The organism is Achromobacter sp. SX5 (genome assembly GCF_056711425.1).
This window is the reverse complement of record NZ_CM160041.1, coordinates 1,296,539-1,742,609: the sequence shown is the minus strand read 5'-3', so window position 1 is coordinate 1,742,609 and position 446,071 is coordinate 1,296,539. Positions and strand designations below refer to the sequence as shown.

Sequence of the window (446,071 nt, the reverse complement as noted above, 5' to 3'; positions counted from 1 at the left end):
ATTTCCTTCAGGTTGAACTGCATGGCGTCGTTGCCTTCGATGGTGGCTTCGCATTGCGCGGCCAGCGCGGGCAGGCTGGCGGCGGACAGGACGATGGCGAGGGTGGCTTTTGCCAGCATGGGAATTCTCCGTAGACAGGGGCGGCGTTTGGATTCTCCGCAAGCCACATGCCTGCGTCGCTGCCGCTAGGCACAAGTCTAGGACACCGAAAAAAACACGCTATTGACGGACATCAAGTCCGTCCGGATCGCATGCCGCAAAACCGGGAAACCCCCAGGTTTTGTAGGGGTATTGAGGTTCCGGCGAGAAGGAAACGGAGGCCGTTGATAAACCGCAATACCACCCGTCCTGGATCTTCTTAGGATGCGTCAAACCTTTGCAAATAGAACCAGAAGAGTACAGGCATGCAGGGCAGCACAGCGGGGCGGGAGTTCATGCGGATCGTCGGATTCATGCGGGCAGCGTTCATTGCGCTGCTGCTCTATATATTGGGCGCCGGCCTGGCGCAGGCGCAGCGGCTGCCCGACTTCCTGGCCACTACCCCGATCGGCGAGATCTTCCCCGGCGCGGACCGCGTCGACGCCCCCGCCGGCAAGCCGCTGGCCGCCAAGGCCTATGCCGGCTCGCGCCCGCTCGGCGTCGTGTACCTGACTTCCGACGTGGTCAACACGCGCGGCTATTCCAGCAAGCCCATCGATGTGCTGGTCGGGCTGGCCAACGACGGCCGCATCGTCGGGGCCAAGCTGGTCGAGCACCACGAACCCATCGTCCTCATCGGCATCCCCCAGGCCAAGGTGGACCATTTCATCAGCGGCTACGTCGGCCTCAATTTCGTCGACTCCCCTCCCCGCCACGGCGCGCCGCCGCCGGTGGACATCATCAGCGGCGCGACCGTCACGCTGATGGTGATCGGCGACAGCATCACGCGCTCGGCCATCGCCGTGGCGCGCGCCCACGGCATCGACAAGACCGCCGCGCCCGCCCAGCAGGCCGCGCCGGCCGCCGCGCGCGCCGTCGACGAATCGCGCGACACGCCGCAGAGCTGGCAGGCCCTGCTCGACGCCGGCGCGGTGCGCAACCTGAGGCTCACGCCCGAGGACGTCAACCAGGCCTTCCGCGCATCCGGGCGCGACGACGCCGCCGCGGTCGCCGACGGCAGCGGCAATGCCGACACCTTCATCGACCTGTACGCCGCGCTGGTGAGCGTGCCGGCCATCGGCCGCAGCCTGCTGGGCGACACCGAATGGCAGCGCCTGAAGGAAAGACTCAAGCCCGGCCAGCAGGCCATGCTGGTGGCGGGCAACGGCGCGTATTCGTTCAAGGGCTCGGGCTACGTGCGCGGCGGCATCTTCGACCGCATCGAGGTGATCCAGGACGAAAGCAGCTTCCGCTTTCGCGACCGCAACCACCAGCGGCTGGCCGACGTGGCCGCCGAAGGCGCGCCGGCGTTTCGCGAAGTGGCGCTGTTCATCGTGCCCGACGACGCCGCGCTCGACCCGGTCGCGCCCTGGCGCCTGCAGCTCATGGTGCAGCGCGTGCTCAGCGTGAAGGACAAGGCGTTCGTCACCTTCGACCTGCCCTACGAACTGCCGCAGGCCTACACCAGGCCCGTCGCCGGCGCGCAAGCCGCGGCGGCGGCGCCGGCCGCTCCCGTCCCGGCCGCGCAGGCCGCCGAAGAAGAACCCGCGCCCGCGCTGTGGAAGCAGATCTGGCGCGGCAAGTCCGGCCAGGTGGCCGTGCTGACGGTGGCGCTGGTGGTGCTGGTGGGCATCTTCTTCTTCCAGGACCAGCTCACCAGCCGGCCGCTGCTGCACGACCGCCTGCGGCTGGCGTTCCTGGCGTTCGCGCTGTTCTGGATCGGCTGGTACGGCCAGGCCCAGCTGTCCATCGTGAACGTGCTGACCTTTTTCTCGGCGCTGCGCACCGACTTCCGCTGGGAGTACTTCCTGATGGACCCGCTGGTGTTCATCCTGTGGTGCGCCACCGCGATCTCGATGGTGTTCTGGAACCGCGGCGCGTTCTGCGGCTGGCTGTGCCCGTTCGGCGCGCTGCAGGAGCTGGCCAACCGCGCGGCCAAGCGCCTGGGCGTGCGCCAGCTGAAGATCAGCCACGGCGTCAACCAGCGCCTGTCGACGCTGAAGTACGTGATCTTCCTGCTGCTGTTCGGCTTCTCGCTGTACGACCTGGCGCTGGCCGAGCAGCTCTCCGAGATCGAGCCCTTCAAGACCGCCATCATCCTGCGCTTCGTGCGCTACTGGCCCTTCGTGCTCTTCGCCGTGGCGGTGCTGGCGGCCGGCCTCTTCGTGGAACGCTTCTTCTGCCGCTACCTCTGTCCGCTGGGCGCGGCGCTGGCGATTCCCGCCCGCCTGCGCATCTTCAACTGGCTGCGCCGTTACCGCGACTGCGGCAACCCCTGTCAGCGCTGCAATCTCGAATGCCCGGTACAGGCCATCGACCCCACCGGCGAGATCAACCCGAACGAGTGCATCCAGTGCCTGCACTGCCAGATGCTCTACCACCATGACCAGAAGTGTCCGCACCTGATCCAGAAAAAGGCCAAGCGCGAGCGCCGCCGGCCCCAGGCCGAGCCCGCCGAGCAGCCCATCGTGATCCACCGCCTGCCGAGCCAGAAACCCGAAGCCGAAGCCTGAATCCAGTTCTTGCCGTTGCGCCATCCCGGGGCGGAAACGCCGCCCCGGACGGCGGGCAGCGGATGGAACTTTCTTACCCCACGGCGCGAGCCGCCGTTCCTACCAAGGAGTTATCCATGTCCGACAAGAATCCCGAAAAGGGCGGCCTTTCTCGCCGCAGCTTCCTCGGCACCGCAGCCATCACCGGCGCCGCCGGCCTGGTGGCGGGCGCGCAGATCCCCACCGCGCATGGCAAGGACGCCAAGGGCGCCAACGGCGTGCTGGGCCACGTCGCGCCGGGCGATCTGGACGAATACTATGCGTTCAACTCCAGCGGCCAGTCGGGCGAAGTGCGGGTGCTGGGCCTGCCGTCCATGCGCGAGCTGGTGCGCATCCCCGTCTTCAACCACTGCAGCGCGACCGGCTGGGGCCGCACCAACGAAAGCCGCAAGATCCTCACCGAAGGCCTGACGCCCGAGACCCGCGCCTACCTCAAGGACAAGGGCGGCGTGTTCGCCAACGGCGACGCCCACCACCCTCACCTGTCGTTCACCGACCGCACCTACGACGGCCGCTACCTGTTCATCAACGACAAGGCCAACAACCGCGTCGCGCGCATCCGCCTGGACGTGATGAAGACCGACAAGATCACCGAGCTGCCCAACGTATCGGGCGTGCACGGCCTGCGGCCGCAGCGCTATCCGCGCACCGGCTATGTGTTCGCCAACGGCGAGCACATCGTGCCGCTGCCCAACGACGGCAAGGTGATCGACGATCCCAAGAAGAACTTCTTCGCCATCTACACCGCGATCGACGGCGACACCATGAAGGTCGCCTGGCAGGTGCTGGTCGACGGCAACCTGGACAACGGCGACGCCGACTACCAGGGCAAGTACTCCTTCTCCACCTGCTACAACTCGGAGAAGGGCGTGACGGTGGAAGAGATGTCGGCCAACGAGCAGGACTGGGTCGTGGTGTTCAACATCAAGCGCATCGAGGAAGCCGTCAAGAAGGGCGACTACAAGATGATGGGCGGGGTGCCGGTGATCGACGGGCGCCACGGTTCCAAGTACACGCGCTACATCCCGGTGCCGAACTCGCCGCACGGCTGCAACGCCGCGCCCGACGGCATCCACATCGTGCTCAACGGCAAGCTCTCGCCCACCGTCACGGTGCTGGACGTGCGCACGCTGGACGACCTGTTCGACGACAAAATCAAGCCGCGCGACTGCGTGGTGGCCGAACCGCAGCTGGGCCTGGGCCCGCTGCACACGGCCTTCGACGGCCGCGGCAACGCCTACACCACGCTGTTCATCGACAGCCAGATGGTCAAGTGGAACCTCGACCTGGCCAAGCGCGCCTTCAAGGGCGAGAAGGTCGACCCCATCATCCAGAAGCTGGACGTGCACTACCAGCCCGGCCATAACCACACCACCATGGGCGAGACCCGCGAGGCCGACGGCAAGTGGCTGGTGTCGCTGAACAAGTTCTCGAAGGACCGCTTCCTCAACGTGGGTCCGCTCAAGCCCGAGAACGACCAGCTCATCGACATCTCCGGCGACGAGATGAAGCTGGTGCACGACGGCCCCAGCTTCGCCGAGCCGCACGACATGTGCCTGGTGCACCGCTCCAAGGTCCACCCGCTCAGCGTCTGGAAACGCGACGACCCCATGTGGGAGGACGCCCGCCAGATGGCCAAGAAGGACGGCGTCACGCTGGAGGACGCCGCCAAGGTGGTGCGCGACGGCAACAAGGTGCGCGTGTACATGATGGCGGTCGCGCCCATGTTCAGCATCAAGAAGTTCGAGGTCAACCAGGGCGACGAAGTCACCGTGGTGGTGACCAACATGGAGGTGATCGAGGACCTGACGCACGGCTTCACGCTGGAAGGCCACGGCATCGCCATGGAGATCGGACCGCAGGCCACTTCGTCGGTCACGTTCACCGCCGACCGCCCGGGCGTGTACTGGTACTACTGCCAGTGGTTCTGCCACGCGCTGCACATGGAGATGTCCGGCCAGATGATCGTCCATCCCAAGAAGACCGCGTAGCGTCCATGACAGTCATCGCAATGCCGAAGGGCGGCAGGAGGACCGCCCGCGCCGCGCTGGCGGCCTTCGCCCTGGCGCTGTCCGGCGCCGCGGCGGCGGCCGTGCACACGCTCGCCCCCGGCGCCGACCTGGCGCAGGCCGTCGCCGCGGCGCAGGACGGCGACGTGCTGCGCCTGGCCCCCGGCACCTATTCCGGCGGCATCGTCATCGACAAGCCGCTGACGCTGGAAGGGCCGGCCGACCGCTCGGCGGTCATCGCCGGCACGCGCCAGGGCCGCACGCTGTGGATCAAGGCCGCCGACGTGTCGCTGCGCAGCCTGACCGTGACCCGCTCCGGGTTGAGCCTGTCGGACATGGACGCCGGCGTCTTCCTCGACCGCACGGCGCACCGCGCCCGGGTGGAAGGCAACGACATCCTCGACAATCTCGTGGGCGTGCACGTCTGGGGGCCGCGCGACGCCCTGGTGCGCGGCAACCGCATCGTCGGCAACCGGGAACTGCGCGTGGCCGAACGGGGCAACGGCGTCACGCTCTGGAACACGCCCGGCACCCGCGTGCTGGACAACGACATCTCGGCCGGGCGCGACGGCATCTTCGTCAACACCAGCCGGCTGAACACCTTCAGCGGCAACCGTTTCCACGACCTGCGCTACGCGGTGCACTACATGTACACCAACGAAAGCGAAATCAGCGGCAACGTCGCCACCGGCACCGACGTGGCCTACGCCATCATGTTCTCGCACCAGCTGATCGTGCGCGACAACGTCGCCGTCGACAGCCGCGAGCAAGGGCTGATGCTGAACTACGCCAACCAGTCCCGCATCACCGGCAACTCGGTGGACCGCGCGGGCAAGTGCGTGTTCATCTACAACGCCAACTACAACGAATTCCAGGACAACCGCTTCGCCAACTGCGACATCGGCGTGCACTTCACCGCCGGCTCCGAAGGCAACCAGGTATCCGGCAACGCCTTCATCAACAACCGCAACCAGGTCAAGTACGTCAGCACCCGGACGCTGGACTGGTCGGTCGCGGGCCGCGGCAATTACTGGAGCGACAACACCGCCTTCGACCTGGACGGCGACGGCATCGCCGATACCGCCTACCGGCCCAACGACGTGGTCGACCAGCTGCTGTGGCGCGCGCCGGCCGCGCGCATCCTGCTCAACAGCCCGTCGATCGCCATCGTGCGCTGGGCGCAATCGCAGTTCCCCGCCATCCTGCCCGGCGGCGTGATCGACAGCGCGCCGCTGATGCAGCCGCCGCCGCTGCCGGCCCGGCTGCCCAAGGAGTCTCCATGAATACCGACCTCGTGACGCTGTCCGGCGTCAGCAAGCACTACGGCGCGCAGCGGGCCATCGACGGCCTGGACCTGCAGCTGCGCGAGGGCGAATGCGTCGCGCTGGCCGGCCACAACGGCGCCGGCAAGAGCACGCTCATCAAGCTCATCCTGGGCCTGATCCGCCCCACCCAGGGCCGCGTCGCGCTGTTCGGGCACGACGCCCACAGCCCGGCCGCGGCGCGGCTGCGCAACCGTATCGGCTACCTGCCCGAAACCGTGGCGCTGCATCCGTCCATGACCGGCGAGGAAACGCTGGCGTTCTACGCCCGGCTCAAGCGCCAGCCGCTGTCGGGCAACGCCGCGCTGCTGGAGAGGGTCGGCATCTCGGGCGCGGCGCGCCGGCGCGTGGGCGGCTATTCCAAGGGCATGCGCCAGCGCCTGGCGCTGGCCCAGGCCCTGCTGGGCCAGCCGCGCGTGCTGCTGTTCGACGAGCCCACCACCGGCCTGGACCCGGCCTCGCGCCTGATGTTCTACGACATCGTGCACGAGCTGCGCGCCGCCGGCGCCACCATCCTGCTCAGCACGCACGCGCTGTCCGAACTGGCCGGCCACGCCGATCGCATCGTGGTGATGAAGGCCGGCAGGAAGATCGCCGACGGCGCCATGTCGGCGCTGCGGCGCTCCACCGGCCTGCCCATCCGCATCCGCCTGACCCTGGCGCACGCCGACGCGCCGCCGGCCGGCGCCTGGCGCCGCATCGAGGCGGGCCGCTACGAGCTGGCCTGCCTGGAACACGACAAGATCGCGGCGATCCGCAGCATCGGCGCGCTGTCGTCCGACATCCACGACCTGGACATCCAGGTGCCGAGCCTGGACGACATCTATGCACATCTGCTTGAACGGGAAGACGTATGAACGCGGTAGGCACCATCATCGGCAAGGAAATCCGCGACGGGCTGCGCAACCGCTGGGTGCTGGCCACCGCCCTGCTGCTGGCCGCGCTGGCGCTGGCCCTGGGCCTGCTGGGCAGCTCGCCCAGCGGCACGGTCAAGGCCGAGCCGCTGACCGTCACCGTGGTCAGCCTGTCCAGCCTGTCCATCTTCCTGGTCCCGCTGATCGCCATGCTGCTGGCCTATGACGCCGTGGTCGGCGAAGTCGACCGCGGCACCATGGCGCTGCTGCTCAGCTATCCGGTCTCGCGCTGGCAGGTGCTGGTGGGCAAGTTCATCGGCCACCTCGCCATCCTGGCGCTGGCCACGGGCGCGGGCTACGGCTCGGCCGGGCTGGCGCTGCAATGGGCCTACGGCGGCCTGGACATCGGCGCCTGGCAGCCGTTCGCGCTGCTGATCGGCGCCAGCGTGCTGCTGGGCGCCAGCTTTCTCGCAATGGGCTATCTGATCAGCACGCTGGTGCGCGAGCGCGCCACGGCCGCCGGCATCGCCCTGGGCGTCTGGCTGTTCTTCGTCGTCATCTACGACATGGCGCTCCTGGGCGTGCTGGCCGCCGACCAGGGCCGCCACGTCAGTCCCGGCCTGCTCAACGCGCTGCTGCTGCTCAACCCCTCGGACGTGTACCGGCTGCTGAACCTGACCGGCTTCGAGAACATTTCGCTGTACGCCGGCATGGCGGGCGTGAGCGACCAGGCCAGCCTGCCGACGTCGGCGCTGATCGCCGCGCTGCTGCTGTGGGTCGCCGTGCCGTTCCTGCTGGCGGCGGCGGCATTCAGGAGGAAACAACTATGAGACGCCTGCGGCTCGCCCTGGCCCTCGCGGCCCTGCTGAGCGCCGCCGCCTGCGGCAGCGGCGCCGATTCCGAGGCCCCGCCCCCGCCGCCCCAGGCCGTGACGCTGGAATCGGTCGGCCACTACTGCGGCATGGCCTTGAACGAACATGGCGGCCCCAAGGGCCAGATCTTCATCAAGGGGCGCGCGGCGCCGGTGTGGTTCTCGTCGATCAAGCAGGTCTTCGCCTATACCCTGCTGCCGGAAGAACCCAAGGCCATCAGCGCCATCTACGTCAACGACATGGGCACGGCCGGCCCGGACGGCGCGCCCGATCCGTCGGTGTGGATCGACGCGCGCCAGGCCTACTACGTCATCGAAGGCCGTTTCATCGGCGGCATGGGCGTCGAAGACGCGATGCCGTTCTCGCAGCGCGAACGCGCCGAAGCCTTCGCCCGCGCCCACGGCGGCCGCGTCGCCGCCTTCGCCGACGTGCCGGAAGCCTATGTCTTCGCCCAATAGTCCCGCCCCACTCCGCAGGCCTGTCGCCATGAATCCTACCCGCCGCCGTTTCATCGGCATCGCCGCCGCCGCATCCGCGCTGGCGCTCGCCCCCCTGCCCGCGCGCCGCGCCGCGGCTTCCATCGCGCCCACCGTGTGGCGCGGCGTCGCCCTGGGCGCCGACGCCGAACTGCGCCTGTACCATCCCGAACCGCAGGCGGCGCAGCGCCTGATCGCGCAGGCGCTGCAGGAATTGCGTCGGCTCGAAGGCATCTTCAGCCTGTACCGCGAAGACAGCGCCCTGTCGCGCCTAAACCGCCAGGGTTATCTGGACGATCCGCCCGCCGACCTGCTGCAGCTGCTCAGCGTGAGCCTGCGCTACGGCAGGCTCACCGGCGGCGCCTTCGACCCCACGGTGCAGCCGCTGTGGCAGCTGTACGCCGGGCACTTCTCGCAGCCGGGCGCCGATCCCGCCGGGCCGTCCGCGCAGGCGGTGGCGCGGGCGCTGGCTCGCGTGTCGCGTGAAGACGTGGCGCTGGACAGCGGCCGCATCGCGCTGGGCCGCCCGGGGATGGGGATCACGCTCAACGGGATCGCCCAGGGCTACATCACCGACCGCGTCACCGAGCTGCTGAAACTGGGCGGGCTGGAGCGGGCGCTGGTGGACATGGGCGAAATCCAGGGCATGGACAGCCGCGCCGCGGCCGCCGACTGGCAGGTCGGCCTGGCCGACCCGCAGGACCCCGCGCGCCTGCTGGCCACCGCCAGCCTGCGCAACCAGGCCCTGGCCACCTCCGGCGGCTACGGCACCGCGCTGGACGCCGAGGGCCGCTACACCCATCTCTTCGACCCGCGCACCGGCCGCGCGCGTCCGCTATACCGCAGCGTGTCCGTCATGGCGCCCAACGCCACCCTGGCCGACGCCCTGTCCACGGCGTTCTCGCACATGCCGCTGGACGCCGCGCGGCCCATCGTGCGCGAACACGGGCTGCGGGCATGGTTCGCGTTGCCGGATGGGGGGCTGAAGGTGTTGGAAGCGGGGGGCTGAAAGGGGTTGTTGATGGCGGCTGGCGCCGCCCGATGGGTTTCGCGCGTTTGGCGGTGCGTTGCTTGTGTCGGATGGGGCGCGTTGCACCCATCCTACGTTCGAGGCACCCATCGCAGGATGGGTGCAGCGCGAGATTCATTGGGCGGCGCCAGCCGCCCGGCCATCACGCCGCCGAAGGCGGGTTCAGCGAAGACAGCATCTGCGTGAAGATCTTGGGGCTGGCGGCCAGCACGTTGCCGCTGTCCATCCAGCCCTGCTCGCCGTCGAAGTCGGCGACCAGGCCGCCGGCTTCCAGCACCATCAGGCTGCCCGCGGCCAAATCCCAGGGCTTGAGGCCCACGCCGCAGAAGCCGTCCAGGCGGCCGCAGGCCACGTAGGCCAGGTCCAGCACGGTCGAGCCCAGGCGGCGCACGCCCGTGCTGCCTTCGGCCATCTGGCGGAAACGCGCCGAGCCCTGTTCCGGGTCGCCCGAGTTGGGCCAGTGCGCGCCCAGCAGCGCGTCGTGGTAGCGGGTGCGGCCCGAGACGCGCACGCGGCGGTCGTTCAGGAACGTGCCGCTGCCGCGGCTGGCGGTGAACAGTTCATTGCGCGACGGATCGTAGATCACCGCCTGGGTGACCTGGCCGCGCTGCGTCAGCGCGATGGAGACCGCGTAGTTGGGCAGGCCGTGGATGAAGTTCGTGGTGCCGTCCAGGGGATCGATGATCCACTGGAATTCGGCCTGGTCCGGACCTTGCAGGCCGAATTCCTCGCCCAGGACGGCATGCTCCGGATAGGCCGCGCGCAGCGTCTCGACGATGGACTCCTCGGCGGCGCGATCGACTTCCGTGACATAATCCCGCGGCCCCTTGCGAGCCACGCTGAGTCGTTCCAAATCCATGCTGGCACGGTTGATAATGGTGCCGGCACGCCGGGCCGCCTTGATGGCGATGTTGAGCATCGGGTGCATAAAATTCCGTACGAATGCGATGAGTTGGCTTGATGATAGGCCGCTTGCCGCCCCCTGCGGCCGGGGGAAATCGACCCAGAAAACCAGGAAGGCACTAAGCCAAACGTGCCATTTTAAATGACTCAAGCATTTTCACGCGTTCGCTTCATCATGGTGAACCCCAGCCACCCCGGAAACGTCGGTTCGGCGGCCCGCGCCATCAAGACGATGGGCTTTTCCGAACTGGTGCTGGTGGCCCCCAAGTTTCCGGATGTAACCAGTCAGCCCGAGGCCGTGGCGCTGGCCAGCGGCGCACTGGACGTGCTGGAAGGCGCCCAGGTCTACGGTTCGCTCGAAGCGGCGCTGGCGCCGGTGACGCTGGCCTTCGCGCTGACCGCCCGGGTGCGCGACCTCGGCCCCCCGCCCTGCGACATCCGGCAGGCCGCCGAACTGGCGCGCGGCCACCTGGCGGACACGGCCGAGGGCGTGGCTGCGGTGGTGCTGGGCACCGAGCGCGCGGGCCTGACCAACGCCCAGATCGCGCTGTGCCATCGCATCTGCCACATCCCCGCCAACCCCGAATACAGCTCGCTGAACGTGGCCCAGGCCTTGCAGCTGGCCGCCTGGGAACTGCGCTACGCGCTGCTGGCGGCCGCCGGCGCCCCGCTGCTGCCGGCCTCGACCGCGCAAGAACCCGCGCGCGGCGCCGCGCCGGCCTCCGGCGAGGCGGTGCAGGCTTTCCTGACGCACTGGGAAGAAGCGCTCGTGGGCGTCGGCTTCCTGGCCCCCGCCCATCCCAAGAAGCTGATGCCGCGCATGCGCCATCTTTTCACCCGCCTGGAGTTGAGCCGCGACGAGGTGGACATGATGCGCGGCGTCTGCACGGCCATGCTGAAGAAAAGCCGGAGCGGGCAGTAGGCCGCGCAAAAAAATAGGGATGGGCCATGGCCCATCCCCACGCATCGGTCGCCGGGCGGCGCGCCGCCCGCGACACGAAGATCAATCCACTTTGGCGCCCGAGGCCTTGACCACCGGGGCCCAGCCTTCCACTTCGGACTTGATGAACTGGCCGAATTCGGCCGGCGTGGTCTTCACGCCCACCGCGCCCAGGCTCTCGAAGCTCTTCTGCACTTCCGGCTTGTCCAGCGCCTTGACCATGGCGGCGTTCAGCGTGTTGACGACTTCCGGCGGCGTGCCGGCCGGGGCGATCAGGCCGAACCACGACGACACGTCGAAATCCTTGTAGCCCGATTCCTGCATCGTCGGCAGGTCCGGCGCGCTCTTGGAGCGTTCCTTGGTCGTCACGGCCAGGGCGCGCAGCTTGCCCGACTGCACGTGCGGCCACGACGAGGGCATGTTGTCGAACATGAACTGCACCTGGCCGCCGACCAGGTCGGTCACGGCCGGGGCGCTGCCCTTGTACGGCACGTGCAGCACGTCGATGCCGGTCTTCATCTTGAACAGCTCGCCCGCCATGTGGATGGAGGTGCCGCTGCCCGAGGACGCGAACGCCAGCTTGCCCGGGTTCTTCTTGGCGTAGTCGACCAGTTCCTGCACCGACTTCACCGGCACCTGGGGATTGACCACCAGGATGTTCGGCACCTTGGCGCCCAGCGCCACCGGCGTGAAGTCCTTGGTCAGGTCGAAATTGACGTTCTTGTACAGGGTCTGGTTGATGGCGCTGGTCACGGCCACGAACAGCAGCGTGTAGCCGTCGGGCGTGGCGCGCTTGACCTGGTCGGTGGCGATGTTGCTGCCGGCGCCCGGCTTGTTCTCGACCACGAACGACTGGCCGAGGCTTTCGGTCAGTTCCTTGGCCATGATGCGGGCGATCACGTCGGTGGTGCCGCCGGCGGAAAAGCCCACCACGATGCGTACGGGCTTGTCGGGATAGGCGGCGTGGGCGGACCCCATGGCGAATGCGCTCGCGGCGGTGGCCAGAACGGTGGCGGCAAGACGCCGCAGGGCAGGCTTTTGACCCTTAGTCATAGTGTCTCCGTGCAGGTACTGTCCATAAAATGGACGATTTGAATTGTTGGATGAGGCATTCTCAGCTATACACGGCCGCTGCATCAAGGTAGAGTCCACGGTACGGACAATGGTTTTCCCTTGACCGTTCCGGAATAACCCTTAGTTTTCAGAGAATTCCATGCAAGACAGCGACGCCGCGGCCGCAGGCCCGCGCACTTTGCGGCGCGGGCTGGCCGTACTGGCCGCCCTGCGAGATCAAGGCCCGGACGGCCTGAGCGTGACCGACATCGCGCGCCTGACCGGCATCCAGCGCCCCACTATTTATCGCCTGCTGGCCGCCCTGCTCGACGCCGGGCTGGTGCTGCCCGTGGCCGGCACCAAGAAATACCGCGCCCAGCTGGCGGTGGACCCGGACACGCGCTCGCGCGATCCGCGGGTGCGCCAGCTGCTGCCCGTGCTGCGCCGGCTGGCCGACCGCACCGGCGACGCGGTGTTCCTGGTGGTGCGTGACGAGGACGATTCCATCAGCCTGCACCGTGAGATCGGCAGCTATCCGGTGCAGATCCTGGCCACCTACGCCGGCAAGCGCCAGCCGCTGGGCGTGGGCTCGGGCGGCATGGCCCTGCTGGCCGCGCTGCCCGACGATACGGCGCGCGGCATCGTCGAGCGCAATTCCGGGCGCCTGGACGAATACGGCGGCATGACGCCGCAGGAAATGTTCCGCCTGATCGAAAACACCCGCGCCCGCGGCTATTCCGTGGTCGGCAACCACGCGGTGCGCGGCGCGCTGGGCGTGGGCTGCGCCCTGCTCGACGCCCAGGGCGCGCCGCTGCTGGCGGTCAGCGTCACGGCCATCATCGACCGCATGCCCGCCCAGCGCCAGCGCGAAATCGCCGGCTGGATCAAGGCGGAACTGGCGCGGCTCGCCGTGCAGGCCTGAACGGCCGAAAAAAAACGGGCGCCGGGCGCCCGTTCGTACTGCCGCGTCGCGTCCGCGTTCAGGCGGGCGCGCCGGTCTTGGGGTTCTGGATCTCGCGCAGCGGGATCGGCGGCTGGAAGCCGGCCCGCTCCAGTTCGGTGCGGATCTGCTGGTAAAGGCCCCAGCGCAGGTCCCAGTACTTGGCGGCATCGGCCCACACGCGCACGTTGACGATGACGCCGTTCTCCTTGTAGTCGAACACCTTGACCTGCGGTTCCGGGTCTTTCAGCGCATCTTCGCGCGCGTCGACCAGCGCCTGCAGCTTGGACAGCACCTGCTCCAGGTCGTCGCCGTAGCGCACCGGCACCGGGATATCCAGGCGGCGCGTCTTGTTGCGGCTGTAGTTGGTGATGGTCGCGTTCCAGACGGTGCTGTTGGGCAGGGTCAGGTGGATGCCGTCGACCTGGACCAGCCGCGTCAGGAACAGGCCCACCTCTTCGACCGTGCCGTCGGCGCCCGAGCTCAGCGCCACGTATTCGCCGGCGCGGATGGGACGCAGGATGAGCAGCATGATGCCGGCCGCGATGTTCTGCAGCGTGCCCTGCAAGGCCAGGCCCACGGCCAGGCCGGCGGCGCCCAGCACCGCGATCAGGCTGGCCGTCTGCACGCCGAAGCGCGCCAGCACCGCGATCACGGTGAAGATGCGCACCGTCCAGACCACCGTGCTGTAGAACATCGGCACGATCGTGGGATCGATCTTGCTGGAGCGGGCCGCGGCCCTGCGCACCCAGCCGCCCAGCAGCGACGACACCCACCAGCCGATGACGAGGATCAGCAGCGCCACGAGCAGATTGCCGCCCAGCTCCATGAGCTTGGGAGCCCAGGCATTAAATTCTTTCAAGGCTTCTTCCATGGAATCTCCTGTAATTGCCGGTTGCCGGAAAAAACGACCAGGGACTTTATCAGATGCGGCTTGCGCCTGGCGCCGCGGCGCGGTCCCGTCGTGTCAAGGTTTGTAAGGATACGGCCGATACGGCTCAGGCGCCGGCCGCGACCTTGCGGAAATGATTGTCCCAGGCGAGTTCGCGCGCAGGCGGCAGGACGCGGTCCTGTTCCTGGCCGGCGGCGTCGACGCGCAGCATCGCGCCCGTGCCGCTGCTGACCAGAAAGCCCCCGGGCGCGGCGGGCGCCACGCCGCAGCCGTCGGCCAGCGCGGTCGTGCCCAGGCAGCGGCCGCTGGCCGCCTCCCAGTAGATCACCTGCCCGCCCACAGGGCTGGACGTGGCGACGACGGCGCCGACCGCGTCGACCGAGACCGAGCCGACGTAGTTGCGCATCTGGCGCAGCACCGGTTCGGGGCCTGCGAACAATTCCAGCCGGCCGCCGCGCCGGTGGCGGCCCACCAGCGGCGGCCGGTCGGCCGCCGGCCCCATGTACTGGCAGCCGAACCAGACGCTGCCGTCGGCGGCCAGCGCAAGATGGCGGATCGACAGGCGATGCAGTTCGGGCGCGAGCTCGTGGCGCTCCAGCAGCTCGCCGCTGGCCGCGTCGATATAGGCCAGCGACGGCCGCATCGTGTCCAGGTTGAGTTCCAGCTTGCCGTAGTCGGGATGCGTCAGGATGCCGCCGTTGGCCACGCACAGCGTCTTGCCGTCGGGCATCAGCACCACTTCGTGCGGGCCGATGCCGCCGGTGTCGAACTCGCCGACGCGGCGGTACGCGCCGCCGGCGCTGGCGTCGTACAGACCGAGCACGCCGCGCCCGGCCTCGAAATCGTTTTCGGTGGCGGCCAGCAGCCGGCCGCCGTCCAGGTAGGCCCCGTGGCCGAAGAAATGCCGCTCGTCGTGCATGGGCAGCGCCTGCGGGCCGCCCTCGCCGCGCAGCGAGAACGCCAGCGCGAAAAAGCCGGGCTGGCGCCCGAACACGACCGCGCGCCCGCCGGCCGGATCGATGGCGAAGCTGTGCCCGCGCGCCGGCATCGGCACCACCAGCCGGTCGCGTCCGGTCTCATCCAGCAGCACCGCTTCGTCGCGGCCCCCGCGCTTGCGCGCGCTGAGATACAGGACCGCGCCGTCCGCGGGCGCGGCGGCCAGCGCCGCGCCGGGCGCCAGGCCCAGCGCGGCCGCCAGCGAGAGGAAGCGGCGCCGGTCAATCGCCATCGAGCGCATTGAATCCGATCATGACGCCCAGGGCGGGCGCCAGGTCCTGGTCGACGATGGCCTTGGCGTTCTGCAGCGTCAGCGACGCCAGCGTCAGCAGCCGTCGCCCTTCTTCGCCGGCCAGCGCCTGCTCCAGCGGGACCGGCACGGCGCGCAGGGTGCGCGCGGCGCTGGCCAGCTCGCCGGTCACCGACGCGGCCATCCACTCCTCGCCCGCCGGCAGCGGATAGGCGCCGGCCCGGTAGAACGCATCGAGCGCCTCGGCGTTGGCGGCCACCAGTTTCATCGACAGCTTGCTGCGCCAGAACGCCGCGCGCTTGGGACGCGCCTGGCCGGCGTTCTCGCCCAGCACGGGCACGATCTTCACGTCGCGCGCGAACTGCAGGCCGGTCGACAAGGCCTTCATGGCCTCGGCCGCCACTTCCTGCGAATCGCGGTAGAGGTCGTTGCCGGGCTGCGGACGCGCGAACTGGCGTCCGAAGCCGCCGTCGGCGCTCCAGGCCTGGGCCACGTCGCGCGAGATCGTGGCGACGTTGGCGGCCACGGCCCGCGCATAGCCGCAGGCGTAGGCAAAGCCCGGCGTGCCGTGCTTGTCCAACAGGGCCGGCTCGCCGTAGAGCACGTATTCCAGCGCCGGCAGGCCCTGCACCGCCACGCTGCGCCCGGCCAGCGCGCCGGGCGCAAGCAGCGCCTGGTCTTCGGCCGCGAGCAGCGCCTGCACCTGCCTGGGCATCACGCCGCGGGTGTCGGGCCAGAACGCCAGGCGCTCATAGCGGTTGGCCTGCACCAGCGGCCCGAAGCGCAGGATCTCCACGCCGGACCAGGCCAGCGCCAGCCGCTCGAAGCTCTCTTCGATCCGGGCCGCGCCGGCCGCGCCGGGCTGGGCGCACCACTTGCCCAGTTCGCCCTCCAGGGCCGAGGCGGCGTCCGCCATCGTGGCCACGGCCGGACGGGCGTAGTCGCGCGCCAGCCGTTCGCCCAGGTCGGCCGGCAGCCCGGCGGCCGCGGCCCACGGCGCGGCCGCCGCCAAGGCCGCCGCGGCGGCCAGTTTCAGTACGTGCTTGGCGTATCCCGCCATTACAGAGACTCCAGGAAACGGATCAGATCGGCGCGTTCTTCGGGCGTCATCGCGACCACCCGATCGCGCGCCGGCTTGGCCTCGCCGCCATGCCACAGCACCGCCTCCAGCAGGCTGCGCGCGCGCCCGTCGTGCAGCCAGGTGGCGTTGGGATTGACGGTCTTGGTCAGGCCGATGCCCCACAGCGGCGGCGTGCGCCATTCGCGGCCGGTGGCCTCGCCGTCGGACACGCCGTCGGCCAGCTCGTCGCCCATGTCGTGCACCAGCATGTCGGTGTAAGGCCAGATCAGCTGAAAGCGGTGCTCGGGCTGCCTGGCGTTGCGGCTGGTCACGTACTTGGGCACGTGGCACGCGATGCAATTGGATTCGTAGAACAGCTTCTTGCCGGCCAGCACGCGCGCGTCGTCGGCCTCGCGGCGCTGCGGCACCGCCAGGTTGGTGGAATAGATGGTGACGAAATCCATCAGCTTGCCCGGCACTTCCTCGTCGCCGAAGCGCGGCTGCGCGCCGTGCGGCATGTCCAGGCACTGCGACTGCGCGGCGGTGCAGTCGCCGGAATGCCTGGGGAACAGCGGCGTGGACAGGCCCATGTCGTTGGAGAACGCGGCCGCGCTCTGCTGCTCCACCGTGGGTTGGCCGGCCTTCAGGTTGAAGCGTCCCAGCACGCGCGCGCCGGTGCGGGCGTCGATCACCCAGTTGGCCTTGCCGACGATGCCGTCGCGCCGGTCCGAACCCACGTTGGCCAGGATATCGGCCTCGTGGATGGCTTCGAGCAGGCCCAGCCCGATCATGGGCGGGGCCAGGCGCGGCGAGATCTGCGTATCGGCGCGCAGCGGACCGTAGCCGGGGTTCTCGATGCGGTAGGTCGGCTTCATCAGCGTGGCGGTCTCGCCGCCGTTGAGCGCCACCGTGACCGGCTCGTACTCGATCTCCATGCGGCCTTCGGCCGGCAACCCCGCCACCGCGAAGTTCTGCAGCTGCACGCCGTAGACCGGCTCGGGCAGCGAGGCGATCTCGTCGGCGGCCAGCCTGGGATGGCCGCGGTCGGGACCTTGCGGCACCGCCAGGCGCAGCAGCAGCGCCACGGCGTCGGTGCGTTCAAGCGGATCGAAGCCCGGCACGGTGCCGCGTCCGTCCTTGGTATGGCAGGCCTGGCAGGAACGCGCGTTGAACAGCGGTCCCAATCCGTCGGAGGCCTGCGTCGAGGCCGGCGCCGACACCCAGTCCTTGCGGAACAGCCCGTTGCCGACCAGGAACTGCTGGCGCCCTTCGAAGCTCATGTTGGCCGACGGGTGCGAAAAAATGTCGGCGTTGATCAGCTTGTTGATGGTGGCGGCCCCGGCCTGCATGGTCTCGAAGCTCTCGACCTTGGAGAAGTCGCGCGTGGGCGCGGTGATGGCCGTGACGCGCTTGCGGTCCTCGGCGCTCAGGTCGTCGCGCCCGGCGGGCAGGTCGGGCGCGGCGGCGGCGACGGCGTGCGCCGACGCCGCCAATACGGCGGCTAATGCGAATTTCACTGGAATACGGCGTCGGGTTTGTCCAGGCTGTCGGAACCTTCGATGGAGACCTTGCCCAGCTCCAGCAGCGCGATCACGCGCTCCAGGCTGCGCGTCTGGTCGACCAGGCGGTCGATGGCGGCCTGCACCACGGCGTTGCCTTCCTTGTTGCCGTCGGCAATCATCTGGTCGTAGGTTTCCACCATTTCGGCGCGGGTCTTCATGGCCTGCATGGCGGCGACCGTGGCGTCCAGCTTGGCACGCACTTCGGCGTCGAGCTTGGGGTCCTTGGCGCGGACCAGGTCGGACAGGCTGGCGCCCGAGACCGTCTTGCCGTCGATGCGGGTGTACGCGCCGAGGTAGACGTTGCGGATGCCGATCTGGTCGTAATAGTGGGAGTTGTGCGTGTTGTCCGAGAAGCAGTCGTGCTCTTCCTCGGGATCGTGCAGCATCAGGCCCAGCTTCATGCGCTCGCCGGCCAGTTCGCCGTAGGACAGGCTGCCCAGGCCCGTCAGCATGGCGATCAGGCCCGCCTTGGGGTCTTCCTCGACGGCCTTGCGCGCGGCGCCGTCCTTCTTCCAGTTGCCGACCATCTCTTCCAGGTCGGACACCAGCAGGTCGGTCACGGCCTTCAGGAATTCGACCCGGCGCTCGCAATGGCCGCCGGTGCATTGCCTGGGATCGAAATCCGTATGCGGGCGGTTCCCCGAATGGCGCTCCTGCGGCGTGCCCTTGCGGTCGGCCGGCGCCGGGCCGGTGCCATTCAGATCCTGGCCCCACAGCAGGAATTCGATGGCGTGATAGCCCGTGGCCACGTTGGCCTCGTTGCCATCGGCCTCGTGCAGCACTTCGGACAGCAGCTCGGGCGTGATCTTGCTGACGTCCACCGTCTTACCGCCGACCGAGATCTTCGAATTGGCGATGACGTTGACCGCGTAGTAGGCGTTCTCGTCGTTCTCGGTGCCGTACGAGGCGTCGACGTAGTCGATCAGGCCTTCGTCCAGCGGCCAGGCGTTCACGCGGCCTTCCCAGTCGTCGACGATGGGGTTGCCGAAGCGGTAGGCCTCGGTCTGCTGGTACGGCACGCGGGCCGCCAGCCAGGCCGCGCGCGCGGCCGCGAGCGTCTCTGCGCTGGGCTTGGCGATCAAGGCGTCGACGGCCTTGCGCAGCGTCCGGGCGGAAGCCAGCGAATCTTCGTAGCCGGCCAGCGCCAGGTCCGAATACGTGGCGACCACGGCCTTGGGTTCGACGGCCGCCTGGGCCACGCCTCCGAATACCGTGGCGGCCAACACCGCTCCCAACAACAACTTGCGCATCGACGTTCTCCCGTATCTGGACAGGGCCCCGCCCCCGCGGCGGTTCCCTGGTCTTTGGATTTTGAGGATGCGAGTGTAAACAATTTTCGTTTGTTGTTCAGAATACCGTCAGATACCGGGCTTTTTGTTAGCCCCTGCGGTGGTGCGCCATGCACCAACACGGCCCATGCGGCGCACCAGCCGAACGCCGCCTCTGCCTTGCGCCGCCGTTGCGGCAGGCCGGATGCGGCCTGGCATGGCTCTTGCTTGATGTCCTCCATATGCACGCGTGTTCACAAGCGCCATATCCATTGCCGACCAGGAGAGCCTCGCATGATCGACCGAAACAAGCCCTTTGCCTTCAACGCCAGCCGCCGCCGGCTGATCCGGGGCGCCGCGCTGGGCGCCGCGGCAATGGCGGCGCCCGCGCTCGTGCGGGCGCAATCGGGCCCGGTCATCCGCATCGGCTTCTGGCCCGTCGCGGCCGGCCTGCCCTTCTACGCGGCCCTGGAAAAGGGCTACTTCAAGGAGGCTGGCCTCAACGTCGAGGCGCTGAAGTTCGCCGGCCCGCAGCAAGTCATGGAAGCCATGCTGGCCGGCCGCGCGGACGGCAGCGCCAACGGCACCGGATCGGCCAACCTGGCCATCGGCGAGATAGCCTCGCCCGGCCTGTTCAAGATTTTCGCGTCCAATCCCAGCAACGCGCGCAACGTGCTGGATGAATTCATCGTCGCGAAAGACAGCCCCATCCAATCCATGGCGGACCTCAAGGGGAAAAGGGTGGGAACCGGGCCCGGCATCCAGAATTCCACGCTGGCCAAGGCGGTGCTGGAGCGCGCCGGCGTGACCGGGGCGACCGTGGTCGAACTGGCGATCAGCCAGCACGTCGCCGCGGTCGCCGCCGGCCAGCTCGATGCCTGCTACACGCTCGAGCCCACCGGCACCGTGGGCCGGCTCAACGGCACCACCCGCGTGCTGGAGGCGGGCGTCATCGCCAAGTATGTGCTGGGCGATCCGATGGCTCCGTGGTTCGGCGGATCGGCCTCGCTGACCACCGCCTTCCTCGAAAAGCATCCCGAGGAAAGCCGGAAATTCATCGCCGCGTATGCCCGCGGCATCGAGCTGATCCGCGGCAAGCCCGACGAGGCGCGCCCCTACATGAAGGGCTACACCGCGATCGACGGCCCGATGACGCAGGCCGTGCCGCTCGCGGCCTACACGCTCTACGACGAATTCACGCCAAGCGACATCCAGTACTTCCAGAAGTACTTCGACCTCTTCGCCGAAAAAGGCGTCTTCGCGCAGAAGGTCGACGTCTCCACGATGCTTTACAAGGGCTGAGCCATGACCGCGACCGCATTGACCGCCGCCACGCCCGAGGCGAAACGGCCCCCGCGCAGGTTCCGCGCCGCCCGCCTGCTGCCGCTGATCGGGCCGCTGGCATTGTTCATCGTGTGGGATCTGGTGCTGCGGCTGCAGCTGGTCAGCCCCGTCCTGCTCCCCACCCCGGGCGCCGCCCTCGCGGCGCTGGCCAGGGGCATGGCGGGAGGACCGCTGCTGGGCGACTTCCTGTCGTCGCTGAACCGGACCCTGCAGGCCTTCCTGATCGCCGGCGTGATCGGCGTGCCCCTGGGCGTGCTGCTGGGCAGCAGCGAAAAGGCCTACCGCAGCGTCGAGTTCCTGGTCGACTTCTTCCGCTCCACGCCGTCCTCGGCGCTGATCCCGCTGTTTCTGATGATCTTCGGCGTCACCGACATGAACAAGATCGCCATCGCCGCCTTCGCGGCGGTGCTGGTGATCCTGTTCAACAGCGCCTATGGCGTGATCAATGCGCGCAAACAGCGCGTCATGGCGGCGCGCGTGATGGGCGCGTCGCGCTGGCGCATCTTCAAGGACGTGCTGATTTGGGAAAGCCTGCAGCCCACGTTCGTGGGGCTGCGCAGCGGCGTATCGATGGCGCTGGTCATCGTCATCGTGGCGGAGATGTTCATCGGTTCCGACAGCGGGCTGGGCAATCGCATCATCAACTCGCAGCAGGTGCTGAACGTGCGCGAAATGTACGCCTCGATCCTGGCGGCCGGCGCGCTCGGCTATGCGCTGAACATTCTTTTTCTCGTGCTTGAAAAGCGCGTCGTCCATTGGAGCGGCCGGTAAATGTCCACCGTCATCAATCCCGTCATCGCCCCGGCCCCCGCGGCCGCCCCCTTCACCCCGGGCCCGCTGGGCACGCACATCACGATACGCGGGCTGACCAAATACTTCGCCGGCTGGCCGTTGTACGAGAACTTCGACCTCGACATCCCCAAAGGCAAGATCGTGTCCGTCTTCGGCCCCAACGGCTGCGGCAAATCCACCCTGATCAACATGATCGCCGGCCTGATCCCGGTCGATTCGGGCGAGATCCTGTTCGACGGGAAGTCGCTCGCGCAGACCAAGATCGGCTATGTCTTCCAGAACTACCGCGAAGCCTTGTTCCCCTGGCTGCGCACCATCGACAACATCGCCTATCCCCTGCTCCTCGAAGGCCGCAGCAAGGCCCAGGTCGATGCGCGCGTGGAAGAGCTGGTGGCGTCGTTCGACGTCAAGTTCGACCTGAAGCGCTATCCGTACGAGCTGTCCGGCGGGCAGCAACAGACCGCATCCATCATGCGCGCGCTGGCTCCGGGGCCCGAGGTGCTGTTCCTGGACGAGCCCTTTTCCGCCCTGGACTTCGAGATGACCCTGTTCATCCGCGAGAAGCTGCAAGAGGTTTTCATGCAGACCGGCACCACCATGCTGCTGGTGTCGCACGATCTGGAAGAAGCCGTGTACCTGGCCGACCAGGTCCTGCTGCTGACCAGGCGCCCGACCCGGGTCGCCGAGATCCTGGAGTATCGCGACGCCCGCCCCCGCACCGTGGAAACGCTGTCCGAACCCAGCTTCATCCGGACGAAGAAACTCAGCCTGGAGATTTTCCAGCGCGAAGTGCGCAGACCGTCCGCAGGCTCTCTTTCCGAATAAGAAAATGCGTAATCCGCATTGAGCCGGCTCCAGGACAGGTCTACACTGACCGTTCCTCTACCGCCTGGAGCATGCGCCTCATGAGCACCTACAAGATCGCCGTATTCGTCGGTAGCCTGCGCGCCGCGTCGTTCAATCTGCGGCTGGCGCGCGCACTCGAGAAGCTGATGCCCGCGGACTTCAAGTTCGACTACGTCAGCCTGGGAGACGTGCCGCTCTACAACCAGGACAACGAAAACAACATGCCCGCGCCCGCCGCCAAGCTCAAGCAGCAGGTCGCCGACGCCCAGGGCGTCCTGTTCGTGTCCCCCGAGCACAACCGCTCGCTGCCGGCCGCCCTCAAGAACGCCATCGACTGGGGCACGCGCCCCTACGGCACGAATTGTTGGGCGGGCAAGGCCGCCGGCATCGTCGGCACCTCGCCCAGCGCCGCCGGCACCGCGCTGATGCAGCAGCACCTGCGCAACATCCTGGCCGCCGAAGGGGCCAACGTCCTGACCACGCCCGAGGTGTTCCTGCAGTTCCACGAAGACCTCATCGACGACCAGTACAACATCACCAACGAAGGCACGCGCAAGTTCCTGCAAGGCTGGATCGACCGCTACGTGGACTGGATCAAGAAGTTCAACGCCTGATCGCCGCCGTTGCCGGCCGCGAGCCACGCTCCAGCCGGCAGAGATCGCCTGCCCTACCTCCAGGCGATCGAGCCCTCCGATGCGTCGGAGGGCTTTTTTTTCGCCGGGGCGGATACCCCCTTGCCGGTTATCCCCGCCGACTGTGGAGAAACTTGAGGAAAGCCTTGGGGTAGAACCGAAATCCCCTGTCGCGCCAAGCACTTGCAAGCGGCGATCAAAAACTGCGCAATCCGTCTTTTGGATGATTTCGGGCGGGTTTATCCACCGGAAAGCGCCCGGCGCGCGCTCGCCGGACCGCCGGTGTGGATTTGTCCCCGCATTCTGTGGAAAAGCATGAGGACAGCATGAGGGCAGCTTGGGATTCCCCTTGCACATCAATGACCTGCAGACGGTGGTCAAGAATGGCCCAGCCACCTCGCCGCGGCCCGCCGGTTGTCCCCGGGAAATGTGGATAAGCCTGAGGACAGTCTCTGCGCAGCTGCAAAATTCCCTTGCCCGACAAAGACTTGGGGGAGCCGGGCAAGAAACGCGCAGCGCCCCGCACCGGTCCGCGCATCGGCGGCGCGGCCTCGCGCACGCCATCGGCGTCCCGAGCTTGTCCCCACCGGATGTGGACAAACCTCTGAACAGTCGCATGACAAGCTGAAAAAACGCTTATCCGACAGTCACTTGGAAGCCGTGCTCAAGAAAGAAGCAGCCCGCGGGCTCAGTTGTCCCCTTCCAGGCGCATGCCGATCTTCAAGCCGACCTGCCAGTACGCCACCTTGCCGTCCTTGATGTGGCCGCGCACTTCGGTGACCTCGAACCAATCCAGATTGCGCAGGGTTTCGGATGCGCGCGCGATGGCCTGGGTGATGGCGTCGTCGGTGGACTTGGTGGAGGAACCCACCAGTTCGATTTGCTTGTAGACATGATTCGACATAGCTCGTCTCCGCGTAGGGGTGTGAGTCGTGAATCGCAGGTCCGGCGGCGATGTTCCGGCGCTTACGACCGGCAATCCATTCGAACACACAGCATACGCCCACGGCGCTAGAGTGGTGTTACGAGTTCCGTCGCGCCGGACTCGGCGCACGCGGACCCGCATCCGCAACGCAAGCAAGGAGGTATCGTCATGCCTGAACGAAAAACCCTGGAACGAGCGGCGCGCGACAAACGTCAAGGCAAATCCGCATCCACGCAGGCCGGAGAATTCGTGCGCGAGGAAATCGAGCACGTGCGCGAAGGCAAGCACGGGGTGCGCTCCACCAAGCAGGCGATCGCCATCGGGCTGTCCAAGGCCCGCCGCGCCGGCATCAAGCTGCCGGCGCCCAAGAAGGCCAGCACGGCCACCAAGCGCAAGGCCGAGCAGGACAGCCACGCGGGCGCCGACGGCCATGCCAAGTCCGCCACGCGCGCCCGCGCCACCACCAAGGCCCTGAAGCGCGAGAGCGCCAAGCCGGCGTCGCGCTCCGCGCTGTCGCGCCATGCCAGCGCGTCGGCCTCCAAGCGCAGCGCAGCCGCGCGTTCGGCCGCCGCCAAAAAGGCCGCCGCCACCAAGGGCGCCGCGGGACGCTCGGCCGCCGCCAAGAAAGCCGCCCGCACGCGCGCGGCCAACCGGGCCAGCCACGCGCACCATTGAGCGCGCGGCGTGTCAGCTAGCCTGCCTCGAATTGCCGGAAGCGTTCCTGGAGGAATTCGCGCAGGCGCCGCACGGCCGGCGACAGCAGCATGCGGTGCACGCAAAGCAGATACAGCGGCGAGGATTCGCCGGTGTAATCGGGCAAGGCTTCGACGAGCCGGCCGGCGCGCAGGTCCGACAGCACGTCGTAGCGCGACTTGTAGGCCACGCCGTGGCCCGCAAGCGCCCACCGGCGCACGAGCTCGCCGTCGTCGCCCACGCGGTCGCCCTTGACCGGCACCGTCAGGGCGGAGCCGTCGGCGCGCAGAAACGTCCAGCGGTCGTGCAGCGTTTCGCCCAGCACGAACGACAGGCAGTTGTGGCGGCGCAGGTCCGCCGGCGCCTGGGGCATGCCGTGGCGCGCGAAATAGGCCGGCGATGCGCAGACCGTGCGGCGGTTGTGCTCTGACAGCGGCAAGGCCACCAGCCCCGAATCGGCGGGTTGGCCGTAGCGCACCGCGAGGTCGACCGGCTGGCGGTAAAGATCGGCGAGGCGGTCGCTGATCCGCACCTGGAAACTGACGCGCGGGTGCTGCTGCTGGAACTCGTCGAGCCAGGGCAGCAGCACGTGCCGGCCCAGGTCCGACGGGATCGACACCGACAAGGCGCCCGAGATCTCCGTCTTGCTGCGCGCGACCGCGTTCTTGCCCGCCTCCAGCGTGGAAATGGCGGAACGGGCGTACTCCAGGTAGCGCTCGCCGTCGCCGGTCAGCCGCAGGCTGCGGGTGGAGCGCACGAACAGGCGCGCGTCCAGCGCCTGCTCCAGGCGCTTGAGCGCGGCGCTGGCCGCCGCCGGCGTCAGGTCCAGCTCGCGCGCGGCGGCCGAGAAACTGCCCTGGTCGGCCGCGGCCAGAAAGATCCTGAGGTCCTCGAAGCGCACCATGTCCGCTCTCATTTTCAACGGATGTTTGAAACTGACTGCGATGCTAGCCCGTTTTTCATTGTTGCGGGCTGGGTAATCATGCTTGTGTTCCTAACCAGCGTCGTCCGCGCCACCCTCTGACCCGAAGCGAGCCCCATCCATGAAAGCCATCGCCTACTTCAAGAACCTGCCCGCCGACCACCCCGAGTCCCTGCAGGACATCACCGCCGCCGATCCCGTGCCCGGCGACCGCGACCTGCTGGTCGAAGTCCGCGCCATTTCCGTCAATCCGGTGGACGTGAAAATCCGCGCCAACCGCAAGCCCAAGGACGGCCAGCCCGAGATCATCGGCTGGGACGCCGCCGGCGTCGTGCGGGCCGTCGGCCCCAAGACCAGCCTGTTCAAGCCCGGCGACCGGGTCTGGTACGCGGGCGCGCTGACCCGCCCCGGCGCCAACAGCGAACTGCATGCCGTCGACGAACGCATCGTCGGCGCGATGCCGGCCAGCCTGGACTACGCCCAGGCCGCCGCCTTGCCGCTGACCACCATCACCGCGTGGGAATTGCTGTTCGACAGGCTGCGCGTGCTGGACAACCGCGCGCCCAGCCAGCGCAGCCTGCTCGTCATCGGCGCGGCCGGCGGCGTGGGCTCGATACTCGTGCAGCTGGCCCGCCAGCTCACGGGCCTGACCGTGATCGGCACCGCGTCCCGTCCGGAAACCCAGGCCTGGGTGCGCGAGCTGGGCGCGCATCACGTCATCGACCACACCCGGCCCCTGACCGGGGAACTCAAGCGCATCGGCTTCGAGCACGTCAGCGACATTGCCGCGCTGACCCACACCGACCAGCACTTCCCGCAGATCGCCGAGGCCATCGCGCCGCAAGGCAGGGTCGCCCTGATCGACGATCCCGCCGCCATCGACGTGCGGCTGCTGAAAGCCAAGTCCGCCTCGCTGCACTGGGAATTCATGTTCGCCCGGCCCCTGCACGGCACGCCCGACCTGATCGCCCAGCACGAATTGCTGAACCAGGCGGCCCGGCTGATCGACGACGGCACCCTGCGCACCACGCTGGGCGAACACTACGGCAGGATCAACGCCGAAAACCTGCGCCGCGCCCACGCTTTCATCGAAAGCGGCAAGGCGCGCGGCAAGGTCGTGCTGGAGGGGTTCTAGCCCTACCCCTGCGCCTGGCGCCTGGCGCGGGCGTGGGGGTCCTTGATCTCGGCCTCCAGTTCGGCGATCAGCCATTCGAACCAGCCGTTCTCGGTGCGCGCGTAGACCGCGGCGGCCGGAATCTTGCCTTCGCGCCAGCCCGGCTGGTGCGCGTCCATCCAGGCCGACAGGCTCTTGTGCGGCGCCAGCAGGCCGGACATCCATGCCCACAGATAGTCCGGCATGCTGCGCCGAAAGCCCTTGGCACAGGCGTAGAGCGTGGGCTCCAGCGGCAGGTTGCCGCTGCGGGCCAGCCTGGCCTGAACCCTGCGCAGGATCTCGGCTGCGGCCTGCAATTGTTCGGTGCTGAGCTTTTTCACGACGCGACTCCCTGGACTTGGTTTGCCCGGATTATCGCCGCAGCCGGGGGCGCTTTCAAAACGCCGGTTCCAGGCCCAGCAAGGCGGTCGCGCTGAAACGCGCGCCCGGCTCCAGCACCCGCATGCCGGTGCGCGCATCGCCGCCGGCCGCCAGGTTGAAAGCGTCCGCCACGTTGGTCACCGGTTCCACGCAAAGAAAGTCCGACCCCGGCGCCGAGTACACCACCAGGTGCGCGAAAGCCGGATCGGCGTGCATGGACAACCGGTGGCCCTGCGGCCAGTGCAGCGTGGCGCGCCCCTCCCATTGCGACAGATAGGTATCGCAGCCCTCGGCCGAAAGCCGCAGCTCGCGCACATGCCCCACCCGGCTGCCCGTCGGCAGCCCCTCGGCGTCCGCCGGCCAAAGGCGCCGGGCATGCAGCGTCACCCGCTGCGCCGTGAAATAAGGATGCAGCCCCAACCCGAACGGCATCGGCGTCTCGCCCTGGTTGACGACGGACAGCGCCACGCTCAGCCCGCGCGCATCCAGCCGGTAGCGCTGCACGCACTCGAAGGCCCAGGGCCAGCCCAGCACGCCGGCCGGCTGCTCCAGCACCAGATCGACGCTGTCCGCGGCATGGTTGCGCACGCGCCAGGGCAGGTACAGCCCGGCGCCGTGGATCGCGTGCGGCCGCCCCGGCAGCGATTGCAGCGCGTGGCGCGCGCCGTCGAACACGAACACCCCGTCACGGATGCGGTTGGCGTAAGGCGCCAGCGGATAACTGCCCGCGCGCGGCCAACGCGCCGCCGGCCAGGCGGTATCGGTCAGCGGCACGATCCAGTCGTGCCCGCCCGTGGCCAGCCGCGTCAGCCGCCCGCCGCCGTCGGGCGCGAACTCGGCCATATGCGCTCCGCCGGCGATGGTGATGCGGGCGCTGGCGTCCAGCGTTTCGGCAATGGTGAGGGTCTGCATAAGTGAGTACGGTCTATCGAGGCTTGCAGCCTAGCGTACTTGAGGCGTCATGGCTGCCACAACGGATGCTTGCGCCAGTCGGACGGAAATCCCATGTCTGCAAGCGACAGGCGCGAGCCCGCCGGAAAACTCTCCAGATGCTGCCGCAGACGGACCGGCCAGCTCGAATTCGGGCTTGCCATCCGGACGAAATGCAGCAGGATGCAAAGCACGATGAACAAGCGCGAACCCACGGCCGGCCGCCCCAGCAGAACATCGAAAGCACGAACCTGTCTCGGCGCGGGCAACTTGGGCTGATCGATCAGATTCTTGTTCCAGAGCCGGCTATGGTGAGCCGCCACATTCCGAACGAAATTCACCGACCGCAGCCAGCTTTGCATCAACTGCCATCCGGGCAGCCCGTACTTCGCCGCGATTGCGCTTGCATCGTCCACCTTCATGCCCTGATAAAAGGTCGACAGCATTCCGAACTCCCACAGCTCGACGGCCACCCAGATCGGCAACGGCTCGCCGTACTTCTGCTGGTAGTGCCTGACAAAGTCCTCTTTCGAACGCGACACCACGTTCCGGTACCGCTCCAGCCAGACCTGGTGACGGGTGCGCCCGCTGGCGGGAATGACCTTCCTGGCGAAGTTGCCATGCAGCAGCGCGGGATTCGAGTGCGCAAACGGGTCCCTGGCCCCCAGCAGGTAGGACACATCCACCCGCAAGGCAACTTCGATACGTTCGACGGCATCGAGCACCAGCAGGCGCAGCCGTTTGTCGAAAACGTACAGCGACAAGACCTGCTCGAAGCTGCTGTCCGGTTGAAACTCATCGAGCCGCCGTAACGGCCGTCCGCCGGTGCCGGCGGACTTCCCGATCCGGCGCAGCGGATACCAGTAGGCGCTCAAGCGGTAATACCCTATCCGCTGCAGGCAGGACGGCGCCGCGGCGTCATCGGTGACGATCAAGCCCCGCGTTTTCAGCAAGGCCAGCTGCTGTTCGAAGCTCAGATAGGGCTTGTCATAGGCGTACATTGCTGGCCCCAAAACGAGACTGGCCCAAAAACGAGAAAACCCGCCCGTACATCTTTCGACGCAGAGGGGCGGGCCGTGTTGCCGTCGATTGTAGCCGGCCCCGAATGGCGGGTTCAATCCTGCTTGCGGCAAGTCCGTATACGCTTGGCCGGCCGTGGGATGGGCATCGTGCGCCGCCCCCATCCCACGCGCCGCCCGATACAATCACGGGCATGAATTCTGCAACGCCCCACTCCGCCGCCGACGCCCTCGCGGGCCACACTCCCATGATGCAGCAATACCTCCGCCTGAAGGCGGAGGCCGGTCCTTTGCTGCTGTTCTACCGCATGGGCGATTTCTATGAAATGTTCTACGAAGATGCGGAGCGCGGCGCGCGGCTGCTCAATCTGACGCTGACCAAGCGCGGCTCTTCCAACGGCACGCCGATCCCGATGGCGGGCCTGCCGGTGCACGCCATGGAGCAGTACCTGGCCCGCCTGGTCGCGATGGGCGAGTCGGTCGCCATCTGCGAGCAGATCGGCGATCCGGCCGCTTCCAAGGGGCCGGTCGAGCGCCGCATCGTGCGCATCGTGACGCCCGGCACGCTGACCGATGACGCGCTGCTGCCGGCCAAGGCCGACCGCGCGCTGGCCGCCGCCTTCGTCACCGGCCCGGCGCGCGCGCCGCGCGCCGGCCTGGCCTGGCTGAACCTGGCCAGCGGCGAGTTCCGCGTGACCGAATGCGCGCCGGCCCAGCTGGAATCGGAACTGCACCGGGTGGCGCCGGCCGAGGTGATCTGCGCGGACAGCGCGGAGTTCGATTTCCCGTTCGAATGCGCGCGCACGCGCGTGCCGGACTGGCACTTCGAGGCCGACAGCGCGCGCGCGCACCTGCTGTCGCATTTCAAGACCGACACGCTGGCCGGTTTCGACGTCGAGGACATGCCGGCCGGCGTCTGCGCCGCCGGCGCCCTGCTGCGCTACGCGGCCCGCACGCAGTCGCAGGCCCTGGCCCACGTGCAAAGCCTGTCGGCCGAACGCGCCGGGCAGTACGTGCTGCTGGACCCGGTCACGCGGCGCAACCTGGAGCTGACGCAGACCTTGTCCGGCGAAGATTCGCCCACGCTGTTCTCGCTGCTGGACGGCTGCCGCACGCCGATGGGCAGCCGCCTGCTGCGCCGCTGGCTGCATCACCCCTTGCGCGAGAACCAGCAGGCGCAGGCGCGCCAGCAGGCGATTTCCGCGCTGCTGGCCGGCCGCATGGACGTGGAGCAGACCTTCGGTGCGGCCGGCTTTGGCTCGGCCGGGCTGCTGGAATCGCTGCGCGGCGCGCTCAACGCCTTTCCGGACATCGAGCGCATCGCCACGCGCCTGGCGCTGCGTTCGGTGCGCCCGCGCGAGCTGGCCAGCCTGCGCGACGCGCTGCAGGCCCTGCCGGCGCTGCGCGACCTGGTCGAACCCATGGCCGACTCGCCGCGGCTGGGCGAATTGATCTCGCACCTGTCGGTCGACCCGGCGCTGGCCGCGCTGCTGGCGCGCGCCATTGCGGCCGAGCCCGCCGTCGCCATCCGCGACGGCGGCGTGCTGGCCGCGGGCTTCGACGCCGAGCTGGACGAATTGCGCGCGCTGGCGGCCGACGGCGGCGACTTCCTGGTCCAGCTCGAAGCGCGCGAGCGCGAGCGCACCGGCATCGGCAACCTGCGCGTGGAGTTCAACCGCGTGCACGGCTTCTATATCGAAGTCACCAAGGGCCAGACCGCCAAGGTGCCCGAGGACTACCGCCGCCGCCAGACGCTGAAGAACGCCGAGCGCTACATCACGCCCGAACTCAAGACCTGGGAAGACAAGGTGCTGTCGGCCCAGGACCGTTCGCTGGCGCGCGAGAAATGGCTGTTCGAGCAGTTGCTGGACGTGCTCGCCGAACACGTGCGCCCGCTGTCGGACTGCGCCGCCGCGCTGGCCGAGCTGGACACGCTGGCGGCGCTGGCCGAGCATGCGCGCCGCCACGACTGGGTCGCGCCCGAGCTGTCCGAGCAGGCCGACATCGACATCGAGGCCGGCCGCCATCCGGTGGTCGAGCACGCCATCGAACGCTTCACGCCCAACGGCTGCCGGCTGGAGCCGGCGCGCCGCATGCTGCTGATCACCGGCCCGAACATGGGCGGTAAATCGACCTATATGCGGCAGGTGGCGCTGATCGTGCTGCTGGCGCGCATCGGCAGCTTCGTGCCGGCGGCGCGCGCGCGCATCGGCCGGATCGACCGCATCTTCACCCGCATCGGCGCGGCCGACGACCTGGCCGGCGGGCGCTCGACCTTCATGATGGAGATGACCGAGGCCGCCGCCATCCTCTCGGCCAGCACACCCAACAGCCTGGTGCTGATGGACGAGATCGGCCGCGGCACCTCGACCTACGACGGCCTGGCGCTGGCCTGGGCCATCGCCTGCCGGCTGCTGGCGCACAACCGCGCGCTGACGCTGTTCGCCACCCACTACTTCGAACTGACCCGCCTGCCGGCCGAACAGCCGGCCTCGGCCAACGTGCACCTGGCCGCGGCCGAATCCGCCGGCGGCATCGTGTTCCTGCACGAAGTGCGCGAAGGCCCCGCCAGCCGCAGCTACGGTATCCAGGTGGCCCAGCGCGCCGGCGTGCCGCCGGCGGTGATCCGCCAGGCCACGCGCGAACTGGAACGCCTGGAAGCCCAGGGCGCGCCCACGCCGCAGCTCGGCCTGTTCGCGGCCGCCGCCGAGGCCGACGCCCAGGCCGACGCCGCGGCCGAGCGCTCCGATGCCTTCGAGGTCCTGGACGCCCTGCGCGAGGAGCTCGCCGCCATCGACCCCGACAGCCTCACCCCGCGCGAAGCGCTGGACGCCCTTTACCGCTTGAAGAAGCACCTCCAATGAACCTCGACCGACCCTTGACGCTGCTGGGCGACCAGAGCCCCAACGACTTCATGCGCCGCTACTGGCAGCGCAAGCCGCTCCTGATCCGCCAGGCCATCCCGGGCTTCAAGCCGCCGGTCACCATCGCCGCCATCAAGAAGCTGGCGCGCCGCGACGACGTGGAGTCGCGCCTGATCTGGCGCGAGAACGGCGAATGGCAGATGGAGAACGGCCCCTTCGCACGCCTGCCCAAAGACAACGAAGGCGACTGGACGCTGCTGGTGCAAAGCGTGGACCTGCACAGCGACGCCGCGTCGGAACTGATGCAGCTGTTCCGCTTCATACCCGACGCCCGCCTTGACGACGTGATGATCAGCATCGCCAGCCACGGCGGCGGCGTGGGCCCGCATTTCGACAGCTACGACGTGTTCCTGCTGCAGGCCGCCGGCGAGCGCGAATGGCGCTACGGACGCCAGAAGGACCTGTCGCTCACGCCCGCCCTGCCGCTGAAGATACTGAGCCGCTTCGAGCCCGAGGAAAAGGCGGTGCTCGCCCCCGGCGACATGCTGTACCTGCCGCCGCAGGCCGCGCACGACGGCGTCGCGGTGGGCGACGGCTGCATGACCATCTCCATCGGCTTTCGCGCGCCCACGCAGGCCACGCTGGCGCGCGGCCTGCTGGAGGCGGCCGCCGACCAGGTCATGGCGCGCGTCGGCCTCCTGGGCGGCCCTTACGGCGAACCCGCCCTGCCCGGCCCGAAGCTGTCCGCAGTCTACCGCGACCCCGGCCAGCCGGCCGTGGACACGCCGGCCGCGCTGCCCGACGCGCTGGTCGCCGCGACGCTGCAAACCGTCGAGAAGCTGCGTTTCGACGACGCCCTGGCCTCGCGCTTTCTGGGCTGCTGGCTGACCGAGCCGAACAACCTCAGCGTGTTCGACGCCCCGGAAGGCATGGACGTGGATCTGGAAGAGGACTGGCCCGCCGGCGGCCGCCTGGTGCTGGACCGCCGCAGCCGCATGCTGTATCGCGGCAAGCAGCTTTTCATCAACGGCGAGACGGCCATGGCGCCGGCCGAAACCGCGCTGCGCGCGCTGGCCGATGCGCGCAGCCTGGACTGCGCCGATCCGTCCTGCGCGCGGCTGTCCGACGAGGCGCGGTCGTGCCTGGCGGACTGGCTGGATTCGGGCTGGATCCACTACCTGGCGGCGTAGCATCTGGAAACGGGTACGTATCCGTCCTGCACAGAACGAAATCAGGTCTGTGCGCGGCGTCACATCAAGAAAGACATAACACGAAGCTGAAAGGTTTGTTGCCGTTGGGAAGCCACCTTTTTAACTTTCACACGTGATCGGCCTGCGTGTTCCTGTAGCCTGAATACTGGTTTCCCCTAACGGGGTTTCAAGAGTCGTCATCTACAGGAGTCTAAAAATGATGAGCAAAACCTTGATTATTGCGTCGGTGCTGGCTGTTGCGCTCAGCGCCTGCAACAAGAAGGAAGATGCTTCGGCGCCCGCGACCAACCCCGCTCCGGGCGCCAGCACGCCTGCCCCCACCACGCCGGCTCCGGCCCCCACCCCGGGCACCACGCCGGGCGGCGGCACGACCACGCCGGGCGGATCCACCACGCCCGCTTCCTGATTCCACTCAGCGACGAACCCCCGCTCGGAGAGGAAGCAGGCAGGCCCCGACAGTGCGAACTGTCGGGGCCTGCTTGCGTCGGCGTCCACGCGCAGGCAGGACGCAAAAAAAAGAGGCCCCGTCATGACGACGGGGCCTCTTTGCTCGATCCGGGCGGCGCGCGAGCGCCGCGCCGTACCGATTACATCTTGTCCTTCAGCACGCTCAGCAGGCGCTGGGCGGTGGCGCTGTTGTCGCGCGCGCCGTTGGCGTCGAGCACCGTCACCAGGGTCTGGTCGCCGGAGCCGGCCAGGTGGATGCGGTATTGCGGCGCCTCGGCCTTCTTGTCGCCGGAGAACATGCGGCTGAAGAAGCCGGGCTGCTCGATCTTCTCGCCGGTGTCGGTGTCGACGTAGCGGACGAAGTAGTCGCCGGCCGAACGGTCGCGATCGTCCACGGCGAAGCCGCCGCCGTCCAGCGCGACGCCGACGCGGCGCCAGGCGCGGTCGAACGATTCGCTGACGACGAGCGAGGTGCCCTGCGCGCGCACGTCCTGCTGCACGGCCGGCTTCTGCGGCGAGGCCTCGGCCTGCTGCACCAGCTTGCGGGCGTTGTCGACGTCGGAGCCCAGGTACACCATCATGCGCGCCAGCATGGCGGCGTTCAGGCCCGGATCTTCCTTGCCGTTCTGCCATTGCACCTGGCCGCCGTCGACGCCGACGCGCTTTTCCAGCATCTGGCGATGGCTGACGTAGACTTCGGTGTGGCCGTTGACGCGTTCGACGCGCGTGCGGAATTTCTCGCGCTCGCCGCTATCCCAGGCCGATTCCAGGATCATGCCCAGGGCCTGGCGCAGCCAGCTTTCGGGGATCTTGGCGCGGTTTTCCGCCCAGTCGGTTTCGATCAGGCCGGCGCTCGGGTTGTTGCTGGCGACGGTGAAGCCGTTTTCGGTCCAGAAGTCCACCAGGCGCGGGAACACGTCCTCGGGCGGACGGTCCACGACCAGCCAGCGCAGGTCGCCGTCGCGCTCGACGCGCATGTCGTTGCGCGCGGGCAGCACGTTGCTGGTCTTGGGCGCGCTGGCCTGGGCCTGGCCCTGCTGCTGGAATTGCGAATAGGTGGTCGAGCCCGAGGCGGGCGCGCGGTAGCGCGGATCGCTGTTGGCCTGGGTCAGATCGGGCGGAATGCTGAGGGGCTCTCCGCGCTGCGTGACTGCGCTCTTGTAATTGACGGACTCTTCATTGCCCAGGAGCTGGTTGACCTCGCTGCAGCCGGCCAACAACACCAGAGACATCAATGCCGACAAACCGGCATGACGTTTGTTCATACGTATCCTCACGATATTTAGAGCAGGCCCGCATCCTGAAGCGCTGCGCGCACCGTCGCGTGGTGCTGCGCCCCCAGTTCCACCAGCGGCAGCCGGTAGCCCAGTGCGGTGCGGCCCAGTTCGGACAGCGCCCACTTGACGGGGATGGGATTGGCTTCAACGAACAAAGCCTTGTTCAGACGCGCCAGGCGTGCATTAAGTTCACGCACCTTGGGCACATCGCCGGCCAGGGCGGCGGCACAGAGCTCGCGCATGAGCCTGGGCGCCACGTTGGCCGTGACGGAGATGTTGCCGCGCGCGCCCAGCAGGATCAGGGCGGCCGCGGTGGGGTCATCGCCGCTGAAGACCTGGAAGCCGGCCGGGGCCTCGCGCAGCAGCAGGCCGCCGCGCGCGATGTCGCCGGTGGCGTCCTTAATGCCGATGATGCCCGGCACCTCGGCCAGGCGCAGGATCGTGTCGTTGCTCATGTCGGCAACGGTACGGCCCGGCACGTTGTACAGGATGGTGGGCAGGTCCACCGCTTCCGAAACGGCGCGGAAGTGGCGGTACAGGCCTTCCTGCGAAGGCTTGTTGTAGTACGGAACCACCGACAGGCCGGCCTGCGCGCCCACGGCCTTGGCGTGGCGGCTCAGGTGGATGGCTTCGTCGGTGGAGTTGGCGCCGACCCCGGCGATGACCGGGATGCGGCCCGCCGCGTGTTCGACGGCGACGCGGATCAGCTCCGCGTGTTCTTCCATGGAGACCGTGGGCGACTCCCCGGTGGTGCCCACCACCACCAGCGCGTCGGTTCCTTCCTGGACATGCCAGTCGATCAACGACCGGTAGGCAGCGTAGTCGAGGCTGCCGTCGGGCTGCATTGGGGTGACCAGGGCCACCATGCTGCCCTGGAAATTAACGCCTGCGGCGGTTGCAGGGGATGCCATAAATGTAGGGCTCCAAGGCCCCGCGGCAGGATGCCTCAAGGCCAGAATCAGTGAAACAGCTGAGTTTAACGGATATTGGCCAAAATCTTATAGAAACCACTGAACGATTGTCGTTCCCAACGCCAGCACCGGCCGCATGAAAAGCCAGAGCACATCCGTCACCAGCAGCACGATGACGATCACCAGCCCGTAGGGTTCGATTTTCGAGTACTGCCAGGCCATGCGGTTGGGCAGTAGGCTGAACAGAATGCGTCCCCCGTCCAGCGGCAGGATCGGCAGCAGGTTCAGCGCCATCAGCACCAGGTTGACATTGACGCCGGCCACGGCCATCTCGAACCAGAACGATTCCTGCAGGCCCGAATCCAGGAACAGGCGCAGCGAGAACGCCCACAGGATCGCCATCAGCAGGTTGGCGGCCGGCCCGGCCAGCGCCACCCACAGCATGTCCTGCTTGGGTCGGCGCAGCCGGCCGAAGTCCACCGGCACCGGCTTGGCCCAGCCGAACAGCAGGCCCGGGCTGCCCATCAGCTTGGACGCCAGCAGTATCGCCACCGGCACCAGCAGCGTGCCGACGGGGTCGATGTGGCGCGCGGGATTCAGGCTGATGCGGCCGGCCTCATGGGCGGTCGGGTCGCCGAACATGCGCGCCACGAAGCCGTGCGCGGCCTCGTGCAGCGTGATGGCGAAAATGACCGGAATCGCGTAGACCGCAATGGTTTGGATGATGTCGTTCATGGCGAACCGGATTGTAGATGAGCCGCGGGCCGGCGCGCGCCGGTCCGCAAGACGGCGTTGCCGCTGCGGTCAGGCAAGGCCCAGCGTCGCCGGATCGCCGCGCCCGACGCGCACCACCACCGGCTCGTCGCCGGTGAGGTCGATGACGGTGGTCGGCGATTGCGGGCAGGCGCCCGCGTCGATGATGGCCGCCAGGGAGTGTTCGTAGCGCTCGCGGATGACTTCCGCGTCGTTCAGCGCTTCGGTTTCGTCCTTGGGGATGAGGGTGGTGGAAAGCAGGGGCGCCCCGACCTGCTCCAAAAGGCCGAGCATGACGGGATGGTCCGGCACGCGGATGCCTATGGTCTTGCGCGAGGGATGCGACACGCGCCGCGGCACTTCCTTGGTGGCTTCAAGGATGAAGGTCCAGGGGCCGGGCGTGGCGGCCTTGAGCAGGCGGTACTGGCGGTTGTCCACGCGCGCGAAGTGGCCGATTTCGGCCAGGTCGCGGCACAGCAGCGTGAGGTGATGACGTTCGTCCAGGCCCCGCAGGCGGCGCAATCCGTCGGCGGCGTTCTTGTCGTCCAGGCGGGCGACGACCGCGTAGCTGGAGTCGGTGGGCACCGCCACCAGGCCGCCCTGGCTGAGCCATTGGGCCGCCTGCTTGAGCAGGCGCGGTTGGGGATTCGCAGGATGGATGGAGAAATACAGGGCCATGGGTTTATCCTAACACTCTTGAAGGTCGCCCAGTAAAGCCCAATAAAGCCCAAGGCTGAAGCGCGGCGATGCAAAACGCGGGAGCGCCGCCCCGCCCGGAGAATCAGAATGCGCCTAGACAACTCGCGCCAGAGCGACAACGTAGAAGACCGCCGCGCCAGCGGCCCGCGGATCGGAGGACGGGGCACCATCGGCATCGGCACGATCGTGCTGGCCCTGGTCGCCATGTATTTCGGCGTGGACCCCAGCGTGGTGCTGCAGATGGCCGAAGGCCCGCCCACGCAGCAGCAGGCGCCGGCCTCGGGGCCGCCGGCCAACGATCCCCAGGCGGTCTTCGTGTCCAAGGTGCTGGGCGAAACCGAAGACACCTGGGAAGCCATTTTCCAGAAGGACCTGAACCGCCAGTACGTGGCGCCCAAGCTGGTGCTGTTTCGCGGCGCCACGCCCACGGCCTGTGGCACGGGCCAGTCGGCGATGGGGCCGTTCTACTGTCCGGGCGACAGCAAGGTCTACATCGACCTGTCCTTCTTCGACGAGCTGCAGAACCGCTTCAAGGCGCCGGGCGACTTCGCCCAGGCCTACGTGATCGCGCACGAAGTCGGCCACCACGTGCAGCACCTGCTCGGCATTTCGGAACAGGTCGACAACCTGCGCCGGCGCAATCCCGCGCAGGCCAACGCGCTGTCGGTGCGCATGGAACTGCAGGCCGACTGCTTCGCGGGCCTGTGGGCCCAGCGCGCCGACGCGGCGCGCAACATTCTTGAAGGCGGCGACGTCGAAGAGGCGCTGGGCGCGGCCACCGCGATCGGCGACGACCGGCTGCAGAAGCAGAGCCAGGGCTATGTGGTGCCCGACGCATTCACGCACGGCTCGTCGGCCCAGCGGGTGCGCTGGTTCAAGCGCGGCCTGGAAAGCGGCAGCCTCAAGCAGTGCGACACCTTCTCCGCCAGTTCGCTGTAGCGCCGGCCGCGGCTGTATATCCATACAGCCCGCGCATGGTCGCTGTCGCGATCTTGTAAGATTACGCCCCCTCGCCGTGTCGCGCGCGCAGCTGCGCGCCGCACCCGGCTGGCGCGCGCATTTTCCAGACCCTAGATCCGTTCCATGGCCAAGAAGTTCGAACCGTTAATCACCGTCGATGAGGTGCAAGAGATCCTTGCCGAACCCAAGGAAACCGTAAAACCGATCGCCTGGATCGCCAAGCCCGCCGCCAACGAAATCCGCTGGATGGAATTCGCCAGCCCCTGCCGGATCAAGGGGGAAGTGCGCGAAGACGTGATTTTCCGCACGACCTACCGCGGCGCGCGCACCGCGGTGCACGGGCAGGCCACCATCTTCCTGCCCGAGGCCTTCTGCGCCAGCCTCTTCGTGGGCCCGCACCGCGTGTACGGCGTGGACACCGATGACTCCTTCCACACCAGCCTGGTGGGCGAAGGCCGGCCGCAGTTCCGCAAGCCGCTTGCCGAGCGCAGCCACGAACACATCTGGGTGGACGAGGGCGAAGGCTATGCCGAACCGGTCGTGCCCGCGCTGCACACCATCGCCGCGCTGATGCAGCACTTCCTGCCGCGGGCGAACCTGACGCTGACCGGCGGTTTCGCGCATCCCCTCAAAGGCCGCCAAATCGAACTGATTCTATGAGCAATTTTCTGGAAGCCTCCGGCTGGACAGTCCTGCCGGCCGGCGAGCACGCCATCCGCGCCGTATCGCCCATGACGCTGGGCCTGGACGGACAGCATGCGGCGTTCTTCATCGCGCATCCCGACGAGTCCTCGTTCTACCTGACCGATGCCTGTGAGACCGCGATGCACGCGTCCAGCTACGGCATCGAGCTGGCGGCCAAGCGCATCGACCTGCTGAACGAAACGCCCGGCGTCAGCCTGGCGCATTTCGACGACAGCGGCGCCATCGTCGCGTCCGGTCCCAACGAGCAGCTGCAGGAAGCCTTGTGGGACGCGGTGAAGCTGGCCATGGCGCTGTCGTTCCAGTGCGCCAAATGGATGCCCAAGTTCAGCCAGCTGCGCTTTCGCGCGCAGGTGGGCCGGACGCTGGCGCAGGCGCTGGGCGCGAACCGGCTGGTCAAGGGCGCGCGCGCCAAGGGCAGCAGCGGCCATCCCGCGGATTTCGCCTTCGGGGTGCGGGCCCCTGGCAGCACGGCGCTGACGTACATCGAGCCGATCGCGCTGAAGGCCGGCAAGAAAATGGATTGGACGCAGGTCTACCAGACCCACGGCAAGATGTCTGACGTGAAGATGGCCGACGCCCGCAACTCGCGCATGGTGATTCTGGAGGACGGCGCTTCGGCCGACGAGTTCAAGAAGGCGGTGACCATACTCGAACAATCGGCCACGGTGCACACCCTGGCCAAGACGCGCGACTGGCGCGAGGTCTTTTCCAGCTAGGACGGCGTGCCGGTCAGGCCGTCGACGATTTCGCGGCCATGCAGAATGGCCGCATGCACGGCTTCGCGCGGACTGAAGACGAAACCGCCGTCGGCGAAACACGGAACCGGATATTCGTCGCCGCCTTCGAGCACGGCGCCTGCCTGGACCACCGTCACCGACGCAATGAATACGGGGCTGTTGGGCGGCGCTTCGACCTCTGCGCCGGCGCCCCGGGACACTTTGGCCGTCAGCCGGTATCCCTTGTAGATCAAGTTGTTCTGATGCACTTCGGATCCCTCTATCTGCGATCCAGCATACTCCGGCTGTCCATGACAGTTCAGATATGTTTTGTAACTCCGGCAGAAAATTGAAACACTGTTGCGCCACGGAACCTGGCGCCCGGCCGTGAAAAGCCGGCTTGCATGAGCGCCGCGTCGGACCTAGGACCAGTCCTGACGCGGGCTGCGCGCCGATGCGCGGGCGCGCTGGCGCACGCCCGGAAGCCGCGGCACGGGGATTTCCCTAAACCTGTTGCATATCCACACCAATACACGAGGCCATGCCCGTCGCGCGCATGTAATCCGGCAGCGTCCAGCCCCTGCCCAGCAGCACCATGCGGGTATGCAGGTCCTGCAGCACGGCCTCGGGCACCTGCCTGCCCAGGTAGCTCAGGCGCTTGCGCCGCAGGTCCACGTAGCCCAGTTCGTAGTCGCGCGCCAGGCGCATCCACAGCCGGTGGGCGCCGGTGGACTGGCGCGCCCCGCTCATGATGCACAGGCCGGCGTCCAGCCCCCAGCGATAGACCGCCGTGGCCAGCCCCATGCCCTGGTAGGGCTCGGCGTACTTGGAGTGCGGCGCCCGCACGTAGGGGTCGGCGCGCCGGCCCACTTCGATCAGGCGGTTGAACACCGTGTAGCCGGCCACCCGGTCGCGCTGCAGGTCCACCACATACACGTAGTACTCGCCGTCGGCTTCGCGATAGCGAAGCACGATGCCAGGGATGTCGGTCTTGACCTCCGGCAAGGCATGCAGGCGATCCAAAGGACGATTCATCCGGTTGTGTATGGCATCGAGTTCGTTGTCCACCTCGCGGGGGGAATGGTTAACGTCGATGCGCAGCTCCGTCACGATGTTCATGGCATGACGAAGCGCGTGCAGCGCCAGCGTAGGCAAGGCCACCTCCTGTACAGATCAAAGTCGGGGTTGACGAAAAAAAAGCCGCATTCGCGGCTTGGAATGGTTGTGTTCAATGCGCCGCCTGAAACGGGCGGCGGAATGTGCGGCGGACCGGACGCGGCTACGCGGCGACATCGCGCGTTCCCTGCGTCCATGCGCCGCCATCGGCCTCGGGCTTGCCGAAGAAAGCGGGGAACTGGCGTTCGCCCTTTTTCGTGACGCCCAGTGCCCGGGAATCCAGGTCCTTGTCGATCCAGCCGCGCCGCAGCAGCGCGTCCAGCAGGGCCGCGCCCAGCGCGCCGCCCAGGTGCGAGCGGCGTTCGCTCCAGTCCAGGCAGGGGCAGGCGAAACGGCGGCGGCGCTGGCGCGCCTGCGCCACGTCCACGCCGATCTGCGCCAGCGCGGCCTCGCCCAGCGGCGTGAGCGCGTAGTCGCGGCCGTCGGCCTCCAGCCAGCGCCGCGCCAGCATCGCGTCGTGGATGCGCACGGCCAGCGTGCCGGCCATATGGTCATAGCAGGTGCGCGCCTCGCGCAGCGCCGAAGGCGTGTTGGGCTTGAACGGCGCGCGCTCCGCGCCGGCCACCACCAGCAGCGCTTCCAGCGCGTGGCCGACCTCGCCGCTTGCCAGGCGGAAATAGCGGTGCTTGCCCTGCACCGCCATTTCCACCAGCCCCTGCTCGCGCAGGCGCTGAAAATGGCTGCTGGCGGTGGACGCGCCGATGTCGGCCAGCGCCGCCAGCTCGGTCGCCGTGCGGGCGCGGCCGTCGAGCAGCGCGCACAGCATGCGCGCGCGCGCCGGGTCGGCGATGGCGCCGGCCACCGCGGAGAGATTGATGTCGGCGAACGTGGATTCCATGATTCGCTATAGGCCAAAGTATCGTGTGCAGGCTCAAGCATACTGCGAGTTCCTTCAACAAGACAGCCGGCCTCGCCGGATACCCATGAGCAAACCCAAGGCATTCTTCGGCTGGACCGTTCTTTGCGCCACGTTCGTGCTGGCGGTCTTCGGCTGGGGCGTCGGCTTCTACGGCCCGCCCGTGTTCCTGCATGCCGTGGCGCAGCGCACCGGATGGGGCGTCGCGCTCGTGTCCGGCGCGGTGACCCTGCACTTTCTTTGCGGCACGCTGGTGGTGGCCAACCTGCCGCGCCTGTACAAGCGCCATGGCGTGCCGGCGGTGACGCTGGGCGGCGCCGTGCTGCTGGCCCTGGGCGTGGCCGGCTGGGCGGTCGCGGCGCGGCCGTGGCAGCTGTATGCGTCGGCCTTGTTCAGCGGCATGGGCTGGGTGACGCTGGGCGCCGCCGCGGTCAATGCGCTGATCGCGCCCTGGTTCGTCCGGCGCCGGCCCGCGGCGCTGGGCATGGCCTACAACGGCGCCAGCGTCGGCGGCATCGTGTTCTCTCCCTTGTGGGTCTACCTGATCGCCCATGCCGGTTTCGCGCAGGCCGCCTTGTGGGTGGGCCTGGCGATGGTGGCCATCATCGCGGTGCTGTCGCGCAAAGTGTTCGCCGTCACGCCGCAGCAACTCGGCCAGCAGCCCGATGGCGCCGCATCGCAGGGCCAGGCGCAGGCCGCAGCCGCGCCGATCGCGCCGGTGCCCGACCTGTGGCGCGACCGCGCGTTCCTGACGCTGGCCGCGGGCATGGCGCTGGGCCTGTTCGCGCAGATCGGGCTGATCGCGCACCTGCTGTCGCTGCTGGCGCCCTTGCTGGGCGCGCAGACGGCCGGCGTGGCGATGGGCCTGGCCACGGCCGCCGCGATCGCGGGACGCACGCTGGTGGGATGGCTGATGCCCGCCGGCGCCGACCGCCGCAAGGTGGCCTGCCTGGCCTACGCCATCCAGATCTGCGGTTCGCTGATCCTGATGCTGGCCGGCCAGCACCTGTGGGCCGTGTGGCTGGGCGTGCTGCTGTTCGGCTCGGGCATCGGCAACGCCACGTCGCTGCCGCCCTTGATCGCCCAGGCCGAATTCTCGCGCGAGGACGCGCAGCGCGTGGTGCCGCTGATCGTGGCGATGGCGCAAGGCGCCTATGCATTCGCGCCTGCGCTGTTCGGCGTGCTGCGCGCGCTTTCGGCGCAGGCCGCCTATCCGCTGGTCTGGTTCCTGGCCGTGGCGGCCTGCCTGCAGGCCGCGGCCATCGCCTGCTTCGCGCTCGGGCGGCTCAGTCCGGCCGGCCGGCGCGCGCAACCAGTCCGGCCATGAGTTCCAGGCCGTCCTGCGCCAGGCCTTGCGCCACGCCCTGGCGGTCGGCCGGCGTGCGGTTCTGGCTGAGCTTCCACTTGCCTTCGGTGCGCGAAAGGCGGATCTCCACGCCGACGATGGCGCGCATCTGCGCGGCGATGAAATCCGCCGGCGCGTCGTCCACGCGCCAGGGCTGCGCGCGGCCCCGCTCCTGGCTGTCGGTGAGCGCGTCGAGCTGGGCCCGCAGCCAGGCCGGATCGTCCTGGATGACCGGCGTGCCCCAGGCATGCACGGCGACGAAATTCCAGGTCGGCACGACCTTGTGCGTCTCGGCCTTGCTGGGATACCAGGACGGCGAAACATAGGCCTGCGGGCCATGGAACACGACCATGCATTCGCGCGCCGCGGCCAGGTCGGACAGCTGCGGATTGGCGCGCGCCATATGCAGGCGCAACACGCCGCAAGGCCCTTCGGAATAGAGCAGACAGGGAATGTGGTTGGCCATCAAGCCGCCCTCGCCCGCCGTGGTCAGCACGCCCAGCGGATGGGCGCGGATGAAATCGTGCTGGACGTCGAGCGACGTTTCCTTGAAGGCGGACGGCAGGTACATGGTGCGCTCAGTAGGAGGAATGGGGGAAACGGCAACATAGCACCATCGTGGCCCCACATCTAACGCCACAAAAGTGTTTTGCAATGGAGCCACGCCTGTTTTTGCGCTAAGGCAAGTAATAATTGCCCGCCCACTACGCAATAAAGACGCAGCCAAGCGTCCCTTTGCGCACCAGGCATTTGTCTATTCTGGAAAAAAAGAAACATGAATATCCGCCTTACCATTGCCGCCTGTTGCACGGCCGTCGGGCTGGCCGGCTGCACCAACCTGCCTGACGCCCAGGACTATTCCACCTCGCTGGGCGCCAGCCAGCAGCAAATGCGCGAGGATCCCGAATGGAGCGCCGGCCGGGTCTGGGTGCGTCCGGGTCCGGCGCTGAGCAGCCAGTACGACAAGAAACTCATTCTTGAAAAAGTGGAATACATCCAGGGCGACCGGCCCGACGATCTGAAGCTGAGCAGCGACCCGGCCCTGCGCGAGCGCGCGCTGGCTTATGTGAACGAAGCGCTGCGGCGCGAATTCTCGCAGGCCGGCTATCGACTGCTGGATACGCCCGCGCCGCGCGCGATGCGCGTGCGCGCGGCCATTACCGGCACCTTCAGGAACGATCGCGATCCGCGCGCCATGGAGTACATCCCCATCGGCTTTCTGATCGGCCAGGGCGTCAAGGCGGCCGGATTCCGCGACCAATCGGTGCGCCTGCTGGTCGAGGCCACGGTACGCGACGCCGGCAGCAACGAACTGCTGATCGCTTCGGTGGGAACGGTGACCGGCGCCAATCTGCCGGCCGACCACGAGCCGACCGTGGACGACATGCGCAGCGCCGTCGATGAGTGGGCGCGCCGGGTGCGCGAACAGTTCGAACGCATCCGCCAGGAAGGACTGCCCGAGGACGCCGCGTAAGCCGGCAGGCGCCGGGAACAATCGCATGCGGGATAGGGTCGAATCGATCGTATTTTTTCCTTCCCGCATCGCGATGTAATGAATATTGACGTCAACCCTCAGTTACCCATGGCCGCGGCTAATGCTACTGTTCCGCCTGTGCAAGGAGTACATGCAATGGTTCAGAAAACCAAGCCCTGGGCTTTTCCCAAACCCCATCCCGAAAACACCCCGCGCGGCGAACGCAACAAACAGGAATTCGACGCCCCGGATCAACCCGCCAAAACCGCGTCCAAGCCGCGCGCCAAGAAAGAGGCCGCCGTCCGCCGGGCCCGTTCCTGACGCGCCGGCGCGCCCAGCCAAGGAGATGCCATGCGCCCCAGCATCAGCGTCATCACTCTCGGCGTCGACGATCTCGACGCCGCCCTGCGCTTCTACCGCGACGGGCTGGGCCTGCCCACGCCGGGCATCATCGGACAGGAGTTCGAGCACGGCGCGGTCGTGTTCATCGACATGCAGCCCGGCCTGCGGCTGGCGCTGTGGCCGCGCAGCAGCATCGCGCACGACACCGGCCTGCCTCGCAGCGCGGCGGCGCCGACCGATCTGACGCTGGGCCACAACGTAGGCTCGCGCGAGGAAGTCGATCGCGTCATGGCCCGGGCGCGGGCCGCCGGCGCCCATATCCTCAAAGCCGCCCAGGACACCTTCTGGGGCGGCTACGCCGGCTACTTCCAGGACCCCGACGGCCACGTCTGGGAAGTCGTCTGGAATCCGGCCTGGGAAGCGCAAGCGCCCGCATGAACCCTCGCCTGGACCTGTATTCCCTGCAGGTGTTCCTGGCCGTGCTGGAAGAAGGCAGCATCGCGGCCGCCGCGGCGCGCGAGCATATCGCGCCGTCTGCCCTGTCCAAGCGCCTTTCCGAACTCGAACGCACACTCGACGTGCCGCTGTTCCAGCGCCATGCGCGCGGCGTCGCGCCCACCAGCGCCGCGCATGCGCTGGCGCGGCGGGCGCGCATGCTGCTGCACCAGACACAGGACCTGGCCGACGAAATCCGCGATTACTCGGCCGGCCTGCGCGGCCGGGTGCGGGTGGCGGCCAACCTGTCTTCCATCGCCCAGTTCCTGCCCATGGAGCTGCGCCGCTTCATGCTGCGGCATCCCCAGGTGCAGATCGACCTGGAGGAATCCATCAGCGCCGGCGTGACGCGCGCCGTCGCCGAGAACGCCGCCGACATCGGCGTCTACACACAGTCCGACGACGAAAGCGGCCTGGACATCTACCCCTACCACCGCGACGTCATGGCGCTGGTGGCGCCCGCCGGGCACCCGCTGGCGCGGCACGAGCGGGTCGCGTTCGCCGACACGCTGGATTACGACCACGTCGGCATGCACCGCGGCAGCGCGGCCAACTACCTGTTCACGCGCGAGGCCGCCGCCATCAACCGCAGGCTGCGGCTGCGCTTCCAGGTCACGTCCTACGACGCGCTGGTGTCCATGGTGCGCGCCGAACTCGGCATCGGCATCGTGCCCGTCAAGGCGCTGTCCGCATACGCCTGCGACGAACTGCGCATGATTACGCTGACCGACGCCTGGGCGCGGCGCCAGCTGAAGCTGTGCGTGCGCAGCAATGAATCGCTGTCCGGCGCCGCCCGCCTGCTGCTCGACCACCTGATCGCCGAAGCCGCGGCGCGGCGGTAGCGCCCCGGCCCGAGCCATCGCGTTGCGCGATGGCCCGCTGAATATTCGCGAATTGTCCGGCGCCCGCCCATCCCTGAATATGGGCGGCAATCAATGGAACGGATACCAGGAGACAAACGCCGTGAGCCTTCCAGACCGGGTTGAAATCGTCGAAGTCGGCATGCGCGACGGGCTGCAGATCGAGCCCGAATTCGTGCCCACCGAAACCAAGGCGGAGATACTGAACGCGCTGATCGACGCGGGCGTCAGGCACTTCGAGGCGACCTCTTTCGTCTCGCCGCGCGCGGTCCCGCAACTGCGCGACGCCCGCGAACTGCTGGCGCAGGTCCGCAAGCGCCCGGGCGTGGTGCTGGGCGCGCTGGCGCCCAATCTCAAGGGCGTGCAGAACGCGCTGCAATCGCAGGCCGACGAGATCGTCGTGTTCGTGTCGGCCACCGAAAGCCACAACACCAAGAACCTGAACCGCCCCATCGCGCAGTCGCTGCGCGACATCGAGGAAATCGCCGAAGCCCTGCAGGACCGGCCGATCCGCCGCAAGGGCGCCATCGCCGTGGCCTTCGGCTGTCCGTTCGAAGGCGACGTGGACCTGGCGCGCGTCAAGAGCATCTTCGGCCACTTCGCCCGGCTGGGCTTCGATGCGGTCACCCTGGGCGACACCACCGGCATGGCCACGCCCCGGCTGGTGCGCCGCACGGTCGAGGCGTTGCGCGACGCGCATCCCGACGTGGCGATCTCGCTGCACTTCCACAACACGCGCGGCATCGGCCTGGTTAACGTGGCCGAAGGGCTGCGCGCGGGCGTGACGTCGTATGAGTCCTCGCTGGGCGGCCTGGGCGGCTGCCCGTTCGCGCCCGGCGCCACGGGCAACATCTGCACCGAAGACCTGGTCTACCTGCTCGACGAAATGGGCGTGGACAGCGGCATCGACCTGCGCGCGCTGATCGAGGTGGCGCGGCGGCTGGAACGGGTGGTCGGGCGGCAACTGCCCGGGCAGCTCATGAAGGCCGGTCCGCGGCTGCATCTGCACGACTACGGCGCCGCGGCCGGCGCCATCGGTTGAGGAGCCCGCATGCCGCTGACCGGAATCCGCGTCCTGGACCTGACGCGCATCATCTCGGGTCCCTACTGCACCTCCATCCTGGCCGACATGGGGGCCGAAGTCATCAAGATCGAATCGCCCGGCGGAGGCGATCCGGTGCGCGCCCAGGGCGTGATCCGCGACGGCCTGAGCTGGTACTTCGCCAACTACAACCGCAACAAGAAATCGGTCACCCTCAACCTGTACACCGAGGAAGGCAAGAGCATCCTGCGCCGGCTGATCCCGAGCTGCGACGTACTGGTCGAAAACTACCGCCCCGGCATCATGGAGAAAATGGGCTTCGGCGCCGCCGCCCTGCAGGCGCTGCGTCCCGACCTCATCCATTGCAGCATCAACGGCTTCGGCACGTCCGGCCCCTACCGCGACCGCCCCGCCTTCGACTTCATCGCCCAGGCGATGAGCGGCTTCATGAGCCTGAACGGCGGCGAAAACGATCCACCCATGCGCGCCGGCCCGCCGGTCAGCGACCTGGTCGCGGGCATGAACGGCGCGCTGGGCGTGCTGGCCGCGCTGCTGCGCCGCGAGCGCACCGGCCGCGGCGACGCCATCAGCGTCAGCCTGATGTCCAGCATGATCGGCCTGCTCAGCTTCCAGGCGGCCAACTACTTCGCCAGCGGCGAACTGCCGCCGCGCACCGGCAACGACCATGGCATCGTCGCGCCCTACGGCCTGTTCGAGACCGCCGATGGCCAGGTCGCGATCGCGCCGTCCAACGACGCCATGTACGAGAAGTTCCTGGACGCGCTGGAGCTGCAGTCGCTGCGCTCGCGCCCCGAGTTCCGGACCAACGCCGACCGCATGCGGAACCGCGCCTCCATCAAGGCCGCGATCGAGGCCCGCACCCGCCAGCAAAGCAGCCGCTACTGGATAGAACGCCTCAACCAGTACGGCGTGCCCTGCGGGCAGGTGCTGAACCTGCGCGAAGTCTTCGACGATCCGCAGGTCGCCGACCAGGAAATGGCCATCGACGTCCCGCACCCGGACGGCCAGCAGGTGCGCATGCTGGGCTTTCCGATCAAGTTCGCGCAGGCGCCGTGCCGGGCGCGCAGCCCCGCGCCGCCATTGGGCGCGGACACCGACGAGGTGCTGCGCGGGCTGGGCCTGCCCGAATCCCGGATTCAGGAGTTGCGCGCCGCCGGCGCCATCTAGCGACGTCCGGCGATCACGACCGGACGCGTCCCACCAAGAGGTAATGGAGACTAGAACCATGATGCTACGAGCCTTGATGTTCTCGGCCTGCACGCTCGCCGCCTGCGCCCCCGCCGCCGCGGCGGACCCGTATCCCAGCCAGCCCATACGGATCATCGTGCCGTTCACGCCCGGCGGAGGCACCGACTTCCTGTCGCGCACCGTGGCCGCCAAGCTGTCGGATTCGGTCAAATGGAACGTCGTCGCCGAGAACCGTCCGGGCGCAGGCGGCACCATCGGCATCGGCACCGCCGCCCGCGCCAAGCCCGACGGCTACGAGATCGTCATGGGCCAGGTCGACAACCTGGCGGTGGCGCCTTCGCTCTACAGCAAGCTGTCCTACGATCCGCTCAAGGATTTCGCGCCCATCGGCATCGTGGGCGAAGCGCCGCTGGTGGTGGTGGCGGCCAAAAACGGCCCCTACCAGTCCCTCAAGCAGCTCATCGAAGCCGCGCGGAAGGCGCCCAACACCATCAATTACGGATCGCCCGGCGCCGGCACCATCACCCACCTGGCCGCCGAACTGCTGCAACTGGACGCTGGCATCAAGCTGGTCCACGTGCCCTACAAAGGGTCCGGCCCGGCGATGGCCGACCTGCTGGGCGGCCAGGTGCCCGTGATCTTCACCTCCATTCCCTCGGCCGCGCCGCAGATCAAGGCCGGCTCGGCCGTGCCGCTGGCCGTGACTTCGCTCAAGCGCAGCGCCGCCATGCCCGACGTGCCCACCGTGGCCGAGCTCGGCTATCCCGACTTCGACGTGCGCGTCTGGTATGGCCTGCTCGCGCCGGCCAATACGCCCGCCCCCATCATCCAGACGCTGAACAAGGAGCTGAACAATATTCTTGCGCTGCAGGATGTGCAGAACGCCCTGGCGGCGCAGGGCGCCACCGCCATGCCGACCACGCCGGCGCAGTTCTCGCAGACCATCGCCGCCGACCACAAGAAATGGCGCGCGGTCGTCGAAGCCGCCAAAGTGAAACTGGAATAGGCCGCGCCGGTTTTCAAGCGCGAATCCGGGCTAGAAACGCCCTAGCCCAGATGCATGCCCCGGCTCGTGCGTATGCACGAAGCTCCCTGGGAAGGCCCGCCGCAAGCCCGTTGGAATGCGGGATTGCGGCATTGACAGCACCGGACCCTGTTGTGACGATGACTCCGGCGCCATCGGTTTCAAGATGGCGCGAGGGAGGGTCATCATGTCAATATCGTGCAGACGATTGGAGGATGTGATCGCGGTCTCCGCAGCGGGAGTCCAGTATCGGATCGAGAGGCATCTCGTTCAGCAGCCCACGACAGGTCCCGACGCCGATGCATCCACCGTCCTGGTCTGCCGCCTGTCCACCGGCGGCGCAGTGGCCATGGAAGGTGACGGCGTGTACCGGCTCGAATCAGGAGAAATACTCCGAGCCGCCAACCGACGCAGGAAGAAAAGCAGGCACGAAGGCTAGCAGCACCAGACCCGCTGAAACCCAGCGGGTTTTTGTTTCGCGCGCTAGTCGTCCTGCCCCTGCGCCGCGTCGATAAAGCTGTGCATGAAAGAGTGCGCGGTGGCGATGGCCTCGTCGCTGCTCGCGAAGCTGCCGCCCACGTCGGCCATGTCCTGGCGCGGATCGCCGGCAGGGTCGGCGATGCCCTCGATGTACACCGTCCACTCGGCCTGGGCGCCGGACCGCGTGGCGCAGATCACGTAGGACCAGCCCCGGTAATTGCCGTCCGCCAGCACGTCGTCCATGTCCGGCTCCTGTGGCGCGCTCAGCGGCCCATGCGCCGCAGCCGTTCGACTTCGGCCAGGTTCAGGCGCCTGGCTTCGTCTTCCGCATAATCGCGCTCGCCGGATTCGTAGGCGCCCTCGTACAGGCATTTTTTGCGGTTCGCCTTGCACTCGGCGGTGACCTTGGACGCGCTGGAGGTCTGCCGCTGCGACTGCGCCTGCGGCTTGTCCGAACCGAACATCGAACACCCGGAAACCAGCATGGCCAGGCACAGCGCGGCGCCGTAGCGGCCCATGGATTGAACTGACATTGGACTACCCCTGCAAAAATCCTGCAGCCGTCTTTATAGCAAGCCCGCCGAGGCAGCTCCAAATACCGGCCGGCCCGGGCGGCGAGCTGGCAGCTGGCTAGCCCTTGACCGCGCCCGCCGTCAGCCCGGTGATGATCTGGCGCGCGGCCACGAACGTGAAAATGAGCGGCGGGATGGCGATCAGCCCGCCCATGGCCATGACCCGTCCCCAGTCCACCCCGATGTCGGTAATGTAGAGCGAGGCGGCCACCGGCAGCGTGCGCGTCTGCCGGCCGCTGAGCACCAAAGCCAGGATGAACTCGTTCCAGGCGATCCGGAACGTGAAGATGGAGGCCGCGGCCAGCCCCGGCGCCATCAGCGGCAGGATCACCTTGACGAACACGCGGACCGGGCCGCAGCCGTCGATGGCGGCGGCCTCCTCCAGCTCCACCGGCACCTGCAGCACGAACCCGTACAGCAGCCAGATGGTGAAAGGCAGGTTGACCGCCACGTACAGCAGCACCAGTCCGGCCAGACTGTCCACCAGATGCCAGGCGTTCCAGATCATGAATACCGGAATCGCCAGCACCGCCAGCGGCACCGTGCGCAGCAGCAAGGTGACATAAGCCACCGTGGCGCGGCCGCGGAAGCGAAGACGCGCCAGCCCATAAGCCGCCATACAGCCCAGCAGCAGCGTGATGGAGGTCGACGCCAGGCCCACGATCAGGCTGTTGGCCAGGTAGCGGGAAAAGCGCTCTTCCTCCAGCACGGCGCGGTAGTTCTCCAGCGTGGGCGCGAAAATGAAGTTCAGCGGTTCGGCGAAGATGTCCACCTGCTGGCGCAGGCTGGTGGCGAAGATGATGGCGATCGGCGCCACGCACAGCGCCGCCAGCACGACGAGCGTCGCATAGTGCAGACAGCGCGGGAATACGGATCGGTTCATGGCGGGCGTCAGCGGTCCGCTTTCAAGGGATTGGACAGGCGCAGCGCGCACCAGGACAGCACGGCCACCACCACGAGCAGCAGCACGGAAATGGCCGCGGCCACGCCCAGCTGCTGCCCGACGAAGGCCGTCTTGTAGATGTGCAGCGCAAGAATCTCGGTGGAGTCCCCCGGGCCGCCGAAGGTCAGCACGTACACCACTTCCAGCACCCGGAAGGCGTCGATCAGCCGCATCATCAGGGTGATGGCGATCACGTGTGAAATCATGGGCAGCTTGACCCGGAAGGTCATCTGCCACCAGCGCGCCCCGTCCAGGCGCGCGGCCTCGATGACGGCGGCGTCCACGTTGGCCACCGCCGCGACCATCATGATGAAAACGAACGGCGTCCATTGCCAGATGTCGGCCACCACGATGGCGATGAAGGCCAGCGCCGGCTCGGCCAGCCACGCCACGGGCGCGATCCGCAGCAGCGCCAGCGCCGCGTTGACCGGGCCGAACTGCGCGTCGAAGATGTAGCGCCACACCAGCCCCACCGCCACCGGCGCGATCATCATGGGCAGGATGAAAAGCGTGCGGAACACGGCCGTGCCCCGCACCGGCCGCTCCAGCGCCAGGGCCAGCGCGATGCCCAGCGCCATTTCGGCGCTGACGCATACCGCCGCGAACAGCAGCGTGGTCCACAGCGAAGACCACACCCGGGCGTTGGAAAACGCCGAAACGAAATTGTCCAGGCCGGTCCAGCGCGCCTCGCTCCAGGGCGTGCCCATGCTCCAGTCGTGCAACCCCAGCTGAAACGCCGAGATCACCGGATACAGGCAGGCCGCCGCCATCACCGCGACCGCCGGCCCCAGGTACAGGACAGGCGCCCAGGAGGAAGTGCGCATGCGGGCCTCAGACCTTGTAGCCGGCTTCGCGCATGATCTGCGTGACCTGCGGCACCATGTCGTCCAGCGCGGCCTGCGCGGTCTTCTTGCCCGTCAGGGCCTCGGATATGCCCACGCCCAGCGCCTGCACGTTGATCTTGTCCCAGACCGCGATGATGGGCCGCCAGTCCGGGTTCGAGTACTTGAGCGCCTCCTTGAAGATGACGAACTCCGGATACTTGCGCATCAGTTCCGCGTCGCCCAGGGTCGAATTGCGGATGGGCACGCCGCCGGCGGCCGTGACCGCCTTGTCCTGTGCCTTGGAAGTCAGCCACTGCATGAGCAGGAAGGCGGCGTCGGCATTCCTGGCGTTTTTGGCCACGGCCAGGCCCAGGCCGCCGGACTGCGAGGCGCGGCGCGTGCCCATGGGATGCAGCGCCCAGCCCACCTTGCCGGCCACGCGGGACTTGGCCGGGTCGTTGACCAGGCCGGCCAGCAGCGTGGAATCCAGGTACATGGCCGCCTGGCCCTGCAGGAAGGCGGTGTTGCTTTCGCCCTGGCCATAGCCGGGAATGCCCGCCGGGCCGGTGGCCACGACTTCCTGCAGGAACTTCAGCGCTGCCAGGCCCGCTTCGTCGTTGAAGCGTGGATGCCATTCGTCGTCGAACACGCTGCCGCCCAGCGGGTTCAGGTGCAGCAGCCATGCGTGCACCGCCTGGTGGCCCGCCTGCCCGCGCGAGGCCAGCGCGCCGATGCCGGTCTTTTGCCTGACCAGCGGCAGCAAGGCGCGGAACTCGTCGTAATTGGCCGGCGGCTTGAGGTCATGCTTGGAGAAAAGATCGCGGCGGTAGGCCAGCACCGACGTCTCCGCGCCATAGGGCAGGCCATAGAGCTTGGCGCCCGGCCCGGCCAGATAGCCCTTGGGGCCGCCCACCAGGCCCAGGTTCTCCAGGTAGATCGGGACGATGTCATGAATGTCGTAGGCGGGATCGACCAGCGCCGCGTTCTGGAAGAACGGGTCCAGCGGATGGATCAGGTCCTTGGACACGTACTCGCCCTTCCACATCACCACATAGCAGCCCAGGTCGTAGTCGCCCTGGGCCTTGGCCATCTCCAGCAGCTGCTTTTCCTTCATGCGGCCCATGGCCAGCCGGTCGGTCTCGACCTTGATGCCCGTCTCCTTGGTGAACCGCGGCAGGATCTTGAGCATGGCGTCATAGTGCGGGTGCGCCGGAATGCTGAACACCACCGTCTGCCCCGCGTACTTGGCGTAACGGTTCTGCGCCATCGCGCCGCTCAACGGCAGGCTGGCGCCGAATACGGCAATGGCGCTGCTTTTCATGAAATCGCGTCGCTTCATGCTTGTCTCCTGATAGGTGGAAAGAAATGCAATGGGCCCTTTCTAGCCGCGCAGGCTGAGGCCGCTGTCGGTATCGAATACGTGCAGGTCTTCGTCGCTGAATTGCAGCGCCAGCGCCTGCTGCAACTGCGCTTTCGCGTTGCCGGGCAAGACTGCCGACACGCGCTGCCCGCCCGGGGTATTCATGTGCCCGGTCACCAGGCTCTCGGTGCCCAGGTACTCGACCACGTCGACCAGCACGTTCAGCGGCGCCGGTCCGCCGGCCGCGGCGCGCAGACTTTGCGGCCGCAGTCCCAGGGTCAGCGCCTGGTCCGGCCGCGGCGCGGCCGCCGCCAGCCATTGCGGCGCGGGCCAGGCGAAGCCTTCGCCGCGCAACAGCATCCGGCCGTCTTCGACACTGGCGCGCGCGTTGAAGAAATTCATGGTGGGCATGCCGATGAAACCCGCGACGAACAGATTCGCCGGCCGGGAAAACACCTCGGCCGGCGTATCCACCTGCCGTATCTGGCCGCGGTCGAATATCGCGATGCGCGTGGCCAGGGTCATGGCCTCGGTCTGGTCGTGGGTCACGTACACGGTGGTCTTGCCCAGTCGCCGGTGCAGGATGGCCAGTTCCGCCCGCATGTGCCCGCGCAGCTTGGCGTCCAGGTTGGACAGCGGTTCGTCGAACAGGAACACCTGCGGCTCGCGCACGATGGCCCGGCCGATGGCCACGCGCTGGCGCTGGCCGCCCGACAGCGCCTTGGGCTTGCGGTCGAGCAGATGCTCGATGTTCAGGATCCTGGCGGCCTCCTGCACCCGGACCTGGACCTCCGCCGCGGGCTGGCGGGCCAGGCGCAGCGAGAACGACATGTTCTCGCCCGCGCTCATGTGCGGATACAGCGCATAGTTCTGGAACACCATCGCGATGTCCCGGTCGCGGGGCGCCAGATGGGTCACCGCGCGCCCGCCTATGCGGATCTCGCCTTCGGAGACCTCCTCCAGGCCGGCGATCATCCTCAGCGTCGTGCTCTTGCCGCAGCCCGACTCGCCCAGCAGCACCATGAACTCGCCCTCATGGACCGACAGATTCATCTGCTGCACGACGGTCACGTCGCCATAACGCTTGACCACATTGTTCAGTTCGAGCCCAGGCATGCCGCCACCTCGCCGTCAGTGTTTCTTGCAGCGGCCCGGCCGCTCCAGCCAGGATTGCGCCGAGTAGCGCCGCACGCCCCAGCCCACGGGCGCGATCCGGTTGCCGGGATGGCGCTCGTCCGGCCCCCAGATGGCCTGGTAAGTGTCCATGCAGCGCCCCTGCCGCTGCATCCGGCAGAACCAGACGACCAGCGCGGCCCACCAGCACGCCAGCACCAGCGCCATCCAGCGCGGCGCGTCCGCCACCGCCAGCCCGATCGCGATGGTCGGCACCGCGACCACGATGGCCAGCCAGCCGCCCGCCTTGTGCAGGCGTTCGAAGCCAAGCCGCCAGCGGCTCATGTCGTAGTGGTCGCCGCGCATCCGGACGTCGGTAGGCCCGCCCTTGCTGCCGCGCAACAGGCCGGCCGCCACCTGCAGCCACCCCGCCGCGCACAGCAGCCAACCGAGCCAGCCGTGCACCGCCGCGGCCGCGCTCTCGCCCCGGCCCGAACCGGAGGCCAGGAGCAGACCCGCCGTCATGGTCGCCACGGCAAGGCTCTGGATCGCGCGATGCGCCAGCCACCAGGCTTTGTTGTCCAGCTGCCTGGGCCAGTCCTGATGCGCCGATACCTTGTAGAAGCGCGCCGCGAAAGCGCCCACCGGAAACAGGATGCCCCAGGCCAGCACCATCAGCCGCGCATGCCAGGCGGCCCAATCCGCGATGCTGTGCGTGGCCGACCCGGACAGCGGCATCATCAGCCAGGCCCAAATAGACTTGGTCATCGCGACACGCTCCTCCCGGGTCCCGCCGCCCCCTACAGGTACACGACCCTGGACACGTCGGGTTCGCGCTGCGTGGCGATATAGCTTTCGAACGCGCGGGTTTCCAGGTTGAAGAGCCCCACCCTGTCGTCGTCCAGCGAGACATAGGCCAGCGGCCTGGACGGATGAAAGGACAAGGCGATGGCGCGCGCTTCGGTCGGCACGTGCGCCAGTTCCTGCAAGGTGTCCGGATCGACGATGGACAGGCTGCGCTCGCCGTAGTTGGTGACGAGCATGCGGCCGTCGCGATAGCGGTACAGGCGTGTGGGATCGTTCCTGGACGGCGCCTCGCGCTTGACCGTCATCGAGGCGGTGTCGATCGCCGCCAGCGTATTGCTCCAGCGGTTCGTCACATAGAGCGTCTGCTCGTCCGCGCTGAGACAGCAGCCCTCGGGCTTTTCGCCGGGCTGGCACAGCACCGGCGCGGCCAGCGGGTCCCAGGGACGCACCTTGGCGACCGTATGCGACAGCAGGTTCATGCAATAGGCCGTCTGCCCGTCGCGGGACAGCGCCAGCAGATGGCTCTTGACCCCGCCGCTGCCCACCGCCCGCCTGGGCGCGGCGTCCGTCTGCGGCGTGTCCAGCACCAAGAGCGTGGAGCGTTCCTCGCTGAGCGCGTACAGGCGGTCCTGCGCGTCGATCTGCAGGCCGTGCAGCCGGTTGTAGGGAGATAGATCGATGGTGCGCACCAGTTCGGACGCGCGGATGTCGATCTGGAACACCGAATGCCCGCCAGGGCCGGCCACGCCGGAATGCTCCACCCCATAGTGGCCGACATAGGCGTAGCGGCAATGGCTGTCGATGACGAATTCGTGCGGATAGTCGGGCAGCGCGACGGAGGCGATGCGCTCGCCCGTGGCCAGGTCATAGGTGCTGAAGCAGTGGCTGCATTTCTCGACCAGCAGCAGGACCTCCCGCCCAACGGCCCGATGTTCCGCCCCGCCGTGTTTGCGCTTCGTCTTCATGGAATTCCCTTGGTGTTCAGGGTGATGCGATACAACGAAGTACTGGCGCAAATGAACAGCTGGTTCATCCCCGCCCCGCCAAACGCCACGTTGCCGACCTTCTCCGGCACCGGAATCTTTGCCAGCCGCCTTCCGTCGGCGCCGTAGACCTGGACGCTGTCGCCGCTGCTGGTGTAGACCCATCCCTGCATGTCGACCCGCAAACCATCGGGCACGCCCGGGTCGACCTGCGCGAACACCCTGGGGTTTTGCAGGCGGCGGCCACCGGCGACGTCGAAGGCCACGATGTGATGATTGCCGCCGCCATCGGTGCGCAGCGCAGCCGAGGTGTCGGACACATAGAGCACCGACTCGTCCGGCGAAAAAGCCAGGCCATTGGGTTCCTCGACGAAGTCGCTGACGACTTCCAGAATGGCGCTTGCCGGATCGAACCGGAACACGAAGTTGTCTCCCAACTCGGAATCTGCTTTGTATCCCTCATGGTTGGAGAGAATGCCGTAGGGGGGATCCGTGAACCAGATGGTTCCGTCCGATTTGACCACCACGTCGTTGGGCGAATTGAGCCGCTTTCCTTCGTAGCGGTCGACCACGATTTCATTACCCAGCGGCGCCAGGTCGGGCCCGAAGCGCGTACGCAGAACGGCGCGCCGGCCGTGCGAACAATGCAGCAGCGACCCGCCCGCCTCACGCGTATGGCCATTGACGAAATCCGCCGGCTGGCGCCACACGCGCCCGCCGCCGTCGGGATGCCAGCGCATCATGCGGTTCTTCGGAATATCGCTCCACAGCACGCTGCCATCCTCCTGCATCCAGACCGGCCCCTCGCTCCAGGTGCAGCCTGTGGCCAGGACTTCAAGCACGGCGTCGGGAGGCACCAGCGCCAGCGCGCGGTGGTCGTAGATTTCCAGTTTGGTCATGGCGATTCCCCGGTCCGTTTAGGTCGGGAATCACTCTAGAGCCCGCGGTGCGGCGTCCGGTCGGAAATCAGAAGTATTGAGGCGGGGATTTTGCGCAGCGCGCCGGAAATCAGATCAGATCGCCTACGTCGATAACGTCCGCGCTGCGAGGGGATGGCAGAGCCGCACGAGACCAGCGCCACAATCAATACAGGCCGCCCTAGGGCGGCCCGTTGCATTGGCGGACGTTGTGGGGGTTAGTGCGCATCAGTCACAGCGTCCAGCGCCGCTTGTACGCCGTGGATCGGTCGGCACTTGCTTCTCATCAATTCCACAGACTCAGCCATCCATGGATGAGCGTACGCCACGACATCAAAGCCTTGGGCATACGCTTCATCCGCCGCTTGCGCACATGCCGCCATGCATGCTGCTGTTTCGCCTTCTTGGTAGAGCGCCCAGGCGTTGGGTATCAAGCGAACAGTCACACTAGCGCCGGTGGCAGCCGCATGGAGCTCGAAGAGCGCTCGGTTCGGCGCAACGCTCGATTCGACCGCACAGAGCACGACGAGGTTTCTGCCGGCGCGCGACGCCGCTTTGGCCAGGGCCGCATCTGCCCGGATGATGGGAACGGAGGTTTCTCCCATCGTGTCGATTGCGGGGCCGAGCGTCGCGCACGTCACGATTACCGCGTCGGCCTCGGCCATCAAACTCCGCACCGCTTCGTGGACCCGGCCGTGCGCGCCACAGTTTGGCGCCGACTGTTGCGCCAATGCCTGCCGCAGATCCTCGCGAGTCGCATGACGAATTTGATCCGATGACCAACCGGCTTTCATCGCCGCGAGTCCGAAGACGGCTTCGCTAGTGTCGATGGTGTGCAAAAACGAGATTCTCATACGGCCTATCCATTCGAAGTAAAGTTCGAAGTGGATTGTTCTATTGGCTCCGTCCTATAACAAGGCCATAGGTAATACTGGTATCGGCAGTTCTCCCCCTCTATGGATCTCGTACAGGACGAAATAGCCCAAGGCGCCTTGCGGGACCGACTGGGCGCGATAAACCCCAATTATCAGCACCGCTACCGCCGCCTCCATAATTAGAAACGACCGCCCGAAGGCGGACATATATGTCGGAAAGAAGCGTTTGTGTTGGTGAGGATCAGCGAGCGACGATGCCGCCGACTCCAGAGCTACGCGCGCCTCTGCGCCGGCCCGGCGCAGTAACCTGCCCCTATTCATCCCGCCATCGAAGGAGTGACGAGCACATGAGTATTCCCGCCAAATGGGGCGAAAAGTTCCGGGGAGCGCCAATCGAACGCCAGTCGATTGGAGAGTCGGGCGCCGACGTGTTCCGAGTTCGCCTCGGCGGCGGACGGGATCTGTTCCTGAAGTCGGAGCCGGTCGGCGCGCTAAGCGAGCTTCCCGACGAGATCGCTCGCCTCCGCTGGCTGAACCAGCGTGGCCTGCCCGCCCCTCTGGTTCTGGACACGATGGAGGAGAACAATCGTCACTGGCTGCTCATGAGCGCGCTGCCCGGACTGGATCTGGCCAGCGCCGGCGAGCTTTCGCCGGCGCAAATCATAGGCATTGTCTCGATGGCATTGCGCGCTTTGCATCAGGAGCCCGTCGCAGAATGCCCCTTCGACCATCGTCTGGAGCGGCGCATGGCCGCCGCAAAGGATCGCATTAGCGCCGGCCTCGTCGACGAAACGGATTTCGATCAGAAACGGCTGGGGCGAACCGCCACGGATCTGTTTGAAGAGCTTTTGTCGTTGAAGCCCCGGGGCACGCCAGACTTGGTCGTGACCCACGGCGATGCCTGCCTGCCGAACTTCATGGCCGAAGCCGGCCGGTTCACAGGTTTTCTCGACTGCGGCCGCCTCGGGTTCAGCGACCGTTTTCAGGACCTGGCGCTTGCGGCACGCAGCATCGAGCGCAATCTGGGATCGGAATGGGTCAGCCCATTCTTTCAGCTGTACGGCGCCGAGCGCGACGAGCGGCGCCTCGAGTTTTACGCCTTGCTGGATGAATTCTTCTGACCGGTGTCCATCCGTGGGATCCTCTCGCCGCCTTTCCGGGCGCCGCCACGGAATGCACGTCTGTTTCGCGCCGACGCCACCGACATACCCGACAATTAATGTTACAAAATCGTTGTGCGAATATTGCACCGTGATGATGTAGTAACAAAATTCGCAGGGCTTGTGGTCCGCCGGCGGCAGCGGGCAAGCCGGCTTCCTTTCGGAGAACCCCGAGGCCATGTCGACCTTTATGGAAGCGTTCCTGAGCGGCATTGCCCTCCTGCTTTTCGCCGCCATACTGGTCTTGCTGCATTTCCTGCGGAAGATGCTGGCCGAAGCCCGGCGCCTGCGCCTCGACGCGCGGGAAGCCCGGGCGTCTCGCGAGATGCAGACCCGTCTGCTGGACGCCACCCCCACGCTCGTCGCAGCGCTCGACGGCATGAACCGATACCTGACCGTGAACCGGGCTTTCGAAAACATGGTGGGGCTGGACCGCAGCCGGCTGATTGGGGCGAAGGCCGGCTCGCTGCATGGCGCGGCCGGGTCGCTGGGGGCTCAGTTGGAAGCCTTCGCCGCCCAATGCGCCGTGGCGGACAGGGCGATCGCCGAAGTCATCGAAGTACACGCCGCCGACGGCCGGGCCATCGAAGGAATGTTGATCGTGCAGCCCTTTCGCGGCGATGACGACGCGCCTCGCGGCGCCCTGGTGGCGCTTGTCGATGCCAGCGCGCGCCTGTCGGCCGAACGCGAGGCCCGCGAAATCCGGGACACCGTAGAAGACCTGACGCGAACCCTGCCCATGGCATTTTTCCGGATCCGCGAGGAGCCCGGCGGCCATCGCTGGATCCCGTATTTGGTGGGCCAAACCGAGAGGTTCCTGCGTATGTCGTCGCGCGAGATCCGCCAGCAGTCCGGCAGGGGAAATCTGCCCAACATCCTGGAAGACTACTGGCCTGCCGCCGACGCGGCAGTGGACGCATCCCGTGACGGCGGCAAGCCGATACAGATCGACCTGGCAACGCACCGCGCGGGCGATGACGGATGGGTGAGAGTCGGCACTGCCCTGCCCCGGCGTCTCGCCGACGGCTCGGTCCTCTGGAACGGCTACCTGCTGGATGTCACGCAGGAGCACCGTGATGCAGAGGCGCTCAGCCGCGCCAAGGCTGAGGCCGACGCAAATGCCCAGGCGAAGTCCCGCTTTCTGGCTGCGATGAGTCACGAAATCCGCACGCCGCTGGCGACGACGCTGGGCGCGCTCGAGTTGTTGCGCGATACGCCCATGGACGACTATCAGCGCCAGCAGGTCGACCTGGCGGACAGCGCCTCCCGGCTTCTGATCGAAATCCTGGGCGATATCCTGGATTTCTCCCGCCTGGAGGACGGTCCGGTGCCGGTCGAATCGATACCGTACAGCCTGCGCGAGGTGCTGGACCAGGTGACGCATATCTTCTCGGCCAAGGCCCGGGAGAAGGGATTGACGCTGGACGCATGCGTCGCACCCGAGATCGCGGCGCAATATCGGGGCGACCCGGTGCGGGTGAAGCAGATTCTCCTGAACCTGATCGGCAACGCCATCAAGTTCACCGTGGCCGGCGGAATCAGCATCCTGGTCAGGACGGCGCCCGCCGGGTCCGCGGCAGCCGCATCCGTTCAGACGGTCCTGATCTCGGTTTCGGATACCGGCATCGGGATTTCGGCCGAAGCGCAGAGCCGGTTGTTCCGCCCTTTTTCGCAGGCCGATGCGTCGACCGTGCGCCAATACGGAGGCAGCGGCCTGGGGCTGGCGATCTGCATGCGCCTGAGCCGCCTGATGGGGGGAAGCATTCAAGTGCAGAGCACCGAAGGCGTCGGCAGCCGGTTCGACGTCACCTTGCCCCTGCACATCCTGCAGCTGGATCCGCCCGACTCCATACTGGCCGGCAAGCGTATCCGCATCGAGGTCCACCGCGCAGCGGACGACGCCGCCCTTCAGGCATATGCGCGCGCATTGGGCATGCGGCCGGTCGAGCCTCCCGGCGCCGCCGACCTGCATATCGTCGAATTGCCGCAACCGGGGCCCTCGCCGCTGCCAGCCACGCTTTACTTCGCGCCGGGCGGATATGCGCCGGAGACCTTGCCGCCAGGGACGTCCCCGGCGCAGATGCTGGCCGGCGGGCCGGTGTTGTTTGGCGAACTGGCGCGCGCCTGTCTCAGTGCGTTGCAGACGGAGCATCCTGTTACCAAATCCCCGGCGGCGCTACGGGAAAATGGCGCCGTTCTTGAAACGCGCCGAATACTGATCGTGGAAGACCATTTGCCTTATCAGATCGTGATTCGAAATATGGTGGACAAGCTGGGGTGGCAGGCGGATGTGGTCTCGGACGGCAGGCAGGCGTTGAACCAACTGGAACGGGCGCCATACGCGTTGATGCTAACGGATTGCCACATGCCCGACATGGACGGCTTCGAATTGACGCGTCGGGTTCGCGCGCACGACGATGCCCGCATACGGACCCTCCCCGTGGTGGGGCTGAGCGCCGACGTCCAGAGCGAATACGTTGAGCGCCTTCGGCAAGCCGGCCTCAATGACTTCCTGGTCAAACCCGTCAGCCTTTCCACGCTGCGCAAGTGCATAGGGAGATGGACCGATGAATCCCATTGACGCAAACCGGACGATCCGGCCTTCCCGCCCCGCGCCCGCCTTTCCGCCCCTTACAGAACGGAGTCGCACTTGACCACAGTACTCGTCGTAGACGACCACCCTTCGTTGCGCCTGGTCCTGAAGACGCACCTGAGTCAGGTGTTGGGCGTAACAGGCATACTGGAAGCCGACAACGGCCAGTCCACCATACAGACCGTCAAGGACAACCACCCTGGTTTGGTCATTCTGGATATCGACATTCCGAAGATCAACGGGTTGGACGTGATTCCGCGGATCAAGTCCATCCAACCGGACATCCGCATCCTGGTGGTATCAGGACAGGACCAGTCGGTTTTTGCGCCGCGCGTAAAACTCGCCGGGGCCAACGGCTACGTCAGCAAGTCGCAGGAAATATCCGAAATCCTTCGCTGCGTCGAAGCCGTCCTGGCCGGCTACACCGTCTTTCCCAACACCGAGGGCCCGCACTCCGCGCGGCAGGCCGGTACGGCCGACAACGTGGATCGGCTGAGCCGTCTCTCGGACAAGGAGATTGTCATCATGCAGATGCTGGCCCGCGGCATGTCAAACAAAGAAATCGGCGAAGCGCTTTTCATCAGCAACAAAACGGTCAGCACGCACAAGACGCGCATTATGGAAAAACTGAACGTACAGACGCTGCTTGAACTGATCGACTTTGCGCGCCAGTGCGGAATCGCCCGGTAGTCGTCATGCCCGCCTCTCGGAGAACCAGATGAATCTCGCGCTCGTCATCGGATCCGATCCTGGGCGGATGCGCGAATTGTGCGCCCGCCTGGAGAACCTCGGTCTCGTGGTGGAAAGCTGCCCGGATGTCGCCGCCATGTCGGGCTATTCGGCCACCCCCCGAGTTGTCGTGTGGGACGGAAAATCGCCGCAGGCTTCAGCGGCGTTGCCGCCCGCCGCGGTCGGGGAGGCGCCGATACGCCTGTGGATCGCGCCCTCGGGCAGCGCCATTGCTGACGATGAGGCGTATCGCGCCCGGCCCATCGCCGATTCGGAGCTGCTGCCAGCCCTATTGAGCGCCGGCTACTGTCTGCCGGACGACCGCGAATGCGCCGCCATCCCCGCGGTGCTCCACGGCCTGGTCGACGGGGACGCCGCCGTCGTGGCCGAACTCGTCGACAGCCTGGCCGACACCGGGCTCAATGACCTGGCGGGCTATCGGGCCTGCTGCGCAAGTCGGGACTGGCATGGGGCCGGCGCGCTGGCGCATCGCATCAAAGGCACGGCGCGGCTGGCCGGATGCGCATCGCTGACGCGGCTATGCGAACACATCGAGGCCGTCACCCGCAGCGGCGACGACGCCGAGGTCGAACGGCTGAACACCTTGTTCGTGCCTGCGCTGGAACGACTCTGCGCCGAGCTGCATCGCCTGCGGCAGGGGCGCTGACTTCTCGCCAGGGCCCGGGCGGGCGTCGCCAGCCCTGCGGATGGCAAGCCAGGTGCGGCATGGCTTCGCTCAGTCCCCTAACCCGGCGTTACTGCATACGCCGGCGCCAACGCCATCGGCCTGGCCCCGCGCGCTCCGATGCGCCACCTCATCGATGGCTCTTCCCAGCGAACTCAGGTTCACGGGCTTGATCAGAATCCGGTCCATGCCCGCTGCCCTGGCGCGCTCGACTTCCGCTTCGTGCGCGCCCGCGGTATAGCCCAGGATGGGCAAGGCGGCGCTCGCGTCGCCACGTTGCCGCAGGATGCGCGCGAAGGTGTAGCCGTCCATCACGGGCATCGCGCAGTCGCACACCACGACGTCGAACCGCTGTTCGCCCACCATCTCGAGCGCCTGCGCTCCGTTGCGGGCGCAGCAAACGCGATGGCCCAGCTTCTGCAACTGGCGCTGCAATAGCAGGACATTGGACGGCTGGTCGTCGACGACCAGCACATTCAGCGGCACGCACGCCGGCGCGACCGGCTCGAACGCTGCAATGCGCGCGGGCGAAGCAGGCTGCGCCGGCGCCTCACGCAGCGGCAGGCGGGCGGAGATGCTCGTGCCGACGCCCAGTTCGCTTTCTATCGCGATCGCGCCCCCCATCTTCCGCACCAGCCTGTCGCAAATGGATAGCCCGAGCCCGGTGCCCCGGTCCGATGCGGGCAGCGTTTCTGCAACCTGCACGAAGGGTTGCAGCAAGGATTCAATCGCCTGCGCGGGAATGCCCACGCCGGTGTCGACGACCTTCAATGAGATCCATTGAAGGTCTCCCTCCCGGACATCGGCGCCCACGAATACCCGCACCGTGCCGCGCCGCGTGAAGCGAATCGCATTGGACACGAAATTGTTCAAGACCTGTTTCAGCCGCAAGGGATCCACGTGGTAGGCGCCAGCGCCGCCCTCGGGCATATCGACCTCCAGGACCAGCTCCAAACCCTTGCCTTCGGCAATGGGACGGAACACGTTCACCACCTCCTCGACCAGCTCTACGAGCGCCGTAGGCCGAGGCGACAACTGGAATTTCCCGGCCTCCATCTTGGAAAGGTCGAGCAGATCGTCTATCAGCGACAACAGCGACTTGGACGCGTCGTATGCGGTGCTCAGCTGTCTCCGGTCCTGACTTGGCAAGCCCGGATGCGACAGCGTCAGTTCCAGCACGCCCATGATCGCGTTCATGGGCGTGCGAATTTCATGGCTCACAGACGCCAGAAAGGTGGTCTTGGCCCTGTCCGCGCCCTCCGCGCGGTCCTTGGCAACCGCCAGTTCCTTAAGAACGCGCTGGCGGTGCGTGATGTCCATCCAGCCACCGACCACGCCCGTCACCGCGCCGCGGGCATTGCGCAAGGGCTCCATCCAGTGCCGGACCGTCATCTCCCGGCCGTGCACGTGAAATTCGCGGTCTTTGCTCAGTGCGACGCCCGTCGCCATGACTTCGCGGTAATCCTTTTCTATCTGGGCCAGCTCCACGTCACAGACCAACATCTGCAAGGCCCGGTCGACCGACGTGTTTCTCAGCGCCCCCCGCGACCGCTGCAGCAGCTTCTCGTATGCGCTGTTGCACGCCAGCAGATTCAGGTCCTTGTCCCGCAGCACGATGGGATCCGGAATGGCGTCCAGAACCGCGGTCTGGAACGCCAGCAGATCCTTCAGGCGCGTTTCGGAGCGCAGATGCTGCCGGCTCTTGCGGACCAGCAGAATCAAGACCACCAGCGCGGCGACGAACCCTGTGACGCAGACCAGCGATGTCAGCTCCAGCCAGAGCGCGGTCATGGGTTCGGTGAAACCGGGAAACGCGGCGACCGCGCCGCCGAACGCCATGGCGGCGCGCGACGTCGTGGAACGGCTCAAGCGCGATCGTACGCAGGAAGGGGGATGACAGGGACGAAGAAGTGAGGCCGGATCCATGACAGGACACCAAAGAATGACTGTCGCACGGATGCAATCTACGTGTTCCTCAGTATCCCGGGCTGACGAAATTTCGGAACCTTCTGCGGAAATTTCCTACAGCAGCGGCTGGCTCCGAATGTGAAATTTCCTACCCCTGCCGCAAGGCGGAGTTGCTAGCCTTGTAGGCATGTTGTCTCGACCATAACCGGGAAGCACGCCATGTGGTGCCAGGAAAATTCGGCTCGACTCATTCAGTTCCATGAGCACGAAGTCATCGAAATGCTGCGGGATCCTTCGCAGCTCCAACTCGTGTTCCAGCCCCAGGTAAATCTGAAGACCGGACGCATCGAGTCCGCCGAAGCGCTCGCGCGCTGGAATCACCCCGTCTGGGGCGTGTTGCCCGCGGGCCGCTTCATCGGCGCGATTCAGGGCATGAATATGCAAGCCCCGCTATTCAGACGCGTGACAGAGCTTGCGCTGGCGGCCAGCGCCGCATTGAACCTCGCGTCCAGGCCATTGCCGCTGGCCGTCAATGCCTGCGCCGCCACCTTGTCTACGCACGACAATGTCGACTTTCTGAGGTCGACCGCATTGCGCAGACGCGTGGATCCCGCCCTTATCAGGGTGGAGCTGACCGAAGACACCCCCGCCGCCGACGCCAAGGCGCTTAAGGCTGCGCTGACCCGCCTGCGGCAATACGGGTTCCAAGTCAGCATTGACGACTTCGGCGTCGGTTATGCAAATCTGGACCGGCTTCTGGACCTGCCCATAGACGAACTCAAGCTCGATCGCGTGTTCGCCGCTCAGGTCGGCGACAGTCCGATTGCCCGGCAGTCGGTCAGATTCGCGCTGGGCCTCGCCAAGGAAATGGGTTGGCGGGTCGTCGCGGAGGGCATTTCGACGGTTGCGGAACTTCGGGCGCTCTACCAGCTCGGCTGTCGCCATGGGCAGGGCTACCTGCTCGGCCGCCCCATGGCCCTGGAGGCGCTGATGACCCTTCCGCGGGATCGACGCGGCCAACGATGCCCTCTTGCCGGCGAAGGATTGAACGCCGCGACGGGGTCAGTCTGAACCTTGGATGCGGTAGATGATGTTTCCCGCCATCATCGAATCTATCAGCATAGACATCGCGTGTCTGCTGTGATAGGTATAGCCGTCGATGATGCCATGGGCGCCCGCCTGCAGAATTAGCGGCAGGTACCGCTCCCATAGCGCGAGCGCCCTGACGGCGATCTTCGCCTTGGGGAACAAGGCTCGCACCCTGGCCGTCGCGGCCAGGCACTTGGTGGGACTGGCCAATACATCCAGAATGACCAACTCGGGCGTTTCCGCGTTGTCTTCCAGCTCGAAAAAACGCAGGTCCGATGCATCCAGCACCCATACCGAAAGCTCGGGATACTGGTTCAACGTCCGCCGAAAGTCCTCATAAGTGGACAGCCTGTCCGAGATTATCAATGCACGCGCCATCATCTGATCAGCTCCTCCCACCACCGCCTGCCTGGCTGCCACAGCGCAACCGGCCCCGCTAAAGTCTGCAACAGTTCCCGGCGTCCCCTGCTGTGGAAATTTCCTCATGTTTTGCGGAAAGTTCTTAGTCGCCGCCCCGTTGCCGGCGAGACGAGAACCATGTTCGGAAATTTCCCCGGCGGATTGCGGAATTTTCCCGGTCCGGAAGTGCTGCGACCCATGCATTCTTGCGCGGACATGAAGACACAACAGCCATGACCGGCGGCTCCCTCCGCCGGGCGTCTCTTGTGGCCGTGCCCGATGCCTCTTCCGAGACCATGAAGCAATTCACGCCAGTCCGGCCGATCCGACGCGCCCAGAGCACCTATGTCGCGCCGCAACCCACGCGTCAGCTCAACGTCCTGACATCCGAGACGCCCCACCCCTGGCCGCGACACCGAGAGGGCCTTCCAGGGCCGGTACAGGCGCTGATAGAAGCCCGAGGCTTCAGCGCAATGCGCGCCTGGCGTACCCATCGTGGTCTGTCCATGGCCTCGACTCAGGCGCGCACCAATCTGTGCCTTCCCACCTTGCTGGCATTGGACAGCGGCGACGTGGCCTTGTGCGAATGGACGGTCGATCTCCTGGCCAAGGCGCTGCGCGTGGATCCAGACCTGCTGCTGAAGGCGGAGATGCTTGCCGCCGCATATCGCTGTAAAGGCGAATAGGCGTTTCGCCGCAATAGCGGAATCGGGTACGTTCGGAATTTTCCGCAGCCCCATTCATCGGTTTCCCAACCTCAGAAATCCTGGACCGCTCCATCCTTGTATCAAGGCGCGAAAGGCCGTGCATTAGCGCCCCAAGCGAGACGAGAGCACGCATGTTTGTTTTGCTGGTTCACTGTACTGAGAGTTGATCATGAACAAGGTCTACAAGTGCATACTTAACGAGGCCACCGGAAAATGGGTCGTGGCGTCCGAATTGGCGAAGGGAAAAAAGAAACGCTCGTCGCGTGCCTTGATCGCCATCGCGGGCGCGCTGGTCGCCTCGGCGACGTCTGCCGAAACGCATTACTACAGCGTCAATGACGGCGGAACGCCGGCGGCCAACTATGCGAACGACGGCGCCACCGGCGCCGACGCGCTGGCCGCAGGCATCGGCGCGACCGCATCCGGCGAGGGCAGCACCGCCATCGGAACCGAGACGCGGGCTTCGGGTTACGGCAGCACGGCATTGGGATTCAAGAGCGTCGCCGAACTCGCCTATGACGTCGCCGTCGGGAATGGCGCACGCGCTGTCGGAGGCCAATCCTCCGCATTCGGCCCAAGCGCCTATGCTTCCGGTACGAGTTCGACCGCCATCGGCTCCGCGGCGCAGGCCACCAACGCGTCCTCCGTGGCGATAGGCGACAGTTCGCTCGGTTCTGGATTCTGGAGTACCGCCATCGGTTCCCATGCCACCGCCTCGGGCTACAGGTCCCTCGCGGCTGGGCCTGAAGCCAGCGCCACGGTGGCTGGCGGCGTCGCCCTGGGCAGCAACTCCGTATCGAGTACGGCGGCTGGAGTCGCGCCATTTATTCCGCCTCGCACGACCGCAGCTCAAGCCAGTGCCATCGCCGCGACGACGAGCACGAGCGGCGCCGTTTCGGTAGGCGATTCCACAAACGGCCTGTATCGCCAGATCACCGGCGTAGCCGGGGGCACGGCGGACAGCGACGCGGTGAACGTCGCCCAATTGAAAGGCGCTTTCGCCAGCTCGCAGACGCATTACTACAGTGTGAACGACGCGGGCGTGGCCGGCGGAAACTACAACAACGACGGCGCGACGGGCATCAACGCGCTGGCCGGCGGAGTCGGTGCGACCGCGGGCGGGCGAAGCGGGCTGGCGATGGGCGAGTCGTCGAAGGCTTCGAACAACGACACGGTGGCCATCGGTCATAACGCGACCGCTGCGAGCGCCAACGCCGCCCATACCGACATGATCGCCATTGGATTGAATGCCAACGCTTCCAACGATCATGCGCTGGCCATCGGATTTGCTTCCGTAGCGAAGAGCGCCAATTCCGCGGCGGTTGGCGCCAACGCCACGGCAAGCGGCGACGCCGCTTCGGCATTCGGCCACAATGCCACGGCTAGCGGCTCGTCGAGCACGGCTTTGGGTCTGGGCGCCAGCGCGTCAAAGGGCAGCGCGGTAGCGTTGGGCAACTCCGCCAACGCGGCCGCCGACAACTCCACGGCGATCGGCTACCAAGCGGCGACCTCGGCCGTCGGCACCATCGCGATGGGCCAGGGAGCGAAAGCGCAGACAGGGGCAGCGAACGCCATTGCCATCGGCAGCGGTGCGATCGCTTCCGCCTCCGCCGTCAATTCGCTTGCGCTAGGTAGCGCCGCCGTAGCCTCGGTCGGCGACGGCGTCGCATTGGGCTCAGGCTCGCTGGCGACCACGGGCGCTTCCGTCCAGGCCTACAATCCTCGCACCGGAATGGCCTCGACCGACGCGGGCGCCGCCTGGAAAAGCACGCTGGGCGCCGTGAGCGTCGGCAATGCCGCCACTGGCAAGACCCGCCAGATCAATGGCCTGGCCGGCGGCACGCAGGACACCGACGCCGTCAACGTCGCACAGTTGAAAGCGTCGACGGCCGACGCGGTAATGTACGACGGCAGCACGCACAACACCGTGACGCTGACCGGCGATGCCTACGACTCGAGCGCCAAGACTGGCGGCACCCGCATCCGCAACGTCGCGCGCGGCGTGGGCGACAGCGACGCCGTCAACATGTCGCAACTGAACGAGGCCAACACTCAGATCTCGAACGTGGACAACCGCGTCACCAACGTCGACAACCGCGTCATCGGGCTGGAGAATGACGCCCTGCTGTGGGACCCGGCGGTCAATGGCGGCGCGGGCGCCTATAGCGCCAACCACGGCGGCGTCGGCCCCAGCAAGATCACCAACGTCGCCGCCGCCGAGCTCACGGACGCCAGCACCGACGCCGTCAACGGTAGCCAGTTGAAGGCCACCAACGAGCAGGTGGCCTCTGTCGACAACCGCGTCACCACGGTGGAAGGCGACGTGACCACCATCGGCGACCGCATCGAGAACGTCTACAACACCGGCACCAAGTACTTCCACGCCAACTCCACCGGCATCGACTCCCAGGCCATCGGCCAGGATTCGGTCGCCATCGGCATGGGCGCGGTCGCCAGCCATGACGGCAGTGTCGCCCTGGGCGCGGGTTCCAATGCTTCCGGCGCCACCCTGGGCAACCAGGCCTATCTGGTGGGCGGCACCGCCAGCGGCGAGGTCAACGTGGGCAATCGCCGCATCACCGGCCTGTCGGCCGGCGCCGATGATTCCGACGCCGTCAACGTCGCGCAGTTGAAGCAGGCAGCCGCCGACTCCACGGCCGATGTCGTCAAGTACGACAACAGCGCGCATAACACCGTGACGCTGACCGGCGACGCCTACGACTCGGGCGCCAAGACCGGCGGCACCCGAATCACCAACGTCGCGCGCGGCGTGGGCGACAGCGACGCCGTCAACATGTCGCAACTGAACGAGACCAACACTCAGATCTCGAACGTGGACAACCGCGTCACCAACGTCGACAACCGCGTCATCGGGCTGGAGAATGACGCCCTGCTGTGGGACCCGGCGATCAATGGCGGCGCGGGCGCCTATAGTGCCAACCACGGCGGCGTCGGCCCCAGCAAGATCACCAACGTCGCCGCCGCCGAGCTCACGGACGCCAGCACCGACGCCGTCAACGGTAGCCAGTTGAAGGCCACCAACGAGCAGGTGGCCTCTATCGACAACCGCGTCACCACGGTGGAAGGCGACGTGACCACCATCGGCGACCGCATCGAGAACGTCTACAACACCGGCACCAAGTACTTCCACGCCAACTCCACCGGCATCGACTCCCAGGCCATCGGCCAGGATTCGGTCGCCATCGGCATGGGCGCGGTCGCCAGCCATGACGGCAGCGTCGCCCTGGGCGCGGGTTCCAATGCTTCCGGCGCCACCCTGGGCAACCAGGCCTATCTGGTGGGCGGCACCGCCAGCGGCGAGGTCAACGTGGGCAATCGCCGCATCACCGGCCTGTCGGCCGGCGCCGATGATTCCGACGCCGTCAACGTCGCGCAGTTGAAGCAGGCAGCCGCCGACTCCACGGCCGATGTCGTCAAGTACGACAACAGCACGCATAACACCGTGACGCTGACCGGCGACGCCTACGACTCGAGCGCCAAGACCGGCGGCACCCGCATCCGCAACGTCGCGCGCGGCGTGGGCGACAGTGACGCCGTCAACATGTCGCAACTGAACGAGACCAACACCCAGATCTCGAACGTGGACAATCGCGTCACCGCGGTGGAAGGCGATGTGACTACCATCGGCGACCGCATCGAGAACGTCTACAACACCGGCACCAAGTATTTCCACGCCAATTCCACCGGCGCCGACTCCCAGGCCATCGGCCAGGATTCGGTCGCCATCGGCATGGGCGCGGTCGCCAGCCATGACGGCAGTGTCGCCCTGGGCGCAGGTTCCAATGCTTCCGGCGCCACCCTGGGCAACCAGGCCTATCTGGTGGGCGGCACCGCCAGCGGCGAGGTCAACGTGGGCAATCGCCGCATCACCGGCCTGTCGGCCGGCGCCGATGATTCCGACGCCGTCAACGTCGCGCAGTTGAAGCAGGCAGCCGCCGACTCCACGGCCGATGTCGTCAAGTACGACAACAGCACGCATAGCACCATCACGCTGACCGGCAACACGTACAGTTCGGTCACCAAAACCGGCGGCACGCGGATCACCAACGTCGCAGCGGGCGTCGATGGCGGCGACGCCGTCAATCTCGACCAACTGGAGGCGGCGAAAACCCGCTACTACAGCGTCAATGACGGTGGCGTGATCGGCGCCAACTATGCAAACGATGGCGCCACCGGCGGCAACTCGCTGGCCGCCGGCGTCGCCGCGCAAAGCAGCGCCACGCAAAGCGTCGCTCTCGGCTACAACGCGAAGGCCTATTCTGCGCAAAGCGTGGCGCTGGGCGCCAACAGCATCGCGAACGCCAGCCTGACCGCGAGCGCCTACAACCCCACCGCGCTCTACACCCTGGCGGGCCTGACCCCGATCGGTGAGGTCTCAGTAGGCTCGGCCGGCAAGGAACGCCGCATCACCAATGTCGCGGCCGGCGCCGCCGACACCGACGCCGTGAACGTCAGCCAATTGAAGTCGGCGGTCAGCGCAATCTCCGCCAACCCGCCGGGCAACGACCGAGCGGTGACCTACGATGGCGCGGCCGGCGCCCCCAAGGACAAGGTGACCCTGCAAGGCACGCCATCGACCGACGGCGGCAAGACCGGCGGCACGATCATCACCAACGTCAAGCAGGGCGAGGTCTCCAAGACCAGCACGGACGCCGTCAATGGCAGCCAACTGTATGAGACCAACCAGCGCGTCGAGAATATCGATGCCCGCGTAAGCAACGTCGAGAACAAGTTCGTCGAAACGTTCAGCAGCCTGGATAACGGCTCACGCTACTTCAAGGCCGACGGCACGAACACGGACGCCGACAAGGCGACCGTGCAAACCGGCACCAGCGGTGTCGCATCCGGGTCCAATGCGGCCGTCTCCGGGAAGAACGGCGTGGCCATCGGGAGCAACGCGGTTTCTGCCGCGGAAGAGACCGTGGCAGTCGGCGCCGGCGCCACGGCATCGGCTTCCGGCGCGACCGCCACCGGCAGCGGCGCGCGAGCGTCCGGCAAGAGAAGCTCCGCGGTCGGCCAGAAGGCAAGCGCCAGCGGCAACAACTCCGTCGCGGTGGGCGCCGGCGCCAAGGCCTCGTATACCAATAGCGTGGCGCTGGGCGCGGATTCGGCGACCGACCGCGACAACTCGGTTTCGGTGGGCTATGCCGGTGGCGAGCGGCAAATCACGAACATGGCCGCGGGTACCGCTCCGACCGACGGCGTCAACGTGTCCCAGTTGAATGACACCAAGAACGACATCGTGAACTACACGAACGGGAAACTGCGCAACCTGCGCAACGATGCCAACGCCGGAACGGCGTCGGCCATGGCCATGGCTGCGCTGCCGCAGGCGACGCTTCCCGGCAAGGGTATGTTCGCGCTTGGCGGCGGCACTTACGGCGGCCAGAGCAGCCTGGCTGTCGGAATATCCAGCATGTCCGAAAGCGGCAAGTGGGTAGTCAAGGCAAACGCGACCACGAACACCCGGGGCAATGTCGGCGCCGCGGTGGGAGTCGGTTTTCACTGGTAAACCGCTGGTGACTCACGGGTCCCGCGGCCGCCACCGCCGCGGGACCTGAATGATTTCGTTTCAGAGCGGATTTCGCAGCTCCGTCCGACGACCCGCGGTTTCTCTCAGCCCGCGCCAATGAGGGAACGGCTTTCCTTTCCATCATCCGCCGCCGGTTCGTCAGATGGGAACGGATCGAGCGAGACCCGCTCCTGGGCATGAGTCGGAACAACGTATTCCTACCAGCCGGGCTATCGCGCCTCGAACCCAAAAGAAAACAGCCGCTGTAAGCGGCTGTTTTCTAAGGAAATTTTGGGGTGGCTGATGGGACTCGAACCCACGACAACCGGAATCACAATCCGGGACTCTACCAACTGAGCTACAGCCACCACTGGTACTGCTTGCTTCGCTGCGCGGCCTTGAAAAAAGGTGCTCATCAACGAAGAGGCCGAATTCTAGCACGTTTTTTTGAATGGTGTGCGAGGCCGTGGCGAAAATGGACTTGCCTGGGCGTGGGGCCTTGATATGCTTGCGCATTGACCGCCCCCGGAGACCGTGGTTTACCCCCTCGTCATGGACCGCATACACGCTATTTTGATCGATTACTGGCCTCATCTGGTATTTGCCATCAGCGTCGTGGCCGGGACGGGCGCGGCGGTGCATGCCGCGATGACGAAGCAGGACGTGCGGGCGGCCATCGGCTGGGTGGGGGTGGCGCTGTTTTCGCCGCTGTTCGGGGCGCTGTTCTATTTCGTGGCGGGGATCAACCGGATCCGCAAGACGCGGCTGTCGCAGCAGCGCGACGAGGCGATGGTGGTGGACGCCGAGCAGGTGGAGACGGCGCCGGTGGACGTGGTGCAGGTCTCGGGGCCGCAGTTCGCGTCGCTGAAGGTGCTGGGCGACCGCGTCAGCCGGTTCCGGCTGTTGGGCGGCAACGCGGTGCAGCCGCTGGCCGGCGGCGACGAGGCGTATCCGGCCATGCTGCAGGCGATCCGCGAAGCGCGCCATGCGGTGGCGATGCAGAGTTATATCTTCGACAACGATCCGATCGGGCGCGAGATGGCGCAGGCGCTGATCGAGGCGCGGGCGCGCGGGGTCGAGGTGCGGGTGCTGATCGACGCCATCGGGTCCAAGTATTCGCGTCCGCCCATCGTGCGCATGCTGGCGCGCGGCGGCGTGCCGGTGGCGCGCTTCATGACCAATCCGCTGGGGGTGCTGCGCATGCCCTACGCCAATCTGCGCAGCCACCGCAAGGTGCTGGTGATCGACGGGCGGGTGGGTTTCACCGGCGGGATGAACGTGCGCGCGGCCTTCGTCAGCGCGCTGGCCGGGCCGGCGACCAACCGCGACACGCATTTCCGGGTCGAGGGGCCGATCGTGACGCAGCTGATGTCGGTGTTCGCGCATGATTGGAATTTCACGACGCACGAGTCGCTGCCGGCCAGGCCGTGGTTCGATCCCAGCGCGCAGCCGCGCAGCGGCCGGGTGCCGATGCGCTGCGTGCCGTCCGGCCCGGACCGCGCGCTGGGCAGTTCGCACAATATGCTGCTGGGCGCGCTGGCGGTGGCGCAGCGCCACGTGCGCATCCAGTCGCCCTACTTCCTGCCCGACCAGACGCTGATCGGCGCGTTGGCCACGGCCGCGCGCCGCGGGGTGACGGTGGACATCGTGATTCCCGGCAAGAACAATCTGCGGCTGGTGGACTACGCGATGACTGCGCAGCTGGACCAGGTGGTGCGCACCGGCTGCCGGGTGTGGCGCTCGCGCGGGGCGTTCGACCATTCCAAGCTGATGACGGTGGACGACGCCTGGGCCTATGTGGGCTCGTCCAACCTGGACCCGCGCAGCCTGCGGCTGAATTTCGAGCTGGATACGGAGATCTACGATCCCGAGGTGGCGCGCTGGATCGCGGCCCGGGTCGATGCGCTGATCGGCCAGGCCAAGCGCGAGACGCTGGAGAGCCTGCACCAGGCGCCGTTCGCCAAGCGGCTGCGCAACAAGGTGATCTGGCTGGCGACGCCTTACCTGTGACGCCGCCGCGCGGGCTGGGGTAATCTTGCGCGATGCGCTATGAACTGACCGATCTCCGCCTGTTTCTTGCGATCGCCGAGGCCGGAAGCCTGTCCGGCGGCGCCAACGCGGTGCACCTGACCGCCTCTTCCGCCAGCTACCGCCTGAAGAACCTGGAGTTCGCGATGGGCGTGCCGCTATTCAAGCGCGAGGCGCGCGGCATGGAGCTGACCGTCGAGGGCGCGTTCGTGCTCAAGCACGTGCGCTTGCTGCTGGCCGGGGTCGAGCGCATGCACGGAGAGGTCAGCGGCTTCGCCAGCGGCTTGAAGGGCAGCGTCAAGCTGTTCGCCAACAGCAGCTCGCTCAACGGTTTCATCGTGCCCAGCCTGGGCCGCTTCCTGTCGGCCAATCCCAACGTCAATATCCTGCTCGAAGAGCGCTCCAGCACCACCATCGAGGCCGCGATCGCGGGCCAGGAGGCCGATATCGGCATCTTCGCCGGCCGCGCGCAGTCGGCCGGCGTCAATGCCACGCGCTATGCGGTCGACGAGCTGATCATCGCAGCGCCGCTGAACCATCCGGTGGTGGACAGTTCGCCGGTGCGTTTTCCGGCGGTGCTGGACCTGGATTTCGTGTGCATGAACCGCAGCACCAGCAATTTCATGTTCCTGCGCGACATGGCCAAGCTGGCCGGCAAGACGCCCAAGGTGCGCATCCACGTGCATACCTTCGACGCGGCGCTGTCCATGGTGGAGGCCGGCGTGGGGGTGTCGCTGGTGCCGCGCAGCGTCGCGGCCGGCGCGCTGCGCGAAGGCCGGATCGCGGCCGTGGGGCTGCGCGAACCCTGGGCGCGGCGCGAGCTGACGCTGGTCACTGCGGCCGGCTCGCCGCCCTCGCCTTTCGTCGAGCAGGTGGCCGGCTACCTGCTCGACGATCCCATCGTGGCGGCCACGCGCGAGCAGGACTGACGGCGCCCGGCGCGCGCCGGCTCAGGATTTCGCGCGGCGCTTGCTTTCCAGGAACTCGTTCATGAATTTCTGGGGCTCGCCGGTGTTGAAGGCGGCGCCGAATTCCGCGACGCTGTCCTCGATCGCTTCGTCCACCGACATCGTCTCCCAGCGGCGCAGCAGCTTTTTCTGCTGGCGCAGCGCGGCCGGCCCGAGCGCGGCGAAGCCTTCGGCCAGCTTGCGCACGGCGCCGTCCAGTTCGGCCTCGGGCACGGCGGCGTTGACCAGGCCCCAGTCGAGCGCGCGGCGGGCGTCGATCAGTTCGCCGGTCAGCAGCATCCAGGCGCTGTTGGCCGCGCCGATCAACGGCGGCATGAGCGCGGCGTGGATCACGGACGGGATGCCCACCTTGACTTCGGGCATGCCGAACTGCGCGTGGTCGGCGCAGATGCGCAGGTCGCAGGCCAGCGCGAATTCCAGGCCGCCGCCCAGGCACCAGCCCGGAATGCGGGCGATGACGGGAACCGGGAAATGGCGCACGGCGTTGCACAGGTCGCGCAGGTTCGAGATGAAGCGCCGCGCCTTCGCCTCGTCCAGCGCCGCCATTTCGGCGATGTCGGCGCCGGCCACGAAGGCGCGGTCGCTGGCGCCGCGCAGCACCAGCACGCGCACCGAGTCGTCTTCGCGCAGCCGCGCCAGCGCTTCGCGCAGGCCGTCGATGACCGGGGTGCTCAGGATGTTCAGGACGCCGGCGTCCTGCATGGTCAGGGTGGCGATGCCGCCGGCCTCGATCTCGGCGCGGGCATGGGCGACTTCAAAGGTTCTGGTGTTCATGGGATCTCCTCTTACTGCATTTTCTCGAATTTGATGTCGGCCACCACGCTTTGCCAATGCTGGTTGGACTTGGCGATCAGCGCGCCGAACTCCTCGCGCGACATGGGGCTGGGCACGGCGCCCTGGCGTTCGATGGCGGCGACCGTGTCGGGGTCGGCCAGCGCCGCGCGCACGGCCTGGTTCAGCTTGTCCAGCACGGGCTCGGGCACGCCCGCCGGCGCGGCCAGGCCGAACCAGGACGGGTTGTTCATGGCAGGCAAACCGGCCTCGGCGTAGGTCGGCACGTCCGGCAGCACCTTGAGCCGCTGCCTGGCGGCCACGGCCAGCGGGCGCAGGCGCTCGCCCTGGATCAGCGGGTAGGACGACGGAATATTGTCGAACACGACCTGCACTTGTCCAGCCACCAGGTCGTTGAGCGCCGGACCCAGGCCCTTGTAGGGCACGTGCAGCATGCGGGTGCCGGTGGTCTTGAGGAACAGTTCGCCGTTCATATGGCTCAGGCCGCCGTTGCCCGAGGAGCCGAAGGCGTACTTGTCCGGGTTGGCCTTGAGCAGCTGCAGGAAGGAAGCCAGGTCCCGGGCCGGCAGCGTCGGGTTCACGACCAGCACGTTGGGCACGTCGGCCAGGTTGCTGATCGGGGCGAAATCCTTGACGGGGTCGTAGGAACTCCTGGCGTAGACGTTGGGATTGACGGCGTGCGAGCTTTCCACCGCCATCACCAGGGTGTAGCCGTCGGCCGGCTGCTTGGCCGCGTAGGCCGAGCCGATGTTGCCGCCGGCGCCCGGACGGTTCTCGATGATGACGGATTGGCCGAGCCGCTCGCCCAGCTTGTTGCCGACCACCCGCGCGATGATGTCGGTGGTGCCGCCCACCGCGTAGGGCACGACCAGCCGGATCGGCCGGTCGGGGTATTCGGCGGCGGCCATTGCGGGCGCGGCCAGGCAGGCGCACAGCGCCGCCACGTGGAATTTTATGGATTTCATGGTTGTCTCCTCGGTTGAATCATCTGGTGGGGGAATCCGGCAGCACGCTTGCGGTGTGCTCGCCCAGCAGCGGCGGCGCCGCGCCCAGGGCCTCGGGCGGGGAGCCGGCAAGCAGCGGATTGCGCACCAGGCGCAGCTCGCCCAGCCTGGGATGCACGGCGGTCTGCACCAGGCCCCGGTGCTGCACCTGCGGATGCGCGAACACTTCGTCCAGCGTGTGGATCGGTCCCCAGGGCACGCCGGCCGCGTCGAAGGCGTCGGTCCAGCGCTTGCGCGGGGCGGCGGCCAGGGTCTGCGCGATCAGCGGGCGCAGGCCGTCCATGTGCGCCAGGCGCGCGCTGTTGGTGGCGTAGCGCGCATCGGCCGCCCATTCGGGATGGCCGGCCACGCCGCAAAAGCGCGCGAACTGGCCGTCGTTGCCGATGGCCAGGATGAGGTGGCCGTCGGCGCAGGCGAACACTTCGTACGGGGCGCAGTTGGGATGGGCGTTGCCGCTGCGCTGCGGGGCCACGCCGGACACCAGGTAGTTGGCGCCCTGGTTGGCGTTGAGCGCCACCGCCACGTCCAGCAGGCAGATGTCCAGCGGCATGCCGCGGCCGGTCCGGTCGCGCTGGCGCAGCGCCGCCAGCACGGCGGAGGTGGCGTACATGCCGGTCATCAGGTCCACCACCGCCACGCCGGTGCGCAACGGCCCGGCGCCCGGCGTTCCGTCGGGTTGTCCGGTGTAGCTCATGAGGCCGCCCATGCCCTGGAACACGTAGTCGTAGCCGGGCTTGCCGGCCAGCGGACCGGACTGGCCGTAGCCGGTGATGGACAGGTAGATGAGACGCGGATTGATGCGCGCCAGCGAGTCGTAGTCCAGGCCGTACTTGCGCAGCCCGCCCGCCTTGTAGTTCTCGACCAGCACGTCGGCGCCGGCGGCCAGTTCGCGCACGCGGGCCGCGCCCGCTTCGGTGGCGAAGTCGATGGCCACCGATTGCTTGCCGCGGTTGCAGGCCATGAAATAGGCCGACATCGACGCCTGGCCGTCGGCCGAGCGCAGGTCGGGCGGGCCCCAGCCGCGGGTATCGTCGCCGCGCTCCGGGTGTTCCACCTTGATGACCTCGGCGCCCATATCCGCCAGGTTCTGCGTGCACCAGGGGCCCGCGAGTATGCGGGAGAGGTCCACGACTTTCACGCCCCGCAAGGCCGTGTGCAGCATAGTGTCTCCGTGATTGAAACGATCCGGAAAATTATGCTGGCCCGCTCGCGCGGCGAGGAGTCGAATGTTTCGAACGCTGCGTTCGTCGGCGTTCAAACGGCGCGTCCGGCCCTATGGGACGGCGCGCCGCCTTGGTCCGGCGCGAACGCCGGCTTCGAATCTTTCGTATGGCGTCTCAGCCGTCCGAGGCCGGCGTCTTGGCGGCGCGCACCGCGAACACCGCGTTGGCCTTGAGCATGACGCGGCCTTCGACCTGCAGCCGGCAGGTGGCGTAGATCAGGCGCTTGCCCTGCTTGTCGATCTGCACGTGGGCCTCGAGCCAATCGCCGGGCCTGACCGGATTCAGGTACTCGACCGACATCTGCACCGTGACCACCGACACCTGCCCCTGCTGCGCGATGGTGTAGCCCAGCGCGCTGTCGGCCAGGGTGGCCAGCAGCCCGCCGTGGGCGATGCTGTGCATGTTGGTGTGCGCCTCGTCCAGCCGCAGGGCCAGCACGCAGTCGGCGTCGCGCTTGTACAGCGCGCCGAGCTCGGCCAGGTGGGTCATGAAGGGACTGCTCGGGCGCCAGGGCTCGAAACCGGAAGGAACTTGGGCTGTCATGTGAAGGCGGGGTCTGAGTGGGAGTCGGAGTAAGATTTACACGATAACCAACACCCTAACAAGGCAGGAGCAGTAAAGATGGCGAAAGTCGGCATGGTTGGAATCGGCCTCATGGGCCATGGCATCGCGAGCAATCTGGTCAAGCACGGTCATGCGCTGACGGTGCTGGAGCACCCGGGCAACCAGCCGCTGGACGCGCTCAAGGCCGCCGGCGCCGCCAGCGTCACCGACGGCGCCACGCTGGCGGCGCAGTCCGACGTGATCATCCTGTGCGTCACCGGCAGCCCGCAGGTCGAGGCCGTGCTGCTGTCGCCCGGCGGCGTGCTCGAAGGCCTGCGGCCCGGCACGGTGATCATCGACTGCTCCACCGCCATCCCCTCCTCCACCGAAAAAGTGGCGCAGGCCGTGGTCCAGGCCGGCGGCCGCTTCCTGGACGCGCCCATGACCCGCACCCCCAAGGAAGCCGCCGAAGGCCGGCTCAACCTGCTGGTGGGCGGCGACGCCGCGCTGTTCGAGGAGTGCAGGCCGCTGCTGGCCTGCTTCGCCGAGAACATCACGCACGCCGGCCCGGTCGGGGCCGGCCACCGCATGAAGCTGCTGCACAACTATGTGTCGCTGGGCGTGGTGGCGCTGCTGTCGGAAGCGGCCGCCTGCGCGCTGCGCGCCGACATCGATCCGGCCGTGTTCGCCGACGTGCTGGCCAAGGGCGGCGGCGGCGGCGTGGCGCTGGAGCGCATCAAGCCCTACCTGCTGGAGCAGGACCCGTCCTCGCTGCGCTTTTTCATGTCGAACGCGCAGAAAGACCTGTCCTACTACAACACCATGGCCGCCGAGACGGGCGCGGTGCGCGAGATCGGCGCGGCCGTGCAGCACACCTTCGACCAGGCCGTGACGCAGGGCGGCGGCGAGCGCTACGTGCCCGAACTGGTTTCGCTGCTGAAAGACCGCTAGCCGCGCTTCAGCGCCCGCCGGCCGCGGCAGCCTGCCCGGCCAGCAGGCCGCGGGCGGGCAGGCGCAGCGAGATCAGCGCCGCCGCCAGCAGCAGCGCGCCGGCCGAGCCGAAGGCCACCCAGTGCGTGCCGAAGGTTTCATAGGCCCAGCCGCCCAGCCATGAACTGATCATGCCGCCGACCTGGTGGCCCAGGTAGGTCAGCCCGTACAGCACGCCCACCAGGCGGATGCCGTAGACGTCGGCCAGGATGGCCGAGGACAGCGCGATGCTGCCGGCCCACGCGATGCCGCCGATGGTGGCCGCCCCGTACAGTTCCCAGTCCGCGCCCACCATGACCAGCGCGAAGAAGCCCAGCCCGCGCACCAGGTAGATGGTGGCCAGGATGTTGCGCCGTTCCACCTGGTCCGACAGCCGGCCCAGCACCAGCGTGCTGAAGATCGCCACCAGGCCGATCAGGCCGATGCCCAGGGAGCTGGTGGTGGCGTCGAAGCCGTGGTCCATCAGCATGGGCACGCCGTGCGTGCCCAGCAGGTTCATGCTGAAACCACAGGCGAACAGGCCCAGCGCCACCTGCCAGAAAGGCAGCGTGCGCAGCGCGCCGCGCACGTCGGGCGCGGCGCGTGCGGGCGCGGGCTTGGCGGCAGCCGCCTTGTCGACGATCTGGTGAGGCAGCAGGTCGGCGTGCTCGGGCGCCTCGTCGCGCATGATGAAAAGCGTCATCGGCACCGTCATCAGCGCGAACAGGACCGCGAAGCCCAGCATGGTTTCCTTCCAGCCCACGACGGAGATGGCGAAAGTCAGGGCCGGCGTCATCAGCGCGATGCCGGCCATCGAACCGGTGGACAGGAAGAACAGGGCCATGCCGCGCTGGCGCGTGAACCAGCGGCTGATCACCGGCGTCAGCGCCACCGGGCTGGTGAAGGCCAGGCCGATGGACAGGGCCACGCCGAAGGACAGCAGGAATTCGATGGGCCCGCCGGCGAACACCGTCCAGATGCACGAGGCCACCACGATCGCGGTTCCGGTCAGCAGCACGAAGCGCGTGCCGCGCGTGCTGACCAGGTAGCCGGCCAGCGGCATGCCCAGTCCATAACAGAGCATGCCGACGGCTACGATGCCGGACAGCATGCTGCGCGTGAATCCCAGGCTCTCGGCCATGGGCAGGAAGAACGGCCCGATCGCCATGCGCAGCCCGACGGTCAGCAGGGTGAGTACCGCAGCGGCGCCAACGATGTTCCAGCCGAAATACCAGCCGCGCGGCTGTTGCTTGTCCACGTGTGTCTCCTCGTCATCTTCTTATGGCCGCCCGCGCAAGGCGGCTTGGGCCGGCGGATGCCGGCCCGCGTCATATTACTCCCGGAGATATGCGCCGGCGGCGCGGGGGCTGGAAAAGCTGTCCGGTGACCGGCCGCGCCTATTCCCGGCGGGCCGCGTCCGCCAGTTCCAGCTCCTCGGCGTCGTTCCTGTGCGCCAGGCGGTACAGCGCCGGCAGCACCAGCAGCGTCAGGATGGTGGAGGAGATGATGCCGCCGATCACCACCGTGGCCAGCGGGCGCTGGACTTCGGCGCCGGTGCCGGTGGCGATGGCCATGGGCACGAAGCCCAGCGAGGCCACCAGCGCCGTCATCAGCACCGGGCGCAAACGCGTCAGGGCGCCGATGCGCACGGCCTGGCCGACGGATTTGCCTTCTTCGCGCAGGCCGCTGATGAACGACAGCATGACCAGGCCGTTGAGCACCGCCACGCCGCACAGCGCGATAAAGCCCACCGCCGCGGTGATGGACAGGGGGATGCCGCGCAGCCACAGCGCGATCACGCCGCCGGTCAGGGCGAACGGAATGCCGGTGAAGACCAGCAGGCCGTCCTTGACGTTGCCGAACATGGCGAACAGCAGCGCGAACACCAGCAGCAGCGCCGCCGGCACCACGATCTGCAGGCGCTCGGCCGCGGACTGCAGCTGCTCGAAGGTGCCGCCCCACGAGGTCCAGTAGCCGGCCGGGATCTTGACCCGCTCGCCGATGGCCGCAGTGGCCTCGGACACGAACGAGCCCAGATCGCGGCCACGCACGTTGGCGCTGACCACGATGCGGCGCTTGCCGTCCTCGCGCGAGATCTGGTTGGGTCCCGGCGCCAGGTCGAAGCTGGCCACCTCGCTCAACGGAATGTAGCTTGCCTGGGCCTGCCCTTCCTGCCTGGGCAGCGCCACCGGCAGCTTGCGCAGCGCCGCCAGGTTCTCGCGCACCGATTCGGGCAGGCGCACTACGATGTCGAAGCGCCGGTCGCCCTGGAAGTAGGTGCCCGCGTCGCGCCCGCCCACGGCGATGGCCAGGGTGTCCTGCACGTCCGCCAGGCTCAGCCCGTAGCGCGCCGCGCGGGCGCGGTCGATGTTGACCGTCAGCATGGGCAGGCCGGTGGTCTGCTCGACCTTGACCTCGGACGCGCCCGGAATGCCTTGCAGCACTTCCGCGATCTCGGCGGCGGTCGCGTTCAGCACCTCGTTGTCGTCGCCGAACACTTTGACCGCCACGTCGCTGCGCACGCCCGAGATCAGTTCGTTGAAGCGCAGCTGGATGGGCTGGGAGAATTCGTAGTTGTTGCCCGGCACCTGGGCCGCCGCCTCCTGGATGGCCGCCAGCAGCTCGGCCCGGGTCTTCTTGGGGCTGGGCCACTGGTCCATGGGCTTGAGCATGATGTAGCCGTCCGAGATGTTGGGCGGCATGGCGTCGGAGGCGATCTCGGCCGTGCCGGTGCGCGCGAACACGCGCTCGATCTCGGGGAACTGGTGCTTGAGCCGCTTTTCCAGCTGCTTTTGCATTTCGACCGACTGCGTCAGGCTGGTGCCCGGGATGCGCAGCGCCTGGATGGCCATGTCGCCCTCGTTCAGGCTGGGCACGAACTCGCTGCCCATGCGGGCCGCCAGCACGCCGCACAGCGCCACGAACACGGTCGCGCCGGCCAGCACGGCCGGGGTGCGGCGCAGCGCGGCTTCGAGCAGCGGCTCGTAGCGCCGCCTGGCCCAGGCCATCAGGCGGTTTTCCTTTTCCGCGACGTGCCTGCCCATGAACAGCGCCACCGCCGCCGGCACGAAGGTGACCGACAGGATCATCGCGCCCAGCAGCGCCAGCACCACGGTCAGCGCCATGGGATGGAACATGCGCCCTTCCACTCCGCTCAGGGCGAAGATCGGCAGGTACACGACCATGATGATCAGCTGGCCGAAAAGCAGCGGGCGGCGCGCCTCGCGCGCGGCGGCGAAGACCTCGTGGAAGCGTTCGCCGCGCGTCAGCGGCCTGCCGTGGTGCGCCTGCGCGTGGCTCAGGCGCCGCACGCAGTTCTCCACGATGACCACCGCGCCGTCGACGATGATGCCGAAGTCCAGCGCGCCCAGGCTCATCAGGTTGGCGCTGACCTTGTAGCTCACCATGCCGGTGAAGGTGAACAGCATGGACAGCGGGATGATCATGGCCGTGATCAGCGCCGCGCGGATGTTGCCCAGGAACAGGAACAGGATGACGATGACCAGCGCCGCGCCTTCCAGCAGGTTCTTCTTGACCGTGGCGATGGCCTTGTCGATCAGGTTGGTGCGGTCGTAGACCGTCACCGCCTGCACGCCGGCCGGCAGCGACTTGTTGATGGCTTCGAGCTTGGCGGCGACGGCCTGCGACACGGCGCGGCTGTTCTCCCCGATCAGCATGAAGACCGTGCCCAGCACCACTTCCTCGCCGTTGCTGGTGGCCGCCCCGGTGCGCAGTTCGCGCCCGATGGATACCTCGGCCACGTCGCGGATGCGGATGGCCTGGCCCTGCACGGTCGCGAGCACCACGTCTTCGATGTCCTGCATCGAGCGCACCTGGCCCGGCGCGCGGATCAGGTACTGCTCGCCCTTGCGTTCGATGTAGCCGGCCCCGATGTTGGCGTTGTTGCGGTCCAGCGCGGTCATGATGTCGGTCAGCGCCAGGCCGTAGGAGGCGAGCTTTTCGGTGCTGGGCGCGACCTGGTACTCCTTGGCGAAGCCGCCGATGGCGTTGATCTCGGTGACGCCGGCAATGTTGCGCAGCTGCGGCTTGATGACCCAATCCTGGATCTCGCGCAGGTCCATGGGGGTGTAGGGCGTGCCGTCGGGCTTGCGCGCGTCGTCGGCCGCCTCCACCGTCCACAGGTAGATCTCGCCCAGCCCGGAGGAGATCGGCCCCATGGTGGGCGTGATGCCTGCGGGCAGGTTTTCCCTGGCCTCCTGCAGACGCTGGTTGACCAGCTGGCGGGCGAAATAGATGTCGGTGCCGTCCTCGAAAATGACGGTCACCTGGGACAGCCCGTAGCGCGACAGCGAGCGCGTCTGCTGCAGGCCCGGCAGGCCCGCCATGACGGTCTCGATCGGATAGGTCACGCGCTGCTCGGTCTCCAGCGGCGAGTAGCCCGGCGCGCCGGCGTTGATCTGCACCTGCACGTTGGTGATGTCGGGCACGGCGTCGATGGCCAGCCGCGAGTAGTTGTACACCCCGATGGCGGCCATGCCCAGGGTGACGAAGAGCACCAGCCATCGCTGCTCGATGGCGAAGCGGATCAGGCGTTCGAACATGTTCCGCCCCCGCCTCAGTGCGCGTGCTCGGCGCTGGCCTTGCCCAGCTCCGACTTGAGGACGAAGGTGTTCCTGGCGGCGTAGCGCGCGCCCGGCGCAAGGCCCGACAGCACCTCGACGCGCTTGTCGGAAGCCTTGCCCAGCGCCACGGGCTGGACCAGGAAGCCGCCCGGCACTTCGACGAACACGACCGGCTCGTTGTCTACCGTCTGCACCGCGTCGGCGTCCACCGTGACGGCGGCGTCCGCGGTCCTGGTCACCACGTCGACGGACACGAACAGCCCCGGCCGCCAGGCCATGTCGGGGTTCTCCAGCGTGACCCGCGCCGTGGCGGTGCGGGTCTGCTGTCCCAGCAGCGAGCCGATGTACGACACCGTGCCGGCCGCCTTGCCGTCGAAGGCGGCCGACGACACCGTGGCCGCTTCTCCCACGCGCACGTCGTGCAGGTCCTTGGGCGCGATCACGAATTCGGCCCACACGGTGCGCAGGTCCGACAAGGTGAAGATATTGGCGTTCTCCGGCAGGGCCTCGCCCAGCGCGATGTGCTTTTCCACCACCACGCCGTCGAACGGCGCACGGATCTCCAGGCTGCCCAGGTCCTTCGAGCGCGTCGCCGCGCCCACCGTGCGCAGCTTCTGCTCGGCGTTCTGCACCGCGATCTCGGCCTCCTGCAGCGCGGTGCGCGCGGCCTGGTAGTCCTGCTCGGCGGACACCTTCTCCTGCCACAGGCGCTGCTCGCGCCTGTGGGTCTGCGCGGCCAGGTCGCGGCGCTTGACCGCCGCCAGCCATTCGCTGCGCAGCTCCGACAGGGCCGTGCTGGACAGCACCGCCAGCAGCTGGCCCTTGGCGACCTGCTCGCCCAGGTCGGCCGACACGCTTTGCACCACGCCGGCCATGCGCGGCACGACGTGGGCGGTGCGGTCCGCGTTGAACTTGATCTCGCCCGGGAACTGCACCGACGAGGCCAGGGCCGCCGGCTCGGCGACCGCCGTCCCGATGCCGGCGATCGCGATCTGCTCGGCCGACAGCGGGATTTTTCCTTCTTCCTTGTCGAGCACCGCGCGCACCGCGCCGCCGCCCGCCCAGGACACCGTGGCTTCGATTTCAAAGAAATGCGGCTCCCCGATAGGCTGCTCGCTCACCAGCGCGTCCGCCTCCCGGGTGAAGCTCAGCCGCTCGGGCGCGGCGTACGGACGGCGCAATTCCGCCGTGACGGCGAGGTCGGCCGCGGCAACCGGCTTGTCCTTCTGGTAGCCGCGCAGCTTCAGGCGCGCGCGCCCGCCCCGTTCCTCCAGCAGCAGCTCGACGCTGCGCTCGCCGTCGCGGGTCAGCTCGCCGCCCTGGGGCCCGGCTTCGGCCTTTGCGTGTCCGTGGCCGGCCTCGCCGTCTTCCGCCGCGGCCTGCGCCAGCGGGGCCAGCAGCAGGGCCGCATACAGGCTGGCCGCCGCCGCCGCGGCCCGCATCGGGAAGATTCGTTTGTTTTTCTGCTGTGCCATCTCTTTAGTACTCGTTTCAACGTCCCAGAATGCGGTCGATGTCCGCGGAGGCCTGATATACGGAGGCCAGCACCGTCAGGTAGGCGATGTTTCCGTCCGACAAGGTCCGCTGCGCGTCCAGCACCTCCAGAAAGCCGAACTTGCCCGCCTCGAATCCTTTGCGCGCGGCGTCATACGCCTGCGCCGCGCCCGGCAGCACCGCCGAGCGGTAATCGCGCGCGGCGCCGACCGCCAGGTCGAAGCGCGTCACGGCCTGCAGCAGTTCGGCGGTCAGCGAGGCCTGCAGCTCGCGGTACAGGTCCTGCGCCTTGTACGACTGCATGGTGGCGGCGTAGACGTTGCCCTGGTTGCGGTCGAACAGCGGCAGCGGAATGGAGACGCCCAGCTGGGCCTTGTTGCGGCCGGCCTCGTTGTCGCGCGCCACGCCCGCGCTCAGCGTGATGTCGGGATAGCGCTTGCTTTTTTCGACTTCGAGCTGGGCGCGGCCCAGGTCCACGGCCAGCTTGCCGCCGGCCAGCTTGGGCGAAGCCGCGAGCGCGGCGCGCAATTCGTCCAGCGACGCGCGCTCGGGCAGCGTGTCCAGGTTCCCGCCCACGCTGGTGAATGCCGGTTCGGCTTCGCCCCACAGCAGGGCCAGCTTGCGGCGCGCGCCCAGCAAGGCGGCCTGCGCCTCGCGCGCCTCGATCCGCGCGCTGGCCAGCGCCACCTGCGCCTTGGAGCCCTCCAGCGGCGGCGCCTTGCCCGCCGCCACGCGCCTTTCGGCCAGGCGCAGCGCGTCGCTGGCGATGTCCACGCTGCCGCGCGTGACGCGTACGGACTCCTGCGCCACCGCCACGTCGAAGAAGGCCGCGATCACCGCGGCCCGCAGGCTTGCGCGCGAGTCCGCCAGGTCCTGCTCCGCGATGTCCCGCGACAGGCCGGCCGCCTTGATCCGGGCGGCGCGCTTGCCGCCGGTCTCGACCGGCACGTTGAGCATGGCGGTGGTGGTGCGCGTGGCCTTTTGCGTGTCGTCCACGCTCACGTCGATGGACGGGTTGGGCAGCACGCCGGCCTGGGTCAGCAGGCCGCTGCTGGCGGCGGCCTCGTTGCGGGCCGCGGACAGGCCGGGATTGCGCTCCAGCGCATAGGCCAGGGCGCGCTCCAGCGTCAGCGCGGCGCCTTCGTCGGCCGCGGTTGCAGCAATGGGGTTTCGGGCGCCGCCCGTTTCCTGCCCCGACGCCGGGGCGGTGATCATCAGCGCCGCCAACGTCAGCGGCAATACGGATAAGCGCATGGATTCAAGGAAGAGAGCTTTCGGAACGAGGAAATTACGATCCGGCAATGTATCCAAGCGTCCTCGTCAATCGACCGACAGAAAAATGACATTTCTGTCAGCTTCGCGCGCCTTACGAAAACGTAATCAGGGCGTCTGCCAATTGACAGGCTGGACTCCGTAGAGTGTCACCGTCGATTAACAAATCGCGTGTATAGGCCGGCCGGGCAGAACCCGGGCAGGCCACCGCCTCAACCAAGGAGCTACTCATGAGAATCCACGCCCTGTCCGCCATCGCCGCCCTGGGTGCGGCGCTTGCCCTGCCGCTGGCCGCCAACGCGTCCGGCGTCTGGCATCAGACCGATACCGAAATCGGCTACGCCATCGCCCCCGAGCACGCCCCGGGCGACAAGACCCGCGCGCAGGTGCAGAGCGAACTGGCCGCGGCCAAGGCCGACAAGGCGCAGTGGTATCTTGCCAACCTGAACGCCGCCAAGCCGGGCTGGGCCAGGCAAGGCACCTCCCGCACCCGCGAGGACGCATTGGCCGAACTGCGCGCCGTCACGCCGGCCGAGCGCGCGCGCCTGGCCGAGATCTACACCCCCGGCTGATCCCCGGGGACGGGCGGCATGGCCGCCCGCCTTTTTTCCGGCCGCCGCGCCCGATGCGGGCGCGGCGCGCTTTTCAGTGTCGACAGGCCCTAGAATAAGGGCAGAGAATTCGGGGACTTCCACGCACCTTTTTTCCAGCCGATATGAAAGTACTCGTAATCGAAGACGAAAAAAAACTCGCCGAGTACCTGCGGCGCGCGCTGAGCGAACATAACTATGTGGTCGACGTGGCCCAGGACGGGGTCACCGGGCTGCACCTGGTCCGCGAAGGCCAATACGACCTGGTGTTGCTGGACGTGATGCTGCCGGCGATGGACGGCTTCACCGTGCTCGCCGAGATCCGCAAGACCAGCCGCGTGCCGGTCCTGATGCTGACCGCCCGCGACAAGCTCGAAGACCGCGTCAAGGGCCTGCGCGACGGCGCCGACGATTACCTGGCCAAGCCCTTCGCCCTGTCGGAACTGCTGGCGCGCGTGCTGGCCCTGGGCCGGCGCAGCGGCCACGCCCAGGCCGAGACCGTCGGCCAGAACGTGCTGCGCATCGAGGGCCTGGAGCTGGATCTGCTACGCCGGCGCGCCACGCGCGACGGCGTGCGGCTGGACCTGACCGCAAAAGAGTTCACGCTGCTGGCGCTGCTGATGCGCAAGCAGGGCGAAGTCCTGTCGCGCCTGGAACTGGCCGAGCAGGTGTGGGACATCAATTTCAACAGCAACACCAACGTGGTCGAAGTCGCGATCCGGCGGCTGCGCGGCAAGGTCGACGAACCCTTCGACAAGAAGCTGCTCCATACCGTGCGCGGCATGGGGTACGTGCTGGAACCGCGGAGCGATTGATGCCCGGGTGGCGTCCCAAGTCGCTGCGCCGCTGGCTGTCGCGCTGGCTGGCGGTCCAGACCTTCGTCGCGCTCGGGCTGGTATGCGCGGCGGTCTACTACGCGACCAACGTCAATCTGATCAACCGGCAGGACGCGCTGCTCGAGCAGAAGGTGGCGGTCGTGCGCCATCTGGTCGAGGAAAACGCCGCCAGCCAGGACACCACCCGTCTGCGGCACAAGCTGAGCGACTTCTTCTACGGCCGGCCGGACTTTTCCCTGGTGCTGGAGATCGAAGGCGAAAAGGTCTACTACGGCAGTCCGATAGCCGGCAACGGCGACGGCACGCACGAGCGCCGCATCGCGTTCTCGCTGCCCCACCCGGGCGCGCCCGGCGACGCCCTGAACGCGGAGCTGGTGCTGGACATCAGTTCCGACCTGCGCCTGCGCCACGCCCTGGCCTGGACGCTGTTCGCCTGCGCGCTGGCCGGCGCGATCGTGGTGGCGGCGGTGGGCACGCTGCTGGTGCGCAAGGGCCTGGCGCCGCTGGACGAACTGGCGCGGCAGGCCGCGCAGCTGTCGCCCGACCGCATCGGCGAGCGCCTGGACGAAAGCGGGCAGCCCCGCGAGATCCAGCCGCTGGTGCGCCAGTTCAACGCCGTGCTGCAGCGCCTGGAGCGCGCCTACGTGCAGATGGAAGGCTTCAACGCGGACGTCGCCCACGAGATGCGCACGCCGCTGGCGACGCTGATCGGCGAGACCGAGCTGGCGCTCAGCACCCGGCCTTCCGTGCAGGCCCTGCGCGAGACGCTGGGGTCCAACCTCGAAGAACTGCAGCGCATCGCCAGCATCGTCAACGACATGCTGTTCCTGTCGCAGGCCGACCGCGGCGCGCAGGCCCGGGGCGCGTGGCAGCGCAGCCTGGCCGAGATCGTGCGCGAAGTGACCCAGTACCACGAAGCCGAGGCGCTGGACGCCGGCGTCGAGCTGTCCGTCACGGGCGACGCCTCGGCCCTGGTCGACCGCAAGCTGTTCCAGCGGGCGGTGTCCAACCTGGTGTCCAACGCGGTGCGCTACGCCGACCGCGGCAGCGTCATCGAAGTCGAGATCTCGCGCGGCGCGCCCGCCGACGGCGCTCCCGGCGAAGTGCTGATCGCCGTGCGCAACACCGGCGAGCCCATCGCGCAGGAACATCTGCCGCGGCTGTTCTACCGCTTCTACCGCAGCGACTCGGCGCGCGAGTTCGACGCCAACCATCATGGCCTGGGCCTGGCCATCGTCGCGGCCATCGCCCGCATGCACGGCGGACGCAGCTACGCCAGCTCGTCGCAGCGGCTCACCACCATAGGCTTCAGCATCGTGATGGCGCCGCCCGCCGGCGCCGCGTAGCCGCCCATGGCAAGATCCGGAGTCCCAGGCGCGCGCGCCGGATCTACACTGGCCGCATGTATCCGACATCCCGCGACAGACCATGACCGGCAGCCTGGAAGCCCTCCACGGCGCGCTTGCGCAACAGGATTGGCAGGCCGCCACCTGCTCGCTCGACCGCCACGGCAACGCGGTGCTGCCGCGGCTGCTGGACCCGCAACAATGCCGGGCGCTGGCGGCGCTGTATCCGCGCGCCGACGGCTACCGCTCGCGCGTCGTCATGGCCCGCCACGGCTTCGGCCGCGGCGAATACAAATACTTTTCCTATCCGCTGCCGCCGCTGGTCGAGGCCTTGCGCCATGCGCTTTATGCGCGGCTGGCGCCCGTCGCCAACCGCTGGAACCGCGAGCTGGGCATCGGCGTGCAGTATCCGCCCACGCTCGATGAATTCCTGGCGCGCTGCCACGACGCCGGCCAGCGCCTGCCCACGCCGCTGATCCTGCAGTACCGCGCCGGCGACTACAACTGCCTGCACCAGGACCTGTATGGCGAACACGTGTTTCCGCTGCAGGCCGCCATCCTGCTGTCCGAGCCGGGCGCAGACTTCAACGGCGGCGAATTCGTGATGACGGAAACCTGCGCCGGCCGCCAGGTGGCGCAGGTGGTGCCGCTGCGCCAGGGCGACGCGCTGGTGTTCACGGTCAACCAGCGGCCCGTGCCCGGCCGGCGCGGCGGCGCCCGCCGCGCCGCCATGCGCCACGGCGTCAGCCAGCTGCTGGACGGACGCCGGCATACGCTGGGAGTGATCTTCCATGACGCGCGCTGACGCCGTGCAGGCCGAACTGCCGCTGCATGCGGCGGACGGCCCGGCCCCGCGGATCGAACTGGCCGGCGCAGCGCCGGCCATCGACGCGCTGGACTGGGACGCCATCGCCGCGCAGCTCGACGCGCAAGGCTATGCCCTGCTGCCGGGATGGCTGGCGCCGCCGCAGGCGCGCGCGCTGCGCGCGGCGACGGCCGGCCTGCGGCGCACGGACTTGGCCCGCGAGGACCTGGGCCTGGGCGAACGCTACGTATTCGCGGCGGAGCCGCCGGCGCCGCTGGCGGCGTGGCGCGAGGCGCTGTACCGCCACCTGGTCCCCATCGCCAACCGCTGGAACGCGCGCATGGATTGCGCGCAGCGCTACCCGAACGAGCTGGCGCAATTCCTGCATCGCGGGCGGCGGGCGGGGCAGAGCCGCGCGCTGTCCTGCCTGAACCTGCTGCGCACGGACGGCTACATGGCGCTGCAGCGGCACGACGCCGGCGCGCACGTGTTTCCGCTGCAATGCATCGCGCTGCTGTCCGAACCGGACGAGGAATTCACCGGCGGCGAGTTCGTCATGACGGAGCAGCGCCCACGCATGCAGACGCGGCCCATGGTGCTGCCGCTGCGCCTGGGCGACGCGGCGCTGATCGCCACGGCGCAGCGGCCGGTCAGCGGCGCGCGCGGCGACTACCGGGTCAGCCTCAAGCACGCCATCAGCCGCGTTCGCAGCGGCGAGCGCGCCGGGCTGGAACTGTTGTTCCACGACGCGCCCTGACCCGCCGCCGGCGCGTCAATCCTCTTCGACGAAGGCCTCTTGGCGCTTCTTGCGGATGTTGGGCAGCGCCACCAGCACCACCAGCACCACCGCCGCTCCCAGCAGCGACGCCGAAAGCGGCCGTTCCACGAAGGTCAGGAAATCCCCGCGCGACAGCAGCAGCGCGCGGCGGAAGTTCTCTTCCATCATGGGCCCCAGCACCAGGCCCAGCAGCAGCGGCGCGCCTTCGCACTTCAGCTTGCTCCAGACATAGCCCACCACGCCGAAGACCGCCGTCATGTAGAGATCGAAGGTGTTGTAGTTCAGCGAGTACACGCCGATGGTGCAGAACACCAGGATGGCCGGAAACAGAATGCGGTAAGGCACTTTCAGCAGCTTGACCCACAGCCCCACCAGCGGCAGGTTCAGCACCACCAGCATCAGGTTGCCGATCCACATCGAGGCGATCAGCCCCCAGAACAGGTCCGGATGGCTGGTCATGACCTGCGGACCGGGCTGGATGTTGTGGATGGTCATGGCCCCGACCATCAGCGCCATGACCGCATTGCCGGGAATGCCCAGCGTCAGCAGCGGAATGAAGGAGGTCTGGGCGCCCGCGTTATTGGCCGACTCCGGTCCCGCCAGGCCGGCCGGATGGCCCTTGCCGAAGCGCTCCGGCTCGCGCGAGAGCTTTTTCTCCAGCGTGTAGGACGCGAAGGCCGACAGCACCGAGCCGCCGCCCGGCAGGATGCCCAGCATCGAGCCGACCGCCGTGCCGCGCACGATGGCCGGCGCGGCTTCGCGCATTTCCTGCTTGTTCGGATACAGCGAGCCGACCTTGTCGGTGATCTCGACGCGCTTGTCCTTGAGCTCCAGGTTGTTCATGATTTCCGCGAAACCGAACACCCCCATGGCGACGATGGCGAAGTTGATGCCGTCCTGCAGTTCCGGGATGCCGAAATCGTAGCGGGCGACGCCGGAGTTCACATCCGTGCCCACCAGGCCCAGCAGCAGGCCCAGCAGGATCATGCAGATCGCCTTGATCAGCGCGCCGGAGGCCAGCACCACGGCGCCGACCAGGCCCAGGCACATCAGCGAGAAGTACTCGGCCGGGCCGAACTTGAACGCGACCTCGGCCAGCGGCGGCGCGAACGCCGCGATCAGCATGGTGGCCACGGTGCCGGCGAAGAAGGAGCCGACGGCGGCCAGCGACAGCGCCGCCCCGCCGCGCCCGTTGCGCGCCATCTGGTGGCCGTCCAGCACGGTGACCACCGCCGATGTCTCGCCTGGCAGGTTGACCAGGATGGCGGTGGTGGACCCGCCATACTGCGTGCCGTAGTAGATGCCGGCCAGCATGATCAGGCCGGCGACCGGCGGCAGCACGTAAGTGATCGGCAGCAGCATGGCGATCGTGGGCACCGGCCCCAGCCCGGGCAGCACGCCCACCAGCGTGCCCAGCACGCAGCCCAGCAGCGCATACAGCAGGTTCTCCGGCGTAAACGCCACGGAGAACCCCTGCATGAGGTGTTCTAGCAATTCCATCCCCGCTCCTTCATTCGCTTAAATCAAGCTGAAAAGATCGTAATACGATATAAAAACCAGAGGAATCCGGGTTTTTCCCAGGCGGCGCCAGGCCACGGGTATGCGAGTTGCTCGCCAGGCGGGCGACGGCAATACGGCCGTCCCTGCACTAAGGAGCGTCACTCATGGTCAGATCATCCCTACTCCAAGGCCTGGGCGCGGCAATGCTGGCCCTGGCGCTGGGCGGCTGCGCGGCCCAGGACGGGCAGCGCAGCACCGGCCAATACACCGACGACGTCGCCACCACCGCGCGCGTGCGCGAGGCGCTGGTGAAAACGCCCAACCTGAGGTCGAACACCATCCAGGTGGAGACCTACCGCGGCGTGGTCCAGCTCAGCGGCTTCGCCGACAACGAAGACAGCGCGGCCTCCGCCGTGGGCGCGGCGCGCGGCGTGGCGGGCGTGAAGGAGATCCGCAACAACATCCAGATACGCAATCCCCAATAGCGCGGCACGGCGCTTGCTGCTTGCGCGATGGACCCAGCCTATCCGGAGACCCGCCATGCCCCGAACGCCCGCCCCCTCCCTGCCAGACCCCGAGATCGAAGAATCCGGCCGGCCCGACCTGGGGCCCAGCGATTCGTCGGACTCGGCCAGCGACCTGCCGCGCGAGCTGGTCCATACCGACAGCGACGCGCAAGGCACGGGCGACCGCGAAAGCGCCAATCCGCGCGACCGCGGCCATGACGGCGCGGACATCGAGACCGACCACGTCACCGACGCGGAGCGCGCCGGCGTGTCGCGCCGCCCGCCCGATCCGGTGCGCAACGGCGGCTAGCGCGGCCGCCATGGATACGATCGAACGCGTCGCCGTCTTCATGCGCGAGCACGCGCTGACGCTGGTTACCGCCGAGTCGTGCACCGCCGGGCTGATCGCGGCCACGCTGGCCGACGTGCCCGGGGCCGGCTCGCTGCTCGATTGCGCGTTCGTGGTCTATACGCCCGAGGCCAAGATGCGCTGCCTGGGCGTATCGGCGCGCACGCTGGCGCGGCACAACCTGACCAGCGAGGCGGTGGCCAGGGAAATGGCGCTGGGCGCCGCGCAGCGCAGCCCGGCGCGGGTGGCCATCTCGAACACCGGCGTCACCGACGGCATAGATGGCGAGATCCCCGCCGGCACGCAGTGCTTCGCGTGGGTATTCAAGGCTGGCGGGGCCGACGCGGCGCCGGCCGTGCGCACCGAAACCCGGCGCTTCGACGGCGGCCGCAACGCCATCCGCGAGGCCAGCGCCCGCTACGCCCTGGTCCGGCTGGCCGAGCACTACGCCGAACTGGTTGGAGCCGCCCCGCCGCGCTGAAGCGCGGACGCCTCCAGGCACAGCGATTGCTGGCCTATCGGCGGCACTCCTGTTCCAACGGCGCACTGCGCCCTCATATGGAGGTTCACATGAAAACCCGCCACCTGACAGCCACTCTTCTCGCCTCGCTGACGCTGGCCGCGGCCCACGCGGCGCAGGCGCAGACCGCGCCCACGGCCCCGCCGACGGCGCCGGAAGCCAGGCTGGACAGCGCCGACCGCGATTTCCTGGAAAACGCGGCCCAGGCCGGCAACCTGGAAATCGCCGGCAGCAAGCTTGCCCTCGAAAAAGCCCGCGACCCGGACGTCAAGGCGTTCGCCCAGAAGATGATCGATGAGCATGGCAAGGCCGGCCAGGAACTGGCCACCCTGGCCAAGAGCAAGGGCTACGACGCCCCGACCGAACCGTCGCTGGTGCAGCAGGCCAAGCTGAAGGCGCTGGGCCTGCGCGACGACAGCTTCGACAAGGCTTACGTCGATGAAATCGGCGTCTCCGCGCACCAGGACGCGGTCAAGGAGTTCGAGGAGGCCTCCAACGAGGCGAAGGACCCGGACGTCAAGCAGTTCGCCACGCAGACCCTGCCGGTCCTCCAGCAGCACCTCGAAGCCGCGCAAGCCCTGCAGCAGCGCTTCAACGCCGCCAAGAAGTAAGCGCCGGTCCGGCCGGACCGCTTCCATGGGGAAGCGCCGGCGCGCGGACAGCGGGCGTGAATGACAACGGGCTAGCCGCGGGACACGTATATGGATCGTGAGGAACTACTGGCACAGATGATCGCCACCCCAGCGGCCGATCGGAGCTTTCATGAATGGCCCGAGGTGCTGGCCAATTACGCCCAGTGCCTGGCGCAGCTCGCCCCCAGGCTGCGGCCCGAGGAGCTGGACAGCCTGGTGCAGGCCGGCGCGGACTTCTATCGCACGCTGGCCCGCGCCGAACAATACCGGCGCACCTCCGTATGGGATGAACCGCCCGGCTGACCGCGGCCTAGAACCTGCGGCGGTAGGCCTGCTGCACATATTGCCTCAGCTCCGCCTCGGTCGAGGACGCTTCAGCCGCCTGCTCCTCCGGGACCAGCAGGCGGCGGGCGGCTTTGAGCGTGCGCTGCGCCCTGCGTTCGCCCTCGCTCAGGTCGACGGCGTCGGCGGCGGGCGGGGCCGTCGCATTGTGCTCGAGTGGGTTCATGGCCATGCTCCGAACGGCGGGAATGCCGCTTTCGTGCGCAACAGCAAGCCGCATGCCCGCCCGCGCCCCGCCCCGGCGGCACGGCGCTTGCTGCGCCGACGGGCATGTACGCAGACTGGCTTTCCGGCATCCCGGCATTTTCCGATCATCCCCTGTTGCGCTGGGCCTTCGCTCTCACGCTGGGCGCGGCGCTGTTCTTCGCGATCGGCGCGGCGCTGCGCCTGCTGCGCGCCCGCCTGCAGCGGCCCGCCGCCAGGCCGCTGATGCGCGCCGTGGCCCAGATTCTGCAGCGCACCAGCCATTTCGTGCTGCTGGTGATGGCGATACTGATCAGCGCCGAAATCGCCGCCGCGCCCATGCCCTGGAGCGGCCGCAACGCCCAGCACCTGTGGTTCGTGGTGCTGGCCCTGCAGCTCGCGCTGTGGCTGGACCGGGCGGTGGACGTGGGGCTGGAGCAGGCGCTGGCCTCGCGCGGACAGGTCAATACCGTCACGGCCACGCTGTTCCGCTTTCTGCTGCGCACGCTGGTGTGGATCGTCGCCCTGCTGGCCATGCTGGACAACCTCGGGGTCAACATCACGGCGCTGGTGGCCAGCCTGGGCATAGGCGGCGTGGCGGTCGCGCTGGCCGTGCAGACCATACTGAGCGACCTGTTCGCGTCGATTTCGATCGGGCTGGACAAGCCCTTCGAGGCGGGCGACTTCATCGTGTTCGGCCAGGTCGCCGGCAGCATCGAGCACGTCGGCCTGAAGACCACCCGCATCCGCAGCCTGGGCGGCGAGCAGATCGTCTGCTCCAACACCGAGCTGCTCAAGCAGACGATCCAGAATTACAAACGCATGCAGCAACGGCGCATCGTCTTTACCGTGCGCGTCACCTACCAGACGGACGTGGAGCGCGCGGCCGCGGTGCCCGGCCTGATACGCGCGCAGATCGAGCGCCAGCCGGACACCCGCTTCGACCGCGCGCACCTGGCGCGCTTCGGCGACAACGCGCTGGAGTACGAAGCCGTCTATTACGTGATGACGGCCGACTACAACCGCTACATGGATATCCAGCAGGAGATCAACCTGGGCATCATGCGCGAGCTGGAGGCCGCGGACATCGCACTGGCGCTGCCCGAGCGCCTGATACACATAACGAGGCGGGGCGGCCCCGCCGCCCCGCCGCAACCGCCTGCCTACCAATAGGGGTCCTGCTTGTAGTACTGGTGCAGGTCGCGCGCCCAGCTTTCGTCGGCCATCCTGGGCCAGTTGTCCTTGTCGAAACCCGGCGCGTTCTTCAGCACTTCCTTGTCGACATTGAGGATGAAGCACTTGCGGTCCGTATCCAGCGTCAAGGCGGACCATGGAATGGCGTACAGCTTGTCGCCCATGCCCAGCACCCCGCCGCGCGACAGCACCGCGTAGGCGACGCGGCCGCGCGGCACGTCGATCATGATGTCCTTGATCGAACCCAGCTCTTCGCCGGCGGCGTTGTACACGTCATTGCCTTCCAGCGTGTCGGCCGCCATGATTTCGGGGCCCGGACCGGTGGCCGATTGCTTGGGACCGCCGACGATATTGGTTTGTTGCTCCATTGCCTTTCTCCTATGCGGGGCCTATCCCCAGGTTGCACTACGCCATCTTTTCGCAAGCCTGCGCGCACTGGCGGCAGGCCTGCTCGCATTCGTCCATGCCGTCCAGGCCGGCGCAGCTCTCGGCGCAGGCCTTGCACAGCTGCGCGCAGGCCGCGCAGACGCGGCCGTGCTGCTCGACGCCGATCAGCATGGTGTGGGCGGCCGCGCGGCAGATTTCCGCGCAGGCCATCATCAGCCGGAAGTGATCCGGCTCGACATGGGCGCCGCCGGCCTCCAGGCAGTGCTGCGAGGCCGTCTGCAGACAACTTCGATAGCACTCCAGGCAGCGGCTGATGCACTGCTCCATGTCTACATCGGTACTGGTCATTACGTCCTCCTTGCGATGCGATCGGGTTGCGGACTGCCCCATCCAGCAAACCGCGTGCCCGCGTGCGCGACCGTCGTCGCGAGGTTGCGCAACGCCGCCTGGACGCTAGCCTCCCAGCCGGGGAAAGGCATGCACCAGCGCCAGGGCCAGCAAACCCTGGGCCACGGTGTACAGCCACATGATGGCCGTGTTGTCCAGGCAGGCGGGCCGTTCGGCGCTCAGCCGGCCGGCCCGCGCGCGCGCCAGCGTAAACGCGCCCATCGCCAGCGAAACGATCGCGAACGCCGCCTGCAGGCCGGCCACCGCGTAGACCGACGCGGCGTAGGCCGAGGCCTGCGGCCGCAGGCCGGCGCCCCAATGCGCGTACAGGTCCAGCCCGGCCGAGGCCGCCAGCAGGACGCCGGCAAGCGGCAGGCTCCAGCCCAGTTGCGCCAGCCTTCCCTTGCGCAGTCCGCGCCGGGCCAGCGCCACGAATGCGCCGGAGCCCGCCAGCAGCATGGCCGCCAGCCATGCCGAAGTGGCGTCGGGCGGCCTGCCTGCCGGCCCCCACGCTTCGCGGGCGGCCGCCCACAGGAACAGGTAGGCGAAGACCAGTGAAGCGAAGATGCTGGCGCTGACCATGACCAGCATGACCATGGCCCACCACGAATGCGAGGCGCTGCCGGGGCAGCCCAGCGGCAGCCGCAGGCCGGCGCCCACGTCCACCTCCAGCGGCGCGCCGGTGTCGGCATCCCACAGCCAGCGCCATAGCGCGGCCACGGCCAGCACGCCGAAGGCCGTGGCCAGCAGCGGCAGCTTGAATGTCAGCAACAGGAAGAAACCGGCCGTGCCCAGCGCGGCCAGCAGCGGCGACCAGGCCGGCCCGGGCAGCGCCAGCACATAGTCGGGCCGCGCGTCCAGCGCGGTGGTCACCAGGGTCGAGCGCAGGCCGGCCGGCGCGTTGGGCAGGAAGTGGTGGCCGGCTTCGACCTCGCGCGCCAGGCCGGGCTGGTCCCACAAGGGTTCGCGGCTGCTGACCAGCGGCACGCTGCGCATGCCGTAGGCCGCGCTGGGCAGCCATTCCAGCGTGCCCGCGCCCCATATGTTGCCGGCGGCCGCCCCCAGCGAGGGCCGGCAGTTGCGCGCCACGTCGACCAGGAACACCAGCACGCCGGCGGCAATCAGGTAGGCGCCCACGGTCGAGGCCAGGTTCAGCGACTCCCATCCCTGACTCTGGGCATAGGTGTAGACGCGCCGCGGCATGCCCGCCAGGCCGGTGAAGTGCATGGGGAAAAACGCCAGGTTGAAGCCGACGAACATGAGCCAGAAGGCCCAGCGCCCCAGGCGTTCCGACAGCGGCCGGACGCTGACGAAAGGCATCCAGTAATAGAACGCCGCGAACAGCGGGAACACCATGCCGCCGAACAGCACGTAGTGCAGATGGGCGACGACGAAATAGGTGTCGTGCACCTGCAGGTCGAACGGGATCACGGCCACCATCACTCCGGTCAGCCCGCCCAGCACGAAGGTGAAGAAAAAGCCCAGGATGAACAGCATGGGCGTCCTGAGCGGCCGCAGGCGCACCGCGGCGGCTATAGTGGCGATCCAGGCGAACACCTGTATGGCGGTCGGCACCGACACCGCCATGCTGGCCGCCGACGCGACGTCGAGCAGCAGCTCGGGAATGCCGGTGGCGTACATATGGTGCACCCACAGCCCGAAGCTGAGGAATCCCGTGCCCAGCACGGCCGCCACCACCAGCGGATAGCCCACCAGCCGCGCGCCGGTCATGGCGGGCACGATCATCGACACCATGCCGGAAGCCGGCAGGAAAATGATGTAGACCTCGGGATGGCCGAAGAACCAGAACAGGTGCTGCCACAGCAACGGCTCGCCGCCGCGCTGCGCGATGAAGAACGGCAGGTCGAACGCGCGCTCCAGCTCCAGCAGCGCGGTGGCCACGATCACCGCCGGGAACGCGACGATCACCATGCCGCAGAACACCAGCATCACCCAGGCGTACACCGGCATCTTGTCCAGCGTCATGCCGGGCGCGCGGGTGCGCAGAATGCCCACCGCCAGCTCGATGGCGCCGGCGATCGCCGAGATCTCGATGAAGCCTATGCCCAGCAGCCACAGGTCGGCGTTGAGCGCCGGCGAATACGCCGTGCTGGTCAAGGGCGGATACATGAACCAGCCGCCGTCCGGGGCCAGCCCCACGAATATGCTGCAAAAGAACACCAGGCCGCCAATGGCGTAAGCCCAGTACGCGTAGGCCGACAGGCGCGGAAACGGCAGGTCGCGCGCGCCCAGCATGTTGGGCAGCAGCAGCACCGCCACGGCCTCGACCGCCGGCACCGCGAACAGGAACATCATCACGGTGCCGTGCATGGTGAACAGCTGGTTGTAGAGCGCGTGTCCAATCAGCGCGTTGTCCGGCACGGCGAGCTGGGTGCGCATCAGCAGGGCCAGCACGCCGGCCAGCAGGAAGAACAGCAGGGCCGTGGCGATATACAGCAGGCCGATGGAAGTGTTGTTCACCACCGTCAGCGCGCGCCAGCCGGTCGGACGCCGCCAGGCGCGCTCCAGCCCCTGCAGTTCGCCGTCCGGGCGCGGCAGCGGATTGGGCGGCGGCCTCATTTCAGGCCGTCCAGGTAGCCGGCCACGGCGCGCAGTTCCGGCCCGCTCAAATGGTCGAAGGCCGGCATGCGGTTGCCGGGCTTGATGTGCTGGCCGCCGGCGATCCAGCCCGCCAGCGCGCCCACGTTATTGGACAGCGCGCCGGCCGCCAGCATGGGCCGGCTGCCCACGTGGGTCAGGTCCGGCCCCAGCGTCCCGGCCGCCGCCGTGCCGCGCACCGCGTGGCACTGGGCGCAATCGCGCTGGAACACGCGCTCGCCCAGGCGCAGCGCCGGCGCGGCCGCGGCCGCCGGGCGGCGCTGCGCCTGCATCCATTGCTCGAAACGCGCCGGCTCCAGCGCCTGCACCTCGAACCGCATATTGGCGTGCTGGGCGCCGCAGTACTCCGCGCAGAAACCGCGGAACACGCCGGGCTCGGGCGCCAGCACGCGCAGCCGGTTGACGCGCCCGGGCACCAGATCCAGCTTGCCGGCGAGGCTGGGCGCCCAGAAGCTGTGGATCACGTTGTCGGAACGCAGCAGGAACTCCACCGGCACGCCGGCCGGAATCCGGATCTCGTTGGCGGTTTCGAACAGCAGGCCGCCGCCCGCGTCCCGGTAGCGCACGCGCCACCACCACAGTTCGCCCGCCACTTCGATGCGCAGGGCCGGCTCGGGTCCGCGCGCCATGGCGGCGGCCGCCTGCAAGGCGTAGACCAGCAGGGCCGTCAGCGCCGCCGTCGGAAACGCGACGCCGGCGGCCACGATCAGCGCCGGGCGGCCCAACAGACGGCGCGCCCGCGCCGGACCGTACATCGCCAGCCCCAGCAGCAGCGCCGCCGCCACGAAGATCGCCGCGGCGCCCAGGTACAGCACCCAGCCGATTTCGGCGATGCGGGCCGCGTCCTCGCCCTGCGGCTGCAGCACGGAATGGGTCTGCGCCCGGGACGCGGCCGGCAGCGCGACGGCAAGCAGGAAGGCAATGATGGGCGCCATATGAGAAAGCGGAAGTCCGGCCAAGACGCGAGCAGCCGCAGGCGGACGCCGCGCCGGCCGTGCCCAGCACGCGGCGTGCCCGCCGCACGGGGCATAAGACTTGCTGGACGCGCCAGCCAGGAGGCCCGCCGTGCAAGCTCATGCCCGCCCCATCGCCGCGCTCTTGGGCGCCGCCGCCCTCGCGCTGCTGGCCGGGTGCGAGGACGGACGTCCGCCGCTGGCGCCGGCCGGCCCCGCCGCGGCGCAGGCCGACCCGGCGCGCGGCCGCGGCCTGGTGGCCGCGCGCGGCTGCGTCGCCTGCCACACGGTCCCTGGCGTGCGCGGGCCGCGCTCGAACGTCGGGCCGCCGCTGGAGGACCTGGCGCGGCGCGCCTATCTGGGCGGCGCGCTGCCCAACACGCCGGCCAATCTGGCGCGCTGGCTGCTGGACCCGCCCGCCTTCAACCCGGGCACCGCCATGCCCGACATGGATCTGACGCCGGCCGAGGCCGCGGACATCGCCGCGTTTCTGCTGGCCCCCGCCTCATCCGGGGGACGCGCGCCATGAAAAACTGGAAAGTCGCCGCCCTGACCGTGCTGGCCGGCGCCGCCGGCGGGGCCGGTCTGGGCGCGGCCGCCGTCTATTGGGGCTGGTACGACGTCAGCGCCACCGCCTCGCACACCATCGCCGTGCACCGCCTGCTCGACGTTGCCCAGGTACAGGCGGTGCGGCGGCGCGCGGCGGACATCGAAGTCCCCGATCTGGACGATCCGGTCCGCGCGCGCAACGGCCTGGCGCTTTACCAGGCCCATTGCGTGCAGTGCCACGGCGCGCCGGGCGTCGCGCCCGAGCCCTATGCGCTGGGACTGAACCCGGCTCCCGCCGCGCTGGTCGGCAGCGCGCGCGAGCGCCCGGCCGCCGACATTTACTGGATCGTGCGCGAAGGCATCCGGATGACCGGCATGCCGGCCTGGCGCTACCGCCTGACGGATGCCGAAATCTGGGACGTGGTGGCGTTCATGCGCGTGCTGCCGGCGCTGTCGCCGCGCGACTACCGGGCGCAGGCCGACGCCGCCGGTCCGACGGCGCGCCCGCAAGCGGTCGCGCCGCGCGTGGGCGACGCCGCGGCCGGGCGCGACGCATTGCAGCAATACCTATGCGCCACCTGCCACGCCATACCCGGCGTGGCGGGCGCCAACCATCACGTGGGACCGCCGCTGGCCGGCATCGCCGGCCGCCCCTACATCGCCGGGACCCTGCCCAACACGCAGGCCAATATGCAGCGCTGGCTGCTTGCGCCGGACAGCATCAAGCCCGGGTCGGCCATGCCGGACCTGGGCCTGAGCGAGCAGGACGCGCGCGATATCGCGGCGTTTCTCGATACGCTGCGCTAGCTTCTGCTGCGCGCGCCGCCGCCGCGGTTGCGCTGGCTCTGCTGGTCCTGGCCGGTGCCGACCTGGCTGACGTGACCTTCCTTCTTGGTCCGGTTCTGCACGTCGCGGTGGCTGGCCTGGGTTTCGCGCGCGGTGTCGTCGGCCGACGGATTGGGCTTGCTGTCTTTGGGTTTCATGGCGGACTTCCTCGGATATGCCGGATGGTGTCCAGGCAGCAAGCCCCATGCCCGCAAGCCCCGTCCGGCACGGCGCTTGCTTGGGCTGCGCCATGGACAAGTTCATCGAAATCTTCGCGCTGCAGGCCGGCTTCGCCGAAATGCTGATACGCGGCACCACGATGTACTGGGTGCTTTACGCCTTGTTGCGCATTTCCGGCAGGCGCGACCTGGGTTCTCTGGGCATGGCCGACATGCTGGTGCTGGTGCTGGTGGCCGACGCCGCCGGCAACGCCATGTCGGGAGATTCCTACTCCATGGGCGACGGCATCATCGTGGTCGCCACCATCGTGGGCTGGAGCTATCTGCTGGACCGTCTCAGCTATTACATCCCACCGTTGCGCCGCCTGCTCGAACCGCAGCGGGTCTGCCTGGTGAAATCCGGCCGCGTGCTGGCCAGCGGCCTGAAGCGCGAACACGTCACGCGCAGCGAACTGATGGAGCAATTGCGCCTCAAGGGCGTGGCCAGCCTGTCGGAGGTCCACCGGGCGTATCTGGAGACCACCGGCGAATTCAGCGTGATCCGCGCGTCCGACGCCAACAAGGGAGGCGCCTCCACGCTGGAGGAGGACGACTGAGCGGCGCAGATATTCCACCCTGTCGGTACTTTTTTCCGAATGCCGCGGATTTCCGCCGGACCGGACGCTAGCCGCCGGCCAGCTTCCTGGCGCGGACCAGCGCGTCCACGATGGTCCGGTACACGGCCTGGCGGCCCTGCTCGTCCGGATTGCGCAACGCGTACGAGGGATGGTAGGACGCCAGCACCGGTATGCCATCGCGCGCCAGCGTGCGGCCCAGCGCCGCCGCCAGGGTCTGGCCGCGGTCGCGCACCACGGCGCCCAGCGCGGTCGCCCCCAGGGCCACGATGACGCGCGGCCGGACGGTTTCGAGTTCCTTGTCCAGCCAGTAGGCGCAGGCCTGGATCTCGGCCTGCGCCGGCGTTTTGTGCATGCGGCGCTTGCCGCGCAGTTGCCATTTGAAATGCTTGACCGCGTTGGTCAGGTAGATCGCTTCGCGCGCCACGCCCGCCTGTTCCAGGGCCCGGTCCAGCAACGCGCCGGCCGGTCCGACAAACGGCAGGCCGGCCAGGTCTTCCTTGTCGCCCGGCTGTTCGCCCACCAGCATGATGGCGGCGCGGCGCGCGCCGGCCCCGGGCACGGGCTGGGTGGCGTTGCGCCACAGCCCGCAGCGCCGGCAGGCCTTCAGCGTTCTGGGGCGCTGCTGCGGGTCGACGTCGTCGGGCCCGGGTTCGGGCGGCGGTCTGGAAGCGGCCATGCGCCTGCCCCTAGCGGCGCGCCAGGGAACCAGGCGCGTACAGCTGCCGCCACGCCGCCGTGTCCGGCGGCCGGCGGCGCGCGCGCGCCGTCAGCTCCCGTTCCGCGCTGAAGTACGCCACCGTGCGCGCGATGCCCTCGGCCGGGTCGACGCGCGGCCACCAGCCCAGGCAGCGCCGCGCCAGCGAAATGTCCGGGCAGCGCTGGGTCGGATCGTCCACCGGCAGGTTGCGGTGCACCAGCGGCACCTGCGCGCCGGTCAGCACGCGCACCATGTCCGCCATCTGCAGCATGGTCAGTTCGGCCGGATTGCCCAGGTTGACCGGCCGCGCCATCTCGGCCGGACTTTCCATCAGCCGCACCAGGCCGTCGATCAGGTCGTCCACATAGCAGAAGGAGCGCGTCTGCGTGCCGTCGCCATAGATGGTCAGCGGCTGGCCGGCCAGCGCCTGCATGATGAAGTTGGACACCACGCGGCCGTCGTCGGGCGCCATGCGTGGACCGTAGGTGTTGAAGATGCGCGCGATCTTCACGACCACGCCTTCGTGGCGCGCGTACTCCATGAAAATGGTCTCGGCGCAGCGCTTGCCCTCGTCGTAGCAGGAACGCGGCCCGATCGGGTTGACGTGGCCCCAGTAGCCCTCGCGCTGCGGATGCTCCAGCGGGTCGCCATAGACCTCGCTGGTCGAGGCCTGCAGCACGCGGGCGCCGCAGCGCCGCGCCAGCTCCAGCAGCTGCATGGAGCCCAGCACGCAGGTACGCAGCGTTTTCAGCGGATCGGCCTGGTAGTGGACCGGCGAGGCCGGGCATGCGAGGTTGTAGATCCGGTCGACTTCGATGCCGGCCAGCGGTTCGACCACGTCATGCCGCAGGCACGAAAAGCGCGGCTGGTCGGCGAAGCCGGCCAGGTTGCGCGCCCGCCCCGTCTGGAAATTGTCCACGCACACCACTTCCCAGCCGTCGGCAAGCAGGCGGGCGCAAAGGTTCGAGCCCAGAAAGCCGGCTCCGCCGGCGACCAGCGCGCGGCCGGTCCGTACAGTATCGTCCATCATGCAGCCTCCAGGATCGTATCGAAGACGTTCACCCAGTCGGACACGAATCGTTCCATGCCGAATCGCGCCAGCGCGGTCTCGCGGCCCCGGGCGCCCCACTGCCGCGCCAGCTCGGGCTGCTCCAGCAGCGCGCGCGCCGCCTGCGCCAGCCGCTCGGGACGGGTGTCCACGTAGCCGTTCTCCCCGCTTCTGATGACGGTGGGCAGTTCCGTCGCGGCGAAGCCCACCACCGGCACGCCGCAAAGCATGGCTTCCACCAGCGACAGCCCCAGGCTGGCGTAGCGGATCGGGCTGAAGAAATACCGGTAGCGCGCCATGAAGGCGCCGACTTCCATATTCGGCACCTCGCCCAGGCCGCCCAGTTCCTCCGCCCCCATGCCGATCAGGTCCAGCGGCGTGCGCGCGCGCATGTCCTCGAACAGGTCCAGCCCGATGCGCCTGCCGCGCCGCGCCAGATGGTTGATGGCGACGACGCCGCGCGCCAGCGAACCGTCGTAGTGCGCCGCGGGCGGCGGCACGCCGTGCTCGACCACGCGCACCGGCATGTCGCCGCAGTCCCACATCGCCGCGTTGTACGGGGTGACGTGCACGGTCAGGCCGCGCGCATGGCGAAACGGATGCACGCTGTCGGTGGGATGCGGGGCCGGCGGATTGTGCTCCAGATACGCGCAGGGCAAGGCGCGCTGCTCGTCGTCCAGCAGCAGCCGGGCGTCGTCCAGGTTCTGGCGCGACTGGTACAGCACGCAGTCGAAGCGCAGCGAGCGCAGGTCCTGCGCGGGCACCTGGACCACGTTGCCGGTCCACGGGATGCGCCGGCCCAGTTCGCCATAGCCCGGCGGGCCGCCGGGTAGCCCCGGCACGATGAAATCGTGCGGCACGTGGCCCAGCGCATACAGGTAATTGCCATGCACGTGCCAGGTCAGGATGCGCAGGCGGCGCGCGGCGCGCGGCGTTGTTGTCGGCATCATGGTTCAACCCTCCCCAGTTGCGCCCGCGCGCAGGCCAGCACCTGCGGCACGCTCACGGCCAGGGCGCAGGGATGGCCGATCGGACAGGTTTCGTAGGCGCACGGCCGGCAAGGCGCGTCGGCCGCCAGCACCGCGTGGCGGCGCCGGTCCAGCGGCGCCCAGCGCGCCGCGTCGCTGCCGCAGGCGATCACCACGCTGCGCGCGCCGACCGCGGCGGCCACGTGCGAGATGCCGGTGTCGTTGCACACCAGCAGGCGGCAGCCGGCCACCAGCGCGGCCAGGCCGCCCAGCGCGGTCGCGCCGCAAAGATCGGCCAGCGGCACGCCCGCCCGCCGCCGCAGTTCGGCGGTCATGCCGCGTTCGGCCTCGGTTCCGGTCAGCGCGACCTGCCAGCCCTGCCCGGCCAGCGCCTGCGCGACCTGCGCATAGCGCTCCAGCGGCCAGCGCCGCGACGGCAGGCGCGCGCCCACGTGCATCAGCACCAGCCTGGCCGGGTCCAGCGCGTGCTCGCGCAGCAGGCGCCGCGCCTCGTTCCGGTCGGCTTCGCCGATGGGAAACTCCAGGCCGTCGTCCTCGGCCGGCAGGCCCAGATGGCGCAGCAGCGCCAGATAGCGCCGCGGCTCGGGCAGGCCGTCGGGCCAGGCCAGACGCTGGCCGGGGATCTCGGCGGCGGCCTCGGCCACGAAGCCGCCCCAGCGGCGCGCGCCCAGGCGTTCGACCAGCGGATTGGAGCGCGCGCCGCTGCCATGCATCTGCAGGGCCACGTCGTAGCCGCTGCGGCTCATGCGGCGAAAGAACGCCGGCAGCGCCTGCGGCCGCGCCGGCTGCTCGGGAAACGCCGGGATGCCGGGGAACTCGATCAGTTCGTCCACATAGGCGTGGAAGCGCGCGCAGAAGTCGCGCGCGCCGGGCAGCCCCACCAGCGCGACGTGCGCCTGCGGAAATGCGCGCCGCAGCGCGCGCAGGGCGGGCACCGCGCACAGCATGTCGCCCAGCTGCAGCGCGCGGAACACCGCGATGCTGGCCGGCGGAGAGGCGGGATCGAGCAGCGGCGTCATGCGCGCCTCCCGGCGCTGCGCACGCCCGCGTAGCGCACCCAGCCCACGCAGCGCCACCAGATCGACAAGAGCGGAATGCAGGCCGACGTCACGGCCAGGTCGATCACCTCGCGCACGCCGCGGCGCGTGCCGCGCAGGCGGCGGACAAAGAAATTCACGCTCAGCCCGGCCCACAGCACCGCCGCCGCCAGCGCGGCCTGCGCATGGCCCAGCGCGGCCAGCGCCACGGCCGAAACAAAGGCCGCCGCCACCACCAGGTAATAGCGCCAGGCCGTGGAACGGATGCGGCGCCGGTACAGCGACGGATACTTGCGGCGCAGCAGCATGTCGTACATGGCCTTCTTCTGCATGCCCAGCCCGGCCGCGAAACGCTGGCCGCGCAGCGGATGCAGCACCCGCGCGCGCGGCTCGCGCCGCACCTTCAGGCCGTGGTCCAGCAAGGCGAAATGCAGGTCGGAGTCTTCGCGCCAGGCCATGGCGTAGCGCGGATCGAAGCCGCCCACGGCCAGCAGCGCCGAACGCCGCACGAAGCAATTGGCGGTGATGAATTCGGAACGGGTCAGGCCGGCCGCGTCGCGTTCGTAGTCGCTGGGCGGGTCGGGGATGGGCATCTCGGTGGCGCCGGCCACGGCCGCCAGCTGCGGCGCCAGCGCGCGCACGCCGTTGCCCAGCCATTCCGGCTCGGGGATGGTGTCGTCGTCGGTGAACGCGATGATCTCCGCCTTGGCGCTGCGCCAGCCCAGGTTGCGCGCGCCGGCCGGGCCGCGCGTGCCGGTCACGGGCAGGTAGCGCAGCGCCGGCCGGTTGCCCCAGGCCTGGCGCAGTTCGCCGACCTGGCGCTCGGTGGCGCTGCTGGCCGCGTCGTCGCACACCAGCACTTCGTAGTCGTCGAGGGCGTAGCATTGGCGCGCCAGGGCCTCCAGGCAGCGCGCCAGCAGGTCCGGCCGCTTGTACGTGGGCACGACGACCGATACCTGGGGCTGGGCGGGGACGCGGCTCATCGGGGTTTCTCGATCAGGTAGGGGCCGATGACCAGCGCGTCCAGCGGCGAGGTCCAGAAGCATTCGACGGCGTCGCGCGGCGTGCAGACCACGGGCTCGCCGCGGGTGTTGAACGAGGTGTTGACCAGCACCGGCACGCCGGTCAGCCGCTCGAACGCGGCCAGCAGGTCGTAGTAGCGCGGGTTCTGGTCGCGCCGCACCGTCTGCACCCGCGCCGTGCCGTCTATGTGCCGCACCGCCGGAATCTGCTGCGCCCGGTGCGCCAGCACGTCATAGACGAACAGCATGAACGGCGCGCAGATCGAGCCGCCGCGGCCGTCGAACCACTCGGCCGCGCGCTCTTCCATCACCACCGGGGCGACCGGGCGGAAGTCCTCGCGGTCCTTCAGCCCGTTGAGCCGCGCCTGCATGGCGCCGTCCAGCGGCGAGGCCAGGATGGAGCGCGCGCCCAGCGCGCGCGGCCCGAATTCCATGCGCCCCTGGAACCACCCCAGGATCTTCTCCTGCGCGAGCAGGGCCGCGGCCTCGCCGGCCACGTCGTCCAGCCGCCGGAAATCCAGGCGCGACGCATACAGGAAGCGCTCGATCTCCTCGTCCGGATAGGACGGCCCCAGGTACGCGTGCTCCATCGTCCATTCACGCTTGCCGCCGCGCCGGTGGTAGTCCACGTACAGGGCCGCGCCCAGCGCGGTGCCGGCGTCTCCCGCGGCCGGCTGCACCCAGACGCTGTCGAACGGGCCGTCGCGCGCGATGCGCGCGTTCATGACGCAGTTCAGCGCCACCCCGCCCGCCATGCTCAGGTTGGCCGCGCCGGTCTTTTCGTGCAGCCACTGGACCATGTGCAGCGCGGTTTCCTCCAGCACGTACTGCAGCGAACTGGCGATGTTCTTGTGGCGCTCTTCGAAGGGCGCGCCGCGCCGCCGCGGCGGGCCGAAGCGCTCGGCCAGGCGCGCCGGATGCAGCGAGTAGCCGCCCTCTTCCTCCAGCTGCAGGATCTCGCGGAACTCCTTGCGCAGCGTCGGCTTGCCGAAAGAGGCCAGCGCCATCACCTTGTACTCGTCGCTGGAGTGCAGAAAGCCGAGATAGCTGGTGACCTCTTCGTACAGCAGGCCGAGCGAATGCGGCAGGTCGATCTGCTTGAGCCGCGCGTACTCGCCGTTGCTGAAATTGCCGTAGCTGGTGGTCGTGCGCTCGCCGCGGCCATCCATGGTCAGCACCGCGGACTCGGCGCAGGGCGCGGCCAGGAAGGCGCTGGCCTCATGCGACAGGTGATGGTCCAGATAGACCCAGCGGTCCATGATGTGCTGCAGCGTCAGGCCGTCGAAGCGAGGCGATTTCAGGTGATGGGGCGCGCCGTCGAGCAGCTGGCGCGGCGCGTTCACCAGGTACGACAGGAATAGCGGGTCCCAGGGCGATCTGCCTTCCTCGCCCGCGCCGGCGCGCGACGGCTCCAGCGGCAGGCTGATGTCCGCGCCGGGCGGCAGGCCTTCGGCCAGCAGCGCCGGATCGTAGGAATACACGATGTGATCCACGTCGCGCAGGTTGATGTGGGCCGCCGACAGGCAGTAGTCGATGGCGTAGTACGGCAGCTGCCAGGTGGTGAAGGGAACCGGGCGCTTGCCGTGCTTGACCCGGGTGAAGCGCTCTTCCTCGGCCGCCGCCAGCACGACGCCGTCGGCGACCAGCGCCGCGGCGCAATCGTGGTAGGCCGCGTTGATGCCTAAAGTGAACATGGGAATTCCTCCTGGGCGGCGCGCGCCCTGCCGGTTGCGGCCATCAGTTCGCGCGCCGCCTCGGCGACGCTGGACGGCTCGACGCCCGCCAGGCAGGCCTGGTGGCCTTCGGGGCAGACGCTGCGATAGCAGTACTTGCAAGGCACGTCACGGTTGAGCACCCGGGCGGGGGTCTGCCAGGGCGTGTGCTGCGGATTGGTCAGGGCGTACAGGTCCACCACCGGCACGCCCAGCGCGGCCGCGACGTGCGCCGGACCGCTGTTGTTGCAGATCAGCACGGCGGCCGCCTCCAGCGCCGCGCCCAGTTCGCCCAGCGTGAGGCGGCCGGACAGGTCGATCAGGCCGGGCAGCAGGCGGCGCGCGTGCGCCAGCGCATCCTCCAGCGCCGGGTCCTCGTGCCCGCCCAGCAGCAGCACGCGGCGGCCTTCGGCGCGCAGGCCGACCAGCGCCTGCATCATCAGCTGCGCGGGGTAGCGCCGCGATGCGGCGCTGGCCCCGGCATGCGCGCAGATCCAGCCGCCGGTCTCGGTCACGCCTTCGTGGTCGAGCTTGTGCCGCAGCGATTCGCGATCCTCGGCGCGGACCTGGAACGACATGCGCTGGTCCGCGCAGCGCGCGCCTATGCTGGCGACCAGGTCGAGCTGGCGCCGAACTTCGTGGCGGATGCCGGCCTGCGGCTCGGTCTCGCGCACCCATTCCGTGATCAGGCGGTAGGGATTCTCGCGGCTGTGGGCCAGCACGCGCGGCACGCCGGCCAGATGGCACAGCAGCGCGGCCGGCAGCGCGCTCTGGCTGTAGGCGGAGAAGATCACCGCCGCGTCCGGACGCAGCGCGCGCAGCCGCGCGATCATGCGCTCGTCCTGCTCGCGTCCCTGCGTGTCGTTCTTGATCCAGGCCGCGTCGTAGGCCAGCACGGTGTCCACGTCGGGCAGGTGCGGCTGCAGCCGCGCCCCCGCCGTGGAAGTCAGCAGCGACAGGCGGCGCGCGCCGCTTTGCTTGAGCGCGCGCAGCGCGGGGCTGCACATCAGCACGTCGCCCATATTGTCCAGCCGCACGCACAGCACGTGCGGACATTCGCGCCAGTCCCAGGCCATCTCAGGCCTCCCCGGCCGCGGCGGCCAGCACGATGCGGGCGGCGGCATCCAGGTCGGGCGCGCGGCCGAACGGCACACGCTGCGGGCCGGCGCGCCATTCGGTCTCGTGCCCCACGTCCAGCAGGATGCTGCGGCAGCCGGCCAGATTGCCGGCTTCGACGTCGTCGAGTATGTCGCCGATCAGCCAGGACGCCCGCAGGTCCAGGCCGAGTTCGCGCGCGGCGCGCAGCAGCAGCCCGGGCCGCGGCTTGCGGCAATCGCAGGCCCCGGCATAGCCCTCGACCACGCCGTCGGGATGGTGCGGACACCAATAGAACCCGTCCAGGTGCGCGCCGGCCGCGCGGAACATGGCGGCCAGCCGGGTGTGCACCGGCTCCAGCGCCGAGGCCGGAAACAGGCCCTTGGCCACGCCCGGCTGGTTGCTCACCACGACCAGCACGGCGCCGGCCGCGCCCAGGCGCGCCAGGCCCGCGAACGCCTGCGGCGCGTACGCCATGCGGCCGGGATCGACGTTGTAGGGCTCGTCGGCCAGCACCGTGCCGTCCTTGTCCAGGAATACGGCGGGCCTCAGGGCCATGACGTTTCCTTCATAGGCAGCACCATCACCTCCGGCACCACGGTCTCGCCCGGCTGCGTGAGCACGAAGCGCACGGCGCGCGCCACGTTGGCCGGGTCCTGCAAGGTGCCGGTGTCGATGTCCGGAAAGCGGTCTAGCAGGAACGGCGTGCGCATGCCGCCGGCGATCACCGCGCTGACCTTCAGCCCGGCGCCGCGCAATTCGGCGTGCAGCGCATGCGACAGGCCCATCAAGCCCCACTTGCTGGCGTGATAGGCGCTGGCGTTGGGCCAGGCGCGGCGCGCCGCCGTGGACGCGATATTCACGATATGGCCGCCCGGCGTCAGCCGGTCCTTGCCCAGCTTGGCCATCAGGAACGGGCCGGTCAGGTTGGTGCGCAGCACGCGCTCCCAGACGTCCGCGTCGAGCTGATCGATGGGCGCCGTCACGTCCACGCCGGCGCTGTTGACGATGGCGTCGAGCTTGCCGAACTGGCGCACCACGGCGTCCAGGCCGTCGCGCACGTCGGCCACCACGCCCACGTCCATGATGCAGGCCATCGCGTCGGCGCCGTCCTGCTTGAGCCGGGAAGCCAGCGCGTGCGCGCGCTGCTCGTCGATGTCGGCCACCGCCACGCGCGCGCCTTCGCGCGCCAGCATCTCGCACAGGGCCGCGCCCAGTCCGCTGCCGCCGCCGGTCACCAGCACCACGCGTCCGTCCAGGGTTTCGTATTCATGCATGTCGGCCTCCTTCAGGCGGCGATGCGCGCGGCGTGGCGCAGCGCCTGCGTCGCGCCCGGCTCCATCTGCCGGTAGATGGCGAGCAGATCCTCGCCCACGCGCTTCCAGGTATACAGACGGCGCGCGCGCAGCCTGCCGGCCTCGCCCATGCGCGCCCTCAGCGTCGAGTCCATGGCCAGCTCGGCCAGCCGGCGGGCCAGGCTGTCGGGGTCGCGCGGCGGCACCAGAAAGCCGGTCTTGCCATGCACCACCGTGCTGCGGATGCCGCCCGTGTCCGAGCCCACCACCGGACGGCCGCAGGCCATCGCCTCGACCGGCGTGATGCCGAAAGGCTCGTACCACGGCGTGGTCACGAACACGTCGCTGGCGCTGTAGTAAGTGGCCAGGTCTTCGCGATGGCGGCGGCCGGTGAATTCCACCCACGGCGCCACCTGTTCCTCTTCGGCGATGCGGCGCAGCCGGCCGATTTCCGGCGTCGCGGTTTCGTCGGCGTCGTCGGTATTGCCGCCCACCACGCACAGCCGCGCGTCCACGCCGTGGCGACGGCGCAGCCGGCCGAGCGCGCGGATTACGTTGTCCACGCCCTTGCGCGGCACCATGCGGCCCAGCTGCAGCAGCGTAAACGCGCCGTCGTCCCAGCCCAGCGCCGCGCGCGCGCTGGCGCGGGTCTGCGGCATCATCTCGGCGGCGTCGTAGCCGCAGGGCACGATGGCGATGCGGCGCGGGTCGGCGCCGTAGAGTTCCATCAGGTCGCGGCGGTCCTGCGGGCACTCCGCGATGATGCGGTCGGCGCGGCGGATGATCTCTTCCTCGATGTCGAAGCGGCTGTCGGGAAACAGGTCCGCCTCCTGCTGGTGCTGGCGGCGCACCTTGCCCAGCGCATGGAAGGTCACCGCCAGCGGGATGCCGTAGCGCTGCGAAACCGGCAGCGCGGCCATCGCCGACATGAAGAAATTGGCGTGGATGGCGTCGTAGCTGCGGGCCTGGGCGCCGAAGTAGTGCATCAGATAGTCGGAGAACGCGTCCATGTGCGGCAGCAGTTGCTCCTTGGGCAGATAGGTGTCGGGCCCGGCCGGCACATGGATCACGCGCACATTGCGCAGCCAGGCATGTTCGGGCTCCAGCGCCGGATTGTCCTTGCGGGTGAACACGTCGACCTGCACGCCGGCGCGCGCCAGTTCGCGGGCCACGTGCGCCACATAGACGTTCTGGCCGCCGCTGTCCACGCTGCCGGCGACCGCCAGCGGCGATGCGTGTTCGCTGATGAGGGCGATTTTCTTCATGATGCGGCTCCTGGGCTGGCGATCCGGATGCGGTTGTCGACGTCGCGCACGCCGGGGCAGGCGTCCACGCTGTCTTCGATGCGATGCTTGGTGCGGCGGTCGGGCGCGGTGCCTTCCAGCGTCACGCAGCCTTCGGACACGCTGACCGAAACGTCGCTGACGTCCAGGCCGCTGTGGGCCAGGTACTCGCACACGATTTCGCGCACGCGTTCGTCGGTGCGCACATAGCCCTTGGGGTCGATACGCCGCGAACCGCGGTCGCGCCAGGCCTGCAGGCCGCGGTCATAGCCGCCGCGCTCGGCGGTCTCGAACGACAGATCGGGCTCGTCTTCCCATACGGGACGGTCCCCGTAATAACCGCCTTCCTCGTCGCCGTAGGAAGTCGGCCCGCTATAGGACGGCTCGCGCGCACCGTAGACCTGCTGGCGCTGGAACGAGGGATCTTCGCGGCTGAAGCCGCCGTAGCTGCTCTGCCCCGGATCGGCGCTGCGGCTGCGCAGGCCGCCGCGGGTCATGCGGGCGCCGGGGCTGCGCGTGCCTTCGCCCTGGTAGCCGTAGGACGGTGCCGGATCGCGCCACGGCTCGCGGCGTCCGGCGGGACCGGACCGGTCGCGGTCGCGGTCAGGGTCCGGCTCGCTTGGCCGCCATCCGCGCTGCGAAGCCGGCCGATAGGGGCCGCCGCGGGACGCTTCCCGGCCGGGGTCCCTGTCGTAGTCGTCGGCGTCGTGCCACGGCGCTTGCCTTGGATCTTGCTTCATCGTCTTCTCCCTGTTGCGAAATCGCGAGCCGCCGGGCGGCTGGCAGGCTTACGCATCGGAGAGAAGCAAGTGATGTGCCGAAACGGTTCTGTGCGGGCGCGATGGACGGCCGCGCGATGTACCCGGCACTTCTTACCCGCGCGTGTAAGAAGTGCCCGACCGCCTCGCGGGCAGCAGCGATCCGACCGTGGCCAGCAATTCATTGGGGTCCACCGGCTTGGACAGATGCACCTGGAATCCCGCCAGCAGGCTGCGCAGCCGCGCTTCCTGGCTGACGTGGCCGGACAGCGCGATGGCCGGCAGCCGGTGGGCCAGCGCCGCGCCGCGTTCGGCCTCCATCGCGCGGATGCGGCCCACGACTTCGTAGCCGTCGATGTCGCCCAGCGTCAGGTCGCAGATCAGCACCTGCGGCCACTGCTCCACCGGCAAGGCCTCGAAGGCCGCCAGCGCCTGCTCGCCATCCTTGTGCTCGGCCACCCGCGCGCCGTTGTCGCGCAGTATTTCGGCCAGCATCTCGCGCGCTTCGGGCTGGTCGTCCACCACCATGACGTAGGCGTCCTGCAAGGTCGGCAGATGCATGTCGGGGCGGATCTCCGCGGGCTCCACGGCGCGCACCGGAAAGTCCACGGAATACGTCAACCCGCCGGTGGCGGCGGACACGCTATGGAAGACCCCGCCCTGGCGCTGCACGCGCGCGGCCAGCTGTGCGGGGTCCAGCGCGGCCGCGGCGCGGATGGAATCGGGAACGTTCAGCGCAACGTCAGTTTCGGCGGGCGGTTCTTCGTCCGCGCGCGCGGTGCGGCCGTCGGTCACGGCCAGCCGCGTCATCGGTCCTTCGCGGTGCAGGCGGATTTCTATCCGCCCGCCCGGCGGCGTGACCGCGATGGCGTGCAGGCACAGGTCCCACACCACTTGCTGCAAGGAGCTGGGATCGCCCGTGATGCGCGCGGCCTCGCTGCCGATCAGCGTGTACAGGTTGACGCCCTTCTGCTGCGCGGCGTCGCGCAGCGCGTCCAGCACCCCGGCCACCACGGCCATCAGGTTGACCGGCTGGCGCGTCTCGCGGTCGCGCGCTTCATCCAGCGCGGACTGCTGGCGCTGCAGCGCCCACATCTGCGCATACATGCCCTGCCGCGCCAGCAGATCGTCGTGGCGGCCCTGCTCGACGATGCGGCCGCGGTCCAGCACCACGATGTTGTGCGCATGCACGATGGTGGACAGACGGTGCGCGATGATGAGCGTGGTGCGCCCCCGCGACAGCCGTTCCAGTTCGGCCTGGATGGCGCGTTCGGTGCGCGTGTCCAGCGCCGACGTGGCCTCGTCGAACACCAGGATGGAAGGGTTCTTCAGGATCGCCCGCGCGATGGCGATGCGCTGGCGCTCGCCGCCCGACAGCTTCACGCCGCGCTCGCCCACCGGCGTCTCGTAGCCGTCGGGCAGGCTTTCGATGAAATCGTGCACCCGCGCCCCGCGCGCGGCCTGCACGATCTGGTCGCGCGTGGCCTCGGGCCGGCTGTAGGCGATGTTGTAGGCGATGGTCTCGTTGAACAGCAGCGTGTCCTGCGGCACGATGCCCAGCGCCCGCCGCAGGCTGCGCACGTTCACGGTGCGCAGGTCCTGGCCGTTGATCAGGATGCGGCCGCTGTCGGCGTCATAGAAGCGCAGCAGCAGGCGCGCCAGCGTCGACTTGCCCGAACCGCTGCCGCCCACCACCGCCAGCGTGGTGCCCGCCGGTACCGCCAGGTCGATGTCCCACAGGATCTGGCGTCCGGGCTGGTAGCCGAAGCCCACGTTCTCGAAGCGGATCTCGCCCGCGCCCGGCTCCAGCGCCGGCAGGCGCGCATCGTCGCCGGTCTCGGGCGGATAGCGCAGCAGGTCGCATACGCGCTCGGCGTTGACGAAGGCCTCCTTGGCCTGGCGGAAAATCAGCCCCAGCGTGTTCAGCGGCAGGCAGATCTGGATGATGTAGGCGTTCACCAGCACCAGGTCGCCCACGCTCATCTGCGTGCTGACGACCTGCTGGCCCGCCAGCAGCATCACCGCCGCCACGCCGCAGGCGATGATCCCGCTCTGGCCGACGTGCAGGCGCGACAGGGAACGCTGGTTGCGGATGCCGACGTCGGTCCATTCGCGCAGCACCTTCGACAGGCGCTCGGACTCCAGCGCTTCGTTGGCGTTGACCTTGACCGCCTCGTAATTGAGCAGGCTGTCCACCATCCTGCCGCTGGCGCGCGAGTCCAGCTCGTTGAGCCGCCGCTGGTAGACGACGCGCTTGCGCACCAGCACCGTGGTGTAGCTGAAATACGCCACGAACGTGACCGTGACGATGAGCGCGAACCAGACGCTGTATCCCATCACCAGGATCAGCACCACCGACACGATCTCGATCAGCGTGGGCAGCAGCGTGAACAGCCCCGTGCCCAGCAGGAAACCCACGCCCGCGGTGCCGCGCTCCACGTCGCGCGCCAGGCCGCCGGTCTGGCGCGCCCCGTGAAAGCGCGCCCCCAGCCGCTGCAGCTGCTCGAACACGCGCACGGTGAAATCGGCCACGGTGCGCTGCGCCACCCGCACGAAGACCACGTCGCGCAGCTCCGTGAACACGCTGCCGCCGAAGCGGATCAGCGCGTAGCCCAGCAGCAGGAACACGGGCAGCGTCAGCGCGCCGGGCGCGCCGAGCGTATCCACGATCAGCTTGAGCACCACTGGCACCAGCACCATCAGCAGCTTGGCCGCCACCAGCAGCCCCACCGCCGCGGCCGTGCGGCGGCGGTACTTCCACAGCGCGCGCGCAATACTGCGCGTGACCTCTTTGCGGGCGAAGTCTGGGTCGTTGTTCTCGGGTGGGTTCATGGCGCGGCCTCCAGGGCGATCCGCGCCGGGCCAGCAAACGCCATTCCGCGGGCAGGATCAGCCCTGCTCCTGGCGCCCCTGGACCACCGCCTTGAACAAGTGCGCGACCGCCGCCGCGAACGCCTCGTCGAACCACGGATTGGCGCCGCTGACCGCGACCACGATGCCGTCCATCGCCACGCTGCCCCAGACCCGCGTGTCCTTGGCGTGCAGCAGGTGCGGCCGCAGCGCCAGGACCTCATGGCTGGACAGGCCGGTGCGCCAGCTCAGGCGCGCCTTGCCGCGCGCATAGGCGCCGTAGTCGGCGTCCCATTGTTCAGGATCGCCGATGCTTTCCTGGTACAGGATGGCGTCGGCGAAATCGCAGGCGCCGGGGCGCGCCAGCGGATTCATGATCACCACATGGAAAAAACCGCTCTCGCCGACCCGCGGGTCGGCGCGCGCGGCCTCCAGCATGGGCAGCGCCAGGCGCACGGCCTGGGCGGCCGCGTCGCGCTCCCAGTAGGCGGCCAGGGGTATGGGGTTCATGGGCATCCTCCGTTTGGCAGGCGCTAGCGCCGCGTGGCGCGAGCCGCGCGCAAGTCGCGTTCCCGGGGAAACCGTCCCCGCCAGACCTGTTCGAGCCGCTCGCAGACGGCCGCGTCCAGCGGCCGGCGACGGGCGCGGATCAGCCGCCAGCCCGCCAGCGCGTCGCGGCAGGCCCGCGCCCTGGCGGCCCAGCCCGGCAGCGCGCGCAGGGCCGCCACGCTGCGCGCCAGCGCCAGCCTCGCGGGCAGGCGCAGCCATGCCGTCCACAGCGCGTTGCGCGCCAGCATCCGGCGGCGCAATGGCCGGTCCCGCGCCGCCGAAGGCCAATGATGCACGCGCAGCTGCGGCGCGTAGGCGATCCGACCGCCCCGCGCCATGATGTCCATGGCCAGCAGCTCTTCCTCGCCGCCGATGAACAGCGCCTCCCAATAGCCGCCCGCCTGCACAAAGGCGGCGGTCCGCATGACGCAGGCGCCCGCCATGAAGCCCGTCAGCTCCGGCCCGACCCCGGCGATGGCCGGCGGCGGGCTGTCGGCCATCGCCGCGCAGGCCGGGTCGGTTCTTTCTTCCGGCCCCACCGCGATGCCGGCATTGAGCACCGCCACCTCGGGATGCGCGTCCAGCAGGTCCGCGGCCAGTTCCAGCGCGCCGGCGGCCCACCAGGTATCGTCGTCGCAGAACGCCACATAAGGGGTCGCGACCCGCGCCACGCCCAGGTTGCGCCCGGCCGCGCCCAGATTGGCGCCGGCCTGGATCAGCACCGCATGGGGAAACGCCTGCGCCACGCGCGCCGCGGTCCCGTCGGTGCTGCCGTTGTCGACCACGAACAGCGGATGATGGCCGGGCAGCCGGCGCAGGCTGCGGCACAGCTCCTCGCAGCGGTTATGGGTCAGCACCACGACGGATACGCGGGGCGATACGGCCGGGTCGCTCACGCCCGCGGCTCCTCGCCGCCGGCTACCCGCCAGTAGCTCTCGGCCTGTGCGCCGGCGTCGGGCAGGCCGCCCAGGCCGCGCAGTTGCGACGCATAGGCCGACACCGCGTCGGCCTTGCCGGCCAGATCGGTCTTCAGCGGCGCGGGCGTCGCCACCACGCCGCGGGCGCGCAGCTGCGCCAGCCGCGCCTGCACCGCGCCCGGCCGCTTACGGTAAGGCACATCCTCGTAAAAAAAACAGGACAGGCCCGGACAGGCCCGCGAGGCGTCCAGCCCCGCGTCGCTGACCCGGACGTGATCGTCATGGAACAGGCCCAGCGGCAGCGCCACCCGATCCGCGCCCAGCCCCGCCAACACGCGCACCAGGCTGTCGGCCAACTGCGCCTGGCCGTCCGGCGGCTGCTCGCCATACTGGGAATCCACGAAACCCAGGCCCAACCCCATGCAGCCGACCTGCGCCAACGCCAAGCGGTCCTCGGCCAGGCGCGCCGCCATCGCATCGGCCGCGGTCGGGAATCCGCAACGGCGGTCCCAGTCGGTGGACATGTCCGCGGCTTGCGGCAAGCCTGTGTAAGCGGTGATCACGACGCTGCCCGGGTGCGCGCGCAGCAGGCCGGCGCAGCTGAAGACCGCATCGTCCAGGTGCGGCGAAACCACGACGAAGGCGCCGGGCAGGCAGCGCGGCTCGCCAACGGCGGGATGGACGGCAGGCGTTTCCATGGGATTGCGCGACGGATCGAAGATGGGCAGCGCACCAGCAACCGCCGTGCCGCGCATGGCGCGCATCAAAAAACGCTGCGCCGCTGGCGCGGCCAGGCATGGCGCTTGCGGAACTTCGCCGACCATTCCCACGCAAGGAGCGTACACATGAAGATCCGAGTTCTCACCCATGCACTGGCCCTGGCCGTCGGACTGGCCTCGAGCGTGGCCCTGGCCCAGTCCGCCACGCCCACCTCGCCGTCCAACACGCCGAACGACAGCACCGCCGTGCCGCCCAACCAGCCGGTGCCGCCGGGACAGAAGGCGCCCGCGCCCAACGCCGGCTCGACCACGCCGACCAACCCGCCCAACCTGGACAGGCATGACCAGATGAAGTCCGACAAGCACATGAAAAATGGCAAATCGGAGCGCCGCCGGGAGCCCAACGAGAACGTGCCCGCCACGCCGGGCAGCGGCGCCACGCCGCCTCCGGGCTACCCCAACACCGGCGGCTCGAAGTAAGCCGCGGCAGCGGCCCCGGGGCGGCTCCTACGTGCCGCCCCGCCCGCTTCAGCGCGCCGGCTGCGACGGCTGCGACACCTCGGCCAGCGTATTGCCCGCCGCCCCGGCCTTGGCCGCTATGTCCCCCAGCGAGACCACGCCGACCAGCTGCTTGTTGCGGTCGAGCACCAGCACGCGCCTGACCTGTTCGCTCTCCATCAGCCCCTTGGCCGTCTCGACGGTGTCGTCGTCATAGCACCATATCGGCCGTTCCGACATTGCGTCGTTCACACTGGCGGTATCCGGGGCGACCCCGCGCGCCGTGCAGCGCACGGTGATGTCCCGGTCGGTAATGACCCCGACCAGGCGCCGGCCGTCGCAGATGGGCAGCTCGCCCACGTCCAGGTCGGCCATGAGTTCGGCGGCGCGCCTCACGGTCTCTCCTTCGGTGAGATAGGCCGGTTCGGCGGTCATGATTTCTGAAAGGCGTGTCATGGCAATCTCCGGTAAGCCCGGCCGCCCGGAACGGCGGCCGGCGACATGAGATTGCCTGTCAGCAACCGCCGTACCGCCGGCGGCTTACTGCAGCCACTGCACCAGCACGCCGACGAAGAACAGCACCGCCACGGCGGCCAGCCAGAACGCCAGCATGGCCCAGGGGCCGCGCGCCTTGCGGGTCCGGGCGCGCTTGCGGGATTCGCTTGAAGGAACCTGCGGATCGGGGGTAGACATATCGGCCGCTCCTGAAAGGAGATATTGCAGTTTCAGCATGGCCTGTGCCCAAGGCCTAGGCGCCGAGCCAGCGCCACGCGGCCACCGCCAGCCCGATCCACAGCGCCACGACCAGCGCCGCACCGGCCTTGCTGGCCGGTTTGGCGCCGCGGGCCTGCATCCATTCCTCAGCCTGGCGCCGGCAGTCCGCCAGCACCGGCGGCGGCAGCAAGCGGATGGCCAGCCAGATCAGCGCCGGCAGCAGCAACACGTCGTCCAGATAGCCCAGCACCGGTATGAAATCCGGGATCAGGTCGATGGGGCTGAGCGCATAGGCCACCACGAAAATCCCCAGCGCCTTCGCATACCAGGGCGTATCCGGATGCCTGCCCGCGAACCACAGCGTCACGCCATCCCGCTTGATCCGCCTGGCCCAGGCCTTCAGGGTACTGTTGAAACTCATGATTCGGGCGCCGTTTTCCTTCTAGGACCGATAGGCCGCTGAGCCGCCCATTTCTTGATATCGGTCAACTGACAGGCGGCGGCAATGCAACTACGCTCGACTCTAACCGATACGCGAGTACGAAGGGAGCAACCCTGCCAAGGGTCTGAGGAAGCGCGAATCGGCCAGAAGCCCCGGTCTGTCCATCTCCGGATCCGGGGCTTCGCTCTGTCTGGAGGACGGAAAAAGGGAAAACCCGATCAGCCCGGCTTCCATCCTTCCGGAACGCGCGCCCGGTCGATATGGGCCAACTGGCACAGCGCATCGGCAATACACGAAAAATCCTGCCCGCCGAATTCCGCCGCCCGCGCCAGGCTGAACGACTCGTGCACCGCGGCCGCCACCGGCATGGGAACCCTGGACGCATGCGCGGCGGCCAGCACCAGGGACATATCCTTGTGGGCCAGGTCTATCGTAAAGCCCGGCTCGGTCCGCCCGATCAGCACCTTGTTGGGAAAGTTCATTCGGAGCTGGCCGTTGGTGGCCGACGTCCCGTACAGCACTTGCAGCGTCTTGGTGATGTCCAGCCCGAAACGCTGCGACAGGGCCAGCGCCTCGCCATTGATCTGGCACAGCGAAACGGCCACGAAATTATTGACCAGCTTGGTCCGCCCGCCCGAACCGACCGGGCCGCAGCGATAAATCGTGGTGCCCATCGCTTCCAGCAGCGGCTTGACGCGCTGAAACTGCGCATCGCCGGCCCCCACCATGAACAGGGACTCGCCGCGGTCGGCATGCTCGGCCAGCCGGCCGACCGGCGCATCGACCCAGTGCAGGTCCTGCGCCGTCGCCAGCGCATGCAGCCTGTCGGTCGCCAGCGGATCGATCGTGCTCATGTCCATGATCAGCGCGCCGGCCCTGGCGTGCGCCAGCACGCCGTCCTCGCCCAGCACCACGGCCTCCACTTCCTTGGACGAAGGCAGCATCGTGATGACGATGCCGCACGCACGCGCCAGCTCCGCCACGTCCCGGGCCTGGACGGCCCCGGCGGCGACCAGTTCCTGCGCGGCCTGGGGGTTGATATCCAGCACGAGCAGGTCGAACCCGGCCTTGCGCAGATTCAACGCCATCGACTTGCCCATGCGGCCAAGGCCGATAAAGCCTATCTTCTCCATTGCCTCTCTCCTCGTTGCGAAATCCGGACAGCGCGCTTTCAGCTCTTGTTCTTGAGGTAGGGACACTCGCTTTCCGAAATCGGCGCGAAGGCGTCCTTGCCCGATATCACCTTGATGACCTTGGCGATATCCCATTCGCTCTTCGACTCAGACGGCCGCTTGACCTGCGCCATGTACATGTCATGCACCAGCAGGCCGTCGTCTCGCAGGGTCGCGTTGCGCGCGAACATATCGTCGACCGGCGTCTCGCGCAGCTTCGCCATCACCTTGTCGCGATCGAAACCGCCCACCGCCTTGGCCGCCTTCAGATAATTCAAGGTCGCCGAATACGTGGCCGCCTGCACCATGCTGGCCTGCGCGTTGTGCTTGGCGAAGAAGCGCTTGGACCATTCACGCGTGCGGTCGTCGAAATCCCAGTAGAAGCCGGTGGTGTACTTCACGCCCTGCACGGCATCCAGCCCCAGGGCCTTGATGTCCGAGTCGAAAATCAGCAGGGGCACCACCTTCTGCCCGGCGTCGATGACGCCGAACTCCTTGGCCTGCCTGAGCGCGTTGGTGGCGTCCCCGCCCGTATTGGCCAGCACGATCACCTTGGCGCCCGAGGCCTGGGCCTGCAGGATGTAGGAAGAAAAATCGCCGCTGTTCAAAGGGTGCTTCACCGTGCCCACGACCTTGCCGCCGCCCTTGAGCAGCACCTTCGTGGAATCGGCCTGCAGCATGTGGCCGAACGCATAATCGGCCGTGATGAAATACCAGCTGTCGCCCTGCTCGGCCAGCGTCGCCGTGGCGCTGGACGCGGCGATCGCCTGCGTATCGTACGACCAGTGCGTGCTGTAGGGCGAACAGTTCTTGTTGGTAATGGCGGAGGTCGCCGTGCCCGTGTTCATGATGACGAAGTCCTTCTCCGCCAGCAGATTCTGGACCGCCAGCCCCGTCGCCGAGCCCAGCACATCCGTCATCATGACCACGCCGTCGCGGTCCACCCACTCCCGCGCCCGCGCCGCGGCCACATCGGGCTTGTTCAGGTGGTCCGCCGACAACACCTTGATGGGACGCCCGAATATCTCGCCGCCGAAGTCGTCCACCGCCATCTGCGCCGCCACCACCGACCCGCGCCCTCCGATCTGCGAGTACAGCCCGGACATGTCGGTCATCACGCCTATGTTCACCGGCTTGGGCGACTGCGCCTGCGATACCCCCGCCATCGACAAACCCGCGGCCAGCGCAATCACCTTCACTTTGTTGCTAAAGCCCATCTTCGTCTCCCCGCTTTGTTGGCAGTCATGAGTGCTTTGCTACATCGGCAATCTATTGCGGCCGCCTGACGCATCACTGCGCAATGGCGGCGAGGTAACTCAGCGCGCATTCTGCGAACAACGGGGAGCTTTGTCTAATACAGAAACAACGGGGTGGCGATAGCGGAACGGTATCGTGGGAAAGGGGTTTTCAGCTAACCGCGATACGGCCGCTCCCCGATCAAGGCGGAAAATCGCAGCAGATAACCGTCGGGATCCTGCACCAGGAACTCGCGCACACCCGATTCCGTGCCGCCGCTGCGATACCACCGTTCCGAAATTCCTTCGAACAGCGGCCAGCGCGCGGCCGCCAAGGCCTCGAGCACGGGCTCCACCGCAGGCACCTTGATTTCGAGATTCATGCCGCGCCCGCGCGGCGCCTCCAGCGGCGCGACCACCCAATAGCCGTCGCCGCGCACTTCGACCAGCATGACCTGGGCCCCGCCCAGATCCAGATAGACGAATCCTTCCGCGTCGCGGCTGTAGGCGACGGAAAATCCGCAGAGGTCGATCCAGAATTTCTTGCTTGCTTCCAGGTTGGAGACGAGCAACTCGGGCACGAGCTGCGCGCGGCGCAATTCCATGGTGCTTTCCTTTTTCAGGCTGGCGGCAGCCCTGCTGCCCCCCTGGCGTCCGCGCAGATGATAGCGGCATTTCCTGCCCGGATTCGAATAGAAACCGCAATCCTCCCCCGTCGTACGGTGTGGCGGAACGGCAACAAACCTGCGAATACCCGACTCTTTGCCGCCGCCCAATCGATGAGTCAGACCCTGCTGCGGTAAAAATTGAGATCTCCCATCAAGTGTGCAAGGCCCGTTCGACGAGGACAACTTGAAATCATCGCGTGTGACCTTGCTGGCGCTAATCCTGACCTTGGCGGCCTTGACCAGCGGCGCAACCTTCCTGAATGCGCTGATCGTCGGCCATATGGTGCAGAAAGAGCAATTGACGCACACCGAGTACGAGGCCAACCGTGCCTACGCCGTCAAGCTCGCCGCCTCGATCGATGAATACCTGCTGTCGATCCAGCGCCAGTTGCAGGTGAGCGCGAAGCTGGCGCCCGCGTTGCTCCATTCGCCTGCAGCGCTGGAGAACGAAGCGAAGCGTCTGGTCAGCCAATCGGATGGGATCACCGCCGCCTTGATCGTGGATGCGGATAACGGCTTGATGGCCTTTGCCTCGGCCGCGCCGGAACTCACCGATCGGTTGGACACGCTCAACCGCCTGGACGCCACGAGCACGCGGCAGTCGGGCAATGTACTTGCCTACCGTTTGGCCAACGGGCAGCTGGTGGTCGCGTTCTCGGAGCCGATCGCCCAGGCCGATGGAAAGTTTTCCGGCCTGGTCGGCGCGGTCATACTCCTGCAGCGCAAGAGCGCGTTCGACCGTCTTCTCAGCGACCACTTCCATTCCGACGGCTCTTCCATTTATGTCGTGGACGATACCGGCCTGGTGCTTGCTCATCAGGACACCAGCCGGATCGGCACCCGCAACCTCGCTGGCGAGGCCGTCCAGGCGCTGGCCCGCGGGGAGACCGGCGCCATGGACATCACCAACTATCGGGGCGAGCGCTTCTTCGCCGGCTATGCCCCCATGACCGTGGGGAAATGGGGAGTGGTCGTCCAGACGCCGATCGAAGTGCTGGAAGCGCCGCAGCGCCTGCTGCTCAAACGCACTTTGCTCTATTCGATTCCCACTGCCCTGCTCGGCCTGGCGTTGGTGGTGGCGTCGGCGATGTGGATTTCCAGGCCCCTGGCCCAATTGGCCGCCCGCATGCGGGGCAACACGACCGACGCCGGCGATCTGGATCGCATCGATTGCCGCTACGCGGAAGCCCAGCTGCTCAAGGAGGCCGTGAAGATTGCGCAGGCGCAGCACGAACAGAAAATCGAGGCACTCAGCGCCGAGACCATGACCGATGCGATGACGCAGCTGATGAACCGCCGCGGCCTGGCGCAGGAATTGCAGCGCCTGCCCAAAACGCGGCAGCCGTTCTCGGTGCTGGCCCTGGACCTGGATCATTTCAAGCGGGTCAATGACAAGTTCGGCCACGCCACCGGCGACAAAGTGCTCATCGCCCTGGCCTCGATCATCCGCCAGTCCATCCGGGGAGGAGATCTGCCGTTTCGTGCGGGCGGCGAGGAATTTCTGGTGCTGATGCCGGGCGCCGACCGGGCCATTGCCGCCGTCGTGGCCGAGCGGATACGCGCCACGGTCGAGAGCACCGAAATGCCGGACGGGGTGGGCCACATTACGCTTTCGATCGGCGTCGCCTTCTGGCCGGAGGATGCCGCGGAGGTGGATACAGTGCTGGATTGCGCCGATCAGGCGTTGTACGCGGCCAAGCGCAACGGGCGAAACCGGATCGAGGTGTATGCGGCGGCGGCCCGCCAGTAGGAGAGGTGCGCTGTTGCCCTAGCCAACTGAGCTACCGGAAGAAACCACCCTGATCGCGCTATAGGACTATTCTGGCGCGGCAGGAGGGGCTCGAACCCCCGACCTCAGGCTTAGAAGGCCCGTGCTCTATCCAGCTGAGCTACTGCCGCGCGACCCCGGAACCGGTCCGGGCGCCGCATTTTACCTTGTTGCGGACGGTTTGGGCGGCGGGCGGCCGGCGGCCGGGTTGGCGTCCACTTCTTCCCCTATGTCCGCGTGCGTGGAGACCCACAACACGACCGCATCTTTCTTGCTCAGGCTGATCACCCGGTGGCCCATGCGGCTGTCGATGTAGAAGCTCTCGCCGGCCTTCAGGCGGGCCGGCTCGTAGAACTCGGTGTAGAGCTCGACCTCGCCTTCCAGGACATAGACGAATTCCTCGCCCTGGTGGCGGCTCCAGTCGTGGAATTCCTCGAAGGCGCGGGCCTTGACGCGGGTGTGGAACGGCATCATGCGCTTGTGCGACAGCGCCGTGCAGAGCAGGCGATGGTCGTAGTACGGGGTTTCGTACTGGCGGCCCTCGCCCTGGCGGCTGAGGCTGCGCCGGCCGGTGCCCATGTGGGCGTCGGGCGCGGTGAACAGCTCGGCCACGTCCAGTTCCAGGCCGGCCGCGATCTTGATCAGGTTGTCATAGGTGGGCGACAGCAGGCCGTTCTCGATCTTGGACAGGGTGGAGGCGGACACGCCGGTGGCCGCGGCCGCCTGCTTGAGGGTCCACTCCCGCGCCTGGCGCAGGGCCCGCAGCCGTAGCGCCAACGCGCTTTGTTTGTTGCCTTCCATCTATGCACCCTGTCATGCCCGCGACCGCCGTTCCCGCCACCAGTCGCGCGCCTGGTAAGACCAATAAGTAAGTTGAACCGCCGCCGTGCCGAAGCCGCCGCCGTTCCAGGCCAGGCCGAAGGGTGCGAATAGCTTGTAGCGCTGGGTATCGCCCGCGATCGCCTCGGCCACGACGCGCCCGCCGATCGCGGTGGTGTTCATGCCGTGTCCGCCGAACGCCGTGCAATACCAGACGTCGGGGGCCAGCCGGCCGATCTGCGGCATCAGGTGGCGCGCGTAGGCCATGCGTCCGGACCACGCCGCTTCCACCTTTACCCCCTTCAACTGAGGATAGACGGAGAGCAGTTCGCGGCGCAGCGACTCGGCCAGGTCGGGCGGATCGTCGACACGGGTGGTGATTCTACTGCCCCAGCCGATACGCCCGCCGTCCAGCACGCGATAGTAGTTGCCCGCGCGGCGGTCGTCGCCGATGGCCGCGGTGCTGCGGATGGCCTCCCGGACCCGTTCTCCCAGCGGCTCGGTCAGCATGATGTAGGTGGCGATCGGCAGCATCGCCCGGCGCAGCGCCGGCACCACGCCATCGGTGTAGCCGCCGGTGGCCAGCACCACGCTGCGGGCGTCGACCTGCCCCTGGCCGGTGCGCAGGCGCTTGACCGCGCCGTCGAGCCGGGCCTCGACCACGGCGGAGTCTTCATGGATGCGCACGCCCAGCCGGACGCATTCTCGCGCCAGCGCGCGCGCGTAGTTCAGGGGATGGAAGTGAAACGAGGTGGCGTCCTCGATGCCCTGGAAGTAGACGTTCGACAGCAGCCGCTCGCGGACCTGGGCGCGGGTCAGGAAGCGCACGTCGCGGCCGAACTCGCGCTGCTGCTCGTCGCACCATTGCCGCAGCGCGTCGGTGGCTTCGTAGCGCACCACCCGCAGGCGCCCGTCGACCTTGCGGGCGTCTTCGATGCCCAGTTCGCGGATGTTGGCGCGGATGATCTCCACGCCCTCCATGGACAACCGGTAGAGCTGGCGGTAATGGTCTTCGTCGACGTGGCGGCGGATGGCGTCGGCGCCCGCCGAGAAAGCCGGCGACACCGAACCGCCGTTGCGGCCCGAGGCGCCCCAGGCGATGCGCCGCCCTTCCAGCAGGGTGACACCGCGCCCGCGCCGCGCCAGTTCCAGCGCCGTCGACAGGCCGGCCAGCCCGCCTCCCACCACGCACACGTCGGCGCTGTCCGCCCCCGTCAGCGGCGGATAGTAGGTGCCGGCGTCGGCCAGCGTGCGCCGATAGTAGGTGTCGATGTACTCGGATGCCATGATGCTCCGTGTCAGTGCAGGCCCGCGCCCTGCAGGCCGCCGGTCAGGCGTTTCTCCAGCCAGTTGGCCAGGCGCAGCAGCGGATAGCAGTAGATGAAATAGATCGCCGCGATCATGCCGTAGATGAAAAGCGACTTGGCCGGAAAGGTGATGATGAAGACCTCGCCCTGGCGCGTCAGTTCGGTGATGCCCACCACCGACAGGATGGCGGTGCTTTTGATCAGCATGACGTAGACGCCGCTCATGGGCTGCACGATCAGGCGCATGGCCTGCGGCAGCACCACCAATCTGAGGATCTGGAAGGGCTTGAGGCCCAGCGTCATCGCGCCTTCGGTCTGGCCGCGCGGCACGGCCTGGATCGCGCCCATGACGATTTCCGCGACGTAGCACGAGGTGTAGACCGACAGCGACACGAAGGCGGCGGTGGCCGAATCCCAGTGCAGCAGCGCGATGCCGGAACTGGGCAGCACGAAGTAGAAGATATAGAGCTGCACCAGGAACGGCGTGCCGCGCAGGATGTGGATGTACAGCCCCAGCAGCTGATGCACGCCGCGGATGCGGTAGCTGCGGATCACGCCGATGACGAAGCCCAGCAGCGAGCCGGCGATGATGGCCACGAAGGAGATCTTGAGCGTTTCCCAGAACCCCTTGAGCAGGAAGGGCAGCACGACGCCGGCGGTGGAAAGATAGGACTCCAGCATGCTTACCTCGTGTTCCAGGCGGGCCCCGCCAGCCACAGGCTCACGCCGCGCGACAAGAGCAGCATGCAGCCGTAGATCAGCAGGTAGCCGGCCGCGATGGTGAGGAAACTTTCGTTGGGCACGATGCGGTCGCTGTTCATCTGCACGCCGGCGGCGACCAGTTCGAACACCGTGATCAGGGACAGCAGCGAGGTGTCCTTGATCAGCACGGCGGTCTGGCCCAAGAGCGGCGGCAGCGTGTTGGCGAAGGCCTGCGGCAGCACCACGTAGCGCAGCCGCTGCTGGTAATTCATGCCGCAGGCCTTGGCGCCTTCGATCTGGCCGCGCGGCACAGATTCGATGCCGACGCGGATGATTTCGCTCATGTAGGCGGCGTGGTGCAGGGTCATGGCGATGATGCCCAGCGCCATCTCGCTCCACCCCTTGGCTCCCGGCACCAGCGCGGGCACGGCGTAATAGACCAGGTAGATCTGCACCAGCAGCGGGGTCGAGCGGATGAACTGCACATAGGCCGCCACGGGGCGCCAGACGGCGCCGCGCGGCGACATGTGGGCCAGCGCGATCGGAATGCCGGCCAGCACCGACAGCACCAGGCTGGCGCCCGCGGCGATGAGGGTGTTGGCCAGTCCGGTGGCGAACTGGCCCGCGTACTGGCTGACGATGCGCCAGTTGTAGAAGTCGATCAGCCAGTCCATGGGGCTAGTGGTCTTTCTTCCAGTCGGTGGAGTACCAGTACTTGACCTGTTCCGGCAAGGTGTTGTCGGCCGTCTTCAGGGTCTGCCAGTTATCCAGCCAGAACTTCAGGCGGAAGGCGTTGGGGCCGACGGCGAAGGCCAGCGGCTCGCGCACCATGATGCCGTCGAGCACCCGCAGGTTGCCGAAGTCCACCAGGAACTGGTTGGCGGTCGACATCGACATGATGCCGGCGTCCAGCCGTCCGCTGGACAGGGCCTGCCCCACCGGCGCGCTGCCGCCGGAGTATTCCTTCATGGTGGCCTTGGGCAGCATCTTCTTGCCCACTTCCGCATAGGTGCTGGCGCCCAGCACGCCCACGGTCACGCCTTCCTTGTCGAGTTCGGCGTACGACTTGTAGGGAGAATCCTTGGGCACCACGGCCACGGTCTCGGCGTAGAACATCGGGGCCGAGAACAGCACCTGGGCCGCGCGCTGCGGCGTGGGCGTCATGTCGGCGGCCACCATGTCGGCCTTGCCCGAGAGCAGCGCCGGAATCAGGCCCTTCCATTCGTAGTCCTGCAGCACCAGCTTTACGCCCAGGTCGTCGGCCATGCGCTTGGCCACTTCCACGGCCAGGCCGGTGCGCTTGCCGCTTTTGTCCATGAAGCTCATGAGCGGGCCCGAGGTCTGCACGGCGACGCGCAGCTCGCCGCGCTTGAGGATGTCGGCCAGCTCGTCGGCCTGCGCCGGCGCGGCGGCCGCGGCGGCGGCCAGGGCAAAGCCCGCCACGCCCAGCCATTGTTTGATTTTCAGCATGTCTAACCCCTTGTGGTGAATGGACCTGGTGAATCCGGGCGCGGCGCCCGGCCCTACAGAATCCGCTCCAGGAAGGCGCGGGTGCGCGCCTGCCTGGGACGGCAAAACACCTCTTCGGGCGTGCCCGCCTCGACGATGCGCCCGGCGTCCATGAACAGCGCACGGTCGGCCACGTCGCGGGCGAAGCCCATTTCGTGGGTCACCACGGCCATGGTCATGCCGTCGCGCGCCAGCGCACGCATCAGTTCCAGGATGCCGCCAACGGTTTCGGGATCGAGCGCGGACGTGGCTTCGTCGAACAACATCAGTTTGGGGTCCATGGCCAGCGCGCGGGCGATGGCCACGCGCTGCTGCTGGCCGCCGGACAGCTGGCTGGGATAGCGCTCGCCGTAGTCGGCCATGCCGACCCTGCCCAGCAGTTCGCGGGCATAGCTTTCGGCCTGCGCGCGGCCGCGGCCGCGCACCACGCGCTGAGGCAGCGCCACATTGTCCAGCGCCGTGCGGTGCTGGAACAGATTGAAGTGCTGGAACACCATGCCGACCTCGGTGCGCCAGCGGTTGAGGTCGGTGCCCGGGTCCGTGAGCGACACGCCGTCCACGCGGATGGCGCCGCTGTCTATGCTTTCCAGGCCGTTCAGGGTGCGCAGCAGCGTGCTCTTGCCGGAGCCGGAAGGCCCCACCACCACCATGACCTCGCCGCGCCCGAGCTGGCAATCGATGCCGTCGAGCGCGCGATGCGGGGCCTGCCCATCGCGCTGATAGGTCTTGGTGACTGCCTGGACAACCAGCAAGGGTTCTGCCACGGTTTCACCTATGCAAAGTGCGGCCGGCGAGCGCGGCCAAAAAGGTTTCGCATTTCAGGCTGGAGTTTCGTATAGTAAATTTTTTTCCAGCGTCGCCAGCTAGGCATAACCCTTAAGCGAAGGAACCAGCATGGACAATCCCCAAGACATCTTGCGCGCGCTCGGGCTGAAGCCGGAGGCGCTCGCAGGCGGCACGCTGAGCGCGCGCAGCCCGATAGACGGCGCCGAACTGGCGCAGGTCCACGAGCACACGGTGGCGCAGGCGCATTCGGCCATCACGCGCGCGCGCCAGGCCAGCCTGGCGTGGCGCGACGTGCCGGCGCCGCGTCGCGGCGAACTGGTGCGCCTGTTCGGCGACATCCTGCGCCAGCACAAGCGCGAACTGGGCCGCCTGGTCAGCCTGGAGGCCGGCAAGATCCTGGCCGAAGGCGAAGGCGAGGTGCAGGAAATGATCGATATCTGCGACTTCGCCGTCGGCCTGTCGCGCCAGCTCTACGGGCTGACCATCGCGTCCGAGCGCCCCGGCCACCGCATGATGGAGACCTGGCATCCGCTGGGCGTGGTGGGCGTGATCAGCGCGTTCAACTTCCCGGTCGCGGTGTGGTCCTGGAACGCCGCGCTGGCGCTGGTCTGCGGCAATGCCGTGGTCTGGAAGCCTTCGGAGAAAACGCCGCTGACCGCGCTGGCCTGCCAGGCGCTTTTCGCCCAGGCCGCGCAGCGCTTCGGCGACGCGCCGGCCGGCCTGTCCGAAGTGCTCATCGGCGGGCGCGACATCGGCGAGGCGCTGGTGGATTCGCACGCGGTGGCGCTGGTGTCGGCCACGGGCTCGACCCGCATGGGCCGCCAGGTCGGCCCGCGCGTGGCGCAGCGTTTCGGCCGCGTGCTGCTGGAGCTGGGCGGCAACAACGCCATCATCGTCGGCCCCACGGCCGACCTGGACATGGCCGCGCGCGGCATCGTGTTCGGCGCCATCGGCACGGCCGGCCAGCGCTGCACCACCACGCGCCGCCTGATCGTGCACGCCAGCGTGGCCGACGAGCTGCTGCGCCGCCTGAAAAAGGCCTACGCCAGCGCGACCATCGGCAGCCCGCTGGAGGCGTCCACGCTGGTGGGGCCGCTGATCGACCGCGCTTCGTTCGACGCCATGCAGGCCGCGCTCAAGGCGGCGCGCGAACAGGGCGGCCAGGTAACCGGCGGCGAACGCGTGCTGGCCGAGCAGTACCCCGACGCCTGGTACGTGCGCCCGGCCATCGCCGAAATGCCCGGCCAGACCGACGTGGTGTGCCACGAAACCTTCGCGCCCATTCTCTACGTCATGCGCTACACCGAGTTCAACGAGGCGCTGGCCCTGCACAACGGCGTGCCGCAGGGGCTGTCCTCGGCCATCTTCACCAACGACCTGCGCGAGGCCGAGACCTTTCTGTCGTCGGCCGGCTCGGACTGCGGCATCGCCAACGTGAACATCGGCACCTCGGGCGCGGAGATCGGCGGCGCGTTCGGCGGCGAGAAAGAAACCGGCGGCGGCCGCGAATCGGGCTCGGACGCGTGGCGCAACTACATGCGCCGGGCCACCAACACCATCAATTATTCGCGCCAGCTGCCGCTGGCCCAGGGCATCAAGTTCGGCGAATAAGCCGCGTTCGCGCCCTGCCCGCCCGCCCCCGCGCGTCGTCCCCGACGCGCGGGGGCTTACGCTTTCTACATACGCTTGGTCAGCCTTACAAACTGTTTCGGGGGTCGGTGCTACATTTCCTCGTCACAAAACCAAGTCATGTCCCTATGCATACAAGCCGTTCCGCACGCCCCGTCCCGTTCCTGCGCGCCCTGACCGCCGCCCTGGCCCTGGGCGTGGCCGGCAGCGCCGCCGCGGGCGTGTCATACCGGCTGGACCGCCCCTCGGCCGCCCCCGGCGAGACCGTCACCATCGAAGCGGTTTACTTCAACGAAGACACGGCCCGCGTCACCTGGGAAGCCCCGCCCGAGCTGGTGCTGCAATGGCGCGGCCAGGACGGCCAGATCGTGCGCAGCCTGGCCAGGCTGCGCGGCGGCCCGGCCAGTTTCAGCGTGCCGGTCAACAGTTTCGCGCGCATCGCCTGGACGGCCGAGGTGCCGTCCAGCGCGCACGGCCTGCAGGCCGTGTCCATCGAGGGCCAGCCCGCCATGATGGCGCTGGACGCCACCGGCCGCGACAGCGGCACGCTGGCCAGCACGCCCGCGCAAGGCCCGGTGGTGGACGCGCGCAGCGGCGAACCGGTGCCGCCGGCGGCGGTGGCCGCGGTCGGCGCGGCGCCCGAAGGCGGCCCCTCGCCCGACGCCAGCGCGGTGCCCACGGTGCAGCAGCAGACCGCGTTCGACCGTTTCCGCAGCTCGGTTTCCGAATACAAGCCGGTGTATTTCGACATCGGCACGCGCGGGCAGACCACCGCCCGCTTCCAGATCAGCGCCAAGTACCGCCTCTTCAGCCCCCAGGGCGGACGGCCGGCGACCTGGGACGAGAATTTCTACCTGGCCTATACCCAGACCTCGCTGTGGGACCTGGAGGGAGACTCCATGCCCTTCATCGACACCACCTTCAACCCCAGCGCGTTCTGGCTGTCCGACAACATCTGGTCCTCCGCCAGCCAGAACTGGCGCTTCGGCATGAACACCGGCGTCGAGCACAGCTCCAACGGCAAGGACGGCGAGGACTCCCGGTCGGTGAACGACGGCTACATCGAACCGCGCCTGCACTACCGCTTCGACGGCGGCAGCACGCTGACCTTCGCGCCGCGGGTCAAGGCCTACTTCGGCGTGGCCGAAGAAAACAGCGATTACTCCGACTACGCCGGCCACGTCGACTGGCAGTTGCGCTGGGCCCAGGACAACGGCGCCGTGGTCTCCGCCCTGTACCGCCAGGGCGACCAGAAGCGCCGCACCACGCAGCTGGATTTCGCCTGGCCGCTGCAGCGCACCTGGCTGAACATGAACGGCTACCTGCACCTGCAGTACTTCAACGGCTACGGCGAAACGCTGCTGGGCTACAACCAGCGCAACGAATCGCAGTTCCGGATCGGGTTGTCGCTGGTGCCGTAGGGGGATGGTGGGTTGAGGTGCCTGATGGGTGTAGCGCGAAAAATCCTTGGCAAGAACACGAATATCGAACGCGCGAAACCCATCAGACGCCGCAACCCACCATATCCCCCCAACAAACACCTACCCCTCCACCGCCAACTCCTCCCACCCCAGTTCACGCGTGCGCTGCAGCGCCGCGGTGACCTGCCCGGCCGCAAGGCGCACGGCCTGCACCAGCTCCGCGCCCTTCAGCAGCCCGGCCGTAACCGCAGCCATGAACACGTCGCCGGTGCCGTGCACCGACGGCGGGATGGCGATCTCCGGATGGGTCACGACGCTGACGGCGTCGCGCGTGACCACCGCCAACTGCAGCGTGCCGGGCTCGGCCGCCATCGGCGCGGCGCTGGTCACCACGATCCACTGCGGACCGAGCGCGATGAGTTCGCGCGCCGCGGCCACCACTTCGTCCATGGACGACAGCGTGCGGCCGGCCATCTGCTCCAGCTCGAAATGGTTCGGCGTCATGCCGTCAGCCAGCGGCACCAGCAGGTCGCGGTATTGCGCCACCAGCCCCGCGTCCACGTACAGGCCGTCGTTGCGGTCGCCCATGACCGGGTCGATGTACACGCGGACCCCGGGCCGCGCGGCGCGCAGCGCCGGCAGCCAGGCGGCCAGCAGACCGGCCTGCCCCGGCTGGCCCAGATAGCCGCAGACCACGGCGCGCGCCACCTTGGTCACGCCGCGCTCGTCCAGCCCCTGCAACAACCCCTGGAACCAGTCCAGCGGCGTGGCCCCGCCATGCAGCGTGGGGTAATGCGGCGTATTGCTGAGAATGACGGTAGGCAGCGCGATCGCGCGCAGGCCCGCCTTGCGGAACACCGGCATGGCGGCGTTGTTGCCGACATATCCGTAGACGACCTGGGACTGGATCGAAACAACGTCCACCTGCACGGTGACGGCGGGCAGCTCGGCCCCCGGTTGCGGGCCAGCGGCGATGGCGGTCATGGGGCTTGCTCTCCTGACAGGGCGTTACGCCATGCGGGTGACGAAATAGATCTTCTTGACGAACTGGTCCACTTCCCAGCGGCCGGTATAGCCTTCCGGCATCACGAAAGCCTCGCCCACGGTGAGTTCGTGCACCGTGCCGTCCGGATCGACCAGCCGGGCCGAGCCCTCGACGATGTAGCCGAACTCGATATAGCCGGTGGTGTTGGACTGGAACACGCCCGCCGTGCTTTCCCACACGCCGGCCTCGGCCTTGCCGGCGTTGCCTTCGAAGGCCGTCACGGTGCGGAAGGCGGCGTCGCCCGAGATCGGGCGACGCGGCTTGCCGGGCACCGGGTTTCTCATGGGGCCGGCATCGATGCGGACCAGCCGCGATTGATCGTTTTTCATGGCATTTCCTGTGTCTGCTGTATCTGTATCAGCATTATGCGGCAGACCGGAACGCTTCAGTGCGCCGCCACCACCAGCACCTCGGCCATTGCCCGGCTGACGGTGCGCATGCGGTGCGGCAATTCCGAGTCGAAATACACGGAATCGCCGGTTTCCAGGCGGAACTGGCGTTCGCCCACGCGCACTTCGACGGCGCCCTTGAGCACCAGCAGGAATTCCTCGCCGGGATGCGGAAACACCGCGGCGTCGTCCGGGAACTCGCGCGGCGGATGCACCACGAAAGGCTCCATCGCCTTGACCTTGCGGCGCCCGGCCAGCGATTCGTAGTGGTAGGCGCTGCCCAGGCCGCGGCGCTGCAGCGCCTCGCGGTCGGCCACCCGCACCACGCTGACCACCTCGTCCTGCGCGGCCTCCTCCGACCCCACCAGCTGGGACACGCCCACGCCATAGGCCTCGGCCAGCCTCAGCACGGTCGAAATGGACGGCTCGCTCAGGCCCCGCTCCAGCTTCGAGAGGTAGCTCTTGGTCAATCCGGTGCGCTGCGCCAGCTGTTCCAGGGACAGGGACTGCTGGCGCCGCAGGGCGCGCAGGCGATGCGGCAGGTCGATCATGGACAAAAGGGTTGGGAAAATCCAACCGCAAAGAATGCCCTAAACCGGCCCGCCCGTCGAGCCGCCGCGTCGCTTTCAGGCGAGCGCGTCGGGGTGCGCGCGCAGCGCGCGCCGCGCGAAATACGAAAACCCCACCTGCGAACGCTTGGGCGTCAGGATCCAGTCGTGGGCCTCGCGGCCCAGCGCCGGCGGAATCGGCTGGATCTTGCCGGCGGCCATGGCCAGCAGCTGCATGCGCGCCGCGCGCTCGAACTGCAGCGCCAGCACGCAGGCCTCTTCCACCGACCCGGCCGCCACCAGCATGCCGTGGTGCGACAGCAGAATGGCGCGCTTGGCGCCCAGCGCGGCCGAGATGATCTCGCCCTCTTCATTGCCCACCGGCACGCCCGGCCAGTCCTTCAGGAAGGCCACGTCGTCGTACAGCGGGCAATTGTCCATGTGCGAAATCTCCAGCGGCACCTCCAGCATCGACAGCGACGCGGCATGCAGCGGATGCGTATGGATGATGCAGTTCACGTCCGGACGGGCGCGGTAGATCCACGAGTGGAAGCGGTTGGCCGGATTCGGCATGCCCCCGCCCTCCTGGACGCGCAGGTCCTCATCGACCAGCAGCAGATTGCTGGCGGTGATCTCGTCGAACCCCAGGCCCAGCCGCTGCGTGAAATAGCGGTCCGGCTCCGGCGCACGCGCGGTGATCTGCCCGGCCAGGCCCGAGTCGTGGCCGCCGTCGAACAGAATGCGGCACGTCAGCGCCAGCTTCTCGCGCAGGCTCCAGTCGGGCGTCTCGAACTGGCGCTGCATCTCGGCTTGCGCGCGCGCGATCAGTTCATCTTTTCCCAAGTGCATCGTATCGGCCATCATTGCTCCATCGGATTGAGTCGTCATGCCGCTTCGATCAACGGCGTAAAGCCCGGCAAGGCGCGCATGCGCGCCAGCCAGGCGTCGATATGGGTGAAGGCGGACAGGTCGTAGCCGCCCTCCGCCGCCATGCTGGTATAGGGAAACAGCGCGATGTCGGCGATGGTGGGCGCGCTCCCGACCAGATAGTCCCGGCCCGCCAGGTGCGCGTCCATCCAGGCCGCCGCCTTCATGCCGATCTCGCGCCATGCCCGCATGGCGGGATCGTCCACCTGCGCCGTGCGGCGCAGATGGATCAGCAGCCGCGGCTGCGCGAAGGCATGCATGTGCTGGGTCTGCTCGAAACTCAGCCAGCTGCTGACCTGCGCCTGCGCCAGCCGCCCGGCCGGCAGCCAGGGCGTGCCCTGCCCCAGATACCAGAGTATGGCCTGCGACTCGGCCAGCCACTGGCCCTCCGGCGTAAGCAGCACCGGCACCTGGCGCCACGGATTGAGCCGCGCGAAGGCCTCGGTCTCCAGGTCTCCCTGCACGATGTCGAACGTGCGCCGCACGATGGGCAGCCCCATGTAGCCACAGGCCAGCCGTATCTTCCAGGCGTTGCCGGAACGCAATGTGTCGGCCAGCTCCAGCGGCTTGCCCGCCAGGGGATGAGGAGTCGGGTTCATCGGTCAGTCCATCCTGATGTCGGCGCGCTTGACGATCTCGGCCCACTTGGCCTTCTCCCCGGCGATGAAGCGCCGGTACTCGTCCGGCGTGCCGGTATACAGCTGCGTGCCCTGCGCAGCCAGCCGCTGCCGCAGCTCGGGCGAAGCCAGGGTCTTTTGCAATGCCGCGTTCAAGGTTTCCAGCACGGCGGGCGGCGTGCCCGCCGGCGCGAAAAACGCGTTCCACGAACTGATCTGCAGCCCCGGATCGCCCACCTCGGCCGCCGTCGGCACGTCGGGCGCGGACGGCAGGCGCTGGTCGGCGGCCACCGCCAGCGCGCGCAGCCTGCCCGAAGCCGCATGCGGCATGATCACCGGGCTGGCGTCCATCACCACGTCCACCTGCCCGCCGATCGCCGCGTTCACCGCCTCGCTGCCGCTCTTGAACGGCACGTGCATCACGTCCACGTTCGCCGTCAGCTTCAGCAGCTCCAGGCCCAGATGGGGCGAACTGGCGTTGCCCGCCGAGCCGAAATTCAGCTTGGCCGGATTGGCCCGCGCGTAGGCCACGAATTCGCCGAACGTCGCCGCCGGCAGCCCGGCCCGCATCGCCAGCAGGTACGGCGAGCCGGACACCATGCCCACGGGTACGAACTTGTCCGCATCGTAGCCGAGCTTGCGGTAGATCAGCGGATTCACCACCTGCGTGCCCACCGTGCCCATGAAGATCGTATAGCCGTCGGCCGGCGCCGTGGCCGCCAATTGCGCCGCGATCACCCCGCCCGCGCCCGGCCGGTTCTCGACCACCACGCCCTGCCCCAGCGCTTCGCCCATCCCCTGGCCGACCTGCCGCGCGACGATATCCGTGATCCCGCCCGCGCCGAACGGCACCACCAGCCGTATCGGCCGCTCCGGATACGCCGCCGCCTGCGCGCCGCTTCCGCCCGCCACTGCCGCCGCCAGCGCCAGCGCGCTGGCCATGCTCTTGAACCCCATGTCGACCCCCTTTATGCCGCAATCATGTTTGCGATGACACAAAGTGTCCTATAGAACATTGATTTTCCGCAAGGGAAACGATGCAGGGGAAATCCCTGAGGGGTGGGGATAGGGGTCGGTTATTCGTTGGAGTCCGTTTTTGGCTTTGGCGGGGAAGACGCGCCAATGGGGAGGACGACGATTTGTTCTGTTCTGCGCGGACGGACGAGCCGCAGGCTGAAGGAAGGCGACCTTCTTGGCGAGCGCGATGAACGGGCGTAACGGTCTTGGCCCGCGGAATTGGGGTACGTGGCACGGAGAAGCTTATGATCGGTAGCCGTTTCCGGCCCCGGGGCGGGGCCCCGCTCCCACATACGCCGATGAGTACCGCTAAAACTTGCCTATGCGACACCCACTACCGAAGCCTGAACTCCACGACAGCGCCCCCGCTCCCATATAGCGGCGCATATTCATGCACGACAGCCTGCCTGAAACCGCCGCCCATCGCGCCCAGCAGCCAGTGAAAGTGCTTCAGGCCCATGTCCGGGTGTGCCTGCTCGGCGTATTCGGGCAGGATGGCGCGTACCGCATCCACATCGCCGCCTTCGATCAGCGCGAGCAGCCGGCGATTCCACGCGTCGTCGTTTTCGGACACGTAGCGGTCTTTCCGGAGATCGATGTTTTCCCGGAACATGCTGTTGGACAAACCGCCGATACCCACGACAGCGACACGCTTGTCGTGCAAGGCGGCGGCGGCGATGGCGCCCAGTTGCTCGGTCTGCTCGCCACTGTGGTAAAGATTGTTCGCGGCGGCGACCATGGGAAGCGCAGATGTTCCGAAGCCCATCAGCGTGGCGGCGGTTATCGTGCCGGTATCGATCGGAAACTGGTCGTAGTCTACGCCGCGCGTCTTGATTCCCGCACCGTTGCAGGCATCGATACAGCGCTGCGCCAGTGCGGGCTCCGAATGGATGTCGAACGGTTGCTCGCCAAACTCGTGCCAGTTTTCATCGACGTGCAGGCCCGTGCTGCGCGGCCGGGTAATCCACAATTGGTCCAGCACCGCGAACCACTGAGTGGAGTAGACCAGCACGCAATCGGGTCTGGATGCGGCAAGCGATTCGCCGACTGTGGCCAAGGCGTCTCGAAGGCGTCCCCAAGGCGCGATGTCGGGCCGCAACTGCGGCAGCGGGCTGCCCGGAACCAGGAATGCCGATACGATGGACATGAGATCTCCCCTTTTCTTTGCGTGCCGTCAGGCGGCCTGCCCCGCGGGCTGCAGGCTTGAAAGACCCGCTGCCTGAAGATCCCACTCGATGACCGCATTGCCGGTGCCGATGACGGTTCCGTATCCGTGCAGCCTTCCGGCCAGCTCCGGATACCCCATCGCCGCGTGCATCCACGTGAAGGCGCCCGATTTCACCTCCGCGAAAGCTTCGTCGATGAACTGGGGCAGCAACTGGAAGGTTTCCTTCATGCGGCCCTGGCGCATGAGGTCGATCATGCGCACATCCCATTTGTAGCCGTCGTAGCGCTCCGGATGCTCCTTGGTCATGTCTTCGGGCAGTTCCGGCTCTTCATGAAAATGCCAGTGGGACAAGGTGTTGCTGGCCAGGAGGACGGCCCGGCGTCCCGTCTTGCGAATGGCCTCGCGCGTGGCGCGGCCAAGTACGTCCATCTCACCCAGGCCCTCCTTGGTGTTGAGGTAGTACGGCGTGTTATTGGCGGAGATTCCCACCACCGGGATGTCCCATTGCGGCCGGATCATGTGCAGCGTGGTGATGGTTCCGTAATCCGGCCGGAACTTCGGATTGCGCATCATCTTGCTGACCAGGCCGGCCTTGGCGGCCTCGTCGCAGCATGCTTCGGCCAACTCCACATCGACGTCCATGCCGAAGTCATAGCGGAAGATGTTGGGAAAGATGGGATCGACCGAGCGGCCGGCAAGCCGGGGAACCCCCAGGAAATGATGGCCAACCTGGGTGATCCAGTGCGGCGAATGGACCAGCAGCACATCCGGCTTCAGACGCTCGATACTCTCGCGTGCCTGCGCATAGGCCCATCGCAACGGTTCCCAGCCTCCCTGCGAACGCGGCTCGTTCTGCGGCGGGTTTTCGCCATACACCAAGTGGGGCGGATGCGGCGCCAGGAAGCCGGCGACAATCACTCCTTCGCTCATGGCGAATCTCCTTGAATTGATGGCTGGAACTCGATGGCTTCCTGACGCTACCGCCATTTAAGATGTGTACGTACTATCTTATCGAAAGAGAAATTTCCTCGGAACATGGTAGTTACCCTTTAGTCGATTGCGGCAACAATGCTGGGTCCCAGCGTAATATGGCTCACCACCCTGGAAACAAGCCCAGCACGATGCCTCCCAAACATCCAGTCCGTCCCGCTCGCGCGGGTTCTTCGCTTCCGATGATCACGCCGGAAGTGCAGGTCCTATTGCAGAACTTCCGGCTCGAAAATGTGCCGTCCCATCTGCTGCGGCGCGCGCATTTCAAGGCCGAAGAGATCTTCGCCAACACCTTTTCCCGCGAAAGCGTCACGCCAAGACAGAAAGCGGCCTTGATCCTGCTCCATCAAGATCCCGGACTCAGCCAGAACGCATTGGCCGAACGGCTCGCCATGGACCGCAACACCGTCGCCGAGATGATCAAGCGCATGCACCGCGGCGGGCTCATAGAGCGCAGGCCGTCGCCCACGGACGCGCGCGCCTATCAGCTTTACATTGCGCCGGCCGGCGTGGAGCTGCTGTGCCGAGTCATGCCGCGAGACGCCACGGTGGAAGACCAATTACTTGCCCGGCTGCCCGAGGAATACCGGAGTCTCTTCGTGAAATGCCTGCGCCTGATCGCGGACGACGAAGCCCCCGGCAAGAACGACGGCCGCTCGGCCGCCTAGCGCGGCTGGACGTTGCGCGTCGGCGTTATGCGCCAGAACGTGTTCGAGAGATCGTCGGCGACGATCAGCGCGCCTTTCGGATCGACCGTCACGCCTACCGGACGACCGCGGGCCGTCCGCCCTGGTATGGCCCGGCCGGTAGGCGAACCGCAGAACGGCGTCCTGGTTGGCGACATAGCGCCGTTTTTGGCAGGGCGGCCTTACGGCGCCGCGACGCGCTGACTGATCCTGCCCGAATCGATCAGCAGTTTCAGATAGGCCGTTCCCTCCTGGATGGCGCTAGCCGGCGTATCGCGGGGCGTAAGCGGGCACGGAATGCACCAATCCACGAGAACCAAGGTGGAGTGCGTGACCTGGACGAGCGGCAGAAAGCCCTCGGGAAGCGTGCCGCGCTGTTCCAGGCAGCGTAACGGCACGGCGCGCACGCCCAGGCGGAATCCTTTGTGTTCGGTAAGGACAAGGTCGTTCATGGAGCGGCTCCGGCGCGCCGCGGCGGTGCAGAGCCGCCGCGGCGCGCGCAATGCATCACGCCATCGTCACCGGAATCTGGCGCGGCTGCGCTTCGCGAATGCGCGGCACTCGCAGCGTCAGCACGCCTTGCCGCAGGCTGGCTTGGATCGCCTCCTTGTCAAACTCCGGCCCCAGCCTGAAGGAGCGGCGAAACAGCGGTTCGCGCAGTTCGCCATGGATCAGCCGGACACCGGCGGGAACCGGAACCGCGGCTTCGCCTTCGATGACCAGCACCTCCGATTCCACCTTGACGCTCAACCTGTCCTTCGTGACGCCAGGCAGGTCCGCCAGGACGGTGACGCCCGCAGCGTCTTCAAAGATGTCGACCGCGGGCAGATTGGCGGGACGTTGCTCATTGGAACGGCCGCCCTGTTCAACAAGTTCGTTACGCTCGTTCATGATCGTTCCTCCTGAGTAGGATGAAGGGAAGCTTGCATCACTGGATTGCAACAAGCCGCGGCTTCGACGACTCTTTCTTCTTGATGGATATCAGCAGGCAGCCGTCGATGTACCGCGCCTCGACCTTGTCCGGATCGACGTCGCCGGGCAACTCGATGACGCGCGTGAAACTCCCCTCGGCGCGTTCCCGAGCGTAGTAGCGGCCGTTATCCGGCAGGGGCGGCATGCTCCGCGTGCCGCTGATGGTGAGCAGCCCCTTCTCTATGGATACTTTCAAGGCGTCGGGTTCGATGCCGGGGACGAAGCCGACGACCACAGCGGCGTCATCCGAAACCCCGATGTTGACGGGCGGGAAGCGTCCGCGTGGCAACGACCGCAATGTGGCCGGCGAGCCCGCGCTGCGAAAGATCCGGTCCATCTGCTCCTGGACCGCGTCAAAGAGAGAATCGAAACCGCTGTCGCTAAAAGGGTAGTTGGCCATAATTACCTCCCAAGTTCGTCTGGAAGGATCGAGACCGCGCCACGTCGCCGCAAGAGCGACCGGCACTCGATCGCTTCAATGCGGATATAGGATTCAACCGCGCGGATTCAAGAGTCCGGGTCCTTTGATTTAAAAAATGGCGGTCCCGGGCGCTATAGATTTTTTCTGCGGCCCGTTGCAACGACAAAAAAGGGCATCGCGCCGCCGGCGCGATGCCCTCAGAGCAGACTGGATGGCTTGGCAGTTATTCCGCCGTCAGAAGTCCATCGCCTCGGCCGCGGCGGCCTGCGGCTTGGTTTCTTCCGGAACCTGCGCGATGGTGGCGGCGGTGGTCAGGATGAGCCCCGCGATCGAAGCCGCGTTCTGCAATGCGGTGCGCGTGACCTTCGTCGGATCGACGACGCCGATATCGACCAGGTCGCCATAGTCGCCGGTGGCGGCGTTATAGCCATAGTTTCCTTTGGCTTCCATCACCTTCGCCACGACCACCGAAGGCTCTTCGCCTGCGTTGGCGACGATGGCGCGCAGCGGAGCCTCGAGCGCCCGCAGGATGATGCGAATGCCCGCATCCTGATCGGCATTGGCGCCTTTCATATCCTGTATCGCCGCCCGGGCCCGCAGCAGCGCAACGCCGCCGCCGGGCACGATGCCTTCCTCGACCGCCGCGCGGGTCGCATGCAGCGCATCATCGACGCGATCCTTCTTCTCCTTCATTTCGACTTCGGTTGCGGCGCCCACCCGGATGACGGCAACGCCGCCCGCCAGCTTGGCGACACGCTCCTGCAGCTTTTCGCGGTCGTAGTCGCTGGTGGCGTCGTCGATCTGCTTGCGGATCGACTTGACGCGCGCATCGATGGCCTCCTGCTTGCCGCCGCCATCGATGATGATGGTCTCTTCCTTGCGAACTTCGATCCGCTTGGCGCTTCCGAGGTCTTGCAGCGTGGCCTTGTCCAACTGCTTGCCCGTTTCTTCCGAGATCACGGTGGCGCCGGTGAGGATCGCAATGTCCTCCAGCATGGCCTTGCGGCGATCGCCGAAGCCTGGCGCCTTCACCGCGGTGACCTTCAGCACCCCGCGCATGGAGTTGACCACCAGGGTCGCAAGCGCCTCGCCTTCCACGTCCTCGGCAACGATAAGCAGCGGCTTGCCCGCCTTGGCGGCGCTTTCCAGCACCGGCAGAAGCTCGCGAACGTTGGAGATCTTCTTGTCGTACAGCAGGATCAACGGATCATCGAGCTGAGCGATCTGCTTTTCCGGGTCCGTGATGAAGTATGGGCTCAGGTAGCCGCGATCGAACTGCATGCCTTCCACGATATCCAGTTCGTTGTCCAGCGACTTGCCATCTTCCACCGTGATCACGCCCTCGCGCCCGACCTTGTCCATCGCGTCGGCAATGATCTTGCCGATCGCCTCGTCGGCGTTGGCCGACAGCGCCGCGACTTGCGCCGTCTCTTTGCTGGTGGAGATGGGCTTGGACATCTTGCGCAGCGCCTCCACCACACCGGAGACGGCCTGGTCGATGCCCCGCTTCAGATCCATGGGGTTCATGCCGGAGGCCACGTACTTCATGCCTTCCTGGACGACCGCCTGCGCCAGCACCGTGGCGGTGGTCGTGCCATCGCCCGCGACGTCGGCCGTCTTCGATGCGACCTGCTTGACGATCTGTGCGCCCATGTTCTCGAACTTGTCCTTCAGTTCGATCTCCTTGGCCACCGAGACGCCGTCCTTGGTAATGACCGGCGCGCCGAAGCTGCGTTCGAGCAGCACATTCCGGCCCTTCGGGCCGAGCGTCACCTTTACGGCATCGGCCAGGATATTGACGCCCTTGACTACGCGGCTGCGGGCGCCGTCGTGGAACTTAACGTCCTTCGCACTCATTTCTAGCTCCTCAATCCATAGGCCGGCGGCGTCAGGCCGCCTTCTTCAGTTGAGCGTCTTGCGACGTGAGCACGGCGAAAACATCCTCTTCGCGCATGACCAGCAGTTCTTCGCCGTCGACCTTGACGGTCTGGCCGGCATACTTGCCAAAGAGAACGTGGTCGCCGACCTTGAGTTCGGGCGCCTGCAGCGAGCCATCTGCGTTGCGCTTGCCCTGGCCGACCGCGAGGACCTCTCCCTGTTCGGACTTTTCCGCCGCCGAGTCGGGGATGACGATGCCGGATGCTGTCTTGCGCTGCTGTTCGATTCGCTTGACGATAATCCGGTCGTAAAGGGGACGGATCTTCATGACTCTATCTCCTGAAGTCTTGATCATCAAAAAGTGAATGCCGGCGCACTGCAGCGACATGACGAGGCGGCGTGCGCCGTACAGCCCGGGATGGGTGCGGAAAAAAATTATGGGCGCCGCCAAGCCGCTTCAAGAGCGGAAAATGATTCAAAATGAAACTTAACGAATCAAAATGCCCTTTCCCCGTCCCAGGCGGTACACGACCTTTCGACGCAGCTCGCGTCCGTCCGGCAGCAGCGCAACGGGACAAGGCGCGGAACGTCCGCCATCGGCATCCAGCGTGCGGTCGTCGCCGTCCATTTGACTCCACAGGCCACCCTTGCGAGGCCGGAACAGCCAGCGGACGTAGCCGCGGCGAGCGGCAAGGTCGAGCAGGGCCTGCTGGTCCGGAGCCTCGACGACGACCGCCCCGTTCGCCTCGCGCGCGTCGGAATAATCCGCGAACGCCCTACGGCAGGCGAGCGCTTCGGACACCGGCGCATTGAGGCGCCACCATCCGGGACTCGCCACACGCTCCACATCCCAGGCGCCGAGTCTCCATGCCGCCTCCAGCATTGCGCGGTCGATGACGGCATAGTCGCGCCAGCGCAGGTTGATCTGCAGCGCAGAACCCGCGACGGAGTGCAAAGCGCCGGCCGCCCTTTCATCACGGTGGAATCCGTGCCAGTGCAGGACCAGGATGATCGGCGTGTCCGATTTCTGTGTAGCGGTCGCGCTGACGGCGTACAGCGGAAGCCTCAGCGCAGCTATGTGCGAAGTGATGGTCTCGAGGATATCCATTCGCTGACTCCAACGACTTGCAGCCCTTTCTCACAGGCCAAAGCGACAATATCGTTTCGCCGAATTTATCGCAGGTGCTTTGCCCGGGCAACGTCAGTTGGGGTACAAGTAGCGCCAACCCCGCGCTTTCGCCCGGGCCACAAGCCATGAAGAACCGCTTTATGACGCAGCCCCGCTCTCTTGCCGGCCAACCGCGGCGTTTCCAGACGCCCGACTTCGAGGCGCTGATCGAAGCCGCAGGCGATCTCATCTACACCCTGGACTTCGAAGGACGCTTCACCTACATGAACCGGGCGTTCGAACAGGTGCTGGGCTATGAGCCCTGCGCCCTGCTGGGCCGTCACTTTACGGAGATCCTGACCGAGGAGTCCGCAAAAGTGGCGACGCGCCATTACCAGCAAGGCCTGCTCGGCCAGGAACGGACGCCCTTCTTCGAAGTGGAGGCGCGCCGGCCCGACGGCGGCGTCGTGCACTTGGAAGTGCGCGCCGGCGCGCTGATCCGCGATGGCGAGATGGTGGGCAGGCAGGGCATCGCCCGGGACATCAATGCGATCAAGGCGCTGCAGACGCTGGTGACGGAGAAGTCGCAGCGCGTGACGCTGCTGGAAGAGCGCACGCGCATCGCGATGGCGATGTACGCGCGCATCGCCGAACTCGTCTACGCCGACCCCGGCGCTGGGTCGGCGGGCGGCGAGATGCTGCAGGAAGTGCAGCATGCGTTCGACCGGCTCGCCGCCCAGAAGCACGGCCTTTCCGTGGCCGACCTGCGCATCCTGGGACTGCTGGCGCAAGGGCATTCGAACGGCGAGATCGCGGACATCATCTGCCGCAGCCCGCATACGGTCAAGGACAGCGTCAAGAAGATCATGCAGCGGCTGAACGCAAGGCGGCGTGCCGAGGCGGTCGCCTGCGCCATCAAGCTCGGCCTGATCGCGCCGCCCTCCTGAACGGCGCGGAACTTGTGATTCCCGCTTTCGGGGGGGCAATACCCCTCCTTGGAGGTCTGCCCCCGACAGCCGGCGGCGGGAATAATCGGCTTGTGCGCCCTCGACGGCGCGCCAGCGAAAACAACACGAGACAACGGAGACACGCATGCTCTACGCACCAGGGCAGCCTTGGCGCCTGCGCCGCGCGGCGGGCGCGGCCTTGTTGATTGCCGGCCTGACGGCCTGCGCCGCACGTCAGGAATCCCGCGCGCCGGCGGGCGCGCTGCCGCCGCAAGCGGCGGTCGAGGTGGACCGGACGCAGTTTTATCCGGAAGCCCGTCTGCGCGCATGGCAGGAAGACCTGGACCGTCGCGGGCTGCGCGACACGGGCTCGCCCGCGCATGAGGCCTACGTCGACGCGCTGTACGAACGCCTGCGCGAGGCCGGCGTGGCGGATCTGTACTTCGAACCGGTGGCCATGACCCGGTGGGCGGCGCGGCGCTGGTCGCTGGAGCTGGCCGACGGCGCCGACCGGATTCCGACGGCTGGCTATATCCCCTACTCCGGCAGCACCGGCGCGCAGGGGCTGGTGGCGCCGATACGCTATCTGCCGGTCGGCCGGCGACCGGACCGCAGCGTGGCGGGCAGCATCGTGGTGGTGGAACTGCCCAGGCCGTCGCTGACCAGCGATTTCTTCCATGCCATGGCGCTGTACAAACACGATCCCGACAACACGCTGCCACCGGGCGCGCCCTATGCGCGTCCTTACCAGATAATCGACGCGCTGGTGCAGACACTGGAAGCGCTGCAGGCCGCGGGCGCCGCCGGCGTGGTCGCGGTCCTGGACGAACCCGCCGATATCGCCGCGGGCCTGTACGCCCCGTACGACCGCCAACTGCGCAAACTGCCAGGCGTTTACGTGGACCGGGCGGCCGGCGCCCGCCTGAAGGCGCTGGCGCGCGCCGGCGCCCGGCTGCGCCTGGTGCTGGATGCCGATACCGAGGCTGTCGTCACGCGCAACCTGATCGGCATCATTCCCGGCGCCAGCAGCGAGCTGACCGTCATCAACAGCCATACCGACGGCACCAACGGCATCGAGGACAACGGTCCCAACGCCATCGTCGACATCGCCCAGTACCTGGCGCGCCTGCCACGCGAGGCGCTGCCGCGCAGCATCATGATCATGCTCTCCAGCGGCCATTTCGCCGGCGGCGTGGGCATACAGGACTTTCTGGCGCGGCATCGCCAGGACGGCCTGCGCGGCCGCATCGCCAGCATCGTCACGATAGAACACCTGGGCGCCACGGAATGGCTGCCCGGACCCGACGGCCGCCTGGCGCCGACGGGCCGCGACGAGCCCGCCGCGATCTTCCTGCCGCGCGTCCCGGCATTGGTGCGCGCCGCGTCGGCCATGCTGCGCAATGCACAGGCTGCGCCCGCGTTCGTCATGCCTCCGCTCAATCCGGACGGCGACGGCGGCCCCAACACGGCCACGTGGCCGGGCGAGGGCCAGTATTTCTGGGGTGGCGCCCGCCTGCCCACGCTCAACTACATCACCGGGCCGGACTACCTGCTGAATTACGACGTCACCACTGCCGACAAGGTGGACTACGGCCGCATGCGACGGGAGACGGCCGCGATCACGCAAATGCTGCTGGACCTCTCGCGCGAGCCCTACGAGGCGCTGCGCGCCGAACAGCCGCCCCCTCCCTGAAAGCGCGGCCCCGCCGCGTCCGCCCTCCTTTGCCAAGCCGGCGCCGGCCCGGATGCCGCCGGCCCAGGCGCGCCTGCGCGCCGCCTCACGATATGGAGCTCTAGATGACCCGGAATCCCCCGCCCGCGCTCGCCGGCCTGATGATGCGCCAGCCTCTGCTCGTCTCCCAATTGCTACGCCACGCCGCCCGCCACTTCGGCACGGTCGAAATCGTGTCGCGCCGCGTCGAGGGAGACGTGCACCGCTACACCTACGCCGACTGCCATCGGCGCAGCCAGCGCCTGGCCCGCGCGCTCGCGGCGCTGGAGGTGCGCCCGGGCCAGCGTGTGGCCACCCTGGCCTGGAACGGCTACCGGCATCTGGAGCTCTATTACGCCGTGTCCGGCGCCGGTTCCGTGATCCATACCGTCAACCCCAGGCTGCACGCCGACCAGGTGGCCTACCTGCTCAACCACGCGGACGACCAGTACGTGTTCTTCGACGTGGGCTTTCTGCCGCTCCTAGAATCGGTGGCGGCGCGATGCCCCGGCGTGCGGGGCTATGTCGCCCTTTGCAGCCGGGAATACATGCCTTCGTCCGCCGCCCTGCCGGGGCTGCTGTGCTACGAGGACCTGCTGGCGGCCCAGCCCGAAAGCTACGACTGGCCCGAACTGAACGAGGAATCGGCCTGCGGACTGTGCTACACGTCCGGCACCACGGGCCAGCCCAAGGGCGTGCTGTACTCGCACCGGTCCACGGTACTGCACGCCTATGCGGTCGCGCTGCCCGACGCGCTCAACCTTTCTTCGCGCACGGCGGTGCTGCCTGCAGTGCCCATGTTTCACGTCAATGCCTGGGGCATTCCCTATGCCGCCCCGCTCGCCGGCTGCAAGCTGGTGCTGCCCGGTCCCGCGCTGGACGGCGCCTCGCTGCATGCGCTGATAAAGGACGAAGGCGTAACGTCGGCGGCCGGCGTGCCGACCGTGTGGCTGGGGCTGCTGGGCCATGCGGAACGCAACGGCCTGAGCCTGTCGGGCCTGCGCCACGCGGTCATCGGCGGCGCCGCCTGCCCGCCTGCGCTGTTGCGCAGCCTGCGCGACGGCTACGGCGTCGAAGTGCTGCACGCGTGGGGCATGACGGAACTGTCGCCGCTGGGCACGACCGCCGTGCTGCAGCGCCGGCACCTCGCGCTGTCGGAGGACGAACGGCTGGCCGTTCTGGGCAAGCAGGGGCACACCGTCTTCGGCGTGGACATGAAGATCGTGGACGGCGGCGGCGGCGAACTGCCCTGGGACGGCAAGAGCCGGGGCGAGCTGCTGGTGCGAGGTCCGTGGGTGATGGAGCGCTACTTCGGCGACGACGACAGCGCCGCCGCGACCGGGGCGGACTGGTTCGCCACCGGCGACGTAGCCACGATCGACGCCGACGGCTACATGCAGATCGTCGATCGCAGCAAGGACGTGATCAAGTCCGGAGGGGAGTGGATCAGCTCGGTCGAGATCGAGCACGCCGCCATGGAACACCCTGGCGTGCAGCAGGCCGCATGCATCGCCATCGCGCATCCCAAATGGGACGAACGTCCCCTGCTTCTGGTGGTGCCGCGCGAAGGCGCCGACGTCGGCAAGCAGGAACTGCTGCGCTTCATCGAAGGGCGCATCGCCCAGTGGTGGATGCCCGATGACGTGCTGTTCCTGCCCTCTCTGCCGCTGGGCGCGACAGGCAAGGTGCTCAAGAAGCAGTTGCGCGAACAGTACGGCGGCTACCGGCCCGCGGCGGCCTGATGCCGGCCGCCAGCAAAACGGGCGCCAGGCCATGAAACGGCGCGTCCTGAGAATCGCGGCGCTCGCCTTCGCAGCCGCCGGCGCGGCCAGCCATGCGGAACCCGGGCTGGCCTTGTACGGCGTCGTGGACGCGGGCCTGAACCTGATCGACAACGGATCGGCGAGGTCCGCCTCCATGAAGTCCGGCATCATCAGCGGATCGCAGTTCGGCCTGCGCGGCACGGAACATCTGGGCGGTTCGCTACGCGCGGTGTTCCAGCTCGAGGCCAGCTTCGAATCCAATTCCGGCGCCTACAAGCCCTACTTCGGCGATCCGTCGAGCGCCACTGCGCAAGCGCCCAATGGCGCACCCGGCAAGGGATTCAACCGCCGCGCGTTCGTCGGCCTGGAAGGCCGCTACGGCATGCTGCAACTGGGCCGCGACTACACGCCGCTGTACTGGGCGGTGCTGGATAGCGACCCGCTGAAGCTCGGGTCCTACGGCAACATGCAGCAGATCGTGCTTTTGTCCGGCACGGGCTCGGACCGGTTCGGGCGCGCCAGCAACGCCGTCTTCTACACCTCGCCCCGCGTCGCCGGACTGCGGGGCCGGCTGATGGCGAGCCTGGGCCCCGCTGCCGCGCGCAGCGCGTCGGACGGCCCGCCCCGCAGCGCGAGCCGCATGATCGGCGCATCCGTGGACTACACGCAGGATGGGCTGACGCTCAACGGCGCCTATCAGCTGCTGCGCCTGCCCGAGATCGCGGGCTCGCCGGCCGCCTACACCGGCGCCACGGGACTGCGCCGCGACATGCTGGTCGGGCTCAAGTACGCCAGCGGCGACTACACCGTGGCGGGTGGCTACTTCCGGGTGCGCCATCCGGGGCGCCGCGGCGACGGCAGCGACATCTGGGCAGGCGCGTCCTTGCGGTTGGGAGCGGGCGTGCTGGCGTTCAACGTCCAGCGCATGCGGCAGGACGTGCCAGGAAGAAGCCGGCCTGGCGAGGCCACGGTGTTGGGCCTGAGCTATATCCACGCGCTTTCGCGGCGCTTTTCCCTGTACGCGTCCTACGGCATGGTCAACAACGGCGCAAACGCCGCCTTCTCGCTGCTGTCGAGCGATACCGCGGTCGCGCCGGCGGCGCGCGGCGATGACATCCGGGCGCTCGGGGTTGGCATGCGCTACGTGTTCTGAGCCGGACCGCGGTCTTGCCCGCCATATGCTTCAAGCCTAAAATACCGTCACGTCATCGACGGCAAGGCGCCGCCCGGCAGTTCCACGGCGCGCCGCTCTCCTCCTGCCGCAAGACCGCCAGCCAGAGGGCCGTCCGCACAGGCCGGCCCCATCGTCCCGCCGCGTGGCCGCAAGGCCTGCGCGGGTTTCTGCACGTTCTTGACCACGAGGAAAACCATGGCCTTCGATTCTCGTCCGGCGCCTGCGCGCGCCAATTTTCCCGGCGGCGACGCCTACGCCGCGGAAGTATTCGAGCGCTCCCGCCGCGCCGCCGCGGACCGCGGTCTGCACTACCACCCCGACATCCCCTACGACGACGCCACAGGCTGCCGCCTGGATCTCTACGCGCCGGCGCGCGCGCCGGCAGACCTGCCCTGCCTGATCTTCGTGCACGGCGGCGCGTTTTCGCTGGGCTGCAAGGAATGGATGGGATTCATGGCGCCGGCCGTGACGGCGACGCCGGCCTTGTTCATCTCGGTGTCGTACCGGCTGGCGCCCGGCCATGTCTATCCTGCCGCGGTGCGCGATGTCGCCGCCGCCGTGGACTGGGCCTGGCGCAATGTCGGCGCATACGGCGGCGATCCCGCGCGCCTGTTCCTGGGCGGCCACTCGGCGGGCGGCCACCTGGCCAGCCTGGTGGCGCTGGACCGCCGCTGGCTGGATGAACGCGGCCTGCCCGCGCGCGTCATCAGGGGCGCGCTGCCGATCAGCGGCCTGTACGATCTGGACTACGACGGCGGCGACGCGGTGGGCGCCGCGGCGCTCGCCATACGCCGGCGCTTCATACCGGACGACTCCCACGTGCCGGCGGCCAGTCCGATGCATCATGTCGGACCGCAGGCGCCGCCGTTCTATCTCGGAGCGGGCGAACACGACCTGGGCAGGCTCGCGGCCGAGGCGCTGGCCATGCGGGACCTGCTGAGCCAGGCCGGCGTGCCGGCGGCGGCGGAGATCTACCCGGATCACGATCACTACGCCGCCAGCAGCCGCTGCGTGGACGACAGGCACCCGTGGATCACCCGGGCGCGCGCCTTCCTGCGCAGCGGCAGTCCGATATAACGGCGCGCCCGCTCAGGCCGGCGCCGCGCCCTCCTGGCGACCGATCATCTGCGCGGCCGCCGAACAGAGGACCTGTCGCACCAGGTCGGCCTGCCGACGCGCGCCGGCCTTGCCCAGCACCTGGTTCAACTGGTAGCGCGCGGTGCCCACCGTAATGCCGCGGCCGCGCGCGTATTCCTCGACCGTCCAGCCCGCCACCAACGCGCTCGCGAGCCTCGCCTCGGCCTCGGTGAGGCCGAACAGCGCGCGCAGGGCCGCCACGGGGAAGCGGGCACCAGCCTGCGACTCTTGCACCAGCGACACCAGCACCAGGGCGCCGCCGTCCGGCTGAGAGGCTTGCAGCCGCTGCAGCGCCAGCTGCGTGCGGCCCTGTCCGTTTTCCAGGGTCAGGAATACCGGCTCGGCCTCCAGCGACGCCTGCGCCAGCGCGTGCGCGAACCGGTACTGACCAGCGGCGTCGGCGCAGATCCGGCCGCTGCGCAATCGCAGGCCCGCGCGGCCGTCCAGCCCTTCCCGGGCGCGGCGGTTCGACCAGACGAGTCCGCCAGACTCGTCGCACAACGCCAGCGCGCAGGGCCAGGCTTCCAGGTAGCGGTCGACCAGCGCGGACACGCTGCGGTCGAGCCCCACGGATTGCGCCAGCGTAGCCGCCTGCAGCAGATGCGGCGTGAGCTTGCGCAGCCGCTCCAGGCGGCGCGGAGAAAAACCGCCGTCATCGCGCGGATCCTGGTGCACCGCGATGGCCACCCAGCGCGTGCCGCCCATGGGCGCCATGGCCCCCATGAAGCGCCCCAGGCCGGCGCGGCGCAACTGCAGATGGAGTCGGTCGCGTAACGGCGCCTCTTCCGGCAGAAAGAGTTCTCCGTCGGTGGCCATGCGGCCCGGCCGTCGCGCGACCCGCTGCAGGCGCCAGGCTTCCAGTCGGGGATTGCGGGCGTCGGACACCTCCGCCCGATAGGCCTCCATGTCAATGCGCGTGTCGTACGCCGCCCAATAGGGAACGGCGCGCGCGCCCTCCAGATCCAGGCACTGCAGCACGGCTGAATGCGCGCCGACATCGCTGCACAGCCGGTCCAGCACGCCGGCCCAGCGGCTCGGGTCCGTGCAACAGGCATACAGGTCCAGCAGGAAAGAATCAGATGCTGCGCCGAGAGCCATGAAGACACCCACACTATCTGAACGAAAAGCGCTCATCGTCCGGCAAGCCCGCCGGCGCGGCAACTGGGGTTTGCCATGAAACGGGTCCGGCATCTCCCATTTGAGAGATGACGGCCGCGCGGGGGAAATCCCATACTGCCTCGCGTGCTCATCCGGCGCACTGCTGCCGCGCCGGATTCCGCGCCGCTCGAGGAGGAGCGGGCGGCGCGGAAAGCACGCCCACTCACCGCCCTTCGCAGGCAGAACAGGAACCGCCATGAAAGACAACACGGACACGCCGATAGTCGCCGCATTCGCGATGACGCACACGCCGGGGCTGGGCAACCAGACCGGACTTGCGCAGCCGGAAACGCTGCGCCGCCTCCTGGACGGCTTCGACGTGGTGCGCCGCCAGATCGAAACCGCCCGGCCCGACGTAATCGTCGCCTTCGTCAACGACCATTTCGACATGTATACGCTGCATGCCATGCCGGGCATGGCCATCGCGCTCGGCGACACGCACTGGGGGCCGACCGAGGCGACGCAGGACTGGATCGGCATGCCGCGCGCGCCCCGCCCCGGCCACGCGGCGCTGGCCGGGGACATCTACCGCAGCGTCATGGAAGACGGCTTCGAGCTGTTCCGCAGCGAGTCGGCCGAACTCGTGCACAACGTGCTGATGCCGGCCAAGTACCTGTGGCCCAGCGCCAGCATTCCAGTCGTGCCGATCTTCCTCAACTGCTTCGCGCCGCCGCTGCCGACGTGGCGCCGCGCGTACGAACTGGGCGTCAGCGTGCGCAAAGTCCTGGACCGGCGGCCCGAGCGCATCGCGCTCATGGCCAGCGGCGGCCTGTCGCACTGGCCGCCCATCACCATCGACGAGGACGCGGCGGACGATCCGCTGATGCAGCGCGTGCAGCGCTGGCAGATCCTCGGCGCGGCCGCGCTGCGCGAGGACCCGGAGCTGCCACTGGCCATCCTGCGGCGCGAAGCCGAAATGGCCGCGTCCGGCCGCGACTTGGTCAATGCCGAATGGGACCACCGCATCCTGCAGAAACTGGCCGCCGGCGACCGCGAGTTCATGTTGTCGCTCACCCACGAGACGGTCAGGGCCCAGGCGGGTCCGGGCGGCGCGGAAATGCTGATGTGGACCGCGCTCATGGGCGCGATGCGCGACGCGCCGGCCGACATCGTCGCCTACGAAGCCGTGCCCGAGTGGATGGGCGGCGTCGGTGTGCTGAGCTACGCGCGCAGCCTGGGCCGCGCCTGAACGCGGCCGCGAGCCATGCGCAAAGAACCAGGGGAGTGGACACCATGAACATGCAAGCCATCATTAGCGGCGGCGGGATCGGCGGACTGGCCGCGGCGGCGGCGCTTGCCCGGCGCGGCTGGGACGTGACCGTCTATGAAAGCAGGCCCGAGCTGCGCGTCTCGGGCTCAGGCATCTATCTGTGGTCGAACGGGCTGGCGGTGCTATCGGAGATAGGCGCCTATGAACGCGCCATGCGCAATGCCTTCCTGCCCGAGGGCATCGAACAGCGCGACCATGCCGGGCAGGTACTGGTTCCCGCGCTGCTGCCCCCGGGATTGCGGGTGGTCGCGATCGCGCGCAGCGAGCTGCACGCAGGCCTGGAGGCGGCCGCGCGCGCCGCCGGCGCTCGCATCGTCACAGGCGCGGAGGTCGTCGACGCCGGCACCGACGGCACCCTGACATTCGCCAACGGCGATCGCGCAAAAGCCGATCTCGCCATCGGCTGCGACGGCGTCTGGTCGCCCGTGCGCCGCGCCCTGGGCCTTGAACAGGTGCACCAGCGGGCCGAGGAAGGCGCGCTGCGGACCATCGTGCAGGCGACCCAGGAGGAACTGCCCGCCGCCGCGCGCGGCAAGTGCATCGAAATCTGGAACGGTACGCGGCGCATGCTGATCACCCCCATCAACGCCCGCGAAATCTACCTGGCGCTGACCTGCCGCGAGGACGACGATTCGGCGCGAGATACGCGCGTGCTGCCATGCTGGCGGGAAGCCTTTCCTGAATGGGCGTTCCTGCTCGACCGGATCGCGCATGGCAGCGTGCTCTGGAACGTCTACACCGTGGTGCGCTGCAAGCGCTGGTCCGCAGGCCATGCCTGCGTGCTCGGCGACGCCGCCCATGCCCAGCCGCCCAACCTGGGCCAGGGCGGCGGCATGGCCATGCAGAACGGCCTGGCGCTGGCCGCCTACATGGAGCGGGTGAGGGACCGGCGGGACATACCCGAGGCGCTGGGCGCATGGGAAGCCGCGACACGTCCGCTGACCGAGGAATGCCAGCGCTGGTCCTGTCTCTGGGGCGAACTCGCCAACATACCCGACGAGGTGCGTCCGCGCATCGTGCGGGGCGTGTTCAGCGAGCCCTGGGTGTTGTCCAAAGTGACGGTCGCGTCCGCGTCCGCTCCCATCCGCGCCACGGACTGGCGACCGGCCGCCGCCCGCTGAAACCCGCTCCCGCGTCGGGCCCTGCCTATTCCAGCCCGGGCGGCGCCATGTACGCCGTCCGGGCACAAGGGGAATTCCATGAACATCCGCAATGCAATGCCGGCTGTCGCGGCGCCGCTGGTCCTGGCTGCCCTCGGTCTGGCCGGAAACGCGGCCGCCACCGAGAACGGCATACCCACCACGGTCAACGGCTTCTATGACTTCGGCGCCGGCATGTCGCCGCCGCCGACGCCGTTCGGGACGATCTCGCTGCGTTCCTCGTACAACCATGCCACCGTTCGGAAGAACCAGTATGGCGAGACGCTCGACGACGACTTTTCTCTCAGCGTCTTCACCGTGAGCGCGGCCTATCTGCGCATGACCCGCGCCACGCTGCTGGGGGCAAGCTACGGCTTCGGCATCGTGCAGCCGTTCTTCAGGATGGACGCGGCCTTCGACGTGCCGACGGCCGCTGGGCCGCTGCGGCTGCGCGGCGAAACGTTCCGGATCGCCGACACCCTGCTGCTGCCTCTGATCCTGCAATGGAACCCGTCGCCCAACCTGCATCTGAATGCGCAGTTCCAGGTGCTGGCTCCCACGGGGGACTATGACAAGCGGCGGCTCGTGAACCCGGGACTGAATCACTGGGCGTTCTCTCCCATCTTCAATTTCACCTACATCACCGACGGCGGCTTCGAGGTGTCCTCGAGCTTTGAGGTCGACATCAGCACGCGCAACCACGCCACCGGCTACCGCAATGGCATCGAATACCGCCACGAGTTCGCGCTGGGCCAGCACGTGGGACCGTGGACCCTGGGAGTGGGCGGCTACTACAGCCGCCAGTTCACCGACGACGACGCGCCCGGCCTGCAAGGCGGCAACCGTTCCCGGGTGATCGCCCTGGGGCCGGCCGTCCATTTCTACAAACCGGGCCTGCCGCCCGTCTGGCTGCACGTCTACAAGGAATTCGGCGCGCGCAACCGCGCCGAAGGCTACACGGCCGCGCTGCGCCTCGCGGCCAGCTTCTGACCAACCAGGCGGCGCGGCCAGAACAGTATTGTCGTCACATCACCCGCACGCCCAGCGATTCGATCAACTGTCCCGCCTGTTCGGCAGAAATCACCGCCCCCTTCAGCGAGCCGGTCAGGTCGTACACCGTGATGCCGCCGAGCTCGGCCGCCCGCAGATCCGCGCCCTGGAACCTCGCCCCTTTCAGGCTGGCGCCGCGCAGGCTGCCGCCGTTGAACACCGCGTCGCGGAAATCGCAGCCGCCCAGATCGGCGTCAGAGAAATCCAGCTGATCCAGCACCTGCTTCCTGAACGACATGCCGCGCAGTTGGGCGCCCACCAGGCGGCAGCTGCGCAGGCTCAGGCCCAGGGCGTGGACTTCGGAGAAACCGGCCCCGTTCAGTTTCGAATCGGAAATCGTCGCCGACGACAGCCGGGAACGCGCCCACTTGGTCATGTGGAGATCGCAGGCCGTGAAGCTGGCGTCCGTCAGGTCCGCCAGCTCGAAGTCGCCCAGGCCGATCCTGCACCGCTCCCATATCGTTTCGCTCAAGGTCGCGCGCGCCAGCCGGGCCTCGGCCAGCGAGCAGGCCGTAAAGCGGATGTTCCGGAGATCCAGCGAACCAAGGTCCTGCCCGTCGAAGGAGCAGCGATCGAACCCGGTGACGGGTTGGGGTTGCGCGAGAAGCCGGACCAGATCCGCACGCGTGAGGGTACTGTCGCTGACGATGTTCATTTATCGGTATCCATGCAAAAAACGGGCACGCCCGGATGATATGATAAATCCATACATATGGATTGTTTATGAACATACGACGAGCAAAGCAACCCGCCGCCGTGCGGGTCCAGATTCTCGAAGCCGCAAGACAGGTGCTGGCCGATGAGGGCGCGGGCGCGCTCACCTTCGACAGCGTGCTTGCCAGGACCGACCTGTCCAAAGGCGGCATCCAGTACCACTTCCGCACCAAGCAGGCCTTGATGGACGGCCTGTTCGATCACCTCATGCAGGAGTTTTCCGACAATTTGCATGAGGCGCTGGCGGCCGAGCCGGCCGGCGCGGATCAACGCATCCGCACCTACATCCGGGTCGTGAGCCTGGCCGCCGAATCGGCGCTGGCGGCGCGCGAAGCCATGGCCCTGTTGATGGCCGATCCGAAGTACCAGGCCATACACACCGCATTGGTGGACGACTTCTGCCGCCCCGACGAAGTCGCGGCCGACCTGTCATTGACCTGCCGGTTCGCGGTCGAGGGACTCTGGCAGGCGCAGGTGCTGTTGCGCGCGCCGCAGCCGGAAACGGTCGCCAGCGTGCGGGACTGCCTGCTGGGGCTGCTGGACCGGACCGCGAAGCCGGCCATCGTCCCGGGCGGCAAGCGCGCCCTGCCCCGTAGAAAGGAGAAGCCCGATGGCCATTGAACTGGAAAAGCAGGTTCGAGCCGCCGCGATCGCGTCGATACAGCGGTACTTCGATGAACACATGGAAGAGCCCATCGGTAATATCGCGGCGGCCGCGCTGCTGGGATTCTTCCTGGAGGAAATCGGGCCGGTCGTATACAACCAGGCCGTCGCCGACGCGCAGGAGCGGCTGCAGCTGCGCGTCTCCGAACTGGACCTGGAGGTCCACGAGGACGAGTTCGGCTATTGGCGCAAGCATGCGGCCGGGCAAAGAAACCGGCGCACGTGACGCGGCTCGGCCCCGGGCCGCCGGCAGGGATCCACGCGTCGGGCACGGCGCTTGCCGAACTGCTCCGGCACCAAGAACCGGGAGCCGTCCATGGACCCTGCCTCTATCCCTGACCCGTCCGGGCGCCGCATGCGCCGCGCCGGCGGCCTGCTGGGTTTTGCGATGGGCGGCTTTTTCGACGGCATCCTGTTGCACCAGATCCTGCAGTGGCACCACCTGCTGTCGGCCATCCAGACCGGCATTCTGGGAGATCTGCGCATGCAGGTGGCGGTGGACGGCCTGTTCCATGCGCTCATGTACATCCTGGCCGCGGCGGGCCTGTGGACGCTGTACCGGGCGCGCGCCGCCGCGCCGGCGGGCTCGACGCGGCCGTTGTGGCCGGCGTTCTGGATGGGGTTCGGCGCCTGGCATATCGTCGACGCGCTGTTCTCGCACTGGATCACCGGCATCCACCGCATCCGCATGGATACGGACGTGCCGTTGTTCTGGGACCTGGCATGGCTGGCGGTCTTCGGGCTGCTGCCGTTTTTCCTGGGCTGGCGCGGGCGCTCGGCTGGCGGCGGTCCGCCGATGCCGCGGCGCAATATCGCCGCCGGCCTGCTGGTCCTGGCGCTGGGCGGCGCGACGTTGGCCAACCTGTTTCCGCTGCGCGGCGATACCGGCACGACGGTGGTGGCGATGCGTCCCGACGCGCCCGCCGGGGAGCTGCTGCGCGCGCTGGACGGCACCGATGCCCGCATCATCTGGACCGATCGCGCCGGCGGCGTCTGGGTGGTGCAGAATCTGTCATGGCAGGACGGGCTTGCGCTCTACGGATCGGGCGCGCTCTATGTCAGCGGCACGACCTCGCCGGCGGGCTGCGCGGCCTGGATGCAATCGGGGCGATAACCGGGAGAACACGAATGACACCAGCCATGCAGGCGGAAATCGAAGCGCGCCGGGCCGCAATCGCCCGCAGCCTGGGGGTTCGCCCGGACTGCGATATCGACGAAGAGCTGGAACGCAGAATTGTTTTTCTCGCCGACTATCTGCTTGCCGCGCGCATGGACGCCTACGTGATCGGCATCAGCGGAGGCGTGGATTCCCTGGTCGCGGGGCGTATCGCGCAACTTGCGGTATCGCGGCTGCGCTCCTCGGGCCACGTCTGCGCGCTGGTGGCGGCGCGCCTGCCCTACGGGACGCAGAGCGACGAGCAGGACGCGCGGCGCGCGATGGATTTCGTGGCGCCGGACAAGCGCATGACGCTCAATATCCAGCCCGCCGTGGACGCGCAACGCGTTGCGCTGGAGGCGGCCGGCATCGACTATGCGGACGCGCATGCCGAGGACTTCATCGCCGGCAACATCAAGGCGCGCCAGCGCATGATCGCGCTCTACGCGATCGCCGGCGCCCATAAGGGCCTGGTGGTGGGCACCGATAACGCCGCGGAAGCGCTGACGGGCTTTTTCACCAAGCATGGCGACGGCGCGGCCGACGTCATGCCGCTCAGCGGACTGACCAAGCGTTGCGTTCGGGAAATCGGCGCGGCGCTGGGCGCGCCGCCGGACCTCGTCGCCAAGGTTCCGACCGCGGACCTGGAGACGCTGCGTCCGCAGCATCCTGATGAAGCGGCGCTGGGCTTTACTTATCGAGAGATCGACGATTTCCTCGAAGGCCGGCCCGTGCCCCCGGAAGTCGCACAGCGCCTGGTCTCCCGCTACGACGCCACGGAACACAAGCGCCGTCCGGCCGCGACGCCGCCGTACCTGCGCCATTAGGCCAGGGGGCCGCTTATTCCTGCGCCGGCGGGCGGCTTTCGTAGTAGCGGGACAACTGGCCGATTTCCTCGGGGGTCAGGCGCTGCGCGAAGGCGCGCATGGCGCCCACGTCGTCGTTCTGCCGCTGGCCGGAGCGAAACGCATTCATCTGGTCCACGAAGTACGGCGCGGGCTGCCCCGCCAGCCGGGGCAGCAGCGCGCCCTCGCCGCGGCCTTGCAGGCCATGGCAATTGGCGCAGGCCGGCAGCGCGCGCGGACCGTCGCCCACCGTGTCCAGGCGGATGGCGGCCTCGTGCCCGCCCGTGTCCTTGCCGGCCGCCGGGGCGCCTGGCGGCAGGCCGCCGTAATAGCGCGCCAGATGCGCGATTTCTTCATCCGACAGCCCCTTGGCGATCCCGCTCATGACCGGATGCTGGCGGCTGCCGTCGCGGAAGTCCCACAACTGCTTGGCGAGGTAGTCCTGGGTCAGTCCCGCCAGATTGGGAAAGGCCCCGCCCAGCGGCGTGACGCCCGCCTGCCCGTGGCAGGCCACGCAGGCCTGCACTCCCGCCTTGCCCGCCTGCGCCAGTTGCTTGCCGGCGTCGACGTCGGCGCGCTGCAATGCGGCTTCCCAGGCGGGACGATAGGCCGCGAAGTCCACCGCGCTGCGGCCCGGGACCGGCGCGGCCGGGCGGGGTTGCGCCACCTCGGGCAAAGCCGCGCCCGGCGCCGCCGCGGGAGCTGCGGCTGCGCGCGGCGCCGCAGCGGGCGCGGCGGGCTGCGCGACGATGGACGGCGCGATCAGGCCGTCGCCGCCCTTGCCATACATCTGATAGAAGGCCGCGGCCAGCGTGATCAGCGGCGCGGCCGCGATCAGGCCCAAGGCCACATAGCTGCGTAAAGGCATGCCCATGATGTCACCCCGGCTGCGTCGCTCACGTCACCAGGGGGCCTGGCGACTTCAGGTAATCGGACTTGATCTTTTCCACGATCCAATAGGCCGTGGCGCCGACCGTGCCCGTGGGGTTGTAGCCGGAGTTCTGCGGAAACAGCGCCGCGCCCGTCACGAACACGTTGGGCACGTCCCATACCTGGCCGTAACGGTTCACCACGCTGGTGCGGGGATCGGCGCCCATGGCCGCCCCGCCGGTGAGATGCGTGGACTGGTACGCCGCGGCCGTGAAGGGCCGCTTGCGCGGTCCCGGCTCGGTGCGCTGCACGCCTTTCATGGCGCGGCCGATTTCGTCGCCCCGTTCGGTCAGGAAGGCCGACATGCGGATATCGTTGTCGGGCAGGTCGTAGGTGATGCGCAGCAGCGGCAGGCCCCAGGCGTCCTTGTAGGTAGGGTCCAGGCTCAGGTAGCCGCCGCGCGTGGGTTGCGCCGCGCCGGTGATGGTGATCGAGGCCGAGTGGTTGTAGTAGCGCCGCAGCGCCTGTTTCCAGGCGCTGCCCCAGGCGGCCGTGCCCTTGGGCACCGGGTGATAGCCTATCGGCGCGCCGCTGACCACCTGGATCTGCAGATAGCCGCCGCCCACGAATCCCAGCGGCCCATGATCGAAATTGTCGGCGCTGAAGTCGTCCATGGTCACCGCCACCGCGCCCGCGCCCATGAAGGGATTGATATTGAAGGATTCGTCGAAGAAGAGATTGACGCCCGATGTGGTCTGGTGCGTGTAGTTGCGCCCCACCACGCCGGTGTTGCGTACCGGGTCGTAAGGCTCGCCGATGCCGGAAAGCAGCAGCAGGCGCACGTTGTTGATGCCGAACGCGCACAGCACCACCGCCTCGGCCGGCTGGAACACCTCGGCGCCCGCGCCGTCCACGTAGGTCACGCCGCGCGCCCGCTTGCGGTCCGCGGTCAGCTCCACCCGCAGCACGTGGGCGCCGGTGCGCAGCTCGAAGTTCTCCAGCTTCAGCGCCACCGGCAGCACGCAGACCTGCGGCGAGGCCTTGGCGTAGTGCTCGCAGCCGAAGTTGGAACAGAATCCGCAGTACACGCAGGCGCTCATCTGCAGCCCCTCGCTGTTCACGTAGGGCCGCGTACACAGCGCGGACGGCTGCACATAAGGGTGGTAGCCCAGGCCGCGCGCCGCCTCGCCGAACAGGGCCGGCGCGTACGGCACTTTCATGGGGGGATTGGGATAGGGACGCGAGCGCCACGGCTCGAAGGGATTGCCGCCCTCTTGCTTGCGGCCCTTGATGTTGCCCGCCTGGCCCGAGGCGCCTATCAGGTAGTCGAAGCGGTCGAAGTACGGTTCCAGCTCTTCGTAGCTCAGCGGCCAGTCCTGGCAGGTCAGGTCCTCGTCGAAGATGCCGGCGCCGTAGCGCTCGGTATAGTGGCTGCGCATATTGAAGTCGGTCGGATCGAAGCGGTAGTACGCCCCCGACCAATGATTGCCCGCGCCGCCCAGGTGCGTTCCGGGATAGGCAAACTGCCAGCGCCGCATGGGCAGGGCGATCTGCCCGCCGTGGTTGCGGAAGGTGAACGTTTCGCTGGCGGTGTTCTGGTGCAGCGCATGCCTGCGCGTGTACTTGAGCTCGTCGTGGACGTTGGGCCCCTGGAAATCCGGCGACGGCCAGCGCGGCTCGCCGCGCTCCAGCACCACCACCCGCTGGCCGGCCGCGGCCAGCTCCTTGCCGATGATGGAGCCAGTCCAGCCGGCCCCGATGATGGCCACGTCCACCGCCGGCATGGTCTTAGCCATGGCCGCCTCCCGGTTTGTGTGGGGTTTCGCCGGCCGGCGCGGCATGGTGCCCGCGGGCCTGCGCAATGGAAACCGGCGTGCCGCGCCAGGCCACGCCATGCCGCTCGATGTCGTTGGAGAAACTTGCGTACGCGCCCGGAAAACCCACCAGCTTCCAGCCGATCATGTTCCTGTTGCCGCCATAAAGCGGGTCGCTGAAGAAACCCTCCGTCGTGCCTTCCAGCAAAGCCTGGAAGAACACCTGCGCCGGCAGCGGATCGAAATCGAGTTCGCCTTTCTGCATGGCCGCGAGCCAGGCGTCCTGCCGCTCGGCGCCGAGCTCGTCGTAGCCCTTGCCCTCCTTTTTGCGCACCGCGGCGTCGAACGCGGCGAGGCCGCGGCGGTACATCTCGGCGGGCGTGAAGGAAAGCTGATAGCCCTGCTCCGGCGTGCCTTCCTGGAACGGCCCCTGCCGGTACAAATGATCGCCCGCGCCCCACGCGCCGGCCAATTGGCCGTCCAGGAATACGGTTACGCCCGCCTCCTTGGCGCCCGGGCCCAGGTCGTCGGCCGGAATCAGGCGGGCGGCGATGGCGTCCATGAGCGCTGCTTCCTGCGCGTTGAAAAACCGCAGGGGCGCCGGCTGCGCGGCATCGGCCGCCTGCTCGGGCTGTCCCGCCTGCGCGACGGTCTGCGCCCCCGACACGGCCAGCGCGCCGGGCACCCCCAGCGCAAGCGCCTTCAGGACGCTGCGGCGTCCCGGCGCGGCGGGATTGTCGTCGGCGGCTACGCCGGCGGAAGGAACGACAGGCTGATCACCGTTCATACCGTGCTCCTGCTTGGACTCGCGACGGCTACAGCAAGCGTCGGGCCCGGCACGGCATTTGCACTGGCAACACGCAATACCCGCGCAGGAGATCCCATGTCAGCCAGATCCGCCACTTTATTCGCGACAGCCATGCTCGTGCTGGGAGGATCGGCCGCGCTGGCCGCCCCCGCGGGCCCCCCGCCGAAGGAACGGCCGCCCTCCTTCGCCGACGGCGATACCGGCAAGCGCCAGCGCGGCGAAGGGAAAACCGAGCAGGAACGGAAAAAATTACCTCCCGCGCGATCCTCCGAGCAATCCACGCGCGGGCGCGACCGCGCCGAGCAAGGCGGCACGGACGCGCGCGGCAGCCAGGGTTCCTCCGGCGCGACCACGGGTTCGACCGGCCAGGGCGGCTCGCCCGGCTCCGGCGCATCCTCGGGCTCGGGCGGCACGGCGGACCAGCGTTGAGCGCCGCCAGCCGCCGGCCGGGTACGTCGATTGCTATCGGCGTGCGCGTCGCCCTCTCAGTCAGGGCAACCAACAAAAAAGGGGCATTGCATGCATCCGATCAGAAAAGCCGTATTCCCTGTTGCGGGGCTGGGCACCCGTTTTCTACCCGCCACCAAAGCCATGCCGAAAGAGATGCTGCCCATCGTGGACCGGCCTCTCATCCAGTACGCGGTCGAAGAAGCGATCGCGTCCGGCATCAATGAACTGATCTTCGTCACCGGCCGCAACAAGCGCGCCATCGAGGACCATTTCGACCGCGTGCCCGAACTGGAACGCGACCTGGAACTGAAAAACAAGAATGCCTTGCTCCAAAGCGTGCGCAACGTCGTCCCCGACAGCGTCAAATGCGTCTATACACGCCAGCCCGCCGCCCTGGGCCTGGGCCACGCCGTGCTCTGCGCGGCGTCGCTGGTGGGCGCGGAGCCGTTCGCGGTGCTCCTGGCCGACGACATGATCGACGCCGACGCCCCCGTCATCGGCGAAATGACGAAGGTGGCGCGGGAATACGGCGGCAGCGTCGTGGCGGTCCAGCAGATCCCCAAGGCCAATTCGGCCCAGTACGGAATCGTGTCCGGCAGCCCGAAAGCGCAGGGCGTGATGCGGCTGAGCGGCGTCGTCGAAAAACCCAGCCCCGAAGACGCCCCGACCGACCTGGCGGTGGTCGGGCGCTACATTCTCGAGCCCGAGATCTTCGGCATTCTCGAAGCCACGCAGGCCGGCGTCGGCGGCGAGATCCAGCTCACGGACGCCATCGCCGCGCTGCTGCGGTCGCGCAAGGTCTTCGGCTACGAATACGAGGGCACGCGCTACGACTGCGGCAGCAAGGAAGGCTTTTACCGGGCCACCATGGAGATCGGGCGCAAGTACCACGGGCTGGGCTGACGCCGCGGACGGCGGCCGGGTGGAAGAGCAGGCCCAAGCGAGGCTACGTCTTGAACATGTCCATCATCTGGCGCAACACGAGCCTGGCATCTCCCAGCGGGGCGAAGTCCAGCGGGTAGTCCTTGTTCAAGTCGAAGCGCGTTCCGCAAGATTTTGGGCGCATAGTCCAGTAGACTCTCTAGCAGACTCGGAAAATACACACTGGCTTGCCCGACAATGGCGGCGAATCCCGCACCACGCAAATCTCCCCGCAAAAAACCCTCCCCCGCACGCCAGCCTGGCGTTGCACGGGCAAACGCCCGGCGCGACGGCGATGAGACGCGCGAGCGCATGCTGGACGCAGCGGAAGCACTGTTTGCCGCCCATGGATTCCACGGGACGTCCATGCGCGATGTGGCCGTGGCCATGGGCTGCGGGATTGCGCTGGTGACCTACCACTTCGGCACCAAGGACGTGCTGTTCAGCACAGTCATCAAGCGGCGCGCGGCCTATATGGCGCAAGAACGCATCCAGGCCCTGGACGCGGCCCGGGCCCGAGCCGCGGCCCGGGGCAAGCCGGTGCCCGTGGAAGACATCGTCTCGGGCTATGTGTGGCCGTTCGTGGAGCGCAGCGCGGCGGGCGGCAAGGGCTGGAAGAACTATTCGCTGTTCATCGCACGGCACGCGAACTCGCCGGAGTTCGCCCAAGTCATCGACCAGCACTACGACCCGGTCGCGCGGCAGTACCTGGACGAGCTGGAGCGCACCTTCCCCACCATGCCGCAGAAGGACCTTTACTACGCGTTCAGCCTCATGGTGGGCGGCATGGTCTCCATCGTCGCGGAACCGGGCCGCGTGGAGAACCTGTCGGCCGGCCTGATCAAGGCCAGCGACGTAGAGGCCGCGTTCAAGAGAATGCTGCCTTTCTTCAGCGCGGGGTTCAAGGCGCTGGTTCCACCTTCGCCCTGACCGGCCTCGACGGTCGCTTGAGGCCGCGCTACGCCAGGCCGGCCGCCCGTTGCGCGCAACGGATGACGGCCGCGTAGTCCGCGTCCGCATCTCCGTGCGCCGCCGCCGACTGCAGGGACTGCAACGTCATCGCGGTCTGCGGCAGCGCCACCTGCAGGCGCTCGGCCTCGGCCAGGATCAGCTTTACGTCCTTGGCCATCTGGGACACGGTGAAGGTGGGGCTGTAGTCCCGCGTCACCAATTGGGCGGACTTCGCCTTGAGAATGGGAGACGCCACCGCGCTGTGGGTCAGCACTTCCCACATGTCTTCCCAGCGCAGGCCGCCCTTGGCGCCCAGGGCGAGCGACTCGGCCAGCATGGCGCTGGTCTGCGCGATCATCAGGTTGACCACCAGCTTCATGAGCCGCGCCTCTTCGGCCTCTCCCAGCCAGTATTGGCCTGGGCCGAACAGCTTGAAGAGCGGCAGCATGCGCTCGTAGGCGTCCCGCGGGCCCGACACCAGCAGCGTCAACTGCGCAGCCTCGGCCATGACGTTGTTGCCGGACACGGCGGCGCGCAAATAGACGATCTGGCTTTCGCGCAGCAGCCCGGCCACGCGGGCGGACATCTCGGGCGAGACCGTGCTGGTGTCGATGTATAGGGCTCCGGGCCGGGCAAGGCGCGCCACGTCCTGCGCCACCTGCCAAAAGGCGCCGTCATGCGGCAGCGATGACAGCAGCACCTCGGCCCCCGCCATCGCCGCCGCCCCCTGCGCCGCCGTCATGCCCAGCGCGACGGCCGCTTGCAGTCGGCTGGCGTCCAGGTCCTCGACGCTCAGGGCATGGCCCGCCGCCGCCAGATGTTTGCCCATCGGCAGGCCCATTTTTCCGGCCCCGATCAGATGAATCTTCATGGCGCGCGTCTCCCTCACTCGGCTTCGATGCCCAGCTCGGGCAGCACCTTGCGGAAGCGCGCGACGTCGGCTTCCAGGGCCTTGGCGAACTGCTCCGGCGTCATCAGCACCAGTTGGGCCTGGCTCAGCTTGAGGTAGTCCTGGAACACGGGTTGTCTGGCCGCTTCGGAAAATTGCTTGTACAGGGCCTGCGCCTGCTCGGGCGGCATGCCGCGCGGGGCCAGCACGCCGGACCATGCCGGCACGTCCACGTCCTCGTAGCCCAGTTCGCGAAAGGTGGGAACCCCGGGGAAGTTGGGGTCCGGCGCTTCCGACGAGATCGCCAGGGCGCGCACGCGCCCATCCTTGATCAGGGGCAGCGCCGTGGACGCGCCCATGAAGACCATGTTCACGTGACCGCCCAGGAAGTCGGATACGGGCGATTTGTACGGCACATGCAACAGCTTCAGATCGGCCGCGCGGGCGAACAGCGCGCCGATCACATGGGTGGTGTTGCCTATGCCGAACGAGCCGTAGCTGATCTGGTTGGGCCGCGCCTTGGCCGCGGCGATCAGGTCCTGGACGGTCTTGTAAGGCGAGTCCGCCTGAACCAGCAGGACGAAGCCGGACGACTTGCTCACGATGGTGATGGGCGTGAAGTCCTTGACCGGGTCGTACGGCAGGTTCTTGTACAGGCCCGCGTTGGTGGCATGGCCGGCCGTGGTGAACAGCAGGGTCGCGCCGTCCGGCGCGGCGCGGGCCACTTCGGTGGTGGCGATGCGTCCGCCGGCGCCGGCCTTGTTCTCGACGATCACGCTCTTGCCGCTGACCTTGGCCATGCCTTCGGCCAGCGCGCGGGCCGACGAATCGAATGGATTACCCGCGCCCACCGGCACGATGATCCGGGTGAGATTGGACTCGGCGTGCGCCGCTGCGGGCAGTATCGCTGCGGCCAGCGCCGCCAGCGCGAACATGCGGGAAATGATTTTCAACATGGTGGGTCTCCTCTCATCGATCACGGATTTATTTCAGGACGCGGGCAATCCAGTCGGCCATGGCGTTCGTCGCCAGGCTCATGTTGCCGATGCTGCAATGCTGTTCGCCGCCCTCTTCGGCCGAGAAAATGCGCAGTTCGCGCTCGGGCGCGTTCACGCACTCGTCGTAGGTCCGGATGGCGTCGGCCACGGGAATCTGGCGGTCGTCGGCGCCGTGGGTGATGTAGACGGGCACGCGGACCCGGTCCAGCACGCCTTCCAATGTGAAGCGGTCGGTGATCGCCAGGCAGTCCTCGATGCGCTGCTGTCCCAGCACCCACTTCACGTGTTCGAAGTAGTGCGGCACCGACTTCTGCGCCGAGTACGTGCCCTCGATACGGGCACGGAAGCGCTTGCCCCAGTCGTAATTCGCACCCCAGGCCACGCAGCATGCGAAGCGCGGCTCGAACGCGGCGGCACGCGGAGCATGGTAGCCGCCCAGGCTCAAGGCCATCATGCCGATGCGGCGCTTGTCCACGTCGGGCCGGGTTTCCAGAAAGTCGACGCAGGCGCCGGCGGGCAGCTCGGCCTCCGGCGCGTTGTAGAGCCTGTTCTTGCGCAGCGCCTCGCCCACCCCGGGGTTGTCGACCAGCAGGATGGACACGCCGCGCTGCGCCAGCATGGCGGGCAGGCCGCACAGATACAGGTACTCCTTTACGCCGTCCAGGCCGTTGAAATGCACGATGCACGGCGCCGGCGACCGGTCGCTTCCCACCGAGACCATCAGGGCGGGCAGGAACGAATCGCCGTAGGGCACCTTGACTTTCTCGCACGTGACGCCTGCGCACTCGATGTACTTGGCGAACGTGCGCAGCAGTTCGTCGTAGGCCGCCAGGCGCGGGGCGTAGTCATGGGCGGGGATGCGTTCGCCCGTGATGTACATGACGCAGGCGCGACGGTACTTTTCTCCCGCCGACAGCAGGTTGCCCGCCGCTTCGTCGGCGGCCGCCGCGCGCGCCAGCTTCGCGCCGCCATCGGCCCAGGCCTGGAAGAAGTCGTTGGCGTGCTGCTGATCGTCATCGACGTGCCGCAATGCGCGGCAGGCGCGATCGACCTCGTCCATGTTCGCGCCCGCATCGAGCGCCATGGAGAGCGCCAGATTCCACGAGTAAACCTTGAAGTATTCGAGCATTGGAAAGTCCTTATGAATGAATCGCGGACGGCGCATAGGCCGCCTCTTCCAGCCCGATGCGCTCGGCGGCCATTTCGGCCAGCATCAGCGTGGGCAGGTTGGTGTTGGCGCTGGGGATGCGGGGCATGACCGAGGCATCGGCGACGTAAAGATTGCCAATCCCGTGCACGCGGAAGTTCGGATCCACGACCGCCATCGGGTCCGTCTCCCTTCCCATGGCGCAAGTGCCGACGGGATGCCCCATCGGAGAGATGGACGACAGGATCTCGGCGTCCGCGATCTGGCGTCCGCCGCCGGCATAAGCCACCGGCGCGCCGCTGCCGAATGCCCTGCTGAAGATCATGCGCCGCAACGGCCCGGGCGCGCTGGCCGCCGCTTGCGCCGCCAGCGACAACGCGCGGCCGGCCAGGCCCGGACGGTTGAACTGCTTCACGGCCAGGGCCCCGGGCAGCAGGAATGCTTCGTGGTAGTGCGCGGCGACTTCGGGCGCGCGCAGCAAGCGTTCGGCCCGGCGCGCGGCCTGCACCAGGCGCGGAGGATCGGCCGGATCGGACAGAAAACGGAAGTTCACGTCGGGCTGCGCAAGCGGATCGGCGCTCTTGAGCCGGACGAATCCGCGCGACCGCGGCCCGTACAGTGCGCTGCCCACCAACGCGAAACCGGGCCCGAACGCCGCGCCGCTGACCCGCCCGATCACGAAGTTGAAAAGGTCGCCGCCGTCCACGCCCGGCATGCCGGACGACGCGCGCAGCCCGGCGACGGCGAAGCGCCTGACGTCCGCCGCCATGCGCTTGCCCCTGGGCAGGCTCAGCGCGAAGAACAAGTATGGGTGGTTCTGCAGATTGCGCCCGACGCCCGGACGATCCAGCGCCACCGGCACGCCCAGGCGCTCCAGCTCGACCGCCGGTCCAATCCCCGAGCGCAACAGGATCGCCGGCGCATGGATGCCCCCCGCAGCCACGATCACCTTGCGCGCCGTCAGTTCCAGCGGCTGGCCGCCATGCCGCGCATCCACGCCGGTCACCTGCCCCTGGCTCAGGCGCAACCTGGCCACCTGCGTGTCCGGCATGATCTTCAGGTTGGGCCGGGCGCGTACCGCCTCGGACAGATAGCAGCCGGCCACACCGACCCGCTCCTCCCGATCGATGGCGTTCGGCATGGCGAAGAAGCCGTCGCCCGGCTGCGCATTGATGTCGGAGACGAAGGGCAAGCCCTCGCCTTGTGCGGCCTGCGCCATGGCGCGGGCGAACGCCGGCCACTTCGTCATGGGAGTACGCTCGATGGCGTGCGGGCCGCATTGCGGGCCCGGACGGTCGCGGTCGTTTTCAATACGGCGGAAATAAGGCAGCACCGCGTCCCAGGAAAAATCACCCGCGCCGGCCCGCGCCCAGTGCGCGTAGTCCGAAGGCACGCCGCGCAGCGCGAACATGCCGTTGATGCTGGAGCCGCCGCCCAGCACGCGGGCCTGCGGGTAGGGCGCGGGGGGTCCGTCCTGCGTGTTCGCCGCGTTCAGGCCGGCCCAGAAGTAATCCGGATTGAGCGTGGCGGTCGGAAACGGGTCTCGAATATCGTCCGGAACCCGCCCCGGCGCGACATCGGGCCCGGCCTCGACCAGCAGCACTCGATGCCGGGGGTTTTCCGACAAGCGCGCGGCCAGGACCGCCCCCGCCGAACCGCCTCCGACGATCAGGAAGTCGTAGTCCATATCTGCGCTCGCCATGGTTTTCAGGCCGGGGGAAAGCCCGTCTTCTGCGGCCACAGGTTGACGAAGGGCAGCACCGACGCCGTCGCATACAGACCGGCCTTGGTGAACGGTTCTTCGGCCATCCAGCGCTCGGCCGCGGCCCGGTCCTCGAAGTCGATCACGAGCAGGCTGCCCAGCATGGTCTGGCCATCGTCTTTGGTCAGGGGGCCGGCAAACGCGATCCGGTCGGCCACCGCCGCCAGATAGGTCTTGTGTTCGGGACGCACGCGCTGGCGCAGTTCGGCGGAACCCGGGCGGTCGATCAAGTGGAATGCGAAGATCAAGAAGCTCTCCTGGTTTGGGTGGATGTCCGCGGCGGCGCGTTCACGCGGCCGGCGCCGGATTCAGCACAAAGCGGAAATCCAGCGTGTAGAACGGCACTTCGCTACGCGAACCGTCCGGGGCCGGGCCGGGCGGGTGTTCGATCCAGTCCGCGATGAGCGAGGACCGCACGCCGAAGACGGCATCCGAGTCCAGGTAACGGTCGCCATTGCGGAACACATGGGTGATCAGCCGTTCGTAGCCGGGCGCGGTGATCATGAAATGCAGGTGCGCCGGCCGCCACGGGTGGCGTCCCAGCGCCTCCAGCAACCTGCCCACCGGGCCGTCGTGCGGGATCGGATAGGCCTCGGCGCGGATGGTCTTGAAGTGAAATCCCCCCTGCTCGTCCGCCTGCAACGTGGCGCGGGCGCGCTGCGGCGCGCCGTCTCCGTATTGCACGTCGTAAAAGCCGGCCTCGTCGGCCTGCCAGACTTGCAACTCGGCGTTCGGCACCGGACGGCCATCCAGGCCCACGACCGTGCCGCGCACGTAACAGGGCTCGCCAGGCGCGCCATTGGCCACGTCGCCGCCAAGCTCGACGCGCGGGGAATCCTCGACATGGAAAGGACCGAACACGGTCGCCTCGGTGCAGCCCTTGGGCTTCTTGTTGTTCAGCGCGGTCACCAGCATGGACAGGCCCAGCGTGTCCGACAACAGGATGAACTCCTGACGCGTCCCGTTGGTGATATGGCCGACTTCGGTCAGAAAGCGGATACCCTCGAACCATTCGTCTTCGGTCAGCGCCACGTCGCGGGCGAAGGCATGCAGATGCTGCACGAGGCCGGTCATGATTTCGCGCAGCCGCGGGTTGGCCGCGTCGGCGTGCATGCCGATGACTGCCCGCGTGATGTTGTCTTCGTCGAGATTTCTCACTCTCGTCTCCGTTGAGTCCTGGCGTCAATTTTGTACACTTGACCAAATTAACGCAATCGAATTGCCGTAAATGCGTTTTCCGCTCACCGGAAAAATCAGGGTTTCCCCTAGGGCACGCATCAGCAACGCCGCCATACGAGCGGCGACTTGGAGACGCTAATGGATCGTTGGACTGAAATGGAACTGCTGGTGCAGGCCTCCGAACGTGGCAGCCTGTCGCGCGCCGCGGAATCGTTGAACATGTCGAACGCGGCGGCAAGCCGGCACCTGGCGTCGCTGGAGGCCAGAATCGGCGCCCGGCTGATGCGGCGCGGCACGCGCGGTCTCTGCCTGACGGAGGCCGGCGAACGCTTCTACCAAAGCTGCAAGAGCGTGCTGGCCGACATCAAGGACGCCGAGGCGGCGGCCAGCGCCACGGTGCTCAACCCCACGGGCACTTTGCGCGTCACGGCCTCGCTATCGTTTTCGGTGCAGCACATCGCGCCGCTGCTCAAGGAGTACACCGCCCGCTATCCGAACGTGCGGGTGGTCGTCGAAGTGTCCAACCGGTACCACGACCTGATCGACAACAACATCGACGTCGCGATCCGCACCCGCGAGTTCGAACGCGATTCCAGCGTCACCATCCGGCGTCTGGCGGCCACGCGCCGCATTCTTGCGGCGTCGCCCGGGTACCTCGACGCTTACGGCGCGCCCGGAGCTATCGAGGATCTGGCGAGCCGCCCGCTCCTGCTCTACACCTATGCCAACAGCCCTAACGAGCTCAACTTTCGCCGGGGCGAGGAAACGCGCAGCCTGCGCGTGCAAGGCCTGCTTGAATCGAACGACGGCCAGGTGCTGCGCGCCGCGGCGCTCAGCGGTATGGGCATCCTGGTGCAACCCAAGTACATCCTCTACGAGGACCTGGTGGCGGGGCGGCTTGTCTCGGTGCTGGACGATTGGGATCTGCCGCAGCTGGCCGTCAACATCGCGTTCCAGAGCCGGCGGCACATGTCAGCCAAGGTGCGGACCTTTATCGACTTCCTGGTCGCCCACTTCGAGCGCATGGACTACCAGCGCAAATGGACGGCGTTCGACCACGGCGCGGGGACCCGCCGACCGATCCTGCCCGAATCCATCTGCGCAAAGTCTCATACCTACGCCAAGGGCCCGCTCAATATACGCTCATAGTGACGCAGGTCTTCCTGCGAAAAGCAGCAGAACACGACCTCCTGTATGGACGAATCCCGCGCCAGGCTATCACGGACGCTCTGGACGGCGATCTCCGACGCCGGCTCGATGGGATAGCCGTATACGCCGGTGCTGATGCAGGGAAACGCGATCGAAGCGATGGCGCGTGCCTGCGCCAGTTCGATGCAGCGGCGATAGCAGCTGGCCAGCAATGCCGGTTCCCCGCCATCTCCGCCTCGCCATACCGGGCCGACCGTGTGAATGATGCATCGCGCGGGAAGGCGATAGGCTTGGGTGACCTTCGCATCGCCGGTCTTGCAACCGCCGAGCTTTCTACACTCCTCCAGCAAATCCGGCCCCGCGGCGCGATGTATCGCGCCATCGACCCCGCCGCCACCAAGCAATGAAGTGTTGGCGGCGTTGACGATGGCTTCCACGTGGAGCTTCGTGATATCCGCCAGGATGGCACGCAGGCTTGTGCTCATGTGCTTGCTCCTGATCCGATACGCGGGGCCTGGACCGCGGGGCCCTTCAGCTCGATTTGATTCCCGTCGGGATCGAGGCAATAGATCGAAAGCCCGTCTCCTTCCGCGCCGTATCGCATCACCGCCTTGTCCGCGGCGATTCCGAAAGCGTGCAGATGCGCCAGGATGGCGGTTTCGTCGAACGGATCGACCCGCAGGCAGAAGTGGTCGACATTGCGTCCTTCTTTCCCCGGGGCGGCGCCGCCGGCGGCCCCCAGGGGGCCTTGCGCGTCGACCAGATCGATCATGGACCCGCCGGCGCCCAGATGGATCATGGCGTATTTATCGTTCCTCTTCTTGATGGAACAGCCCAGCACCTTCGTATAGAAGTCCACGCTGCGCGCCAGGTCCCGAACCCTGAGGACGACGTGGTCCAGGCGCTTGATCTGAAATACCGGCATGATTGTTCTCCTGGGGCAACGCACCCCAGGAATGAAAATACCATCCCGGACAGACGACCGGCGCAAGCGATGCTACGGGGCTTCCTGCGACAAGGCCTTTTCCTCGGCCGTCATGATTTCCAGAACGGCCGGGCGTCCCGTGTCGGCCACTCTCGCGGCCTCCCTGAGCGTTTCGATCAGAGTGGCCGGGTCCTCGATGCGCGCCGTCCAGGCGCCCAGGCCCCGCGCGATCATTTCGTAGTCGCCTGACAGGTAGCGGGTGCGGTGCGTCTCGCTCGAAAGCGGCATGTGCTTGTCATAACCGCCCATGCAGCCGTTGTTCATGAGCAGCGTCACCGTGCCGATCCGGTTGCGCACGGCCGTTTCCAGGTCCATGGCGCATTCGCCGAAGGCGGCGTCGCCCAGCAGGTGCGCCACCAGCGCGTCGGGCCGCGCCATCTTGGCCCCGAGCGCAAGCGGCAGGCTGTAGCCCAGGTGGGTCGAGCGCCCCCAGCCCATGTATTCTCCCGGCCGGCGGCTGCGGTAGAACGGACTCAGCTGGTCGCGCGGGCTGCCCGCGTCGTGGGTGATGATGACGTCGCGCTCGGCCCACGCGATCTGAAGATCGTGCACCACGCGGTACGGATTGATCGGCGTCGAGTCCGAGGTCAGCTTGTCATGCCAGTTCCGCAGCCATGCCTGGCGGACGGCCTCGAGCTCGGCGCCTATCCTGGCCGTCCGGTCCGTGTCCGGCCGCACGCCGAACTTGGTCTTGAGCATGTCTATCATCTGGCGCAACACGAGCCTGGCATCTCCGAGCAGGGCGCAGTCCAGCGGATAGTCCTTGTTCAGGTCGGACTCGTCGATCGCCAGCTGGATGGCCCGCCTTCCCGCCGGCAGCGGCGCCGCGAAAACCGATTTGGTCAGGCTCGCGCCGATGCCAAAAAGCAGGTCCGCGTGGCACAGCGCATGCGTGACCGTCGCCGGCCAGGCCATGCCGCCGCTGCCCAGCGCCAGGGGATGGGTCTCCGGAAAGCCGCTTTTGCCGGACAGCGTCGTCATCGTGGGAATCGACAGCAGTTCGGCCAGTTCCACGAGTTCGGGCGTGGCCTGCGATTGCAGCACGCCGGCGCCCGCATGCAGTACCGGCCGTTCGGCGGCCAGCAGCTGGCGGCAGGCCTCGCGCACCAGGTCCGGGTCGCACAGCGTGCGTACGGCCCGGACCGGCGCATGCCGCGACGCCGACGCGCCGATGGGCTGTTCCATCACGTCCATGGGCAACTCCAGCGCCACCGGGCCGCGCCGGCCGTTGCGCAGGCCGGTATAGGCGCGCCGCAGCATTTCGCCCACGCGGTCCGGACGGTTGACGCGCGCCACCCACTTGGTGATGTTCTGGTAGTGCTTGACCGTTTCGAAATTGGGGCGCACGTCCGTGCGCGCCTCGTTCACCCCGCCCGGCAGCATCAGCACCGGCGATGAGTCGGAATAGGCCTGAGCCATCGCGCCGAAGGCGTTTTCGCATCCCGGCCCGTACTGCACCGCGCACACCCCCACCCGCTCGCCCAGGCTGGCCCGGGCGTATCCGTCGGCCATACCGACCACGGCGCGCTCGGTCCGCGCGACGACCGGGCGTATGCCCGCCGCGGCGGCGGCGTCGATGAGCGAATTGATCGGAAAGCAGAACAGCAGTTCGGTGTTTTCCGCCTTCAGTATGCGGGCCACCTCATCGACTGCCTTGCGGTCGGAAGGAGGACGGGTATCGGTCGTCTGGGATGCCGCTGCGGGCAGGGAAGCGTTCATGTTGTCTCTGTCTCTTGTTGAAATGCCCGGCAGTAGTCCAGGAATCGGGATGCCAGGATGGAAAGCGGCTGAGAGCTCGAATACAGCGCCCCAACCTCGACGATGACCTCCGGATGGAAAGGCCGGATAACGACGTTCGCGTCGCGCACCGCCCCCAGGGTGAAGGCATCGACTACGAAAGCCCCGGCGCCGGCCTCCACCAGCGCCATGGCGGCGAGCATGGTGCCCGCCTCCACGCGCACCCGCGGCCGCACCCCATGGGCGTCCAGAATGCGCGTGATCCGGTCATGCACCCGCGTGATGCGATCGTTGAAGCGCTTGCGCGGCACATTGATGAAATCGACCCCCTGCAAGTCGGCCGGCCCTATCGTGTCCAGCGCCGCCAGCGGATGGCCGGCCGGCAGCAGGCACACCGCCGGGGTGCGCGCGATCGGCAACGACTCGATGTCCGGATGGTCCACCGGCAGCGTCGCGAAACCGATTTCGGCGCTGCCGCGCGATACCGCATACACCACGTCGTAATGCCGCTGCACGTCGAACATCACCGTAATGTCCGGATACTCGCGCATGAACGCCGTGACCAGTTTGGGCAAGGCGCCCTGCTGCAGCGAGTTCATGACGCAGATCTTCAAGGTGCCGCTGCCGATCTGCGCGATGCGCTGCGCCGCGAGCTGGATGTCCTTCAATCCGATGAACGAACGCATGGCCTCGACGTGCAGCGCCCGGGCTTCGGCCGTCGGCACCATCACGCCCTGGCGCCGGTCGAACAACTGGAATCCCACCTCCCGCTCAAGGCGGGCGAGCAGCCGGCTCACGGCCGACTGCGTCACGTACATGGACTCGGCCGCGCGCGTGACCGTGCCCAGGTCGACTACCGCCAGAAACGCTTCGATCTGCCTGAGATTCATTTTGTCTTTCTCCTCCTGTAGGTAGAGAAAGCTCTATCAGAGGCTCAGGCCTTATACAAGTTGAAATGCACGGCGGGATGGTGCTGCACCGCATCAAGCAGGCCCACTTCCCACCCCAGGTAGGCGCGCATCGCAGCCTCGCGGTCCTTGGCCTCGAACGGCTTCACGAACGCGTCGTCGGGTTCATGCAAGGGACGGCCATCGCCCTCTTCCAGCGGCAGGCCCTCCATCCGCCAACGCGTCATGCCGCCCTGCAGCACATGGACGTCCCGGTCGGTCTGGCCGGCCACGTCGGCATAGCCGAGCTCCGCCAGCACCCCGTCCGGCGATACCAGCAGCAGCGGGCGGCCCGGCGGCAGCGGCCGCAGGGCATCGGCCAGCCTGGAGCGGGTCAGCCAGCGCGCGCCCGGCAGATGCCCGGCCCGGTAATCCCGGTAGCTGCCCAGGTCGATGATTTCGTATTCACCCAGGCCGCGCGCTGCCTCGGCGGGAGTCAGCCAGCGAGGCTGGACGCCGTCCAGCCCCACGACGATCTGCGCCTGCGGACCGCGGACCAGGCCTGCGGCGTCCACAGTGTCGGCGCGCAGGGTGAGCACATCGTCGTGCCCCATCTGGCGCAGCCAGGACGCCGTCATCACGTCGCGCACGCCGTGGGGGTCGTACAGCACGATGCGGGCGTTGCGCACCGCCACATAGGTGTCGGTTGCCTGCACCAGCTGGCCGCCGGGCGCATGGACCGCCTGCGGCAGATGCCCGGCCTCGAATTCTTCCTGCGACCGCACGTCGAACAGGTAGACGGACCGCTGGCCGCCGTCGCGCTGGCGCTGGTAGGCGGCCGCGTCGATCTCGCCGATGCGAAAGCGCTCGCGTATGGCCGCGGCCCGCCGGCGCGCCACGTCCAGCGTTCCGGCGCCCGGCTCCGGCGCGCGGCGCGACGATTGCGTCTCGACCTGATGGCCGGCCAGCGACCAGCCCATCGTGCCGTTGCGCAGGGCGTAAACCGGGTTGGGCACGCCCGCGTTGATCAGCGACTGCGCGCCGATGATGCTGCGCGTGCGGCCGGCGCAATTGACCACCAGCGTCGTCTCCGTGTCCTGCGCCAGTTCCGCGTAGCGCAGCACCAGCTCCGCGCCCGGCGTGCTCACCGAACCCGGTATGGTGGCGCGCCGGTGCTCGGCGGGCGTGCGGCTGTCCATGATCACCACCCGGCGCCCGGCCGCCAGCATGGCGCGCAGCTCGTCGGCCGAAATCGACGGCGTGCCGCAGCCATGCTCGACATACTCGCCGAACGCCTTGCTGGCCGTGTTGAAGCCGGTGAACAGCGGCAGCCCCAATTCGCCCCAGGCCGGCGAGCCGCCTTCGAGCAACACCGCCCCCGTATAGCCGAGCTCGCGCAGCCGTCGCTGCGCGCGCCGGTCCAGCTCGTCGCCGCCGCCGGCCACGACGATGGGCACGTCGCGGCGGGGGAACAACCTGGGCGCGCGCAGTTCCAGCTGCGACAGCGGAAGATTCACCGCGTGGAACAAATGCGGCGACACCGAATGCGCCCCCTCCTCTCTCGGATCGATCACGGCGCACTCCGCGCCGCTCTCCAGGCACTGCTTCAGCCACGCAGCGCTGACGGATTCCTCAACCATTCCATTCCCCTTGCCCACTTGTCTCGTTGACGGCCGGCGGTCAGTCGATCGACGCGCCGGCCCGCTTCACCAGATCCGCCCAGAACGCCACCTGCTCGCGCACGAAGGGATCGAACTTCCCCTCCGACTTCGGATCGGCCGGCTGGTATCCCGCCTGCTCCAGTTGCTCGCGAATGCGGGCGGAGGCCAGGGTGCGGACCGACGCCTGCTCCAGCACCTGCACCGCGTCCTTGGGCGTGCTGGACGGAACCACCAGCCCGAACCACACCTCGGTGCGTTCGAAGCCCGGCAGTCCCTGCTCGGCCAGCGGCTGCGCATCGGGCAGGCTGGAAGGCGCCTTGAGCGACGTGCAGCCCAGCACCCGCAGCCGTCCCGCCTTGATCTGGGCCAGGGCCGAAGGCAGCGACGCCATCGAAAAATCGACCTCGCCCGAGACCACCGCCATCACGGATTCCGCCGGGCCGCGGTAAGGGATGTGCTCCGTGGCGAGCTTGGCCTCGCTGCTGAACATCACGCCGGCCAGATGCTGGGTCGTGCCGTTGCCGGGCGAACTGAACATCAGCGATTTGCCGCCGCGCGGCTTCAGGTCCTTCACCGTCTTTACCGGGCTGGCGGCCGGAACCACCAGCACGTTCGGCGTGGAGGCGAACTTCACCACCGACTCGAAGTCGCGCAGCGGGTCATAGGGCAGATTCTTGTAGAGCGCGCGGTTGATCGCCATGGTGGCGGTCGATCCCAGTCCGAGCGTGTAGCCGTCGGGCCGGGCCTGGGCCACCGCCGCCATGCCTATGCTGCCCCCCGCGCCCGGCTTGTTGTCCACGATGATGCTCTGCCCGAGCTGCTGGCCGAGCTCCGGGGCCAGAATTCGCACCAGGATGTCGTTGGCCGAGCCCGGCGTGTACGCCACGATGTAGGTGAGCGCCTTCGCGGGGAAACGACGCTGGGCTAGCAAGATCCCCGGCAGGCCGGCGCAGCCTAATGCAATCGCGGATTTACCACAGAGACTCAAGAGTTCACGTCGTTTCATTTTTTGTCCCCTTCCAGCGGTTTTTATTGTCAGGTCGGCTTCACGTTCGGATTCGGCGGGAAGATCTGCCGTTTTCCGGTGCTGGGATCGAACTGCTCCCGGTCCACCTGGTCTTCCAGCGGGCGCTCGTAAAAGCGCAGTTGCCATACCGGCTCGTCGCCCACGCCCTGCACGTGGATGCTGTGAATGTCCTCGCCCATCAGGGCGACGCCCACGCCCGGCCCCACCATGATGGATTCCTTTTGCCGGAACCCGCCGGAACCGTCGACTTCATACAGCCGGTTTTCTTCGGCGCCCACCATGCCGGCCAGCACCGCCCAGTTCTTGTGGTTATGCGGAGGGCTGGATTTTCCGGGCAGCGCCAGCGACAGATATAAGGCGCGGCCGCTGCCGTTTTCCTCGTTCAGGCGGTAGGCGACAAAATCCTTGAACGTGCCGCGCTTGGCGGGCTTGAACTCCGTGGTCACGAAGACGTCGCTTTCCTTGGCCAGCGAAATCAATTCGTTCTTGATTGCCTCCAGCGCCTGGCGCGTCTGTCCATGTTCCTTTTCTATGGCGTTGACGCGGGCCATGGTTTCTGCGACCAGTTTGCGGCGGCGCGCCACCAATTCGGGCGTGGGTTCACGCATGGTTGTCTCCTTTGGGAGCAGTGAAAAATCAATGCATTACGAAAACTCCATGGATTGAAGATTGATATTGCACAGGTATTCTGTCAATTTCCGATTTGCTTAAGCACTATTCCGTCAAGTCATACTATTCAAAACAATTCAGACGGGTCATGCGCAATTGAAAGCGGGATTCGATGCGGCCTCGGGCACGGCGCTTGCCGGACTGATCCGGCCAAAAGAACCTGGAGCGATCCATGGACACTGCCCATACCCCGAACGCATCCGCGCGCCGCATGCGCCGCGCCGGCGGTCTGCTGGTGCTGGCGTTGGCGCTGGGCGGCGCGGCCCTGGCCAATCTGTTCACCCTGCGCGATGACGCCGGCGCGACGGCTGCGGCGATGCTGCCCGATGCGCCGGCCGGCGGCCCGCTGCGCGCGCTGGACGGCACCGACGCCCGCATCATCTGGACGGACCGCGCCGGCGGCGTCTGGGTCGTGCAGAATCTGTCGTGGCGAGAAGGTCCGGTCCTCAGCGGATCGGGCGCGTGGCAACGGCCTCGCCTGCGGACAGCGAGGCCTGAGCGCCAGCCCTGACTGTGTTCTCCGTCCACCCTCCCCCCAGCGCCTTGTACAGGTCGATGAGATTGGTCAGCCGCGTCAGGCGCGTACGCACCAGGACCTGCTGGGCGCCGTACAGGGTGCGGTGGATTTCGAGCAGGGCCAGATAGTCGTCCTGGCCCTCCCTGAAACGTTGCTCGGCCAGTGCGTAGGCGTCGCGGCTGGCGGCCACCGACAGCTGTTCGGAGCGGATCTGCTCGTCCAGCGTGCGCTTGCCCGCGAGCGCGTCGGCTACTTCCCGGAAGGCCGCCTGGATGGCTTTTTCGTAGTTGGCGATCTCGATGCGCTTCTGCACGTGCGCCACGTCGAGATTGGCCAGCAGCGCGCCGCCGCGGAAGATGGGCAGCGTGATGCGCGGCAGGAAGCTCCAGGCGCGCGTGCCCGAATCGAACAGGCCGTCCAGTGTGGCGCTGGCCGTGCCGGCCGAACCGGTCAGGCTGATGGCCGGCAGGAAAGCGGCGCGCGCCGCGCCGATATTGGCGTTGGCGCCGCGCAGCATCTGCTCGGCGGCGCGGATGTCGGGCCGGCGCGTCAGCAGCGCCGACGGCAGCCCTGCGGGCAGGTCGGTGGGCACGATGCCGTCGGGCAGCGCGGCGGCCTCGTCCAGCTGGCGCGACAGCTCGGGCGTCAGGGGCTGGCCCAGCAGCAGCACCAGGGCGTTGCGGTCGCGGGCGGCCTGGCGGGTATAGGCGGCGTGGTTGGCCTCGGCGTTGCGCAGGGCGATCTCGGCCATGCGCAGGTCGAGCCGGGTGGAGTTGCCGGCCTCCACCAATTGCGCGGTCAGATCGAAGGAGCGCTGCTGCGTGGCCAGGGTGTCGTTGGTCAGGCGCAGCAGTTCCTGGTCGGCGCGCAGCGTGAGGTAGGCGCTGGCGACTTCGGACACCAGGCTCATCTGGGTGGCGATGCGCGTTTCGTCCAGCGCCAGGTAGGTGGCCAGGGCCTGGTCGCTGAGGCTGCGGATACGGCCCCACAGGTCGATTTCCCAGGCGGCCGTGACGCCGGCCACGTCGTAGCGCCGGGACACGTAGGCGGAATCGGTGGAGCTGAGTCCGGCCGGCACGCGCTCCGAAGCGCCGCTGGCGGCGACGTCCAGGCCGGGCAGCATTTCGGCGCGCTGGATGCGGTAGAGCGCCTGCGCCGCCTCGACGTTGAGGGCCGCGCGCCGCAGGTCGCGGTTGTTGTCCAGCGAGATCTCGATCAGCCGGTGCAGCAGCGGGTCGCGGAAGAAATCGCGCCAGCCCATGTCGGCGACGGCCGCATCGAAGGGCTGTCCGGCCTCGGGCGCGGGATGCGCGGGGTCCGACGGATAGGCCGTGCCAATGGGCGCGGCCGGGCGTTCGTAGCGCGGCGCGAGGGTGCAGCCGGCCAGCGCCGCCGCCAGCGTCAGCGAGGCCAGCATGCGGGCCGGGCGCAAAGGGGCGAAAGTCGTGTTCATGGTTCGTATGTCCTGGTGACCGTTATGCATGCTGGCTTGCGGCGGCGGCGCGGCGCGCTTCGCGGCGCAGCGCCAGCTTGCGCACGACGACGTAGAACACCGGCGTGAGCAGCAGGCCGAACAGCGTCACGCCCAGCATGCCGGCGAATACCGCGATGCCCATGGCGTGGCGCATTTCGGCGCCGGCGCCGCTGGCCAGCACCAGCGGCACCACGCCGGCGATGAAGGCCAGCGAGGTCATCAGGATGGGACGCAGGCGCAGCCGCGCGGCTTCCAGCACCGCGGCCAGCGGGTCGGCGCCCGCTTCTTCCTGCGTGCGCGCGAACTCCACGATCAGGATGGCGTTCTTGGCGGCCAGGCCCACCAGCACCACGAAGCCGATCTGGGTGAAGATGTTGTTGTCTCCGCCCGAGATCCACACGCCGCCGATGGCCGACAGCAGCGCCATCGGCGCGATCAGCAGCACGGCGAAAGGCAGCGACCAGCTGTTGTACTGGGCCGCCAGGATCAGGAAGGCCAGCAGCACCGCCAGCGGGAAGATGTACAGCGCCGAATTGCCGGCCTGCTTCTCCTGGTAGACCAGGTCGGTCCACTCGTAGATCATCCCTTCGGGCAGGGTCTCGCGCACGATGCGTTCGATCGCGTCGGTGGCCTGGCCCGAGGAGTAGCCCGGCGCCGGCCCGCCGCTGATGTCGGCCGACGGAAAGCCGTTGTAGCGAATGACGCGGTCCGGCCCGGAGCCGCGCGTCAGCGTCACGAAGGCGCTGAGCGGGATCATGTCGCCGGCGGCGTTGCGCACCTTGAGCAGGCCGATGTCGTCGGCCTGCATCCGGAACGGCGCGTCGGCCTGCGCCATGACGCGGTAGGTCCGCCCGAAACGGTTGAAGTCGTTGACGTAGAGCGAACCCAGGTTGATCTGCAGGGTTTCGAACACGTCGGTCAGCGATACGCCCAGGGACTTGGCCTTGACCCGGTCGATGTCCACCTGCAGTTGCGGCGCGTTGGTCTGGAAGCTGGCCAGCATGTTGGCCAGCTCGGGCGTCTGCATGGCCTTGGCCATGATCTCTCCCTGCGCCTTCACCAGCGCCTCGAAGCCCAGGCCGGCGCGGTCCTCGATCTGCAGCTTGAAGCCGCCCATCGCGCCCAGTCCCGGCACCGGCGGCGGCGGGAAGATGCCGACGAAGCCGTCGGGGATCTGGCTGAACTTGCCCATCAGCTTGCCGGCGATGGCATTGGCCGACAGCGACGCGTCCGTGCGCTCGGCGAAGGGCTTGAGCATGGCGAACATCAGCGCCGAGTTGGGCACGTTGACCGGGCCGTTGACCGACAGGCCCGGGAACGCCACCACGCTTTCCACGCCGGGCTCGGCCAGCGCGATCTCCGACATCTGCCTGACCACGGCCTCGGTGCGGTCCAGCGAGGCGCCGCTGGGCAACTGGGCGATGCCGACCAGGAAGTACTTGTCCTGGGCCGGCACGAAGCCGTTGGGCACCTGGTGAAAGCCCAGCCAGGTCAGGCCGACGAAGCCGCCGTACAGCATCAGCACGATGGCGCTGCCGCGCACCGCCCGGCGCACGGCGCCGACGTAGCCGTTGGACGCGCGGTCGAAAAAGCGGTTGAAGCGCCGGAAAAAGCCGCCCAGCAGCCGGTCCATGACGCGCGTGAGCGCGTCGGACCGGGCCGCCTCGTGGTGCGGCTTGAGCAGGATGGCGGCCAGCGCCGGCGACAGCGTCAGCGAATTGATGGCCGACAGGATGGTGGAAATGGCGATGGTCAGCGCGAACTGGCGGTAGAACTCGCCTTGCAGCCCCGACAGGAAGGCCGAGGGAATGAACACCGCCGCCAGCACCGAGGTGATGGCGATGATGGGGCCGGTGACCTCGTCCATGGCCTTGATCGCGGCCTGCCTGGGCGGCTCGCCCAGGGCCATGTGACGCTCCACGTTCTCGACCACCACGATGGCGTCGTCCACCACGATGCCTATGGACAGCACCAGGCCGAACAGCGACAGCGTGTTCAGCGAGAAGCCAAAGAGGTGCATCAGCGCGAAGGTGCCCACCAGCGACACCGGCACCGCCACCAGCGGAATGATGGACGCGCGCCAGGTCTGCAGGAACAGCACCACCACCACCACGACCAGGACGATGGCTTCCAGCAGCGTGATGGCCACCGATTGCAGCGAGGCCCGCACGAACACCGTGGGGTCGTAGGCGATGCGGTATTCCACGTCCTGCGGAAAACCCTGCTGCAGCTCCTGCATCTTGGCGCGCACCGCGTTCGAGACGTCGATGGCGTTGGCGCCGGGACTCTGGATGATCTGCAGAGCCGGGGCCGATTCGCCGTTGAGCAGGCTGCGCAGCGTATAGGCGTCGGCGCCCAGCGATACGCGGGCCACGTCGCGCAGGCGGGTGACCTGGCCGTCGGCGCCGGTCTTGACCACGATGTCGCCGAACTGTTCGGCGCTGGCCAGCCGGCCCAGCGTGTTGACGGTGACCTGGAAGGCGGACGAGGTGTCGGGCTGCTGCCCCACCGAACCGGCCGCCACCTGCACGTTCTGTTCGCGCAGCGCCGCGACCACGTCGCTGGCGGTCAGCCCGCGCGTGGCGACGCGCGACGGGTCCAGCCAGACGCGCATGGAATATTCCCCGGCGCCCCAGACCAGCACGTCGTTCACGCCGGGCAGGCGCGCCAGTTCGTCGCGCACCTGGCGGATGGCGAAGTTCGACAGGTAGAGCGAGTCGTAGCGCTTTTCCGGCGAGACCAGGTGCACCACCATCAGCACGTCGGGCGAGGTCTTTTGCGTCACCACGCCGATGCGCTGCACTTCCTCCGGCAGGCGCGGCAAGGCGCGCGAGACCCGGTTCTGCACCTGGATCTGCGCCATGTCGGGGTCGGTGCCCTGCTTGAATGCGATGGTCAGCACCATCTGGCCGTCGGTCGCCATCTGCGAGTTCATGTACAGCATGCCCTCGACCCCGTTGATCACCTGCTCCAGCGGGGCGGCGACGGTGTCGGCGATCACCTGCGGATTTGCGCCGGGATAGCTGGCCGTGACCTGCACCGTGGGCGGCGTGACCGCCGGGTATTCGCTCAGCGGCAATTGCCAGAAGGCGATGGCGCCGGCCAGCAGCATGAGCAGCGACAGGACGATGGCGAAGATCGGCCTTGCGATGAAGAAGTGGGGAAACTTCATGGACGCGCCTCCGCGACGGCGACCGTCTGCATCGGCACCAGGCGCGGCGTGACGGTCATGCCGGGACGCACCAGCCCTTTGATGATGATTTTTTCGCCTGCCTGCAGGCCGGTCTCGATGACGCGCAGACCGTCCACCACGCGGCCCAGCTCGACCGCGCGGTACTGCGCCTGGTTGTTCTCGCCCACGACGAGCACGTAGTTCTTGCCCTGGTCGGTGCCCACGGCCAGATCGTCGACCAGGATGGCCGGCCGCTCCTCGCCGGTGGCCAGCCGCGCACGCGCGAACAGGCCCGGCGCCAGCTGGCCGTCCGGGTTCGGCACCACGGCGCGCGCGCGTATCGTGCCGGTGCCGCGGTCGACCTGGTTGCCCACGAAGTCCAGCATGCCCTGGTAGGGGAAGCCCTTGTCCGTGGTCAGGCCGACAGCGACGGGCAGCGTAGGCTTGCCGCCGGCGGCGTCGGGCCGGGCCTGCCTGACGGCGGTGAGATAGGTCGCCTCGTCGATGTCGAAATACACGTGCACCGGGTCGATCGACACGATGGTGGTCAACAGCGTGGCGCCGCCGGCCCCGCCGCCGCTGACCAGGTTGCCCGCGGTCACCAGCACCCGATCTATGCGCCCGGAAATCGGCGCGGTGATGTGCGCGTAGGACAGGTCGAGCCGCGCCGCGGCGACGGCGGCCTTGGCCACCTGCACCTGGGCCAGCCGGGCGCTGCGCGCCGAGACGGCGTCGTCATAGGTCTTGCGCGACACCGCGCCGGTGGACACCAGGCGCTGGGCGCGGTCCAGATCGGCCTTGGCCTGCGTGGCCAGCACCTCGGCCTGGCGCAATTGCGCGGTGGCGGTATCCAGCGCGACCTGGAACGGACGCGGGTCGATCTGGAACAGCATCTGGCCCTTGCGCACCATGCTGCCTTCGGGGACGCTCACCGCCTCCACCGTGCCGCCCACGCGCGAACGCAGTTCGACCGTCTCGGGCGCGGCCAGGAATCCGGTGAACTCGGTCGAGGGCGTAATGATGCGCTCGATGACCTCGGCCACCGGCACCTGCGGGCCCGCGGGCGCGGCGGCCGGCGGCGTTTCGCCGGAAACGTCGCGAGCCGCGAACGCGGCGGCCCCGGCCGCGGCGATCACGCCCGCCATCACAGCAATCTTGAATTTTCGACGCATGGAGTGCCCCTTCTATGCAGCAGGACTTCGGCCCTTCCGAAGCAGCTCTGCAAAAAATTTGAGGCAAGGCTAGGCATTACAACGACGGGAAGGTCAAGCCTGGCCCCTACGAACTGAAGGGGCTTGTTTGACCTTGCGATCGTTGGAAGGAATAGATTGGGCCGCACCATACGACACCAACCCGAAGCACAGGGAGCAGCCCGGGCATGAGCATCAAGACCATAGATATCCGGCAGGCGCGCATCCGCCTGCCGGCCCAGGAAGGACAGACCATACTCGAGGCCGCCTTGCAGCATGGCGTGTGCTATCCGCACGGCTGCCGCTCGGGCCGCTGCGGCAGCTGCAAGACCCGCCTGATCGAAGGCGAGGTCGACATGCTGCAGCACACGCGCTTTGCGCTGACCGACGAGGAACGGGCCGGCGGCTTCATCCTGGCGTGCCGGGCAGTGCCGAGGACCGACGTGGCCGTGGCCTGGCTCGGAGACGATGACGAGGCCGCGGCCGCGCCGGCGCAGGCGTTCGAGGCGACCATCGTCGCGCTCGACGACCTGACGCACGACATCAAGCGCCTGCGCGTGCGGCCCGATGGCGCCGCGCCCGATTTCGCCGCCGGGCAATATGCCGACATCCGGTTCGGGCAACTGCCCGCGCGCAGCTATTCGATGGCCAACCGGCCGGGCGAGCCGGAGCTGGAATTCCACATACGCCGGGTCCCCGGCGGCGTGGTATCGAGCCACCTGCATACCGCCGTCAGGGCCGGCGACCGCGTCGCGCTCCAGGCGCCGCGCGGCGCGTCGCATCTGCGCGCCTGCCATCGCGGCCCGATGCTGTGCATCGCCGGCGGTTCGGGGCTGGCGCCCATCAAGTCCATCGTCGAGACCGCGCTGGCGCACGGCATGCAGCAGGCCATCCACGTCTACTTCGGCGCGCGCGCGCAACAGGACCTGTACCTGCTGGACCACTTCGAGGCGCTGGTTCGCCGGCACCGCAACCTGGTCTTCATTCCCGTGCTGTCCGAGGCGCGCTCGGACACGCATCGCGTCGGTTTCGTGACGCGGGCCGCGGCCGACGACCTGCCGGACCTGCGCGGCTGGAAAGCCTATGTGGCCGGTCCGCCGACGATGGTGGAGGCGGCGATGCAGATGGCCTGCTCGCGCGGGCTGGGCGCGCAGGACATGCACGCCGACGTGTTCTACACGCCCGAAACCTCGGCGGCTTGACCTTCCCACAATGGCAAGCCTTAGGCTGGGTCCACCTTACACAGATCGAGGAAGACAGCCATGAATATCGGCGCAGCATCCAAGGCATCCAAGGTGTCGGCCAAGATGATCCGCTATTACGAGCAGATCGGCCTGATCCCCGCGGTGGGCCGGACCGACTCCGGCTACCGCGCCTATACCCCGGCCGACGTCGACCGGCTGCACTTCATCCGCCGCGCCCGCGACCTGGGCTTCTCGGTGGCGGAAACCAGCAACCTGCTGGACCTGTGGCACGACCAGTCGCGCCAGAGCGCCGATGTCAAGCGCCTGGCCCAGCAGCACCTGGCCGAACTGGACCGGCGCATCGAGAGCATGCGGCAGATCGCCGAAACGCTGAAGGCGCTGATCCGCTGCTGCGCCGGCGACGAGCGGCCCAACTGCCCCATCCTGCACACGCTCCAGCAACCCGACGACAAAGAGCGCGAGCCCGAGGCGCGCACCGGCGCCGTGCGGCGCCGCGTCGGCGGCAATGCGCCGGCCAGGCGCGCATCCTAGTACCGAGCTTCCCGGAACACGATATGCCCAAGATCACCGTTCTACCCCATGCCGACCTGGCGCCCGAGGGCGCCGTGCTGGAGGCGCCGGCCGGCACTTCGGTCTGCGAGGCCCTGCTGGCGAACGGCATAGAAATAGAACATGCCTGCGACATGAGCTGCGCCTGCACGACCTGCCACTGCATCGTGCGCAAAGGCTACGACACCCTCAACGAGGTCGAGGATTGCGAGGACGACCTGCTCGACCGCGCCTGGGGGCTGGAGGCGCACTCGCGCCTGAGCTGCCAGGCCATCCTGGCCCATGAGGACCTGACCGTGGAAATTCCCAAGTACACGATCAACCACGCCAAAGAGAACCACTGACGCACGGGCACGGCGCTTGCTGAGCGCGACGGATCGGCCCCGATCGCCGCCAGCCCCGAGGTGTCATCATGCCCAACGCCGCCCCCCGTCCCCTACCCCGCTTCGCGCGCGCCAGCGGCCGCGCCCAGGACCACGAGGTGCCGGACGAGGACATCGAACCCGCCGACGCCACCGACGAGGACACGGGCGCGGGGCGCGCATCGCCGCGCCTGCTGCGCCGCATCAAGGAGATCGACGACGCCCGTCCCGGCCTGCCCGGCGAGCACCTTGCCGTGCTGGCCCTGGGCGCATGGCTGATGCTGGCCGGCATGCGCGGGCGCACGCCGCTGCGCCGCGTGCTGTACACGCTGGCCGGCACCGCGCTGGTGGGCCGCGCGGCCAGCGGCACCGGCGGCATCGCGCGCGTGGCGCGCATCCTCAAGCGCCTGGGATAGCGCGGCGCGCCAGACCATGCCGTGCGCCGACCCCGGCAGCGACATACCCGCGCGGCTCGACCGCCTGCCGTGGTCGCGCTGGCACTGGCGCATGGTCGGCGCGCTCGGCGCGGCCTGGGTGTTCGACGGCCTGGAGGTCACGCTGGCCGGCTCGCTGGGGGCCGTGCTGACGCGGCCCGGCACGCTGGGCCTCACCGCCGCGCAGATCGGCGCGGCCGGTTCGCTCTACATCGCCGGCGCCGTGCTCGGCGCGCTGCTGTTCGGGCGCACGGCGGACCGCCTGGGACGCAAGCGCCTGTTCCTCGCGACGCTGGCCATCTACATGACGGCCACGCTGGCGACGGCCTTCTCGCCCAACTTCATTTACTTCGCGGCCTGCCGATGGGCCACCGGCCTGGGCATCGGCGGCGAGTACGCGGCCATCAATTCCGCCATCGATGAACTGGTGCCGGCGCGCGTGCGCGGCCGCGTCAATCTCGCGGTCAACGGCTGCTTCTGGCTGGGCGCCGCGCTGGGCGCGGGGCTGAGCCTGCCGTTACTGGACGAGCGGCTGCTGCCGCCCGACCTGGGCTGGCGGCTGGCGTTCGGGGCCGGCGCCATCCTGGCCCTGGTGATCCTGCGGGTGCGCCGCGACGTGCCGGAAAGCCCGCGCTGGCTGCTGGCGCGAGGCCGCGCGGCGCAGGCCGAGCGCATCGTGCAGGACATCGAGGCGCAGGTGCGGCGCGAACGCCGCAGCCTGCCGCCCGCCGCCGCCGGGCGCATCGCCTACCGCAGCGCGCGAACGCCGGGCTTGCGCGAGGTGGCCCACGTGCTGGTGCGTACCTACCCGGCGCGCAGCGGCGTCTGCCTGGCGCTGATGCTGTCGCAGGCGTTTTTCTACAACGCCATCTTCTTCACCTACGCCCTGGTGCTGACGCGCTTCTACGGCGTGCCGGACGCAGAAGCGGGCTGGTACATCCTGCCCTTCGCGCTCGGCAACGTGCTGGGGCCCTGGCTGCTGGGGCCGCTGTTCGACCTGGTGGGACGGCGCAAGATGATCTGCGCGACCTATCTGTCGGCCGGCATCGGGCTGGCGCTGACGGCCGCGGCGTTCCAGGCCGGCTGGCTGGACGCGCGCACGCAGACCCTGTGCTGGTCCGCCATATTCTTCGTGGCCTCGGCGGCCGCCAGCTCGGCCTATCTGACGGTCAGCGAAGTGTTTCCGATCGAGATGCGCGGGGTGGCCATCGCGCTGTTCTACGCGGCCGGCACCGGCATCGGCGGCTTCGCCGGCCCGGCGCTGTATGGCTGGCTGATAGACAGCGGCCAGCGCGACGGGCTGGCGCTGGGCTATGCGCTGGCCGCCGCGCTCATGGCCGGCGCGGGCCTGGTGGCGCTGCGCCTGCCGGTCAACGCCGAGCGGCGCGCCTTGGAAGCGGTGGCGCCGCCGCTCAACGCGGACGGACGGTAAGGCGCTGGCGGCCTTTCTCGCCATCTTCTGGCTTCTTATGGTGTTCAAGCCCGCCTGAGCGCCGTCCGCGCCTCAACGCCGGCCGCGCGCCAGCCACAGCGCCGCGCCGCCGGCCAGCGCCACCGTCGTCAGCAGCGTGGCGCGCTGGTGCATCGCCACATGGGTATAGACGCTATGCCTGCGCCCGGTCCGCTGCACCGCCGGATGCTCGCCGCCCGCCTCGTAAAGCGAGTCCGTGCCCTGTTGCGTGCGGGCCGGGCCGCGCTGGCGCCGGAACAGCCACCCGGCCATGCGGTCGGCCAGCCCCGGCATGTTCTGGCCCAGCGCCCCGATGGCGCGGGAAGCGCTGCCCACGTACAGGTCGCGCACCGGATGGCAGGCCGCGTGCAGGATGGCTTCGGCGACCATCTCCGGCGCGTATACGGGCGGCGGAAGGTCGGGCTGCGCGTCCATATAGTTGCGGGCATGGACGGTAAAACCGGTCGAGATCGAAGCCGGCTTGATCAGGGTGACCGAAATCGGCGCGCCCTGCTGCCTCAGTTCCATCCGCAGCGCGTCGGTATATCCCTTGACCGCGTGCTTGGCCGCCGAATAGGCGCCTTGCAGGGGCACGGCGCGATCGGACACTTCGCTGCCCACGTTGATGATCGCGCCGCCGGACGATTTCATGTGCCGCACCGCCGTCAAGGAGCCGTACACCACGCCCCAGTAGTCGGTCTCGAACAGCTTGCGCTGGTCCTCGATGGGCACTTCCTCCAGGGTTCCGTAGATCGACACCCCGGCATTGTTCACCCAGGTATCGACACGGCCGAAGCGTTCCACGGCCTGGGCCAGAATACGCTCGTGATCGTCCTGCACGCCCACGTCCGCGGCCACGCATATGGCGGTTCCGCCATCCTGCCCGATTTCTTGGGCCACCTGCTGCAGCGCCTCTTCCTGGCGTCCGGCCAGCACCACTTTGGCGCCCCGGCTCGCTGCCATGCGCGCGGTAGCGGCGCCGATGCCGCTGCCGGCGCCCGTGATGACGATGACCTGGTCGCGCAACGGTTTCAGATTCGGTTTCATTGAAGCCTCCTGGTTCCAACGCTCGATTGCGTAAGATCCGGAGGCCAGCAAGCCACATTCCCGCGCGGCTCAGGCCCGGTCGCGGCGGCCGATGCGCCGCGCCGCCGCGCCCAGCACCACGACCGCAAGCGCCAGCGGCGCGAACGACACCCACAGCACCGTGTCCCAGTCGTACGCGGCCAGCAGCCCGCCCGAGGCGAACGAGCCCAGCGCCATGGTGCCGAACACCACGAAATCGTTGAGCGACTGCACCCGCGTCTTTTCTTCCGGGCGATGGCATTCCAACACCAGCGCGGACGCGCCCACGAAGCCGAAGTTCCAGCCCACCCCCAGCAGGATCAGCGTGAGCCAGAAGTGGGCCACGTCGATGCCGTTCAGGCCGGCGGCCGCGGCCAGCCCGGTCAGCAGCAGGCCCGCCGCCACCACGCGCCCGGCGCCGAAGCGCACGATCAGCCGGCCGGTGAAGAAGCTGGGCGCGTACATCGCGATGACGTGCCATTGCAGGCCGAGGTTGGCGTTCTCCTGGCTGTGGCCGCACAGGTGCATGGCCAGCGGGGCAGCCGTCATGAGGAAGTTCATCAGCATGTAGGACACCGCGCCGCAGATCACGGCCGTGATGAAGAGCGGCTGGCGCGCGATGACCGACAGCGGCCGTCCCTGCGCCACTTCCGCCGCGCTCGGCGTCGGCAGCCGCACGCCCAGCAGCACCAGCGCCGACAGCGCCGCGACCGCGGCCTGCACCAGGAAGGTGGCGGCGAACATATGCGGCTGCCACAGGTACATGGTGTGGGTGACCAGCTGCGGCCCCACCACGCCCGCCACCACGCCGCCGCCCATCACGAAGGACAGCGCGCGCGGCCGCAGCGCGGGCGAGACGCCGTCGGCCGCCGCGAAGCGGAACGACAGCACCACGGCGGCGTACGCGCCGCCGAAGAAAGTCGCCAGGCAGAACAGCCAGAACGAACTCAGCACGATGGCCGCGGCCGCCAGCAGGCCCACCAGCATCCCGCAGCCGGTGCCGGCCAGGAACGCGGCCCGCCGGCCGTGACGCCGCGCGATGGCGCCGGCGGGCATGATGCAGGCCGCCATGCCCACCACGAAAACGGAAATCGGCAAGGTGGCCAGCGACTTGTCCGGCGCCAGCATGTCGCCGACGATGGCCCCGGTGGCGTAGACCACGACGGAGTTCGCGCCGGCCAGCGCCTGGGCGACGGTCAGTCTTGCGATGTTGCCGCGCTGCTCGCGCGGCGAGAGTTCATAGGAGGTGCTGCTGGGAGCGACGGCTGCGGCGGCGGACAAAATCTTCCTCGGTTATATGCAAATAATCGTACGTTATAACGCCATACGATAACCGCTGCCTCGCGCCCCTCAGTTTCCGGGGATGCCGAACGCCTCCAGTTCTTCGGCATCCAGCCAGTCCTTCAAGGCCGCCGGGTCCGGGGGCTGCGGCGCGGTGGGCCGGGCGCTGGGCGTCCTGCTGAAGCGCGGCGCCGGCGCCGGCTGCGTGATGCCGTCGATCTCCACCAGCGTGCCGCGCGCCCGCACCTGCGGGTGCTGCGCCGCGTCGCGCAGCGTCTGCACCGGCGCCACGCAGACATCCAGCAGCGCCAGCCGGGCGCACCAGTCGTCGCGGTCGCGTTGGGCGAACGCCTCGCGCAGCACCGCGCGCAGGCGCGGCCAGGTGTCCCGGTCCTGGTGGTCGCCAAGTTCGCGGGCCGCCTCGTCGTCCAGGCCCAGCTCGCGCAGCAGCAGTTCGTGAAAGCGCTTTTCTATCGGGCCGACCGACAGCCACAGGCCGTCGGCGCACTGGTAGACGTCGTAGAACGGCGCGCCGGAATCCAGGATGTTGGCGCCGCGCTCGGGCCGCCACGCGCCGGACGCGGCCAGGCCGAAGAACGCGGTGGCCATCGAGGCCGCGCCGTCCATCACGGCGGCGTCCACCACCTGCCCCTGCCCGGACTGGCGCGCCTCGATGATGGCGGCCAGGACGCCCAGCGCCAGGTACGGGCCGCCGCCGCCGAAATCGCCCACCAGCGCCAGCGGCGGCGTGGGCGGCTGGCCGGCGCGGCCGATGGCGTCGAGCACGCCGGTGACGGCGATGTAGTTGATGTCGTGCCCGGCCACCTGCGCCAGCGGCCCGTCCTGGCCCCAGCCGGTGATGCGGCCATAGACCAGCCGGGGATTCTCGGCCAGGCAGGCCTGCGGCCCCAGGCCCAGGCGTTCGGTCACGCCGGGCCGGAATCCCTCGATCAGCGCGTCGGCCTTGCGCAGCAGCCGCAGCACCAGCGCGACGGCGCGCGGGTCTTTCAGGTCCAGCGCGATGGCGCGCCGGTTGCGCAACAGCAGGTTGTACTTGAGCTCGCGCTTCACGCCCAGGTCGGCCGGCTCCTTGCGCTCGATCCGCAGCACGGTGGCGCCCATGTCGGCCAGCAGCATGGCCGCCATGGGCCCGGGGCCGATCCCGGCCAGTTCGATGATGCGGATTCCAGCCAGAGGTCCCATGTGTGCGTCTCCGTTGCGATGGCGGCGCGCCGCCGGATCAAAGCGTTTCGATGGCGATGGCCGTGGCCTCGCCGCCGCCCAGGCACAGGCAGGCCACGCCGCGGCGCAGTCCGCGCCGCTGCAGCGAATGCAGCAGCGTGACGATGATGCGCGCGCCGGTCGCGCCCACCGGATGGCCCAGCGCGCAGGCGCCGCCTTCGACGTTGACGCGTTCGGCCGCCAGGCCCAGTTCGCGCAGCGCGATCAGCGTGACCACGGCGAAGGCCTCGTTGATTTCGTACAGGTCGACCGAGTCGCGGCTCCAGCCGACGCGGTCGAGCAGACGCGAGATCGCGTGCACCGGCGCCGCCGGAAACTGCCCCGGCGGCAAGGCCGCCGCCGCATGGCCGACGATGCGCGCGCGCGGCGCGAGGCCCAGGGTCTGCGCGTGGCTCTGGCGGGTCAGCACCAGCGCGGCCGCGCCGTCCGATATGGACGAGGCGTTGCCGGCCGTGACCGTGCCGTCGGCGGTGAACACGGGCTTGAGGCTGGCCAGCCGCGACACGTCGCACTGGCCCGGGGTTTCGTCCTCGGCCACCGGTTCGCCCTGCGGCGCCCCGCGGCGCGGGCGCGCCGCCATCGGCGCGATCTCGGCGGCGAACGCGCCATGCGCGACGCTGTGCTGGGCGCGCAGCACGCTGCGCTCGGCATAGGCGTCCTGCTCGGCGCGGGTGAAGCCGTGCTCGCGCGCGGCCAGGTCGGCGTAATAGCCCATCAGGTGGCCTTCGTAGGCGTCTTGCAGGCCGTCGCGGTACATGTGGTCCAGCAGTTGCCCGTCGCCCAGGCGGTATCCCTGGCGCGCGCGCGGTATCAGGTGCGGCGCGTTGCTCATCGATTCCATGCCGCCGGCCAGCACCAGCTCGGCCGAACCGGCGCAAAGCATGTCATGGGCCAGCGTCACGGCCTTCATCCCCGAGCCGCACATCTTGCTGAGCGTGGTGGCCTGCACGGTGGTCGGCAGCCCCGCGCCCAGCACCGCCTGGCGCGCCGGCGCCTGGCCCAGGCCGGCGAACAGGCAGCAGCCCATCAGCGCCTCCTGGGCCGCATCCGCGGCCAGCCCGGCCTGGCGCATCGCGGCGGCCAGCGCATGGGCGCCGAGCTGGGGCGCGGTGTAGTGCGACAGCGCGCCCTGGAATGCGCCGATGGGAGTGCGCTGCGCGGCGACGATGACGACGGGATTGGGATGGGACATGGATGGGAACCTCGGTGTTGAAAGAATCAGGCGGCGATCGCGGCCATCATGCCGCGCACGAATTCCAGCAGGGTCCGGCTGTCGCTGGCCATCAGCCGGCGGCCGACCAGCTCGGCGCAATCGTCTTCGCTCATGCCGGCGGCGCGCCATTCGTGCAAGCGGGTGGTGTAGAGCCCCAGCGCGAGCTCTTCGGTGATGCCGATGGCGCCATGCACGGCGTGGGCGATGGCGCAGGCGACGGGAATCGCTTCGCATGCCCGCAGCCGGGCGCTGGCCGCGAGCGCGGCGTCAGGCAGCATGGCGCCGCTGGCGCAGGCCATGCGCGCCGCCATGGCGGCCGCGGCCGCCTGTTCGGCCAGCACGCTGATTTCCTGCTGGATGGCCTGGAAGCGTCCCAAAGGCCGGCCGAACTGCTGGCGCTCGCCCACGAAGGCGACGCAGCGGTCCAGCACCGCCCGCAGCGCGCCGGCGATGCCGGCCGCGTCGGCGGCGTTGCGCCAGGCCTGCACCGCCTCGTCCGGCAAGGCCACGCGGCCCAGGACGGCCGGCGACTCGCTCCAGGCGGGCGCGGCGCTGGCCCGCGGACGAAACAGTCCGGGCGCGGACACCGCCGGCGCGGCCACCAGCAGCAGTCCGCCGTCGCGCTGCACCAGCACGCTGCGCGCCAGCCCGGCGCCCGGCGTCTGGGCGCAGCGCAGGCCGCTGGGACCGGGCAGCGCCCGGGCCAGCGCGATCGGCCCTTCGGGCACGCGCTGGCCGGCGCTGCGCAACAGGGCGCGCGCCAGCATGGTGTCGGACAGCGGATACGGCAGCGCCGCCGCGCCCGCCGCCCGCCACAGGCCCTCGGCGTCGGCCAGCGACAGCCCCGCCCCGCCCAGGTCGGCCGGCGTCAGCGCGTCCACGTAGCCGAGCGCGTCGATCTCGCGCCAGGTGCGCGCGGCCACGCCTTGCGGGTCTGCCGCGTCGGCTGCGGCCTCGATCTCGCGCACGCGCTCCAGCGGGCACAGCCCGGCCAGTGCGCGCGAGAATTCGTCATACAGGTCTTGCTGGAGGGATTGCGGCATGCCATGTCCTCAGGGTCCGGGGCGGCGCGCTAGCGCAGGCCGAGTTCGCGCGCGATGATGCCGCGCAGGATGTGACGGGTGCCGCCGCGCAGCGAAAACGTCGGGTTGATGAGCGTCAGGTAGGCCAGCGTGCGCGCCAGCACCTCGTCCGGCGCCGGACCGGCGCGCAGGGCCTGCCCTATCCATTCGGGTACGGCCTGCTCGAAGCCGGTGCCCAGGTCCTTGACCAGCACCGCCGCCAGGCTGGCGTCGGCGCCTTCGTTCAGGCGCCGCGTCACGGCCAGCGACATGGCGCGCAGCACCGCCAGGTTGGCGGCCAGGCGGCCCGCCAGGCGCACCTGCGCGGGCTCGGGCGCGCCGTTCGCGCGCAGGTGGGCGAGCCAGCCGTCTATCAGCACCATGCTGGAGTAAATGCGTTCGGGGCCGCTGCGCTCCAGCGCCAGTTCCGCCGTGACCTGCGCCCAGCCGCTGCCTTCCTCGCCCACCAGCGCATCGGCCGGCAGGCGCACGTTGTCGAACAGGACTTCGCAGAAATGCGTGTCGCCGGTGATGTCGCGGATCGGGCGGATCTCGATGCCGGGCAGCGTCAGGTCGAAGATCATCTGCGACAGCCCGCGATGGCGGTCTTCGGGCGCGCCCGAGGTGCGCACCAGCGCGCACATGTAGTGCGAGCGATGGGCGTTGGTGGTCCAGATCTTGCGCCCGTTCAGCAGCCAGCCGCCGTCCTGCGGCGTGGCGCGGGTGCGCACGCTGGCCAGGTCCGAGCCGGTGTCGGGTTCGCTCATGCCGATGGCGAAAAAGGCTTCGCCCCGGATGATGCGCGGCAGATAGAAATCGCGCTGCGCCTGCGAGCCGTAGCGCAGGATCAGCGGCGCCGTCTGGCGGTCGGCGATCCAGTGCGCCGATACCGGCGCGCCGGCCGCCAGCAGTTCCTCGCTCAGCACGAAGCGCGCGTAGTTGCTGCGTTCGCCGCCGCCGTATGCGGCCGGCAGCGTCAGGCCCAGCCAGCCCTGGCGCGCCAGCGCGCGGCTGAACTCGGCGTCGTAGCCCATCCACGAGCGCGCGCGGCGGTCGGCCGGCATGTCGTGCAGCGCCTCGCGCAGGAAGGCGCGCACGCTGGCGCGCAGGGCCTCGTCCTGCGCGGGTATCGCGGCCAGTTGCAGTGCTTCGTCGATAGCGCCCAATGTGGTCCCCGCAGCGCGCGCCGCACGGCGCCGGCGCGCGCATTACCGTGATCGTAAAGTGCCGTGCAAGCCCGCTGCGCGCGGGCTTCATGGCAATCTACACGGGGCCTGCATCCCGGTCTAATATTAGATGTGGACCGGGCAATACATCATAAATATCGCGAGCCCGGCGCATCAGGAGACGCCCGTGGAGCTACGCCAGCTCAAGCAGTTGCTGGTCCTGTCCGAGACCCTCAATTTCCATCGCGCCGCCGAGCGCCTGCACATGGCGCAGCCGCCGCTGTCGACCGCCATCAAGAAGCTGGAGCAGGAACTCGGCGTGCAATTGTTCGAAAGGCTGCCGGCCGGCCTGCGGCCCACGCCGGCCGCCGAGGTCGTGCTGCGCTACGCGCGCACCACGCTCTACTACGCCGAGGAGATCCGGCGCGCGGCCAAGGAAGGCGCGAGCGGCGAACAGGGCGTGCTCAAGGTGGGCTTCGTCGGCTCGTCCACCTATTCGCTGATGCCGCAGCTGCTGTCGGCGTTCCGCAAGGAATTCCCGCGCGTGGACCTGATCATCGAGGAGTCCACCACCATCGATCTGCTGCGCCGGCTGGACGCGCACACGCTGGACGTGGCGCTGGTGCGCTTTCCGGTGCTCGAACCCACCGCGGCCCGCATCACGCTCTTGCAGCCGGACCATCTGATGCTGGCCGTGCCGGCCGACAGCCGCCATGCCGCCAGCGAGGACGTGGCGCTGCGCGACCTGGCCGACGAGCCCTTCATCGGCTATTCGCGCACGCACGTGCCCGGCATGCACGCGCTGGTCATGTATGCGTTCCAGCAGGCCGGCGTGGTGCCGCGCATCGCCCAGGAGGCGATCCAGGTGCAGACCATACTGAGCCTGGTGGAAAGCGGGCTGGGCGTGGCCATCGTGCCGGCGGTGGCCCGCCGCCAGGCCGGCAGCAAGGTGCGGCTGGTGCCGGTTTCGCAACTGGCCGACACCATCAAGGTGGGCATCGCGCTGGCCGTGCACCCGGACAACGCCACCGCGACCAGCGCCAATTTCGTGGACATGGCCTGCCGGCTGATGCGTGCCGGGCCGCCCGCCGCGGCGGCGGCCTGAGCCGGTCCGGCTATTCCTGCTGGATGTTGGCCAGCTTGGCGATGCGCCGCATGGATTCGAGTTCTTCCTTCTGGAAGCTCGCCAGCGTCTCGGGGCCGCCGACGAACGACTCGCCGCCCAGGCCGGCCATGAAGGCCCGGCCCGCGTCGCTGCGCACCAGCGCCTGGACCGCCTCGGACATGCGCGCCACGATGGCGGGATCGACCTTGGCGGGAAAGAACACGGCCGTCCAGGCGTAGGCTTCGTAGCCCTTGGTGCCGGCCTCCTGCATGGTGGGCACGTCGGGCAGGTCCTTGATGCGCTGCGCGCTGGTCACGGCCAGCGGCCTGAGCTTGCCGCCGCGGATCAGCGGCAGGGCCGCGCTGACGTCGGCAAGGCTGTACTGCACCACGCCGCCGGCCAGGTCGGCCAGCGCGGCGGAGGTGCCCTTGTACGGCACGTGCGTGGCCTTGATGCCGTTCTGCTCGTGGAAAAGTTCCAGCACCACCTGATAGGTGGCGGTGCCGCTGGCGAAGTTGAGCTGCCCCGGCGCCTTCCTGGCGGCGGCCACCAGTTCGGCCACGCTGCGGTACGGCGAATTGGCCGGCACCACCAGCACCATCGGAAAGCGCGCGATCGGCGCCACCGGCGAGAAGTCCTTGATCGCGTCGTACGGCAGGCTCTTGAATACGGCCGCGTTGGTGGTCATGGGCGAGTTGCTGGCCACGAACATGGTGTAGCCGTCGGGAGCCGCGCCCGCCACCGCCTGGGCGGCGATGAAACTGTTGGCGCCCGGCCGGTTCTCGACGATGAAGGGCTGGCCGAACTTGTCGGCCAGATGCTTGGACAGGAAGCGCGCGGTGGTGTCGGCGCCGCTGCCCGGCGGCAGCGAGACGACGATCTTCACCGGATGCGAGGGGTAATCGGCTGCGGCGCGGGCGTTGCCGCCCAGCGCCAGCGCGGCGCCGAGCAATCCCGAAATGGCCAGGGTCCTGATGTTCATGCTTGTCTCCGCAAGGCTGTTCTATTGGCGAACCCGGCGCGCGCCGGGCCGACATATTCATTCGGGCTGTATGCCCGCCATTCTGACCGCGTCGCCCCAGCGCCGCACCTCCTGCCCCAGATACGCCTGGAACTCGGCCGGCGAGGAACTGCGCAGGTCCACGCCCTGGGCCGTGAACGGGCCGGCGATGGCGGGGTCGCGCACGGCCTCGGCCAGCGCCTGGTTCAGGCGCAGGATCGCGGGCTGCGGCGTGGCGGCCGGCGCCAGCACGCCCTGCCAGGTGTTCATGGTCAGGTCCTTCAGGCCCGCTTCCCGCAGCGTCGGCACTTGCGGCAGCGCCGCCGAGCGCTGCGCGCCGGTCACGGCCAGCGCCTTGACGCGGCCGTCGCGGATATAGGGCAGCGCCGAGCTTATCGCGTCCACCATGAACTGCACCTGCCCGCCCAGCATCGCCACCATGGCCGGATTGGTACCCTTGAACGGAATCCCGACGGCGCGCGTGCCGGTGGCGTGCAGGAACAGCGCCACGCTCAGATGGGTGATGTTGCCGACCCCGCCCGTGCCATAGCTGAGTGCATCCGGCCTGGCCTTGAGGTAGGCGATGAACTCGGCCGTATTCGCCGCAGGCAGATCCCGCGTCGTCATCAGCACCAGGGGGATCGAGGCCGTCAGCCCTACGGGCGCGAAATCGCGCAGCGGATCGTAGGGCAGCTGGCGGTACAGCGCCGGGCTGATCGCCAGGCCGGACGAGTGGTACAGCAAGGTGTAGCCGTCGGGCCTGGCGCGCGCCACGCTTTCGCCGGCGATATTGCCGCTGGCCCCGGTCTTGTTCTCCACGATCACGGGCTGGCCGAGCTGGCGCGCCACATGCTGCGCGACCGCCCGGGCCAGCACGTCGGTCGGTCCGCCCGCGGCGTAAGGCAGGATCAGGCGCAGCGGCTGCGCCGGCCAGGACGAATCGGCGGCGCGGACGGCGCGCGCCAGCGGCAGGCCGGCCAGCGCGCCCATGGCCGCCAGCAGTCTTCTTCTCCTCGTGTGCATCGGTTTTCTCCTTGTCTCCTGGTTGTCGTCATCGGCTTCAGGCGCGCGCCTTGTCCAGGTATCCGTCCAACGCGCGCGCATGCTCCTGCGTATGGTGGGCCAGCGCCTGGAAGCCGGCCGACAATTCCAGCAACGTATCCAGCCGCGTGTGCTGCCCCTCGCGCAACAGGCGCTTGGTCAGCCGCAGCGCGTGGCCCGAGTGCTGCGCGATCTCCTGCGCCAGCGCCATCGCGGCCGGCAGCAGCGCTTCCCCGGCCAGCACTTGCGACACCAGCCCCATCTGCAAAGCCTGCGCGGCGTCGACGCTGCGGCCGGTGAAGGCCATTTCGCAGGCGCGCGACATGCCGACGGCGCGCGGCAGCAGCCACGCCCCGCCGTCGCCCGGCGTCAGGCCGAGCTTGACGAAGCTCTCGGCGAAGCGCGCCTGCTCCGCGGCCAGGCGGATATCGCACATGCAGGCCAGGTCGCAGCCGGCGCCGATGGCCGGCCCGTTGACCGCCGCGATGGTCGGCACTTCCAGGTTGCACAGCGCCAGCGGCACGCGCTGTATGCCGTCGCGGTAGGCCTGGCGGCTGCGCACCGGCTCGCCCAGGCCGGCGCCGACCGTGGCGTCCAGGGTCTTGAGATTGCCGCCCGAGGAAAACACGCCGTGCGATCCGGTAAGCACCACGGCGCGCACCGACATGTCGGCGTTGACCTCGGCGCACACGTCCACCAGCGCGTCCACCGCGTCGGCGTCGGACAGCGCGTTGCGCGTGGCCTGCCGGTCCATGGTCAGCAGCAGCACCGCGCCGTGCCGTTCGCGTTTCAGGAAATCACTCATGTTCCGCTCCCGCCTCCACGGTCACGCCGTCGCGCAGCAGCGCGTCTATGTCTTCGTCCCGGTAGCCCGCCTCCTTCAGCACTTCCACGCTGTGCTCGCCCAGCCGCGGCGCCGGCCGCGACGGATCGGGCGGCGTGCCGGACCAGCGCGAGGGCACCGCCATCATGCGCAGCTTGCCCTCGCTGGGATGGTCGACCGTGTTGAAGAAGCCGATCGCCTCCAGCTGCGGATCGCGCAGCAGCGACTCCACGCTGTGCATGGGCATGGCCGGAATGTCCGCGGCCTCGAACGCCGCCAGCCAGTCCGCGGTGCTGCGGGTGGCGATCGCGTCCGCCACCAGCCGGTAGAGTTCGTGGATGTGCTGGGTGCGAGCGCCGATGTCGCGCAGCCGCGGATCGGTCTCCATGCGGCCCGGCTGGCCGATCAGCTCGAAGAAGGCCGCCCACTGCTTGTCGGCGTACAGCAGCACGCAGATGTGGCCGTCCAGCGTGGCGTAGGGCCGGCGTTCGGCGTTCAGTATCCGCGGATAGCCTGGCGGCCCCAGCGGCGGCTCGAAGGAATGGCCCGCCATGTGGTCGCCCAGGATCAGCTGCGCCATGGTTTCGAACATGGGCACGTCGATGGCCTGGCCGCGCCCGGTGCGCGCGCGATGGTAGAGCCCGGCGCTTACCGCGTTGGCCGCGCTGATGCCGACGATGCGGTCGGCGATGGCGCTGGGCGCGTAGCGCGGCGTTTCGCTGCCGGCCTGCACCGACAGCGCGGGTATGCCCACCGCGCCCTGGATCAAATCGTCGTAGGCGCCGCGCGCCGCGTACGGGCCGCGCTGGTCGTAGCCGTAGACGCCCACGTACAGGATGGCGGGATTGGCGCGCGCCACCGCTTCGTACGACAGCCCGAGGCGCGCCATGGCCTGCGGCCGCACGTTGTAGATCAGCACGTCGCAGGTCGCCGCCAGCCTGAGCAGCGCCTCGCGGCCCGCCGGGCGCTTGAGGTCCAGCACGATGCTGCGCTTGCTGCGGTTGGCGTGCAGGAAAATCCCGCCCATGCCGCGGTGGCGCGCCGGGCCGATGCCGCGCACGCTGTCGCCGCCCGGCGCCTCGACCTTGATCACGTCCGCGCCCAGGTCCCCCAGTATCTGCGTGGCGTAAGGCCCCATCAGCACCGCGGTGACGTCGAGGATGCGGACTCCTTGCAGCGGCCCGTTCATACGCCGCTCCCGCGGCGCCCTGGCGCCCGGCCCATCCCTGCTACCCACATGGCCCCTCCCTTTTCAGAATGCCTTGCCGGACATCCTAGGGAAGAACCACACACGCCGGAAATACTATATTTGGGTCGGCCGATACATCGAAGATATTGGCTGCGCGCTCAGCGCGGCACGGCGCCGATCTGGCGCGCCAGATCGGCGTAGCGCACGCCCTCGGCGCGGATCAGTTCGGCGAAGGCCTTGCTGCCCGTGCCCACCACCTCGCCGCCGCTTTGCTGCGCCAGCTGCGCGCGCAGCGCCGGGTCGTCCATCACCCGCAGCATCATGTCCTCCAGCTTGCTCGCCACGGGCGCCGGCGTGCCGGCGCGGATCGCGAAACCGATGAACACATAGAGCGAATAGCCCGGATAGCCGGCTTCCTGCACGGTGGCCACGTCCGGCAGCAATGGATGGCGCCGATCGCCGGCCACCGCCAGCGCCCGTATCTTGCCCGAGGCCACCAGCGGCGCGGCCCCGGCGATGTCTATCAGCGCCAGGTCCACCGAACCGCCCACCACGTCGGCCACCGCCTGCGCCGCGCCCTTGTACGGCACCTGGTTGAAGTCCACCCCGGCCCGCCTGGCGAGGTCCAGCGCGCCCAGGCGATAGGTGTTGCCGTAGGTGCCCAGGCTGACACCGCCCTTGTCGCGTCTGGCCGCCTCGACCACGTCGCCCAGCGTCTTGTACGGCGAAGCCGCCGACGCCACCAGCACGGCGACGTGGCGGGTCACGTTGAGCACGGGATACAGGTCCTGCGGACGATACGGCAGGTCTTTCACGAACAGCGGATTGATCACCGTGGCGCTGGGGCTGATCAGCACCACGGTATAGCCGTCGGCGGGCTCGTTGAGCGCCACCTGGGTTCCCAGCGACAGTTCCGCGCCGGGCCGGTTCTCGACCAGGATGGCCTGGCCCGCGGTCTTGCGCAGGTATTCGGCGAAGGTGCGCGTCATGGTGTCGCCGCTGCTGCCGGGACCGATCGGCACGATGAAGCGGACCGGACGCGACGGATAGGCGTCCGCCTCGGCCGCGGCGGCGGGCGTCGAAGCAAACAGCGCGAGGCAGGCGAGCACGGCGGCGCGCCACGCGGTTCTGGCAACGGACATGGTTGGGTCTCCTCGGGTTCTTGGAGCCTGTCACGATAGCCACAAGCATCCCGCCGTGCCATGCCGGAACCGGGGATCAGCTATGCATGGTCTGAACAGCCGTCTGCCAGGCCGCGGCCCAGCGCGCCTCGCGCCGCTGCGCGGCCTGCTGCAGCCGCACGAAGTGTTCTTCCAGCACCGTCACCAGGCAGCGCTCGACCGCCAGGCTGGCGCGGTTGATGCGGTGCTTGGCGCCGGTGGCGCAGAAGGTGTGCAGCGTCAGCGCCGGCTCGACGATGCGCGAGATGGCGAGGTCGCCCTCGTCCAGATAGTCTTCGATGCGATGCACCTGCGTGATGGCGTAGCGGTGGCAGCGGCGCACCACCTCGCGGATCATGGCGCCCGAGTTGATCTCCAGTTCGGCGCTGAGATCCAGCTGCATGTCGCGGGTGCGTTCGCGCACCACCGCCTCGACGGGATTGGGCGAAGGCGGCATCACGATGGACAGCCCGTTCAGCGCGGCCAGCGGCACGGTGGGCGCGCGCAGCAGCGGAGAATCGCGCCGGCCCAGCAGCACAAGGTCGGACGAGAACAGGCGCCGCGCCTGTCCGGGCGGCTCGGCGTGGGCGCTGTTGAAGACGCCGATGTCCAGCTTGCCGGCGGCCAGCCGGTCCATCACGTCGCGGCTGTAGCTTTCGTGTATGACCAGATGGATGCGCGGGTACTGCGTGGATATCCGGTTGACCAGCATCGACACCGGGCCTTCGGCGGCCCAGCGCGGCAGCGCGATCTCGACGGTGCCGGAGGGCTGCTCGTTGGTGGAGGCCGCCAGTTCCAGGAAACCGGTGGCGCCGTCCAGCAGTTCCTGCGCCACCGGCAGCAGGGCCACGCCCAGTTCGGTCAGCAGCACGCCGCGGCCGGTGCGGTTGAACAGGCGCGCGCCCAGTTGCTCCTCCAGCTCCAGCACCCGGCGGCTGAGCATGGACTGCGAGCAGCCCCGCAACACCGCCGCCTGCGAAAAGCTGCCCGACTCCGCGGTGGCCACGAAAGCGGACACGTTCTCGATCTTCAGCTCATCGGCTGCACGGACTACCAGCTTCACTTTCTGTCTCCTGTACGGACGGAAAAGCCTGCGTCGTGTTTTTTTTCCGATCATATCAGGGCGTATCCGGCGCGCCGCGCCTGCTGCGTTGCGGCATGCGCGCGGCCATGGCGGCGCGCGGCTATGGCGGATCGGGGTCAACCCGCAGGGCTGCGCAATCCCCGCTTGCTGCCGCGCAGCACGGCCGCGCGGGCCGAGCATTGCCGATCCTGCATACCTGCCATCCGCTGCGCGTGGTTACCCGGCCGCCATGCCGTGCCTACAGTTCTCGCATCCCGTTTCTGCTTGAACGGTTCAACCTGCCGAGGAGACAAAATGGCTGGAGTACTTGAAGGAAAAGTCGTGCTGGTGACCGGCGCCGGTCGCGGCGTGGGCCGGGAGATCGCCTTGCTGGCGGCGCGCCAGGGCGCCGCGGTGGTGGTCAACGATCTGGGCGGCAGCCCCAATGGCGACGGCGAGGGCACGCTCGACCCGGCCGCCGAAGTGGTGGCGGCGATCCGCGAGCAGGGCGGACGCGCCGTGGCCAACGGCGAAAGCGTGTCCGATCCGGACGCCGCGCAGCGCATGGTGCAGGCGGCCATCGACAACTTCGGCAGGCTCGACGGCGTGGTCAACAACGCCGGCATCCTGCGCGACCGCATGTTCCACAAGATGAGCCACGTCGACTGGCAGCAGGTGCTGGACGTGCACCTGCAGGGCACCTACAACGTCAGCCGCGCGGCGGCCGCGATGTTCCGCGAACAGCAGTCCGGCGCCTATGTGCACATGACCTCGGCCGCCGGCCTGGTGGGCAATATCGGCCAGGCCAATTACTCGGCGGCCAAGCTGGGCATCGTCGGCATCTCGCGCTCGATCGCGCTGGAGATGGCGCGCTGCAACGTGCGCTCGAACTGCGTGTCGCCGTGGGCCTGGAGCCGGCTGATCGGCACCCTGCCCGACGAGACCGAAGAACAGAAGCGGCGGCTGGAGCGCTTCAAGCAGATGACCGCCGACAAGATCGCGCCCATGGTCGTCTACCTGCTGTCGGACCTTGCCAAGGACGTGAGCGGCCAGATCTTCGGCGTGCGCAAGAACGAAATCATGCTGTTCAGCCAGCCGCGTCCGCTGCGCAGCGTGCATCGCTCCGAAGGCTGGACGGTGGAGGCCATCGCCGAGCATGCGATTCCCGCCATGCAGACCAGCCTGGTGCCGCTGGAAAGCGCGCGCGAGGCGTTCGCCTGGACTCCGGTATGAGGCCCGCCATGACATTCGATCCCGACAAGCTGCTGCATCGCCATTTCGAACCGGTGCGGCAGACCTATACCTCCAAGGACTCGATCCTGTACGCGCTGGGCCTGGGCCTGGGGCGCGACCCGTTGGACGCGCGCGAACTGCCTTTCGTCTATGAAGAGCGGCAGCTCGCCGTGCCGACGCAGGCCGCGGTGCTGGGCTATCCCGGCTTCTGGATGAAGGAGCCCGACACCGGCATCGACTGGCGCAAGGTGCTGCACGCCAGCCAGTCGGTGCAGCTGCACCGCCCGCTGGCGCCGGCCGGCACCGTCATCGGCCGCACCCGGGTCCGGAACATTCTGGACAAGGGGCCGGACGTGGGCGCGCTGTTCTTCGTCGAGCGCACCCTGGAGACGCCGGACGGCGACCTGCTGGCCACCGTGGAACAGGCGGTGATGGCGCGCGGCAACGGCGGCTTCGGCGGCCAGAGCGGGCCCTCGCCGGCCGCGGTCCGGCTGCCCGACGGCGCGCCCGACCATGTCTGCGAGCTGCCCACGCTGGCCGGGCAGGCCTTGCTGTACCGCCTGTCGGGCGACCTGAATCCGCTGCATGCGGACCCCGAGGTGGCGCGCAGCGGCGGCTTCGACCGTCCCATCCTGCACGGCCTGTGCACCTACGGCATCGCCTGCCATGCGCTGTTGCGCATGCTGTGCGGCTACGACCCAGCGCGGCTCAAGCGCATCGACGTGCGCTTCAGCGCGCCGGTCTATCCCGGCGAGACCATCCGCGTCGAGGCCTGGGGAAGCAGCGGCGAGGTGCGCTTCCGGGCCATCGCGCTGGAGCGCGAAAAAGTGGTGCTCAACAACGGACTGGCCGTGATCGACGCGGCCGGGGGGGCCGGCGCATGAGAGGCATACTTTCCTTCGGCGCCTATGTCCCGCGGCTGCGCCTGCAGCGCGCGGCCATCGTGCGCAGCCACGCCTGGTACGACGCCTCGCTGGCGGCGCATCGCGACGGCGCCCGGGCCATGTGCAATTTCGACGAGGACGCCGTCACCATGGCGGTGGAAGCCGCGCGCGACTGCCTGGCGGGACTGGACGCGCGCTCGGTGGACGACCTGATGCTGGCCTCGACCTCGCTGCCCTACGCCAGCCGGCTGAACGCCAGCATCGTCGCGCAGGCCTTGAACCTGGACGAGGACATCGGCGCCGTCGACATCGCCGCTTCGCAGCGCGGCGCCACCTCGGCCCTGATGCAGGCGCTGCGCGGCGGCGCCGGACGGCGCACGCTGGTGACGGCGAGCGACCGCCGCAAGTCCAAGGCGGCCAGCGCGCAGGAGCTGCTGTACGGCGACGCCGCGGGCGCGGTGCTGGTGGGCGAAGGCGAGGTCGTCGCCGAACCGCTGGCGCTGGTGAGCCGCACCGTTGACATGGCCGACCACTACCGCGGCGCCGGCTCGGCCACCGACACCTATTGGGAAGAACGCTGGATACGCGAGCAGGGCCACGCCGCGCAGATTCCGCAGGCGATCTCCGCGGCGCTGCGCCAGGCCGGGCTCGAACCCGGCCAGGTCGACAAGCTGTGCGTGGCCCTGCCGCAGAAAGGCGCGGCCCAGCGCATCGCCAGGCAGGCGGGCATCGCCGCCGATCGCGTGCACGACACGCTGGGCGCGACCGTCGGCAACGCCGGCTGCGCCCACCCGCTGCTGATGCTGGCGCATGCGCTGGGCGCGGCCGCGCCCGGACAGGTGCTGGTGCTGGCGGCGTTCGGACAGGGGGTGGACGTGCTGGTGCTGCGCACCACCGCCGCGCTCGCGGCCCTGCCCCCGCGCCTGGGCGCGCAGGGCTGGCTGGCGCGCGGCAAGGCCGAGGACAACTACATGAAGTTCCTGGTCTTCAACGACCTGCTGACGCTGGAGCGCGGCATGCGCGCCGAGCAGGACAAGCTGACGCCGCTGTCCGTGGAATACCGCAACCGCAAGGCCGTGCACGGCTTTCTGGGCGGGCGCTGCGCAGCCTGCGGCACGGCGCAGTGGCCGCGTTCGGAGGTCTGCGTCAATCCGGCCTGCGGCGCGACCGGCGCACAGCAGGAACTGCCGTTCGCCGACACGCCGGCCCGCATCATGAGCTATACGGCGGACCGCCTGGCCTACACGCCCAATCCCCCGGCCTGCTACGGCATGGTGCAGTTCGAAGGCGGCGGCCGCCTGATGATGGACTTCACCGACGTGGACGAAGACGAACTGGCCGTCGGCCTGCCGATGCGCATGAGCTTTCGCATCAAGGCCTGCGACGCCGCGCGCGGCTACACCCGCTATTTCTGGAAGGCGACGCTCGCCGCTCCGATGGAGAACATGCATGGCAACGGGAATTCGTGACAAGGTGGTGATCCTGGGCATGGGCTGCTCGCGCTTCGGCGAGCGCTGGGACTGCGGCGCCGAGGACCTGGCGGTAGAGGCCTTCGGCGAATGCCTGCGGGACGCCGGCATCGACAAGTCGCAGATCCAGGCCGCATGGCTGGGAACCGGCATCGAGACCCAGCATCTGGGCAACGGCGGCGTGCCGCTGGGCGTGGCGCTGCGCCTGCCCAACATACCCGTGTCGCGGGTGGAGAATTTCTGCGCCTCGGGCTCGGAAGCGCTGCGCGGCGCCGCCTACGCGGTGGCCTCGGGCGCCTGCGATTTCGCTTTGGCCTTCGGCGTGGAGAAACTGAAGGACACCGGTTACGGCGGCCTGCCGCAGCGTCCACGCGGCCCGCTCAATGACATCGTCTGGCCCAACATCAGCGCGCCCGGTTCCTTCGCTCAACTGGCCAGCGCCTACCGCGCCAAGCACGGCATCGACGCGCGCGACCTCAAGCGCGCCATCGCCCACGTGTCGGTCAAGAGCCATGCCAACGCCGGCCGAAATCCCAAGGCGCACCTGCGCAATCCGATCAGCATGGACGACGTGATCAACGCGCCGATGATCGCCGAGCCGCTGGGCCTGTACGACTGCTGCGGCGTCTCCGACGGCGCCGCCTGCGCCATCCTGACCACGCCCGACATCGCGCGCGGCCTGGGCAAGCGCGACCTGGTCGCCATCAAGGCCCTGCAGCTGGCGGTGTCCAGCGGCAGCGAGGCCGGCCACGACAGCTGGGACGGCAGCTACTTCCAGACCACGCGGGTGGCCTCGGCGCGCGCCTATGAAGAGGCCGGCATCGCGCGGCCGCGCGAGCAGATCGACCTGCTGGAGGTGCACGACTGCTTTTCCATCACCGAGCTGGTGACGATGGAGGACATGCACATCTCGCCCGAGGGCCGCGGTCCGCACGACGTGCTCGACGGCTTCTACGACGCCGACGGCGTCATTCCCTGCCAGATAGACGGCGGCCTGAAGTGCTTCGGCCACCCCATCGGCGCGACCGGGCTGCGCATGGCCTACGAGATGTACCTGCAGATGCAGGGACGCGCCGGCGAGCGCCAGCGCGCCGACGACCCCGCCATCGGCGTGATCCACAACCTGGGCGGCTTTCCGTGGCAGAACGTGTGCAGCGTTTCCGTGCTGGGCAGGTACGGCGCCTGAAGCGCGCCCCCAAACGAGTCGGAGAGGAGAAAACAACGTGTTGATGGATGAATACCAATCGCCGTGGCGCACGCACGAGGTCGCGCAGTTCCAGGAGACCGCGCGCCGCTACTGGAACGCCGAACTGCTGCCGCGCGTGCCGGCCTGGGAAGCGCAGGGCCATATCGACCGCGAGGTCTGGAACCGCCTGGGAGAGATGGGCTTCCTGCTGGCCGACCTGCCGTCGGAATACGGCGGCGGCGACGGCGACTACGCGCACCTGGCGGCGCTGGTGGAGGTCAGCGCCGAATGCGGTTTCGGCCCCGGCTTCGGGCCGCACTACATCGTCGGCCACTATCTGCATCATTACGGCAGCGAAGAGCAGAAGCGCCGCTGGCTGCCGGGCATGGCCAGCGGCGAGATCGTCGCCTCCATCGGCATGACCGAACCCGGCGCCGGCTCCGACCTGCAGGGCATCAAGACGCGCGCGCGGCGCGACGGCGACAGCTACGTGGTCAATGGTTCCAAGACCTTCAACACCAACGGCCATCATGCCGACCTGGTGATGCTGGCGGCCAAGACCGACGCCAGCCTGGGCGCCAAGGGGGTGTCGCTGCTGATGGTGGAGACGCGCGGCCTGGCGGGCTTTCGCCGCGGCGAACCGCTGGACAAGGTCGGGCTCAAGGCGCAGGACACGGTGGAACTGTTCTTCGACGAGGTCCGGGTGCCCGCGGCCAACCTGCTGGGCGCCGGCGAGGGCCAGGGCTTCGCGCAGATGATGGCGCAGCTGCCTTACGAGCGCCTGCTCATCGGCATACGCGCGGTCGGCAGCATCGAACGCGCGCTGCGCCTGACGCTGGAGCACGTGCAGCAGCGCCAGGCCTTCGGCCAGCCGCTGTTCAAGCTGCAGAACACCCGCTTCGAGCTGGCGGAGATGAAGACCGAGGCGGCGCTGGCGCGCGTGTTCATCGACCAGTGCATCGCCTGGCAGCAGGAGGGACGGCTGGACGCCGCCACCGCCGCCATGGCGAAATGGTGGGGCACGCAGAAGGAATGCGAGACGGTCGACCGCTGCCTGCAGCTTTTCGGCGGCTACGGCTTCATGCGCGAATACCCGATCGCGCGCATGTACATGGATTCGCGCGGCCAGAAGATCTACGGCGGCGCCAACGAGGTGATGAAGGAAATCATCGCCCGCCAGCTGGCCCCGCGATGAGGGAGGACACCGCCATGACAGGTCCCCTGGCCGGGCTCAAGGTGCTGGACATCGCCACCGTCCTCGCCGGCCCTTTCGCCGCCACGCTGCTGGCCGACTACGGCGCCGACGTGCTCAAGCTGGAACTGCCGCGCAAGGGCGACGGCATGCGCGCGTTTCCGCCGTTCAAGGACGGCAGGAGCATCTGGTGGAAAACCGCCCAGCGCGGCAAGCGCTTCGGCACGCTGGACTTGCGCGTGCCCGACGGCGTGGCGCTGTTCAAGCAGCTGCTGCCGCAGTTCGACGTGCTGATCGAGAATTTCCGCCCCGGCACGCTGGACCGCTGGGGCCTGACCAAGGAAGTGCTGTGGTCGCTCAGGCCCAACCTGGTCATCCTGCGCGTGACCGGCTTCGGCCAGTCCGGCCCCTACTCGGAGCGCCCCGGCTTCGCCCGGATCTTCGAGGCCATGGGCGGCCTGACCACCGTGACCGGGCATCCCGAGGACGAGCCCATGCACGCGGGCGTGCCGCTGGGCGACTCCATCGGCGGGCTGTTCGGCGCCATCGGCATACTGACCGCCCTGTGGCCGCGCGCGCGCGATCCCGGCCGCCCGGGCGAGGAGATCGACCTCTCGCTCACCGAATGCATCACGCGGCTGCTGGACTTCATGCCCGGCGTGTACCAGCAGCTGGGCACGGTGCCGACCCGCAACGGCAACCGCAGCCCCTACTCCGCGCCCTCGGCCGTCTACCGCACGCGCGACGGCCACTGGGTGTCGATGGCGGGTTCCATCGACTCCATGTTCGCCAACAACTGCCGCGCCATCGGCCGTCCCGAACTGGCGCTGGACCCGCGCTTCGCCGACAACGCCAGCCGGGTGGTGCACGAACAGGAACTCAACCGCGTCTTCATCGAATGGTGCGCGGCCCACGACCTGCAGGACGTGCTGGCCGCCTTCGACCGGGCCAACGGCACGCTGGCGCCGATCTACACCATAGACCAGGTCGTCAAGGACCCCCACGTGGTGGCGCGCCGCTCCATCGTGGAGGTGCCGGACCGCGACTTCGGCATGCTGCAGATGCCCAGCGTGGTGCCGCGCTTCACACGCGATCCGACCGAGCCCACGCACGCCGGCGCGGGGCTGGGGCAGGACAACGACGCCATCTACGGCGAGCTGCTGGGCCTGGCGCCGGACCGCATCGCGCAGCTGCGCACCGACGGCGTGATCTGAACGCGCGCCGCGCACAAGGAGACATGACATGCATCATGCAATCCGCCACACCGCGTTGACGATGGCCGCCGCGGCGGCGCTGGGCCTTGCCGGCGCCGCCGCGGCCGGCGCCTATCCCGAACAGCCGGTGCGGCTGATCGTGGCCTACCCCGCGGGCGGCGCGGTGGACGGCGCCGCCCGCATCCTGGCCGAACGGCTGGGCGCCGTGTGGGACCAGCCCGTCATCGTGGAGAACCGGCCCGGCGCGTCCGGGCGCATCGGCGTGGCGCTGGCCGCCAAAAGCCCGCCCAGCTACACGCTGGTGGCCGTCACCAACTCCACCATCAACGAACAGCTGGGCCGCGAGACGGCCGGCGCGCCGTCGTCGGCGGCCGGCCTGCTGCCGGTCTCCACGCTATTCACCACGCCGGTGGCGCTGCTGGTCAACCGCCAGGCGGTTCCGGCCGACACGCTGGCGCAGTACGTCGCGATGGCGCGCGACAAGCCGGGCGCGATCAGCTTCGGCTCCAGCGGGGAAGGCACCACCACGCATTTCTTCGGCGAACTGCTCAAGCGCGACAAGCAGATCGACATCACCCACGTGCCCTTCGCCGGCGAAGGCCCGAACCTCACCGGGCTGCTGGGCGGCCACGTGGGCAGCGCCTTTCTCAGCGCCTCGGGCGCCACCAAGGCTGCCCAGACCGGCAAGACGCAGGTGCTGGCCGTGACCACGCCGGGCGGCTCGCCGCTGCTGCCCGGCGTGCCCAGCTTCGCGCAGCTGGGCGTCGCCGGGCTGGACCGCGACACCTGGGTCGGCCTGTATGCGCCCGCGGGCACGCCGCAGCCGGTGCTGGACCGCGTCGCCCAGGCGGTATCGGACGCGCTGTCCTCGCCGGCGGTGCGCGAGCGCTATGCGCAGCTGGGCCTGATCGCGGAAGGCGGCAGTCCGCAGGACCTCGCGCGGCGCATGGAAGACGACCGCCAGTACTGGACGCAGGCGGTGCAGCGCACGGGGATCACCTTGCGCTAGTCTCTGAATCGCGTAGTGGAAGTGGTACTCTGGACACAGCCGGCCGGGCGCCGCGCCGCCCGCCCCTCGGAGCAACCAGGAGGAATCCGCCATGGCCTCCCCGATCCAGAGCCTGATCTGCGCAACACGCAGGCTGTGCGGCCTCGCCGCGCTGCTGGCGGCGGCCGTGCTCGGCGCCACGGCCGCGATCGCCGCGCCCTCCACCGACTCGCGCAGCGCCGTGGTGCTGACCCTGGACGGCATCGTCGGCCCCGCCACGGCGGACTACCTGGTCCGCGGACTGGCCGCCGCGCGCGAACAGAACGCGGCCGCGGTAGTGCTGCGCATCGACACCCCCGGCGGGCTGGACGCCTCGATGCGCGACATCATCCGCGCGATCCTGGCCTCGCCGGTTCCCGTGATCGCCTACGTGGCGCCCAACGGCGCGCGCGCCGCCAGCGCCGGCACCTACATTCTTTACGCCAGCCATCTGGCGGCGATGGCGCCGGCCACCAACCTGGGCGCGGCCACGCCGATCTCGCTGGGCGGCAGCCCGCCGCGTCCGGCCGAGCCGCCCGCCGGCAAGCCTGAGGCGGGCGCCGACAAGGCCCCGCCCCAGCCCGCCCGTGACGCCAGCGAATCCAAGGCCATCAATGACGCCGTGGCCTACATACGCGCGCTGGCCGCGCTGCGAGGACGCAATGCCGACTGGGCCGAGCAGGCGGTGCGTTCGGCCGCCAGCCTGTCGGCCGGCGAGGCCCGCGCGCAGAACGTGGTGGACCTGATCGCCGACGACCTGCCCGACCTGCTGGACAAGGCCGACGGGCGCAGCGTGCGGGTCGGCAACAACGAAGTCACGCTGCACACCCGCGGGCTGGCGCTACAGGAGCGCGAACCCGACTGGCGCACCCGGATACTGAGCGCGATCACCAATCCCAACCTGGCGCTGATGCTGTTGATGGTGGGCGTCTACGGGCTGATCTTCGAATTCATGAGCCCAGGCGCGCTCTACCCCGGCGTGGTCGGCGCGATCTGCCTGCTGGTGGGCCTGTACGCGCTGTCGGCGCTGCCGCTGAGCTACGCCGGCGCGGCCCTGGCGCTGCTGGGCATCGTGCTGATGGTGGCCGAGATCTTCACGCCCTCGCTGGGCGCGCTCGGCATCGGCGGCGCGGTCTCGTTCGTGCTGGGCGCGCTGCTGCTGGTCGACACCGATACGCCGGCCTACGAGGTCTCGCTGCCGCTGGTGGCCGGCGTGGCCGTCGCCAGCCTGGGCATGACCTTTCTGATCGGCCGGCTGGCGCTGCGCTCGCGCCGCGCGCCGGTGGTCAGCGGCGTGGACGCGCTGATCGGCCGGCGCGTGCAGGTCCTGAGCTGGAACGGCGCGCAGGGCTATGTCATGGCCGAGGGCGAACGCTGGCGCGCGCAGGGACCCGCCGGCCTGGCCGCCGGCGATCCGGTGGTGATCGAATCCGCGCAGGGGCTGACCCTGCGCGTGCGGGCCGATGCCGGCGCGCCGCATTGACGACAGGAGTCTGCCATGTTGATGAACCTTGCTTTCTACGGTCCCATTCTGGTACTGGCGCTGGCGCTGTTCGCTGCGTCCGTGCGCATCCTGCGCGAGTACGAGCGCGGCGTGATCTTCACGCTGGGCCGCTTCACCGGCGTCAAAGGGCCCGGGCTGATCCTGATGATCCCCGTGGTCCAGCAGATGGTGCGGGTGGACCAGCGCGTGGCGGTGTTCGACGTGCCCACCCAGGACGTGATCTCGCGCGACAACGTCTCGGTCAAGGTCAACGCCGTCATCTACTTCCGCGTCATCGATCCGGAGCGCTCCGTGATCCAGGTGGAGAACTTCCGCCAGGCCACCAGCGAACTGGCGCAGACCACGCTGCGCTCGGTGCTGGGCAAGCATGACCTGGACGAAATGCTGTCCGAGCGCGACAAGCTCAACAACGACGTACAGGAAATCCTGGATTCGCAGACCGACGCCTGGGGCATCAAGGTGGCCAACGTGGAGATCAAGCACATCGACCTGAACGAAGGCATGGTGCGGGTCATCGCGCGCCAGGCCGAAGCCGAGCGCGAGCGGCGCGCCAAGGTCATCCACGCCGAGGGCGAAGAGCAGGCCGCGCAGATGCTGCTCAACGCCGCGCGCACGCTGGCGCAGCAGCCGGAGGCCATGCAGCTGCGCTACCTGAGCACGCTGGCCATGATAGGCGCGCAGAACAATTCGACCATCGTGTTTCCCTTCCCCACCGAGCTGGGGCAGGCGCTCAAGGGCCTGGTCCAACAGGCGCAGGATCGGCAGCCGCCCGCCTGAATCGGCTAGCATCGGGGCGGCCGGCCGCCCGCGCCGGCCAACTTCCACCCAACCAGGAGACCTTCGATGACACGCCGCGCATTTTCCAGTGACCGCACACCGCCGCCGGCCGGCACCTACAGCGTCGCCGTCCAGGCCCAGGGCCTGGTCTTTCTTTCGGGCCAGACCCCGCGCGACGTCCACAACGTGCGCCACGGCGACAAGCCCTTCGCCGAGCAGGCGCGCATGGCGCTGGATAATCTCCAGGCGGCGGCCGAGGCGGCCGGCCTGTCGCTGCACGACGCGGTCAAGGTCAACGTGTTCCTGAAGAACCCGGCCGACGCCAAGGAATTCGACGCGATCTACGCCGGCTACGTCGGCGATCCTGCGCCGGCCCGCACGCTGACCCAGTCCAACTTCGCCGGCTTCGACATCGAGGTCGACGCCATCCTGGCGGCCCGCCAGGGCTGACCCGCGCCCGCCGCCTCAGGCGGCGAGCGCCAGCATGCTGTCGCGCAGCCGCAGCACGGCGGCGCACGAGGTGTCTCGGTGCGTCACCAGCGACAGCGACAGCGCGCCGCGCGCATCGGCATCGGCCAGCGGCACGAAGGCCACGTGCGGCGTGGAATACGCCCGCGTCACCCCGGGCACCAGCGCCAGGCCCAGGCCGCTGGCCACCAGGCTGACCAGCGTCTGCACCTGGATCGCCACCTGGCTGACGCGCGGCGAAAAGCCGGCCTTGCGGCACAGCGCCAGCGCCACGCCGTGCAGGCCAGGCACCTTGAGCGGCGAATACAGCACGAAGTTTTCGGCGCGCGCCCGCTCCAGGCGCACCGGCCCGCCGGCGGCCAGCGGATGCCCGGCGGGCACCGCCAGGATCAGGTCGTCGCGCTCCACCACCCACGAGTCCAGCGACTCGTCCTCCTCCAGCGGCCCGCGCACCAGGCCGGCGTCGATGTCGTTGGCGCGCAGCATGCCCACCAGCCCGATGGTGCTGTCCTCGCGCAGGTCCAGCTGCAGGTCCGGATACTGGGCGCGGAACTGCGGCAGGCAGCGCGGCAGCAGCATGTAGGTGGCCGATCCCACGAAACCCAGCCGCAGCAGGCCCCATTCGCCCAGCGCCACGCGGCGCGCAGCCTGGCGCGCCTGTTCGGAGTGGAACAGCGCCCGGCGCGCGTCGGCCATCAGGGCCTGGCCGGCCGGCGTCGGGGTCACGCCCTTGGCGCCGCGCACCAGCAGCGGCACGCCCACCGCGTGTTCCAGCTTCTGGATCGAGACCGACAGCGCCGGCTGCGCGATGTGCAGCACGTCGGCGGCGCGCCGGTAGCTGCCCAGCTCCGCGATGGTCACGAACTGCCGCAGCTGGCGTAGATCGATAGCCATAACAAATTCCATATCACCCAATACCTAAGCCATATTAGACGCGTATGCGCGGGGCCGATAGCATTTCCCTCATGACTGCTACCCCCCTCTCCCAAACCCGCGCGCTGGGCGGCGTGCGCATCCTGGACCTCAGTTCCGTGGTGTTCGGCCCCTATGCCTCGCAGATACTGGCCGACTACGGCGCCGACGTGGTCAAGGTCGAGGCCCCGGCCGGCGACTCCACGCGCCGCACCGGCCCGGCGCAGGAGCCGGGACTGGCCGCCATTTTCCTGGGCCTGAACCGCAACAAGCGCAGCATCGTGCTGGACCTGAAGCAGCCGTCGGCGCGCGAGGCGCTGCTGGCGCTGGCGGACCAGGCCGACGTGCTGATGCACAGCATGCGTCCCGCCAAGATGGAGGCGCTGGGGCTGGGCCCCGAAACCTTGTGCGCGCGCAACCCGCGGCTGGTGTATGCGGGGCTGTACGGCTTCGGCGCAGGCGGCGCCTATGACGGGCGCCCGGCGTATGACGACATCATCCAGGGGCTGTCGGGCCTGGCCGACCTGGTCGACCGCCAGACCGGCACGCCGCGCTACCTGCCCACGGTGGCGGCCGACAAGACCTGCGGCCTGGTCGCCGCGCACGCCATCCTGGCCGCCCTTTTCCAACGCGAGCGCACCGGCCGGGGCCAGCAGCTGGAAGTGCCCATGTTCGAAAGCATGGCCTCGTTCGCGCTGGTCGAGCACTACTACGGCAGGCATCTGGGCGACGAGCCCGGCGAGGCCGGCTATCCGCGCGCGCTGACGCCCAACCGCCGGCCCTGCCGCACGGCCGACGGCCATATCTGCCTGATGCCCTACACCGACGCGCACTGGCGCGGCTTCCTCATCGCCGCCGGCCGCCCGGACCTGGCCGAAGACCCGCGCTTCGCCGACATCTCGGCCCGCACCCGGAACATCGAGGCGCTGTACGAACTGCAGGCCGGGATCGTGGCCGCGCACGACACGGCCTACTGGCTGGCGCTGTGCGAGCGCCTGGAGATCCCGGCCGCGCGCATCAACCGGCTGCAGGACCTGGAGCACGATCCGCACCTGCAAAGCGTGGATTTCTTCGTGCCGCTGGAAAGCGCCTGCGGCAGCCGCTACCGCTTTGTGCGCAATCCCGTGCGCATGCAGCGTTCCCAGGTGCCGCCGGCGATGCCGCCGCGCCTGGGCGAACACACGCGCGAGGTGCTGCGCCAGGCCGGCCTGGACGACGCCCGCATCGACGCGCTCCTGGAAACCGGCGCCGCCCGCGACGCGCTTTCCGCAACCCTCGACGACAGCAAGGAACCCGCATGACCGCTGACCAAAACCGCGCCGCCCCCGGGCAGCTCGGACTGGGCTATTACTGGCAGGACCTGGCCGTGGGCCAGCGCTTCCATACCTTCCGCCGCACGGTGACCGAAACCGACATCGTGAACTTCATCAGCGCGACCGGCATGCTGGAAACCATCTTCATCGACGCGACCTACGCGCAGGGCGCCATCCAGGGCCGCCCCGCCCCCGGCGCGCTGACCTACGCCCTGATCGAAGGGCTGATCCTGCAGGGCATGGTGCAGGGCACCGGGCTGGCGCTGCTGGAAGTGCACAAGAAAATGCTGGCCCCCGTGGTGGCGGGCGACACCATCTGGGCGGAGGTCGAAGTGACCGAGGTGCGGCCCACGTCCAAGCACAACCGCGCCATCGTCACGTCCGCCATCGAGGTCCGCAACCAGCACGGCAAGCCGGTCATGAGCTACACCGCCACCCGCATGCTGGCGGGCCGGCCCGCCGCCTGATCCCCCGTAATCCACAGCGCCCCGCAGAGGGCGCGGCCCGGCGCCATTCTCATAAGCACAAGGAGACAAGACATGAAAAAAGCATTGCTGGCGGGCGGCCTCGCCCTGTTGGCGCTGACCGGCGCGGGCAGCGCCCAGGCCGCCTGGCCCGAACGGCCCGTCACCATGGTGGTGCCCTTCCCGCCCGGCGGCCCCACCGACCTGGTCGCGCGCGTGCTGGCCAAGCAGCTCACCGACCAGCTGGGCCAGACCGTCGTGGTCGAGAACAAGGGCGGCGCCAACGGCAATATCGGCATGCAGTACGCGGCCGCCGCCAAGCCCGACGGCTATACGGTGCTGTACAACACCTCGTCCATCGCGCTCAGCCCCAACCTCTACCGCTCGCTGGCCTTCGACCCGGTCAAGGACTTCACGCCGGTCTCGTCCACCGCGGTCATCCCGCTGGTGCTGCTGGTGCATCCCTCGGTGCCGGTGAAGAACACGCAGGACTTCGTGCAATACGCGCGCCAGCATCCGGGCAAGCTGTCTTACGGCTCGGCGGGCGCGGGCAACGTGACCCACCTGGGCGCGCTGTTGCTGCTGCGTTCGCTGGACATCGACGCGGTGCACGTGCCCTACCGCGGCAGCGCGCCCGCCATGACCGACCTGGTCGGCGGGCAGGTGCAGTTGATGACGAATACGCTGAACGATTCGCTGGGCTTCGTCCGCGAGGGCAAGCTGCGCGCCCTGGCCGTGACCAGCAGCGCACGCAGCGACCAGCTGCCGGACGTGCCCACCGTGGCGGAGACGGTGGCGCCGGGATTCTCGATGGGCGCCTGGCAGGGCGTGGTGGTGCCGGCCGGCACGCCGGCGCCGGTGGTGGAAAAGCTGAACGCCGAAATCCGCCGCGCGCTGCAATCGCCCGAAATGCAGAAGCAGCTCAAGGCGCAGGGCGCGCAGACGCTGGGCTCCACGCCCGAGGAATATGCCGCTTACATCAAAAGCGAGATCGCGCGGTGGGGCGAGGTGGTCAAGGCGGCCAACGTGAAGCTGGATTGACGGGGATCAGAAAGTACGCCCCGCCGCCGGGCCGCCCCAAGGCGGGGCAGCCCCCCCTTACCGGCCTGCAGCTTTGGCGCTGATGCCGTTGGCGACGCCCATGTCGACCTTCGGCACATCGCGGATCACCACGCGCACCTCGTCGCCCGACATGTCCACGGTCGAGCAGACTGCCTGGTTCAGCGCGGCCATCAGAGCGGCCTTCTTGGCCTCGTCGCGGCCCTCGATCATGTCCACGTCCACGCGCGCCATGCGCTTGCCGATCTCGCCGGCCACGATCACGTGTTCCGCGGGCACTTCCTGCAGCACGATGCGCACGCTGGTCTCGGGCGCGGCCAGGCTTTCGGCGACGGCGCGCGACGCGGCCTTCAGCAGCGCGGTTTTCTGGGAGGCCGAATGGCCTTGCATGATCTGGACATTCAAAAAGGGCATGATGGTTTCCGAAGTTCCGAATGAGGACGGGCCGGAAAGTCCGGCCCGTCGCTCATGATATCCGGACTTTGCCCGCGTCGCGGCCGCGATCCGGATACGGGTCTACCCTGATTCAGGCGGCCTGGTCGCGGCGCTCCGGCTCGGGTTCGGCCTGCGGTGCGGCCTCGGCGTCGGCCGGCACCGGGGTATCGGCCAGGGCCGGCGTGACCAGCTCCACGACCTTCTTGCGCGACAGCATGCCGATGAACTCGTCGTCCTCGCCGGTCACGGCCACGGGCTGGTCGCTGTGGACCAGCTGGGCCAGCACTTCGCCCAGGCCCGCGGTGGCGGGCACGGAGGCCAGGTCCTCGACGTAGCGCGAGACGTCGCGCACGCCGTCGGCGATGGCGCGCTCGGCGGCCTCGGCCGTCAGCACGCCCGCCAGGCGCTTGCCGTCCAGCACCGGCGCGTACTCGTAGTCCAGCGCGCGCATGCGGTCCATGGCGTGCGCGGGGCGCGAACGCATGGTCAGGGTCAGGCGCGCCGGGTTCACGGCGTGCGTGGCGTTCAGCACCTTGGTGCGGTTCACGTCCTGCAGGAACGACTGCACGTAATCGTTGGCCGGGTTCAGCAGAATGTCCTCGGGCGTGCCTTCCTGCACCAACTCGCCGTCCTTGAGGATGGCGATGCGGTTGCCCAGGCGCAGGGCCTCGTCCAGGTCGTGCGTGATGAACACGATGGTCTTGTTGAGCTTTGCCTGCAACTGCAAGAGCTGGTCCTGCATTTCGCGGCGGATCAGCGGGTCCAGCGCCGAGAAGGCTTCGTCCATCAGCAGGATTTCGGCGTCGGTGGCCAGCGCCCGGGCCAGGCCCACGCGCTGCTGCATGCCGCCTGACAGCTGGTGCGGATACTGGTTCTCGAAGCCCGACAGGCCCACCTGGTCCAGCCATTCGCGGGCGCGCTGCTCGCGCTCGGCGCGGCCCACGCCCTGCACGGTCAGGCCGTAGGCGGCGTTGTCCAGCACGGTGCGGTGCGGGAACAGGCCGAAGCGCTGGAACACCATGCTCATCTTCTTCTGGCGGAAGACTTCAAGGTCGCGCTTGTTCAGGCTCACCACGTCCACGCCGTCGACCAGGATGTGGCCGGCGCTGGGCTCGATCAGGCGGTTGAAGTGGCGGATCAGCGTGGACTTGCCGGAACCCGACAGGCCCATGATGACGTAGATGCTGCCTTCTTCGATGGACAGGCTGATGTCGCGCAGGCCCAGCGTATGGCCGCTTTCGGCCAGCAGCTGTTCCTTGCTCATGCCGTTCTGGGCGGCCTGCAGCCATTTCTTCGGGTGCGGCCCGAAAATCTTGTAGATGTTCTTGACCTCGATCTTGCTCATCGCTGGCCTCCCTTGCGCATGCGCTGTCCATACGATTGCGTGATCCGGTCGAACAGCACGGCCAGCACCACGATGCCCAGGCCCGCGAGCAGGCCGCGGCCCACTTCCAGGCGGTTGATCCCGAGCAGCACTTCATAACCCAGGCCGCGCGCGCCGATCATCGAGGCGATCACCACCATGGACAGCGCCATCATCGTCGTCTGGTTGATGCCCGCCATGATGTTGGGCAGCGCCAGCGGCAATTGCACGCCGAACAGTTGCTGGCGCGGATTGGCGCCGAAGGCGCGCGAGGCCTCCAGCACTTCGCGGTCGACCAGGCGGATGCCCAGGTCGGTCAGGCGGATCAGCGGCGGCACGGCGTAGATGACGGTGGCGATGATGGCGGGGATCTTGCCCAGGCCGAACAGCATCACCACGGGAATAAGGTACACGAAGCTGGGCATGGTCTGCATCACGTCCAGCACCGGCAGCATGCCGGAACGCAGCCAGTTGACGCGCGCCATCAGCACGCCCAGCGGGATGCCGATAAGCACGGACAGGCCGGCGGCCATGATCATCAGCGCCAGCGTCTGCATGCCGGCGTCCCACAGGCCCAGCACGCCGATCACGCACAGCAGCAGGCCCATCGCCAGGCTCAGGCCGATGCGGCGGCTCACGCCCCAGGCGATGGCCACGGTGACCAAGACCACGGCCCACCACGGCGAGCTGCGCAGCAGCTGCTCCAGCCACACCAGCGCGTGCAGGACGGGCTGGGACATTTTTTCCAGCGTATCCGCGTAGTTGGTGACCAAATGATCGACGAAACCGTCGATCGCCCCCCGGACCTGCCGGGCGGGAATAATTTCAGGAAACATTCGTTCTACTCCATTCTGGCGCGCTCGCCGCCCGCATCGAAGCCGCGCATGGCGGCGGCAGACGGGGCGAAGACACCAAGAGGCCCGCGGGGCGGGAGCCGTCCGCCAGGCCGGCGGCACGGCAGACCGGCCCGGGAGCGGGCCGGTGCGCGCCTCGGCGGCGCGCAGCCAGGGTGTTTACAGCGCGCTTTGGACGCGCCCGGCAACGTCGGCAGGCACCCATTTGGTCCAGACGTCGGGCTTGTTCTTCAGGAACCACTTGGCCACGGCGCCGGACTCGTCGCCGGACTCTTCCATGTGGGCCAGGGTCTCGTTGATCACGGGCAGCGGCACCGACACCTTGGACAGGAATTCGGTGAGCTTGGGGGCCTCCTCCGAGAACTTGGTGTTTACGGCCGTGAAAACGGGATTGTCGGGATAGGCGCTGGGCTGGGGATTGGCGCACTTGGGCGCGGTCAGGCACTTGTGCTTTTCCGCGTCATAAGGCGGCAGCTCCAGTTTGACCAGGTCCATGGAGCCGACCAGCGGCGTGGGCGACCAGTAGTAGAAAACGACGTTCTGCTTGCGCTTGTAGGCCGACATCAGGGCCGCCTTCTGCGCCGCGCCCGTGCCGGGCGAATACAGGGTGTAGGTGTCGTCCAGCTTGAGCGCATGGAACAGGTTGGTGCTGGTCACTTCGCAGCCCCAGCCCGCCGGGCAGCCGTAGAAGCGACCCTTGCCGGGCTCTTCCGGGTCCTTGAACTCGTCCTTGAACTTCGGCAGGTCGGCCGCGGACTTCAGTTCCGGCAGGCGCTCGGCCGTGTAGCGCGGGATGTACCAGCCTTCGGCGCCCATGTAGAGCTCGCCGACGCGCTTGACCTTGCCGGTCTTCTCGGCGCGCTCCCAGGGAGCGGCCACGCTGTTCAGCCAGATTTCGGTGTTGATGTCCAGGTCGCCGCGCTCGAGCGCGGCCAGGGCGGGCAGGGTCTCGGTGGGCAGGGTTTCGGTCTTGCAACCGTAGCCCTTTTCCATGATGAATCGTTCGACGTCGACCAGGACCAGGTTGGATTCCCAGTTCATGGCGCCGAAGTTGACGGGGCGCTTGAGTTCGCACTGAGGCGCGTCGGCGGCCTGGGCCGAACCGGCGAATGCAAAGAACACGGCCGCGGCGACCAGAGTCTTGACAGGGGTGAAACGCATTGGCTTTTGCCTCCATAGGTTCAGGGACACACGCCGGGCCAGGCCCGTGGGTGCCATGGAGCTAAGGGGGTTGTGCGGAAGACGGGCAGAACCGCCAATACAAACCGACACTAGCAACAAGACCGTCCGCGAGGGTGCGGGATCTTGCAAGACAGGAGCTTCAAAAACGCGGTTTTTGAAAACCCACAGAAAGTGAACAAACTGAACGAAGAAGCGAGCATCTTAAACGAAATTGCCGCTCAACCCAAGCCCCGCCCCGAACAAAACAGATACATTTCAGGAAAAATGCCCCCGGGATAACCCGGAGTCCGCAGGGGTAAGCCGCCGGTTTTCCCTGGGAAATTCTGTCCGAAGTGTAAGGTTTCATTTAGTAATGAATATATTCCTATTAATACATTCAAGTCTTTTCCGGAGCGGCCAAAACGCCGTTTGCGCGCCGCTCAACGTTCCTGGTACATGTAATCGCGGCGCCACGGATAGGCCAGGTCGGCCGGATCGTCGAGTTCGTCGGCGCGTCCGCCGGCCGGCGGCTGGGCCAGCACCTGGTGCAGCGCGATCCAGCCGTGCTCGAAGCCCATGGCGCAGCCCGCCAGGTAGAGCCGGTAGGCCCGCAGCGAGCGTTCGCCCTGCGGCCCCGACAGTATCTGCGCGGCTTCGGGCAGGCGCGCCTCCAGTGCGTCGCTCCAGGCCCACAGGGTGCGCGCGTAGTGCGGGCGCAGGTTTTCGACGTCCACCTCTTCCAGCCCGCCGTTGGTCAGGGTTTCCAGCACCACGCTGATGTGGGTCAGCTCGCCGCCGGGGAAGATGTACTTCTCGATGAATTCGCCCATGCCGTTGCCGAGTTCGGCGTTGTAGACCCCGGCCGCGGTGATGCCGTGGTTCATGATCAGCCCGCCGGGCTTGAGCAGGCGGCGCAGCTTGGCGAAATAGGACTCCAGTTGCGCCCGGCCGACGTGCTCGAACATGCCGACCGACGCGATCTTGTCGTAGGGGACGGATTCGTCCAGCTTGCGGTAGTCGAGCAGTTCCATGCGCACCCGCCCGCCCAGGCCTTTTTCCTCGATCAGGCGGCTGACATGGGCGTGCTGGTTGCGCGACAGCGTGATGCCGGTGGCGTCCACGCCATAGTTTTCGGCGGCCCACAACAGCAGGCCGCCCCAGCCCGCGCCCACGTCCAGGAAACGCTCGCCCGGCCGCAGGCGCAGCTTGCGGCAGATATGGTCGAGCTTGGCTTCCTGGGCCTGGGCCAGCGTCATGTCGGGACGGCGGTAATAGGCGCAGGAATACACCCGGCGCGGGTCCAGCCACAGCGCGTAGAACTCGTCGGACAGGTCGTAGTGGAATTCGATCTGCTTGGCGTCGCGCTCCACCGAGTGGCGCCACACCGACATGACCTTGCGCACCAACTCGGTCAGCCAGCCGCCGCGGGCCGCGTCCACCGGCGACCCCGGCAGCAGCGCCGCGGCCGCGGCCATGACGTCGCGCATATTGCCTTCGATGTCGATGCGGCCTTCGACGTAGTCCTGTCCAAGAATGCCGACGGCGCCTTCGGCCAGGTGGGCCAGCGCCGCCTTGTCGTGGGCCACGAAACGGACCCGCGGCTCGGGGGCCCCCAGCACGGCGCCGTCGGGCAACACCAGCTGGACGGTCACGGGCAAGGCCTGCAGCTTGCGTTCCACTACAGACAACAAAGGATTCACGGCTACTCCCCTGGATGCGTACGGACCTCGACGACTTTATCGGAAAAAAGCTGACACTTGAGTGTAAGGTGGCCCGTGATACAGTCTGTGATTTGGTCCAAAACGCGCAACAAACCGCATCGGTGCCCTCTCCCGCGCGTAGAAGTGATCCCCCATGCCCCCATCTGACTCTTTCCGCAGCGGCCTGCCCGGCTGGCTAATCCTCATGGGCGCGCTGACGGCCATCGGCCCGTTCGCCATCGACATGTACCTGCCCGCGTTCCCCACGATCGCGGCCAACCTGGGCGTGCCCCGCGGCGACGTCGAGCGCACGCTGGCGGCCTACCTGATCGGACTGGCGATGGCCCAGGTCTTCTACGGCCCGATGGCCGACCGCTACGGCCGCAAGCCGCCGCTGCTGGTGGGCCTGGCGCTGTTCATGGTGGCCTCGCTGGGCTGCGCGCTGTCCGGGTCGGTCGAGGCGCTGACCGGCTGGCGCGTGGTGCAGGCCATGGGCGGCGCCGCCGGCATCGTGATCCCGCGCGCGGTCATCCGCGACCACTACGACACCCATGAGGCCGCCCGCGCGCTGTCGCTGCTGATGCTCATCATGGGCCTGGCCCCCATACTGGCGCCGCTGGTCGGCGGCCAGCTGCTGGCCATCGCCAGCTGGCGCAGCCTGTTCTGGGTGATGCTGGCCGGCGGGGCCATGCTGATGTTCGCGGTCCTCAAGATCATGAAGGAATCGCTGGCGCCCGAACGCGCCGTGCCGCTGCGCTGGAGCACCATCCTGCGCAATTACCGCGACCTGTTCGCGCATCGCGGCTTCATGGCCCACAGCCTGGCCGGCGGCTTCGGCCAGGCCGGCATGTTCGCCTACATCATCGGCTCGCCGCGCGTGTTCATCGAACTCTACGGCGTGCCGCCCCAGTACTACGGCCTGCTGTTCGGCACCAACGCGCTCTCGCTCATCGTCTGCTCGCAGATCAGCGCCCGCCTGCTGCGCAGCTACACGCCGCGGCAGCTGCAGCGCCGCGCCCTGACCTCGCTGGCCTGCGCCAGCCTGGCGGCGGTGGCGCTGACGCTGGCCGGCTGGATGACGCTGCCGCTGCTGATGCTGTGCCTGATCACCTATATGGGCAGCCAGGGCTTCGTCAATCCCAATTCGGCCGCGCTGGCGCTGGCCGACCAGGGCAAGCGCCTGGGCGCCGCCTCGGCGATGCTGGGCACGCTGCAATTGTCCTGCGGCGCGCTGGCCGGCTTCGCGGTCAGCGCCTGGCAGGCCGACAGCGCCCTGCCCCTGACCGCCACGCTGGCGGCCTGCGCCTGCCTGTCCTGGTTGTCCGGCCGCGTGGCGCAAATGCACACCCGCTAAGCTGGCTGCTTGATTTATTTGGGTTTTTCGTATTAGAATCTTTGTCTTCATACGAAGTTTCCCGTGCAGGACTACTATGCTTTGTAGTTCAGCACTCTGACCCCAACCGCGTAGCGCCAGACTGGAATTTGGAAAACCCCGAAAGCCAGTCCCCGCGGGTGGCAGGCAGCGGGTATAAGCACAGGGCCAGGCCGCAAGGCTGGTTCTCATCCACTAAGACTGGGTGGCCGGCAATTCAGCCCGGCGGCGAAACCCACGTCAGCCTCCCTCGAGCGATACGCGCCAAGAACGACACTAAGAGGTGCATCCATGGCACGCGTATGCCAAGTGACCGGCAAAGGCCCGATGGTGGGCAACAATGTTTCGCACGCGAACAACAAGACCAAGCGTCGCTTCCTGCCCAACCTGCAATCGCGCCGGTTCTGGGTTGAAAGCGAAAACCGCTGGGTCCGCCTGCGTGTTTCGGCCAAGGCCATCCGCACGATCGACAAGAACGGCATCGACGCCGTCCTGGCCGAAATGCGTGCCCGCGGCGAAATCGCCTAATCGGCCCTCCCGCCAATCTACATACTAGGAGCACGACATGGCCAAAGGTATCCGCGAAAAGATCAAGCTCGAGTCGACCGCCGGCACGGGTCATTTCTACACGACCACCAAGAACAAGCGCAACATGCCCGAGAAGATGCTGATCAAGAAGTTCGATCCCGTCGCTCGCAAGCACGTCGACTACAAGGAAACCAAGCTGAAGTAATTCAGCCGGTATCCCGGAAGACCCCGAAAGGCCCTGCAATGCAGGGCCTTTTTTTCCATCCGGCGACCGCGTTGTTGCGGCACGGCGAAAACACATGCTTCAATTGGGCCGCCGCCCCCGCCCGCGGGGCCCGATCCCTCGAACGCGATATCTGCCATGCTCCGTCCCTGCCTTACCCTGTTGCGCCGCGCGCTGGCGCCGGCCCTGCTGGCCCTGGCGCTGACCCCGATCGCCAGCGCCAAAGACAAGGAGCCCCCGATCCGCATCGGCGAGATCAACAGCTACAAGGCGATCCCGGCTTTCCTCGGCCCCTACAAGAAAGGCTGGCAGCTGGCGCTGGAGCAGGTCAATGCCGGCGGCGGCGTGCTGGGCCGCAAGCTGGAAGTCATCTCGCGCGACGACAACGGCAATCCCGGCGATTCGGTGCGCGCCGCGCAGGAACTGCTGGCGCGAGAGAAGGTGGAGCTGCTGTTCGGCGGCTTCCTGTCCAACACCGGCCTGGCGCTGACCGACTTCGCCAAGCAGCGCCAGGTGTTCTTCCTGGCGGCCGAGCCGCTCACCGACAAGATCACCTGGCAGGACGGCAACCGCTACACCTACCGGCTGCGCCCCTCCACGTGGATGCACGTGGCGGCGCTGGCCCCCAAGGCGCTGGCGCTGCGCAAGAAGCGCTGGGCCATCGTCTATCCCAACTATGAATACGGGCAGTCGGCCGTGGCCACGTTCAAGGCCATGATGAAGGCCTTCCAGTCCGACGTGGAATTCGTGGCCGAGCAGGCCGTGCCGCTGGGCAAGGTCGACGCCGGCGCCGTGGTGCAGGCGCTGGCCGACGCCAAGCCGGACGCGATCTTCAACGTGCTGTTCGCGGCCGACCTCACCCGCTTCGTGCGCGAAGGCAATACGCGCGGCCTGTTCGAGAACCGCGCCGTGGTGTCGGTGCTGTCGGGCGAGCCCGAGTACCTGGAGCCGCTGGGCGCCGACGCCCCGACCAGCTGGATCGTCACCGGCTATCCCTGGTATGCCATCGACACCCCGGCCAACACGGCCTTCGTCGAGGCCTACAAGAAGCGCTACAACGAAACGCCCAAGGTGGGCTCGGTCGTGGGCTACGCCTCGCTGATGTCCATCGCCGAAGGCCTGAAGGCCGCCGGCAGCGTGGACACCGAAAAGCTCGTGGACGCGTTCGCCGGCCTCAAGGTCGACACGCCCTACGGCCAGATCCACTACCGCAAGATCGACCATCAATCGACCATGGGCGTCTACGTGGGCACGACCGCGGTGGAGGACGGCAAGGGCGTCATGAAGGACTTCGCCTACATCGACGGCGCCCGCCTGCAGCCGCCCGACGAGCAGGTCCGCAAGATGCGCCCGGCGCCCTGATGAGCCTTTCCGGACTGCTGCTGCAGCTGCTCAACGGCCTGGCCGACGCCAGCGCGCTGTTCCTGGTGGCGGCCGGGCTGTCGCTGATCTTCGGCGTGACCCGGGTGGTGAATTTCGCGCACGGCTCGTTCTACATGCTGGGCATCTACCTGGCCTGGACCTTCACCGGCTATTTCGGCGACGGCGCCGGCTACTGGGCCGGCCTGCTGCTGGCCGCGCTGGCCACGGGCCTGATCGGCGCGGCCGCCGAATGGCTGGTGCTCAAGCGCCTGTACCAGGCCCCCGAACTGTTCCAGCTGCTGGCCACCTTCGCGCTGGTGCTCATCATCGGCGACGCCGCGCTGGCGATCTGGGGCCCGGAGGATCTGTTCTCGGCCCGCGCGCCGGGCCTGTCCGGCGCGGTGCAGATCCTGGGGCGCCGCTATCCCGAATACGACCTGCTGCTGATCGCCGCCGGCCCGGTGGTGCTGGGCCTGCTGTGGCTGCTGCTGATGCGCACGCGCTGGGGCCGGCTGCTGCGCGCGGCGGCGGAAAACCGCCGCATGCTGGCCGCGCTGGGGGTGAACCAGGCGTGGCTGTTCACCTCGGCCTTCACGCTGGGCGCCTTCCTGGCCGGCCTGGGCGGCGCGCTGGCCGCGCCGCGCGTGCCCGCCACGCTGGGGCTGGACCTGGAGATCATCGCCAGCGCCTTCGTGGTCGTGGTGGTGGGCGGCCTGGGTTCGATACCCGGCGCCTTCCTGGCGGCGCTGCTGATCTGTTCGGTCAAGGCCGTGTTCGTGTTCCTGGGCCAGGTGCAGATCGGCCCGTGGGTCTTCAACCTGTCCAAGCTCACGCTGCTGGCCGAGTTCGCCGTGATGGCGGTGGTGCTGGTGGCGCGGCCCTGGGGCCTGCTGGGCCAGCCGCCCGCGCCCTCGTCGCAGGCCGCCGCCCCCGAGCGCCCGATCGCGCCGGCCGGCCGCCGGCTGCGGCTGGCCTACGGCCTGCTGCTGGTCCTGCTGGCGCTGGCGCCGGTGGCCGCCCTGCAATGGCCGTACTTCGGCATTCTGCTGACCGAGATCCTGATCGCCGCGCTATTCGCCGCCAGCCTGCATTTCCTGACGGGGCTGGCCGGCATGACGTCCTTCGGCCACGCGGCCTGGTTCGGCCTGGGCGCCTACGGCGCGGCGCTGCTGCTGAAGCTGGCGGCCGTGCCGATGGAGGCGGCGCTGCTGCTCGGCCCCTTCGCCGCGGCCTTCGGCGCGCTGCTGTTCGGCTGGTTCTGCGTGCGCTTGTCGGGCGTGTACCTGGCGATGCTGACGCTGGCGGTGGCGCAGATCCTGTGGGCGCTGGCCTATCAATGGGACGACGTGACCGGCGGCAGCAACGGGCTGATCGGCCTGTGGCCGTCGGCCTGGCTGTCGCAGGGCCCGTGGTTCTATTACCTGACGCTGGCGCTGTGCGCCGGTGGCATCTGGTGGCTGCGCCGGCTGGCGTTCTCGCCGCTGGGCTATGCGCTGCGCGGCGTGCGTGATTCGTCGCTGCGCGCCGAGGCGCTCGGCATGGACGCGCGGCGCCTGCAATGGGCGGGCTTCGTGGCGGCCTCGCTCGCCGCCGGCATGGCCGGCTCGCTCTATGCGTTTTCCAAGGGCAGCATCGCCCCCGACGTGCTGGCCGTGAGCCGTTCGGTGGACGGCCTGGTGATGGTGTTGCTGGGCGGTCTGCACACGCTGGCCGGCCCGCTGGTGGGCGCGGCGTCCTACACCTGGCTGCAGGACGCCGCCGCGCGCAGCACCGAGTACTGGCACGCGGTGCTGGGCCTGGCCATCCTGGTGCTGGTGCTGGCCTTCCCCGAAGGCCTGGCGGGCGCGGCGACGCGCCTGCGCGGGAGGCGCGCATGAGTTCGGCTCCGCTGCTCCAGGTGCGCGGGCTGCGCAAATCGTTCGGCGGCATCGAGGCGCTGGCGGACGTGTCCTTCACGCTGGAAGCCGGCCGCATGCTGGCCCTGATCGGCCCCAACGGCGCCGGCAAGTCCACCTGCTTCAACGTGCTGGGCGGCCAGTTGCGGCCGGACGCCGGCTCGGTCCTGCTCGACGGCCGCGAGCTGGTGGGCCTGTCGGCCCGCCGGATCTGCCGGCTGGGCGTGGGCCGCAGCTTCCAGACGGCCGAGACCTTCCGCTCCATGACCGTGCTGGAAAACGTGCAGACGGCGCTGCTGTCGCGCGACCGGCTGCTCTTCAACCCCTGGCGCCGCGCCGGCCGCCACGCGGTCGACGAAGCCCTGACGCTGCTGTCGCAGGTGCAGATGGCCGACAAGGCGGCCGCGCCCTGCGGCACGCTGGCCTATGGCGAGGTCAAGCGGGTCGAGCTGGCGATGGCGCTGGCGCACCGGCCGCGCCTGCTGCTGATGGACGAGCCCACCGCCGGCATGGCCGCCAACGAGCGCCACGCGCTGATGCGCCTGACCCGCCAGCTGGCCGACACCCGGCGCATCGCGGTGCTGTTCACCGAGCACAGCCTGGACGTGGTGTTCAAGCATGCCGACCGCATCGCCGTGCTGGTGCGCGGCGGCCTGCTGGCCGAAGGCGCGCCGGCCGACATCGCGGCCGACGAACGGGTCAAGGCCGCGTATCTTGGGACGGAGGCGCCCCAGCCGGGCTAGCGTCGGGCTGCTGGCATTCCCAGAAGATCCGGGCCTTGCAGCCGGCGCAGACGGAACGGTCGAGCCTGGCGTAGATGCTGCTCAGCGCGGTGGCCTTGTCGGGAAACACGTGGTCCTCGCCCAGGCGCTCCAGAAAGCCGGTGCGCCGCCACATGGCCAGCACCTCGGGACGCGGCCGATGGAAATACAGGTCGCCCCCCATCGCCCGGCGCGCGGCCAGCTCGTCTTCCCAGACCTGGGCGCCGGCCATGTCGATGAAGTTCATGCTCTTGGCCATCACCAGCAGGTGGCGCGGCGCGTCGGGCGCGGCGCGCAGCTCGTGCAGGCGCTGCGCCACGTGCGTGGCCGCGCCGAAGTACACCGAGCCCTCCATGCGCAGCAGCTTGAGCTGCGGGCATTCGGGCAGCGCGTCCTCGGCATGTTCCAGCACCACGAAGCGGCGCTGCGGCCCGCGCGAGTCGAAGCCCATGGAACGCATCGCCGGGCGCGAGGTGCGGTGCAGGTAGACCATCAGCGACAGCACCGTGCCCAGCAGGATCGCCACTTCCATGCGGATGGTGATGGTGGCCGCCAGGGTCGCGGCGGCGATGATGCATTCATTGCGCTGCGTGCGGATCAGCAGGCGCCACCGCGGAATGTCCAGCAGGGTCCAGGCCACCAGCAGCAGCAGCCCCGAAATGGCCGCATGGGGGATGCGGGCCAGCAGCGGCGCCGACACGGCCACCAGTGCCATCAGCAGCAGCGCCGAGAACACCGAGGCCAGCGGCGTCTTGGCGCCGGCCTCGTAGTTGGGCACCGAACGGTTCAGGGAACCGCAGGACAGATAGCAGGAAAAGAATCCGCCCGCGATATTGGAAAGCCCCTGCCCCACGAATTCGCGGTTCGCGTCGATGCGCTGGCCCGAGCGCGTGGCCACGGCCTTGGCGATGGAGATCGATTGCGCCAGGGCCACGATGGTCAGCGCGAAGGCCAGGCTCAGCAGGTCGGGCAGCACGCGCCAGTCCACGCTGGGCACGTGAAACGGCGGCCAGGGCTGGGCGATGGCGCCCAGCACGGATACCGGCTGGCCTTCGGTCAGCGCATTGAACGCCGCGGCCGCCAGCGTGCCCGCCGCCAGGCCGGCCAGCATGAAGGGTTTGCGCTTATCCAGCTTGCGCACCAGCATGGCCACCGCCAGCGTCACCAGCGTCACCAGCACCGCGCCCACATGCGCCTGTCCGATATTGGCGCCCAGGCTGGCCAGCAGCGCGCCGGTGCCGTGCGAATCGGGCGCGGGCAGCCCCAGCGCGTCTTTCAGCGCGTGCACCGCGATCAGCAAGGCCGCGCCGCTGGTGAAGCCGAACAGCGCCGACGGCGAAATGAAGTGCGCCAGCGACCCCAGCCTTAGCGTGCCCACCAGCCACTGCATCACGCCGACCAGCACCGTCACGGCCAGCGCCAGCTCGATGTAGCCCGGACTGCCGGCCGCGGCCAGCGGCGTCAGCACCGCGAACAGCGCCAGCGAATTGGCGTTGGTGGGACCGGACATGACGTGGCGGCTGGAACCGAAGAGCGCGGCCACGATACAGGGCACGATGGCCGAATACAGGCCGTATTCGGGAGGCAGGCCGGCCAGCATGGCGAACGCCACGCCCTGCGGCAGCACCAGCAGCGCGCCCAGCAGGCCCGCCGCCGCATCCGCGCGCAAGGTTTGCGCGTCCACCTCATCCACCCACGAACCGAACAACCGGCGCGCGGCTTGCTTGCCCCCCTGCATCATTCTTTGTCTACCCTCGGACATCGTTTTTGCCGCGGGCGATCATCCGTCTCCCCCGAGGCAGCTAGCGTAAACCCTCGCGCCCGCTGGCGCAATGCAGCATCGGACACACGGCAACGATACTCCCATGCCAGAGTCCGGCGGGCCCGCGCAAGCAGGAGTTTCACACCGCGAAACACCGGCGTCGGCCGGTTGACCGGCGCATACGCGCGCCCGATCATGGCCGCTGGAACGCGGCTGCGGCCGCCTGCTCACCGCCGGGAAGCCCTCATGACCCTCCCTCTTCCGCCGCTATGCCGCCGCCTGGGCATGCGCTATCCCATCTTCGGTTTTTCCCATTCTCCCGCCGTGGTCGTGGCGCTTGCGCGCGCCGGCGGCTTCGGCGTGCTGGGCCTGGCCCGCGAAATGCCCGATGACGTGCCCGCGCTGCTCAGCCGCCTGGAAGACGAGCTGCAGGGCCTGCCCTACGGCGTCGACCTGATGCTGCCGCAGAACGTGCCGGCCGCCGGCGGCCTGGAAGCGCTGCGCGAGGCGGTGCCGCAGGGCCACAAGGATTTCGTGCGCGACCTGACCGGGCGCTATGCGCTGCCGCCGCCGCGGCAACCCAGTTTCTTCACCACCCAGGTGCGCAGCGAGGCCCTGTTCAACCGCCAGATCGAGCAGGTGCTGGCGTGCAAGGCCAGCGTGGTCGCCACCGCCATCGGCGTGCGCCCGGAACTGATTTCGCGCGCCCGCGCGGCCGGCAAGGTCACGCTGTCGCTGGTGGGATCGGTACGGCATGCGCGCAAAGCGCTGGACCTGGGCGTGGACGGCCTGGTGGCGCAGGGCTACGACGCCGGCGGCCACACCGGCCCGGTCGGCACGTTTTCGCTGCTGCCGCAGATCGTCGCGCTGGCGCCCGGCGTGCCGGTGCTGGCGGCCGGCGGCATCGCCACCGGCGGACAGGTGATGGCCTCGCTGGCGATGGGCGCGCAGGGCGCGTGGCTGGGCACCCTGTGGATGGCGGCGGCGGAAAACCATACGCCGCAGGCGCTGCTGCAAAAGCTGATCGACGGGCAGAGCGAAGACACCGTCATCACCCGCGCCCACAGCGGCAAGCCCTGCCGCGTGATCCGCAGCGAATGGATCGACGCCTGGAGCGCGCCGCAGGCCCCCGAGCCGCTGGGCATGCCGATGCAGCAGGCCCTGACGGGCGACGCCTTCACCGCCATGCACGAAAACGACGATCCCCGGCTGATCTACGAGGCGGCCGGGCAGAGCGTGTTCGGCATTACCGGCCCCACCACCGTGGCGCGCCAGATGGCGCAGCTGGTGGACGAGGCCGAACGTGCGCTGGCGGCGCTGCGCGGCTGAGCGGCCGCGCGCCTATTTCAGGTAGCGGCGTTCCAGCTCGCGCATGGCGGCGTCGCCCTGCAGGGCGATGATTTCCTTGACCGACGGCAGGCCGGCGTCGACCTCGTGGATGCCGCCGTCGCGCCGGATGCGGGCGAAAACCTCGCGCATCGCGCCCACCGCGGCGCGGATGGCATGGTTGCCGTAGATCACCAGCCCCACCTTGCCCAGCGCCTGGATGTCGGATTCGCGCAATTGCGGATAGGAGGTGGGCACCAGCACCAGCGGCGCGCGCCCCTGCCACGCGGCCACGAAAGACAGGATTTCGTCGGGCGCGCTTTGCTTGGAATGGATCAGGATGGCGTCGGCGCCGGCGGCCTCGTAGGCCGCGGCCCGGGCCAGCGCCTCGCGCTCGCCCGCCCCCGCGATCAGGGCCTCGGTGCGGGCGATCACGCAGAAATCCGCGTCGCGGCGCGCCGCGCAGGCGGCTTCGACCTTGCCCTGGAATTCCTCGATGCGCACCAGTTCCTGGCGGCCGCCGGCGCGCAGGCTGGTGTCCTTGGGAAAGGTCTTGTCTTCCATCACCACGGCCGAACAGCCGGCCGCCTCGTACTGCGGCACGATGTAGGACACGTTGATGGCGTTGCCGAAGCCGGTGTCGATGTCGGCGATGACCGGCACGTCCACCGCGGCGGCGATCGCGCGCATCATGTCCAGGTGCTGCGACGGCGAAAGAATGTTGGCGTCCGGCACCGCGTGGCTGGCCGAGAGCTCGAAGCCGCTGCCCCATATGGCGTCGAATCCGGCCTGCGCGGCGAGCCGGGCCGACAGCGGGTTGTGCGCCGACATGGCGTGCGCCAGGGCCGGGGCCTGCAGTTTCTGGCGGAAACGGGCGTTGCGCTTCATGGTTCAGCCCGCCTCGCCGCCGCGCCGCGATTTCATGGCCTGGCCGATCGCGGCCAGCGCGTCGTCGGCGATCAGCCGCGCGGCCATGGGCAGCAGTTCTTCTTCCTCACGGCGGATGTGCGTGGCGTAGGCCTCGGTGAACGCCTGGACCTCGCCGGCCGGGAGCTCGGCGCGCCGGCCCTGGGAAATGTCGGCCAGCGCCTGGCGCAGCGGCTCCCAGCGCCGGGCCAGCTGCCGGTGTTCGGCGACCAGGCCGTCGACCAGCTCATGCAGGCACACCGCGTCGGAGCCGGCCATGGAATCGATCAGGGCGGGGAACAGGTCTTCTTCCTCGTCCTCGTGGTGATGGACGGCCGCGGTCTCGAAGTAGCGCAGCACGCTGGCCGCGGCGGTCTGGGCCGCCGCGTCGCTGCCATGCGCCGGCAGGTGCGCGGCCAGCCGTCCCAGCGTGGCGCACTGGCGGGCGATGCGCCCGTGGCAGGCCGACAGCAGGGCCAGCGGATCGTCCGCCGTCGGCGCGGGCGCCGGACCTCCAGGAAAACTCACCGCCATTTCACACCTCCGTTTATCCCGCCTGGCCGCGCCACCACAAGCGGATGGAATCCCATGCCCTGCCCGCGAAACCCGCCTCGGCCACCGGCTCCAGCGCCACCACGGGGAACTGCAGGGCGGGCTTGCCGTCGACCAGCACGCGCATCTCGCCCACCGTGGCCTGCGACGCGATCGGCGCGATCAGCGGCTCCTGCGGCGTCCAGACCCGCTCCACCTTGGCGCCGGCCGGCACGGTGACGTAGGCGTCGCGCGCGAATCCAGCCTTCAGGCTGTCGCTCGCGCCCTTCCAGACCTCGGGCGTGGCCACCGACTCGCCGCGCGCGTAGAGCTTGATGGTATTGAACCCCCGAAAGCCCCACTCCAGCAACTCGCGGCTTTCCTGCGTGCGCAGCTTATCGGACGCGGTCCCCACGACCACCGTGATCAGCCGCCGCTCGTCGGCGCCGTTGGGCCGCTTGGCGCTGGCCACGATGCAGTAGCCGGCCGACTCCGTATGCCCGGTTTTCAGGCCATCGACGCTGGGGTCCAGCCACAGCAGCCGGTTGCGGTTGGGCTGCGTGATCTTGTTGTAGGTGAACTGCTTGGCCGAATCGTAGGTCCGGTAAAGCGCGGGATAGTCGCGGATGAAGCGCGTGGCCAGCACCGACAGGTCGCTCGCGGTCGAGTAGGTGCCCGGGTCCGGCAGGCCGTGCGGGCTGGCGAAATGCGTGGCGTGCAGGCCCATTTTCACGGCGGTGTCGTTCATCCGCGCGACGAAGGCCTCGACGCTGCCCGAGACCGCCTCGGCCAGCGCGATGGCCGCGTCGTTGCCGGACTGGATCATCAGGCCGCGCAGCAGGTCGTCCACCGAGACCTTGGAGCCCGGCTCCAGGAACATCTTGGAGCTGCCCGCCGGCACTTTCCACGCGCGCGTGGACACGGTGACCATCTGGCCGGCCGACAATTCCTTCTTGCTCAGGGCCTCGAACACGACATAGGCCGTCATGATCTTGGTCAGCGACGCGGGCTCGATCCGCTCGCTCGCGGCATGCGAGGCGATCACCTGGCCGCTGGTCTCATCCAGCAAAAGCCAGGCCTTGGCCGTCAGGGCCGGCGCGGCCATGGACTGCGCCGCTGCGCCCGAAACGCACGCGGCCGCGACGATCAGGCTCGCCGCCAACTTCTTCATCAACATATCGCTGCTTCACTTCCATGCATGGTTTTTCTTGCGCGGCGAAACCGCGCGCCCGCCATTGGAACATGCGCAGCGCCATTGGTTCATCGGCCGCGGCATCGCGCCGGAGCCCTTGTAGAAGGCACTTTCTGCGCCGAAAACAACAAACAGCGGCAGAAAACCCGCTGGAAAACCGCATCAACCGGCGCTCTTCCGCTATCATCGGGCGCGTGGCGTCTATTGCCGATACCCGGCACGCGCTGCTCCATGTCCTCAACAAACGGATTTTGACCATGGCCACGAAAGCAAAAGCTCCTGCCAAGAAAGTCACCAAACCCGCCGCCAAGGCGCCCGCCAAAAAGGCTACGGCCGCCAAGACCGCTGTGAAACCCGCAGCCAAGAAGGCCGCTCCCGCCAAGAAGGTCGTCGCCGCCAAGAAGGTCGCCGCCGCCCCCAAGGCCATCAAGGCTGCCCTGAACAAGACCCAGCTCATCGCCTACATCGTTGAGCAATCCGGCGTCGAAGCCAAGTCCGTCAAGGCCGTGCTGGCCAGCCTGGAAACCTCGGTGCTGGGCTCCGTGGACAAGAAGGGCGCCGGCGAATTCACGCTGCCGGGCCTGTTCAAGGTCTCCGTGCAGAAGGTTCCGGCCAAGGCCAAGCGCTTCGGCAAGGACCCGTTCACCGGCGAAGAGCGCTGGTTCCCCGCCAAGCCGGCTTCGGTCAAGGTGAAGGTTCGCCCGCTCAAGAAGCTGAAGGACGCCGCGCAGTAATTCCGCGCTAATCCGGTCAAGCCGGAAGGGCCCGCCTCGCAAGAGGCGGGCCCTTCTTTTTTGCCGCCGCGATTGCGCGCCGCGCGGCCGGCCTGCTAGAATTTATCTTCACGTAAAGATACTTTACTTCAAAACAAATGCAAGCCACGACCGATTTCGTCGACCGGATCATCGCGCAATGGAGCCGGGAATGCCCGGGCCAGGACTTCGCGCCCATGGCCGTGATCACCCGGCTGTTCCGCCTCAACGCGCTGGCCACGCGCAACGTCAACCACGGCTTTCGCCGCCATACCCTGCACCAGGGCGAGTTCGACGTGCTGGCCACGCTGTACCGCAGCGGCGCGCCCTACGCGCTCAATCCGCAGAAGCTGGTCGAGGCCCTGCTGCTGACCTCCGGCGCGATGACCAACCGCCTCGACCGCCTTGAAGAGGCCGGGCTGCTGGCGCGCAGCCCGAATCCCGAGGACCGCCGCGGCGTGATCGTCTCGCTCACTTCGGAAGGCCTGCGCCTGATCAAGACGGTGTTGAAGGACTACCTGAAAGACATGAACGAACTGCTGGAGCCGCTGTCGGCCGCGGAACGCAAGCAGCTGGCCGGCCTGCTCAGGAAAATGCTGATCCGGCTCGACCAGGAAACCCCCGGCGGCATAGACGCCTGAGCGCCAGACCCATGAATTCCGCATCACGCTCCCCCCAGACCCCGGCGCTGACCGCGCCCATCATCCTGCTGATGTCCGTGGCCACCGGCCTGGCGGTCGCCAGCAACTATTACGCGCAGCCGCTGCTGCACACCATCGGCGAGCAGTTCTCGCTGTCGACCGCCGCGGCCGGCGCCATCGTCACCACGGCGCAGCTGAGCTACGCGGTGGGCCTGATGCTGCTGGTGCCGCTGGGCGACATGTTCGAGCGCCGCAGCCTGATCGTGCTGATGAGCCTGCTGTCCTCGGCCACCCTGCTGATCTCGGCCTTCGCCCCCAGCATCACGGTGCTGATCGTCGGCACGGCGCTGACCGGCATGCTGTCGGTGGTGGCGCAGATCCTGGTGCCGTTCGCCGCCACGCTGGCCGCGCCCCATGAACGCGGCAAGGCCGTGGGCACGGTCATGAGCGGCCTGCTGCTGGGCATCCTGCTGGCCCGCACGGTCGCCGGCGCCCTGGCCGACCTGGGCAGCTGGCGCACGGTGTACTGGGTGGCCGCCATCCTGATGCTGGCCATGTCGGCCGCGCTGTGGCGCCTGCTGCCCCGCTACCAGAGCCCGGCCGGCCTGAGCTACCCGCGCCTGCTGGCCTCCATCCTGAAGATGTTCGCCGAAGAGCCGCTGTTTCGCGCCCGCTCGCTGCTGGGCGGGCTGCTGTTCGCCTCGTTCAGCATGCTCTGGACGCCCCTGACCTTTCTGCTGGCCAGCCCGCCCTATGAATACAACAACACCACGATCGGCCTGTTCGGGCTGGCCGGCGCGGCCGGCGCCTACGCCGCCAACCGCTTCGGCCGCCTGGCCGACCGCGGCCTGGGCAACCTGGCCACCCGGGCCGGCCTGCTGCTGCTGCTCGGTTCGTGGGGACTGATCGCATTCGGGCAGGCGTCAGTGATCGCCCTGCTGGTCGGGATTCTGATCCAGGACCTGGCGATACAGGGCGTACATGTCACCAATAGCAGCGCCCTCTACCGGCTGCGCCCCGAGGCCCGCAGCCGCCTGACCGCCGGCTACATGACCAGCTACTTCATCGGCGGAGCCAGCGGTTCGCTGGTATCGTCCTGGCTGTACGCCCATTTTGGCTGGCCCGGCGTGGTCACGGCGGGCGCCGTTCTCGGGGGGATTACGCTGCTGTACGGCGCCCTGTCGCCCAGCGCGCGCATCCCGGAAACGGCCTCGCGCCCAGCCCGCGCCTAGCACCTCCTATAATCAGGGGTTTTGGCCGCCTCCGCGCTCCGCGCGGCCGGGCGGCTCACCCTTTTTTGCCATCGTGCACGAGCCCATGCAGGAACGTTACCTCCCCAATACCGTCGAAGCAGCCGCCCACCAAGACTGGCAGGCCCGCGACGCTTACCTGGTCCACGAACACGCGACGAACGCGGACGGCTCCGAAAAGCCGAAGTTCTACGCCTGCTCGATGCTGCCCTACCCCAGCGGCAAGCTGCACATGGGCCACGTGCGCAACTACACCATCAACGACATGATGGCGCGCCAGCTGCGCATGCGCGGCTATAACGTCCTGATGCCCATGGGCTGGGACGCCTTCGGCATGCCGGCCGAGAACGCCGCCATCAAGTCCAAGGTGCCGCCGGCCAAGTGGACCTACGACAACATCGCCTACATGAAGAAGCAGATGAAGGCGATGGGCCTGGCGATCGACTGGTCGCGCGAGATGTGCGCCTGCGATCCGCAGTATTACAAGTGGAACCAGTGGCTGTTCCTCAAGATGCTGGAAAAGGGCGTGGCCTACCGCAAGACCCAGGTGGTCAACTGGGACCCGGTGGACCAGACCGTGCTGGCCAACGAGCAGGTCATCGACGGACGCGGCTGGCGTTCGGGCGCACTGGTCGAAAAGCGCGAGATCCCGGGCTACTACCTGCGCATCACCGATTACGCCGACGAGCTGCTGGGCGCCGTCCAGAACGACCTGCCCGGCTGGCCCGAGCGCGTGCGCCTGATGCAGGAAAACTGGATCGGCAAGTCCGAGGGCCTGCGCTTCGCCTTCCCCCACAAGATCGCCGGCCCGGACGGCCAGCTGATCCAGGACGGCAAGCTGTACGTCTTCACCACCCGCGCCGACACCATCATGGGCGTGACCTTCTGCGCCGTGGCGCCGGAGCACCCCCTGGCCACGCAGGCCGCGCTGTCCAACCCGCAGCTGGCGGCGTTCGTCGAGCAATGCAAGCTGGGCGGCACGACCGAGGCCGAAATGGCCACGCGCGAAAAGGAAGGCATGCCCACGGGCCTGTACGTCACGCACCCGATCACCGGCGCCGACGTCGAAGTCTGGGTCGGCAACTACGTGCTCATGAGCTACGGCGACGGCGCCGTCATGGGCGTGCCGGCGCACGACGAGCGCGACTTCGCCTTCGCCCGGAAATACGGGCTGCCGATCAAGCAGGTCGTGGACGTGGCCGGCAAGCAGTACTCCGCCGACGCCTGGCAGGAATGGTACGGCGACAAGCAGGCCGGCCGCACCATCAACTCCGGCAAGTACGACGGCCTCTCGCACAAGGAAGCGGTCGACGCCATCGCCGCCGACCTGGGCGCCCAGGGCCTGGGCGAAAAGCAGACCACCTGGCGCCTGCGCGACTGGGGCATTTCGCGCCAGCGCTACTGGGGCACCCCGATCCCCATCATCCATTGCGCCGATTGCGGCCCGGTCCCGGTTCCCGAGAAGGACCTGCCGGTGGTGCTGCCCGACGACCTCATCCCCGACGGCAGCGGCAACCCGCTGGCCAAGAACGAGGCCTTCCTGTCCTGCGCCTGCCCCAAGTGCGGCAAGCCGGCGCGCCGCGAAACCGACACCATGGACACCTTCGTGGACTCGTCCTGGTACTTCATGCGCTATACCTCGCCGGGCAACGACAACGCCATGGTCGACGCGCGCAACGATTACTGGATGCCGATGGACCAGTACATCGGCGGCATCGAGCACGCGGTGCTGCACCTGCTGTACGCGCGCTTCTGGACCAAGGTCATGCGCGACATGGGCCTGCTCAATTTCGACGAGCCCTTCACCAAGCTGCTGTGCCAGGGCATGGTGCTCAACCATATCTATTCGCGCAAGACGCCCCAGGGCGGCATCGAATACTTCTGGCCGGAAGACGTCGAGAACGTCTATGACGCGCGCGGCGCGATCGTGGGCGCCAAGCTCAAGGCCGACGGCTCCGAGATCAGCTACGGCGGCGTGGGCACGATGTCCAAGTCCAAGAACAACGGCGTCGATCCGCAATCCCTGATCGACACCATGGGCGCCGACACGGCCCGCCTGTTCGTCATGTTCGCCAGCCCGCCCGAGCAGACCCTCGAATGGTCCGACTCCGGCGTCGAAGGCTCCAACCGCTTCCTGCGCCGCCTCTGGTCGATCAGCTACGCCAAGCGCGAGGCCGTGGCCCGCGGCCTGGCCCACGGCGCCGACTGGGCCCAGGCGCCGGCCCCCGTGAAGGACCTGCGCCGCGAAGTCTATGCGCTGCTCAAGCAGGCCGACTACGATTACCAGCGCATCCAGTACAACACCGTCGTGTCGGCCTGCATGAAGATGCTGAACGCCATCGACGACGCCAAGCTGCCCGAGGGCGCCCACGCGGACGCCGCCTACGCCGAAACGCTGGGCGTGCTGCTGCGCGTGCTGTACCCGGTGGTGCCGCACATCACCTGGCACCTGTGGCGCGACCTGGGCTACGCGCAAGAGCTGGGCGACCTGCTCGACGCGCCGTGGCCGCACGTCGACGAGGCGGCGCTGGTGGCCGACGAGATCGAACTGATGCTCCAGGTCAACGGCAAGCTGCGCGGCTCGATCCGCGTGGCCGCCAAGGCGCCCAAGGAAGACATCGAGAAGCTCGCGGCCGCCCAGGAAGAGGTCGCCCGCTTCCTGGAAGGCCGCCCGCCCAAGCGCGTCATCGTGGTCCCGGGCAAACTGGTCAACGTCGTAGGCTGATGAGGTCAAGCATGCACTTCGCCGGGCAACAAACGCACTCCCCCCGCCTACCCTGGCTGCTGCGCGGCGCCTGCCTGGCGCTGTTCATGCTGCTCTCCGCCTGCGGTTTCGCGTTGCGGGGAGTCACCCCCATGCCGTTCGAGACGCTGTACGTCGGCATCCCCGACAACACGCAGTTCGGCGCCGACGTGCGCCGCTCGCTGCGCGCGGCCTCGCCCGACACCAAGCTGGTCGCCACGCCCAAGGAGGCCCAGGCCATCCTGCAGCAGGTCTCGGATTCGCGCACGCTGCGCGAGGTGTCGCTCAACGCGCAGGGCCGCGTCGAGGAATACGAACTCGGCATCAACTACACGTTCCGCCTGATCGACGCCAAGGGCCGCGCGCTGATTCCCGACACCACGCTGTCGATCTACCGCGAAATGCCCTACGACGACCAGGTCGTGCAGGCCAAGCAGGGCCAGATCGAAACGCTGTACAAGTCCATGCAGCGCGATCTCGTTTCGCGGCTGCTGCGCCGCATGACGGCCCCGGACGTGCGCGAGGCCTTCGAGAACGCCGAGCGGCGCGGCGAGAGCGGCGAAACCCCGCTGTACGACCCGACCGCGCCGCAGCCGCAGCGTACGCCCACGCCCTGGCAGACGCCGTCCACCACCGATCCGGCCAACGTGCGCTGATGGCACAGCCCCTGGACGCGGACCGCCTGGCCGAACAGCTGCAACGGCCGGGCAACCGGCTGGCGCCGCTGTACACGGTGTCGGGCGACGAGCCGCTGCTGGTGACCGAGGCGGTGGACGCGCTGCGCGCCGCGGCGCGCGGCGCCGGCTATACCGAGCGGCTGTCCATGGTGATGGACGCGCGCAGCGACTGGAGCGCGGTCATCGCCGCCACGCAAAGCGTGTCGCTGTTCGGCGACCGCCGCATCCTCGAACTCAAGATCCCCACGGGCAAGCCCGGCAAGCCCGGCGCCGACACGCTGGCGCGGCTGGCCGAGCAGGCCGAGAAACAGCCCGACGCCGACACGCTGGTCCTGATCTCCCTGCCGCGCCTGGACAAGGCCACCCGCGAAAGCCGCTGGATGCAGGCGCTGGCCCGCGGCGGCGCGATGGTCGATATCGCCAGCATCGAGCGCGGCCGCCTGCCGGCCTGGATCGGCCAGCGCCTGGCGCGCCAGAACCAGCGCGCCGACAACGCCACGCTGCAGTGGATGGCCGACAAGGTGGAAGGCAACCTGCTGGCCGCCCACCAGGAAATCCAGAAGCTGGGCCTGCTCTACCCAGAAGGCCAGCTGGCCGCCGAGGACGTCGAACGCGCGGTGCTGAACGTGGCGCGCTACGACGTTTTCGGGCTGCGCGACGCCATGCTGGCCGGCGACACCGCCCGCACCATCCGCATGCTCGACGGCCTGCGCGCCGAAGGCGAGGCGCTGCCCCTGGTGCTGTGGGCCGTGGGCGAGGAAATCCGCCTGCTGGCCCGCGTGGCCCAGGCCCGCGCCCTGGGGCAGGACGTCAACGGCCTGATGCGCCGCCTGCGCATTTTCGGCGCGCACGAACGCCTGGCGCTGCAGGCCCTGAGCCGGGTGCAGCCCGGCGTCTGGCCGGCCGCCGTGCAGCATGCGCACGAGGTCGACCGCCTGATCAAGGGCCTGTCCGTGCCGGGCCGCCTGTCCGACCCCTGGGAAGAAATGACCCGTCTCGCGCTGCGCGTGGCCGCCGCCGGCGCGCGACCGTGAAGGCGGCATCGCCGCCACGCCCGCCCGGCCCGACGGCCGGATATACACTGATTCTTCGAGCGGTTTCCATGCCGCCCCATACTTCATGATCGACGCCGCCATGTCCTCGTCCTCCATCGAACAAGCCATGCTCACCCTGGGCGAAAACGCCCGCCGCGCCTCGCGCGCCATGATGCGCGCCAGCGGCGCCGCCAAGAACCAGGCGCTCCTGGCCATGGCCGACGCGCTCGCCGCCAGCCACGAAGAACTCAAGGCCGCCAACGAGAAAGACGTGGCCGCCGCGCGCGCCAACGGGCTGGAGCCGGCTCTGCTGGACCGCCTGAGCCTGTCGGACAAGACGCTGGCGCACATGGCCGAAGGCCTGCGCCAGATCGCCGCCCTGCCCGACCCGATCGGCAGCATCACCGCCACCACCGTGCGCCCCAACGGCATGCGCGTGGCCCAGATGCGCGTGCCGCTGGGCGTGATCGGCATCATTTACGAATCCCGGCCCAACGTGACGATCGACGCCGCGGCGCTGTGCCTGAAGTCGGGCAACGCCGCCATCCTGCGCGGCGGCAGCGAAGCGCTGCATTCCAACATCGCGCTCGGCCGCATCGTGCAGAAGGGCCTGGCCGCCGCCGGCCTGCCGCAGGACGCGGTGCAGGTGGTGGCCACCGCCGACCGCGCCGCGGTGGGCAAGCTCATCACCATGACCGAGCACATCGACGTCATCGTGCCGCGCGGCGGCAAGGGCCTGATCGCGCGCCTGTCGCAAGAGGCCCGCGTGCCGCTGATCAAGCACCTGGACGGCAACTGCCACGTCTATATCGACGCGGCCGCCGACCCGGACAAGGCGCACGCCATCGCGGTCAACGCCAAGACCTACCGCTACGGCATCTGCGGCGCCATGGAGACGCTGCTGATCGACGCGGTGGCCGCCGTCTCCATCCTGCCCAGCCTGGCCGCCGACCTCGGCGAACGCGGCGTCGAACTGCGCGGCTGCCCGCGCACACTGGCCCTGCTGCCGCACGCCAAGCCCGCCACCGACGAGGACTGGGCCACCGAATACCTGGGCCCCATCCTGGCGGTGCGCATCGTCGACTCGCTGGACGACGCGATCGAGCACATCGCGCGCTGGGGTTCCGGCCACACCGACGCCATCGTCACCGAAGACCTGTCGGCCGCGCAGCGCTTCCAGCGCGAAGTCGATTCCAGCTCGGTCTATGTCAACCTGCCCACCTGCTTCGCCGACGGGTTCGAGTACGGCCTGGGCGCCGAGATCGGCATCTCGACCAACCGCCTGCACGCGCGCGGCCCGGTCGGCCTGGAAGGCCTGACCACGCTGAAGTGGGTGCTCAACGGCGAAGGCCAGGTGCGCGGCTGACCCGCGCGCCACGGCTGACGCGGCCCTGAACACGGGGCCGCGCCAGGGCTTCTACAATACGGCTCCAGGCAATCCACCCGCTTTTCATCATCCAGACGCGGCCTACCGCGCAACGCAGAGACTCCCCATGCATTCAGCCGCCATCTCCATGGCCTTCAGCCTCTTCGTGCTGTGTTTCATCACCTGCTCCATCAGCGGAATCGTCCTGTTCTTCGTCAAGAGCAAACAGATCAACGCCGCGCTCAAGCACCCCTACCTGCAGCACCGCACGTTCGCCCAGTATCCGCTGGCGGTGCGGGCGGCGATCACGCTCGATTATTTCTTCCGCCTGATGTTCCCCGGCACGCGGTTTTGGCTGGTCGGCAACGCCAACGATCTGCTCGGCCACGTCGAGCCCAAGAAGATTCCGCTTTCGCTGAAATGGCCGATCGTCGGCTTCTGGGGCTCGTGCTGGCTGGGCCTGATCGCCATGGTCGCGCTGTGGATCATGATTTACCTGGGAGTCTGACCATGCAGATCGGCATCGAAGACTATCCCGGCTGCCTGGAGGCGGCGCGCCTGCTCATCGCCGCGCGCGAATCCGGCGTCGCCGGCCCGCGCCTGCCCGCCGGCTGCCGCCCGCAATCGCTGGACCAGGCCTTCGCCGTGCAGCAGCGCACCGCGCAATTGCTGCGCGAGGAGCGCCACGACGACATCGCCGCCTGGAAGAGCGCGCTGCCCTCGCCCGAAAAAGCCGTGGTCGCGCCCATCTACGCATCCACCGTGGCCCACGCCGAGGCCGGCCCGATCGCCGCGCGCACCGACGTGCTGCGCATCGAACCGGAAATCGCCTTCGAGCTCGCGCAGAACCTGCCGGCCCGCGCCGAGCCCTATACCGAAGCCGAGATCGACGCCGCCATCGGCGGCGCGCGCCTGGCCCTGGAAATCCTGGGCTGCCGCTACGCCAGCCCCGAGCACGCCAGCGTGCCGGAGCTGCTGGCCGACCACATGTTCAACCTGGGGCTGGTGCTGGGTCCGCGCATCGCCTCGCCGCACACCGTGCCCGCCAGCATGGCCATCACGCTGTCCATGGACGGCGTGCAGGCCGAGCAGCACGCGGGCGTACATCCGAACGACCGCCCCAAGGCCGGGCTGTACTGGCTGGCCAATTTCCTGCGCGGCCAGGGCCTGGGCCTGCGTGCCGGCCAGCACGTGATCACCGGCTCGTACGCCGGTTTCCTGGACGTGCCCGCCGGCCGCGAGCTGGAACTGGCCTACGGCGATCTCGGCGTGCTGCGGCTGCGTTTCGCCGGGCCGGCGGCGCAACCGTCCGCCTAGGCGCGGACCGCGGGCTCGGCGATGCGCACGGCCTCGCCGCCCGCCTCGATGATTTCACCGACCGCCAGGCACAGGTCTTCGCGGTAGCGGCCCGCCACCACCTGCACCCCGACCGGGCTCGGCCCGGCCTCGCTCATGGCGCTGCCCATGGCGACCGACAGGCCCGGCAGGCCCATGAACGGCACCCCGATCTGCGTCATCTGCGCGCGCCACACGCGGGCGTAGGCCGCGTCGCCCTGCAGGTCGAGCCTGTCCGGAAACGGCAGCTCGGCCGACACCGGCAGCAGCAGCGCCGAATACTCGGCGAAAAACAGCGCCCACAGCCGCGTCAGCGTGGCGCGGCGCGTCAGCACCGCGGAAAACCCCGCCAGGTCGATGCCGGCCGCTTTCTCGCGCTGGCCCGCCAGCGCCGCCAGCGCGCCCGGGTCGCCTTCTTTCTCGGCCGCCGCCACCATGGCGTCGTAGCCGTCGGCCAGCCACATGCGGATCTGCAGGTCCGCCGCCTCCTGCATGGGCGGCAGGCTGTCCAGCGTGTCCACCGTCCAGCCAGCCTCGCTCAGGCGGTGCGCCGCCTCCTGCAGCGCCTTGACCACCGCCGGCGCGGTGTCCATGCCGTCGGGGTTCAGGCACAGCGCCGCCCTGCGCGGCGCCTCGGGGCCCTGCAAGGGCGCCGGCACCCACCACGGATCGCGCAGGTCCGGCGCGGCCAGCGCCGCCAGCCCCAGCCGCAGGTCCGCGATGCTGCGCGCCAGTGGCCCCGACACCGCCGTCAGCTGCCCGCCGATGGAGCGTTCCGGCAATGCCGCGTTGTACGCCGCCACGCGCCCCAGGGTCGGCCGCAGGCCGTGCACGCCGCAGGCATAGGCCGGATAGCGGATCGAACCCGCGATGTCGGTGCCGTGCGCCAGCTGGCCGATGCCGGCCGCCACCGCCGAGGCCGCGCCGCCCGAAGAGCCTCCCGGCGTCAGCGCCGGATTGCGCGGGTTCAGCGTGTCGCCGTGCAGCCGGTTGCCGGTGAACCAGCGCAGCGAGAACGCCGGCGTGTTGGTGCGGCCCAGGATGACCGCGCCCGCGCGCCGCAGATTGTCCACCACCGGGCTGTTCTCGGCGGCGATCAGATCCTTCTGCAGGCCCACCCCGTTGGTGGTGGCGAAGCCCGCCTGGTCCACGTTGACCTTGACGGTGACGGGCACGCCCGCCAGCGGGCCCGGCGCCTCGCCGCGCGCCAGCGCCGCGTCGATTTCGGCCGCCTGTTCCAGCACCGACTCGGGACGATGGTCGACCACGGCATTGATGGCGGGATTGACGGCTTCCAGCCGTCCCAGCGCGCTCAGCGCGGCTTCGCGGGCGGACACTTCACGCTTGCGGATGCGGGCGGCAAGCTCAACTGCGGACAAACGCCAAAGATCGGACACGCGCGACTCCTGATTGGTGGTTGTGCAAGGCCCGTCCACCTTAGCGCCTGGCGCCGGCTCCCACAAGCCGCGCGGGCGGCGCGGCGCCGCTACCCGTCCTGTTCGAAAACCTCGACGATGGCGTCGGCCACCGCGCGCACGCGGGCGGTGCGGTTCAGGTCGCCATGCATCACCAGCCACAGATCGTAGGACTCGCTGCGGTGCGGCCAGATCCGGACCAGGTCCGGATAGTCCGGCGCTATGTGCGTGGGCAGCTCGCCTATGCCCAGGCCGGCCGCCACGGCCTCGATGATCATCAGCCCCGAATTCAGCTCCAGGCCGATGCGGCCGTTGCCCGTGGGTTCGCCGCAGAACGTGTCGGACCAGCCCGGCAGCACCGACTGCTGGTAGGTCACCAGCGTGTGCCCGGCGAACGCCGTGCCCGGGCGCGGCTCGCCATGCGCGGCCAGGTACGAGCGCGACGCGTACAGCCCGACCTCCTTGCGCGCCAGGTGGCGGTGGATCAGGTCGGGATTGTCCGGCCTGAGATTGCGTATCGCCAGGTCCGCCTCGCGGCGCGTCAGGTTGCTCAGCTGGATCGCCGTGGACAGCGTCACCCGGATGTCGGGATGCTGGGCGTGCACGCGCCGCACGGCCTCCATGACGAAATACCGGGCCACGGTTTCCGAGGTCGCCACGCGCACCACGCCGGACAGCCTGTTGTCCATGCCCTGCATCTGGCGCTGCAGCTGGTCGGCGGCCTGCTCCATGCGCTCGGCCGCGGCGAACGCCAGCTCGCCGGCGGCCGTCGGCACATAGCCGCCCGGCGTGCGCAGGAACAGCCGCGCGTCCAGCGACGATTCCAGCGCCGCCAGCCGCCGCCCGGCCGTGGCCTGGTCGATCTGCAGCAGCGCGGCGGCCCCGCGCAGCGTGCCTATGCGGTAGATGGCCAGGAAAATCCTGGCGTTGTCCCAATCCATGCTTCACCTGACAGATGCATTTCTGCATCACTATAAAGCAGTTATACGGCTTTTTTGCATCAATGAAAGCGCCTACGCTTCTCTCCTCCAAAGCCGTCGAACCTCGCACCATCATGAATTCCGCCTGCCCCCACGCCAGCGCCCTGGACGCCAAACCCGCCGCCGCCGGACTGCTGCCGCTCGTCACGCTGGCGATCGGCTTCGTCATGGCCATGCTCGACGTCACCGTCGTCAACGTCGCCCTGCCCAGCATCGCGCTGCAATTCACCGTGCCGCTGACCGACCTGGTCTGGATCGTCGACGGCTACACGCTCACCTTCGCGGCCCTGCTGCTGGTGGCCGGCGCGCTGGCCGACCGCTACGGGGCCAAGACCATCTATCTGGCCGGGCTGGGCGTCTTCACCCTGGCCTCGCTGCTGTGCGGGCTGGCCTCCGGCGCCGATATGCTGATCCTGGCGCGCATGCTGCAAGGCCTGGGCGCGGCCCTGTTCATGCCCAGCTCGCTCAGCCTGCTGACCCACGCCTACGACGACGAGCAGACGCGCAACCGCATGCTGGCCGCCTGGTCGGCGATCGTGGCGGTCGCCGGCGCCGCCGGCCCCTTGATGGGCGGCGTGCTGATCCACCAGTTCGGCTGGCGCGGGATCTTCCTCATCAACATCCCGCTGGGACTGGCGGGCCTGTGGCTGGCGCGCCGGCGCATCCAGCCCGCGCCGCGCCGGCCGCGCGCGCTCAATCCGCTCAGCCACCTGCTCGGCGTGGCCGCGCTGTCCTCGCTGTGCTTCGCGCTGATCCAGGGCAACGCCTATGGCTGGACGTCCGCGCGCATCGCGCTGGCCGCAGCCCTCTTCCTGGGCAGCGCGGCGCTGCTGCTGCGGCGCGAACGCCGCCACGCCGAGCCCATCGTCCCGCGCGCGCTGTTCGCCACGCCGCAGTTCGCGGCGGCCAACGGCATCGGCTTCCTGATCAACCTCGCGTCCTACGGACAGCTCTTTCTGCTCAGCCTGTTCCTGCAGCAGGCGCGCGGCGCCGACGCCTTGCAGACCGGCATCGAGCTGGTGCCGATGCTGGCGGTGTTCTCCATCGGCAACCTGATCTCGGCGCGGATCTCGGCGCGCTGGAACGTATCGGCCTCGCTGCTGGGCGGCATGGCGCTGGCCGCGGCGCTGAGCAGCGTCGCGATCTACGCCGTCACGCCCGGCCTCGCCTACTGGCCGTTCGCCGCCATCGTCGCGCTGGCCAACCTGGGCGTGGGCATCGCCGTGCCCGCGATGACCAGCGTGGTCATGCAGGTATCCGGCAAAAGCCATGCGAACAGCGCGGCCGCGGCGTTGAACGCCAACCGGCAATCGGGCGCGCTGGTCGGCGTCGCCCTGATGGGCACCATCCTGCATCTGCTGCCGCAATGGCGCGACGCGCTGCCCGTGGCCTACGGCGTGATCGCCGCGAGCTACCTGCTGGCCGTGGCGCTCGGCTGGCGTTATCTGCGCCGCGCCCGCAACGCCTGACCGCGTGGCAAGGGTCCGGTGTTTGCTTCACAATGCTCCTATCCGTCCCAACAGGAGCCTTGCATGCCGGAAGCCCTTACGCCCCGTTCGTCCACGCCTCTTCCCGCCATCCGCAGAGTCGCCATCGTGGGCGCCGGCACCATCGGCGCCAGCTGGGCCGCGCTGTTCCTGGCCCGCGGCCTGGAGGTCGTGGTCAGCGATCCAGCCCCCGACGCCGAAGCGCAGACGTGCGCCCGCGTGCAGGCCGCCTGGCCGGTGCTGACCGAACTGGGCCGCGTGGTCCCGGGCGCCACGGCCGAGGCGCTCAGCTTCGAGCCGGACCTGGAGCGCGCCCTGGCCGGCGTGGACTTCGTCCAGGAAAACGGTCCCGAACGCGAAGACTTCAAGACCGAGCTCTTCGCGCGCATGGACGCGCTGCTGCCGCCCCACGTCATCGTCGCCTCCAGTTCCTCCGGCCTCATCATGAGCCGGCTGCAATCGCGCTGCCGCCATGCCTCGCGCTTCGTGATCGGCCACCCCTTCAATCCGCCGCATCTGATCCCGCTGGTCGAGGTGGTGGGCGGCGAGCAGACCTCGGCCGACACCATGGACCGCAGCATCGCGTTCTACCGCAGCATGGGCAAGTACCCGATCCGGCTGAACAAGGAAGTGCCCGGCCACATCGCCAACCGCCTGCAGGCCGCGCTCTGGCGCGAGGCCATCCACCTGGCGGCGGAGAACGTCGCCAGCGTCGCCGACATCGACGCCGCCGTGTCCCAGGGTCCCGGCCTGCGCTGGGCGCTGTTCGGCCCGCACATGACCTTCAATCTCGGCGGCGGCCCGGGCGGCCTGGCGAATTTCATGCACCATCTGCTCGGCCCGGTGCAGACCTGGTGGGACGATCTCGGCACGCCCGAGATGACGCCCGAGCTGCAGCAGCGCCTGATCGAAGGCGTCCAGGCCGAGGCCGGCGCGCGCAGCATGGCGGATCTGGTGCAGGCCCGCGACGCCGATCTCACCGCGCTGCTCAAGGCCCTGCAGCGCTGAACCGCTCACCCGAACCCAGGAACCATACGCATGATTTCCGTGACGCAAGACACCGAACGCTCCCGCTACACCGCCACCGTCGACGGCGTGCTGTGCGTGCTCGACTACCACCTGCAAGACCACGTCATGACCATCACCCACACCGGCGTGCCCAGCCAGGTCGGCGGACGCGGCATCGCCGCCGAACTGACCCGCCACGCGCTGGAGGCGGCGCGCGCCCAAGGCTGGAAAGTGCGGCCTTCGTGTTCGTACGCGGACGCCTATATGCGCCGCCATCCCGAATACGCGGACCTGCGGGCCTGAGCGCGGCGCAAGCATCGTGGCGAAACCCTCGCGCAACACGGCCGCGGCCTGCCCCTGCGGCAGTTCCCAGGCCTATCCCGAATGCTGCGGCCGCTGGCACGACGGCCCGCTCGCCCTGCAGGCGCCCAGCGCCGAAGCGCTGATGCGCTCGCGCTACAGCGCCTTCGTGCTCGACAAGCTGCCGTACCTGCTGGCCACCTGGCATCCCAGCACCCGACCCGCCGCGCTGGAACCGAATCCGCCGGATCTCAAATGGCTGGGCCTGACGGTCAAGCAGGCGCGCGACCAGGACGCCGACCACGCCACCGTGGAGTTCGTCGCGCGCAGCCGCCAGGCCGGCCGCGCCCATCGCCTGCACGAGCTGAGCCGCTTCGTGCGCGAAGACGGCAAGTGGTATTACGTGGACGGCGACCTGAGCTGATCGTGACGGACACGCACCCTCAACCTCCCCCGAAAAGGCAGCCATGAACCACGAACCCCGCTACGCCGATACGCTCTTTCACGCCGAACCCGTCGCCGCGCTGCGCGCCGACCTGGCGCTCGCGCTGCGGGCGGCCGCCTTCCACGGGCTGGGCGAAGGCGTGTGCAACCATTTCAGCGTCGCGCTGCCCGGCGATCCCGACCATTTCCTGCTCAACCCGCGCGGCCTGATGTGGAACGAGGTCCAGGCCGAGGACATCGTCCTGGTCGACGCCCACGGCAACAAGCTGGCCGGCCGCCATGAGGTCGAGCCGACCGCCATGTTCATCCATGCCGCCATCCACCGCATCGCCGGCAAGGCCTGCGTCCTGCATACGCACATGCCCTACGCCACCGCGCTGACGCTCACCGCCGACCGCGCGCTCGACACCACGCTGTCGCAGAACGCCATGCGCTTCCACGGGCGCCTGGCCATCGACGCGGACTACAACGGCCTGGCGCTGGACGTCGGCGAAGGCGAGCGCATCGCCCGCGCCATGCAGGGCGCGGACGTGGTCTTCCTGGGCAACCACGGCGTGGTCGTCTGCGGCGAACGCATCGACTACGCCTACGACGATCTTTTCTTCCTTGAGCGCGCCTGTACGGCCCAGGTGCTGGCGCAATCCACCGGGCGGCCGCTGATGCCGGTCGATCCCGGACTCTCCGCCAAGGTGGCCGCCCAGGTGCAGGGCGAACGCCTGCAATCCGAACTGTTCTTCGAGGCGCTGCGCCGCCAGTTGCCCTAGCCCGTCGGCAAAAAACGTTGCGCCAAAAACAAAACCCCACAGGATTTACCTGTGGGGTTTTGAGGAATAAAAGCCTGACGATGACCTACTTTCACAGACGTCCGTCCACTATCATCGGCGCAAAGTCGTTTCACTGTCCTGTTCGGGATGGGAAGGAGTGGGACCAACTCGCTATGGTCGTCAGGCGTAACTGGTTGAGCGGCTGCGGCTGGCGCAACAGCTCCAATCTGGGAAGAAACACAACGCGTGGCGATCAGAGTCGAACTCGATGATCACGCACGATGGGATGTGATGTTGGCTGGCTGCCGACGGTGCAGCCAGATTTTGTATTGAACGACACTTGGAACGCTATAACCAGGTCAATAACCATCAGTGTTATAGGATCAAGCCTCACGGGCAATTAGTATCGGTTAGCTTAACGCATTACTGCGCTTCCACACCCGACCTATCAACGTCCTGGTCTCGAACGACCCTTCAGGGGGATCAAGTCCCCGGGATACCTAATCTTCAGACGAGTTTCCCGCTTAGATGCCTTCAGCGGTTATCTCTTCCGTACTTAGCTACCCGGCAATGCCATTGGCATGACAACCGGTACACCAGAGGTACGTCCACTCCGGTCCTCTCGTACTAGGAGCAGGCTCCGTCAAGTATCCAACGCCCACGGCAGATAGGGACCAAACTGTCTCACGACGTTTTAAACCCAGCTCACGTACCTCTTTAAATGGCGAACAGCCATACCCTTGGGACCGGCTACAGCCCCAGGATGAGATGAGCCGACATCGAGGTGCCAAACACCGCCGTCGATATGAACTCTTGGGCGGTATCAGCCTGTTATCCCCAGAGTACCTTTTATCCGTTGAGCGATGGCCCTTCCATTCAGAACCACCGGATCACTATGTCCTGCTTTCGCACCTGTTCGACTTGTCAGTCTCACAGTCAAGCACGCTTATGCCATTGCACTATCAGCACGATTTCCGACCGTACCTAGCGTACCTTCGAACTCCTCCGTTACACTTTGGGAGGAGACCGCCCCAGTCAAACTGCCCACCATGCACTGTCCCCGATCCGGATAACGGACCAAGGTTAGAACCGCAAACAAACCAGGGTGGTATTTCAAGGATGGCTCCACGTAATCTGGCGACTACGCTTCAAAGCCTCCCACCTATCCTACACAGGCCGGTTCACAGATCAATGCAAAGCTACAGTAAAGGTTCATGGGGTCTTTCCGTCTAGCCGCGGGTAGATTGCATCATCACAAACACTTCAACTTCGCTGAGTCTCAGGAGGAGACAGTGTGGCCATCGTTACGCCATTCGTGCAGGTCGGAACTTACCCGACAAGGAATTTCGCTACCTTAGGACCGTTATAGTTACGGCCGCCGTTTACCGGGGCTTCGATCAAGAGCTTGCACCCCATCACTTAACCTTCCGGCACCGGGCAGGCGTCACACCCTATACGTCGACTTTCGTCTTTGCAGAGTGCTGTGTTTTTAATAAACAGTCGCAGCCACCGATTCTCTGCGACCCCATCATGCTAAGCGCGCAGGCGCTTCACACTACCGGGGTATACCTTCTCCCGAAGTTACGGTATCAATTTGCCGAGTTCCTTCTCCTGAGTTCTCTCAAGCGCCTTGGAATATTCATCCCGTCCACCTGTGTCGGTTTGCGGTACGGTCTCGTACAGCTGAAGCTTAGAGGCTTTTCTTGGAACCACTTCCAATCACTTCGCAAGCAATGCTCGCTCGTGCCGCACCCTTGATTTACGCGCCCGGATTTGCCTAAGCGCCATCTTCGATGCGTCAACAGGGACATCCAACACCCTGATGATCTTCCGCAATCCGTCCCCCCATCGCACTGTACGACGGTGCTGGAATATTAACCAGCTTCCCATCAGCTACGCATCTCTGCCTCGCCTTAGGGGCCGACTCACCCTGCGCCGATGAACGTTGCGCAGGAAACCTTGGACTTACGGCGAGAGGGCTTTTCACCCTCTTTATCGCTACTCATGTCAGCATTCGCACTTCTGATACCTCCAGCAGCCTTTACAAGCCACCTTCGCAGGCTTACAGAACGCTCTCCTACCGCGTGCACTAAAAGTGCACACCCGCAGCTTCGGTTTATCGCTTAGCCCCGTTACATCTTCCGCGCAGGACGACTCGATCAGTGAGCTATTACGCTTTCTTTAAAGGATGGCTGCTTCTAAGCCAACCTCCTGACTGTCTATGCCTTCCCACTTCGTTTCCCACTTAGCGATAATTTGGGACCTTAGCTGGCGGTCTGGGTTGTTTCCCTCTTGAGTCCGGACGTTAGCACCCGGTGCTCTGTCTCCCAAGCTGTACTTGCGGGTATTCGGAGTTTGCCATAGTTTGGTAAGTCGCCATGACCCCCTAGCTATAACAGTGCTCTACCCCCCGCAGTAATACTTGAGGCACTACCTAAATAGTTTTCGGAGAGAACCAGCTATTTCCAGATTTGTTTAGCCTTTCACCCCTATCCACAGCTCATCCCCTAATTTTTCAACATTAGTGGGTTCGGTCCTCCAGCACGTGTTACCGTGCCTTCAACCTGGCCATGGATAGATCATCTGGTTTCGGGTCTACACCCAGCGACTGAATCGCCCTATTCGGACTCGCTTTCGCTACGGCTTCCCTATTCGGTTAACCTCGCCACTGAATGTAAGTCGCTGACCCATTATACAAAAGGTACGCAGTCACCCCACAAGGAGGCTCCTACTGTTTGTATGCATACGGTTTCAGGATCTATTTCACTCCCCTTCCGGGGTTCTTTTCGCCTTTCCCTCACGGTACTGGTTCACTATCGGTCGATCACGAGTATTTAGCCTTGGAGGATGGTCCCCCCATCTTCAAACAGGATTTCACGTGTCCCGCCCTACTTTTCTTACGCTTAGTTCCACACTCAGAATTTCGTCTACAGGGCTATCACCTGCTACGGCCGGGCTTTCCATCCCGTTCGACTATCCTGAATGCTAAAACGTAAAGGCTTTTCCGATTTCGCTCGCCACTACTTTCGGAATCTCGGTTGATTTCTTTTCCTCGAGCTACTGAGATGTTTCAGTTCACCCGGTTCGCCTCCACTGGCCTATGTATTCAGCCAGGGATACTGCTTGCGCAGTGGGTTTCCCCATTCGGACATCTGCGGATCAAAGCTTGTTTGCCAGCTCCCCGCAGCTTTTCGCAGGCTACTACGTCCTTCATCGCCTGTGATCGCCAAGGCATCCACCATATGCACTTAGTCGCTTGATCCTATAACGCTGTAGGCTATAGGACCTGAGTATTCGCGTTTGTGCCGTTCATAAGTTTCAAAGCAGTCTGAGGCTTGCACCCCAGTCTTGAGAACTTGGAACAAAATTAATGCAATCACAACCCGTACCCATCTTCATCAGCAAACGCTGATTACTTGATGAGCACATTTCGTTGTGCTTCTTCCAGATTGTTAAAGAACAAAATATAGCTGTTGGGTAAAACCCAACTGATAAGGCTGCAAGCAGCGCTATCAGTTAGCTTCTACGCTGGACCGGAAAAACCCGATCCCAGCCACATCAAACAACCGATAAGAGTGGACGCTTAACACGAGCGCTAAGCTCTGAAAGGAGGTGATCCAGCCGCACCTTCCGATACGGCTACCTTGTTACGACTTCACCCCAGTCATGAATCCTACCGTGGTAATCGCCCTCCTTGCGGTTAGGCTAACTACTTCTGGTAAAACCCACTCCCATGGTGTGACGGGCGGTGTGTACAAGACCCGGGAACGTATTCACCGCGACATGCTGATCCGCGATTACTAGCGATTCCGACTTCACGCAGTCGAGTTGCAGACTGCGATCCGGACTACGATCGGGTTTCTGGGATTAGCTCCCCCTCGCGGGTTGGCGACCCTCTGTCCCGACCATTGTATGACGTGTGAAGCCCTACCCATAAGGGCCATGAGGACTTGACGTCATCCCCACCTTCCTCCGGTTTGTCACCGGCAGTCTCATTAGAGTGCCCTTTCGTAGCAACTAATGACAAGGGTTGCGCTCGTTGCGGGACTTAACCCAACATCTCACGACACGAGCTGACGACAGCCATGCAGCACCTGTGTTCCGGTTCTCTTGCGAGCACTGCCAAATCTCTTCGGCATTCCAGACATGTCAAGGGTAGGTAAGGTTTTTCGCGTTGCATCGAATTAATCCACATCATCCACCGCTTGTGCGGGTCCCCGTCAATTCCTTTGAGTTTTAATCTTGCGACCGTACTCCCCAGGCGGTCAACTTCACGCGTTAGCTGCGCTACCAAGGTCCGAAGACCCCAACAGCTAGTTGACATCGTTTAGGGCGTGGACTACCAGGGTATCTAATCCTGTTTGCTCCCCACGCTTTCGTGCATGAGCGTCAGTGTTATCCCAGGAGGCTGCCTTCGCCATCGGTGTTCCTCCGCATATCTACGCATTTCACTGCTACACGCGGAATTCCACCTCCCTCTGACACACTCTAGCCCGGTAGTTAAAAATGCAGTTCCAAAGTTAAGCTCTGGGATTTCACATCTTTCTTTCCGAACCGCCTGCGCACGCTTTACGCCCAGTAATTCCGATTAACGCTTGCACCCTACGTATTACCGCGGCTGCTGGCACGTAGTTAGCCGGTGCTTATTCTGCAGGTACCGTCAGTTTCGCGAGGTATTAGCCCGCGACGTTTCTTTCCTGCCAAAAGTGCTTTACAACCCGAAGGCCTTCATCGCACACGCGGGATGGCTGGATCAGGGTTTCCCCCATTGTCCAAAATTCCCCACTGCTGCCTCCCGTAGGAGTCTGGGCCGTGTCTCAGTCCCAGTGTGGCTGGTCGTCCTCTCAAACCAGCTACGGATCGTCGCCTTGGTAGGCCGTTACCCCACCAACTAGCTAATCCGATATCGGCCGCTCCAATAGTGCAAGGTCCGAAGATCCCCTGCTTTCCCCCGTAGGGCGTATGCGGTATTAGCTACGCTTTCGCGTAGTTATCCCCCGCTACTGGGCACGTTCCGATACATTACTCACCCGTTCGCCACTCGCCACCAGACCGAAGTCCGTGCTGCCGTTCGACTTGCATGTGTAAGGCATCCCGCTAGCGTTCAATCTGAGCCAGGATCAAACTCTTCAGTTCAATCTCTGTGTTTTGTTTCGTATTTCCTTGGTTCCGGAGAACCGAGTCATACGTCGCTGCTCAAAGGAAGTGAGGTATGTGCTTAGACTTGACATCTAAGGTACTTCACTTCTAGTGAGCACTTGATTTCTTGTGCTTGTGGCCAGATTTAAAACCTGACCACTGCGCACTCACATCAAGCGCCCACACTTATCGGTTGTTCAATTGTTAAAGAGCGGTACTGCTATTTACTGCCTGCCTCTCAGCAACTTCGCTTTCGCGCCGGTCGCTGTGTCAGCAGAGAAACGAGATTATGAAGAAGTTTTTATCGCTTGTCAAGTCAGCGTCGCTTATCGCTTTGCTTTCCTGCCGCGGCCTCTTCAGCCTCTTTCCTCTTTGGCAGCTATCGAAATATCAGGGTAAACCCTAGTGTTTCGGTAACTGCCAAGCCCAAGACTATAGCACATTATTTTCGAATTGCGCAACTGACTTCTGCCTGATTTGCGCGATCCATGCAATGATGCTTGCCTGGCTCCGCGGTTCGAAAAACTGTCCGAACTGCGAAGGAGCGAGACTATAGCACAAGTTTTCGGCAAAGGTGGCGGCCGCGCGCCATTCTCTTCATTCTCTATATATAGAGAGCGAAAACAGCGGCACGGCCGGCTTGCTTACCAGCGCAGATAGTTCGCATCGCGCAGGCGGGCCAGCTCCCGGTTGACCGTGGCTTCGCTGACCAGCCAGTCGGGCGCCCCCACATCCTGCAGCATGTGTTCATCCAGATCCACGGCCAGCTTGCGCAGGCGATTCTTGGCGCGGTACTTGAGATAGAAGGACCATAGCCATCCGACAGGGTTGCCGGATGCATGGGTCGCTGTGGCGCGGGAAACCGCGACGGCAGAGGTAGAGCAGGTATGCGCAGACATGGCGGACTCCATAGGGACTAGGCATTTGGTAAGCGTAATAGCCCAACAAGCGTCAGAAAATCGAATTGTTTGACGGTTATCGGTAAGCTAAGATGACCAATCAATCTCCCGCTCTTGGTGCGCCATGCGTCTGCCCCTGAATACCCTGCCCGCCTTCCGCGCGGTCGCCGAATTGCAGAATCTGCGCGCGGCCGCCGAGCGCCTGCACCTGACCCACAGCGCCGTCAGCCAACAGATCAAGGGCCTGGAAGAGCAGCTGGGCTTTCCGCTGTTCGAGCGCAGCGGGCGCGGGATCGTGCTCAATAGCGCGGGCGCCGCCTTGCTGTGCGCCGTGCAGGGCGCGCTGACGCAACTGGACGAAGGTGTGCTGGCGGCTTCCGCCGCCGCCACGGGCGACGAGCAACGCTTGCGGGTGTCGGTATTGCCGTCATTCGCGCAGCGCTGGCTGCTGCCGCGCATGGCGCGCTGGCGCAGCCGCCATCCGGGGCTGGCGCTGGAGATCGATTCTTCCCAGCAGGTCGCCGACCTGCTGCGCGACGGTTTTCATGCCGCGCTGCGCTATGGGCGCGGCCCCTGGCCGGGCGTGGAATCGGAACCGCTGTTCGATGTGCCCCTGCCGCTGATCGTGCTGGCCTCGCCGGAGACGGCGGCGGCGCTGCCGGATTGCAGCCCGCAGACCCTGGCGCGCCAGCCCCTGCTGGGCGAACGCGAGATGTGGCAGCACTGGTTCAATGCGGCCGGTCTGCGCACGCCGGTGACGCCGGTAGCTTCGTTCAATGATGCCGGCATGATGCTGCAGGCGGCCGAGCAGGGCTTGGGCGTCACGCTGGGGCGCGAGCTGCTCGCGGCCGACGCGCTATGCGCCGGACGGCTGGTGCAGGTTTCGCCCGTCAGCGTCCATTACGAGCAGGAGCAGACCTATCACCTGGTCTATCGCCCCAGCCTGCGCGACTGGGGGCCGCTGGTGGCGCTGAAGCAGTGGCTGCGCGACGAGCTGGAGATGTCGCGCCGCAGCCTGGCCGGCCCCGCGGCGAAATAACGCCGCCCCGCCTCAGGCGACCTTGCGCGCCGTGGGCGCAGCGGGCTGCATCGAGTCCGTTTCATTGAAGCGCTGATGCCAGGAGAACGCTTCCTCGAGCAGGTGCGGGGTCTGGCCGCCGCGTTCGCAGGCGCGGTCGAAGTAGTCCTGCAGGGCGTCGCGGTACGAAGGATGCACGCAGTTGCGGATGATGGCGCGGGCGCGTTCGCGCGGGGCCAGGCCGCGCAGGTCGGCCAGTCCGCATTCGGTGACCAGCACGTCCACGTCATGTTCGGTGTGGTCGACGTGGGACACCATGGGCACGACGCTGGAGATGTCGCCGTTCTTGGCCATGGACTTGGACACGAAGATGGCCAGGTGCGCGTTGCGCGCGAAGTCGCCCGAACCGCCGATGCCGTTCATCATGTGCGTGCCGCCCACGTGGGTCGAATTCACGTTGCCGTAGATGTCGAACTCCAGCGCGGTGTTGATCGCGATGATGCCCAGGCGGCGCACGATTTCCGGCGCGTTGCTGATTTCCTGCGGCCGCAGCACGATGCGTTCGCGGTAATGCTCGATGTTGGCCAGGATTTTTTCGTACACGGGCTTGGACACCGTGATCGACGAAGCCGAGGCGAAGGCCAGCTTGCCCTGGTCCAGCAGTTCGATGGCGCTGTCCTGCAGCACCTCCGAGTACATGGTCAGCCGTTCGAAGCCGGACGATTCGAATCCGTGCAGCACGGCGTTGGCGATGGTGCCGATGCCGGCCTGCAGCGGCAGGAGCGAATTGTCCAGGCGGCCGGCCTCGACTTCGCCGCGCAGGAAGGCGTTGATGTGGCCGGCGATGGCGTTGGTCTCGGCATCGGGCGGCAAGGCGTTCGAGGGACTGTCCGGCTCGCTCGTGATGACGATGGCGGCGATCTTGTCCGGGTCGACCTCGATACAGGTCTGGCCGATGCGCTGCTCCGGCGACACCAGGCCGATGGGCTGGCGCTGCGGCCTGTCGGCGGGCACGTAGATGTCGTGCAGCCCTTCGATGGCGGCGGGCACGCTCAGGTTCAGTTCGATGATGATGCGGTCGGCCTGCTGCGCGAACGAGGCGGAGTTGCCCACCGACATCGTCGGCACGATGGCGCCGCTCTCGGTAATGGCGGCGGCCTCGATGATGGCCACGTTGATGGGACCGATATGGCCGGCGCGCAGCTGTTCGACGGTTTCGGACAGGTGCTGGTCGATGAAGGCGATCTCGCCCTGGTTGATCTTGCGGCGCAGCGTGGTGTCGACCTGGAACGGCATGCGGCGCGCCAGGGCGTTGGCCTGCGCCAGCAGCTTGTCCGTATCGTGGCCGAGCGAGGCGCCGGTGATCAGGGTGATGGACAGCGGCTCGCGCTCGGCGCGGGCCGCCAGCGCCGCCGGCACAGACTTGCAGTCGCCGGCGCGGGTGAAGCCGCTCATTCCGACGGTCATGCCGTCCTGAACCAGCAAAGCCGCCTGTTCGGCGGACGTGATCTTGGCGCGCAGCCCAGGGTGGCGGATACGGTCGAGATGCATGGTGTCTCCAGATTCAAGGGCCAACGGCTGGCGGCGGGGCGCGGCGAAGCCTGGCGCCCAGGCGCCGTCTGACGCGGCGTTTCCCGAGATCCCACGGCCGGATCGTGGCGGCCCAGGGACGATTTTCCGGCAGTATAGGAAGGCCGGCCCAAATCTCGTAATGACTTAAAATCATCCAATCCAGTCGTTTTTTTCATCGTTTGCTCATAGCCGCGCATGGCGCGCAAGGGAGGGCCGCGGACCATGGACGTGCGCGCATTGCGGTATTTCGTCGAAACCGTCAGGCATGCCAGCTTCACGCAGGCCGCGAAGGCGCTGTTCGTGACGCAATCGACGGTCAGCAAGATGATTCGCCAGCTGGAGGACGAGGCCGGCACGCCGCTGCTGATCCGTGACGGCCACACCGCACGCCCCACCGATACCGGCCGGGTCATGTACCAGCGCGGGCTGCAGGTGCTGGAGACCATGCGCCAGCTCGCCGACGAGCTGCGCCAGACCACGGACCTGCGCCGCGGCGCGCTGGAGGTCGGCATTCCGCCCATGATCAACCTGCTGTTCACGCCGGTGGTCAAGCGCTTTCGCGAGCGCCATCCCGGCATCCACCTGACCCTGCGCGAAGGCACCGGGCAGGCGGTCGAGGGCCTGGTCGCAAGCGGCGAACTTGAAGTGGGCGCCACCATCCTGCCGATCGCGCCCGACGGCGGGCTGGCCGCCCAGCCCTTCGGCCGCTATCCCATCTGGGCGATCGGGCCGCCGGACGCGCCGTGGGCGGGCAAGACCTCGCTGCCGCTGGGCGCGCTGCGCGAGGCGCGGCTATTGATACCCACGGACGATTTCGCCATCACGCGGCGCCTGCGCCAGGCCTGCGCCGAGGCCGGCTTCCAGCCCGGCATCGCGGCGCAGAGCGCGCATTGGGATTTCCTGGTGGCCATGGCTTCCGCGGGCCTGGGCGTGGCGCTCCTGCCCGAGCCGCTGATGCAGCGGATCAAGACGCGCGGCCTGAGCACGGCCAAACTGGCCAAGTCCGGCATCCAGTGGGAAGTCGGCCATATCTGGCAGCAATCGGTTTATCTGTCGCACGCGGCGCGCGCCTGGCTGGAGGTGTGCGACGAAGTGCTGGGCAAGCCGAAAATCGCGCCGGCGCGCCGGGCGAGTTGAATCCAAACGTTGGCCACGTAAACTTGGATTGCGGGCGCCGGCGCCGGCCGCCGCTCCCGTCAATCCGCCCCTTTTTTCAATAGCCGCGCAGCCGGCCCGCTGGCGACGATCGCGGCCGGGTTAAAAATGGGGCCATAGCACCAGTTTTTGTTGCAATGGGCAGGACTGCGGCTTGTTATGCTGCCGCCTCGATGCGAGCCACTCGCCCTGAAACATGATTCCTATTCCCTCTACCCTGCCCCTGCGGACCGGCCGCGCCCGGCCGTCCTCGCTCATGGCGCTGGTCGCGGCCCTGCTGCTGGCGCTGTTCCTGTTTCCCGCCGTCGCGGCCTCGCCGCCCACCCCGGCCGATACCGAAGCCATGCTGGGCTCGGCGCGCAAGCAGATCGACGAGATCCGCAAGCGCGTGGCCGACGAAACCGACGACGCCAGCCTGGTGAAGCAGCGCGGCGAGGCCCTGGACATCCAGTCCAAGGCGGACGCCGCGGCCGAGGCGCTGGCGCCGCAACTGGCCAGCGTGGCGGCCAAGCTGAGCGAACTGGGCACGCCGCCCGAAGGCGCCAAGGAAGCGCCGGACGTGGCCGCGCAGCGCGCGCAGCTGGAAAAGAGCAATCGCGCGCTGGACGCGCAGATCAAGCTGGCGCGGCTGCTGTCGGTGGACGCCGGGCAGACCGCGGAACAGATTTCGGCGCAGCGCCGCACCCAGTTCCAGGCGCGCCTGGGAGAGCGGCGCGACTCCTTTCTCTCCGACCCGTTCTGGACCGAGTTCCGCGCGGAATTCCCGCGCGACCTGGAACGCCTGGAGGACTTGGGCGATAACCTGTCGACCGCGGTCGGGCAGACCCCGAAAAGAGGCTGGCTGCTGCTGGCCGCCGCGGCCGCGCTGACGATCGCCCTGCGCATCTGGATCGGCCGCCTGCTGCTGCGCCTGACCGCCACCCGCGTGCCGCCGGGCCGGCTGCGGCGCTCGTTCCTGGCGCTGACCCACGTGGCCATGGCGGTGGCCACGCCGGGCATCATCGCGCTGCTGATCCACGTCGGCCTGGACTGGAATTCGCAGTTGAGCGACAACACGTCGTCGCTGCTGGCCAACCTGGTGGCGACGGTCTGTTTCGGCGGATACGTGTCCGGCCTGGGCTATGCGCTGCTGTCCTCGAACCGGCCCTCGTGGCGCCTGCCGCCGATCAGCGACCTCGTGGCGACGCGGCTGCGCTGGGTGCCCGGCGTGGTGGGCGTGCTGGTGGTGATGATCTGGCTGGCCGAGCGCCTGCCCGTGCTGCTCAACGCCAGCCTGACGACGACGATCACGCTGACCGGCATCGTCGCCGTCATGACCATGGCCCTGATCGGCGCGGTGCTGGCCATCGGCCGCCGGCTGCGCCGCCGCGCGATGCAGGAAAGCGATGCGCCCATTCCTTTCTGGGTGTCGCTGCTGCTGAGCGCCATCTGGACCGTGCTGATACTGAGCCTGGCCAGCCTGCTGGCCGGCTATGTGGCGTTCGGCAGCTTCCTGGTCAAGCAGACGCTGTGGACGCTCATCGTGCTGGCCTCGGCCTATCTGGCCTCGACCCTGATCGAAGACGGTTTCGGCACGCTGCTGGGCACTTCGCACCGCGACAGCGAGCGCGAAGCCCCCAGCATCCGCGACCAGGCCGCGGTGCTGCTGTCCGGCGTCGGCCGGGTGGCCGTCGGGCTGCTCGCCATCACGCTGCTGCTGGCGCCGTTCGGCGAAGCGCCCACCGACCTGCTGCAGCGCTTCGACCAGTTGCGCAAGGGCCTGGCCATCGGCGAGGCGCAGATCCGCCCGGGTGCGGTGCTGCAGGCGCTGCTGGTGCTGGGGCTGTCGCTGCTGGGCGTGAAGATGCTCAAGCGCTGGCTGTCCAACCGCTATCTGCCCACCACTGAGCTGGACCCCGGCATGCAGTTGTCGGCCGCCACGCTGTTCGGCTATGCCGGCGTGGTGACCGCCGTGGCGCTGGCGCTGTCGGCCGCCGGCATCGGCCTGGAACGGGTGGCGTGGATCGCCAGCGCGCTGTCGGTGGGTATCGGTTTCGGCCTGCAGGCGGTGGTCCAGAACTTCGTGTCGGGCCTGATCCTGCTGGCCGAACGTCCGGTCAAGGTGGGCGACTGGGTCTCGCTGGGCGGCGTGGAGGGCGACATCCTGCGCATCAACGTGCGCGCCACCGAGATCCAGATGGGCGACCGCTCGACGGTGATCGTGCCGAACTCGGAGTTCGTCACCAAGACCGTGCGCAACGTGACCCGCTCCAACCCGCTGGGCCTGGTCCAGATCAAGCTGCCGCTGCCCCTGTCCACCGACGCCGAACAGGTGCACGACCTGATCCTGCAGGCCTTCGCCGACCACGAGGACGTGCTGGAGACGCCGGCGCCGAACGTGTTCCTGGACGGCATCGAAGGCGGCCACCTGATCTTCAACGCCAAGGGCTACGTGTCCTCGCCGCGAGCCGCGTACGGGGTGCGCAGCGCCCTGCTGTTCACCGTGCTCAAGCGGCTGCACGATGCGGGGCTGGAGGTCTCTTCGCCGCCCACCATGCTGCTGGCCTCGGCCCCGGAACTGCCGCCCATGCAGGCGGCCGCGCCGGCGCCGGGCGCGCATCCCGCGCCCTGAGCGGCCGGCGGGCTCAGCCCGGCGTGTAGAGGTCCGCGAAGGCCTGCTGGTCCAGCCTGGGATTGCGCAGCGGCGGCGAGGCCAGCGCGGCGCTGCGCACCGAGCGCACGGGATAGGCCTGGGCCGCCGGCGGCAGCGGCTGGCCCAGGGGCGGGCGTTCGGCCAGCACCGGCGCCGACGGCGCGACCTGCGCCACGGCGGCGCCGTCGAATCGGTGATCCGCCGTGGTCAGCGCGGGATTGGTGCAAAGCCCCTGCGCCACCAGCGCGGCCTTGGTGCGGTCATCGGTCTGGCACAGGATGTCGATGGCGGCCGTCTCCAGGCGCCGCGCCCGGTCGGCGTCCTTGGTGGACGCGGCCGCCTGCATGGTGCGTTCGAAGTTGCGCCGCAGGCTGCACTTCTGGTCCTCGATCGGGATCGCCACGTTCATGCCGAAGCCGACCACGGAACCGCCTCCTCCGGCGGAAACCATGCAGCTGTCCGACGAAAACGAGCCGTAGAAACTCTGGCCGCCCACCGGCGGCGCGCTGCGCAGCGTGCTGGAGCCGCCGTTGCTGGAATTGAAGGTGATGCCCTGGTTGTTGCCGGCATTGGTCGAGCCCGAGGTCGCCGACGTCGTGGCACTGGAACTGCTGGTCTGGGCCGCGGCGGAGAACGCGGCCAGCGACAGCGTCATGGCAAGCGCTATGGTCTTCATGATGTCTCCTCTACCGGACGGCCGCAGCCGTCCGGTCAGGGGTCAGTGATTGAACCCTGCGACATGGCCTACCGCGCCGATGCCGTGTATTGCCCCGAACGCCCCCACGTTCGCCGCGTGGAACGTCCCGGTGGCCGAGGCGCTGGTCTCGGTCTGCCCGAACGAGGCCCCGCCGTTGGCGATGCTGTCGCCCACCATGATGGGCGCGTTGCCCGACACGCTGCCGTACGACTCGCTGGTGGCGTATTGGCGCGTGCTGGTGACGACTTGCGTTCCGTCCGCACCGAAGCTGCCTCCTGCCTGGGCCACGCCGCCGGTTTCACCGAACGAGGTCTGGCTGGACGAACCGTAGCCGTTGATCTGGGTGGCCACCACGGAACTGCCGGTGGAGATGGATGACACGGTGCCGTTGATGGCGCCGGAATGGACCGTCACCGAACCGCCGGGGCCGGTGGCGTAGGCGGTGGCGGCGAACAGGGACAACGCGGCGACTGCTGCGAGCTTTTTCATTTGAGCTCCTCCCGATCCGTGCTTGCACGGATGCATGGCTGCCGGCGACCGACCGGCGCGGACCGTTACCCTCCCAGCCCTCCGGACAATGACGAAAGGCCTGGGACTTTCGTATTGGTACGGAATGATTGCGCCGTCCTAGATCCGTCGATATCGGCTGAACGGGCGACCGACTCCCGCCGGACGATCCGGGCCGGTAACACATCCGGCCAAATGTGCGAACACGTCGCGCGCGGACCATACGTATGGACGAAACGCAAAGGGCTGCGACGGCCGCGCCGCGCGCCGCACTCGGCCCGATGGATGGGAAGGCCGGCGCGCGCCTGCGGCAACTGCACTAGGACGCGCGGGCGACGGGGCCGTCCCTGCATTTCCCGCAAGCGCCGTCAAGCTGTCGTACGGCTGAATACCGCCTTTTTCGGCCATACTATCTGCGCCGCCGGCCGCTGCCGGCTTCATCCATCACAGGGAGACAAGACCATGATCCAGGAGATTGCCAGCATCCACGTGCGCGAGGGGCAGGAAGCACTGTTCGAGGCCGGCGTGGCGCAGGCCAAGCCGCTGTTCCTGCGGGCCCGCGGCTGCCACGGCATGGAGCTGTACCGCAGCATCGAACTGCCGCAGCGCTACACGCTGGTGGTGGAGTGGGAGACCGTTGAAAACCACATGGTCGATTTCCGCGAATCCAGCGATTTCCAGGAATGGCGCAAGCTGGTGGCGGGCTTTTTCGTCGAGCCGCCGCAGGTGCATCACGAGCAGAAGGTGATCTGAGGGGGGTGGAGCGATGGGTTACGCGCGTTCCGCAGCGGTTTTTTATATCGAATGTCTCGCGCTGCACCCATCCTACGGCCTCACGATCGTAGATTCTATGGTTTCGCGCAAGCCTGATTGACGTTGAAGCGCGTCGGATCGAAGGGTTTGCGTGATTTCCATACGCCGAAGGCGATGCGCAAGAGCTTTCTGGCGATGATGTTCAAGGCCTGGGTGGTAGCCCAGCCTTTGGCGCGCAATGCCTGATACAAGGGTTTGAAGACCTCCGATCTGGAGGCTGCGCTGGCGGCGTTGTAGGCCAGGCTACGCAGGATGGCATCGCCTTGCTTGCTAAGCACACGCAGGCCTTTATAGGTGCCAGACTCTTTGGGCCTGGGGTCCAGACCCGCATAGGCCACCACGGCATCGGAGCTGGCGAACGGTATGCGAGCGAAGGTGGTCGCCAGGGCCGTACCGGTCAGCTTACCTACACCGGTGATGCTGGTAAGCAACTTAAAGTCTTGCTCCAGTTCCGGCTCCGCTTCGATCTGGACAATCATCTGGTCTTCGAGAGAGTCAGCCAGCTCGGTCAGGGCATCGAGTACCTTCTGCACCTGGGCCTGGGCGCACGCCTGCTGGTGACGCTCGCTGGACAGCCGCAGTTGGGTCCGGGTGTTCACGGTCATTTTGCGTAAGTGCAGCATCTGGCGCAGACGCAGGATGTGGTGCGGAGTCGGCTGATACGGGTGCAGGCGATGGTGTTCTGAGGCGATAAATCGGGCGATCATGACGGCATCAAGCTGGTCTGTCTTGCCGCGTTGGCCCAGGGATTTGGCGTAATGGAACAAAACCTTGGGATTGACCACGTAGACCCGCAGCCCCCGCTCGTAGGCCAGATCAGCCAGCAGGCGTTCGTAACCACCGGTCGATTCCATGGCCAGTACGCTGCCCTCGGGCAAGCTTTGCAGCCAAGGCGTCAGGCCGCTGAGGGTGTTCTTGAGGGTTTTGGTGACGGGCTTGGTGTGGCGATAGTCGGCCACCACGATTTCGGCCTTGCCGACATCCGCACCGAAGAAAGAGCATGCGATTTGCATCTGTAGACCCCTTGCGCTAGCGTTAAGCCTGCTGGGGAAGCCTCGCCCGATGCGTTACCTTGCGATCAATCGGCGGTCCTGGCCGCTAGATTCTTAATCGACGTGTTTGGGCGGGGTGGGATATCTACCGACGTCAGTCCGCACGAACGGCTGATGGATGGGTGTGTCCCTATCCCCAGCTCCCACCGAACACATTTCGGTGAGGGCTATAGAACCATACAAGGATGGGTGCAGCGCGAGAGTCTTTAGGCCGGAACGCGACCATCGAACGCGCGAAACCCATCAGCCGGCGCCCCCCCCAACAACGACCCGGCCGCCAGCGCCACCGCCACGGTGGTGCGCACGTCGGCCAGCGCCCGGTGCGTGGGGTTGGACGCGCCGACGTGGCGGGCCAGGATCTCCAGCTTGTGCGAAGGCAGTTCGGGCCAGGCGCGCCGGGCCAGCGCCAGCGTGCAGTGGGTGGGGTTGGAAAACGGCATGCCGGTCTGGTCCGCTGCCGCGCCCAGGAAGCGCCGGTCGAAGGACGCGTTGTGGAAGAACACCGGCAGGTCTTCGACGAAGTCCAGGAAAGACGAGAACGCCTGCGTCACCGGCACGCCGTGGCGGTCCACCTCGGCCTGCGTGATGCCGGTCAGGCGGGTGATGAACGACGGCACCGGGCCGCGCGTGCGCACCACCTGCGAGTACTCGCGCTCCAGCGCGCCGGCCGCGCCCACGCGCACGGCGGCGAATTCCAGGATCTCGCAGGTGGCGGTGGACAGGCCGGTCGTTTCCAGGTCGGCCACGATGAAGGGGCCGCGCAATGCCTGCAGCGCGTCGCTCAGGGCCTCGGCCTTGCGGCCCGCCGCCGCGCCGGCCGCGCGCGGCCGTCGGTAGAAATAGCTCATGGCTTCACTGCGCCGAAGCCAGCGGCGCGAAACGCGGCCTGCCGTCGTCCAGCTTCCCGAAGAACATCTCCGCCGGACGCACCCACAGCCCGCGTTCGTGCGGCCACAGGTGTTCGTACACGACCAGGGATTCTTCGGTTTCGGAATGGCGGGCGGTGCCCACGTAGCGGTACAGGCCGCCCTTGTAGTGGCGGTGCGAGGCGAGAGCCAGGGCTTCGGATTCGGTCATGGAGGACTGCGGCAGCAATATGGCCCGGGCATGGCGGTGCATGACCGGGCCTGAAGGTTCGGACGATACCGAGTTTATAGCGCACCGGCGCGGATCAGGCCGCGTCCAGCTCGCGGTAACGGCGGAAAATGCCGTCGCCGTAGGGCAGGCGCCTGCCGCTCTGGAAATACGGCTGCAGCTCCGGCAGCGCCGCCACGCGCGCATGCAGCGCCATGACCTTGGGATAGGACGCGGCCAGCGTCGCCATGCGCTTCGGGAAGGCATAGAGCAGGCCGTCGACCAGCTGGAACAAGGACAGGTCCGCATAGGTCCAGCGCTCGCCGCCGGCCAGCCAGGCCTGCTGCCCTTCCAGCACCCGCTCGAAATACCCCAGGAACTTGGGCATGCGTTCCTCGCGGAAGCTGCGCGCGCGCCGCGCCGCCTCGGCCTTCTGGTCTTCGTAGTAGTCGCTCGACGAGATGGGATGGTGGGTGTCGTGGGCTTCGGCCACCATGTCGGCGATGGTCAGCTGCAACTGGTTGACCCACAGCCGCCCTTCCACGGACTTGGGCGCCAGCCCGTGCTTTTCTCCCAGGAACAGCAGGATGTTGGCGGTCTGCGCCAGCGTCATTTTCCCGGCCACCAGATACGGCGGCGCGAAGGGCGGATATTCGCGCCGCGCGGCCATGTCGGCGGCCAGCGTGGCGCCGTCGGCGCCGGGTTCGCGCGCGCGCTCGCGGTAGGCGATGCCGCCCGCCTCCAGCGCCAGGCGCACGAACTCCCCGCGTCCGGGGATGCCGTCCCAATACCAAAGGTCGTATGTCATGCCAGCTCCTTTTCCGGTTATTGCGCGTCCTCCAGGATCATCTCCGCGCCCCGCTCGGCCACCATCATGACGGCCGCCTGGGTATTGCCGGACACCATCCTGGGCATCACCGAGGCGTCCACCACCCGCAGGCCCGACACGCCGTTGACCCGCAGGCGCGCGTCGGTGACGGCGCCGTCATCCGAGCCCATGCGGCAGGTGCCGATGGGATGGTAGATGGTCTGGCCGTTGCGGCGCGCGAAGTCCAGCCATTCATCGTAGCGCTGCACGTCCGCGCCCGGGCTCATTTCCGCGGCCACATAGGGACGCAGGGCCGGCTGGCCGACGATGCGCCGCGCCGCCATCATGCCGCCCACCAGGCTGTCGCGGTCCACCTGGGCCGACAGGAAGTTGGGGCGGATGGCCGGCCCGGCCAGCGGGTCCGCGGACTTGATGTGGATGGAACCCGTCGATTCGGGGCGCAGCTGGGCCACGCCTATCGTCATGCCGGGTTCGCGGTCCAGGATGCGTTCGGCCGCGTTCGCGTAGCTGGCGTGCACGAAGAAATACTGCACGTCGGGCGCCGACAGGTCCGGCGCGCTTTTGACGAAGCCGTGCACCAGCCCCGTGCCCAGCGTCAGAATGCCCTTGCGGCTGGCGTAGTAGCGCGCCACCTGCCGCGCCAGCCGCCAGCCGCGCGACATTTCGTTCAGCGTCACCGCGCCCTTGACGCGCCAGTTCATGCGCGTGGCGTAGTGGTCGATATAGTTTTCGCCCACCTGCGGCAGCGCATGCACCAGCGGGATTCCCAGCGATTGCAGCAGCGCCGGGCTCCCCACGCCGGACAGTTCCAGCAGTTGCGGCGACTGCACCGCCCCCAGGCACAGCAGCGTCTCGCGCGCGGCCTGCACGGTGTGCTCGCGCCCGTCCTGCCGATAGACCACACCCGTGCAGCGCCTGCCCTCGAACAGCAGCCGCGTCACGTGCGCCCCGCATTCGACGGTCAGGTTCCTGCGGCCGGCCGCGGGCCGCAGATAGCCGTCCACCACGCTCCAGCGGCGGCCCCGGTGCTGCAGCACCTGGTAGTAGCCCACGCCCTCCTGGTCGCCGCTGTTGTAGTCCGGGTTCAGGCGCTGGCCGTCTTCCTGCGCGGCGCGCAGAAAGGCGTCGGACACAGGATAGCGTTCAGCGACCTCTTCCAGGCGCATGGGGCCGTCCGTGCCGCGGCCCTCGCCTCCCCGCTCGTAGCGCTCGATCTTGCGGAACAGGCGCGCGGCCTGCGTCCAGTTCCAGCCGGCGGCGCCGGCGGCTTCCCAGCCGTCGTAATCGCCGGGCTGGCCGCGCACGTAGATCATGCCGTTGATCAGCGTCGAGCCGCCCACGCCCTTGCCCCGGGGCACGGCGATGGTCCGCCCGTATACGTTGTCTTCCGGCTCGGTGGCGAAGCGCCAGTTGTAATCCGGATCGACCAGCAGACGCGAAAAGCCCGCGGGTATCGAGATCCACATGCTGCGCGGCTGCTGCCCGGCCTCCAGCATCAGCACGCGGTGCCTGCCGTCGGCGCTCAGGCGGTTGGCCAGGATGCAGCCGGCGGTGCCGCCGCCGGCGATGATGAAATCGTATTCGCCCATGGTCGTTGCGGGTCGGGCCTCAGGCGGCGTCCGGCACGCCCAGCATCTGCGCCATCAGTTCGATCTGGCAGGCCAGCATGGGCGCGCCGTAGTGCACCTTGCAGCCGCGGGCCTGGGCGGCCAGCAGCAGCGCGGTATCGCGCGGCTGCATGATGACTTCGCAGACCAGCTGGTCCGGCGTCAGCCGCTGCGTGTCCAGCGGCAGCGCATCGTCGGGCTTCATGCCCAGCGAAGTGCCGTTGACGACCAGGTCATGCCCCGAGGGATCGGGCGTGCCGATGGCAATGTCGGCGCCGGGATGCAGCGACAGGATGCGCTGCTTCAGGTCTTCGGCCTTGGCCACGGTGCGGTTGGCGATGGTCAGCCTGGATACGCCGGCCTGCACCAGCGCGAAACCGATGGCGTTCGCGGCACCGCCGGCGCCCGCCAGGTAGGCGCTTTTTCCTTGCGGGGCGACGCCGGCCTCGATCAGGCCGCGGACGAAGCCCTCGCCGTCCAGCATGTGCGCGACCAGCCGGCCGTCGGGGTCGCGGCGCACCACGTTGGCCGCGCCTATCGCGCGCGCCACGGGGCTGGCCTCGTCGACCAGTTCCAGGATGGCGGTCTTGTGCGGCATGGTGACGATGACGCCGCCCAGGTTGTTCAAGCGCCGCAGCGCCGCCACCGCGTCGGCCAGGCCGTCGGGCCGCACGTGGAAAGGCACGCACACGCCGTCGAAGCCGATGCGGGCGAAATGCTCGTTCATGCGCTGCGGCGTCTTCACATGGTGGATGGGATCGGCCAGGATGCCGAACAGGCGGGTGTTGCCGCTGATTTCCTTCATTGGGTTCTCCGTGGTTCAAGCTTTGAGCAGTTCGCGCGCGACCTCGCCGATGCCGGCGGCGTCGAGCCTGTAGTGCGCGTACAGGGTCGCGGGCGGCGCGATCAGGCTGTATTGGTCGTAAATGCCGTGGCGGCGCAGGCGGACGCCGCAGCCGGCGTCGGCCAGCACTTCGGCCACGGCCGAGCCCAGCCCGCCCAGCACGTTGTGTTCTTCCACCGTCATCAGCGCGGAGGAGCGGCCGGCGGCGGCCAGCACAGCCTCGCGGTCCAGCGGCTTGATGGTGGCCATGTCGATCACGCCCACGGACCAGCCCTCGGCGCCCAGCTGCGCGGCGGCGGCCAGCGCGGCGTGCACGGTGATGCCGCAGGCGATGATGTTGAGGTCGCTGCCGTGGGAATGGACGATGGCGCGGCCGAATTCGAACGGCGCGCCGTCTTCGTAGACCTGCGGGTCGCGGCCGCGCCCGATGCGGAAATAGATGGGCTGCGGCCAGTCCACCGAGGCCTTGATGGCGCTGGCCAGCTGCGGCCCGTCGGCCGGCGACACCACGGTCAGGCCGGCCAGGGCGCGCATCGTGGAAATGTCTTCCGTGGCGTGGTGCGAAGTGCCGTAGAACCCCAGGCTGATGCCGGTGTGATGGCCGATGAGGCGCACGGGCAGCCCGGTATAGGCCACGTCCATGCGGATCTGTTCGCAGCACAGCAGGCCCAGGAACGAGGCGAAGGTCGCGACGAAGGGCATCATCCCGGTGGTGGCCAGGCCGGCCGCCGCCGACACCATGTTCTGCTCGGATATGCCGAACTGTACGTAGCGGTCCGGATAGGCCTGCGCGAAACGATGCAGGCCGTTGGAATATTGCAGGTCGGCCGACCCGGCCACCACGGGGTGGCCTTGCGCGGCCAGCGCGATCAGGGCGTCGGCAAGATAGGAAAGCCCGGGGTTCACCGCGTTCAGCGCGCGGTACTGCCAGGAGTCGGGGGAGAGCGGGTTTGCTTGTGCCATTCAGATCTCGCGGAACATGATTTCGTCGATAGCGGCCTGCGCGTCCTGCGGCGCCAGATAGCCCAGGTGCCAGCCGGGCTCGGTCTCCATGAAAGAGACGCCCTTGCCCTTGACGGTCCGGGCGATCACGCAGGCCGGCCGGTCGCGCGCCTCGTCGGCGCGCAGGCGGCGCAGCAGCGCGGTCAGGGCCGCCGGATCGTGGCCGTCGACCTCGTGCACCTCCCAGCCGAACGCCTGCCATTTCTCGCGCAGCGATTCCACGCCGATCACGTCGTCGACCTTGCCGTCGAGCTGGTAACCGTTGCGGTCGACGATGGCGATCAGCCGAGACAGGCGGTGGTGCGCGGCGAACAGGGCCGCTTCCCAGACCTGCCCTTCCTGCATCTCGCCGTCGCCCAGCATCACGAACACGCTGAAGTCGCGCCGGTTCATCCGGCCGCCCAGCGCCATGCCCACGCCGTTGGACAAGGCATGGCCGATGGAGCCGGAACTGAAATCGACGCCCGGCACCTTGCTCATGTCGGGGTGGTCGCCCAGCGGGCTGCCCAGCCGGGTGTAGCCGTCCAGCAGCGCCGGATCGAAAAAGCCCTGATCGGCCAGCACGGGAAAGAGGCCCACCGCCGCATGCCCCTTGCCCATCAGGAAACGGTCGCGGTCCGGCCAGCGCGGGTCGCCGCGGCGCAGGCGCATGACGCCGTAGTACAGCGCGGCAAAAATCTCGGCGCACGAGAACACCGAGCTGTAGTGGCCGACCTTGGCGATTTCGATCAGCCGGATGGTCTCCAGCCGGATGTGGCGGGCCTTTTCCCGCAGCAGCCGGACCTCCGCCTCCGAGGGGATTGCGCAGCGCTGTTCCATGCCGTCTCCTGCTTTCAACAGAATATATGATATATAATATACTAGCTTAGCGCGTATTGGTCATTGCGGGATAGAATGCATCCCGCGCCCCGCCGCTCCATCGATACAGCCGATCCGCAACCGTTATGTCGAGCCTCAAACCCGTAAAAAAAGAGAACCTCTCCGTCAAGGTCTACAACGAGATCCGCAACGCCTTGATCAACGGGCAGTACGAACCGGGAGAGCGCCTCATCATTGGCGAACTGGCCCAGGAAATGGGGGTTTCCATCACGCCCGTACGCGAGGCCATCTTCCGGCTCATCAGCGAACAGGGGCTGGAAATGCAGGCGGCCACCGCGGTCTACGTGCCGTACGTCAATTCCGAAAAGCTGCGCGAGATCCAGCAGATCCGTTTTCACCTGGAAGGCATGGGCGCGGCCGAGGCCGCGCAGAACATCACGCGCAAGCAGCTGGACAACCTGGTCGCGCTGCAGCGCGAATTCATTTCCCACACCGCCACCGATCCCAAGCGCGCCAGCTACCTGAACCGCAAGTTCCACTTCGCCATCCTGGAAGCCAGCGGCAAGCCGATACTGCGCAACACGGTGGAGTCGTTCTGGGTGATCACCGGCCCCATCCTCAAGGTCTTCCACGTCAAGACCTCGGGGCTGGACTATTCGCAGAACGAGCACCGCCACGAAGCGGTGCTGCAGGCCCTGGCCGCGCGCGACTCCGAAGCCGCCCGCAAAGCCATCCAGGCCGACCTGGTCTGGGGCGGCAAGATCATGATCGATTGGCTGGTGGAACGTGAAAAGGAGCTCGACTACCGTGGCCCTCCTCCCCGCAAATAGGCGCATGCCATGCTGAAGATTTTCGGCGCTCCGAGCCGCTACATCCAGGGAGCCGGCGCGCTGGACGCGCTGGGCCGCTACGCCGCGCTGTTCGGCGGCCGCGCGGCGCTGGTCATCGACAGCCACGTGCGCGCCCTGCTGGGGCCGCGGATCGAGGCGCTGTGCGCCGCCCATCAGGTCGAACTGGCCGCGCTCACGGTCGACGGCGACCTGACGCCCGACGCCGTCGCCGGCCTGCGCGCGCAGGCGGCGGCCAGCGGCGCCGGCATGGTGATCGCGGTGGGCGGCGGCAAGGCGCTGGACGCCGGCAAGGCGGTGGCCCGATCGCTGCACTGCCATCTCATCACCGTGCCCACCGTGGCCTCCAACGACGCGCCCACCAGCAAGAACTACGTGCTGTACGACAGCCATCACCAGCTCCTGGCGGTGGAGCACATGCTGTTCAACCCCACCATCGTGCTGGTCGACACCGCCGTGATCGCCTCCGCGCCCGCGCACTTCTTCCGCGCGGGCCTGGGAGACGCGGTCTCGAAGAAGTTCGAAGCCGAACAATGCCGGCGCAACGGCGGCATGAACATGTACGACGGCGCGCCGCCGCTGGCGGCGCAATTCCTGGCCGACGGCTGCCTGCGCACGCTGCTGGCCGACGGCGCCGACGCCATGGCCGCGGCCGGCAGCGGCCAGCCCACGCCCGCGTTCGAGCGCGTGGTGGAAGCGATGATCCTCATGAGCGGTCTCGGTTTCGAAAGCGGCGGCCTGTCCATCGCCCATGCGCTCACGCGCGGGCTGCCCCGCATCGGCGGGCTGGCCGGCGCGCCGCACGGCCTGCAGGTGGCGCTGGGCCTGCTGGTGCAGCTGGACCTGGAACAGCGCGCCGACGGCATGCTGGCCGATCTGCGGCAGTGGTACGCCCAGGTGGGCCTGCCCGCCACGCTGCGCGAGCTGGGCGCGGCCGACCCCAGCGACGCGGAACTGGCGCTGGCCGCCGAGCTGACCCTGAAGGCCCGCCACGCCGCCAACTTCGACCGCGCGCTGGACGCCGGCGCGCTGGCCGCGGCCCTGCGCCGCCACGCCTGAGCCGGCGGCGGCCGCGGCCTCAGAACGCGACCTGGTCCTTGCCCTTGAGGCCCAGCTTGGCACGGGCTTCTTCCGGCGTGGCGATCTCCAGGTTCAGCGCTTCCAGTATGGTGCGGATGCGCTCGACCTGCTCGCGGTTGGACTGGGCCATGCGGCCCGGCCCGATCCACAGGGAATCCTCCAGCCCCACGCGCACGTTCGACCCCATGGCCGCGCCTATGGTGGCCAGCGGCATCTGCGCGCGGCCGGCGCCGAGAATGGACCACTCGTACTCGTCGCCGAACAGGCGATCGGCGGTGCGCTTCATGTGCATCAGGTCTTCGGGATGCGGCCCGATGCCGCCCAGGATGCCGAACACCGACTGGATGAAGGGCGGCGACTTCACCAGGCCGCGGTCGACGAAATGCGCCAGGTTGTACAGGTGGCTGATGTCGTAGCACTCGAACTCGAAGCGCGTGCCGTTGGCGTCGCCCAGCCTCAGGATGGTTTCGATGTCCTGGTAGGTATTGCGAAACACCAGCGAGCGGCTGTTCTCCAGATGCTCGCGTTCCCAGTCGTGCCTGAATTCAGTGAAGCGGCCCAGCATGGGAAAGAGGCCGAAGTTCATCGACCCCATGTTCAGCGAGCACAGCTCCGGCTTGAAGGCCACGGCCGGCTTCATGCGTTCTTCCACCGTCATATGCGGGCTGCCGCCGGTGGTGATGTTGACGATGGCGTCGGTCGCGCCCTTGATCCGTTCGAGGAACGGCTTGAACAGCGCCGGGTCCTGCGAGGGCTTGCCGGTCTGCGGATCGCGGGCGTGCAGGTGCAGCACCGCCGCGCCCGCCTCGGCCGCGCCGATGGCCGCCTGCGCGATCTCGTCGGCCGTCACCGGCAAGTGCGGCGACATGCTGGGCGTGTGGATGGCGCCGGTCACGGCGCAGGTGATGATGACTTTCTGTCTGGGCTTGGCCATGCTGTTCTCCGTTGGATTCCTGGCGTTTCGGTTCAATAGAGCTTCTGCGTGAAGCCGTCGACCACGATGGCCTGCCCCGTCACGCTGCCGGCGGCCTCGCTGGCGTTGAACAGCACCATGTTGGCGATGTCGCGCGCCGTGACCATGCGGCCCAGCGCGGCCTGGCTTTCGTACTGCGCGGCGATTTCCTCGACCGGACGGCCCAGCGTCTGCGCCTTGGCCGCGATCACGGCGCGTATGCGCGGCCCTTCGACGGCGCCCGGCAGGATCGCGTTGACGCGGATGCCGTAGCCGCCCAGCTCGATGGCGAGCGACTTGGTAAAGCCGATCACCGCCCACTTCGACGCCGAATACACCGAACGGCCGGCAAAGCCCAGATGGCCCGCGGCCGATGACATATTGATCATCACGCCCGCGGGCGACTCCTTGAGCAGACCGATGGCCTGCCGCGCGCACAGGAACTGCCCGGTGATGTTGACGGCCAGCGTGCGGTCCCAGTCGGCCTTCGACAGGGTTTCCACATAGCCGGTGGGGCCGGCCACGCCGGCGTTGTTGACCAGGATGTCGAGCCCGCCGAGCTGCCGGCGGACCGCGGCGAACAAGGCCGCCACGCTGGCTTCGTCGGCGACGTCGGCCAGGGCGGTGTGCACGCCGGGAAGTTCGGCCGGCAGCGCCGCCAGGCGGGCTTCGTTCACGTCACACACGAATACCTCGGCGCCCGCGCCGCGGAACACCCGCGCCATCTCCAGCCCCAGCCCGTCGGCGCCGGCGGTGATCAGCACCCGTTTGCCGGCGAAAGTCACTTCATCAAACATATCCCTGTCTCCCTGGCCCTGTGAGCGGGCCTTTTTAGGATATACGATATATGAACAAATTCAGATCCACCTGATTTTTCAGGCATCTGAAATGGCGTGTGTCCATTCCGTTGCCGCAGGCCGAAAATACGGCATATAGCCGCATTAATCGTCAACTAAGCGTGTATTTACAATGCTTTAGGGAATTCCCCGATTCGTCGGGTTCAGGCCCCCACTAGAATCCAAAGCGGGAAACGTCACCCCGACGACGGATATATCATATATTCAAAAAAAGACGGGAACAGAAAAATCCCGCATCCCATACCGACAAAGGAGCGTAGCGTGATCAAGTTCAAGAAGACTGTTTTGGCGCTGGGGGTATGCGGCGCATTGGCGACGGGAACCGCGATGGCGGACATGAAGGTGGGGGCCTTGTTTCCGTTCAGCGGCGCGCTCGCCCTGCTGGGCCAGGAAAGCTATCGCGGCCTGGAACTGGCGGTCGCGGAAATCAATGCGGCCGGCGGCGTCAACGGCGAGAAGATCGAAATCATCAAGGCCGACGCGGTCGATCCGACCCAGGCGGTGTCGGAAACCAAGCGCCTGATCTCTTCCAATGTCGTCGGGGTGTTCGGCAGCTATGCCTCCGGCATCTCGTACGCGGCCTCGCCGGTCGCGGAACTGGCCGGCGTGCCGTATTTCGAACTGGGCGCCACCGCCCACAAAATCACCACGCGCAACTACCAATACCTGTTCCGCAGCAACCCCAACACGGCGCTGTACGGCGTTGCGGTGATCAACGCGCTGCACGAGATCGTCGCGCCCGGCATGGGCCTCGATCCCAAGCAGGTCAAGATCGGCATCATCCACGAAGACGGCCCCTACGGCACCGACGTGGCGGCGACCGAGAAAAAGCGCGCGCAGGAACTGGGCTACACGGTGGCCGAGGTTCTGCCCTACTCCGCCAAGACCGTCGACCTGTCGTCGCTGATCCTGCGCCTGAAGGGCGCCAAGGTCGACGTGGTGCTGCACACGGCCTACCAGAACGACGCCATCCTGTTCTTCAGCCAGGCGCGGGCGGCCGGGTTCAAGCCCAAGGTCGTGATCGGCGCGGGCGGCGGCTATTCCCTGACCGACACGGCCAAGGCCGTGGGCGCCGACATGAACGGCGTGTTCGACCTGGACTTCCCGCAGGCGTCCATCGATCCGGCCGGCGCGCCGGGGCTGGACAAGTTCCTGCAGGCCTACCGCAGCGCCTACAAGAGCGACCCGCAATCGGGCCACAGCCTGACCAACTACGTCGGCGCCAAAGCCTTCTTCGAAGCCATCGGCAACGCCAAGTCCACCGACAAGGACAAGATCCGGGCCGCGGTCCTGGCCTACAAGAAGCCGGCCGGCCAGACGGCCAACGGCTGGGCCTTCGATTTCGGCGAAGACGGCCAGAACAACGCATCCACGTTCTACGTGATGCAGTGGCAGGACGGCAAGCTCGTCACCATCGCGCCCGACAGCCTCGCGCTCGGCAAGCCGATCTTCAAGAAGTAAGCCCGGGCGCCCCGCGCACCTGACGTATCCCCCGGGGCCCGCGCGCCCCGGCCCGGACCGCTCCCCGGCCGGGCCGGGTCCGCTGCCCGCTCTCTGAGGTTGTCATATGGATCTTTTCGTTCAACTGGTCATCAACGGCCTGTTGCTGGGCGGCGCCTACACCATCATCAGCCTGGGGCTGACGCTGATCTTCGGCGTGGTGCGCGTCATCAACTTCGCGCACGGCGAGTTCCTGATGGTGGGCATGTACATGGTCTACCTGATCGCCGCGCAACTCGGCGTGCATCCCTACGCCGGCCTGGTGCCGGTCGCCATCGTCCTGTTCGCGCTGGGCGCGCTGACGCAGAAAGCCATCATTCAGCCGCTGCTCAACGCCGACCAGCACATCCAGATCTTCGCCATGGTGGGCGTGTCCACCATCCTGCTGAATCTCGCGCTGGTGATATTCGGCGCCAACGTCTACCGCGCGCCGGTCGAACTGGGCACCGACGCCATCGGCGTGGGCGCGTATTCCATGGTGACCGGGCAGCTCGTCACCTTCGTGATCGGGCTGGGCCTGGCCGTGCTGCTGCATGTCTTCATGCACCGCACCTACCTGGGCCGCGCGCTGCGGGCCGTGGCGCAGCACCGCTACGCCGCCACGCTGATGGGCGTGAACGTCAACACCGTCTACGCCATCGCCTTCGGCCTGGGCACGGCCTTCGTCGGCATCGCCGCGGGCCTGCTGGCGCCGCAGTATCCGGTCTTCCCCACCGTGGGCACGTATTTCGTGCTGACGGCGTTCGTGATCGTCGTGCTGGGCGGACTGGGCAGCCTGTACGGCGCGGTGGCGGGGTCCATGATCATCGGCATCGTGGACACGCTGGCCGGCTTCTATATCGCCCCCGACCTGAAAGAGGTCGTGTACTTCGGGATCTTCCTCTTGATCCTGGTGCTGCGCCCGAACGGACTGTTCGGCGTCGGTACCGAGTGACCCGCAAAACCAGGAGCGAAAAACGTGTTTCCCGATATCCGGCATCCCAAAGCCTACGTCAGCCTCATCCTGCTGGCCGCGATGTTCATTGCGCCCGTCGTCCTGGCCACGCCGCTGTGGACCAATCTTTTCGTGCTGCTGTTCGTGTTCTCGGCGCTGTCGGTGGCCTGGAACATCGTCGGCGGCTACGCCGGCCAGCTCTCGCTGGGCCACGCGGTGTTCTACGGCATCGGCGGCTACACCGCCACGCTGCTGACGCAGAACTGGGGCATTTCGCCCTGGATCGGCATGCTGGCCGGCGCCCTCATCTCGGCGGGCGTCGCCGTGCTGATCAGCTACCCCACCCTGCGGCTGCGCGGCCCGTTCTTCGCGCTCGCCACCATCGCCATCCTCGAAGTGGTTCGCCTGCTGGTGATCCACGAAGAAAGCTGGACCGGCGGCTCCAGCGGCATCAGCCTGCCGCTGAACATAGGCTGGAAGTGGATCGTTTTCCGCGAAAAGATCAACTACGTGATCATCGCGTTCGGCCTGTTCCTGCTGGTGCTGTGGGTGTCCTGGTACGTCCGCAAATCGCGCGTCGGCCACTACCTGATCGCCATCCGCGAACGCGAGGACGCGGCGCTGGCCGTCGGCATCCACGCGGTGCGCATGAAGATCCTGGCGGCCGTGATCTCGGCCATGCTGACCAGCATCATCGGCACCTTCCACATCACCTACCTGACCTTCGTCGATCCCAGTTCGGCGTTCTCGCTGGAGCTGTCCATCCAGATCGCCATGTTCGCCCTGATCGGCGGGCTGGGCACGGTGATTGGACCGATCGCCGGCACCTTCCTGGTGCTGCCCATCGCCGAACTGGCGCGCGGCTGGCTCAGCAGCGTGGGCAACGGCATGCACGGGCTGATCTACGGCCTGATCCTGGTGGCCGTGGTGCTGACCATCCCGCACGGCCTGGCCGGCGCCTTCGGCCCCACGGTCGAGCGCTGGCTGTCGCGCCTGCCCTACCTGGGCACGCCGCGGGCCGGGCGCAAGCTGGCCGACGAACTGCGCCTGCACGACGCCGTGCGCACCGAGCAGCCGGTGCTCAAGGCCGAGAATCTGTTCAAGAGCTTCGGCGGCCTGCGCGCCACCAACGACGTGTCGCTGACGCTGAACCGGAACGAGATCCTGGGCATGATCGGACCCAACGGCGCGGGCAAGACCACGGTGTTCAACCTGCTGTCGGGCTTTCTGGCGCCGGACAAGGGCAGCGTCTCGATGCTGGACGCCCACGGCAACTGGGTCTCCTGCAAGACGCCCGACGAGTTCGCGCACCAGGGCCTGGGCCGCACCTTCCAGATCGCCAAGCCGTTCACCGGCCTGACCGTGCTGGAGAACATCATGCTGGGCGCCTTCATCCGCACCGCCGACCGCGACGAGGCCGAGCAGATCGCGCTGAAAATCGCCGAGCAGACCGACCTGGTCAAGTACCTGGGCGCCGAGGCCCGCAGCCTGACCGTGGGCGGCATGAAGCGCCTGGAGATCGCCCGCGCGCTGGCGATCAACCCGCGCATCCTGCTGCTGGACGAAGTGATGGCGGGCCTGAACCCCACCGACATCGAGAAGTCGATCCGGATGATCCGGCGCATCCGCGATTCGGGCGTGTCGGTGCTGCTGATCGAACACATGATGCAGGCCACCATGGCGCTGTCCGACCGCATCGTGGTGCTCAACGAAGGCGCGGTGCTGGTCAGCGGCGCGCCGCAGGACGTGGTCGAGAATCCCGCAGTCATCGAAGCCTATCTGGGCAAGGAGTATCAGGATGCTTAAGGTCTCGAACCTGTCCGCCGGCTACGGCAAGAGCCAGGTGCTCAACGGCCTGAATTTCGAAGTCCGCGCCGGCGAGATCGTGACCCTGATCGGCGCCAACGGCGCCGGCAAGACCACCACGCTCAAGACCCTGTGCGGCGTGATCGCGGCCCAGGAAGGCCGGGTCGAATTCGAGGGCCGCGACCTCACCAACCACAAGCCCTACGACATCGTCGACGCCGGCATCACCATGGTGCCCGAGGGCCGCCAGCTGTTTCCGCACTTCACCGTGCGCGACAACCTGCTGATGGGCTCGTACAAGCGCGCAGCCCGCCCCATCGTGCAGCGCAAGCTGGACGAAGTGCTGGCCATCTTCCCGCGCGTCAAGGAACGCCTGGGCCAGTACGCCGGCTCCCTGTCCGGCGGCGAGCAGCAGATGGTGGCGATCGCGCGCGGCATGATGGCCGATCCCAAGCTGCTGGTGTTCGACGAGCCTTCGCTGGGCCTGTCGCCGCTGCTGGTGCAGCAGATGTTCGACATCATCCGCGACGTGACCGCGCACGGCATGACCGTGCTGCTGGTGGAACAGAACGTGTTCCGCACGCTGCGGCTGGCCGACCGCGGCTACGTGCTGGAAAACGGCGTCATCGTGCGCTCGGGCACCGGCGCCGAACTGCTCGGCGACCCGCACGTGAAAAAAGCCTATCTCGGCCACTGACTCCAGGAAACGCCATGCCTTATGGAAAGCCGCAAGCAAGCCGGCCGCGCCGCGATCCCGGCGCGCGCTTCAGCAACCAGACCGCCATCGTGACCGGCGCCGTGGGCGGCATCGGCTCGGCCATCGTCGAAGGCTTCCTGGCCGAAGGCGCTCGCGTGGGCCTGATCGACTTCAATTCGCAGGCCGGCCAGGCCTACGAAAAAGCGCTGCGCCAGCGCGGCCACGAAGTCTGTTTCGTGCATGCGGACGTGGCGCGCTACGAAGACTGCCAGGCCGCCTACGACCGTCTCGCGCGCGAGCTGGGCGCGGCGGACATCCTGGTCAACAACGTCGGGATCTCGCCCAAGACCGACGGGCGCGCGCTCAAGGTCTGGGAAATGCCGCCGCAGGAATGGGAAGCGGTGGTGGCGGTGAACTTGAACAGCGTGTTCTACATGACCCGGCTGGCCGCGCCGCACATGGTCGGGCAGCGGCGCGGGCGCGTCATCAACATGTCGTCGGTGGCCGGCAAGGCGTACTGCGACATCGTGGCCGCCCACTATGCGGCGACCAAGGCCGCGCTGATCGGACTGACCCGGCATTGGGCCGCCGAACTGGGCGAGCACCAGGTCACGGTCAACGCCCTGGCGCCCGGCCGCATCGACACCCCCTTGCTGCGCACCGTGCCCAGGGAAATCAACGACGCCGTGGCGCAGGCCACGGCGCTGCGCCGCCTGGGCACGCCGCAGGAAGTGGCCGACGCCTGCCTGTTCTTCGCCTCGGACCAGGCGCGCTTCGTCACCGGCCAGGTGCTGGACGTGGCCGGCGGATGGCTGATGACCTGAGGCCGCTCAGCCCTGCGCGCCCAGGTGGTACACCACCGTGTCGAGCCGGCTCACGCCCGCCGCCTGGAACTTGGGGTCCTTATCCAGGATGTCGCGGCGGTCGATGATCCGGGCCGGCGACACGGTCTCGAACAGCGCCTGCACCTCGCTGTCGACCACCGAGAACGGCGGCCCGGCCATCTCGTCCTGCGGATAGTCCAGCGTGATGAGCAGGCCCTGGTAGGCGGGCGACAGCTGGCCGTACACGTGGCGCACGTAATCGGCCCGCATGGTCTCGGGCAGCGCCACCAGCGCCGCGCGGTCGTAGGCGCCGACGCAATGCGACAGGATCTGCGCGTCCAGCTTGAAGATGTCGCCGCAGATGATTTCGATGTTGCCGGCGACGTAATGCTTGCCGTAGATGGACTGGTGCGTGAGCGGCTTGAGTTCGTTCTCATCGAAGAACTGCTCGACCGCCAGTTGCGACAGCTCCACGCCCAGCACCGGATTGCCCTGCGCCGCCAGCCAGATCATGTCCAGCGACTTGCCGCAAAGCGGCACCAGCACCCGGCCCTGTTTGGGCACGCCCAGGGCCGGCCAGTATTTCTGCAAAAGCGGCGTGACCCGCGATTGATGAAAGTGCGTGCGCCCTTCGCGCCACCGCTGCAGCCAGAATTCCGCTTCCATACCGAGTCTGCTCCTCCTGTGAGTCGGCGCGGACCCGGCCGGGACCGGCACACCGGGCGCCTGCGTCCCGCGCCTGCGGCCCGCGCTTATGGGTGTGGAGCATTGTAGTTCGGCGCGGCCGAATCGATGAGCTGCTGGCGCCGGTACTCGCCCTGGCGCACGTGCATCCAGCCGGGATACTCGGACGGCAGCGCGCTGACCTGGTCCAGCGCGGCCAGTTCTTCCTCGTCGAGCCGGATGCCGCAGGCGGCGAGGTTGTCGTCGAGCTGGTCCAGGCGCCTGGCGCCGATGATGACGCTGGTGACCACGCGCTGGTGCAGCAGCCAGGCCAGGGCCACCTGCGCCACGGACACGCCGCGCGCCTCGGCGATGCGCCGCAGCACGTCGATGCAGTCGTAGGCCCGCTCTCGGTCCACCGGCGGGAAATCGAACACGGCGCGGCGGCTGCCGGCCTCGGCCTGGCCGTCGCGGCCGACCTTGCCGCTGAGCAGGCCGCCGGCCAGCGGGCTCCACACCATCAGCCCCACGCCCTCGCTTTGCAGCATGGGCGCGATCTCGCGCTCCAGGTCGCGGCCCGCGATCGTGTAGTACGCCTGCAGCGACTCGAAGCGCGCCAGCCCCAGGCGCTCGGCGATGCCCAGCGCCTTCATGATCTGCCAGGCCGCCCAGTTGGATACGCCCACGTAGCGCACGTGGCCCTGCTGCACCAGATTGTCCAGCGCCCTGACGGTTTCCTCCACCGGCGTGGCCGGATCGAAGCCGTGGATCTGGTAGAGGTCGATGTGGTCGAGCTGCAGGCGCGCCAGGCTTTTCTTGACGCCGTCCATGATGTGCGCGCGCGAATTGCCGCGGGCGTTGACGCCGGCCCCGGTCTGGCCGAAGACCTTGGTGGCGATGACCACGTCGTCGCGCGCCACCTTCAGGTCGCGCAGCGCCTGGCCGGTGATGATTTCGGAGCGGCCCTCGGAATAGACGTCGGCCGTGTCGATGAAATTGACGCCGGCCTCCAGGGCCCGGCCGACCAGCCGGTTGGCGTCTTCCTGCTGCAGGCGGCCGATCTTGCTCCACAGTTCGCCCTCGCCGCCGAAGGTCATGGTTCCCAGGCACAGCTCCGAGACGAACAGGCCGGTGCTGCCGAATTTCTTGTACCGCATGGTGCGCTCCTTTCAGGACAGGGCGGACGGCTTGCCCGCCGCGACCCGGACAGTATGCGTCCGACGGCGCGCGCCGGCGCTGCTCGATACTGTCCGCTTTTTGCCTGATTCTCCGGCATGGGTCCGCGGGCCGGGCCGGCGTATCCATTCCTCCGGTTTTTTTGCCCATTTCTCCATCGCGCGCGGCAGCCATTACCGCAACGGCCAGCTTGGGCCTACACTGGCATGACCCGATTCTCTGCCTCCGCCGCCGCCCGGCGCGCTTCCGGAGCCTCCCCCATGCCGCTGACCACCGCCCTGGCCGCCGATCGCGCCGGCCTCCCGCCCGCCGTCGAATACGAGCCCGCCCGCCGCGAGCTGCTCTGCACGCTGGACCGCATGACCGGCGACCTGGAAGGCTCGCTGGACACGCCCATCGAGGGCCTGTACCTGCACCGCCTGTCGCAGCCCACCGGCGCCAAGCCCGGCTTGCAGCGCGCCGCGCTGGCCGTGATCGCCCAGGGCTCCAAGCGGCTGCTGATCGGCGACGAGAGCTACGAGTACGACCCCTTCCATTACCTGATTTCCTCGGTCGACCTGCCGGTGGTGGCCAAGGTGTCGGTGGCCAGCCCGGCCCTGCCCTATCTGGGGCTGCGCCTGGACCTGAACCCCGAGGAAATCACCGAGCTGATCAGCGACGAGAACCTGCCCGCGCTGGCGCCGGCCGAGGCGGCGCGCGCGCTCAGCGTGAACCCGCTGGGCGGTTCGCTGCTCGACGCGGTGCTGCGGCTGCTGCGCCTCCTGGACACGCCGCGCGACATTCCCATCCTGGCGCCCATGGTCAAGCGCGAGCTGCTGTACCGCCTGCTGATGAACGGCCAGGGCGTGGTGCTGCGCCAGTCGGTGCTGCAGGACAGCCAGCTCAACCGCGTGGCCAAGGCCATCCGCATCCTGCGCGACAACTTCGCGCAGCCGCTGCGAGTGGAAGAAATCGCGCGCGACGTGCACATGAGCGTGTCGTCGCTGCACCATCATTTCAAGCAGGCCACCGCCATGAGCCCGCTGCAATACCAGAAGCAGCTGCGCCTGCAGGAGGCGCGCCGGCTCATGCTGACCGACGACGCCGGGGTGGCGCTGGCGGCGCACGCCGTGGGCTACGAGAGTTCGTCCCAATTCAGCCGGGAATACAGCCGCCTGTTCGGCACGCCACCCCTGCGCGACAAGCAGCGCTGGAAGGACGAAGCCGCTTCCGCCGGCGCCTGAGCGCGCCGCACCGGGCTAGGGATAGCCCTAATTCTTGATTTGACAACGTTACCATTAGACTGCCGCCTGGCGAATGACAACGTTGTCATTCGTCCTCTTTTTTTCTTTGTTTTCCGACACTCGGCGACCGCATGAATCCCTTCCTGGACACCCTGCTCGACACCCCACTGGACGACACCTACCGCGGCGTACCGCCCGGCGAGCCGGCCGTCGCGCTGCGCGCCGTGGCCTCGCGCGGCTGGCAGCCCAGGACCGGCAACATGGCCCTGCCGGTCCTGACCATGGACGAGGCCGCCTTCGACCACAACGTCGAACGGATTTTCGGCTATGCCCGCAGCCACGGCGCGGCGCTGGCGCCGCACGCCAAGACGCCGATGTCGCCGCAGATCGTGCAGCGCCTGCTGGACGCCGGCGCCTGGGGCGCCACCGTCGCCAACCTGCAGCAGGCCGCCGTGCTGCTGCGCGCCGGCGTGCGCCGCCTGATGCTGGGCAACGAGATCGGCGGCGCCGCCAGCGGCGCCCGCCTGGGCAAGCTGCTGGTGGCCTATCCGGATGCGCGCATGCTGATGTTCGCGGATTCGGCCGCCACGGTCGCGGCGCTGGCCGCCGCCGCCGCACAGGCCGGGCGCGCGGTGGAGGTGCTGGTGGAGATCGGCGGCGGGCGCGCCGGCGCGCGCGACGATGCGGCCGTCGCCGCCATCCTCGACGCCGTCGCGACCCACGGCGACAAGCTCGCCCTGGCCGGCGTGGCCACCTATGAAGGCGCCGTCGCCACCTCGGACCCGGCCGCCACGGCGCAGAACATCGCCGCGCTGATGCAGCGCGCCGCGCGCGCCTTCAGCCAGGTGCGCGCGCTGGCGCCGCAGGCGCCGCTGGTGTTCACGGCCGGCGGCTCCGCCTTCTTCGACCACGTCGTGCAGGCCGCCGCCCCGCTGCTGGCGCAGGACGGCAACGCCCAGCTGGTGCTGCGCAGCGGCGCCATTTTCTTCCACGACCACGGCGCCTACGAACGCGCGCTCAAGGCCATGGACGCGCGCGCCGGCTTCCAGGTCGACGGCCAGGCCCGCCAGGCCGCCGCCGACTTCCGGCCGGCCCTGCGCCTGTGGGGCGAGGTCCTGTCGCGTCCCGAACCGGGGCTGGCGATCTGCGGCTTCGGCATGCGCGACGTGTCCTACGACCAGGACCTGCCCGTGCCGCTGGCGGCCTACCGCGACGGCGCGCCCCTGGCCGGCTGGGACCCCGCCGGTCGCGTCACCCGGCTCAACGACCAGCACGCCTTCCTGGCCGTCGCGCCCGACAGCGCGCTGGCGCCAGGCGACGTGATCGAGTTCGGCATCTCGCACCCCTGCACCTGTCTGGACCGCTGGCGCGTCTTCTTCGGCCTGGACGCCGACGGCCGGGTGCAATCCGCCTACCGCACGTTCTTCGGGTAAGCCATGCAGCAACTGAATTTCCAACAGATCTGGCGCTACCGCGAACAGCTCTGGCAAGGCATGCAGGTCACGCTGGAGCTGACGGCCATCGCCGTCGTCGCCGGACTGGCGATCGGCCTGGCCGGCGCCCTGCTCACGCGCCACGGCCCCCGGCCCGTCAAGCTGTTCCTGCGGGCCTATGTCGAGGTGTTCCGCAACACGCCCTCGCTGATCCAGCTTTTCGTGGTGTTCTTCGTGCTGCCCGGCCTGGGCCTGCGCATGCCGCCCTTCGTGGCCGCGGCGGTGGCGCTGAGCCTGTATTTCGGCGCCTACGCCATCGAGATCCTGCGCGCCGGGCTGGACTCGATTCCGCGCAGCCAGGTCGAGGCCGGCCACTGCCTGGGCCTGACGAGCTGGCAGGTCTACCGCCACATCGTGCTGGCGCCGGCGCTGCGCAACGTCTATCCGGCGCTGGGCACGCAACTGGTCATCCTGCTGCTGGGCACCTCGCTGGCCTCGCAGGTTTCCGCCGAAGACCTGTTCCACGCCGGCAGCTTCATCGAAAGCCGCACCTATCGCAGCTTCGAGGTCTATGCGGTGATCTGCGGCATTTACTTCACGCTGGTGCTGATCACCAAGGCCGTGCTGGCCCTGGCCGGCAGCCTGGCCTTCACCTGGCCCGTGCGCCGCTAGGAGCCTTGAGCATGCGTACGTTTTCCTGGAGCGATTTCGCCTCCCTGCTGAGCGCCCTGCAATGGACGGTGGCGCTGGTGCTGATCGCGCTGGCCATCGGCGCGCCGCTGGGCCTGGGGCTGGCGCTGCTGCGCAGCCATCGCGCCGCGCCGCTGCGCTGGCTGGCCGCCGTCCTGCAGCAACTGGTGCAGGGCGTGCCGCTGCTGGGCCTGCTGATGTTCTTCTACTTCGGCATGCCGGTATTCCTGGGCGTCGAGGTGCCGGCGCTGACCGCCGTCAGCGTGGCCTTCATCATCTACACGGCCGCCTTCCTGGGCCAGATCTGGTATGGCGGCATCCAGGCGGTCAAGCACGAACAATGGGAAGCCGCCGCCTGCCTGGGCCTGTCCAAATGGCATCAGTTCCGCCACGTGATCGCGCCGCAGGCGCTGCGCCTGTCGCTGCCGCCCACCGTGGGCTTTCTGGTGCAGCTCATCAAGGGCACCTCGCTGGCCTCGGTGGTGGGCTTCGTGGAACTGGCCCGCGCCGGGCAGATCGCCAGCGCCGCCACCTTCCAGCCCCTGCTGGTGTATTCCTGCGTCGCGTTGCTGTACTTCGCGGCGTGCCTGCCCCTGACGATGTGGGCGCGTAACCTGGAGGGCCGCATCCATGGCGCTCGTTGAAGTCTCCAATGTCCACAAACGTTTCGGCGCCAACGCGGTGCTCAACGGCGTCTCGCTAGAAGTCGACGAAGGCGAGATCGTCACCATCATCGGCCGCTCCGGCTCGGGCAAGTCCACCCTGCTGCGCTGCCTGAACGCGCTGGAGACCGTCGACGACGGCGACATCCGCATCGGCGGCGAACGCGTGCACGCCGCCATGCCCGGCCTGCGCCAGTTCCGCCAGCGCGTTGGCATCGTGTTCCAGCAGTTCAACCTGTTTCCCCACCTGAACGTGGAGCGCAACATCACGCTGGCGCCCACGCTCAACGGCAAGATCGCCAAGTCCGAGGGCCGCGCACTGGCGCTGGACGTGCTGCGCCGCGTCGGCCTGGCCGAAAAGATCGACGCCTATCCCGCCCTGCTGTCGGGCGGCCAGCAGCAGCGCGTGGCGATCGCCCGCTGCCTGGCGATGGCGCCGCAGCTGATGCTGTTCGACGAGGTCACCTCGGCGCTCGATCCCGAACTCGTGGGCGAGGTGCTGAAGGTCATGGAAGACATGGCGCGCCAGGGCATGACCATGGTGCTGGTGACCCACGAAATGGCCTTCGCCCGCAACGTCGCGTCCAAGGTCGTGTTCATGCACCAGGGCCGCGTGTGGGAACAGGGCCCGCCCGCCCGGCTCTTCGCCGATCCCCAGACCCCCGAGCTGCGTCAGTTCATCGGCACGGCCGCGCCGACCGCCCATTAAGGCATACACCACCGGAGTCATCCCATGAAACTCTTCGCCAAGCTGGCCGCCGCCGCGGCCGTCTGCCTCTCCCTGGCCGCGCCCGCCGCGGCCGCCGACAAACTGCAGGACGTGCTGGACGCGGGCAAGCTGCGCGTCGGCGTCCTGATGGACGCCGCCCCCTGGGGCTTCAAGAACGCCAAGGGCGAGGCCGACGGCCTGGACATCGACATGGCCAAGCTCATGGCCGCCGACCTGGGCGTCAAGCTCGAACTGGTGCAGCTCACCGGCGCCAGCCGCATCCCCAGCCTGCTCGCCGGCAAGGTCGACGTGCTCATCGCCGCGGCGGGCGCCACGCCCGAACGCGCCCAGCAGGTGATGTTCTCGCAGCCCTACGCGGCCGTGAACCTGGGCGTCTACGGCGGCGAAGGCCTGCCGCAGGCCAAGACGGCGGCCGACCTCAAGGGCCGCAGCATCGCCGTCGCCAAGGGCTCCACGCTGGACATCTGGCTGACCGACAACGCCCCCGAGGCCAGGCTGGTGCGCTTCGAGGACACGCCTTCGGCGGTGGCCGCCTACCTGGCCGGCCAGGCCGAGTCGTTCGCCGAGAACAGCGCCATCGCGCTCAAGGTGGCCGAGGACAATCCGGCCAAGGCGCCCCAGCTCAAGTTCCTGATCCGCCAATCGCCGGCGCATGCCGCGGTCCAGCAGGGGCAGCAGAACCTGCTGAACTGGATCAACACCTTTCTCTTCTCCAACCGCATGAACGGCAAGCTCGCGACGCTTCAGGAAAAGTGGTTCAAGGAAGCCCAGACCCTGCCGCAGATGTAATCCGGGCGCGCCCGACTACCGAGGATACGCATGATCAAACGCTACAAATCCGGCTCGCGCATGAGCCAGGCCGTGTCGTACAACGGCTTCGTGTTCATCGCCGGCCAGGTGGCCGACAACCGCCAGGGTTCGCTGGAATCCCAGACCCGCGAAGTGCTGGCCAAGATCGAGGCCCTGCTGGCCGAGGCCGGCAGCGACAAATCGCGCCTGCTGGCGGTGGACGTGTTCCTGCCGGCCATCGGCGACTTCGACGCCATGAACCGCGTCTACGACGCCTGGATCGATCCGGCCAATCCGCCCGCCCGCGCCTGCGTCGAAGCGCGGCTGGCAGATCCCGACCTGCGGGTCGAAATGACGGCCGTCGCCGCGCTGCACTGACACGCCGCGCCCCCACTCGACACTCCACTCCACTTCGCGCCGCCGCTGGCGGCGCCGCAGCTCCCTCCATGCATACCGGCCTGTTTCACGAGATCGATTTCGACGCCGACGGCAAGGCGCTCAGCTTCCTGGGCACCCCCTATTCGGTGGACCGCTCGCCCTACTACCAGATCAAGACGCCCGTCTGCCGCATCCGCAACGGCAGCGGTCCGCGGGTGCTGCTCATGGCCGGCAACCACGGCGACGAATACGAGGGCGAAGTCGCGCTCGGCCGGCTGATACGCCGCCTGTCGCCGCAGCAGATCCGCGGCGAGGTCACCATCCTGCCGCTGGCCAACCTGCCCGCGGTGATGGCTGCGCGCAGACGCTCGCCGCTGGACGACGGCAACCTCAACCGCGCCTTTCCCGGCGCGCCGGGCGGCACCCCGACCGAACGGCTGGCGCACTTCCTGGAGCACGAACTCTTTCCGCGCCATGACGTGGTGTTCGACATCCATTCCGGCGGCACCTCGATGGCCCACCTGCCCACCGCCCTGATCGAACGCCAGGACGACCCCGGGCGCATGGCCCGGGCGCTGGACCTGATGGGCTCGCTGGGCATGGCCCATGCCTTCGTGGCGGCCAACGGCCGCGAGGCCCCGACTTCGATGGCCGCAGCGGCGCGCGCCGGAGCCATCGGCATCAGCGGCGAATTCGGCGGCGGCGGCACGCTGACGCCGGCCAGCCTGGCCGCCACCCAGCGCGCCATCGACAACCTGCTGCAGAAGCTGGGCGTGACCGACGCGCCGGTGCTCGGCCCCCACGCGCCCGCCGCCCCCGGCATGCAGCTGCTGGAGCTCGACAGCCACGAGCAGAATATTTTCGCCACCCGCCGGGGCTGGTTCGAACCGGCCGTGGACATCGGCGCCCATGTGCGCGCCGGCGACGTCGCCGGCTACTACCACGACTTCAACCGGCTCGACGCCGACGAGCAGGTGCTGCGCTTCCGGGCCTCGGGCATCGTCATCTCCAGGCGGCTGCATACCGACTGCGAGTCGGGCGACAGCCTGATCCAGGTCGCGCGTCCGATCGCCCGGGCTGATATCCTGACGGATGCCGCCTGATTCAGGAACCCGCCATAGACACCGCATGACCCAACGGCCCGCGTCCCTCTCCGCTCCCACCTACGACGACGTGCTGCGCGTGCAGCCCCACGGCCGCGCCGCGCCGGCGCGCCCGGCCCTGCCCGCCAGACCGCCGCGGATCGAAGAGGTGGCCAGGCTGGCCGGCGTCTCGCCCATCACCGTATCGCGCGCGCTGCGCCAGCCGGACAAGGTCGCCAAGGAAAAGCGCGAGCGTATCCTGGAAGTTGTCGCGCAGACCGGCTATGCGTCCAACCCGCACGCCCGCGCCCTGCGCTCCGGCCAGTCCAGCGTGGTGGCCGCCTTCGTCTCCAACATCCTGAGCCAGCAGTTCGCGCTGGCGGTGCAGGGCTGCGCCGAAGTGCTCGAACCCCAGGGCTACCAGCTCATGGTGGGGCAGACCTCGTACTCCTACGCCAAGGAAACCAGCATGATCGCGTCGCTGCGTGCCCTGCGCCCGGCCGCGGTGCTGTTCACCGGCGTGATCGAGCTGGAAGAAAACCGCCAGTCGCTGCACGAGCTGGGCATTCCCATCATGGAAACCTGGGCCTATCCGCGCGATCCCATAGACATGCTGGTGGGCTTCTCCAACTACGACGGCGGCGTAATGGCGGCGCGCCACCTGGCCGAACGCGGCCACCGCCGGGTCGCCTTCGTCGCGCGCCAGGGCGGTCGCGGCGAACTGCGCCGCCAGGGCTTTCGCGCCGCGGCCGCCGAGTGCGGCCTGGAAGTCGTGGCCGAGCTGGCCGTGGACCATGCCCAGACCATCGCCGACGGGCGGGCCGCGTTCGCGCGCCTGGCCGCGCAGGGCCAGCCGTTCGACGCCGTGTTCTGCGCCAACGACCTGCTGGCGGTGGGCGCGCTGTTCGAAGCGCGCGACCGCGGCCTCGCCATTCCGGGCGAGATCGCCATTCTCGGCTTCGGCGACACCGACATCGCCGGCGAGATCGAGCCCGGCCTCACCACCATCGGCGTGGACAGCCGCCGGCTCGGCGTGCGCGCCGGCGAATTGCTGCTGCAGCGCCTGAACGGCCAGATGCCGGCCTCGCGCCAGGAAGTCTTTCCGCTGACGCTCAACGTGCGCGCCAGCACCTAGCCCCGGCGCATCCCGCATCGCGGAACCGGGGCGCCTATGCGTCACGCCCGCCGCCGTTATATGCTCGACCCGACGTCCTATTCTCAGAACGATCGGGAGCCTGCATGCATGATCTGAATGACCTTTTCTATTTCGTGCAGGTCGTCAAGAACGGCGGGTTCGCCCCGGCCGGCCGCGCGCTGAACATCCCCAAGTCCCGCCTCAGCCGCCGCATCGCCCTGCTGGAAGACCGACTGGGGGTGCGTCTCATACAGCGTTCCACGCGCAGCTTCGCCGTCACGGACCTGGGTCAGGAATACTTCGAGCAATGCCTGTCCATGCTGGCGGGCGCCGAGGCCGCCCAGGAGGTCATCGACCGCACCCGCGCCGAGCCGCAGGGCACCATCCGCATGGCGGCGCCGCCCGCGCTGATCTACTACTTCCTCGGCGATCTGGTCGCCCGCTTCATGGTGCAGTGCCCCAAGGTCCATGTGTACCTGAAGAGCTTCAGCCGCCCCGTGGACGTGCTGCGCGAAGGCTTCGACATCGCCGTGCGAGTGCGCTTCGGCCCCATCGAAAGCAGCGACCTGGTCATGAAGCCGCTGGGCATGAGCTGCCAGAGCCTGGTGGCCAGCCCCGAGCTGGCCCGCCGCATCAATCTGCCGGCCGACCCTCATAGCCTGAACCAATACCCCACGCTGGCGCTGGGCACCGAGCAGCGCGAATCGCACTGGCATCTGGACGGCCCCGACGGCGCGCGCCTGGTCGTGCCGTTCAGCCCGCGCCTGGTGACCGACGACATGCTGGCCCTGAAGCGGGCGGCGCTGCGCGGCGTGGGCATCGTGTCCCTGCCGCTATTGATGATCTGCGAAGAGATCGAAGCCGGCACGCTGGTGGACGTGGGCGCGCCCTGGCAACCGGAACCGGGCAGCGTCCACGCCATCTTCCCATCGCGCCGCGGCCTGCTGCCCGGCGTGCGGGACCTGCTGGATTTCATGAGCGCCGAATACCAGGAAGTGGTCAGGCGGGAACACAGCGCGAGGCAACTGCGCGACGGGCCCGCCGCGAAGTCATCCGGACGCATATCGTCCGATGAGTGAAACGCAGAAACTCAAATTCACGCCTTCCGGACAGCCCGCGTTGCCCCTAGGATAGTTAACTCCGCCTTCCACTTCCCCTAGGAGCATGCCATGACCAAACCCTATGTGAAACTCGACAAGTCCCAGGCCGCCGTGCTGCTGGTGGACCACCAGGTGGGCCTGCTGTCGCTGGTCCGGGACTTCCAGCCCGACCAGTTCAAGAACAACGTCCTGGCGCTGGCCGACCTGGCCGAATACTTCAAGCTGCCCACCATCCTGACCACCAGTTTCGAAGATGGCCCCAACGGCCCGCTGGTGCAGGAATTGAAGGACCAGTTCCCGAAGGCCCCCTACATCGCCCGTCCGGGCAACATCAACGCCTGGGACAACGAAGACTTCGTCAAGGCCGTCAAGGACACCGGCAGGAAACAACTGATCATCGCCGGCGTGGTCACCGAGGTCTGCGTCGCCTTCCCCGCGCTGTCGGCGCTGGAAGAAGGCTTCGACGTGTTCGTGGTGACCGACGCCTCGGGCACCTTCAACGAAGTGACGCGCGACGCGGCATGGCGCCGCATGGAAGCGGCCGGCGCGCAGATGATGAGCTGGTTCGGCGTCGCCTGCGAACTGCACCGCGACTGGCGCAACGACATCGAGGGGCTGGGCCGCCTGTTCTCGAACCACATCCCCGACTACCGCAACCTGATGGCGGCCTATTCCACCGTCAAGGGCAGCAAATAAGGCGGCGCTACGGCGTATATAGGGCAGCGGCGCGCCGCTGCCCTATTTTTTGCGCGCGAACGGATAGGCCTGCTGCGCCAGGAAGGTGCCCGGCATGTCGTTGTCCAGGATGCCGTAGTTCTCGGGCAGGCGATGGCGCACGCCGCGCACCGCGGTGCCGAACAGGTAGTCGATGAACGACAGGTGGGCGGCGTAGTTGCGGTCGATCGCCTCGGTGTCCGACGAATGGTGCCAATGGTGGAAGTCCGGCGTCACAATCACGTAACGCAGCCAGCCCCAGGGCAGCTTCACGTTGGAGTGGATCAGCACCGCCTGGAAGCCCACGATGATGATGTAGGCGTCCAGCACCGATTTGGAAAAGCCCAGCGCGAACAGCACGCCCAGCACCGCGACGCGGGTGATCAGCAGCTCGACCACGTGCAGCCTGGAACCGGCCAGCCAGTCCAGCGTGCGGGTGCTGTGGTGCACGGCATGGATGCGCCACAGGAACGGCACCTCGTGATAGGCGCGGTGCGCGGCGTATTGCACCAGGTCCGCCACCAGCACCGCCAGGAACAGCTCGACTGCATAGGGCAGCGCGACGATCGCCTGCTGCAGCGGCTCGTAGGCGGCCCACGAAAACAGCCGGTGCACGAAGAAATTGATGCACAGCAGCACCGCCCCCACCGACAGGTGGTTGAACAGGAAGTGCTTCATGTCCACCTGCCATTCCCCGCGGAACACCGGCTGGCCGGGATACAGCGGAAACAGCTTCTCGAAAATAATGAACACGGTGCTGGACGCCAGCAGATCCAGGATGAACCAGTCCAGGCCCAGATAAGGGTGGTTGCCGGTATTGGAGCTGGTCACCACCACATTGCTGCCGCCCGCCGCGACGGCGACGCACACCAGCACGAAGGCGGAGATATTGAGCCAGCGCTGGCGCCCCAGCACGGTATTGGCCAGCGCGATCGAGCCCGCCACCAGCAGCGCGCCGAACAGCAAGGCGCGCATCGCGTCCACCGAATAAAAACTGCGCAGCTCCGGCGTGGTCAGATAGGCTGGAAAATGAAACGCCAGCACGCCCAGCACGGCAAGAATCGCCAGAAACAGCGCGATGACTCCGCTCATCATTCCCGTGCCCGGGTGGATCCGGCCGTCCCGCTTGAATAACTCGTAGACCTGCCGATAAATGGGCGCGCTCTGTTTCATTTCATTTTTATGATGACCACGGGGAGGCGAGTGTATCCCCGAGCCGCCGGCATCATGTAATCACACGTGACCAAATCGCACAGATTTCCCCTGCCTCCCCTTACGGCGGCGCCAGGCGGTTGCGGCCGATCAAGCGGCGCTTCCCGGACGGTTGACAAGCGCCTGGCGTTGGCGTGTCATGGGACCCACAACACAAGGCTCATCAGGCTCCCCAGCTCTATGCTGTACCCCTCGAACCGGTTCTTCCATGAGGCCCTTATGTTCCCTGAATACCGCCAACTCATTACCCAGTTGAAATCCGAGAACGCGCATTTCTCCGCGCTGTTCCAGCGCCACAACGATCTGGACCAGGAAATCCAGAATATAGAGGCCGGCATCAAGCCGGCCTCGGGCAATCAGGTCGAAGTGCTCAAGAAAGAGAAGCTGCAGCTCAAGGACAAGCTATACGGCATTCTGCGCGCGGCCGAACAGGGCGGTAGCTGACCGCCGCGCAATTTCGCTGCCACCAGGCATGGCCGTCGCGTATTGCCGGTTTTTCGCGCAATACGCCGCGGCCGTTATTTGCTATTTCCGGCCGCCCTTGCCGCCGGACTCCGGCACCGAGGCGTTCACGTAGTCCCGCACCGTGCGGTCCTTGTTGAAAACCACCGTCAGTTTCTGCTGGTCGTCCATGGCGCCGTAGTCGCCATCGTAAAAATAGAACCAGGTCGCGGTCAGCAGCCCTTCGCGGTCGAAATGCTGCGCGCTCGGCGGACCATAATCGCGGACCATCTCGTCGTAGGTCGTGACGTTCAGCTGGATCGACCGCAGCCTGGCTTCGGTGATCAGATTGCTGGAACCCGTGGCGCAGCCCGCCGCCAGGGCGGCCACGCAAAGCAACGACATTCTCATTCGATTCCCTCGATATTGTTATAGCCGCGCTGCCCGGTCGGCGCGGATGCGCAAATTCTCTACTTGCCGAGGGGAAAGCTCAAGCGATATCCGTGCCCGGACGGAACGACGCTACGGTTCCACGGCCACGAAGGCCTCGCTGCCCGCCAGCCGCGACATGGCGTCGACGATGCGGCGCGACAGTTCCAGCACCAGCGGATGGCGCGGCTGGCTGGCAAGCGTGATCACGTCCAGGCTGCAGCCGATCCGCGGGACAAACGGCCTGCACACGATTTCGGGCCCGTGGCACAGGCGGGCGTACAGGCCGTTGACGATGGACACACCGACGCCGCAGGCGACCAGCCGGCACGCCAGCTCCATCGTGTGCGCCTCCGCCCGTATTCTCGGCACCGTGCGCCCCTGGCGCAGAACCTGGTCGACCTGCTGGCGCAGCGCGCGCTGGCGCCCCAGCAGCACCATATCGACGTCGATCAGATCGCCCGGCTCCACCTGCGGCAAGGCCTCCAGCGCGTGGCCGGCCGGCATGATGCACACGGCGTCGGTGTCCAGCCGCAATATCGTCTGCAGGCCGGCATGCTGCGTCGGCGAACGGACCAGCGCCAGATCGGCTTCGCGCCCCAGCACTGCGGCCTCGCCCGCCTCGCTGTTGCCCACTTGCATTTCCAGCGCCACGCCGCCGTGGTCGTTCAGGAAAGGCTCCACCACCGATGGCATCACGCATTGGGCCACCGAGCCGGGCAACAGCACGCGCAGCAGGCTGCGCCGCACGCCGCCCCGGCGCAATTGCCCGACGTGACGCTGCAGCGATTCCGCGTCGAGCAGCATGTTGCGCACGTCCGGCAGCAAAGCCGCGGCCTCGTTGCTCGGCAGCAGGCGTCCCTTGCGCCGCACGAACAGCGGCAGCCCCAGATCGGATTCGAACTGGCTCAACAGGCGGCTGACGGCGGGTTGCGACGCGCCCAGCCGCTGCGCCGCCGCGATGGTCGATCCGGTGGCCATGAAGGCCAGAAACGCCTCCAGCTGCTTGAAGTTCATGTCTTTCCCGGCGCGCTGGCTGAGTGCGCGCGTCCTCTTCGGATGAGCACCGGATTCTGCGGGATGTGCATAGGCTCATGCCAGACGTACATACCGTTGCCAAGCATCTGGCTTGGCTTGAACATGCCGGCACACCTAAGCGCTGTACCCCCCGCAAACCAACATTCAATGCATGAGCGCCGAGACCAAGGAACCCACATGCCCGCTGCTTTCCCGTCGATAGTGTTGGCCGGATTTCCTGTCCTCGGCGACGCGATAGAGATGCTAGTTCCTGCGCCCGCGTGCAAGGCTGCGGCCCTGCAAGCCAGTAAGTCACCGGGCCGTCCACAAGCGCAATATCAGCTGCGTCCTAGGCAGCACGCCCACGCAGCGCGCGCATCGCCCGTCACTCGCAGCGTGACGCAAGGCATCGCCGCAGCGATGCCCCCGCCGACCCGCTAACCCGTCCTCCGTTTCCTTTCCTCTCTCCTCCCGCGCAACACGCGGGCGGCAGGGAGACCTTTTGTCCATTGCAGCACCACACCCAAGGGGAATTCATCGTGAGAAGCAAGCAGACGCAACGCCGGTTCCTGGGCGCCGCCCTGGTCCTTTCCTCCCTTTCCTGCGTCGGCCCGCTCCAGGCCGCGGCAGCCAGCTCGGTCACGCTTTTCGGCGTCGTCGACCAGGGCCTCGTCTACGAACACAAGAACGGCCAATCCAGCCTGAAACAGAAAAGCTCGAACCAGGCCGGCTCGCGCTGGGGCCTGCGCGGCAGCGAAGACCTGGGCGACGGCTACAAGGCCACCTTTCTCCTCGAAAGCGGCTTCAATCTCACTGACGGCACCCAGGGACAAGGCCGGCTGTTCGGCCGCGGCACCCATATCGGCCTGTCCGGCGACTTCGGCGAAATCAAGATGGGCCGCATGTCCGTCTTCGGCTCGGACTGGGGCGGCGTGGGTTCGCCCTTCGGCGGCGGCTGGGGCCAAAGCGGCAACGGCACCGTGCTGGGCAATGGCAAGGGCGACTTCGGCGAGGGCGGCCGCGTCAACAACGCCTTCTTCTATACCTCGCCCCGCATGGACGGCTGGCAGGGCGGCGTGGGCTACAGCCTCGAGGCCACGAACGGCGACGCATTCGCCACCTCCGCCCATGATCGCGTGCTGACCACCGGCCTGCGCTACGACAACGGCCCCGTCGCCCTCGCGCTGACCTATGACCGCTCCATTCCCAATCTGCAAGAGCCGAAAGAAAAGAAAGAGCAGAAGGACGAAGAGAAGAAAAAGTTCATCAGAAAGAAGGCCTCGTCCAATATCCAGATCGCCGCGGCCTACGACTTCGAAATGTTCAAGGTCCACGCCAGCTATGGCAACCTGCGCAGGTCCAACAGCGATGAATACGGCAAGTACAAGAGCGTCCATGCCGTCATCGCCGGCGTAACGGTGCCCACCGGCAGGACCGGAAAGCTCATGGCCGTCTACCAGCATTCATCCGCGAAAATCGAGGGCTGGGCGCTGGGCTACCAGTACGATCTGTCCAAGCGCACCAACCTCTACGCTTTCCTCAACCGCGTGGACACGGCCGGGGCCCACAAGCTGCAAAGCGCGCTGGGCGTTCGCCACACCTTCTGATGCAGTCACCGCGCGTCCGGGGTATCCCCCGGGCGCGCCCGAGCCCGGCCAGGGCTTGAAACCGGGCCTTCCGATACGGCCCCCACACCAGGACACGGTATGATGGCGCCCCTCGATGATCTCCGGGCCCCCTATCGTGACGAAGTCCGCAGTGCTGCTTGCTCTGGCCGTTCTCCTGACCGGCTGCTCCCAGGAAGAACAGACGCCCTGGATGCGTCTGCAGGCCGCCGTGCCGCAATTGAAAGTCACCGCCGACACCCCCGAGGCGGCGGTGAAATCCTGGTGGCTGGTCCGCGACCAGCAGGAGCAGTACTCGTCCACGGTCTGCAAGGAACTCGGCGGGCTGTACGGTCCCATCCGCTCCGCCCGTGACGGCCTGGCCGCCGGCGAACTGCTGGCCATGCAGGCCGGCCGCGACGCCTGCGATCCGCCCAGCTATGCGCGCGACATCGTGAACGTGGAAGTCGAGTCCGCCACACGCGCGCACGTCATCGCCCAGATCCGCAATACCGACCCCCCCACCCCCGGCTATGTGCTGGACAACGACGAGCGCGGCAAGAAAGAGCGCGGCGTCCGCATGCAATACCTGCTGGAACGCGCCGACCAGGGCCAGCCCTGGAAAATCGCGCAGATCTACAGTTCGGACCGCTACTGCACCGTGGCCCCGGTGGACGGCTGGTGCCCGCTGTACGACAGCAAGAAAGGCTCGGGCAACAGCTACGTCTTCGAACTCGCTCAATAGGCGGCGCCGCGCGCCGGTCAATTCACGCTGACGCCGGCCTCGCGCACCACCTTGCGCCAGATCGAGATTTCATTGACGATCTGCTCGCGAAATGCCGCCGGCGTGCCGGGCGCCGCTTCTTCTCCCGTGGTCTGGAGCCGCTCGACCATGTCGGCCCGCACCACCGCCGCGTTGACCGCGGCGTTGAGCCTGGCCTGGATGGCCGGCGCCACGCCCTTGGGCGCGATCAGCCCGTACCACACCGTCACGTCATACGGCACGCCCGCTTCCCGCACCGTGGGCACGTCCGGCGCTGACGATACGCGTTCGGGCAGTGTCACCGCCAACACCTTCAGGCGCTGGTCCTTGCGATAAGGCAGCGTGGACCCCGCGGTCGTCAGCATCGCATCGACCTGCCCCGAAACCGTATCGGTCAATGCCGGCGCCGAGCCCTTGTACGGGACGTGGGTCATGGAAATGCCCGCGGCCTTCAGAAAGGCCTCCATCGCCAGATGCGAAATCCCGCCCGTGCCGGACGAGGCGTAAGTCAGCTCGCCGGGCTTGCTCCTGGCCAGCTCGACCAGCTCGGACAGCGTGTTCGCCGGCACACCCGGATGCACGGACACGAAGAACGGCGCGCGCGCAATCATGCCTATCGGCGTCATGTCCGCCACCGGGTCGAACGGCAACTGGTACAGGCTGGGATTGACCGAATAACTGTTGGAGATCAGCGTCAGCGTGTAGCCGTCCGGCTCCGCGCGCAGCCCCTGCTCCACCCCTAGCTTGCCGCCGGCGCCGGGGCGGTTCTCGACCACGACCGGCTGCTTCAGGTCATCGGAAAGCAACTGGCCCAGCAAACGCGCGATCCCGTCGTTGCCCCCGCCGGCCGCGAACGGCACGATCAGCTTGATCGGCTTGCTGGGGAAATCCTCGGCCTGCGCGGCCTGCAATGGGCCTGCCATCGCGGCCACCGCCAATGCGGCGCACAGCAGTTTCCTGCGCGACAAGCCGTGCCGGGCACGGATCGTGGATTGCTGGGTCATGCCTGTCTCTTCCTTGTATATGCCGCGCCTTGGAACGGGCGCCGGTCGGCGCATGAAGTATGCCCCAACCGCGTAAACCCCTATAGGCTTCTGGTGCACAACAGCACTACATTGAATACCTGAACTGATATTTGTATACAAAACGATGACTGGCATACAAAAAAAGGCAGGCTCGCAGTCCGTGTACGAGGACGTCAGCGCCCTGCTGCGGGACATGATGAAAGACATCACCGAGCCGGTGCGGGTGCGCGAGGAAGACCTGGCGAACCAGCTGGGGGTCAGCCGCACGCCCGTGCGCGAGGCGCTGATCCGCCTGGAAAGCACCGGCATGGTCCATCTGCGCCCCGGCCGCGGCGCCCTGCTGACGCCGGTGACGGACGAGGAATACATCGAGTGGCTGCAGCTGCGCGAGCAGCTGGAAGGCTTCGCCACGCGCGAGGCCGCGCTCAACGCTTCGCAGCGCGACGTGCAGCGGCTGCGCGCCCTGTTCGCGCCCTTCATCGGGCTGGAGGAAGACACGTTCGCGCCGGTGCCCTATGGCCAGGCCAATGTCGCGTTCCACAAGGAAATCATCGCGCTTGCCAACAACCGCCTGCTCGAGCGCGTCTGGGCCGCGTTCGGCCACAGGCAGACCACGTACCGGCGCCAGACCATCAAGCGCCTGCACCGCTTCAGCACTTCGCTGCGCGAGCACCTGGCCATCATCGACGCGATCGAGCGCCGCGACGCCGAGCTGGCGGAAAAGCTGGCCCGCCAGCACGTGCGCACGCTCTATGACGACTTCGTCAAGGCCTTGCAGGCCGGCGCCTAGCCCCCGCGCGCATCCAACCTTGCCTACAACCCGACCCGATTCCGAGATGAAATTTCTGACTTACGCCGTACAAGACCAACCCCGTCTGGGCATGCTGCTGGACGACGACCGCGTGCTGGACCTGACCGCGCTGCTGGCCTCGCGTCCTGACTTGGGGCTGCCCGGACCGGTGCGCAACGTCAACGACTTGATCGCCCTGGGCGACGACACCGTGGCGCGCGTGTGCGGCGCCGGCCTGCTCGACGGCGTGGACGCCGCCGCGCTGCCGAGGCTGGCCGACGTGCGCGTGCTGCCGCCGCTGGCGATGGCCCGCAACGTGTTCTGCGTGGGCCGCAATTACCGCGAGCACATCATCGAGGGCAACCTGGCGCGCGGCCGCCCGGCCGACGCCTTTCCCGAAGCCATCGAGTTCTTTACCAAGGCGCCCACCGCCGTGGTCGGCCACGGCGCGGACGTCAAGCGCCACGCCGGCCTGACCGACAGCCTGGACTACGAAGTCGAGCTGGCCATCGTGATCGGCCGCGCCGGCGCCGACATCCCGCGCGAGCGGGCCCTGGACCACGTGTTCGGATACACCATCGTCAACGACGTCACCGCGCGCGACCTGCAGGCGCGCCACGGCCAGTGGTTCAAGGGCAAGAGCCTGGACACCAGCTGTCCCATGGGGCCGGTCGTGGCGCATCGCTCGGCGATTCCCGACGCCAACAATCTGACGGTGTCGCTGTCGGTCAATGGCGAAGTCCGCCAGCACGACAACACCTCGGACATGATCTTCGACGTGGCGGCCATCATCGAACAGCTGTCGGCCGGCATGACGCTGCTGCCGGGCGACGTGATCGCCACGGGCACGCCCAAGGGCGTGGGATTCGCGCTGAACCCGCCGCGCTGCCTGCAAGCCGGCGACGTGGTGTCGGCCAGCGTCGAACACATCGGCACCTTGACCAACCGCATCGCCGCTTGATTGCCGGGCGCCCGAGCGTCCGTTTGGAGGAGAGACCCATGAACATCCCTGACACCCTGAAGCCCTATGCCACGGGCGACCTGGCCTCGCGCTACGTCAACGTCGACGAGCTGCCCTGGAAGCCCACGCCGACGCCGGGCATCGACATGAAAGTGCTGCTCGACGTGCCGGAAACCGGCTTGCTGACCGCGCTCTTTCGCTGGGCGCCGGGCACTTCCCTGCCGCTGCACGAACACGTCGAAATCGAACAGACCTATGTGCTCAGCGGCAGCATCGTCGACGACGAGGGCGAAGTGCGCGAAGGCAATTACGTCTGGCGCCCCAAAGGCAACCGCCATATCGCGCGCTCGCCGAACGGCGCGCTGGTGCTGTCGTTCTTCCTGAAACCGAACAAGTTCCTGGAAGGCGACCTGGCGGGCAAAGAACTCAAGTAATCAGACAAGACAGCCGTCCAAGGACGGGACAGGAGACACAATGAAGTTCCACTACAAGCACATTGCGGCGGGCCTGACCGCCGCCGTCATGGCCGGCCTGTCGGTGCAGGCCGCCGCCGCCGACATCCAGGAGCGCCGCGTCAAGTTCAGCTATCCGGTCAGCCGGACCAACCCGGTCGGCATGGCCACCGAGAAATTCATCGAACTGGTCGGCCAGAAGACCAATGGCAAGATCAAGGTCACCGGCTATGCCGACGCCCAGCTCGGCAACGAGATCCAGGCCATGTCCTCGGCGCAGGGCGGCATCATCGAAATGACCGTGGTCTCGACCGCGGGCGCGGCCAACAACGTGAAGGAACTGGGCATCTTCGACCTGCCCTTCCTGTTCCAGTCCGTGGAAGAGGCCGATGCCGTCATCGACGGTCCGGTCGGCAAGGAACTGCTGAACAAGTTCGCCGCCAAGAACCTCGTCGGCCTGTGCTACTGGGACTACGGTTTCCGCCAGGTGTCCAACAGCAAGCATCCCATCAACAAGGTCGAGGACTTCCAGGGCCTGAAGCTGCGCGTGCTGCAGAACCGCATCTACATCGACACCTTCAAGGCGCTGGGCGCCAATCCCCTGCCGCTGCCCTATCCGGAAACCTATACGGCGCTGGAGACCAAGGCCATCGACGGCCAGGAAAGCGCGTACCTGGTGACCAAGAGCAGCGGTTACCAGGAGATCCAGAAGTACATGACGGAAACCAACCACGTGTTCCTGCCCGCGGTGGTCATGGCCAGCAAGCGCTTCTGGGACCGCCTGAGCAAGGATGAGCGGGCCGTCATCCAGCAGTCCTGCGACGAGTCCGTCACCTACTTCCGCCAGGTCAGCCGCGACCAGGAAAAGAAAGTCGTGGGCGAACTGTCGGCGGCGGGCATGTCGATGAACAAGATCGACCCCGCCGAGAAGCAGCGCATGGTGCAGGCCACCGCCGCGGTCACCGAAAAGTACAAGACGGAGCTGGGCGCCGAACTGGTCGATCGCACCGTCGCCACGATCAACCAGACCCGCAAATAAAAACAGCGCTTGCCCGTGCAAGGAGGCGGCCGCAACGGCCGCCCTATCTCTTCAAGGACGTCGACGATGTCAAGAATCGTGCACGCCTATTTCACCCTGCTCAAAGCCGTCATCGTCATCTGCCTGGTGGCCATGGTGGTGATGGTGTTCAGCAATGTGGTGATGCGGTTTATTTTCAACTCCGGCATTCCGGTCTCCGAGGAACTGTCGCGCTGGTGTTTCGTGTGGCTGACCTTCCTGGGCGCCATCCTGGTGCTGCATGACCGTTCCCACCTGGGCGTGGACGTGGTGCTGCAGGCGCTTCCGTCCGCCGCGCGCCGGGCTTGCCTGATCGTGGCCAACCTGCTGATGCTGTATGCGACCTGGCTGATCCTGGTGGGCAGCATCGAACAGACTTCGCTGAACATGGGCGCCAGCGCGCCGGCCAGCGGCCTGTCCCAGGCCTGGTTCTTCGGCGTGGGCGTGGTGTTCGCCGCCTCGACCGGGCTGATCCTGGTGTATCAGCTCTATCAAGTCTGCACGGCGCCCGCCGCCGAGCTGGGCAAGTTCATTTCCCCCCACGAGTCGGGAGCCGAATAATGACATTGGCAATTTTCGTCGCCGTGCTGCTCGTGGGCCTGGCCATCGGCCTGCCGGTGGCCTACGCGCTGATCCTCACCGGCGTGGCGCTGATGTACCAGCTGGACTTCTACGATGCGCAGATCGTGGCCCAGAACCTGCTCAACGGCGCGGACAGCTTCCCGCTGATGGCGGTGCCGTTCTTCATGCTGGCCGGCGCCGTGATGAACGCGGGCGGCCTGTCGGCCCGGATCGTGGACCTGGCGCTGGCGCTGGTGGGCCACATCAAGGGCGGCCTGGGCTATGTCACGATCCTGGCCGCCTCCATCCTGGCCAGTCTGTCGGGCTCGGCCGCGGCCGACGCCGCCGCCCTGTCGGCCCTGCTGGTGCCCATGATGATGAAAGCCGGCCACAGCCGCGCGCGCTCCAGCGGCCTGGTGGCCTCGTCCGGCATCATCGCCCTGGTCATCCCGCCTTCCATCGGCCTGGTGCTGATCGGCGTCACCGGCAACATCAGCATCACCGGCCTGTTCATGGCCGGCATCGTGCCCGGGATCATGATGGGGCTGTCGCTGTGCGTGGCCTGGTGGCTGCTGTCGCGCAAGGAACAGATCCAGCCCCTGCCGCGGGTCGACCGCAAGGTGGTCGGCAAGACCCTGGTCGAGAGCTTCTGGGCGCTGCTGCTTCCGGTCATCATCATCGTCGGCCTGCGCTTCGGCATCTTCACCCCGACCGAAGCCGGCGTGGTCGCCGCCGTCTACGCCATCTTCGTGGCCGCCTGCATCTACCGCGAACTGAGCATGCGCCAGCTGTACGAAGTGTTCCTGACTTCGGCCAAGATGACCGCCATGGTGATGTTCCTGGTGGCCGGCGCGCTGGTCTCGGGCTGGATGATCACCATCGCCGGCCTGCCCGCGCAGGTCTCCGAGATCATCAGCCCGTTCAGCGGCAGCCCCACGCTGCTGATGCTGGTCATCATCGGCCTGGTGATCGTGATCGGCATGGCGATGGACATGATCCCCATCGTGCTGATCCTGATCCCCGTGCTGCTGCCCTCGGTCACGGCCGCCGGCATCGACCCCGTCTACTTCGGCGTCGTGTTCATGCTGGCCTGCGCCATCGGCCTGATCACGCCGCCGGTCGGCGCCGTGCTCAACGTCGTGGCCGGCGTGACGGGCGTGCGCATGGTCGAACTCATCAAGGGCGTCTGGCCTTTCCTCCTGGCGCAATGCGCGACCCTGCTGCTGCTGATCCTGTTCCCGCAGCTGGTGCTGGTCCCGTATCGCTGGATCATGCACTGACACACCGAGGAGCGACGACATGGAACGCCTGGACGACTTCAACGGCTGCCGCGTCATGGTGTCGGCCGGCGCCTCGGGCATCGGGCTGGCCATCGCCCGGGCCTTCCACGAGCGCGGCGCGCGCGTACACGTCTGCGACGTCTCGGAGCTGGCGCTCGCGGCGGCCGGCGCCGAACTGCCGGGCCTGGGCGTGTTTCGCGCCGACGTGGCCGCGGAAGCCGATGTCGACGCCTGGTTCGCGCACGCCCTGGCCGACCTGGGCGGACTGGACGTGCTGGTCAACAACGCCGGCATCGCCGGGCCGACCTCGGCGGTGGGCGAACTGAGCGTCGAAGACTGGGACCGCACCATGGCGGTCAACGTGCGCGGCCAGTTCCTGTGCCTGCGGCGCGCCCTCGCGCCGCTGCGGCAATCCGACAGGGCCGCCATCATCAACCTCAGCTCGGTGGCGGGACGCCTGGGATATCCCATGCGCGCGCCCTACGCCGCGTCCAAGTGGGCCGTGGTCGGGCTGACCCAAAGCCTGGCCATCGAGCTGGGCGACGACGACATCACCGTCAACGCCATCCTGCCCGGCATCGTCGAAAGCGAACGCGTCAACCAGGTGGTGGCGGCGAAAGCCGGGCTGCGCGGCATCCCGGAAGCCGACATGCGCGCCGAAATCCTGCAGCACGTGTCGCTGCACCGCACCGTGCCCATGGACGACATCGCCCGCACCGCCCTGTTCCTGGCCGGCGCCGCCGGCCGCAGCATCACCGGGCAATGCATGAACATCTGCGCCGGCGTGCAGACGCTGCGCTGAACTTCGGCCCGCATGGGCCTGGGAGAACCGAGTGGACCAACAATTCCTGACCTCGACGTTCGGCCTGCAAGGCCGGACCATGCTGATCACCGGCGGCGCCTCCGGCCTGGGCCTGAACATGGCCGAAGCCGCCGGCAAGGCGGGCGCGCGCATCGTCGTCAACGACGTGCGCGAGGAGGCCTGCGACCAGGCCGTGGCCGGCTTGCGCGCACTGGGCATAGACGCCCGCGGCGCGGTATTCGACGTATCCCGCGCCGCCGCGGTCGCCGACGCCGTGGCCGCGCTGGCCGCCGACGGCTGGTCGCCCGACGTGCTGGTCAGCAACGCCGGCAACCAGAACCGCGCCCCCGTGATCGAACAGGACCCCGAAGTCTGGCAATCCATCCTCAACGTCCACGTCAACGGCGCCTTCAACTGCGCACGCGCCGTGCTGCCCGCCATGATCGCCCAGGGCGGCGGACGCATCATCATCACCTCCTCGGTAGCGGCGCTGGCATGCATGCCCGGCATCGCCGCCTACTCGGCGGCCAAGGGCGCGCTGGCGGCCTTCACCCGCGCCCTGGCCGTCGAATACGGCGGCCAGGGGGTCACCTGCAACGCGCTGGCCCCCGGCTTCGTGCGCACCGGCTTCACCACCGCCCTGCAGGAACGCGAACAGTTCAACGACTTCCTGAAAAGCCAGGTCCCGCTGGGCCGCTGGGCCGACCCCGAAGACATCTCCCCGGCCGTCATCTACCTGGCTTCGCAGGCCGGCCGCTTCGTCAACGGCCACGTGCTCGCCATCGACGGCGGGCTGCTGGCGCACCTGTGATCCCCGGCAGCAAGGAGTCGCAGCAATGTTTCTGCATATCGTGATGATGGAATTCGACGACCGCGTCGACGCCGAATTCTTCCGCACCGTCGATGAATACGTGGCCCGCATGAAGCGGGAATGCGAGGGCCTGCTGCTCTACCACTTCGGCGCCAACGTCGCGGCCCGCTCCCAGGGCTACACCCACGCCACCAGCTCGGCCTTCGTCGACGCAACCGCCCACGACGCCTACCAGACCTGTCCGGCGCACGTGGCCATGAAGAAGTACATGGGGCCGCATATCAAGCGGGTGGTGGTGTATGACGGGGAGATGGGGGGTATCGGCTGAGCTTGGATGGAAGCAAAGCCAGGGTTAGGCCTTGGATTCCTGTGCGGATATTGATTCTGCCCCGCTGCGGGAGCCGCCAGTCGCGCCATAACGCAAAGGCCCCATTGCGGGGGCCTTGCGCCCTAGCGTCGAAATACTAGGGAAATCAGAGTGCAGGGAGTCTTTCGGCTCCCGCACCAGCAGCCGAAGCCGTTGGGGAGATATTCTTGAGTTTTACGGTAGGTGTTCGGTCGCATCCACCATGCATACCAATATGGAGCAGCAAACGGCCGGATTTCGGACCCATTCCAATGGACGTCCCCCGTATCACGTCTTGGGTGCCACGTGAATGCTACGGCGTCTATGTCCCTATTCACGCAAAGGAGACTGAGATGCGAAATCTCGAAAAGCGGCAGATCGAAAACATCGTGCTCGATTGGGCCCGGGCCGTCAGCGCCGGCGACCGCGATGGCATTCTTGCCCGCCATGCGGATGATCTCTTGATGTTCGACTTCCCGAACACCGTGCGAGGAATAGCGGCGTACGACAAGACCTGGGACTTCTTTTACGCGAATCCCAGGGGAACGATCACCTACGCCCCGAGAGACCTGGCTATTACCGCCGGGCAGGACGTCGCCTTCGCCTGCTGTGAAGTCCATTGCGACGGAACCTCGGCCGGCCCTCTGGATTTCCGTTTGACCGTTGGACTCGAGCGGCGCAACGGCGAATGGATCATCACGCACGAACATCATTCGATGGTGACGACCGAGGAACGGTTTATTGAGCAATGAGGCGACGGCCTGGCGTCAAATGCCATCGCAGCCGTCTTGCAAAAAGGCAAAGGGTTAGCTCGCCGATGCTGAGCTAACCCTTTGATTTTATTGGTCGGGGCGGCGGGATTCGAACTCGCGACCCTCTGCTCCCAAAGCAGATGCGCTACCAGGCTGCGCTACGCCCCGAAGGGTGGCAACTATACCAGATACTGAGGGGCCGGCCCATGACGGCGGCCGGTCCGTGATCCTCCATTTCCTGATTGACACCTATATATTTGAAGCCTAAATTAAATACGGCTTCCGACGCCGTGGGACGACCGCGTGCGCCGCTGGCGCGATTCTATAAACACGCATCGGGAAACACATGGCAAACGCCTCCGCTCCATCCGCCTGGGCCACGCCCGCGCGGACCACTCATACCGTCCTCTTCGTCTGCTGGCTGGCCATTCTGTTCGAAGGCTACGACGTGGGCGTGATGGGGGCCGTGCTGCCGGCCTTGGCCGAGGACAAGAACTGGGCGCTCAGCCCGATGCAGTTGGGGGTGCTGGGCAGCTACGCGCTGGCCGGGATGTTCGTGGGGTCGTTCGCGGTGGGCACGCTGAGCGATCTGCTGGGCCGCCGGCGCATGCTGCTGGCCTGCGTGACGCTGTTTTCGCTGACGATGATAGGCGCGGCATGGGCGCCCACGCCGGGCTGGTTCGGGCTGTTCCGTTTCATCGGCGGGCTGGGGCTGGGCGGGGTGATTCCCGCCGCGGCGGCGCTGACCATCGAGTATTCGCCGCCGGCCAAACGCGGCTTCAATTACGGCGTGATGTATTCGGGCTATTCGCTGGGCATTCTGTGTTCGGCGGCGGTGGCGATGGCGCTGCTCAGCCACTGGGGCTGGCGCGCGGTGATCGCGGTGGGCGCCCTGCCCCTGCTGCTGGTGCCGCTGCTGGCGCGGCTGTTGCCGGAGTCGCTGGAGTACCTGCTGGCCAAGGGCGACGAGGCCGGCGCGCGGGCGCAGGCGCAGCGCCTGGGCATCGCGTCGCTGGACGCGTTCCGTCCGCAGGCGGCCGGTTCGAAGGCCACGTGGCGCGACGTGATGACGGCGGTGTTCGCGCCGCGCCAGCTGCGCGCCACGCTGTGCTTCTGGGTGGCGCTGTTCCTGGGCATGATGCTGGTGTATGGCTTGAACACGTGGCTGCCGCAGATCATGCGCAAGAACGGGTATGACCTGGGGTCCAGCATTTCCTTCCTGCTGGTGTTCAGCCTGGCCTCGGCCATCGGCGGCCTGGTGCTCGGGCAGTTCGCCGACAAGACCGAGCCGCGCCGGATCGTGGCGCTGTTCTATCTGGCCGGCGCCGCCGGCATTTATTGCCTGACCTACAACAATCCGCTGACGGTGAATTATCTGTGGGTGGCGCTGGCCGGCGTGGGCAGCATTTCCTCGTCGCTGATCCTGACCGGTTATCTGGCGGGTTACTACCCCGCCCATGCGCGCGGCGCCGCCACCGGCTGGGCGCTGTCGTTCGCCCGCATCGGCGCCATGAGCGGCCCCATCGTGGGCGGCTATCTGGCCGCGCTGCAGCTGCCGCTGGCCTGGAATTTCATCGCGTTCTCCAGCGCGGCCGTGCTGGCGGCGGTGTGCGTGATCCTGATCCCGCGCCGCCATGCCGAAGCGCCCCGGGAACAGGCCGCGGGCGGCGCCGCGCGGGCGCTGCAGCGGCAGTAGGACGCGAAAAGCAAAACGGCGCGCCAGCGGCGCGCCGTATGCGGACTGCTGCGCCGCTCAGCCGAAACGGCCGGTGATGTAGTCTTCGGTTTCCTTGCGCGCGGGCTTGACGAAGATCTGGTCGGTCTGGCCGAATTCCATCAGCTCGCCCAGGTACATGTAGGCGGTGAAGTCCGAGCAGCGGGCCGCCTGCTGCATGTTGTGGGTGACGATGACGACGGTGTAGTCGTTCTTGAGTTCGGCGATCAGCTCTTCGATCTTGGCGGTGGAAATCGGGTCCAGCGCCGAGCACGGCTCGTCGAGCAGCAGCACTTCGGGCTTGATGGCCACGCCGCGCGCGATACACAGACGCTGCTGCTGGCCGCCCGACAGGCTGTTGCCGTTCTGGTGCAGCTTGTCCTTGACTTCGTTCCACAGCGCGGCCTTGCTCAGGGCCCATTCCACGCGCTCGTCCATCTCGCCCTTGGACAGGCGCTCGAACAGGCGCACGCCGAAAGCGATGTTGTCGTAGATGCTCATGGGGAACGGCGTGGGCTTCTGGAACACCATGCCGACCTTGGCGCGGATCAGCGAGATGTCGGTCTTGGCGGTCAGCAGGTTCTCGCCGTCGAGGATGATCTCGCCCTCGGCGCGCTGGCCGGGGTAGAGCTCGAACATGCGGTTGAAGGTGCGCAGCAGCGTGGACTTGCCGCAGCCCGAGGGACCGATGAAGGCGGTGACCTTCTTCTCCTGGATCGACATGTTCACATTGCGGATCGCATGGAACTTGCCGTAGTAGAAGTTCAGGTTCTTGACCTCGATCTTGTTCTTGACGGCGGTAGCGGTGTTTTCCATTTGGTTTCCCTTGCCGCCGGCGCGCGCCGCGCGCCGGCATGGCGATCTTTACTTGCGGAACATGTTGCGGGCAATGATGTTGATGCCCAGCACCAGCAGCGTGATCAGCGTGGCCCCGGCCCAGGCCAGGTCGTTCCAGTCCTTGAAGGGGCTGGCGGCGTATTGGTAGATGACGACCGGCAGGTTGGCCATCGGCCCGTTCATGTTGAAGGACATGAACTGGTTGGACAGCGCGGTGAACAGCAGCGGCGCGGTCTCGCCCGAGATGCGGGCGATGGCCAGCAGCACGCCTGTGATGATGCCGGTCTTGGCGGCGCGATAGCACACCAGGGTGATCATGCGCCACTTGGGACAGCCAAGCGCGGCCGCGGCCTCGCGCAGGCTGTTGGGCACCAGCAGCAGCATGTTGTCGGTGGTGCGCACCACCACCGGAATCACCAGGATGGACAGCGCCAGCGAGCCGGCCCAGCCGGAGTAATGGCCCACCTGCGCCACGTACACGGCGTAGATGAAGAGACCGATGATGATGGACGGGGCCGACAGCAGCACGTCGTTCAGGAAGCGCGTGGCCGGCGCCAGCCAGCCGCGCTGGCCGTATTCGGCCAGGTAGGTGCCGGCCAGGATGCCGACGGGCGTGCCGATCAGCGTGCCCACGCCGGCCATGGCGATGCTGCCGAAGATGGCGTTGACCAGGCCGCCGGCCTGTCCGGGCGGCGGCGTGATTTCGGTGAAGAGCGCCAGCGACAGCGCAGGCGCGCCCTTGGTCAGCAGGGTCAGAATGATCCAGAACAGCCAGAACAGCCCGAAGGTCAGCGTGCCCAGCGAGATGGTGAGCATCACGCGATTGACCACGCGGCGCCGGCGATAGATGCCGTTCTGCATGTTGAGTACGGATACAGCCATGATGTTTTCCTTGTGCTCGCGGCGCGTCAGGTTTTCTTGCCTTCGTTGGCCGACAGGCGCACCAGCAGCATCTTAGCCAGGGCCAGCACGATCGTCGTGATCAGGAACAGGATCAGGCCCAGTTCCAGCAGCGCGGACTTCTGGATGCCCCCGGCTTCGTTGAATTCATTGGCCAGGGCCGAGGCGATGGAGTTGCCGGGGGAGAACAGCGAGCCGGACCACTTGAATGCATTGCCGATGACGAAGGTCACGGCCATGGTCTCGCCGAGCGCGCGTCCCAGGCCCAGCATGATGCCGCCGATGACGCCGGATTTGGTGAAAGGCAGCACGACGCGCCACATGACTTCCCAGGTGGTGCTGCCCAGGCCGTAGGCCGATTCCTTGAGCATGGTGGGCACCAGTTCGAACACGTCGCGCATGACCGCGGCGATGAACGGGATGATCATGATCGAGAGGATCAGGCCTGCCGTGAAGATGCCGATGCCGAACGGCGGGCCGGCGAAGATGCCGCCGATCACGGGCAGTTCGCCCAGGGTGGCGATAAGAAACGGCTGCACGTACTGCTGAAAAACAGGGACAAATACGAACAGGCCCCACATGCCATAGATGATGGAGGGGATGGCCGCCAGCATTTCGACCGCGGTGCCCAGCGGGCGGCGCAGCCAGGTCGGCGACAGTTCGGTCAGGAAGATGGCGATGCCGAACGACACGGGCACGGCGATGATGAGCGCGATGGCCGAGGTCAGCAGCGTGCCGATGATGGGCACCACGGCGCCGTAGTTCTGGTTGACGGGGTCCCAGTCGTTGAGCCACAGGAACGACAGGCCGTACTTGGCCAGCGACTCGCGGCTGCCGTAGATCAGGGAGACCATGATCGCCGCCAGCAGGATGAACACCAGAAAGGCGAACAGGCGCGTCAGGTTCTTGAATAGCGCATCCATCAGCGCGTTGTTGTTTTGCTTCATAGGCGAAGGCGTGCCGGTAGTCACGGAGTCCGCCACGCTGGGCGGAAGCGGCACACTATTATCCATTACCGCGCTCATGGATGGACTTTCCTTGGAAAGCTGAGGGAGAAACTAGGGGTTTACGGCGGACCGCCCCGGGATTCCTGTTGGGGAATTTCGGGGCGGTCCTGATGGCTTACGCGCGGCGGGGAGCGGAGTTCTTGATTACGGGATCTCGCGCTACACCCATCCTGCGGTCGCCCGTTTACTTCCAGACGGGCTTGCCGTCGGCGGTCTTGACTTCGCCCCAGGCGGCGCGGATTTCCTTGGTGACGGCTTCCGGCAGCGGCACGTAGTCCATCGCTTCGGCCGACTTGGCGCCGTTCTTGAAGGCCCAGTCGAAGAAGTCCAGCACGGCCTTGCCCTGCACCGGCTTGTCCTGGGTCTTGTGGACCAGGATGAAGGTGGCGGCGGTGACGGGCCACGATTCGGCGCCCGGCTCGTCGGTCAGCACCACGCCCATGCCCGGCGCGCTCTTCCAGTCGGCGTTGGCGGCCGCGGCGGCGAAGGCTTTTTGCTCGGGCTGGACGAACTTGCCGTCCTTGTTCTGCAGCTGGGTCCAGGCCAGCTTGTTCTGCTTGGCGTAGGCGTATTCGACGTAGCCGATCGAGTTCTTCAGCTGGCCGACGTAGGCGGCGACGCCTTCGTTGCCCTTGCCGCCCTGGCCCACCGGCCACTTGACGGCCTTGCCCTCGCCGACCTGCGACTTCCAGTCAGGCGACACCTTGGACAGGTAGTTGGTCCAGCCGAAGGTGGTGCCCGAGCCGTCCGAACGGTGCACGACGATGATGTCGGCCGACGGCAGCTTGAGGTCGGGGTTCAGCGCCTTGATGGCGGCGTCGTCCCACTTCTTGACCTTGCCCAGGAAGATGTCGGCCAGGACCTTGCCCGACAGCTTCAGTTCGCCCGGCTTCACGCCGTCGATGTTGACCACGGCCACGGTGCCGCCGATGACGGCCGGGAACTGCAGCAGGCCGTTCTTTTCCAGGTCGGCCGCCTTCATGGGGTCGTCCGAGGCGCCGAAGTCCACGGTCTTGGCGATGATCTGCTGCTGGCCGCCGCCGGAACCGATGGACTGGTAGTTGACCGCGTTGTTGGTGGCGGCCTTGTAGTCGGACGCCCACTTGGCGTAGATCGGGTACGGGAACGATGCGCCGGCGCCGGTCACGTCGGCGGCCTGGACGGCGAAGACGGCGGCGCTCAGCGCGACGCCCAGGGAAACTTGCTTGAAGACACGTTTGAACATCTGGGTTCCTTCTGTGCTCGTTGGAGGAGTCTGGCAGGCTTGTTACTGCCCGTCTTTCAGCGACCCCCGCATCTTAGAAGCCCAACATGACAGGATAGTGACAGTCATGATCCCCCCCCGAGGCGCTGCGCGCCTCCCCCCCAGGGGGGCGCCGGAGCGGACCGGCGGAGCCGGATCCGCCCGGCCTGGGTTGGCGTTGACGGGGGTGCCTCGAGATAGAGCCGTGCGCAGGGAGGGGGCGTGGGGATTAGCCCGGGTTTGGCGCGGCGCGCTGGGGGTTACACACCCAGTTTCTGCATCAGGTACTGATGCAGATTGAAGGGCTCGCGGCGGCTTTTGACTCGGGCGTAGTCGCCGTCGGCTTGCTGCTGCCAGGCCAGCTGGTTGTCGCGCAGGGCGTAGGTGAAGGCCTCGTCGATGACGCGCTTTTTCAGGGCCTTGTCGTAGATCGGGAACGCGATTTCCACGCGGCGGAAGAAATTGCGGTCCATCCAGTCGGCCGAGGACAGGTAGACCGTTTCCTGGCCTTCGGCGAAGAAATAGAAAACCCGCGAGTGTTCGAGGAATCGGCCGACGATGGAGCGCACCCGGATGTTCTCGGACAGGCCGGGCACGCCGGCGCGCAGCGCGCATACGCCGCGCACGATGAGGTCGATCTTCACGCCGGCCTGGCCCGCCTTGTAGAGTTCCTCGATGATCTGCTCTTCCAGCAGCGAGTTCATCTTGGCCATGATGCGGGCGCGCTTGCCGGCCTTGGCGGCGCGCGCCTCGGCGCGGATCAGGGCGACCATGCCGTCGTGCATGGTGAAGGGCGACTGCATCAGCGCCTTGAGCGCGCGGCGCGCGCCCAGGCCGGTCAGCTGCGCGAAGACCTTGTCCATGTCCTCGCACAGGCGCGGATCGGCGGTCAGCAGGCCGAAATCGGTGTACAGGCGGGCGGTGCGCGGATGGTAGTTGCCGGTGCCCAGGTGGGCGTAGCGGCGCAGCCGCCCTTTCTCGCGGCGCAGGACCACGGCCATCTTGGCGTGGGTCTTGTGCGCCACCACGCCGTAGACCACGTGGGCGCCCACCTCTTCGAGCTTGGAGGCCCAGTTGATGTTGGTCTGCTCGTCGAAGCGCGCCATCAGCTCCACCACCACCGTCACTTCCTTGCCGGCGCGGGCGGCGGCCAGCAGGATCTTCATCAGCTCGGAGTCCTCGCCGGTGCGGTAGATGGTCTGCTTGATGGCCATCACGTCGGGGTCGAGCGCGGCGGCGGTGAGGAAGTCGATGACCGGCTGGAACGACTGGTAGGGATGGTGCAGGAGCCGGTCCTGCTGGGCGACGGCCTCGAACAGTTCGGCGGGCTTGTCGCCGACCCGGTCGAACGGCGCCGGCACGGGCGCGCGGTATTCCGGAAACAGCAGGTCGGGCCGCGAGTCGGAGTTGCACAGCTGCATCAGGCGCGACAGGTTGACCGGGCCGGGCACGCGGTAGGTGTCCTCGGGTTTGAGCGAGAACTCGCGCTGCAGAAAGGTTTCGAGCTCGACCGGGGTGAGCTTGTCGATCTCCAGGCGCACGGCGGCGCCGAAATTGCGCTGCGACAGTTCGCCCTGCAGGGCATGGCGCAGGTTGGTGACTTCTTCCTCGTCGACGAACAGGTCGCTGTTGCGCGTGACCCGCCACTGGTAGCAGCCCAGCATCTCCAGGCCCGGGAACAGCTCGCCGACGAAGGCCCGCAGCAGCGAGGTCAGCAGGATGTAGCCTTCCGGATAGCCGGACAGCTCCTGCGGCATCTTGATCAGGCGTGGCAGCGCCCTCGGGGCCTGCACCACGGCGATGGAGGCCTGGCGCCCGAAGGCGTCCGCGCCCGAGAGCGAGACGATGAAATTCAGGCTTTTGTTGTAGACGCGCGGAAACGGGTGCGCCGGGTCCAGCCCGATGGGGGTCAGAAGCGGCATCACGTCGCGGTTGAACACCTCGCGCGCCCACTCCTGCTGCTGCGCGTTCCATTCGGAGGCATGGTGCAGCGTGATCCCCTCGGCGTGCATGGCGGGCAGGATCTGGTCATTGAGCAGGTTGTACTGGCGGCCGACCAGCTCGTGGACGGCCTGCTGCACGTGCTCGAAGGCCTCGTCCGGCGTCATGCCGTCCGGCCCCACCAAGTTCGGCGACTGGCGCTGCTGCTCTTTGAGGCTGGAAATCCGGATTTCGAAGAACTCGTCCAGGTTGGAACTGACGATGCAGACGTAGCGCAACCGTTCCAGCAGGGGCGTCTTGGGGTCCTCCGCCATCGCCAGCACGCGTTCGTTGAACTTCAGCAGCGACAGCTCGCGGTTCATGAGCAGGGGCTCGGCGGGAGGGCGTGAGGGCATACCGGATTCCATACGTAGGGGGGGACGTGGAGTTTTACTGCAAAAAAGTGACGGTTCCATGACACCACGCTAAAAGCGTAGCGTACGCCAAAACCGGGACACATAGATAAGCCGCCGACACGTCCAAGCCCCTGTTCCGTAAGAAAAAATCCGCGCCGCGGGGCGCTGTCATATGGGGTCTCTATAATCGGACCACCTCACAGCCTATATTTCACGAGCCGCATGGATCAACTTCTGGCCGCGGTGGACCTCGGGTCCAACAGTTTCCGCCTCTCAATCGGGCGCATCGTTCAGCAGGACGGTACGCTCCAGATCTATCAGATCGATCGCCTCAAGGAAACCGTCCGGCTCGCGGCCGGCCTGGACGCCGAAAAGCGGCTCGGCGACGACGCCATCGACCGGGCCATCGCCGTGCTGGAGCGCTTCGGCGACCGCCTGCGCAGCTTCCACCCCAACCGCGTGCGCGCCGTCGCCACCAACACCTTCCGCGTGGCGCGCAATACCCGCGACTTCCTGCCCAGGGCCGAGGCCGCGCTGGGCTTTCCCATCGAAGTCATCGCCGGGCGCGAAGAGGCCCGCCTGATCTTCTCCGGGGTGGTCCACACCCTGCCCCCCTCGCCCAACAAGCGCCTGGTCATCGACATCGGCGGCGGCTCCACCGAGGTCATCATCGGCAAGGGGCACGAACCCTCGCTGATGTCCTCGCTCTATATGGGCTGCGTCAGCTACAGCCGGCAGTTCTTTTCGGACGGCGTGGTCGACGCGCACCAGATGAAGCAGGCCGAGCTGGCCGCGCGGCGCGAGATCGAGGTCATCGCCAAGCAGTACCGCAAGATGGGCTGGAAAGAGGCCTACGGGTCCTCGGGCACGGCCAAGGCGCTGTTCGCCATCCTGACCGAAAGCCGTTTTTCCGACCGAGGCATCACGCGCGCGGGGCTGACCAAGCTGAAAGACCGCATCGTGCGCTCGGGTCGGGTGATTCCGTCCGAGTTGCCGGGCATCAAGATCGAGCGCGCCGACGTGCTGCCGGGCGGCCTGGCCATCATGAGCGCGCTGTTCGACGAACTGGGCATCGAAGTCATGCACACCGGCGACGGCGCGCTGCGCCTGGGCGTGCTGTACGACCTGCTGGGCCGCGACGACGAGCACGACAAGCGCGACGAGTCGGTGCGCCAGTTCATGAAGCGCTACCACGTGGACCTGAACCAGGCCCGCCGGGTGCGCCAGGCGGCGCTGACCCTGTTCGACGCGCTGTTCCCGGACGGCCAGGAGCGCGCCGAATTGCGCCCGGCGCTGGGCTGGGCGGCCGACCTGCACGAAGTGGGCCTGTCGATCGCCCACAACGCGTATCACAAACACACCGCCTACGTGCTGGAAAACGCCGACATGCCGGGCTTTTCGCGCGCCGACCAGCAGTTGCTGGCGCTGTTGGCGCTGGGCCACCAGGGCAAGCTGACCAAGCTGGAGCCGCTGGTGCGCTCGCGGCCGCAATGGAAGGCCATCCTGAGCCTGCGCCTGGCGGTGCTGCTGTTCCGCCGCCGCAACGAGATCGAGCCGCTGCCGCTGACGGCGTCGGTGCGCGACAACTCCATCGTGGTGCGGGTCAACCGCGAATGGCTGGCCCAGCACCCCTTGAGCGACTTCACGCTGCGCGCCGAAGAGGCCGAATGGAACAAGGTGGGGTTTTCGTTCGAGCTGCTGGAGTTCTAGGCAGCCCGTGTCCTGCCCGCGGTTGGGCAGGACACTAGAACGGGGACAGGTTGGTTTCGCGCTCCAGCCGTTTCAATTCCATGCGCAGGGGCCGCGTCACCCGCCTTACCAGCCTGATCGTCATTCGGCGGAAAAGGCGGCGGACGCGGTGCATGGCGATCAGCGCTCGGTGGCGAGGGCCGGCTGGTCCAGGCCGAAATGGCGGCGGTAGCGCTCGTCCATGCGGCCCATCTTGAGCAGGACCGGGAAGTCGGCCGCGTTGAAATCCGGGTCCCAGGCGGGTTCACCGCAGACCTTGGCGCCCAGCTTCAGGTAGCCCTTGATCAGCGGCGGCACGCGCGCCGGCAAGGTGCTGTTGAGCTTTTCGACGGGGTAGCGGTGCAGCGGCTTGACGCGCGGCTCGCCGTCTTGCGGCAGGTGCTTGGCGATGGTGCGCCAGACCTCGGCGGCGGTGACGCCGTCATCGCGCAGGCTGACGCTGGCGCAGCCCAGCACGTATTCGTAACCACCGCGGCGCAGATATTCCGCCAGGCCGGACCACAGCAGCATGATGACGCCGCCGCCGCGGTAGTCGGCATGGGTGCAAGAGCGGCCGACTTCGACCAGTTCATCGCGGATCGGGCCCAGGCCGGAGAGGTCGAACTCGGACTCCGAGTAGTAACCGCCCGCCTCGCGCGCCTTTTCGGGCGTCATGATGCGGTAGGTGCCCACCACCCGGCCCGTATCCAGCTCGCGGACCATGAGGTGTTCGCAATAGGGGTCGAAACGGTCGTGCTCGACGCCGTCCTGGGCGTCGGGGAACACCGCGCCCATGTCTTCGGTGAAGACGTCGTAGCGCAGGCGTTGAATCTGCTCGATTTCTTCAGCGGTGCGCGCCAAGCCCACCACCAGCACCTTGGCGGCGGCACCGGTCCAAGGCTCTGCAGCATTACGGGTCGGGTTGATGCGTGCTAATTCCAGCATTGCGGGAAGCTCCTAGAGAGTCCAGCCAGTGTGGACGCCCTGTATGTCAAAGACTTGACCAATATGTTACGTGACTATGAAGTTTAGTTCGCTGCAGATCCATACACTTTAGGCAGATCTCGACAATTCTTTACAAATATATGCCGTTTGAGTATGGCAAAGGCCACCCGCCATATGCCGGGTGGCCTTGGTTTTCGTCTGAATTGATCCGGATCAGGAAAGCGCTTATCCCAGACTGGCGGCAAGTTTCTCGGCGCAGGAGACGGCCAGCGCCTCGTCCTCGGCCTCGACCATCAGGCGCAGCTTGGGCTCGGTGCCCGAGGCGCGGATGAGGATGCGGCCGCGGCCGTTCAGTTCCGCCTCGACCGCCTTGCGCGCCGCGCTCAGGCCGGCGTGGGTTTTCCAGTCCAGGCCGGGCGCCAGCGGCACGTTGATCATTTTCTGGGGATACATGCGCAGGTCGCTGACCCACTGCGCCAGCCCGACCGAGTTGCGGCGCAGCGCGGTCAGGACCTGGAGCGCGGCGACGATGCCGTCGCCGGTGGAATGGCAGTCCAGGCACAGCAGGTGGCCGGAGCTTTCGCCGCCGTAGAGCCAGCCGCGCGCCTGCATCTGCTCCAGGACGTAGCGGTCGCCCACGTTGGCGCGCTCGAAGCCCACGCCCAGGCGCTGCATTTCGCGCTCGAAGCCGAAGTTGGTCATCAGCGTGCCGACCACGCCGTCGACCTTGCCGCGCTGCATGCGCTCGCGGACGATGGCGTACATGAGCTCGTCGCCGTTATAGATGCGGCCGTCGCCGTCGACCATCTGCAGGCGGTCGGCGTCGCCGTCGAGCGCGATGCCCAGGTGGGCGCCGCGCGCCTTGACTTCCTTGGCCAGCAGTTCGGGATGCAGCGCGCCCACGCCCTTGTTGATGTTGAAGCCGTCGGGGTGCACGCCGATGGCGTGGACCTCGGCGCCCAGCTCGCGGAACACGTGGGGAGCGATGTTGTAGGCGGCGCCGTGGGCGGCGTCGACCACGATGGTCATCCCGTTGAGATCCAGGTCGTTGGGGAAGGTGCTCTTGCAGAATTCGATGTAGCGGCCCTGCGCGTCGCCCATGCGGCGCGCGCGTCCCAGCGCTTCGGAGGCCACACAGCCCAGCGGCTCGTCGAGCGCGGCCTCGATGTCGGCCTCGATGTCGTCGGGCAGCTTCATGCCCTGGGCCGAGAAGAACTTGATGCCGTTGTCGTGGTAGGGGTTGTGCGAGGCGCTGATGACGATGCCGGCCACCAGGCGCAGAGCGCGGGTCAGGTACGCCACGGCCGGCGTCGGCACCGGGCCGGCCAGCAGCACGTCGATGCCCGCGGCCGACAGGCCGGCTTCGAGCGCGGATTCCAGCATGTAGCCGGAGATCCGGGTGTCCTTGCCGATCACGACCTGCGGGCGGCTGCCGCCGCGCACGGCGTGCTCGCGCGCTAGCACCCGGCCTGCCGCGTAGCCCAGGCGCAGCGCGAATTCCGCGTTGACCACCGGGCCGCCTACCTCGCCGCGCACGCCGTCGGTGCCGAAATATTTGCGTCGAATCATGAAGTGAGTGCTCCTTGTTCTGCCGCGTGCCATACCTTGAGCGCGTCCACGGTGGCGGCCACATCGTGCACCCGCACGATGGAAGCGCCCCGCGCCACGCAGGCCAGCGCCGCAGCGATGCTGCCGGGCAACCTGTCGTCCACCGGCCGGCCAGTGGCCTGGCCGATCATGGATTTGCGCGACAGGCCGATCAGCAATGGATAGCCGATGCTGCGCAGACCGGAGAGCCGGCGCAGCAGTTGAAAGTTCTGGTCGCCGGTCTTGCCGAAGCCGAAGCCGGGATCGAGCACGATGCGGCGGGGGTCGACCCAGGCCGCGCGCAGCTTGTGTGCGCGCGCCCCCAGAAAAATCCCGATTTCGCCGATCAGGTCGGAGTATTCGGGCGGGCTTGCCTGCATGGTGCGGGGTTCGCCCTTCATGTGCATCACGCACAGCCCGCAGCGCGATTGCGCCACCGCCTCGACGGCGCCGGGCTGGCGAAAGCCATAGATGTCGTTGATCATGTCCGCGCCCGCGTCCAGCACCGCGCGCATGACTTCGGGCTTGAACGTGTCGATCGACAGCGGCACGCCGCAGTCGCGCAGCGCCTCGATCACCGGCAGCAGCCGGGCCAGTTCGTCGTCGGCCGAGACCGGATCGGCCCCGGGGCGCGTGGATTCGCCGCCCAGGTCCAGGATCTGGGCGCCTTCTGCGATCAGCTGGCGCGCGTGCGCCACCGCGGAATCGGTATCGTCGTGCTGGCCGCCGTCGGAAAAGGAGTCCGGCGTGACGTTGACGATACCCATGACAAGCGGGCGCTCGAGATCGAACTCGAAGCGCCCGCAAAGGAAGTTATTTGCCATAACTCAGGACGAAAGCCCTCAGACGGCAGCTGCCGTGTTGCCGCCGGCGGCCAGGCCGGTGGGAGGCGTGTCGGAGGTGTCCGACGGCCCCGAGGGGGTCTTCGGGGGACGCGGAGGACGGCCCTCGATGATGTCGTCGATCTGGTCGGCGTCGATGGTTTCCCATTCGAGCAGCGCGGCGGTCATGGCCTCGACCTTGTCACGGTTGTCTTCCAGGATCTTGCGCGCGACGCCGTACTGCTCGTCGATGATGCGGCGGATCTCGGTGTCCACCTTCTGCATGGTGGCTTCGGACATGTGGGTGGTCTTGGTGACGCTGCGGCCCAAGAAGACCTCGCCTTCGTTCTCGGCATAGACCATGGGGCCCAGCTCGTCGGTCATGCCGTAGCGCGTGACGATGTCGCGGGCGATGGCGGTGGCGCGTTCGAAGTCGTTCGAGGCGCCCGTCGTCATCTGGTCCATGAAGAGTTCTTCGGCGATGCGGCCGCCGAACAGCACGGCGATGGTCGAGAGCAGGCGGCCCTTGTCCATGCTGTAGCGGTCGGTCTCGGGCAGCTGCATGGTCACGCCCAGCGCGCGGCCGCGCGGGATGATGGTGACCTTGTGGACCGGGTCGGTCTTGGGCAGCATGCGCGCGACGATGGCGTGGCCGGACTCGTGGTACGCGGTGTTCTTGCGCTCCTCTTCGGGCATGACGATGGAGCGGCGCTCGGCGCCCATGATGATCTTGTCCTTGGCCTTTTCGAAGTCGGACATGTCCACCGTGCGGCCATTGCGGCGGGCGGCGAACAGCGCGGCCTCGTTGACCAGGTTGGCCAGGTCGGCGCCCGAGAAGCCCGGCGTGCCGCGCGCCAGGACGGTGGCGTCGACGTTGGGCGACAGCGGGACCTTGCGCATGTGGACCTTGAGGATCTGCTCGCGGCCGCGGATGTCGGGCAGCGGCACCACGACCTGGCGGTCGAAGCGGCCCGGACGCAGCAGCGCCGGGTCGAGCACGTCCGGACGGTTGGTGGCGGCGATCACGATGACGCCCTGGCCGGATTCGAAGCCGTCCATTTCCACCAGCATCTGGTTCAGGGTCTGTTCGCGTTCGTCGTTGCCGCCGCCCAGGCCGGCGCCGCGCTGGCGGCCCACCGCATCGATTTCGTCGATGAAGATGATGCAGGGCGCGTGCTTCTTGGCGTTCTCGAACATGTCGCGCACGCGGGCCGCGCCCACGCCGACGAACATTTCAACGAAGTCCGAACCCGAGATGCTGAAGAACGGCACCTTGGCTTCGCCGGCGATGGCCTTGGCCAGCAGCGTCTTGCCGGTGCCGGGCGAGCCGACCATCAGCACGCCGCGCGGGATGCGTCCGCCCAGCTTCTGGAACTTGCTGGGGTCGCGCAGAAAGTCGACCAGTTCCTGGACGTCTTCCTTGGCCTCGTCGCAGCCGGCGACGTCCGCGAAGGTGATCTGGTTGGTGTTTTCGTCGAGCATGCGGGCGCGCGATTTGCCGAAGCTGAATGCCCCGCCCCGGCCGCCGCCCTGCATCTGCCGCATGAAGAACACCCATACGCCGATCAGCAGCAGCATGGGGAACCACGAGACGAAGATGCTCATCAGCAGCGATTGCTCTTCGCGCGGCTTGCCGGAGACCTGCACGCCGTACTTCAGCAGATCGGAGACCATCCAGAGGTCGCCGGGCGAAGTCAGGGTGTAGGCGCGGCCCGCGTCGGGCGTGACGTACAGCACGTCGCCCTGGACGTCGACCTTGCGGATGCGTCCCGCCTTGGCGTCGTCCATGAACTGCGTGTAGGTCACGCCATCCTGTGTCTGTGTGCGTCCGTCGAACTGTTTGAAGACGGTGAACAGCACCAGGGCTATCACCATCCAGACAGCGACTTTCGAAAATGAATTATTCAAGGTCGATCTCCTGCATTCGATTCCGACCGGCGACCGCGCACCCGCATATGGCACAGTCACAAGTATGTCAATGGCCCATTCTAACCTGTCAGGCATTTTGCGTCCTGACGTGGCGCGGGACTCTGTTGGTTTCGTCTGATTAGTGGATTTTCTCGGTCGTAGTCTCGGCGGGCGATGGGTTTTCCGGGGCCCGGCCAGGCCGGGTTATTTCAGATCGCGCGCAACCAGAAAGGTTTCAGAGGACTTGTCCCGGGACGCCTTCGGCTTGCGTTCGACCACCCGCTTGAAGCGCTGCTTGTAGGACTGCACGATCTGCGAAAAGCCGCTGCCGTGGAAGGCCTTGACGATCAGCGCCCCGTTGGGCTTGAGATGGGCGCAGGCGAATTCCATCGCCAGTTCGCACACGTGCTGGATACGCGCCGAATCGGCGCTCCCCACGCCTGACAAGTTGGGGGCCATGTCGGAAATAACAAGGTCCACCGCGTGCGGTCCGACCAGGTCTTCCAATTGTTTCAAAACGTCATCCTCGCGGAAGTCGCCCTGGATGAATTCGACCCCCGCCACCGGCTCCATCGGCAACAGGTCCAGCGCGATGATGCGCCCGTCGACCACGCCGCCCGGCCCCGCCAGGCGCTCGCGCGCCACCTGCGACCAGCTGCCCGGGGCCGAACCCAGGTCCACGACCAGGTCGCCGCGGCGCATCAGTTTTTCGGTTTCCAGGATCTCGATCAATTTGAAGGCGGCGCGGGCCCGGTAGCCCTTCTGTTGCGCCAGCTTCACATAGGGATCGTTGATGTGCTGGTGAATCCAGTCTTTGGAGAATTTATTCTTGGCCATTACCGTACAATTCCACGCATGCCTATATTAGAACTTACCTCTCGTGAGCGCAGCGACCTTCGGTCCGCCGCTCACCCTCTGCGCCCCGTCGTCCTGATCGGCGACAATGGCCTGACCGAAGCCGTGCTCAAGGAAATCGACCTCGCGCTGACTTCGCACGGCCTCATCAAGGTGCGCGCCGGCGGCGAGGACCGCGAGGCCCGCGACGCCATGCTGTCGACCATCTGCGACACGCTGTCGTGCGCCCCGGTCCACCACCTCGGCAAGACCCTGATCCTGTTCCGCCCGCTGGCCGGCAATATCAAGCCCGCCGCCCTGGCCGCCCAGGAACCCGAACGTCCCGCCAAGCGCCGCGCCTCCGAGCCGCATACGCCCAAGAAGCTGGCCGCCGAAGGCAAGACCCTGGCCAAGCGCCCGCGCCGCAGCGAATCCGAGGAACCCAAGCCTAAGACGCGCTTCGTTCCGGCCGATCAGCTCAACAAGAACGGCAAACCCATGCGTCCCAGCACCAAGAAGGCCTCGGCCAGCGGCCACGGCATTCCGCGCCGCGCCGGCAGCGCGCTCAGCCTGCGGGCCGGAGCCCGTAGCGGCACCAGCCGCCGTACGGCGAAACGCTGAACGCAGGCACAAAAACGGGCGCTTTACGCGCCCGGCCCACCATAGCTGCCCGCATCGAACCGCGGAATCCATGCGTACAGCACGGCGCTGACTATGGTGTTTTGATGGTTTCCTGCTAACTACTGCGGCGTCAGATGTAACGCACGCCCAACACTTCATACTCGCGAACGCCAGCCGGGGCCTTGACCTCGACCACGTCGCCTTCGCTCTTGCCGATCAGCGCGCGGGCCACCGGGCTCGACACGGAGATCAGGTTCGCCTTGATGTCGGCTTCGACGTCGCCGACGATCTGGTACGTCACGCGATCGCCCGAATCCAGGTCCTCGATCTCGACGGTTGCGCCGAATACGGCGCGACCTTCGGCCTCGAGGGCGGTGGGGTCGATCAGATGGGCATTGGAAAGCGTGCCTTCAAGCTCAGCAATCCGGCCCTCGATAAAGCCTTGGCGCTCGCGAGCTGCGTCGTACTCGGCGTTTTCCGACAGATCGCCCTGGGCACGCGCCTCGGCGATAGCGTTAATCACAGCGGGACGTTCCACGGTTTTCAGCCGCTGGAGCTCTTCTTGCAAGCGCTCGGCCCCGCGCACGGTCAAAGGAATGGCAGACATGTCGTTTCCCAAACAAAAGAAGAAAACGCCCCGAAGGAGCGTTCTCGGTGAAGGCCGCAAAACGCGCGCCCGTGCCGTCGGGACTTCTTGACGGCGGCGCGGCAAACGACCAAAACAAAACCCCGGCTCGGGTCGGAACCGGGGCAATCAAGGTCATATTGTGGGCAAAGTCCACCGGAATTGCAAGCCACCGGAGAAACCGTCGTTTTCGGCGGATTTCGATGCCGTAACCGTCCGAAAACGTGATTTTTTTCCAATGTCCTTGCGCAAACGCAAACCGGCCGCGCATGCCGGCCCAAAACATGGCGGATGCGGCGGCCGACGGGAAAAACGACTGGAAAAAGACAGCTGAATCGGTTTAAAAATACAAATTGTCGAATTATTAACAAATTCATACATATGGGTCCGGATCGGTTCTTTTTCTGTGCGCCCACCTCGGCCGGCCGCAGCCATCCCTGTCACTTCCGATGTAGGTAGCGGCGGGCGCCATGCGCGGCCCGCCCGCCCCGCCGTCGCGGACGGCCCGGCCCGCTGCCGGGCGCCGCGCAATGCACTGAGGAAGGAGAAACACCCATGCTTGAAAATTTGACGGTCCGCACCGGAATGCTGCTGGTGCTGGGCAGCTTCGTGATCGTCCTGACCCTGGCCAATGGCCTGGGCTGGACCAACGCCCAGCGCAGCGTCGCCGAGATCCGGGACTTGAACCATGTCGCGGTCGACCAGGTCGACCCGTTGTATCAGGCCGAGGCCGCCCTGCTGCGCACGCGGCTCGCGCTGAGCAGCGCCATGACAGCCCAACGGGTGGGCGCCGAGGACCAGGCCGGGCAGGCCGAGCAGCAGGCCATGGAGCACCTGGCGCTGGCGCGCGAGCGCTTCGCCCGCTATATCGACGTGCCCAGGAGCGGGCGCGACCAGGCCCTGGCGCAGGCGGTGCAGGCCAGCTTCTCGGAGTATGGCGCGGCGCTCGACGCGCTGAGGGCGGACGTGCGCGAACGCCTGCCCGCCAAGTACCAGGAAGACAAGGCATGGGCGCAGCGGGCCGACACCGGCTTCGCCCAGGACATGCAGGCGTTCCTGGCATGGACCGCCGAACGCAGCGGCGGCGTGCTGGCCAGTTCCCAGCGCACCTACTCCACCGCGCAGATATCGGCCACCGCGCTGGTCGCCATCGGGGTGCTGCTGACGGTGCTGTGCTGGCTCTTCATCCGCTTTTCGGTGCTGCGGCCGCTGCGGCAGGCCAGCGGCTACTTCGACCGCATCGCGGCCGGCGACCTGACGACGCGCGTGCACAGCCGTTCCGACAACGAGATCGGTTGCCTCTACGCCGCGCTCAGGCGCATGCAGGAAGGCCTGACCCGCACGGTGACCGCGGTGCGCAAGGGAGTCGAGGAAATCAACGCGCGCGCCGCCGAGATCGCGGCCGGCAATGCCCACCTGTCGGTGCGCACCGAGCAGCAGGCGTCGGCGCTGCAGGAAACCGCCACCACCATGGAAGAGCTGGCGGCGACCGTCAAGCAGAACGCGCAGAGCGCCGCCCAGGCCAACCAGCTGGTGATGGACAGCATGGACGTGGCCGAACGCGGCGGCCAGAGCGTGGACCGAGTGGTATCCACCATGCAGGACATCTCGGCCAGCTCGCGCAAGATCTCCGACATCGTCTCGGTGATAGACGGCATCGCGTTCCAGACCAACATCCTGGCGCTGAACGCGGCGGTGGAGGCGGCCCGCGCCGGCGAGCAGGGCAAGGGTTTCGCGGTGGTCGCCGGCGAGGTCCGCACGCTGGCCCAGCGCGCCGCGCTGGCGGCCAAGGAGATCAAGGCCCTGATCGAGGCCTCGGTGGCCACGGTGACCGCCGGCTCGGCCCAGGTCGAGGCCGCCGGACGGACCATGCAGGAAATCGTGGGTTCGGTGCAGCGGGTGGCCTGCCTCATGGGCGAGATCTCCGCCGCCTCGGCCCAGCAGGCCAGCGGCATCGACCAGGTCGGCCTGGCGATCGCGCAGATGGACGAGGTCACCCACCAGAACGCGGCGCTGGTGCAGGAAGCCTCCGCCGCCGCCGCGGCGATGGAGGACCAGGCGCGGCGCCTGGCCGAGGCCACCGCGGTGTTCAAGACATTGTCGGGCCAGGCGATCGACGTGACGCCGACCGCCCGGCTGGTGCCCGTCTAGGTCTTCCGGCGGCGCAGCAGCGCGTACAGGATGATGGCGCCGAAGGTGGCGGTGCCGATGCCGCCCAGGGTGAAGGTGCCCAGCTTGACGGTGAAGTCGCCCGCCCCCAGCACCAGCGTGACCGCGGCCACGATGAGGTTGCGGTTGTCGCTGAAGTCCACCTGGTTGACCACCCAGATGCGGGCGCCGGCGATGGCGATCAGGCCGAACACCACCACCGACATGCCGCCCAGCACCGGCGCGGGGATGGTCTGGATCAGCGCGCCGAACTTGGGCGAGAAGCCCAGCACGATGGCGATCAGGGCGGCCACCACGAAGACCAGGGTGGAATAGATGCGGGTCACGGCCATGACGCCGATGTTCTCGGCGTAGGTGGTGACGCCGGTGCCGCCCACCGCGCCCGACACCATGGTGGCGACCCCGTCGCCCACGAAGGCGCGGCCCAGGTAGCGGTCCAGGTCCTGTCCGGTCATGGCGCTGACCGCCTTCACGTGGCCGAGGTTTTCCGCCACCAGGATGATGGCGACCGGCACGATCAGGCCCATGGCCTCGGCCTTGAACACGGGCGCGGCGAACTGCGGCAGGCCGAACCAGGCGGCCGCGGACACCGCCGAAAAGTCTATCGGCTTGCCCAGGCCCAGGCCGTTGGCGAAGACACCGTACACCACGCAGGCCAGGATCATGCCCACCAGGATGAGCAGGCGCTGCACCATGCCCTTGGTATAGACCGCGATGCCGCCGACGCAGAGGACGGTGACCAGCGCCATCGCGGTGTCGAAGCCCGAGGCCCCCATCGCGCCCTTGGCGGCGATGGGCGCCAGATTCAGGCCGATCACGGCGACCACCGCGCCCGTGACCACCGGCGGCATCAGCGTGTCGATCCAGTTCGCGCCCGCGCCCGCGCGCGAGTTGGCGATCCAGACCAGCAGGCCGATCAGCGTATAGGCCAGGCCGCAGGCGATGATGGCGCCCAGCGCCACGCCGATATTGGCGTTGGGGCCGGCCCCGGCGTAGCCGGTGACCGCGATCACGCCGCCGATGAAGGCGAAGCTGGAACCCAGGTAGCTCGGCACCCGGCCGCCGACGAACAGGAAGAAGATCAGCGTTCCGATGCCCGACATCAGGATGGCGACGTTGGGATCGAAGCCCATCAGCAGCGGCGCCAGCACGGTGGACCCGAACATGGCGACGACGTGCTGGGCGCCCATGGCCACGTTCTTGGGCCAGGACAGCCTTTCGTCGGGCGCGATGATGACGCCGGGCTCGGCGTCGTCGGCCAGGCGCCAGCGCGGAAAGTAGGAATTGGACATGGATGCCCCGGGAAAGTGGTTCGAAGGGAGGATGGAGACTGCGAGCGGGCGCCAGTGTAAATGGGGCCGCGAACCACCCGCAACGTTTAAGTTCCTCGCGGCGATGCCGTATTGGTGGAAACCCCCAAATCCCGACTGGCGACAGGAGCAATCATGGCGATCGATTCCATCCAAGGCACCTCCCGGCTCAAGAGCCTGACCGACCTGTGGGCCGAGCGCATCCAGGCCAGCCGGACCCGCCAGGACGCGCCCGCCGCGGTGTCGGCGCAGGACGGCAAGATCCGCGTCAGCCAGCCGGGCGCGATGGCGGTGGGCGGCGCGCAGGCCTCCGAGGAAACCGACAACGAGGACGAATACACCCGCCAGATCAAGGAATTGCAGAAACAGCTGCAGCGCGTCATGGAGCAGATCGCCCGGGTCAAGGCCAGCGCCATGTCGGCCGAAATGAAGGCAAGCCAGGTGCAGGCGCTCAACGCGCAGGCGCTGCAGATCCAGGCGCAGATCTCGCAGGTGATGACGCAGCAGGCCCGCGCGATGCAGGGCGGCGTGTCGGCCACCGCATAATCCGCAAGCGGGCGCGGCCGCCCGCGCTGATGGGCCGCATCAAAATTTCTGATTGGACTCGCCGCAGGGCTGACATTACTGTCTCCGGACAAATCTAAAACCACGGAGACAAACCATGCACGCAATGCGCACAGCCCTCGCAGGGGCGCTGCTGGCCGCCTGTGCCGCGCCGGCCCTGGCAGGCACGGTGACGGTGATCACTTCGTTCCCCAAGGACCTGACCCAGGCCTATAAGGCGGCGTTCGAGAAGGCCAACCCCGGCATCACGCTGGAAATCCTGAACAAGAACACGGTATCTGGCATCGCCTACGTGCGCGAAACGCCCGCGGGCCAGCGCCCCGAAGTGTTCTGGGCCAGCGCGCCCGACGCGTTCGAAGTGCTGGGGCGCGACAAGCTGCTGGCCAAGTCGTCCGACGTGGCGAACAAGGATGTGCCGGACAAGATCGGCAGCTACCCCATCAACGATCCCGCCGGCATGTACCTGGGCCAGGCGCTGGCCGGCTACGGCATCATCTACAACACGCGCTACATCGCCGCGCACAAGCTGCCCGCGCCGGTCGAATGGAAGGACCTGCTCGCGCCGCAGTGGTTCGGCCACGTCGGCATCACCTCGCCGTCGCGCTCGGGCACCATGCACCTGACGGTCGAGACCATTCTGCAGGGCGAAGGCTGGGACGAAGGCTGGCGCACGCTGCTGCGCATGTCGGGCAACAGCAGCGCCATCACCGAGCGCTCGTTCGGCGTGCCCGACGGCGTGAACAACGGGCAGTTCGGCGCCGGCCCGGTGATCGACTTCTTCGGACTGTCCAGCAAGTACTCCAAGTTCCCGGTCGACTTCGTCTACCCGTCGGAGACCGCCATCGTGCCGGCCAACATCGCCTTGATCGAGGGCGCCAAGAACACCGAGGAAGGCAAGAAGTTCATCGCCTTCACGCTCAGCCAGGCGGGCCAGGAGCTGCTGCTGCAGCCCAAGATCTCGCGCCTGCCGGTGCTGCCCTACTCCGCGCTGGCCGGCAAGATCCCGCCCGGCTATCCCGATCCGGCCGAAATCGCCAAGCGCAGCAAGGTGCAGTTCAACGCCGACCTGTCGCAGACGCGCTACTACGTGGTGCAGTCGCTGTACGACCAGACCGTCACGTTCCGCCTGAAGGAACTGCAGGCGGCCACCAAGGCCATTTACGACGCGGAGGCCAAGCTGGGCGACAAGGCCAGGAGCGGCAAGGCCGCCGAGCTGCTGGAGCAGGCCCGCAAGCTGACCTGGGCGCCGCTGGTCGACGGCAAGAAGGCATCGGACCCGGCCTTCCTGGCCATCTTCGCCGGCAACAAGAAAGACGCCGCCGTCAACCAGCAGATCACGCAGCTCGAAGGCGAGTGGAACGGGCAGGCCCGCGCCAACTACGAAGAAGCCGTGAAGCTGGCCCGGCAGGCCGCCGCGCTGTAGCGGCGTAGCGGTATCCGCGGCCGGCGGCGGGCGGCAGCGCCCGGCCCGCCGGCCGATTTCCGGCGCCCCGTCCGCGCGGACGGGGCATTAGCAACGATTGCGGGATTCTCGATGGATTATTCGGGCCATTCGCGCCTGCACGCCGGCCCTGTGCTGACGGCGCTCCTGGTGTTCGGCTTTTTGCTGCTGTTTTTGGCCATTCCGGTCGGCACGGTGTTCTACAGCGCCTTCGTGAACGCCGACGGCAGCTTCACGATGGGCCATTTCGGCGCCTTCTTCAATCAGCCCCTGATGCAGGAGGCGTTCTTCAACAGCCTGTACGTGGCGGGCTGGTCGGCCCTGCTGGCCTCGCTCATCGCGGTGCCGCTGGCCTACCTGACGGTGCGCTTCGAATTCCGCGGCGCGCTGCTGATCCAGACGCTGGGCGTGCTGCCGCTGATCATGCCGCCCTTCGTCGGCGCGGTCGCCATGCAGCTGATCTTCGGCCGCTCGGGCAGCGTCAACCTGCTGCTGCAGGACTGGTTCGGCTTCACGCTGCCCTTCATGGAAGGGCTGAACGGCGTGATCTTCGTGGAGGCGCTGCACTACTTCCCGTTCATCCTGATGAACCTGGTGGTGGCGCTGCGCAACATCGACGGCGCGATGGAAGAAGCCGCGCTCAACCTGGGATCGCGCGGCTTCCGGCTGTTTCGGCGCGTGATCTTCCCGCTGGCGCTGCCCGGCTACGTGGCCGGCGCCTCGCTGGTGTTCGTGAAAGTCTTCGACGATCTGGGCACGCCGCTGGTGCTGGGCACCACCAACATGCTGGCGCCGCAGGCCTATCTGCGCATCACCCAGGTGGGCCTGGAAGATCCGCTGGGCTACGTCATCAGCGTCATCATGGTCGGCTTCTCGATCCTGGCGCTGTGGCTGTCGGCGCGGGTGCTCAAGGGCAAGGACTACTCCACTCTGCAAAAGGGCGGCAACTCGCTGCACAAGCGCAAGCTGCGCCCCGCGGAAAGCGTGCTGGCCTATGGCTGGATACTGCTGGTGCTGCTGCTGGTGCTGTCGCCGCACATGGGCGTGCTGCTGCTGTCGCTGGCCAGCGTCTGGAGCTTCGCGCCGCTGCCCGACGGATATACGCTGGCGCACTATTCGGCGGTGTTCTCCGAATCCCAGGGCATGATCGCCAACACCCTGCTCTATTGCGGCCTGGCCGCCGGCGTGGACGTGATCCTGGGCACCGCCATCGCCTACCTGATGCTGCGCACCCGGCTGCCGGCGCGCCAGTGGCTGGACTTCCTGGCCTCGGCGGCGCTGGCGATTCCCGGCATCGTGCTGGCCATCGGCTTTCTGCGCACCTTCCGCGGCATCGAGCTGCCGGGCACCGGCACCTTGCTGACCTCGTCGTGGATCATCATCATGATCGCGTACTCGGTGCGCCGGCTGCCCTACGCGCTGCGTTCCTGCGTGGCCTCGCTGCAGCAGATCAACATCTCGCTGGAAGAAGCCGCGCAGTCGCTGGGCGCCACGCGCATGAGCACGATACGCCGCGTGGTGGTGCCGCTGATGGCCGGCGGCATGCTGGCGGGCTTCGTCACCAGCTTCGTGACGGCGGCCGTCGAACTGTCGGCCACCATCATGCTGGTGACCAAAGACAGCCAGGCGCCCATGAGCTACGGTATCTATCTTTACATGCAGAGCGCCGCGGGCCGCGGCCCGGGCGCCGCGCTCGGCGTCCTGGCCGTCGCCGCGGTCGCCATCGGCACCTATATCTCGCACCTGCTGGTCGAGCGCGCGCAGACGCGCCAGCGGCCGGCGCGCCACGAAGGGGAAACGGAATGAAGAAGGTCAGCGTCGAATGCCGCAATATCCGGCTGTCCTATGGCAAGACCGAAGTGCTCAAGGACGTCAACATCAGCATCGAGCCGGGCGAGTTCTTCGCCCTGCTGGGCCCGTCGGGCTCGGGCAAGTCCACGCTGCTGCGCCTGATCGCCGGCTTCAACCGCCATAACGCGGGGCAGCTGCTGGTCGACGGCAAGGACATCAGCGCCACGCCGCCGTGGAACCGCAACATCGGCATGGTGTTCCAGAACTACGCGCTGTGGCCGCACATGACGGTGTGGGACAACGTGGCCTTCGGCCTGGTCGAGCGCAAGCTGCCGCGCGCCGAGATCCAGGCCAAGGTGGAGGCGGCCCTGGACCTGGTGGGCCTGTCGCAGTACGCCAAGCGCCGCCCCAACCAGCTCTCCGGCGGGCAGCAGCAGCGCGTGGCGCTGGCCCGCACCATCGTCATCGAACCGCAGGTGCTGCTGCTGGACGAGCCGCTGTCCAACCTGGACAAGAAGCTGCGGGTGCAGATGCGCCAGGACCTGCTCAGCCTGCAGCGGCGGCTGGGCATCACCACCATCTTCGTCACCCACGACCAGGAAGAGGCCATGACCACCGCCGACCGCATGGCGGTGCTGGACCACGGCGTGGTGCAGCAGATCGGCGCGCCCAGCACGCTGTTCGACTATCCGGTGAACCGCTTCGTGGCCAACTTCGTCGGCACCATGAACGTGCTCGAAGGCCAGGTGCGCGAGCGCACCAGCGCCAGCGTGGTGCTGGCCGTCGAAGGCGTGGGCGACCTGCACCTGCCGCTGTCCGGCGAAGCGCCGGCGGCCTCGCGGCTGGCGGCCAGCTTCCGGCCGCACACGGTGCAGATCGAAATGGCCGACGGCCTGGGCGACGCGCGCTACGTGTGGCTGCCCGGCATCGTGGAAAGCAGCGAATTCCTGGGCGAATTCACCCGCTACCAGGTGCAGATCGGCGAGCAGCGCCTGACCGCCGACCAGTCCCACCTGGCCGGGCTGTCGCCCTTCCCCGTCGGCGCGCCCGTATCGATAGGGCTGGAACCCACCCAGGTACGCTTGCTGGCGGCGTGAGTCCGCCGCCATGGAAATCTATCAGATACGCGCTTTCGTCACGGTCGCGCGGCTGGGCAACCTGACCAAGGCGGCCGAGGCGCTGTCGCTGACCCAGCCCGCCGTCACCGCCCAGATCAAGGCGCTGGAACAAAGCCTGGGCGTGGCGCTGTTCGACCGCAGCGGCGGCCGGCTGGCGCTGGCCAAGGCCGGCGAAGTGCTGCTGCCCACGGCGGAATCGCTGCTGGTGCTGGGCGCCCAGTTCAAGTCCGAGGCCCAGCAGCTGCAAGGCAGCCTGCACGGCGCGATCGAACTGGGCGTGCCCAGCGAACGGCCCGACTTCCTGCGCCTGGGGGAACTGGCCTCGGCGGTCACCCAGCGCCTGCCGCTGGTCGAGCTCAAGACCCAGACCCTGCCCGCCGCCGCCCTGGCCGAGCAGGTCAGCACCGGCCGCCTGCCGGCCGCGCTGACCATCGCCGCCAACCCGCCGCGCGGCGTGCTGTGGCAGCCGCTGCGCAGCGTGCGCTACCGCATCGCCCTGCCCCAGGAACACGCCGCCGCCCTCAAGCGCGGCGGCTGGAAGGAAGTGGCGCAGCTGCCCTGGCTGGACGGCCCGGCCGGCAGCCACACCCACCTGCTGCTGCGCGACATGTTCGAACGCCACGGCCTGTCGCCGCGCGTCGTGATGCAGCACGACGACCAGGCCAACCTCGACACCCTGGTGCGCGCCGGCGCCGGCTGCGCGCTGCTGCGCGAGGAGAACGCCCTGGCCGGCGCGGCCTCCAGCGACTTCATCGTCTGGGGCCAGGCGCGGGTCGACGCGGTCCTGGCTTTCATCCTGCCGCACGAGCGCGCTAGCGAGCCCGCGCTGGTCGCGTTAAGCTCGATCATTCAAACCATCTGGAAACCGCGCACGCAGATCGCGCCGCCCCAGGTCCAGGCCTCATCCCCCGATCAATACCGTAATGACTGAAATCTGGTTCATCCGCCACGGCGAAACCGACTGGAACCGCCAGCGCCGCCTGCAAGGCTGGCAAGACATCCCCCTCAACGAATTCGGCCGCAACCAGGCCAGCCTGCTCGCCGCCCGCATGCGCGAGGAGGCCCGCCGCACCCCGATCCACGCCATCTACAGCAGCGACCTGCAGCGCGCCCACGCCACGGCGGCGCCCGTATCCGAACAGCTGGGCCTGCGCGTGCGCATCGAGCCCGGCATCCGCGAACGCGGCTTCGGCGTGCTCGAAGGCCTGGACCACGACCGCATCGACGTGCAGGCCCCGGAAGCGGCCGCCGCCTGGAAAAGCCGCGACCCGCTGCGTCCGCTGGACGGCGGCGAAACCCTGGGCCAGTTCCAGTCCCGCGTCATCTCCACCGTCGACGACATCGCCAGCCGCCACGACGACGAACGCATCCTCATGTTCACCCACGGCGGCGTGCTCGACATCATCTGGCGCCACGCCAGCGGCGTGCCCCTGAACGCCCCGCGCGACGCCGCGCTGCTGAACGTCAGCATCAACCGCGTCGGCGTCGCCGGCCGCAAATGGCAGGTCCTGGACTGGGGCGACGTCGGTCACGTGACCGACGAGGTGGGCGACGACGTGGTGCCCTGAGGCGCCGTCAACGTGGCTGACGCGGCTTGCGCGGCGCATTGCGCGCCAGCCGGTCATATAGCGCATTGGGCAGCAGCCGCATCAGCTTGGCCACCACCCCCATCTGCCACGGAATCACGGTATAGGACGTGCCCCGGTCGATCGCCGCCCGCGCCCGCCGCGCAAACGCATCGGCCTCCATCAGAAACGGCATGGAATAGGGATTGTGGGCGGTCATCGCCGTCTTGACATAGCCCGGCGCAATCGTCACCACCCGCACGCCCTCGCCCGCCAGCTCCAGGCGCAGACTTTCGCAGTACGTCACCACCGCCGATTTGGACGCGCTGTAGGCGCCCGCTCCCGGCAGTCCGCGCACGCCCGCCACGCTGGCGATACCCACCAGCCGGCCCGATCCGGCCTGGCGCATCGGCCCGATGAAGGGCTCGAAAGTCGCCACCGTGGCCAGCAGATTGGTGTCCACGATGGCCTTGAACACGTCGTAATCCTCGCCGTGCTCGGTCAGCGTGCCCGCGCTGATGCCCGCGCTGGCGATCACCACGTCCACCCGCCCCTGGCAGAACGCGATGAAATCCTGCGCCGCCGCGTGCAGCGCCTGGCGGTCGCGCACGTCCACCGCGTAACAGCGGTGCGCGCCCGGCAGGCTGGCGGCCAGCTCCTGCAACGCCGCTTCTCGCCGCCCGAGCAGCCCGAGCGTGGCGCCCGAGGCGGCATACTGTTGCGCCAGGGCGCGGCCCAGGCCGCTGCTTGCGCCCGTAATGAATACTGTGGTCATGGATAGGTTCGCCGCAGGATGGAAAAGCGGGGGCTGCCCGCCCCCGCATCCTACAGGAAGATCAGCGCCAGAATCGCCGCCACCAGCGCCCACTTGGACAGGTAGTACAGCGGCTTGCTGCGCTTTTTCAGCGCCTTGCCGTAGCGGCGCACCGCGTACACCGCGCCGAAGATCCGGTTGATCCCGCCGGTGGCGTCGCCCGCCTGGTTCGGCGCCGCGGCCGCGCGTAGCAGAAAGCCGCCCACCTTGCGGTTGATCGCCTGCGCCCAGCGGTAGCGCATCGGGCGCTCCACGTCGGCGAACAGGATGATGCGGTTCTGCTGGGTCTTGTTCTCGGCGTAGTGGATGAACGTCTCGTCGAACACCACGGCTTCGCCGTCGCGCCAGTAATACGGCTGGCCGTCGACGTTGATGTAGCAGTCGGGATCGTTCGGCGTGATCAGGCCCATGTGAAAGCGCAGCGAACCCGCGTAGGGATCGCGGTGGCGCGGCAACCGGCTGCCCGGCGGCAGCGACGCGAACATGGCGGCCTTGATGGAGGGGATGCCGGCCAGCAGTTGCGTGGTGACCGGGCACAGGGCCGAAGCCGAGGGATGGTCGGCGTCATACCACTTCAGGTAGAAACGCTTCCAGCCGCTTTTGAAGAAGGAATTGAAACCGGCGTCGTTGTACTTGTCCGAGGCCTTGATATGGCCTTCGCCGAACAGTTCCAGCGCCTCGGCCCGGATGTCGTCGCAACGGTCCAGCAGGACCTTGAGTTCCGGAAACCGGTCCAGATCGATGTAGGGCTGGTTAGGTACGCTGGAGAACGCGTACATGAAACAGTTCAGCGGCGCGGTGAAGGTGGAGTGATCCAGCGCCTGCCGCGAGAACCTGTGTCTGACTCGGCCACGGTAATGCACTACCGTAGCGCAAACGATGAACACCGCCAGAATGAACCACTTCATCCTTCCTCCTACCGCTTCCGGACGCGGTTGCACGCGTCCGGAAGATCTTGCGTACTCGCTTACTTACCCGACAACGATGCGTGCAGCTCCTGCAACGGATAGACCTGCAGGCCCAGGCCCTGGCGCAGGTACTGCATGCCCTCGACCGCGGCGCGGGCGCCGGCGATCGTCGTGAAGAACGTAACACGCGCGGCCAGCGCCTGGGTACGGATGGTGCGCGAGTCGGCGATGGCGTTGCGGCGCTCTTCGACGGTGTTGATGACCAGCGAGATCTCGCCGTTCTTCACCATGTCGACGATGTGCGGACGGCCCTCGGTGACCTTGTTGACCACCTGCACCGGAATGCCGGCGGCCTCGATCTCGGTGGCGGTGCCGCGCGTGGCGACCAGCTTGAAGCCCAGCACGTGCAGGCCGCGCGCCACTTCCACGGCGGCCGGCTTGTCCTGGTTCTTCACGCTGATGAACACCGTGCCGGATTCCGGCAGGCGCACGCCCGCGGCCAGCTGCGACTTCACGAAGGCTTCGCCGAAGCTCGTGCCCACGCCCATCACTTCGCCGGTCGACTTCATTTCCGGGCCCAGGATGGTGTCCACGCCCGGGAACTTCACGAACGGGAACACGGCTTCCTTGACCGAGAAGTAAGGCGGCACGACTTCACGGGTGATGCCTTGCGCGGCCAGGGTCTGGCCGGCCATGGCGCGCGCGGCGATCTTGGCCAGCTGCAGGCCGGTGGCCTTGGACACGTAGGGCACCGTGCGCGAGGCGCGCGGATTCACTTCCAGCACGTAGACGTCGCCGCCCTGGATCGCGAACTGCACGTTCATCAGGCCGCTGACGTTCAGCGCCTTGGCCATCATGCTGGTCTGGCGCTTGATCTCGGCGATCACGTCGGCCGACAGCGAGTACGGCGGCAGGCTGCAGGCGGAGTCGCCCGAGTGCACGCCGGCCTGTTCGATGTGCTCCATGACGCCGCCGATGAAGACGGTTTCGCCGTCGGCCAGGCAGTCCACGTCCACTTCGGTGGCGTTGTTCAGGAAGCGGTCCAGCAGCACCGGCGAGTCATTGCTGACCTTCACGGCCTCGCGCATGTAGCGTTCGAGGTCCTGCTGCTCGTGCACGATTTCCATGGCGCGCCCGCCCAGCACGTAGCTGGGACGCACGACCAGCGGATAGCCGATGTCGGCGGCGTGCGCCAGGGCCTCGGCTTCGGTGCGCGCGGTGCGGTTGGGCGGCTGGCGCAGGCCGAGCTTGTTCAGCAGCTTCTGGAAGCGCTCGCGGTCCTCGGCGATGTCGATGGATTCCGGGCTGGTGCCGATGATGGGCACGCCGTTGGCTTCCAGCGCGCGCGCCAGCTTCAGCGGGGTCTGGCCGCCGTACTGCACGATCATGCCGACCGGGTTTTCCTTGTGGACGATCTCCAGCACATCCTCGAGCGTCAGCGGCTCGAAGTACAGGCGGTCGGAGGTGTCGTAGTCGGTGGACACGGTTTCCGGGTTGCAGTTGACCATGATGGTCTCGTACCCGTCGTCGCGCAGCGCCAGCGCGGCGTGCACGCAGCAGTAGTCGAACTCGATGCCCTGGCCGATGCGGTTCGGACCGCCGCCCAGCACCACGATCTTCTTGCGGTCGGTGGGCGCGGCTTCGCACTCTTCCTCGTACGTGGAGTACATGTAGGCGGTGCGGGTGGCGAACTCGGCGGCGCAGGTGTCGACGCGCTTGTAGACCGGGCGCACATTCAGCTGGTGGCGCAGCTTGCGCACTTCGGATTCCACCGTGTCGAGCAGGAAGGCCAGGCGGCGGTCGGAGAAGCCGCGGCGCTTCAGTTCCCACAGCGTGGCGTAGTCCAGGTCGGACAGCGTCTTCTGTTCGAGCGCCAGCTCGATGTCGACGATTTCCTTGATCTGCGACAGGAACCACGGGTCGATGTGCGTGATGTTGTGCACTTCGTCCAGCGTGAAGCCCTGCGCGAAGGCGTCGCCCACGTACCAGATGCGTTCCGGACCGGGTTCGCCCAGCTCGACCTGCAGCTTTTCGCGGTCGGTGGTCTTCTGGTTCAGGCCGTCAACGCCTACTTCCAGGCCGCGCAGCGCCTTCTGGAACGACTCCTGGAAGGTGCGGCCGATGGCCATGACTTCGCCCACGGACTTCATCTGGGTGGTCAGGCGCGCGTCGGCGGTGGGGAATTTCTCGAACGCGAAACGCGGCACCTTGGTGACGACGTAGTCGATCGAGGGTTCGAACGAGGCCGGGGTGGCGCCGCCGGTGATTTCGTTCTTGAGCTCGTCCAGCGTGTAGCCCACGGCCAGGCGCGCGGCGACCTTGGCGATGGGGAAGCCCGTGGCCTTGGAGGCCAGCGCCGACGAACGCGACACGCGCGGGTTCATCTCGATGACGATCATGCGGCCGTTCTTGGGATTGACGGCGAACTGCACGTTCGAGCCGCCCGTATCCACGCCGATCTCGCGCAACACCGCGATCGATGCGTTACGCATGATCTGGTATTCCTTGTCGGTCAGCGTCTGGGCCGGGGCCACCGTGATCGAGTCGCCGGTGTGCACGCCCATGGGGTCCAGGTTCTCGATGGAGCAGACGATGATGCAGTTGTCCGCCTTGTCGCGGACCACTTCCATCTCGAATTCCTTCCAGCCCAGCAGCGACTCTTCGATCAGCAGCTCGCTGGTGGGCGAGGCTTCCAGGCCGCGGCGGCAGATGGTTTCGAATTCTTCGGCGTTGTAGGCGATGCCGCCGCCCGAGCCGCCCATCGTGAAGCTGGGGCGGATCACGGCCGGGAAGCCCGAGGTGCCGACTTCGGCCGCGATGCGGCGCTGCACTTCCCAGGCTTCTTCCATGCTGTGGGCCACGCCCGACTTGGCCGATTCCAGGCCGATGTCGGTCATGGCCTGCTTGAACTTCTGGCGGTCCTCGGCCTTCTCGATGGCGTGCTCGTTGGCGCCGATGAGTTCCACGTTGTGCTTGGCCAGCACGCCGTGGTGGGCCAGGTCCAGCGCGCAGTTCAGCGCGGTCTGCCCGCCCATGGTGGGCAGGAGCGCATCGGGCTTTTCACGCTCGATGATCTTCTCGACGGCCTGCCAGGTGATGGGCTCGATGTAGGTGACGTCGGCCGTTTCCGGGTCCGTCATGATCGTGGCCGGATTGCTGTTGACCAGGATGGTGCGGTAGCCCTCGGCCTTGAGCGCCTTGCACGCCTGCGCGCCGGAATAGTCGAATTCGCAGGCCTGCCCGATGATGATGGGGCCGGCGCCGATGATGAGTATGCTTTTTAGGTCTGTACGCTTGGGCATGATGCAATCTTTACTTTTGGCCGGACATCAGGCTGATGAACTTGTCGAACAGTTCGATGATGTCGTGCGGGCCGGGGCTGGCTTCGGGGTGGCCCTGGAAGCAGAAGGCCGGACGGTCGGTGAGCTCGAAGCCCTGCAGCGTGCCGTCGAACAGCGAGACGTGCGTGGCTCGCGCGTTGGCCGGCAGGCTGGCGGCGTCGACCGCGAAGCCGTGGTTCTGGCTGGTGATGAACACGCGCTTGGAGGCCAGGTCCTGCACCGGATGGTTGGCGCCGTGGTGGCCGGTCTTCATCTTGAGCGTCTTGCCGCCCAGCGCCAGGCCCATGATCTGGTGGCCCAGGCAGATGCCGAACACCGGCAGCTTCTTGTCCAGGAAGGCGCGGGTGGCTTCGATGGCGTAGTCGCAGGGCTCGGGGTCGCCGGGGCCGTTGGACAGGAACACGCCGTCCGGATCGAGCTTGAAGACTTCCTCGGCGCTGGTCTGGGCCGGCACCAGCGTGATGCGGCAGCCGCGGTCGGCAAGCAGGCGCAGGATGTTGCTCTTGATGCCGAAGTCGTAGGCCACGACGTGGAACCTGGACTGGTCGGGCTTGGAGAAGCCCGCGCCCAGGCGCCAGGTGCCTTCGGTCCAGTCGGTGCTGTTCTTGATGGAGACGACGCGGGCCAGGTCCTGGCCGGTCATGCCGGCGAAGCCGCGGGCCAGTTCGACGGCGCGCTCGGCGTCGGTGCCGACGAAGATGCAGGCGCCCTGGGCGCCCTTGTCGCGCAGGATGCGGGTGAGCTTGCGGGTATCCACGCCGGAAATGGCGACGATGCCCTGCTCGGAGAGGTACTCAGGCAACGATTGCGTGGAACGGAAGTTCGACACGCGGGCGGGACAGTCGCGGACCACCAGGCCGGCGGCATAGACGCGGTTCGCTTCCACGTCCTCGGCGTTGACGCCGGTATTGCCGATGTGCGGATAGGTCAGCGTGACGATCTGGCCGCTGTAGCTGGGATCGGTGAGAATTTCCTGGTACCCGGTCATCGCGGTGTTGAACACCACTTCGGCAACGGTATGCCCAGGCGCACCGATCGACACGCCTCGAAAAATGGTACCGTCCGCCAGAGCCAGAATTGCAGGAGGGAAGCGGTTGATCCCCTCGGGAAAAAGTTGCGGCAGCACAGTAAACCCCGGTTTTAGAATCGATAATCAAACCTTCGAATTATACCTTGCGCGGCCGTTTTTCCTGGAGAACCGCGCCAAATAAGGCCGGGATAGGGATTTTGGGCCAGGCCATGGGACATACGGCCGGTTTTGCCCGCCCCGGCTCGGTGATACGCTTAGGACACCTTCAACCCTACCCAGCTGCGAGCCGTACCGCCCATGTCCAGTCAACTTGACGCCTTGCGCAACCACACCACCGTCGTCGCCGACACGGGGGACTTCGAAGCCATGAAGGCGCTGCGTCCCACCGACGCGACCACCAATCCGTCCCTTATTCTGAAGGCCGTCCAGCAGGACGCCTACCGCCCCCTGCTGGAGAAAACCGCGCGCGACCACCGCGGCGCCTCCACGGCCGAGCTCATGGACCGCCTGCTGGTGGCCTTCGGCCGCGCCATCCTGGACATCGTGCCGGGCCGCGTCTCGACCGAGGTCGACGCCCGCCTGTCCTTCGACACCCGCGCCACCATCGAACGCGCCCGCAGCCTGATCGCCCTGTACGAGGCCGCCGGCGTGCCGCGCGAGCGCGTGCTGATCAAGATCGCCTCGACCTGGGAAGGCATCCAGGCCGCCCGCGCGCTGCAATCCGAAGGGGTGCGCTGCAACCTGACGCTGCTGTTCTCGCTGCCCCAGGCCGTGGCCTGCGCCGACGCGCACGTGCAGCTCATTTCGCCCTTCGTCGGCCGCATCTACGACTGGCACAAGAAAGCCGCCGGCGCGGCCTGGGTGGAGGCGGACCATGCGGGCGGCAACGATCCCGGCGTGCAGTCGGTGACGCGCATCTACCACTACTACAAGCATTTCGGCATCGCCACCGAGATCATGGGCGCGAGCTTTCGCAACGTGGGCCAGATTCTGGCCCTGTCGGGCTGCGACCTGCTGACGATCAGCCCCGACCTGCTGACCAAGCTGGCCTCCACCGAGGGCGACGCCCCGCCCCAGCTGCGCGCCAGCGACGCCGCCGCCGGCATCGCCCGCATCGGCGCCGACGAGGTCACGTTCCGCACCCTGCTCAACGAGGACGCGATGGCCAGCGAAAAACTGTCCGAAGGCATCCGTTCGTTCGTGGCCGACGCGGTCAAGCTGGATGCGCTGATCGAGGGACAGCGGGGGTGATTGGCGGGTGATGGGTTTCGCGCGTTCGGCCGTCGTTTTCCTGGGACGATGGCGGCGCGCTACACCCATCCTACGGGTCGAGAGATCGCCGAACGCGCGCGCCCCATCGGACCGCCCCTACCGATGATCGTGCGAATGCACCTGCAGCGCTTCCAGGAAGCGCGACACCATGTTGTAGGCCGCCACCGTCGCGGTCAGTTCGACCATGAGCTTGTCGGTTCCCATCGCGGCGCGGGCGGCCTGGAATACCGGCTCGGGCACTTGCACGTTGCGCGTCATGGCGTCGGTATAGGCCAGCACCGCGCGTTCGCGCTCGCTGAACAGATCCGAGCCCTCCCAGGCGGGCAGCGCGTCCAGCTGGGCCTGCGACACGCCCTCTTTCAGGGCGATCGGGGCGTGCTGGTCGGCTTCGTAGGGCGCGCCGTTGATCGCCGCCACGCGCATGATGACCAGTTCGCGCAGATCGCCCGGCAAGGTGCTGAGCTGGCGGATGGAGGTCAGGTAATTGAGCCAGCCGCCGGCCACGGCGGGGCTGTGCAGCAGCATCTGGTACAGGTGCAGCACGCTGCCCCGTTCGGCGACGATGCGGTCGACCAGCGGCCGGGCTTCGGGATGGGTCAGGTCGGCATAAGGCAGGCGGGCCATGGCAACTCCGTATGGATGGAGACGGCGGATCAGATCTTCTCGGTTTCGCCGGAACGGGGCTGCCATTTCATCAGGCGCTTTTCGCCCGCGCCGACGATGCCGTCCAGGATCAGCGCGAAGGCCGTCAGCACGATGATGCCGGCGAACACGGTGTTCACGTCGAACGTGCCTTCGGCCTGCAGGATCAGGTAGCCCACGCCGCTGGCCGAGCCCAGGTATTCGCCCACCACGGCGCCCACGAAGGCCAGGCCCACGGAGGTGTGCAGGCTGGAGAACACCCAGCTGGTGGCCGAGGGCAGGTACACGTGGCGCAGCAGCTGGCGCTTGCGCGCGCCCAGCATGCGCGCGTTGTCCAGCAGCGTCGGGCTGACTTCGCGCACGCCCTGGTAGACGTTGAAGAAGACGATGAAGAACACCAGCGTCACCGCCAGCGCCACCTTGGACCAGATGCCCAGGCCGAACCACATGCCGAAGATGGGCGCCAGGATCACGCGCGGCATGGAGTTGGCGGCCGTGATGTACGGGTCCAGGATCGCGCTGGCCTGCGGCGACAGGCCCAGCCACAGGCCGAAGCCCAGGCCGGCGACCGTGCCGATGAAAAACGCCAGCACGGTTTCGGTGAGCGTCACGCCCAGGTGCGCGTAGATGTCCGCGTTGGTGACGAACCAGGCCCAGATGCGGCCCCACACCTTCAGCGGCTCGCCGAAAAAGAACGCCACCTTGGGATCGCGCGAGGCGAAATGCCACACCAGCAGGATCGCCACCAACAGCAGCAGCTGCCAGAAGCGCAGGCTGGCCGAACCGGGTTTGATCAGAGACTTCGACATGGCTCAGGCTCGCTTTTGTTGGGCATAGCCCTTGAGTACCTCTTCGCGCAGCACGCCCCAGATCGCGGCGTGCAGTTCCACGAAACGCGGATGGGTGCGCACTTCGGCCACGTCGCGCGGACGCGGCAGGTCGATGGCGAATTCGCCGATGGGATGGGTGCCCGGCCCGGCCGACAGCACCACCACGCGGTCGCTCATGGCGATGGCCTCGTCCAGGTCGTGCGTGATGAACAGCACGGCCTTGCGCTTGGCCATCCACAGGTCCAGCACCTCGTTTTCCATGAGCTGGCGGGTCTGGATGTCGAGCGCCGAGAACGGCTCGTCCATCAGGATGATGTCGGGGTCGCGGATCAGGGTCTGCGCCAGCATGGCGCGCTTGCGCATGCCGCCCGACATCTGGTGCGGATAGCGGCCCTCGAAGCCGCCCAGGCCGACCCGGCGCATCCATACGCGGCCCTGCTCCAGCGCCTCCTGGCGCGGCACGCCGGCGAATTCCAGCCCGGCCACCACGTTGTCCAGCGCGCTGCGCCAGGGCAGCAGCGCCTCGCCCTGGAACATGTAGCCGGCGCGTTCGTTGATGCCCTGCAGGGGCTGCCCGAACACCTTCACCTGCCCGGCCGACGGCGCCAGCAGGCCGGCGCCGACGTTGAGCAGGGTGGACTTGCCGCAGCCCGTGGGCCCCACCACCGATACGAACTCCCCGGGCGCGATCGCCAGGGAAGTGTCGGCCACGGCGGTGTAGCGCTGGCTGCGGTCGTCACGCGAGACAAAGGTGCAACTGATGTTGTCCAGCGACAGCGCGGCTTCAGCCATTGGGATACTTCTCGTTGGCGCGGCGCGCGAAATCGTTGGTCCAGACCTTGGAGGCGTCGATCTTCGAGCCGTCGAAGTCCGGCTGGTAGGCGGCCAGCGCCTTGAGCGCGGTGGCCGCGCCGTCCTCGGGGATCATGCCGTCGGGCGACAGGCCTTCCATGCTCTTGCCGATGGCGGCCTTGTACACCGCCGGATCGCCCAGCAGATAGGTTTCGGGCACGACCTTGGCGATTTCTTCCGGGCCGGCCTTCTGGATCCACTTGTCGGCGCGCACCAGCGCGTTGGCCAGCGCCTGCGCGGTGTTGGGATTGGCGTCGAGGAACGCCTGGGGCGCGTACAGGCAGCCCGCCGGCATGTTGCCGCCGAAGATGTCGCGCGTGTCCTTGAGGGTGCGCGTATCGACGATGACCTGGATGTCGCCGGGCATCTCCAGCATGGACACCACGGGGTCGGTGTTGGAGATGGCGTCGATCTGGCCGCTGCGCAGCGCGGTCACCGCGCCGGCGCCGGCGCCCACGCCGATGAAGGACACGTCGGAGGCCTTCAGGCCGTGCTTGGCCAGGAAGAAGCTGACCACCATGTTGGTCGAGGAGCCCGGCGCGGTCACGCCGATCTTCTTGCCCTTCAGGTCGGCCGCGCCCTTGTAGCCGGGCAGGTTCTTCTTGGACACGCCCACGCCTATCATCGGCGCGCGCCCTTGCAGCACGAAGGCGCGGTAGGCCTGGCCCTTGGACTGCATGGACAGCGTGTGCTCGAACGCGCCCGAGACGATGTCGGCGCTGCCGCCCACCACGGCCTGCAGGGCCTTGGAACCGCCCGCGAAGTCGGCGATGCTGACGTCCAGGCCTTCGTCCTTGAAATAGCCGCGGACTTCCGCGATGGACAGTGGGAGGTAGTAGATCAGCGGTTTGCCGCCGACTGCGATCTGGACCTTGGTCTTTTCGAGCTTCTGCGCGCGCACGATGGCGGGCGCCATGCCCATGACGCCGGCGGCGCCGGCCATCTTGAGCAGATCACGGCGAGTGACTGACATTGCTTGTCTCCTGGTTGTCGGGTGTACCGATAGCGCCGGTCTGCGCCAGCTCGTCGATAGCCGCTGAATCATACCCCAGCGATTTCAGGACTTCCTCGGTATGTTCCCCTAATCTCGGCCCCACCCAGCGCGTGCCGCCCGGCGTTTCCGACAGCTTGGGCACCACCGCCGGCAGCTTGACCGGCGTGCCGTCGGCGAAGCGGTGCTGCTCTATCATGCCGCGCGCCAGGAACTGCGGATCGCCGAACATGTCGGCCACGCTGTAGATCTTGCCCACCGGCACGTCGGCGGCCTTCAGCACGCCCAGCGCCTCTTCGATGCCGCGGCCGTCGCACCATTGCTGGATGGCGCCGTCGATCTCCTCGACGCGCCTGGCGCGGCCGTCGTTGCGCACCAGGTCGGGGTCCGTGGCCAGGTCGTCGCGGCCGATGGCGCGCATCAGCCGATGGAAGATCGCGTCGCCGTTGCCGGCGATGACGATGTTCTGGCCGTCGCGCGTGGTGTAGGTGTTGGAGGGCACGATGCCGGGCAGCGCGCCGCCGGTGCGCTCGCGCACCACGCCGGCCACGTCGTACTCGGGCACCAGGCTCTCCATCATGTTGAACACGGCCTCGTACAGCGCCACGTCCACCATCTGCCCCTGCCCGGCCCGGCACTCGGCGCCCGTCTTGCCGTTCCAGCGCCCGCCGGTGGCGTCGCGGTGGCGCAGCGCCATCATCGCGCCGATCACGCCGTGCAGCGCGGCGATCGAATCGCCGATGGAAATGCCCACCCGCAGCGGCGGGCGGTCTGGGTGGCCCGACACGTAGCGCAGGCCGCCCATGGATTCGCCGATCGCGCCGAAGCCGGGCTGGTCCTTCATGGGGCCGGTCTGCCCGTAGCCGGACAGGCGCACCATGATGAGCGCCGGATTGGCCGCGCGCAGCTGTTCGTAGCCCAGCCCCCACTTCTCCAGCACGCCGGGCCGGTAGTTCTCGACCACCACGTCGGCCTCCAGCGCCAGGCGGCGGGCGATTTCCTGCGCGCGCGGGTCTTTCAGGTTGAGCGCGATCGAGCGCTTGTTGCGGGCCTGCACGGTCCACCACAGGGAATTGCCTTCGTGCAGGTGGCGCCAGCTGCGGATGGGATCGCCGCCGCCGCTGCCGTCGGGCCCGTGCGGCGTCTCGACCTTGATGACGTCGGCGCCGAATTCGCCGAAGATGCGCGCGGCGAACGGGCCGGCAATGAGCGTGCCGAGTTCCAGGACTTTCAGTCCGGTCAGCGCTGACATTGTTTGTCTCCTCGCGGAATTTTCCAGGCGGCCTTCGATGCGTTGCCGAAGGCTCGTGATTTGATGTTTGGTACGGCACCTTACCTCCCGCGATAGCGGGTAGGGAGTGGGTCCCACTCAGGTGGTCTTGCGTTCCATCAGGGCCCAGGCGATGGTGCCTGCATCTACATACTCCAGCTCGCTGCCCGCCGGCACGCCGCGCGCCAGCCTGGTCACGCGCAGGCCGCGTTCGCTCAGGGCCTCGCCCAGGAAGTGCGCGGTGGTCTCGCCCTCGGCGGTGAAGTTGGTGGCCAGGATGACCTCCTGCACCTCGCCGTCGGTGGCGCGCTGGATCACGCGGTCGAAATCCAGCTCGCGCGGGCCTATGCCTTCCAGCGGCGCCACCCGGCCCATCAGCACGTAGTACAGGCCGCGGTAGCCGTGGCTGGACTCGATCATGTTCTGGTCGGCCGGAGTTTCGACGATGCACAGCAGGCTGCGGTCGCGCTTGGGATTGCTGCAGGTGCCGCAGACCTCTTCTTCCGAAAAGCTGTTGCAGCGGGCGCAGTGCTTCAGGTCCCGCACCGCGCTGGCCAGCGCCCGGCCAAGCATGTCCGCGCCTTGCGGATCATGCTGCAGCAGGTGATAGGCCATGCGCCTGGCGGAGCGCACGCCCACGCCGGGCAGGCGCCGCAGCGCCTCGATCAGCGACACCAGCGGTTCGGGTTCGGGCAGTAAAGGGTCCATCGGGGTCCATCGTGGTCCGTCGCGGCCGGGGCCGGAATCAGAACGGCAGCTTCATGCCCGGGGGCAGCGGCATGCCGGCGGTGACCGACGCCATTTTTTCCTGGGAAGTGGCCTCGGCCTTGCGCAGCGCGTCGTTGAACGCGGCGGCGACCAGGTCTTCCAGCATGTCCTTGTCGTCGCCCAGCAGCGACGGGTCGATGGCGACGCGCTTGACGTCGTGGCGGCAGGTCATGGTGACCTTGACCAGGCCGCCGCCGGAGGCGCCTTCGACCAGGATCTCGGCCAGCGCGTCCTGCGCCTTCTTCATGTTTTCCTGCATCTGCTGCGCCTGGCGCATCAGGCCGGCGAGTTGTCCTTTCATCATGATCGGTGCTTCCTTGAACTAGGGGAATGGGAGATTGCCGCCGCCTCAGGCGGCGGCCGGGGAATCGACGTGGCGGATGGAGCCGGCGACGACCTGTCCGCCGAAATCGGCCACCAGCGCCTGCACGAAGGGATCTGCCGCGACCGCGTCCTCGGCGGCCTGCTGGCGGGCGGCGCGTTCGGCCTGGGCCACGGCGTGCGCCGTGGCGTCGCCGGTCACGCCGACTTCCACGTCCAATCGTATGCCCTGGCCGAAATGCTCGCACAGCACCGTCTGCAGGCGGATGCGGCTTTCGCTTTCGGCCAGCGTCTTGACGGCCACGCGCAGGACGATGGCGTCGCCCTGCACGCCGGCCCATTCGCTCTGGCGCGCCAGTTCGGCGGCCAGGCCGGTGACCGGCAGGCGCGCGGCCAGCTCGGGCCAGCCCGCCGCGGTCATGTCGGCGATGCGCGCGCGCGAGCCGCGCTTGCGGGCAGGCGCCGGGCCTTCGCGCCGCACGGGCGCGGCCGCGGCCGGCGCGGCGCCCGGCGGAGCCAGGGTTTCGAATTCGTCATCGTCCGGGTCCGCCGTGAAACCGTTGTCCGGGGCGAAACCGGCTTCGGCGTCGTACGGGATTTCCTCGTCGACCCAGGACGGCGGGCCGTCGACGGCCTCGGGCGCGGCCGGCGCGGCGGCGACCGCTGCGGCCGGCGTGACCGCCAGGGCGGCGGCGGACGCGGGCGCGCGGTCGGACGCGTCGGGAGAGGCTGCTGCCGGCTCGGCCGGCAGCTCTTCCCAGGGCGGCACGCTCTGCGCTTCGGCGGCGGGCTCCGGGCTTGCCGGTTCGGGTGCGGCGGCAGCGGCGGGTGCGGGCGTAGGCGCGGGAGTCGGCGCCGGTGCGGGCGCCGGCTGCGGCTGCGCTGCAGGCGCGGGCTGCGGCGCGGCGACGGGCGCGGGCGCGGCGACCGGGTCTGCCGTCTGGCGGGCCGGGACGGCGGGCGCCTCCACCGCGGTCTGCGGGCCGGCATCGCCGTTGAGCGCCAGCATGCGCAGGCAGGCCATGATGAAGCCCGCGTATTCGTCGGGCGCCAGCGTCAGCTCGCCGCGGCTGTGCACGGCGACGGAATAGAACAGCTGCACCGCGTCGGGATGCAGCGACAGCGCCAGGCGCGCGATGTCCGCCGCCAGCGGGTCCTCGGCCGGCGTCACGCCGCTGACGCGCTGCTCGATGGCCACGCGCGACAGCAGCACGGCCAGATCGGCCAGCGCGCCGGTATAGGACAGGCCGCGCACCGCCAGTTCGTCGGCCACCGCCAGCACGCCCTTGGCGTCGCCGGTGGACAGCGCGTCCAGCAGGCGCACCAGGTGGCGCTGGTCGATGGTGCCGAGCATGCCGCGCACGGCTTCTTCGGTGAGGTTGCCGGCGCTATAGGCGATGGCCTGGTCGGTCAGCGACAGCGCGTCGCGCATGGAGCCCGCGGCCGCCTGCCCGATCAGCCGCAGCGCCGGCACTTCGAAGCCCACCTCTTCCTGGCCGAGCACGGCCTGCAGGTGGCCGACGATGGAGTCGGCCGGCATCTGCTTGAGGTTGAACTGCAGGCAGCGCGACAGCACCGTCACCGGAATCTTCTGCGGGTCGGTGGTGGCCAGGATGAACTTGACGTGCGGCGGCGGCTCTTCGAGCGTCTTGAGCATGGCGTTGAACGCATGCCCGGTCAGCATGTGGACTTCGTCGATCATGTAGACCTTGAAGCGTCCCGCGCCGGGCGCGTACACGGCCTGCTCCAGCAGCTGCGTCATTTCCTCGACGCCGCGGTTCGAGGCCGCGTCCAGTTCGAGGTAGTCGACGAAGCGCCCTGCGTCGATTTCCGTGCAGGCCTGGCACACGCCGCAAGGCTTGGACGTGATGCCGGTCACGCAGTTGAGCGATTTGGCCAGGATGCGCGAAAGCGTGGTCTTGCCCACCCCGCGGGTCCCGGTGAACAGCCATGCGTGGTGCAGGCGTTGCGTGTCGAGCGCATGCGTCAATGCGCGCACCACGTGATCCTGTCCCACGAGGGTATCGAACGATCGCGGCCGCCACTTGCGGGCCAGTACCAGATAAGTCATGGGTGGATTGTAGAGCCTGTTTCGCGAGCTGGCTCGAAAAGACGCCGGCTGCAATGCAAAGGGGACGGGCTTATTTTCGTGGGCGTATCCCTGGAAAATAACCCCGTCCCCTCAGGAAAACAAAGGGTCATGCATATGTCATGACCCCCTGCTTTGAAGAATCCGGATGGCGAGCCTTACTCCGGCACTGACCCTAAACGACTATGGCTGCTTCGTTCCCGACCTGACCAGGTTCACCGTCGAACCATGCGAAGGGGCCCGCCACTTGGAATTCTAGCAGAGCTGCGCTTCGCTTGCTCGCTCGAATTCCAAGTGGCGGGCCCCTGGGGGCAATATGTGGGCTCCCTCCCCGGCCCTCCCTCCAGGAGGGAGGGGGTGGGGACTTCGCTGCGCTTGTCCCCTTCGGCTCGCTTCGCTTTGCCTTGCTTGCTTGTTTGTGAGGGCGGCTTTTTTAAGGCTGCAGATCTATCCAGGTTTTTGCTCTTGGGAAATAGAGAGCGGCTCTGGCTTTGCGGCCGTCCAGGGCGGTTACCTGGGTGCAGTAGCGTTGCAGTTGTTCGCCGTGGCGTTGGCGCATGCGTTGGGCGAAGGCGGTGGCGGATTCGCCGGGATGGGGGCGGCCGGTTTTGTAGTCGACGATGAGCCAGCCGTCTTCGGTGCTCAGGGCCAGGTCGATGACGGAGACCTTGCCGGCGGCGTCGATGAGGGGCCATTCCCGGCGGGCGCCGGATTGCGAGAGCAGCCACAGGCCGCGTTCGTCGGCCAGGGTGGCTTGCAGGGTGTCCAGCACGGCTTCGGCGGCGGCGTCGGCCTGGCTGGCGGGGATGCCGGCGCGGGTGAGTTGGCGGCGCATGGCGGGCAGGCGGTCGGCCAGGGCCTGGGCGGGCCAGGCTTGGGCGCCGTCCTGGCCGATGCGGGCCAGCCAGGCGTGGGCCAGGGTGCCGATGGCGGCGTCGTAGCCGGCTTCGAGCTGCCAGGCGGGATGTTCGGCGCCCTCGCCCCAGGCGCCGCGCGCGGGAGCGGCGAAGCCGGGGCTGGCGACTTCGTCGGCCAGGCGCGCCAGTTGCGCCAGGCCCGCGCTGTCCACGCGCCGCAGCGGTTCGCCCTGCAGTTCGGGGCCGTCCTCGGCCTGCGGCGCGGTCTCGCCGTCCAGCGAGGGCGGCGTCGGCGCGGCCAGGCAGGGCCACAGGCGGCCCAGCAGGCTGGCCGGCGGCGGCGGCTTGACCTGGCCGCTGGCCTCGTCCACCGACAGGTGGCCCACCAGATGCAGGCGCTTGCGCGCACGCGTGGCGGCCACGTACAGCAGGCGGTCGACTTCATACGACGCACGGCGCGCTTCGCGCGCGCCGAGGTAGCGCGACACCGGGTCGGCTTCGGTTTCGGCGCGCGGCTTGACCGGGCCGAACAGCACGCGGCCGCCGCTGTGTTCGAAACGCACCAGCGGCGCCTGGTCGCCGCGCGGGGCGCGGTGCAGGCCGTACAGGATGACCGTCTCGAATTGCAGGCCCTTGGACTTGTGCATGGTCATGATCTCGACCGCGCCCGCGTCCTCGTCGGCCGCGTCCGGGGCGGCGAACAGGCGCGCGATGCCGGCGTCCAGCGCCGCGGCGTCGATGGCGCCGTGCGGCGCCAGCCGCTCGACTAGCTGGAACAGGCTTTCCGCGTCGTTGGCCACCGACACGCCGGCGTACAAGGACGGGCCGCCCAGGCGGCGCCACAGCGATTCGACCCAGGCGGCGAACGGCATCGCGCCCGAGGCGTTGCGCGTGTCCAGCAAGATGCCCGCCACCTGCCGCAGGCGCGCGAACTCGTCGGCGCCGAGCACGGCTTGCGCGGACGGCGTTTCCGGCGCGACGGGCGCCGCGTCGAACAACGAACCTTGCGGCCCGGCGCTGGCGGCCGCGGGCGCGGTCTGCGGCGTGATGCGCAGCGCGCGCTCCAGCAGCACCGGCACCGGCGTGATGTGGTCGTCGCCGAACAGCCGCTGCAGCGAAGTCAGCGTCAGGCCGCAGTACGGCGCGCGCAGCACCGACAGCCAGGCCAGGCGGTCGCCGGGATGCGACAAGGCGCGCACCAGCTGCACCAGGTCGGCCACCACCGGCCGCAGCGCCAGCGGCACCAGGTCCACCGCGCGGCAGCGTATGCCTTCCTGCGCCAGCCTGCGGGTCAGGTTGCCCAGGTGGCTGCGCGCGCGCACCAGCACCGCGACGGGATGCCTGGCGCCCTTGTGCTCGATCAGCGCCTGGCGCACCAGGTCCACCGCGATGTCCTCGGCCTGTTCCTCGGCGGCGGCCATTCCCTCGCGCGACCACGCGGGATGGAAGCGCACCGCCGGCTCCGGCAATGCCTCGTGAAACGCGGTCGACGGGCTGTAGGCGATGGCGCCGGCGGCCGCGTCGCTGCGCCGCGGCAGCAGTTGCGCGAACGACTGGTTGACCCATTCGACGATGCCGGCCTGCGAGCGGAAGTTGTCGGTGAGGTTGAGGAAGTCGGGCTTCAGCTCGCCCACGCCGATGTCCGCCACTTCCAGGAACAGGCCCACTTCGGCCTTGCGGAAGCGGTAGATCGATTGCATCGGATCGCCCACCAGGAACAGGCTGCGGCCGTCGCCGGCCTGCCAGCCCGAGGTCAGCGTGCGCAGCAGGTCCAGCTGCGTCTGGCTGGTGTCCTGGAATTCGTCGATGAGCAGATGGCGGATCGAGGCGTCGAGCTTCAGCAGCAGTTCGCCGGGATCGTCGGCGCTGCCCAGCGCGGCGGCGGCGCGCTGCGCGATCTCGATGAAATCCACTTCGCCCGTGTCGGCAAAGCGCAGCCGCAGCTGCGCCACCGCCAGCGCCAGCGTCATCAGCTGCGCGCCCAGCACTTCCCATTGCTCGTCGCTGAAATGCGGCGCGGGCACGTCGCGGATCGCGTGCAGGCGGCGCACCCATGGCGCGTCCGGGTCGGCGGCGTCCAGCCAGGCCACGAACGGTTCCTTGTGCGCGCATTTGGGCGGAAAGCCCAGGGTCTTGGTGACGGTCTTGCGCAAGGTGCCGGTGCCCGTCAGCAGCAGATGCGCCACGGCCTGCCATTGGTCCAGCATGTCGGCGTCGGGCAGCAGTTCTTCGGTCCAGTCCAGAAGCGCCTGCAGCTTGTTCTCGGCTTCGCCGTCCTGCAGGCAGGCGGCGGCCAGCCGCGCCGGGCTGCAAAGCGCCTCGGCCCAGCCATAAGGCATGGCCGCGCAAAGCGAGTCCAGGTCCTCGCCGATGGCCTCGGCCAGCATGGTTTCCAGCGCCTCGCGGTCGGAGCCGTGGCGCAGCAGCGGCAGCCATTGGTCGCGCTGGCCCAGCATGTCGGCGATGGCTTCCTTGGCCGCCTGCACGTCCACGTCCAGGTGCTTGAGCAGGATGCGCACGGCCTCGTAGTCGTCGGCCAGTTCCAGCGTGGCGCGGGCCGCGGCCTCGTAGTGCGCGCGCGCGTCGTCGGTGATCTCGGGCATGCCGCCCAGCTCCGACAGCCACGGCATGCTGCGCACCAGGCCGGCGCAGAACGAGTCGATGGTGCGGATGGCCAGCCGCGCCGGATGCTCCAGCAGGTGCCAGCCCAGCTCGTCGTTGCGCGCCAGGGCGGCGCGCGCGAGCTCCCAGCTGCGGCGTTCGTGCATGGCCTCGGGCGGGCCGTCCTGCCCGCGACGCAATTTGCTGAGCACGCGCGCGTGCATCTCGGAGGCGGCCTTGCGCGTGAAGGTGATGGCGACGATTTCTTCCGGACGGTTGACCGTGGCCAGCAGCGCCAGGATGCGGTCGGTCAGCAACTCGGTCTTGCCCGAGCCGGCGGGCGCCTGCACCAGGAAGGATCGCGTCGGGTCCAGCGCGGCGGCGCGCGCGGCGTGGTCGTGCGGCAGTCGTTCTTGTTCAGCCATGGATCAAGCGTCCTCGTCGTCCAGATGCAAACGCAGGAACGGCAATGCATCGCAGTATTTCAAGTCGTCGCGGCGGTAGGCCACGTTGGCCGCATGGCCCGCGACGTATTCATCGGCCAGCGCTTCGATGGCGGCGCGCCAGCGCTCGCGTATCTGCGGCCACGACAGGCCTTCGAAGAATTTGCTGTCGCTGGCCAGGGTCACGCCCTCCATGCCCAGGTCCTCGTCGGCCAGGCCGGCCACGGCGACCTGGCGCGCGTGGATCTGCGCCAGCACCAGGCCGGCCACGTCGCCGCCGGCGGCCTCGGCCAGCACCGAAGCGTAGAACGGCAGCTGCAGGTTCACGGGGCGGCTGCGCGACCAGTCCGGCTCGGGCCGGGCCGGGGCCGCGCCGGTCTTGTAGTCCACGATGACGTTGCGGCCGTCCTGCAGGCTGTCGATGCGGTCCAGCCGCAGCTTCAGCACCAGCGCGCCGCGCTGCCACTGATGGTTTTTTTCAACCTGGGCCACGGCGAACGGCAGGCGCTGCGCTTCCTTGTCGAGCCAGGCCGCCAGCACGGTCTGCGCGCGCTGGCACTCCAGCGTGCGCAAGGCCGGCGCGTAGTCTTTCAGTTCCTCGTCGGCGGCCTGCGCCACGGCCTGCGCCACCAGGTCCGGCAGGCGACGTTCAGCCATCAGCTCGTGCAGTTTTTCCTGGTCGGGCATCATGCCCCACAGCAGTTCCAGGGCCTTGTGCAGGAACTGGCCGCGCACGTTCACCCCGGCCGCATCGGCGTAGGAGGCCAGTTCGCGCCCGCCCAGGCGATGGCGCACGAAGGCCCACAGCGGGTTGCGCGCCTGCGTGTCCAGCACGTCCAGGCCGCCGCCGCCGCGATTGCCCGCCGCCAGCGGCGGGCCTTGCGTGTCGTCCAGCGATTCCTGCGGCAAGGCCGCCGGCGCCGGTTGCGCCGCGGGCGTCCAGTCGGTCAGGGGCGCGGCGGCGATCAGCGGCGACGGACGCAATTCGCGCTCGCCGTCCATGTGCGCGTGGCTGACGATGATCTCCGGCGCGCAGCGGCACAGCGCGGCGTACATGCCTTCGGCCCATTCGCGCTCGCGCTCCGGCGTGGCGCGCGGCGCCTTGGCCTGGCGCAGCACCGCCAGCGGCAGCAGCGGATTGGGCTTGGGCGAAGCGGGCAGCACGTCGTCGGTCAGGCCCAGTATCCAGACGCCGTCCCAGTAGCCGCCCTCGGCTTCCAGCAGGCCCAGCACGTCCAGGCGCGCCAGCGGATCGCGCTGCGGCTGGAACGAGGCGGACCGCGCCACACTCTCCAGCAGGTTGACGGCGGCCAGCCCGCCCAGGCGGCCCGCCGCCGGCGCCAGCGCGGAAAAACTGCCCAGCGCATCGCCCAGCGCGCCCATCACCTGGTAGCCCACGCTGTCGAGCACGGCTTCGCCCGGAAAGCCCAGCGCCGTCAGCGCGGCCTTCATGCGCAGCATCCAGACGTCGCAGGTGGCCTGCTTGCCGCCGCGCGTCCAGACTTCCATGGCCTGGTCCCAGGCCTGCGCCAGCGACGGCAGATCGGCCAGCAGCTTGCGCCAGTCCTGCGGGCTGACGTGCAGCTGCGCCTGGCGCCGCCAGCGCGCGTCGATCGAGGCCAGCCGCGCGCGGTCGCGCACGTCGCCGGCGCAATGCCCGCCCAGCAGCGCAGCGCCCAGCACTTCGACGCCGCAGCCCTTGCCCGGCGCGCATTCGGCCAGGGCGCGCAGCCAGGCGAGCGCGGCGCGCGCCATCGGCCATTCGTTCAGCGGCCGGCCCACCGCCACGTTGAAGGCATATGCGGCCTGGCCGCCGCGTCCGGCCAGGGCCTGGCTCAATACCCGCCGCGCGAAAGGCGATTCCGCCTCAAGCTGCGGCGACACGATGGCGTAGCGGCCATGCGGATTCTGCTTCAGGCGTTCGGCCGCCCAGGCCGCGGCGGCGCGCCATTGCGCCCCCTGGTCCGCGGCCTCGTAGCGGCGCGCCGCGGTTTCCACGCGCTGCGCATCGCGCCACTGCGCGACGGCCGCGCCCTGCGCTTCGAAGGCGCGCAGCAGGCGCCGGAACCGCGGCGACAGGTCGGTGAAACCGGCCAGCACCAGCTGCCGCGGGATGGGCAGCCGTCCATCCTCCAGCGCGCGCAGCACGCGCGCATAACCCTGGTTCGCGTCCTCGGCGTCGATGCCGGCCAGCACCTGGCGATAACGCTCGCGCCATCTGGCGAAGCCGCGGTATTCGTCGGTGTCCGCGCCCGAGGGCACATGGAGGTCCCACTCGTCCATGAGCAGGTCCGCGTCCATGGCCAGGCGCGCGGCCTGGCTGGCGTCGAGCAGTACGCGCTCGGCTTCTTCCGCCCGGATCGCCTCGGTCCACACCAGCTGCGTGGCGAAGCTGTCCAGCCGGTAGGCCGGCACGCCCTCATCGGCCTCGAATGCGAGCTCGTTGGCGGATTCGGCCAGCCAGGCCGACAGCGGCAGGATGCGCGGCAGTTCGCTGACCTGGCGCTCCTGGCGCAGCAGGCCGGCCAGCTCCAGCGTCAGGCGGCGCGACAGGCGGTTGTTGACGGTCAGCACCAAGGTGCCGGCGGCCGGCATGGCGCCGATTTCCGGCAGAGACAGATCGGGATGGATAGGCGAGGAGTCCTGCATGGGCACCCGGGACGCGCGCCCGCGGCGCGCGCCGATGAAGGAGAAAAATATCGCCGTAGGATACCGCGAGCCGGCGGCGCGGAACGCGCCGCCCGGGCACTGGAAACTAGAAGCCGCAAAGCGCGGCCAGGTTTTCCCAGTGGATCTGCATCTCGGGCGTGCTGTAGCCCCAGAAGGCCAGGCCGAGCAAGGCCGCCAGCGCCAGCCCGCCGGCCACGCGCCAGCCGCGGCGGCGGGACGAGGACGGCTGGACGGGTCTGGACGTCATGGCGGCTCCGGGTCAGGCGGGAACGGGCTGGGCCACCGGCTGCTCGCGCACCGGCAGGCACAGCAGCGCGGCGATGACGGCCAGCGCCACGCCCAGCCACCACACCAGGTCGTAGCTGCCGGTCCTGGCGTAGGCGTATCCGCCCAGCCAGACGCCGATGAAGCTGCCGATCTGGTGGCCCAGGAACACGATGCCCGACAGCGTGGCCGCATAGCGCAGGCCGTAGATCTGCCCGATCAGGCCCTGCGTGAGCGGCACCGTTCCCAGCCAGAACAGGCCCATCCAGGCGGCGAAGGCATACAGCACCCAGGGCGACAGCGGCAGCCACAGCAACAGCAGGATGCCGAAGGCGCGCATGCCGTACACCGCGGCCAGCAGGCGCTTCTTGCTGTACTTGCCGCCCAGCTTGCCGGCATAGAACGAACCCAGCACGTTGAACAGCCCGATCAGCGCGATGGCGGTGGCGCCGTGCCCCGCCGTCAGGCCGCCATCGGTAACGTAGGCCGGCAGGTGCAGCGTGATGAACGCCGTGTGGAAGCCGCAGACGAAGTAGCTCCAGAACAGGAAATGGAACGACGGATGGCGCACGGCCTGCTTGACCGCGGCGGCCAGCGACTGCTGCGGACCCGAATGGGCCTGCGGCCGGCCGCGCAGGAAATAGGCCAGCGGCGCGCCGCAGGCGACGAACAGCGACAGCACCCACAGCGCGCCCGGCCAGTCCAGCCCGCTGATCAGCAGCTGGCCGGTGGGCACCACGGCGAACTGCCCCATCGAGCCGCCCGCGCTGGCGATGCCCATGGCGGTGCTGCGATAGGCCGGCGGCACCGAACGGGCCACCACCGGCAGGATCACCGGAAACGTCGTGCCCGCCTGCCCCAGCCCGACCAGCACGCCGGCGGTCAGGTACAGCGTGGTCTCGTCGGTGGCGAAGCGCGTGCCGATCATGCCCAGCATGTACAGCAGCGCCCCCAGGGCGATGGTGCGGCCCGAACCGTATCGGTCGGCCAGGATGCCCATGAAAATACAGGCCACGCCCCACACCAGGTTCTGCAGCGCGAACGCCATGGAAAACACTTCGCGGCCCCAGCCGTGGGCCAGCCCCATCGGTTGCATGAACAGGCCGAAGGTGGCGCGCACGCCCATGGCAAGCAGCACGACCAGCGTGCCCAGCGCAATGGTGCGCATGGAAATCGTATCGGATGGGTTGGACATGAAATCCGTGTCTCGTTGTTTTTGGTTTTCCGCCCCCTCCTCGGAGCGGTCCGGCGCAGCGGGCCGGATCAAACATCATATACAACTTCCGGCGCCGGCTTCGCAGCGCCGCGGCGGTTCGGATCGGGGATGGGGAAGGAGGCGGGGCTGAAGCGCCCGGGGCAATGATGGGAGGTGGCGTCTCCGACAGGAATCGAACCTGTATCTAGGACTTAGGAGGTCCTTGTTCTATCCATTGAACTACGGAGACACACCAAGCGCGGCATTGTATCGCTTTTATCGCGCGGCAATGGAAAAGCCCTGCGGACGCTACGGCCTGAGGGCGCGGACGGGCCGGCGCGCAAGCCTGGTCTTGAAATCCTGCCGCGTATCGCAGATCAGATGGATGTAGACGGTATCGCCCAGCACTTCATAGATCACGCGGTTCCTGGCGACGATGATTTCCAGGAAATGCATGGCCGGCAGTTCGGCCGGGGCATGGCTGGCGTGGGGAAACCGCTCAAGATTCAAAATGGCTTTTTTGATCCTGGCGTACGCATCCAGCCATACGGCCTGGGAGAAGCGCTTTCTGATGTAGCGGCGGATTTCATGGAGATCATCGACGGCGGACTGGAGAAAGACCACCTTGCCACTCATTGCCCGTCGTCCTGATCCATGGCCTCGATTCGGGCGAAGACGTCCTCCGCGGCAACGATCTTTCCTTCCTCGATCTGCGCGCGGCCCTGGGCCAGGAGCTGCAGCAGCGCCATGGCCTGCTCCTGCTCTTCGTAGCTCTGGACGTCCATGACGACCAGCTTGGCTTCGCCATTTTGCGTGATGAGCATCGGCTCGCGGCTCTCGGAGATGTCCTTCACGATCTGGGCGGTATGGCTTTTCAGGTAACTGATTGGCTTGACCTGGGTGGAGTACTTCATGGGCTGCTCCGGCGGATTCGGCAAGACCAATCATAGTCTTAATTCAGTCTTTCCCGTCTGACGCGGCCCGCGTTCAGCCAAATGAGGGTTAATCCGGGCTACGCTCACGCGCCGTACGCCGTTAGCGTCTCGTGACGCGTCTTGTGACGATTCCGGGCATGCGTCAATACGTCACTATTATTTTTTTCATCGATGATAGCGAATCGTCTTGCGCATCACTTGAAATTGCTGTTTAAATTCGACGCGTAAGCCACTAATTCATTTCGACTTTTCCTGAACCGACGGAACGCCGGCTTAAGAAATATTTGTTCACACACTGACAAGCCTGCTCAGACCATGGCATTTTCCTGGAAACGTGCGATTGCGAACGCGATAGCGCCGATGGCGCTGGCGATGTGCGCGCTCCTGCCCTCCGCGGCGCTGGCCGCCAAGAACACCGATCCCTGCAAGACCAACGCGAAGTCGTCGGCCTGCAAGGCGCAGCAGGCCAAGAAGGCGCCTGCCGCCAAGAAAACCCCTCCCAAGACCTCCTCGGCCAAGGCCGCGCCCAAGAGCTCGTCGGCCAAGAAGGCCGCCGCGTCCAAGAGCGGCAAGCAGGTCGCCTCCAAGAGTCCGCCCAAAAAACGCGGCGCAGCCAGCAAGGGCGGCAAGTCCAACAAGCCGTCGCGGGCGCAACGCGCGGCGGTGGCGGCCAGCTCGGCCGCCATGCCGCCGCCGGCCGCCTCCACGCGCGCCGAAGTGGCCGCCCTGCGTTCCAGCACCGCCTATGTGCAGGACCTGGAGACGTCCACGGTCATCTTCGCCAAGAACGAAAACGTGGTGCGTCCCATCGCTTCCATCTCCAAGCTGATGACCGCCGTGGTGGTGGTCGACGCCAACCTGCCGATGGACGAGATGCTGGAGATCACCGACGAAGACATCGACGGCCTCAAGCACACCACCTCGCGGCTGCGCGTGGGCACCAAGCTGTCGCGCGGCGACATGCTGCACCTGGCGCTGATGTCCTCGGAAAACCGCGCCGCCAACGCGCTGGGCCGCAACTACCCGGGCGGCCTGCCGGCCTTCGTGGCCGCCATGAACGCCAAGGCGCAGGCGCTGGGCATGACCAGCACGCGCTTCATCGAACCCACCGGCCTGTCCAGCGACAACGTGTCCTCGCCGCACGACCTGGCCCGGCTGCTGCGCGCCGCCGCCCAGCGTCCGCTGATCCACCGCTACTCCACCGACACCGAGTACGAGGTCGAGGTCAACAACCGCACGCAGACGTTCCGCAACACCAATCTGCTGGTGCGCAAGCCCGACTGGGACATCAAGGTGTCCAAGACCGGCTACATCAACGAAGCCGGCGAATGCCTGGTGATGCTGGCCCGCATCAACGGCCGCGATCTGGCCATCGTGCTGCTGGATTCGCAGGGCAAGCTCTCGCGCATCGGCGACGCCGTGCGCATCCGCCGCATCGTGCAGAACGAAGTGGCGCTGGCTTCGATACAGTCGGGCGGTTGAAGCCGGCCGATGGGTGGCGCGCGTTGAGCGCCTGAGTTCTTGTTCGGGCCATCGGGCGCGACACCCATCACACCGCCAGCCCCTCCAGCACCGCGCGGGCGTCGAGCGAGCCGATCGGCACCGCCCGGTCGCGCGGAATCCTGCCTTCGGCCTGCAAGAGCTGGTAGCGCAGGCAGCACACCCTCAGAAACGAAGTGAAGTTGGCGGCCTCGCCCCGGTAGGCGATGAGCTCGTCGTACAGGCGTTCGATCAGCTGCGTCACGCGCATGCCGTCGCGGCTCGCGATTTCTTCCAGCACGTCCCAGAACAGCTGTTCGAGCCGCAGGCTGGTGGCCACGCCGTGCAGGCGCAGCGAGCGGGACGCGGGAGTGTAGGACTGCTCGCTGGCGCGGATGAAGATTTCACACATGGGAGATCCTTGGCTCGGGGCGAGTCGTACGCCCGGGGCCACTGTAAGCGGTTTGTCGGCAGGCCGGCAAGACGCGGCCAAAGCTGATATAAATCATTGCAGGCAAAACGCACGCGTTCGAGGATAACGATACTGATCGGACTTCGGAGGTAGTGATGGACAAGACCATGAAAGCGGCGGTGGCCCGGGCGTTCGGCCAGCCCCTGGCGATCGAGGAAGTCGCGGTGCCGCGCCCCGGCCCGGGCGAGCTGCTGGTGAAGATCGAGGCCTGCGGCGTCTGCCACACCGACCTGCACGCCGTCGAGGGCGACTGGCCCGTCAAACCCAATCCCCCCTTCATTCCCGGCCACGAAGGCGTGGGCCACGTGGTGGCGGTGGGCGCCGGCGTCACCCACGTGAAGGAAGGCGACCGCGTCGGCATCCCCTGGCTGTATTCCGCCTGCGGGCACTGCGAACATTGCCTGGGCGGCTGGGAAACCCTGTGCGAACAGCAGCAGAACACGGGCTATTCGGTCAACGGCGGCTTCGCCGAATACGCGCTGGCGGCCGCCGACTACGTCGGGCTGCTGCCCGGCAACGTGGGCTTCGTCGAGATCGCGCCGGTGCTGTGCGCCGGCGTCACGGTGTACAAGGGACTGAAGATGACGGACACGCGGCCGGGCAACTGGGTCGTGATCTCCGGCATCGGCGGGCTGGGCCACATGGCGGTGCAATACGCCAAGGCCATGGGGCTGAACGTCGCGGCGGTGGACATCGACGACGCCAAGCTGGACTTCGCGCGCCGCCTGGGCGCCGAGGTCGCGGTCAACGCCAGCACCACCGATCCGGCCGCCTATCTCAAGCGCGAAATCGGCGGCGCGCACGGCGCGCTCATCACGGCGGTCTCGCCCAAGGCGTTCGAGCAGGCGCTGGGCATGGTGCGCCGCGGCGGAACCGTGTCGCTCAACGGGCTGCCCCCGGGCGACTTCCCGCTGTCGATCTTCGACATGGTGCTCAACGGCGTGACGGTGCGCGGCTCCATCGTGGGATCGCGCCTGGATCTGCAGGAATCGCTGCAGTTCGCCGCCGAAGGCAAGGTGCACGCCACGGTCGCCACCGAGCGGCTGGAGAACGTCAATGAGGTGTTCGACCGCATGCGCCGCGGCCAGATCGAAGGCCGCATCGTGCTCGACTTCGCCTGAAGCCGTCCGCACCGCGGCCAAGGCGCCCCGAAGCGGGCGCCTTTTTCATGCGCGTCAGGGAACGATCTTGGTGCCCAGCAGCGCCAGGAACTGGGACAGCCAGGCCGGATGCGCGGGCCAGGCGGGCGCGGTCACCAGGTTGCCGTCGGTATAGGCCTGGTCGATCCCGATTTCGGCATAGGTGCCCCCGGCCAGGCGCACTTCCGGCGCGCAGGCCGGGTAGGCCGAGCAGGTGCGTCCCTTCAGGATGCCGGCGGCGGCCAGCAGCTGCGCGCCGTGGCACACGGCGGCGATGGGCTTGCCGGCCTGGTCGAAGACGCGCACGATCTCCAGCACTTTTTCGTTCAGCCGCAGGTATTCCGGCGCGCGCCCGCCCGGGATGACCAGGCCGTCGTACGACGCGGCCTCGACCCGGTCGAAATCGAAATTGAGCGTGAAATTGTGACCGCGCTTTTCGCTATAGGTCTGGTCGCCCTCGAAATCGTGGATGGCCGTGGCGACGGTGTCGCCGGCCTTCTTGTCCGGGCATACCGCATGCACCATGTGCCCCACCGCCAGCAGGGTCTGGAACGGCACCATGGTTTCGTAGTCCTCGGCGTAGTCGCCGACCAGCATCAACAGTCGCTTGCTCATGAGGGTCTCCTGGGTTTGGGCGCCCGGTGGTCCGGGTTCCGGTTTGAAGCCCTATTGTGGCCCCGCGGCTGGCCCGGCTGGTGGTAAAGGAATACCACGGGCTGCCGCGCGCGACCCGCCCTACTGCTCCAGCGCGACCGACACCGCGCGGGCGCCCAGCAGGCTGACCAGCACCTTGGGATCGATGCCTATCAGGTAGCCGCGCCGTCCGCCGTTGATGTAGACCACCGGATACTCCAGCACCTGCGCCTCGACCCAGACCGGCATCTTCTTGCGCGTGCCGAACGGCGAGGTGCCGCCGACCTGGTAGCCGGAATGGCGCTGCGCGACCTCGGGCTTGCAGGGCTCGACTTTCTTCAGGCCCGCCTGCCGCGCCAGGTTCTTGGTGGAGACTTCGCGGTCGCCGTGCATGACGATGACCAGCGGCCTGGCGGACTCGTCTTCCATGATCAGGGTCTTGACCACCGCATGCGGGTCCAGGCCCAGCTGGCGCGCGGCCTCGCCGGCGCCGCCGTGGTCCACGTAATCGTAGGTGTGCTCGGTGTAGGCCACTTTGTGTTGCTTGAGGAGCTGGGTGGCGGGGGTTTCGGAAACGTGGCGGGCTTTGCTCATGGAGGGGCGCAACAGCGGTATCGGAAGGCACGGACTAGCCGCGGGGATGGTGGGCCGCATGCAGCGCCTTCAGGCGCTCGCGGGCGACGTGGGTATAGATCTGCGTGGTGGAGATGTCGGCATGGCCCAGCAGCATCTGCACCACGCGCAGGTCCGCGCCGTGGTTCAGCAGGTGCGTGGCGAAGGCGTGGCGCAGCACGTGCGGCGACAGCGGAGCGCGGATGTCGGCCAGCAGGGCGTACTTCTTGACCAGCTGCCAGAACGCCTGGCGCGACATCGGCTCGGCGCGGCCGGTGATGAAAAGCGCATCGTTCACGCGGCCGGCCGCCAGTTCCGGCCGCCCGCTCTGGAGGTAGCGGTCGATCCAGTGCGCGGCTTCGGCGCCCAGCGGCACCAGGCGGTCCTTGCCGCCCTTGCCCAGCACCACGCGCACCACGCCCTCGTTGAGGCTCACGTCCAGGGTGCGCACGCCCACCAGTTCGGACACGCGCAGGCCGGTGGCGTACAGGGTTTCCAGCATGGCGCGGTCGCGCAGGCCGCGGGCCTGTTGCAGGTCGGGCGCGCGCAGCAAGGCGTCCACCTGCTGCTCGGACAGCGTCTTGGGCATGCGCGGCGGCTGCTTGGCCGCCACCAGGGTCAGGCAGGGATCGCGCTGGCAGCGGTGTTCGCGCAGCGCCCAGGCATAGAAGCGGCGCAGCGCCGCCAGCCTGCGGTTGGCGGTGGTGGCCCGGGTTTCCTCGTGGCGGAAGGCGAACCAGGCCTCGATGTCGGCCTTGTCCGCGTCGCGCAGCGGCTTGGCCGGCCCCGCCGGCGGCGCCTGGATCTGCTCGGCCTGGCCGTGGCGGTCGGCCATTTCGCGGGCATAGGCCTCGGGGTCTTCGAGCCAGCGGGCGAAGCCCGTCAGGTCGCGCCGGTAGGCGGCCAGGGTGTTGGCCGACAGGCCGTCCTCGAGCCAGACGGCGTCGATGAAAGCGTCGATGTCGGCCTGCGAGGCCAGCGGCGGTCGGGTGTCGGGCATGATGGGAGGATTCTACGGCTCAGCGCTGGTCGGCGGCGGCGGACTTCAGCCAGTTTTCGAAGAGCCTGAGCGCCTCGGACCGCTCGCTGCGCTGCGGATAGCCGAAGTAATAGCCCTGGCTGACCGCCAGCGCCTGCGCCACCGGCATCGCCAGCGCGCCCCGGTCCAGCGCCGGCTGGGCCAGGAAGCGCGGCATCAGGCCCACGCCCAGGCCGGCCTGCACCGCCGCCATCACCATGGTGAACAGTTCGTAGCGGGGGCCGCCGGCGGCCTGCGGGCCATAGAGATAACCATTGGCGCCATACCACTGGCGCCACGCCTCCGGACGCGACGCCAGGTGCAGGTGGGTCATGCCGGCCAGCGCGCTGGCCCCGGCTTCGGCCGCGCGCGCGGCCAGTTCGGGCGCGCATACCGGAATCAGCTCGCGCTCGGGAAACAGCAGCACGCCCTGGGTGCCCGGCCACAGGCCGTCGCCGTGGTAGAGCGCGCCGTCGAAGGGCTGGTCCTTGAACTGGAAAGGCAGCGTGCGCACCGACAGGCTGACGGTGATGTCGCCATGCGCGCGCTGGAAATCGGCCAGCCGCGGAATCAGCCAGGTGGTCGCCAGGGTGGGCACCACGGCGATGTGGATGCTGCGGCCCATACCGGTGCGGCTGACCAGGCCGAAGGTGTCTTTTTCGATCTGGTCCAGGTGGTGGCGGATGCGGCCCGCGTATTCCGCGCCATGATCGGTCAGCACGATGCGCCGGCGCACCCGGGTAAAGAGCTGCACCCCCAGGCGCGCCTCCAGGCTGGCCACCTGCCGGTAGACGGCGCTGTGCGTCAGGGACAGTTCCTCGGCCGCGCGCGAAAAGCTGCCCAGGCGGGCCGAGGCTTCGAACGCCTGCAGGGCGCTCAGGTTGGGAATGCCGTTTCTCATGGGGCAGGAAGCATGCCGCGGCGCAACATCGGGATGTCGTGCCCGTGGGTCAATAGATTGTGCAATTTTATCAATTGCATTGTGCGATCAAGGAACATTATGCTCGGATGTCCCAACCTAGGCTTTTCATGACCCCCACCCCTATGTCCCAGCAAAAATCCCGCCTCGGCGGACACATCCTGGTCGACCAGCTGGTTGCACAGGGCGTCAAGCACGTTTTCTGCGTCCCTGGCGAAAGCTATCTTGCGGTGCTCGATGGCCTGCACGACGCGGACATCTCGGTCACCGTGTGCCGCCAGGAAGGCGGCGCGGCCATGATGGCCGACGCGCACGGCAAGCTGACCGGCGAGCCCGGCATCTGCATGGTGACGCGCGGCCCCGGCGCCTCCAACGCGCTGGCCGGCGTGCACATCGCCAAGCAGGATTCCACGCCGCTGATCCTCTTCGTGGGCCAGATCGAGCGCGGCATGCGCGAGCGCGAAGCCTTCCAGGAAATGGACTACCGCGCCGTGTTCGGAACGCAGGCCAAGTGGGTCACCGAGATCGACCAGGTCGAACGCATCCCCGAGCTGGTTTCCCGCGCCTTCCACGTGGCGACCTCGGGCCGTCCGGGCCCGGTGGTGATCGCCCTGCCCGAAGACATGCTGGTCGAAGCCGCCACGGTCGCCGACGCGCCGCGCTACGAGATCATCGATTCCGCGCCCACCGCCGGCCAGCTGGCCGACCTGGAAAAGCTGCTGGCCGAGGCCAGGAACCCGGTCGCCATCCTGGGCGGCACGCGCTGGGACGCGCGCGCGGTGCAGCAGTTCGCCGATTTCGCGCAGCGCCACGCGCTGCCCACGGCCGTGTCGTTCCGCCGCCAGATGCTGTTCCCGGCCGATCACCCATGCTTCATCGGCGACGTGGGCCTGGGCATCAACCCGGCGCTGCTCAAGCGCGTGGCCGACGCCGACCTGGTGCTGCTGGTGGGCGGGCGCATGTCGGAAAACCCCAGCCAGGCCTATACGCTGCTGGACATCCCGGTGCCCCGCCAGAAGCTGGTGCACGTGCATCCCGATTCCGCCGAGCTGGCGCGCGTCTACCGCCCCACGCTGGCCATCAATACCTCGCCGGCGGCTTTCGCGCAGGCGCTGGCCGGCCTGAAGGCGCCCGCCGCGCCGGCCTGGGCCGAAGGCACGCAGGCCATGCGCGAGTCGTACCTGAAATGGAGCGACCCGTCGGCCATCGCCACGCCCGGCGCGCTGCAGATGGGCCAGGTCATGGCCTACCTGGAAAAGACCCTGCCGGCCGACGCCATCATGACCAACGGCGCCGGCAACTACGCCACCTGGCTGCACCGCTTCCACCGCTTTACGCGCTACGGCACGCAGCTGGCGCCGACCTCGGGCTCGATGGGCTACGGCCTGCCGGCGGCCGTGGGCGCCAAGCGCATCTGGCCCGACAAGACGGTGGTGTGCTTCGCCGGCGACGGCTGCTTCCTGATGCACGGCCAGGAATTCGCCACCGCCGTGCAGTACGACCTGCCCATCGTGGTGGTGCTGGTGGACAACGGCATGTACGGCACCATCCGCATGCACCAGGAAAAACACTACCCCGGCCGCATCTCGGCCACCGCGCTCAAGAACCCGGACTTCGCCGAATACGCGCGCGCCTTCGGCGGCCACGGCGAACGGGTCGAGACCACGGAGCAGTTCGGGCCCGCCTTCGAGCGCGCCCTGGCCAGCGGCAAGCCGGCCATCCTGCACTGCTTCATCGATCCGGAAACCATCACGCCGGGCACCACGCTGGAGAAGATCCGCGAGGCGGCCCTCAAGGCCCGGCACTGACACGGCGGCAAGGCCCGACTGGCGCCGGCGGCGCGCGTAAAGCGCGCCGCGCCACCGGCGGCTTGCCGTCCCAATTATTTTAGGTTTAAACTTTTTAGCATTCCGAACACGGAAATCCATAGCGGAGACCCAGCATGTCCTCGAATCCCTCGTTTCACTGGCAAGACCCCCTGTTGCTGGACCAGCAACTGACCGAAGAAGAGCGCATGGTGCGCGACGCCGCCCAGGCCTATGCGCAGGACAAGCTCGCTCCGCGCGTGCTCAACGCATTCCGCAACGAACAGACCGACCCGGCCATCTTCTCCGAAATGGGCGAACTGGGCCTGCTGGGCGCCACCATCCCCACCGAATACGGCGGCGCCGGCCTGAACTACGTCAGCTACGGCCTGATCGCCCGCGAAGTCGAGCGCATCGACTCCGGCTACCGCTCCATGATGAGCGTGCAGTCGTCGCTGGTGATGGTGCCGATCAATGAATTCGGCAGCGAAGCGCAAAAGCAGAAGTACCTGCCCAAGCTGGCCCGCGGCGAATGGATCGGCTGCTTCGGCCTGACCGAGCCCAACCACGGCTCCGACCCCGGCGGCATGGAAACCCGCGCCGTCAAGACGGCCGACGGCTACAAGCTCACCGGCAACAAGATGTGGATCACCAACTCGCCCATCGCCGACGTCTTCGTGGTGTGGGCCAAGTGCGTGGGCGGCGACTTCGACGGCAAGATCCGCGGCTTCATCCTGGAAAAGGGCATGAAGGGCCTGTCGGCCCCGGCCATCCACGGCAAGGTCGGCCTGCGCGCCTCGATCACCGGCGAAATCGTCATGGACGAAGTGGAAGTTTCCGCCGACCAGATGATGCCCGGCGTGTCCGGCCTGAAGGGCCCGTTCACCTGCCTGAACTCGGCCCGCTACGGCATCGCCTGGGGCGCCGTGGGCGCCGCCGAAGCCTGCTGGCACACCGCCCGCCAGTACACCCTGGACCGCAAGCAGTTCGGCCGCCCGCTGGCCGCCAACCAGCTGATCCAGAAGAAGCTGGCCGACATGCAGACCGAAATCACGCTGGCGCTGCAAGGCTGCCTGCGCCTGGGCCGCATGAAGGACGAAGGCACCGCCGCGGTGGAAATCACCTCGATCATGAAGCGCAATTCCTGCGGCAAGGCCCTGGACATCGCCCGCCTGGCGCGCGACATGCTCGGCGGCAACGGCATCTCCGATGAATTCGGCGTGGCCCGCCACCTGGTGAACCTCGAAGTGGTCAACACCTACGAAGGCACCCACGACGTGCACGCCCTGATCCTGGGCCGCGCGCAGACCGGCATCCAGGCGTTCTATTGATCGCCGGCCGCGTCTCGCGGTGAGCAGAGGCCGTCCTTCGGGACGGCCTTTTCCTTTTTTTGGAGGAGAGGAAAGCCCGGATAGCCGCGCCCTTGCGCAAGCCTTACGCTTTGTGGGATCGGCCAGATCCCAACCGGCCAGGAGTCGTGCATGCAAGGCTATTCCTTTCTCCGCCTGACGGCGGGCTTCGCCATGGCTTTCATGGCCCACGGCGCCTACGCCGTCACCACCTTGACGATGACCACCGAGTATCCGGCCACGTCCATGCCCGGCCAGGGCCTGGCGACCTTCGCCGACCTGGTGCGCGCCAAGAGCGCCGGCAAGGTGCTCATAGACGTCAGCTACGACGCGGCCAGGGAGATCAAGTCGGGCGAAATGATCGAGGCGGTGCAGGCCCGCAGAGTCGACGCCGGCGATGCGTTCGCCGGCGCCCTGGCCACCAAATATCCCTTGTTCGGGGTCTCGTCCCTGCCCTTCCTGGCGGATTCGCTGTCCAAGGCCCGCAACCTGAACAAGGCGGCCCGTCCGGCCTATGAAAAGCTGCTGGCCGCGCATGGCCAGAAGCTGCTCTACACCACGCCGTGGCCGGCCTCGGGCATCTGGTCCAAGCAGAAGATAGACAGCGTCGCGACGCTGAAGAAGCTGAGCATCCGCACCTACGACGCGACGTCGCAGAACGTGATGCAGAAGGCCGGCGCCCAGGCGCAGAACATCTCGTTCTCCGACGCCATGCCGCGGATCGCCTCGGGCGAGATCAACGCGGTGCTGTCATCCGGCGACGGCGGCGCGGGCCGCAAGCTGTGGCAATACCTGCCGCATTTCGCCGAGATCAACTACGCCATGCCGATCTCCATCGCGACGATGAACCTGCGGGCCTACCAGGAGCTGGACGCGCGCGGACGCCGCGCCATCGACCAGGCGGCGGCGCAGACCGAGACCGAGCAATGGAAGCGGATCGAGGGCCGCCTGCAGCAGAACTACGCCAACATGCGCAAGAACGGCGTAACCATCAATACCGCGGTGCCGCTGCCGGTGCGCAAGGCCTTGAAGGACGCGGCGGCGGATTCGGTGAAGACGTGGCAGGCCGAGGCCGGACCGGAGGGCGCGGCGATTTTGAAGCAGGGCGGGAAGAAGCGTTAATCCTCGCCCGACAGATCGAACAAGCTGGTCGCATCCAGCTCCAGCACGGCTTCGTCGTGCTGGTTGTAGACCGTCCAGGCCCAGGTGATGATGCCCAGGTCGGGGCGCGACGAGGAGGTGCGCGCGCCCTGCACCCGCGCTTCCAGGCGCAGCGTGTCGCCGGGGCGCACGGGGGTGCGCCAGCGCACTTCGCCCAGGCCCGGCGAACCGAACGATTCGGAGTCGTGCAGCGCCGCGTCCACGGCCATGCGCATGGTCAGCGCGCAGGTGTGCCAGCCGCTCGCGATCAGGCCGCCCCAGCGCCCGGCCGAGGCGCGCTGGGGATCGGTGTGGAACCATTGCGGATCGTATTTGCGCGCGAACTCCAGGATCTCCGCTTCCGTCACGGTGACCGGACCGGCCTTGATGAGCATGCCGTCTTTGAAATCGGCGAATTTCATGTTCTGTTTATCCCCCGAAAAAGCCAACGGCGCGCCAGCGCGCGCCGTTGCCTGTTTGCATGTCGACCCGCGGGCGGCCATGCACAGGGCCGCGGCCGTTCAATAGGTCTCGAAATGCAGCCGCCCCTCGCGGCGCAACGCATCATGCAGGATAGACCAATCCTGGCCCGCTTGCACTGTCACGTCGCGCAATGCGTCCAGCACGCCGACTTCCATGCCTTTCAGGCCGCAGACGTAGATGCAGGTGTTGCGGTCGGCCAGCAGCTCCAGCACCTTGTCGGCGCGCTCGCGGATCAGGTCCTGCACGTAGCGCTTGGGCTGGCCGGCCTCGCGCGACAGCGCCAGGTTGATGTCGATGAAGTCGGAGGGCAGTTTCATCAAGGGGCCGAAGTACGGCAGTTCGCGCTCGGTGCGCGCGCCGAAGAACAGCATGAGCCTGCCGTTCTCGCCGGAGTCGATGCGCCGGCGGCAGCGTTCGGTCATGGCGCGCATGGGGGCCGAACCGGTGCCGGTGCAGATCATGATGAGATTGGCGCGCGGGTGGTTGGGCATCAGGAAGGTGTTGCCGAACGGCCCTATCACCTGCACCTTGTCGTTTTTGACCAGGTCGCACAGGTAGTTGGAGCAGACGCCGTGGGCGGGCGCGCCGGCATGGTCCTCGGTGACGCGCTTGACCGTCAGCGAGAGGTTGTTGTAGCCGGCCCGCTCGCCGTCGCGCGGGCTGGCCAGCGAGTATTGGCGCGCGTGGTGCGGCCGGCCCTGGGCGTCCAGGCCCGGCGGCAGGATGCCGATGGACTGCCCTTCCAGCACGGGAAACGGCAGCTCGCCAAAATCCAGCACGATATGGTGGATGTCGCTGTCGGTATCGGCGCCGGTGACCCGGTAATTGCCGACCACGGTGGCCGTCATCGGGGTCTTGTGCGTGTACAGGTTGACGTACGGATGGGCCGCGGACCACGGCGGCACCGCCGCGCCCGGCGTGACATAGGCCGGCTGCGGCGCGTCCGCGGCGGGTTCGGCCGCACCCGCCGCGTCGGCCTGGCCGGCGGCCGCCCCGGCCGCCTCCAGCGCCTGCTGCTGGGGCAGCTCTTCCCAGCCCAGCTGGTCGCGCACGGAATAGGCCTCGGCCCGCAGCACCAGGTGCCAGTTGTCGATGGCGCCGGTGGGGCACGGCGGCACGCAGGCCATGCAGCCGTTGCAGATGTCCGGGTCCACCACGTAGTTGTTGGCGTCGTGCGTGATCGCGTCGATCGGACAGGTTTCCTCGCAGGTATTGCAGCGGATGCAGATCTCGGGATCGATGAGATGCTGCTTCAGGACTTCTGCAGGTAAGGGCGCGTTCATCGTGGTCTTCCCCATGCTCCGGCAGGCGGCCGCCGGCGCGGCCGCCGCCCCGTCTTAGTTGAAACGGACGTACTCGAAATTCACCGGCTGGCGGTTGATGCCCATGACCGGCGGCGCGATCCAGTTGGCGAACTTGCCCGGCTCGGTGACGCGCCCCATCAGCGAGGCGACGAAGGCGCGGTCCTCGGCGCTGGGCAGCCACTTGTGGCTGTGGGCCTGCCACTGGGCCTCGGACAGCAGTTCGCCTTCGGGCGACATGCGGATGCCGGCCAGCGTGCCGATCTGGCGGTTGAAGGCCTTGTGCGGCACCTGCAGACGGAACGGGATGCCGCTTTTCTCGATGACCTTGTTCCAGCGTCCGATGCCGGCCACGGAATCGCGGATGAAGTCGTCGCGCAGCACTTCGTTCAGCGCATTGAGCATGGGCACTTCGACTTCCTGCAGTTTGCCGTTGTCCACGGTCAGCACGCGGTAGGTGTCGTTCTTGAGCTGGTGGTCGTCGGTGCGCTTGCTTTCTTCGTAGCGGCCCTTCAGGCCCGAGCTGTAGAAGATGGCGGCATTGGAGGACTGGTCCGCGCCGAACAGGTCGATGGTGACGCTGTAGTGGAAGTTCAGGTAGCGCTGGATGGTGGGCAGGTCGATCACGCCGGCCGCGCGCACGCTGGCGGGGTCGTCGGTCTTCAACTGGTTCATCACTTCGCAGGTGCGCTGGATGACGCGCGAGATGCCCGATTCACCCACGAACATATGGTGGGCCTCTTCGGTCAGCATGAACTTGGTGGTGCGCGCCAGCGGGTCGAAGCCGGATTCGGCCAGCGCGCACAGCTGGAACTTGCCGTCGCGGTCGGTGAAGTAGGTGAACATGTAGAACGCCAGCCAGTCCGGCGTCTTTTCGTTGAACGCGCCCAGGATGCGCGGATTGTCGGCGTCGCCCGAGCTGCGCTGCAGCAGCGCGTCGGCCTCTTCGCGGCCGTCGCGGCCGAAGTAGCGATGCAGCAGGTAGACCATGGCCCACAGGTGGCGGCCTTCCTCGACGTTGATCTGGAACAGGTTGCGCAGGTCGTACTGCGACGGAGCGGTCAGCCCCAGGTGGCGCTGCTGCTCGATCGAGGCCGGCTCGGTGTCGCCCTGCGTGACGATGATGCGGCGCAGGTTGGCGCGGTGTTCGCCGGGCACGTCCTGCCAGGCGTCGCGCCCCATGTTCTCGCCGAAATGGATCTTGCGCTGGCCGTCCTGCGGCGTCAGGAAGATGCCCCAGCGGTAGTCCGGCATGCGCACGTGGTCGAAATGGGCCCAGCCGTCGGGCTGCACGCTGACCGCCGTGCGCAGGTAGACGTCGAAACCGTGCGAGCCGTCCGGGCCCATGTCCTGCCACCATTGCAGGTAATTGGGCTGCCAGTGTTCCAGCGCGCGCTGCAGCGTGCGGTCGCCGGACAGATTGACGTTGTTGGGGATCTTATCGGTGTAGTTGATGCCGGACATGTCTCGCTCCTGTTCTTGAAGTGGGGGCCGCGCGGCGCGGCGTCGCCGGGCCGTTCAGACCCGGTTCCAGTCGAAGGCGGCCTGCTCGCCCTTGCCGTACAGCTTGAGCGCGCCTTTCTCGCCGGCTGCATTCGGACGGTTGAAGATCCAGTTCTGCCACGCCGTCAGGCGGCCGAAGATCCGGGTTTCCATGGTTTCGTTGGCGCCGAAGCGCAGGTTGGCTTCCAGGCCGGTCAGCGCGTCGGGCGACAGGGCGCGGCGCTCTTCCAGCATCATCCGCACTTCGTCGTCCCAGTCGATGCTGTCGGGCGCGTAGGTCACCAGGCCCAGTTTCAGCGCGTCGGCGGCCGCCAGCGGCTGGCCCGCGCGCTCGCGCACCGCCTCCAGCGGGGCGGCTTCCTCGTGGAAGCGCCGCTGCAGGCGGCTTTGCCCGCTGACCATGGGATAGGCGCCGAAATTGCCGGCGCCCACCACGATGCGCGCCGGCGCGGCCGCATCCTCGTCGTCCAGCATGTAGCTGCGGTCCGCGGCCAGCGCCAGCTCCAGCAGCGTGCCGGCAAAGCACGAGCCGGGCTCGATCAGCGCGAACAGGCTGCGCGAGGTCACGTCCAGGCGCGCCAGCGTGCGGCGCAGCATGCCGGCGGTTTCGCGCACGAACCAGTGGTCCGCATGGCGTTCCAGCGCGGCGTCGGCGGCCAGGACGCGGTCGGCGTCGCCCTCGGTCTTGAAGACCCAGGTGCCGATGTCCAGTTCGTTGGTGCGCATGGACAGGATGGCGTCGTCCAGTTCGCGCGCCATCTGCAGCGGCCACCAGGCCGCGCCGGCCGCCAGGATATCGGCGATTTCCACGGGCGCGTCGCCCTCGGGCGCGCGCACGGTCCAGACGGCCAGGCGCTTGTCGCGGTCGATGCGCACGTCGACGTAGCGGTAGGACAGGCCATCGGCGCTTTCCTCGCGGTGCAGCGGCGTCAGCGCGACGCCCTGCGCATCGGCCGGGCGGTCGCTGCCCTGCGCCAGGGCTTGCGCGCGTTCGCGCACGGCCTGCTCGAAACGGGCGGGCTTGACCACCTCGTCCACCAGCCGCCAGTCCTTGGCGCGCTGGCCGCGCACGCCTTCGACCAGGGTGCAGAAAATGTCGGCATGGTCGTGGCGCACCTTGCGCTTGTCGGTCACGCGGGTCAGTCCGCCGGTGCCGGGCAGCACGCCCAGCAGCGGCACTTCGGGCAGCGCCACGGAAGAGGAGCGGTCGTCGACCAGCATGATTTCGTCGCAGGCCAGCGCCAGCTCGTAGCCGCCGCCGGCGCAGGCGCCGTTGAGCGCGGCGATGAACTTCAGGCCGCTGTGACGGCTGGAGTCCTCGATGCCGTTGCGGGTTTCGTTGGTGAACTTGCAGAAGTTCACCTTCCAGGCATGCGAGGACAGGCCCAGCATGAAGATGTTGGCGCCCGAACAGAAGATGCGTTCCTTCATGCTAGTGACCACCACGCTGCGCACTTCGGGGTGCTCGAAGCGGATGCGCTGCAGCGCGTCGTGCAGTTCGATGTCGACGCCCAGGTCGTAGGAATTCAGCTTGAGCTTGTAGCCGGGGCGCAGGCCGCCGTCTTCGGCCACGTCCATGGCCAGCGTGGCAACCGGGCCGTCGTAGCTCAGGCGCCAATGACGGTACTGGCCGGGATCGGTCCGGAAATCTACCCAGTTGAGAGTGCTGCTCATCGTGTGTCTCCTTGCACGCCTAGACAGGAAAAATACTGCACAACATGAATTATTATGCAGATTAAGGGCAAAAAAAATCCCCGTCAAGCGGGGACATGCAAAAAAATTCCGGTTCCGGGCGCGCCCACCCGCCCCCGGGCCTACAACGGCAGACCGCAGGCCTTGCGCACCTGCGTGCGCAGCCCCGCGAAGCTCTCCTTCACGTCCAGGTTGCTGGTGACCCAGGTGAGATCGGCCTTGGCGTAGAAGGCCTCGCGCCCGGCCAGGATGCGCTTGAGGTCGGCCATGGCCTCGTTGTTGCCGGACATGGGCCGGAAGTCGCCCTGCGCCATGACGCGGCCCATGTGTTCCTCGGGCGTGGCGCGCAGCCACACCGTATAACAGTGCGCCAGCAGCAGGTTCAGGGTGGCCGGCTCCGAGACCAGCCCGCCCGGCGTGGCCAGCACCATTTCGGGATAGATCTGCACCGCCTCTTCCAGCGCCCGCCGTTCGTAGCGGCGGTAGGCGTTGGGGCCGTACAGGTTGTGGATCTCCAGGATGCTGCAGCCGGCCACGCGTTCGATCTCGCGGTTCAGCTCGACGAAGGGATAGCCCAGGTCGTCGGCCAGCATCTGGCCCAGCGTGGACTTGCCCGCGCCGCGCAGCCCGATCAGCGCCACGCGCTGGGTGCGATTGGGGCGCTGCGCGCCCGCGCCCACGCCGAACAGCTGCGTCAGCGCCTCGCGCGCGCGCTGCAGGTCGGATTCGGTGCGGCCGCTGAGCAGCTCCCGGATCAGCAGCCAGTCCGGCGATTCCGTGGTCACGTCGCCGACCAGCTCGGCCAGCGCGCAGTTGAAGGCCCGCGCGATCTGCAGCAGCACCAGGATGGAGGCGTTGCCCACCCCGTGCTCCAGATTGGCCAGGTGGCGCTCGGACACGCCCGTGACCTGCGACAGGCTCTTGCGGGTCATCCCGCGTATGGCCCGCAGTCGGCGCACCCGCTCTCCCAGCGCCACGAGAAAAGCCTCGCGCCGGGGTTCGGATGGCGCCGCGTCTAGCGCTTGATTCATGTTCTGGCTGGCTCCGCAAAAACCCTGATAGTCATTGTTTTGTGCACTATAGTGCTTGACCATTATCAATGGAAGCACTATTTTTCACTCAAGTGAATTCAACTGCCGGTCAGATGCAAAAAAACAGCAGTGGAATTCATCCGCTTCGAAAAGCGCCGATAAGTGTAAAGGAGGAGCCCCGGTGACCACGCCAGATCGATTCCATGCCCTGATGCGCGACGTCGCGCGGCTGGCCGCCGGCCAGCAACTGGACGCCGGGCTGCAGGCCCGGCTGAACCGCGAGGCCGGCCCCCACAGCGCGCTGTACCAGGACATCTTCGCGGCCTGCCGGCAAGGCGTGGCCGACGGCTGGATGTGCTCGCGCGAGGGCGGCGGCATCCGCTACGGCCGCGTGATCAAGCCCGCCCCCGACCTGGCCGACTGCTCGGTCGACGTGGTGGACATGGACGACCTGGCCGGTCCCCACCATGCGCATCCCAACGGCGAGATCGACATGATCATGCCGCTGACCGAAGGCGCCCGCTTCGACGGCCACGGCGCCGGCTGGCTGGTCTACGGCCCCGGGAGCGCGCACAGCCCTACCGTGACGGGCGGGCGCGCCCTGGTGCTGTACCTGCTGCCGGGCGGCGCCATCGAGTTCTCGCGCGGCTAGCGCCGCCCTTCCCGACCAATAAACAGACAAGAGCGCGGCATCCGCCCACCAGGACACCAGGAGACAACCGTGAACACCTGTCCCGCCGAACTGAATTTCGCCAGCCACCTGGCGGCATTGAACGCTGCGCGCGCCGCCAAGCCCGCCTATATCGACGACCACCGCCAGCTCAGCTACGGCGAGCTGGCCGAGCGCGTGGCGCGCCTGGGCGGCGCCCTGCGCGGCCTGGGCCTGCGCCGCGAGGAACGCGTCCTGCTGCTGATGCAGGACACGGCGGACTGGCCCGTGGTGTTCCTGGGCGCGCTGCACGCCGGCGTGGTGCCGGTGGCGGTCAACACCCTGCTGACCGCGGACGACTACGCCTACATCATCGGCCACAGCCGGGTGCGCGCGGTGTTCGTCTCCGGCGCGCTGCTGCCCACCGTGCAGGCCGCGATCAAGCAGGCCGGCGCCGACGTGGAACACGTGGTGGTGTCGCAGCCGGCCGGCCCCTTGCCCGCCGGCGCGCATGAATTCGAGGCGCTGCTGGCGGCCGCGCCGCTGGCGCCGGCCGTGCGCACGCTGTCCGACGAGATCGCGTTCTGGCTGTATTCGTCCGGCTCCACCGGCAAGCCCAAGGGCGTGGTCCACACCCACGGCAACCTGTGGCATACGGCCGAGCTCTACGCCAAGCCGGTGCTCGGCATCCGCGAAGACGACGTGGTGTTCTCGGCGGCCAAGCTGTTCTTCGCCTACGGCCTGGGCAATGGCCTGACCTTCCCGCTGTCGGTGGGCGCGACCGTCATCCTGATGAGCGAACGCCCCACGCCGCAGGCGGTGTTCCAGCGCCTGACGCGCCACCGCCCCACCGTGTTCTACGGCGTGCCCACGCTCTACGCCAGCATGCTGGCCGCGCCGGACCTGCCGGCGCGCGAACAGGTCGCGCTGCGCATCTGTACCTCGGCGGGCGAAGCGCTGCCGCGCGATATCGGCGAGCGCTTCACGCGCCATTTCGGCTGCGACATCCTGGACGGCATCGGCTCGACGGAAATGCTGCACATCTTCATTTCCAACCAGGCCGGGCAGCTGCGCTACGGCACCACCGGCAAGCCAGTGCCCGGCTATGAAGTACAGCTGCGCGACGACAGCGGCGCGCCGGTGCCTGCCGGCGCCATCGGCGACCTGTACATCAAGGGTCCCAGCGCGGCCCTGATGTACTGGAACAACCGCGACAAGACGCGCCAGTGCTTCCTGGGCGACTGGCTCAAGAGCGGCGACAAATACACCTGCGACGCCGACGGCTACTACACCTATGCCGGGCGCAGCGACGACATGATCAAGGTCAGCGGCCAGTACGTCTCGCCGGTGGAGGTGGAGAACATCCTGGTGCAGCACGAGGCCGTGCTGGAGGCCGCGGTGATCGGCGTGCCGGACCACGACGGGCTGGTCAAGACGCGCGCCTACGTGGTGCTGCGCCCCGGCTTTCAGCCCGACGCCAGCACCGGCGCCGCGCTGCAGACCTACGTCAAGCAGCACCTGGCGCCCTTCAAGTACCCGCGCCGCATCGACTTCACCGACGAGCTGCCCAAGACCGCCACCGGCAAGATCCAGCGCTTCCGCCTGCGGCAGCTGGCCGAGGCGTCGCTATGAATCCCGACGCAATCGCCTGCGCCGACATCCACGCGCTGGGCCGCGACCTGCGCCTGGAATACCAGTGGATCGCCGCCGCCCGCCCGGACGCGCCGCTGCTGGTCTTCCTGCACGAAGGCCTGGGGTCGGTCTCCATGTGGAAGGACTGGCCGCGCCAGCTGTGCGAAGCCTGCGGCTGCCGCGGGCTGGTGTATTCGCGTCCGGGCTATGGGCGCTCCACGCCGCGGCCCGCGCAGGAAAAATGGCCGGTGGAATTCATGCACGACCAGGCGCGCGAGGTGCTGCCCGCCCTGCTCCGCGCGCTGGACGTGGACGCGCGGCGCGACCGGCCGGTGCTTTACGGCCATAGCGACGGCGGCTCGATCGCGCTGCTGTACGCGGCCATGCACCCGGACGCCGTGGCCGGCGTGGTGGCGGCCGCCCCGCACATCTTCGTCGAGGACGTCTCGGTGGCCAGCATCGCGCAGGCGCGCCGCGCCTATCTGGAGACGGACCTGCCGGCCCGGCTGGGCCGCCATCACGCGCACGCCGATTCGGCGTTCTGGGGCTGGAACGACATCTGGCTCGATCCCGCCTTCCGCGCCTGGAACCTGGAACCCTACCTGTCGCGCATCGCCTGTCCGGTGCTGGCCATCCAGGGCCTGGACGACGAGTACGGCACGCTCGCGCAGATCCGCGGCATCCGCCGCCTCGCGCCCCAGACCGAACTGCTGGAGATACCGGACTGCGGCCACTCGCCGCACAAGGACCAGCCCGCCCGCGTCACCCAGGCCGTCGCCGGTTTCGTCGGCGGACTGGAACAACCCCGCTGACCCCGCGTCGGCCCATAACAAAGCACGGAGACTCACCATGAACCACGCCCTGACCCGGACCGCGCTCGCCGCGGCCCTGATGCTCGCAGCCGGCGGCGCCCAGGCGGCCGACAAGATCAAGGTCGGCTTCATGCTGCCCTACAGCGGCACCTACGCCGCGCTTGGCAACGCCATCGAGAACGGCTTCAGGCTGTACGTCGGCGAACAAGGGGGCAAGCTGGGCGGACGCGAGATCGAGTATTTCAAGGTGGACGACGAGTCCAATCCGGCCAAGGCCGCCGAGAACGCCAACCGCCTGATCAAGCGCGACAAGGTCGACGTGCTGATCGGCACCGTGCACTCGGGCGTGGCGATGGCGCTGGCCAAGGCCGCCAAGGACAGCGACACCACGCTGATCGTCACCAACGCCGGGGCCAACGCCATCACCGGCCCGCTGTGCAGTCCGGGCATTTTCCGCACCTCGTTCACCAACTGGCAGCCGGCCTACGCGATGGGGCCGGTGGCCTACGCCAAGGGCCACAAGACGGCCGTCACCATCACCTGGAAATACGCGGCCGGCGACGAGGCCATCGGCGGCTTCAAGGAAGGCTTCGAGAAGGCCGGCGGCAAGGTGGTCAAGGAACTGAGCCTGCCGTTTCCCAACGTCGAGTTCCAGCCGCTCCTGACCGAGATCGCGGCGCTCAAGCCCGACATGGTGTTCACCTTCTTCGCCGGCGGCGGCGCGGTGAAGTTCGTGCAGGACTACCATGCCGCGGGCCTGGGCAAGACCATCCCGCTGTACGGTTCGGGCTTTCTCACCGACGGCACGCTGCAGGCCCAGGGCGAGTCCGCCCAGGGCCTGCTCACCACGCTGCACTATGCCGACGGCCTGAACACGCCGCGCGACAACGCCTTCCGCGCCGACTACGCCAAGGCCTACAAGATGCAGCCCGACGTCTATGCCGTACAGGGCTACGACGCGGCCCAGCTGATGCAGTCGGGCCTGGCCGCGGTGAACGGCGATTTCGGCAAGAAAGAAGCCTTCCGCAAGGCCATGCGCGGGGCCACCGTGGACAGCCCGCGCGGCGCCTTCACGCTGTCGGCGGCCGGCAACCCGGTGCAGGACATCTACCTACGCCGCGTCGACGGGATGGAGAACAAGGTCGTGGAGGTCGCCGTGCCCAAGCTGGCCGACCCGGCCCGCGGCTGCAAGCTCTGATCCCGCAACGCGCACCGGCCACAGGGAGGCCCCATGGACATCGGCATCCTGCTCATCCAGAGCCTGAACGCGTTCCAGTACGGCTTGCTGCTGTTCCTGGTGGCCAGCGGCCTGACGCTGATCTTCGGCATCATGGGCATCATCAATCTGGCCCACGGCAGCTTCTACATGATCGGCGCCTACATGGCGTTCGCGCTCGGGCCGGCGGTCGACCGCTGGCTGGGCGGCGGCTTCCTGGCCACGCTGGCGGTCTGCGTCGTGGCCGCCGCCGTGCTGGGCTACCTGCTGGAAGCCGCCTTCTTCAGCTATCTGTACCGGCGCAACCACCTGCAGCAGGTGCTGATGACCTACGGCCTGATCCTGGTCTTCGAGGAGCTGCGCAGCATCCTGGTGGGCAACGACGTGCACGGCGTGCCGCTGCCCGCCTGGCTGCAGGGCAGCATCCCGCTGGGCGGCGTCATGACGTATCCGGTGTACCGGCTGTTCATCTCGGCGGTCGGCATCGCGGTGGCGCTGCTGCTGTACTGGGTGATCGCGCGCACCCGGCTGGGCATGATGCTGCGCGCCGGCTCCAGCAATCGTGAAATGACCGCCTCGCTGGGCATCGACGTCAACCGCCTGTACCGGCTGGTGTTCGCGGCCGGCGTGGCGCTGGCGGCGCTGGCCGGCAGCATCGCCGCGCCGGTCTCTTCCGTCTATCCCGGCATGGGCAACGGCGTGCTGATCGTGTGCTTCGTGGTCGTGGTGATCGGCGGCATCGGCTCGGTGCGCGGCGCCTTCCTGGCCGCGATGCTGGTCGGGGTGGTCGAGACCTTCGGGCAGGTGCTGTTCCCGTCCGCGGCCGGCGTGCTGGTGTACCTGCTGATGGCGTTCATTCTTCTATGCAAGCCCGAAGGGCTGTTCAAGCAGGGCTGAATATGTTGAACCGATTCCTACCCGCCCTGACCCTGCTGGCGCTGGCGGCCTTCGCCTGGAGCGGCAGCGACTACTACACCGGCCTGGCGGTCAAGCTCATGATCTACGCCATCTTCGCGCTCAGCCTGCAGCTGCTGGTGGGCGGCGCGGGACTGGTCAGCCTGGGGCACGCCGCCTTCTTCGGCATCGGCGCGTACACCGCGGCGCTGCTGTCGCCCGAGTCGGAGGCGGCCAGCCTGTGGTGGCTGCTGCCGGCCGCGGTGCTGGCGGCCGCAAGCTATGCCGCGGTCACCGGCGCGCTGGCGCTGCGCACGCGCGGCGTGTACTTCATCATGGTCACGCTGGCGTTCTCGCAGATGGCCTACTACGTGTTCCACGATACCGACGTGGGCGGCGGCAGCGACGGCATCTATCTGTACTTCCGGCCCGAACTGTCGGTGGCCGGCTGGATGCCCTTCGACCTGGGAGAGGCCCGCACGTTCTACTTCTTCGTGCTGGCCTGCCTGGCGCTGGTCTGGGGCTTTCTGGCCCTGCTGCGGCGCTCGGCCTTCGGCGCCGCGCTGGCCGGCATCCGCATCAACGAGCAACGCATGCGCGCGGCCGGCTATTCGACCTATCCGTACAAACTCACCGCCTATGTGGTGGGCGCGGCGCTGGCCAGCCTGGCCGGCTTTCTGTTCGCGCTCAAGGACGGCTTCGTCACGCCCGAGCTGCTGGCCTGGGAGCAGTCCGGGCTGGTGCTGCTGATGGTGATCCTGGGCGGCATGGCCAGCCTGGGCGGCGCGGTGCTGGGCACCGTGGCGCTGGTGCTGCTGCAGGAACTGTTCCAGTCCCAGGCGATCTTCGGCGACTACGCCAGCCACTGGCACCTGCCGCTGGGCCTGGCCATCATCGCGCTGGTGGCGCTGCTGCCCGACGGGCTGGCCGGCCTGCCGGCGCAATTGCGCCGACGCCGCCAGGCGCGCGCCGCCGGCGCCGCTCCCAGACCGGAAGCCGCCACGCCCGGCCGCCCGGCGCCGCCGACGCGCCTGCCCATACAGGGAGAGCCCCATGTCTGAAGTCCTGCTCGCCGCCAGCGCCGTCACGCGCCGCTTCGGCGGCCTCACCGCGGTCAACGGCGTCTCGCTGGGCCTGCGGCGCGGCCAGGTCCATGCCGTCATCGGCACCAACGGCGCCGGCAAGTCCACGCTGATCAACATCCTGTCGGGCGAACTGGCGCCCAGCAGCGGCCAGGTCATGCTGGACGGGCGCGACGTCACCGCCTGGCGCCAGCCCGAGCGGGCGCGCGCCGGCCTGGGCCGCAGCTACCAGCGCTCGACCATCTTCCCGGAGCTGAGCGTGCTGGAGAACTGCCGGCTCGCCGCGCAGGCGCGCCGGCAGCGGTTCTGGCGCTGGTGGCGGCCGGCTTCCGACTGCCGCCGCAGCGCCGAACTGGCGCGCCACGCGCTCGATTGCACCGGGCTGGCCGACGACGCGCCGCGCGCGGCCGGGCTGCTGCCGCACGGCCGCAAGCGCCAGCTCGAAATCGCCATGTGCCTGGCGGGCGAGCCCCAGGTGCTGCTGCTGGACGAGCCGCTGGCCGGCATGGGGCCGGAGGAAACCGACCGCATCCTGGCGCTGTTGCAGACGCTCAAGTCCGGCCACGCCATCCTGCTGGTCGAGCACGACATGGACGCGGTCTTCCGCGTGGCCGAGACCATTACCGTGATGGTCAACGGCAGCGCCATCGCCAGCGGCACGCCGCAGGAGATCCGCGCCAACCCCGAAGTGCGCACCGCCTACCTGGGCGAGGACGCCGACGCCGGAGCCGGACGATGAACACGCTGATCGAAGCCGGCGGCCTGCACGTCTACTACGGCGCCAGCCACGTGCTGCGCGGGGTCGACATGCATATCGCGCCCGGCGAGTCCGTCGGGCTGGTGGGCCGCAACGGCATGGGCAAGACCACTCTGATACGCAGCCTGGTCGGGCAGGTCAGATGCGCGCAGGGCAGCGTGCGCGTCGACGGCCGCGACTGCACCCGCGCCCAGCCGCACGCCATCGCCCGGCTGGGCGTGGCCTACGTGCCGGAAGGACGCGGCATCTTCCCCAACCTCAACGTGCGCGAAAACCTGCAGGTCGCGGCGCGCCCCGGCAGGCGCGGCCGCCAGGACTGGAACTACGCGCGCGTGCTAGACACTTTTCCGCGGCTGCAGGAGCGCCTCGGACACGGCGGGCAGCAGTTGTCGGGCGGCGAGCAGCAGATGCTGGCCATCGGCCGCGCGTTGATGACCAATCCCGAACTGCTGATCCTGGACGAAGCCACCGAGGGCCTGGCGCCGCTGATCGTGGCCGAGATCTGGAAGATCATCCGCCAGATCCGCGCCAGCGGCATGTCCACGCTGATCGTGGACCGCAACTACCGCGCGGTGCTGGCGCACACCGACCGCTGCCTGGTCATGGAAAAAGGCCTGATCGTGCGCGACGGCGACAGCGCCGCGCTGGCGCGCGAGCCGGAGCAGCTCACCCGCCACCTGGGCGTCTAGATCACCGCTTCGATCAGGAACGGGCCGCGGCGCTTCAGGCCTTCCTGCAGCGCGCGCGCGAAGCCTTCCACGGTGTCCACGCTCACCGCCTCCACGCCCATGCCGCGCGCCAGGTGCGTCCAGTCCAGGTGGGGCTCCTGCAGGTCCAGCATGCGGCGGGCGTTGCGGCCGGGCTCCTCCACGCCGACCTTCTTCATTTCGCCATGCAGCGTGGCGTAGGAGCGGTTGGCCAGGATCACCGTCAGGCAATCGAGGTTCTCGCGCGCCTGGGTCCACAGGGCCTGCAGCGTGTACATGCCGCTGCCGTCGGCCTGCAGCGTGACGACCTTGCGGTCGGGGCAGGCCACGCCCGCGCCGGTCGCCAGCGGCAGCCCAATGCCGATGGCCCCGCCGGTCAGCACGAGCCAGTCGTGCGGCGCGCTGCTGGCGCTGTAGATCGGGAATTCGCGGCCCTGCGTGATGGACTCGTCGCACACGATGGCCTGTTCCGGCAAGCTGTGCGCGATGAGGATGTTCACCGCCGCCCCGGTCAGGCGGCCGGACTGCGGCACCTCGTAGGCCGCGGCCGGCGGCGCCAGGCGCGGCGCGTCGGCGGCGATGCCGAGTTCGTCGGCCAGCCATTCCAGCGCGTGCGCCAGGTCCTGTTCGGCCGAAGCCAGCACCACCTGGTTGCAGTCGGCCGGCGCCAGCAGGCTGGGCTTGCCCGGATAGGCGAAAAAGCCCACCGGCGCCCGCGCGCCGACCAGCACCAGATGCCGCACGTCCTTGAGCTTGGACACCGCCAGGTCGATCACATAGGGCAGGCGCTCGACCGGCGTGCGCGAACCGCCGCGCTCGACGCGGCGGTTCGAGGTTTCCGACATCAGGCGCACGCCGGTGGCGCGCGCGATACGGCCGGCGGCGTTCAACGCGCGTTCGCGCAGCGCGGCCCCGCCCAGCATCAGCGTCACGTTTTCGCCCGAGCGGATCGCGGCGGCGGCCGCGCGCACCGCCTGCGCCGACGTCTGCGCCGGCGCCGTGCGCGGCGCCAGCACCGGCGGCGTGTTTTCCGGCAGCTCGGTCCAGGCCGTATCGGCCGGCAGGATCAGCGTGGCCACGTTGCCCGGCGCCTGGCGCGCCACGCCCACGGCCTCGGCCGCGTCGGCCGACAGCGCGCCGGCCGTCAGCGTGCGCTTGACCCAATGCGACATCGGACGCGCCACGCCCTCGACGTCGCTGGTCAGCGGCGCGTCGTACTGGACGTGATAGGTGGCGTGGTCGCCCACGATGTTCACCATCGGCGTGCGCGCGCGCTTGGCGTTGTGCAGGTTGGCCAGGCCGTTGCCCAGCCCCGGCCCCAGGTGCAGCAGGGTCGCGGCCGGCTTGTCGGCCATGCGCGCGTAGCCGTCGGCCGCGCCGGTCACCACGCCCTCGAACAGGCCCAGCACGCAGCGCATCCGGGGCTTGCGGTCCAGCGCCGCCACGAAGTGCATCTCCGAGGTGCCCGGGTTGGCGAAGCAAACGTCCACGTCGTTCGCAAGCAAGGTGTCGCAAAGGCTGTCAGCGCCGTTCATCGTGTCTCCTGATAATTTCTGGGCGGTGCGGGCGCGGCGGCGCGCCCGGATAGTTGGCATGATAGGAAGCCTGGCCCGAACGCGATAGGGCCATCTCGGCGCGAACGGATGGAACCATTCCCGGTTCGGCGGTCAATTTCCGCTGTCCGGAATCACGTGCCGGCCGGCGGCCTGGCCAGCAGGCCGTTGAGCACGACTTCGTAGAACTCGGCGAAGGCCGCGCCGATCGTCAGGCCGGTTTCCTCCAGAAACCGCTGGTTCCTCAGGCGGTGCGCCGCGCCCAGGATGGCTTCCGACAGCACGCGCGGATTGTGCGGCGCCAGCAGTCCCTGGCGCACGCCCTCTTCGATCATGGACTCCAGCCCGCGCACCCGCGCCAATTGATAGGCGTCGAACACCGCGCGGCCGCTCTCGGTCGCGTCCAGGTCGGTCAGGGCCGCCTTGCTCAGGCCGGATGCGTTCAGCGTCGCGTGCAGATAGGCCGCGATCGCCCTGGCGCCGTCGGCCTGCTCGCGCGCGGCGGCAAACCCTTTCTCCAGGTTGCCCTGCAGCACCTGCCGGCAAATATTGACGAACAGCTCTTCCTTGGTGGGCGCGATTTCGTAGAGACGCCGGCGCGAGCACTGCATGCGCTGCGCAATGTCGGCAATGGTCAGCGCGGACACGCCCTCGACGATCAGCAACGCGGTCAGTTCCTTGATGAAAACCTCGTCGGTACGTCGTTTCGCCATGTATCGCCGCTTGCCTGTGGATGAGAGGGGGCATTCTACGACGCCTAGGTAAAACACCTAGTCCGGGAGCCCCCTGTTTTGGCACCAACAATATTGACACAGTACCGTTTGTCATTTCAAATCGGTACTGAAACATAGATTTCAGTACCAAAAGAACAACGGAGACCCGATGCGCCTTCCCCACGATTCCCTGCATGAAGGCGCCACGGTCGCCGCCCTGTACCGTACGTCGTTCAGGGCGTTTCCCGATGCCCCGGCCATCGTCTCCGACGAGGCCGCGCTTTCCTACGCCGAGCTGGAGGCGATGTGCCATCGCTACGCGCGGCTGCTGCGCGCCAAAGGCCTGCAACGGCAGGACGCCATTGCCTTTCTCGTCGGCAACCGCGCCGAGGCCATCGCCGCCATCATCGCGGCGCAGTTCATCGGCTTGAAGTCGGTCGCGCTGCACCCGATGGCCTCCGAGGAGGACCACGTCTTCGTGCTGCAGGACGCGCAGGTGCGGGCCCTGGTGGTCGACGACAGCAAGTACGCGCAACGCGCCCAGGCCATCGAGGCGCGCGGCGCGGTGCCCATGGTGCTGCCGCTGGACGGCGGCATGGTCCGGGAAGCGGCGGCGATGGACGGCGGCGAGCTGCCGCTGGACGCCCGGCCCGGAGACATCACCAAGCTGTCCTACACCGGCGGCACCACCGGCCGTTCCAAGGGCATTCTGCAGACTCATCGCACCGCCGTCACCATGACGCTGCAAATGCTGGGCTCGTACGAGTGGCCGCGGCATGTGCGGTATCTGGTGACCACGCCGATCTCGCACGCGGCGGGCGGCCTGATCCTGCCGACCTTTCTGCGCGGCGGCGCCGTCTACCTGAGCGACAAGTACACGCCGGCCGGCTTTCTGGAGCGCGTGCAGCGCCACCGCATCAATTTCACCTTCCTGGTTCCGACGCAGATCTACGGCCTGCTGGACCATCCGGCGCTGGCCGCCAGCGACTGCTCCAGCCTCGAACTGGTTCTTTATGGCGCGGCCCCCATGGCGCCGTCCAGGCTGCTGGACGCGCTGCGCAGGATCGGCCCGGTATTCGGCCAGGTGTACGGCCAGGCCGAAGCGCCGATGACCATCTGCTACCTGCGCCGCCAGGACCACGACCCCGGGCGTCCCGAACTGCTGCGCTCCTGCGGCCAGGCCATCGCCGGCAACCAGGTGAAGCTGCTGGACGAGAACCTGCAGGAAGTGCCCACGGGCGAGATAGGCGAACTCTGCGTGCGCAGCCCGCTGGTGATGGAGGGCTATCTGAACCGGCCGGAAGAAAACGACAAGGTCTTCGCGGGCGACTGGCTGCACACCGGCGACATGGCGCGCATGGACGCCGCGGGCTATCTGTACATCGTCGACCGGGTGAAGGACATGATCATCTCCGGCGGCTTCAACGTCTATCCCAGCGAAGTCGAGAACTGCCTGGCGCAGCATCCCGACGTCGCGCTGTCCGCCGTCATCGGCGTGCCCGACGAGAAGTGGGGCGAGGCCGTCACGGCGATCGTGGTGCTCAAGGACGGCGCGCGCGCCGACGCCGCCGCGATCATCGAATACGTGACCCGGCACAAAGGCGTGGTGAATGCGCCGAAGACCGTGGTGTTCGAAGACCGGCTGCCGCTCACGGCGCTGGGCAAGATCGACCGCAAGACCATCAGAAGCCGGTACTGGACCGGCCGCGACCGCCAGGTCGGCTGAGCGAAACCACCCTGAATAAACAAGCCGGCCTACGGGCAACCAAGGAGACAACGATGCGCATCAGACACCGCATTTTCAAAGCATGCCTTTTGGCCCTGGGCATGGCGAGCGCCCCGCTTCACGCGCAGGAGCCCTACCCGGCCCGGCCCATCAAGCTGATCGTCCCCTTCGCGCCGGGCGGCGTCACCGACCTGACCGGCAGAACCTTCGCGAAATACATGTCGGATGCGCTCAAGCAGCCGATCGTCACCGAGAACAAGCCGGGCGCGGGCGCGCTCATCGGCGCGAACTACGTGGCGCGCTCCGCCTCCGACGGCTACACGCTGCTGCTGGGCACCAACGTCACCCACGCCATCAATCCGCAGTTGATGACGTCTACGCCCTATGACCCGCTCAAGGACTTCCGGCCGGTGGCGATGTTCGGCCTGAACGGAAACGTGCTCGTGGTCAACGCCTCATTTCCGGCGAACACCTTCGACGAATTCATCAAGTACATCAAGGCCAAGCCCGGCGACATCAATTACGCCTCGGGCAGCATCGGCAGCTCCGCCCACCTCGCCGCCGAATTGCTGAAGCAGGAGGTCAAGGGCCTGGAATACATGCACGTGCCCTACAGCGGCCCGTCCGAAGCCATGTCGGCGCTGATCGGCGGCCACGTGGACTTCATGTTCGCCAACATCGGCGCGGCCATCAGCCAGATCAAGTCCGGCAAGATCAAGGCGATTGCCGTCACCACGGCCAAGCGCGAAGCGCAATTGCCGGACGTGCCCACCATCGCCGAATCGGGCGTGTCGGGTTTCGAGGTGGTCGGCTGGATGGCGGCGTTCCTGCCCAAGGGCGCACCGGACGACGTGACGGCCCGCCTGAATCAGGCGGTCAACGACGCGCAGTCCGATCCCGACCTGCGCAAGACCCTGGATGCCGCAGCGCTGATTCCCGTGGTGGCGACGCCGGACCAGACCGCGAAATTCGTGCAGGACGAGTATGCGAAGTGGGGCCGCGTCATCCGCGACGGCAACATTCCAAAACAATGACCGGTGGAAAGCTCATGACACTCAAAGGCAAGGCCTACATCGCGGGCGCATACGAGCATCCCACGCGCTACGCGCCCGATAAATCGGTCACGCAGCTCCACGCCGAATGCGCGCTCGGCGCGCTGCGCGACGCCGGGCTGGACATCAAGGACGTGGACGGCTATTTCTGCGCCGGCGACGCGCCGGGCGGCAGCCCCCTGTCCATGGCGGAATACCTGAACCTGGACCTGAAGTGGGTGGACGGCACCGAGCTGGGCGGCTGTTCCTACATGGTGCACGTGCGCCATGCCGCGCTCGCCATCGCGCAAGGCAAATGCTCGGTGGCCCTGGTCACCCTGGCCGGCAAGCCCAAGAGCAGCGGCATGGCCACGGGCACGGCGCCGCGCGAGCTGGGTCCGGAGCGCCCCGAAACGCCCTGGGACCGCCCGTACCGGTCCACCATCACGGGCATATACGGCATGCTGACGCAGCGCCACATGCACGAGTACGGCACCACCTCGGCGCAGCTGGCCGCCGTCAAGGTCGCGGCCGCGCACCATGCGCAATACAACGAGCACGCGGCGCTGCGCACGCCGGTGAGCGTCGAGGACGTGCTGGCCTCGCCCATCATCGCCAGCCCCCTGCATCGCATGGATTGCTGCGTCATCACGGACGGCGGCGGGGCGCTGGTGCTGACCAGCCCGGAAATCGCCAGGCGGCTCGCGCGTCCGCTCGTCAAGATCATCGGCGCGGGCGAAAGCATCAAGACTGCGCGTGGCGGCTACATCGACCCGGTCACTTCCGGCGCCGTCGCCAGCGGCAAGCTGGCTTTCGCCGAGGCGGGCATCGCGGTCGACGACGTGAAATACGCGTCGATCTACGACAACTTCACCATCATGGTGCTGATGCAGCTCGAAGACCTGGGGTTCTGCAAGAAGGGGCAGGCCGGCGCCTATGCGGCCGAAGGCAATCTCATCTCCGGACGCGGCAAGCTGCCTTTCAACACCGACGGCGGCGGGCTGTGCAATAACCACCCGTCGAACCGCGGCGGCATGACGAAAGTGATCGAAGCGGTGCGCCAGCTGCGCGGCGAAGCGCATCCGGCCGTGCAGGTGCCCGGCTGCAACCTGGCGCTGGCATCGGGTCCGGGCCTGGTCATGGGCGTGGCCCATGCGCATTCCACCTTGATCTTCGAACGGGAGTAAGGCGTGAACCAGCCTATCGACGCAACCGCCCATCAGAACGACCCTTACGCCCAGGCGTATCCCGAGACCGCGCCATTCTGGGCCGCCGCGCAGCAGGGGCAATTGCTGCTGAAGACCTGCAACCGATGCCGGCGCGCCCACTGGTATCCGCGCGTCGTGTGCCCGCTGTGCGGCGGCGACGATACCGGCTGGGAACCGGCGAGCGGCCAAGGCAGCCTGTACGCGTTCAGCATCATCGAGCGCGCCGATCCGCCCTATGCCCTGGCCTACGTCGAACTCGACGAAGGCCCGATCCTGCTGAGCAATATGGTCGATTGCGACCTGCGCGCGCTGCGGATCGGGCAGCGCGTATCCGCCGTGTTCCGACAGACGCCGGACGGGCGCTACGCGCCTTACTTCACCCTCGCACCGTAGGACGGCCGCGCGGGGCGGCCGTCCATGCACATTCCGGTCAGCGGATCGGCCAGGGATACATGGCGCCGCCCTTGCTCCACAGGGCGTTGGTGCCGCGCTCCAGGCCGAGCTTGCTGCCCTTGCCTACGTTGCGTTCGAAGATCTCGCCGTAGTTGCCCACCGCCTTGATGGCGTTGTAGGCCCATTTTTCATCCAGGCCCATGTTCTTGCCGGCGCCCGGTGTCACGCCCAGGATGCGCGAAACGTTGGGGTTCTTGCTCTTGAGCATTTCGTCCACGTTCTTCTGCGTGATGCCGTATTCCTCGGCTTCCATCAGGGCGAACAGGGTCCAGCGCACGATGCCGAGCCAGTTCTCGTCGCCCTGGCGCACCATCGGGCCCAGCGGCTCCTTGGAGAAGCGCTCCGGCAGGATTTCGTAGTCGTCGGGGTTGGCGACCTGGGTGGCGCGCACGGCGGCCAGCTGCGAGGAGTCGTCGGTGAAGGCGTCGCAGCGTCCCGATTCGAAGGCCCGCACGACTTCGGTGACCTTGTCGATCACGACCGGCTTGAATTCGATGTTGTTGGCGCGGAACCAGTCGGCCAGGTTGAGTTCGGTGGTGGTGCCGGGCTGCACGCAGACCGTGGCGCCGTTGAGTTCCTTGGCGCTCTTGACCCCGAGTTTCTTGTTCACCAGGATGCCCTGGCCGTCGTAGAAGCTGGCGGCCACGGCCGACAGGCCCAGCGAGGTATCGCGGGTCTGGGTCAGCGTGACGGTGCGCAGCAGCACGTCGACCTCGCCCGATTGCAGCGCGGTGAAGCGCTGCTGGGTCGACAGCGCCGTGCCCTTGAATTTGGTCGAATCACCGAACACGGCCGCGGCCACCGCGCGGCAGATGTCCACGTCCAGGCCTTCCCATTCGCCTTTGCTGTTGGTCGCCGAAAAGCCCGACACGCCGTCGGTCAGGCCGCACTGCACGAATCCTTTTTTCTTCACCGCATCCAGCGTGGGACCCGCCACCGCCGCCTGGGATGCGCAAGCCAGGGCGAGCGCGCCGGCAGCAAACAAGATGGACCGCTTCATTTTTGCCTCTCCTGAGATGGACGCCGTGCCTGCCTGCGGGCGCGGCCGCGGCGCAAACCGAGCCAGATTAAGCGATGTCCACGGTGCGAACAACGGAACGCATCCTAGTGGAAACCCGGGGTCCGCGCCCCGCGGGCCCGGCGTTTACAGGCTGTCCGGTGATCGAACTTTATCGGCCCGCGCGGCGTCTCGGCGGCCCGCGCTTGCATGCAATACTTTTTTCGCGCCGCGGCCGATCGCCGCGGCGCGCCACAAGAAAAGGCGCGCCACATGCGCCCCCCAGTCCGCCGACTCATGGAGGAGACAAAGTTCCATGGCCCTTGCAAGCAACGCGCGGCTACGCCGCCATACCCTCAAGACCCTGATGTGCGCCGCCCTGGCCGCCGCCGGCCTGGCGGCCGGCCCGGCACAGGCGGCCGACGACTGGCCCAGCAAGCCCATCAAGATCATCGTGCCCTACACGCCGGGCGGCTCGACCGACATCGTGACCCGCATCGTGATGGAAAAGCTGGGCCCGCGCCTGAACCAGACCATCGTGGTCGAGAACCGGCCCGGGGCCAACAGCAGCCTGGGCTCGGCCATCGCCGCCAAGGCCGAGCCGGACGGCTATACCTTCCTGTCCATGCTGCCGGCCTACATCATCAATTTCCACCTGTACAAGCTGAACTACGGCCCGGCCGACCTGACGCCCGTGGTGCAGATGGCGGACCTGCCGCTGTTCCTGTTCGTGGCCCAGGACGTGCCGGCCAAGAGCGTGGCGGAGCTGGTGGAGTACGCCCGCAAGAATCCGGACAAGCTCACCTACGCCTCCAGCGGCAACGGCTCCAGCGCGCACCTGACCGGCGCCGATTTCGCGTTGCAGAGCAAGATCACCATGACCCACGTGGCCTACAAGGGCAGCGCCCCCATCCTGGCCGACCTGCTGGCCGGACGCGTGTCCATGGTGTTCGACCCCATCCTGGTGCCGATGCAGTACGTCAAGCAGAACCGCCTGAAGGCGCTGGCCTTCACGGGCAAGGAGCGCTGGCCGACCGAGCCCGGCGTCCCCACCATGGAAGAAGCCGGCCTGCCCGGTTTCGTGACCGGCTCCTGGGCCGGGCTGATGGCGCCCGCCAACACGCCCAAGCCCATCATCGAGCGCATGGCGCGCGAGATCAGCGAGATCGTCAAGGAGCCCGACGTCAGGCAGAAATTCCTGGACGCGGGCTTCCTGCCCGTGGGCGGCACCACCGAGCAGTTCGCGGCCCTGATGAAGAAGGACTCGGAACGCTACGCCGAGATCATCAAGCAGGCGCACATCACCGTGAACTAAAGGCGGCGGGCGCGCCCGCCGCGCCCTGCCCCGACGGGAGTTCTCCATGATCGACAAGTTCTACGACAGCCCCGAGGCGGCGGTCTCGGACATCCATGACGGCGCCACGGTGCTGATCGGCGGCTTCGGCGGAGCCGGCATGCCGACCGAACTGATCCATGCGCTGATCGCGCAGGGCGCGCGCGAGCTGACCGTGGTCAGCAACAACGCCGGCAACCACGAAACCGGCCTGGCCGCGCTGATCAAGGCCGGCCGCGTGCGCAAGGTGATCTGTTCGTTTCCCAAGGCCTCGCATTCCTGGGTCTTCGACGATCTGTACCGCCAGGGCCGCATCGAACTGGAATGCGTGCCGCAGGGCACCATCGCCGAACGCCTGCGCGCGGCCGGCGCCGGCCTGGGCGGCTTCTACACGCCCACAGCCTACGGCACCGAACTGGCGCGCGGCAAGGAGACGCGCATCATCAACGGCCGCGGCCACGTGTTCGAGGAACCGCTGCACGGCGACTTCGCCCTGGTCAAGGCCGACCGCGCCGACCGCTGGGGCAACCTGACCTACAACAAGAGCGCGCGCAACTTCGGGCCGGTGATGTGCATGGCGGCGCGCACCGCCATCGTGCAGGTGCGCGCCAAGGCGGCGCTGGGCGAGCTGCCGCCGGAAGCCGTGGTCACGCCCGGCATCTTCGTCAAGCGCGTGACGCAGGTGGCCGACGCCGCCTTCTCGAGCTGAAGGAGTCCGCATGTTCCAACCCCTGAGCCGCGAGGCCATGGCGCGCCGCCTGGCCCGCGACATTCCCGAAGGCAGCTATGTGAACCTGGGCATCGGCATGCCGGTGCTGGTGGCCGCGCACCTGCCGCCCGGCCGCGAAATCGTGCTGCACAGCGAGAACGGCATCCTGGGCATGGGCCCGCCGCCGGCCGAGGGCGAGGCCGACCTGGACCTGATCAACGCCGGCAAGCAGCCGGTGACGCTGCAGGCCGGCGGCTCGTACTTCCATCACGCGGATTCGTTCGCGATGATGCGCGGCGGCCATCTGGACATCTGCGTCATGGGCGGCATGCAGGTGGCGGCCAACGGCGACCTGGCCAACTGGTCGCTCGGCCGCCCGGGCGAGCCGCCCGCGGTGGGCGGCGCGATGGACCTGGCGGTGGGCGCGCGCAGCGTCTACATCATGATGGAGCACACCACCAAGAGCGGCGAGCCCAAGATCGTCGAACGCTGCACCTATCCGCTGACCGGCGCGGGCGTGGTGGACCGCATCTACACCGACCTCGCGGTCATCGACGTCACGCCCGAGGGGCTGCGGGTCCGGGATATGATCGACGGCATGACCCTGAAAACGCTGCAGGAACGCACCGGCGCGCCGCTGCGCGCAGACTGATGCCGCCCAACCTGCCCCCTCCCGGTTACGCCGCGCCGCTGGCGGCGGAGGATCACCCCGACCTGCTGCGTGGCGATCCGGACTACATGCTGACGCTGGCGCGCGGCCTGCACGTGATCCGCGCCTTCGGCACGCGCCGCCAGCCGCAGACCGCGGCCGAACTGAGCCGCCGCGCCGGCCTGCCCCGCGCCGTGGTGCAGCGCTGCCTGCATACGCTGACCCTGCTGGGCATGGCCGAGCAGCACGGCCGGCTCTATGTGCTTACGCCGCGCATCCTCGGGCTGGGCTATGCCTATTTCTCATCCACGCCCTTCGTCTCGCTGGCCCAGCCGGTGCTGGAGGAACTGAGCGCCACGGTCAACGAAACCTGCGCGCTGGCCATCATGGAAGGCCACGAGATGCTGTACCTCGCGCGCTCCGAGGTCCATCGCCTGCTGGCCACGTCGATGGGGCTGGGCAGCCGGCTGCCGGCCTATTGCACCTCCATCGGCCGCGTGCTGCTGGCGCAATTGCCGCCGCCCGCGCTGGCCCGCTACTTCGCGGCGACCGAACTGCAGCCCTATACCGAATTCACCGTGGTGTCGGAGGACCGGCTGCGCGCCGAACTCGCGCGCATCCGCGAACAGGACTATGCGGTCGTCGACCAGGAACTGGAGCTGAACGTGCGCGCCATCTCGGTGCCCGTGCGCTCGGCCAGCGGCAAGGCCTGCGGCGCGGTCAACGTCAGCGTCAAGGCCGCCAGGGTGCCGCTGCAACGGCTGACCGAGGAGTTCCTGCCGCCGCTGCGCCAGGCGGTGGAGCGGATTGGGGAGTTTCTGGCGGCGTGATGGGTTTCGCGCGTTCGATGTCCGGTTTTTCTTCAGGTTTTCTCGCGCTGCACCCATCCTACGTTCGACCGATTGCATCGAACCGTCGAACGTAGGATGGGTGCAGCGCGAGAGTCCTTGAGCAAGAACTCATATCTCCAACGCGCGAAACCCATCAGGCGGCGCCAGCCGCCCCTGAACCATCACAAATCCGTCGTATCCAGCGTGAACGCCGCGGCCGCGCGCCCGATGCGGTCGTTGACGGCGTGCCAGGCTTCGGTGGCGGGCGGGGCCTGCACGATGATGCGGGCATAGCCCTGTTGGTCCAGGTCGCGCAGCAGGCCGTAGAGGGCCTGGGCGTAGCGCGCCGGGTCGGCGGGCACGGACTGCCATTGCACCCGGGGGTCCAGCGCGGCGGGCGGTTCGCCATAGGCGACGGCGACCACGCGCCCGGCCGGCAGGTCGCGGCCCTGGATCACGTCGCGCAGACGGGCGTCGGAAGCCAGTTCCAGCGCCGTGCGCGGCGCGTAGTGGGCCTTGAGCGTGCCCGAGGCGCGCGGCGCGGCCGCGTCCGGGGCGAACACCTGCACGCCCAGCACGGCTTCGATCTGGGCGGCGCTGATGTGGCCCGGGCGCAGCAGCACGGGGCCGGCGCCGCGGTCCAGGCGCGACAGGTCGAGTATGGTGGATTCGATGCCGACGTCCGAGGCGCCGCCTTCGAGCACCGGCATGCCGGCGGCCACTTCCCCGGGGAATTCGCTGCGCACGTGCTCGGCGCGCGTGGGCGAGACCTGGCCGAACTTGTTGGCCGAGGGCGCGGCCACGCCGCCCTGCCCGTTCGGCTTGCCGGCCGCGAAGGCCGCCAGCAGCGCCTGCGCCACCGGATGCGAGGGGCAGCGGATGCCGATGCTGTCCTGGCCGCCGCTGACGGTGTCGGCGATGTGCGCGGCGCGCTTGAGGATCAGGGTCAGGGGACCGGGCCAGAACGCGTCGATCAGCAGGCGCGCTTCCGGCGGCACTTCGGCCGCCCAATAAGACACGTCGCCTTGCGGCGCGATGTGCACGATGACCGGATGGTTGGACGGGCGGCCCTTGGCCGCGTAGATCCGCGCCACCGCCTGCGCGTTCTCGGCGTCCGCTCCCAGGCCGTAGACGGTCTCGGTGGGAAAGGCGACCAGGCCGCCTTCGAGCAGGCGGCGGGCGGCCAGGGCGATCTCCGCATCGCCGGCGCAGGCAGTGGGCAAGGCGTTCATGGCGTCGCTTATTCCGGAGCCTGCATGCCCAGCGCCGCCGCCACGCGGGCGGCGTCGTCGCGGGCCTGCTGCAAGGTGGGCGCCACGATGTTGATGTGGCCCATCTTGCGGCCGCGGCGCGCTTCGCGCTTGCCGTACAGGTGCAGCTTGGCGGTGGGCACGGCCAGCGCGGCGGCCCAGTCGGGCTCGCGCTGCGTGGTGGCGGTGGCCGACGGATACCAGATGTCGCCCAGGATGTTCAGCATGACCGCGGGCGCCAGCAGGTCGGTGCCGCCCAGCGGCAGGCCGGCCATGGCGCGCGCCTGTTGCTCGAACTGGCTGGTGAGGCAGGCGTCCATGGTGTAGTGGCCGCTGTTGTGCGGGCGCGGCGCGATTTCGTTGACGATCAGGCTGCCGTCCTGGAGCACGAAGAATTCCACGCACAGCACGCCGTGGTAGCCCAGGCCCTGCGCGATGGCCTGCGCCGCCTCGGTGGCGCGGGCCTGGCGTTCGGCATGGGCCGCGTCCTGCTGGACCGGCGCGGCGGTGGAGACCGCCAGGATGCCGTCGCGGTGCACGTTGCGCGCCACCGGAAACACCATGCTGGCGCCGTCGAAGCCGCGCGCCAGGACCACCGAGATTTCGTAGTCCAGCGGCATCAGCGCTTCCAGCACGCAGGCCACGCCGCCGAATTCGGCGAAGGCGGCCAGCGCCTCGTCGCGCGTGGCGATGCGGGCCTGGCCCTTGCCGTCATAGCCCAGCCGGGCCACCTTGAGGATGCCCGGGAACAGGCTGTCCGGCGCGGCGCGCAGATCGGCTTCGCTGCGGATGGCGGCGTGCGGCGCCACGGCGATGCCCTGGGCGGCGATGAAGGTTTTTTCGGCAATGCGGTCCTGCACGATGGCCACGGCGTCGCCGGCCGGGCTGACGCGGCAGCGGGTGGCCAGCGTGCGCAGGCTGTCGGCCGGCACGTTCTCGAATTCGGTGGTCACGGCCTGACAGGTGGCGGCCAGGCGGGCCAGGCCGTCCTCGTCGTCGTAGGCGGCCTGGATGTGCAGGTCGGCGACCATGCCGGCCGGGCACTCGGCGGCGGGGTCCAGCACCGCGACCTTGTAGCCCAGGCTTTGCGCCGCGTGGCAGAACATGCGGCCCAGCTGGCCGCCTCCCAGCAGACCCAGCCAGCCGCCGGGGGCAATCGTGTAAGCAGTGGATAGCGTCATTCTGATCAGGCCTCGGGCGGAACCTTCATGGCGCGCGCGGCCTCGGTCTGGCGGGCGCGGAACGCCACCAGCTGCTGGTGCAGGCCGGCGTCGGTAGCGGCCAGGGTGGCGATGACGTGCAGCGCCGCGTTGGCGGCGCCGGCTTCGCCGATGGCGAAGGTGGCCACCGGCACGCCCTTGGGCATCTGCACGATGGACAGCAGCGAGTCTTCGCCGCGCAGGTACTTGGACGGCACCGGCACGCCGAACACCGGCACTTCGGTCAGCGCCGCCATCATGCCCGGCAGGTGCGCCGCGCCGCCGGCGCCGGCGATGATGCCGCGCAGCCCGCGGGCGTGGGCGGCGGCGCCGTACTCGGCCATGTCCTGGGGCATGCGGTGCGCGGAAATCACGCGCGCCTCGCAGGGCACGCCGAAGTCCTCCAGCATGGCGACCGCGTGTTTCATGACCTCCCAATCGCTGGAAGAACCCATAATCACGCCCACCACGGGGGTGGCCTCTGCGGAAGTCTTGGCTGTCATAACCGGTGTCTGAAAGTTGAGACCGCGGCGCCAGGGCCGCGGCAAGGTCGGAAGGACCGCGGAACCAGGCCGCGAAACCGGCTATTTTACCCGTCCGGGGCGGGACGCTAGCGGGGCGAGCCGGAATCCAGCAACAGATAGGTGGTGGGGTCGTCCGGGCAGGGTCCGAAGCCGCATTCCAGCGTGGTGGCCCCGACGTTGGCCAGCACCGCGATGAAGAACAGGGCCATGACCACGATGCCGATGGCCGGCAGCGGCTTTTTCAGCATGCTGTCGCCCCACTTGCGGTCCACCGACAGCATCACCGCGCAGAACACGATGATGGCCACGAAGGCGATGAAGGCCCAGGTGTAGAAATGCAGGCCCATGAAGGGCTCGCCGTAGCCCGGGTCGCCCGGCATGATGTGCAGCAGCACCTGGCGGCCCGAGGCCAGCATGCCGCCCAGCGCGCCGGCGATGCTCATCGCGTAGTGCATCGGCGACGGGCCCATGCGCAGGTTCAGCAGAAAACCCACGCCGGCCATGACCAGGGCCACGCGCTGCAACAGGCACAGCGGACACGGCAGCTCGCCATAGGCGAACTGCCAGAAGAAGGCCACGCCCAGCACGCCGGTGACGCCCAGCAGGGCCAGGCCGTTCAGGATGCGCGAGCCGCGCGCGGGATTGAGGGAGAAGATCATGCGCCCGCCCTCAGAACGACAGCGCCAGCGGGCTGGTCATGTGGTACTGGCACCAGGCGGCGTAGATCGCGAGGGTGAGCAGCCAGAAGGTCACGCAGGGGCGGCGCTTTCCTAGCATCCCGAACCACACTGCGACCAGGCCGGTCAGGAAAGGCAGCATCATTACCATACGTAGCGCTCCTGTCTGGGTCGCGGTGAAGTATAGCGTAACAATGCGCAATAAATGTTATCGGAATTCAGACCGAATCCGGTCCGTCACTCGGCACGCCCAGGCGGCGCACCACGCGCTCCAGCACCTGGTACAGCAGCTCCACGTCTTCGGCGCCCACCAGGCTCTCGATTTCCGCGTAGGTGGATTCCGAATGCGGCGCGATCTCGGCCACGATCATGCAGCCCGCCTCCGTCAGGCCGAACTCCGCGCCGCGCAGGTCGTCGTTCAGGCGGCTCCTGTGTATCAGTTCCTTGGCCTCCAGCGTCTTCAACAGGCGCGACAGGCTGGGCATGCTGATGAAGGTCATCTGCGCCATTTCCATGGGCCGCAGGCTGCGTCCGGCCGCCGACATGGCGCGCAGCACCCGCCACTGCTGCTCCGTCAGTCCGTGCTCGCGCAGCATGGGGCGAAAGCGCACCATGACCGACTCGCGGGCCTGGAGCAAGGCCATCGGCAGGGAGCGGGAAAACGAGCGCAGGGGTCGGGATGCGGCGGGGGTCTGGGGTTCTGTCATGGCAATGGCGCAAGGGAGCGCCAAATTGTATACAAGCGGACCATGACATGGGCCCGGGCGGCCGGGCGGCGCGATTCCGGTCAATACGCGCCCCCCTGCGGCGCCGGCTGCGCGCGCTTGTAGCGGCCGGCCAGGGCGCTGGTGGCCTGCACCAGCAGGCGGGTATCCAGGCCCACGGCCACGAAGCTGCAGCCCAGGTCCAGGTAATGGCGGGCCTGCGCTTCGTCGGCGGTCAGGATGCCGGCGGCCTTGCCGGCCCGCTGGATGCGCGCGATCGCGTCGCCGATCGCGGCCTGCACCTCGGCATGGCCGGGATCGCCCACGTGGCCCATGGCCGCGGACAGGTCGGCCGGGCCGATGAACACGCCGTCCACGCCGTCGGTCGCGGCAATGGCGTCCAGGTTCCGCAGGCCTTCGAGCGTCTCCACCTGCACCAGCACGCAGACCTGGGCGTTGGCTTCGTGGTAGTAGGCCGCGCGGCGCCCCCAGGCCGACGCGCGCGCGCCGCCCATGCCGCGTATGCCGCCCTGGCCGTCGTTCTGCGGGTAGCGCGCCGCGCGCACGATGCGCGCGGCCTGCTGCGCCGTGTCGACCATGGGCACCAGCAGCGTCTGCGCGCCCACGTCCAGGTACTGCTTGATCAGCATTTCGCCGACCTCGCCGTGCCCCATGGGCACGCGGGCGATGGGATGGACGCCGGGATAGGCGGCGATGGCCTGCAGCTGCGACAGCAGGGTCAGCGTGTCGTTGGGGCCGTGCTCGCCGTCGATCAGCAGCCAGTCGAAACCGGCGCCGGCGCAGATCTCCGCCGAGTACGGGCTGCCCAGGCCCAGCCACAGCCCGATCTGGGCCTGTTTCTGCGCGATGGCCGCCTTGAAGCGGTTGACGGGGGTTTGGGTAGGCGTGGTCATCGTCATGCTTTCATCCTGAAGCGCAGCGCGCCCAGCGGGCCGTAGTCGGCTTCGAACAGGTCGCCGGGCCGGGCGGCCACCGGCCGCGTGAACGATCCCGCCAGCACGAGCTGGCCGGGCTGCAGCGATTCGCCCCAGGGCGCCAGCTTGTTGGCCAGCCAGGCCACGCCGATCGCCGGATGGCCCTGCACGCCGGCGGCCAGGCCGGTTTCCTCCACCGCCCCGTTCTGGCGCAGCACGGCGCCGCACCAGGGCAGGTCCAGCGAGGCCGGCGCGGCGCGGCGCGCGCCGACCACGATGCCGGCATTGGCCGCGTTATCGCTGATGGTGTCGTACACCTTGCGCATCGCCTTGGTGTGGCGGTCGAACTGCTCGATGCGCGCATCGATGATCTCGATGGCCGGCGTCACGTATTCGGTGGCGGCCAGCACGTCGTCCAGCGTCACTTCCTTGCCGCCGGGCAGGCCGGGGCCGGCCAGCGGCGCCTTGAGCACGAAGGCCAGCTCCACTTCCACGCGCGGGGCGATGAAGTTGCCGAACGGAATGTCCAGCACCTGCCCTTCGGTGCAGGTGTAGAGCATGGAGTCCAGCAGCGTGCCGTAATCGGGCTCGTCGATCTGGCTGGCGATCTGCATGGCGCGCGAGGTCAGGCCGATCTTGTGGCCGATGACCTTGCGGCCCGCGGCGGTCTGCATGCGCACCCATTCGCGCGACACGCGGTAGCCGTCCTCGACCGTCATGTCGGGAAAGCGCTTGGAGAAATGTTCGATCTGCTGGCGCGATTTCTGGCTCTGGTCGAGTTCCTGCGCGAGCCGGGTCAGGAGTTCTGCGGAAAACATGGATTATTTCTTCGTGAACAAGGGATGCAGGGTGCTGTGCTTGGCGTCGTAGACCTGGCCCGGCGCTTCGTCGACCTGCACCGTCAGGCCCAGGTGCTTGCGCGGATCGGAGAACAGCGGCGCCAGGTGCTTTCGGGCGCTGCCCGCGATCGCGTCGCCGGCGGCCTGCCTGACGGCGTCGGAGCGGCCCGCGCCCATGCGCAGGTTGACGTAGACGAAACCGTAGTCGCCGTCGCCGCCGGCGGCCCGGCCCGCGGCGCCGCCGTCGGCCACGGCGTAATGCGGCGCCGGATAGGCGTAGACGCGCGTGCCGCCGGTGGGAAAGACCTGGCTGCCGTCTTCGGCGCGCACGGTGAGCATGGCGTCGGCGACGGCCCGGCACAGGCCGCCCATGTCGGCCTGCGCTTCGAGGTTGCCGGTATAGAGGATGACGACGTGAGGCATGGCGTCAGAGCCTCCCCGCCGGCGCGGCGCCGGCCGTGGCCTGCGCCGCGGGAATGGCGGCGCCGTCCTGCGGCGTCACCGGAAAGACCGCGTTGACCTGCCCCGTGCCCGAGGCTGCGAAGTACGGCGTGACGAGGTCGGCCCGGCCGTCGTAGTCCGACCAGCCCAGCGCGCCCAGCAGCATGGCCGTGTCGTGCATGAAGCCTTCGCCGTGGCCCTTGGCCGCGTACTCGGGCAGCATGCCGCAGAAGGCCTTCCATTCGCCGGCCTGCCACATGCGCAGCACTTCGCGGTCCAGCTGTTCCAGGAACGGACTCCAGATCCTGAACGCGAAATCGGGCGCCTGCCCGTTCTGCGCGAAGCGGTGCGAAAGCGAGCCGCTGGCCAGGACGGCCACCGTGCCGTCGTACTTGTCCTCAATGGCGCGCCGGATCGCCCAGCCCAGGCGGGCGCTGTCGTTCAGGTAATGGACCGTGCACATGGCGGAGACCGAGACCACCTTGAACTGCCGGTCCGCGTTCATGTAGCGCATGGGCACCAGCGTTCCGTACTCGGGATCGAGCGTGGTGGCGTCGTGCGCCAGCGTCTCCACGCCGAACGCGTTGGCCGTCTCGGCCAGCAGCTTGCCCAGCGCCGGGTTGCCGGGAAACTCGAAGCCCATGTTGCTGATGAAGTGCGGCAGCTCGTTGCTGGTGTACAGGCCCTTGAAATTCGGCGCGCAGTTGATGTGGTAGCCGGCGTTGACCAGCCAGTGCGTGTCGAACACCACGATGGTGTCGACGCCGGCCTCGCGGCAGCGCCGGCCGATCTCCGTCAGGCCGTCGATGGCGTCCTGGCGCGTGCCCTTGCGCGGGCCGTCCTGTTCGCTCAGATAGATGGATGGAACATGCGTGACCTTGGCTGCGAGTGCTAGCTTACCCATGATGGTTCCCTTGAAAACGATGGCGCGTCAGCCCGTGGTGATGTTGGCGCGCCGTATGATCTCACCGTATTTGCCGATCTCGCTGTGGACGAACTGCTCGAACTGCGCCACCGAGCCGGCCCGCGAGACCACGCCGCTCTTGGCGAAAACCTCCACCACGCCGGGCGCGGCCAGCGCCTTGTTGACTTCGGCGTTGACGCGCTGGACCACGGCGTCGGGCGTGCCCGCCGGCGCCAGCAGGCCCTGCCAGGAGTTGGACTCCAGGTCCACGCCCTGCTCGGCCAGCGTCGGCACGTCGGGCGCGAAGCGCGAACGCTGGCGCGTGGCCATGCCCAGGGCGACCAGCTTGCCGCTTTCGACGTGGCTGCGGAATTCCGACCAGTTGCCGAACATCACGCTGACCTGCCCGCCCAGCAGGTCGGTGAGCGCCGGGCCCTGGCCCTTGTAGGGCACGTGCACCATGTCCACGCCCATCATCTGGCACAGCAGCGCGCCGGCCAGGTGCGCCGAGGTGCCGTTGCCGAACGAGGCGTAGGTCAGCGTGTCGGGCTTGGCCAGCGCCGCCTGCTTGAGGTCGGCCAGGGTCTTCAGGCCGCTGGACGGATGGGTGGCCAGCACGTGCTCGGACAGGCCCATCAGCGCCACGGGCTGCAGATCCTTGTCGGTGTCGTAGGGCAGTTTCTTGACCAGCGTCTTGTTGGCCGTGAAGCTGTTGGCCACGCAGACGAAGGTGTAGCCGTCGGCCGGCTGCTTGGCCACGTAGTCCACGCCGATCACCGTGCCCGCGCCGGGCTTGTTCTCCACGACGACGCTCTGGCCCAGCTGCTTGCCCAGCTCGGCGCCGATCAGGCGCGCCACCATGTCGGTGGTGCCGCCCGGCGGAAACGGCACGACGACGCGCAGGGGCCTGGCCGGCCAGTCGCCGGACTGGGCGCGGCCCGGCCCGGCGGTAGCGGCCAGCGCGGCGGCGGAACAAAGCTGCAGAAAGTGGCGGCGTTGCATGGTTGTCTCCTTTATCGTGCTATCGGGATTTCAGACGCTCACGCGCCCCAGTGCGGAATAGGGTGCGAGCCGGTGGCGACGGCCACGTTCTTCGGTTCACAGAACACTTCGTAGCTCCAGGTGCCGCCTTCGCGGCCGGTGCCCGAGGCCTTGGTGCCGCCGAAAGGCTGGCGCAGGTCGCGCACGTTCTGGCTGTTGACGAAGCACATGCCGGCCTCGATGGCCGCGGCCACGCGGTGCGCACGGCCGACGTTCTCGGTCCAGACATAGCTGGACAGGCCATAGGCGGTGTCGTTGGCGATGCGGATGGCGTCGGCCTCGTCCTTGAACGGAATCAGGCAGGCGACCGGCCCGAAGATCTCGTCCTGGGCGATCTTCATGCGGTTGTCCACGTCGGCGAAGACGGTGGGCGCGACGAAGTTGCCGTGCCTGACGCGGTCGGGCACCGCCGGGGCGTCCAGGCCGCCGCACAGCATGGAGGCGCCCTCTTTCTGCCCGAGTTCGATATAGCTGCGCACCTTGGCCAGGTGGCCGCGGGAAATCATGGGGCCGATGATGGTCTGCTCGTCCAGCGGATCGCCCACGCTCACGCGCCGGGCGCGGGCCACGAACTTCTCGACGAAGCCGGCGTAGACGCCCTGCTGCACCAGGATGCGGCTGCCGGCGGTGCAGCGCTCCCCGTTGTTGGAGAAGATCATGAACACGGCGGCGTCCAGCGCGCGGTCCAGGTCGGCGTCGTCGAAGATCACGAAGGGGCTCTTGCCGCCCAGCTCCATGCTGTATTTCTTCAGGCCGGCGGCCTGCACGATGCGATTGCCCGTGGCGGTCGAGCCGGTGAACGAAATGGCGCGCACGCCCGGATGCACGCACAGCGGCTCGCCCGCTTCCTTGCCGTAGCCGTGGACCACGTTGAGCACGCCGGCCGGGATGCCGGCTTCCAGCGCCAGCTCGCCCAGGCGCGCCGCGGTCAGCGGCGAAAGCTCGCTCATCTTGAGCACCGCGGTATTGCCGAAAGCCAGGCAGGGCGCGACCTTCCAGGTGGACGTCATGAACGGCACGTTCCACGGCGAGATCAGCGCGCACACGCCCACCGGATGGAACAGCGTGTAGTTCAGGTGCGTGGACGTGGGATAGGTGTGGCCGTCCACCCGCGTGCACATCTCGGCGAAGTAATGGAAGTTGTCGGCCGCGCGCGGCACCAGCTGCTTGCCGGTCTGGCTGATCGTCTGGCCGGTGTCGTTGGTCTCGGTCTGCGAGATCTCCGGCACGTGCCGGGTGATCAGCTCGCCCAGCTTGTGCATGAGCCTGGCGCGCTCGGCCGCGGGCCTGGCCGCCCAGGCGGGAAAGGCTTCCTGCGCAGCCCGCACGGCGGCGTCGACTTCGGCCTCGCCGCCGGCGGCGACTTCCGCCAGCACGTCCTGGGTGGCGGGATTGACGGTTTCGAAATAATCCTTGCCGGCAACGATCTTGCCGTTGATCAGGTGATCGATTTTCATGGCTTCTCTTGCGTGATACGGACGATATTCAATCCAGACTGATATTGCGGCTCTTGATGAGCGCGCGCCATTTCTGCCTTTCGTCCGCGACGTAGGCGTTCATGTCCGCGGCGTTGGTGGGACGCGCTTCCCAGCCGGCGTCGTAGAGTTTCTGGCGCACGTCGGCATCGCCCATGGCCTTCTGCAGTTCGGCGCTCAGGCGTTCCTGCACGTCGCGCGGCGTGGCCGCGGGCACGGCCAGGCCCTGCCAGGTATAGGCTTCGACGCCGGCAAAGCCCAGCTCTTTCGCCGTGGGTACGTCGGGAAGCTGCGGGATGCGCTCGGCCGACATGGCCAGCAGCGGCACGACCTTGCCGGATTTCACCGCGCTGACGCCGCTGGGCAGGTCCAGCATCATCAGCGGCACCTGCCCGCCCATCAGGTCGCGCAGCGCCTGGGCGCCGCCCTTGTAGGGCACGTGCAGCACCGATACCTGGGCCTCGCGCTGGAACAGTTCCAGCGCCAGGTGGTGCGGACTGCCGACGCCGGCGGTGGCGATGCCGTACTTGCCCGGCGCGCCCTTGAGCGCGGCCAGCAGGCTCTTGGCGTCGGTAAAGCCGGAATTGGGCGCCGCGGTGATGACCAGCGGCGAGCGGCCCATCATGCCCAGCAGCGCGAAATCCCTTTGCGGCTCGTAGTTGAGCTGCTTGTAGAGCGCGCTGTTGTAGATCAGCACGCCGTTGTCGGCCGACAGCACGGTGTAGCCGTCGCCGGGCGCGCGCGCCACGAATTCCGAGGCGATGATGGCGCCCGCGCCGGGGCGGTTTTCCACCACCACGGGCTGGCCCAGCTGCCGCGACAGCTGCGCGCCGGTGGTGCGCGCCAGGAAGTCGGTGCCGCCGCCCGCGGGGTAGCCCACTACCCAGCGCAGGGGCTGATTGGGATAGTTCTGGGCTGACGCGCCGAAACCGGTCAGCGAGGCGGCCGCGGCCAGCATGGCGGCGGCAAGACGGATATTGCAGCGCATGGCGCTTTCTCCTGGATGTCGTTGCGCAACAAGAAACGATGGAATCAGGCCTCGGCCAAGGTGTTGGTCAGCGTGCCGATGCCGTCGATTTCGGTATCGACCACGTCGCCGGCCTGCACGTTGACCACGCCGTCGGGCGTGCCGGTGAGGATCACGTCGCCGGGCATGAGCGTCATGAACCCGCTCAGGTACTCGATCAGTTCGGGAATGCGGTGGATCATGTCGCCGGTGTTGCCGCTTTGCGTGACCTGGCCGTTGACGCGGGTGCGCAGGCCCAGCGCGTGCGGGTCCGGCACGTCGGCCGCGTCGACCAGCCAGGGACCGATCGCGGTCGAGGCGTCGCGGTTCTTGACCCGCAGATTGGGGCGGTAGTAGTTCTCCAGGTAGTCGCGCACGGCATAGTCGTTGCTCACCGTGTAGTCGGCCACGCAGGCCATCGCGTCGGCGGCGCGCACGCGTTTGGCCTGGCGGCCGATCACCACGGCCAGCTCGCATTCGTAATGCATGAAGGCGGCGTCGCGCGGACGCGGCGTGCGGCCGCGATGGCCGACCAGCGAGTTCGGCCCCTTCAGGAATACCAGCGGCGCGTCCTTGGCCGTGACCGTGAGTTCGCGCGACAGTTCCTTGACGTGGTCGGCGTAGTTCAGGCCCAGCGCGATGATGGTGCCGAATTCGATCGGGGGCAGCCATTGCACGTCGGCCTGGGCCAGCAGGCGGCCGTCGGGCAGCCTGACCGTCCCGCCCTCGCCTTCGGTGACGTCCCAGGTCCGGTTCTCGTAAACAATGCGTCCGCGCTTCATGCCTGCTTCTCCTCTGCCAGGCTGTGGCTCAATTCGCCCAGACGGGGCACGGTGATCGTGACGCGGTCGCCGGCGCGCCCCACGGGCGAGCCTTCGCCGGGGCCGAGCAGCAGCACGTCGCCCTCGGCCAGGGTCATGAATTCGGTCACGTCGGCGATCAGCTGCGCGGCGGGACGCAGCAGCGTGGCGAAGCTGCGCTCGTAGGCCTGCTGGCCGTTGACGCGCACGCCCAGCGCGGCCTGGTCGAGATCGAAGCCGGGCTGGCCCTGGAGCACCTCGCTCATGGGGCAGAAGCCGTCGCGGTTGCGCTGCACGACGGCGGGACGGTAGTAGTTCTCGTGCGGCAGGGTCAGGTCGCTGACGATCACCAGGCCGGCCACGTGGCTCATGGCCTGGGCCGCCGGTACCTGCCTGGCGGGCCGCCCGATCACCAGGCCGATGGTCGCGTCGATGCGCACCACGCCCGGATCGGCGGGGATCTCCACCACGGCGCCGTCGGCGGCGTAAGTGTTGCGCGACTTGATGTAGAGCACCGGCGCCTTGGGCGCGGCCTTGTAGGGCGCGCCGTCGAACTGGGGCGCCAGGCGTTCGAGGGTGGCGCGGTCGTTGAGCAATGCCCCGTAGACGGTGCCGTCGCGCCGGATGGAGTGCGGAGTCTGCATGATCGGGATCTAATTAACGAGGTAACAATTACCATGTTAACTAAAATCCCGATAACGCAAACTCAGGATTACCCCTAGGCGAAAAAAAAGCCGCTCGTGGCGAGCGGCTTTTCGTGCGCCTGTGACCGGTCAGGCGATCAGGCGGTCCAGGGCCTCGCGGTACTTGGCGGCGGTCTTTTCCAGCACGTCCTGCGGCAGGCGCGGCGCCGGCGGCGTCTTGTCCCAGGTCTGGGTTTCCAGCCAGTCGCGCACGAACTGCTTGTCGAAGGAAGGCGGGCTGATGCCGACGCGGTAGCCGTCGGCCGGCCAGAAGCGCGAGGAATCGGGCGTCAGCACTTCGTCCATCAGGTAGAGCGTGCCGTCGTCGTCCAGGCCGAATTCGAACTTGGTGTCGGCGATGATGATGCCCTTGGTGGCGGCGTAGCGCGCGGCCTCGGCGTACAGCTTGAGGGTCACGTCGCGGATGCGCTCGGCCATTTCCTGGCCGACTTCCTTGACCACGTGGGCGAAGTCGACGTTTTCGTCGTGCATGCCGAATTCGGCCTTGGCCGCCGGCGTGAAGATGGGTTCGGGCAGCTGGCTGGCCTGCTGCAGGCCGGCCGGCAGCGCGATGCCGCACACCGAGCCGGTGGCCTGGTAGTCCTTCCAGCCCGAGCCGATCAGGTAGCCGCGGGCGACGGCCTCGACCAGGATGGGCTTCAAGCGCTTGACCACCACGGCGCGTCCGCGCACCTGGTCCACCTCGTCCGGCGCGACCACGTCCTCGGGCTTGATGCCGGTGGAGTGGTTGGGCAGGATATGGGCCAGCTTCTGCAGCCAGAATTCGGTCAGCTCGGTCAGCACCTGCCCCTTGCCGGGGATGGGGTCGTCGAGGATCACGTCGAACGCGGAGATGCGATCCGACGCGACGATCAGCAACTTGTCGTCGCCTACCGCGTACATATCGCGCACCTTACCGCGGCCCAGCAGCGGCAAGGACTTGATGCTGGATTGATGCAAAGCAGAAGTCACGGGAAATGGCCTATGGCAATAATGAAGATTCCCGCCTCGGGCAGCGCCAGGGCGGGAAAGTCGAACCTGCAAGGCGCATAGGTTACTGCAAAACGGCCCGGCGCTGCCGACGGCGCCCGGCCGCCCTCCCCTCGACGCCGCCCGGCGCAGGCGTTAGGCTGTGGTCTCTTACCATGCGCGCCGACCGCCGCAGGCGTCACGGCGCACCCCTTCCACCCGGAGACCAAGCCGTATGCAGGATGCTTCCCTCAAACGCAGGCCCGCCGCCGACGCGCAAGTGCACCTGACCGGCGGCTGCCAGTGCGGCGCGGTCCGCTACGCCGTCACCGACGAGCCCCTGACCGCCGCCACCTGCCATTGCCGGGACTGCCAGTATTCCAGCGGCGGCGCCCCGGCCCACGCGCTGATCTTTCCGGCCGGCTCGGTCACGCTGCTGCGCGGCCAGGCCAAGGAGCACCGCTACAAGGGCGACTCCGGCCACACCGTCATGCGCAGCTTCTGCGCGGCCTGCGGCACGCCGCTGTTCGGCGGCTCCGAAGGCATGGACTACGAAATCGTGCGGGCCGGCTCGCTGGACGATCCCGAGGCCTTCCACGCCCGCGCCAGCCTGTGGACCGGTTCCGCGCCGTCCTGGCACCACGTGGACCGCAGCATCCCGCACTACGCCGGCAACGGGCCCGCCGCCTAGACCATAAAAAAAACGGGCCCGCATGAATACGGGCCCGTTCTTCCGCACTGCCGAGCGTGCTTACTGCACCACTTGCGCCAGCTTGCCCGAGGCGTACTGGGCGGCGATTTCGGTCAGCGGCAGGGCCTTGATCTTGCTGGCGTTGCCGGCGGTGCCGAACTGGGTGTAGCGGGCCACACAGATGGCCTTGGCGGCGGCGCGGGCCGGCTTCAGGTATTCGCGCGGGTCGAACTTCTCGGGGTTCTCGGCGAAGAAGCGGCGGATCGCGCCGGTCATGGCCAGACGGATATCGGTGTCGATATTGATCTTGCGCACGCCGTACTTGATGGCTTCCTGGATTTCCTCGACGGGCACGCCGTAGGTTTCCTTCATGTTGCCGCCGAATTCGCGGATCTCGGCCAGCAGTTCCTGCGGCACGCTGGAGCTGCCGTGCATCACCAGGTGGGTGTTGGGCAGGCGGGCGTGGATTTCCTTGATGCGGGAGATCGACAGGATGTCGCCGGTGGGCTTGCGCGTGAACTTGTAGGCGCCGTGGCTGGTGCCGATGGCGATGGCCAGGGCGTCGAGCTGGGTCTTGCGCACGAAGTCGGCGGCCTGTTCCGGGTCGGTCAGCAGCTGGTCCATGGTGAGCTTGCCGTCGGCGCCGTGGCCGTCTTCCTTGTCGCCCTGCATGGTTTCCAGCGAGCCCAGGCAGCCGAGTTCGCCTTCGACCGTCACGCCCAGCTTGTGGGCCACGTCGACGACCTTCTTGGTCACTTCGACGTTGTAGTCGTAGTCGGCGATGGTCTTGCCGTCTTCCTTCAGCGAGCCGTCCATCATGACGCTGGAGAAGCCGAGGTCGATGGCGCCCTGGCAGACCTTGGGCGACTGGCCGTGGTCCTGGTGCATGACCACGGGAATGTGCGGATAGGATTCCACGGCGGCCTGGATCAGGTGCTTCAGGAAGCCTTCGCCCGCGTATTTGCGCGCGCCGGCCGAGGCCTGCATGATCACGGGGCTGTCGGTCTCCGCAGCGGCTTCCATGATGGCCTGGACCTGCTCCAGGTTGTTGACGTTGAAAGCGGGAATGCCGTAGCCGTGCTCGGCGGCGTGGTCGAGCAACTGGCGCATGGAGACTAGGGCCATGAGTGGTCCTCCTTAGGTACTGTCTATTGAAAGATGGTTGAAGTCTTGCTGAATGGGGTGATTTTACGGGGGATTCGCCGAAAGGTCTTGCAACCGGCGGTATCCAGGCCATTCGGGCTGCGCCGAACGGCGTAAGCCGTCCCGGCGCCCCCGCCGCAAGCACGAGGGCGCCGGTGCGGGGGCCCTACGGCCGGCCCGCGTGCGGCACGTCGACCCGCGTCACCAGGATGCGCCCCTCGGGCCTGGCGCGGCGGTTGGCCTCGATGAAATCGGGCGCCGCGGCCATGAACAGGCTGCGGCCGTCCGGCCCGCCCAGGGCGGCGGCGAAGATGCCGAACTCGCCGGTGTCGATCTGCTCCAGTATCCGGCCGCCGCGCGCCAGGCGGACGATGCGCTTGCCGATGGCGTCGGCCACCCACAGCGCCCCCTCGGCGTCCAGCGCGCCGCCGTCCGGCCCGATGGCCGAGGCGGCGATCAGCACGCCCAGGTCGTCGCTGGCGGGCAGCGGGCCGAAATCGGCCCAGTCGCGGCGCGGCCCCAGGCCGCCGTCGGGCAGGATGTCGAATTCGGAAATACGGTTGCCGAAGGTCTCGTTGACGATCATGACGGCGCCGTCCGGGGTGATGAAGGAGCCGTTGGGAAAGCACAGCCCGTCGGCCACCACCCGGCAGGAGCCGTCGGGGTCCGCGCGCACGATGGTGGTGTTGCGCACCGGCGCGCCGTTCATCAGGTCGAAGCCGAAATTGCCCACGTAGGCCCTGCCCTGCGCGTCGACCACCATGTCGTTGATGTGCCCGCCGGTCAGCGCCGACAGGTCGGCATGCTCGACCAGGCTGCCGTCGGCTTCGCGGCGCAGCAGCTTGCGGTCTTTCATGGAGGCGATGAGCAGCCGGCCGTCCGGCAGCCAGCCCAGGCCGGACGGCTGCTGCGGCACCTCGCAGATGCGCTCGACCCGGCCGTCCAGGTCCACCGCGATGACCTGGCCGGTGTAGAAGTCCGACGCCCACAGGCGGCCCTCGTGCCAGCGCAGGCCCTCCAGGTAGGTGTATCCGGACGCCAGCACCGACAGTTCTCGTTTCTGCATTTTCCAGTCTCCTTTTTTGTCGCGGGACGCCGCCTTGGCGGCCGGCCAGGCATTCTGGCATGGCGGCGCGGGGCCGTGGCGCCGTTCCAATTTGATACAAATCCGCTCCACTGGAGGCGACAACTGGCTGTCAGCTTGGCGGCGTTAACATCGCGGCCCAAGGGTAAACCCGCAAGCCTCGGGATCGCCCTGGCATGTCTGTCATCCGACCGCTCGCCCGCCCCATGCCGGCGGACCCGGCACCCGCGGGGCCTGGCGCACGGTCGCCGTTTTTCCGTTTTGATCATGAACACTAAGAAGCTGACGCGTTACATCGGCATCGCCATGGTGCTGGGCATCGTGGTGGGCTACTTCTGCCACCGATACGCGCAAACTCCCGAGGAGGCCGCCCGCATCGCCGCCTACTTCAGCCTGGTCACCGACATCTTCCTGCGCATGATCAAGATGATCATCGCACCGCTGGTGTTCGCCACGCTGGTGACGGGGCTGGCCAGCATGAGCGACGCCAGCGCCGTGGGCCGCATCGGCATGCGCGCGATGATCTGGTTCGTCGCCGCCTCGCTGGTTTCGCTGCTGCTGGGCCTGGCGCTGGTCAATCTGTTCGAACCGGGCGCGCACATGAACATGACGCTGCCCGACGCCGGCGCCAGCTCCGGCCTGAAGACGGGCGATTTCACGCTCAAGGCCTTCATCGCGCACGTCTTCCCCAGCAGCATCGCGCAGGCCATGTCCAACAACGAGATCCTGCAGATCCTGGTGTTCTCGCTGTTCTTCGGCACGGCGCTGTCCTTCGTGCGCAGCAAGGGCCACCACACCCTCTACAACATGATCGACGAGCTGGCCAAGATCATGTTCCGGGTGACCGACTACGTCATGCGCTTCGCGCCCCTGGGCGTGTTCGCCGCGATGGCCGCCGCCATCACCACCGAAGGCCTGGGCGTGCTGGTCAGCTACGGCAAGCTGATAGGCGAGTTCTACCTGGGCCTGGCGCTGCTGTGGGGCGTGCTGTTTTTGATCGGCTACCTGTTCCTGGGCAAGTCCGTGCGCCGGCTGGGCGGGCTGATCAAGGAACCCACGCTGCTGGCGTTCTCCACGGCCAGCAGCGAATCGGCCTACCCCAAGACGATCGAGGCGCTCTCGCGCTTCGGGGTGCCCAAGCGCATCTCGGGCTTCGTGCTGCCGCTGGGCTATTCCTTCAATCTGGACGGCTCGATGATGTACCAGTCCTTCGCGGTGCTGTTCATCGCGCAGGCCTACCGCATCCCGATGAGCTTCACCCAGCAGCTGACGCTGCTGCTGGTGCTGATGGTGACCAGCAAGGGCATGGCCGGCGTGGCGCGCGCCTCGCTGGTGGTGGTGGCCGCCACGCTGCCGATGTTCAACCTGCCCGAGGCCGGCCTGCTGCTGATCATGGGCATCGACCAGTTCTTCGACATGGGCCGCACCGCCACCAACGTGGTCGGCAACAGCCTGGCCACCGCCGTCATCGCCAAGCTGGAAGGCCGCCAGCCCGCCGATGAGGAAGCGCCGGCCAAAGAGGCCGCGGGCGGGGTCGCGGCGTCTTGACCGTCGCCATCGCCGGGAGCAACATATAAGCCCCCGGCAAGCCCTGCCCGATCCAGCCATGATTTCCCTACGCCTGCGCTGCACCGTGGCGGCCGTCGCCCTGATGGCCGCAGCCCCCGCCTCGCACGCCTGGACGCGCATATCCTGCAACCTGGGCGGCACCGCCGCCAGCCCGCCCATGCAGATGCGCCAGTTCCGCATCGACGGCACCGAAATCAGCCAATTGATGTTCAGGCTCAGGGTCCGCAGCGCCGAGATCCCCGAAGGCGCGCGCGCCGACACCGACTGCACCGAATTCATGGGCCGGGAAATCGACGTGGTGCTCGACGGCGCCGGCGCCACGGCGGTGCGCAAGGGGCAATCTGTAAAGCTGCGCTACCGCTATGACGATTCGCTGGGCGAGGCGCGGGCCAGCCGGTTCGAGCTGGTCCGTTAGGTTTCGGTCATTCAGTCATTGACCGAGCAAGACACCGGCGCCCCGTCCTCGAATTCCACGTCGTAGGTGTGCACCGGGTCCCAGGGCAGCGTGAACCACAGTTCATAGCCGTCGCCGTCCTCGTCGAACAGCCACAGCGCGCGCAGCACTGCCTTCTCGGCCATGGCCTCGGCGGTTTCCTCGGGCAGCAGCTGGGCGTCTTCGATGCCCAGTTTTTTGTAGTGTTCGTAGGAATAGTTGTCGAGCAGGAAATCGGCGGCGGCCAGGATCTGCTCGTCGAGGGTGTCCAGGATGTTCTTGACCGCCTTGGACGCGCCGCTGCCGGGTTCCTCGCCGTCGGTCTGGATCATGACGTGGATCGGCGGGCGATCCGCGCCCACGGCGACGTTTTCGGCCGCCCACAGATCGGGTTCTTCGGGATCCTGGGTGAAATTGAATCGTGCCATCGCGCGCTCCGGAAAAAAGGCGCGCCGCCGGCGGAAAATGCGGCAGCGCTCCAGTTCCCATTTAACCAGATGCGCGGGCCCGCGTCCGGGGCCGCGCAGGATATTTCAAACACGTTCCAGCGCCAGGTGCGGCAAGGCCGGCAGCGTCACGCGAATAGCATCGCCGGCCCGGACCTCGCCGCCTTCGAGCACGATGCCCATGACCCCGGCCCGGCGCATCAGGCTGCCGTCCGGATGGCGACCCAGCACCGCGGCGGTCAGGCCCTGCTGGTAGTGGTCCAGCTGCGCACAGGGATTGCGCAGGCCGGTGATCTCCACCACCGCGCCGGCGCCCAGGTGTAGCCAGGCGCCGCGCGGCAGCGCCAGCAGGTCGATGCCGCGGGTGGTGATGTTCTCGCCCATCGTGCCTTCGGCCACGTTGAAGCCGGCCAACTGCAATTCGTCGTGCAATTCGGCGTGGATCAGGTGCACCTGGCGCAGATTGGGCTGGCTGGGGTCGGCCTTGACGCGCGAGCGGTGCCTGACGGTGACGCCGAGGTGGGCGTCGCCCTCCACGCCCAGCCCTTTGAGCAACATGATTTCAGGCACCACGGGCTTGCTGAACGTGTGCGCGGCGCTGCGCGCCACGGCGGTCACGATGGGGTCCATCGGCTTGCTCCTGCTGTCTCAGGCCGCCAGGCCCTGGGCCTCGGGTTCGAGCGCCGCGCCGGCGCGCAAGGGCGGGTAGTGGGTGGAGAATACCAGCCGGCCCGCCGACCAGGTGTGGCTGATCAACGGCTGGCCGCCCACCTGCGCCACCGCCACCAGGTCGGCGCGCATGCCGGGCGCGATGCGGCCGCGGTCCGACAGGCCGCAGGCCTGCGCGGGATTCAGCGTGACCAGCGCGGCCGCCTGCGCCAGCGTCAGCTCGGTCTGCGCCGCCACCGCGAAGACGGCGGCGATCAGCGTGGAAGGCTGGTAGTCCGAGCACAGGCAGCTCGCCACGCCGGCCCGCACCGCGTCGATGGCCCGCATCGAGCCGCTCTGGCTCTGGCCGCGCAGCACGTTGGGCGCGCCCAGGATGGTGGGCAGGCCGCAAGACACCGCGGCGCGCGCGGTATCCAGGTTGATGGGGAACTCGCTCATGGCCACGCCCAGGTTGCGCATGGTGGCGATGCGGTGGATGGAGTCGTCGTCGTGGCTGGCCGTGGGGATGCCCAGGCCCTGCGCATGCGCCAGCAAGGTCTCGACCCGCGCCACCGCGCCGTCGCGCGCGCGGCTCTTGGCCTGCGCCGCTTCCTCGGCCTGCTCGCGGCTCATGGCGTGGTTGCCCATCATGTATTGCAGATAGGACTCCAGCGTCTTGAACTGCCCCTGCCCCGGCGAATGGTCCATGACCGACAGCAGGTCCACCGCGCCCTCGTCCATCAGCGCGCGCAGCACGTCCACCGAGGTGGCGTCGGTGACCTCGTAGCGGCAGTGGATGCGGTTGTCGACCAGGCTGTGGCCACGGAACGCGCGCACCGTGCGCACCACTTCGGCGGCCGTCTGGTTGTTGCGCACGCCCCATTCGCTGTTGGCGAAGGACAGCGCGTGATAAGGCGTGGTGATGCCCGCCGCGGCGTTGCGGCGGTCCACCTGCGCCACCGCGAAGTCCAGCGGGAACAGCACGCGCGAGCGCGGCTCGGCCTCTTTTTCGATGGCGTCGCAATGCAGGTCGATCAGGCCCGGCAGCAGGACCTGGCCCTGCAGGTCGACTTCGCGGCCGGCGCGCGCGCCGGCCGGCTCGACGGCCACGATGCGGCCGTCATCGATCAGCACCGCGCTGTCCTCCAGCACGCGGTCGGCCAGCACGACGCGGGCATGGGTGAGATAAGTGCTGTGCATGGTCAGGCCTCCATCGCGGCGGCGGTCACGGCCGGGCGCAGTTCCAGCGTCTGGGTGGCCACTGCGTCGCGCACCTCGGCGTCGTGGAATATGCCCAGCAAGCAGCGGCCCTGGGCGCGGGCTTCGAGGATCAGGTCGATCACCACCTGGCGGTTGTCGGCGTCCAGCGAGGCGGTGGGCTCGTCCAGCAGCAGGATCGGATGGCGGGCGATGAAACCGCGCGCGATGTTCACGCGCTGCTGCTCGCCGCCGGAGAAAGTGGCCGGGGCCAGGCCCCACAGGCGTTCGGGCACGTTCAGGCGCCGCAGCAGCGCGGCGGCGCGGGCGCGCGCCTCGTCGGCCGGCACGCCGGCCGCGCGCAGCGGCTCGGCCACCACGTCCAGCGCGGCCACGCGCGGAATCACCCGCAGGAACTGGCTGACGTAGCCGATCACGTCGCGCCGCAGCGCCAGGATGCGCTGCTCCGGCGCGCCCACCAGCTCGACCCAGCCGTCTTCGACGCGCACGCGGATGCTGCCCTCGGTGGCCAGATAGTTGCCGTAGAGGCAGCGCAGCAGCGTGCTCTTGCCGGTGCCGGACGGCCCGGCCAGCACCAGGCAGTCGCCGGCCGCGGCGTCGAAGTCGACCGCCTCCAGCACCGGCAGCCGCATGCCGCCCTGGTTGTGCAGGGTAAACATTTTTCCGAGGCCCCGCACCTCGATCATCGGAGTGGTTGCGCGCATGCTCAGCTCTGCAAAATGGAGGACACCAGCAATTGGGTATAGGGGTGCTGCGGATCGTCGAGGATCTGGTCGGTGAGCCCGCTTTCGACCACCTCGCCGCCGCGCATGACCAGGGTCCGGTGCGCCAGCAGGCGCGCCACGGCCAGGTCGTGCGTGACCACGATGGCCGCCAGGCCCAGGTCGGTCACCAGCTGGCGCAGCAGGTCCAGCAGGCGCGCCTGCACCGACACGTCGAGCGAGGCCGTGGGTTCGTCCATGAACACCAGGCGCGGATGGGTCACCAGGTTGCGGGCGATCTGCAGGCGCTGCTGCATGCCGCCCGAAAACGATACCGGCGCGTCGTCCAGGCGGCCGACGTCGATCTCCATCTTGTGCAGCCAGTTGCCGGCCACGCGGCGCAGCTCGCCGTAATGGCGCTCGCCCACGGCCATCAGGCGTTCGGCGATGTTGGCGCCGGCGCTGACCTGCATGCGCAGGCCGTCGCGAGCGTTCTGGCGCACGAAGCCCCAGTCGGTGCGCGCCAGCAGGCGCAGGCGCGCGGCAGGCAGCGCGGCCAGGTCGGTGAAGCCCTGGTCGCGGGTGTCGTACCAGACGCTGCCGGCCTGCGGCCGGGTCTGGTGGGACACCGCCGACAGCAGCGTGCTCTTGCCCGAGCCGGACTCGCCGACCACGCACAGCACCTCGCCGGGATAAAGATCGAAGCTGACGTCGCGGCAGCCGTGCACGCCGTCCCAGGTGCGCGTCATGCCGCGCACGGACAGCAGGGGATTCGCTTGGGGATTCATACCGCGGCCTCGTCCGGGTTGGCGTCCGGGCGCTGGCGCGCCTGGCGATCGTTGCAGTATTCGGTGTCCGAGCAGACGTAGCGGCGCGTGCCGGCGTCGTCCAGGATGATTTCGTCCAGGAAGCTCTCGCGCGAGCCGCACAGGTCGCAGTGCTCGCTCCAGCTTTGCACTTCGAAGGGGTGGTCCTCGAAGTCCAGGCTCTTGACCCGGGTGTATGGCGGCACGGCGTAGACGCGCTTTTCGCGGCCCGCGCCGAACAGCATCAGCGCCGGGCTGCCGTCCAGCTTGGGATTGTCGAACTTGGGGATGGGCGAAGGCCGCATCATGTAGCGGTCGTTGACGATCACGGGGTAGTCGTAGGTGGTGGCGATGCGGCCGTGCTGCGCGATGTCCTCGTACAGCTTGACGTGCATGCCGCCGTATTCGGCCAGCGCATGCATGGTGCGGGTCTCGGTTTCGCTGGGTTCGAGCCAGCGCAGCGGCTCGGGAATGGGCACCTGGAACACCATGATCTGGCCGGCGGCCAGCGGCGTCTCGGGAATGCGATGGCGCGTCTGCACGATGGTGGCCGCCGGCGTGGACTGCGTGGTGGCCACGCCCGTGACGCGGCCGAAGAAGCGCCGGATGTTGATCGCGTTGGTGGTGTCGTCCGAGCCCTGGTCTATCACCTTGAGCACGTCGCCGCGCCCGATGATGGCGGCCGTGACCTGGATGCCGCCCGTGCCCCAGCCGTAGGGCAGCGGCATCTCGCGGCTGCCGAACGGCACCTGGTAGCCGGGAATCGCCACCGCCTTGAGCAGCGCGCGGCGCAGCATGCGCTTGGTGGATTCGTCCAGGTAGCCGAAGTTGTAGTGGTCGTCGCGCGCGACCGCGGCCTGTTGTTGCGTCGTCATGGGGAAACCGCCTCGTCCATCAGTTGTTTGTCCGCGGCCTGCGGCGCGTCGCGCTCGGCGCGCATGCGGCGCAGCAGTTCCAGGTTGGCCTGGAAGTCCACGTAGTGCGGCAGCTTCAGGTGCTGCACGAAGCCCGAGGCCTCGACGTTGTCGCTGTGGTAGAGCACGAACTCGTGGTCGTTGGCCGGAGAATCGGCCAGCTCGCCCAGCTCGGCGGCCTTGAGCGCGCGGTCCACCAGCGCCATCGACATGGACTTGCGTTCGCCGTAGCCGAACGTCAGCCCGTAGCCGCGCGTGAACTTCGGCCCTTCCTCGGCGTTGCCCGCGAACTGGCTGACCATCTGGCATTCGGTCACTTCGATCTCGCCCACGGTGACGGCGTAGCCGAGTTCCTCGATGTGCATTTCCACTTCCAGCGCGCCGTAGCGGATCTCGGCCGCGAAGGGATGGGTGTTGCCGTAGCCGCGCTGCGTGGAATAGCCCATCGACAGCAGAAAGCCTTCGTCGGCGCGCGCCAGGTTCTGCAGCCGCGCGGCGCGCGAGGCCGGGAAATCCAGCGGCTGGCGGGTCAGGTCGAAGGGTTCGGGATCGCCGGGCGGAACCGGCTCGGCGTCGATCAGGTCGTCCTGCGCCAGCAGGTCGGTCACGCGCGGCATGGCGCTGTCCAGGGCTTCGTCGCCGGCGGGCAGCGAGTCGGCCTCGCGTCCGGCCAGCAGCGAGAAGTCCAGCAGCCGCTGGGTGTAGTCATAGGTGGGGCCCAGGATCTGGCCGCCGGGCAGGTCCTTGAAGGTGGACGAGATGCGGCGCTGCAGGCGCATGCGGCCGGTGTCTATCGGCTGCGTGTAGCCGTAGCGCGACAGCGTCGTGCGATAGGCGCGCAGCAGGAAAACGGCCTCGATCACGTCGCCGGCGGCCTGCTTGAGCGCCAGCGCGGCCAGCTGCGGATCGTAGAGCGAGCCTTCGGCCATCACGCGCGACACGGCCAGCGGCATCTGTTCGCGGATCTGCGCCAGGCTCAGTTCGGGCACCTCGCGGTCGCCGCGACGGTAGTCGTCCAGCATGCGGTAGGAATTGAGGATGGCGCGCTCGCCCCCTTTCACGGCTACGTACATGTCAGTTCTCCAGGCGCGTGCTGCGCGGCAGGCCGCAGATCCGCCGGCCCTGCGTCAGCAGCACGTCGACGCCCAGCGGAAAGCGTTGGTGATTGAGGCGCCATTCGCGCCAGAAGCCTTCCGGCAGCCCGGCCGCGGCCAGGGCCTGGCGGCTCTGGATGCCCGGGCCGCTCAGCATGGCCTGCGGTCCGGCATCCAGCGACGCGACTTCGATCAGCAGCGTGGTGGACTGATCGGGATAGGCCGGGTCGCCCGGATGGCAGGCCGACAGCGCCGGGGCCTCGAAGCCGGCCGGCGCCGCGGCGAAGCGCGCCAGCGCGGGCGAGGGCACGATGGGGCAGCCGCAATGAAAGCGCAGGAAGGCCAGCGTATCGGCGCTCGCGCCTTGCGGCAGCCACAGCGGCGTGTCGACGTCGACCAGCGTCAGCAGCAGGGCCGTCATGGCGGGCGACAGGCCCGCCGGCACGCCGCTTTCGGCCGTGATTTCGTGGATGCGCCCGGGATGGGCCAGCGCGTCCAGCGCGGCGCGGAAGGTGGCCTGCGCGTCGTCCACCGGATCGGCGAAACCGGGCAACAGCGTGCGGCCCGGGGCCGCGGCGGCGGCCAGTATCGGTTGTTGCATGTCAGTCCTCGCCTCGCACCATCGTGAAGAATTCCACCTTGGTCTGCGCCGCCACGCGGGCCTGGCGCTCGACCTTTTCGGCATGCTGGCGCGCCAGCGGCGCGATGAGCTGCGCCTGCACGGTTTCATGCCATTCGGGCAGCTGAAGCAGGGCGTCGGCCACGGCGGCCTGTTCCGCATGGCGCAGCGAGCGGCCCTGCACGTAGGCCACGCCGACCACGCCCTCGCCCATCGTCACCGCGCAGCGTGTCACGGTCATTTCGCCCAGGTTGAAGCGGGCGCCGGTGCCGCCGCTGCGGGCGCGCACCATGGCCATGCCGGTCTGGGCCGGGCGCAGCGTGCGATGCTCGGGCAGCCGGCCCAGCGCACTGAACGCGCCGTCCAGCGCGCCGGCGTCGGCTAGCGCCAGCACGCGCATCCAGGCCGCGCGCCGGGCGTCGGTTGCCGGTTGTCCTGTCTGTGGGTGTTCCAAGATTCCTCCATACGTCTAGACGACTGGATGAAGTATGATCGGTTCGAAATCCAAGTTCAACAGCCGGGCGTGAATTTTTGATGACAGTTGCTGCGCCTTTGCGGCGGCCGCGGCATCGGGCACAATCGTGGCCATTCTTGAAGAGCGGATATGACAGTACGAGCGCACTCCATGGTTGAAAGAGGTTCCGGCATCGCCGTCTGGCGGCAAATCGGCGAATCGCTTGCGGACGACATCCGCAACAAGCTCTATGCGGCGGGCGAACAGCTGCCCTCCGAACCCGAGCTGGCCGCCAAGTTCTCGGTCAACCGCCACACGATACGGCGCGCCATGGGCGAGCTGGAGCAAAGCGGCCTGGTCCGGATCGAACAGGGCCGCGGCACCTTCGTGCAGGAACACGCCATCGATTACGCCATCGGCAAGCGCACGCGCTTTTCCGAGAACCTGCGCAGCCAGGGCATGCTGGGCCACCAGGAGGTGCTGGGCAGCCAGTCGCTGCGCGCCGCCGAGATCGCCAAGCACCTGGGGCTGGCCCGCAGCGCGGCGCTGCTGCGCGTGCAGATCGTGGGCAAGGCGGAAAACCGCCCCATCAGCGTCTCGGAACACTACTTCGACGAAAAGCGCTTCCCCGATTTCGCGCAGCGCCTCGCGTCCCAGCGTTCGATCTCCAAGGTCTATGCGCACTACGGCATCGGCGACTACACCCGCAAGTGGTCGCGCATCACCGCGGCGCTGCCCTCGCCCGAAATCGCCCGCCTGCTGGGCCAGCCCAAGACCCGCCCCATCCTCCAGGTCGAGGCGCTGAACGTGGACCAGCAGGGCGCGCCGCTGCAGTACAGCGTGGCCCGCTTCGTCGGCGACCTGGTGCAGCTGATGGTCACGGACGAAGGCTGAACCGGCACCGCGGCGCCCCCGGAATCCGGCGGGCCGGCCCCACTCATCTAGACATCTGGTTGTAATGCAAGCCCGCTAACTTGGCGCCATGAACTCACGCACCCCTGCCCCCTCGCCCCTGGCCGGCATCACCGGACAGCGCATCCTGACGCCGCGCGGCGTCCAACAGGCCAGCCTGCGTTTCCACGGCGGGCTGATCGACGATTCGGCGGCTCCCGCCGCGCGCGGCGCCGCCTGGTTCGACGCTGGCGACCTGCTGGTGCTGCCCGGCATCGTGGACCTGCACGGCGACGCCTTCGAGCGCGCCATCATGCCGCGCCCCAGCGTGACCTTCCCCTATCAGGGCGCGCTGTTCGACGTGGACCGCCAGCTGCTGGCCAATGGCATCACCACCGAATTCCACGGCGTCACGCTGTCCTGGGAAGGCGGCCTGCGCGGCGAGAGCTACGCCGAGCGCATGTTCGACGCGCTCGAAGGCATGCGGGCCCTGATGGGCGCGCGGCACTACGTGCACCTGCGCTTCGAGACCCATCACGTGGGCGGGCTGGACATCGCCCAGCAATGGATACGCGACGGCCGCGTGCGCTTCCTGGCGCTCAACGACCACCTGCCCAGTATGGCGCGGCGGCTGGGCGACGAGCGCAAGCTGCTGCAGTACGCGCACCGCGCGGAATGCGACCTCGACGTGTTCCAGGACCGCATCCGCGCCGCCATGGCCGCCGCCGATTCCGTGGCCGACGCCATGCGCGAACTGACCGCCTGCGCACGCGAGGCCGGCCTGAAGGTGGCCTCGCACGACGATCCCGACGCCGCCACGCGCCGCTACTACCACCAGTTGGGCTGCAGCGTGGCGGAATTCCCGCTGACCCGCGAGGCCGCCGGCGTGGCGCGCGACCTGGGCAACGCCGTGGTGTTCGGCGCGCCCAACGTGGTGCGCGGCGGCAGCCACACCGGTGCGCCCAGCGCCACGGAGATGGTGCGCGCCGGCCTGTGCGACGTGCTGACCTCCGACTACTACTATCCCGCGCCGCTGGCGGCCGCGCTGCGGCTGGCCGACGACGGCGTGCTGCCGCTGGCCCAGGCCTGGAACCTGGTGTCGCTGAATCCCGCTCGCGCCGCCGGCCTGAAAGACCGCGGCGCGCTGGCGCCGGGCCTGATCGCCGACGCCATCGTGGTCGACGACCGCATGCCGGGCCTGCCGCGCGTGTGCGCCGCCATCGTCGGCGGCGAACTGCGCTACGCCAGCCGCGCCTTCGGCGACGGCCAGCCCCAGCGCATGGCGGCCTGACCATGCCGCAGGCCCATCGCTACGCCCTGTACCTGGCTCCCACCGGCCCCTGGCGCGAATACGGCAGCCGCTGGCTGGGCCGCTGCGCCGACACCGGCAAGGCGCTGGCCGCGCTGCCCGGGCAGGCCGATTTTCCGCGCGCATGGACCGAGGCCCCGCGCCACTACGGCCTGCACGCCACGCTGAAGCCGCCCTTCCGCCTGCGCTCCGGCGCCAGCCCTCACGAGGTCGACGCCGCCGCCCGCCGGCTGGCCGACGGCCGCAGCCCGTTCTCGCTGCAGCTGGACTGCGAACCGCTGCGCGGTTTCCTGGCCTGGCGCATCGCCGACGCCGATGCGCCGGGCCGGGCCCGCATCCAGGAACTGGCCGACGCGGCCGTGCGCGACCTGGACCCGCTGCGCGCCCCGCCCACGCCCGAGGAGACCGCCAGGCGCCAGCCGCAATCGCTCACGCCCGCGCAGCAGGCCATGCTGGCGCGCTGGGGCTACCCCTATGTGTTCGATACCTATACCTTCCACATCACGCTGACCGGCAAGCTCGACGGCGACGCGCTGGCGCGGGCGCGGGCCGGCATCGCGGCCTTCGCCGATCCGCTGCGCGGCCAGGCCATGCCGGTGCCGGGCGTCAGCGTCTATGTGCAGCCCGAGCCCGGCGCCGACTTCGTCGCGGCCAGGCACTACGGTTTCGACGGCAGCTGCACCGACGCCGCCGGCGCGGCGTATCTGCAAGGCCCGGCCGCGCAATGAACGTCTCCTACGCCCCGGCCGACGGCACGCGCCTGATCTACCTGATGGGCGCCTCGGGCAGCGGCAAGGACACGCTGCTGCGCCTGCTGCGCACGCACCTGCGCGGCGACGAGCCGGTGCTGGTGGCGCACCGCTACATCACCCGCGAAAGCGGCGACAGCGAAGACTCGCTCAGCCTCACCGAAGACGAATTCGGCCGCCGCGCGGCGCTGGGCTGCTTCGCGCTGCGCTGGAGCAGCCACGGCCTGCATTACGGCATCGGCGTGGAGATCGACGCCTGGCTGGCCTGCGGCGCGGCCGTCATCATCAATGGCTCGCGCGCGCACCTGCCGCAGGCCCATGCGCGCTATCCGACGCTGACCGCGGTGGAGGTCACGGTGGACCCGGCGCTCCTGGCCCGCAGGCTGGCCGGCCGCGGCCGCGAAAACGCCCAGCAGATCGCGCAGCGGCTGGCGCGCGCCACCCAGGCATACACGGTGCCGCCGCGCTGCCGGCTGCTGCGGGTCAACAACGACGCCGCGCCGGAATCGGCGGCCGCTGAATTGCTGGATATTGCGCGCGGCAAACTGGCTGCGTAGGGATGGCGGCGGTTGCCGCCCGATGGGTTTCGCGCGCTTGATGTATGGATTCTTGCATAAGGAATCTCGCGCTGCACCCATCCTACGATTCCCTATCGCCGTGTGATTCTCAACCACCGTACGATGCCCGACCGTCGCACGATGCGCGACCGTCGTACGATGCCCGACCGCCGTACCATGCCCGACTGTCGTACGATGCGCGACCGCCGTAGGATGGGTGCAGCGCGAGACATCCGACACAAGGAATCAACCGCCCAACGCGCGGAACCCATCGCCCCCCCGGTTCAGCCCGCCATCTCGCCACAAAGATCCAGCAAGATATCGGAAAAATACGTTTCGGCCGCCAGCGGCTGCTGGCGCTTGCGCCGGATCAGGTTGATCGGCGGCAGCTCCCAGCCGAAGTCCCAGGGCACCATTCCCAGCTTGCCGCGCTGGCACAGCTCGCGCGCGATGTCCTCGGGCACGACCGAGACGAAGGTTTCGTTCATGGCCAGCAGGCCTTCGATCACGTCGGTCGAATAGGCTTCCAGCACCGGGCTGGGCGGGCTCAGCTCCGCGCGGATGAAGTGCTCCACGATGAGTTGCCGCGTCGGCGTATTGGCCGCAGGCAGCACCCAGTCCAGCGCCGCCACCGCCGCCCAGTCCGGCCGGCGCCGCGCCAGCCGTTGGGCCAGCCGGCCGTGCGCGATCAGGCGCGGACGCTGGCGGTAGAGCGCGCGGTGTATCAGGTCGTCCTGCGCCACCGACGAGGTGGCGCGGCCGATGATGCAGTCGAGTTCGTGCTGGCGCAGCATCGGGACCAGATGATCGGTGGTCGCGCGGTGCAGGCTGAGCGTCACGCCGTGGCGCTGGTGCAGCAGGCCGATGGCCTGGGTCAGCAGCGCGCTCGATACGTACGGCACGACGCCGACCTGCAGATGCGCCGAGCGGCCCGCGTGCAGGGCTTCCACTTCGCGCGCCCACAGGTCCAGGTCGCTGAGCATGTGGCGCGCGCGCACCAGGGCCAGGCTGCCCAGCGCGGTGGGCTGCAGGCCTCGCCCGGTGCGCATGAACAGCCGCGCGCCGAAGATGTCTTCGAGTTCGGCCAGCGCCTTGGTGACCGCCGGCTGGCTGACGCCCGCCGCCGCCGCGACCCGCGTCAGCGAGCCGTGCCTGGCGATGTCGAGCAGCAGCACCAGATGGCGGTGCTTGAGGCGGTTGGCCAGACGGGCCGCGTCCCAGTTCACGATTTTTCCTATAACCAGTTGGTTATTCAATTATGCCAACAAAGGTAAATCCAGTTATTTCATGATCCTATACTGCGGACATCTTCCCGCCAGGAACCGCCCATGAACGCCTCCTTCACGACCCGCCCCGAAATCCGCGGCACGTTCGGCGTGGTCTCGTCCACCCACTGGCTCGCCACGCAAGTCGCGATGGGCGTGCTGGAGCGCGGCGGCAACGCCTATGACGCGGCGGCGGCCGGCGGCTTCACCTTGCAGATCGTCGAACCGCACCTGAACGGGCCGGGCGGCGAGGTGCCCATCCTGCTCTGGAGCGAACGCGAGCGGCGCATGCGCGCGCTGTGCGGCCAGGGACCGGCGCCGGCCCTGGCCACGCCCGCCCATTTCCGCGGATTGGGCCTGGACCTGGTGCCCGGCATCGGGCTGCTGCCGGCCACGGTGCCCGGCGCGTTCGGCGCGTGGCTGACGCTGCTGCGCGACTACGGCACCTGGGAGCTGGCCGAGGTGCTGCGCCCGGCCATCGACTACGCGCGCAACGGCTTTCCGCTGGTGCCGCGCATCTCCCAGGCCATCCTGGCGGTGCAGGCGCTGTTTCGCGACGAATGGACCAGCTCGCGCGAGGTCTGGCTGCCCGACGGCCGGGTGCCCGCGCCCGACACCCTGTTCCGCACGCCCGCGATCGCGGCCACCTATACCCGTATCCTGGACCATGCGCATGCCGCCGGCGCCGACCGGCGCGGGCGCATCGACGCGGCGCTGGACGCCTGGTATCGCGGCTTCGTCGCCGACGCGATCGACGCCTTCTACAGCGGCGAACCGGTGCGCGACACGACCGGCCAGCGCAATCGCGGCCTGCTGCGCAAGTCCGACCTGGCCGACTGGCGCGCCACTTACGACGAGCCGCTGACCGTGGACTACGGCCGCTACACCGTGGCCAAATGCGGCGTCTGGTCGCAAGGCCCCGTGCATCTGCAACAGCTGGCCATGCTGCGCCACCTGGGCATGGAAGGCCTGGACCCGCAGTCGCCGGAATTCGTGCATCGCGTGGCCGAGGCGGCCAAGCTGGCCTTCGCCGACCGCTGCGCCTGGTACGGCGATCCCGATTTCGCGCAGGTGCCGCTGGCCGATCTGCTGAGCGACGACTACGCGCGGACCCGCGCCGCCGTCATCGGCGCGCAGGCCTCGCGCGCATTCCAGCCGGGCAGCCCCGGTGCACGCGCGCCGCGCCTGCCGGATCTGGAGGCGGCCGCGCGCACGCTGGCGGCCTCCGACACCCGCTTCGGCGTGGGCGAACCGACCTTCGCGGCGCTGCCGCCCGTGTCCGAGTGGGCCGCGCGCGAACTGTTCGTGGGCGACACCTGCCAGATCGACGTCATCGACCGCGACGGCAATATGGTGGCCGCCACGCCGTCGGGCGGCTGGCTGTCGTCCAGCCCGGTCGTGCCGGGCCTGGGCTTTCCGCTGACCACGCGCCTGCAAATGACCTGGCTGGACGATGGCGTGCCCGGCCAGCTGCAGCCCGGCAAGCGCCCCTGCACCACGCTGTCGCCGGGCCTGGCGCTGCGCGACGGCCAGCCCTATATGGCCTTCGGCACGCCCGGCGGCGACCAGCAGGACCAATGGACGGTGGCCTTCTTCCTGCGCCATGCCATGGGCATGAATCTGCAGGAGGCCATCGACGCGCCGTCCTGGCACATCGACCATTTTCCCGGCTCTTTCTGGCCGCGCACGCTGACGCTCAATCGGCTGACGGTGGAGTCGCGCATGCCCGCGGCCACGCTGGACGCGCTGCGCGCCGCCGGCCACGAGGTCAAGGTCGGCCCGGACTGGTCGGAAGGACGCATCAGCGCCTGCACCCGCGAACCCGCCCCCGGCGGCGGACTGCTGCTGCGCGCCGGCGCCAATCCGCGCGGCATGCAGGGCTACGCCGCCGGACGCTGAACCTGTTTCTTTCCAGCCGGCGCACAGACCGGCCTTTGCACAAGGGGTATTAACCATGACACTGCGATTCAAGAAACTATTGCGCGCCTGCGCGCTGGGCCTGGCGCTGGCCGCGCCGGCCGCCGCCCACGCCGCCTGGCCGGAAAAGCCCATCACGCTGATCGTGCCGTGGGCCGCCGGCGGCTCCACCGACATCCTGGCGCGCATGCTGTCCGAAGGGCTGACGCAATCGCTCGGCCAGTCCGTCATCGTCGAGAACCGCTCGGGCGCCTCGGGCAACATCGGCACCGCCTTCGTGGCCCGCGCCAAGCCCGACGGCTACACGCTGCTGGTGGGCTCCATGAGCACGCACACGATGAACCAGGCGCTCTACGCCAACATGCCGTTCGACGGCGTCAAGGACTTCACGCCCATCGCCGAACTCGCGCTGGTCACCAACACCATGGTGGTGAATCCGTCGGTGCCGGCGACGAACGTGAAGGAATTCATCGCCTACCTGAAGGCGCATCCGGACACCGTGACCTACGCCTCGGCGGGCCAGGGCTCCACCAACCACCTGAGCGCGGTGCTGTTCGAGAAGGCCGCCGGCGTGAAGATGACCCACATCCCCTATCGCGGCGGCGCGCCCGCGGTGCTGGACACCGTGGCTGGACGCACCCAGGTGCTGTTCAGCGCCGGCACGCAGACCCTGCCGCACGTGCAGAACGGCAAGCTCAAGCTGCTGGCGGTGACCGAGGAAACGCGCTCGCCGCTGCTGCCCGACGTGCCCACGGTGGCCGAAACGCTGCCCGGCTATGAACTGGCGGTCTGGTACGGGGCCTTCGGCCCGGCCGGCATGCCGCCGGAACTCACGGCCCGGCTCAACCGCGAGATCAACCTGATCCTCAAGCGCCCGGAAGTGGTCAAGAAGATGGCCGACATGGGCGTGCTGCTGACCGAGACCACGCCCGAGCAGTTCGGCCAGATCCTGGCGCGCGACGCCGACAAGTACGGCAAGCTCATCAAAGAGCTGGGAATCACCGCAGAATGAACGCCGCCCCGACCCTGGCCGCGGTGCAGGCCATCGAACTGGCCTATGCCGCCGCCGACGCCACGGCCGCCCTGCGCGCCATCGACGCCTATGCGCACGCCACGCTGGCGCACACCTTGTGCACGGTGAACCGATACGACGCCGACGCGATCCGCGTGGTGCGCCTGTACAGCTCGAATCCGCAGGCCTATCCGCCCGGCGGCAGCAAGGACAAGGCCGGCACCGCATGGGGCCGGCACGTGCTGCACGAGCGCCGCGTCTTCGTCGGCGAAGGCGAGGACGCCATCCGCGAGTTCTTCGACGACCACGGCGCCATCCGCGAACTGGGCCTGCAATCGGTCATCAACGTGCCGGTGGTGTATGGGCAGGCCTGCCTGGGCACGGTGAATTTCCTGATGCCGCGTCCGCGCGTGTCGGACGCCGACGTCCACGCCGCGCGGCTGGCCGGCCTGCTGGCCTTGCCGGCCCTGCAGGCGCCCGGCCGGCCCTGATGGTCGGCGCCGGCGCGCGCCGCGCTCAGATCAGCGCGGCGCGGATGCGCGCGGACACCATATCGATCACCACCACGAAGCCGACGATGATGATCATGACCGCGCAGGTTTCCGCGTAGCGGAAGCTGCGGATGATTTCCCACAGCACGGTGCCGATGCCGCCGGCGCCCACGATGCCCACGACGGACGCCGAGCGCACGTTGGACTCGAAGCGGTACAGCGAATACGAGATCCACAGCGGCAGCACCTGCGGGATCACGCCGTAGACGACCTCCTCCAGCGCGTTGGCGCCGGTGGCGCGCACCCCTTCGACCGGGCGCGGATCGATCGCCTCGACGGCTTCGGAGAACAGCTTGGCCAGCACGCCCGTGGTGTGCACCCACAGCGCCAGCACGCCGGCGAACGGCCCCAGGCCCACGGCCACGATGAACAGCATGGCGAACACCATTTCGTTGATGGCGCGGCAGGCGTCCATCAGGCGGCGCATCGGCTGGTAGACCCAGGCCGGCACCATGTTCGACGAGCACAGCAGGCCCAGCGGCACCGCCACCACGATGGCGAGGAACGTGCCCCATACCGCGATCTGCACCGTCACGATCATCTCGTCGAGGTACATGCGCCAGTCGCGGAAATTGGGCGGGAAGAAGTCGGCCGCGAACTGAGCCATGTTGCCCGAATCGCGCAGCAGGTCCAGGGGCCGCATGTCCGCGCCCCGCCACGACATGACGAGCAGCGCCAGCACGATGGCCCAGACGAGAAGAACCGGCAGCGACGAGCGCGGCGCGGCGGGAAGGCGGGAGGTATGCGTGGCGAGATTCATGGGGATGAGCGGCTGGCAAAAGAAATGTTCGGCTGCGCGTACGCCGGCCGCGTCGGATGACGGGCCGGCGGCCGGCGGTTGCGCTTACTGCTGTGCGGCGGGCTGGCCCAGGCTGGCCAGCTTCTTGTCGAGCTCGGCCAGCTGCTTCTGCTTTTCGGCCTGGCCCAGCGTGGTGTCGCCTTCGACCCGGGCCTTCTGGCGCGCCAGTTCGATCTGGCGGATGGGCACCAGCTGCTGGTTGTCGGAGGCGCGGAAGCCCTTGTAGGTCAGCGCCTTCAGGTTGGCCATTTCGCGCTCGGCGTCCTTGCCCTTGCCGTAGTTGACGAAGAAGTCGCGGATCTTGGTCTTCATGTCGGCCGGCAGGTCGCTGCGCATGACCAGCGGGTCGGCCGGGATCAGCGGCGACTTCCACAGCACGCGCACGCTTTCGCTGGCGTCCTTGCCGGTGTTCAGGCGGTAGCGCTCCAGCGACTCGGTGTTGTTGACCGCCACGTCGACCTGCTTGTTGATGACCGACAGCAGATTGGTTTCGTGGTTGCTGGCGCGCACCGACTTGAAGAAGGTCTTGGGTTCGATCTTGTTGGCGGCCCACAGGTAGTAGCCCGGCACGGCGGTGCCCGAGGTGGAGTTGGGGTCGCCCGCGCCGTAGCTCAGCTTGGCGCCGCGCTTGAGCACGTCGTCCAGCGTCTTCAGGTCGCTGTCCTTGTTGACGATCAGCACCGACCAGTAGCCGGGATTGCCGTCCTTGTCGATGACCGAGGCGAATACCTCGCCCTGGGCGCGGTCCACGGCCTCGATCGCGGACTTGTTGCCGTACCAGGCGATCTGCACCTTGTTGAAGCGCATGCCTTCGATGATGCCGGCGTAGTCGGAGGCGAAGAACGGCTTGACCGGCACGCCGATGGCGCGGCTCAGGTCGTCGATGACGGGCTGCCACACGGACTTCAGGTTGGTCGACGACTCCGTCGAGATGATGCCGAAGTTCAGCGCCTTGGCCTCTTCGGCATGGACTTGCGTGGACAGTGCCGCGGCGGCGATCAGGGTGACGAAGGTTCTGCGTAGCATGGGGGGCTCCGGGGTCGAAAGGGGGAGTGGAAATCCGGGAATCGGGGTGGGAATCAGGCGGCGTGCGCCAGTTGCGTCAGGGCCGCGGGCGCGGGCGTCGCGCTTTCGGGCAGCAGTTCGCCCAGCTCGGCGCCGTAGAGTTCGCGCAGCATGGCGGGCGTGAGCGCCGCCGACGGGCCGTCGTACACCACCTTGCCGTGGCGCAGCGCGACCACGCGCGGGCAGTAGCGCAGCGCCACGTCGACCTGGTGCAGCGACACCACCACCGCCACCTTGCGGCTGCGGTTGATCTGCGCCAGCGTGTCCATCACGCGGCGCGACGATTCCGGGTCGAGCGAGGCGATGGGCTCGTCGGCCAGGATGACGCGGGCGTTCTGCACCAGCGTGCGGGCGATGGCCGCGCGCTGCTGCTGGCCGCCGGACAGCGTGGAGGCGCGCTGAAATGCGTAGTCGTCTATACCAACCTGGGCAAGCGCATCGAGGCCCTGGCGCACTTCGGCGCGCAGGAAGCAGCGCGTCAGGCTGCGCCACAGCGGCACGCGCGGCAGCAGGCCGGTCAGGACGTTTGTGATGACGGGCAGGCGGCCCACCAGGTTGAACTGCTGGAACACGAAGCCGATGCCGGCGCGCGCGCCGCGCACGTTGCGGCTGAGGCGGCCGTCCTGCTGGATCGGCTGGCCGTTGACGGCCACGCTGCCCGCGTCGCCGGCGACGAAGCCGGCCAGATGGCGCAGCAGCGTGGACTTGCCCGAGCCGGAGGCGCCCAGCAAGGCGACCATTTCTCCGTCGGCCACTTGCAGGTCCACGCCGTCGAGCGCCTTGGCGCCCGCGTGGAAGCTCTTGCTCAGCCCTTGCACTTCGATGGCGTAAGTCATGGTCGAATTCCCCTTGATTGGTTCATGGGCGCATTCTGTTTTCGCGGCATGACAGCACGATGACCTGGGGATCGAATGATTTGGCGGAATTTAGGGACACCGCAATGGCCTGAAAGATCTCCGTCATAAACGCAGGCGCGCCAGCGCCGCGCGCCGCGGGTATATTCAAAACATCCCCACCACCTGCCGGGCGTTCATCATGATCAAGGGTTCCTGCCTGTGCGGCCGCATTGCGTACGAGATCACCGGCCCGCTCACCGACGTCCTCAACTGCCACTGCACGATGTGCCGCAAGTCGCACGGCGCGGCCTTCCGCAGCCGCGCCACGGTGCGGGTCACGGACTTCGCCTGGACGCGCGGCGAAAACCACGTCACCTGGTACTGCTCGTCGCCGGGCAGCTACCGCGGCTTCTGCGAAGCCTGCGGCACGCCGCTGCTCAGCCGCTTCGACCAGCGGCCCGATTTCTACGGACTGCCGCTGGGTGCGCTGGACGACGACCCGGGCGTCAAGCCCGCCGCGCACTGCCACGTCTCCAGCAAGGCGCCGTGGTTCGACATCACCGACAACCTGCCCCAGTACCCCGAGGGCTGCGGCTCGTTCGAAGAAGCCGATCCGCAGGCGGTTACATAAAAGCTCAACCAAACAGTTGAATCTCCGGGCTGGGCGGCGTTATATTCAACCGCATGGTTGAATCAACTTCCTCTCCCGCCCTGGATGCCGTGTTCCGCGCGCTGGCCGACCCCACGCGCCGCGACATGCTGCGCAGCCTGGCGCAAGGCGATCTGACCATCGGCGAACTGGCCGCCCCCTTGAGCATGAGTTTTGCGGGCGCCTCCAAACACGTGCAGGCCCTGGAGCGCGCCGGCCTGGTCCGGCGCTCCATCCGCGGCCGCACGCACGTATGCAGCCTCGATCCCGGACCCATGGCCGAGGCCATGCAGTGGCTGCGCTTTTATGAACGATTCTGGTCGGGCAGGCTGGGCGCGCTGGAAGCCGCGATCGCCGCCAGCCGCGCCCCGGCCGAGCCTTCTGGAGATCAGCATGAGTGATTACGGCGTCGTCCTTGACCCCACCTCCATCCGCTTCATCCGCATCCTGCCGGCCAGCGTCGAAGAGGTCTGGGCATTCCTGACCGAATCGGAGAAACGCGGCCGCTGGCTGGCCAGCGGCGACATGGAACTGCGCGAAGGCGGCGGCGTGACGCTGCGTTTCGTGCACGCGGACCTGTCCTCGGTGGCCGAGCCCGTGCCCGAAGCCTACAAACCCTATGCCGACGGCGTCACCACGCAGGGCGTCATCACCCGCTGCGAGCCGCCGCGGCTGCTGGCCTTCACCTGGGGCGGTTCGCCCGGCCATCCGTCCGAGGTCACGTTCGAGCTGTCGCCGCAGGACCAGGGCACCCGCCTGGTCCTGACGCACCGCAAGCTGGGCTCGCGCGGCGACATGGTGGACGTGGCCGGCGGCTGGCACGTGCACCTGGGCGTGCTGTCGGCCCGGATCGCCGGGCGCGAACCCGGACCTTTCTGGTCCGTGCTCGGGCGGGTCGAGGCGGAATACCGGCAGCGCATCCCGGCGGCCTGAAGTCGTTCAGCCGCAACTATCACAGGTCTGCAACAGATAAAAACTGGCTAATCATTGCGCTTTGCAGTAACATAAGTCCGTGATTTTTCCGCGAAAACCGGGCTTCGGTCATTCTGCGTCGCGAACCTGTAACGCCTCAGGGCAGTATTGCGAGGCCCCTTCTGGACGCGCCCGGCACTTCAGGATCAAGCCCGTCGCCGCCAGAGGCGCCGCCGCACCGGGTGCAGTGCCTGCCGGCGCTGCACCAAACGTTCCAACCCGCTTCTTCCGGCAACGCGCGCATGGCGCGGCGCCGCGACCAAGCCGCGCATCGCGCGCACCTCGCCTGACCAGGCGCGAGTATCCGTCATTTCAGACATCCGCCAGGATGCCGTGGCCCCTACCGCGCCTGCCCGGACGTTTTACGTTCAAACCGCTGGACCTGCTAATTTGAGTCCAACGCGCTTGCCGCCCCGCGGCGAGCCATGCCGCCGGCATGGCTGCGCGTATTGATAGGAGTAGAAAATGGCTAAAGAAGAACTCATCGAACTGGATGGCATCGTTGACGAAGTGCTGCCCGATAGCCGCTATCGCGTCACGCTGGACAACGGCATCGAAGTCGGCGCCTACGCCTCCGGCCGCATCCGCAAGCACCGCATCCGCATCCTGGCCGGCGACCGCGTCACCCTGGAAATGTCGCCGTACGACCTGACCAAGGGCCGCATCAACTTCCGCCACAAGGACGAGCGCGCCCCCGCCACGGCCCAGCGCCGCCCGCAGCAGTTTCGCCGCTGAGCCGGATGCCAGGGCCGGCGGCTTCCAGCCGCCCCCGGCCTTTCCGGCGCCAGCCTTAAGCCGGCCCGCCGGCATGCCGTAATGCGGGCAGCGCCGCACCCTGAAAGAATGGCGATCCCGCCAGGCGCCACCTGGGGCGGGACGCGCACGACGCAAGATGGATCTGAAAGAACAGTTGCAGGCAGCCGCTGACGAGCTTGCCCTGGCGCGCCGGCGATACGCCAAGGGCGAGGAAGGCCTGCGCCTGCTGAACCAGTCGCGCGAGGCGTTCATCAACAGCCTGCGCAACACCGGCCTGACCTACGCCGAGGCCAAGACCAAATTCGACAACTGCCTGGACGAGCAACAGGCCCAGCAGCTGCACGTGCGCCAGCAGATGGAGTATGCCGAGCGCATGCACCAGCACGTGCTCGGCCAGATCGCGCTGCAGGCCGCGCCCGCCTGAGGCGCGCGCCCGCTCAGGGCTTGAACGCCCCGATGAAGATGGCGGGGTCCACGCGGGCGTCGTTCAGGCTGACGTTCCAGTGCAGATGCGGGCCGGTCGCCCGCCCCGTCGATCCCACCTTGCCCACCAGCCCGCCGCGCGGCAGCTCGTCGCCGACCTTCACGTCGATGGCGGACATGTGGCAGAACATGCTGACGAAACCCTGGCCGTGGTCCAGGAACACCGTCTTGCCATTGAAGAAGTAATCCCCCACCAACACGACCACGCCGGCCGCCGGCGCCTTGATGGGCGTGCCCGCCGGCACGGCGAAATCCAGGCCCGAGTGCGGATTGCGCTCCTGGCCGTTGAAGAAACGCCGCAGGCCGAAGGGGCTGGACAGGCGGCCGCCATCGACCGGGCGGTCCAGCAGCAGGTTGCTGGGCATGACCCCGGCGCGGTAGCCGCGATTGGCCGCGCTCTGCTCGGCCAGTTCGCGTTCGATGCGCTTGAGGTCGTCCGGGTTGGGCTCGACCTGGCGCTGGTTCTTCAGCGTGATGCGCTGGGCCGCGTATTCCTTGGTGCGGACCTTGAAGGACAGCGTGCGCTGGCCCTGCGCGTCGGACACGGAAACCTGGTGCTCGCCCGGCTTGACGCTGAGCGCGATGCCGACCACGGCGATCCAGCGCCGGCCCTCCTCGCGCACGACAAGCACGCGCCGCCCCTGGAACGTGACTTCGGGGGCCTGATCGGCGTCGCCCAGACCCAGCACGGCGACGCCGCCGGGCACCGGGAAGTCGAGCTTGCGGGTGAGATAGCCGGCCGGCACGGCGTGCGCGGGCCAGCCCAGGCCGGCGGCGGCCGCGGCCAGCCCCAGCTTCAGAAGGTCGCGGCGTCGGAACATGGCGCTTACAGGCACAGGTTCGCCGGCTCGATGATGCTCTGGTCGCGCCGCGCGATGCGCGTGGACAGGCGGGCCTCGGTCTTGCCGCGCCAGTGGGTGGTGGTCAGCACCGCCTCGACGCCGAAGCTGTCCTGCTGGACCAGCTCGAAGCCATTGCGCACGGCCTTGCGCTCGAATTCGATGCCCAGGTTCTTCCAGGCCTCGGCCACGCAGTTCGTGTAGTCCTCCGCCGTGCGCTGGGTCGAACCGTAGAACACGGGGTCGCGCTCGCGCACGTCTTTGACGTTGGCGCAGGCGGTCAGGGCGGCCAGGGCGGTAAGGGACAGGACGGTACGGACCTTCATGGCAATGGAACTCTCGTGCGGATGAAAATGGGATCGGGCGCGGCCAACTATAGCGCAGCGCCGGCGCGGTATCAGCGGCGGGCCGATTTGGGGCGGAAGGCCGCGACGACCTCGGGGCGGGTCTCGGCATACGGGCCGCCGATCAGGTCGATGCAGTACGGAATGGCCGCGAAGATGCCCGGCACCTGCGCGGCGCCGTCCTCGCCCTTCAGGCCTTCCAGCGTTTCTCGGATGGATTTGGGCTGGCCGGGCAGGTTCACGATGAGGGCGGCGTGGTCGGCGGTTTCCCGGATCACGGCCACCTGCCGCGACAGGATCGCCGTGGGCACGAAGCGCAGGCTGATCTGGCGCATCTGTTCGCCGAAGCCCGGCATTTCCTTGGTGGCCACGGCCAGCGTCGCCTCCGGCGTGACGTCGCGGCGCGCCGGGCCGGTACCGCCGGTGGTCAGCACCAGGTCGCAGCCGCAGCCGTCCACCAGTTCGATCAGCGTCTCGGAAATGCGGGCCGGCTCGTCGGGGATCAGGCGGTCGACCGCCTGCCACGGCGAGGCCAGCGCGCCGCCCAGCCACTCGCGCAGCGCGGGCAATCCCTGGTCCTGATAGGCGCCGCTGGAGGCGCGATCGGAAACGGATACCAGGCCGATGATCAGTTCATCGGGATGGCTGCGGGCGATACGGGTAGCGGTCATGGCGAAATCGTCGTATGGGCAGAATGGGCGCCGCGGATGCGGCTCGTGGCGCGGTCAATCATGGAAATCCACGAGCACCGCGCAGCAACGATGCTATCGCATTCTTTCCCGGGGCTGGCTAACATCCGCCTACCCTCCGATCGGCGATCTTCCATGACTAAACGCACCTTGCGGCAGCACGCGCTGGCGGCGGCGCTGGCACTGGCCGCCGCCGCGGCCGCCGGATGGATCGCGCTGCACGCGCTGGCGCTGCGCACCGAGGCCGTGCCGCCCGCCGCCCCCGGCCTCCACATCCCCAACCTGGGCAACACGCTGGAGGAACAGACCCGCAACCTGTCGCGCCTGAGCCAGGCCCTGCGCACCGGGGACCGCCTGGTCATCCTGGGTTCGTCGGAGCTGACCAGCAACGACCTGCGCTTCGTGCCCTACCGCTATCTGCCCGACGAGCTGCAGATGCCGGTGCTGGCCTACGGCCATTCGGGCTTCCAGTCCCTGGGCATGCAGCTGGTGCTGGCGGCGCTGGCCGACGATCTCTCGCCCGCGTCGCGCGTGGTGGTGATGCTGTCGCCCGGCTGGTTCGACGGCGACGGCGGACTGGGTCCGGACGAATTCAAGGAACACGTCAATCCGCTGCTGCCGCGCCTGCTGCGCCAGCCCGAGGGCCGGGCCGAGCTGCTGCGCTGGCTGCGGGCCAAGGGCGACGCGGGCGTGGCCTGGTCGATGGCGGCCGAACAGGCCTACGTGCTGCGCCAGCGCCTGGCCGGGCTGTGGACGCCGGCCCATGCCGCGCCCGCCCCGCAGCCGGAAATCGCGGGGCCGGCCGCCGCCGCCCGGGTGGTGGACTGGGACGCCCTGGCCAGCCAGGCGCAGGACGCCGAACAGGCCCGGATGGCAGGCAATCCCTATGCGGTGCGCGACGAGTTCTTCGGCAAGTACCTGCGGACGGTGCCGGCCGGCGGCAAGACGGCCTGGCTGCCCCAGCCGCTGACCGGCCGCGACGAGCTGCGCGAGCTGGACGCGCTGATGGCGCTGCTGCGCGGGCGCGGCGTGGACGCGCTGTTCGTGATGCAGCCGCTGCATCCGCTGGTGTTCAAGGACCTGGACCGCTTCGAGCCGGTGCGGCGCGAGGTCGCGGCGCTTTGCGGCCGCTACGCCATGCGCTGCATGGACATGTACGGCGCGCCCTTCGAAGTGGGCACGCTGCGCGACGTGCAGCACCTGGGCGAGCTGGGCTGGCTGCGCGTGAACCAGAAAATCGCCGAAACCTTTCGCCCCTGAAGACGGAGTCGCCCATGAAAAGAACCTTGTGGCTGTGCCTGCTGTACCTGGGGCTGCTGGCGGTCATGCTGATCCAGGCCGATACCTCTGCCAATCTGGGCAAGCCGATAGAAATCGAATTCCAATATTCAAAGTTCTGAGCCAGCCCGACGGTGCGTCCCGATTTTTCGGGCCGGAATGTGACAAGAAACAGGTCACAAATCTGCAATAATCAGCGTCTCGCCGGAACCTCTCCCCTCCTCCATGTTCGACCTCTTCCACGGCCTAGACTTCTGGGTTGGCCTCAGTCTCGTGCTGGCCCTGACATTCGTCCTGGCCTTCGAATTCATCAACGGATTTCATGACACGGCCAATGCCGTGGCCACCGTCATCTACACCAAGGCCATGCCGCCGCACCTGGCGGTCGTGCTTTCCGGCATTTTCAATTTCTTCGGCGTGCTGCTGGGCGGCGTGGGCGTGGCCTACGCCATCGTGCACCTGCTGCCGGTGGAGCTGCTGATCAACGTGGACACCGGCCGCGGGCTGGCCATGGTGTTCGCCATGCTGGCCGCGGCCATCGCCTGGAACCTGGGCACCTGGTACTTCGGCATCCCCGCCTCCAGTTCGCACACGCTGATCGGCTCGATCCTGGGCGTGGGCCTGGCCAATGCGCTGATCACCGACCTGCCGCTGGCCGAGGGCGTGAACTGGGGCAAGGCCATCGACATCGGCCTGTCGCTGGTGGTGTCGCCGGTGGCCGGCTTCCTGGTGGCCGGCGGCCTGTTGCTCGCGCTCAAGCGCTGGCTGCCGCTGTCGAAAATGCACAAGACGCCGGAACAGCGCCGCGCCATCGACAACAAAAAGCACCCCCCGTTCTGGAACCGCCTGGTGCTGGTGCTGTCGGCGATGGGCGTGAGCTTCGTGCACGGCTCCAACGACGGGCAGAAAGGCATCGGCCTGATCATGCTGGTGCTGATCGGCATCGTGCCGGCCAATTTCGTGCTGGACACCAACAGCACCACCTACCAGATCGAGCGCACCCGCGACGCGGCCAATCACCTGCAAATGTTCTACCAGCGCAACGAGGCGATGCTGGGCGATTACCTGGCGCTCAAGCGCCACGACGCCACCACCGAGCTGCCGCCCAACTTCCGCTGCGATCCCGAACTGACCCTGCCGACCATCGCCGCCCTGCAGACCGATCTGCACGGCGTGGCCAACTACGTCGACCTGCCGGCCGACAAGCGCATCTCCGTGCGCCGCTACCTGCTGTGCCTGGACGACACGGCCAAGAAGGTGGCGCGCATCGAAGGCCTGCCGGCGCGCGAACGCTCGGACTTGCAGCGCCTGCGCGCCGACCTCACGGCCACCACCGAGTACGCCCCGTTCTGGGTCATCGTGGCGGTGGCCCTGGCCCTGGGCGCGGGCACCATGGTCGGCTGGCGCCGCGTGGTGCTGACGGTGGGCGAGAAGATCGGCAAGCAGGGCATGACGTATGCGCAAGGCATGTCCGCGCAGCTGACCGCGATGGGCGCCATCGGCCTGGCCAACGTGTTCAGCCTGCCGGTGTCGACCACCCACGTCCTGTCCTCGGGCGTGGCCGGCACCATGGTCGCCAACCGCACCGGCCTGCACGGCAGCACGGTGCGCAACATCCTGATGGCCTGGGTGCTGACCCTGCCGGCCTCGATGCTGCTGGCCGCCGGCCTGTTCTGGGTCGGCGTGCAGATCGCGGGCTGACCGCGCGTTCGCGGACGAACGCCCAACGCGCGGCGCCCATCAGCCAGCCAACGCCAGCAAAACCCCATACCCCGCCATGCCCAGCAGCACGGCCGCGCCCGTGTTGCTGACCAGCCGCGCCGCCACGGCCGTGACGACCAGCCCGCCGGCATAAGGCCCGATAGTTGCGGCCTGCTCGCCGGCGGCAAGCAGGTCGGGCACGATCACCGCGGCGGCGATGCCCGCCAGCAGCGACGGTCCCAGCGCGGCCAGCGCCGAGCCTTCGCGCGACAGGTGGCGCAGCAGCCGGCTGCGCTCCGACAGCATGAAGGGCAACGCCCGGGTCAGATAAGTGATCACGGCCATGGCGGCCACCGCCGCCCAGAAACCCAGTCCGTCGGCGTTCATGCCGTTCTCCTCAGGCGGTATGCGATGCAGCCCACGACGGCGCCGACCAGAATGGCCGTGCTGGTGTATCCCAGCGCGGCGACCGCGCCGGCGGCGGCCACCGCGGCCATCACCGGCAGGCCCATGCCGCGCCGGGCGCTCTGACACACCAGGGCCATGAACAGCGCCGGCAGCGCGAATCGCATCACCTGCGACAGCATCGGGTAATGGCGTTCCAGCCCGTCGCCGGCATAGACGCCGACGGCGGTGCCGGCGATCCAGGTCAGCCAGGCCCCCAGCCCCAGGGCCGTCATCCAAGCCTGGCGGCTTGCCGGGCTGACGCCCTGCAGGCGGTTGAAGGCGGTGGCGAAGACCTCGTCGGTCAGCAGAAAGGCGATTTTCAGGCGGTCGCGCAGCGCCGCCGGCAGAAAGCGCGACAGCAGCGGGCCGTACAGCAGGTGGCGGGCGTTGAGCAGCGAGCACAGCGCCACCACCCACAGCCAGGGCGTGCCGGCCTTGATGGACGCGAGCAGCAGGAACTGGCTGGCGCCGGCATACACCAGCACCGAAATCAGCACGACCTGCAGCGGCGCCAGGCCGGCCGCCATGCCGGCGATGCCGAAGGTCACGGCGACCGGAAAGTAGCCGATCATGACCGGCAGGCAGGATTTCAGGCCATCGAGGCGCGCGCCCGCGGGAGCGGGCGCCGGGGCGGATGAAGTCTCCAAGTTTTTTCGCTTTTATGGGTTGCGGCAGGCGCGTAGTTTACCGAGCCTCGTTACCCGGCCCCGCTAGACGTCGTCGGCCCCCAGCACCCGCAACTGGGCTTTCAGGCGCCGCACCTCCTGGCTCAGGTCCAGGATCAGCGCCGCGGCGTCCAGGCTGGCGCCGAAATCGCGCTCCAGCCGCCGTGCGTCCAGCGCGCGCTGCAGGTCCACGCTGTAGAAACGCCATTCCGCGGGCCGGCGTCCGCTGGCGTTGACGATGCCGACCTCGACCAGCCGGGCTATCCATTCCACTTCCTGGCCACAGGCGCGAGCGAGGTCGTCGGCGCTCAGCGGCTGCGACTTGCCCACGACGGTGGCGCTGGTGATGACGAGCTTCTTCATGATCAGACCCCCATGTGGCGCCGCGGGTTGAAAGGCAGCTCCTGTTCCAGCCTGCGGTAGGCCGCCTTGGCCGCCTCGCTGTCGGCCGGCGGCAGCACCAGGTCCAGCACCAGGTACAGGTCTCCCGGCGGATCGCCCGGAATGCCGCGTCCGCGCAGGCGCAGCTTGCGGCCGTTGCCGGAACCCGGCGGAATCGTGACCTCGACCGCGCCGCCCGGCGTGGGCGCCGTGACGGCGGCGCCCAGCGCGGCCTCCCAGGGCGCCACCGGCAGCGTCATGTAGAGATCGCGGCCGTCGGCGCGGTAGCGCGGGTGCGGCTTGAAGCGGATCTCCAGGTACAGGTCGCCGTTTTCGCCCCCGCCATAGCCGGGCATGCCCTGGCCGGCCAGCCGGATGTACTGGCCTTCGCGCACGCCCGCGGGAATCCGCACGCTCAGCGTGCGGGTCTGCATCTGCGGATGGCCTTCGTCGTCGATCTTCATGGAACGCAGGCTGATGTCGCGCGTGGCGCCCTTGATCGCATCCTCCAGGTCCACCTCGATGGCGGCGTGATGGTCTTCGCCGCGCGCGCGGAATTCCTGCTGCTGCGGGCCGCCGCGGCGGGCGCGGCCGCCGAACAGCGACGAGAAGAATTCGCTGAACTGGGCTTCCTCGCCGGGCGCCGCGCCGCGGTGGAATTCGAAGCCCTCGTCCCAGCCGGGCGGCGGCTGGAAGCCGCCTCCGGGCGACACGCCCGCGGCCAGATTGTCGTAGGCCAGCCGTTTTTCCTGGTCGCGCAGCACGTCGTAGGCCTCGTTGACGTCGCGCATCTTGGTCTCGGCGTCTTTTTCCTTGCTGACGTCGGGATGGTACTTGCGGGCGAGCTTGCGGTAGGCGCGCCGGATCTCGTCCTCGGACGCGCCGCGCTCCACTCCTAAAATACCGTAGTAATCCTTGAACTCCATGGTCCGCCCTTTGCGAGGGTTGCGGCCGCCTTCGGATCGCGCCGGAATCCGGCCTTGAATATCAAGAAGATAGGGGCTGCGTACCGATTTTTCAATGCGTCCGGTCAGCCATCGTGCGCGGCGGCCGGGACGGCGATTAGCGTAGTATTTATGTTTTACCGGGTGAAACCGTCCTATCGCAACGCAGGATCGACCATGAAAATGAGCAATATCCCCTTCGGCACCACAGACTGGTCCGAGGTGGAACGCACCGAACACGCCGGCGAGACCGGCATGGCCTTCTGGCGCACGCGGCACTTCGGCGACCTGCGCGTGCGCATGGTCGAATACACGCCCGGCTACCTGGCCGACCACTGGTGCAGCAAGGGCCACATCCTGTTCTGCCTGGAAGGCGAACTGCACACCGAACTCGAGGACGGCCGGCAATTCGTGCTGACGCCCGGCATGAGCTACCAGGTCGCGGACCAGGCCGAGCCGCACCGTTCCTCGACCGCCACCGGGGCCCGGCTCTTCATCGTGGACTGAGCCGGCCCGCATCAGTTTGGATATCACCGGAGACCGCACTTGGGCGCCCCGCTTACGCTATTCGTCGATTCCCTGTTCCTCAGCCCCTACGCCATGTCGGCCTATGTGGCGCTGACCGAGAAACGGCTGCCGTTCGAAATCCGCCCCATCGACCTGGAGGCGGGCGAGCAGCGCATGCAGCCCTACCAGGCGCGCGCCCTGACTTCGCGGGTGCCCGCCCTGACCCACGAGGGCTTTCACCTGACCGAATCGAGCGCCATCGCCGAATACCTGGACGAAGCCTTCCCGGCGCCGGCGCATGCCGCGCTCTATCCGAAGGAGCTGCGGGCCCGCGCCCGCGCCCGCCAGCTGCAGGCCTGGCTGCGCAGCGACCTGGCCGCGCTGCGCCAGGAGCGCCCCACCGAAACCGTGTTCTACGGCGCCGCCGGCCAGCCGCTGTCCGACGCCGCCCATGCCGCGGCCGCCAAGCTCATCCAGGTGGCGAGCTGTCTGCTGGAAGGCGGCCGGTCCTGTCTGTTCGATGAATGGTGCATCGCGGACACCGACCTGGCGGTGACGCTCAAGCGCCTGTCCCAGGACGACCTGCCCGACGCGCTGCGCGCCTACGCCGACGGGCAATGGCAGCGGCCCTCGGTGCAGACCTGGCTGGAGCACAACGCCGCGGCGCGGGGCTGATCGGGCGCGCCGGCCGCGGCGGGATATAAAGGGACGGGTAATTCCGGCCTGTTTGACGGCGATCAGCCTTGCTCATGTTGCGACGCAACATCCGTTGCGGTGTAATGGGGGAGTCAATCTGGCCGGTTCCACTCGGAACCGGCCTGGCGGCGACCGTCGCCGCCGATATCAAAGGAGATCGCCCATGGCCGGTTCCGACACCAATCGCTCCCCCGCCCCGCTCTTGAATCCCTGGGCCGCGGCCTACGAATACGCCGTGGACGCCTGGCAGCGCGGCGTGCTCTACGCCGACGTGATGCGCCAGCGCGGCAACCAGTATCACGAACACATGGCCAAGCGCGCCCCCAACGTGCTGAGCATGGAATCCGAGCTGGTGCTGGACGGCCGCTGCCTGCCGCGTCCCGTCAACTACGGCCTGCTGCGCATCAAGCCGCCGGCCGGCGTCGAAACCGACCCCATCAAGCGCCCCTTCCTGGTGGTGGACCCGCGCGCCGGGCATGGCCCGGGCATCGGCGGCTTCAAGCCCCAGAGCGAAATCGGCGTGGCGGTGCGCGCCGGGCATCCCTGCTATTTCGCTACCTTCCTGCCGCAGCCCATGCCCAGCCAGACCGTCGAAGACGTGATGATGGCCGAGGCCCGCTTCCTGGAAGAAATCATCGCGCTGCACCCCGACGCCGAGGGCAAGCCGGTGGTGGTCGCCAATTGCCAGGCGGGCTGGCAGATCATGATGACCGCGGCGGTGCGTCCCGAGCTATTCGGCCCCAT

General features: G+C 68.0%; 440 protein-coding genes, 4 tRNA genes, 3 rRNA genes and 1 other RNA gene (2 of these 448 cut by a window edge). 204 read left to right on the top strand and 244 right to left on the bottom strand.

Features of this window, described 5'->3' with window-relative positions:
- On the bottom strand, positions 1-119 hold the 5' portion of the coding sequence (gene azu / locus AC1M14_RS08260; RefSeq protein ID WP_102772519.1) for an azurin. 331 nt of this gene lie to the left of the window's left edge; 119 of the gene's 450 nt are visible here — the first part of the coding sequence; the start codon lies at positions 117-119; its stop codon lies beyond the left edge, outside the window.
- Positions 120-452: 333 nt separating this feature from the next.
- Between azu and AC1M14_RS08255 the strand changes: the two genes are divergently transcribed.
- The 7 genes from AC1M14_RS08255 (at position 453) to AC1M14_RS08225 (ending at position 9,232) form a co-directional block, all read left to right on the top strand.
- Positions 453-2,651 (top strand): 4Fe-4S binding protein, encoded by a 2,199-nt coding sequence (locus tag AC1M14_RS08255; RefSeq protein WP_479731791.1) that lies wholly within the window; start codon positions 453-455, stop codon positions 2,649-2,651.
- A 116-nt stretch (positions 2,652-2,767) separates the two neighbouring features.
- A complete protein-coding gene (gene nosZ, locus AC1M14_RS08250) occupies positions 2,768-4,681 on the top strand; it encodes a TAT-dependent nitrous-oxide reductase (RefSeq protein ID WP_111824588.1) in 1,914 nt (637 codons plus the stop codon).
- A 5-nt stretch (positions 4,682-4,686) separates the two neighbouring features.
- On the top strand, positions 4,687-5,982 hold the full coding sequence (locus AC1M14_RS08245) for a nitrous oxide reductase family maturation protein NosD (RefSeq protein ID WP_479731381.1): 1,296 nt from the start codon (positions 4,687-4,689) through the stop codon (positions 5,980-5,982).
- Positions 5,979-6,878, top strand: coding sequence for an ABC transporter ATP-binding protein (locus AC1M14_RS08240; RefSeq protein WP_102772521.1), 900 nt, complete (start codon positions 5,979-5,981; stop codon positions 6,876-6,878). The genes AC1M14_RS08245 and AC1M14_RS08240 overlap by 4 nt, the downstream gene beginning before the upstream one ends.
- Positions 6,875-7,705 carry an ABC transporter permease gene (locus tag AC1M14_RS08235; protein ID WP_102772522.1) on the top strand — a complete coding sequence of 277 codons (831 nt, stop codon included), beginning with the start codon at positions 6,875-6,877 and terminating at the stop codon, positions 7,703-7,705. Before AC1M14_RS08240 ends, AC1M14_RS08235 begins: the two co-directional genes overlap by 4 nt.
- Positions 7,702-8,205: a nitrous oxide reductase accessory protein NosL gene (locus tag AC1M14_RS08230; RefSeq protein WP_111824585.1), complete on the top strand. Its 504-nt coding sequence runs from the start codon at positions 7,702-7,704 to the stop codon at positions 8,203-8,205. Before AC1M14_RS08235 ends, AC1M14_RS08230 begins: the two co-directional genes overlap by 4 nt.
- 28 nt (positions 8,206-8,233) lie before the next feature.
- Positions 8,234-9,232 carry an FAD:protein FMN transferase gene (locus AC1M14_RS08225; RefSeq protein WP_209166912.1) on the top strand — a complete coding sequence of 333 codons (999 nt, stop codon included), beginning with the start codon at positions 8,234-8,236 and terminating at the stop codon, positions 9,230-9,232.
- A gap of 163 nt (positions 9,233-9,395) precedes the next feature.
- On the opposite strand, the gene AC1M14_RS08220 is transcribed toward AC1M14_RS08225, so the two are convergent.
- Positions 9,396-10,181, bottom strand: coding sequence for an inositol monophosphatase family protein (locus AC1M14_RS08220; protein ID WP_102772525.1), 786 nt, complete (start codon positions 10,179-10,181; stop codon positions 9,396-9,398).
- A gap of 117 nt (positions 10,182-10,298) precedes the next feature.
- Between AC1M14_RS08220 and AC1M14_RS08215 the strand changes: the two genes are divergently transcribed.
- Entirely contained in the window at positions 10,299-11,078 is a 780-nt protein-coding gene (locus AC1M14_RS08215; protein ID WP_479731380.1) for an RNA methyltransferase, read from the top strand.
- A gap of 81 nt (positions 11,079-11,159) precedes the next feature.
- Here the strand turns inward: AC1M14_RS08215 and AC1M14_RS08210 are convergent, their stop codons facing one another.
- On the bottom strand, positions 11,160-12,149 hold the full coding sequence (locus AC1M14_RS08210; protein ID WP_102772527.1) for a Bug family tripartite tricarboxylate transporter substrate binding protein: 990 nt from the start codon (positions 12,147-12,149) through the stop codon (positions 11,160-11,162).
- A gap of 160 nt (positions 12,150-12,309) precedes the next feature.
- Here AC1M14_RS08210 and AC1M14_RS08205 point away from each other — a divergent pair, with 160 nt between their 5' ends.
- Entirely contained in the window at positions 12,310-13,071 is a 762-nt protein-coding gene (locus AC1M14_RS08205) for an IclR family transcriptional regulator (protein WP_102772528.1), read from the top strand.
- A gap of 58 nt (positions 13,072-13,129) precedes the next feature.
- Here the strand turns inward: AC1M14_RS08205 and AC1M14_RS08200 are convergent, their stop codons facing one another.
- The 5 genes from AC1M14_RS08200 to AC1M14_RS08180 form a co-directional block, all read right to left on the bottom strand.
- Positions 13,130-13,963, bottom strand: coding sequence for a mechanosensitive ion channel family protein (locus AC1M14_RS08200; RefSeq protein WP_102772529.1), 834 nt, complete (start codon positions 13,961-13,963; stop codon positions 13,130-13,132).
- A 124-nt stretch (positions 13,964-14,087) separates the two neighbouring features.
- A complete protein-coding gene (locus AC1M14_RS08195) occupies positions 14,088-15,209 on the bottom strand; it encodes a DUF1513 domain-containing protein (protein ID WP_479731379.1) in 1,122 nt (373 codons plus the stop codon).
- Complete coding sequence (locus tag AC1M14_RS08190; protein WP_479731378.1) at positions 15,199-16,287, bottom strand: imelysin family protein; 1,089 nt, start codon at positions 16,285-16,287, stop codon at positions 15,199-15,201. Before AC1M14_RS08190 ends, AC1M14_RS08195 begins: the two co-directional genes overlap by 11 nt.
- Entirely contained in the window at positions 16,287-17,804 is a 1,518-nt protein-coding gene (locus AC1M14_RS08185) for a di-heme oxidoreductase family protein (RefSeq protein WP_479731377.1), read from the bottom strand. Before AC1M14_RS08185 ends, AC1M14_RS08190 begins: the two co-directional genes overlap by 1 nt.
- Positions 17,801-19,099, bottom strand: coding sequence for an imelysin family protein (locus AC1M14_RS08180; protein WP_479731376.1), 1,299 nt, complete (start codon positions 19,097-19,099; stop codon positions 17,801-17,803). Before AC1M14_RS08180 ends, AC1M14_RS08185 begins: the two co-directional genes overlap by 4 nt.
- 312 nt (positions 19,100-19,411) lie before the next feature.
- Here AC1M14_RS08180 and AC1M14_RS08175 point away from each other — a divergent pair, with 312 nt between their 5' ends.
- From AC1M14_RS08175 to AC1M14_RS08160, 4 genes are all read left to right on the top strand, one after another.
- Entirely contained in the window at positions 19,412-20,419 is a 1,008-nt protein-coding gene (locus AC1M14_RS08175; RefSeq protein WP_479731375.1) for an ABC transporter substrate-binding protein, read from the top strand.
- Positions 20,420-20,422: 3 nt separating this feature from the next.
- Positions 20,423-21,232, top strand: coding sequence for an ABC transporter permease (locus AC1M14_RS08170; protein ID WP_181390913.1), 810 nt, complete (start codon positions 20,423-20,425; stop codon positions 21,230-21,232).
- Positions 21,233-22,078 (top strand): ABC transporter ATP-binding protein, encoded by an 846-nt coding sequence (locus tag AC1M14_RS08165; protein WP_102772534.1) that lies wholly within the window; start codon positions 21,233-21,235, stop codon positions 22,076-22,078.
- A gap of 80 nt (positions 22,079-22,158) precedes the next feature.
- Complete coding sequence (locus tag AC1M14_RS08160) at positions 22,159-22,713, top strand: NADPH-dependent FMN reductase (protein WP_102772535.1); 555 nt, start codon at positions 22,159-22,161, stop codon at positions 22,711-22,713.
- Between the two features lie 706 nt (positions 22,714-23,419).
- Here AC1M14_RS08160 and AC1M14_RS08155 read toward each other — a convergent pair.
- Complete coding sequence (locus AC1M14_RS08155; protein WP_102772536.1) at positions 23,420-23,635, bottom strand: dodecin; 216 nt, start codon at positions 23,633-23,635, stop codon at positions 23,420-23,422.
- Between the two features lie 189 nt (positions 23,636-23,824).
- Here AC1M14_RS08155 and AC1M14_RS08150 point away from each other — a divergent pair, with 189 nt between their 5' ends.
- The gene (locus AC1M14_RS08150; RefSeq protein WP_479731374.1) at positions 23,825-24,331 is read left to right on the top strand and encodes a DUF6496 domain-containing protein; all 507 of its coding nucleotides are present in this window, start codon (positions 23,825-23,827) and stop codon (positions 24,329-24,331) included.
- 16 nt (positions 24,332-24,347) lie between these two features.
- On the opposite strand, the gene AC1M14_RS08145 is transcribed toward AC1M14_RS08150, so the two are convergent.
- Positions 24,348-25,253, bottom strand: a complete 906-nt coding sequence (locus AC1M14_RS08145; protein WP_102772538.1) for a LysR family transcriptional regulator — start codon at positions 25,251-25,253, stop codon at positions 24,348-24,350.
- Between the two features lie 139 nt (positions 25,254-25,392).
- On the opposite strand from AC1M14_RS08145, the gene AC1M14_RS08140 reads away from it, so the two are divergent.
- Positions 25,393-26,406 carry a zinc-binding alcohol dehydrogenase family protein gene (locus tag AC1M14_RS08140; protein WP_479731373.1) on the top strand — a complete coding sequence of 338 codons (1,014 nt, stop codon included), beginning with the start codon at positions 25,393-25,395 and terminating at the stop codon, positions 26,404-26,406.
- A gap of 2 nt (positions 26,407-26,408) precedes the next feature.
- Here the strand turns inward: AC1M14_RS08140 and AC1M14_RS08135 are convergent, their stop codons facing one another.
- The 3 genes from AC1M14_RS08135 to AC1M14_RS08125 are packed head-to-tail and all read right to left on the bottom strand — an operon-like array spanning position 26,409 to position 28,736.
- The gene (locus AC1M14_RS08135; protein ID WP_479731372.1) at positions 26,409-26,765 is read right to left on the bottom strand and encodes a hypothetical protein; all 357 of its coding nucleotides are present in this window, start codon (positions 26,763-26,765) and stop codon (positions 26,409-26,411) included.
- Positions 26,766-26,820: 55 nt separating this feature from the next.
- A complete protein-coding gene (locus AC1M14_RS08130) occupies positions 26,821-27,717 on the bottom strand; it encodes an aldose 1-epimerase (protein ID WP_479731371.1) in 897 nt (298 codons plus the stop codon).
- A 47-nt stretch (positions 27,718-27,764) separates the two neighbouring features.
- Positions 27,765-28,736: an Abi family protein gene (locus tag AC1M14_RS08125; RefSeq protein ID WP_479731370.1), complete on the bottom strand. Its 972-nt coding sequence runs from the start codon at positions 28,734-28,736 to the stop codon at positions 27,765-27,767.
- A 212-nt stretch (positions 28,737-28,948) separates the two neighbouring features.
- Here AC1M14_RS08125 and mutS point away from each other — a divergent pair, with 212 nt between their 5' ends.
- From mutS to AC1M14_RS08110, 3 genes are all read left to right on the top strand, one after another.
- The gene (gene mutS / locus AC1M14_RS08120) at positions 28,949-31,618 is read left to right on the top strand and encodes a DNA mismatch repair protein MutS (protein WP_246842336.1); all 2,670 of its coding nucleotides are present in this window, start codon (positions 28,949-28,951) and stop codon (positions 31,616-31,618) included.
- Positions 31,615-32,808, top strand: coding sequence for a ribosomal protein uL16 3-hydroxylase (locus AC1M14_RS08115; RefSeq protein WP_479731369.1), 1,194 nt, complete (start codon positions 31,615-31,617; stop codon positions 32,806-32,808). The genes mutS and AC1M14_RS08115 overlap by 4 nt, the downstream gene beginning before the upstream one ends.
- 217 nt (positions 32,809-33,025) lie before the next feature.
- On the top strand, positions 33,026-33,235 hold the full coding sequence (locus tag AC1M14_RS08110) for an endopeptidase (RefSeq protein ID WP_102772545.1): 210 nt from the start codon (positions 33,026-33,028) through the stop codon (positions 33,233-33,235).
- A gap of 181 nt (positions 33,236-33,416) precedes the next feature.
- Here AC1M14_RS08110 and bamC read toward each other — a convergent pair whose 3' ends face one another.
- The 4 genes from bamC to AC1M14_RS08090 form a co-directional block, all read right to left on the bottom strand.
- Positions 33,417-34,541 (bottom strand): outer membrane protein assembly factor BamC, encoded by a 1,125-nt coding sequence (gene bamC, locus AC1M14_RS08105; protein ID WP_168202091.1) that lies wholly within the window; start codon positions 34,539-34,541, stop codon positions 33,417-33,419.
- 17 nt (positions 34,542-34,558) lie between these two features.
- The gene (gene dapA, locus AC1M14_RS08100) at positions 34,559-35,464 is read right to left on the bottom strand and encodes a 4-hydroxy-tetrahydrodipicolinate synthase (RefSeq protein WP_102772546.1); all 906 of its coding nucleotides are present in this window, start codon (positions 35,462-35,464) and stop codon (positions 34,559-34,561) included.
- A gap of 87 nt (positions 35,465-35,551) precedes the next feature.
- On the bottom strand, positions 35,552-36,199 hold the full coding sequence (locus tag AC1M14_RS08095) for a site-2 protease family protein (RefSeq protein ID WP_102772547.1): 648 nt from the start codon (positions 36,197-36,199) through the stop codon (positions 35,552-35,554).
- Positions 36,200-36,268: 69 nt separating this feature from the next.
- A complete protein-coding gene (locus tag AC1M14_RS08090; RefSeq protein ID WP_102772548.1) occupies positions 36,269-36,895 on the bottom strand; it encodes an L-threonylcarbamoyladenylate synthase in 627 nt (208 codons plus the stop codon).
- 108 nt (positions 36,896-37,003) lie between these two features.
- Between AC1M14_RS08090 and ypfJ the strand changes: the two genes are divergently transcribed.
- From ypfJ to AC1M14_RS08075, 3 genes are all read left to right on the top strand, one after another.
- Complete coding sequence (gene ypfJ / locus AC1M14_RS08085) at positions 37,004-37,855, top strand: KPN_02809 family neutral zinc metallopeptidase (RefSeq protein WP_102772549.1); 852 nt, start codon at positions 37,004-37,006, stop codon at positions 37,853-37,855.
- 144 nt (positions 37,856-37,999) lie between these two features.
- Positions 38,000-38,536 (top strand): hypothetical protein, encoded by a 537-nt coding sequence (locus tag AC1M14_RS08080; RefSeq protein ID WP_102772550.1) that lies wholly within the window; start codon positions 38,000-38,002, stop codon positions 38,534-38,536.
- Positions 38,533-39,297: a DUF1828 domain-containing protein gene (locus AC1M14_RS08075; protein WP_479731368.1), complete on the top strand. Its 765-nt coding sequence runs from the start codon at positions 38,533-38,535 to the stop codon at positions 39,295-39,297. Before AC1M14_RS08080 ends, AC1M14_RS08075 begins: the two co-directional genes overlap by 4 nt.
- Here AC1M14_RS08075 and AC1M14_RS08070 read toward each other — a convergent pair.
- The 3 genes from AC1M14_RS08070 to AC1M14_RS08060 form a co-directional block, all read right to left on the bottom strand.
- Positions 39,294-39,566, bottom strand: a complete 273-nt coding sequence (locus AC1M14_RS08070; protein ID WP_102772552.1) for a hypothetical protein — start codon at positions 39,564-39,566, stop codon at positions 39,294-39,296. The two genes, AC1M14_RS08075 and AC1M14_RS08070, sit on opposite strands and share 4 nt — an antisense overlap.
- Positions 39,567-39,801: 235 nt before the next feature.
- Positions 39,802-40,452, bottom strand: coding sequence for an N-acetyltransferase (locus AC1M14_RS08065; RefSeq protein WP_111824573.1), 651 nt, complete (start codon positions 40,450-40,452; stop codon positions 39,802-39,804).
- Between the two features lie 124 nt (positions 40,453-40,576).
- Positions 40,577-41,311: an ArsR/SmtB family transcription factor gene (locus AC1M14_RS08060; protein WP_479731367.1), complete on the bottom strand. Its 735-nt coding sequence runs from the start codon at positions 41,309-41,311 to the stop codon at positions 40,577-40,579.
- An 85-nt stretch (positions 41,312-41,396) separates the two neighbouring features.
- Between AC1M14_RS08060 and AC1M14_RS08055 the strand changes: the two genes are divergently transcribed.
- Positions 41,397-42,656: an MFS transporter gene (locus AC1M14_RS08055; protein WP_111824571.1), complete on the top strand. Its 1,260-nt coding sequence runs from the start codon at positions 41,397-41,399 to the stop codon at positions 42,654-42,656.
- On the opposite strand, the gene AC1M14_RS08050 is transcribed toward AC1M14_RS08055, so the two are convergent.
- A complete protein-coding gene (locus AC1M14_RS08050; RefSeq protein WP_479731366.1) occupies positions 42,616-43,245 on the bottom strand; it encodes an FMN-binding negative transcriptional regulator in 630 nt (209 codons plus the stop codon). The genes AC1M14_RS08055 and AC1M14_RS08050 overlap by 41 nt on opposite strands.
- 204 nt (positions 43,246-43,449) lie before the next feature.
- On the opposite strand from AC1M14_RS08050, the gene AC1M14_RS08045 reads away from it, so the two are divergent.
- The 7 genes from AC1M14_RS08045 (at position 43,450) to AC1M14_RS08015 (ending at position 49,102) form a co-directional block, all read left to right on the top strand.
- Positions 43,450-44,148, top strand: coding sequence for a DUF3313 domain-containing protein (locus AC1M14_RS08045; RefSeq protein WP_102772557.1), 699 nt, complete (start codon positions 43,450-43,452; stop codon positions 44,146-44,148).
- Between the two features lie 78 nt (positions 44,149-44,226).
- Entirely contained in the window at positions 44,227-44,469 is a 243-nt protein-coding gene (locus AC1M14_RS08040; RefSeq protein ID WP_146196881.1) for a hypothetical protein, read from the top strand.
- A 30-nt stretch (positions 44,470-44,499) separates the two neighbouring features.
- Positions 44,500-44,928 carry a VOC family protein gene (locus AC1M14_RS08035; protein ID WP_209166879.1) on the top strand — a complete coding sequence of 143 codons (429 nt, stop codon included), beginning with the start codon at positions 44,500-44,502 and terminating at the stop codon, positions 44,926-44,928.
- The gene (locus AC1M14_RS08030) at positions 44,925-45,827 is read left to right on the top strand and encodes a LysR family transcriptional regulator (protein WP_111824569.1); all 903 of its coding nucleotides are present in this window, start codon (positions 44,925-44,927) and stop codon (positions 45,825-45,827) included. The genes AC1M14_RS08035 and AC1M14_RS08030 overlap by 4 nt, the downstream gene beginning before the upstream one ends.
- A gap of 121 nt (positions 45,828-45,948) precedes the next feature.
- Positions 45,949-46,887, top strand: a complete 939-nt coding sequence (locus tag AC1M14_RS08025) for a hydroxymethylglutaryl-CoA lyase (protein ID WP_479731365.1) — start codon at positions 45,949-45,951, stop codon at positions 46,885-46,887.
- A 9-nt stretch (positions 46,888-46,896) separates the two neighbouring features.
- Complete coding sequence (locus AC1M14_RS08020; RefSeq protein ID WP_479731364.1) at positions 46,897-48,075, top strand: CaiB/BaiF CoA transferase family protein; 1,179 nt, start codon at positions 46,897-46,899, stop codon at positions 48,073-48,075.
- A gap of 61 nt (positions 48,076-48,136) precedes the next feature.
- Positions 48,137-49,102, top strand: a complete 966-nt coding sequence (locus AC1M14_RS08015; protein ID WP_102772859.1) for a Bug family tripartite tricarboxylate transporter substrate binding protein — start codon at positions 48,137-48,139, stop codon at positions 49,100-49,102.
- Between the two features lie 501 nt (positions 49,103-49,603).
- On the opposite strand, the gene AC1M14_RS08010 is transcribed toward AC1M14_RS08015, so the two are convergent.
- From AC1M14_RS08010 to AC1M14_RS07965, 10 genes are all read right to left on the bottom strand, one after another.
- A complete protein-coding gene (locus tag AC1M14_RS08010) occupies positions 49,604-49,843 on the bottom strand; it encodes a hypothetical protein (protein ID WP_479731363.1) in 240 nt (79 codons plus the stop codon).
- A 20-nt stretch (positions 49,844-49,863) separates the two neighbouring features.
- Positions 49,864-50,133: a hypothetical protein gene (locus AC1M14_RS08005; RefSeq protein ID WP_168202089.1), complete on the bottom strand. Its 270-nt coding sequence runs from the start codon at positions 50,131-50,133 to the stop codon at positions 49,864-49,866.
- A 97-nt stretch (positions 50,134-50,230) separates the two neighbouring features.
- Positions 50,231-51,055, bottom strand: a complete 825-nt coding sequence (locus AC1M14_RS08000) for a carbohydrate ABC transporter permease (protein WP_479731362.1) — start codon at positions 51,053-51,055, stop codon at positions 50,231-50,233.
- A gap of 8 nt (positions 51,056-51,063) precedes the next feature.
- A complete protein-coding gene (locus AC1M14_RS07995; protein WP_479731361.1) occupies positions 51,064-51,939 on the bottom strand; it encodes a carbohydrate ABC transporter permease in 876 nt (291 codons plus the stop codon).
- 7 nt (positions 51,940-51,946) lie between these two features.
- Entirely contained in the window at positions 51,947-53,278 is a 1,332-nt protein-coding gene (locus AC1M14_RS07990) for an extracellular solute-binding protein (protein ID WP_479731360.1), read from the bottom strand.
- Between the two features lie 42 nt (positions 53,279-53,320).
- Positions 53,321-54,415 carry an ABC transporter ATP-binding protein gene (locus tag AC1M14_RS07985; protein ID WP_479731359.1) on the bottom strand — a complete coding sequence of 365 codons (1,095 nt, stop codon included), beginning with the start codon at positions 54,413-54,415 and terminating at the stop codon, positions 53,321-53,323.
- Positions 54,416-54,430: 15 nt separating this feature from the next.
- Complete coding sequence (locus tag AC1M14_RS07980; protein WP_479731358.1) at positions 54,431-55,180, bottom strand: cytochrome b561 domain-containing protein; 750 nt, start codon at positions 55,178-55,180, stop codon at positions 54,431-54,433.
- A gap of 32 nt (positions 55,181-55,212) precedes the next feature.
- A complete protein-coding gene (locus AC1M14_RS07975) occupies positions 55,213-56,184 on the bottom strand; it encodes a YncE family protein (protein ID WP_111824563.1) in 972 nt (323 codons plus the stop codon).
- Entirely contained in the window at positions 56,181-57,101 is a 921-nt protein-coding gene (locus AC1M14_RS07970) for an SMP-30/gluconolactonase/LRE family protein (protein WP_479731357.1), read from the bottom strand. Before AC1M14_RS07970 ends, AC1M14_RS07975 begins: the two co-directional genes overlap by 4 nt.
- A 236-nt stretch (positions 57,102-57,337) precedes the next feature.
- Positions 57,338-57,973, bottom strand: a complete 636-nt coding sequence (locus AC1M14_RS07965; protein ID WP_479731356.1) for an arylsulfatase — start codon at positions 57,971-57,973, stop codon at positions 57,338-57,340.
- A gap of 368 nt (positions 57,974-58,341) precedes the next feature.
- On the opposite strand from AC1M14_RS07965, the gene AC1M14_RS07960 reads away from it, so the two are divergent.
- The 4 genes from AC1M14_RS07960 to AC1M14_RS07945 all read left to right on the top strand — a co-directional run bounded on the left by AC1M14_RS07960 (position 58,342) and on the right by AC1M14_RS07945 (position 63,143).
- On the top strand, positions 58,342-59,115 hold the full coding sequence (locus AC1M14_RS07960; RefSeq protein ID WP_102772570.1) for an APH(3')-II family aminoglycoside O-phosphotransferase: 774 nt from the start codon (positions 58,342-58,344) through the stop codon (positions 59,113-59,115).
- 217 nt (positions 59,116-59,332) lie between these two features.
- Positions 59,333-61,735 (top strand): ATP-binding protein, encoded by a 2,403-nt coding sequence (locus AC1M14_RS07955; protein ID WP_479731355.1) that lies wholly within the window; start codon positions 59,333-59,335, stop codon positions 61,733-61,735.
- A 69-nt stretch (positions 61,736-61,804) separates the two neighbouring features.
- Positions 61,805-62,437, top strand: coding sequence for a response regulator transcription factor (locus AC1M14_RS07950; RefSeq protein ID WP_102772572.1), 633 nt, complete (start codon positions 61,805-61,807; stop codon positions 62,435-62,437).
- A 28-nt stretch (positions 62,438-62,465) separates the two neighbouring features.
- Positions 62,466-63,143, top strand: a complete 678-nt coding sequence (locus tag AC1M14_RS07945; protein WP_479731354.1) for an Hpt domain-containing protein — start codon at positions 62,466-62,468, stop codon at positions 63,141-63,143.
- A 69-nt stretch (positions 63,144-63,212) separates the two neighbouring features.
- On the opposite strand, the gene AC1M14_RS07940 is transcribed toward AC1M14_RS07945, so the two are convergent.
- Positions 63,213-65,030, bottom strand: coding sequence for an ATP-binding protein (locus AC1M14_RS07940; RefSeq protein WP_479731353.1), 1,818 nt, complete (start codon positions 65,028-65,030; stop codon positions 63,213-63,215).
- A 258-nt stretch (positions 65,031-65,288) separates the two neighbouring features.
- Between AC1M14_RS07940 and AC1M14_RS07935 the strand changes: the two genes are divergently transcribed.
- On the top strand, positions 65,289-66,140 hold the full coding sequence (locus AC1M14_RS07935) for an EAL domain-containing protein (RefSeq protein WP_102772575.1): 852 nt from the start codon (positions 65,289-65,291) through the stop codon (positions 66,138-66,140).
- Here the strand turns inward: AC1M14_RS07935 and AC1M14_RS07930 are convergent.
- Entirely contained in the window at positions 66,132-66,761 is a 630-nt protein-coding gene (locus tag AC1M14_RS07930; protein WP_146747984.1) for a response regulator transcription factor, read from the bottom strand. The genes AC1M14_RS07935 and AC1M14_RS07930 overlap by 9 nt on opposite strands.
- 92 nt (positions 66,762-66,853) lie before the next feature.
- Here AC1M14_RS07930 and AC1M14_RS07925 point away from each other — a divergent pair, with 92 nt between their 5' ends.
- Complete coding sequence (locus AC1M14_RS07925; RefSeq protein ID WP_479731351.1) at positions 66,854-67,243, top strand: hypothetical protein; 390 nt, start codon at positions 66,854-66,856, stop codon at positions 67,241-67,243.
- Positions 67,244-67,433: 190 nt separating this feature from the next.
- On the top strand, positions 67,434-72,797 hold the full coding sequence (locus tag AC1M14_RS07920) for a YadA-like family protein (RefSeq protein WP_479731350.1): 5,364 nt from the start codon (positions 67,434-67,436) through the stop codon (positions 72,795-72,797).
- Positions 72,798-73,089: 292 nt separating this feature from the next.
- On the opposite strand, the gene AC1M14_RS07915 is transcribed toward AC1M14_RS07920, so the two are convergent.
- Positions 73,090-73,165, bottom strand: a tRNA-His gene (locus AC1M14_RS07915).
- 184 nt (positions 73,166-73,349) lie between these two features.
- Here AC1M14_RS07915 and cls point away from each other — a divergent pair.
- Complete coding sequence (gene cls, locus AC1M14_RS07910) at positions 73,350-74,807, top strand: cardiolipin synthase (RefSeq protein WP_102772637.1); 1,458 nt, start codon at positions 73,350-73,352, stop codon at positions 74,805-74,807.
- 32 nt (positions 74,808-74,839) lie between these two features.
- Entirely contained in the window at positions 74,840-75,754 is a 915-nt protein-coding gene (locus tag AC1M14_RS07905) for a LysR family transcriptional regulator (RefSeq protein ID WP_479731349.1), read from the top strand.
- Positions 75,755-75,775: 21 nt separating this feature from the next.
- Here the strand turns inward: AC1M14_RS07905 and AC1M14_RS07900 are convergent, their stop codons facing one another.
- The 4 genes from AC1M14_RS07900 to AC1M14_RS07885 form a co-directional block, all read right to left on the bottom strand.
- Positions 75,776-76,567, bottom strand: coding sequence for an enoyl-CoA hydratase (locus AC1M14_RS07900; protein WP_479731348.1), 792 nt, complete (start codon positions 76,565-76,567; stop codon positions 75,776-75,778).
- A gap of 11 nt (positions 76,568-76,578) precedes the next feature.
- Positions 76,579-77,550 carry a Bug family tripartite tricarboxylate transporter substrate binding protein gene (locus AC1M14_RS07895; RefSeq protein ID WP_479731347.1) on the bottom strand — a complete coding sequence of 324 codons (972 nt, stop codon included), beginning with the start codon at positions 77,548-77,550 and terminating at the stop codon, positions 76,579-76,581.
- Positions 77,551-77,569: 19 nt separating this feature from the next.
- The gene (locus AC1M14_RS07890; RefSeq protein WP_111827198.1) at positions 77,570-78,751 is read right to left on the bottom strand and encodes a CaiB/BaiF CoA transferase family protein; all 1,182 of its coding nucleotides are present in this window, start codon (positions 78,749-78,751) and stop codon (positions 77,570-77,572) included.
- A 175-nt stretch (positions 78,752-78,926) separates the two neighbouring features.
- Entirely contained in the window at positions 78,927-79,355 is a 429-nt protein-coding gene (locus AC1M14_RS07885; RefSeq protein WP_102772642.1) for a PaaI family thioesterase, read from the bottom strand.
- Positions 79,356-79,433: 78 nt separating this feature from the next.
- Here AC1M14_RS07885 and AC1M14_RS07880 point away from each other — a divergent pair, with 78 nt between their 5' ends.
- On the top strand, positions 79,434-80,306 hold the full coding sequence (locus AC1M14_RS07880) for an NAD(P)-dependent oxidoreductase (RefSeq protein WP_102772643.1): 873 nt from the start codon (positions 79,434-79,436) through the stop codon (positions 80,304-80,306).
- 7 nt (positions 80,307-80,313) lie between these two features.
- On the opposite strand, the gene AC1M14_RS07875 is transcribed toward AC1M14_RS07880, so the two are convergent.
- The 4 genes from AC1M14_RS07875 to AC1M14_RS07860 all read right to left on the bottom strand — a co-directional run bounded on the left by AC1M14_RS07875 (position 80,314) and on the right by AC1M14_RS07860 (position 87,655).
- Positions 80,314-81,582: an MFS transporter gene (locus tag AC1M14_RS07875; protein ID WP_479731346.1), complete on the bottom strand. Its 1,269-nt coding sequence runs from the start codon at positions 81,580-81,582 to the stop codon at positions 80,314-80,316.
- Between the two features lie 139 nt (positions 81,583-81,721).
- Positions 81,722-84,886: a CusA/CzcA family heavy metal efflux RND transporter gene (locus AC1M14_RS07870; RefSeq protein ID WP_479731345.1), complete on the bottom strand. Its 3,165-nt coding sequence runs from the start codon at positions 84,884-84,886 to the stop codon at positions 81,722-81,724.
- 14 nt (positions 84,887-84,900) lie between these two features.
- On the bottom strand, positions 84,901-86,382 hold the full coding sequence (locus AC1M14_RS07865; RefSeq protein ID WP_479731344.1) for an efflux RND transporter periplasmic adaptor subunit: 1,482 nt from the start codon (positions 86,380-86,382) through the stop codon (positions 84,901-84,903).
- A gap of 16 nt (positions 86,383-86,398) precedes the next feature.
- The gene (locus AC1M14_RS07860) at positions 86,399-87,655 is read right to left on the bottom strand and encodes a TolC family protein (protein ID WP_479731343.1); all 1,257 of its coding nucleotides are present in this window, start codon (positions 87,653-87,655) and stop codon (positions 86,399-86,401) included.
- Between the two features lie 248 nt (positions 87,656-87,903).
- Here AC1M14_RS07860 and AC1M14_RS07855 point away from each other — a divergent pair, with 248 nt between their 5' ends.
- The 5 genes from AC1M14_RS07855 (at position 87,904) to AC1M14_RS07835 (ending at position 92,007) form a co-directional block, all read left to right on the top strand.
- Positions 87,904-88,245, top strand: coding sequence for a DUF4148 domain-containing protein (locus AC1M14_RS07855; RefSeq protein WP_479731342.1), 342 nt, complete (start codon positions 87,904-87,906; stop codon positions 88,243-88,245).
- Between the two features lie 143 nt (positions 88,246-88,388).
- Positions 88,389-89,078, top strand: a complete 690-nt coding sequence (locus AC1M14_RS07850) for a heavy metal response regulator transcription factor (RefSeq protein WP_111827196.1) — start codon at positions 88,389-88,391, stop codon at positions 89,076-89,078.
- On the top strand, positions 89,078-90,445 hold the full coding sequence (locus tag AC1M14_RS07845; RefSeq protein WP_479731341.1) for a heavy metal sensor histidine kinase: 1,368 nt from the start codon (positions 89,078-89,080) through the stop codon (positions 90,443-90,445). Before AC1M14_RS07850 ends, AC1M14_RS07845 begins: the two co-directional genes overlap by 1 nt.
- An 82-nt stretch (positions 90,446-90,527) precedes the next feature.
- Positions 90,528-91,250 carry a 2OG-Fe(II) oxygenase gene (locus AC1M14_RS07840; protein WP_479731340.1) on the top strand — a complete coding sequence of 241 codons (723 nt, stop codon included), beginning with the start codon at positions 90,528-90,530 and terminating at the stop codon, positions 91,248-91,250.
- On the top strand, positions 91,237-92,007 hold the full coding sequence (locus AC1M14_RS07835; RefSeq protein WP_479731339.1) for a 2OG-Fe(II) oxygenase: 771 nt from the start codon (positions 91,237-91,239) through the stop codon (positions 92,005-92,007). The genes AC1M14_RS07840 and AC1M14_RS07835 overlap by 14 nt, the downstream gene beginning before the upstream one ends.
- A 15-nt stretch (positions 92,008-92,022) precedes the next feature.
- On the opposite strand, the gene AC1M14_RS07830 is transcribed toward AC1M14_RS07835, so the two are convergent.
- Positions 92,023-93,528, bottom strand: a complete 1,506-nt coding sequence (locus AC1M14_RS07830) for a tripartite tricarboxylate transporter permease (protein WP_102772652.1) — start codon at positions 93,526-93,528, stop codon at positions 92,023-92,025.
- A gap of 164 nt (positions 93,529-93,692) precedes the next feature.
- On the opposite strand from AC1M14_RS07830, the gene AC1M14_RS07825 reads away from it, so the two are divergent.
- From AC1M14_RS07825 to AC1M14_RS07805, 5 genes are all read left to right on the top strand, one after another.
- Positions 93,693-94,013 carry a BON domain-containing protein gene (locus tag AC1M14_RS07825; protein ID WP_111827192.1) on the top strand — a complete coding sequence of 107 codons (321 nt, stop codon included), beginning with the start codon at positions 93,693-93,695 and terminating at the stop codon, positions 94,011-94,013.
- Between the two features lie 55 nt (positions 94,014-94,068).
- Positions 94,069-94,344 carry a hypothetical protein gene (locus AC1M14_RS07820; RefSeq protein WP_479731338.1) on the top strand — a complete coding sequence of 92 codons (276 nt, stop codon included), beginning with the start codon at positions 94,069-94,071 and terminating at the stop codon, positions 94,342-94,344.
- 10 nt (positions 94,345-94,354) lie between these two features.
- Positions 94,355-94,864 (top strand): CinA family protein, encoded by a 510-nt coding sequence (locus tag AC1M14_RS07815; protein WP_209166054.1) that lies wholly within the window; start codon positions 94,355-94,357, stop codon positions 94,862-94,864.
- Positions 94,865-94,953: 89 nt separating this feature from the next.
- Positions 94,954-95,514 (top strand): DUF4142 domain-containing protein, encoded by a 561-nt coding sequence (locus AC1M14_RS07810; protein WP_111827189.1) that lies wholly within the window; start codon positions 94,954-94,956, stop codon positions 95,512-95,514.
- Between the two features lie 117 nt (positions 95,515-95,631).
- Positions 95,632-95,838 carry a DNA-3-methyladenine glycosylase gene (locus tag AC1M14_RS07805; protein WP_308810270.1) on the top strand — a complete coding sequence of 69 codons (207 nt, stop codon included), beginning with the start codon at positions 95,632-95,634 and terminating at the stop codon, positions 95,836-95,838.
- 7 nt (positions 95,839-95,845) lie between these two features.
- Here AC1M14_RS07805 and AC1M14_RS07800 read toward each other — a convergent pair whose 3' ends face one another.
- The gene (locus AC1M14_RS07800; protein ID WP_102772658.1) at positions 95,846-96,043 is read right to left on the bottom strand and encodes a hypothetical protein; all 198 of its coding nucleotides are present in this window, start codon (positions 96,041-96,043) and stop codon (positions 95,846-95,848) included.
- Between the two features lie 104 nt (positions 96,044-96,147).
- Between AC1M14_RS07800 and AC1M14_RS07795 the strand changes: the two genes are divergently transcribed.
- Positions 96,148-97,233: a mechanosensitive ion channel family protein gene (locus AC1M14_RS07795; RefSeq protein WP_479731337.1), complete on the top strand. Its 1,086-nt coding sequence runs from the start codon at positions 96,148-96,150 to the stop codon at positions 97,231-97,233.
- On the opposite strand, the gene AC1M14_RS07790 is transcribed toward AC1M14_RS07795, so the two are convergent.
- The 4 genes from AC1M14_RS07790 to AC1M14_RS07775 all read right to left on the bottom strand — a co-directional run bounded on the left by AC1M14_RS07790 (position 97,224) and on the right by AC1M14_RS07775 (position 101,582).
- Complete coding sequence (locus tag AC1M14_RS07790; protein ID WP_102772660.1) at positions 97,224-97,622, bottom strand: PRC-barrel domain-containing protein; 399 nt, start codon at positions 97,620-97,622, stop codon at positions 97,224-97,226. The two genes, AC1M14_RS07795 and AC1M14_RS07790, sit on opposite strands and share 10 nt — an antisense overlap.
- A gap of 37 nt (positions 97,623-97,659) precedes the next feature.
- Positions 97,660-97,989 (bottom strand): four-helix bundle copper-binding protein, encoded by a 330-nt coding sequence (locus AC1M14_RS07785; protein WP_209166056.1) that lies wholly within the window; start codon positions 97,987-97,989, stop codon positions 97,660-97,662.
- Between the two features lie 105 nt (positions 97,990-98,094).
- Positions 98,095-100,608, bottom strand: a complete 2,514-nt coding sequence (locus tag AC1M14_RS07780) for a cbb3-type cytochrome c oxidase subunit I (protein ID WP_479731336.1) — start codon at positions 100,606-100,608, stop codon at positions 98,095-98,097.
- Complete coding sequence (locus AC1M14_RS07775; protein WP_479731335.1) at positions 100,605-101,582, bottom strand: cytochrome c oxidase subunit II; 978 nt, start codon at positions 101,580-101,582, stop codon at positions 100,605-100,607. Before AC1M14_RS07775 ends, AC1M14_RS07780 begins: the two co-directional genes overlap by 4 nt.
- Before the next feature lie 130 nt (positions 101,583-101,712).
- Between AC1M14_RS07775 and AC1M14_RS07770 the strand changes: the two genes are divergently transcribed.
- Entirely contained in the window at positions 101,713-102,129 is a 417-nt protein-coding gene (locus AC1M14_RS07770; protein ID WP_102772664.1) for a c-type cytochrome, read from the top strand.
- Entirely contained in the window at positions 102,126-102,956 is an 831-nt protein-coding gene (locus AC1M14_RS07765; RefSeq protein ID WP_479731334.1) for a c-type cytochrome, read from the top strand. Before AC1M14_RS07770 ends, AC1M14_RS07765 begins: the two co-directional genes overlap by 4 nt.
- On the opposite strand, the gene AC1M14_RS07760 is transcribed toward AC1M14_RS07765, so the two are convergent.
- A complete protein-coding gene (locus AC1M14_RS07760; RefSeq protein WP_102772667.1) occupies positions 102,953-103,132 on the bottom strand; it encodes a hypothetical protein in 180 nt (59 codons plus the stop codon). The two genes, AC1M14_RS07765 and AC1M14_RS07760, sit on opposite strands and share 4 nt — an antisense overlap.
- A gap of 92 nt (positions 103,133-103,224) precedes the next feature.
- Between AC1M14_RS07760 and AC1M14_RS07755 the strand changes: the two genes are divergently transcribed.
- Positions 103,225-103,749 (top strand): DUF421 domain-containing protein, encoded by a 525-nt coding sequence (locus tag AC1M14_RS07755; protein WP_111827206.1) that lies wholly within the window; start codon positions 103,225-103,227, stop codon positions 103,747-103,749.
- A gap of 67 nt (positions 103,750-103,816) precedes the next feature.
- Here AC1M14_RS07755 and AC1M14_RS07750 read toward each other — a convergent pair whose 3' ends face one another.
- From AC1M14_RS07750 to AC1M14_RS07680, 15 genes are all read right to left on the bottom strand, one after another.
- Entirely contained in the window at positions 103,817-104,446 is a 630-nt protein-coding gene (locus tag AC1M14_RS07750; RefSeq protein WP_479731333.1) for a UdgX family uracil-DNA binding protein, read from the bottom strand.
- Between the two features lie 10 nt (positions 104,447-104,456).
- Complete coding sequence (locus tag AC1M14_RS07745; protein ID WP_102772871.1) at positions 104,457-105,494, bottom strand: UDP-glucuronic acid decarboxylase family protein; 1,038 nt, start codon at positions 105,492-105,494, stop codon at positions 104,457-104,459.
- Positions 105,494-106,465, bottom strand: coding sequence for a glycosyltransferase (locus AC1M14_RS07740; RefSeq protein ID WP_479731332.1), 972 nt, complete (start codon positions 106,463-106,465; stop codon positions 105,494-105,496). The genes AC1M14_RS07745 and AC1M14_RS07740 overlap by 1 nt, the downstream gene beginning before the upstream one ends.
- Positions 106,462-107,523: a glycosyltransferase family 9 protein gene (locus AC1M14_RS07735; protein ID WP_479731331.1), complete on the bottom strand. Its 1,062-nt coding sequence runs from the start codon at positions 107,521-107,523 to the stop codon at positions 106,462-106,464. The genes AC1M14_RS07740 and AC1M14_RS07735 overlap by 4 nt, the downstream gene beginning before the upstream one ends.
- Complete coding sequence (locus AC1M14_RS07730) at positions 107,520-108,524, bottom strand: glycosyltransferase family 2 protein (RefSeq protein ID WP_479731330.1); 1,005 nt, start codon at positions 108,522-108,524, stop codon at positions 107,520-107,522. The genes AC1M14_RS07735 and AC1M14_RS07730 overlap by 4 nt, the downstream gene beginning before the upstream one ends.
- Positions 108,521-110,257 carry a carbamoyltransferase family protein gene (locus AC1M14_RS07725; protein WP_479731329.1) on the bottom strand — a complete coding sequence of 579 codons (1,737 nt, stop codon included), beginning with the start codon at positions 110,255-110,257 and terminating at the stop codon, positions 108,521-108,523. The genes AC1M14_RS07730 and AC1M14_RS07725 overlap by 4 nt, the downstream gene beginning before the upstream one ends.
- The gene (locus AC1M14_RS07720) at positions 110,245-111,351 is read right to left on the bottom strand and encodes a glycosyltransferase family 9 protein (protein ID WP_479731328.1); all 1,107 of its coding nucleotides are present in this window, start codon (positions 111,349-111,351) and stop codon (positions 110,245-110,247) included. The genes AC1M14_RS07725 and AC1M14_RS07720 overlap by 13 nt, the downstream gene beginning before the upstream one ends.
- A gap of 1 nt (position 111,352) precedes the next feature.
- The gene (locus tag AC1M14_RS07715; RefSeq protein WP_102772675.1) at positions 111,353-111,928 is read right to left on the bottom strand and encodes a D-glycero-alpha-D-manno-heptose-1,7-bisphosphate 7-phosphatase; all 576 of its coding nucleotides are present in this window, start codon (positions 111,926-111,928) and stop codon (positions 111,353-111,355) included.
- Positions 111,919-112,647 (bottom strand): SDR family oxidoreductase, encoded by a 729-nt coding sequence (locus tag AC1M14_RS07710; RefSeq protein WP_479731327.1) that lies wholly within the window; start codon positions 112,645-112,647, stop codon positions 111,919-111,921. The genes AC1M14_RS07715 and AC1M14_RS07710 overlap by 10 nt, the downstream gene beginning before the upstream one ends.
- A gap of 11 nt (positions 112,648-112,658) precedes the next feature.
- A complete protein-coding gene (locus AC1M14_RS07705) occupies positions 112,659-113,930 on the bottom strand; it encodes a glycosyltransferase family 4 protein (protein WP_479731326.1) in 1,272 nt (423 codons plus the stop codon).
- On the bottom strand, positions 113,927-114,688 hold the full coding sequence (locus AC1M14_RS07700) for a BON domain-containing protein (protein WP_479731325.1): 762 nt from the start codon (positions 114,686-114,688) through the stop codon (positions 113,927-113,929). Before AC1M14_RS07700 ends, AC1M14_RS07705 begins: the two co-directional genes overlap by 4 nt.
- A gap of 132 nt (positions 114,689-114,820) precedes the next feature.
- Positions 114,821-117,538, bottom strand: coding sequence for an ATP-binding cassette domain-containing protein (locus AC1M14_RS07695; RefSeq protein ID WP_479731324.1), 2,718 nt, complete (start codon positions 117,536-117,538; stop codon positions 114,821-114,823).
- Between the two features lie 57 nt (positions 117,539-117,595).
- Complete coding sequence (locus AC1M14_RS07690; RefSeq protein ID WP_102772680.1) at positions 117,596-118,072, bottom strand: hypothetical protein; 477 nt, start codon at positions 118,070-118,072, stop codon at positions 117,596-117,598.
- Positions 118,073-118,089: 17 nt separating this feature from the next.
- Positions 118,090-119,001, bottom strand: coding sequence for a glycosyltransferase family 2 protein (locus AC1M14_RS07685; protein WP_479731323.1), 912 nt, complete (start codon positions 118,999-119,001; stop codon positions 118,090-118,092).
- Positions 118,998-119,786 (bottom strand): PIG-L family deacetylase, encoded by a 789-nt coding sequence (locus AC1M14_RS07680; protein ID WP_479731322.1) that lies wholly within the window; start codon positions 119,784-119,786, stop codon positions 118,998-119,000. Before AC1M14_RS07680 ends, AC1M14_RS07685 begins: the two co-directional genes overlap by 4 nt.
- 81 nt (positions 119,787-119,867) lie before the next feature.
- Here AC1M14_RS07680 and AC1M14_RS07675 point away from each other — a divergent pair, with 81 nt between their 5' ends.
- Positions 119,868-120,221: a hypothetical protein gene (locus tag AC1M14_RS07675; protein WP_102772683.1), complete on the top strand. Its 354-nt coding sequence runs from the start codon at positions 119,868-119,870 to the stop codon at positions 120,219-120,221.
- Between the two features lie 48 nt (positions 120,222-120,269).
- Here the strand turns inward: AC1M14_RS07675 and AC1M14_RS07670 are convergent, their stop codons facing one another.
- The 6 genes from AC1M14_RS07670 to AC1M14_RS07645 form a co-directional block, all read right to left on the bottom strand.
- Positions 120,270-120,695, bottom strand: coding sequence for a CBS domain-containing protein (locus tag AC1M14_RS07670; RefSeq protein WP_111827171.1), 426 nt, complete (start codon positions 120,693-120,695; stop codon positions 120,270-120,272).
- An 84-nt stretch (positions 120,696-120,779) separates the two neighbouring features.
- Positions 120,780-120,932 (bottom strand): hypothetical protein, encoded by a 153-nt coding sequence (locus AC1M14_RS07665; protein WP_168202325.1) that lies wholly within the window; start codon positions 120,930-120,932, stop codon positions 120,780-120,782.
- A 55-nt stretch (positions 120,933-120,987) separates the two neighbouring features.
- Positions 120,988-121,374, bottom strand: a complete 387-nt coding sequence (locus AC1M14_RS07660; protein ID WP_102772685.1) for a YkvA family protein — start codon at positions 121,372-121,374, stop codon at positions 120,988-120,990.
- Between the two features lie 239 nt (positions 121,375-121,613).
- Positions 121,614-122,528 (bottom strand): NAD(P)-dependent oxidoreductase, encoded by a 915-nt coding sequence (locus AC1M14_RS07655; RefSeq protein ID WP_479731321.1) that lies wholly within the window; start codon positions 122,526-122,528, stop codon positions 121,614-121,616.
- 38 nt (positions 122,529-122,566) lie between these two features.
- Positions 122,567-123,784 (bottom strand): ABC transporter substrate-binding protein, encoded by a 1,218-nt coding sequence (locus tag AC1M14_RS07650; protein WP_479731320.1) that lies wholly within the window; start codon positions 123,782-123,784, stop codon positions 122,567-122,569.
- A 194-nt stretch (positions 123,785-123,978) separates the two neighbouring features.
- The gene (locus AC1M14_RS07645; RefSeq protein ID WP_479731319.1) at positions 123,979-124,407 is read right to left on the bottom strand and encodes a bleomycin resistance protein; all 429 of its coding nucleotides are present in this window, start codon (positions 124,405-124,407) and stop codon (positions 123,979-123,981) included.
- Between the two features lie 247 nt (positions 124,408-124,654).
- Between AC1M14_RS07645 and AC1M14_RS07640 the strand changes: the two genes are divergently transcribed.
- Positions 124,655-126,220 (top strand): GGDEF domain-containing protein, encoded by a 1,566-nt coding sequence (locus AC1M14_RS07640; RefSeq protein WP_479731318.1) that lies wholly within the window; start codon positions 124,655-124,657, stop codon positions 126,218-126,220.
- Positions 126,221-126,292: 72 nt separating this feature from the next.
- Here the strand turns inward: AC1M14_RS07640 and AC1M14_RS07635 are convergent.
- From AC1M14_RS07635 to AC1M14_RS07605, 7 genes are all read right to left on the bottom strand, one after another.
- Positions 126,293-126,369: transfer RNA gene (locus tag AC1M14_RS07635), tRNA-Arg, on the bottom strand.
- A 31-nt stretch (positions 126,370-126,400) separates the two neighbouring features.
- Entirely contained in the window at positions 126,401-127,039 is a 639-nt protein-coding gene (locus tag AC1M14_RS07630) for a helix-turn-helix domain-containing protein (protein ID WP_102772690.1), read from the bottom strand.
- Positions 127,040-127,051: 12 nt separating this feature from the next.
- Entirely contained in the window at positions 127,052-128,344 is a 1,293-nt protein-coding gene (locus tag AC1M14_RS07625; protein WP_479731317.1) for an NAD(P)/FAD-dependent oxidoreductase, read from the bottom strand.
- 11 nt (positions 128,345-128,355) lie between these two features.
- A complete protein-coding gene (locus AC1M14_RS07620) occupies positions 128,356-129,045 on the bottom strand; it encodes an amino acid ABC transporter permease (RefSeq protein ID WP_102772692.1) in 690 nt (229 codons plus the stop codon).
- A gap of 2 nt (positions 129,046-129,047) precedes the next feature.
- Positions 129,048-129,740 carry an amino acid ABC transporter permease gene (locus tag AC1M14_RS07615; RefSeq protein ID WP_111827157.1) on the bottom strand — a complete coding sequence of 231 codons (693 nt, stop codon included), beginning with the start codon at positions 129,738-129,740 and terminating at the stop codon, positions 129,048-129,050.
- A 4-nt stretch (positions 129,741-129,744) separates the two neighbouring features.
- Entirely contained in the window at positions 129,745-130,536 is a 792-nt protein-coding gene (locus AC1M14_RS07610; protein ID WP_102772694.1) for an ABC transporter substrate-binding protein, read from the bottom strand.
- A 53-nt stretch (positions 130,537-130,589) separates the two neighbouring features.
- Positions 130,590-131,339 (bottom strand): amino acid ABC transporter ATP-binding protein, encoded by a 750-nt coding sequence (locus AC1M14_RS07605; protein ID WP_102772695.1) that lies wholly within the window; start codon positions 131,337-131,339, stop codon positions 130,590-130,592.
- A gap of 130 nt (positions 131,340-131,469) precedes the next feature.
- Here AC1M14_RS07605 and amaB point away from each other — a divergent pair, with 130 nt between their 5' ends.
- Positions 131,470-132,972, top strand: coding sequence for an L-piperidine-6-carboxylate dehydrogenase (gene amaB / locus AC1M14_RS07600; protein ID WP_479731316.1), 1,503 nt, complete (start codon positions 131,470-131,472; stop codon positions 132,970-132,972).
- Positions 132,973-133,118: 146 nt separating this feature from the next.
- A complete protein-coding gene (locus AC1M14_RS07595; RefSeq protein ID WP_111827154.1) occupies positions 133,119-134,411 on the top strand; it encodes a phospholipase A in 1,293 nt (430 codons plus the stop codon).
- A 120-nt stretch (positions 134,412-134,531) separates the two neighbouring features.
- Here AC1M14_RS07595 and pdxK read toward each other — a convergent pair whose 3' ends face one another.
- The 8 genes from pdxK to cnbCb all read right to left on the bottom strand — a co-directional run bounded on the left by pdxK (position 134,532) and on the right by cnbCb (position 141,052).
- A complete protein-coding gene (gene pdxK / locus AC1M14_RS07590; RefSeq protein WP_111827153.1) occupies positions 134,532-135,395 on the bottom strand; it encodes a pyridoxine/pyridoxal/pyridoxamine kinase in 864 nt (287 codons plus the stop codon).
- A 24-nt stretch (positions 135,396-135,419) separates the two neighbouring features.
- Positions 135,420-135,785, bottom strand: coding sequence for a cupin domain-containing protein (locus AC1M14_RS07585; protein WP_102772699.1), 366 nt, complete (start codon positions 135,783-135,785; stop codon positions 135,420-135,422).
- A 56-nt stretch (positions 135,786-135,841) separates the two neighbouring features.
- Positions 135,842-136,396 (bottom strand): helix-turn-helix domain-containing protein, encoded by a 555-nt coding sequence (locus AC1M14_RS07580; protein WP_111827152.1) that lies wholly within the window; start codon positions 136,394-136,396, stop codon positions 135,842-135,844.
- A gap of 75 nt (positions 136,397-136,471) precedes the next feature.
- A complete protein-coding gene (locus AC1M14_RS07575) occupies positions 136,472-137,254 on the bottom strand; it encodes an aldolase (RefSeq protein ID WP_102772701.1) in 783 nt (260 codons plus the stop codon).
- Positions 137,255-137,277: 23 nt separating this feature from the next.
- Positions 137,278-137,919 carry a glutathione S-transferase family protein gene (locus AC1M14_RS07570; protein ID WP_111827151.1) on the bottom strand — a complete coding sequence of 214 codons (642 nt, stop codon included), beginning with the start codon at positions 137,917-137,919 and terminating at the stop codon, positions 137,278-137,280.
- Positions 137,920-137,922: 3 nt separating this feature from the next.
- Positions 137,923-138,894 carry a Bug family tripartite tricarboxylate transporter substrate binding protein gene (locus AC1M14_RS07565; protein ID WP_479731315.1) on the bottom strand — a complete coding sequence of 324 codons (972 nt, stop codon included), beginning with the start codon at positions 138,892-138,894 and terminating at the stop codon, positions 137,923-137,925.
- A 394-nt stretch (positions 138,895-139,288) separates the two neighbouring features.
- Positions 139,289-140,101: a DODA-type extradiol aromatic ring-opening family dioxygenase gene (locus tag AC1M14_RS07560; protein ID WP_479731314.1), complete on the bottom strand. Its 813-nt coding sequence runs from the start codon at positions 140,099-140,101 to the stop codon at positions 139,289-139,291.
- A 27-nt stretch (positions 140,102-140,128) separates the two neighbouring features.
- The gene (gene cnbCb / locus AC1M14_RS07555; protein ID WP_102772704.1) at positions 140,129-141,052 is read right to left on the bottom strand and encodes a 2-aminophenol 1,6-dioxygenase subunit beta; all 924 of its coding nucleotides are present in this window, start codon (positions 141,050-141,052) and stop codon (positions 140,129-140,131) included.
- 242 nt (positions 141,053-141,294) lie between these two features.
- Here cnbCb and AC1M14_RS07550 point away from each other — a divergent pair, with 242 nt between their 5' ends.
- On the top strand, positions 141,295-141,780 hold the full coding sequence (locus tag AC1M14_RS07550; protein ID WP_246842566.1) for a MarR family winged helix-turn-helix transcriptional regulator: 486 nt from the start codon (positions 141,295-141,297) through the stop codon (positions 141,778-141,780).
- Positions 141,781-141,980: 200 nt separating this feature from the next.
- Here the strand turns inward: AC1M14_RS07550 and AC1M14_RS07545 are convergent, their stop codons facing one another.
- The 6 genes from AC1M14_RS07545 to AC1M14_RS07520 form a co-directional block, all read right to left on the bottom strand.
- Positions 141,981-142,250 carry a hypothetical protein gene (locus AC1M14_RS07545; RefSeq protein ID WP_479731313.1) on the bottom strand — a complete coding sequence of 90 codons (270 nt, stop codon included), beginning with the start codon at positions 142,248-142,250 and terminating at the stop codon, positions 141,981-141,983.
- A gap of 55 nt (positions 142,251-142,305) precedes the next feature.
- Complete coding sequence (locus AC1M14_RS07540) at positions 142,306-142,689, bottom strand: Hsp20/alpha crystallin family protein (protein ID WP_102772708.1); 384 nt, start codon at positions 142,687-142,689, stop codon at positions 142,306-142,308.
- A 37-nt stretch (positions 142,690-142,726) separates the two neighbouring features.
- On the bottom strand, positions 142,727-143,170 hold the full coding sequence (locus AC1M14_RS07535; RefSeq protein WP_209166088.1) for an Hsp20/alpha crystallin family protein: 444 nt from the start codon (positions 143,168-143,170) through the stop codon (positions 142,727-142,729).
- A gap of 255 nt (positions 143,171-143,425) precedes the next feature.
- A complete protein-coding gene (gene groL, locus AC1M14_RS07530) occupies positions 143,426-145,048 on the bottom strand; it encodes a chaperonin GroEL (protein ID WP_111827146.1) in 1,623 nt (540 codons plus the stop codon).
- Positions 145,049-145,079: 31 nt separating this feature from the next.
- On the bottom strand, positions 145,080-145,397 hold the full coding sequence (locus tag AC1M14_RS07525; protein ID WP_102772711.1) for a co-chaperone GroES: 318 nt from the start codon (positions 145,395-145,397) through the stop codon (positions 145,080-145,082).
- A gap of 159 nt (positions 145,398-145,556) precedes the next feature.
- On the bottom strand, positions 145,557-146,177 hold the full coding sequence (locus AC1M14_RS07520) for a diguanylate cyclase (RefSeq protein ID WP_479731312.1): 621 nt from the start codon (positions 146,175-146,177) through the stop codon (positions 145,557-145,559).
- Between the two features lie 161 nt (positions 146,178-146,338).
- Here AC1M14_RS07520 and AC1M14_RS07515 point away from each other — a divergent pair, with 161 nt between their 5' ends.
- The 4 genes from AC1M14_RS07515 to AC1M14_RS07500 all read left to right on the top strand — a co-directional run bounded on the left by AC1M14_RS07515 (position 146,339) and on the right by AC1M14_RS07500 (position 151,751).
- A complete protein-coding gene (locus AC1M14_RS07515; protein WP_168202324.1) occupies positions 146,339-147,124 on the top strand; it encodes a helix-turn-helix transcriptional regulator in 786 nt (261 codons plus the stop codon).
- 145 nt (positions 147,125-147,269) lie between these two features.
- Positions 147,270-148,817, top strand: a complete 1,548-nt coding sequence (locus AC1M14_RS07510) for a zinc-binding metallopeptidase family protein (protein ID WP_102772714.1) — start codon at positions 147,270-147,272, stop codon at positions 148,815-148,817.
- Positions 148,818-148,921: 104 nt separating this feature from the next.
- The gene (locus AC1M14_RS07505) at positions 148,922-150,577 is read left to right on the top strand and encodes a 3-(methylthio)propionyl-CoA ligase (RefSeq protein ID WP_111827143.1); all 1,656 of its coding nucleotides are present in this window, start codon (positions 148,922-148,924) and stop codon (positions 150,575-150,577) included.
- 31 nt (positions 150,578-150,608) lie between these two features.
- Positions 150,609-151,751, top strand: a complete 1,143-nt coding sequence (locus tag AC1M14_RS07500) for a porin (protein WP_168202323.1) — start codon at positions 150,609-150,611, stop codon at positions 151,749-151,751.
- 47 nt (positions 151,752-151,798) lie between these two features.
- Here AC1M14_RS07500 and AC1M14_RS07495 read toward each other — a convergent pair whose 3' ends face one another.
- Positions 151,799-151,969 carry a hypothetical protein gene (locus tag AC1M14_RS07495; protein ID WP_181390923.1) on the bottom strand — a complete coding sequence of 57 codons (171 nt, stop codon included), beginning with the start codon at positions 151,967-151,969 and terminating at the stop codon, positions 151,799-151,801.
- Between AC1M14_RS07495 and AC1M14_RS07490 the strand changes: the two genes are divergently transcribed.
- Complete coding sequence (locus tag AC1M14_RS07490) at positions 151,968-152,849, top strand: alpha/beta hydrolase (RefSeq protein WP_479731311.1); 882 nt, start codon at positions 151,968-151,970, stop codon at positions 152,847-152,849. The genes AC1M14_RS07495 and AC1M14_RS07490 overlap by 2 nt on opposite strands.
- A 12-nt stretch (positions 152,850-152,861) precedes the next feature.
- Here AC1M14_RS07490 and AC1M14_RS07485 read toward each other — a convergent pair whose 3' ends face one another.
- Complete coding sequence (locus AC1M14_RS07485; RefSeq protein ID WP_479731310.1) at positions 152,862-154,007, bottom strand: helix-turn-helix transcriptional regulator; 1,146 nt, start codon at positions 154,005-154,007, stop codon at positions 152,862-152,864.
- 256 nt (positions 154,008-154,263) lie between these two features.
- Between AC1M14_RS07485 and AC1M14_RS07480 the strand changes: the two genes are divergently transcribed.
- The 3 genes from AC1M14_RS07480 (at position 154,264) to AC1M14_RS07470 (ending at position 157,466) form a co-directional block, all read left to right on the top strand.
- On the top strand, positions 154,264-155,256 hold the full coding sequence (locus AC1M14_RS07480) for a DODA-type extradiol aromatic ring-opening family dioxygenase (RefSeq protein ID WP_479731309.1): 993 nt from the start codon (positions 154,264-154,266) through the stop codon (positions 155,254-155,256).
- A 50-nt stretch (positions 155,257-155,306) separates the two neighbouring features.
- Complete coding sequence (locus AC1M14_RS07475; RefSeq protein ID WP_102772873.1) at positions 155,307-156,458, top strand: FAD-dependent oxidoreductase; 1,152 nt, start codon at positions 155,307-155,309, stop codon at positions 156,456-156,458.
- 78 nt (positions 156,459-156,536) lie between these two features.
- The gene (locus tag AC1M14_RS07470; protein ID WP_168202321.1) at positions 156,537-157,466 is read left to right on the top strand and encodes a SphA family protein; all 930 of its coding nucleotides are present in this window, start codon (positions 156,537-156,539) and stop codon (positions 157,464-157,466) included.
- Positions 157,467-157,500: 34 nt separating this feature from the next.
- On the opposite strand, the gene AC1M14_RS07465 is transcribed toward AC1M14_RS07470, so the two are convergent.
- Positions 157,501-158,181, bottom strand: coding sequence for a pentapeptide repeat-containing protein (locus AC1M14_RS07465; RefSeq protein ID WP_479731308.1), 681 nt, complete (start codon positions 158,179-158,181; stop codon positions 157,501-157,503).
- A gap of 68 nt (positions 158,182-158,249) precedes the next feature.
- Here AC1M14_RS07465 and AC1M14_RS07460 point away from each other — a divergent pair, with 68 nt between their 5' ends.
- The 4 genes from AC1M14_RS07460 (at position 158,250) to nadE (ending at position 160,886) form a co-directional block, all read left to right on the top strand.
- The gene (locus AC1M14_RS07460; protein WP_111827139.1) at positions 158,250-158,861 is read left to right on the top strand and encodes a TetR/AcrR family transcriptional regulator; all 612 of its coding nucleotides are present in this window, start codon (positions 158,250-158,252) and stop codon (positions 158,859-158,861) included.
- Positions 158,851-159,129 carry a DUF2164 domain-containing protein gene (locus AC1M14_RS07455; protein WP_479731307.1) on the top strand — a complete coding sequence of 93 codons (279 nt, stop codon included), beginning with the start codon at positions 158,851-158,853 and terminating at the stop codon, positions 159,127-159,129. Before AC1M14_RS07460 ends, AC1M14_RS07455 begins: the two co-directional genes overlap by 11 nt.
- A gap of 90 nt (positions 159,130-159,219) precedes the next feature.
- Positions 159,220-160,017: a DUF2243 domain-containing protein gene (locus tag AC1M14_RS07450; protein WP_479731306.1), complete on the top strand. Its 798-nt coding sequence runs from the start codon at positions 159,220-159,222 to the stop codon at positions 160,015-160,017.
- Between the two features lie 14 nt (positions 160,018-160,031).
- Complete coding sequence (gene nadE, locus AC1M14_RS07445) at positions 160,032-160,886, top strand: ammonia-dependent NAD(+) synthetase (protein ID WP_479731305.1); 855 nt, start codon at positions 160,032-160,034, stop codon at positions 160,884-160,886.
- A gap of 13 nt (positions 160,887-160,899) precedes the next feature.
- Here nadE and AC1M14_RS07440 read toward each other — a convergent pair whose 3' ends face one another.
- From AC1M14_RS07440 to AC1M14_RS07430, 3 genes are read right to left on the bottom strand one after another with little or no spacing between them, the layout of a single operon-like run.
- On the bottom strand, positions 160,900-161,778 hold the full coding sequence (locus AC1M14_RS07440) for a c-type cytochrome (protein ID WP_479731304.1): 879 nt from the start codon (positions 161,776-161,778) through the stop codon (positions 160,900-160,902).
- Between the two features lie 22 nt (positions 161,779-161,800).
- The gene (locus tag AC1M14_RS07435) at positions 161,801-163,570 is read right to left on the bottom strand and encodes a GMC family oxidoreductase (protein ID WP_102772727.1); all 1,770 of its coding nucleotides are present in this window, start codon (positions 163,568-163,570) and stop codon (positions 161,801-161,803) included.
- A complete protein-coding gene (locus AC1M14_RS07430) occupies positions 163,563-164,375 on the bottom strand; it encodes a gluconate 2-dehydrogenase subunit 3 family protein (protein WP_479731303.1) in 813 nt (270 codons plus the stop codon). The genes AC1M14_RS07435 and AC1M14_RS07430 overlap by 8 nt, the downstream gene beginning before the upstream one ends.
- Positions 164,376-164,471: 96 nt before the next feature.
- Between AC1M14_RS07430 and AC1M14_RS07425 the strand changes: the two genes are divergently transcribed.
- The 3 genes from AC1M14_RS07425 to AC1M14_RS07415 all read left to right on the top strand — a co-directional run bounded on the left by AC1M14_RS07425 (position 164,472) and on the right by AC1M14_RS07415 (position 166,697).
- The gene (locus AC1M14_RS07425) at positions 164,472-164,825 is read left to right on the top strand and encodes a hypothetical protein (protein ID WP_479731302.1); all 354 of its coding nucleotides are present in this window, start codon (positions 164,472-164,474) and stop codon (positions 164,823-164,825) included.
- A 90-nt stretch (positions 164,826-164,915) separates the two neighbouring features.
- Complete coding sequence (gene galU, locus AC1M14_RS07420; RefSeq protein WP_479731301.1) at positions 164,916-165,749, top strand: UTP--glucose-1-phosphate uridylyltransferase GalU; 834 nt, start codon at positions 164,916-164,918, stop codon at positions 165,747-165,749.
- A gap of 384 nt (positions 165,750-166,133) precedes the next feature.
- The gene (locus tag AC1M14_RS07415; RefSeq protein WP_479731300.1) at positions 166,134-166,697 is read left to right on the top strand and encodes a hypothetical protein; all 564 of its coding nucleotides are present in this window, start codon (positions 166,134-166,136) and stop codon (positions 166,695-166,697) included.
- Positions 166,698-166,725: 28 nt separating this feature from the next.
- Here the strand turns inward: AC1M14_RS07415 and AC1M14_RS07410 are convergent, their stop codons facing one another.
- The 6 genes from AC1M14_RS07410 to AC1M14_RS07385 are packed head-to-tail and all read right to left on the bottom strand — an operon-like array spanning position 166,726 to position 172,672.
- The gene (locus AC1M14_RS07410) at positions 166,726-167,589 is read right to left on the bottom strand and encodes an NAD(P)-dependent oxidoreductase (protein ID WP_102772732.1); all 864 of its coding nucleotides are present in this window, start codon (positions 167,587-167,589) and stop codon (positions 166,726-166,728) included.
- A gap of 14 nt (positions 167,590-167,603) precedes the next feature.
- Positions 167,604-168,563: a Bug family tripartite tricarboxylate transporter substrate binding protein gene (locus tag AC1M14_RS07405; RefSeq protein ID WP_102772733.1), complete on the bottom strand. Its 960-nt coding sequence runs from the start codon at positions 168,561-168,563 to the stop codon at positions 167,604-167,606.
- 28 nt (positions 168,564-168,591) lie between these two features.
- Positions 168,592-169,734 (bottom strand): alpha/beta hydrolase family protein, encoded by a 1,143-nt coding sequence (locus AC1M14_RS07400; protein ID WP_479731299.1) that lies wholly within the window; start codon positions 169,732-169,734, stop codon positions 168,592-168,594.
- Between the two features lie 10 nt (positions 169,735-169,744).
- Entirely contained in the window at positions 169,745-171,454 is a 1,710-nt protein-coding gene (locus tag AC1M14_RS07395) for a GMC family oxidoreductase (protein WP_479731298.1), read from the bottom strand.
- 5 nt (positions 171,455-171,459) lie between these two features.
- The gene (locus AC1M14_RS07390) at positions 171,460-171,762 is read right to left on the bottom strand and encodes a YciI family protein (RefSeq protein ID WP_102772736.1); all 303 of its coding nucleotides are present in this window, start codon (positions 171,760-171,762) and stop codon (positions 171,460-171,462) included.
- 40 nt (positions 171,763-171,802) lie between these two features.
- Complete coding sequence (locus AC1M14_RS07385) at positions 171,803-172,672, bottom strand: intradiol ring-cleavage dioxygenase (RefSeq protein WP_102772737.1); 870 nt, start codon at positions 172,670-172,672, stop codon at positions 171,803-171,805.
- A 159-nt stretch (positions 172,673-172,831) separates the two neighbouring features.
- Here AC1M14_RS07385 and AC1M14_RS07380 point away from each other — a divergent pair, with 159 nt between their 5' ends.
- Complete coding sequence (locus AC1M14_RS07380) at positions 172,832-173,842, top strand: LysR family transcriptional regulator (protein ID WP_102772738.1); 1,011 nt, start codon at positions 172,832-172,834, stop codon at positions 173,840-173,842.
- Here the strand turns inward: AC1M14_RS07380 and AC1M14_RS07375 are convergent.
- The 7 genes from AC1M14_RS07375 to AC1M14_RS07345 all read right to left on the bottom strand — a co-directional run bounded on the left by AC1M14_RS07375 (position 173,809) and on the right by AC1M14_RS07345 (position 180,747).
- On the bottom strand, positions 173,809-174,327 hold the full coding sequence (locus AC1M14_RS07375; protein ID WP_102772739.1) for an O-acetyl-ADP-ribose deacetylase: 519 nt from the start codon (positions 174,325-174,327) through the stop codon (positions 173,809-173,811). The genes AC1M14_RS07380 and AC1M14_RS07375 overlap by 34 nt on opposite strands.
- Positions 174,324-174,767 carry a VOC family protein gene (locus AC1M14_RS07370; protein ID WP_111827127.1) on the bottom strand — a complete coding sequence of 148 codons (444 nt, stop codon included), beginning with the start codon at positions 174,765-174,767 and terminating at the stop codon, positions 174,324-174,326. The genes AC1M14_RS07375 and AC1M14_RS07370 overlap by 4 nt, the downstream gene beginning before the upstream one ends.
- A 72-nt stretch (positions 174,768-174,839) precedes the next feature.
- A complete protein-coding gene (locus AC1M14_RS07365) occupies positions 174,840-176,546 on the bottom strand; it encodes a thiamine pyrophosphate-requiring protein (protein WP_479731297.1) in 1,707 nt (568 codons plus the stop codon).
- Positions 176,543-177,454, bottom strand: a complete 912-nt coding sequence (locus AC1M14_RS07360) for a LysR family transcriptional regulator (protein WP_102772742.1) — start codon at positions 177,452-177,454, stop codon at positions 176,543-176,545. The genes AC1M14_RS07365 and AC1M14_RS07360 overlap by 4 nt, the downstream gene beginning before the upstream one ends.
- Positions 177,455-177,498: 44 nt before the next feature.
- Positions 177,499-179,091, bottom strand: a complete 1,593-nt coding sequence (locus AC1M14_RS07355) for a rhodanese-like domain-containing protein (protein ID WP_479731296.1) — start codon at positions 179,089-179,091, stop codon at positions 177,499-177,501.
- Between the two features lie 40 nt (positions 179,092-179,131).
- Entirely contained in the window at positions 179,132-180,118 is a 987-nt protein-coding gene (locus AC1M14_RS07350) for a tripartite tricarboxylate transporter substrate binding protein (protein WP_209166099.1), read from the bottom strand.
- 29 nt (positions 180,119-180,147) lie between these two features.
- Positions 180,148-180,747 (bottom strand): cupin domain-containing protein, encoded by a 600-nt coding sequence (locus AC1M14_RS07345; RefSeq protein WP_102772745.1) that lies wholly within the window; start codon positions 180,745-180,747, stop codon positions 180,148-180,150.
- Positions 180,748-180,980: 233 nt separating this feature from the next.
- Between AC1M14_RS07345 and AC1M14_RS07340 the strand changes: the two genes are divergently transcribed.
- Positions 180,981-181,319, top strand: coding sequence for a hypothetical protein (locus tag AC1M14_RS07340; RefSeq protein ID WP_102772746.1), 339 nt, complete (start codon positions 180,981-180,983; stop codon positions 181,317-181,319).
- Here AC1M14_RS07340 and AC1M14_RS07335 read toward each other — a convergent pair.
- The 3 genes from AC1M14_RS07335 to AC1M14_RS07325 are packed head-to-tail and all read right to left on the bottom strand — an operon-like array spanning position 181,255 to position 187,143.
- Entirely contained in the window at positions 181,255-182,778 is a 1,524-nt protein-coding gene (locus AC1M14_RS07335) for an efflux transporter outer membrane subunit (RefSeq protein ID WP_479731295.1), read from the bottom strand. The two genes, AC1M14_RS07340 and AC1M14_RS07335, sit on opposite strands and share 65 nt — an antisense overlap.
- 22 nt (positions 182,779-182,800) lie before the next feature.
- Positions 182,801-185,971 (bottom strand): efflux RND transporter permease subunit, encoded by a 3,171-nt coding sequence (locus AC1M14_RS07330; RefSeq protein WP_479731294.1) that lies wholly within the window; start codon positions 185,969-185,971, stop codon positions 182,801-182,803.
- The gene (locus AC1M14_RS07325; protein ID WP_102772749.1) at positions 185,968-187,143 is read right to left on the bottom strand and encodes an efflux RND transporter periplasmic adaptor subunit; all 1,176 of its coding nucleotides are present in this window, start codon (positions 187,141-187,143) and stop codon (positions 185,968-185,970) included. Before AC1M14_RS07325 ends, AC1M14_RS07330 begins: the two co-directional genes overlap by 4 nt.
- A gap of 206 nt (positions 187,144-187,349) precedes the next feature.
- On the opposite strand from AC1M14_RS07325, the gene AC1M14_RS07320 reads away from it, so the two are divergent.
- From AC1M14_RS07320 to AC1M14_RS07300, 5 genes are all read left to right on the top strand, one after another.
- Positions 187,350-188,363, top strand: a complete 1,014-nt coding sequence (locus tag AC1M14_RS07320; RefSeq protein WP_479731293.1) for a 2Fe-2S iron-sulfur cluster-binding protein — start codon at positions 187,350-187,352, stop codon at positions 188,361-188,363.
- A gap of 60 nt (positions 188,364-188,423) precedes the next feature.
- Positions 188,424-188,897 (top strand): Cu(I)-responsive transcriptional regulator, encoded by a 474-nt coding sequence (cueR, locus tag AC1M14_RS07315; RefSeq protein WP_102772751.1) that lies wholly within the window; start codon positions 188,424-188,426, stop codon positions 188,895-188,897.
- 23 nt (positions 188,898-188,920) lie between these two features.
- Positions 188,921-189,259, top strand: a complete 339-nt coding sequence (gene fdx, locus AC1M14_RS07310) for an ISC system 2Fe-2S type ferredoxin (RefSeq protein ID WP_102772752.1) — start codon at positions 188,921-188,923, stop codon at positions 189,257-189,259.
- Positions 189,260-189,327: 68 nt separating this feature from the next.
- Positions 189,328-189,693 carry a hypothetical protein gene (locus AC1M14_RS07305; protein WP_479731292.1) on the top strand — a complete coding sequence of 122 codons (366 nt, stop codon included), beginning with the start codon at positions 189,328-189,330 and terminating at the stop codon, positions 189,691-189,693.
- Positions 189,694-189,709: 16 nt separating this feature from the next.
- Entirely contained in the window at positions 189,710-191,143 is a 1,434-nt protein-coding gene (locus AC1M14_RS07300) for an MFS transporter (RefSeq protein ID WP_479731291.1), read from the top strand.
- A gap of 72 nt (positions 191,144-191,215) precedes the next feature.
- Here the strand turns inward: AC1M14_RS07300 and AC1M14_RS07295 are convergent, their stop codons facing one another.
- The 6 genes from AC1M14_RS07295 to AC1M14_RS07270 form a co-directional block, all read right to left on the bottom strand.
- On the bottom strand, positions 191,216-192,208 hold the full coding sequence (locus AC1M14_RS07295; protein WP_479731290.1) for an SDR family oxidoreductase: 993 nt from the start codon (positions 192,206-192,208) through the stop codon (positions 191,216-191,218).
- Between the two features lie 69 nt (positions 192,209-192,277).
- Positions 192,278-193,507 carry an MFS transporter gene (locus AC1M14_RS07290; protein ID WP_479731289.1) on the bottom strand — a complete coding sequence of 410 codons (1,230 nt, stop codon included), beginning with the start codon at positions 193,505-193,507 and terminating at the stop codon, positions 192,278-192,280.
- Between the two features lie 69 nt (positions 193,508-193,576).
- Complete coding sequence (locus AC1M14_RS07285; RefSeq protein WP_479731288.1) at positions 193,577-194,710, bottom strand: CaiB/BaiF CoA transferase family protein; 1,134 nt, start codon at positions 194,708-194,710, stop codon at positions 193,577-193,579.
- A 37-nt stretch (positions 194,711-194,747) separates the two neighbouring features.
- The gene (locus AC1M14_RS07280; protein WP_479731287.1) at positions 194,748-195,941 is read right to left on the bottom strand and encodes a thiolase family protein; all 1,194 of its coding nucleotides are present in this window, start codon (positions 195,939-195,941) and stop codon (positions 194,748-194,750) included.
- 26 nt (positions 195,942-195,967) lie between these two features.
- Complete coding sequence (locus tag AC1M14_RS07275; protein WP_111827113.1) at positions 195,968-197,005, bottom strand: acyl-CoA dehydrogenase family protein; 1,038 nt, start codon at positions 197,003-197,005, stop codon at positions 195,968-195,970.
- A 29-nt stretch (positions 197,006-197,034) separates the two neighbouring features.
- Positions 197,035-198,189 carry an acyl-CoA dehydrogenase family protein gene (locus AC1M14_RS07270; protein ID WP_479731286.1) on the bottom strand — a complete coding sequence of 385 codons (1,155 nt, stop codon included), beginning with the start codon at positions 198,187-198,189 and terminating at the stop codon, positions 197,035-197,037.
- A 187-nt stretch (positions 198,190-198,376) separates the two neighbouring features.
- Here AC1M14_RS07270 and AC1M14_RS07265 point away from each other — a divergent pair, with 187 nt between their 5' ends.
- Positions 198,377-199,294, top strand: coding sequence for a LysR family transcriptional regulator (locus tag AC1M14_RS07265; RefSeq protein ID WP_348639093.1), 918 nt, complete (start codon positions 198,377-198,379; stop codon positions 199,292-199,294).
- Between the two features lie 10 nt (positions 199,295-199,304).
- Here the strand turns inward: AC1M14_RS07265 and AC1M14_RS07260 are convergent, their stop codons facing one another.
- The 6 genes from AC1M14_RS07260 to AC1M14_RS07235 form a co-directional block, all read right to left on the bottom strand.
- Complete coding sequence (locus AC1M14_RS07260) at positions 199,305-200,276, bottom strand: Bug family tripartite tricarboxylate transporter substrate binding protein (RefSeq protein ID WP_102772764.1); 972 nt, start codon at positions 200,274-200,276, stop codon at positions 199,305-199,307.
- A gap of 57 nt (positions 200,277-200,333) precedes the next feature.
- Complete coding sequence (locus AC1M14_RS07255) at positions 200,334-201,317, bottom strand: Bug family tripartite tricarboxylate transporter substrate binding protein (RefSeq protein ID WP_111827111.1); 984 nt, start codon at positions 201,315-201,317, stop codon at positions 200,334-200,336.
- A 37-nt stretch (positions 201,318-201,354) separates the two neighbouring features.
- Positions 201,355-202,140, bottom strand: a complete 786-nt coding sequence (locus AC1M14_RS07250) for a crotonase/enoyl-CoA hydratase family protein (RefSeq protein WP_102772766.1) — start codon at positions 202,138-202,140, stop codon at positions 201,355-201,357.
- On the bottom strand, positions 202,133-203,347 hold the full coding sequence (locus AC1M14_RS07245; RefSeq protein ID WP_102772767.1) for a CaiB/BaiF CoA transferase family protein: 1,215 nt from the start codon (positions 203,345-203,347) through the stop codon (positions 202,133-202,135). Before AC1M14_RS07245 ends, AC1M14_RS07250 begins: the two co-directional genes overlap by 8 nt.
- A gap of 158 nt (positions 203,348-203,505) precedes the next feature.
- A complete protein-coding gene (locus AC1M14_RS07240) occupies positions 203,506-204,489 on the bottom strand; it encodes a tripartite tricarboxylate transporter substrate binding protein (RefSeq protein ID WP_479731285.1) in 984 nt (327 codons plus the stop codon).
- A 76-nt stretch (positions 204,490-204,565) separates the two neighbouring features.
- Positions 204,566-205,570, bottom strand: a complete 1,005-nt coding sequence (locus AC1M14_RS07235; protein ID WP_111827109.1) for a LysR family transcriptional regulator — start codon at positions 205,568-205,570, stop codon at positions 204,566-204,568.
- Between the two features lie 315 nt (positions 205,571-205,885).
- On the opposite strand from AC1M14_RS07235, the gene AC1M14_RS07230 reads away from it, so the two are divergent.
- The 10 genes from AC1M14_RS07230 (at position 205,886) to AC1M14_RS07185 (ending at position 216,506) form a co-directional block, all read left to right on the top strand.
- Entirely contained in the window at positions 205,886-206,803 is a 918-nt protein-coding gene (locus AC1M14_RS07230) for an SDR family NAD(P)-dependent oxidoreductase (protein WP_102772770.1), read from the top strand.
- 8 nt (positions 206,804-206,811) lie between these two features.
- Positions 206,812-207,687 (top strand): MaoC family dehydratase, encoded by an 876-nt coding sequence (locus tag AC1M14_RS07225; RefSeq protein WP_479731284.1) that lies wholly within the window; start codon positions 206,812-206,814, stop codon positions 207,685-207,687.
- Entirely contained in the window at positions 207,684-209,156 is a 1,473-nt protein-coding gene (locus AC1M14_RS07220; protein ID WP_479731283.1) for an OB-fold domain-containing protein, read from the top strand. Before AC1M14_RS07225 ends, AC1M14_RS07220 begins: the two co-directional genes overlap by 4 nt.
- Positions 209,137-210,342 (top strand): acetyl-CoA acetyltransferase, encoded by a 1,206-nt coding sequence (locus AC1M14_RS07215; protein ID WP_102772772.1) that lies wholly within the window; start codon positions 209,137-209,139, stop codon positions 210,340-210,342. The genes AC1M14_RS07220 and AC1M14_RS07215 overlap by 20 nt, the downstream gene beginning before the upstream one ends.
- Positions 210,343-210,385: 43 nt before the next feature.
- On the top strand, positions 210,386-211,537 hold the full coding sequence (locus AC1M14_RS07210; RefSeq protein ID WP_479731282.1) for an acyl-CoA dehydrogenase family protein: 1,152 nt from the start codon (positions 210,386-210,388) through the stop codon (positions 211,535-211,537).
- A gap of 14 nt (positions 211,538-211,551) precedes the next feature.
- A complete protein-coding gene (locus AC1M14_RS07205; RefSeq protein ID WP_479731281.1) occupies positions 211,552-212,748 on the top strand; it encodes a CaiB/BaiF CoA transferase family protein in 1,197 nt (398 codons plus the stop codon).
- A 28-nt stretch (positions 212,749-212,776) separates the two neighbouring features.
- Positions 212,777-213,757: a Bug family tripartite tricarboxylate transporter substrate binding protein gene (locus AC1M14_RS07200; protein WP_111827105.1), complete on the top strand. Its 981-nt coding sequence runs from the start codon at positions 212,777-212,779 to the stop codon at positions 213,755-213,757.
- A 91-nt stretch (positions 213,758-213,848) separates the two neighbouring features.
- The gene (locus AC1M14_RS07195; protein ID WP_479731280.1) at positions 213,849-215,258 is read left to right on the top strand and encodes an NfeD family protein; all 1,410 of its coding nucleotides are present in this window, start codon (positions 213,849-213,851) and stop codon (positions 215,256-215,258) included.
- A gap of 15 nt (positions 215,259-215,273) precedes the next feature.
- On the top strand, positions 215,274-216,056 hold the full coding sequence (locus AC1M14_RS07190) for a slipin family protein (protein ID WP_111827103.1): 783 nt from the start codon (positions 215,274-215,276) through the stop codon (positions 216,054-216,056).
- A 66-nt stretch (positions 216,057-216,122) separates the two neighbouring features.
- Complete coding sequence (locus AC1M14_RS07185; protein WP_102772777.1) at positions 216,123-216,506, top strand: RidA family protein; 384 nt, start codon at positions 216,123-216,125, stop codon at positions 216,504-216,506.
- Between the two features lie 15 nt (positions 216,507-216,521).
- Here AC1M14_RS07185 and AC1M14_RS07180 read toward each other — a convergent pair whose 3' ends face one another.
- Positions 216,522-217,418, bottom strand: coding sequence for a LysR family transcriptional regulator (locus tag AC1M14_RS07180; RefSeq protein WP_246842558.1), 897 nt, complete (start codon positions 217,416-217,418; stop codon positions 216,522-216,524).
- 71 nt (positions 217,419-217,489) lie between these two features.
- Here AC1M14_RS07180 and AC1M14_RS07175 point away from each other — a divergent pair, with 71 nt between their 5' ends.
- The 3 genes from AC1M14_RS07175 (at position 217,490) to AC1M14_RS07165 (ending at position 220,254) form a co-directional block, all read left to right on the top strand.
- A complete protein-coding gene (locus AC1M14_RS07175) occupies positions 217,490-218,737 on the top strand; it encodes a CaiB/BaiF CoA transferase family protein (RefSeq protein ID WP_479731279.1) in 1,248 nt (415 codons plus the stop codon).
- Positions 218,734-219,216, top strand: a complete 483-nt coding sequence (locus AC1M14_RS07170) for a MaoC family dehydratase (RefSeq protein ID WP_479731278.1) — start codon at positions 218,734-218,736, stop codon at positions 219,214-219,216. The genes AC1M14_RS07175 and AC1M14_RS07170 overlap by 4 nt, the downstream gene beginning before the upstream one ends.
- A 72-nt stretch (positions 219,217-219,288) precedes the next feature.
- A complete protein-coding gene (locus AC1M14_RS07165; RefSeq protein WP_209166117.1) occupies positions 219,289-220,254 on the top strand; it encodes a tripartite tricarboxylate transporter substrate binding protein in 966 nt (321 codons plus the stop codon).
- A gap of 57 nt (positions 220,255-220,311) precedes the next feature.
- Here the strand turns inward: AC1M14_RS07165 and AC1M14_RS07160 are convergent, their stop codons facing one another.
- The 5 genes from AC1M14_RS07160 to AC1M14_RS07140 all read right to left on the bottom strand — a co-directional run bounded on the left by AC1M14_RS07160 (position 220,312) and on the right by AC1M14_RS07140 (position 225,785).
- A complete protein-coding gene (locus tag AC1M14_RS07160; protein ID WP_102772781.1) occupies positions 220,312-220,686 on the bottom strand; it encodes a tautomerase family protein in 375 nt (124 codons plus the stop codon).
- Between the two features lie 112 nt (positions 220,687-220,798).
- On the bottom strand, positions 220,799-222,052 hold the full coding sequence (locus AC1M14_RS07155) for a quaternary amine ABC transporter ATP-binding protein (RefSeq protein ID WP_479731277.1): 1,254 nt from the start codon (positions 222,050-222,052) through the stop codon (positions 220,799-220,801).
- Positions 222,049-222,906 carry an ABC transporter permease gene (locus AC1M14_RS07150; RefSeq protein WP_102772783.1) on the bottom strand — a complete coding sequence of 286 codons (858 nt, stop codon included), beginning with the start codon at positions 222,904-222,906 and terminating at the stop codon, positions 222,049-222,051. Before AC1M14_RS07150 ends, AC1M14_RS07155 begins: the two co-directional genes overlap by 4 nt.
- A gap of 177 nt (positions 222,907-223,083) precedes the next feature.
- Positions 223,084-224,085: an ABC transporter substrate-binding protein gene (locus AC1M14_RS07145; RefSeq protein ID WP_102772784.1), complete on the bottom strand. Its 1,002-nt coding sequence runs from the start codon at positions 224,083-224,085 to the stop codon at positions 223,084-223,086.
- A gap of 440 nt (positions 224,086-224,525) precedes the next feature.
- Positions 224,526-225,785: a class I SAM-dependent methyltransferase gene (locus tag AC1M14_RS07140; protein ID WP_102772785.1), complete on the bottom strand. Its 1,260-nt coding sequence runs from the start codon at positions 225,783-225,785 to the stop codon at positions 224,526-224,528.
- Between the two features lie 205 nt (positions 225,786-225,990).
- Between AC1M14_RS07140 and AC1M14_RS07135 the strand changes: the two genes are divergently transcribed.
- From AC1M14_RS07135 to AC1M14_RS07110, 6 genes are all read left to right on the top strand, one after another.
- The gene (locus AC1M14_RS07135) at positions 225,991-227,139 is read left to right on the top strand and encodes a Bcr/CflA family multidrug efflux MFS transporter (RefSeq protein WP_111827098.1); all 1,149 of its coding nucleotides are present in this window, start codon (positions 225,991-225,993) and stop codon (positions 227,137-227,139) included.
- Between the two features lie 309 nt (positions 227,140-227,448).
- Entirely contained in the window at positions 227,449-227,685 is a 237-nt protein-coding gene (rpmB, locus tag AC1M14_RS07130) for a 50S ribosomal protein L28 (RefSeq protein WP_043541771.1), read from the top strand.
- Between the two features lie 37 nt (positions 227,686-227,722).
- Positions 227,723-227,890 (top strand): 50S ribosomal protein L33, encoded by a 168-nt coding sequence (gene rpmG / locus AC1M14_RS07125; protein ID WP_003810296.1) that lies wholly within the window; start codon positions 227,723-227,725, stop codon positions 227,888-227,890.
- 156 nt (positions 227,891-228,046) lie between these two features.
- Positions 228,047-229,270, top strand: a complete 1,224-nt coding sequence (locus AC1M14_RS07120; RefSeq protein ID WP_479731276.1) for an ABC transporter substrate-binding protein — start codon at positions 228,047-228,049, stop codon at positions 229,268-229,270.
- Positions 229,270-231,147, top strand: coding sequence for an ABC transporter permease (locus tag AC1M14_RS07115; protein WP_479731275.1), 1,878 nt, complete (start codon positions 229,270-229,272; stop codon positions 231,145-231,147). The genes AC1M14_RS07120 and AC1M14_RS07115 overlap by 1 nt, the downstream gene beginning before the upstream one ends.
- Positions 231,144-231,908, top strand: coding sequence for an ABC transporter ATP-binding protein (locus AC1M14_RS07110; RefSeq protein WP_111827096.1), 765 nt, complete (start codon positions 231,144-231,146; stop codon positions 231,906-231,908). Before AC1M14_RS07115 ends, AC1M14_RS07110 begins: the two co-directional genes overlap by 4 nt.
- On the opposite strand, the gene AC1M14_RS07105 is transcribed toward AC1M14_RS07110, so the two are convergent.
- Positions 231,865-233,667, bottom strand: coding sequence for a SulP family inorganic anion transporter (locus AC1M14_RS07105; protein ID WP_246842556.1), 1,803 nt, complete (start codon positions 233,665-233,667; stop codon positions 231,865-231,867). The two genes, AC1M14_RS07110 and AC1M14_RS07105, sit on opposite strands and share 44 nt — an antisense overlap.
- Before the next feature lie 267 nt (positions 233,668-233,934).
- Here AC1M14_RS07105 and AC1M14_RS07100 point away from each other — a divergent pair, with 267 nt between their 5' ends.
- On the top strand, positions 233,935-235,017 hold the full coding sequence (locus tag AC1M14_RS07100; protein WP_479731274.1) for an NAD(P)H-dependent flavin oxidoreductase: 1,083 nt from the start codon (positions 233,935-233,937) through the stop codon (positions 235,015-235,017).
- A gap of 12 nt (positions 235,018-235,029) precedes the next feature.
- Here AC1M14_RS07100 and AC1M14_RS07095 read toward each other — a convergent pair whose 3' ends face one another.
- Genes AC1M14_RS07095 through AC1M14_RS07085 form a run of 3 tightly spaced genes read right to left on the bottom strand, consistent with a single transcriptional unit; the run spans position 235,030 to position 237,628 of the window.
- Positions 235,030-235,902: a phosphonopyruvate hydrolase gene (locus AC1M14_RS07095; protein WP_479731273.1), complete on the bottom strand. Its 873-nt coding sequence runs from the start codon at positions 235,900-235,902 to the stop codon at positions 235,030-235,032.
- A gap of 3 nt (positions 235,903-235,905) precedes the next feature.
- Complete coding sequence (locus AC1M14_RS07090) at positions 235,906-236,454, bottom strand: hemerythrin domain-containing protein (RefSeq protein WP_479731272.1); 549 nt, start codon at positions 236,452-236,454, stop codon at positions 235,906-235,908.
- A gap of 13 nt (positions 236,455-236,467) precedes the next feature.
- Positions 236,468-237,628: a D-alanyl-D-alanine carboxypeptidase family protein gene (locus AC1M14_RS07085; protein ID WP_102772792.1), complete on the bottom strand. Its 1,161-nt coding sequence runs from the start codon at positions 237,626-237,628 to the stop codon at positions 236,468-236,470.
- Here AC1M14_RS07085 and AC1M14_RS07080 point away from each other — a divergent pair.
- The 10 genes from AC1M14_RS07080 (at position 237,555) to AC1M14_RS07035 (ending at position 247,423) form a co-directional block, all read left to right on the top strand.
- On the top strand, positions 237,555-237,746 hold the full coding sequence (locus tag AC1M14_RS07080; protein ID WP_168202315.1) for a hypothetical protein: 192 nt from the start codon (positions 237,555-237,557) through the stop codon (positions 237,744-237,746). The two genes, AC1M14_RS07085 and AC1M14_RS07080, sit on opposite strands and share 74 nt — an antisense overlap.
- 154 nt (positions 237,747-237,900) lie before the next feature.
- Positions 237,901-238,377, top strand: coding sequence for an HU family DNA-binding protein (locus tag AC1M14_RS07075; RefSeq protein WP_102772793.1), 477 nt, complete (start codon positions 237,901-237,903; stop codon positions 238,375-238,377).
- A gap of 137 nt (positions 238,378-238,514) precedes the next feature.
- The gene (locus AC1M14_RS07070; RefSeq protein ID WP_479731271.1) at positions 238,515-239,036 is read left to right on the top strand and encodes a MarR family winged helix-turn-helix transcriptional regulator; all 522 of its coding nucleotides are present in this window, start codon (positions 238,515-238,517) and stop codon (positions 239,034-239,036) included.
- Positions 239,037-239,047: 11 nt separating this feature from the next.
- Positions 239,048-240,268, top strand: coding sequence for an MFS transporter (locus tag AC1M14_RS07065; RefSeq protein ID WP_209166121.1), 1,221 nt, complete (start codon positions 239,048-239,050; stop codon positions 240,266-240,268).
- A gap of 85 nt (positions 240,269-240,353) precedes the next feature.
- Positions 240,354-243,011, top strand: a complete 2,658-nt coding sequence (leuS, locus tag AC1M14_RS07060; RefSeq protein ID WP_102772796.1) for a leucine--tRNA ligase — start codon at positions 240,354-240,356, stop codon at positions 243,009-243,011.
- A gap of 11 nt (positions 243,012-243,022) precedes the next feature.
- A complete protein-coding gene (locus AC1M14_RS07055) occupies positions 243,023-243,685 on the top strand; it encodes an LPS-assembly lipoprotein LptE (RefSeq protein ID WP_102772797.1) in 663 nt (220 codons plus the stop codon).
- Positions 243,685-244,740 carry a DNA polymerase III subunit delta gene (gene holA / locus AC1M14_RS07050; RefSeq protein WP_102772798.1) on the top strand — a complete coding sequence of 352 codons (1,056 nt, stop codon included), beginning with the start codon at positions 243,685-243,687 and terminating at the stop codon, positions 244,738-244,740. Before AC1M14_RS07055 ends, holA begins: the two co-directional genes overlap by 1 nt.
- An 85-nt stretch (positions 244,741-244,825) precedes the next feature.
- Complete coding sequence (locus AC1M14_RS07045) at positions 244,826-246,106, top strand: glutamate-5-semialdehyde dehydrogenase (protein ID WP_111827092.1); 1,281 nt, start codon at positions 244,826-244,828, stop codon at positions 246,104-246,106.
- A gap of 127 nt (positions 246,107-246,233) precedes the next feature.
- Positions 246,234-246,614: a hypothetical protein gene (locus AC1M14_RS07040; RefSeq protein ID WP_168202316.1), complete on the top strand. Its 381-nt coding sequence runs from the start codon at positions 246,234-246,236 to the stop codon at positions 246,612-246,614.
- 2 nt (positions 246,615-246,616) lie between these two features.
- Positions 246,617-247,423, top strand: a complete 807-nt coding sequence (locus tag AC1M14_RS07035) for a 2-keto-4-pentenoate hydratase (protein WP_479731270.1) — start codon at positions 246,617-246,619, stop codon at positions 247,421-247,423.
- Here the strand turns inward: AC1M14_RS07035 and AC1M14_RS07030 are convergent.
- Positions 247,420-248,838: an amidase family protein gene (locus AC1M14_RS07030; RefSeq protein ID WP_479731269.1), complete on the bottom strand. Its 1,419-nt coding sequence runs from the start codon at positions 248,836-248,838 to the stop codon at positions 247,420-247,422. The two genes, AC1M14_RS07035 and AC1M14_RS07030, sit on opposite strands and share 4 nt — an antisense overlap.
- Before the next feature lie 89 nt (positions 248,839-248,927).
- Complete coding sequence (locus AC1M14_RS07025) at positions 248,928-249,797, bottom strand: LysR family transcriptional regulator (RefSeq protein ID WP_479731268.1); 870 nt, start codon at positions 249,795-249,797, stop codon at positions 248,928-248,930.
- Between the two features lie 113 nt (positions 249,798-249,910).
- Between AC1M14_RS07025 and AC1M14_RS07020 the strand changes: the two genes are divergently transcribed.
- The 5 genes from AC1M14_RS07020 (at position 249,911) to AC1M14_RS07000 (ending at position 253,839) form a co-directional block, all read left to right on the top strand.
- Positions 249,911-251,305, top strand: coding sequence for an MFS transporter (locus AC1M14_RS07020; protein ID WP_479731267.1), 1,395 nt, complete (start codon positions 249,911-249,913; stop codon positions 251,303-251,305).
- A 63-nt stretch (positions 251,306-251,368) separates the two neighbouring features.
- The gene (locus AC1M14_RS07015; RefSeq protein ID WP_479731266.1) at positions 251,369-252,331 is read left to right on the top strand and encodes a 3-hydroxyacyl-CoA dehydrogenase NAD-binding domain-containing protein; all 963 of its coding nucleotides are present in this window, start codon (positions 251,369-251,371) and stop codon (positions 252,329-252,331) included.
- A gap of 30 nt (positions 252,332-252,361) precedes the next feature.
- Positions 252,362-252,634 carry a GNAT family N-acetyltransferase gene (locus AC1M14_RS07010; RefSeq protein ID WP_102772805.1) on the top strand — a complete coding sequence of 91 codons (273 nt, stop codon included), beginning with the start codon at positions 252,362-252,364 and terminating at the stop codon, positions 252,632-252,634.
- Positions 252,635-252,650: 16 nt separating this feature from the next.
- Complete coding sequence (locus tag AC1M14_RS07005) at positions 252,651-253,055, top strand: YchJ family metal-binding protein (RefSeq protein WP_209166127.1); 405 nt, start codon at positions 252,651-252,653, stop codon at positions 253,053-253,055.
- Between the two features lie 43 nt (positions 253,056-253,098).
- Positions 253,099-253,839 (top strand): aldolase, encoded by a 741-nt coding sequence (locus AC1M14_RS07000; protein ID WP_479731265.1) that lies wholly within the window; start codon positions 253,099-253,101, stop codon positions 253,837-253,839.
- A gap of 72 nt (positions 253,840-253,911) precedes the next feature.
- On the opposite strand, the gene rrf is transcribed toward AC1M14_RS07000, so the two are convergent.
- The 4 genes from rrf to AC1M14_RS06980 form a co-directional block, all read right to left on the bottom strand.
- Positions 253,912-254,024: ribosomal RNA gene (gene rrf, locus AC1M14_RS06995) — 5S ribosomal RNA — on the bottom strand.
- A 194-nt stretch (positions 254,025-254,218) separates the two neighbouring features.
- Positions 254,219-257,101, bottom strand: a 23S ribosomal RNA gene (locus AC1M14_RS06990).
- 343 nt (positions 257,102-257,444) lie between these two features.
- Positions 257,445-258,975, bottom strand: a 16S ribosomal RNA gene (locus AC1M14_RS06985).
- The 16S, 23S and 5S rRNA genes sit together here, the layout of an rRNA operon.
- Before the next feature lie 647 nt (positions 258,976-259,622).
- On the bottom strand, positions 259,623-259,877 hold the full coding sequence (locus AC1M14_RS06980) for a hypothetical protein (RefSeq protein WP_479731264.1): 255 nt from the start codon (positions 259,875-259,877) through the stop codon (positions 259,623-259,625).
- Positions 259,878-260,001: 124 nt separating this feature from the next.
- Here AC1M14_RS06980 and AC1M14_RS06975 point away from each other — a divergent pair, with 124 nt between their 5' ends.
- Positions 260,002-260,916, top strand: coding sequence for a LysR substrate-binding domain-containing protein (locus AC1M14_RS06975; RefSeq protein ID WP_102776228.1), 915 nt, complete (start codon positions 260,002-260,004; stop codon positions 260,914-260,916).
- Positions 260,917-260,928: 12 nt separating this feature from the next.
- Here AC1M14_RS06975 and AC1M14_RS06970 read toward each other — a convergent pair whose 3' ends face one another.
- Positions 260,929-262,446: an acetyl-CoA hydrolase/transferase family protein gene (locus tag AC1M14_RS06970; protein WP_102776229.1), complete on the bottom strand. Its 1,518-nt coding sequence runs from the start codon at positions 262,444-262,446 to the stop codon at positions 260,929-260,931.
- A 243-nt stretch (positions 262,447-262,689) separates the two neighbouring features.
- On the opposite strand from AC1M14_RS06970, the gene AC1M14_RS06965 reads away from it, so the two are divergent.
- Complete coding sequence (locus tag AC1M14_RS06965; RefSeq protein ID WP_479731263.1) at positions 262,690-263,604, top strand: LysR family transcriptional regulator; 915 nt, start codon at positions 262,690-262,692, stop codon at positions 263,602-263,604.
- Between the two features lie 214 nt (positions 263,605-263,818).
- Positions 263,819-266,233, top strand: coding sequence for a DUF3772 domain-containing protein (locus AC1M14_RS06960; protein WP_102776230.1), 2,415 nt, complete (start codon positions 263,819-263,821; stop codon positions 266,231-266,233).
- A 13-nt stretch (positions 266,234-266,246) separates the two neighbouring features.
- Here AC1M14_RS06960 and AC1M14_RS06955 read toward each other — a convergent pair whose 3' ends face one another.
- Entirely contained in the window at positions 266,247-266,930 is a 684-nt protein-coding gene (locus AC1M14_RS06955) for a hypothetical protein (protein WP_102776231.1), read from the bottom strand.
- A 42-nt stretch (positions 266,931-266,972) separates the two neighbouring features.
- Positions 266,973-267,440 (bottom strand): hypothetical protein, encoded by a 468-nt coding sequence (locus tag AC1M14_RS06950; RefSeq protein ID WP_479731262.1) that lies wholly within the window; start codon positions 267,438-267,440, stop codon positions 266,973-266,975.
- Between the two features lie 480 nt (positions 267,441-267,920).
- Here AC1M14_RS06950 and AC1M14_RS06945 point away from each other — a divergent pair, with 480 nt between their 5' ends.
- Positions 267,921-268,211 (top strand): antibiotic biosynthesis monooxygenase family protein, encoded by a 291-nt coding sequence (locus tag AC1M14_RS06945; protein ID WP_102776233.1) that lies wholly within the window; start codon positions 267,921-267,923, stop codon positions 268,209-268,211.
- A 95-nt stretch (positions 268,212-268,306) separates the two neighbouring features.
- On the opposite strand, the gene AC1M14_RS06940 is transcribed toward AC1M14_RS06945, so the two are convergent.
- From AC1M14_RS06940 to AC1M14_RS06905, 8 genes are all read right to left on the bottom strand, one after another.
- Complete coding sequence (locus tag AC1M14_RS06940; RefSeq protein ID WP_479730367.1) at positions 268,307-269,284, bottom strand: IS110 family RNA-guided transposase; 978 nt, start codon at positions 269,282-269,284, stop codon at positions 268,307-268,309.
- Positions 269,285-269,529: 245 nt separating this feature from the next.
- Positions 269,530-270,171 carry a 3'-5' exonuclease gene (locus tag AC1M14_RS06935; RefSeq protein WP_479731261.1) on the bottom strand — a complete coding sequence of 214 codons (642 nt, stop codon included), beginning with the start codon at positions 270,169-270,171 and terminating at the stop codon, positions 269,530-269,532.
- 4 nt (positions 270,172-270,175) lie between these two features.
- Positions 270,176-270,400: a DUF1653 domain-containing protein gene (locus AC1M14_RS06930; protein ID WP_102776280.1), complete on the bottom strand. Its 225-nt coding sequence runs from the start codon at positions 270,398-270,400 to the stop codon at positions 270,176-270,178.
- 94 nt (positions 270,401-270,494) lie between these two features.
- Positions 270,495-271,205: a glutathione S-transferase gene (locus AC1M14_RS06925; protein ID WP_102776235.1), complete on the bottom strand. Its 711-nt coding sequence runs from the start codon at positions 271,203-271,205 to the stop codon at positions 270,495-270,497.
- Positions 271,206-271,222: 17 nt separating this feature from the next.
- Positions 271,223-272,815 carry a GMC family oxidoreductase gene (locus AC1M14_RS06920; protein WP_479731260.1) on the bottom strand — a complete coding sequence of 531 codons (1,593 nt, stop codon included), beginning with the start codon at positions 272,813-272,815 and terminating at the stop codon, positions 271,223-271,225.
- Between the two features lie 19 nt (positions 272,816-272,834).
- Complete coding sequence (locus tag AC1M14_RS06915) at positions 272,835-273,638, bottom strand: shikimate dehydrogenase family protein (RefSeq protein WP_102776237.1); 804 nt, start codon at positions 273,636-273,638, stop codon at positions 272,835-272,837.
- Between the two features lie 15 nt (positions 273,639-273,653).
- Positions 273,654-274,640, bottom strand: a complete 987-nt coding sequence (locus tag AC1M14_RS06910) for a transketolase family protein (RefSeq protein ID WP_479731259.1) — start codon at positions 274,638-274,640, stop codon at positions 273,654-273,656.
- Positions 274,641-275,498, bottom strand: coding sequence for a transketolase (locus AC1M14_RS06905; protein ID WP_479731258.1), 858 nt, complete (start codon positions 275,496-275,498; stop codon positions 274,641-274,643).
- A gap of 125 nt (positions 275,499-275,623) precedes the next feature.
- Between AC1M14_RS06905 and AC1M14_RS06900 the strand changes: the two genes are divergently transcribed.
- Positions 275,624-276,328, top strand: a complete 705-nt coding sequence (locus AC1M14_RS06900; RefSeq protein WP_102776239.1) for a GntR family transcriptional regulator — start codon at positions 275,624-275,626, stop codon at positions 276,326-276,328.
- A gap of 9 nt (positions 276,329-276,337) precedes the next feature.
- Positions 276,338-277,405: a glycerol dehydrogenase gene (locus AC1M14_RS06895; protein WP_479731257.1), complete on the top strand. Its 1,068-nt coding sequence runs from the start codon at positions 276,338-276,340 to the stop codon at positions 277,403-277,405.
- A 19-nt stretch (positions 277,406-277,424) separates the two neighbouring features.
- Here AC1M14_RS06895 and kce read toward each other — a convergent pair whose 3' ends face one another.
- Complete coding sequence (gene kce / locus AC1M14_RS06890) at positions 277,425-278,360, bottom strand: 3,5-dioxohexanoate:acetyl-CoA acetone transferase (RefSeq protein ID WP_102776241.1); 936 nt, start codon at positions 278,358-278,360, stop codon at positions 277,425-277,427.
- A 32-nt stretch (positions 278,361-278,392) separates the two neighbouring features.
- The gene (locus AC1M14_RS06885) at positions 278,393-279,175 is read right to left on the bottom strand and encodes an SDR family oxidoreductase (RefSeq protein ID WP_111825588.1); all 783 of its coding nucleotides are present in this window, start codon (positions 279,173-279,175) and stop codon (positions 278,393-278,395) included.
- A 321-nt stretch (positions 279,176-279,496) separates the two neighbouring features.
- Here AC1M14_RS06885 and AC1M14_RS06880 point away from each other — a divergent pair, with 321 nt between their 5' ends.
- The 5 genes from AC1M14_RS06880 (at position 279,497) to AC1M14_RS06860 (ending at position 284,996) form a co-directional block, all read left to right on the top strand.
- Complete coding sequence (locus tag AC1M14_RS06880; RefSeq protein WP_102776243.1) at positions 279,497-280,696, top strand: ABC transporter substrate-binding protein; 1,200 nt, start codon at positions 279,497-279,499, stop codon at positions 280,694-280,696.
- 106 nt (positions 280,697-280,802) lie between these two features.
- Complete coding sequence (locus AC1M14_RS06875) at positions 280,803-281,669, top strand: branched-chain amino acid ABC transporter permease (RefSeq protein ID WP_102776244.1); 867 nt, start codon at positions 280,803-280,805, stop codon at positions 281,667-281,669.
- 24 nt (positions 281,670-281,693) lie between these two features.
- Positions 281,694-283,475, top strand: coding sequence for a branched-chain amino acid ABC transporter ATP-binding protein/permease (locus AC1M14_RS06870; RefSeq protein WP_102776245.1), 1,782 nt, complete (start codon positions 281,694-281,696; stop codon positions 283,473-283,475).
- Positions 283,468-284,172 carry an ABC transporter ATP-binding protein gene (locus AC1M14_RS06865; protein WP_102776246.1) on the top strand — a complete coding sequence of 235 codons (705 nt, stop codon included), beginning with the start codon at positions 283,468-283,470 and terminating at the stop codon, positions 284,170-284,172. The genes AC1M14_RS06870 and AC1M14_RS06865 overlap by 8 nt, the downstream gene beginning before the upstream one ends.
- Positions 284,173-284,186: 14 nt before the next feature.
- Complete coding sequence (locus tag AC1M14_RS06860) at positions 284,187-284,996, top strand: SDR family oxidoreductase (RefSeq protein WP_209165768.1); 810 nt, start codon at positions 284,187-284,189, stop codon at positions 284,994-284,996.
- A gap of 6 nt (positions 284,997-285,002) precedes the next feature.
- On the opposite strand, the gene AC1M14_RS06855 is transcribed toward AC1M14_RS06860, so the two are convergent.
- Both AC1M14_RS06855 and AC1M14_RS06850 read right to left on the bottom strand, forming a co-directional pair.
- On the bottom strand, positions 285,003-285,662 hold the full coding sequence (locus AC1M14_RS06855) for a thiopurine S-methyltransferase (RefSeq protein WP_479731256.1): 660 nt from the start codon (positions 285,660-285,662) through the stop codon (positions 285,003-285,005).
- Positions 285,663-285,748: 86 nt separating this feature from the next.
- Positions 285,749-286,816 (bottom strand): aldo/keto reductase, encoded by a 1,068-nt coding sequence (locus AC1M14_RS06850; RefSeq protein WP_479731255.1) that lies wholly within the window; start codon positions 286,814-286,816, stop codon positions 285,749-285,751.
- 279 nt (positions 286,817-287,095) lie between these two features.
- Between AC1M14_RS06850 and AC1M14_RS06845 the strand changes: the two genes are divergently transcribed.
- The 11 genes from AC1M14_RS06845 (at position 287,096) to ycaC (ending at position 296,753) form a co-directional block, all read left to right on the top strand.
- On the top strand, positions 287,096-288,058 hold the full coding sequence (locus AC1M14_RS06845) for an AraC family transcriptional regulator (RefSeq protein ID WP_209165770.1): 963 nt from the start codon (positions 287,096-287,098) through the stop codon (positions 288,056-288,058).
- A 131-nt stretch (positions 288,059-288,189) separates the two neighbouring features.
- Positions 288,190-289,491 (top strand): alanine racemase, encoded by a 1,302-nt coding sequence (locus AC1M14_RS06840; RefSeq protein WP_479731254.1) that lies wholly within the window; start codon positions 288,190-288,192, stop codon positions 289,489-289,491.
- Between the two features lie 3 nt (positions 289,492-289,494).
- Positions 289,495-290,163: an amino acid ABC transporter permease gene (locus AC1M14_RS06835; protein WP_102776252.1), complete on the top strand. Its 669-nt coding sequence runs from the start codon at positions 289,495-289,497 to the stop codon at positions 290,161-290,163.
- A gap of 11 nt (positions 290,164-290,174) precedes the next feature.
- The gene (locus AC1M14_RS06830) at positions 290,175-290,825 is read left to right on the top strand and encodes an amino acid ABC transporter permease (RefSeq protein WP_102776253.1); all 651 of its coding nucleotides are present in this window, start codon (positions 290,175-290,177) and stop codon (positions 290,823-290,825) included.
- Complete coding sequence (locus AC1M14_RS06825; RefSeq protein ID WP_102776254.1) at positions 290,812-291,552, top strand: amino acid ABC transporter ATP-binding protein; 741 nt, start codon at positions 290,812-290,814, stop codon at positions 291,550-291,552. The genes AC1M14_RS06830 and AC1M14_RS06825 overlap by 14 nt, the downstream gene beginning before the upstream one ends.
- Positions 291,553-291,576: 24 nt before the next feature.
- The gene (locus tag AC1M14_RS06820; protein WP_102776255.1) at positions 291,577-292,362 is read left to right on the top strand and encodes a transporter substrate-binding domain-containing protein; all 786 of its coding nucleotides are present in this window, start codon (positions 291,577-291,579) and stop codon (positions 292,360-292,362) included.
- Positions 292,363-292,392: 30 nt separating this feature from the next.
- Positions 292,393-292,740, top strand: a complete 348-nt coding sequence (locus AC1M14_RS06815) for a RidA family protein (RefSeq protein ID WP_209165773.1) — start codon at positions 292,393-292,395, stop codon at positions 292,738-292,740.
- Between the two features lie 68 nt (positions 292,741-292,808).
- Positions 292,809-293,843, top strand: a complete 1,035-nt coding sequence (locus AC1M14_RS06810; protein WP_102776257.1) for a M14 family metallopeptidase — start codon at positions 292,809-292,811, stop codon at positions 293,841-293,843.
- Positions 293,844-293,868: 25 nt separating this feature from the next.
- Positions 293,869-294,957, top strand: a complete 1,089-nt coding sequence (locus tag AC1M14_RS06805; protein WP_479731253.1) for a LacI family DNA-binding transcriptional regulator — start codon at positions 293,869-293,871, stop codon at positions 294,955-294,957.
- A 104-nt stretch (positions 294,958-295,061) separates the two neighbouring features.
- Complete coding sequence (locus AC1M14_RS06800; RefSeq protein ID WP_209165775.1) at positions 295,062-296,036, top strand: LysR substrate-binding domain-containing protein; 975 nt, start codon at positions 295,062-295,064, stop codon at positions 296,034-296,036.
- Positions 296,037-296,126: 90 nt separating this feature from the next.
- Complete coding sequence (gene ycaC / locus AC1M14_RS06795) at positions 296,127-296,753, top strand: isochorismate family cysteine hydrolase YcaC (protein ID WP_102776260.1); 627 nt, start codon at positions 296,127-296,129, stop codon at positions 296,751-296,753.
- A 42-nt stretch (positions 296,754-296,795) separates the two neighbouring features.
- On the opposite strand, the gene AC1M14_RS06790 is transcribed toward ycaC, so the two are convergent.
- Positions 296,796-297,944, bottom strand: coding sequence for a sterol desaturase family protein (locus AC1M14_RS06790; RefSeq protein ID WP_102776261.1), 1,149 nt, complete (start codon positions 297,942-297,944; stop codon positions 296,796-296,798).
- A 258-nt stretch (positions 297,945-298,202) separates the two neighbouring features.
- Here AC1M14_RS06790 and AC1M14_RS06785 point away from each other — a divergent pair, with 258 nt between their 5' ends.
- Positions 298,203-298,427 (top strand): HP1242/YdcH family protein, encoded by a 225-nt coding sequence (locus AC1M14_RS06785; RefSeq protein ID WP_479731252.1) that lies wholly within the window; start codon positions 298,203-298,205, stop codon positions 298,425-298,427.
- 81 nt (positions 298,428-298,508) lie between these two features.
- Here AC1M14_RS06785 and AC1M14_RS06780 read toward each other — a convergent pair whose 3' ends face one another.
- On the bottom strand, positions 298,509-298,835 hold the full coding sequence (locus AC1M14_RS06780) for an outer membrane protein assembly factor BamE (RefSeq protein WP_111825594.1): 327 nt from the start codon (positions 298,833-298,835) through the stop codon (positions 298,509-298,511).
- A 111-nt stretch (positions 298,836-298,946) separates the two neighbouring features.
- Positions 298,947-299,870, bottom strand: coding sequence for a LysR family transcriptional regulator (locus AC1M14_RS06775; protein ID WP_479731251.1), 924 nt, complete (start codon positions 299,868-299,870; stop codon positions 298,947-298,949).
- A gap of 539 nt (positions 299,871-300,409) precedes the next feature.
- Between AC1M14_RS06775 and AC1M14_RS06770 the strand changes: the two genes are divergently transcribed.
- On the top strand, positions 300,410-301,477 hold the full coding sequence (locus AC1M14_RS06770) for a porin (RefSeq protein ID WP_479731250.1): 1,068 nt from the start codon (positions 300,410-300,412) through the stop codon (positions 301,475-301,477).
- A gap of 136 nt (positions 301,478-301,613) precedes the next feature.
- Entirely contained in the window at positions 301,614-302,219 is a 606-nt protein-coding gene (locus AC1M14_RS06765; protein WP_479731249.1) for a hypothetical protein, read from the top strand.
- Positions 302,220-302,236: 17 nt separating this feature from the next.
- Here AC1M14_RS06765 and AC1M14_RS06760 read toward each other — a convergent pair whose 3' ends face one another.
- On the bottom strand, positions 302,237-303,241 hold the full coding sequence (locus AC1M14_RS06760; RefSeq protein WP_479731248.1) for a tripartite tricarboxylate transporter substrate binding protein: 1,005 nt from the start codon (positions 303,239-303,241) through the stop codon (positions 302,237-302,239).
- A 145-nt stretch (positions 303,242-303,386) separates the two neighbouring features.
- Here AC1M14_RS06760 and AC1M14_RS06755 point away from each other — a divergent pair, with 145 nt between their 5' ends.
- The 10 genes from AC1M14_RS06755 to AC1M14_RS06710 all read left to right on the top strand — a co-directional run bounded on the left by AC1M14_RS06755 (position 303,387) and on the right by AC1M14_RS06710 (position 311,074).
- Positions 303,387-304,052 carry a GntR family transcriptional regulator gene (locus AC1M14_RS06755; RefSeq protein WP_209165779.1) on the top strand — a complete coding sequence of 222 codons (666 nt, stop codon included), beginning with the start codon at positions 303,387-303,389 and terminating at the stop codon, positions 304,050-304,052.
- 46 nt (positions 304,053-304,098) lie between these two features.
- Positions 304,099-305,013 (top strand): fumarylacetoacetate hydrolase family protein, encoded by a 915-nt coding sequence (locus AC1M14_RS06750; RefSeq protein ID WP_479731247.1) that lies wholly within the window; start codon positions 304,099-304,101, stop codon positions 305,011-305,013.
- Between the two features lie 38 nt (positions 305,014-305,051).
- On the top strand, positions 305,052-305,447 hold the full coding sequence (locus AC1M14_RS06745; protein ID WP_102776269.1) for a cupin domain-containing protein: 396 nt from the start codon (positions 305,052-305,054) through the stop codon (positions 305,445-305,447).
- Positions 305,448-305,487: 40 nt separating this feature from the next.
- On the top strand, positions 305,488-306,504 hold the full coding sequence (locus AC1M14_RS06740; RefSeq protein ID WP_111825598.1) for a TRAP transporter substrate-binding protein: 1,017 nt from the start codon (positions 305,488-305,490) through the stop codon (positions 306,502-306,504).
- Between the two features lie 66 nt (positions 306,505-306,570).
- A complete protein-coding gene (locus AC1M14_RS06735; protein WP_479731246.1) occupies positions 306,571-307,083 on the top strand; it encodes a TRAP transporter small permease in 513 nt (170 codons plus the stop codon).
- A complete protein-coding gene (locus tag AC1M14_RS06730; RefSeq protein WP_102776272.1) occupies positions 307,083-308,363 on the top strand; it encodes a TRAP transporter large permease in 1,281 nt (426 codons plus the stop codon). Before AC1M14_RS06735 ends, AC1M14_RS06730 begins: the two co-directional genes overlap by 1 nt.
- A 19-nt stretch (positions 308,364-308,382) precedes the next feature.
- Positions 308,383-309,165 (top strand): SDR family oxidoreductase, encoded by a 783-nt coding sequence (locus AC1M14_RS06725; protein WP_479731245.1) that lies wholly within the window; start codon positions 308,383-308,385, stop codon positions 309,163-309,165.
- Positions 309,166-309,196: 31 nt separating this feature from the next.
- Positions 309,197-309,976, top strand: a complete 780-nt coding sequence (locus AC1M14_RS06720; RefSeq protein ID WP_102776274.1) for an SDR family NAD(P)-dependent oxidoreductase — start codon at positions 309,197-309,199, stop codon at positions 309,974-309,976.
- A gap of 25 nt (positions 309,977-310,001) precedes the next feature.
- Positions 310,002-310,304 carry a Dabb family protein gene (locus AC1M14_RS06715; protein ID WP_479731244.1) on the top strand — a complete coding sequence of 101 codons (303 nt, stop codon included), beginning with the start codon at positions 310,002-310,004 and terminating at the stop codon, positions 310,302-310,304.
- Positions 310,305-310,675: 371 nt separating this feature from the next.
- Positions 310,676-311,074, top strand: coding sequence for a YybH family protein (locus AC1M14_RS06710; RefSeq protein WP_168202159.1), 399 nt, complete (start codon positions 310,676-310,678; stop codon positions 311,072-311,074).
- A 91-nt stretch (positions 311,075-311,165) separates the two neighbouring features.
- Here AC1M14_RS06710 and AC1M14_RS06705 read toward each other — a convergent pair.
- Positions 311,166-311,242: transfer RNA gene (locus tag AC1M14_RS06705), tRNA-Pro, on the bottom strand.
- A gap of 178 nt (positions 311,243-311,420) precedes the next feature.
- Between AC1M14_RS06705 and AC1M14_RS06700 the strand changes: the two genes are divergently transcribed.
- Entirely contained in the window at positions 311,421-312,770 is a 1,350-nt protein-coding gene (locus AC1M14_RS06700) for an MFS transporter (protein WP_479731243.1), read from the top strand.
- 57 nt (positions 312,771-312,827) lie between these two features.
- Here AC1M14_RS06700 and pstB read toward each other — a convergent pair whose 3' ends face one another.
- The 5 genes from pstB to ppk1 all read right to left on the bottom strand — a co-directional run bounded on the left by pstB (position 312,828) and on the right by ppk1 (position 319,111).
- Positions 312,828-313,604: a phosphate ABC transporter ATP-binding protein PstB gene (pstB, locus tag AC1M14_RS06695; protein ID WP_102773556.1), complete on the bottom strand. Its 777-nt coding sequence runs from the start codon at positions 313,602-313,604 to the stop codon at positions 312,828-312,830.
- 48 nt (positions 313,605-313,652) lie between these two features.
- Positions 313,653-314,507, bottom strand: a complete 855-nt coding sequence (gene pstA / locus AC1M14_RS06690; RefSeq protein WP_102773557.1) for a phosphate ABC transporter permease PstA — start codon at positions 314,505-314,507, stop codon at positions 313,653-313,655.
- A gap of 26 nt (positions 314,508-314,533) precedes the next feature.
- The gene (gene pstC, locus AC1M14_RS06685) at positions 314,534-315,550 is read right to left on the bottom strand and encodes a phosphate ABC transporter permease subunit PstC (RefSeq protein ID WP_102773558.1); all 1,017 of its coding nucleotides are present in this window, start codon (positions 315,548-315,550) and stop codon (positions 314,534-314,536) included.
- Positions 315,551-315,716: 166 nt separating this feature from the next.
- Positions 315,717-316,757 carry a phosphate ABC transporter substrate-binding protein PstS gene (pstS, locus tag AC1M14_RS06680; RefSeq protein WP_102773559.1) on the bottom strand — a complete coding sequence of 347 codons (1,041 nt, stop codon included), beginning with the start codon at positions 316,755-316,757 and terminating at the stop codon, positions 315,717-315,719.
- A 278-nt stretch (positions 316,758-317,035) separates the two neighbouring features.
- On the bottom strand, positions 317,036-319,111 hold the full coding sequence (gene ppk1 / locus AC1M14_RS06675; protein ID WP_209165784.1) for a polyphosphate kinase 1: 2,076 nt from the start codon (positions 319,109-319,111) through the stop codon (positions 317,036-317,038).
- A gap of 222 nt (positions 319,112-319,333) precedes the next feature.
- Here ppk1 and ppx point away from each other — a divergent pair, with 222 nt between their 5' ends.
- The gene (gene ppx, locus AC1M14_RS06670; RefSeq protein ID WP_102773561.1) at positions 319,334-320,821 is read left to right on the top strand and encodes an exopolyphosphatase; all 1,488 of its coding nucleotides are present in this window, start codon (positions 319,334-319,336) and stop codon (positions 320,819-320,821) included.
- A gap of 159 nt (positions 320,822-320,980) precedes the next feature.
- On the opposite strand, the gene AC1M14_RS06665 is transcribed toward ppx, so the two are convergent.
- The 5 genes from AC1M14_RS06665 to AC1M14_RS06645 all read right to left on the bottom strand — a co-directional run bounded on the left by AC1M14_RS06665 (position 320,981) and on the right by AC1M14_RS06645 (position 326,937).
- Positions 320,981-321,784 (bottom strand): GNAT family N-acetyltransferase, encoded by an 804-nt coding sequence (locus AC1M14_RS06665; RefSeq protein ID WP_102773562.1) that lies wholly within the window; start codon positions 321,782-321,784, stop codon positions 320,981-320,983.
- Between the two features lie 225 nt (positions 321,785-322,009).
- Positions 322,010-323,353, bottom strand: coding sequence for a phosphoglucosamine mutase (glmM, locus tag AC1M14_RS06660; protein WP_102773563.1), 1,344 nt, complete (start codon positions 323,351-323,353; stop codon positions 322,010-322,012).
- The gene (gene folP, locus AC1M14_RS06655; RefSeq protein WP_102773564.1) at positions 323,350-324,195 is read right to left on the bottom strand and encodes a dihydropteroate synthase; all 846 of its coding nucleotides are present in this window, start codon (positions 324,193-324,195) and stop codon (positions 323,350-323,352) included. Before folP ends, glmM begins: the two co-directional genes overlap by 4 nt.
- An 18-nt stretch (positions 324,196-324,213) precedes the next feature.
- Positions 324,214-326,100, bottom strand: coding sequence for an ATP-dependent zinc metalloprotease FtsH (gene ftsH / locus AC1M14_RS06650; protein ID WP_102773565.1), 1,887 nt, complete (start codon positions 326,098-326,100; stop codon positions 324,214-324,216).
- A 204-nt stretch (positions 326,101-326,304) separates the two neighbouring features.
- Positions 326,305-326,937 carry an RlmE family RNA methyltransferase gene (locus AC1M14_RS06645; protein ID WP_102773566.1) on the bottom strand — a complete coding sequence of 211 codons (633 nt, stop codon included), beginning with the start codon at positions 326,935-326,937 and terminating at the stop codon, positions 326,305-326,307.
- Between the two features lie 18 nt (positions 326,938-326,955).
- Here AC1M14_RS06645 and AC1M14_RS06640 point away from each other — a divergent pair, with 18 nt between their 5' ends.
- Entirely contained in the window at positions 326,956-327,555 is a 600-nt protein-coding gene (locus tag AC1M14_RS06640; RefSeq protein ID WP_102773567.1) for a YhbY family RNA-binding protein, read from the top strand.
- A gap of 130 nt (positions 327,556-327,685) precedes the next feature.
- Here the strand turns inward: AC1M14_RS06640 and greA are convergent, their stop codons facing one another.
- Positions 327,686-328,162 (bottom strand): transcription elongation factor GreA, encoded by a 477-nt coding sequence (gene greA / locus AC1M14_RS06635; RefSeq protein WP_102773568.1) that lies wholly within the window; start codon positions 328,160-328,162, stop codon positions 327,686-327,688.
- Positions 328,163-328,735: 573 nt separating this feature from the next.
- On the opposite strand from greA, the gene AC1M14_RS06630 reads away from it, so the two are divergent.
- Positions 328,736-330,331 carry a methyl-accepting chemotaxis protein gene (locus AC1M14_RS06630; protein ID WP_479731242.1) on the top strand — a complete coding sequence of 532 codons (1,596 nt, stop codon included), beginning with the start codon at positions 328,736-328,738 and terminating at the stop codon, positions 330,329-330,331.
- Here AC1M14_RS06630 and AC1M14_RS06625 read toward each other — a convergent pair.
- Positions 330,328-331,641, bottom strand: coding sequence for a solute carrier family 23 protein (locus AC1M14_RS06625; RefSeq protein ID WP_111825602.1), 1,314 nt, complete (start codon positions 331,639-331,641; stop codon positions 330,328-330,330). The two genes, AC1M14_RS06630 and AC1M14_RS06625, sit on opposite strands and share 4 nt — an antisense overlap.
- 153 nt (positions 331,642-331,794) lie before the next feature.
- Here AC1M14_RS06625 and AC1M14_RS06620 point away from each other — a divergent pair, with 153 nt between their 5' ends.
- The 6 genes from AC1M14_RS06620 to AC1M14_RS06595 all read left to right on the top strand — a co-directional run bounded on the left by AC1M14_RS06620 (position 331,795) and on the right by AC1M14_RS06595 (position 338,141).
- Positions 331,795-332,205, top strand: a complete 411-nt coding sequence (locus AC1M14_RS06620) for a FlxA-like family protein (RefSeq protein ID WP_479731241.1) — start codon at positions 331,795-331,797, stop codon at positions 332,203-332,205.
- 115 nt (positions 332,206-332,320) lie between these two features.
- Positions 332,321-333,646 carry an ABC transporter substrate-binding protein gene (locus AC1M14_RS06615; RefSeq protein ID WP_102773572.1) on the top strand — a complete coding sequence of 442 codons (1,326 nt, stop codon included), beginning with the start codon at positions 332,321-332,323 and terminating at the stop codon, positions 333,644-333,646.
- 111 nt (positions 333,647-333,757) lie between these two features.
- On the top strand, positions 333,758-335,470 hold the full coding sequence (locus AC1M14_RS06610) for an ABC transporter permease (protein WP_111825603.1): 1,713 nt from the start codon (positions 333,758-333,760) through the stop codon (positions 335,468-335,470).
- Positions 335,467-336,552 carry an ABC transporter ATP-binding protein gene (locus AC1M14_RS06605; protein ID WP_102773574.1) on the top strand — a complete coding sequence of 362 codons (1,086 nt, stop codon included), beginning with the start codon at positions 335,467-335,469 and terminating at the stop codon, positions 336,550-336,552. Before AC1M14_RS06610 ends, AC1M14_RS06605 begins: the two co-directional genes overlap by 4 nt.
- Before the next feature lie 10 nt (positions 336,553-336,562).
- Positions 336,563-337,504 (top strand): LysR family transcriptional regulator, encoded by a 942-nt coding sequence (locus AC1M14_RS06600; protein ID WP_102773575.1) that lies wholly within the window; start codon positions 336,563-336,565, stop codon positions 337,502-337,504.
- Positions 337,497-338,141 carry a histidine phosphatase family protein gene (locus tag AC1M14_RS06595; RefSeq protein WP_102773576.1) on the top strand — a complete coding sequence of 215 codons (645 nt, stop codon included), beginning with the start codon at positions 337,497-337,499 and terminating at the stop codon, positions 338,139-338,141. Before AC1M14_RS06600 ends, AC1M14_RS06595 begins: the two co-directional genes overlap by 8 nt.
- Before the next feature lie 7 nt (positions 338,142-338,148).
- Here AC1M14_RS06595 and AC1M14_RS06590 read toward each other — a convergent pair whose 3' ends face one another.
- The 4 genes from AC1M14_RS06590 to carA are packed head-to-tail and all read right to left on the bottom strand — an operon-like array spanning position 338,149 to position 344,327.
- On the bottom strand, positions 338,149-338,913 hold the full coding sequence (locus AC1M14_RS06590) for an SDR family oxidoreductase (RefSeq protein WP_479731240.1): 765 nt from the start codon (positions 338,911-338,913) through the stop codon (positions 338,149-338,151).
- 50 nt (positions 338,914-338,963) lie between these two features.
- A complete protein-coding gene (gene lpxO, locus AC1M14_RS06585) occupies positions 338,964-339,860 on the bottom strand; it encodes a lipid A hydroxylase LpxO (RefSeq protein WP_209165787.1) in 897 nt (298 codons plus the stop codon).
- A gap of 59 nt (positions 339,861-339,919) precedes the next feature.
- The gene (gene carB / locus AC1M14_RS06580; protein WP_102773579.1) at positions 339,920-343,162 is read right to left on the bottom strand and encodes a carbamoyl-phosphate synthase large subunit; all 3,243 of its coding nucleotides are present in this window, start codon (positions 343,160-343,162) and stop codon (positions 339,920-339,922) included.
- 10 nt (positions 343,163-343,172) lie between these two features.
- On the bottom strand, positions 343,173-344,327 hold the full coding sequence (gene carA / locus AC1M14_RS06575; protein ID WP_168202160.1) for a glutamine-hydrolyzing carbamoyl-phosphate synthase small subunit: 1,155 nt from the start codon (positions 344,325-344,327) through the stop codon (positions 343,173-343,175).
- Between the two features lie 201 nt (positions 344,328-344,528).
- Here carA and tal point away from each other — a divergent pair, with 201 nt between their 5' ends.
- Positions 344,529-345,482, top strand: coding sequence for a transaldolase (gene tal, locus AC1M14_RS06570; protein ID WP_102773580.1), 954 nt, complete (start codon positions 344,529-344,531; stop codon positions 345,480-345,482).
- A 117-nt stretch (positions 345,483-345,599) separates the two neighbouring features.
- Here tal and AC1M14_RS06565 read toward each other — a convergent pair whose 3' ends face one another.
- The 16 genes from AC1M14_RS06565 to AC1M14_RS06490 form a co-directional block, all read right to left on the bottom strand.
- Positions 345,600-346,127: a carboxymuconolactone decarboxylase family protein gene (locus AC1M14_RS06565; RefSeq protein ID WP_102773581.1), complete on the bottom strand. Its 528-nt coding sequence runs from the start codon at positions 346,125-346,127 to the stop codon at positions 345,600-345,602.
- Positions 346,128-346,156: 29 nt separating this feature from the next.
- Positions 346,157-346,954, bottom strand: coding sequence for an ABC transporter permease (locus AC1M14_RS06560; RefSeq protein WP_102773582.1), 798 nt, complete (start codon positions 346,952-346,954; stop codon positions 346,157-346,159).
- 3 nt (positions 346,955-346,957) lie between these two features.
- Entirely contained in the window at positions 346,958-347,767 is an 810-nt protein-coding gene (locus tag AC1M14_RS06555; protein WP_102773583.1) for an ABC transporter ATP-binding protein, read from the bottom strand.
- Positions 347,760-348,800, bottom strand: a complete 1,041-nt coding sequence (locus AC1M14_RS06550; RefSeq protein WP_479731239.1) for an ABC transporter substrate-binding protein — start codon at positions 348,798-348,800, stop codon at positions 347,760-347,762. Before AC1M14_RS06550 ends, AC1M14_RS06555 begins: the two co-directional genes overlap by 8 nt.
- Positions 348,781-350,070 carry a CaiB/BaiF CoA transferase family protein gene (locus AC1M14_RS06545; protein WP_102773585.1) on the bottom strand — a complete coding sequence of 430 codons (1,290 nt, stop codon included), beginning with the start codon at positions 350,068-350,070 and terminating at the stop codon, positions 348,781-348,783. The genes AC1M14_RS06550 and AC1M14_RS06545 overlap by 20 nt, the downstream gene beginning before the upstream one ends.
- Positions 350,071-350,187: 117 nt before the next feature.
- Entirely contained in the window at positions 350,188-350,796 is a 609-nt protein-coding gene (recR, locus tag AC1M14_RS06540; RefSeq protein ID WP_102773586.1) for a recombination mediator RecR, read from the bottom strand.
- 37 nt (positions 350,797-350,833) lie between these two features.
- The gene (locus AC1M14_RS06535; protein WP_102773587.1) at positions 350,834-351,160 is read right to left on the bottom strand and encodes a YbaB/EbfC family nucleoid-associated protein; all 327 of its coding nucleotides are present in this window, start codon (positions 351,158-351,160) and stop codon (positions 350,834-350,836) included.
- 45 nt (positions 351,161-351,205) lie between these two features.
- Positions 351,206-353,248 carry a DNA polymerase III subunit gamma/tau gene (locus tag AC1M14_RS06530; RefSeq protein WP_479731238.1) on the bottom strand — a complete coding sequence of 681 codons (2,043 nt, stop codon included), beginning with the start codon at positions 353,246-353,248 and terminating at the stop codon, positions 351,206-351,208.
- A gap of 165 nt (positions 353,249-353,413) precedes the next feature.
- Positions 353,414-353,511: signal recognition particle sRNA small type (gene ffs / locus AC1M14_RS06525), an RNA gene on the bottom strand.
- A 188-nt stretch (positions 353,512-353,699) separates the two neighbouring features.
- On the bottom strand, positions 353,700-357,149 hold the full coding sequence (locus AC1M14_RS06520; protein WP_479731237.1) for a UvrD-helicase domain-containing protein: 3,450 nt from the start codon (positions 357,147-357,149) through the stop codon (positions 353,700-353,702).
- A 3-nt stretch (positions 357,150-357,152) separates the two neighbouring features.
- On the bottom strand, positions 357,153-359,816 hold the full coding sequence (locus AC1M14_RS06515) for a PD-(D/E)XK nuclease family protein (RefSeq protein ID WP_209165791.1): 2,664 nt from the start codon (positions 359,814-359,816) through the stop codon (positions 357,153-357,155).
- A gap of 106 nt (positions 359,817-359,922) precedes the next feature.
- Positions 359,923-360,084, bottom strand: a complete 162-nt coding sequence (locus AC1M14_RS06510; RefSeq protein ID WP_168202161.1) for a hypothetical protein — start codon at positions 360,082-360,084, stop codon at positions 359,923-359,925.
- A 12-nt stretch (positions 360,085-360,096) separates the two neighbouring features.
- Positions 360,097-361,296, bottom strand: coding sequence for an MFS transporter (locus AC1M14_RS06505; RefSeq protein ID WP_102773591.1), 1,200 nt, complete (start codon positions 361,294-361,296; stop codon positions 360,097-360,099).
- 175 nt (positions 361,297-361,471) lie between these two features.
- Positions 361,472-361,546 (bottom strand) — tRNA-Arg (locus AC1M14_RS06500).
- Positions 361,547-361,605: 59 nt separating this feature from the next.
- The gene (locus AC1M14_RS06495; protein ID WP_479731236.1) at positions 361,606-361,932 is read right to left on the bottom strand and encodes a type II toxin-antitoxin system RelE/ParE family toxin; all 327 of its coding nucleotides are present in this window, start codon (positions 361,930-361,932) and stop codon (positions 361,606-361,608) included.
- Positions 361,929-362,210: a type II toxin-antitoxin system Phd/YefM family antitoxin gene (locus tag AC1M14_RS06490; RefSeq protein WP_479731235.1), complete on the bottom strand. Its 282-nt coding sequence runs from the start codon at positions 362,208-362,210 to the stop codon at positions 361,929-361,931. The genes AC1M14_RS06495 and AC1M14_RS06490 overlap by 4 nt, the downstream gene beginning before the upstream one ends.
- A gap of 336 nt (positions 362,211-362,546) precedes the next feature.
- Between AC1M14_RS06490 and pbpG the strand changes: the two genes are divergently transcribed.
- Complete coding sequence (gene pbpG / locus AC1M14_RS06485; RefSeq protein WP_168202162.1) at positions 362,547-363,713, top strand: D-alanyl-D-alanine endopeptidase; 1,167 nt, start codon at positions 362,547-362,549, stop codon at positions 363,711-363,713.
- A gap of 67 nt (positions 363,714-363,780) precedes the next feature.
- Here the strand turns inward: pbpG and AC1M14_RS06480 are convergent, their stop codons facing one another.
- Positions 363,781-364,122, bottom strand: coding sequence for a ribbon-helix-helix domain-containing protein (locus AC1M14_RS06480; protein WP_102773594.1), 342 nt, complete (start codon positions 364,120-364,122; stop codon positions 363,781-363,783).
- Between the two features lie 155 nt (positions 364,123-364,277).
- On the opposite strand from AC1M14_RS06480, the gene adhP reads away from it, so the two are divergent.
- Positions 364,278-365,303: an alcohol dehydrogenase AdhP gene (gene adhP, locus AC1M14_RS06475; RefSeq protein WP_102773595.1), complete on the top strand. Its 1,026-nt coding sequence runs from the start codon at positions 364,278-364,280 to the stop codon at positions 365,301-365,303.
- 54 nt (positions 365,304-365,357) lie between these two features.
- Here the strand turns inward: adhP and AC1M14_RS06470 are convergent, their stop codons facing one another.
- The 4 genes from AC1M14_RS06470 to AC1M14_RS06455 form a co-directional block, all read right to left on the bottom strand.
- Entirely contained in the window at positions 365,358-365,936 is a 579-nt protein-coding gene (locus tag AC1M14_RS06470; RefSeq protein WP_479731234.1) for a DJ-1/PfpI family protein, read from the bottom strand.
- Between the two features lie 120 nt (positions 365,937-366,056).
- Positions 366,057-366,548: a Cys-tRNA(Pro) deacylase gene (ybaK, locus tag AC1M14_RS06465; protein WP_102773597.1), complete on the bottom strand. Its 492-nt coding sequence runs from the start codon at positions 366,546-366,548 to the stop codon at positions 366,057-366,059.
- Between the two features lie 34 nt (positions 366,549-366,582).
- The gene (gene xerD / locus AC1M14_RS06460) at positions 366,583-367,566 is read right to left on the bottom strand and encodes a site-specific tyrosine recombinase XerD (RefSeq protein WP_479731233.1); all 984 of its coding nucleotides are present in this window, start codon (positions 367,564-367,566) and stop codon (positions 366,583-366,585) included.
- A 19-nt stretch (positions 367,567-367,585) separates the two neighbouring features.
- Entirely contained in the window at positions 367,586-368,485 is a 900-nt protein-coding gene (locus AC1M14_RS06455) for a LysR substrate-binding domain-containing protein (RefSeq protein ID WP_102773599.1), read from the bottom strand.
- A 143-nt stretch (positions 368,486-368,628) separates the two neighbouring features.
- On the opposite strand from AC1M14_RS06455, the gene AC1M14_RS06450 reads away from it, so the two are divergent.
- The 3 genes from AC1M14_RS06450 to AC1M14_RS06440 all read left to right on the top strand — a co-directional run bounded on the left by AC1M14_RS06450 (position 368,629) and on the right by AC1M14_RS06440 (position 372,779).
- On the top strand, positions 368,629-370,311 hold the full coding sequence (locus AC1M14_RS06450) for a thiamine pyrophosphate-binding protein (RefSeq protein ID WP_111825613.1): 1,683 nt from the start codon (positions 368,629-368,631) through the stop codon (positions 370,309-370,311).
- A gap of 134 nt (positions 370,312-370,445) precedes the next feature.
- Entirely contained in the window at positions 370,446-371,639 is a 1,194-nt protein-coding gene (locus AC1M14_RS06445; RefSeq protein WP_102773601.1) for an acyl-CoA dehydrogenase, read from the top strand.
- Positions 371,640-371,789: 150 nt separating this feature from the next.
- A complete protein-coding gene (locus AC1M14_RS06440) occupies positions 371,790-372,779 on the top strand; it encodes a TRAP transporter substrate-binding protein (RefSeq protein ID WP_479731232.1) in 990 nt (329 codons plus the stop codon).
- On the opposite strand, the gene AC1M14_RS06435 is transcribed toward AC1M14_RS06440, so the two are convergent.
- The 5 genes from AC1M14_RS06435 to AC1M14_RS06415 form a co-directional block, all read right to left on the bottom strand.
- Positions 372,776-373,219, bottom strand: coding sequence for a MaoC family dehydratase (locus tag AC1M14_RS06435; RefSeq protein WP_102773603.1), 444 nt, complete (start codon positions 373,217-373,219; stop codon positions 372,776-372,778). The genes AC1M14_RS06440 and AC1M14_RS06435 overlap by 4 nt on opposite strands.
- A 99-nt stretch (positions 373,220-373,318) precedes the next feature.
- Complete coding sequence (gene boxA, locus AC1M14_RS06430; RefSeq protein WP_102773604.1) at positions 373,319-374,563, bottom strand: benzoyl-CoA 2,3-epoxidase subunit BoxA; 1,245 nt, start codon at positions 374,561-374,563, stop codon at positions 373,319-373,321.
- A gap of 54 nt (positions 374,564-374,617) precedes the next feature.
- A complete protein-coding gene (boxB, locus tag AC1M14_RS06425; RefSeq protein WP_111825616.1) occupies positions 374,618-376,045 on the bottom strand; it encodes a benzoyl-CoA 2,3-epoxidase subunit BoxB in 1,428 nt (475 codons plus the stop codon).
- A 54-nt stretch (positions 376,046-376,099) separates the two neighbouring features.
- Positions 376,100-377,758, bottom strand: a complete 1,659-nt coding sequence (gene boxC / locus AC1M14_RS06420) for a 2,3-epoxybenzoyl-CoA dihydrolase (RefSeq protein WP_479731231.1) — start codon at positions 377,756-377,758, stop codon at positions 376,100-376,102.
- A 140-nt stretch (positions 377,759-377,898) separates the two neighbouring features.
- Complete coding sequence (locus AC1M14_RS06415; RefSeq protein WP_102773607.1) at positions 377,899-378,807, bottom strand: helix-turn-helix transcriptional regulator; 909 nt, start codon at positions 378,805-378,807, stop codon at positions 377,899-377,901.
- 181 nt (positions 378,808-378,988) lie between these two features.
- Here AC1M14_RS06415 and AC1M14_RS06410 point away from each other — a divergent pair, with 181 nt between their 5' ends.
- The 8 genes from AC1M14_RS06410 (at position 378,989) to AC1M14_RS06375 (ending at position 386,538) form a co-directional block, all read left to right on the top strand.
- Positions 378,989-379,459 carry a 4-hydroxylaminobenzoate lyase gene (locus AC1M14_RS06410; RefSeq protein ID WP_102773608.1) on the top strand — a complete coding sequence of 157 codons (471 nt, stop codon included), beginning with the start codon at positions 378,989-378,991 and terminating at the stop codon, positions 379,457-379,459.
- A 69-nt stretch (positions 379,460-379,528) separates the two neighbouring features.
- Positions 379,529-381,088: a benzoate-CoA ligase family protein gene (locus tag AC1M14_RS06405; RefSeq protein WP_102773609.1), complete on the top strand. Its 1,560-nt coding sequence runs from the start codon at positions 379,529-379,531 to the stop codon at positions 381,086-381,088.
- Positions 381,085-381,900 carry an alpha/beta fold hydrolase gene (locus AC1M14_RS06400; protein ID WP_209165796.1) on the top strand — a complete coding sequence of 272 codons (816 nt, stop codon included), beginning with the start codon at positions 381,085-381,087 and terminating at the stop codon, positions 381,898-381,900. The genes AC1M14_RS06405 and AC1M14_RS06400 overlap by 4 nt, the downstream gene beginning before the upstream one ends.
- A 37-nt stretch (positions 381,901-381,937) precedes the next feature.
- A complete protein-coding gene (locus AC1M14_RS06395) occupies positions 381,938-383,098 on the top strand; it encodes an ABC transporter substrate-binding protein (protein WP_102773611.1) in 1,161 nt (386 codons plus the stop codon).
- 33 nt (positions 383,099-383,131) lie between these two features.
- Entirely contained in the window at positions 383,132-384,013 is an 882-nt protein-coding gene (locus AC1M14_RS06390; protein ID WP_102773612.1) for a branched-chain amino acid ABC transporter permease, read from the top strand.
- A 2-nt stretch (positions 384,014-384,015) separates the two neighbouring features.
- A complete protein-coding gene (locus tag AC1M14_RS06385) occupies positions 384,016-385,071 on the top strand; it encodes a branched-chain amino acid ABC transporter permease (protein ID WP_479731230.1) in 1,056 nt (351 codons plus the stop codon).
- Positions 385,064-385,831: an ABC transporter ATP-binding protein gene (locus AC1M14_RS06380; RefSeq protein WP_102773614.1), complete on the top strand. Its 768-nt coding sequence runs from the start codon at positions 385,064-385,066 to the stop codon at positions 385,829-385,831. Before AC1M14_RS06385 ends, AC1M14_RS06380 begins: the two co-directional genes overlap by 8 nt.
- Positions 385,828-386,538 carry an ABC transporter ATP-binding protein gene (locus tag AC1M14_RS06375; RefSeq protein ID WP_102773615.1) on the top strand — a complete coding sequence of 237 codons (711 nt, stop codon included), beginning with the start codon at positions 385,828-385,830 and terminating at the stop codon, positions 386,536-386,538. Before AC1M14_RS06380 ends, AC1M14_RS06375 begins: the two co-directional genes overlap by 4 nt.
- On the opposite strand, the gene AC1M14_RS06370 is transcribed toward AC1M14_RS06375, so the two are convergent.
- Both AC1M14_RS06370 and AC1M14_RS06365 read right to left on the bottom strand, forming a co-directional pair.
- Positions 386,535-388,091: an acetolactate synthase large subunit gene (locus tag AC1M14_RS06370; RefSeq protein WP_479731229.1), complete on the bottom strand. Its 1,557-nt coding sequence runs from the start codon at positions 388,089-388,091 to the stop codon at positions 386,535-386,537. The two genes, AC1M14_RS06375 and AC1M14_RS06370, sit on opposite strands and share 4 nt — an antisense overlap.
- Before the next feature lie 152 nt (positions 388,092-388,243).
- The gene (locus AC1M14_RS06365) at positions 388,244-388,822 is read right to left on the bottom strand and encodes a TetR/AcrR family transcriptional regulator (protein WP_102773617.1); all 579 of its coding nucleotides are present in this window, start codon (positions 388,820-388,822) and stop codon (positions 388,244-388,246) included.
- A gap of 169 nt (positions 388,823-388,991) precedes the next feature.
- Between AC1M14_RS06365 and AC1M14_RS06360 the strand changes: the two genes are divergently transcribed.
- Genes AC1M14_RS06360 through AC1M14_RS06345 form a run of 4 tightly spaced genes read left to right on the top strand, consistent with a single transcriptional unit; the run spans position 388,992 to position 393,180 of the window.
- On the top strand, positions 388,992-390,548 hold the full coding sequence (locus AC1M14_RS06360) for an AMP-binding protein (protein WP_479731228.1): 1,557 nt from the start codon (positions 388,992-388,994) through the stop codon (positions 390,546-390,548).
- 53 nt (positions 390,549-390,601) lie between these two features.
- Complete coding sequence (locus AC1M14_RS06355; RefSeq protein WP_479731227.1) at positions 390,602-391,582, top strand: Bug family tripartite tricarboxylate transporter substrate binding protein; 981 nt, start codon at positions 390,602-390,604, stop codon at positions 391,580-391,582.
- A 14-nt stretch (positions 391,583-391,596) separates the two neighbouring features.
- Positions 391,597-392,766, top strand: a complete 1,170-nt coding sequence (locus AC1M14_RS06350; protein WP_479731226.1) for a thiolase domain-containing protein — start codon at positions 391,597-391,599, stop codon at positions 392,764-392,766.
- A 3-nt stretch (positions 392,767-392,769) separates the two neighbouring features.
- Positions 392,770-393,180 (top strand): Zn-ribbon domain-containing OB-fold protein, encoded by a 411-nt coding sequence (locus AC1M14_RS06345; RefSeq protein WP_479731225.1) that lies wholly within the window; start codon positions 392,770-392,772, stop codon positions 393,178-393,180.
- Between the two features lie 37 nt (positions 393,181-393,217).
- On the opposite strand, the gene AC1M14_RS06340 is transcribed toward AC1M14_RS06345, so the two are convergent.
- On the bottom strand, positions 393,218-394,240 hold the full coding sequence (locus AC1M14_RS06340; RefSeq protein ID WP_102773622.1) for an amino acid ABC transporter substrate-binding protein: 1,023 nt from the start codon (positions 394,238-394,240) through the stop codon (positions 393,218-393,220).
- A gap of 313 nt (positions 394,241-394,553) precedes the next feature.
- On the opposite strand from AC1M14_RS06340, the gene AC1M14_RS06335 reads away from it, so the two are divergent.
- Genes AC1M14_RS06335 through AC1M14_RS06320 form a run of 4 tightly spaced genes read left to right on the top strand, consistent with a single transcriptional unit; the run spans position 394,554 to position 397,758 of the window.
- Positions 394,554-395,552: a tripartite tricarboxylate transporter substrate binding protein gene (locus AC1M14_RS06335; RefSeq protein WP_209165799.1), complete on the top strand. Its 999-nt coding sequence runs from the start codon at positions 394,554-394,556 to the stop codon at positions 395,550-395,552.
- A gap of 46 nt (positions 395,553-395,598) precedes the next feature.
- Positions 395,599-396,279 carry a 3-oxoacid CoA-transferase subunit A gene (locus AC1M14_RS06330; RefSeq protein WP_102773624.1) on the top strand — a complete coding sequence of 227 codons (681 nt, stop codon included), beginning with the start codon at positions 395,599-395,601 and terminating at the stop codon, positions 396,277-396,279.
- A 10-nt stretch (positions 396,280-396,289) separates the two neighbouring features.
- Positions 396,290-396,931: a 3-oxoacid CoA-transferase subunit B gene (locus AC1M14_RS06325; RefSeq protein WP_479731224.1), complete on the top strand. Its 642-nt coding sequence runs from the start codon at positions 396,290-396,292 to the stop codon at positions 396,929-396,931.
- Positions 396,931-397,758 (top strand): IclR family transcriptional regulator domain-containing protein, encoded by an 828-nt coding sequence (locus AC1M14_RS06320; protein WP_102773626.1) that lies wholly within the window; start codon positions 396,931-396,933, stop codon positions 397,756-397,758. The genes AC1M14_RS06325 and AC1M14_RS06320 overlap by 1 nt, the downstream gene beginning before the upstream one ends.
- Before the next feature lie 182 nt (positions 397,759-397,940).
- Here AC1M14_RS06320 and AC1M14_RS06315 read toward each other — a convergent pair whose 3' ends face one another.
- From AC1M14_RS06315 to AC1M14_RS06240, 16 genes are all read right to left on the bottom strand, one after another.
- Positions 397,941-398,990 (bottom strand): L-threonylcarbamoyladenylate synthase, encoded by a 1,050-nt coding sequence (locus AC1M14_RS06315; RefSeq protein WP_102773627.1) that lies wholly within the window; start codon positions 398,988-398,990, stop codon positions 397,941-397,943.
- Between the two features lie 8 nt (positions 398,991-398,998).
- Positions 398,999-400,189, bottom strand: a complete 1,191-nt coding sequence (locus AC1M14_RS06310; protein WP_111825626.1) for a 5-(carboxyamino)imidazole ribonucleotide synthase — start codon at positions 400,187-400,189, stop codon at positions 398,999-399,001.
- A gap of 5 nt (positions 400,190-400,194) precedes the next feature.
- On the bottom strand, positions 400,195-400,710 hold the full coding sequence (gene purE / locus AC1M14_RS06305; RefSeq protein WP_479731223.1) for a 5-(carboxyamino)imidazole ribonucleotide mutase: 516 nt from the start codon (positions 400,708-400,710) through the stop codon (positions 400,195-400,197).
- Between the two features lie 107 nt (positions 400,711-400,817).
- Entirely contained in the window at positions 400,818-401,390 is a 573-nt protein-coding gene (locus AC1M14_RS06300) for a disulfide bond formation protein B (RefSeq protein WP_102773629.1), read from the bottom strand.
- A gap of 10 nt (positions 401,391-401,400) precedes the next feature.
- Positions 401,401-401,559: a DUF5993 family protein gene (locus AC1M14_RS06295; RefSeq protein WP_219929589.1), complete on the bottom strand. Its 159-nt coding sequence runs from the start codon at positions 401,557-401,559 to the stop codon at positions 401,401-401,403.
- Positions 401,560-401,626: 67 nt separating this feature from the next.
- Complete coding sequence (gene hpaR / locus AC1M14_RS06290) at positions 401,627-402,052, bottom strand: homoprotocatechuate degradation operon regulator HpaR (protein ID WP_479731222.1); 426 nt, start codon at positions 402,050-402,052, stop codon at positions 401,627-401,629.
- A gap of 143 nt (positions 402,053-402,195) precedes the next feature.
- Complete coding sequence (locus AC1M14_RS06285; protein WP_479731221.1) at positions 402,196-403,032, bottom strand: aldolase/citrate lyase family protein; 837 nt, start codon at positions 403,030-403,032, stop codon at positions 402,196-402,198.
- Positions 403,029-403,865: a 2-oxo-hept-4-ene-1,7-dioate hydratase gene (hpaH, locus tag AC1M14_RS06280; RefSeq protein ID WP_102773632.1), complete on the bottom strand. Its 837-nt coding sequence runs from the start codon at positions 403,863-403,865 to the stop codon at positions 403,029-403,031. The genes AC1M14_RS06285 and hpaH overlap by 4 nt, the downstream gene beginning before the upstream one ends.
- A gap of 3 nt (positions 403,866-403,868) precedes the next feature.
- Positions 403,869-404,309, bottom strand: coding sequence for a 5-carboxymethyl-2-hydroxymuconate Delta-isomerase (locus tag AC1M14_RS06275; RefSeq protein WP_111825631.1), 441 nt, complete (start codon positions 404,307-404,309; stop codon positions 403,869-403,871).
- A 4-nt stretch (positions 404,310-404,313) separates the two neighbouring features.
- Positions 404,314-405,231, bottom strand: coding sequence for a 3,4-dihydroxyphenylacetate 2,3-dioxygenase (hpaD, locus tag AC1M14_RS06270; protein WP_102773634.1), 918 nt, complete (start codon positions 405,229-405,231; stop codon positions 404,314-404,316).
- A gap of 27 nt (positions 405,232-405,258) precedes the next feature.
- Positions 405,259-406,233: a tripartite tricarboxylate transporter substrate binding protein gene (locus tag AC1M14_RS06265; RefSeq protein ID WP_102773635.1), complete on the bottom strand. Its 975-nt coding sequence runs from the start codon at positions 406,231-406,233 to the stop codon at positions 405,259-405,261.
- A 38-nt stretch (positions 406,234-406,271) separates the two neighbouring features.
- Entirely contained in the window at positions 406,272-407,729 is a 1,458-nt protein-coding gene (hpaE, locus tag AC1M14_RS06260) for a 5-carboxymethyl-2-hydroxymuconate semialdehyde dehydrogenase (RefSeq protein WP_111825632.1), read from the bottom strand.
- Positions 407,730-407,757: 28 nt separating this feature from the next.
- Complete coding sequence (locus AC1M14_RS06255) at positions 407,758-408,735, bottom strand: Bug family tripartite tricarboxylate transporter substrate binding protein (RefSeq protein WP_102773637.1); 978 nt, start codon at positions 408,733-408,735, stop codon at positions 407,758-407,760.
- 44 nt (positions 408,736-408,779) lie between these two features.
- Positions 408,780-409,535 (bottom strand): fumarylacetoacetate hydrolase family protein, encoded by a 756-nt coding sequence (locus AC1M14_RS06250; RefSeq protein ID WP_479731220.1) that lies wholly within the window; start codon positions 409,533-409,535, stop codon positions 408,780-408,782.
- Positions 409,532-410,197 carry a fumarylacetoacetate hydrolase family protein gene (locus tag AC1M14_RS06245; RefSeq protein WP_102773639.1) on the bottom strand — a complete coding sequence of 222 codons (666 nt, stop codon included), beginning with the start codon at positions 410,195-410,197 and terminating at the stop codon, positions 409,532-409,534. The genes AC1M14_RS06250 and AC1M14_RS06245 overlap by 4 nt, the downstream gene beginning before the upstream one ends.
- 129 nt (positions 410,198-410,326) lie before the next feature.
- Positions 410,327-411,208, bottom strand: coding sequence for a phosphoribosylaminoimidazolesuccinocarboxamide synthase (locus AC1M14_RS06240; RefSeq protein WP_102773640.1), 882 nt, complete (start codon positions 411,206-411,208; stop codon positions 410,327-410,329).
- A gap of 232 nt (positions 411,209-411,440) precedes the next feature.
- Here AC1M14_RS06240 and AC1M14_RS06235 point away from each other — a divergent pair, with 232 nt between their 5' ends.
- On the top strand, positions 411,441-411,896 hold the full coding sequence (locus AC1M14_RS06235) for a GFA family protein (protein WP_102773641.1): 456 nt from the start codon (positions 411,441-411,443) through the stop codon (positions 411,894-411,896).
- A 60-nt stretch (positions 411,897-411,956) separates the two neighbouring features.
- Here the strand turns inward: AC1M14_RS06235 and fba are convergent, their stop codons facing one another.
- Together fba and AC1M14_RS06225 are read right to left on the bottom strand one after the other, a co-directional pair.
- The gene (gene fba / locus AC1M14_RS06230; RefSeq protein WP_102773642.1) at positions 411,957-413,021 is read right to left on the bottom strand and encodes a class II fructose-bisphosphate aldolase; all 1,065 of its coding nucleotides are present in this window, start codon (positions 413,019-413,021) and stop codon (positions 411,957-411,959) included.
- 184 nt (positions 413,022-413,205) lie between these two features.
- Positions 413,206-414,105, bottom strand: coding sequence for an SMP-30/gluconolactonase/LRE family protein (locus AC1M14_RS06225; RefSeq protein ID WP_102773643.1), 900 nt, complete (start codon positions 414,103-414,105; stop codon positions 413,206-413,208).
- A 285-nt stretch (positions 414,106-414,390) separates the two neighbouring features.
- Here AC1M14_RS06225 and AC1M14_RS06220 point away from each other — a divergent pair, with 285 nt between their 5' ends.
- Positions 414,391-415,671, top strand: coding sequence for a dicarboxylate/amino acid:cation symporter (locus tag AC1M14_RS06220; RefSeq protein WP_111826303.1), 1,281 nt, complete (start codon positions 414,391-414,393; stop codon positions 415,669-415,671).
- A 58-nt stretch (positions 415,672-415,729) separates the two neighbouring features.
- Entirely contained in the window at positions 415,730-416,107 is a 378-nt protein-coding gene (locus tag AC1M14_RS06215; RefSeq protein WP_102773644.1) for a hypothetical protein, read from the top strand.
- Positions 416,108-416,118: 11 nt separating this feature from the next.
- On the opposite strand, the gene AC1M14_RS06210 is transcribed toward AC1M14_RS06215, so the two are convergent.
- The 9 genes from AC1M14_RS06210 to phnG form a co-directional block, all read right to left on the bottom strand.
- Positions 416,119-416,553, bottom strand: a complete 435-nt coding sequence (locus tag AC1M14_RS06210) for a hypothetical protein (RefSeq protein WP_111825635.1) — start codon at positions 416,551-416,553, stop codon at positions 416,119-416,121.
- Positions 416,554-416,658: 105 nt separating this feature from the next.
- Complete coding sequence (locus AC1M14_RS06205) at positions 416,659-417,201, bottom strand: MOSC domain-containing protein (RefSeq protein WP_102773646.1); 543 nt, start codon at positions 417,199-417,201, stop codon at positions 416,659-416,661.
- An 18-nt stretch (positions 417,202-417,219) separates the two neighbouring features.
- Positions 417,220-418,419, bottom strand: coding sequence for an alpha-D-ribose 1-methylphosphonate 5-triphosphate diphosphatase (locus tag AC1M14_RS06200; RefSeq protein WP_209165808.1), 1,200 nt, complete (start codon positions 418,417-418,419; stop codon positions 417,220-417,222).
- A 2-nt stretch (positions 418,420-418,421) separates the two neighbouring features.
- Positions 418,422-419,141 (bottom strand): phosphonate C-P lyase system protein PhnL, encoded by a 720-nt coding sequence (gene phnL, locus AC1M14_RS06195; RefSeq protein ID WP_479731219.1) that lies wholly within the window; start codon positions 419,139-419,141, stop codon positions 418,422-418,424.
- A 2-nt stretch (positions 419,142-419,143) separates the two neighbouring features.
- Positions 419,144-419,926 carry a phosphonate C-P lyase system protein PhnK gene (gene phnK, locus AC1M14_RS06190; RefSeq protein ID WP_102773649.1) on the bottom strand — a complete coding sequence of 261 codons (783 nt, stop codon included), beginning with the start codon at positions 419,924-419,926 and terminating at the stop codon, positions 419,144-419,146.
- Positions 419,923-420,819, bottom strand: coding sequence for an alpha-D-ribose 1-methylphosphonate 5-phosphate C-P-lyase PhnJ (locus AC1M14_RS06185; protein WP_479731218.1), 897 nt, complete (start codon positions 420,817-420,819; stop codon positions 419,923-419,925). The genes phnK and AC1M14_RS06185 overlap by 4 nt, the downstream gene beginning before the upstream one ends.
- Positions 420,816-421,931 carry a carbon-phosphorus lyase complex subunit gene (locus AC1M14_RS06180; protein ID WP_111825639.1) on the bottom strand — a complete coding sequence of 372 codons (1,116 nt, stop codon included), beginning with the start codon at positions 421,929-421,931 and terminating at the stop codon, positions 420,816-420,818. Before AC1M14_RS06180 ends, AC1M14_RS06185 begins: the two co-directional genes overlap by 4 nt.
- Position 421,932: 1 nt before the next feature.
- The gene (gene phnH, locus AC1M14_RS06175; RefSeq protein WP_209165812.1) at positions 421,933-422,553 is read right to left on the bottom strand and encodes a phosphonate C-P lyase system protein PhnH; all 621 of its coding nucleotides are present in this window, start codon (positions 422,551-422,553) and stop codon (positions 421,933-421,935) included.
- Position 422,554: 1 nt separating this feature from the next.
- Positions 422,555-423,025 (bottom strand): phosphonate C-P lyase system protein PhnG, encoded by a 471-nt coding sequence (phnG, locus tag AC1M14_RS06170; protein WP_479731217.1) that lies wholly within the window; start codon positions 423,023-423,025, stop codon positions 422,555-422,557.
- Positions 423,026-423,196: 171 nt separating this feature from the next.
- Between phnG and phnF the strand changes: the two genes are divergently transcribed.
- The 4 genes from phnF (at position 423,197) to phnN (ending at position 426,531) form a co-directional block, all read left to right on the top strand.
- Positions 423,197-423,919 carry a phosphonate metabolism transcriptional regulator PhnF gene (phnF, locus tag AC1M14_RS06165; protein WP_102773654.1) on the top strand — a complete coding sequence of 241 codons (723 nt, stop codon included), beginning with the start codon at positions 423,197-423,199 and terminating at the stop codon, positions 423,917-423,919.
- Between the two features lie 88 nt (positions 423,920-424,007).
- Positions 424,008-425,207 (top strand): alpha-D-ribose 1-methylphosphonate 5-triphosphate diphosphatase, encoded by a 1,200-nt coding sequence (locus tag AC1M14_RS06160; RefSeq protein WP_479731216.1) that lies wholly within the window; start codon positions 424,008-424,010, stop codon positions 425,205-425,207.
- 2 nt (positions 425,208-425,209) lie between these two features.
- Complete coding sequence (locus AC1M14_RS06155; RefSeq protein ID WP_479731215.1) at positions 425,210-425,953, top strand: DUF1045 domain-containing protein; 744 nt, start codon at positions 425,210-425,212, stop codon at positions 425,951-425,953.
- Complete coding sequence (gene phnN / locus AC1M14_RS06150; protein WP_479731214.1) at positions 425,950-426,531, top strand: phosphonate metabolism protein/1,5-bisphosphokinase (PRPP-forming) PhnN; 582 nt, start codon at positions 425,950-425,952, stop codon at positions 426,529-426,531. Before AC1M14_RS06155 ends, phnN begins: the two co-directional genes overlap by 4 nt.
- Before the next feature lie 284 nt (positions 426,532-426,815).
- Here phnN and AC1M14_RS06145 read toward each other — a convergent pair whose 3' ends face one another.
- On the bottom strand, positions 426,816-427,757 hold the full coding sequence (locus AC1M14_RS06145) for a LysR family transcriptional regulator (protein WP_111825645.1): 942 nt from the start codon (positions 427,755-427,757) through the stop codon (positions 426,816-426,818).
- Between the two features lie 102 nt (positions 427,758-427,859).
- On the opposite strand from AC1M14_RS06145, the gene AC1M14_RS06140 reads away from it, so the two are divergent.
- Genes AC1M14_RS06140 through AC1M14_RS06130 form a run of 3 tightly spaced genes read left to right on the top strand, consistent with a single transcriptional unit; the run spans position 427,860 to position 431,216 of the window.
- On the top strand, positions 427,860-429,695 hold the full coding sequence (locus AC1M14_RS06140) for a gamma-glutamyltransferase family protein (protein ID WP_479731213.1): 1,836 nt from the start codon (positions 427,860-427,862) through the stop codon (positions 429,693-429,695).
- Positions 429,696-429,750: 55 nt separating this feature from the next.
- Positions 429,751-430,725: a tripartite tricarboxylate transporter substrate binding protein gene (locus tag AC1M14_RS06135; protein WP_209165817.1), complete on the top strand. Its 975-nt coding sequence runs from the start codon at positions 429,751-429,753 to the stop codon at positions 430,723-430,725.
- Positions 430,722-431,216, top strand: coding sequence for a GAF domain-containing protein (locus AC1M14_RS06130; RefSeq protein ID WP_102773658.1), 495 nt, complete (start codon positions 430,722-430,724; stop codon positions 431,214-431,216). The genes AC1M14_RS06135 and AC1M14_RS06130 overlap by 4 nt, the downstream gene beginning before the upstream one ends.
- Before the next feature lie 25 nt (positions 431,217-431,241).
- On the opposite strand, the gene phnE is transcribed toward AC1M14_RS06130, so the two are convergent.
- From phnE to phnC, 3 genes are all read right to left on the bottom strand, one after another.
- A complete protein-coding gene (phnE, locus tag AC1M14_RS06125; RefSeq protein ID WP_102773659.1) occupies positions 431,242-432,036 on the bottom strand; it encodes a phosphonate ABC transporter, permease protein PhnE in 795 nt (264 codons plus the stop codon).
- An 84-nt stretch (positions 432,037-432,120) separates the two neighbouring features.
- Positions 432,121-433,101, bottom strand: coding sequence for a phosphonate ABC transporter substrate-binding protein (gene phnD / locus AC1M14_RS06120; protein ID WP_479731212.1), 981 nt, complete (start codon positions 433,099-433,101; stop codon positions 432,121-432,123).
- A gap of 53 nt (positions 433,102-433,154) precedes the next feature.
- A complete protein-coding gene (phnC, locus tag AC1M14_RS06115; protein ID WP_102773661.1) occupies positions 433,155-433,976 on the bottom strand; it encodes a phosphonate ABC transporter ATP-binding protein in 822 nt (273 codons plus the stop codon).
- Positions 433,977-434,175: 199 nt separating this feature from the next.
- Between phnC and AC1M14_RS06110 the strand changes: the two genes are divergently transcribed.
- From AC1M14_RS06110 to AC1M14_RS06090, 5 genes are all read left to right on the top strand, one after another.
- Entirely contained in the window at positions 434,176-434,607 is a 432-nt protein-coding gene (locus tag AC1M14_RS06110; RefSeq protein WP_102773662.1) for a GFA family protein, read from the top strand.
- A gap of 53 nt (positions 434,608-434,660) precedes the next feature.
- Positions 434,661-435,026, top strand: a complete 366-nt coding sequence (locus AC1M14_RS06105) for an ArsR/SmtB family transcription factor (protein ID WP_111825649.1) — start codon at positions 434,661-434,663, stop codon at positions 435,024-435,026.
- Complete coding sequence (locus AC1M14_RS06100; RefSeq protein WP_479731211.1) at positions 435,019-435,558, top strand: SRPBCC family protein; 540 nt, start codon at positions 435,019-435,021, stop codon at positions 435,556-435,558. The genes AC1M14_RS06105 and AC1M14_RS06100 overlap by 8 nt, the downstream gene beginning before the upstream one ends.
- Positions 435,559-436,062: 504 nt before the next feature.
- Positions 436,063-436,332, top strand: coding sequence for a translation initiation factor IF-1 (gene infA, locus AC1M14_RS06095; RefSeq protein WP_102773665.1), 270 nt, complete (start codon positions 436,063-436,065; stop codon positions 436,330-436,332).
- Positions 436,333-436,489: 157 nt separating this feature from the next.
- A complete protein-coding gene (locus AC1M14_RS06090) occupies positions 436,490-436,777 on the top strand; it encodes a hypothetical protein (RefSeq protein ID WP_102773666.1) in 288 nt (95 codons plus the stop codon).
- 13 nt (positions 436,778-436,790) lie between these two features.
- Here AC1M14_RS06090 and AC1M14_RS06085 read toward each other — a convergent pair whose 3' ends face one another.
- From AC1M14_RS06085 to mog, 3 genes are all read right to left on the bottom strand, one after another.
- Entirely contained in the window at positions 436,791-437,657 is an 867-nt protein-coding gene (locus tag AC1M14_RS06085; RefSeq protein WP_479731210.1) for a peptidoglycan DD-metalloendopeptidase family protein, read from the bottom strand.
- Between the two features lie 5 nt (positions 437,658-437,662).
- Positions 437,663-438,001 (bottom strand): hypothetical protein, encoded by a 339-nt coding sequence (locus tag AC1M14_RS06080; RefSeq protein ID WP_102773668.1) that lies wholly within the window; start codon positions 437,999-438,001, stop codon positions 437,663-437,665.
- 71 nt (positions 438,002-438,072) lie between these two features.
- Positions 438,073-438,690, bottom strand: a complete 618-nt coding sequence (gene mog / locus AC1M14_RS06075; protein ID WP_479731209.1) for a molybdopterin adenylyltransferase — start codon at positions 438,688-438,690, stop codon at positions 438,073-438,075.
- A gap of 153 nt (positions 438,691-438,843) precedes the next feature.
- Between mog and AC1M14_RS06070 the strand changes: the two genes are divergently transcribed.
- The 3 genes from AC1M14_RS06070 to AC1M14_RS06060 all read left to right on the top strand — a co-directional run bounded on the left by AC1M14_RS06070 (position 438,844) and on the right by AC1M14_RS06060 (position 441,687).
- Positions 438,844-439,968 (top strand): D-alanyl-lipoteichoic acid biosynthesis protein DltD, encoded by a 1,125-nt coding sequence (locus AC1M14_RS06070; protein ID WP_479731208.1) that lies wholly within the window; start codon positions 438,844-438,846, stop codon positions 439,966-439,968.
- Between the two features lie 14 nt (positions 439,969-439,982).
- Positions 439,983-440,108: a hypothetical protein gene (locus tag AC1M14_RS06065; protein ID WP_281492758.1), complete on the top strand. Its 126-nt coding sequence runs from the start codon at positions 439,983-439,985 to the stop codon at positions 440,106-440,108.
- Between the two features lie 103 nt (positions 440,109-440,211).
- The gene (locus tag AC1M14_RS06060) at positions 440,212-441,687 is read left to right on the top strand and encodes an inorganic phosphate transporter (RefSeq protein WP_102773671.1); all 1,476 of its coding nucleotides are present in this window, start codon (positions 440,212-440,214) and stop codon (positions 441,685-441,687) included.
- Positions 441,688-441,726: 39 nt separating this feature from the next.
- Here AC1M14_RS06060 and AC1M14_RS06055 read toward each other — a convergent pair whose 3' ends face one another.
- The 4 genes from AC1M14_RS06055 to AC1M14_RS06040 all read right to left on the bottom strand — a co-directional run bounded on the left by AC1M14_RS06055 (position 441,727) and on the right by AC1M14_RS06040 (position 444,106).
- Entirely contained in the window at positions 441,727-442,074 is a 348-nt protein-coding gene (locus tag AC1M14_RS06055; RefSeq protein ID WP_209165822.1) for an AzlD domain-containing protein, read from the bottom strand.
- Positions 442,071-442,781, bottom strand: a complete 711-nt coding sequence (locus AC1M14_RS06050; RefSeq protein ID WP_209165823.1) for an AzlC family ABC transporter permease — start codon at positions 442,779-442,781, stop codon at positions 442,071-442,073. Before AC1M14_RS06050 ends, AC1M14_RS06055 begins: the two co-directional genes overlap by 4 nt.
- Before the next feature lie 63 nt (positions 442,782-442,844).
- Positions 442,845-443,162, bottom strand: a complete 318-nt coding sequence (locus AC1M14_RS06045) for a chaperone modulator CbpM (RefSeq protein WP_102773674.1) — start codon at positions 443,160-443,162, stop codon at positions 442,845-442,847.
- A 2-nt stretch (positions 443,163-443,164) separates the two neighbouring features.
- Entirely contained in the window at positions 443,165-444,106 is a 942-nt protein-coding gene (locus tag AC1M14_RS06040; RefSeq protein WP_102773675.1) for a DnaJ C-terminal domain-containing protein, read from the bottom strand.
- A gap of 195 nt (positions 444,107-444,301) precedes the next feature.
- On the opposite strand from AC1M14_RS06040, the gene AC1M14_RS06035 reads away from it, so the two are divergent.
- The 3 genes from AC1M14_RS06035 to AC1M14_RS06025 all read left to right on the top strand — a co-directional run.
- The gene (locus tag AC1M14_RS06035) at positions 444,302-444,631 is read left to right on the top strand and encodes a DHCW motif cupin fold protein (protein WP_479731207.1); all 330 of its coding nucleotides are present in this window, start codon (positions 444,302-444,304) and stop codon (positions 444,629-444,631) included.
- A 39-nt stretch (positions 444,632-444,670) separates the two neighbouring features.
- Positions 444,671-445,306 carry a glutathione transferase gene (yfcF, locus tag AC1M14_RS06030; RefSeq protein WP_479731206.1) on the top strand — a complete coding sequence of 212 codons (636 nt, stop codon included), beginning with the start codon at positions 444,671-444,673 and terminating at the stop codon, positions 445,304-445,306.
- Positions 445,307-445,490: 184 nt separating this feature from the next.
- A protein-coding gene (locus AC1M14_RS06025; protein WP_111825655.1) for a DUF3141 domain-containing protein crosses the window boundary here: on the top strand, positions 445,491-446,071 show its start. 1,813 nt of this gene lie beyond the right edge of the window; 581 of the gene's 2,394 nt are visible here — the first part of the coding sequence; the start codon lies at positions 445,491-445,493; its stop codon lies off the right edge, out of view.

Coding starts and splice junctions, on each gene's coding strand:
- AC1M14_RS08255 (WP_479731791.1), top strand. CDS start 453: ATGCGGGCAGCGTTCATTGCGCTGCTGCTCTATATATTGGGCGCCGGC.
- nosZ (WP_111824588.1), top strand. CDS start 2,768: ATGTCCGACAAGAATCCCGAAAAGGGCGGCCTTTCTCGCCGCAGCTTC.
- AC1M14_RS08245 (WP_479731381.1), top strand. CDS start 4,687: ATGACAGTCATCGCAATGCCGAAGGGCGGCAGGAGGACCGCCCGCGCC.
- AC1M14_RS08240 (WP_102772521.1), top strand. CDS start 5,979: ATGAATACCGACCTCGTGACGCTGTCCGGCGTCAGCAAGCACTACGGC.
- AC1M14_RS08235 (WP_102772522.1), top strand. CDS start 6,875: ATGAACGCGGTAGGCACCATCATCGGCAAGGAAATCCGCGACGGGCTG.
- AC1M14_RS08230 (WP_111824585.1), top strand. CDS start 7,702: ATGAGACGCCTGCGGCTCGCCCTGGCCCTCGCGGCCCTGCTGAGCGCC.
- AC1M14_RS08225 (WP_209166912.1), top strand. CDS start 8,234: ATGAATCCTACCCGCCGCCGTTTCATCGGCATCGCCGCCGCCGCATCC.
- AC1M14_RS08220 (WP_102772525.1), bottom strand. CDS start 10,181: ATGCACCCGATGCTCAACATCGCCATCAAGGCGGCCCGGCGTGCCGGC.
- AC1M14_RS08215 (WP_479731380.1), top strand. CDS start 10,299: ATGACTCAAGCATTTTCACGCGTTCGCTTCATCATGGTGAACCCCAGC.
- AC1M14_RS08210 (WP_102772527.1), bottom strand. CDS start 12,149: ATGACTAAGGGTCAAAAGCCTGCCCTGCGGCGTCTTGCCGCCACCGTT.
- AC1M14_RS08205 (WP_102772528.1), top strand. CDS start 12,310: ATGCAAGACAGCGACGCCGCGGCCGCAGGCCCGCGCACTTTGCGGCGC.
- AC1M14_RS08200 (WP_102772529.1), bottom strand. CDS start 13,963: ATGGAAGAAGCCTTGAAAGAATTTAATGCCTGGGCTCCCAAGCTCATG.
- AC1M14_RS08195 (WP_479731379.1), bottom strand. CDS start 15,209: ATGGCGATTGACCGGCGCCGCTTCCTCTCGCTGGCGGCCGCGCTGGGC.
- AC1M14_RS08190 (WP_479731378.1), bottom strand. CDS start 16,287: ATGGCGGGATACGCCAAGCACGTACTGAAACTGGCCGCCGCGGCGGCC.
- AC1M14_RS08180 (WP_479731376.1), bottom strand. CDS start 19,099: ATGCGCAAGTTGTTGTTGGGAGCGGTGTTGGCCGCCACGGTATTCGGA.
- AC1M14_RS08175 (WP_479731375.1), top strand. CDS start 19,412: ATGATCGACCGAAACAAGCCCTTTGCCTTCAACGCCAGCCGCCGCCGG.
- AC1M14_RS08170 (WP_181390913.1), top strand. CDS start 20,423: ATGACCGCGACCGCATTGACCGCCGCCACGCCCGAGGCGAAACGGCCC.
- AC1M14_RS08165 (WP_102772534.1), top strand. CDS start 21,233: ATGTCCACCGTCATCAATCCCGTCATCGCCCCGGCCCCCGCGGCCGCC.
- AC1M14_RS08160 (WP_102772535.1), top strand. CDS start 22,159: ATGAGCACCTACAAGATCGCCGTATTCGTCGGTAGCCTGCGCGCCGCG.
- AC1M14_RS08155 (WP_102772536.1), bottom strand. CDS start 23,635: ATGTCGAATCATGTCTACAAGCAAATCGAACTGGTGGGTTCCTCCACC.
- AC1M14_RS08150 (WP_479731374.1), top strand. CDS start 23,825: ATGCCTGAACGAAAAACCCTGGAACGAGCGGCGCGCGACAAACGTCAA.
- AC1M14_RS08145 (WP_102772538.1), bottom strand. CDS start 25,253: ATGGTGCGCTTCGAGGACCTCAGGATCTTTCTGGCCGCGGCCGACCAG.
- AC1M14_RS08140 (WP_479731373.1), top strand. CDS start 25,393: ATGAAAGCCATCGCCTACTTCAAGAACCTGCCCGCCGACCACCCCGAG.
- AC1M14_RS08130 (WP_479731371.1), bottom strand. CDS start 27,717: ATGCAGACCCTCACCATTGCCGAAACGCTGGACGCCAGCGCCCGCATC.
- AC1M14_RS08125 (WP_479731370.1), bottom strand. CDS start 28,736: ATGTACGCCTATGACAAGCCCTATCTGAGCTTCGAACAGCAGCTGGCC.
- mutS (WP_246842336.1), top strand. CDS start 28,949: ATGAATTCTGCAACGCCCCACTCCGCCGCCGACGCCCTCGCGGGCCAC.
- AC1M14_RS08115 (WP_479731369.1), top strand. CDS start 31,615: ATGAACCTCGACCGACCCTTGACGCTGCTGGGCGACCAGAGCCCCAAC.
- AC1M14_RS08110 (WP_102772545.1), top strand. CDS start 33,026: ATGATGAGCAAAACCTTGATTATTGCGTCGGTGCTGGCTGTTGCGCTC.
- bamC (WP_168202091.1), bottom strand. CDS start 34,541: ATGAACAAACGTCATGCCGGTTTGTCGGCATTGATGTCTCTGGTGTTG.
- dapA (WP_102772546.1), bottom strand. CDS start 35,464: ATGGCATCCCCTGCAACCGCCGCAGGCGTTAATTTCCAGGGCAGCATG.
- AC1M14_RS08095 (WP_102772547.1), bottom strand. CDS start 36,199: ATGAACGACATCATCCAAACCATTGCGGTCTACGCGATTCCGGTCATT.
- AC1M14_RS08090 (WP_102772548.1), bottom strand. CDS start 36,895: ATGGCCCTGTATTTCTCCATCCATCCTGCGAATCCCCAACCGCGCCTG.
- ypfJ (WP_102772549.1), top strand. CDS start 37,004: ATGCGCCTAGACAACTCGCGCCAGAGCGACAACGTAGAAGACCGCCGC.
- AC1M14_RS08080 (WP_102772550.1), top strand. CDS start 38,000: ATGGCCAAGAAGTTCGAACCGTTAATCACCGTCGATGAGGTGCAAGAG.
- AC1M14_RS08075 (WP_479731368.1), top strand. CDS start 38,533: ATGAGCAATTTTCTGGAAGCCTCCGGCTGGACAGTCCTGCCGGCCGGC.
- AC1M14_RS08060 (WP_479731367.1), bottom strand. CDS start 41,311: ATGGAATCCACGTTCGCCGACATCAATCTCTCCGCGGTGGCCGGCGCC.
- AC1M14_RS08055 (WP_111824571.1), top strand. CDS start 41,397: ATGAGCAAACCCAAGGCATTCTTCGGCTGGACCGTTCTTTGCGCCACG.
- AC1M14_RS08050 (WP_479731366.1), bottom strand. CDS start 43,245: ATGTACCTGCCGTCCGCCTTCAAGGAAACGTCGCTCGACGTCCAGCAC.
- AC1M14_RS08045 (WP_102772557.1), top strand. CDS start 43,450: ATGAATATCCGCCTTACCATTGCCGCCTGTTGCACGGCCGTCGGGCTG.
- AC1M14_RS08040 (WP_146196881.1), top strand. CDS start 44,227: ATGAATATTGACGTCAACCCTCAGTTACCCATGGCCGCGGCTAATGCT.
- AC1M14_RS08035 (WP_209166879.1), top strand. CDS start 44,500: ATGCGCCCCAGCATCAGCGTCATCACTCTCGGCGTCGACGATCTCGAC.
- AC1M14_RS08030 (WP_111824569.1), top strand. CDS start 44,925: ATGAACCCTCGCCTGGACCTGTATTCCCTGCAGGTGTTCCTGGCCGTG.
- AC1M14_RS08020 (WP_479731364.1), top strand. CDS start 46,897: ATGCCGCTGACCGGAATCCGCGTCCTGGACCTGACGCGCATCATCTCG.
- AC1M14_RS08015 (WP_102772859.1), top strand. CDS start 48,137: ATGCTACGAGCCTTGATGTTCTCGGCCTGCACGCTCGCCGCCTGCGCC.
- AC1M14_RS08010 (WP_479731363.1), bottom strand. CDS start 49,843: ATGGACGACGTGCTGGCGGACGGCAATTACCGGGGCTGGTCCTACGTG.
- AC1M14_RS08005 (WP_168202089.1), bottom strand. CDS start 50,133: ATGTCAGTTCAATCCATGGGCCGCTACGGCGCCGCGCTGTGCCTGGCC.
- AC1M14_RS08000 (WP_479731362.1), bottom strand. CDS start 51,055: ATGAACCGATCCGTATTCCCGCGCTGTCTGCACTATGCGACGCTCGTC.
- AC1M14_RS07995 (WP_479731361.1), bottom strand. CDS start 51,939: ATGCGCACTTCCTCCTGGGCGCCTGTCCTGTACCTGGGGCCGGCGGTC.
- AC1M14_RS07990 (WP_479731360.1), bottom strand. CDS start 53,278: ATGAAGCGACGCGATTTCATGAAAAGCAGCGCCATTGCCGTATTCGGC.
- AC1M14_RS07985 (WP_479731359.1), bottom strand. CDS start 54,415: ATGCCTGGGCTCGAACTGAACAATGTGGTCAAGCGTTATGGCGACGTG.
- AC1M14_RS07980 (WP_479731358.1), bottom strand. CDS start 55,180: ATGACCAAGTCTATTTGGGCCTGGCTGATGATGCCGCTGTCCGGGTCG.
- AC1M14_RS07975 (WP_111824563.1), bottom strand. CDS start 56,184: ATGAAGACGAAGCGCAAACACGGCGGGGCGGAACATCGGGCCGTTGGG.
- AC1M14_RS07970 (WP_479731357.1), bottom strand. CDS start 57,101: ATGACCAAACTGGAAATCTACGACCACCGCGCGCTGGCGCTGGTGCCT.
- AC1M14_RS07965 (WP_479731356.1), bottom strand. CDS start 57,973: ATGAGAATCTCGTTTTTGCACACCATCGACACTAGCGAAGCCGTCTTC.
- AC1M14_RS07960 (WP_102772570.1), top strand. CDS start 58,342: ATGAGTATTCCCGCCAAATGGGGCGAAAAGTTCCGGGGAGCGCCAATC.
- AC1M14_RS07955 (WP_479731355.1), top strand. CDS start 59,333: ATGTCGACCTTTATGGAAGCGTTCCTGAGCGGCATTGCCCTCCTGCTT.
- AC1M14_RS07945 (WP_479731354.1), top strand. CDS start 62,466: ATGAATCTCGCGCTCGTCATCGGATCCGATCCTGGGCGGATGCGCGAA.
- AC1M14_RS07935 (WP_102772575.1), top strand. CDS start 65,289: ATGTGGTGCCAGGAAAATTCGGCTCGACTCATTCAGTTCCATGAGCAC.
- AC1M14_RS07930 (WP_146747984.1), bottom strand. CDS start 66,761: ATGCATGGGTCGCAGCACTTCCGGACCGGGAAAATTCCGCAATCCGCC.
- AC1M14_RS07925 (WP_479731351.1), top strand. CDS start 66,854: ATGAAGCAATTCACGCCAGTCCGGCCGATCCGACGCGCCCAGAGCACC.
- AC1M14_RS07920 (WP_479731350.1), top strand. CDS start 67,434: ATGAACAAGGTCTACAAGTGCATACTTAACGAGGCCACCGGAAAATGG.
- cls (WP_102772637.1), top strand. CDS start 73,350: ATGGACCGCATACACGCTATTTTGATCGATTACTGGCCTCATCTGGTA.
- AC1M14_RS07905 (WP_479731349.1), top strand. CDS start 74,840: ATGCGCTATGAACTGACCGATCTCCGCCTGTTTCTTGCGATCGCCGAG.
- AC1M14_RS07900 (WP_479731348.1), bottom strand. CDS start 76,567: ATGAACACCAGAACCTTTGAAGTCGCCCATGCCCGCGCCGAGATCGAG.
- AC1M14_RS07895 (WP_479731347.1), bottom strand. CDS start 77,550: ATGAAATCCATAAAATTCCACGTGGCGGCGCTGTGCGCCTGCCTGGCC.
- AC1M14_RS07890 (WP_111827198.1), bottom strand. CDS start 78,751: ATGCTGCACACGGCCTTGCGGGGCGTGAAAGTCGTGGACCTCTCCCGC.
- AC1M14_RS07885 (WP_102772642.1), bottom strand. CDS start 79,355: ATGACAGCCCAAGTTCCTTCCGGTTTCGAGCCCTGGCGCCCGAGCAGT.
- AC1M14_RS07880 (WP_102772643.1), top strand. CDS start 79,434: ATGGCGAAAGTCGGCATGGTTGGAATCGGCCTCATGGGCCATGGCATC.
- AC1M14_RS07870 (WP_479731345.1), bottom strand. CDS start 84,886: ATGTTCGAACGCCTGATCCGCTTCGCCATCGAGCAGCGATGGCTGGTG.
- AC1M14_RS07865 (WP_479731344.1), bottom strand. CDS start 86,382: ATGGCACAGCAGAAAAACAAACGAATCTTCCCGATGCGGGCCGCGGCG.
- AC1M14_RS07860 (WP_479731343.1), bottom strand. CDS start 87,655: ATGCGCTTATCCGTATTGCCGCTGACGTTGGCGGCGCTGATGATCACC.
- AC1M14_RS07855 (WP_479731342.1), top strand. CDS start 87,904: ATGAGAATCCACGCCCTGTCCGCCATCGCCGCCCTGGGTGCGGCGCTT.
- AC1M14_RS07850 (WP_111827196.1), top strand. CDS start 88,389: ATGAAAGTACTCGTAATCGAAGACGAAAAAAAACTCGCCGAGTACCTG.
- AC1M14_RS07845 (WP_479731341.1), top strand. CDS start 89,078: ATGCCCGGGTGGCGTCCCAAGTCGCTGCGCCGCTGGCTGTCGCGCTGG.
- AC1M14_RS07840 (WP_479731340.1), top strand. CDS start 90,528: ATGACCGGCAGCCTGGAAGCCCTCCACGGCGCGCTTGCGCAACAGGAT.
- AC1M14_RS07835 (WP_479731339.1), top strand. CDS start 91,237: ATGACGCGCGCTGACGCCGTGCAGGCCGAACTGCCGCTGCATGCGGCG.
- AC1M14_RS07830 (WP_102772652.1), bottom strand. CDS start 93,528: ATGGAATTGCTAGAACACCTCATGCAGGGGTTCTCCGTGGCGTTTACG.
- AC1M14_RS07825 (WP_111827192.1), top strand. CDS start 93,693: ATGGTCAGATCATCCCTACTCCAAGGCCTGGGCGCGGCAATGCTGGCC.
- AC1M14_RS07820 (WP_479731338.1), top strand. CDS start 94,069: ATGCCCCGAACGCCCGCCCCCTCCCTGCCAGACCCCGAGATCGAAGAA.
- AC1M14_RS07815 (WP_209166054.1), top strand. CDS start 94,355: ATGGATACGATCGAACGCGTCGCCGTCTTCATGCGCGAGCACGCGCTG.
- AC1M14_RS07810 (WP_111827189.1), top strand. CDS start 94,954: ATGAAAACCCGCCACCTGACAGCCACTCTTCTCGCCTCGCTGACGCTG.
- AC1M14_RS07805 (WP_308810270.1), top strand. CDS start 95,632: ATGATCGCCACCCCAGCGGCCGATCGGAGCTTTCATGAATGGCCCGAG.
- AC1M14_RS07800 (WP_102772658.1), bottom strand. CDS start 96,043: ATGAACCCACTCGAGCACAATGCGACGGCCCCGCCCGCCGCCGACGCC.
- AC1M14_RS07795 (WP_479731337.1), top strand. CDS start 96,148: ATGTACGCAGACTGGCTTTCCGGCATCCCGGCATTTTCCGATCATCCC.
- AC1M14_RS07790 (WP_102772660.1), bottom strand. CDS start 97,622: ATGGAGCAACAAACCAATATCGTCGGCGGTCCCAAGCAATCGGCCACC.
- AC1M14_RS07785 (WP_209166056.1), bottom strand. CDS start 97,989: ATGACCAGTACCGATGTAGACATGGAGCAGTGCATCAGCCGCTGCCTG.
- AC1M14_RS07780 (WP_479731336.1), bottom strand. CDS start 100,608: ATGAGGCCGCCGCCCAATCCGCTGCCGCGCCCGGACGGCGAACTGCAG.
- AC1M14_RS07775 (WP_479731335.1), bottom strand. CDS start 101,582: ATGGCGCCCATCATTGCCTTCCTGCTTGCCGTCGCGCTGCCGGCCGCG.
- AC1M14_RS07765 (WP_479731334.1), top strand. CDS start 102,126: ATGAAAAACTGGAAAGTCGCCGCCCTGACCGTGCTGGCCGGCGCCGCC.
- AC1M14_RS07760 (WP_102772667.1), bottom strand. CDS start 103,132: ATGAAACCCAAAGACAGCAAGCCCAATCCGTCGGCCGACGACACCGCG.
- AC1M14_RS07755 (WP_111827206.1), top strand. CDS start 103,225: ATGGACAAGTTCATCGAAATCTTCGCGCTGCAGGCCGGCTTCGCCGAA.
- AC1M14_RS07750 (WP_479731333.1), bottom strand. CDS start 104,446: ATGGCCGCTTCCAGACCGCCGCCCGAACCCGGGCCCGACGACGTCGAC.
- AC1M14_RS07745 (WP_102772871.1), bottom strand. CDS start 105,494: ATGGACGATACTGTACGGACCGGCCGCGCGCTGGTCGCCGGCGGAGCC.
- AC1M14_RS07740 (WP_479731332.1), bottom strand. CDS start 106,465: ATGATGCCGACAACAACGCCGCGCGCCGCGCGCCGCCTGCGCATCCTG.
- AC1M14_RS07735 (WP_479731331.1), bottom strand. CDS start 107,523: ATGACGCCGCTGCTCGATCCCGCCTCTCCGCCGGCCAGCATCGCGGTG.
- AC1M14_RS07730 (WP_479731330.1), bottom strand. CDS start 108,524: ATGAGCCGCGTCCCCGCCCAGCCCCAGGTATCGGTCGTCGTGCCCACG.
- AC1M14_RS07725 (WP_479731329.1), bottom strand. CDS start 110,257: ATGTTCACTTTAGGCATCAACGCGGCCTACCACGATTGCGCCGCGGCG.
- AC1M14_RS07720 (WP_479731328.1), bottom strand. CDS start 111,351: ATGGCCTGGGACTGGCGCGAATGTCCGCACGTGCTGTGCGTGCGGCTG.
- AC1M14_RS07715 (WP_102772675.1), bottom strand. CDS start 111,928: ATGGCCCTGAGGCCCGCCGTATTCCTGGACAAGGACGGCACGGTGCTG.
- AC1M14_RS07710 (WP_479731327.1), bottom strand. CDS start 112,647: ATGCATGAATACGAAACCCTGGACGGACGCGTGGTGCTGGTGACCGGC.
- AC1M14_RS07705 (WP_479731326.1), bottom strand. CDS start 113,930: ATGAAGAAAATCGCCCTCATCAGCGAACACGCATCGCCGCTGGCGGTC.
- AC1M14_RS07700 (WP_479731325.1), bottom strand. CDS start 114,688: ATGAAGCAAGATCCAAGGCAAGCGCCGTGGCACGACGCCGACGACTAC.
- AC1M14_RS07695 (WP_479731324.1), bottom strand. CDS start 117,538: ATGAACCCACCCGAGAACAACGACCCAGACTTCGCCCGCAAAGAGGTC.
- AC1M14_RS07690 (WP_102772680.1), bottom strand. CDS start 118,072: ATGCCCATGAACCCCATACCCCTGGCCGCCTACTGGGAGCGCGACGCG.
- AC1M14_RS07680 (WP_479731322.1), bottom strand. CDS start 119,786: ATGCGCGCCATGCGCGGCACGGCGGTTGCTGGTGCGCTGCCCATCTTC.
- AC1M14_RS07675 (WP_102772683.1), top strand. CDS start 119,868: ATGAAGATCCGAGTTCTCACCCATGCACTGGCCCTGGCCGTCGGACTG.
- AC1M14_RS07670 (WP_111827171.1), bottom strand. CDS start 120,695: ATGACACGCCTTTCAGAAATCATGACCGCCGAACCGGCCTATCTCACC.
- AC1M14_RS07665 (WP_168202325.1), bottom strand. CDS start 120,932: ATGTCTACCCCCGATCCGCAGGTTCCTTCAAGCGAATCCCGCAAGCGC.
- AC1M14_RS07660 (WP_102772685.1), bottom strand. CDS start 121,374: ATGAGTTTCAACAGTACCCTGAAGGCCTGGGCCAGGCGGATCAAGCGG.
- AC1M14_RS07655 (WP_479731321.1), bottom strand. CDS start 122,528: ATGGAGAAGATAGGCTTTATCGGCCTTGGCCGCATGGGCAAGTCGATG.
- AC1M14_RS07650 (WP_479731320.1), bottom strand. CDS start 123,784: ATGGGCTTTAGCAACAAAGTGAAGGTGATTGCGCTGGCCGCGGGTTTG.
- AC1M14_RS07645 (WP_479731319.1), bottom strand. CDS start 124,407: ATGGAATTGCGCCGCGCGCAGCTCGTGCCCGAGTTGCTCGTCTCCAAC.
- AC1M14_RS07630 (WP_102772690.1), bottom strand. CDS start 127,039: ATGGAAGGCAACAAACAAAGCGCGTTGGCGCTACGGCTGCGGGCCCTG.
- AC1M14_RS07625 (WP_479731317.1), bottom strand. CDS start 128,344: ATGGCATCCGAGTACATCGACACCTACTATCGGCGCACGCTGGCCGAC.
- AC1M14_RS07620 (WP_102772692.1), bottom strand. CDS start 129,045: ATGCTGGAGTCCTATCTTTCCACCGCCGGCGTCGTGCTGCCCTTCCTG.
- AC1M14_RS07615 (WP_111827157.1), bottom strand. CDS start 129,740: ATGGACTGGCTGATCGACTTCTACAACTGGCGCATCGTCAGCCAGTAC.
- AC1M14_RS07610 (WP_102772694.1), bottom strand. CDS start 130,536: ATGCTGAAAATCAAACAATGGCTGGGCGTGGCGGGCTTTGCCCTGGCC.
- amaB (WP_479731316.1), top strand. CDS start 131,470: ATGGACAATCCCCAAGACATCTTGCGCGCGCTCGGGCTGAAGCCGGAG.
- AC1M14_RS07595 (WP_111827154.1), top strand. CDS start 133,119: ATGCATACAAGCCGTTCCGCACGCCCCGTCCCGTTCCTGCGCGCCCTG.
- pdxK (WP_111827153.1), bottom strand. CDS start 135,395: ATGACCGCCATCGCCGCTGGCCCGCAACCGGGGGCCGAGCTGCCCGCC.
- AC1M14_RS07585 (WP_102772699.1), bottom strand. CDS start 135,785: ATGAAAAACGATCAATCGCGGCTGGTCCGCATCGATGCCGGCCCCATG.
- AC1M14_RS07580 (WP_111827152.1), bottom strand. CDS start 136,396: ATGATCGACCTGCCGCATCGCCTGCGCGCCCTGCGGCGCCAGCAGTCC.
- AC1M14_RS07575 (WP_102772701.1), bottom strand. CDS start 137,254: ATGGCCGATACGATGCACTTGGGAAAAGATGAACTGATCGCGCGCGCG.
- AC1M14_RS07570 (WP_111827151.1), bottom strand. CDS start 137,919: ATGAACCCGACTCCTCATCCCCTGGCGGGCAAGCCGCTGGAGCTGGCC.
- AC1M14_RS07565 (WP_479731315.1), bottom strand. CDS start 138,894: ATGGGGTTCAAGAGCATGGCCAGCGCGCTGGCGCTGGCGGCGGCAGTG.
- AC1M14_RS07560 (WP_479731314.1), bottom strand. CDS start 140,101: ATGTCCATCGTATCGGCATTCCTGGTTCCGGGCAGCCCGCTGCCGCAG.
- cnbCb (WP_102772704.1), bottom strand. CDS start 141,052: ATGAGCGAAGGAGTGATTGTCGCCGGCTTCCTGGCGCCGCATCCGCCC.
- AC1M14_RS07550 (WP_246842566.1), top strand. CDS start 141,295: ATGATCACGCCGGAAGTGCAGGTCCTATTGCAGAACTTCCGGCTCGAA.
- AC1M14_RS07545 (WP_479731313.1), bottom strand. CDS start 142,250: ATGAACGACCTTGTCCTTACCGAACACAAAGGATTCCGCCTGGGCGTG.
- AC1M14_RS07540 (WP_102772708.1), bottom strand. CDS start 142,689: ATGAACGAGCGTAACGAACTTGTTGAACAGGGCGGCCGTTCCAATGAG.
- AC1M14_RS07535 (WP_209166088.1), bottom strand. CDS start 143,170: ATGGCCAACTACCCTTTTAGCGACAGCGGTTTCGATTCTCTCTTTGAC.
- groL (WP_111827146.1), bottom strand. CDS start 145,048: ATGAGTGCGAAGGACGTTAAGTTCCACGACGGCGCCCGCAGCCGCGTA.
- AC1M14_RS07525 (WP_102772711.1), bottom strand. CDS start 145,397: ATGAAGATCCGTCCCCTTTACGACCGGATTATCGTCAAGCGAATCGAA.
- AC1M14_RS07520 (WP_479731312.1), bottom strand. CDS start 146,177: ATGGATATCCTCGAGACCATCACTTCGCACATAGCTGCGCTGAGGCTT.
- AC1M14_RS07515 (WP_168202324.1), top strand. CDS start 146,339: ATGACGCAGCCCCGCTCTCTTGCCGGCCAACCGCGGCGTTTCCAGACG.
- AC1M14_RS07510 (WP_102772714.1), top strand. CDS start 147,270: ATGCTCTACGCACCAGGGCAGCCTTGGCGCCTGCGCCGCGCGGCGGGC.
- AC1M14_RS07505 (WP_111827143.1), top strand. CDS start 148,922: ATGACCCGGAATCCCCCGCCCGCGCTCGCCGGCCTGATGATGCGCCAG.
- AC1M14_RS07500 (WP_168202323.1), top strand. CDS start 150,609: ATGAAACGGCGCGTCCTGAGAATCGCGGCGCTCGCCTTCGCAGCCGCC.
- AC1M14_RS07490 (WP_479731311.1), top strand. CDS start 151,968: ATGGCCTTCGATTCTCGTCCGGCGCCTGCGCGCGCCAATTTTCCCGGC.
- AC1M14_RS07495 (WP_181390923.1), bottom strand. CDS start 151,969: ATGGTTTTCCTCGTGGTCAAGAACGTGCAGAAACCCGCGCAGGCCTTG.
- AC1M14_RS07485 (WP_479731310.1), bottom strand. CDS start 154,007: ATGGCTCTCGGCGCAGCATCTGATTCTTTCCTGCTGGACCTGTATGCC.
- AC1M14_RS07480 (WP_479731309.1), top strand. CDS start 154,264: ATGAAAGACAACACGGACACGCCGATAGTCGCCGCATTCGCGATGACG.
- AC1M14_RS07475 (WP_102772873.1), top strand. CDS start 155,307: ATGCAAGCCATCATTAGCGGCGGCGGGATCGGCGGACTGGCCGCGGCG.
- AC1M14_RS07470 (WP_168202321.1), top strand. CDS start 156,537: ATGAACATCCGCAATGCAATGCCGGCTGTCGCGGCGCCGCTGGTCCTG.
- AC1M14_RS07465 (WP_479731308.1), bottom strand. CDS start 158,181: ATGAACATCGTCAGCGACAGTACCCTCACGCGTGCGGATCTGGTCCGG.
- AC1M14_RS07460 (WP_111827139.1), top strand. CDS start 158,250: ATGAACATACGACGAGCAAAGCAACCCGCCGCCGTGCGGGTCCAGATT.
- AC1M14_RS07455 (WP_479731307.1), top strand. CDS start 158,851: ATGGCCATTGAACTGGAAAAGCAGGTTCGAGCCGCCGCGATCGCGTCG.
- AC1M14_RS07450 (WP_479731306.1), top strand. CDS start 159,220: ATGGACCCTGCCTCTATCCCTGACCCGTCCGGGCGCCGCATGCGCCGC.
- nadE (WP_479731305.1), top strand. CDS start 160,032: ATGACACCAGCCATGCAGGCGGAAATCGAAGCGCGCCGGGCCGCAATC.
- AC1M14_RS07440 (WP_479731304.1), bottom strand. CDS start 161,778: ATGGGCATGCCTTTACGCAGCTATGTGGCCTTGGGCCTGATCGCGGCC.
- AC1M14_RS07435 (WP_102772727.1), bottom strand. CDS start 163,570: ATGGCTAAGACCATGCCGGCGGTGGACGTGGCCATCATCGGGGCCGGC.
- AC1M14_RS07430 (WP_479731303.1), bottom strand. CDS start 164,375: ATGAACGGTGATCAGCCTGTCGTTCCTTCCGCCGGCGTAGCCGCCGAC.
- AC1M14_RS07425 (WP_479731302.1), top strand. CDS start 164,472: ATGTCAGCCAGATCCGCCACTTTATTCGCGACAGCCATGCTCGTGCTG.
- galU (WP_479731301.1), top strand. CDS start 164,916: ATGCATCCGATCAGAAAAGCCGTATTCCCTGTTGCGGGGCTGGGCACC.
- AC1M14_RS07415 (WP_479731300.1), top strand. CDS start 166,134: ATGCGCGATGTGGCCGTGGCCATGGGCTGCGGGATTGCGCTGGTGACC.
- AC1M14_RS07410 (WP_102772732.1), bottom strand. CDS start 167,589: ATGAAGATTCATCTGATCGGGGCCGGAAAAATGGGCCTGCCGATGGGC.
- AC1M14_RS07405 (WP_102772733.1), bottom strand. CDS start 168,563: ATGTTGAAAATCATTTCCCGCATGTTCGCGCTGGCGGCGCTGGCCGCA.
- AC1M14_RS07400 (WP_479731299.1), bottom strand. CDS start 169,734: ATGCTCGAATACTTCAAGGTTTACTCGTGGAATCTGGCGCTCTCCATG.
- AC1M14_RS07395 (WP_479731298.1), bottom strand. CDS start 171,454: ATGGCGAGCGCAGATATGGACTACGACTTCCTGATCGTCGGAGGCGGT.
- AC1M14_RS07380 (WP_102772738.1), top strand. CDS start 172,832: ATGGATCGTTGGACTGAAATGGAACTGCTGGTGCAGGCCTCCGAACGT.
- AC1M14_RS07375 (WP_102772739.1), bottom strand. CDS start 174,327: ATGAGCACAAGCCTGCGTGCCATCCTGGCGGATATCACGAAGCTCCAC.
- AC1M14_RS07370 (WP_111827127.1), bottom strand. CDS start 174,767: ATGCCGGTATTTCAGATCAAGCGCCTGGACCACGTCGTCCTCAGGGTT.
- AC1M14_RS07365 (WP_479731297.1), bottom strand. CDS start 176,546: ATGAACGCTTCCCTGCCCGCAGCGGCATCCCAGACGACCGATACCCGT.
- AC1M14_RS07360 (WP_102772742.1), bottom strand. CDS start 177,454: ATGAATCTCAGGCAGATCGAAGCGTTTCTGGCGGTAGTCGACCTGGGC.
- AC1M14_RS07355 (WP_479731296.1), bottom strand. CDS start 179,091: ATGGTTGAGGAATCCGTCAGCGCTGCGTGGCTGAAGCAGTGCCTGGAG.
- AC1M14_RS07350 (WP_209166099.1), bottom strand. CDS start 180,118: ATGAAACGACGTGAACTCTTGAGTCTCTGTGGTAAATCCGCGATTGCA.
- AC1M14_RS07345 (WP_102772745.1), bottom strand. CDS start 180,747: ATGCGTGAACCCACGCCCGAATTGGTGGCGCGCCGCCGCAAACTGGTC.
- AC1M14_RS07340 (WP_102772746.1), top strand. CDS start 180,981: ATGGACACTGCCCATACCCCGAACGCATCCGCGCGCCGCATGCGCCGC.
- AC1M14_RS07335 (WP_479731295.1), bottom strand. CDS start 182,778: ATGAACACGACTTTCGCCCCTTTGCGCCCGGCCCGCATGCTGGCCTCG.
- AC1M14_RS07330 (WP_479731294.1), bottom strand. CDS start 185,971: ATGAAGTTTCCCCACTTCTTCATCGCAAGGCCGATCTTCGCCATCGTC.
- AC1M14_RS07325 (WP_102772749.1), bottom strand. CDS start 187,143: ATGCGTCGAAAATTCAAGATTGCTGTGATGGCGGGCGTGATCGCCGCG.
- AC1M14_RS07320 (WP_479731293.1), top strand. CDS start 187,350: ATGAGCATCAAGACCATAGATATCCGGCAGGCGCGCATCCGCCTGCCG.
- cueR (WP_102772751.1), top strand. CDS start 188,424: ATGAATATCGGCGCAGCATCCAAGGCATCCAAGGTGTCGGCCAAGATG.
- fdx (WP_102772752.1), top strand. CDS start 188,921: ATGCCCAAGATCACCGTTCTACCCCATGCCGACCTGGCGCCCGAGGGC.
- AC1M14_RS07305 (WP_479731292.1), top strand. CDS start 189,328: ATGCCCAACGCCGCCCCCCGTCCCCTACCCCGCTTCGCGCGCGCCAGC.
- AC1M14_RS07300 (WP_479731291.1), top strand. CDS start 189,710: ATGCCGTGCGCCGACCCCGGCAGCGACATACCCGCGCGGCTCGACCGC.
- AC1M14_RS07295 (WP_479731290.1), bottom strand. CDS start 192,208: ATGAAACCGAATCTGAAACCGTTGCGCGACCAGGTCATCGTCATCACG.
- AC1M14_RS07285 (WP_479731288.1), bottom strand. CDS start 194,710: ATGGGACCTCTGGCTGGAATCCGCATCATCGAACTGGCCGGGATCGGC.
- AC1M14_RS07280 (WP_479731287.1), bottom strand. CDS start 195,941: ATGTCCCATCCCAATCCCGTCGTCATCGTCGCCGCGCAGCGCACTCCC.
- AC1M14_RS07275 (WP_111827113.1), bottom strand. CDS start 197,005: ATGCCGCAATCCCTCCAGCAAGACCTGTATGACGAATTCTCGCGCGCA.
- AC1M14_RS07260 (WP_102772764.1), bottom strand. CDS start 200,276: ATGAACATCAGGACCCTGGCCATTTCGGGATTGCTCGGCGCCGCGCTG.
- AC1M14_RS07255 (WP_111827111.1), bottom strand. CDS start 201,317: ATGCACACGAGGAGAAGAAGACTGCTGGCGGCCATGGGCGCGCTGGCC.
- AC1M14_RS07250 (WP_102772766.1), bottom strand. CDS start 202,140: ATGAGTGATTTCCTGAAACGCGAACGGCACGGCGCGGTGCTGCTGCTG.
- AC1M14_RS07245 (WP_102772767.1), bottom strand. CDS start 203,347: ATGAACGGGCCGCTGCAAGGAGTCCGCATCCTCGACGTCACCGCGGTG.
- AC1M14_RS07240 (WP_479731285.1), bottom strand. CDS start 204,489: ATGTCCGTTGCCAGAACCGCGTGGCGCGCCGCCGTGCTCGCCTGCCTC.
- AC1M14_RS07230 (WP_102772770.1), top strand. CDS start 205,886: ATGGCTGGAGTACTTGAAGGAAAAGTCGTGCTGGTGACCGGCGCCGGT.
- AC1M14_RS07225 (WP_479731284.1), top strand. CDS start 206,812: ATGACATTCGATCCCGACAAGCTGCTGCATCGCCATTTCGAACCGGTG.
- AC1M14_RS07220 (WP_479731283.1), top strand. CDS start 207,684: ATGAGAGGCATACTTTCCTTCGGCGCCTATGTCCCGCGGCTGCGCCTG.
- AC1M14_RS07215 (WP_102772772.1), top strand. CDS start 209,137: ATGGCAACGGGAATTCGTGACAAGGTGGTGATCCTGGGCATGGGCTGC.
- AC1M14_RS07210 (WP_479731282.1), top strand. CDS start 210,386: ATGGATGAATACCAATCGCCGTGGCGCACGCACGAGGTCGCGCAGTTC.
- AC1M14_RS07205 (WP_479731281.1), top strand. CDS start 211,552: ATGACAGGTCCCCTGGCCGGGCTCAAGGTGCTGGACATCGCCACCGTC.
- AC1M14_RS07200 (WP_111827105.1), top strand. CDS start 212,777: ATGCATCATGCAATCCGCCACACCGCGTTGACGATGGCCGCCGCGGCG.
- AC1M14_RS07195 (WP_479731280.1), top strand. CDS start 213,849: ATGGCCTCCCCGATCCAGAGCCTGATCTGCGCAACACGCAGGCTGTGC.
- AC1M14_RS07190 (WP_111827103.1), top strand. CDS start 215,274: ATGTTGATGAACCTTGCTTTCTACGGTCCCATTCTGGTACTGGCGCTG.
- AC1M14_RS07185 (WP_102772777.1), top strand. CDS start 216,123: ATGACACGCCGCGCATTTTCCAGTGACCGCACACCGCCGCCGGCCGGC.
- AC1M14_RS07180 (WP_246842558.1), bottom strand. CDS start 217,418: ATGGCTATCGATCTACGCCAGCTGCGGCAGTTCGTGACCATCGCGGAG.
- AC1M14_RS07175 (WP_479731279.1), top strand. CDS start 217,490: ATGACTGCTACCCCCCTCTCCCAAACCCGCGCGCTGGGCGGCGTGCGC.
- AC1M14_RS07170 (WP_479731278.1), top strand. CDS start 218,734: ATGACCGCTGACCAAAACCGCGCCGCCCCCGGGCAGCTCGGACTGGGC.
- AC1M14_RS07165 (WP_209166117.1), top strand. CDS start 219,289: ATGAAAAAAGCATTGCTGGCGGGCGGCCTCGCCCTGTTGGCGCTGACC.
- AC1M14_RS07160 (WP_102772781.1), bottom strand. CDS start 220,686: ATGCCCTTTTTGAATGTCCAGATCATGCAAGGCCATTCGGCCTCCCAG.
- AC1M14_RS07155 (WP_479731277.1), bottom strand. CDS start 222,052: ATGAGCAAGATCGAGGTCAAGAACATCTACAAGATTTTCGGGCCGCAC.
- AC1M14_RS07150 (WP_102772783.1), bottom strand. CDS start 222,906: ATGTTTCCTGAAATTATTCCCGCCCGGCAGGTCCGGGGGGCGATCGAC.
- AC1M14_RS07145 (WP_102772784.1), bottom strand. CDS start 224,085: ATGCGTTTCACCCCTGTCAAGACTCTGGTCGCCGCGGCCGTGTTCTTT.
- AC1M14_RS07135 (WP_111827098.1), top strand. CDS start 225,991: ATGGGCGCGCTGACGGCCATCGGCCCGTTCGCCATCGACATGTACCTG.
- rpmB (WP_043541771.1), top strand. CDS start 227,449: ATGGCACGCGTATGCCAAGTGACCGGCAAAGGCCCGATGGTGGGCAAC.
- rpmG (WP_003810296.1), top strand. CDS start 227,723: ATGGCCAAAGGTATCCGCGAAAAGATCAAGCTCGAGTCGACCGCCGGC.
- AC1M14_RS07120 (WP_479731276.1), top strand. CDS start 228,047: ATGCTCCGTCCCTGCCTTACCCTGTTGCGCCGCGCGCTGGCGCCGGCC.
- AC1M14_RS07115 (WP_479731275.1), top strand. CDS start 229,270: ATGAGCCTTTCCGGACTGCTGCTGCAGCTGCTCAACGGCCTGGCCGAC.
- AC1M14_RS07110 (WP_111827096.1), top strand. CDS start 231,144: ATGAGTTCGGCTCCGCTGCTCCAGGTGCGCGGGCTGCGCAAATCGTTC.
- AC1M14_RS07105 (WP_246842556.1), bottom strand. CDS start 233,667: ATGATGCAGGGGGGCAAGCAAGCCGCGCGCCGGTTGTTCGGTTCGTGG.
- AC1M14_RS07100 (WP_479731274.1), top strand. CDS start 233,935: ATGACCCTCCCTCTTCCGCCGCTATGCCGCCGCCTGGGCATGCGCTAT.
- AC1M14_RS07095 (WP_479731273.1), bottom strand. CDS start 235,902: ATGAAGCGCAACGCCCGTTTCCGCCAGAAACTGCAGGCCCCGGCCCTG.
- AC1M14_RS07090 (WP_479731272.1), bottom strand. CDS start 236,454: ATGGCGGTGAGTTTTCCTGGAGGTCCGGCGCCCGCGCCGACGGCGGAC.
- AC1M14_RS07080 (WP_168202315.1), top strand. CDS start 237,555: ATGGACTGCGCCGCTGCGCCCGAAACGCACGCGGCCGCGACGATCAGG.
- AC1M14_RS07085 (WP_102772792.1), bottom strand. CDS start 237,628: ATGTTGATGAAGAAGTTGGCGGCGAGCCTGATCGTCGCGGCCGCGTGC.
- AC1M14_RS07075 (WP_102772793.1), top strand. CDS start 237,901: ATGGCCACGAAAGCAAAAGCTCCTGCCAAGAAAGTCACCAAACCCGCC.
- AC1M14_RS07070 (WP_479731271.1), top strand. CDS start 238,515: ATGCAAGCCACGACCGATTTCGTCGACCGGATCATCGCGCAATGGAGC.
- AC1M14_RS07065 (WP_209166121.1), top strand. CDS start 239,048: ATGAATTCCGCATCACGCTCCCCCCAGACCCCGGCGCTGACCGCGCCC.
- leuS (WP_102772796.1), top strand. CDS start 240,354: ATGCAGGAACGTTACCTCCCCAATACCGTCGAAGCAGCCGCCCACCAA.
- AC1M14_RS07055 (WP_102772797.1), top strand. CDS start 243,023: ATGCACTTCGCCGGGCAACAAACGCACTCCCCCCGCCTACCCTGGCTG.
- holA (WP_102772798.1), top strand. CDS start 243,685: ATGGCACAGCCCCTGGACGCGGACCGCCTGGCCGAACAGCTGCAACGG.
- AC1M14_RS07045 (WP_111827092.1), top strand. CDS start 244,826: ATGATCGACGCCGCCATGTCCTCGTCCTCCATCGAACAAGCCATGCTC.
- AC1M14_RS07040 (WP_168202316.1), top strand. CDS start 246,234: ATGCATTCAGCCGCCATCTCCATGGCCTTCAGCCTCTTCGTGCTGTGT.
- AC1M14_RS07035 (WP_479731270.1), top strand. CDS start 246,617: ATGCAGATCGGCATCGAAGACTATCCCGGCTGCCTGGAGGCGGCGCGC.
- AC1M14_RS07025 (WP_479731268.1), bottom strand. CDS start 249,797: ATGGATTGGGACAACGCCAGGATTTTCCTGGCCATCTACCGCATAGGC.
- AC1M14_RS07020 (WP_479731267.1), top strand. CDS start 249,911: ATGAATTCCGCCTGCCCCCACGCCAGCGCCCTGGACGCCAAACCCGCC.
- AC1M14_RS07015 (WP_479731266.1), top strand. CDS start 251,369: ATGCCGGAAGCCCTTACGCCCCGTTCGTCCACGCCTCTTCCCGCCATC.
- AC1M14_RS07010 (WP_102772805.1), top strand. CDS start 252,362: ATGATTTCCGTGACGCAAGACACCGAACGCTCCCGCTACACCGCCACC.
- AC1M14_RS07000 (WP_479731265.1), top strand. CDS start 253,099: ATGAACCACGAACCCCGCTACGCCGATACGCTCTTTCACGCCGAACCC.
- AC1M14_RS06980 (WP_479731264.1), bottom strand. CDS start 259,877: ATGTCTGCGCATACCTGCTCTACCTCTGCCGTCGCGGTTTCCCGCGCC.
- AC1M14_RS06975 (WP_102776228.1), top strand. CDS start 260,002: ATGCGTCTGCCCCTGAATACCCTGCCCGCCTTCCGCGCGGTCGCCGAA.
- AC1M14_RS06970 (WP_102776229.1), bottom strand. CDS start 262,446: ATGCATCTCGACCGTATCCGCCACCCTGGGCTGCGCGCCAAGATCACG.
- AC1M14_RS06965 (WP_479731263.1), top strand. CDS start 262,690: ATGGACGTGCGCGCATTGCGGTATTTCGTCGAAACCGTCAGGCATGCC.
- AC1M14_RS06960 (WP_102776230.1), top strand. CDS start 263,819: ATGATTCCTATTCCCTCTACCCTGCCCCTGCGGACCGGCCGCGCCCGG.
- AC1M14_RS06955 (WP_102776231.1), bottom strand. CDS start 266,930: ATGAAGACCATAGCGCTTGCCATGACGCTGTCGCTGGCCGCGTTCTCC.
- AC1M14_RS06950 (WP_479731262.1), bottom strand. CDS start 267,440: ATGAAAAAGCTCGCAGCAGTCGCCGCGTTGTCCCTGTTCGCCGCCACC.
- AC1M14_RS06945 (WP_102776233.1), top strand. CDS start 267,921: ATGATCCAGGAGATTGCCAGCATCCACGTGCGCGAGGGGCAGGAAGCA.
- AC1M14_RS06940 (WP_479730367.1), bottom strand. CDS start 269,284: ATGCAAATCGCATGCTCTTTCTTCGGTGCGGATGTCGGCAAGGCCGAA.
- AC1M14_RS06935 (WP_479731261.1), bottom strand. CDS start 270,171: ATGAGCTATTTCTACCGACGGCCGCGCGCGGCCGGCGCGGCGGCGGGC.
- AC1M14_RS06930 (WP_102776280.1), bottom strand. CDS start 270,400: ATGACCGAATCCGAAGCCCTGGCTCTCGCCTCGCACCGCCACTACAAG.
- AC1M14_RS06925 (WP_102776235.1), bottom strand. CDS start 271,205: ATGACATACGACCTTTGGTATTGGGACGGCATCCCCGGACGCGGGGAG.
- AC1M14_RS06920 (WP_479731260.1), bottom strand. CDS start 272,815: ATGGGCGAATACGATTTCATCATCGCCGGCGGCGGCACCGCCGGCTGC.
- AC1M14_RS06915 (WP_102776237.1), bottom strand. CDS start 273,638: ATGAAGGAAATCAGCGGCAACACCCGCCTGTTCGGCATCCTGGCCGAT.
- AC1M14_RS06910 (WP_479731259.1), bottom strand. CDS start 274,640: ATGGCACAAGCAAACCCGCTCTCCCCCGACTCCTGGCAGTACCGCGCG.
- AC1M14_RS06905 (WP_479731258.1), bottom strand. CDS start 275,498: ATGGAACAGCGCTGCGCAATCCCCTCGGAGGCGGAGGTCCGGCTGCTG.
- AC1M14_RS06900 (WP_102776239.1), top strand. CDS start 275,624: ATGTCGAGCCTCAAACCCGTAAAAAAAGAGAACCTCTCCGTCAAGGTC.
- AC1M14_RS06895 (WP_479731257.1), top strand. CDS start 276,338: ATGCTGAAGATTTTCGGCGCTCCGAGCCGCTACATCCAGGGAGCCGGC.
- kce (WP_102776241.1), bottom strand. CDS start 278,360: ATGGCCAAGCCCAGACAGAAAGTCATCATCACCTGCGCCGTGACCGGC.
- AC1M14_RS06885 (WP_111825588.1), bottom strand. CDS start 279,175: ATGTTTGATGAAGTGACTTTCGCCGGCAAACGGGTGCTGATCACCGCC.
- AC1M14_RS06875 (WP_102776244.1), top strand. CDS start 280,803: ATGGATCTTTTCGTTCAACTGGTCATCAACGGCCTGTTGCTGGGCGGC.
- AC1M14_RS06865 (WP_102776246.1), top strand. CDS start 283,468: ATGCTTAAGGTCTCGAACCTGTCCGCCGGCTACGGCAAGAGCCAGGTG.
- AC1M14_RS06860 (WP_209165768.1), top strand. CDS start 284,187: ATGCCTTATGGAAAGCCGCAAGCAAGCCGGCCGCGCCGCGATCCCGGC.
- AC1M14_RS06855 (WP_479731256.1), bottom strand. CDS start 285,662: ATGGAAGCGGAATTCTGGCTGCAGCGGTGGCGCGAAGGGCGCACGCAC.
- AC1M14_RS06850 (WP_479731255.1), bottom strand. CDS start 286,816: ATGCGGTACAAGAAATTCGGCAGCACCGGCCTGTTCGTCTCGGAGCTG.
- AC1M14_RS06845 (WP_209165770.1), top strand. CDS start 287,096: ATGCCGCTGACCACCGCCCTGGCCGCCGATCGCGCCGGCCTCCCGCCC.
- AC1M14_RS06840 (WP_479731254.1), top strand. CDS start 288,190: ATGAATCCCTTCCTGGACACCCTGCTCGACACCCCACTGGACGACACC.
- AC1M14_RS06835 (WP_102776252.1), top strand. CDS start 289,495: ATGCAGCAACTGAATTTCCAACAGATCTGGCGCTACCGCGAACAGCTC.
- AC1M14_RS06830 (WP_102776253.1), top strand. CDS start 290,175: ATGCGTACGTTTTCCTGGAGCGATTTCGCCTCCCTGCTGAGCGCCCTG.
- AC1M14_RS06825 (WP_102776254.1), top strand. CDS start 290,812: ATGGCGCTCGTTGAAGTCTCCAATGTCCACAAACGTTTCGGCGCCAAC.
- AC1M14_RS06820 (WP_102776255.1), top strand. CDS start 291,577: ATGAAACTCTTCGCCAAGCTGGCCGCCGCCGCGGCCGTCTGCCTCTCC.
- AC1M14_RS06815 (WP_209165773.1), top strand. CDS start 292,393: ATGATCAAACGCTACAAATCCGGCTCGCGCATGAGCCAGGCCGTGTCG.
- AC1M14_RS06810 (WP_102776257.1), top strand. CDS start 292,809: ATGCATACCGGCCTGTTTCACGAGATCGATTTCGACGCCGACGGCAAG.
- AC1M14_RS06805 (WP_479731253.1), top strand. CDS start 293,869: ATGACCCAACGGCCCGCGTCCCTCTCCGCTCCCACCTACGACGACGTG.
- AC1M14_RS06800 (WP_209165775.1), top strand. CDS start 295,062: ATGCATGATCTGAATGACCTTTTCTATTTCGTGCAGGTCGTCAAGAAC.
- ycaC (WP_102776260.1), top strand. CDS start 296,127: ATGACCAAACCCTATGTGAAACTCGACAAGTCCCAGGCCGCCGTGCTG.
- AC1M14_RS06790 (WP_102776261.1), bottom strand. CDS start 297,944: ATGAAACAGAGCGCGCCCATTTATCGGCAGGTCTACGAGTTATTCAAG.
- AC1M14_RS06785 (WP_479731252.1), top strand. CDS start 298,203: ATGTTCCCTGAATACCGCCAACTCATTACCCAGTTGAAATCCGAGAAC.
- AC1M14_RS06780 (WP_111825594.1), bottom strand. CDS start 298,835: ATGAGAATGTCGTTGCTTTGCGTGGCCGCCCTGGCGGCGGGCTGCGCC.
- AC1M14_RS06775 (WP_479731251.1), bottom strand. CDS start 299,870: ATGAACTTCAAGCAGCTGGAGGCGTTTCTGGCCTTCATGGCCACCGGA.
- AC1M14_RS06760 (WP_479731248.1), bottom strand. CDS start 303,241: ATGACCCAGCAATCCACGATCCGTGCCCGGCACGGCTTGTCGCGCAGG.
- AC1M14_RS06755 (WP_209165779.1), top strand. CDS start 303,387: ATGACTGGCATACAAAAAAAGGCAGGCTCGCAGTCCGTGTACGAGGAC.
- AC1M14_RS06750 (WP_479731247.1), top strand. CDS start 304,099: ATGAAATTTCTGACTTACGCCGTACAAGACCAACCCCGTCTGGGCATG.
- AC1M14_RS06745 (WP_102776269.1), top strand. CDS start 305,052: ATGAACATCCCTGACACCCTGAAGCCCTATGCCACGGGCGACCTGGCC.
- AC1M14_RS06740 (WP_111825598.1), top strand. CDS start 305,488: ATGAAGTTCCACTACAAGCACATTGCGGCGGGCCTGACCGCCGCCGTC.
- AC1M14_RS06735 (WP_479731246.1), top strand. CDS start 306,571: ATGTCAAGAATCGTGCACGCCTATTTCACCCTGCTCAAAGCCGTCATC.
- AC1M14_RS06730 (WP_102776272.1), top strand. CDS start 307,083: ATGACATTGGCAATTTTCGTCGCCGTGCTGCTCGTGGGCCTGGCCATC.
- AC1M14_RS06725 (WP_479731245.1), top strand. CDS start 308,383: ATGGAACGCCTGGACGACTTCAACGGCTGCCGCGTCATGGTGTCGGCC.
- AC1M14_RS06715 (WP_479731244.1), top strand. CDS start 310,002: ATGTTTCTGCATATCGTGATGATGGAATTCGACGACCGCGTCGACGCC.
- AC1M14_RS06710 (WP_168202159.1), top strand. CDS start 310,676: ATGCGAAATCTCGAAAAGCGGCAGATCGAAAACATCGTGCTCGATTGG.
- AC1M14_RS06700 (WP_479731243.1), top strand. CDS start 311,421: ATGGCAAACGCCTCCGCTCCATCCGCCTGGGCCACGCCCGCGCGGACC.
- pstB (WP_102773556.1), bottom strand. CDS start 313,604: ATGGAAAACACCGCTACCGCCGTCAAGAACAAGATCGAGGTCAAGAAC.
- pstA (WP_102773557.1), bottom strand. CDS start 314,507: ATGGCTGTATCCGTACTCAACATGCAGAACGGCATCTATCGCCGGCGC.
- pstC (WP_102773558.1), bottom strand. CDS start 315,550: ATGAGCGCGGTAATGGATAATAGTGTGCCGCTTCCGCCCAGCGTGGCG.
- pstS (WP_102773559.1), bottom strand. CDS start 316,757: ATGTTCAAACGTGTCTTCAAGCAAGTTTCCCTGGGCGTCGCGCTGAGC.
- ppk1 (WP_209165784.1), bottom strand. CDS start 319,111: ATGCCCTCACGCCCTCCCGCCGAGCCCCTGCTCATGAACCGCGAGCTG.
- ppx (WP_102773561.1), top strand. CDS start 319,334: ATGGATCAACTTCTGGCCGCGGTGGACCTCGGGTCCAACAGTTTCCGC.
- AC1M14_RS06665 (WP_102773562.1), bottom strand. CDS start 321,784: ATGCTGGAATTAGCACGCATCAACCCGACCCGTAATGCTGCAGAGCCT.
- glmM (WP_102773563.1), bottom strand. CDS start 323,353: ATGATTCGACGCAAATATTTCGGCACCGACGGCGTGCGCGGCGAGGTA.
- folP (WP_102773564.1), bottom strand. CDS start 324,195: ATGGCAAATAACTTCCTTTGCGGGCGCTTCGAGTTCGATCTCGAGCGC.
- AC1M14_RS06645 (WP_102773566.1), bottom strand. CDS start 326,937: ATGGCCAAGAATAAATTCTCCAAAGACTGGATTCACCAGCACATCAAC.
- AC1M14_RS06640 (WP_102773567.1), top strand. CDS start 326,956: ATGCCTATATTAGAACTTACCTCTCGTGAGCGCAGCGACCTTCGGTCC.
- greA (WP_102773568.1), bottom strand. CDS start 328,162: ATGTCTGCCATTCCTTTGACCGTGCGCGGGGCCGAGCGCTTGCAAGAA.
- AC1M14_RS06630 (WP_479731242.1), top strand. CDS start 328,736: ATGCTTGAAAATTTGACGGTCCGCACCGGAATGCTGCTGGTGCTGGGC.
- AC1M14_RS06625 (WP_111825602.1), bottom strand. CDS start 331,641: ATGTCCAATTCCTACTTTCCGCGCTGGCGCCTGGCCGACGACGCCGAG.
- AC1M14_RS06620 (WP_479731241.1), top strand. CDS start 331,795: ATGGCGATCGATTCCATCCAAGGCACCTCCCGGCTCAAGAGCCTGACC.
- AC1M14_RS06615 (WP_102773572.1), top strand. CDS start 332,321: ATGCACGCAATGCGCACAGCCCTCGCAGGGGCGCTGCTGGCCGCCTGT.
- AC1M14_RS06610 (WP_111825603.1), top strand. CDS start 333,758: ATGGATTATTCGGGCCATTCGCGCCTGCACGCCGGCCCTGTGCTGACG.
- AC1M14_RS06605 (WP_102773574.1), top strand. CDS start 335,467: ATGAAGAAGGTCAGCGTCGAATGCCGCAATATCCGGCTGTCCTATGGC.
- AC1M14_RS06600 (WP_102773575.1), top strand. CDS start 336,563: ATGGAAATCTATCAGATACGCGCTTTCGTCACGGTCGCGCGGCTGGGC.
- AC1M14_RS06595 (WP_102773576.1), top strand. CDS start 337,497: ATGACTGAAATCTGGTTCATCCGCCACGGCGAAACCGACTGGAACCGC.
- AC1M14_RS06590 (WP_479731240.1), bottom strand. CDS start 338,913: ATGACCACAGTATTCATTACGGGCGCAAGCAGCGGCCTGGGCCGCGCC.
- lpxO (WP_209165787.1), bottom strand. CDS start 339,860: ATGAAGTGGTTCATTCTGGCGGTGTTCATCGTTTGCGCTACGGTAGTG.
- carB (WP_102773579.1), bottom strand. CDS start 343,162: ATGCCCAAGCGTACAGACCTAAAAAGCATACTCATCATCGGCGCCGGC.
- tal (WP_102773580.1), top strand. CDS start 344,529: ATGTCCAGTCAACTTGACGCCTTGCGCAACCACACCACCGTCGTCGCC.
- AC1M14_RS06565 (WP_102773581.1), bottom strand. CDS start 346,127: ATGGCCCGCCTGCCTTATGCCGACCTGACCCATCCCGAAGCCCGGCCG.
- AC1M14_RS06560 (WP_102773582.1), bottom strand. CDS start 346,954: ATGTCGAAGTCTCTGATCAAACCCGGTTCGGCCAGCCTGCGCTTCTGG.
- AC1M14_RS06555 (WP_102773583.1), bottom strand. CDS start 347,767: ATGGCTGAAGCCGCGCTGTCGCTGGACAACATCAGTTGCACCTTTGTC.
- AC1M14_RS06550 (WP_479731239.1), bottom strand. CDS start 348,800: ATGTCAGTCACTCGCCGTGATCTGCTCAAGATGGCCGGCGCCGCCGGC.
- AC1M14_RS06545 (WP_102773585.1), bottom strand. CDS start 350,070: ATGTCAGCGCTGACCGGACTGAAAGTCCTGGAACTCGGCACGCTCATT.
- recR (WP_102773586.1), bottom strand. CDS start 350,796: ATGGACCCTTTACTGCCCGAACCCGAACCGCTGGTGTCGCTGATCGAG.
- AC1M14_RS06535 (WP_102773587.1), bottom strand. CDS start 351,160: ATGATGAAAGGACAACTCGCCGGCCTGATGCGCCAGGCGCAGCAGATG.
- AC1M14_RS06530 (WP_479731238.1), bottom strand. CDS start 353,248: ATGACTTATCTGGTACTGGCCCGCAAGTGGCGGCCGCGATCGTTCGAT.
- AC1M14_RS06520 (WP_479731237.1), bottom strand. CDS start 357,149: ATGGCTGAACAAGAACGACTGCCGCACGACCACGCCGCGCGCGCCGCC.
- AC1M14_RS06515 (WP_209165791.1), bottom strand. CDS start 359,816: ATGCAGGACTCCTCGCCTATCCATCCCGATCTGTCTCTGCCGGAAATC.
- AC1M14_RS06510 (WP_168202161.1), bottom strand. CDS start 360,084: ATGACGTCCAGACCCGTCCAGCCGTCCTCGTCCCGCCGCCGCGGCTGG.
- AC1M14_RS06505 (WP_102773591.1), bottom strand. CDS start 361,296: ATGTCCAACCCATCCGATACGATTTCCATGCGCACCATTGCGCTGGGC.
- AC1M14_RS06495 (WP_479731236.1), bottom strand. CDS start 361,932: ATGAGTGGCAAGGTGGTCTTTCTCCAGTCCGCCGTCGATGATCTCCAT.
- AC1M14_RS06490 (WP_479731235.1), bottom strand. CDS start 362,210: ATGAAGTACTCCACCCAGGTCAAGCCAATCAGTTACCTGAAAAGCCAT.
- pbpG (WP_168202162.1), top strand. CDS start 362,547: ATGGCATTTTCCTGGAAACGTGCGATTGCGAACGCGATAGCGCCGATG.
- AC1M14_RS06480 (WP_102773594.1), bottom strand. CDS start 364,122: ATGTGTGAAATCTTCATCCGCGCCAGCGAGCAGTCCTACACTCCCGCG.
- adhP (WP_102773595.1), top strand. CDS start 364,278: ATGGACAAGACCATGAAAGCGGCGGTGGCCCGGGCGTTCGGCCAGCCC.
- AC1M14_RS06470 (WP_479731234.1), bottom strand. CDS start 365,936: ATGAGCAAGCGACTGTTGATGCTGGTCGGCGACTACGCCGAGGACTAC.
- ybaK (WP_102773597.1), bottom strand. CDS start 366,548: ATGAGCAAAGCCCGCCACGTTTCCGAAACCCCCGCCACCCAGCTCCTC.
- xerD (WP_479731233.1), bottom strand. CDS start 367,566: ATGCCCGACACCCGACCGCCGCTGGCCTCGCAGGCCGACATCGACGCT.
- AC1M14_RS06455 (WP_102773599.1), bottom strand. CDS start 368,485: ATGAGAAACGGCATTCCCAACCTGAGCGCCCTGCAGGCGTTCGAAGCC.
- AC1M14_RS06450 (WP_111825613.1), top strand. CDS start 368,629: ATGTCCCAGCAAAAATCCCGCCTCGGCGGACACATCCTGGTCGACCAG.
- AC1M14_RS06445 (WP_102773601.1), top strand. CDS start 370,446: ATGTCCTCGAATCCCTCGTTTCACTGGCAAGACCCCCTGTTGCTGGAC.
- AC1M14_RS06440 (WP_479731232.1), top strand. CDS start 371,790: ATGCAAGGCTATTCCTTTCTCCGCCTGACGGCGGGCTTCGCCATGGCT.
- AC1M14_RS06435 (WP_102773603.1), bottom strand. CDS start 373,219: ATGAAATTCGCCGATTTCAAAGACGGCATGCTCATCAAGGCCGGTCCG.
- boxA (WP_102773604.1), bottom strand. CDS start 374,563: ATGAACGCGCCCTTACCTGCAGAAGTCCTGAAGCAGCATCTCATCGAT.
- boxB (WP_111825616.1), bottom strand. CDS start 376,045: ATGTCCGGCATCAACTACACCGATAAGATCCCCAACAACGTCAATCTG.
- boxC (WP_479731231.1), bottom strand. CDS start 377,758: ATGAGCAGCACTCTCAACTGGGTAGATTTCCGGACCGATCCCGGCCAG.
- AC1M14_RS06415 (WP_102773607.1), bottom strand. CDS start 378,807: ATGAATCAAGCGCTAGACGCGGCGCCATCCGAACCCCGGCGCGAGGCT.
- AC1M14_RS06400 (WP_209165796.1), top strand. CDS start 381,085: ATGAATCCCGACGCAATCGCCTGCGCCGACATCCACGCGCTGGGCCGC.
- AC1M14_RS06395 (WP_102773611.1), top strand. CDS start 381,938: ATGAACCACGCCCTGACCCGGACCGCGCTCGCCGCGGCCCTGATGCTC.
- AC1M14_RS06390 (WP_102773612.1), top strand. CDS start 383,132: ATGGACATCGGCATCCTGCTCATCCAGAGCCTGAACGCGTTCCAGTAC.
- AC1M14_RS06385 (WP_479731230.1), top strand. CDS start 384,016: ATGTTGAACCGATTCCTACCCGCCCTGACCCTGCTGGCGCTGGCGGCC.
- AC1M14_RS06380 (WP_102773614.1), top strand. CDS start 385,064: ATGTCTGAAGTCCTGCTCGCCGCCAGCGCCGTCACGCGCCGCTTCGGC.
- AC1M14_RS06375 (WP_102773615.1), top strand. CDS start 385,828: ATGAACACGCTGATCGAAGCCGGCGGCCTGCACGTCTACTACGGCGCC.
- AC1M14_RS06370 (WP_479731229.1), bottom strand. CDS start 388,091: ATGAACGGCGCTGACAGCCTTTGCGACACCTTGCTTGCGAACGACGTG.
- AC1M14_RS06365 (WP_102773617.1), bottom strand. CDS start 388,822: ATGGCGAAACGACGTACCGACGAGGTTTTCATCAAGGAACTGACCGCG.
- AC1M14_RS06360 (WP_479731228.1), top strand. CDS start 388,992: ATGCGCCTTCCCCACGATTCCCTGCATGAAGGCGCCACGGTCGCCGCC.
- AC1M14_RS06355 (WP_479731227.1), top strand. CDS start 390,602: ATGCGCATCAGACACCGCATTTTCAAAGCATGCCTTTTGGCCCTGGGC.
- AC1M14_RS06350 (WP_479731226.1), top strand. CDS start 391,597: ATGACACTCAAAGGCAAGGCCTACATCGCGGGCGCATACGAGCATCCC.
- AC1M14_RS06340 (WP_102773622.1), bottom strand. CDS start 394,240: ATGAAGCGGTCCATCTTGTTTGCTGCCGGCGCGCTCGCCCTGGCTTGC.
- AC1M14_RS06335 (WP_209165799.1), top strand. CDS start 394,554: ATGGCCCTTGCAAGCAACGCGCGGCTACGCCGCCATACCCTCAAGACC.
- AC1M14_RS06330 (WP_102773624.1), top strand. CDS start 395,599: ATGATCGACAAGTTCTACGACAGCCCCGAGGCGGCGGTCTCGGACATC.
- AC1M14_RS06325 (WP_479731224.1), top strand. CDS start 396,290: ATGTTCCAACCCCTGAGCCGCGAGGCCATGGCGCGCCGCCTGGCCCGC.
- AC1M14_RS06320 (WP_102773626.1), top strand. CDS start 396,931: ATGCCGCCCAACCTGCCCCCTCCCGGTTACGCCGCGCCGCTGGCGGCG.
- AC1M14_RS06315 (WP_102773627.1), bottom strand. CDS start 398,990: ATGAACGCCTTGCCCACTGCCTGCGCCGGCGATGCGGAGATCGCCCTG.
- AC1M14_RS06310 (WP_111825626.1), bottom strand. CDS start 400,189: ATGACGCTATCCACTGCTTACACGATTGCCCCCGGCGGCTGGCTGGGT.
- purE (WP_479731223.1), bottom strand. CDS start 400,710: ATGACAGCCAAGACTTCCGCAGAGGCCACCCCCGTGGTGGGCGTGATT.
- AC1M14_RS06300 (WP_102773629.1), bottom strand. CDS start 401,390: ATGATCTTCTCCCTCAATCCCGCGCGCGGCTCGCGCATCCTGAACGGC.
- AC1M14_RS06295 (WP_219929589.1), bottom strand. CDS start 401,559: ATGGTAATGATGCTGCCTTTCCTGACCGGCCTGGTCGCAGTGTGGTTC.
- hpaR (WP_479731222.1), bottom strand. CDS start 402,052: ATGGCCTTGCTCCAGGCCCGCGAGTCGGTCATGGTGCGCTTTCGCCCC.
- AC1M14_RS06285 (WP_479731221.1), bottom strand. CDS start 403,032: ATGACGATGACCACGCCTACCCAAACCCCCGTCAACCGCTTCAAGGCG.
- hpaH (WP_102773632.1), bottom strand. CDS start 403,865: ATGTTTTCCGCAGAACTCCTGACCCGGCTCGCGCAGGAACTCGACCAG.
- AC1M14_RS06275 (WP_111825631.1), bottom strand. CDS start 404,309: ATGCCTCACGTCGTCATCCTCTATACCGGCAACCTCGAAGCGCAGGCC.
- hpaD (WP_102773634.1), bottom strand. CDS start 405,231: ATGGGTAAGCTAGCACTCGCAGCCAAGGTCACGCATGTTCCATCCATC.
- AC1M14_RS06265 (WP_102773635.1), bottom strand. CDS start 406,233: ATGCAACGCCGCCACTTTCTGCAGCTTTGTTCCGCCGCCGCGCTGGCC.
- hpaE (WP_111825632.1), bottom strand. CDS start 407,729: ATGAAAATCGATCACCTGATCAACGGCAAGATCGTTGCCGGCAAGGAT.
- AC1M14_RS06255 (WP_102773637.1), bottom strand. CDS start 408,735: ATGCGCTGCAATATCCGTCTTGCCGCCGCCATGCTGGCCGCGGCCGCC.
- AC1M14_RS06250 (WP_479731220.1), bottom strand. CDS start 409,535: ATGAAGCGCGGACGCATTGTTTACGAGAACCGGACCTGGGACGTCACC.
- AC1M14_RS06245 (WP_102773639.1), bottom strand. CDS start 410,197: ATGCAGACTCCGCACTCCATCCGGCGCGACGGCACCGTCTACGGGGCA.
- AC1M14_RS06235 (WP_102773641.1), top strand. CDS start 411,441: ATGCAGGATGCTTCCCTCAAACGCAGGCCCGCCGCCGACGCGCAAGTG.
- fba (WP_102773642.1), bottom strand. CDS start 413,021: ATGGCCCTAGTCTCCATGCGCCAGTTGCTCGACCACGCCGCCGAGCAC.
- AC1M14_RS06225 (WP_102773643.1), bottom strand. CDS start 414,105: ATGCAGAAACGAGAACTGTCGGTGCTGGCGTCCGGATACACCTACCTG.
- AC1M14_RS06220 (WP_111826303.1), top strand. CDS start 414,391: ATGAACACTAAGAAGCTGACGCGTTACATCGGCATCGCCATGGTGCTG.
- AC1M14_RS06215 (WP_102773644.1), top strand. CDS start 415,730: ATGATTTCCCTACGCCTGCGCTGCACCGTGGCGGCCGTCGCCCTGATG.
- AC1M14_RS06210 (WP_111825635.1), bottom strand. CDS start 416,553: ATGGCACGATTCAATTTCACCCAGGATCCCGAAGAACCCGATCTGTGG.
- AC1M14_RS06205 (WP_102773646.1), bottom strand. CDS start 417,201: ATGGACCCCATCGTGACCGCCGTGGCGCGCAGCGCCGCGCACACGTTC.
- AC1M14_RS06200 (WP_209165808.1), bottom strand. CDS start 418,419: ATGCACAGCACTTATCTCACCCATGCCCGCGTCGTGCTGGCCGACCGC.
- phnL (WP_479731219.1), bottom strand. CDS start 419,141: ATGCGCGCAACCACTCCGATGATCGAGGTGCGGGGCCTCGGAAAAATG.
- phnK (WP_102773649.1), bottom strand. CDS start 419,926: ATGAATCCCCAAGCGAATCCCCTGCTGTCCGTGCGCGGCATGACGCGC.
- AC1M14_RS06185 (WP_479731218.1), bottom strand. CDS start 420,819: ATGACGACGCAACAACAGGCCGCGGTCGCGCGCGACGACCACTACAAC.
- AC1M14_RS06180 (WP_111825639.1), bottom strand. CDS start 421,931: ATGTACGTAGCCGTGAAAGGGGGCGAGCGCGCCATCCTCAATTCCTAC.
- phnH (WP_209165812.1), bottom strand. CDS start 422,553: ATGCAACAACCGATACTGGCCGCCGCCGCGGCCCCGGGCCGCACGCTG.
- phnF (WP_102773654.1), top strand. CDS start 423,197: ATGGTTGAAAGAGGTTCCGGCATCGCCGTCTGGCGGCAAATCGGCGAA.
- AC1M14_RS06160 (WP_479731216.1), top strand. CDS start 424,008: ATGAACTCACGCACCCCTGCCCCCTCGCCCCTGGCCGGCATCACCGGA.
- AC1M14_RS06155 (WP_479731215.1), top strand. CDS start 425,210: ATGCCGCAGGCCCATCGCTACGCCCTGTACCTGGCTCCCACCGGCCCC.
- phnN (WP_479731214.1), top strand. CDS start 425,950: ATGAACGTCTCCTACGCCCCGGCCGACGGCACGCGCCTGATCTACCTG.
- AC1M14_RS06140 (WP_479731213.1), top strand. CDS start 427,860: ATGAACGCCTCCTTCACGACCCGCCCCGAAATCCGCGGCACGTTCGGC.
- AC1M14_RS06135 (WP_209165817.1), top strand. CDS start 429,751: ATGACACTGCGATTCAAGAAACTATTGCGCGCCTGCGCGCTGGGCCTG.
- AC1M14_RS06130 (WP_102773658.1), top strand. CDS start 430,722: ATGAACGCCGCCCCGACCCTGGCCGCGGTGCAGGCCATCGAACTGGCC.
- phnE (WP_102773659.1), bottom strand. CDS start 432,036: ATGAATCTCGCCACGCATACCTCCCGCCTTCCCGCCGCGCCGCGCTCG.
- phnD (WP_479731212.1), bottom strand. CDS start 433,101: ATGCTACGCAGAACCTTCGTCACCCTGATCGCCGCCGCGGCACTGTCC.
- phnC (WP_102773661.1), bottom strand. CDS start 433,976: ATGACTTACGCCATCGAAGTGCAAGGGCTGAGCAAGAGCTTCCACGCG.
- AC1M14_RS06110 (WP_102773662.1), top strand. CDS start 434,176: ATGATCAAGGGTTCCTGCCTGTGCGGCCGCATTGCGTACGAGATCACC.
- AC1M14_RS06105 (WP_111825649.1), top strand. CDS start 434,661: ATGGTTGAATCAACTTCCTCTCCCGCCCTGGATGCCGTGTTCCGCGCG.
- AC1M14_RS06100 (WP_479731211.1), top strand. CDS start 435,019: ATGAGTGATTACGGCGTCGTCCTTGACCCCACCTCCATCCGCTTCATC.
- infA (WP_102773665.1), top strand. CDS start 436,063: ATGGCTAAAGAAGAACTCATCGAACTGGATGGCATCGTTGACGAAGTG.
- AC1M14_RS06090 (WP_102773666.1), top strand. CDS start 436,490: ATGGATCTGAAAGAACAGTTGCAGGCAGCCGCTGACGAGCTTGCCCTG.
- AC1M14_RS06085 (WP_479731210.1), bottom strand. CDS start 437,657: ATGTTCCGACGCCGCGACCTTCTGAAGCTGGGGCTGGCCGCGGCCGCC.
- AC1M14_RS06080 (WP_102773668.1), bottom strand. CDS start 438,001: ATGAAGGTCCGTACCGTCCTGTCCCTTACCGCCCTGGCCGCCCTGACC.
- mog (WP_479731209.1), bottom strand. CDS start 438,690: ATGACCGCTACCCGTATCGCCCGCAGCCATCCCGATGAACTGATCATC.
- AC1M14_RS06070 (WP_479731208.1), top strand. CDS start 438,844: ATGACTAAACGCACCTTGCGGCAGCACGCGCTGGCGGCGGCGCTGGCA.
- AC1M14_RS06065 (WP_281492758.1), top strand. CDS start 439,983: ATGAAAAGAACCTTGTGGCTGTGCCTGCTGTACCTGGGGCTGCTGGCG.
- AC1M14_RS06060 (WP_102773671.1), top strand. CDS start 440,212: ATGTTCGACCTCTTCCACGGCCTAGACTTCTGGGTTGGCCTCAGTCTC.
- AC1M14_RS06055 (WP_209165822.1), bottom strand. CDS start 442,074: ATGAACGCCGACGGACTGGGTTTCTGGGCGGCGGTGGCCGCCATGGCC.
- AC1M14_RS06045 (WP_102773674.1), bottom strand. CDS start 443,162: ATGAAGAAGCTCGTCATCACCAGCGCCACCGTCGTGGGCAAGTCGCAG.
- AC1M14_RS06040 (WP_102773675.1), bottom strand. CDS start 444,106: ATGGAGTTCAAGGATTACTACGGTATTTTAGGAGTGGAGCGCGGCGCG.
- AC1M14_RS06035 (WP_479731207.1), top strand. CDS start 444,302: ATGAAAATGAGCAATATCCCCTTCGGCACCACAGACTGGTCCGAGGTG.